The sequence below is a fragment of the Paenibacillus melissococcoides genome, assembly GCA_944800085.1.
Classification (GTDB): Bacteria; Bacillota; Bacilli; order Paenibacillales; family Paenibacillaceae; genus Paenibacillus_B; species Paenibacillus_B melissococcoides.
The window spans coordinates 1-461,373 of record CALYLO010000006.1 but is presented as its reverse complement, the minus strand read 5'-3'; the positions used below and the strand labels follow the sequence as shown (position 1 = coordinate 461,373).

At 53.8% G+C, this 461,373-nt stretch carries 412 protein-coding genes, 3 tRNA genes, 1 other RNA gene, 24 pseudogenes, 1 CRISPR repeat array and 1 riboswitch (1 of these 442 only partly in view); of the genes and pseudogenes, 133 read left to right on the top strand and 307 right to left on the bottom strand.

Annotation, left to right across the window (positions count from 1 at the left end):
• Both OCY70_RS22490 and OCY70_RS22485 read right to left on the bottom strand, forming a co-directional pair.
• Positions 1 to 1,450 carry the 5' portion of a DAK2 domain-containing protein gene (locus OCY70_RS22490; protein WP_213427080.1) on the bottom strand. 245 nt of this gene lie to the left of the window's left edge, so only the first 1,450 of its 1,695 coding nucleotides appear in the window; its start codon is at positions 1,448 to 1,450; its stop codon lies beyond the left edge, outside the window.
• Positions 1,451 to 1,504: 54 nt separating this feature from the next.
• Positions 1,505 to 1,864 carry an Asp23/Gls24 family envelope stress response protein gene (locus tag OCY70_RS22485; protein WP_006675264.1) on the bottom strand — a complete coding sequence of 120 codons (360 nt, stop codon included), beginning with the start codon at positions 1,862 to 1,864 and terminating at the stop codon, positions 1,505 to 1,507.
• A gap of 170 nt (positions 1,865 to 2,034) precedes the next feature.
• On the opposite strand from OCY70_RS22485, the gene rpmB reads away from it, so the two are divergent.
• On the top strand, positions 2,035 to 2,223 hold the full coding sequence (gene rpmB / locus OCY70_RS22480) for a 50S ribosomal protein L28 (RefSeq protein ID WP_087442928.1): 189 nt from the start codon (positions 2,035 to 2,037) through the stop codon (positions 2,221 to 2,223).
• Positions 2,224 to 2,626: 403 nt separating this feature from the next.
• Here the strand turns inward: rpmB and spoVM are convergent, their stop codons facing one another.
• From spoVM to OCY70_RS22390, 18 genes are all read right to left on the bottom strand, one after another.
• A complete protein-coding gene (gene spoVM / locus OCY70_RS22475; protein WP_006675261.1) occupies positions 2,627 to 2,707 on the bottom strand; it encodes a stage V sporulation protein SpoVM in 81 nt (26 codons plus the stop codon).
• A gap of 145 nt (positions 2,708 to 2,852) precedes the next feature.
• Complete coding sequence (locus tag OCY70_RS22470) at positions 2,853 to 3,149, bottom strand: hypothetical protein (RefSeq protein ID WP_249724688.1); 297 nt, start codon at positions 3,147 to 3,149, stop codon at positions 2,853 to 2,855.
• A complete protein-coding gene (gene rpe / locus OCY70_RS22465) occupies positions 3,146 to 3,829 on the bottom strand; it encodes a ribulose-phosphate 3-epimerase (RefSeq protein WP_213427049.1) in 684 nt (227 codons plus the stop codon). The genes OCY70_RS22470 and rpe overlap by 4 nt, the downstream gene beginning before the upstream one ends.
• Position 3,830: 1 nt before the next feature.
• Complete coding sequence (gene rsgA, locus OCY70_RS22460; protein ID WP_261945179.1) at positions 3,831 to 4,748, bottom strand: ribosome small subunit-dependent GTPase A; 918 nt, start codon at positions 4,746 to 4,748, stop codon at positions 3,831 to 3,833.
• A 133-nt stretch (positions 4,749 to 4,881) separates the two neighbouring features.
• On the bottom strand, positions 4,882 to 7,011 hold the full coding sequence (gene pknB, locus OCY70_RS22455) for a Stk1 family PASTA domain-containing Ser/Thr kinase (protein ID WP_213427051.1): 2,130 nt from the start codon (positions 7,009 to 7,011) through the stop codon (positions 4,882 to 4,884).
• A gap of 4 nt (positions 7,012 to 7,015) precedes the next feature.
• The gene (locus OCY70_RS22450) at positions 7,016 to 7,774 is read right to left on the bottom strand and encodes a Stp1/IreP family PP2C-type Ser/Thr phosphatase (protein WP_213427052.1); all 759 of its coding nucleotides are present in this window, start codon (positions 7,772 to 7,774) and stop codon (positions 7,016 to 7,018) included.
• A gap of 6 nt (positions 7,775 to 7,780) precedes the next feature.
• On the bottom strand, positions 7,781 to 8,833 hold the full coding sequence (gene rlmN / locus OCY70_RS22445; protein ID WP_213427053.1) for a 23S rRNA (adenine(2503)-C(2))-methyltransferase RlmN: 1,053 nt from the start codon (positions 8,831 to 8,833) through the stop codon (positions 7,781 to 7,783).
• Positions 8,834 to 10,166: 1,333 nt separating this feature from the next.
• Positions 10,167 to 11,552 (bottom strand): 16S rRNA (cytosine(967)-C(5))-methyltransferase RsmB, encoded by a 1,386-nt coding sequence (rsmB, locus tag OCY70_RS22440; RefSeq protein WP_213427054.1) that lies wholly within the window; start codon positions 11,550 to 11,552, stop codon positions 10,167 to 10,169.
• Positions 11,553 to 11,579: 27 nt separating this feature from the next.
• Positions 11,580 to 12,521, bottom strand: a complete 942-nt coding sequence (gene fmt, locus OCY70_RS22435; RefSeq protein WP_213427055.1) for a methionyl-tRNA formyltransferase — start codon at positions 12,519 to 12,521, stop codon at positions 11,580 to 11,582.
• Complete coding sequence (gene def / locus OCY70_RS22430; protein ID WP_213427056.1) at positions 12,518 to 13,000, bottom strand: peptide deformylase; 483 nt, start codon at positions 12,998 to 13,000, stop codon at positions 12,518 to 12,520. The genes fmt and def overlap by 4 nt, the downstream gene beginning before the upstream one ends.
• A 297-nt stretch (positions 13,001 to 13,297) precedes the next feature.
• Positions 13,298 to 15,910, bottom strand: a complete 2,613-nt coding sequence (gene priA / locus OCY70_RS22425) for a primosomal protein N' (protein ID WP_249724690.1) — start codon at positions 15,908 to 15,910, stop codon at positions 13,298 to 13,300.
• On the bottom strand, positions 15,900 to 17,201 hold the full coding sequence (gene coaBC / locus OCY70_RS22420) for a bifunctional phosphopantothenoylcysteine decarboxylase/phosphopantothenate--cysteine ligase CoaBC (RefSeq protein ID WP_213427057.1): 1,302 nt from the start codon (positions 17,199 to 17,201) through the stop codon (positions 15,900 to 15,902). The genes priA and coaBC overlap by 11 nt, the downstream gene beginning before the upstream one ends.
• Before the next feature lie 208 nt (positions 17,202 to 17,409).
• Positions 17,410 to 17,613 (bottom strand): DNA-directed RNA polymerase subunit omega, encoded by a 204-nt coding sequence (gene rpoZ / locus OCY70_RS22415; RefSeq protein WP_168182749.1) that lies wholly within the window; start codon positions 17,611 to 17,613, stop codon positions 17,410 to 17,412.
• Positions 17,614 to 17,743: 130 nt separating this feature from the next.
• Positions 17,744 to 18,322, bottom strand: a complete 579-nt coding sequence (gene gmk, locus OCY70_RS22410; RefSeq protein ID WP_213427058.1) for a guanylate kinase — start codon at positions 18,320 to 18,322, stop codon at positions 17,744 to 17,746.
• 13 nt (positions 18,323 to 18,335) lie between these two features.
• On the bottom strand, positions 18,336 to 18,596 hold the full coding sequence (gene remA / locus OCY70_RS22405; protein WP_005548256.1) for an extracellular matrix/biofilm regulator RemA: 261 nt from the start codon (positions 18,594 to 18,596) through the stop codon (positions 18,336 to 18,338).
• A 35-nt stretch (positions 18,597 to 18,631) separates the two neighbouring features.
• Positions 18,632 to 19,516 carry a YicC/YloC family endoribonuclease gene (locus OCY70_RS22400; protein WP_213427059.1) on the bottom strand — a complete coding sequence of 295 codons (885 nt, stop codon included), beginning with the start codon at positions 19,514 to 19,516 and terminating at the stop codon, positions 18,632 to 18,634.
• 32 nt (positions 19,517 to 19,548) lie between these two features.
• Positions 19,549 to 21,450: a bifunctional homocysteine S-methyltransferase/methylenetetrahydrofolate reductase gene (locus OCY70_RS22395; RefSeq protein ID WP_213427060.1), complete on the bottom strand. Its 1,902-nt coding sequence runs from the start codon at positions 21,448 to 21,450 to the stop codon at positions 19,549 to 19,551.
• A 222-nt stretch (positions 21,451 to 21,672) separates the two neighbouring features.
• A complete protein-coding gene (locus OCY70_RS22390; protein WP_213427061.1) occupies positions 21,673 to 24,483 on the bottom strand; it encodes a calcium-translocating P-type ATPase, SERCA-type in 2,811 nt (936 codons plus the stop codon).
• Between the two features lie 220 nt (positions 24,484 to 24,703).
• Between OCY70_RS22390 and OCY70_RS22385 the strand changes: the two genes are divergently transcribed.
• Positions 24,704 to 26,539, top strand: a complete 1,836-nt coding sequence (locus OCY70_RS22385; protein WP_213427062.1) for an Rqc2 family fibronectin-binding protein — start codon at positions 24,704 to 24,706, stop codon at positions 26,537 to 26,539.
• 448 nt (positions 26,540 to 26,987) lie between these two features.
• Here OCY70_RS22385 and OCY70_RS22380 read toward each other — a convergent pair whose 3' ends face one another.
• The 9 genes from OCY70_RS22380 to OCY70_RS22340 form a co-directional block, all read right to left on the bottom strand.
• Positions 26,988 to 27,929 (bottom strand): PHP domain-containing protein, encoded by a 942-nt coding sequence (locus OCY70_RS22380; protein ID WP_213427063.1) that lies wholly within the window; start codon positions 27,927 to 27,929, stop codon positions 26,988 to 26,990.
• Entirely contained in the window at positions 27,926 to 28,840 is a 915-nt protein-coding gene (locus OCY70_RS22375) for a selenium metabolism-associated LysR family transcriptional regulator (RefSeq protein ID WP_213427083.1), read from the bottom strand. Before OCY70_RS22375 ends, OCY70_RS22380 begins: the two co-directional genes overlap by 4 nt.
• 311 nt (positions 28,841 to 29,151) lie before the next feature.
• Positions 29,152 to 29,589, bottom strand: coding sequence for a hypothetical protein (locus OCY70_RS22370; protein ID WP_213427064.1), 438 nt, complete (start codon positions 29,587 to 29,589; stop codon positions 29,152 to 29,154).
• A gap of 460 nt (positions 29,590 to 30,049) precedes the next feature.
• Positions 30,050 to 30,313, bottom strand: coding sequence for a YlbG family protein (locus tag OCY70_RS22365; protein ID WP_213427065.1), 264 nt, complete (start codon positions 30,311 to 30,313; stop codon positions 30,050 to 30,052).
• 33 nt (positions 30,314 to 30,346) lie between these two features.
• Positions 30,347 to 30,799 carry a YlbF family regulator gene (locus tag OCY70_RS22360; protein WP_168182948.1) on the bottom strand — a complete coding sequence of 151 codons (453 nt, stop codon included), beginning with the start codon at positions 30,797 to 30,799 and terminating at the stop codon, positions 30,347 to 30,349.
• A 26-nt stretch (positions 30,800 to 30,825) separates the two neighbouring features.
• Positions 30,826 to 32,805 carry a helicase-associated domain-containing protein gene (locus OCY70_RS22355; RefSeq protein ID WP_213427066.1) on the bottom strand — a complete coding sequence of 660 codons (1,980 nt, stop codon included), beginning with the start codon at positions 32,803 to 32,805 and terminating at the stop codon, positions 30,826 to 30,828.
• Entirely contained in the window at positions 32,765 to 34,450 is a 1,686-nt protein-coding gene (locus OCY70_RS22350; protein ID WP_261945178.1) for a DNA repair helicase XPB, read from the bottom strand. The genes OCY70_RS22355 and OCY70_RS22350 overlap by 41 nt, the downstream gene beginning before the upstream one ends.
• Positions 34,451 to 34,555: 105 nt before the next feature.
• A complete protein-coding gene (locus OCY70_RS22345) occupies positions 34,556 to 34,984 on the bottom strand; it encodes a CBS domain-containing protein (RefSeq protein WP_213427068.1) in 429 nt (142 codons plus the stop codon).
• A gap of 56 nt (positions 34,985 to 35,040) precedes the next feature.
• The gene (locus OCY70_RS22340) at positions 35,041 to 36,225 is read right to left on the bottom strand and encodes a M20 metallopeptidase family protein (RefSeq protein WP_213427069.1); all 1,185 of its coding nucleotides are present in this window, start codon (positions 36,223 to 36,225) and stop codon (positions 35,041 to 35,043) included.
• Positions 36,226 to 36,503: 278 nt separating this feature from the next.
• On the opposite strand from OCY70_RS22340, the gene OCY70_RS22335 reads away from it, so the two are divergent.
• Positions 36,504 to 36,854: a YugN family protein gene (locus tag OCY70_RS22335; RefSeq protein WP_213427070.1), complete on the top strand. Its 351-nt coding sequence runs from the start codon at positions 36,504 to 36,506 to the stop codon at positions 36,852 to 36,854.
• A 12-nt stretch (positions 36,855 to 36,866) separates the two neighbouring features.
• On the top strand, positions 36,867 to 38,117 hold the full coding sequence (ftsW, locus tag OCY70_RS22330; RefSeq protein WP_213427071.1) for a putative lipid II flippase FtsW: 1,251 nt from the start codon (positions 36,867 to 36,869) through the stop codon (positions 38,115 to 38,117).
• 43 nt (positions 38,118 to 38,160) lie between these two features.
• On the opposite strand, the gene OCY70_RS22325 is transcribed toward ftsW, so the two are convergent.
• Positions 38,161 to 38,547, bottom strand: coding sequence for an Asp23/Gls24 family envelope stress response protein (locus OCY70_RS22325; RefSeq protein WP_213427072.1), 387 nt, complete (start codon positions 38,545 to 38,547; stop codon positions 38,161 to 38,163).
• A 166-nt stretch (positions 38,548 to 38,713) separates the two neighbouring features.
• On the opposite strand from OCY70_RS22325, the gene cax reads away from it, so the two are divergent.
• Complete coding sequence (gene cax / locus OCY70_RS22320; protein WP_213427073.1) at positions 38,714 to 39,778, top strand: calcium/proton exchanger; 1,065 nt, start codon at positions 38,714 to 38,716, stop codon at positions 39,776 to 39,778.
• A gap of 92 nt (positions 39,779 to 39,870) precedes the next feature.
• Here the strand turns inward: cax and OCY70_RS22315 are convergent, their stop codons facing one another.
• From OCY70_RS22315 to OCY70_RS22295, 5 genes are all read right to left on the bottom strand, one after another.
• On the bottom strand, positions 39,871 to 40,161 hold the full coding sequence (locus OCY70_RS22315; RefSeq protein ID WP_087442899.1) for a YlaN family protein: 291 nt from the start codon (positions 40,159 to 40,161) through the stop codon (positions 39,871 to 39,873).
• A 178-nt stretch (positions 40,162 to 40,339) separates the two neighbouring features.
• Complete coding sequence (locus tag OCY70_RS22310) at positions 40,340 to 40,582, bottom strand: HPr family phosphocarrier protein (RefSeq protein ID WP_006680016.1); 243 nt, start codon at positions 40,580 to 40,582, stop codon at positions 40,340 to 40,342.
• Positions 40,583 to 40,702: 120 nt separating this feature from the next.
• Complete coding sequence (locus tag OCY70_RS22305; RefSeq protein ID WP_213427074.1) at positions 40,703 to 41,818, bottom strand: aminopeptidase; 1,116 nt, start codon at positions 41,816 to 41,818, stop codon at positions 40,703 to 40,705.
• A gap of 133 nt (positions 41,819 to 41,951) precedes the next feature.
• Positions 41,952 to 42,749 carry a hypothetical protein gene (locus OCY70_RS22300; protein ID WP_213427075.1) on the bottom strand — a complete coding sequence of 266 codons (798 nt, stop codon included), beginning with the start codon at positions 42,747 to 42,749 and terminating at the stop codon, positions 41,952 to 41,954.
• A gap of 155 nt (positions 42,750 to 42,904) precedes the next feature.
• Positions 42,905 to 44,863: a sensor domain-containing diguanylate cyclase gene (locus tag OCY70_RS22295; RefSeq protein ID WP_213427076.1), complete on the bottom strand. Its 1,959-nt coding sequence runs from the start codon at positions 44,861 to 44,863 to the stop codon at positions 42,905 to 42,907.
• Positions 44,864 to 45,280: 417 nt separating this feature from the next.
• Here OCY70_RS22295 and rpsD point away from each other — a divergent pair, with 417 nt between their 5' ends.
• Positions 45,281 to 45,883, top strand: a complete 603-nt coding sequence (gene rpsD, locus OCY70_RS22290) for a 30S ribosomal protein S4 (RefSeq protein WP_168182818.1) — start codon at positions 45,281 to 45,283, stop codon at positions 45,881 to 45,883.
• 446 nt (positions 45,884 to 46,329) lie between these two features.
• Here the strand turns inward: rpsD and OCY70_RS22285 are convergent, their stop codons facing one another.
• Positions 46,330 to 47,520 carry an IS4 family transposase gene (locus tag OCY70_RS22285; protein ID WP_261944817.1) on the bottom strand — a complete coding sequence of 397 codons (1,191 nt, stop codon included), beginning with the start codon at positions 47,518 to 47,520 and terminating at the stop codon, positions 46,330 to 46,332.
• A 542-nt stretch (positions 47,521 to 48,062) separates the two neighbouring features.
• On the opposite strand from OCY70_RS22285, the gene OCY70_RS22280 reads away from it, so the two are divergent.
• Positions 48,063 to 51,203 carry a penicillin-binding protein 1A gene (locus OCY70_RS22280; RefSeq protein WP_213430809.1) on the top strand — a complete coding sequence of 1,047 codons (3,141 nt, stop codon included), beginning with the start codon at positions 48,063 to 48,065 and terminating at the stop codon, positions 51,201 to 51,203.
• Between the two features lie 126 nt (positions 51,204 to 51,329).
• On the opposite strand, the gene acsA is transcribed toward OCY70_RS22280, so the two are convergent.
• Complete coding sequence (gene acsA, locus OCY70_RS22275; protein ID WP_213430808.1) at positions 51,330 to 53,054, bottom strand: acetate--CoA ligase; 1,725 nt, start codon at positions 53,052 to 53,054, stop codon at positions 51,330 to 51,332.
• 274 nt (positions 53,055 to 53,328) lie between these two features.
• On the opposite strand from acsA, the gene OCY70_RS22270 reads away from it, so the two are divergent.
• Together OCY70_RS22270 and OCY70_RS22265 are read left to right on the top strand one after the other, a co-directional pair.
• A complete protein-coding gene (locus tag OCY70_RS22270) occupies positions 53,329 to 53,961 on the top strand; it encodes a GNAT family N-acetyltransferase (protein ID WP_213430807.1) in 633 nt (210 codons plus the stop codon).
• Positions 53,962 to 54,002: 41 nt separating this feature from the next.
• A complete protein-coding gene (locus tag OCY70_RS22265; RefSeq protein WP_213430806.1) occupies positions 54,003 to 55,190 on the top strand; it encodes an acetoin utilization protein AcuC in 1,188 nt (395 codons plus the stop codon).
• 69 nt (positions 55,191 to 55,259) lie between these two features.
• Here OCY70_RS22265 and OCY70_RS22260 read toward each other — a convergent pair whose 3' ends face one another.
• The 4 genes from OCY70_RS22260 to OCY70_RS22245 all read right to left on the bottom strand — a co-directional run bounded on the left by OCY70_RS22260 (position 55,260) and on the right by OCY70_RS22245 (position 58,092).
• On the bottom strand, positions 55,260 to 55,970 hold the full coding sequence (locus OCY70_RS22260; protein ID WP_213430805.1) for a 5'-methylthioadenosine/adenosylhomocysteine nucleosidase: 711 nt from the start codon (positions 55,968 to 55,970) through the stop codon (positions 55,260 to 55,262).
• Between the two features lie 113 nt (positions 55,971 to 56,083).
• The gene (gene ccpA, locus OCY70_RS22255; protein WP_197258264.1) at positions 56,084 to 57,094 is read right to left on the bottom strand and encodes a catabolite control protein A; all 1,011 of its coding nucleotides are present in this window, start codon (positions 57,092 to 57,094) and stop codon (positions 56,084 to 56,086) included.
• A 114-nt stretch (positions 57,095 to 57,208) separates the two neighbouring features.
• On the bottom strand, positions 57,209 to 57,553 hold the full coding sequence (gene ytxJ / locus OCY70_RS22250; RefSeq protein WP_261945177.1) for a bacillithiol system redox-active protein YtxJ: 345 nt from the start codon (positions 57,551 to 57,553) through the stop codon (positions 57,209 to 57,211).
• A 65-nt stretch (positions 57,554 to 57,618) separates the two neighbouring features.
• Entirely contained in the window at positions 57,619 to 58,092 is a 474-nt protein-coding gene (locus OCY70_RS22245) for a hypothetical protein (protein WP_249725577.1), read from the bottom strand.
• Positions 58,093 to 58,493: 401 nt separating this feature from the next.
• On the opposite strand from OCY70_RS22245, the gene OCY70_RS22240 reads away from it, so the two are divergent.
• Positions 58,494 to 59,018: a type 1 glutamine amidotransferase domain-containing protein gene (locus OCY70_RS22240; protein ID WP_213430803.1), complete on the top strand. Its 525-nt coding sequence runs from the start codon at positions 58,494 to 58,496 to the stop codon at positions 59,016 to 59,018.
• Between the two features lie 363 nt (positions 59,019 to 59,381).
• Here the strand turns inward: OCY70_RS22240 and OCY70_RS22235 are convergent, their stop codons facing one another.
• The 5 genes from OCY70_RS22235 to OCY70_RS22215 form a co-directional block, all read right to left on the bottom strand.
• Positions 59,382 to 60,740, bottom strand: a complete 1,359-nt coding sequence (locus tag OCY70_RS22235; protein ID WP_261944512.1) for an IS1182 family transposase — start codon at positions 60,738 to 60,740, stop codon at positions 59,382 to 59,384.
• A 285-nt stretch (positions 60,741 to 61,025) separates the two neighbouring features.
• A complete protein-coding gene (locus OCY70_RS22230; protein WP_213431069.1) occupies positions 61,026 to 62,009 on the bottom strand; it encodes a phosphotransferase enzyme family protein in 984 nt (327 codons plus the stop codon).
• Positions 62,010 to 62,154: 145 nt separating this feature from the next.
• Positions 62,155 to 62,634, bottom strand: a complete 480-nt coding sequence (locus tag OCY70_RS22225) for a GNAT family N-acetyltransferase (protein ID WP_213431068.1) — start codon at positions 62,632 to 62,634, stop codon at positions 62,155 to 62,157.
• Positions 62,631 to 63,188 (bottom strand): GNAT family N-acetyltransferase, encoded by a 558-nt coding sequence (locus tag OCY70_RS22220; protein WP_213431067.1) that lies wholly within the window; start codon positions 63,186 to 63,188, stop codon positions 62,631 to 62,633. The genes OCY70_RS22225 and OCY70_RS22220 overlap by 4 nt, the downstream gene beginning before the upstream one ends.
• Positions 63,189 to 63,373: 185 nt before the next feature.
• A complete protein-coding gene (locus OCY70_RS22215) occupies positions 63,374 to 64,756 on the bottom strand; it encodes an MATE family efflux transporter (protein ID WP_261945176.1) in 1,383 nt (460 codons plus the stop codon).
• Between the two features lie 163 nt (positions 64,757 to 64,919).
• Here OCY70_RS22215 and OCY70_RS22210 point away from each other — a divergent pair, with 163 nt between their 5' ends.
• Entirely contained in the window at positions 64,920 to 65,798 is an 879-nt protein-coding gene (locus tag OCY70_RS22210) for a helix-turn-helix transcriptional regulator (RefSeq protein WP_213431065.1), read from the top strand.
• A gap of 123 nt (positions 65,799 to 65,921) precedes the next feature.
• Here the strand turns inward: OCY70_RS22210 and OCY70_RS22205 are convergent, their stop codons facing one another.
• Positions 65,922 to 66,128, bottom strand: coding sequence for an exonuclease (locus OCY70_RS22205; RefSeq protein ID WP_213431064.1), 207 nt, complete (start codon positions 66,126 to 66,128; stop codon positions 65,922 to 65,924).
• 387 nt (positions 66,129 to 66,515) lie between these two features.
• Between OCY70_RS22205 and OCY70_RS22200 the strand changes: the two genes are divergently transcribed.
• Complete coding sequence (locus OCY70_RS22200) at positions 66,516 to 67,052, top strand: helix-turn-helix domain-containing protein (RefSeq protein WP_213431063.1); 537 nt, start codon at positions 66,516 to 66,518, stop codon at positions 67,050 to 67,052.
• Positions 67,053 to 67,115: 63 nt separating this feature from the next.
• Here OCY70_RS22200 and OCY70_RS22195 read toward each other — a convergent pair whose 3' ends face one another.
• Together OCY70_RS22195 and OCY70_RS22190 are read right to left on the bottom strand one after the other, a co-directional pair.
• A complete protein-coding gene (locus OCY70_RS22195) occupies positions 67,116 to 67,982 on the bottom strand; it encodes a YitT family protein (RefSeq protein WP_213431062.1) in 867 nt (288 codons plus the stop codon).
• A gap of 129 nt (positions 67,983 to 68,111) precedes the next feature.
• On the bottom strand, positions 68,112 to 68,558 hold the full coding sequence (locus OCY70_RS22190) for a MarR family winged helix-turn-helix transcriptional regulator (RefSeq protein WP_213431061.1): 447 nt from the start codon (positions 68,556 to 68,558) through the stop codon (positions 68,112 to 68,114).
• Positions 68,559 to 68,950: 392 nt separating this feature from the next.
• On the opposite strand from OCY70_RS22190, the gene OCY70_RS22185 reads away from it, so the two are divergent.
• The 4 genes and pseudogenes from OCY70_RS22185 (at position 68,951) to OCY70_RS22170 (ending at position 73,799) form a co-directional block, all read left to right on the top strand.
• Complete coding sequence (locus OCY70_RS22185; protein ID WP_249725624.1) at positions 68,951 to 69,421, top strand: MCP four helix bundle domain-containing protein; 471 nt, start codon at positions 68,951 to 68,953, stop codon at positions 69,419 to 69,421.
• Positions 69,422 to 69,649: 228 nt separating this feature from the next.
• Positions 69,650 to 70,809: pseudogene (locus tag OCY70_RS22180) on the top strand (IS110 family transposase).
• A gap of 127 nt (positions 70,810 to 70,936) precedes the next feature.
• A complete protein-coding gene (locus OCY70_RS22175) occupies positions 70,937 to 72,241 on the top strand; it encodes a methyl-accepting chemotaxis protein (RefSeq protein WP_249725693.1) in 1,305 nt (434 codons plus the stop codon).
• A 367-nt stretch (positions 72,242 to 72,608) separates the two neighbouring features.
• Positions 72,609 to 73,799, top strand: coding sequence for an IS4 family transposase (locus tag OCY70_RS22170; RefSeq protein ID WP_261944955.1), 1,191 nt, complete (start codon positions 72,609 to 72,611; stop codon positions 73,797 to 73,799).
• A 420-nt stretch (positions 73,800 to 74,219) separates the two neighbouring features.
• Here the strand turns inward: OCY70_RS22170 and OCY70_RS22165 are convergent, their stop codons facing one another.
• The 6 genes and pseudogenes from OCY70_RS22165 to OCY70_RS22150 form a co-directional block, all read right to left on the bottom strand.
• Complete coding sequence (locus OCY70_RS22165; protein WP_213428196.1) at positions 74,220 to 75,812, bottom strand: S-layer homology domain-containing protein; 1,593 nt, start codon at positions 75,810 to 75,812, stop codon at positions 74,220 to 74,222.
• Between the two features lie 100 nt (positions 75,813 to 75,912).
• Positions 75,913 to 76,557, bottom strand: a complete 645-nt coding sequence (locus OCY70_RS22160) for a GTP pyrophosphokinase (protein ID WP_213428197.1) — start codon at positions 76,555 to 76,557, stop codon at positions 75,913 to 75,915.
• Positions 76,558 to 76,965: 408 nt separating this feature from the next.
• Positions 76,966 to 77,120: pseudogene (locus OCY70_RS36600) on the bottom strand (transposase); the annotation flags it as partial.
• A 177-nt stretch (positions 77,121 to 77,297) separates the two neighbouring features.
• Positions 77,298 to 77,525, bottom strand: a pseudogene (locus OCY70_RS36595) (ISL3 family transposase); the annotation flags it as partial.
• Positions 77,526 to 77,955: 430 nt separating this feature from the next.
• Positions 77,956 to 78,939 carry a phosphotransferase gene (locus OCY70_RS22155; protein ID WP_213428198.1) on the bottom strand — a complete coding sequence of 328 codons (984 nt, stop codon included), beginning with the start codon at positions 78,937 to 78,939 and terminating at the stop codon, positions 77,956 to 77,958.
• A 1-nt stretch (position 78,940) separates the two neighbouring features.
• Positions 78,941 to 79,480 (bottom strand): hypothetical protein, encoded by a 540-nt coding sequence (locus OCY70_RS22150; protein WP_213428199.1) that lies wholly within the window; start codon positions 79,478 to 79,480, stop codon positions 78,941 to 78,943.
• 179 nt (positions 79,481 to 79,659) lie between these two features.
• Between OCY70_RS22150 and OCY70_RS22145 the strand changes: the two genes are divergently transcribed.
• Genes OCY70_RS22145 through OCY70_RS22135 form a run of 3 tightly spaced genes read left to right on the top strand, consistent with a single transcriptional unit; the run spans position 79,660 to position 83,946 of the window.
• Entirely contained in the window at positions 79,660 to 80,952 is a 1,293-nt protein-coding gene (locus OCY70_RS22145) for a glycosyltransferase (protein ID WP_213428200.1), read from the top strand.
• Between the two features lie 28 nt (positions 80,953 to 80,980).
• On the top strand, positions 80,981 to 82,783 hold the full coding sequence (locus OCY70_RS22140) for a CotS family spore coat protein (RefSeq protein WP_261945175.1): 1,803 nt from the start codon (positions 80,981 to 80,983) through the stop codon (positions 82,781 to 82,783).
• 20 nt (positions 82,784 to 82,803) lie between these two features.
• On the top strand, positions 82,804 to 83,946 hold the full coding sequence (locus OCY70_RS22135; RefSeq protein ID WP_213428202.1) for a glycosyltransferase family 4 protein: 1,143 nt from the start codon (positions 82,804 to 82,806) through the stop codon (positions 83,944 to 83,946).
• Positions 83,947 to 83,983: 37 nt separating this feature from the next.
• Here OCY70_RS22135 and OCY70_RS22130 read toward each other — a convergent pair whose 3' ends face one another.
• Genes OCY70_RS22130 through OCY70_RS22120 form a run of 3 tightly spaced genes read right to left on the bottom strand, consistent with a single transcriptional unit; the run spans position 83,984 to position 87,249 of the window.
• Entirely contained in the window at positions 83,984 to 84,931 is a 948-nt protein-coding gene (locus OCY70_RS22130; RefSeq protein ID WP_213428203.1) for an NAD-dependent epimerase/dehydratase family protein, read from the bottom strand.
• Complete coding sequence (locus OCY70_RS22125; protein WP_213428204.1) at positions 84,928 to 86,277, bottom strand: UDP-glucose dehydrogenase family protein; 1,350 nt, start codon at positions 86,275 to 86,277, stop codon at positions 84,928 to 84,930. Before OCY70_RS22125 ends, OCY70_RS22130 begins: the two co-directional genes overlap by 4 nt.
• A complete protein-coding gene (locus OCY70_RS22120; protein WP_213428205.1) occupies positions 86,278 to 87,249 on the bottom strand; it encodes a sugar phosphate nucleotidyltransferase in 972 nt (323 codons plus the stop codon). It lies immediately after the preceding gene.
• Between the two features lie 239 nt (positions 87,250 to 87,488).
• Here OCY70_RS22120 and OCY70_RS22115 point away from each other — a divergent pair, with 239 nt between their 5' ends.
• Complete coding sequence (locus OCY70_RS22115; protein ID WP_213428206.1) at positions 87,489 to 87,983, top strand: hypothetical protein; 495 nt, start codon at positions 87,489 to 87,491, stop codon at positions 87,981 to 87,983.
• A 79-nt stretch (positions 87,984 to 88,062) separates the two neighbouring features.
• Here the strand turns inward: OCY70_RS22115 and OCY70_RS22110 are convergent, their stop codons facing one another.
• The 5 genes from OCY70_RS22110 to OCY70_RS22090 form a co-directional block, all read right to left on the bottom strand.
• Entirely contained in the window at positions 88,063 to 88,293 is a 231-nt protein-coding gene (locus OCY70_RS22110; RefSeq protein ID WP_213428207.1) for a hypothetical protein, read from the bottom strand.
• A gap of 34 nt (positions 88,294 to 88,327) precedes the next feature.
• Positions 88,328 to 89,155 (bottom strand): undecaprenyl-diphosphate phosphatase, encoded by an 828-nt coding sequence (locus OCY70_RS22105; RefSeq protein ID WP_213428208.1) that lies wholly within the window; start codon positions 89,153 to 89,155, stop codon positions 88,328 to 88,330.
• Between the two features lie 244 nt (positions 89,156 to 89,399).
• A complete protein-coding gene (locus OCY70_RS22100) occupies positions 89,400 to 90,065 on the bottom strand; it encodes an SGNH/GDSL hydrolase family protein (RefSeq protein ID WP_213428209.1) in 666 nt (221 codons plus the stop codon).
• Complete coding sequence (locus tag OCY70_RS22095) at positions 90,049 to 90,246, bottom strand: hypothetical protein (protein WP_213428210.1); 198 nt, start codon at positions 90,244 to 90,246, stop codon at positions 90,049 to 90,051. The genes OCY70_RS22100 and OCY70_RS22095 overlap by 17 nt, the downstream gene beginning before the upstream one ends.
• A gap of 34 nt (positions 90,247 to 90,280) precedes the next feature.
• Positions 90,281 to 90,541, bottom strand: coding sequence for a DUF3973 domain-containing protein (locus OCY70_RS22090; protein ID WP_213428211.1), 261 nt, complete (start codon positions 90,539 to 90,541; stop codon positions 90,281 to 90,283).
• 627 nt (positions 90,542 to 91,168) lie between these two features.
• Between OCY70_RS22090 and OCY70_RS22085 the strand changes: the two genes are divergently transcribed.
• Positions 91,169 to 94,297, top strand: coding sequence for a collagenase (locus tag OCY70_RS22085; RefSeq protein ID WP_213428212.1), 3,129 nt, complete (start codon positions 91,169 to 91,171; stop codon positions 94,295 to 94,297).
• A gap of 224 nt (positions 94,298 to 94,521) precedes the next feature.
• Here OCY70_RS22085 and OCY70_RS22080 read toward each other — a convergent pair whose 3' ends face one another.
• The 8 genes from OCY70_RS22080 to OCY70_RS22045 all read right to left on the bottom strand — a co-directional run bounded on the left by OCY70_RS22080 (position 94,522) and on the right by OCY70_RS22045 (position 101,991).
• Positions 94,522 to 95,394 carry a carbohydrate ABC transporter permease gene (locus tag OCY70_RS22080; RefSeq protein ID WP_213428213.1) on the bottom strand — a complete coding sequence of 291 codons (873 nt, stop codon included), beginning with the start codon at positions 95,392 to 95,394 and terminating at the stop codon, positions 94,522 to 94,524.
• Between the two features lie 21 nt (positions 95,395 to 95,415).
• On the bottom strand, positions 95,416 to 96,273 hold the full coding sequence (locus tag OCY70_RS22075) for a carbohydrate ABC transporter permease (protein ID WP_213428214.1): 858 nt from the start codon (positions 96,271 to 96,273) through the stop codon (positions 95,416 to 95,418).
• 116 nt (positions 96,274 to 96,389) lie between these two features.
• Entirely contained in the window at positions 96,390 to 97,724 is a 1,335-nt protein-coding gene (locus OCY70_RS22070) for an ABC transporter substrate-binding protein (RefSeq protein WP_213428215.1), read from the bottom strand.
• A gap of 340 nt (positions 97,725 to 98,064) precedes the next feature.
• Complete coding sequence (locus OCY70_RS22065; RefSeq protein ID WP_249725072.1) at positions 98,065 to 98,469, bottom strand: sensor histidine kinase; 405 nt, start codon at positions 98,467 to 98,469, stop codon at positions 98,065 to 98,067.
• 8 nt (positions 98,470 to 98,477) lie between these two features.
• Positions 98,478 to 99,377 (bottom strand): histidine kinase dimerization/phospho-acceptor domain-containing protein, encoded by a 900-nt coding sequence (locus tag OCY70_RS22060; RefSeq protein WP_249725074.1) that lies wholly within the window; start codon positions 99,375 to 99,377, stop codon positions 98,478 to 98,480.
• On the bottom strand, positions 99,370 to 100,065 hold the full coding sequence (locus OCY70_RS22055) for a response regulator transcription factor (protein ID WP_249725077.1): 696 nt from the start codon (positions 100,063 to 100,065) through the stop codon (positions 99,370 to 99,372). The genes OCY70_RS22060 and OCY70_RS22055 overlap by 8 nt, the downstream gene beginning before the upstream one ends.
• 155 nt (positions 100,066 to 100,220) lie before the next feature.
• Positions 100,221 to 101,501: a WD40/YVTN/BNR-like repeat-containing protein gene (locus tag OCY70_RS22050; protein WP_213428217.1), complete on the bottom strand. Its 1,281-nt coding sequence runs from the start codon at positions 101,499 to 101,501 to the stop codon at positions 100,221 to 100,223.
• A gap of 130 nt (positions 101,502 to 101,631) precedes the next feature.
• A complete protein-coding gene (locus OCY70_RS22045; protein WP_213428218.1) occupies positions 101,632 to 101,991 on the bottom strand; it encodes a hypothetical protein in 360 nt (119 codons plus the stop codon).
• Between the two features lie 415 nt (positions 101,992 to 102,406).
• Here OCY70_RS22045 and OCY70_RS22040 point away from each other — a divergent pair, with 415 nt between their 5' ends.
• Together OCY70_RS22040 and OCY70_RS22035 are read left to right on the top strand one after the other, a co-directional pair.
• A complete protein-coding gene (locus OCY70_RS22040) occupies positions 102,407 to 103,489 on the top strand; it encodes a polysaccharide pyruvyl transferase family protein (RefSeq protein ID WP_213428219.1) in 1,083 nt (360 codons plus the stop codon).
• Positions 103,486 to 104,388 (top strand): CgeB family protein, encoded by a 903-nt coding sequence (locus tag OCY70_RS22035; protein WP_213428220.1) that lies wholly within the window; start codon positions 103,486 to 103,488, stop codon positions 104,386 to 104,388. The genes OCY70_RS22040 and OCY70_RS22035 overlap by 4 nt, the downstream gene beginning before the upstream one ends.
• Positions 104,389 to 104,491: 103 nt before the next feature.
• Here the strand turns inward: OCY70_RS22035 and OCY70_RS22030 are convergent, their stop codons facing one another.
• Both OCY70_RS22030 and OCY70_RS22025 read right to left on the bottom strand, forming a co-directional pair.
• Positions 104,492 to 105,289 (bottom strand): 4'-phosphopantetheinyl transferase family protein, encoded by a 798-nt coding sequence (locus OCY70_RS22030; protein ID WP_213428221.1) that lies wholly within the window; start codon positions 105,287 to 105,289, stop codon positions 104,492 to 104,494.
• Complete coding sequence (locus tag OCY70_RS22025; RefSeq protein WP_213428222.1) at positions 105,249 to 105,419, bottom strand: hypothetical protein; 171 nt, start codon at positions 105,417 to 105,419, stop codon at positions 105,249 to 105,251. Before OCY70_RS22025 ends, OCY70_RS22030 begins: the two co-directional genes overlap by 41 nt.
• A 365-nt stretch (positions 105,420 to 105,784) precedes the next feature.
• On the opposite strand from OCY70_RS22025, the gene OCY70_RS22020 reads away from it, so the two are divergent.
• Positions 105,785 to 106,003, top strand: a complete 219-nt coding sequence (locus tag OCY70_RS22020) for an aminoglycoside 6-adenylyltransferase (RefSeq protein ID WP_261945172.1) — start codon at positions 105,785 to 105,787, stop codon at positions 106,001 to 106,003.
• A gap of 74 nt (positions 106,004 to 106,077) precedes the next feature.
• Here OCY70_RS22020 and OCY70_RS22015 read toward each other — a convergent pair whose 3' ends face one another.
• The 9 genes from OCY70_RS22015 to ahpC all read right to left on the bottom strand — a co-directional run bounded on the left by OCY70_RS22015 (position 106,078) and on the right by ahpC (position 115,672).
• Complete coding sequence (locus tag OCY70_RS22015) at positions 106,078 to 107,220, bottom strand: ROK family transcriptional regulator (RefSeq protein ID WP_213428224.1); 1,143 nt, start codon at positions 107,218 to 107,220, stop codon at positions 106,078 to 106,080.
• A gap of 68 nt (positions 107,221 to 107,288) precedes the next feature.
• Complete coding sequence (locus OCY70_RS22010; RefSeq protein ID WP_213428225.1) at positions 107,289 to 108,878, bottom strand: extracellular solute-binding protein; 1,590 nt, start codon at positions 108,876 to 108,878, stop codon at positions 107,289 to 107,291.
• A gap of 42 nt (positions 108,879 to 108,920) precedes the next feature.
• Positions 108,921 to 109,808 carry a carbohydrate ABC transporter permease gene (locus tag OCY70_RS22005; RefSeq protein WP_213428226.1) on the bottom strand — a complete coding sequence of 296 codons (888 nt, stop codon included), beginning with the start codon at positions 109,806 to 109,808 and terminating at the stop codon, positions 108,921 to 108,923.
• A 14-nt stretch (positions 109,809 to 109,822) separates the two neighbouring features.
• A complete protein-coding gene (locus OCY70_RS35840; protein ID WP_306433930.1) occupies positions 109,823 to 110,353 on the bottom strand; it encodes an ABC transporter permease subunit in 531 nt (176 codons plus the stop codon).
• Positions 110,354 to 110,431: 78 nt separating this feature from the next.
• Positions 110,432 to 110,692, bottom strand: a complete 261-nt coding sequence (locus tag OCY70_RS35835) for a hypothetical protein (protein ID WP_306433931.1) — start codon at positions 110,690 to 110,692, stop codon at positions 110,432 to 110,434.
• 661 nt (positions 110,693 to 111,353) lie between these two features.
• Complete coding sequence (locus OCY70_RS21995) at positions 111,354 to 112,790, bottom strand: DUF6179 domain-containing protein (protein WP_213428227.1); 1,437 nt, start codon at positions 112,788 to 112,790, stop codon at positions 111,354 to 111,356.
• Positions 112,772 to 113,278 (bottom strand): DUF6323 family protein, encoded by a 507-nt coding sequence (locus OCY70_RS21990; RefSeq protein ID WP_249725079.1) that lies wholly within the window; start codon positions 113,276 to 113,278, stop codon positions 112,772 to 112,774. Before OCY70_RS21990 ends, OCY70_RS21995 begins: the two co-directional genes overlap by 19 nt.
• A gap of 290 nt (positions 113,279 to 113,568) precedes the next feature.
• Positions 113,569 to 115,098 (bottom strand): alkyl hydroperoxide reductase subunit F, encoded by a 1,530-nt coding sequence (gene ahpF / locus OCY70_RS21985; RefSeq protein WP_213428228.1) that lies wholly within the window; start codon positions 115,096 to 115,098, stop codon positions 113,569 to 113,571.
• A 10-nt stretch (positions 115,099 to 115,108) separates the two neighbouring features.
• A complete protein-coding gene (ahpC, locus tag OCY70_RS21980) occupies positions 115,109 to 115,672 on the bottom strand; it encodes an alkyl hydroperoxide reductase subunit C (protein ID WP_168179376.1) in 564 nt (187 codons plus the stop codon).
• A 413-nt stretch (positions 115,673 to 116,085) separates the two neighbouring features.
• Here ahpC and OCY70_RS21975 point away from each other — a divergent pair, with 413 nt between their 5' ends.
• Entirely contained in the window at positions 116,086 to 116,574 is a 489-nt protein-coding gene (locus OCY70_RS21975) for a LytR/AlgR family response regulator transcription factor (protein WP_213428229.1), read from the top strand.
• Positions 116,575 to 116,889: 315 nt separating this feature from the next.
• On the opposite strand, the pseudogene gnpA reads toward OCY70_RS21975, so the two are convergent.
• From gnpA to OCY70_RS21945, 6 genes and pseudogenes are all read right to left on the bottom strand, one after another.
• Positions 116,890 to 118,973: pseudogene (gnpA, locus tag OCY70_RS21970) on the bottom strand (1,3-beta-galactosyl-N-acetylhexosamine phosphorylase).
• A 228-nt stretch (positions 118,974 to 119,201) separates the two neighbouring features.
• Complete coding sequence (locus OCY70_RS21965; RefSeq protein ID WP_261945171.1) at positions 119,202 to 119,480, bottom strand: hypothetical protein; 279 nt, start codon at positions 119,478 to 119,480, stop codon at positions 119,202 to 119,204.
• Positions 119,477 to 119,998 (bottom strand): hypothetical protein, encoded by a 522-nt coding sequence (locus tag OCY70_RS21960; RefSeq protein WP_261945170.1) that lies wholly within the window; start codon positions 119,996 to 119,998, stop codon positions 119,477 to 119,479. The genes OCY70_RS21965 and OCY70_RS21960 overlap by 4 nt, the downstream gene beginning before the upstream one ends.
• Positions 119,999 to 120,037: 39 nt before the next feature.
• The gene (locus OCY70_RS21955) at positions 120,038 to 121,615 is read right to left on the bottom strand and encodes a response regulator transcription factor (RefSeq protein WP_249725082.1); all 1,578 of its coding nucleotides are present in this window, start codon (positions 121,613 to 121,615) and stop codon (positions 120,038 to 120,040) included.
• A complete protein-coding gene (locus OCY70_RS21950) occupies positions 121,605 to 122,534 on the bottom strand; it encodes a sensor histidine kinase (RefSeq protein ID WP_213428234.1) in 930 nt (309 codons plus the stop codon). The genes OCY70_RS21955 and OCY70_RS21950 overlap by 11 nt, the downstream gene beginning before the upstream one ends.
• 43 nt (positions 122,535 to 122,577) lie before the next feature.
• Positions 122,578 to 123,276, bottom strand: coding sequence for a cache domain-containing protein (locus OCY70_RS21945; RefSeq protein ID WP_213428235.1), 699 nt, complete (start codon positions 123,274 to 123,276; stop codon positions 122,578 to 122,580).
• A gap of 255 nt (positions 123,277 to 123,531) precedes the next feature.
• Between OCY70_RS21945 and OCY70_RS21940 the strand changes: the two are divergent.
• Positions 123,532 to 124,691 (top strand): annotated as a pseudogene (locus OCY70_RS21940) (IS110 family transposase).
• A 308-nt stretch (positions 124,692 to 124,999) separates the two neighbouring features.
• Here the strand turns inward: OCY70_RS21940 and OCY70_RS21935 are convergent.
• The 11 genes and pseudogenes from OCY70_RS21935 to OCY70_RS21885 all read right to left on the bottom strand — a co-directional run.
• Positions 125,000 to 126,187 carry a glycoside hydrolase family 88 protein gene (locus OCY70_RS21935; protein ID WP_261945169.1) on the bottom strand — a complete coding sequence of 396 codons (1,188 nt, stop codon included), beginning with the start codon at positions 126,185 to 126,187 and terminating at the stop codon, positions 125,000 to 125,002.
• A 125-nt stretch (positions 126,188 to 126,312) separates the two neighbouring features.
• Entirely contained in the window at positions 126,313 to 128,130 is a 1,818-nt protein-coding gene (locus OCY70_RS21930; protein WP_249725545.1) for a DUF2264 domain-containing protein, read from the bottom strand.
• A gap of 119 nt (positions 128,131 to 128,249) precedes the next feature.
• Positions 128,250 to 129,056 (bottom strand): gluconate 5-dehydrogenase, encoded by an 807-nt coding sequence (locus OCY70_RS21925; protein WP_213430643.1) that lies wholly within the window; start codon positions 129,054 to 129,056, stop codon positions 128,250 to 128,252.
• A gap of 39 nt (positions 129,057 to 129,095) precedes the next feature.
• The gene (gene kduI, locus OCY70_RS21920; protein ID WP_213430647.1) at positions 129,096 to 129,926 is read right to left on the bottom strand and encodes a 5-dehydro-4-deoxy-D-glucuronate isomerase; all 831 of its coding nucleotides are present in this window, start codon (positions 129,924 to 129,926) and stop codon (positions 129,096 to 129,098) included.
• A gap of 117 nt (positions 129,927 to 130,043) precedes the next feature.
• The gene (locus OCY70_RS21915; RefSeq protein ID WP_261945197.1) at positions 130,044 to 130,736 is read right to left on the bottom strand and encodes a bifunctional 2-keto-4-hydroxyglutarate aldolase/2-keto-3-deoxy-6-phosphogluconate aldolase; all 693 of its coding nucleotides are present in this window, start codon (positions 130,734 to 130,736) and stop codon (positions 130,044 to 130,046) included.
• A gap of 64 nt (positions 130,737 to 130,800) precedes the next feature.
• The gene (locus tag OCY70_RS21910) at positions 130,801 to 131,763 is read right to left on the bottom strand and encodes a sugar kinase (RefSeq protein WP_213430642.1); all 963 of its coding nucleotides are present in this window, start codon (positions 131,761 to 131,763) and stop codon (positions 130,801 to 130,803) included.
• Entirely contained in the window at positions 131,760 to 133,250 is a 1,491-nt protein-coding gene (locus tag OCY70_RS21905; protein ID WP_213430645.1) for an alpha-L-fucosidase, read from the bottom strand. Before OCY70_RS21905 ends, OCY70_RS21910 begins: the two co-directional genes overlap by 4 nt.
• A gap of 40 nt (positions 133,251 to 133,290) precedes the next feature.
• On the bottom strand, positions 133,291 to 136,506 hold the full coding sequence (locus OCY70_RS21900) for a polysaccharide lyase family 8 super-sandwich domain-containing protein (protein WP_213430641.1): 3,216 nt from the start codon (positions 136,504 to 136,506) through the stop codon (positions 133,291 to 133,293).
• Positions 136,507 to 136,645: 139 nt separating this feature from the next.
• The gene (locus tag OCY70_RS21895) at positions 136,646 to 138,028 is read right to left on the bottom strand and encodes an ABC transporter substrate-binding protein (protein ID WP_213430640.1); all 1,383 of its coding nucleotides are present in this window, start codon (positions 138,026 to 138,028) and stop codon (positions 136,646 to 136,648) included.
• A gap of 181 nt (positions 138,029 to 138,209) precedes the next feature.
• Positions 138,210 to 139,046, bottom strand: a complete 837-nt coding sequence (locus tag OCY70_RS21890; protein ID WP_261945168.1) for a carbohydrate ABC transporter permease — start codon at positions 139,044 to 139,046, stop codon at positions 138,210 to 138,212.
• Between the two features lie 17 nt (positions 139,047 to 139,063).
• Positions 139,064 to 139,552 (bottom strand): annotated as a pseudogene (locus OCY70_RS21885) (carbohydrate ABC transporter permease); the annotation flags it as partial.
• Between the two features lie 47 nt (positions 139,553 to 139,599).
• On the opposite strand from OCY70_RS21885, the gene OCY70_RS21880 reads away from it, so the two are divergent.
• Positions 139,600 to 140,363, top strand: a protein-coding gene (locus tag OCY70_RS21880; protein ID WP_249725711.1) for an IS5 family transposase whose coding sequence is annotated in 2 segments (ribosomal slippage) — positions 139,600 to 139,936 and positions 139,936 to 140,363 — 765 coding nt in all. Because the reading frame shifts where the segments join, the coding sequence is not laid out codon by codon here.
• 8 nt (positions 140,364 to 140,371) lie between these two features.
• On the opposite strand, the pseudogene OCY70_RS21875 reads toward OCY70_RS21880, so the two are convergent.
• Positions 140,372 to 140,791, bottom strand: a pseudogene (locus OCY70_RS21875) (carbohydrate ABC transporter permease); the annotation flags it as partial.
• A gap of 527 nt (positions 140,792 to 141,318) precedes the next feature.
• Entirely contained in the window at positions 141,319 to 141,558 is a 240-nt protein-coding gene (locus OCY70_RS21870; protein ID WP_213431385.1) for a hypothetical protein, read from the bottom strand.
• A gap of 228 nt (positions 141,559 to 141,786) precedes the next feature.
• Between OCY70_RS21870 and OCY70_RS21865 the strand changes: the two genes are divergently transcribed.
• Entirely contained in the window at positions 141,787 to 143,166 is a 1,380-nt protein-coding gene (locus OCY70_RS21865; RefSeq protein ID WP_213431384.1) for a Spo0E family sporulation regulatory protein-aspartic acid phosphatase, read from the top strand.
• 510 nt (positions 143,167 to 143,676) lie between these two features.
• Here the strand turns inward: OCY70_RS21865 and OCY70_RS21860 are convergent.
• Positions 143,677 to 144,836, bottom strand: a pseudogene (locus tag OCY70_RS21860) (IS110 family transposase).
• A gap of 1,154 nt (positions 144,837 to 145,990) precedes the next feature.
• On the opposite strand from OCY70_RS21860, the gene OCY70_RS35830 reads away from it, so the two are divergent.
• Both OCY70_RS35830 and OCY70_RS35825 read left to right on the top strand, forming a co-directional pair.
• Positions 145,991 to 146,209 (top strand): helix-turn-helix domain-containing protein, encoded by a 219-nt coding sequence (locus OCY70_RS35830; RefSeq protein ID WP_306433940.1) that lies wholly within the window; start codon positions 145,991 to 145,993, stop codon positions 146,207 to 146,209.
• A gap of 375 nt (positions 146,210 to 146,584) precedes the next feature.
• Positions 146,585 to 147,274, top strand: a complete 690-nt coding sequence (locus OCY70_RS35825) for a hypothetical protein (RefSeq protein ID WP_306433941.1) — start codon at positions 146,585 to 146,587, stop codon at positions 147,272 to 147,274.
• Positions 147,275 to 148,100: 826 nt separating this feature from the next.
• Here the strand turns inward: OCY70_RS35825 and OCY70_RS21850 are convergent.
• Entirely contained in the window at positions 148,101 to 148,838 is a 738-nt protein-coding gene (locus tag OCY70_RS21850; protein WP_261948795.1) for a hypothetical protein, read from the bottom strand.
• A 714-nt stretch (positions 148,839 to 149,552) separates the two neighbouring features.
• Between OCY70_RS21850 and OCY70_RS21845 the strand changes: the two genes are divergently transcribed.
• Positions 149,553 to 149,921, top strand: a complete 369-nt coding sequence (locus OCY70_RS21845) for a hypothetical protein (RefSeq protein WP_006675789.1) — start codon at positions 149,553 to 149,555, stop codon at positions 149,919 to 149,921.
• 539 nt (positions 149,922 to 150,460) lie between these two features.
• Here OCY70_RS21845 and OCY70_RS21840 read toward each other — a convergent pair.
• Positions 150,461 to 153,046: an adenosylcobalamin-dependent ribonucleoside-diphosphate reductase gene (locus tag OCY70_RS21840; protein WP_213428719.1), complete on the bottom strand. Its 2,586-nt coding sequence runs from the start codon at positions 153,044 to 153,046 to the stop codon at positions 150,461 to 150,463.
• A 358-nt stretch (positions 153,047 to 153,404) separates the two neighbouring features.
• Between OCY70_RS21840 and OCY70_RS21835 the strand changes: the two genes are divergently transcribed.
• The 3 genes from OCY70_RS21835 to OCY70_RS21825 all read left to right on the top strand — a co-directional run bounded on the left by OCY70_RS21835 (position 153,405) and on the right by OCY70_RS21825 (position 157,949).
• Positions 153,405 to 155,282, top strand: coding sequence for a DEAD/DEAH box helicase (locus OCY70_RS21835; RefSeq protein ID WP_373871465.1), 1,878 nt, complete (start codon positions 153,405 to 153,407; stop codon positions 155,280 to 155,282).
• Positions 155,283 to 155,286: 4 nt separating this feature from the next.
• Positions 155,287 to 156,369, top strand: coding sequence for a YqhG family protein (locus OCY70_RS21830; RefSeq protein WP_213428780.1), 1,083 nt, complete (start codon positions 155,287 to 155,289; stop codon positions 156,367 to 156,369).
• 380 nt (positions 156,370 to 156,749) lie between these two features.
• Positions 156,750 to 157,949: a phospholipid phosphatase gene (locus OCY70_RS21825; protein ID WP_249725192.1), complete on the top strand. Its 1,200-nt coding sequence runs from the start codon at positions 156,750 to 156,752 to the stop codon at positions 157,947 to 157,949.
• Positions 157,950 to 157,987: 38 nt separating this feature from the next.
• On the opposite strand, the gene OCY70_RS21820 is transcribed toward OCY70_RS21825, so the two are convergent.
• On the bottom strand, positions 157,988 to 158,269 hold the full coding sequence (locus OCY70_RS21820) for a YqzE family protein (RefSeq protein ID WP_213428721.1): 282 nt from the start codon (positions 158,267 to 158,269) through the stop codon (positions 157,988 to 157,990).
• 202 nt (positions 158,270 to 158,471) lie between these two features.
• Between OCY70_RS21820 and OCY70_RS21815 the strand changes: the two genes are divergently transcribed.
• Positions 158,472 to 159,185 (top strand): N-acetylmuramoyl-L-alanine amidase, encoded by a 714-nt coding sequence (locus OCY70_RS21815; protein ID WP_213428782.1) that lies wholly within the window; start codon positions 158,472 to 158,474, stop codon positions 159,183 to 159,185.
• Positions 159,186 to 159,288: 103 nt separating this feature from the next.
• Here the strand turns inward: OCY70_RS21815 and OCY70_RS21810 are convergent, their stop codons facing one another.
• Together OCY70_RS21810 and OCY70_RS21805 are read right to left on the bottom strand one after the other, a co-directional pair.
• Positions 159,289 to 159,519 carry an ATPase gene (locus OCY70_RS21810; protein ID WP_249725194.1) on the bottom strand — a complete coding sequence of 77 codons (231 nt, stop codon included), beginning with the start codon at positions 159,517 to 159,519 and terminating at the stop codon, positions 159,289 to 159,291.
• A 333-nt stretch (positions 159,520 to 159,852) separates the two neighbouring features.
• Positions 159,853 to 160,254, bottom strand: coding sequence for a DNA-directed RNA polymerase (locus OCY70_RS21805; protein ID WP_213428724.1), 402 nt, complete (start codon positions 160,252 to 160,254; stop codon positions 159,853 to 159,855).
• Between the two features lie 729 nt (positions 160,255 to 160,983).
• On the opposite strand from OCY70_RS21805, the gene OCY70_RS21800 reads away from it, so the two are divergent.
• The 6 genes from OCY70_RS21800 to OCY70_RS21775 all read left to right on the top strand — a co-directional run bounded on the left by OCY70_RS21800 (position 160,984) and on the right by OCY70_RS21775 (position 168,932).
• The gene (locus OCY70_RS21800) at positions 160,984 to 161,442 is read left to right on the top strand and encodes a MarR family winged helix-turn-helix transcriptional regulator (protein WP_213428727.1); all 459 of its coding nucleotides are present in this window, start codon (positions 160,984 to 160,986) and stop codon (positions 161,440 to 161,442) included.
• Positions 161,443 to 161,448: 6 nt separating this feature from the next.
• The gene (locus OCY70_RS21795; protein ID WP_213428729.1) at positions 161,449 to 164,613 is read left to right on the top strand and encodes an MMPL family transporter; all 3,165 of its coding nucleotides are present in this window, start codon (positions 161,449 to 161,451) and stop codon (positions 164,611 to 164,613) included.
• Between the two features lie 108 nt (positions 164,614 to 164,721).
• The gene (locus OCY70_RS21790; RefSeq protein ID WP_213428730.1) at positions 164,722 to 165,027 is read left to right on the top strand and encodes a transposase; all 306 of its coding nucleotides are present in this window, start codon (positions 164,722 to 164,724) and stop codon (positions 165,025 to 165,027) included.
• 217 nt (positions 165,028 to 165,244) lie between these two features.
• Complete coding sequence (locus tag OCY70_RS21785; protein ID WP_213428732.1) at positions 165,245 to 166,720, top strand: spore germination protein; 1,476 nt, start codon at positions 165,245 to 165,247, stop codon at positions 166,718 to 166,720.
• Positions 166,717 to 167,811, top strand: a complete 1,095-nt coding sequence (locus OCY70_RS21780; RefSeq protein ID WP_213428733.1) for a GerAB/ArcD/ProY family transporter — start codon at positions 166,717 to 166,719, stop codon at positions 167,809 to 167,811. The genes OCY70_RS21785 and OCY70_RS21780 overlap by 4 nt, the downstream gene beginning before the upstream one ends.
• Positions 167,808 to 168,932 (top strand): Ger(x)C family spore germination protein, encoded by a 1,125-nt coding sequence (locus tag OCY70_RS21775; protein ID WP_213428735.1) that lies wholly within the window; start codon positions 167,808 to 167,810, stop codon positions 168,930 to 168,932. Before OCY70_RS21780 ends, OCY70_RS21775 begins: the two co-directional genes overlap by 4 nt.
• 79 nt (positions 168,933 to 169,011) lie before the next feature.
• Here the strand turns inward: OCY70_RS21775 and OCY70_RS21770 are convergent, their stop codons facing one another.
• Positions 169,012 to 170,190: a cation:proton antiporter gene (locus OCY70_RS21770; protein ID WP_213428737.1), complete on the bottom strand. Its 1,179-nt coding sequence runs from the start codon at positions 170,188 to 170,190 to the stop codon at positions 169,012 to 169,014.
• Between the two features lie 221 nt (positions 170,191 to 170,411).
• Entirely contained in the window at positions 170,412 to 170,639 is a 228-nt protein-coding gene (hfq, locus tag OCY70_RS21765) for an RNA chaperone Hfq (protein ID WP_087442306.1), read from the bottom strand.
• Between the two features lie 250 nt (positions 170,640 to 170,889).
• On the opposite strand from hfq, the gene OCY70_RS21760 reads away from it, so the two are divergent.
• Positions 170,890 to 171,093 (top strand): spore coat protein, encoded by a 204-nt coding sequence (locus tag OCY70_RS21760; RefSeq protein ID WP_261945166.1) that lies wholly within the window; start codon positions 170,890 to 170,892, stop codon positions 171,091 to 171,093.
• Positions 171,094 to 171,112: 19 nt separating this feature from the next.
• Entirely contained in the window at positions 171,113 to 171,418 is a 306-nt protein-coding gene (locus OCY70_RS21755) for a spore coat protein (RefSeq protein ID WP_213428742.1), read from the top strand.
• Positions 171,419 to 172,019: 601 nt separating this feature from the next.
• On the opposite strand, the pseudogene OCY70_RS21750 reads toward OCY70_RS21755, so the two are convergent.
• Positions 172,020 to 172,109: pseudogene (locus OCY70_RS21750) on the bottom strand (antibiotic biosynthesis monooxygenase); the annotation flags it as partial.
• A gap of 180 nt (positions 172,110 to 172,289) precedes the next feature.
• Between OCY70_RS21750 and OCY70_RS21745 the strand changes: the two are divergent.
• Together OCY70_RS21745 and OCY70_RS21740 are read left to right on the top strand one after the other, a co-directional pair.
• Positions 172,290 to 172,526 carry a hypothetical protein gene (locus OCY70_RS21745; protein WP_213428743.1) on the top strand — a complete coding sequence of 79 codons (237 nt, stop codon included), beginning with the start codon at positions 172,290 to 172,292 and terminating at the stop codon, positions 172,524 to 172,526.
• Positions 172,527 to 172,688: 162 nt separating this feature from the next.
• A complete protein-coding gene (locus OCY70_RS21740; RefSeq protein WP_213428746.1) occupies positions 172,689 to 173,090 on the top strand; it encodes a YxeA family protein in 402 nt (133 codons plus the stop codon).
• Between the two features lie 40 nt (positions 173,091 to 173,130).
• Here the strand turns inward: OCY70_RS21740 and OCY70_RS21735 are convergent.
• Positions 173,131 to 173,253: pseudogene (locus OCY70_RS21735) on the bottom strand (CatA-like O-acetyltransferase); the annotation flags it as partial.
• 406 nt (positions 173,254 to 173,659) lie between these two features.
• Between OCY70_RS21735 and OCY70_RS21730 the strand changes: the two are divergent.
• Both OCY70_RS21730 and erm read left to right on the top strand, forming a co-directional pair.
• On the top strand, positions 173,660 to 174,256 hold the full coding sequence (locus OCY70_RS21730; protein WP_213428748.1) for a class I SAM-dependent methyltransferase: 597 nt from the start codon (positions 173,660 to 173,662) through the stop codon (positions 174,254 to 174,256).
• Between the two features lie 397 nt (positions 174,257 to 174,653).
• Positions 174,654 to 175,514, top strand: a complete 861-nt coding sequence (gene erm / locus OCY70_RS21725) for a 23S ribosomal RNA methyltransferase Erm (RefSeq protein ID WP_213428751.1) — start codon at positions 174,654 to 174,656, stop codon at positions 175,512 to 175,514.
• 143 nt (positions 175,515 to 175,657) lie between these two features.
• Here erm and OCY70_RS21720 read toward each other — a convergent pair whose 3' ends face one another.
• From OCY70_RS21720 to OCY70_RS21635, 17 genes and pseudogenes are all read right to left on the bottom strand, one after another.
• Positions 175,658 to 176,470 (bottom strand): ATP-binding cassette domain-containing protein, encoded by an 813-nt coding sequence (locus OCY70_RS21720; RefSeq protein WP_213428753.1) that lies wholly within the window; start codon positions 176,468 to 176,470, stop codon positions 175,658 to 175,660.
• An 84-nt stretch (positions 176,471 to 176,554) separates the two neighbouring features.
• Positions 176,555 to 177,232 (bottom strand): cobalt ECF transporter T component CbiQ, encoded by a 678-nt coding sequence (gene cbiQ / locus OCY70_RS21715; protein ID WP_213428755.1) that lies wholly within the window; start codon positions 177,230 to 177,232, stop codon positions 176,555 to 176,557.
• Entirely contained in the window at positions 177,219 to 177,512 is a 294-nt protein-coding gene (locus OCY70_RS21710; protein WP_213428758.1) for an energy-coupling factor ABC transporter substrate-binding protein, read from the bottom strand. The genes cbiQ and OCY70_RS21710 overlap by 14 nt, the downstream gene beginning before the upstream one ends.
• Positions 177,509 to 178,159, bottom strand: a complete 651-nt coding sequence (locus tag OCY70_RS21705; protein ID WP_213428784.1) for an energy-coupling factor ABC transporter permease — start codon at positions 178,157 to 178,159, stop codon at positions 177,509 to 177,511. Before OCY70_RS21705 ends, OCY70_RS21710 begins: the two co-directional genes overlap by 4 nt.
• 108 nt (positions 178,160 to 178,267) lie before the next feature.
• A complete protein-coding gene (locus tag OCY70_RS21700) occupies positions 178,268 to 178,966 on the bottom strand; it encodes a cobalt-factor II C(20)-methyltransferase (RefSeq protein ID WP_213428759.1) in 699 nt (232 codons plus the stop codon).
• Positions 178,959 to 179,747: a sirohydrochlorin cobaltochelatase gene (locus tag OCY70_RS21695; protein WP_213428761.1), complete on the bottom strand. Its 789-nt coding sequence runs from the start codon at positions 179,745 to 179,747 to the stop codon at positions 178,959 to 178,961. Before OCY70_RS21695 ends, OCY70_RS21700 begins: the two co-directional genes overlap by 8 nt.
• Positions 179,744 to 181,243, bottom strand: a complete 1,500-nt coding sequence (gene cobA / locus OCY70_RS21690; protein WP_213428763.1) for a uroporphyrinogen-III C-methyltransferase — start codon at positions 181,241 to 181,243, stop codon at positions 179,744 to 179,746. Before cobA ends, OCY70_RS21695 begins: the two co-directional genes overlap by 4 nt.
• Before the next feature lie 18 nt (positions 181,244 to 181,261).
• Positions 181,262 to 181,996: a precorrin-6A reductase gene (gene cobK / locus OCY70_RS21685; RefSeq protein WP_213428765.1), complete on the bottom strand. Its 735-nt coding sequence runs from the start codon at positions 181,994 to 181,996 to the stop codon at positions 181,262 to 181,264.
• Entirely contained in the window at positions 181,993 to 182,718 is a 726-nt protein-coding gene (gene cobJ, locus OCY70_RS21680; protein ID WP_213428767.1) for a precorrin-3B C(17)-methyltransferase, read from the bottom strand. The genes cobK and cobJ overlap by 4 nt, the downstream gene beginning before the upstream one ends.
• Positions 182,715 to 183,776: a cobalt-precorrin 5A hydrolase gene (locus OCY70_RS21675; protein WP_213428768.1), complete on the bottom strand. Its 1,062-nt coding sequence runs from the start codon at positions 183,774 to 183,776 to the stop codon at positions 182,715 to 182,717. Before OCY70_RS21675 ends, cobJ begins: the two co-directional genes overlap by 4 nt.
• On the bottom strand, positions 183,763 to 184,512 hold the full coding sequence (locus tag OCY70_RS21670; RefSeq protein ID WP_213428770.1) for a cobalt-precorrin-4 methyltransferase: 750 nt from the start codon (positions 184,510 to 184,512) through the stop codon (positions 183,763 to 183,765). Before OCY70_RS21670 ends, OCY70_RS21675 begins: the two co-directional genes overlap by 14 nt.
• Positions 184,509 to 185,084: a decarboxylating cobalt-precorrin-6B (C(15))-methyltransferase gene (locus OCY70_RS21665; protein WP_213428772.1), complete on the bottom strand. Its 576-nt coding sequence runs from the start codon at positions 185,082 to 185,084 to the stop codon at positions 184,509 to 184,511. The genes OCY70_RS21670 and OCY70_RS21665 overlap by 4 nt, the downstream gene beginning before the upstream one ends.
• Positions 185,074 to 185,679: a cobalt-precorrin-7 (C(5))-methyltransferase gene (locus tag OCY70_RS21660; protein ID WP_213428774.1), complete on the bottom strand. Its 606-nt coding sequence runs from the start codon at positions 185,677 to 185,679 to the stop codon at positions 185,074 to 185,076. Before OCY70_RS21660 ends, OCY70_RS21665 begins: the two co-directional genes overlap by 11 nt.
• Positions 185,676 to 186,797 (bottom strand): cobalt-precorrin-5B (C(1))-methyltransferase CbiD, encoded by a 1,122-nt coding sequence (gene cbiD, locus OCY70_RS21655; RefSeq protein ID WP_213428776.1) that lies wholly within the window; start codon positions 186,795 to 186,797, stop codon positions 185,676 to 185,678. The genes OCY70_RS21660 and cbiD overlap by 4 nt, the downstream gene beginning before the upstream one ends.
• Before the next feature lie 14 nt (positions 186,798 to 186,811).
• Positions 186,812 to 187,444 carry a cobalt-precorrin-8 methylmutase gene (locus tag OCY70_RS21650; RefSeq protein WP_213428777.1) on the bottom strand — a complete coding sequence of 211 codons (633 nt, stop codon included), beginning with the start codon at positions 187,442 to 187,444 and terminating at the stop codon, positions 186,812 to 186,814.
• 176 nt (positions 187,445 to 187,620) lie between these two features.
• A riboswitch (cobalamin riboswitch) is annotated at positions 187,621 to 187,792 on the bottom strand.
• Between the two features lie 188 nt (positions 187,793 to 187,980).
• Positions 187,981 to 188,868, bottom strand: coding sequence for a methyl-accepting chemotaxis protein (locus tag OCY70_RS35820; RefSeq protein WP_283776761.1), 888 nt, complete (start codon positions 188,866 to 188,868; stop codon positions 187,981 to 187,983).
• Positions 188,869 to 189,336: 468 nt separating this feature from the next.
• Positions 189,337 to 190,496, bottom strand: a pseudogene (locus tag OCY70_RS21635) (IS110 family transposase).
• A 418-nt stretch (positions 190,497 to 190,914) separates the two neighbouring features.
• Positions 190,915 to 192,140: a CRISPR direct-repeat array (repeat unit 32 nt; unit sequence ATTTCAATCCACGCATCCGCGTAGGATGCGAC).
• Between the two features lie 433 nt (positions 192,141 to 192,573).
• Between OCY70_RS21635 and OCY70_RS21630 the strand changes: the two are divergent.
• Positions 192,574 to 193,599 (top strand): Rpn family recombination-promoting nuclease/putative transposase, encoded by a 1,026-nt coding sequence (locus OCY70_RS21630; RefSeq protein ID WP_213431036.1) that lies wholly within the window; start codon positions 192,574 to 192,576, stop codon positions 193,597 to 193,599.
• Positions 193,600 to 193,780: 181 nt separating this feature from the next.
• Positions 193,781 to 194,097: pseudogene (locus OCY70_RS21625) on the top strand (DUF4261 domain-containing protein); the annotation flags it as partial.
• 802 nt (positions 194,098 to 194,899) lie between these two features.
• Here OCY70_RS21625 and OCY70_RS21620 read toward each other — a convergent pair.
• Positions 194,900 to 196,984 (bottom strand): annotated as a pseudogene (locus OCY70_RS21620) (cytoplasmic protein).
• A gap of 372 nt (positions 196,985 to 197,356) precedes the next feature.
• On the opposite strand from OCY70_RS21620, the gene OCY70_RS21615 reads away from it, so the two are divergent.
• The 7 genes and pseudogenes from OCY70_RS21615 (at position 197,357) to OCY70_RS21585 (ending at position 204,139) form a co-directional block, all read left to right on the top strand.
• Positions 197,357 to 198,292, top strand: a complete 936-nt coding sequence (locus OCY70_RS21615) for an aldo/keto reductase (protein ID WP_213431035.1) — start codon at positions 197,357 to 197,359, stop codon at positions 198,290 to 198,292.
• 242 nt (positions 198,293 to 198,534) lie between these two features.
• Positions 198,535 to 199,818: a helix-turn-helix domain-containing protein gene (locus tag OCY70_RS21610; protein ID WP_213431034.1), complete on the top strand. Its 1,284-nt coding sequence runs from the start codon at positions 198,535 to 198,537 to the stop codon at positions 199,816 to 199,818.
• Positions 199,819 to 200,071: 253 nt separating this feature from the next.
• A pseudogene (locus tag OCY70_RS21605) lies at positions 200,072 to 201,231 on the top strand (IS110 family transposase).
• A gap of 406 nt (positions 201,232 to 201,637) precedes the next feature.
• On the top strand, positions 201,638 to 201,829 hold the full coding sequence (locus tag OCY70_RS21600) for an aspartyl-phosphate phosphatase Spo0E family protein (RefSeq protein WP_249725436.1): 192 nt from the start codon (positions 201,638 to 201,640) through the stop codon (positions 201,827 to 201,829).
• A 153-nt stretch (positions 201,830 to 201,982) separates the two neighbouring features.
• Positions 201,983 to 202,312: a helix-turn-helix domain-containing protein gene (locus OCY70_RS21595; RefSeq protein WP_249725435.1), complete on the top strand. Its 330-nt coding sequence runs from the start codon at positions 201,983 to 201,985 to the stop codon at positions 202,310 to 202,312.
• The gene (locus OCY70_RS21590; RefSeq protein WP_249725433.1) at positions 202,281 to 203,357 is read left to right on the top strand and encodes an aspartyl-phosphate phosphatase Spo0E family protein; all 1,077 of its coding nucleotides are present in this window, start codon (positions 202,281 to 202,283) and stop codon (positions 203,355 to 203,357) included. Before OCY70_RS21595 ends, OCY70_RS21590 begins: the two co-directional genes overlap by 32 nt.
• Before the next feature lie 44 nt (positions 203,358 to 203,401).
• Positions 203,402 to 204,139, top strand: a pseudogene (locus OCY70_RS21585) (cyclase family protein).
• A 112-nt stretch (positions 204,140 to 204,251) separates the two neighbouring features.
• On the opposite strand, the gene OCY70_RS21580 reads toward OCY70_RS21585, so the two are convergent.
• Positions 204,252 to 205,166: a DUF4180 domain-containing protein gene (locus tag OCY70_RS21580; RefSeq protein WP_213429828.1), complete on the bottom strand. Its 915-nt coding sequence runs from the start codon at positions 205,164 to 205,166 to the stop codon at positions 204,252 to 204,254.
• Between the two features lie 105 nt (positions 205,167 to 205,271).
• Positions 205,272 to 206,216 (bottom strand): nucleoside hydrolase, encoded by a 945-nt coding sequence (locus OCY70_RS21575; protein WP_213429827.1) that lies wholly within the window; start codon positions 206,214 to 206,216, stop codon positions 205,272 to 205,274.
• Positions 206,217 to 206,452: 236 nt separating this feature from the next.
• Between OCY70_RS21575 and OCY70_RS21570 the strand changes: the two genes are divergently transcribed.
• On the top strand, positions 206,453 to 206,638 hold the full coding sequence (locus OCY70_RS21570; RefSeq protein WP_306433962.1) for a GNAT family N-acetyltransferase: 186 nt from the start codon (positions 206,453 to 206,455) through the stop codon (positions 206,636 to 206,638).
• A 370-nt stretch (positions 206,639 to 207,008) separates the two neighbouring features.
• Positions 207,009 to 207,374 carry a hypothetical protein gene (locus OCY70_RS21565; RefSeq protein ID WP_133378923.1) on the top strand — a complete coding sequence of 122 codons (366 nt, stop codon included), beginning with the start codon at positions 207,009 to 207,011 and terminating at the stop codon, positions 207,372 to 207,374.
• Between the two features lie 191 nt (positions 207,375 to 207,565).
• Here the strand turns inward: OCY70_RS21565 and OCY70_RS21560 are convergent.
• From OCY70_RS21560 to OCY70_RS21525, 8 genes are all read right to left on the bottom strand, one after another.
• Positions 207,566 to 207,652 (bottom strand) — tRNA-Leu (locus OCY70_RS21560).
• A gap of 271 nt (positions 207,653 to 207,923) precedes the next feature.
• Positions 207,924 to 208,574: a DUF4310 family protein gene (locus tag OCY70_RS21555; RefSeq protein ID WP_315973929.1), complete on the bottom strand. Its 651-nt coding sequence runs from the start codon at positions 208,572 to 208,574 to the stop codon at positions 207,924 to 207,926.
• Position 208,575: 1 nt separating this feature from the next.
• Positions 208,576 to 209,364, bottom strand: a complete 789-nt coding sequence (locus OCY70_RS21550; protein ID WP_111153109.1) for a DUF4311 domain-containing protein — start codon at positions 209,362 to 209,364, stop codon at positions 208,576 to 208,578.
• A 47-nt stretch (positions 209,365 to 209,411) separates the two neighbouring features.
• On the bottom strand, positions 209,412 to 209,750 hold the full coding sequence (locus OCY70_RS21545) for a DUF4312 family protein (RefSeq protein ID WP_213429825.1): 339 nt from the start codon (positions 209,748 to 209,750) through the stop codon (positions 209,412 to 209,414).
• A 6-nt stretch (positions 209,751 to 209,756) separates the two neighbouring features.
• Entirely contained in the window at positions 209,757 to 210,122 is a 366-nt protein-coding gene (locus OCY70_RS21540) for an SFCGS family glycine-rich protein (protein WP_213429824.1), read from the bottom strand.
• A gap of 15 nt (positions 210,123 to 210,137) precedes the next feature.
• Positions 210,138 to 210,500: a PRD domain-containing protein gene (locus tag OCY70_RS21535; RefSeq protein WP_213429823.1), complete on the bottom strand. Its 363-nt coding sequence runs from the start codon at positions 210,498 to 210,500 to the stop codon at positions 210,138 to 210,140.
• Positions 210,472 to 212,391 (bottom strand): BglG family transcription antiterminator, encoded by a 1,920-nt coding sequence (locus OCY70_RS21530; protein WP_213429822.1) that lies wholly within the window; start codon positions 212,389 to 212,391, stop codon positions 210,472 to 210,474. Before OCY70_RS21530 ends, OCY70_RS21535 begins: the two co-directional genes overlap by 29 nt.
• Before the next feature lie 67 nt (positions 212,392 to 212,458).
• A complete protein-coding gene (locus OCY70_RS21525; RefSeq protein ID WP_213429821.1) occupies positions 212,459 to 212,719 on the bottom strand; it encodes an HPr family phosphocarrier protein in 261 nt (86 codons plus the stop codon).
• A gap of 59 nt (positions 212,720 to 212,778) precedes the next feature.
• Here OCY70_RS21525 and OCY70_RS21520 point away from each other — a divergent pair, with 59 nt between their 5' ends.
• Positions 212,779 to 213,036 (top strand): hypothetical protein, encoded by a 258-nt coding sequence (locus OCY70_RS21520; protein WP_213429820.1) that lies wholly within the window; start codon positions 212,779 to 212,781, stop codon positions 213,034 to 213,036.
• Here OCY70_RS21520 and OCY70_RS21515 read toward each other — a convergent pair.
• The 7 genes from OCY70_RS21515 to OCY70_RS21485 form a co-directional block, all read right to left on the bottom strand.
• A complete protein-coding gene (locus OCY70_RS21515; protein ID WP_213429819.1) occupies positions 213,033 to 213,746 on the bottom strand; it encodes a GntR family transcriptional regulator in 714 nt (237 codons plus the stop codon). The genes OCY70_RS21520 and OCY70_RS21515 overlap by 4 nt on opposite strands.
• A 39-nt stretch (positions 213,747 to 213,785) precedes the next feature.
• Positions 213,786 to 214,814, bottom strand: coding sequence for a sugar kinase (locus tag OCY70_RS21510; protein WP_213429818.1), 1,029 nt, complete (start codon positions 214,812 to 214,814; stop codon positions 213,786 to 213,788).
• Positions 214,807 to 215,562, bottom strand: coding sequence for a 2-dehydro-3-deoxy-phosphogluconate aldolase (dagF, locus tag OCY70_RS21505; RefSeq protein ID WP_213429817.1), 756 nt, complete (start codon positions 215,560 to 215,562; stop codon positions 214,807 to 214,809). The genes OCY70_RS21510 and dagF overlap by 8 nt, the downstream gene beginning before the upstream one ends.
• Positions 215,555 to 216,667 carry a DgaE family pyridoxal phosphate-dependent ammonia lyase gene (locus OCY70_RS21500; RefSeq protein ID WP_213429816.1) on the bottom strand — a complete coding sequence of 371 codons (1,113 nt, stop codon included), beginning with the start codon at positions 216,665 to 216,667 and terminating at the stop codon, positions 215,555 to 215,557. The genes dagF and OCY70_RS21500 overlap by 8 nt, the downstream gene beginning before the upstream one ends.
• Positions 216,621 to 217,751: an amidohydrolase/deacetylase family metallohydrolase gene (locus OCY70_RS21495; protein WP_261945165.1), complete on the bottom strand. Its 1,131-nt coding sequence runs from the start codon at positions 217,749 to 217,751 to the stop codon at positions 216,621 to 216,623. The genes OCY70_RS21500 and OCY70_RS21495 overlap by 47 nt, the downstream gene beginning before the upstream one ends.
• Before the next feature lie 227 nt (positions 217,752 to 217,978).
• A complete protein-coding gene (locus tag OCY70_RS21490) occupies positions 217,979 to 218,329 on the bottom strand; it encodes a VOC family protein (RefSeq protein WP_213429814.1) in 351 nt (116 codons plus the stop codon).
• Positions 218,330 to 218,549: 220 nt separating this feature from the next.
• Positions 218,550 to 218,747: a hypothetical protein gene (locus tag OCY70_RS21485; protein ID WP_213429813.1), complete on the bottom strand. Its 198-nt coding sequence runs from the start codon at positions 218,745 to 218,747 to the stop codon at positions 218,550 to 218,552.
• 162 nt (positions 218,748 to 218,909) lie between these two features.
• Between OCY70_RS21485 and OCY70_RS21480 the strand changes: the two genes are divergently transcribed.
• Both OCY70_RS21480 and OCY70_RS21475 read left to right on the top strand, forming a co-directional pair.
• A complete protein-coding gene (locus tag OCY70_RS21480; RefSeq protein WP_261945164.1) occupies positions 218,910 to 219,140 on the top strand; it encodes a GrpB family protein in 231 nt (76 codons plus the stop codon).
• Between the two features lie 44 nt (positions 219,141 to 219,184).
• Complete coding sequence (locus tag OCY70_RS21475) at positions 219,185 to 219,880, top strand: aspartate/glutamate racemase family protein (protein WP_213429812.1); 696 nt, start codon at positions 219,185 to 219,187, stop codon at positions 219,878 to 219,880.
• 213 nt (positions 219,881 to 220,093) lie between these two features.
• On the opposite strand, the pseudogene OCY70_RS21470 reads toward OCY70_RS21475, so the two are convergent.
• From OCY70_RS21470 to OCY70_RS21420, 11 genes and pseudogenes are all read right to left on the bottom strand, one after another.
• Positions 220,094 to 220,603: pseudogene (locus OCY70_RS21470) on the bottom strand (DUF4358 domain-containing protein).
• Positions 220,600 to 221,751 carry a DHHW family protein gene (locus OCY70_RS21465; RefSeq protein ID WP_213429811.1) on the bottom strand — a complete coding sequence of 384 codons (1,152 nt, stop codon included), beginning with the start codon at positions 221,749 to 221,751 and terminating at the stop codon, positions 220,600 to 220,602. Before OCY70_RS21465 ends, OCY70_RS21470 begins: the two are co-directional and overlap by 4 nt.
• Positions 221,752 to 221,765: 14 nt before the next feature.
• On the bottom strand, positions 221,766 to 223,172 hold the full coding sequence (locus OCY70_RS21460) for an MBOAT family O-acyltransferase (RefSeq protein WP_213429810.1): 1,407 nt from the start codon (positions 223,170 to 223,172) through the stop codon (positions 221,766 to 221,768).
• 35 nt (positions 223,173 to 223,207) lie between these two features.
• A complete protein-coding gene (locus OCY70_RS21455) occupies positions 223,208 to 223,885 on the bottom strand; it encodes a GDSL-type esterase/lipase family protein (RefSeq protein ID WP_213429809.1) in 678 nt (225 codons plus the stop codon).
• A 183-nt stretch (positions 223,886 to 224,068) separates the two neighbouring features.
• Positions 224,069 to 225,892, bottom strand: a complete 1,824-nt coding sequence (locus tag OCY70_RS21450) for a sensor histidine kinase (protein ID WP_213429808.1) — start codon at positions 225,890 to 225,892, stop codon at positions 224,069 to 224,071.
• Positions 225,889 to 226,566 (bottom strand): response regulator transcription factor, encoded by a 678-nt coding sequence (locus OCY70_RS21445; protein WP_261945163.1) that lies wholly within the window; start codon positions 226,564 to 226,566, stop codon positions 225,889 to 225,891. Before OCY70_RS21445 ends, OCY70_RS21450 begins: the two co-directional genes overlap by 4 nt.
• Before the next feature lie 168 nt (positions 226,567 to 226,734).
• On the bottom strand, positions 226,735 to 227,439 hold the full coding sequence (locus OCY70_RS21440; protein WP_213429806.1) for a hypothetical protein: 705 nt from the start codon (positions 227,437 to 227,439) through the stop codon (positions 226,735 to 226,737).
• Between the two features lie 72 nt (positions 227,440 to 227,511).
• Positions 227,512 to 228,275 (bottom strand): IS5 family transposase gene (locus OCY70_RS21435; protein ID WP_261944570.1). Its coding sequence is split into 2 segments (ribosomal slippage): positions 227,512 to 227,954 and positions 227,954 to 228,275, totalling 765 coding nucleotides; the frame shifts between segments, so codons are not numbered across the junction.
• Between the two features lie 460 nt (positions 228,276 to 228,735).
• On the bottom strand, positions 228,736 to 229,095 hold the full coding sequence (locus OCY70_RS21430; protein ID WP_249725587.1) for a phosphotransferase: 360 nt from the start codon (positions 229,093 to 229,095) through the stop codon (positions 228,736 to 228,738).
• A gap of 43 nt (positions 229,096 to 229,138) precedes the next feature.
• Entirely contained in the window at positions 229,139 to 229,771 is a 633-nt protein-coding gene (locus OCY70_RS21425; RefSeq protein ID WP_213430888.1) for an immunity protein Imm33 domain-containing protein, read from the bottom strand.
• A gap of 85 nt (positions 229,772 to 229,856) precedes the next feature.
• Complete coding sequence (locus tag OCY70_RS21420) at positions 229,857 to 230,108, bottom strand: DUF7660 family protein (RefSeq protein WP_213430880.1); 252 nt, start codon at positions 230,106 to 230,108, stop codon at positions 229,857 to 229,859.
• A gap of 417 nt (positions 230,109 to 230,525) precedes the next feature.
• Here OCY70_RS21420 and OCY70_RS21415 point away from each other — a divergent pair, with 417 nt between their 5' ends.
• Entirely contained in the window at positions 230,526 to 230,888 is a 363-nt protein-coding gene (locus tag OCY70_RS21415) for an SH3 domain-containing protein (RefSeq protein ID WP_213430881.1), read from the top strand.
• An 89-nt stretch (positions 230,889 to 230,977) separates the two neighbouring features.
• Here the strand turns inward: OCY70_RS21415 and OCY70_RS21410 are convergent, their stop codons facing one another.
• Positions 230,978 to 231,541 (bottom strand): RNA polymerase sigma factor, encoded by a 564-nt coding sequence (locus OCY70_RS21410; protein WP_249725588.1) that lies wholly within the window; start codon positions 231,539 to 231,541, stop codon positions 230,978 to 230,980.
• 216 nt (positions 231,542 to 231,757) lie between these two features.
• Positions 231,758 to 232,441, bottom strand: a complete 684-nt coding sequence (locus OCY70_RS21405; RefSeq protein WP_213430882.1) for a helix-turn-helix transcriptional regulator — start codon at positions 232,439 to 232,441, stop codon at positions 231,758 to 231,760.
• Between the two features lie 423 nt (positions 232,442 to 232,864).
• On the opposite strand from OCY70_RS21405, the gene OCY70_RS21400 reads away from it, so the two are divergent.
• The 3 genes from OCY70_RS21400 (at position 232,865) to sdaAA (ending at position 235,553) form a co-directional block, all read left to right on the top strand.
• Entirely contained in the window at positions 232,865 to 233,908 is a 1,044-nt protein-coding gene (locus OCY70_RS21400) for a PTS sugar transporter subunit IIC (RefSeq protein WP_213430883.1), read from the top strand.
• Between the two features lie 74 nt (positions 233,909 to 233,982).
• Positions 233,983 to 234,693, top strand: coding sequence for an L-serine ammonia-lyase, iron-sulfur-dependent subunit beta (gene sdaAB / locus OCY70_RS21395; protein ID WP_213430884.1), 711 nt, complete (start codon positions 233,983 to 233,985; stop codon positions 234,691 to 234,693).
• Positions 234,678 to 235,553: an L-serine ammonia-lyase, iron-sulfur-dependent, subunit alpha gene (gene sdaAA, locus OCY70_RS21390; RefSeq protein ID WP_213430885.1), complete on the top strand. Its 876-nt coding sequence runs from the start codon at positions 234,678 to 234,680 to the stop codon at positions 235,551 to 235,553. Before sdaAB ends, sdaAA begins: the two co-directional genes overlap by 16 nt.
• An 84-nt stretch (positions 235,554 to 235,637) precedes the next feature.
• On the opposite strand, the gene OCY70_RS21385 is transcribed toward sdaAA, so the two are convergent.
• Both OCY70_RS21385 and OCY70_RS21380 read right to left on the bottom strand, forming a co-directional pair.
• Positions 235,638 to 235,982, bottom strand: a complete 345-nt coding sequence (locus OCY70_RS21385) for a carboxymuconolactone decarboxylase family protein (RefSeq protein ID WP_213430886.1) — start codon at positions 235,980 to 235,982, stop codon at positions 235,638 to 235,640.
• A gap of 101 nt (positions 235,983 to 236,083) precedes the next feature.
• A complete protein-coding gene (locus tag OCY70_RS21380) occupies positions 236,084 to 236,419 on the bottom strand; it encodes a hypothetical protein (RefSeq protein WP_213430887.1) in 336 nt (111 codons plus the stop codon).
• Positions 236,420 to 236,609: 190 nt separating this feature from the next.
• Between OCY70_RS21380 and OCY70_RS21375 the strand changes: the two genes are divergently transcribed.
• Both OCY70_RS21375 and OCY70_RS21370 read left to right on the top strand, forming a co-directional pair.
• Entirely contained in the window at positions 236,610 to 237,314 is a 705-nt protein-coding gene (locus tag OCY70_RS21375; RefSeq protein WP_249725589.1) for a sigma-70 family RNA polymerase sigma factor, read from the top strand.
• A gap of 12 nt (positions 237,315 to 237,326) precedes the next feature.
• Complete coding sequence (locus OCY70_RS21370; RefSeq protein WP_213430891.1) at positions 237,327 to 238,211, top strand: IseA DL-endopeptidase inhibitor family protein; 885 nt, start codon at positions 237,327 to 237,329, stop codon at positions 238,209 to 238,211.
• A 75-nt stretch (positions 238,212 to 238,286) separates the two neighbouring features.
• On the opposite strand, the pseudogene OCY70_RS21365 reads toward OCY70_RS21370, so the two are convergent.
• Positions 238,287 to 238,544 (bottom strand): annotated as a pseudogene (locus tag OCY70_RS21365) (4-hydroxythreonine-4-phosphate dehydrogenase PdxA); the annotation flags it as partial.
• 457 nt (positions 238,545 to 239,001) lie between these two features.
• On the opposite strand from OCY70_RS21365, the gene OCY70_RS21360 reads away from it, so the two are divergent.
• Both OCY70_RS21360 and OCY70_RS21355 read left to right on the top strand, forming a co-directional pair.
• Positions 239,002 to 239,376, top strand: a complete 375-nt coding sequence (locus OCY70_RS21360) for a type II toxin-antitoxin system HicB family antitoxin (protein ID WP_249725590.1) — start codon at positions 239,002 to 239,004, stop codon at positions 239,374 to 239,376.
• Between the two features lie 307 nt (positions 239,377 to 239,683).
• Entirely contained in the window at positions 239,684 to 240,889 is a 1,206-nt protein-coding gene (locus tag OCY70_RS21355; RefSeq protein WP_261944490.1) for an IS4 family transposase, read from the top strand.
• Positions 240,890 to 241,396: 507 nt separating this feature from the next.
• Here the strand turns inward: OCY70_RS21355 and OCY70_RS21350 are convergent.
• The 3 genes from OCY70_RS21350 to OCY70_RS21340 all read right to left on the bottom strand — a co-directional run bounded on the left by OCY70_RS21350 (position 241,397) and on the right by OCY70_RS21340 (position 242,539).
• Positions 241,397 to 241,483 (bottom strand) — tRNA-Leu (locus tag OCY70_RS21350).
• 356 nt (positions 241,484 to 241,839) lie between these two features.
• On the bottom strand, positions 241,840 to 242,097 hold the full coding sequence (locus OCY70_RS21345; protein WP_261945162.1) for a hypothetical protein: 258 nt from the start codon (positions 242,095 to 242,097) through the stop codon (positions 241,840 to 241,842).
• A gap of 115 nt (positions 242,098 to 242,212) precedes the next feature.
• On the bottom strand, positions 242,213 to 242,539 hold the full coding sequence (locus tag OCY70_RS21340) for a hypothetical protein (protein ID WP_006679571.1): 327 nt from the start codon (positions 242,537 to 242,539) through the stop codon (positions 242,213 to 242,215).
• A gap of 236 nt (positions 242,540 to 242,775) precedes the next feature.
• Between OCY70_RS21340 and OCY70_RS21335 the strand changes: the two genes are divergently transcribed.
• Positions 242,776 to 243,429, top strand: coding sequence for a DNA uptake lipoprotein (locus tag OCY70_RS21335; RefSeq protein WP_213429851.1), 654 nt, complete (start codon positions 242,776 to 242,778; stop codon positions 243,427 to 243,429).
• Positions 243,430 to 243,470: 41 nt separating this feature from the next.
• Here OCY70_RS21335 and OCY70_RS21330 read toward each other — a convergent pair whose 3' ends face one another.
• Complete coding sequence (locus OCY70_RS21330; RefSeq protein ID WP_213429852.1) at positions 243,471 to 244,085, bottom strand: DedA family protein; 615 nt, start codon at positions 244,083 to 244,085, stop codon at positions 243,471 to 243,473.
• A gap of 145 nt (positions 244,086 to 244,230) precedes the next feature.
• On the opposite strand from OCY70_RS21330, the gene OCY70_RS21325 reads away from it, so the two are divergent.
• Complete coding sequence (locus OCY70_RS21325) at positions 244,231 to 245,343, top strand: YkvI family membrane protein (RefSeq protein ID WP_213429853.1); 1,113 nt, start codon at positions 244,231 to 244,233, stop codon at positions 245,341 to 245,343.
• 89 nt (positions 245,344 to 245,432) lie between these two features.
• Here OCY70_RS21325 and OCY70_RS21320 read toward each other — a convergent pair whose 3' ends face one another.
• The 3 genes from OCY70_RS21320 to OCY70_RS21310 form a co-directional block, all read right to left on the bottom strand.
• On the bottom strand, positions 245,433 to 248,675 hold the full coding sequence (locus OCY70_RS21320) for an AAA family ATPase (RefSeq protein ID WP_213429854.1): 3,243 nt from the start codon (positions 248,673 to 248,675) through the stop codon (positions 245,433 to 245,435).
• On the bottom strand, positions 248,672 to 250,006 hold the full coding sequence (locus tag OCY70_RS21315; protein WP_261945161.1) for a metallophosphoesterase family protein: 1,335 nt from the start codon (positions 250,004 to 250,006) through the stop codon (positions 248,672 to 248,674). The genes OCY70_RS21320 and OCY70_RS21315 overlap by 4 nt, the downstream gene beginning before the upstream one ends.
• A 91-nt stretch (positions 250,007 to 250,097) precedes the next feature.
• The gene (locus tag OCY70_RS21310; RefSeq protein WP_213429856.1) at positions 250,098 to 251,231 is read right to left on the bottom strand and encodes a glycosyltransferase family 4 protein; all 1,134 of its coding nucleotides are present in this window, start codon (positions 251,229 to 251,231) and stop codon (positions 250,098 to 250,100) included.
• Positions 251,232 to 251,333: 102 nt separating this feature from the next.
• Between OCY70_RS21310 and OCY70_RS21305 the strand changes: the two genes are divergently transcribed.
• On the top strand, positions 251,334 to 252,509 hold the full coding sequence (locus OCY70_RS21305; RefSeq protein ID WP_261948794.1) for a GGDEF domain-containing protein: 1,176 nt from the start codon (positions 251,334 to 251,336) through the stop codon (positions 252,507 to 252,509).
• A 50-nt stretch (positions 252,510 to 252,559) separates the two neighbouring features.
• Here OCY70_RS21305 and OCY70_RS21300 read toward each other — a convergent pair whose 3' ends face one another.
• Both OCY70_RS21300 and OCY70_RS21295 read right to left on the bottom strand, forming a co-directional pair.
• Positions 252,560 to 253,318: an ABC transporter permease gene (locus tag OCY70_RS21300; RefSeq protein ID WP_213429858.1), complete on the bottom strand. Its 759-nt coding sequence runs from the start codon at positions 253,316 to 253,318 to the stop codon at positions 252,560 to 252,562.
• Positions 253,315 to 254,256: an ABC transporter ATP-binding protein gene (locus OCY70_RS21295; RefSeq protein WP_213429859.1), complete on the bottom strand. Its 942-nt coding sequence runs from the start codon at positions 254,254 to 254,256 to the stop codon at positions 253,315 to 253,317. The genes OCY70_RS21300 and OCY70_RS21295 overlap by 4 nt, the downstream gene beginning before the upstream one ends.
• An 817-nt stretch (positions 254,257 to 255,073) precedes the next feature.
• On the opposite strand from OCY70_RS21295, the gene OCY70_RS21290 reads away from it, so the two are divergent.
• Positions 255,074 to 255,442, top strand: a complete 369-nt coding sequence (locus tag OCY70_RS21290; protein ID WP_213429860.1) for a hypothetical protein — start codon at positions 255,074 to 255,076, stop codon at positions 255,440 to 255,442.
• A gap of 433 nt (positions 255,443 to 255,875) precedes the next feature.
• Positions 255,876 to 257,318, top strand: coding sequence for an RsmB/NOP family class I SAM-dependent RNA methyltransferase (locus OCY70_RS21285; protein WP_213429861.1), 1,443 nt, complete (start codon positions 255,876 to 255,878; stop codon positions 257,316 to 257,318).
• An 816-nt stretch (positions 257,319 to 258,134) separates the two neighbouring features.
• Here OCY70_RS21285 and OCY70_RS21280 read toward each other — a convergent pair.
• Positions 258,135 to 258,836 (bottom strand): hypothetical protein, encoded by a 702-nt coding sequence (locus OCY70_RS21280; RefSeq protein WP_261945160.1) that lies wholly within the window; start codon positions 258,834 to 258,836, stop codon positions 258,135 to 258,137.
• Between the two features lie 216 nt (positions 258,837 to 259,052).
• Here OCY70_RS21280 and OCY70_RS21275 point away from each other — a divergent pair, with 216 nt between their 5' ends.
• Positions 259,053 to 259,145: a YjcZ family sporulation protein gene (locus tag OCY70_RS21275; RefSeq protein ID WP_213429863.1), complete on the top strand. Its 93-nt coding sequence runs from the start codon at positions 259,053 to 259,055 to the stop codon at positions 259,143 to 259,145.
• Between the two features lie 70 nt (positions 259,146 to 259,215).
• Here the strand turns inward: OCY70_RS21275 and OCY70_RS21270 are convergent, their stop codons facing one another.
• Together OCY70_RS21270 and OCY70_RS21265 are read right to left on the bottom strand one after the other, a co-directional pair.
• Complete coding sequence (locus OCY70_RS21270) at positions 259,216 to 260,028, bottom strand: Cof-type HAD-IIB family hydrolase (RefSeq protein ID WP_261945159.1); 813 nt, start codon at positions 260,026 to 260,028, stop codon at positions 259,216 to 259,218.
• 28 nt (positions 260,029 to 260,056) lie between these two features.
• Positions 260,057 to 260,809 carry a pseudouridine synthase gene (locus OCY70_RS21265; RefSeq protein ID WP_213429865.1) on the bottom strand — a complete coding sequence of 251 codons (753 nt, stop codon included), beginning with the start codon at positions 260,807 to 260,809 and terminating at the stop codon, positions 260,057 to 260,059.
• 279 nt (positions 260,810 to 261,088) lie between these two features.
• Between OCY70_RS21265 and OCY70_RS21260 the strand changes: the two genes are divergently transcribed.
• Genes OCY70_RS21260 through OCY70_RS21250 form a run of 3 tightly spaced genes read left to right on the top strand, consistent with a single transcriptional unit; the run spans position 261,089 to position 264,316 of the window.
• Entirely contained in the window at positions 261,089 to 261,814 is a 726-nt protein-coding gene (locus OCY70_RS21260; protein WP_213429866.1) for an ABC transporter ATP-binding protein, read from the top strand.
• Positions 261,811 to 263,187 carry an ABC transporter permease gene (locus OCY70_RS21255; RefSeq protein ID WP_213429867.1) on the top strand — a complete coding sequence of 459 codons (1,377 nt, stop codon included), beginning with the start codon at positions 261,811 to 261,813 and terminating at the stop codon, positions 263,185 to 263,187. The genes OCY70_RS21260 and OCY70_RS21255 overlap by 4 nt, the downstream gene beginning before the upstream one ends.
• A 46-nt stretch (positions 263,188 to 263,233) precedes the next feature.
• The gene (locus OCY70_RS21250; RefSeq protein WP_213429868.1) at positions 263,234 to 264,316 is read left to right on the top strand and encodes an efflux RND transporter periplasmic adaptor subunit; all 1,083 of its coding nucleotides are present in this window, start codon (positions 263,234 to 263,236) and stop codon (positions 264,314 to 264,316) included.
• A gap of 77 nt (positions 264,317 to 264,393) precedes the next feature.
• Here the strand turns inward: OCY70_RS21250 and OCY70_RS21245 are convergent, their stop codons facing one another.
• The gene (locus OCY70_RS21245) at positions 264,394 to 264,999 is read right to left on the bottom strand and encodes an ArsR/SmtB family transcription factor (RefSeq protein WP_213429869.1); all 606 of its coding nucleotides are present in this window, start codon (positions 264,997 to 264,999) and stop codon (positions 264,394 to 264,396) included.
• A 19-nt stretch (positions 265,000 to 265,018) separates the two neighbouring features.
• Positions 265,019 to 266,362 (bottom strand): MFS transporter, encoded by a 1,344-nt coding sequence (locus tag OCY70_RS21240; RefSeq protein ID WP_213429870.1) that lies wholly within the window; start codon positions 266,360 to 266,362, stop codon positions 265,019 to 265,021.
• Between the two features lie 599 nt (positions 266,363 to 266,961).
• Here OCY70_RS21240 and OCY70_RS21235 point away from each other — a divergent pair.
• Positions 266,962 to 268,320, top strand: a complete 1,359-nt coding sequence (locus OCY70_RS21235; protein WP_261944692.1) for an IS1182 family transposase — start codon at positions 266,962 to 266,964, stop codon at positions 268,318 to 268,320.
• Between the two features lie 451 nt (positions 268,321 to 268,771).
• Here the strand turns inward: OCY70_RS21235 and OCY70_RS21230 are convergent, their stop codons facing one another.
• Both OCY70_RS21230 and OCY70_RS21225 read right to left on the bottom strand, forming a co-directional pair.
• Complete coding sequence (locus OCY70_RS21230; RefSeq protein ID WP_213425887.1) at positions 268,772 to 269,581, bottom strand: GTP pyrophosphokinase; 810 nt, start codon at positions 269,579 to 269,581, stop codon at positions 268,772 to 268,774.
• Between the two features lie 67 nt (positions 269,582 to 269,648).
• On the bottom strand, positions 269,649 to 270,743 hold the full coding sequence (locus tag OCY70_RS21225) for a quinone-dependent dihydroorotate dehydrogenase (RefSeq protein ID WP_213426002.1): 1,095 nt from the start codon (positions 270,741 to 270,743) through the stop codon (positions 269,649 to 269,651).
• Between the two features lie 253 nt (positions 270,744 to 270,996).
• On the opposite strand from OCY70_RS21225, the gene OCY70_RS21220 reads away from it, so the two are divergent.
• Complete coding sequence (locus OCY70_RS21220; RefSeq protein WP_197257477.1) at positions 270,997 to 271,134, top strand: hypothetical protein; 138 nt, start codon at positions 270,997 to 270,999, stop codon at positions 271,132 to 271,134.
• Positions 271,135 to 271,214: 80 nt separating this feature from the next.
• On the opposite strand, the gene OCY70_RS21215 is transcribed toward OCY70_RS21220, so the two are convergent.
• The 6 genes from OCY70_RS21215 to OCY70_RS21190 form a co-directional block, all read right to left on the bottom strand.
• Entirely contained in the window at positions 271,215 to 272,627 is a 1,413-nt protein-coding gene (locus tag OCY70_RS21215) for a L,D-transpeptidase (RefSeq protein ID WP_213425888.1), read from the bottom strand.
• Positions 272,628 to 272,676: 49 nt separating this feature from the next.
• Positions 272,677 to 274,422, bottom strand: a complete 1,746-nt coding sequence (locus OCY70_RS21210) for a stalk domain-containing protein (RefSeq protein WP_261945158.1) — start codon at positions 274,420 to 274,422, stop codon at positions 272,677 to 272,679.
• An 18-nt stretch (positions 274,423 to 274,440) separates the two neighbouring features.
• Positions 274,441 to 276,360, bottom strand: a complete 1,920-nt coding sequence (locus tag OCY70_RS21205; protein ID WP_213425889.1) for a FecR family protein — start codon at positions 276,358 to 276,360, stop codon at positions 274,441 to 274,443.
• Between the two features lie 104 nt (positions 276,361 to 276,464).
• Positions 276,465 to 278,318, bottom strand: coding sequence for a CHASE2 domain-containing protein (locus tag OCY70_RS21200; RefSeq protein ID WP_213425890.1), 1,854 nt, complete (start codon positions 278,316 to 278,318; stop codon positions 276,465 to 276,467).
• Positions 278,319 to 278,593: 275 nt separating this feature from the next.
• Positions 278,594 to 278,827: a ferredoxin gene (locus OCY70_RS21195; RefSeq protein WP_213425891.1), complete on the bottom strand. Its 234-nt coding sequence runs from the start codon at positions 278,825 to 278,827 to the stop codon at positions 278,594 to 278,596.
• Positions 278,828 to 278,963: 136 nt separating this feature from the next.
• Positions 278,964 to 280,283, bottom strand: a complete 1,320-nt coding sequence (locus OCY70_RS21190) for a DNA polymerase IV (protein WP_213425892.1) — start codon at positions 280,281 to 280,283, stop codon at positions 278,964 to 278,966.
• 209 nt (positions 280,284 to 280,492) lie between these two features.
• Between OCY70_RS21190 and cimA the strand changes: the two genes are divergently transcribed.
• Positions 280,493 to 282,106, top strand: coding sequence for a citramalate synthase (gene cimA / locus OCY70_RS21185; protein WP_213425893.1), 1,614 nt, complete (start codon positions 280,493 to 280,495; stop codon positions 282,104 to 282,106).
• Positions 282,107 to 282,499: 393 nt separating this feature from the next.
• Here the strand turns inward: cimA and OCY70_RS21180 are convergent, their stop codons facing one another.
• Complete coding sequence (locus OCY70_RS21180; RefSeq protein ID WP_213425894.1) at positions 282,500 to 283,063, bottom strand: TlpA family protein disulfide reductase; 564 nt, start codon at positions 283,061 to 283,063, stop codon at positions 282,500 to 282,502.
• 233 nt (positions 283,064 to 283,296) lie between these two features.
• Between OCY70_RS21180 and OCY70_RS21175 the strand changes: the two genes are divergently transcribed.
• The 3 genes from OCY70_RS21175 to OCY70_RS21165 all read left to right on the top strand — a co-directional run bounded on the left by OCY70_RS21175 (position 283,297) and on the right by OCY70_RS21165 (position 285,839).
• Positions 283,297 to 284,505, top strand: a complete 1,209-nt coding sequence (locus tag OCY70_RS21175; protein ID WP_213425895.1) for an MFS transporter — start codon at positions 283,297 to 283,299, stop codon at positions 284,503 to 284,505.
• Between the two features lie 107 nt (positions 284,506 to 284,612).
• Positions 284,613 to 285,101, top strand: coding sequence for a MerR family transcriptional regulator (locus tag OCY70_RS21170; RefSeq protein WP_249724372.1), 489 nt, complete (start codon positions 284,613 to 284,615; stop codon positions 285,099 to 285,101).
• A 54-nt stretch (positions 285,102 to 285,155) separates the two neighbouring features.
• Entirely contained in the window at positions 285,156 to 285,839 is a 684-nt protein-coding gene (locus OCY70_RS21165; RefSeq protein ID WP_213425896.1) for a zinc metallopeptidase, read from the top strand.
• A 100-nt stretch (positions 285,840 to 285,939) separates the two neighbouring features.
• Here OCY70_RS21165 and OCY70_RS21160 read toward each other — a convergent pair whose 3' ends face one another.
• Positions 285,940 to 286,890, bottom strand: coding sequence for a LysR family transcriptional regulator (locus OCY70_RS21160; protein WP_213425897.1), 951 nt, complete (start codon positions 286,888 to 286,890; stop codon positions 285,940 to 285,942).
• A 59-nt stretch (positions 286,891 to 286,949) separates the two neighbouring features.
• Positions 286,950 to 287,546: a rhomboid family intramembrane serine protease gene (locus tag OCY70_RS21155; RefSeq protein ID WP_213425898.1), complete on the bottom strand. Its 597-nt coding sequence runs from the start codon at positions 287,544 to 287,546 to the stop codon at positions 286,950 to 286,952.
• Positions 287,547 to 287,769: 223 nt separating this feature from the next.
• Here OCY70_RS21155 and tpx point away from each other — a divergent pair, with 223 nt between their 5' ends.
• Positions 287,770 to 288,282 (top strand): thiol peroxidase, encoded by a 513-nt coding sequence (gene tpx / locus OCY70_RS21150; RefSeq protein WP_213425899.1) that lies wholly within the window; start codon positions 287,770 to 287,772, stop codon positions 288,280 to 288,282.
• 100 nt (positions 288,283 to 288,382) lie between these two features.
• On the opposite strand, the gene OCY70_RS21145 is transcribed toward tpx, so the two are convergent.
• The 3 genes from OCY70_RS21145 to OCY70_RS21135 all read right to left on the bottom strand — a co-directional run bounded on the left by OCY70_RS21145 (position 288,383) and on the right by OCY70_RS21135 (position 290,040).
• On the bottom strand, positions 288,383 to 288,775 hold the full coding sequence (locus OCY70_RS21145; protein WP_213425900.1) for a DUF1499 domain-containing protein: 393 nt from the start codon (positions 288,773 to 288,775) through the stop codon (positions 288,383 to 288,385).
• Positions 288,776 to 288,926: 151 nt separating this feature from the next.
• Positions 288,927 to 289,108, bottom strand: a non-coding RNA gene (gene ssrS / locus OCY70_RS21140) — 6S RNA.
• Positions 289,109 to 289,209: 101 nt separating this feature from the next.
• Positions 289,210 to 290,040 (bottom strand): YesL family protein, encoded by an 831-nt coding sequence (locus OCY70_RS21135; protein WP_213425901.1) that lies wholly within the window; start codon positions 290,038 to 290,040, stop codon positions 289,210 to 289,212.
• Positions 290,041 to 290,215: 175 nt separating this feature from the next.
• Between OCY70_RS21135 and OCY70_RS21130 the strand changes: the two genes are divergently transcribed.
• Positions 290,216 to 290,317: a sporulation protein YjcZ gene (locus OCY70_RS21130; RefSeq protein WP_168180192.1), complete on the top strand. Its 102-nt coding sequence runs from the start codon at positions 290,216 to 290,218 to the stop codon at positions 290,315 to 290,317.
• Positions 290,318 to 290,413: 96 nt separating this feature from the next.
• Here the strand turns inward: OCY70_RS21130 and OCY70_RS21125 are convergent, their stop codons facing one another.
• On the bottom strand, positions 290,414 to 291,958 hold the full coding sequence (locus OCY70_RS21125; protein ID WP_213425902.1) for a DEAD/DEAH box helicase: 1,545 nt from the start codon (positions 291,956 to 291,958) through the stop codon (positions 290,414 to 290,416).
• A 270-nt stretch (positions 291,959 to 292,228) separates the two neighbouring features.
• Between OCY70_RS21125 and OCY70_RS21120 the strand changes: the two genes are divergently transcribed.
• The gene (locus OCY70_RS21120; protein WP_213425903.1) at positions 292,229 to 293,056 is read left to right on the top strand and encodes a YitT family protein; all 828 of its coding nucleotides are present in this window, start codon (positions 292,229 to 292,231) and stop codon (positions 293,054 to 293,056) included.
• Positions 293,057 to 293,162: 106 nt separating this feature from the next.
• On the opposite strand, the gene OCY70_RS21115 is transcribed toward OCY70_RS21120, so the two are convergent.
• The 9 genes from OCY70_RS21115 to OCY70_RS21075 all read right to left on the bottom strand — a co-directional run bounded on the left by OCY70_RS21115 (position 293,163) and on the right by OCY70_RS21075 (position 303,450).
• On the bottom strand, positions 293,163 to 293,699 hold the full coding sequence (locus tag OCY70_RS21115; protein ID WP_213425904.1) for an NADPH-dependent FMN reductase: 537 nt from the start codon (positions 293,697 to 293,699) through the stop codon (positions 293,163 to 293,165).
• A gap of 66 nt (positions 293,700 to 293,765) precedes the next feature.
• Positions 293,766 to 293,966: a DUF3906 family protein gene (locus OCY70_RS21110; RefSeq protein ID WP_213425905.1), complete on the bottom strand. Its 201-nt coding sequence runs from the start codon at positions 293,964 to 293,966 to the stop codon at positions 293,766 to 293,768.
• 225 nt (positions 293,967 to 294,191) lie between these two features.
• Positions 294,192 to 295,148 carry an ABC transporter ATP-binding protein gene (locus OCY70_RS21105; protein ID WP_213425906.1) on the bottom strand — a complete coding sequence of 319 codons (957 nt, stop codon included), beginning with the start codon at positions 295,146 to 295,148 and terminating at the stop codon, positions 294,192 to 294,194.
• A 1-nt stretch (position 295,149) separates the two neighbouring features.
• Positions 295,150 to 296,205, bottom strand: coding sequence for an ABC transporter ATP-binding protein (locus tag OCY70_RS21100; RefSeq protein WP_261945157.1), 1,056 nt, complete (start codon positions 296,203 to 296,205; stop codon positions 295,150 to 295,152).
• A gap of 17 nt (positions 296,206 to 296,222) precedes the next feature.
• Positions 296,223 to 297,359, bottom strand: coding sequence for an ABC transporter permease (locus OCY70_RS21095; RefSeq protein ID WP_249724376.1), 1,137 nt, complete (start codon positions 297,357 to 297,359; stop codon positions 296,223 to 296,225).
• Positions 297,356 to 298,303, bottom strand: a complete 948-nt coding sequence (locus OCY70_RS21090) for an ABC transporter permease (protein ID WP_213425908.1) — start codon at positions 298,301 to 298,303, stop codon at positions 297,356 to 297,358. Before OCY70_RS21090 ends, OCY70_RS21095 begins: the two co-directional genes overlap by 4 nt.
• Before the next feature lie 73 nt (positions 298,304 to 298,376).
• Positions 298,377 to 300,161, bottom strand: coding sequence for a peptide ABC transporter substrate-binding protein (locus tag OCY70_RS21085; protein ID WP_213425909.1), 1,785 nt, complete (start codon positions 300,159 to 300,161; stop codon positions 298,377 to 298,379).
• Positions 300,162 to 300,638: 477 nt separating this feature from the next.
• Positions 300,639 to 302,015 (bottom strand): MFS transporter, encoded by a 1,377-nt coding sequence (locus OCY70_RS21080; protein WP_213425910.1) that lies wholly within the window; start codon positions 302,013 to 302,015, stop codon positions 300,639 to 300,641.
• A 76-nt stretch (positions 302,016 to 302,091) separates the two neighbouring features.
• Positions 302,092 to 303,450 (bottom strand): radical SAM/SPASM domain-containing protein, encoded by a 1,359-nt coding sequence (locus tag OCY70_RS21075; protein ID WP_213425911.1) that lies wholly within the window; start codon positions 303,448 to 303,450, stop codon positions 302,092 to 302,094.
• 442 nt (positions 303,451 to 303,892) lie between these two features.
• On the opposite strand from OCY70_RS21075, the gene OCY70_RS21070 reads away from it, so the two are divergent.
• Positions 303,893 to 304,270: a DUF3899 domain-containing protein gene (locus tag OCY70_RS21070; protein ID WP_213425912.1), complete on the top strand. Its 378-nt coding sequence runs from the start codon at positions 303,893 to 303,895 to the stop codon at positions 304,268 to 304,270.
• 90 nt (positions 304,271 to 304,360) lie between these two features.
• On the opposite strand, the gene pfkA is transcribed toward OCY70_RS21070, so the two are convergent.
• The 3 genes from pfkA to OCY70_RS21055 all read right to left on the bottom strand — a co-directional run bounded on the left by pfkA (position 304,361) and on the right by OCY70_RS21055 (position 306,862).
• The gene (pfkA, locus tag OCY70_RS21065) at positions 304,361 to 305,332 is read right to left on the bottom strand and encodes a 6-phosphofructokinase (RefSeq protein ID WP_213425913.1); all 972 of its coding nucleotides are present in this window, start codon (positions 305,330 to 305,332) and stop codon (positions 304,361 to 304,363) included.
• 11 nt (positions 305,333 to 305,343) lie between these two features.
• A complete protein-coding gene (locus OCY70_RS21060; RefSeq protein WP_213425914.1) occupies positions 305,344 to 306,381 on the bottom strand; it encodes a tetraprenyl-beta-curcumene synthase family protein in 1,038 nt (345 codons plus the stop codon).
• A 163-nt stretch (positions 306,382 to 306,544) separates the two neighbouring features.
• Positions 306,545 to 306,862 (bottom strand): hypothetical protein, encoded by a 318-nt coding sequence (locus OCY70_RS21055; RefSeq protein ID WP_213425915.1) that lies wholly within the window; start codon positions 306,860 to 306,862, stop codon positions 306,545 to 306,547.
• A gap of 177 nt (positions 306,863 to 307,039) precedes the next feature.
• Here OCY70_RS21055 and OCY70_RS21050 point away from each other — a divergent pair, with 177 nt between their 5' ends.
• Both OCY70_RS21050 and OCY70_RS21045 read left to right on the top strand, forming a co-directional pair.
• Positions 307,040 to 308,233, top strand: a complete 1,194-nt coding sequence (locus tag OCY70_RS21050; protein ID WP_261945156.1) for an MFS transporter — start codon at positions 307,040 to 307,042, stop codon at positions 308,231 to 308,233.
• Between the two features lie 314 nt (positions 308,234 to 308,547).
• The gene (locus OCY70_RS21045; RefSeq protein WP_213425917.1) at positions 308,548 to 309,198 is read left to right on the top strand and encodes a nitroreductase family protein; all 651 of its coding nucleotides are present in this window, start codon (positions 308,548 to 308,550) and stop codon (positions 309,196 to 309,198) included.
• A gap of 142 nt (positions 309,199 to 309,340) precedes the next feature.
• Here the strand turns inward: OCY70_RS21045 and OCY70_RS21040 are convergent, their stop codons facing one another.
• A complete protein-coding gene (locus OCY70_RS21040; RefSeq protein WP_213425918.1) occupies positions 309,341 to 310,216 on the bottom strand; it encodes a helix-turn-helix transcriptional regulator in 876 nt (291 codons plus the stop codon).
• A gap of 165 nt (positions 310,217 to 310,381) precedes the next feature.
• Between OCY70_RS21040 and OCY70_RS21035 the strand changes: the two genes are divergently transcribed.
• On the top strand, positions 310,382 to 313,540 hold the full coding sequence (locus OCY70_RS21035; protein WP_249724378.1) for a glycoside hydrolase family 2 TIM barrel-domain containing protein: 3,159 nt from the start codon (positions 310,382 to 310,384) through the stop codon (positions 313,538 to 313,540).
• 872 nt (positions 313,541 to 314,412) lie between these two features.
• Here OCY70_RS21035 and OCY70_RS21030 read toward each other — a convergent pair.
• The gene (locus OCY70_RS21030; RefSeq protein WP_213425920.1) at positions 314,413 to 314,658 is read right to left on the bottom strand and encodes a cold shock domain-containing protein; all 246 of its coding nucleotides are present in this window, start codon (positions 314,656 to 314,658) and stop codon (positions 314,413 to 314,415) included.
• 156 nt (positions 314,659 to 314,814) lie between these two features.
• On the opposite strand from OCY70_RS21030, the gene OCY70_RS21025 reads away from it, so the two are divergent.
• From OCY70_RS21025 to OCY70_RS21000, 6 genes are all read left to right on the top strand, one after another.
• Complete coding sequence (locus tag OCY70_RS21025; RefSeq protein WP_213425921.1) at positions 314,815 to 315,048, top strand: hypothetical protein; 234 nt, start codon at positions 314,815 to 314,817, stop codon at positions 315,046 to 315,048.
• Between the two features lie 51 nt (positions 315,049 to 315,099).
• Positions 315,100 to 315,279: a hypothetical protein gene (locus OCY70_RS21020; protein ID WP_197257370.1), complete on the top strand. Its 180-nt coding sequence runs from the start codon at positions 315,100 to 315,102 to the stop codon at positions 315,277 to 315,279.
• Positions 315,280 to 315,580: 301 nt separating this feature from the next.
• On the top strand, positions 315,581 to 317,377 hold the full coding sequence (gene pepF / locus OCY70_RS21015; protein WP_213425922.1) for an oligoendopeptidase F: 1,797 nt from the start codon (positions 315,581 to 315,583) through the stop codon (positions 317,375 to 317,377).
• 205 nt (positions 317,378 to 317,582) lie between these two features.
• On the top strand, positions 317,583 to 317,930 hold the full coding sequence (locus OCY70_RS21010; RefSeq protein ID WP_197257369.1) for a LapA family protein: 348 nt from the start codon (positions 317,583 to 317,585) through the stop codon (positions 317,928 to 317,930).
• 60 nt (positions 317,931 to 317,990) lie between these two features.
• Positions 317,991 to 319,070, top strand: a complete 1,080-nt coding sequence (locus OCY70_RS21005; RefSeq protein ID WP_213425923.1) for a M42 family metallopeptidase — start codon at positions 317,991 to 317,993, stop codon at positions 319,068 to 319,070.
• Positions 319,071 to 319,214: 144 nt separating this feature from the next.
• Complete coding sequence (locus tag OCY70_RS21000) at positions 319,215 to 320,225, top strand: acrylyl-CoA reductase family protein (RefSeq protein WP_213425924.1); 1,011 nt, start codon at positions 319,215 to 319,217, stop codon at positions 320,223 to 320,225.
• 192 nt (positions 320,226 to 320,417) lie between these two features.
• On the opposite strand, the pseudogene OCY70_RS36260 reads toward OCY70_RS21000, so the two are convergent.
• From OCY70_RS36260 to hemE, 10 genes and pseudogenes are all read right to left on the bottom strand, one after another.
• Positions 320,418 to 320,747 (bottom strand): annotated as a pseudogene (locus OCY70_RS36260) (STM3941 family protein); the annotation flags it as partial.
• 330 nt (positions 320,748 to 321,077) lie between these two features.
• Positions 321,078 to 323,006 carry an ABC-F family ATP-binding cassette domain-containing protein gene (locus tag OCY70_RS20990; protein ID WP_213426006.1) on the bottom strand — a complete coding sequence of 643 codons (1,929 nt, stop codon included), beginning with the start codon at positions 323,004 to 323,006 and terminating at the stop codon, positions 321,078 to 321,080.
• 334 nt (positions 323,007 to 323,340) lie between these two features.
• Positions 323,341 to 323,469 carry a hypothetical protein gene (locus tag OCY70_RS20985; RefSeq protein WP_261945155.1) on the bottom strand — a complete coding sequence of 43 codons (129 nt, stop codon included), beginning with the start codon at positions 323,467 to 323,469 and terminating at the stop codon, positions 323,341 to 323,343.
• An 11-nt stretch (positions 323,470 to 323,480) separates the two neighbouring features.
• The gene (locus tag OCY70_RS20980; RefSeq protein WP_213425926.1) at positions 323,481 to 324,125 is read right to left on the bottom strand and encodes a TetR/AcrR family transcriptional regulator; all 645 of its coding nucleotides are present in this window, start codon (positions 324,123 to 324,125) and stop codon (positions 323,481 to 323,483) included.
• Between the two features lie 110 nt (positions 324,126 to 324,235).
• Complete coding sequence (locus OCY70_RS20975; RefSeq protein ID WP_213425927.1) at positions 324,236 to 325,105, bottom strand: DUF92 domain-containing protein; 870 nt, start codon at positions 325,103 to 325,105, stop codon at positions 324,236 to 324,238.
• A 17-nt stretch (positions 325,106 to 325,122) separates the two neighbouring features.
• Positions 325,123 to 325,785, bottom strand: coding sequence for a fumarylacetoacetate hydrolase family protein (locus OCY70_RS20970; protein ID WP_249724382.1), 663 nt, complete (start codon positions 325,783 to 325,785; stop codon positions 325,123 to 325,125).
• 54 nt (positions 325,786 to 325,839) lie between these two features.
• Positions 325,840 to 327,000, bottom strand: a complete 1,161-nt coding sequence (locus OCY70_RS20965) for a CapA family protein (protein ID WP_249724404.1) — start codon at positions 326,998 to 327,000, stop codon at positions 325,840 to 325,842.
• Positions 327,001 to 327,425: 425 nt separating this feature from the next.
• The gene (gene hemG, locus OCY70_RS20960) at positions 327,426 to 328,907 is read right to left on the bottom strand and encodes a protoporphyrinogen oxidase (RefSeq protein WP_213425928.1); all 1,482 of its coding nucleotides are present in this window, start codon (positions 328,905 to 328,907) and stop codon (positions 327,426 to 327,428) included.
• Between the two features lie 15 nt (positions 328,908 to 328,922).
• On the bottom strand, positions 328,923 to 329,894 hold the full coding sequence (gene hemH / locus OCY70_RS20955) for a ferrochelatase (protein WP_261945154.1): 972 nt from the start codon (positions 329,892 to 329,894) through the stop codon (positions 328,923 to 328,925).
• Between the two features lie 29 nt (positions 329,895 to 329,923).
• Complete coding sequence (hemE, locus tag OCY70_RS20950) at positions 329,924 to 330,970, bottom strand: uroporphyrinogen decarboxylase (protein ID WP_213425930.1); 1,047 nt, start codon at positions 330,968 to 330,970, stop codon at positions 329,924 to 329,926.
• Positions 330,971 to 331,321: 351 nt separating this feature from the next.
• Between hemE and OCY70_RS20945 the strand changes: the two genes are divergently transcribed.
• Together OCY70_RS20945 and OCY70_RS20940 are read left to right on the top strand one after the other, a co-directional pair.
• On the top strand, positions 331,322 to 332,527 hold the full coding sequence (locus OCY70_RS20945) for an MFS transporter (protein WP_213425931.1): 1,206 nt from the start codon (positions 331,322 to 331,324) through the stop codon (positions 332,525 to 332,527).
• A gap of 416 nt (positions 332,528 to 332,943) precedes the next feature.
• Positions 332,944 to 333,876, top strand: coding sequence for a hypothetical protein (locus tag OCY70_RS20940; RefSeq protein ID WP_249724384.1), 933 nt, complete (start codon positions 332,944 to 332,946; stop codon positions 333,874 to 333,876).
• 1,010 nt (positions 333,877 to 334,886) lie between these two features.
• Here OCY70_RS20940 and OCY70_RS20935 read toward each other — a convergent pair.
• Together OCY70_RS20935 and OCY70_RS20930 are read right to left on the bottom strand one after the other, a co-directional pair.
• Positions 334,887 to 336,230 carry a sodium-dependent transporter gene (locus OCY70_RS20935; RefSeq protein WP_213425932.1) on the bottom strand — a complete coding sequence of 448 codons (1,344 nt, stop codon included), beginning with the start codon at positions 336,228 to 336,230 and terminating at the stop codon, positions 334,887 to 334,889.
• A gap of 41 nt (positions 336,231 to 336,271) precedes the next feature.
• Positions 336,272 to 337,618 (bottom strand): sodium-dependent transporter, encoded by a 1,347-nt coding sequence (locus tag OCY70_RS20930; RefSeq protein WP_213425933.1) that lies wholly within the window; start codon positions 337,616 to 337,618, stop codon positions 336,272 to 336,274.
• On the opposite strand from OCY70_RS20930, the pseudogene OCY70_RS36255 reads away from it, so the two are divergent.
• A pseudogene (locus OCY70_RS36255) lies at positions 337,612 to 337,797 on the top strand (hypothetical protein); the annotation flags it as partial. The gene OCY70_RS20930 and the pseudogene OCY70_RS36255 sit on opposite strands and share 7 nt — an antisense overlap.
• On the opposite strand, the gene OCY70_RS20925 reads toward OCY70_RS36255, so the two are convergent.
• Positions 337,717 to 338,352, bottom strand: coding sequence for an O-methyltransferase (locus OCY70_RS20925; RefSeq protein WP_213425934.1), 636 nt, complete (start codon positions 338,350 to 338,352; stop codon positions 337,717 to 337,719). The pseudogene OCY70_RS36255 and the gene OCY70_RS20925 overlap by 81 nt on opposite strands.
• A gap of 82 nt (positions 338,353 to 338,434) precedes the next feature.
• On the opposite strand from OCY70_RS20925, the gene OCY70_RS20920 reads away from it, so the two are divergent.
• Both OCY70_RS20920 and OCY70_RS20915 read left to right on the top strand, forming a co-directional pair.
• On the top strand, positions 338,435 to 339,601 hold the full coding sequence (locus tag OCY70_RS20920) for a THUMP domain-containing class I SAM-dependent RNA methyltransferase (protein WP_213425935.1): 1,167 nt from the start codon (positions 338,435 to 338,437) through the stop codon (positions 339,599 to 339,601).
• Positions 339,602 to 339,721: 120 nt separating this feature from the next.
• On the top strand, positions 339,722 to 341,704 hold the full coding sequence (locus OCY70_RS20915) for an LTA synthase family protein (protein ID WP_213425936.1): 1,983 nt from the start codon (positions 339,722 to 339,724) through the stop codon (positions 341,702 to 341,704).
• Positions 341,705 to 341,829: 125 nt separating this feature from the next.
• On the opposite strand, the gene OCY70_RS20910 is transcribed toward OCY70_RS20915, so the two are convergent.
• From OCY70_RS20910 to OCY70_RS20840, 15 genes are all read right to left on the bottom strand, one after another.
• Positions 341,830 to 343,350 carry a glycine betaine uptake BCCT transporter gene (locus OCY70_RS20910; RefSeq protein ID WP_213425937.1) on the bottom strand — a complete coding sequence of 507 codons (1,521 nt, stop codon included), beginning with the start codon at positions 343,348 to 343,350 and terminating at the stop codon, positions 341,830 to 341,832.
• A gap of 107 nt (positions 343,351 to 343,457) precedes the next feature.
• Entirely contained in the window at positions 343,458 to 343,745 is a 288-nt protein-coding gene (locus OCY70_RS20905; RefSeq protein ID WP_213425938.1) for a hypothetical protein, read from the bottom strand.
• Positions 343,746 to 343,820: 75 nt separating this feature from the next.
• Positions 343,821 to 344,045: a DUF1450 domain-containing protein gene (locus OCY70_RS20900; protein ID WP_168180740.1), complete on the bottom strand. Its 225-nt coding sequence runs from the start codon at positions 344,043 to 344,045 to the stop codon at positions 343,821 to 343,823.
• A gap of 112 nt (positions 344,046 to 344,157) precedes the next feature.
• Positions 344,158 to 344,418 carry a hypothetical protein gene (locus tag OCY70_RS20895; protein ID WP_213425939.1) on the bottom strand — a complete coding sequence of 87 codons (261 nt, stop codon included), beginning with the start codon at positions 344,416 to 344,418 and terminating at the stop codon, positions 344,158 to 344,160.
• Between the two features lie 65 nt (positions 344,419 to 344,483).
• On the bottom strand, positions 344,484 to 345,698 hold the full coding sequence (locus tag OCY70_RS20890) for a M14 family metallopeptidase (protein WP_213426010.1): 1,215 nt from the start codon (positions 345,696 to 345,698) through the stop codon (positions 344,484 to 344,486).
• Positions 345,699 to 345,841: 143 nt separating this feature from the next.
• Positions 345,842 to 346,651: a glutamate racemase gene (racE, locus tag OCY70_RS20885; RefSeq protein WP_283776692.1), complete on the bottom strand. Its 810-nt coding sequence runs from the start codon at positions 346,649 to 346,651 to the stop codon at positions 345,842 to 345,844.
• Between the two features lie 250 nt (positions 346,652 to 346,901).
• Positions 346,902 to 347,243, bottom strand: a complete 342-nt coding sequence (locus OCY70_RS20880; RefSeq protein WP_213425940.1) for a YtxH domain-containing protein — start codon at positions 347,241 to 347,243, stop codon at positions 346,902 to 346,904.
• 1 nt (position 347,244) lies between these two features.
• Positions 347,245 to 347,721, bottom strand: a complete 477-nt coding sequence (locus OCY70_RS20875; protein ID WP_213425941.1) for a chemotaxis protein — start codon at positions 347,719 to 347,721, stop codon at positions 347,245 to 347,247.
• Between the two features lie 293 nt (positions 347,722 to 348,014).
• Complete coding sequence (locus OCY70_RS20870; RefSeq protein ID WP_213425942.1) at positions 348,015 to 348,650, bottom strand: helix-turn-helix transcriptional regulator; 636 nt, start codon at positions 348,648 to 348,650, stop codon at positions 348,015 to 348,017.
• Positions 348,651 to 348,713: 63 nt separating this feature from the next.
• Entirely contained in the window at positions 348,714 to 349,136 is a 423-nt protein-coding gene (locus OCY70_RS20865) for a DUF86 domain-containing protein (RefSeq protein ID WP_213425943.1), read from the bottom strand.
• Positions 349,137 to 349,249: 113 nt separating this feature from the next.
• The gene (locus OCY70_RS20860) at positions 349,250 to 349,627 is read right to left on the bottom strand and encodes a cytochrome C oxidase subunit II (RefSeq protein WP_133379128.1); all 378 of its coding nucleotides are present in this window, start codon (positions 349,625 to 349,627) and stop codon (positions 349,250 to 349,252) included.
• Between the two features lie 217 nt (positions 349,628 to 349,844).
• Positions 349,845 to 350,243 carry a phage holin family protein gene (locus tag OCY70_RS20855; protein WP_213425944.1) on the bottom strand — a complete coding sequence of 133 codons (399 nt, stop codon included), beginning with the start codon at positions 350,241 to 350,243 and terminating at the stop codon, positions 349,845 to 349,847.
• 140 nt (positions 350,244 to 350,383) lie between these two features.
• Positions 350,384 to 351,694, bottom strand: a complete 1,311-nt coding sequence (locus OCY70_RS20850) for a 6-phospho-beta-glucosidase (RefSeq protein WP_213425945.1) — start codon at positions 351,692 to 351,694, stop codon at positions 350,384 to 350,386.
• Positions 351,695 to 351,747: 53 nt separating this feature from the next.
• The gene (locus tag OCY70_RS20845) at positions 351,748 to 352,719 is read right to left on the bottom strand and encodes an N-acetylglucosamine kinase (RefSeq protein WP_213425946.1); all 972 of its coding nucleotides are present in this window, start codon (positions 352,717 to 352,719) and stop codon (positions 351,748 to 351,750) included.
• Between the two features lie 136 nt (positions 352,720 to 352,855).
• Positions 352,856 to 353,758, bottom strand: a complete 903-nt coding sequence (locus tag OCY70_RS20840; RefSeq protein WP_213425947.1) for an AraC family transcriptional regulator — start codon at positions 353,756 to 353,758, stop codon at positions 352,856 to 352,858.
• A 168-nt stretch (positions 353,759 to 353,926) separates the two neighbouring features.
• Here OCY70_RS20840 and OCY70_RS20835 point away from each other — a divergent pair, with 168 nt between their 5' ends.
• A complete protein-coding gene (locus tag OCY70_RS20835) occupies positions 353,927 to 354,181 on the top strand; it encodes a hypothetical protein (protein ID WP_006679243.1) in 255 nt (84 codons plus the stop codon).
• Positions 354,182 to 354,236: 55 nt separating this feature from the next.
• Positions 354,237 to 354,311 (top strand) — tRNA-Ala (locus OCY70_RS20830).
• A 91-nt stretch (positions 354,312 to 354,402) separates the two neighbouring features.
• Here OCY70_RS20830 and nrdR read toward each other — a convergent pair.
• Positions 354,403 to 354,876: a transcriptional regulator NrdR gene (nrdR, locus tag OCY70_RS20825; protein ID WP_040733970.1), complete on the bottom strand. Its 474-nt coding sequence runs from the start codon at positions 354,874 to 354,876 to the stop codon at positions 354,403 to 354,405.
• Between the two features lie 122 nt (positions 354,877 to 354,998).
• Here nrdR and OCY70_RS20820 point away from each other — a divergent pair, with 122 nt between their 5' ends.
• Entirely contained in the window at positions 354,999 to 355,220 is a 222-nt protein-coding gene (locus tag OCY70_RS20820; protein WP_006679245.1) for an alpha/beta-type small acid-soluble spore protein, read from the top strand.
• 53 nt (positions 355,221 to 355,273) lie between these two features.
• Here OCY70_RS20820 and OCY70_RS20815 read toward each other — a convergent pair whose 3' ends face one another.
• The 10 genes from OCY70_RS20815 to OCY70_RS20770 form a co-directional block, all read right to left on the bottom strand.
• Complete coding sequence (locus tag OCY70_RS20815; RefSeq protein ID WP_213425948.1) at positions 355,274 to 355,858, bottom strand: lytic transglycosylase domain-containing protein; 585 nt, start codon at positions 355,856 to 355,858, stop codon at positions 355,274 to 355,276.
• Entirely contained in the window at positions 355,855 to 356,451 is a 597-nt protein-coding gene (coaE, locus tag OCY70_RS20810) for a dephospho-CoA kinase (protein ID WP_213425949.1), read from the bottom strand. The genes OCY70_RS20815 and coaE overlap by 4 nt, the downstream gene beginning before the upstream one ends.
• A gap of 30 nt (positions 356,452 to 356,481) precedes the next feature.
• Positions 356,482 to 357,192: an MntP/YtaF family protein gene (locus OCY70_RS20805; RefSeq protein WP_213425950.1), complete on the bottom strand. Its 711-nt coding sequence runs from the start codon at positions 357,190 to 357,192 to the stop codon at positions 356,482 to 356,484.
• 111 nt (positions 357,193 to 357,303) lie between these two features.
• Positions 357,304 to 358,134: a DNA-formamidopyrimidine glycosylase gene (mutM, locus tag OCY70_RS20800; protein WP_213425951.1), complete on the bottom strand. Its 831-nt coding sequence runs from the start codon at positions 358,132 to 358,134 to the stop codon at positions 357,304 to 357,306.
• Positions 358,135 to 358,197: 63 nt separating this feature from the next.
• Positions 358,198 to 360,867 (bottom strand): DNA polymerase I, encoded by a 2,670-nt coding sequence (polA, locus tag OCY70_RS20795; RefSeq protein WP_213425952.1) that lies wholly within the window; start codon positions 360,865 to 360,867, stop codon positions 358,198 to 358,200.
• Between the two features lie 445 nt (positions 360,868 to 361,312).
• Entirely contained in the window at positions 361,313 to 361,972 is a 660-nt protein-coding gene (phoU, locus tag OCY70_RS20790; RefSeq protein ID WP_133379145.1) for a phosphate signaling complex protein PhoU, read from the bottom strand.
• 18 nt (positions 361,973 to 361,990) lie between these two features.
• Positions 361,991 to 362,791 carry a phosphate ABC transporter ATP-binding protein PstB gene (gene pstB / locus OCY70_RS20785; RefSeq protein ID WP_249724387.1) on the bottom strand — a complete coding sequence of 267 codons (801 nt, stop codon included), beginning with the start codon at positions 362,789 to 362,791 and terminating at the stop codon, positions 361,991 to 361,993.
• Positions 362,792 to 362,803: 12 nt separating this feature from the next.
• Complete coding sequence (gene pstA / locus OCY70_RS20780; protein WP_213425953.1) at positions 362,804 to 363,679, bottom strand: phosphate ABC transporter permease PstA; 876 nt, start codon at positions 363,677 to 363,679, stop codon at positions 362,804 to 362,806.
• A gap of 3 nt (positions 363,680 to 363,682) precedes the next feature.
• Positions 363,683 to 364,609 carry a phosphate ABC transporter permease subunit PstC gene (pstC, locus tag OCY70_RS20775; RefSeq protein WP_197257292.1) on the bottom strand — a complete coding sequence of 309 codons (927 nt, stop codon included), beginning with the start codon at positions 364,607 to 364,609 and terminating at the stop codon, positions 363,683 to 363,685.
• A 137-nt stretch (positions 364,610 to 364,746) separates the two neighbouring features.
• Positions 364,747 to 365,760, bottom strand: a complete 1,014-nt coding sequence (locus tag OCY70_RS20770; RefSeq protein ID WP_213425954.1) for a PstS family phosphate ABC transporter substrate-binding protein — start codon at positions 365,758 to 365,760, stop codon at positions 364,747 to 364,749.
• Positions 365,761 to 366,220: 460 nt separating this feature from the next.
• Between OCY70_RS20770 and OCY70_RS20765 the strand changes: the two genes are divergently transcribed.
• Positions 366,221 to 366,544 carry a hypothetical protein gene (locus OCY70_RS20765; protein ID WP_213425955.1) on the top strand — a complete coding sequence of 108 codons (324 nt, stop codon included), beginning with the start codon at positions 366,221 to 366,223 and terminating at the stop codon, positions 366,542 to 366,544.
• A gap of 120 nt (positions 366,545 to 366,664) precedes the next feature.
• On the opposite strand, the gene OCY70_RS20760 is transcribed toward OCY70_RS20765, so the two are convergent.
• The 6 genes from OCY70_RS20760 to OCY70_RS20735 all read right to left on the bottom strand — a co-directional run bounded on the left by OCY70_RS20760 (position 366,665) and on the right by OCY70_RS20735 (position 373,957).
• On the bottom strand, positions 366,665 to 368,119 hold the full coding sequence (locus OCY70_RS20760; protein ID WP_283776693.1) for a BglG family transcription antiterminator: 1,455 nt from the start codon (positions 368,117 to 368,119) through the stop codon (positions 366,665 to 366,667).
• Positions 368,120 to 368,343: 224 nt separating this feature from the next.
• Positions 368,344 to 368,616: a hypothetical protein gene (locus tag OCY70_RS20755; RefSeq protein ID WP_213425956.1), complete on the bottom strand. Its 273-nt coding sequence runs from the start codon at positions 368,614 to 368,616 to the stop codon at positions 368,344 to 368,346.
• Positions 368,613 to 368,924: a CBS domain-containing protein gene (locus OCY70_RS20750; RefSeq protein WP_213425957.1), complete on the bottom strand. Its 312-nt coding sequence runs from the start codon at positions 368,922 to 368,924 to the stop codon at positions 368,613 to 368,615. Before OCY70_RS20750 ends, OCY70_RS20755 begins: the two co-directional genes overlap by 4 nt.
• 506 nt (positions 368,925 to 369,430) lie before the next feature.
• On the bottom strand, positions 369,431 to 370,150 hold the full coding sequence (locus OCY70_RS20745) for a response regulator transcription factor (protein WP_213425958.1): 720 nt from the start codon (positions 370,148 to 370,150) through the stop codon (positions 369,431 to 369,433).
• 155 nt (positions 370,151 to 370,305) lie between these two features.
• A complete protein-coding gene (pnpS, locus tag OCY70_RS20740) occupies positions 370,306 to 372,117 on the bottom strand; it encodes a two-component system histidine kinase PnpS (protein WP_213425959.1) in 1,812 nt (603 codons plus the stop codon).
• A gap of 289 nt (positions 372,118 to 372,406) precedes the next feature.
• The gene (locus OCY70_RS20735) at positions 372,407 to 373,957 is read right to left on the bottom strand and encodes a fumarate hydratase (RefSeq protein ID WP_213425960.1); all 1,551 of its coding nucleotides are present in this window, start codon (positions 373,955 to 373,957) and stop codon (positions 372,407 to 372,409) included.
• A gap of 225 nt (positions 373,958 to 374,182) precedes the next feature.
• Between OCY70_RS20735 and yfbR the strand changes: the two genes are divergently transcribed.
• The 4 genes from yfbR to OCY70_RS20715 all read left to right on the top strand — a co-directional run bounded on the left by yfbR (position 374,183) and on the right by OCY70_RS20715 (position 377,869).
• On the top strand, positions 374,183 to 374,812 hold the full coding sequence (gene yfbR / locus OCY70_RS20730; protein WP_213425961.1) for a 5'-deoxynucleotidase: 630 nt from the start codon (positions 374,183 to 374,185) through the stop codon (positions 374,810 to 374,812).
• Positions 374,813 to 374,941: 129 nt separating this feature from the next.
• Positions 374,942 to 376,078 (top strand): sporulation integral membrane protein YtvI, encoded by a 1,137-nt coding sequence (ytvI, locus tag OCY70_RS20725; RefSeq protein WP_213425962.1) that lies wholly within the window; start codon positions 374,942 to 374,944, stop codon positions 376,076 to 376,078.
• Between the two features lie 230 nt (positions 376,079 to 376,308).
• Complete coding sequence (locus OCY70_RS20720; protein ID WP_249724392.1) at positions 376,309 to 376,674, top strand: iron chelate uptake ABC transporter family permease subunit; 366 nt, start codon at positions 376,309 to 376,311, stop codon at positions 376,672 to 376,674.
• A gap of 187 nt (positions 376,675 to 376,861) precedes the next feature.
• Positions 376,862 to 377,869 (top strand): ABC transporter substrate-binding protein, encoded by a 1,008-nt coding sequence (locus OCY70_RS20715; RefSeq protein WP_213425963.1) that lies wholly within the window; start codon positions 376,862 to 376,864, stop codon positions 377,867 to 377,869.
• Between the two features lie 80 nt (positions 377,870 to 377,949).
• On the opposite strand, the gene OCY70_RS20710 is transcribed toward OCY70_RS20715, so the two are convergent.
• The 4 genes from OCY70_RS20710 to citZ all read right to left on the bottom strand — a co-directional run bounded on the left by OCY70_RS20710 (position 377,950) and on the right by citZ (position 382,032).
• Positions 377,950 to 378,372, bottom strand: a complete 423-nt coding sequence (locus OCY70_RS20710; RefSeq protein WP_213425964.1) for a hypothetical protein — start codon at positions 378,370 to 378,372, stop codon at positions 377,950 to 377,952.
• 141 nt (positions 378,373 to 378,513) lie between these two features.
• Positions 378,514 to 379,455, bottom strand: a complete 942-nt coding sequence (mdh, locus tag OCY70_RS20705; protein WP_213425965.1) for a malate dehydrogenase — start codon at positions 379,453 to 379,455, stop codon at positions 378,514 to 378,516.
• Between the two features lie 12 nt (positions 379,456 to 379,467).
• On the bottom strand, positions 379,468 to 380,766 hold the full coding sequence (gene icd / locus OCY70_RS20700) for an NADP-dependent isocitrate dehydrogenase (protein WP_213425966.1): 1,299 nt from the start codon (positions 380,764 to 380,766) through the stop codon (positions 379,468 to 379,470).
• A gap of 153 nt (positions 380,767 to 380,919) precedes the next feature.
• On the bottom strand, positions 380,920 to 382,032 hold the full coding sequence (gene citZ, locus OCY70_RS20695; RefSeq protein ID WP_213425967.1) for a citrate synthase: 1,113 nt from the start codon (positions 382,030 to 382,032) through the stop codon (positions 380,920 to 380,922).
• A 316-nt stretch (positions 382,033 to 382,348) separates the two neighbouring features.
• Between citZ and ytvI (OCY70_RS20690) the strand changes: the two genes are divergently transcribed.
• Together ytvI (OCY70_RS20690) and OCY70_RS35815 are read left to right on the top strand one after the other, a co-directional pair.
• Positions 382,349 to 383,464, top strand: coding sequence for a sporulation integral membrane protein YtvI (gene ytvI, locus OCY70_RS20690; protein WP_213425968.1), 1,116 nt, complete (start codon positions 382,349 to 382,351; stop codon positions 383,462 to 383,464).
• Positions 383,465 to 383,633: 169 nt separating this feature from the next.
• Positions 383,634 to 383,999: a ClbS/DfsB family four-helix bundle protein gene (locus OCY70_RS35815; RefSeq protein WP_315973930.1), complete on the top strand. Its 366-nt coding sequence runs from the start codon at positions 383,634 to 383,636 to the stop codon at positions 383,997 to 383,999.
• 468 nt (positions 384,000 to 384,467) lie between these two features.
• Here the strand turns inward: OCY70_RS35815 and OCY70_RS20680 are convergent, their stop codons facing one another.
• The 8 genes from OCY70_RS20680 to OCY70_RS20645 form a co-directional block, all read right to left on the bottom strand.
• Complete coding sequence (locus OCY70_RS20680; RefSeq protein WP_213425969.1) at positions 384,468 to 384,872, bottom strand: FxsA family protein; 405 nt, start codon at positions 384,870 to 384,872, stop codon at positions 384,468 to 384,470.
• Positions 384,873 to 385,036: 164 nt separating this feature from the next.
• Entirely contained in the window at positions 385,037 to 385,516 is a 480-nt protein-coding gene (locus OCY70_RS20675) for an acyl-CoA thioesterase (RefSeq protein WP_249724396.1), read from the bottom strand.
• 123 nt (positions 385,517 to 385,639) lie between these two features.
• On the bottom strand, positions 385,640 to 387,073 hold the full coding sequence (gene pyk / locus OCY70_RS20670) for a pyruvate kinase (protein WP_213425971.1): 1,434 nt from the start codon (positions 387,071 to 387,073) through the stop codon (positions 385,640 to 385,642).
• 145 nt (positions 387,074 to 387,218) lie between these two features.
• A complete protein-coding gene (locus tag OCY70_RS20665) occupies positions 387,219 to 388,199 on the bottom strand; it encodes an acetyl-CoA carboxylase carboxyltransferase subunit alpha (protein ID WP_213425972.1) in 981 nt (326 codons plus the stop codon).
• A complete protein-coding gene (gene accD, locus OCY70_RS20660) occupies positions 388,189 to 389,070 on the bottom strand; it encodes an acetyl-CoA carboxylase, carboxyltransferase subunit beta (protein ID WP_213425973.1) in 882 nt (293 codons plus the stop codon). The genes OCY70_RS20665 and accD overlap by 11 nt, the downstream gene beginning before the upstream one ends.
• Before the next feature lie 125 nt (positions 389,071 to 389,195).
• Positions 389,196 to 389,384 carry a glutamate decarboxylase gene (locus tag OCY70_RS20655; protein WP_087445247.1) on the bottom strand — a complete coding sequence of 63 codons (189 nt, stop codon included), beginning with the start codon at positions 389,382 to 389,384 and terminating at the stop codon, positions 389,196 to 389,198.
• A 143-nt stretch (positions 389,385 to 389,527) separates the two neighbouring features.
• Positions 389,528 to 390,028 (bottom strand): phosphatidylglycerophosphatase A family protein, encoded by a 501-nt coding sequence (locus OCY70_RS20650; protein ID WP_213425974.1) that lies wholly within the window; start codon positions 390,026 to 390,028, stop codon positions 389,528 to 389,530.
• Between the two features lie 104 nt (positions 390,029 to 390,132).
• Complete coding sequence (locus OCY70_RS20645; protein WP_213425975.1) at positions 390,133 to 393,747, bottom strand: DNA polymerase III subunit alpha; 3,615 nt, start codon at positions 393,745 to 393,747, stop codon at positions 390,133 to 390,135.
• A 155-nt stretch (positions 393,748 to 393,902) separates the two neighbouring features.
• Between OCY70_RS20645 and OCY70_RS20640 the strand changes: the two genes are divergently transcribed.
• From OCY70_RS20640 to OCY70_RS20630, 3 genes are all read left to right on the top strand, one after another.
• Positions 393,903 to 394,229: a YtrH family sporulation protein gene (locus tag OCY70_RS20640; RefSeq protein WP_006679841.1), complete on the top strand. Its 327-nt coding sequence runs from the start codon at positions 393,903 to 393,905 to the stop codon at positions 394,227 to 394,229.
• A gap of 37 nt (positions 394,230 to 394,266) precedes the next feature.
• A complete protein-coding gene (locus OCY70_RS20635; RefSeq protein WP_213425976.1) occupies positions 394,267 to 394,764 on the top strand; it encodes a hypothetical protein in 498 nt (165 codons plus the stop codon).
• 82 nt (positions 394,765 to 394,846) lie between these two features.
• Positions 394,847 to 395,158, top strand: coding sequence for a YtpI family protein (locus OCY70_RS20630; RefSeq protein WP_213425977.1), 312 nt, complete (start codon positions 394,847 to 394,849; stop codon positions 395,156 to 395,158).
• A gap of 91 nt (positions 395,159 to 395,249) precedes the next feature.
• Here OCY70_RS20630 and OCY70_RS20625 read toward each other — a convergent pair whose 3' ends face one another.
• From OCY70_RS20625 to OCY70_RS20590, 8 genes are all read right to left on the bottom strand, one after another.
• Complete coding sequence (locus OCY70_RS20625) at positions 395,250 to 396,584, bottom strand: DRTGG domain-containing protein (protein WP_213425978.1); 1,335 nt, start codon at positions 396,582 to 396,584, stop codon at positions 395,250 to 395,252.
• Between the two features lie 933 nt (positions 396,585 to 397,517).
• Positions 397,518 to 398,372 carry an aminoglycoside 6-adenylyltransferase gene (gene ant(6), locus OCY70_RS20620; protein ID WP_213425979.1) on the bottom strand — a complete coding sequence of 285 codons (855 nt, stop codon included), beginning with the start codon at positions 398,370 to 398,372 and terminating at the stop codon, positions 397,518 to 397,520.
• Between the two features lie 316 nt (positions 398,373 to 398,688).
• Positions 398,689 to 401,364, bottom strand: coding sequence for a YhgE/Pip domain-containing protein (locus tag OCY70_RS20615; protein ID WP_213425980.1), 2,676 nt, complete (start codon positions 401,362 to 401,364; stop codon positions 398,689 to 398,691).
• Positions 401,365 to 402,037: 673 nt separating this feature from the next.
• The gene (locus tag OCY70_RS20610) at positions 402,038 to 402,991 is read right to left on the bottom strand and encodes an ABC transporter permease (protein ID WP_197256698.1); all 954 of its coding nucleotides are present in this window, start codon (positions 402,989 to 402,991) and stop codon (positions 402,038 to 402,040) included.
• 3 nt (positions 402,992 to 402,994) lie between these two features.
• Positions 402,995 to 404,071 (bottom strand): ABC transporter permease, encoded by a 1,077-nt coding sequence (locus OCY70_RS20605; protein WP_261945152.1) that lies wholly within the window; start codon positions 404,069 to 404,071, stop codon positions 402,995 to 402,997.
• Entirely contained in the window at positions 404,058 to 405,599 is a 1,542-nt protein-coding gene (locus OCY70_RS20600) for an ABC transporter ATP-binding protein (RefSeq protein WP_213427612.1), read from the bottom strand. Before OCY70_RS20600 ends, OCY70_RS20605 begins: the two co-directional genes overlap by 14 nt.
• A 65-nt stretch (positions 405,600 to 405,664) precedes the next feature.
• Positions 405,665 to 406,699, bottom strand: coding sequence for a BMP family lipoprotein (locus OCY70_RS20595; RefSeq protein WP_213427611.1), 1,035 nt, complete (start codon positions 406,697 to 406,699; stop codon positions 405,665 to 405,667).
• Positions 406,700 to 406,762: 63 nt separating this feature from the next.
• A complete protein-coding gene (locus tag OCY70_RS20590) occupies positions 406,763 to 407,944 on the bottom strand; it encodes a phosphopentomutase (RefSeq protein ID WP_261945151.1) in 1,182 nt (393 codons plus the stop codon).
• Positions 407,945 to 408,101: 157 nt separating this feature from the next.
• On the opposite strand from OCY70_RS20590, the gene OCY70_RS20585 reads away from it, so the two are divergent.
• Both OCY70_RS20585 and deoD read left to right on the top strand, forming a co-directional pair.
• The gene (locus OCY70_RS20585) at positions 408,102 to 408,833 is read left to right on the top strand and encodes a Crp/Fnr family transcriptional regulator (protein ID WP_213427609.1); all 732 of its coding nucleotides are present in this window, start codon (positions 408,102 to 408,104) and stop codon (positions 408,831 to 408,833) included.
• A 298-nt stretch (positions 408,834 to 409,131) separates the two neighbouring features.
• Entirely contained in the window at positions 409,132 to 409,842 is a 711-nt protein-coding gene (deoD, locus tag OCY70_RS20580; protein ID WP_213427608.1) for a purine-nucleoside phosphorylase, read from the top strand.
• 73 nt (positions 409,843 to 409,915) lie between these two features.
• Here the strand turns inward: deoD and OCY70_RS20575 are convergent, their stop codons facing one another.
• From OCY70_RS20575 to OCY70_RS20565, 3 genes are all read right to left on the bottom strand, one after another.
• Positions 409,916 to 410,221 (bottom strand): hypothetical protein, encoded by a 306-nt coding sequence (locus OCY70_RS20575; protein WP_249724856.1) that lies wholly within the window; start codon positions 410,219 to 410,221, stop codon positions 409,916 to 409,918.
• Between the two features lie 176 nt (positions 410,222 to 410,397).
• Positions 410,398 to 410,733 carry a YlbF family regulator gene (locus OCY70_RS20570; protein WP_213427607.1) on the bottom strand — a complete coding sequence of 112 codons (336 nt, stop codon included), beginning with the start codon at positions 410,731 to 410,733 and terminating at the stop codon, positions 410,398 to 410,400.
• A 68-nt stretch (positions 410,734 to 410,801) separates the two neighbouring features.
• Positions 410,802 to 411,977: a DUF445 domain-containing protein gene (locus OCY70_RS20565; protein ID WP_213427606.1), complete on the bottom strand. Its 1,176-nt coding sequence runs from the start codon at positions 411,975 to 411,977 to the stop codon at positions 410,802 to 410,804.
• Positions 411,978 to 412,132: 155 nt separating this feature from the next.
• On the opposite strand from OCY70_RS20565, the gene OCY70_RS20560 reads away from it, so the two are divergent.
• The 5 genes from OCY70_RS20560 to OCY70_RS20540 are packed head-to-tail and all read left to right on the top strand — an operon-like array spanning position 412,133 to position 418,340.
• Complete coding sequence (locus OCY70_RS20560; protein WP_213427605.1) at positions 412,133 to 413,494, top strand: YheC/YheD family endospore coat-associated protein; 1,362 nt, start codon at positions 412,133 to 412,135, stop codon at positions 413,492 to 413,494.
• A 15-nt stretch (positions 413,495 to 413,509) separates the two neighbouring features.
• Complete coding sequence (locus tag OCY70_RS20555; protein WP_213427604.1) at positions 413,510 to 414,664, top strand: YheC/YheD family endospore coat-associated protein; 1,155 nt, start codon at positions 413,510 to 413,512, stop codon at positions 414,662 to 414,664.
• Positions 414,661 to 416,037, top strand: coding sequence for a YheC/YheD family endospore coat-associated protein (locus OCY70_RS20550; protein ID WP_213427603.1), 1,377 nt, complete (start codon positions 414,661 to 414,663; stop codon positions 416,035 to 416,037). The genes OCY70_RS20555 and OCY70_RS20550 overlap by 4 nt, the downstream gene beginning before the upstream one ends.
• Positions 416,034 to 417,143, top strand: coding sequence for a YheC/YheD family endospore coat-associated protein (locus OCY70_RS20545; RefSeq protein WP_213427602.1), 1,110 nt, complete (start codon positions 416,034 to 416,036; stop codon positions 417,141 to 417,143). The genes OCY70_RS20550 and OCY70_RS20545 overlap by 4 nt, the downstream gene beginning before the upstream one ends.
• Positions 417,144 to 417,164: 21 nt before the next feature.
• A complete protein-coding gene (locus OCY70_RS20540; protein ID WP_213427601.1) occupies positions 417,165 to 418,340 on the top strand; it encodes a YheC/YheD family endospore coat-associated protein in 1,176 nt (391 codons plus the stop codon).
• Positions 418,341 to 418,418: 78 nt separating this feature from the next.
• Here OCY70_RS20540 and OCY70_RS20535 read toward each other — a convergent pair whose 3' ends face one another.
• Entirely contained in the window at positions 418,419 to 419,114 is a 696-nt protein-coding gene (locus OCY70_RS20535; protein ID WP_213427633.1) for an HAD family hydrolase, read from the bottom strand.
• Positions 419,115 to 419,310: 196 nt separating this feature from the next.
• Between OCY70_RS20535 and OCY70_RS20530 the strand changes: the two genes are divergently transcribed.
• Entirely contained in the window at positions 419,311 to 420,306 is a 996-nt protein-coding gene (locus OCY70_RS20530; RefSeq protein WP_213427600.1) for a YpdA family putative bacillithiol disulfide reductase, read from the top strand.
• 892 nt (positions 420,307 to 421,198) lie between these two features.
• On the opposite strand, the gene yfkAB is transcribed toward OCY70_RS20530, so the two are convergent.
• The 5 genes and pseudogenes from yfkAB to OCY70_RS20505 form a co-directional block, all read right to left on the bottom strand.
• Entirely contained in the window at positions 421,199 to 422,350 is a 1,152-nt protein-coding gene (gene yfkAB / locus OCY70_RS20525) for a radical SAM/CxCxxxxC motif protein YfkAB (protein ID WP_261945149.1), read from the bottom strand.
• 167 nt (positions 422,351 to 422,517) lie between these two features.
• Complete coding sequence (locus tag OCY70_RS20520; RefSeq protein WP_213427598.1) at positions 422,518 to 424,758, bottom strand: MMPL family transporter; 2,241 nt, start codon at positions 424,756 to 424,758, stop codon at positions 422,518 to 422,520.
• Positions 424,759 to 424,818: 60 nt separating this feature from the next.
• Positions 424,819 to 425,904: an HD-GYP domain-containing protein gene (locus OCY70_RS20515; protein ID WP_213427632.1), complete on the bottom strand. Its 1,086-nt coding sequence runs from the start codon at positions 425,902 to 425,904 to the stop codon at positions 424,819 to 424,821.
• A 200-nt stretch (positions 425,905 to 426,104) separates the two neighbouring features.
• Complete coding sequence (locus tag OCY70_RS20510; protein WP_249724862.1) at positions 426,105 to 426,932, bottom strand: undecaprenyl-diphosphate phosphatase; 828 nt, start codon at positions 426,930 to 426,932, stop codon at positions 426,105 to 426,107.
• 273 nt (positions 426,933 to 427,205) lie between these two features.
• A pseudogene (locus OCY70_RS20505) lies at positions 427,206 to 427,820 on the bottom strand (5'-nucleotidase C-terminal domain-containing protein); the annotation flags it as partial.
• 379 nt (positions 427,821 to 428,199) lie between these two features.
• Here OCY70_RS20505 and OCY70_RS20500 point away from each other — a divergent pair.
• The gene (locus tag OCY70_RS20500; RefSeq protein WP_213427596.1) at positions 428,200 to 429,261 is read left to right on the top strand and encodes an HD-GYP domain-containing protein; all 1,062 of its coding nucleotides are present in this window, start codon (positions 428,200 to 428,202) and stop codon (positions 429,259 to 429,261) included.
• Between the two features lie 3 nt (positions 429,262 to 429,264).
• On the opposite strand, the gene OCY70_RS20495 is transcribed toward OCY70_RS20500, so the two are convergent.
• The 12 genes and pseudogenes from OCY70_RS20495 to OCY70_RS20440 form a co-directional block, all read right to left on the bottom strand.
• On the bottom strand, positions 429,265 to 430,161 hold the full coding sequence (locus OCY70_RS20495) for a polysaccharide deacetylase family protein (protein WP_213427595.1): 897 nt from the start codon (positions 430,159 to 430,161) through the stop codon (positions 429,265 to 429,267).
• 491 nt (positions 430,162 to 430,652) lie between these two features.
• Entirely contained in the window at positions 430,653 to 430,859 is a 207-nt protein-coding gene (locus OCY70_RS20490) for a hypothetical protein (RefSeq protein WP_213427594.1), read from the bottom strand.
• Between the two features lie 398 nt (positions 430,860 to 431,257).
• Positions 431,258 to 431,566 carry a hypothetical protein gene (locus OCY70_RS20485; protein ID WP_261945148.1) on the bottom strand — a complete coding sequence of 103 codons (309 nt, stop codon included), beginning with the start codon at positions 431,564 to 431,566 and terminating at the stop codon, positions 431,258 to 431,260.
• 156 nt (positions 431,567 to 431,722) lie between these two features.
• Positions 431,723 to 431,995, bottom strand: coding sequence for a DUF4183 domain-containing protein (locus OCY70_RS20480; RefSeq protein ID WP_213427593.1), 273 nt, complete (start codon positions 431,993 to 431,995; stop codon positions 431,723 to 431,725).
• 189 nt (positions 431,996 to 432,184) lie between these two features.
• A pseudogene (locus OCY70_RS20475) lies at positions 432,185 to 432,827 on the bottom strand (MFS transporter); the annotation flags it as partial.
• Positions 432,828 to 432,936: 109 nt separating this feature from the next.
• Positions 432,937 to 433,860, bottom strand: a complete 924-nt coding sequence (locus OCY70_RS20470; protein WP_213427592.1) for a bifunctional helix-turn-helix transcriptional regulator/GNAT family N-acetyltransferase — start codon at positions 433,858 to 433,860, stop codon at positions 432,937 to 432,939.
• Between the two features lie 197 nt (positions 433,861 to 434,057).
• Complete coding sequence (gene sufB / locus OCY70_RS20465; protein ID WP_213427591.1) at positions 434,058 to 435,455, bottom strand: Fe-S cluster assembly protein SufB; 1,398 nt, start codon at positions 435,453 to 435,455, stop codon at positions 434,058 to 434,060.
• Positions 435,456 to 435,499: 44 nt separating this feature from the next.
• Positions 435,500 to 435,925, bottom strand: a complete 426-nt coding sequence (sufU, locus tag OCY70_RS20460) for a Fe-S cluster assembly sulfur transfer protein SufU (RefSeq protein WP_168180474.1) — start codon at positions 435,923 to 435,925, stop codon at positions 435,500 to 435,502.
• Positions 435,912 to 437,138, bottom strand: a complete 1,227-nt coding sequence (locus tag OCY70_RS20455; protein ID WP_213427590.1) for a cysteine desulfurase — start codon at positions 437,136 to 437,138, stop codon at positions 435,912 to 435,914. The genes sufU and OCY70_RS20455 overlap by 14 nt, the downstream gene beginning before the upstream one ends.
• The gene (gene sufD, locus OCY70_RS20450) at positions 437,135 to 438,442 is read right to left on the bottom strand and encodes a Fe-S cluster assembly protein SufD (RefSeq protein WP_213427589.1); all 1,308 of its coding nucleotides are present in this window, start codon (positions 438,440 to 438,442) and stop codon (positions 437,135 to 437,137) included. The genes OCY70_RS20455 and sufD overlap by 4 nt, the downstream gene beginning before the upstream one ends.
• 42 nt (positions 438,443 to 438,484) lie before the next feature.
• Positions 438,485 to 439,267, bottom strand: a complete 783-nt coding sequence (gene sufC / locus OCY70_RS20445) for a Fe-S cluster assembly ATPase SufC (protein WP_213427588.1) — start codon at positions 439,265 to 439,267, stop codon at positions 438,485 to 438,487.
• Positions 439,268 to 439,812: 545 nt separating this feature from the next.
• The gene (locus OCY70_RS20440) at positions 439,813 to 440,283 is read right to left on the bottom strand and encodes a Dps family protein (protein WP_213427587.1); all 471 of its coding nucleotides are present in this window, start codon (positions 440,281 to 440,283) and stop codon (positions 439,813 to 439,815) included.
• A 320-nt stretch (positions 440,284 to 440,603) separates the two neighbouring features.
• On the opposite strand from OCY70_RS20440, the pseudogene mtnK reads away from it, so the two are divergent.
• Positions 440,604 to 441,735, top strand: a pseudogene (gene mtnK / locus OCY70_RS20435) (S-methyl-5-thioribose kinase).
• Positions 441,736 to 441,860: 125 nt separating this feature from the next.
• Here mtnK and OCY70_RS20430 read toward each other — a convergent pair.
• Positions 441,861 to 442,163, bottom strand: a complete 303-nt coding sequence (locus OCY70_RS20430) for a YunC family protein (RefSeq protein ID WP_261945147.1) — start codon at positions 442,161 to 442,163, stop codon at positions 441,861 to 441,863.
• A 175-nt stretch (positions 442,164 to 442,338) separates the two neighbouring features.
• On the opposite strand from OCY70_RS20430, the gene OCY70_RS20425 reads away from it, so the two are divergent.
• On the top strand, positions 442,339 to 443,007 hold the full coding sequence (locus tag OCY70_RS20425; RefSeq protein ID WP_213427585.1) for a hypothetical protein: 669 nt from the start codon (positions 442,339 to 442,341) through the stop codon (positions 443,005 to 443,007).
• A 66-nt stretch (positions 443,008 to 443,073) separates the two neighbouring features.
• Here OCY70_RS20425 and OCY70_RS20420 read toward each other — a convergent pair whose 3' ends face one another.
• Together OCY70_RS20420 and OCY70_RS20415 are read right to left on the bottom strand one after the other, a co-directional pair.
• On the bottom strand, positions 443,074 to 445,005 hold the full coding sequence (locus tag OCY70_RS20420) for a putative bifunctional diguanylate cyclase/phosphodiesterase (RefSeq protein WP_213427584.1): 1,932 nt from the start codon (positions 445,003 to 445,005) through the stop codon (positions 443,074 to 443,076).
• Positions 445,006 to 445,052: 47 nt separating this feature from the next.
• The gene (locus OCY70_RS20415; RefSeq protein WP_087445208.1) at positions 445,053 to 445,421 is read right to left on the bottom strand and encodes a DUF423 domain-containing protein; all 369 of its coding nucleotides are present in this window, start codon (positions 445,419 to 445,421) and stop codon (positions 445,053 to 445,055) included.
• Positions 445,422 to 445,849: 428 nt separating this feature from the next.
• Here OCY70_RS20415 and OCY70_RS20410 point away from each other — a divergent pair, with 428 nt between their 5' ends.
• From OCY70_RS20410 to OCY70_RS20395, 4 genes are all read left to right on the top strand, one after another.
• Positions 445,850 to 446,089 carry a hypothetical protein gene (locus tag OCY70_RS20410; RefSeq protein WP_261948793.1) on the top strand — a complete coding sequence of 80 codons (240 nt, stop codon included), beginning with the start codon at positions 445,850 to 445,852 and terminating at the stop codon, positions 446,087 to 446,089.
• Positions 446,029 to 446,685 carry a DUF4091 domain-containing protein gene (locus tag OCY70_RS20405; RefSeq protein WP_213427582.1) on the top strand — a complete coding sequence of 219 codons (657 nt, stop codon included), beginning with the start codon at positions 446,029 to 446,031 and terminating at the stop codon, positions 446,683 to 446,685. Before OCY70_RS20410 ends, OCY70_RS20405 begins: the two co-directional genes overlap by 61 nt.
• Positions 446,686 to 446,984: 299 nt before the next feature.
• On the top strand, positions 446,985 to 447,758 hold the full coding sequence (locus OCY70_RS20400) for an IclR family transcriptional regulator (RefSeq protein WP_213427581.1): 774 nt from the start codon (positions 446,985 to 446,987) through the stop codon (positions 447,756 to 447,758).
• On the top strand, positions 447,755 to 449,263 hold the full coding sequence (locus OCY70_RS20395; protein WP_213427580.1) for a sulfatase family protein: 1,509 nt from the start codon (positions 447,755 to 447,757) through the stop codon (positions 449,261 to 449,263). Before OCY70_RS20400 ends, OCY70_RS20395 begins: the two co-directional genes overlap by 4 nt.
• A gap of 317 nt (positions 449,264 to 449,580) precedes the next feature.
• Here OCY70_RS20395 and OCY70_RS20390 read toward each other — a convergent pair whose 3' ends face one another.
• On the bottom strand, positions 449,581 to 450,825 hold the full coding sequence (locus OCY70_RS20390) for an IS110 family transposase (protein ID WP_261944499.1): 1,245 nt from the start codon (positions 450,823 to 450,825) through the stop codon (positions 449,581 to 449,583).
• Positions 450,826 to 451,232: 407 nt separating this feature from the next.
• On the opposite strand from OCY70_RS20390, the gene yhbH reads away from it, so the two are divergent.
• Positions 451,233 to 452,384 carry a sporulation protein YhbH gene (yhbH, locus tag OCY70_RS20385; RefSeq protein WP_213431434.1) on the top strand — a complete coding sequence of 384 codons (1,152 nt, stop codon included), beginning with the start codon at positions 451,233 to 451,235 and terminating at the stop codon, positions 452,382 to 452,384.
• A pseudogene (locus OCY70_RS20380) lies at positions 452,381 to 452,560 on the top strand (SpoVR family protein); the annotation flags it as partial. The gene yhbH and the pseudogene OCY70_RS20380, both read left to right, overlap by 4 nt.
• Before the next feature lie 72 nt (positions 452,561 to 452,632).
• Here the strand turns inward: OCY70_RS20380 and OCY70_RS20375 are convergent.
• Positions 452,633 to 452,980, bottom strand: a complete 348-nt coding sequence (locus OCY70_RS20375; RefSeq protein WP_213428022.1) for a helix-turn-helix domain-containing protein — start codon at positions 452,978 to 452,980, stop codon at positions 452,633 to 452,635.
• A 184-nt stretch (positions 452,981 to 453,164) separates the two neighbouring features.
• Between OCY70_RS20375 and OCY70_RS20370 the strand changes: the two genes are divergently transcribed.
• On the top strand, positions 453,165 to 453,344 hold the full coding sequence (locus tag OCY70_RS20370) for a hypothetical protein (protein ID WP_213428023.1): 180 nt from the start codon (positions 453,165 to 453,167) through the stop codon (positions 453,342 to 453,344).
• A gap of 78 nt (positions 453,345 to 453,422) precedes the next feature.
• Here the strand turns inward: OCY70_RS20370 and OCY70_RS20365 are convergent, their stop codons facing one another.
• From OCY70_RS20365 to OCY70_RS20315, 11 genes and pseudogenes are all read right to left on the bottom strand, one after another.
• Entirely contained in the window at positions 453,423 to 453,632 is a 210-nt protein-coding gene (locus tag OCY70_RS20365) for a hypothetical protein (RefSeq protein ID WP_249724999.1), read from the bottom strand.
• 312 nt (positions 453,633 to 453,944) lie between these two features.
• Positions 453,945 to 455,195 carry an N-acetylmuramoyl-L-alanine amidase gene (locus OCY70_RS20360; protein ID WP_261945145.1) on the bottom strand — a complete coding sequence of 417 codons (1,251 nt, stop codon included), beginning with the start codon at positions 455,193 to 455,195 and terminating at the stop codon, positions 453,945 to 453,947.
• The gene (locus tag OCY70_RS20355; protein ID WP_213431455.1) at positions 455,195 to 455,461 is read right to left on the bottom strand and encodes a phage holin family protein; all 267 of its coding nucleotides are present in this window, start codon (positions 455,459 to 455,461) and stop codon (positions 455,195 to 455,197) included. The genes OCY70_RS20360 and OCY70_RS20355 overlap by 1 nt, the downstream gene beginning before the upstream one ends.
• 18 nt (positions 455,462 to 455,479) lie before the next feature.
• Entirely contained in the window at positions 455,480 to 455,758 is a 279-nt protein-coding gene (locus OCY70_RS20350) for a hypothetical protein (protein WP_213431454.1), read from the bottom strand.
• Between the two features lie 80 nt (positions 455,759 to 455,838).
• A complete protein-coding gene (locus OCY70_RS20345; RefSeq protein WP_213431628.1) occupies positions 455,839 to 455,988 on the bottom strand; it encodes an XkdX family protein in 150 nt (49 codons plus the stop codon).
• Entirely contained in the window at positions 455,985 to 456,623 is a 639-nt protein-coding gene (locus OCY70_RS20340; RefSeq protein WP_261944479.1) for a hypothetical protein, read from the bottom strand. The genes OCY70_RS20345 and OCY70_RS20340 overlap by 4 nt, the downstream gene beginning before the upstream one ends.
• 11 nt (positions 456,624 to 456,634) lie before the next feature.
• Positions 456,635 to 458,374: a hypothetical protein gene (locus tag OCY70_RS20335; protein ID WP_261948792.1), complete on the bottom strand. Its 1,740-nt coding sequence runs from the start codon at positions 458,372 to 458,374 to the stop codon at positions 456,635 to 456,637.
• Positions 458,316 to 459,458, bottom strand: coding sequence for a hypothetical protein (locus OCY70_RS20330; RefSeq protein ID WP_261948791.1), 1,143 nt, complete (start codon positions 459,456 to 459,458; stop codon positions 458,316 to 458,318). The genes OCY70_RS20335 and OCY70_RS20330 overlap by 59 nt, the downstream gene beginning before the upstream one ends.
• Positions 459,459 to 459,475: 17 nt before the next feature.
• The gene (locus tag OCY70_RS20325; RefSeq protein ID WP_213431202.1) at positions 459,476 to 460,117 is read right to left on the bottom strand and encodes a hypothetical protein; all 642 of its coding nucleotides are present in this window, start codon (positions 460,115 to 460,117) and stop codon (positions 459,476 to 459,478) included.
• Positions 460,110 to 460,886, bottom strand: coding sequence for a baseplate J/gp47 family protein (locus OCY70_RS20320; protein WP_261948790.1), 777 nt, complete (start codon positions 460,884 to 460,886; stop codon positions 460,110 to 460,112). Before OCY70_RS20320 ends, OCY70_RS20325 begins: the two co-directional genes overlap by 8 nt.
• A gap of 4 nt (positions 460,887 to 460,890) precedes the next feature.
• Positions 460,891 to 461,265 (bottom strand): annotated as a pseudogene (locus tag OCY70_RS20315) (baseplate J/gp47 family protein); the annotation flags it as partial.
• Positions 461,266 to 461,373: the final 108 nt, after the last annotated feature.

Genomic DNA, 461,373 nt, shown 5'->3' with positions numbered 1-461,373 from the left:
AGTGGCCCGCCTTAATTTCCAGCCCGTCCAGCGTCGTATCGCGCACGGCGTAGGTGACTTGTCCAGACACAATATGGCTGACCGCATCCTGCATCGCCGCCCGGTTCACCTCCAGGTCCTCGTCCTCCTGGAAGGCGAAGGCCGCCGCAATGCCTTGCGGTATCGTCTTCGTCTCGATGACCGTCACATCGCGGTCCACGAATTCCGCAGCCTGCTTCGCCGCCATCACAATATTCGAATTGTTCGGCAGGATGAAGATGTGCTGCGCCGTAATCTTGCCGATGGCATCGATGAAATCCTGCGTGCTCGGATTCATCGTCTGTCCGCCGGACAGGACAATGTCCACCCCGAGACTGGTGAAAATGTCGTGGATGCCCTGCCCCATCGCCACGGCGATAAAGCCGTAAGCAGCAATCTCGTCCGCAGGCGGCTCAATCGGAACGCTCTCCGTGGGGATATCCGCAAGCGGCATCTCCGCGAACAGCTCCGGCATCGCGGACACCTCTCCATGCTCCCCCTGCAAAATATCGCGATGCTGCTCGCGCATGTTCAATATATGGATCTGGATCAATTCCCCGTACTGCATCGCCAGATCAAGCACTTCGCCCGGCTTGCGGGAATGAACATGGACTTTGATAATATCGTCGTCTGCGATGACGATAATGGAATCCCCATTTTTTGCAAGCGCTTTCCTAAATATATCTTCATGAAACGGCATGGCTGCAGCGCGATTGCGGGTACGATCGATAAAGAATTCCATATCATATAAAAACTCGATGTCTTCCGTGTGCAGCTTGGCTTGGGCAGGCTTTGGCGCCGCGGCCGCCTTCTCGACCGGGACCGATATGACGGCTTCGGCGGCACCTTCCGCCCCTGCTTCCAGCACCGCCAGAAATCCTTCATAAATATAGACCAAGCCTTGTCCGCCAGAGTCGACGACTCCGACTTGCTTGAGCACGGGCAGCATGTCCGGCGTCTTGGCCAGCGCTTCCTTGGCTTTGTTCGTCACTTCCCGCATGAACTCAACCAAGTCCGGCGTCCGGCGCGCAATATAGACGGCATGCTTCGCCGCTTCTCTCGCGACGGTCAGAATGGTGCCTTCCACGGGCTTGACCACAGCTTTATAGGCAGTGTCCACGCCGCCTTGCAGCGCGTGGGCGAATTGGAATGCGTTCACTTCGTCAAGGCCGGCTACGGCCCGGCTGAACCCCCGGAACAATTGGGACAGAATCACTCCCGAGTTCCCCCGGGCGCCCATAAGCAGCCCTTTGGACAGCACCTCCGCCGTTTTGGCGATAGACGTGGACGGCTTCGCTTTCATTTCGGTAATGCCCGCAGTCATCGTCAAATTCATGTTCGTCCCCGTATCTCCATCCGGGACTGGAAAGACGTTCAACGTATTGACGTGTTCGGCATGGCGATTGAGCGAATCGGCCCCGCCCAGCACCATACTGGCAAATTGTGCTCCATTTAAAGAACGCTTGTTCAACGAATATTCCCCTTCCTAGCTTAGTACGCGTACGTCCTGTACAAAGATGTTCACTTGGTCCACCGCGAGACCGATGTCGTGTTCGAGTACATACTTCACCTTGGCTTGGATGTTGTGCGCCACCTCGGAGATTTTGGTTCCGTAACTCACAATAATATATAAATCGATATGTAGACTATCGGATTGTTGGCGCACTTCGACACCACGCGACAAATTCCCGCGTCCGAGCAACTCTGCAATGCCGTCCTTCAGTTGCTTGCGCGATGCCATTCCAACGAGTCCATAACATTCCATAGCCGCGGAACCGGCAATCACCGCCACGACTTCTTCCGAAATGTTCACCTTGCCGAATTCCATATCGAGTTGGATGGCCATGGTTCACTCCACTCCTTTTTTTGAGTATTATGGACTAATCAACATTGTACTATAATAGAAAAGAGAAATAAACAAAGTTTTTGATTCGGTTGACTACGGATTTTAAAATATGATATCATATTTAGGTATTTAACGTATGAAGGGTGCTTTGGGATAAGGAGGTGTAAGGCATGGCTCGCAAATGTTATGTAACGGGGAAAAAACCAGGCTCGGGTAATCACAGATCGCACGCGAACAACAAATCTCGCCGCTCTTGGGGCGTAAACGTACAAAAGGTTCGCATCTTGGTTGACGGCAAACCGAAACGCGTATACGTGAGCACGCGTGCATTGAAGGCAGGTAAAGTGACTCGCGTCTAATCCCGGCCTCCATATAGAAAGAGCACCTGAAGCGCAATCAGGTGCTTTTTTTGATCGCCAGTTCATTCGCGCTCTTTCGCTCCGAAAGACCTCGGACAGGCTTGTATCTCAACGGCCTCGGCTTGCCTTGGGGAATCGCGGCCCCGGCGCTGTCATTCCAGCGCGGCACCGCCGGCGGCTGGTTAGGGATGGTTCTTGTCCGGCATGGTGTGCGGCGGATGGCACCTCGGCAATTCTCCGCCGAACGGGCATCCTCATCCAAATGCGGCTGGCCCGCTGCCCCCATGCTTGCCGGACAGCCGTCCGGAGCTCATCACCATTACTGCCTGTTGCCCCGCTCCCGCACATGCGCTCGCGGATCGGATGGATGGATACCGACTCAGCTTCAATGCCGCCTGGAACGTCAGCTTTTTTGAAACGTATTTAAAATCGCCTTGACGAAACCTCCCAAAAACTTCGGCAGCTTAAACGTATAAAACTTCATCTTCCACCCTCCTCGTCATTCTCATCCTACCCCGCTAGTCTCTTGCAACATAAAAAAGGTTACATGAGAGATCTGTGCTCATGTAACCATCATATGCCGCAGGCCATTCATCTATGCACGGGCGACAAGCCCGATTCGCGCCCATTTATGCGGCGGGCGCCGGCATCTGCTGCATGTATAAATATACGGACATCATGAAGACAAAGATAAAATAGAACAAAATCGACAACAGGATCAAGCCGATGCGCATCCCCTTTGTCGGATTCCGCTTGAAAAAGCGAATTCCAAGCAAAATCGCGCCGAGGGAGCAAATGATATTTAACGGGAAATTCAAAAAAGCGTAAAATCCGACCAGCGTCCCGCACAAAAAGCTGTACGATGCCAGCGTCAGCGCCGTTCTCCATATAGGCCTCCCCTTTTCCGGCCCCTCCGTTCCTGTCATGCCCGCGCTCGCTCCGCGGATCCGCGGATGGACCGAATGGCCGCTTCCCGGCTGGCCGCTCCGTAGACCGCGCTGCCTGCCACGAGGACGTCCGCTCCCGCCGCAGCGACCAATGGCGCCGTCTCGGCTGTAATCCCGCCGTCGACTTCGATATGAGTCTCTGCCCGGCCCAGCTCGTCCAGCCGTTGGCGAAGCCGGCGAATTTTGTCCGTCATCGAAGCGATGAACTTCTGTCCGCCGAAGCCCGGATTCACCGTCATGATAAGGACCAGATCAACATCCGCCAGCACCTCTTCGATCGCCGTCAGGGGCGTTCCCGGATTAATCGCCACGCCCGCCCGGGCGCCGGCCTCCTTGATCTGATGGACGACCCGATGAAGATGAGGGCATGCTTCCGCGTGCACCGTAATGATATCCGCGCCGGCGGCGGCGAACGCATCGATATACTTTTCCGGCTCGACAATCATCAAATGCACGTCCAGCGGCAGCGCCGTATGCGGGCGGATCGCTTGCACAATGTTCGGCCCGAGCGTCAGATTCGGCACGAAGCGGCCGTCCATCGCGTCCACGTGAATCCAGTCGGCGCCTCCCTGCTCCACATTCCGAACCTCTTCGCCCAGCTTGGCGAAGTCGGCCGATAAGATAGAAGGGGCGATACGAATCGTTTGCAGTGCTGTCATGTCAGTACCTCCGTCGTTTGTCTTTCATTTCGTCGAAAAATAACAGGTAATGTTCATAGCGCGAATCGGCGATCAACCCTTCCTGAACCGCCTCCTTCACCCGGCAGCCCGGTTCGTGAATATGAGTGCAGCCCCGGAACTTGCAGTCGCCCGCATAGCTTCGGAATTCACGGAAGCACCAGCCGAGCTGATCCACCCCGAGCTCAAGGAAATCAAGCTGGCTGAATCCCGGCGTATCGGCAATATATCCGCCCTGCGGGAGCGGCAGCAGCTCGACGTGGCGCGTCGTATGCTTGCCCCGGCCCAGCCGCTGGCTGATCTGGTTCGTCTCCAATGACACCCCAGGGAGCATCGCGTTCAAAAGAGAGGACTTGCCGACGCCGGACTGGCCCGCGAAGACGCTGATCTGATCGGCTAACCGGTCTGCCACGCCTTGATAGCCGAATCCGCCCTTGGCGCTCGTGGCGATGACTTCGTATCCGATGCGCCGGTACAAGGCGATCAACTCTTCCATCCGCCGGCGCAGACGAGCCGACTCCTCCTCCGGAAGCCGATCGAGCAGATCCCACTTCGTCAGCAGGATGACCGCCTCCACCTCTGCATGCTCGATATGGACGAGGAACTTGTCCAGCAGCTGCATGTTCAGCTCCGGCTCCGTCACCGAGAACACGAGTGCCGCCAGCGATACATTGGCGATGGGCGGCCGAATCAGCTCGCTCTCCCGCGGCTCGATCTCGTCGACGACGCCCTCTCCGTTCTCGGTGAAGTAGTAGACGACGCGGTCGCCCACCAGCGGAGACACGCCCTTTTTCTTAAAAATGCCGCGCGCCCGGCACTGCGCCGTCCCTCCGCCGCGCTTTCCCTCTTCCTCCACATAATAATATCCGCTCAACGCCTTGACGATAAGGCCTTTAGGCATGCTTATCTACCACGAACATATCGATTCCCTCCATGTAATTCGAAGTTGTAGGGGCCCTTCCACCGGCACATCTCGATCTCAGACGCGCGATGGAAGGACGGCCGATCTCATCTTGGAAAAAGGCTTGCGACACTCACTCGCCCGGGGCTATTCCTCCCCCATCTTCTTGCCCTTCCCCTTCTCCTTCGCTCTGTCCTTGAATTTCTCCTTCGACTTCTTGCCCTTGCCTGGCCGAGGGGTCGTCTATAACCGGTATCTGCACCGTGCCCTGCTTGGCATCGGTATAGCTCACCGTGTACGTATCCAGGAATTCACCGTCCCGATACAATAGTACGACCCCGTCTTTGTTCGGAGCGAGCACGAGCTCTACGTTGAAGATTTGGCTTGATGTGATTTTCTGTGTTCCCCATTCTTTATTCTCTCCGGTTGCGTCCGTATAGACGATGCGGATCGTGCTTGTCTTGCCGTGCTCCACGGGAGCCACGGGCAGCGGGAACGTATAGCGCAGCGCCTCCGGCGGGTAGCCCGAGCTGACATAGATGCGGACCTCCGAGCCCTTGGCGACCGGATCGTTCGGCTCGAACGGCTGCTGCTTGAATACGCGGCCAGCCGGCTGCTCATAACTCGGCTCCTCGATAATGCCGTCCTTGGCCAGCTTCAGCCCGCTCGCTTCAATCTTGGCGATCGCCTCCTCCTTCGTCGCTCCGACGAGATTCGGCATGCCGAATGTTTCCTTGCCTTTGCTGACCAACAGCTTCACCGAAGCATTGCGCGGATCAACCTTCTCCCCGGCAGCCGGCGTCGTGCCGACTACCGTTCCCGGCTCGGCTTCATCGTCGAATACCGGCTCCTTCGTGATGCGGGAGCTGTCGAATCCGCTCTCGGTCAACTGCTGAATGACCAGTTCGGACGGCTGGCCGGTATAATCCGGCATATCGATATACGGCGATCCCTCGCTCACATACAGCCGGACGCTCGAGCCTTCCTTGACCTTCGTGCCTTCCGGCTTGCTCTGATCGAAGACAACGCCCTTCTCGAAGCCTTCCTTCGGCTCGTACACAATCGGCTCCTCGACCACGATTTTACGTTCGGCCAAGGCGCTCTTCGCCGCCTCCTCCGTCATTTTGATGACGTTCGGCATGACGACATCATTGACGACAAGCAGACTTTTCACATAAAAGACGACGCCAATCAGGATGCCGAGGAACAACAGCGTTGCCCCGATCCAGATCGTCGGCTTCACCCATCCCTTCTGCGCCGGCTTGGCCGGTTCCCTGCCGGCCGCCACAGGGGACGCTGCAGGTGCGGGCGCCGCTCCGGGATACGTGTCCGCAGGCTGGCGCTCCTCCCGCTCCTGCGCCCGAATGGCCGGCATGACGCGGGTTTCTTCCGGGTCCTCGTACACTTTGCGCTGGGCGAACATCACCTTGGCTTCATGCGCCCGCTCCGGGGACAGGCTGGTCTCCAGGTCGCGGAGCATTTCCGCGGCTGACTGGTACCGCTCCGCCGGATTTTTGCGCATCGACTTCAAAATAATATTTTCCACGCTTTGCGGAATATGCGGATTCACCTTCCGCGGCTCCTCGAACGGCTCCTGCAAATGCTTGAGCGCGACGCTGATCGGGCTTTCGCCCAAAAACGGCAGTCTCCCGGTCAGCATCTGGTAGAGCACGATGCCGAGAGAATACAGATCGGACTTTTCTCCCGCCGAGATTCCTTTGGCATGCTCCGGCGAGAAGTAATGCACCGATCCGACGACCGATCCCGTCTGGGTAATGGTCGACGACGTGACGGCCCGCGCGATGCCGAAGTCGGTTACTTTCACCCGGCCGTTGCGGCCGATCAGTATATTATGAGGCTTAATATCTCTATGAATAATCCGGTTCTGATGGGCATGATCGAGCGCATCGCATATTTGGGACGCGATCCGCACCGCTTCCTCGACCTGCAGCGGGGCACGCTGCTGTATAATCTCGTTCAGATTATGCCCTTCCACATATTCCATAACAATATAATGCGAGTCGTCCTCTTGGCCGACATCGTAAATGCTGACCACGTTCGGGTGGCTCAGCGAAGCGGCGGACTGGGCCTCTCGCCGAAAGCGCTGGATAAACTCCTCGTCATGCACGAACTGCTGGCGCAGCACTTTGACCGCCACATAACGGTTCAACAGATTATCCAATGCCTTATAGACGAGAGCCATGCCGCCCCCGCCGATTCGGGCGGTAATCTCATACCTTCCGGCAAGTGTTGTTCCTATCACTTACTCACTCCTCCTTCCCGGCGTCAGGGTGTTCCAGCAGGACGACCGTCACGTTATCGTCTCCGCCGGCCTCCAGCGCCTGGCTAAGCAGCCTGTCTGCCCGCGCCGACAACGGGAGCGACGGATCGATGACCGTGCTCCAGATATGCTCCTCATCCACCATGCTGGTCAACCCGTCGCTGCACAGCAGCAGCGTATCCTCTTCGCCGTACTCCACCGGGATAATATCCACCTTCACCTGCTCATCGGTGCCGAGCGCCCGCACCAGCACGTTGCGCCGCGGATGGCGCTCCGCCTCCTCCGGGCCGATCTGGCCGCTCTTGACCAGTTCATTGACGAGCGTATGGTCCTCCGTCAACTGAACGATCCCCCGCCGGCCGATGCGATAGGCTCGGCTGTCGCCGATATGGCCTATGTATCCGCTTGTCTGCCCAGACGGAAACAGCACCGCCACAATGGTCGTTCCCATGTGGTGGTACTTTTCATCCTGGGATGCAATATGGAAGATCGTATGGTTGGCGCGCAAAATCGCGTCCGCCAACGCTCCCGCCAACTGCTGCTCCTCCAGCTGCCGCGGGAGGGCCGCCAGCTCGGAGACCACGGTCTCTACCGCTAAGCGGCTCGCGATATCGCCTGCCTGATGTCCGCCCATGCCATCCGCGACGACGGCAAGATCATAGCCGTTCGCCAGCTCGGATACATAGGCCCGATCTTCATTGACTGCCCGCACGCGTCCAACATCGGAACGATGCACAGCTCTCATTCTTCCTCACCTCGCATTGGACTCCAAATGCTTGGCACGCAGCTGGCCGCAAGCGGCGGCAATATCATGCCCCTGCTCCCGCCGGATAGTCGAGTTGATGCCCCGATCCAGCAGCGTGCGATGGAACTTGAAAATATCATTGCGCGGAGTGCGGATATAATTCCGCTCCGGCACATAGTTGACCGGAATCAGATTGACGTGGGCCAGCATTTCCATCCGCTTCAGCACGTCCGCCAGCTCCTCCGCATGCTCCACCTTGTCGTTCACGCCCCCGATGAGAGCGTACTCGAACGTAATTCTGCGCCCGGTCTTCACCTGATAGTGCTTCAGCGCCTCCATCACCTCGATGAACGGATAGCGGCGGTTCACCGGCATCAGCTTCGAGCGCAGCGCGTCGTTCGGCGCATGGATCGAGATCGCGAGATTAATCTGCGTGTTCTCGTCCGCGAACCGGTAAATGCTCGGCACAATGCCGCTCGTCGACACGGTAATATGGCGCTGCCCGATATTCAGCCCTCTCTCATGAATCATCGTCCTCAGGAACGCCATCGTCGCGTCGTAATTCTCGAATGGCTCGCCTGTCCCCATAATGACGATGCTGCTGATGCGCTCGTTCGTCTCGTCGAGCATCTTCTGCGCCGTGACGACTTGCGCAACGATCTCGCCCGCCGTCAGGTTACGCTTCAGCCCGCCCAGCGTCGAGGCGCAGAACGTGCAGCCGACGCGGCAGCCGACCTGAGTCGTGACGCAGATGCTGTTCCCGTAGCTATGCCTCATGATGACCGTCTCGATCGCATGGTCGTCATGCAGCCCGAACAAAAACTTGACGGTGCCGTCCTGCGACTTCATATGCGTAATCACCTTCAAGTTCACGAAATCGAAGCTCTCATCGAGCTTGCCGCGCAGCCCCTTGGACAGATTCGTCATCTCCTCGAAGCGGGTCACCCGTTTCACATAGAGCCAGTCGAATATTTGCCCCGCCCGAAAAGCAGGCTCCCCCTGCTCCTTCAGCCATTGCTCAAGCTGCTCGAACGTATAGTCGTATATAAATGGTTTCATGTTATAGTTCAACCTTTCGCTTCATCACTTGTCATGCAGTCGATCTATTTTACCACAAATGGCGCCCTTGCCAAAAGCCAAGCCAAATTCGCATCCTCCGTCCTAGGCTTGCCGGTTCCGCAGACGCCCCCTCCTCCCGGCTTCCGGCCTGCCCCCCTGCTTCCAAAGCCCCGCAGACCATCTCACCGTCAACAGCCTCTAATCCGAGTATACAACCAACCCGCCCTCATATATGCGCATGTCCCCCTGAAACGTCGATTAAAAATTTGCTGCTCAGGGGTGACCCCTGAACTGTTCAGGTATGACTTCGACGGCTCTTTTGCTCGTTCTCCCGACTGTTCAGGTAGCTCTTCGACGGCTTCTTTGCTCGTTCTCCCGACTGTTCAGGTTGCTCTTCGACGGCTCTTTTGCTCGTTATCCCGACTGTTCAGGTTGCTCTTCGGCGGCTCTTTTGCTTGTTCTCCCAACTGTTCAGGTTGCTCTTCGACGGCTCTTTTGCTCGTTCTCCCAACTGTTCAGGTAGCTCTTCGACGGCTCTTTTGCTCGTTCTCCCTCCCGATCAGGTAGATCTTCGACGGCTCTTTTGCTCGTTATCCCAACTGTTCAGGTAGCTCTTCGACGGCTCTTTTGCTTGTTCTCCCAACTGTTCAGGTTGCTCTTCGACGGCTCTTTTGCTCGTTCTCCCAACTGTTCAGGTTGCTCTTCGGCGGCTCTTTTGCTCGTTCTCCCAACTGTTCAGGTTGCTCTTCGACGGCTCTTTTGCTCGTTCTCCCAACTGTTCAGGTTGCTCTTCGACGGCTCTTTTGCTCGTTCTCCCAACTGTTCAGGTTCTACATCAACCCGCAAGGTGCACTGAAACAAGCTTTTCCCATTTACCTGTCGTTAGGAATCTACCCATTGCCGTTTCTATGATACATTCAAAAACCAAAGAGCCCATTCTACCTAAGCTGATGAGATTGAATATAAAAAAGTCCTCAGTCAAACGCATCCATGATATTAGAAAAGACTGTATAAAGGAACTTGCGCGCCTATTTCCTGATCGCTTGGGATATTGCCCAAAAGGAACCTGCACTCTTCCCTCTTTCCTAACCACTTGGGATATTGCCCAAAAGGAACCTGCATACTTCCCTCTTTCCTGACCACTTGGGATACCGTCCAAAAGAACCTACACATACTTCCTCTTTCCTGACCGCTTGGGATATTGCCCAAAAGGAACCCGCATACTTCCTCTCTCCTGATTGCTTGGGATAATGTGCTAATGGAACGCCAAAAACCGCATCGTCCAGACGGGGCAACCGTATGGTCGATGCGGCTATATGTCTGCTTTATTGCCTCAGTTTCGTTCCGGGCCCGCTTCTTCCGGACCGTCCGTCCGTTGAAGACAGGCAATAAAGAAGCCATCCGATCCGGCATCTTGCGGAAGCACCTGCAGCATGCCGGCCGGGCTTCTCCGCAGCGCGGCGTCCAGCACGTCCTGCGGCAGGGCACGGGTCCACGACGCATCCAGCGCCCAGCCCGGCGTTCGTTCCAGGAAGCGGCGAACGGCGTCCTCATTCTCCTCCGGCTCGACCGTGCAGGTCGAATAGACGAGCCGGCCGCCGGGGCGCACCATCCGCGCCGCTTCCGCCAGCAGCCGCTCCTGTAAAGCGGCGATTGCGGCGACATCTTCCTCGCGCTTCGCCCACTTGATGTCCGGCTTGCGGCGAATGACGCCGAAGCCGGTGCACGGCGCGTCGAGCAACACGGCATCGAACGATGCGGGTGGCAGGGCTTGTCCCAGCTCCGCCGCATCGACGTTCAACACACGAAGGGACGTCAAGCCAAGCCGGGCGGCTTGCTCCTCGATAAGCGCCACCTTGTGGGCGTGGACGTCGTTCGCCGTGACTTCGCCCCTGTCGCCCATCCGTTCGGCGATATGGGTCGATTTGCCGCCTGGCGCGGCGCAGCAGTCGAGGACGCGCATGCCCGGTTCCGGCCGCAGCGCCTCGACGACGAGCATCGAGCTCTCGTCCTGTACCGACAGGCGGCCGTCGCGATACCAGGCGCTGTGCGCCAGATTGCCGGCGCCGGCGGCTACGATGCCGTCGGGCGAGAGCGCGGACGCTTCGGCCCGGTAGCCGTCCGCGCGCATCTCGCCCAGCAGCGCCTCGCGCGTGCCACGCAGCCGGTTCACCCGCGCGCTGCCATGGGGCGGCTGGTTGTTCGCCGCGCACATGGCGGCCGTCTCGGCTTCGCCGTAGGCCGCGATCCAGCGGGCGACGAGCCACTCCGGATGCGAATGCTCCCAGGCGATGCGGCTGACGGCGCCGTCGGCAGGCGGAGCGTCCCACAGCTCCGGCTCGCGCATGATGGCGCGCAGAACGCCGTTCACGAAGCCGCCCATCGCCTGCTGCCCGCGCCGCTTCGCGATCGCGACCGCTTCGTTCACCGCCGCATGCGGAGGCACGCGGTCAAGATAGCGAAGCTGGTAGGCAGTCATCCGGAGCAGATTGCGGACCCAGGGCTTCAGCTTCGCCAAGCCGCGCTGGACCTTCCGCGCCAAGACGCCGTCGATCGTGTTGAGGCGCTGAATCGTGCCATACACCAGTTCTGTCGCCAGCCCGGCATCCGCCCGTTCCAACTGCGCTACCTTCAGCGCCCGGTTCAGCTCCAGATTGCTGTAGGAGCCTTCCTTTTCTACCCGAACGAGCACCTCCAGCGCGACATCGCGTGCCGTCATCCGTGGGCGGACGGCGTTCTCCTCCGTTCACGACAGCACCGTCCCTTGCTCCATTTTGCCGCCGCGAAGGAACTCGGAGGCCGGCATGGCCTTCTTGCCTGCAGGCTGCACTTCAAGCAGGTTGAGAACCCCTTGTCCGGTCTGGACGCGAAGGCCGTCCGCACCGGCCATCAGGACAGTGCCCGGGGCAGCCTCGGCCCCTCCTGCCGCAGCGGGCTCCGGCCGGCATGACCACACCTTGAATACTTCGCCGTTCCAGGTGGTGAAGGCCCCGGAAAACGGCACAAGACCCCGCACCTGATTGGCGATATGCTCCGCCGGGCGGGTCCAGTCGATTCGCTCGTCCTCGCGCTTCAGATTCGGCGCGTAGGTCGCCTCGTCATGAGGCTGCGGCACCGCTTCGACCCGGCCGGCAATAATATCCGGCAACGTGCGCCGGAGCAGATCCGCTCCAGCCTCGCTCAGCTTCGCGAACATGGTGCCCGCGTTGTCGTCTGGGCCAATCGGAACCTCGACCCGGCTGATCATGTCGCCGGTATCCATGCCTTCCGCCATATACATAATGGTGACGCCCGTCACCGTCTCTCCGTTCATAATCGAACGCTGAATCGGCGCGCCGCCCCGGTACTTCGGGAGCAGCGAGCCATGCACGTTGATGCAGCCGAGCCGGGGAATATCGAGCACCGCCTTCGGCAAGATCTGCCCGTAGGCCGCCGTCACGATCAGATCGGGCTGCAGGGCGCGGATATCGTCCACCGTATCCGAGGTGCGAAGCTTTTCCGGCTGCCACACCGTCAAGCCGTGCTGCAGCGCTTCCGCCTTCACCGGCGTCGGAGTCAGCACCCGCTTGCGGCCGACGGGACGATCCGGCTGCGTCACCACAGCCGCGATCTCATACCCTTCCTGGATCAGCATACGGAGGGACGCGACGGCAAAATCCGGCGTCCCCATAAATACGATCTTCGTCATTCCGCCTTCCTGCCTTCGCGCGGAACTTCATACACGCTCTCCGCAATCTCGGTGAACAAAATGCCGTTCAAATGGTCAATCTCATGCTGGAACGCGCGGGCCAGGAAATCCGACGCTTCCAACGTGAACGTATTGCCATGGCGATCAAGCCCTTGCACCGTAATATGCTGATGGCGGCGAACATCGCCGTTCAGCCCCGGAATGCTGAGGCATCCCTCCGGGCCGAGCTGTTCCCCTTCCGCCTTGAGAATGACGGGGTTAATCATCTCGATCAAGCCGTGCTCATCTCCGACATCGACGACGATCACTCGCTTCAAAATCCCGATCTGAGGCGCGGCCAGGCCGACGCCCTCGGCGTGGTACATCGTGTCCGCCATATCATTCAGCAGCTTGTGGATATTCGGCGTCACCTTCGTGACCTCTTTAGCTACCTGATGAAGAACCGGATCCGGTTCATGCACAATAATTCGCAATGCCATAGGGCACACCATCCTTTATTTGTCTTCGTCGGCATCGTTCTGACGGAAGCCGTGCTTCACGCTTATAATGCTCGATATGAAGCGGGTCTGTATTTATCTAACAAAAACTGCAGCCCGCATTATATGATTCCTTCTATATTAGAAAGTCCGTTCAACGCCCTCTCAACCTGCCGCTCGCATGCCGGCGGAACCATCGCTCCATCTCCAACGAGCCGGCTTCATCCGCAGCGCATACACGGCATGCCCTGCAACTGTTAGCGGCCAGATCTTCCAGGCCGATCCATGCGATTCAGCCGGTTACATCATCATCTGCGGGTCGATATCGACGCTGAACCGGACGTCCTGTTCTTTGGCGATCGAATCGAACTCGCGCATCGCTTCCGCCAGCAGACCCGACAGATTCACGTCTCCCCGGCATTTGATAATGCACTGGAAGCGGTAGCGGTTCTTAATTCGCGGAATCGGAGAGGCGACCGGACCGAGAATCTCCATCGCGTCCGCATGCTCATGCAGCGGAAGCAGCCAGCCCTGGCGCTCCGCCAGCTCCTTGAGCCGCTGAGCCGCATTCTCGGCCACGCGCACGAGCAGCGGCAGCTGTTCATGCGACATCGACAGCAGCGCCAGACGGCAGAAGGGCGGAACCATCAGGTTGCGCCGATGCCGCAGCTCTTCGGAAGCGAAGCCGCCGTAATCATGTCCCGACGCATGGATAATGGAGTAATGCTCCGGCGCGTAGGTCTGCACGATGACTTCCCCCGGCAGATCATGGCGTCCGGCCCGGCCGGCGACCTGTGTCAGCAGGTGGAACGTCTTCTCGGCCGCACGGAAGTCCGGCATATGCAGCGCCGAATCGGCGGCAATAACGCCAACCAGCGTGACATGCGGAAAGTCCAGTCCCTTCGCCACCATCTGCGTGCCTAGCAGCACGTCGGCCTTCCGTTCGCGGAACTGCTGCAGCAGCCGCTCATGCGACCCTTTCTCCGAGGTCGTGTCCACGTCCATTCGGATGACGCGAATGCCGGGGAAGCGGCGGGCGAGCTGTTCCTCTACCCGCTGGGTGCCCGTGCCGAAATAACGGATATGCTCGCTCTCGCAGGACGGGCATACTTCCGGCGCCCGCTCCGCGTGGCCGCAGTAATGGCAGCGCATATGCCCCGTTTTCATATGATACGTCAGCGAGATATCGCATTCCGGACACTGAGCCACATAACCGCAGCTGCGGCACATGACGAACGTCGAGTAGCCCCTGCGGTTCAACAGCAGCACGGTCTGCTCCTGCCGCTCCAACCGCTGCTCCAGCGCCGCCTCCAGCGGCGCGCTGAACATGGAACGGTTGCCGAGCTTCAACTGCTCCCTCATATCGACGATCGTGACCGGAGGAAGCGGCCTGCCGCCGACGCGCGAAGGCATCGCCAGCGGAGTCAGCTTCCATGGGGGCGGCTCCAGCCCCCCGGGGATCTGCTCGTAGCCGTTCAGACGGGAGGCGTAATACGTCTCCATCGCAGGCGTCGCCGAACCGAGGACGACAACGGCGCCCTGCCGGCGCGCCCGTTCGATCGCGACGTCGCGGGCGTGATATTTCGGCGTCTCTTCCTGCTTGTAGGATGTCTCATGCTCTTCATCCATAATAATAAGGCCAATCCGGGGAAAAGGGGCAAACACCGCCGAGCGGGCCCCGATCGCTACCTGCACGCGGCCTTCTCGGATTTTGCGCCACTCGTCGTAACGTTCGCCCTGGGAGAGACGGCTATGCATGACCGCTACCCGGGAGCCGAATCTCCCCTTGAAGCGCTCGACCATCTGCGGAGTCAGCGAGATCTCCGGCACGAGCACGATCGCTTCGCGTCCGGAAGCGAGGCACCGCTCGATCGCCTGCAAATAGACCTCTGTCTTGCCGCTCCCGGTTACCCCGTGCAGCAAGAACGTCTGATGCTCCTGTCCGTCCACCGCGAGCGCGATCGCTTCGAAGACGCGCTGCTGCTCTTCTGTCAGCGGCAGCGGCTTCGATGGCCGGAAGCGGCGTTGAGCGTACGGATCCCGAAGCACCTCGACCTCGTCGACGGCAACATAACCTTTTGCCTCCAGCGCCTTGACCGCGGATGCGTTCAAGTTTTTGAGCGGCAGTTCACCGCCATACTCCTGCAGGAGGCGCAGCGTGTCCTGCTGTCTTCCGGCCCGGTTGCCCAGCCGGACAACCGCCTCGTCGACATCATCGACCGTCAGCGTTACCCGCTTCAACCGCTTGACTCCGATGCGATCCTTGATCCGCTCCGTCTCCTGCAGCCAGCCGTGCTGGAGCGCTTCCTTAATGAGGCGCGCTGCCTGGGGAAAGGCCTGCAGCAGCTTCGGCGCCGGCAGCGGCTCGTTGCGCTGCACATAAGCAAGCAGGCTGCGCGTCTGCGGGTCGTCCAGCAGACGATCCGGGCGCAGCGCCAATTCATCCGTTCCGCCATCGGCGCCTTGAAGGAACAGGCGGGCATCGTCGCCCAGCGAGAGCGCCTTCTCCCGCTTGCCCTTGATGGCTCCCGGAATCATCGCCTGCAGAGCGGCCGTCAGCGTGCATACATAGCGGTCGCTCATCCACATTCCGAGATCGACGAGATCGGCCGGGAGCGGCGGGACGACATCCAGGAGCTGCTGAATCGGCTTGAGCCGGGAGAGCGGCACATCCGTCCGGTCGGATAATCCGATGACGCAGCCTTGCACCGTCCGCCCGCCGAACGGGACGCCGACGCGGCTGCCCTTTTCGATCCATTCCGCCATGGAAGGAGGAACCGCATAGTCGAACGGCCGGTCCGTGTCTTTGACCGACACATCGACAATGACGCGCGCAATCGTCAAGCCGGGACGAGCGGCGACGGCCCCCGCAGGCGCTTCGTCCCGAATCCGCCCAGCTCCATTATGGCTCAAGCGACTGCACCTCGTCAGGCATGGATGGCGGTTCGCCCCCCGCGGCGATCGCCTGAGCGGCAATCTGCAGCAGCCGGCGGGCGACCTCGCTCTTGGCCGTCAGCGGGATGCGCTCGACGAGTCCATTTTTACTATATATATGCACTTCATTCCGATCGGAGCCGAAGCCCGCATCCGTGCGAGAGACATCGTTCGCAACAATATAATCGAGATTTTTGCGCGCCAGCTTGTCCAAGGCGTACTGCTCCAGTTGCTCGGTCTCGGCGGCAAACCCGATCAGAAGCTGATTTTTCTTCTTCTCGCCCAGCTCCTGCAAAATATCCGGATTCCGCTCCAGCTCGATGACAAGCCGCTCGCCTGTCTTCTTCAGCTTGTGGGCGGCCCGATGCACCGGCCGGTAATCAGCCACCGCCGCCGTCTTCACGACAATGTCCGTATCCTCGTACCGTGCCATGACGGCATTCCGCATATCCAGCGCCGTCTCGACGCGAATCAGTTCGACGCCTTCCGGAGGAACCGACTGGGTCTGCCCGGCGATAAGCGTCACGCAGGCCCCCATGTCGCGGGCGGCTTCCGCGACCGCGAAGCCCATTTTCCCGGACGAATCGTTCGTAATGTAGCGGACCGGATCGATGCGCTCGATCGTGCCGCCTGCCGTGACCAGCACCCGCTTGCCTTGAAGCAAGCCCGGCCGTGCGCTTCCTTGGTCCGCCGCGCCGGCTGGCGGCAAGGCAGGCTCTCCGCCGCCTTCCGCGAACCACCGCTTCACATATTCCACGATATGCTCCGGCCCGGCCAGCCTTCCCTTGCCGGTATAGCCGCAAGCGAGAAGACCTTCTTCCGGCTCGATGAACCGGACGCCCCGCGACCGCAAGATGTCCATATTGTGGACGACGGCCGGGTGGACATACATATGTACATTCATGGCCGGAGCGACCATGACCGGCGCCGTCGTGGCGAGCAACGTCGTCGTCAGCATATCATCCGCCAGGCCGTGCGCCATTTTGGCGATCACGTTCGCCGTAGCCGGCGCCACCAGCACCAGATCCGCATGATCCGCCAGATCGATGTGGGAGACGGCCGAAGGGTCCCGCTCGTCGAACGTATCCGTATACACCGGCTGACGCGACAATGTCTGGAACGTCAGCTCCGAAATAAACTGAGTCGCCGATGCCGTCATGATGACATGCACCTCGGCCCCCTCCTGCTTCAACTTGCTGCACAGCGCCGCAGCCTTGTAAGCCGCAATGCCGCCCGTGACGCCGAGCAATATCGATTTTCCTTGCAGCATACGCCCCCGCCTTTCCGCTCCTCTATCGCGCAAGCCTCCATCCCGGCGGCTGCCTGCCCTCCCGGATAGGGAGCATTCTCGTCATTTGAAAAAAATAACAACCTGACGGTTGTTATTTGCTTCCCTGCTCAATTAATGGGCGGCGGTCTCTCAGCCGGTTCGGCTGTCCGCTCACCGTCTATGAACCGATTCCGCAGGCGGATCGGTGTTACACCGCGTTGCCCTGCTCGACCGTAATATGATCGCCGTAGATCTCTTCCAGCGCCACGCCGACCTGCTTATATGATTTGGGATTCTGCAATTCGGTCCGTTCCCCGTCGCGCAGTTGGCGCGCCCGGCGGGCCGCCGCCACGACCAGCGAGTATTTGCTGTCGACTTTTTTCATCAATTCGTCAATGGATGGATATAGCATAGTTCCGCACTCCTTCTCCTGCTTGTCCCGATGCCCCTTGCCGCCGGGACCGCTTCTTACTCAACCTCGAATCCTGCGCAGCGCGTGACGAGGCACACTTTATGGAAAGTGCGCCCCGCTGACTGCCGTCTTACCGATTAGGCCTGATTTTACAATGTTCGGCTATAATAATGCTCTCTATACGTTTGCACGCCAAGTCGATCTCATCGTTCACGACGGCGTAATCGTAATTCGCCATCATGGCCATTTCCTCGACCGCCGCCGTCATGCGGTGATCGATGACCGTATCGTTCTCGGTGCCCCGGCCGCGTATCCGATCCTCCAGCTCGTCCAGGGACGGAGGCAGCAGGAAGATGAAGATCCCGTTCGGGAACTTCTCCTTCACCTTCAACGCGCCCTGCACCTCGATCTCCAGAATGATGTCCTGCCCTTCGTTCAGTGTCTGCTCCACGAAGTCGCGCGGGGTGCCGTAATAGTTGCCCACATATTCGGCATGCTCCAGCAGCTTGTCATTCTCGATCATATCCAGAAACTCTTCCCGCGACTTGAAGAAATAGTTCACTCCATCGACTTCCCCTTGGCGGGGCTGGCGCGTTGTGGCGGACACCGAATAAATTAGATCGGGCAGCCGCTTCAATAAAGATTTGCATACCGTGCCTTTGCCGACGCCGGAAGGGCCGGATAGCACAATCAAAAATCCTTTCTTCATGTTCATCTCCATTTTATTCGTCGTTGTCGTCATCCTTTGTTGATAAGCGATGCGCTACCGTCTCCGGCTGGACCGCGGACAAAATGACATGGTCGCTGTCCGTAATGATGACCGCGCGGGTGCGGCGGCCGTAGGTCGCGTCAATCAGCATGTGACGATCGCGCGCTTCCTGGATGATTCTTTTGATAGGAGCCGATTCCGGGCTCACGATTGAGATGATACGGTTGGCAGATACGATGTTACCAAAACCGATATTAATCAGTTTAATGGCCATTACAGGTCCTCCCTCTACTTTCGAACGCTCCATATTTATTCCATGTTCGCGGCTTGTTCGCGAATCTTTTCCAACTCTGCCTTCATGTCTACGACATGGTTGATAATCTCCAGATGGTTCGCCTTGGAACCGATGGTGTTCGCTTCCCGGTTCATCTCCTGGATGAGAAAATCGAGCTTCCTTCCGATCGGTTCCGTGCTGTCCAGCAGCTGTCTGAACTGGTTGAAATGACTCTGTAGCCGCGTCAATTCTTCATCGATGTTGGAGCGATCCGCAAACAGAGCTACCTCCATGCCGAACTTATATTCGTCCAAGGAAGACTCGGCATCCAGCAGTTGCTCTATCCGCTGTTGCAGCTTGGCGCGATACTCGGCAACGACGAGCGGAGCCCGTGTGGAAATGTCCGCATGCAACGACTCCAGGCGGTCCAGTCGTTCCTTCATATCCTGGGCGAGGTGGTTGCCTTCCATGACCCGCATCCGACATAAACCATCCATCGCCTCCAGCAGGCCGGATTCCAGCTCGCGAAGCAGCTCTTCTCCGGACAGCGGTTGCTCTTCCTGGATGGTAAATACATCTGGCAAGCGAAGCCAGTCATTGACGGTCATCTCCCCGGAGACGCCGTATCGGTCACGAAGCAGCCGGCTGGCCTCCATATAGGCCTCCACGGTCTGCTCATTGATGGCTACCGCCGTCTTCGCTTCCCCTTCACGCTCTCTGTTAATAAACACGTCTACCCGCCCGCGCTTGACGGACTGCTGAACGAGTCGGCGCAAAGGCTCCTCGCAGCTTGTCCATTCACGCGGCATGCGCAGCATGATCTCGCAATAACGATGGTTAACGGACTTCGCTTCAATCGTAATCTTGTATCCGCCGACGGTTCGGACGGACTGGCCGTAACCGGTCATGCTGTATACCATGGGTACCACATCCATTATCCTATTTTAATTCATTACGTATAACGATACAAGGGGTCGGTCGGGCGTTCCGCTTTTTGCCACACATGCTCCGTCAGCTCGACGGTCATCTCGTAGAACATGAACGGGGTCATGAAGTAGATTCCGTTGAAATGCTTCATCGCCACATCCAGCAGCTCCTTGGCGATGGCCACGCCCTCCCGGCGCCCGCTCTCCCCCTCGAGTCCCTTCATTCGTTCCCGCACCTCGTCCGAGAGATGGATGCCCGGCACTTCATTATGAAGGTATTCCGCATTCCGTCCGCTGGCCAGCGGCATGATGCCGAGGAAGACCGGCACATTCAAATGCTTCGTCCCTTCCGCAATCCGCTCGATCAAGGAAGCGTCATATACCGGCTGCGTCATAATATAGTCCGCGCCGGCCTCGATTTTGCGCTCCAAGCGCTCGATCGCCTTGTTCAGATGCTTGACGTTCGGGTTGAACGCAGCCCCGACCACAAAATTCGCGCGCTGCTTCAACGCCTTGCCCGAGAAGGCGAGTCCCGCATTCAACTGCTTGATCATGCGGATAATCTCGAAGGAGGTCAGATCATAGACCGAGCTGGAATCCGGCAGATCGCCGAACCGGGCCGGATCCCCGGTTACCGCGAGCACATGATCGATGCCGAGCGCATCCAGGCCCATCATATGGGACTGCGTGCCGATCAGGTTGCGATCCCGGCAGGCGATATGGATGAGCGGCCGGATGCCGACCTTGTCGAGCGCCAAATAACCGAGCGCCATGTTGCTCATCCGGGTGACGGCAAGCGAGTTGTCGGCCAGCGTCAGCGCGTCGGCCCCCGCGTCCTTCAGCGCCTGCGCGCCCAGCATGAACTTCGCGATGTCCAGATCGCGCGGCGGATCCAGCTCCACGATGACGGTATGGCGTTCACGGACCGTATCGACAAGCGACGGCCCGCGCGCCGCCGTCCCCTGCCCGGGCACCGGCCCGGCGCCGCGCTCTCCGATCTCGAGCGGCGGAACGGCCTGGGCCTGCGCCTCCTCCTCGGCCAGCGCAGGAAGGGCCGGAGCCTCCACGTCAGCGAGGGCAAGCGCTATCGCCTGAATATGCTCGGGCGTCGTCCCGCAGCAGCCTCCGATAATGCGCGCGCCCAATTCGGCGAAGCGCACGGCGCTCTCTGCCATATAGTCGGCCGTAGCCACGAAGTTGTACCTACCGTCCACATAATCCGGCAGACCGGCATTCGGGAAGGCCGACATCGGCAGCGCCAGCCGACCGGTGAGATCCTCCATCGCCCGCATCAGACCGTTCGGCCCCATGCGGCAGTTCAATCCGACGATGTCGGCGCCCTCTTCGCGCAGCAGGCGGAACGCATCCAACAGACGAAGGCCGTCCTTCGTCCGATGCGACTCCTCGACCGCGAATTGGCAGATGATCGGAATGCGGTCGTCCAAGGCACGCACGATCTGAACCGCCAGCTTCATTTCCTCCATATCGTAGAACGTCTCGAACATGATCCCGTCGACGCCCTCTTCCAGCAAGGCCGACAGCTGCTCGGTATAGTCGCGTTTGACTTGATCCGTCTCGATATTTTCCCGCTTGCCGGCACGGATCGACCCCAACGCCCCTACTACATAGGCTTGGCCTCCCGCCGCCTCGCGCGCCAGCCGGGCCGCGGCCCGGTTAATCGCCTTCACCTGCTTCTCCATTCCATGCTTCGACAGCTTCTCGCGGTTCGCCGTAAATGTATTCGTCTCCAGGAGCCGGGCGCCTGCGCTCACGTATTCACGGTGAATGTCCCGGATCCGTTCCGGCTCGCTGATGTTGAGCGATTCATAGGAGATCCCTACCGGGTAGCCCAATTGATATAAATAGGTGCCCATGGCCCCGTCACCGACAATAATTTCCCCTTGCAGCACTTGACGCAAGTCCTTCATCCCGTCTCCACCCTTCTCCCAATCTTCTATGTCTGCGTCATCTACCCCATTTTATCAAGAAACGGCGCTTCTTGAAATAAAAGACGCTCCGACGGGAGCGTCTTCAGTGCATCGGTGCAGTTCACAGCTTATGCGCCCGGACTGATGCCGGCACGGCGGCCGCGCAGCGTCCTCCGGTCCATTTCCTACCATCATACCGCATAATGAATAAAAATACTATGGTTATGCCGCATGACGCTTCGGATAAGCGGGTCTGCCGCCGGAAGGCTTCTTCTTCTGGCCGCTCATCACCGAGCCGATGCCGAGCAGGAAGGTCGGTATCCCGGCCATGACGAAGGTAATCGCCCATTCCCGGAAGCCGAGCGGAACCGTCTTGAATATCGGCTGAAGCGGTTCGATATACAGCACCCCGAGCAGCAGAATCAAGGAGGAGATCACGGCGAGCACCAGATATTTATTCTGGAACAGGTTGCGATGGAAAATCGACCGCGAGCTCCGGCAATCGAAGACGTGAATCAGTTGGGCAAGCACCAAAGTGGAGAAGGCGACCGTCTGCGCCTTCGTCAGCTGGGCGGCGCTGCCGGGATCGACCTGCAGCGTCAGCCAGAACGCGATCAGCGTACAGACGCCGATAAGAATGCCGCGGCTGATGATTTTCCAGCCGAGACGGCGGGCGAAGATATTCTCCTTCGCTGAACGCGGACGATGCTCCATCAGATCCTTCTCCGGCTGATCGACGCCGAGGGCCATCGCCGGCAGCCCGTCGGTCACGAGATTGACCCACAAAATCTGAATCGGCACGAGCGGCAGCGGCAGCCCCATCATCATCGCCAGGAACATGACCAAAATCTCGCCTACATTGGAAGCAAGCAAATAGCGGATGAACTTGCGGATGTTCTCGTAGATGCCGCGCCCTTCCTCAATGGCGGCGACGATGGTGGCGAAGTTGTCATCGCTCAGAATAAGCGACGAAGCTTCCTTCGACACATCCGTGCCGGCCACGCCCATCGCGATGCCGATATCCGCGGCCTTGATTGCCGGCGCGTCGTTCACTCCGTCGCCTGTCATCGCGACGACATGGCCTTGGCGCTGCAATGATTTGACGATACGCAGTTTATGCTCCGGCGACACGCGGGCATAGACATAGACGTTATCGACGACTTTGTCCAGCGCTTCGTCATCCATCCCGGCAAGTTGAGCCCCGTTCACGCTCATGCCGCCCCGGGGAATGATGCCGAGCTGATTCGCGATCGCTTCCGCCGTCGTCTGATGATCTCCCGTAATCATCACGGTCTTGATGCCGGCGCGGCGGCACAAGCTGATCGCTTCGCGCACTTCGCGGCGCGGCGGATCGATCATGCCGGCCAGTCCGACGAACACGAGTTGGGACTCGGCTTCCGCTTCATCATGAATTGTCTCATGCGGCTTCAGCTCGCGGTACGCCAGGCCGAGCACGCGCAAAGCCTGCTTCGCCATCGCCTCGTTCTCCGCCAGCACCTTCTGCCTCAGCGTTCCCGTGAACGGCACCACCTTGCCATCCCACAGCATATATTTGCAGCGGTCCAGCAGCACATCCGGCGCGCCTTTGGTCAAGATGTGGCGTCCTCCCTGATGCGTGACGACGACCGACATCCGCTTGCGCTCGGAATCGAACGGGTACTCCTGCGTCCGTTCGTACATGCCTTGCAGCGCTCTCGGCGTCATGCCCAGCTTGGCCGCGAGGACGAGCAGCGCGCCTTCCGTCGGATCGCCCGTCACGTTCCAGACGGCCTTGAGATCTTCCGGTTCGGCCGCCTTGTCCCCCTTGCGCCCCCCTCTCGCCGAACGCATCTCCTCCGGGTACGTTTCCGTCAGGCTCGCATTGTTGCAGAGCGCGCTAATCTGCAGGAAGCGGCGCAGCTCCTGATCATGCTTGAGCTCAATCGGCTTTCCCTTCTCGCACACTTGACCGTGCGGCTCGAAGCCTTCTCCGGTCACCTCCAGCAGACGTCCGCCAAGCCACATCCGGGTCACCGTCATTTTGTTCTGCGTCAGCGTCCCGGTCTTGTCGGAGCAAATGACGGAGGCGCAGCCCAGCGTCTCCACCGAAGGCAGCTTGCGCACGATCGCCTTGCGCTTGATCATGCGCTGGACTCCAAGCGACAGCGCAATCGTCACGATGGCCGGCAGCCCTTCCGGTATGGCGGCCACCGCCAGACTGACCCCGGCCAGGAACATGGCAAGGGCGGGCTGGCCGTGCATGATGCCCGCAACGACGACCATGACGGTGAGGATAAGCGCCACGATAATGAGTATCTTGCCAAGCTGCTCCAGCCGATGCTGCAGCGGCGTATCCATCGTTTCTGTATTTTCGATCAGATGAGCGATCTTCCCCATCTCGGTATCCATTCCCGTGCGAATGACGACGCCTTTCCCGGTCCCCCGCGTCACCATCGTGCCCATGAAGCCAATATTTTTCTGATCTCCGAGGGGCAGATCCGCTTCCGGAATCCGATGATGATGCTTGCTGACCGGAACCGATTCGCCCGTCAGGGTCGATTCCTCGACATAGCAGCTATTAGTCTCCACCCAGCGAATATCGGCCGGAACGCGATCGCCGCTCTCCAGCAGAACGATATCGCCGGGAACGAGCTGATTGGCAGGAATGTGGCTTACCGTGCCGGAGCGCATCACTTTGGCCGTCGGCGCGGATAGCTGCTTCAAGGCGGTCAGCGAGCGCTCGGCCCGGAACTCCTGAATGAATCCAAGCACGCCGTTCAGCAAAATAATCGCGATAATCGTAATCGAGTCCAAATATTCGCCGAGCATGCCCGAGACGAGAGTCGCCCCCGCCAAAATGAGCACCATGAAATCTTTGAATTGATTCAAAAATAACGTTATCGGCGAAACGCGCCGCCCTGCCGACAACTCGTTGGATCCGTATCGCTCCCTTCTCGCCGCCGCATCTTCCTCAGTCAAGCCTTGATCGGCGTGGACCCCCAACGTGTTCAGCAAGTCTTCGGCCGTTGACTGGTGCCATTTTAATTGATCCATTGGTACGTTCCCCTTTCCTCCCGTAAGATGGCCCTCTTTGGCGGGACAATCCGACTCGTCCAAAGAAACGGTCTTCAGGGTAACTTTATTCGGACGAGTCAGAAAATATCCCAATGTGAGCACGGAACTCTTAAGTTTTGTCCAAAAATATGGCATCATAGGGAGATAAGGCAAATGAGCGGGAGACCGACCCCGGCCCCGCAGGATAGGAGCAATCAATATGGCATTGGATGGAATCGTTACCCGCGCCCTGGCGCATGAACTGCGGCAGACCATCGGCGCGCGCATTCATAAAATTTATCAGCCGACCGAACATGACATCGTGCTTCATATCCGGACAGCGGGACGGAACCGCAAGCTGCTGCTGTCCGCGAACCCCACCTACCCGCGGGTGCATTTTACCGAAGAGAGCTTCACCAATCCGCCGGAGCCGCCCATGTTCTGCATGCTCATGCGAAAATATTGCGAGAACGGCATTATCGAGCAAGTGGAGCAGATCGGCAGCGAGCGGATCCTGCACTTCCGCGTCCGCCAACGGGACGAGCTGGGGGATGAAGCAATCAAAACGATCGTCGTGGAGCTGACGGGACGCCACAGTAATATTATTTTGCTTGATGCGGCGACCGCCGCCATCGTGGACGGCATTCACCATGTGACCCCGGCCATCAGCAGCTACCGCATCGTCATGCCGGGCTTCGCCTATACGGCTCCGCCGGAGCAGCATAAGGCCGATCCGCTCGAGACGGACGCGGAGCAGTTCCTCGCATGGTGGGAGGAAGCCGCCGCTGGAGGGCCCGCCGCGGATCAAGCTCCCGCGGCGTTGGGCGAAGCCGGGACGAGCCATGGCCTCCCGGCCAAGCAGGCTTCCAAGTGGCTCGTGAGCCGCTTTTCCGGGATCAGCCCCCGGCTCGCGGAGGAGATGGTGTACCGCGCCGGCGCGGGCCGGGCGGAAGCGGATGCGGACGCGGACAGGCTTCTTGATGGTCCGGCGCTGTGGGAAGCCTTCTCCCGCATCATGGAACAGGTGCGGGACCATCGTTACGAGCCGACGCTCGTCGAGGATGAAGCCGGCAAATCCTACTTCTCGGCGCTGCCGCTTACGCATATTGAGGGGACCCGCACGGAATATGAGTCGATGAGCGACTGCATGGAGGCCTTCTATGGCGACAAGGCCGAACGGGACATGATCAAGCAGCGCGTAGGCGACTTGGCCCGCTTCCTCCAACAGGAGCATGACAAAAACGCGAAAAAACTGGAGAAGCTTCAAGCGACATTGGAGGAAGCGAAGGATGCGGACCGCTACCGGGTGATGGGCGAGCTGCTGTTCGCCTCGCTCCATATGCTTCGCAAGGGAGACGCTTCGGTCGAGCTTCCGAATTACTATGATGAGGAGGGAGGCATGATCACGATCCCGCTTGACCCGCTGCTCTCGCCTTCCGACAACGCGCAGCGCTTTTTCAAGAAATACAACAAGGCGAAGAACAGCATCGCCGTCGTGCAGGAGCAGATGCGCGCGGCGGAGGAAGAGAACCGGTACTTCGAGATGCTGCTGCATCAGCTTGCGGGAGCCAATCTGCAGGATGCGCAGGAGATTCGGGAGGAGCTTGTTCAGGAAGGCTATTTGCGCGTTCGGGAAAGGAAGGGCAAGCGCAAGAAAAAAGACGGGCGGCCAACGGTATACTGCTACACCTCCTCCGAGGGCATACCGATCTATGTGGGTAAAAACAATTTGCAAAATGAGTATGTTACCAACCGGCTGGCCCAGCCGAACGACACCTGGCTCCACACGAAGGACATTCCCGGCTCGCATGTCGTCATCCGGAGCGAGCGGTTCGGGGACGCCACCTTGGAGGAAGCGGCCCAGTTGGCGGCCTATTTCAGCCAGGGCAAGCATTCCAGCCTCGTCCCCGTCGACTATACGCTCATCCGCCATGTCCGCAAGCCGAACGGGGCGAAGCCCGGCTTCGTCATCTACGAGCGGCAGAAGACGCTGTTCATTACGCCGGACGCGGATCGGGTCGGACAGCTTCCGGTCTCGGTCAAGACGAGCGGTTGAGCAAGCAAAGCAAGACGCCTGGGAGATGGAACCATTCGGTTCCTTCATTCCAGGCGTCTTGTTTGTTCTCGTTCATGTCTGCGTTGCGGCTCCGCATTTGGTTCCGTTTTCGGGAGAAGACGATCCTTCCGGGACGATGATCCTGCCGATCCCGAGCATGTCTGGGCCAAGTCTGCAGCAAGTTTGGAGCATGTCCGGGACAGTCATGTTAAAGAAGCGGCGGCGGTGGCGGAAATCCTGCAAAATTACATCTTTTCAAAACAGTGCAGATGCGCGGCGAACGATTCCTGCAAAACTGCATCTTTTCCCCGTCTCAACCACGCGTCAGGGCTCAATAGGCGGAGATTCCTGCACTTTAGCAGGATTTTCCTCCAAATCGGCCGTTCCCCTTGAAAAATACTGTACTTTCGCAGGATTGCCTGCTGCAGAAGATGCAACGAAGAAAGGGTCAATCCCGCCCGCTTCGCTCCCGCAAGCGCCGGACGGTATCCAGCCCGACGCGCCGGCCGCCCAGCGCGCCGTGGAACACCTTCCCCTGCCGCGCGCCATGGAAGTCCGAGCCGGCGGTCGCGATCAGGCCGTGCCGCTCCGCCAACTGCAAATACCGCTCCGCGTCCGCGGCCGAATGATCCGAATGCCATGCTTCAATGCCGTCCCATGGCGATTCATCCAGCAGCCGGGCGACCAGCTCGTCATTGCCGTAGATGCCCGGATGAGCGAGCACGGCGGCGCCTCCCGCTTCCTTAATCCAGCGCACCGCCTCGCCAGGCCGGATGCGCGGCGGATTGACGTAAGCCGCCCCGCCGACGCCGATATAGCGCTCGAACGCCTCCTGCATGTCGCGCACCGCGCCGCGGCGGACGAGAGCGTCCGCGATATGCGGGCGGCCTACCGTCTCTCCCGGCGACAGCGGACGGCGGAGGCCGGACAGAACCTCCTCCATCGTCAGCGGAATGCCCAACTCGTTCAGCTTCGCGATCAGCATCTCGTTCCGGCGGTCCCGGACCGCGCGCAGCTCGCTCAACCGCTGCAGGAACCGCTCGTCCTCCACTCGGACGAAATAACCGAGCACATGGATATCGATGCCCTCCTCCACCGTGCTGATCTCGACGCCGGGGACAATCTCGATGCCCAAGCGCCGGCCGGCGGCGAGCGCCTCGCCGATGCCGGCCACCGTGTCATGATCGGTAATGGCCAACGCTTCAAGCCCGGCCTCCTTCGCCAAGCGGACATTCTCTTCCGGCCGGGTCATTCCGTCGGAAGCCTCCGTATGGGTGTGCAGATCGGCTCCTCCTGTCCGGACCGGGGAACCGCCGGCGCCTTCCATCGCGGCCAGCCGCGGCTGCTCCGCATCCGCTGAAGCGGAGGTAACATGTTGTGAATCGGTCATGGCAACCACTCCTTTTCTTGTCGGGTACGCAAATAGGTCATAAAGGTCGTTGCCGGCAGCGACAGCAGGCCGCCTTGGGCATGCACCGCATAGAACTGCCGCTTGATGCGAAGCGACTCGATGCGGAGCACATGGACCAGGCCGAGCGCCTGTTCGTGGCGGACGACGGCAGGCGAGAGCATCGTAATGCCGATGCCCGCCTCCACGGCCGATTTGACCGCGCCGGTGCTGCCCAGCTCCATGACGACCCGCAGCTTGGCGGGATCGGCCCCGTACGCGCGCAGCGCCTCCTCCATCACGATGCGCGTTCCCGATCCGGTCTCCCGCAGCACGAACGGATACTGCATCACATCCTCGAGCCGAACCTTCTCCGCATTCGTGAGCGGATGATTGCGCGGGGTAATGAGCATAAGCTCGTCTTCCATCACCGCCTCGACATGGATGTCCGTCTCCGTCACCGGAGCCTCGACGAGCCCGAGATGCAGCTGTTGCGAACGGACGCCGGCCACAATCTGGGACGTGTTCATAATCTGAAGCTGGATATCCAGCTGCGGGTGCTGCCTCGCGAACGCGCCAAGCAGATGAGGCAGCGCATATTCGCCAATCGTCAGGCTGGCGGCCAGCTTCAATCTGCCCTGCAGATCAAGCGTATAGTTGGACATCATCTCTTCCGTCTCGCGGACGAGATCGAGACAACGCTTCGCATAGGGCAGCAGCTTCTGCCCGGCCTCGGACAGATTCAGCTTCTTCGTCGAGCGGTGCAGCAGCTTCGTGCCGAAATATTCCTCAAGCGCCTGAATCTGCATCGTCACCGCGGGCTGGGTCATATGCAGCGTCTGGGCCGCCGCGGAGAAGCTCCCTCGCGTGGCGACCGTATAGAAAATATGAAGCTGATGGAAACTCAACCCCATGCGTCCTTCATCCTCTCCCATGGACTCTCTCCCTCATTATACTCCAACGGGAGCGAACATTAGAAAGACTGCCCGCAAAGCCCCGCCCCGGGGCGGGCGACAGTCGGCGGGGCAGGCGGCTGCGCAGCGGAGGCGTCCGATAGCGCGGCGGGCAGGCGGCTGCGCGGCTCGGGCCGAGCCGTACCGTCCGCCGTTTCCGCTCTCGGCCTGCCGCCGCAATAAAATGACCGTCCCCGGACAGGGACGGCCTCCTATGGAATGGCGTATGTTGTACAGAGCTGCCTATGCGGCGCGCTTCGGAAGCGCTCCCGCTACTTGCGCTTGCGGCTGTTCTTCACGAGCGTCATGCGGCGGGAATGACGGAGCCAGGAGTAGTATGTCTTCAAATCCCGCAGTTCCATCGTCTCCGACATTTTGCCAAGAAACGTTATGACAATCATCTTCATCATCGGCTCCCCCGCCAGATCGAAATCCCGATCGGAAGGAGTGAATTCCGCGACCACGACCAAGTCTCCGTCAATCAGAAACACGTCCTGCTCGTTGCGGTAGTAAGGAGCGATTCGGTCCTGCTTCAGACAATCCCAAATAAACGCGGCGATCGATTCGGTATCGGCATCTGTCTTGGAAATCCGATCTACCCAGCGGGATCTGGCATGATGGGTGATGACGATATCAGCCACCTTGTTCTCCCCTAACAAGACATAAAAAGGTTCGTACGTGCTCCATCGTTCCATGACTTTATCTCTCACTGGTACCACTCTCCACCACGTTAGGTCTTTTTGTCTATGTATATTTACCCAATATATTACATGAAGCGCAACCCGTTCTCAAGTTCACACCAAGCTTTCCAGGCCGGTTTTAGCGCAATATTAACAAAGTGTTCCAAAAAAGACACATTCTCCAACCTTTTCTGGTGGCGTGTCCGTTTCTGTTCAACGAATCAGCCCTTCCCGGACGCGTTTGGAAAGTGATCTCGGGCGCATCTGGAGAGCGATCTCGGCCGTAGCTCGAGAGTGATCTCGGCTGCATCTCGAGGGCGATCTCGACCGCATCTCGAGAGTGATCTCGGACGCGTCTGGACAGTCGGCAGCATCAAGGTTTCGCTGCACAAGACGGGCATTCCCCCGAACGGAGCGCGCACAAGCTCGTCGGGCAGTAACAAAAAGACCTATTCCGTTAGTAGGAATAGGTCTGTATCCATCCATGCCCTCACATTCCGAAATATTGGGTCTTGTCTTGCGTCTCCCCGCTATATTCCGTCTTGATTTCGTTCCGGTACGAGCGTTCAATTCTTTTGACATAATTCAACCGGCGAATATTCTTCATCGTATCCTCGGCTCGATCCGAGTTGACATACAGAACGGCATAATGCATTTTGCGAGAAATGTAGTGGAGCGTTCCGTATTTATCCAGATTCCGGGCCGCCTTCACATCGGTGACCCATATAATATATCCCGTTCGTTCAGGAAACATAATTCTCCTCGCTTTCCCCCGAATGAAGGCTGGCTAAGAGCAGCTGCTGCAGCCGCCACTGCATCCTCCGCTTCCGCAGCCTTTTGACGGCAGCGGATCGTTGCCGGGTACTTTGATGGTATCGGAGACCGCATGGGCAATCACCTCTGAGAGTCCATGAAGCAGCTCGTCCAGCGCTTGCTCCGCCTGCTTGAAGCGGGCCACCTCGTCAATCGCGTCCAGCTGTGCCTGCACGGCCATCACTTCATCCTTCGCCCGGTGATAATCCGGATGGAAATGCCCGAAGCGCTCCGTCTCTTCGAACAGTTCCTTCTTGCGAGCGAATTCGCGAACGAGGCGCTTGACCTCCGCGTTCTGCTCCATACGTTCTTTCCAATATAGATATTCGGCTACTTCCGCCGACTGGTTAATCATATCGCCCAATTGGTAAGCGTTCGTGAGCAGAACGGCCATGTCGACAACGGATTCATACTGTCCTACTGACATGTTATCACGCTCAATTCTATCTAAAATTACCGGCTTGATCCAGGGCAACCTGCGGGAAGCACCAGCCGCTGCCGTTCCCAATCGGCCGGGGACCATGTCTTCAGCTCAGCCGCGTCTCCCTCGCCGGCATCATAAGCTTCCAACAGCCACGCTCCCTTCTCTCCGTCCCGGATGCTAACGGGAATAAGCGTGGCGCGCTGCCCCGACTGCTCCACCTCGATGGGGGTCAAGAGCCGAATGGCCATCGACACCAAATCCTTCTGTGTGGAAGCATGATAGGAACGCAGCGTTCTTGTCCATTGGCCGGGCACCTCCCGATAAGGCGCCGCCATATCTTCACCAAGCAGCGGTTCGGTTTCCATTTCATAATACTGCAACGGAGAAGGACTGTAAACCATTGCTTTCCCCGCTTCCTCCGGAGACGCTCCCAAGTCGGCGGAAGCCTCCTCCCACACCGATATCATGGAGTCCGTCTCCTCCTTCCCGGCCCATTGGCGGAGAGGCGCGATTCCCGCCTTGTCCAGCGTCTGTCCCAGCTCGCGGACGCGCTCCCGGTCGACGATGAAGTCCCGTTCCCCGATCGGCTCGATTCCGGCCAGGCCGGAAGGTTCGCGGAGCAGCGCTTCCTTCACTTCCGCCGCGGCGGCGCTGTCCTCGCAGCGAAGCAGCATCACTTCGGCGAAGCGGACGCGGCCGTATTGCAAGCTCCACAGCTCCATCGCGTCCTGAATATTTTCGGGCACGCCCGTCCAGGCATGCGCCTCCATGAAGCGCAAGACGGACGCCATCGTCCGCCCATGCTCCACCCCTTGCTCGAAATACGCTTTGGTCAACCGGTACACATCCATCTGATCGGTGCGGACGCATTCCGCGATCGCTTCCAGCTCCCATCGAAGATAGAACGGGGCCGCGGCGGGAAGCAAGATTTCGAAGTCCGGTTGAATGAAAAATCCCGGCCCCTCCGCCGCGTCCTGTGCCGCGAGCCGGTAAGCCCACTCCACGTCCCCCTGTTCCGGCCGGGCCAGATGACAGAAGCCGAGCGCGTGGAAGGTGCGCAGCCAGCTCCGAAGCTGGCGCTCCGCCCGGTCCTCCGCGTCCAGCAGGCCGAGGCGTCTCAGCCGCGCAATGACCTCCCGTTCGCCATGCCATGCCCCGTCCGCTCCGATAAGGCGCACCGCCAGCGCGAGATGGCGCAGCTGCGCATCCGCCGGCAAATAATGCTCCTCCACCACGGACATCACCGCTTCGCTCCAGACCGACGAAGGAAGGCGCAGCCACCGGACCAGCTCCGGCTCGTTCACCGCATACCGGTTCGCCTCCTTCTTCAGCAGCTCGTAGCGCAGCGCGATATCGATGACCAGGGCAAGCGGGAGCGGCAGCGCGTCGGCGAACGGATGCTGCGCTCCCATATCATTCGGAAGCTCCGCTGCGGCCCATGGATTCAGCGCCGACAGCCGGGTGACGGCACGCTTGTGAAGCGTTCCCTTCGCCGTCAGCGGCAGCCCTTCCTTCGCCGCGAAGGCGAGCAGGGAGAACAGGCCGAAGACGATGCCCCGTCCCGCTTCGGACAGATAGCCTTCCGGTTCCGGTCCCGTCGTCCTGTCCTCTGGCTCCCGCCGTCCCGGTTGAACGCTTTCCGCCTGGAGCTGTTCGTCCAGCAGGCATCCCAGCAGGTGAACGTATATATCCGACGGCAGGAAGAGCAGGCGCTCGCCCCACGCCCGCTTGACGCTTGCCACGAAGCCGCGTTCCGCGAGCGGGTCGCAAGCGGCCAGCAGCGCCGCTCCGGCCGCCTGCGGCCCATGCCAGCTCAGCAGCTTGTCCACCGTGAACGGGAGCGGGCCTGCCTGCTTCAACATAATCACCAGCGGTACCCGCAGCGGCGGCGAAAGCGACCGGAATTCGTCCCGAATCGCTTCCGGCCGCTGCGCATAACGCTCCCAGCAGCGGCGGGGCGCCGAGGCTTCATCCGGTTCCGTCCGCTTCAACAGCTGATTCGTGTTCAAGGTTCTCTTCTCCCTCCTCGATAAGATAGCGGTAGCGCTGCTCCACCAGGAACAACTGCCGCTTGAGCGCGTAATCCCGCTCCTTGGTCGCCTCGCTGACCACCGTATAGAAGTAGGCCATCCGCCCGTCCTTCTTCGGCCGCAGCAGCCTGCCGAGCCGCTGCGCTTCTTCCTGCCGGGAGCCGTAGCTGCCGGATACTTGAATCGCGACGGTCGCGTCCGGCAGATCGACGGCGAAGTTCGCCACCTTCGATACGATAAGCACCGGCACCTCGCCCCGCTTGAACGCCTCATACAGACGCTGCCGCTCGGCCTGCGGCGTCTGCCCTGTCAGGACCGGCGCCTGCAAGGCTGCGGCCAATGTGTCTAGCTGGGACAAGTACTGCCCGATCACCAGCGTCGGCGCGCCCGGGTGGCGCGCGATGAGCTGCCGGACGACCGGAACTTTGGCCCCGTTCTCCGCCGCGATGCGCGCCCGTTCGCGCAATCCGGACTGCTGGTAAGCGATGCGGGTCGCCGCGGGGAGCGGAACCCTTACCTCCGTGCAGGTCACCTGGGCAATCCAGCCGGCCTCCTCGAGTTGTCTCCATGGCAGCTCGAATCGCTTCGGTCCGATGAGAGAGAACACGTCCCGCTCGCAGCCATCCTCGCGGACGAGCGTCGCGGTCAGGCCGAGGCGCCGCGTCGCCTGCAGATCCGCCGTCGTCCGGAACACCGGCGCCGGCAGCAGATGGACCTCATCATAAATGATGAGCCCCCAGTCGCGCTCATGGAAGAGACGCATATGGCTCCACTCTCCGTCCTTCTGCTGGCGGTAGGTCATCATCTGATAGGTGGATATCGTCACGGGGCGCACCTGCTTGTCCGCGCCCGTATATTCGCCGACATGCTCGCTCTTCAAGGTCGTCCGCTTCAGCAGTTCTTCCTTCCACTGCTTGACCGACGTCGCGTTCGAGGTAAGAATGAGCGTCTCGCTCTGCAGCGCCGTCATCGCCGCCAGGGCGACGATCGTCTTGCCCGCTCCGCAGGGCAGCACGATGACGCCATCGCCGGCCGCCCGCGTACCCGACCCGATGAAGGCCGCGACCGCATCCTGCTGATAAGGCCGCAGGGAGAAGGATGGGCTCTCTTCCAGCCGAAATGAGAGCGGCTCTCCATCGCGGAAGCCCAAATGGTCGATGACAGGATAGCCCGCGCGCGCAAGGGCCCGCTTCAGCCGCCCGCGGTGGCGGGCATGGACGAGCACCCGGCCCTGCTGCGGCCGGCCCGAGAACAGCGTGCCGACTTCCGCGTCGTGCATGAATCGTTCGAGCGTCTTTTCATCCTCGGAGCGAAGGGTGAAGTGCGTCTCTTTATCCTCCCCTTCCAGAATGAACAGGCCGTACCTTCCCATCCACATCTCGATCTCCTGCTTGACCTTGATGGGCGTCGGGTAGGTCGCGTACCGATCCAGCGTCTCCGCGACCGACTGGGCCGTGGCGCCGTTCGCGGCCGCGTTCCACAGCGTGATCGGCGTCATCCGGAACGTATGGATGCCCGCCGGGTTTTTTATCAGTTCGGCGAACCGCTGCACGGCCGCCCGAATCTCCGGATAGTCCGGGCTCCGCTCGTTCACCAGCACCGTGCAATCCTGTTGTACCACCATTCGAAAAGATGCCTGAGCCAATCCTCTATCCCCTTTCCTGTCCTGCAACACAAAAAAGTTCATCCGTCTCGGAAGAGAGGATGAACTTGCGCCGTCCAACCTTGCCTAATGCGTATACGGCGATTGTTCGGAAATCTCGCTTAACGCCTCTCCCGCTTCATCCGCGAAATGCACGTGTACGGCAAGATCCCCAAGCGATACGATGCCGACCAGCTTGCCGTCTTGCACAACCGGCAGACGCCGAACTTGGTGGTCGGCCATCAATTCCGCCGTCTCATCAATGGTGGCCTCCGGGCCCACGGAGATCACTTCTTCCGTCATCACGTCGCGGACGGAAGTGGAGCCAGGGTGCTTCTCGGCCATCGCGCGGATGACGAGATCCCGGTCGGTAAGGACACCGATGAGGCGTTCGCCGTCTACGATCGGAATGAACCCGGTGTCGTGCTGCTTCATCTTGACTGCGGCTTCATAAATATTGTCCTGCGCCGTGCAGGTGACGATGGAATCCGTCATAATGTTCTCAATGTTTGGCATAATCATCCTCCTGTTCAACCATTAGGATAACCGTTATGCGTCTGAATTATGCCGGATTACGGATTCATGAGCGCGTCACATGCCAGCCCCGCCAACAGCTCGCCTGCCGTCAGCATCGCCGGCTCGTCGATGTCGAAGCGCGGATGATGATGCGGGTAGCGGGCCGCCTCTCCATTGCCGGCTCCGACCAGCACGAAGCAGCCCGGAACTTCCTTCATATAGTAGGCGAAGTCCTCGGCCGGCATCAGCATATCCGCCTCCTGCACGCGCTCCGCACCGAAGCAGCCTGCCGCGACGCGGCGCACCCGCTCCGCCTCGCTCTCATGGTTGACCAAGGCCGGATAACCGACGCGGTATTCCAGCTCATATTCCGCGCCATGCATCGCGCACGTATGCTGAAGGATCGTCTCGAACCGCTCGCGCAGCAGCTCGCGGACCGCCGGATCGAAGGAGCGTATCGTTCCTTTTAAAACAGCGCGGTCGGCGATGACATTTTGCGTCGATCCGGCCTGCAGCGCCCCGACGGAGACGACGGCCGGCTGCAGCGGCGACACGGTCCGGCTGACGATCGTCTGCCACTGCTGCACGAGCTGGGCGCCGATGACAACGGCATCCGCGCACAGATGCGGCATGCCGCCATGCCCGCCGCGGCCGTATACCGTCAGGTAGAAGTCATCCACCGCCGCCATCATCGGTCCCGGCCGCACCGCCACGATCCCGGAAGGGATCGGAGTCCACAGATGGACGCCGTACATCCGACCGACGCCCTGCAGCGCCCCTTCCTTAATCATCGCCTGGGCTCCGCCGGGACTGACTTCCTCGGCCGGCTGAAATACAAACCGCACTTCCCCGCTCCAGCCTTCGCGGTGCTCCGCCATCGCGCGGGCGACGGACAGCAGCGTCGCCGTATGCGCGTCATGGCCGCACGCATGCATTGCGCCAGGCACGGTCGACGCATATTCGCATGTCTTCTCGTCTTGTATGGGCAAAGCGTCCATATCGGCGCGCAAGGCGACAACCGGGCCGGCGCCGTTCTTCAGGCGGCCGACCACGCCATGACCGCCCACGCCGGCCGTTGTCTCCAGGCCGAACGATTCGAGCTTCTCCTTGACGAACAGCGCGGTCTGCCTTTCCTCATAAGACACTTCGGGATGCCGGTGCAAATGCCGCCGCCAAGCGACAGTCTCCTCATAGCGGGAGGCCAATGATGCCTTCCACACCGGTGCGGTCGTATTGATCATAAGCCATTCCCCTTATCTGTCATGATTAGATTCCGAAATCCTTATCCGTTTGTGAACGTTTTCTATATTGTACCATAAAAGCCGGATCTGCGAGGCCCCTTTTGCTCCGTTTCAAGCCGTCCGATTCGTTCGATGCCGCCTTTGCCTCAATTTTGAACAATCCGCTCCCCCGCAAGCGATGTCTTGCGCAAGCCTGGGAAACATACTATCATGAGTAAGAGGTAACCGATTGCACATGATGAAGATGAATAGGAACGATATGAAGGAGGAATAGATGCATGATTATTGACAACACCGGCCTCATCGGCCTCGAATCGGATCTGGCCTACCTGGATGAGGTAACGGAGAATCTCGGTTTTATCCGCTGGCAGTGGGAATATTACCGGTCTACATACGATTTGAAAATTGAAGATAAGAAGAACGGCGAAGACTACTTTCTGCGCATCAATACCCGCGTGAAGGAAGGGAAGCTGGAGAAGCCCGATACGATCCTCGCCATCGAGGCGGTATACATGGGCCGAGCCTCCTTCCCGCATGGACTGGATTACGAAGCTCCGATCCCGCAGCCGATCGTGAATAATGCCGCCCAGAAGCTGAATGAGCTGAAGCAAGCGCTTCTTAGCGCCTAAAGGTACATTCCCTTGAACAGACCGCACAGACCCAGTCAATCGAAGAACCCGCCAAGCACGGGCAAGGGATCGCCTGATTTTATTCTGCTGGTGCTGACCCTGCTGCTTGTCGGGTTCGGCGTCGTGATGGTATTCAGTTCAAGCTCAAGTCTGGCTGCCGTATCCTCGAGGTATGATTATGATTCCTTCTACTTCGCCAAGCGGCAGCTGATGTGGGCTGGCTTAGGCTTCGTGGCTATGCTGTTCGCCATGAACATCCGTTATACGGCCTACAAAATACTGTTCATTCCGTTATTCATAGTCACTGTCCTCATGCTAATTATCGTCCCGTTCGCGGCGGAGAATGTGAACGGAGCGCGAAGCTGGTTAAATATTGGCGGCCTAGGCATTCAGCCTACCGAATTGGCGAAGATCGCGGTCGTGCTGTATTTGTCGGCCTTGATCGCCAAGAAGGGGGAGAAATTCCGCGACTTCCGCACCGGACTGTTCCCGGTCATGATCATTGTCGGATTCGTCGTCGGCCTGATTATGCTGCAGCCCGATATGGGCGGCGCGATGATACTGACGGCATGCGCCGGAGTTATCGTCATCGCCGGAGGAGCGAACCTGAAGCATATTATGAATTGCCTGCTCGTCGGCATCGTCGGCGTGCTCGTCGTGCTCGGCTTGAGCATGCTGTTCATGCCGGACAAGCTGTCGGGCGGCTACAAGATGGCCCGGGTGCAATCCTGGCTCGATCCGTTCCACGATTCGCAGGCGGCCAGCTACAATCTGCTCCATTCCTTGAAGGCGATCGCGCATGGCGGCTGGACGGGAGCCGGCTTCGGGCAGAGCATTCAGAAGCTGTTGTACCTGCCTTATCCGTACAATGACTTTATCTTCGCGATCATCGCGGAGGAATTGGGCTTTATCGGAACCGTCATCTTTTTGCTCGTCTATATATGCTTCATCTGGCGCGGCATCCTGATTGCGCTGCGCTGCCCGGACATTTACGGCACGCTCGTAAGCATAGGCATTGTCGGCATCATCGCCGTTCAGGCCTTCATCAATATCGGCGGCGTCACGCGCACAATTCCGATTACGGGGGTCACCATGCCGTTCATTAGTTACGGAGGATCTTCCCTGTTCATTACGATGGTCAGCGTCGGAATATTGCTCAGCGTCTCGCGGGAATACAACCGCGTGCAGCAGAAGAAGGAGACCGGTCAATCGGTCCCCCGCCGTTCCAACAAAAAAGACTACCGGCCGCTTCGGTCCGTGTAGTCTTTTTTGTTCCCATGCATTGATGCCCATACCTTCATAATGACTATTTGATGCGCGGCATTTCGTCCAATTCCTCATCCTTGAATGCGACGCCTTCCACTTTGACGTTGACTTCAACCACATTCAAGCCCGTCATGTTCTGCACCGCTTCCCGCACACTCATCTGCAGCTGGCGGCATACTTCCTGTATCGGCATTCCGTACATAATGATAACTCTCAAATCTATGGCCGCTTCCACTTGGCCCACTTCCACGGAGACACCCTTTTGCACGTTGCGGCCGCTCAAGCGCTTCGCCCATCCTTCGGACAGCCCTCCGGACATAGCGGCAACACCTGGAGTTTCCAGCGCAGCGAGACCTGCGATTGTGGCGACGACATCGTCCGATATGCGAATATTCCCTTCATGGGTATTCAGTTGCTCCTCTGCCATCGTCATCCTCCTTTCTCTCTTATCTTTATTGTACCGATCCCCAATCTTGAAAGCAAACACCTGATGACAAGCAACGACAGTAATTTTTGTTTACGATCTCGATGCGGTTGGTTATATTAAATATCGGACGATTTCACGTTATTATGAATTTAGTAGGGGTGATGTTTTGGGAAAACGGTTGTTCTTCATTATCCTCTGGCTGACCTTCATCCTAAGCGCAGCCGGACATTACTTATCCTGGAACATGACGCTTCAATTCGCCCTGTCCGCCGTGGCGATTGTGTTCGTGGCCGGATTCCTCGGCCGGTCGACCGAGGCCGTCTCGCATTATGCGAGCCAGCGCCTGGGCGGATTCCTGAATGCGACCTTCGGCAATGCGGCTGAACTCATCATCGCGATTTTCCTGGTGAGGGAAGGGTTGTTCGACATGGTCAAGGCGAGCCTGACCGGCGCCATCATCGGCAACCTCCTGCTTGTGCTCGGATTGAGCGTGCTTGTCGGAGGGATCAAGTATAAGGTGCAGACGTTCAACGCCAACCTGGCCGGTATGAACGGCTCGCTGATGATATTGGCCGTGATCGCGCTGTTCGTGCCTGCCGCCTTCTTCACGACCCATTCCCTCAGCGAGACGGGTACTGTAGTCTTGAGCCTGGTCGTGGCCGGAATTCTGATCGCCGCTTATTTGCTCTGGATTCTGTTCTCCATGGTCACGCATAAGGAGATGCTGACGGAAGAATCAGAGCGGTCGGAGGAACAGGCGGAAGAGGAGCCGCAGTGGTCAAAAGGGAAATCCGTGCTCTACCTCGTCATCTCCACGGTCATGGTTGCTTTCGTCAGTGAATGGCTTGTCGGGACGCTGGATACGTTCACGGCGCAATTCGGCTTGTCGGAGCTGTTCGTCGGAGCCTTCGTTATCGCCATTGTCGGCAATGCCGCAGAGCACAGCGCCGCCGTCATGATGGCCATGAAGAACAAGATCGGGGCCGCCGTGGAGATCGCGATCGGCAGCAGTCTGCAAATCGCGCTCTTTGTCGCTCCCGTGCTCGTATTCGTGAGCACGCTGTTCGGGCAGACGATGGACATCGTGTTCACGACGCTGGAGATGATCGCGATCGGGGTAGCGGTATTCATCGCCAAATCGATCTCCCAGGACGGACGAACGAACTGGTATGAAGGTCTGCTGCTGCTCGCCGTCTATGTCATTCTGGGGGTATCCTTCTACCTTGTCTAGGCCGAGCAGAAGCGAGACTGCACTCAAAAGGCCCGGGATATAACATCCCGGGCCTTCCCGTGTTCGCGGATACCGCCGTTCCACGATAGCAATTATTGAGTAGCCTTGTTCAACGCCTCATACAAGGTAGCCAGATTGCGTTCCAGCTTGCTGACGAGCTGCTTGCCAACGCTTTCCTCCACCAGTCCGGCTCGAACGGCGAAGTCAACCTGCCGAGAAAAACCATACATTTGCGTATCCAATACTTCCTCATAGAGAGGGCAGTAACGCGTCGCCAAGTTCTCCATCTGGACCTGGATGAGTTTCTCTATTTGATGCGCATCCGCTTCTAGCAGAGTGAGCGCCCTGTCACTTAGCTGTTGCAACACATTCGACGAAGACATGCCTGGTTTCCCCCCTATGACTCGAAGTCACGATTGTTCTAACTCTAATATTAGACGATCATGACGGGTAACACAAGATGCATGACGAACTTCTGTCCATGCCGTGCAGCCTGCGCAAGCCGCTATATGTCAATCTAGATATAGAAAGAGCCGGAACATTCTGCCCCGGCTCTCGCTGTTATTCCGCTACCACGGAAACGTCCAATCCATGCTTCTTGAATACTTCCGCCATCGCTGCCTTCGCTTCATCCGCATCCGGCCCATGGACGTGAAGCTCGTACTTCTGGTTGCCCACCAAGGTCGTGAACAGGCCCAAAATGCTCTTAACATCAATGTATTTGTTGTCGGCCTGCAAGACTATCGAAGATCTGAATTTGTTCGCTGCTTGTGAGATTTCCACAATTGCCGTGTTATTGGACATCGAAATCCCTCCGTCATCAATTAGTTCGGTCGGTCTCCTTACGTTTCCATCATACCGTGAATGAGACGCTTGACGCAAGAATAAATCCGCAAAAACATGCGGCGAATCAACGAATTCCTCTTATTTGAGGTGCTCCGGATTCAAGCACTCCAGCTCAGGGATGACAAATCGGCCGTCTTTGCGCACGAGAACATCGTCGAAATACATTTCCCCTCCGCCATATTCCGGACGCTGGATCAGCACAAGGTCCCAATGGATCGAGGAACGGTTGCCGTTGTCCGCCGTCTCATAGGCTTGACCCGGCGTAAAGTGGATGCTGCCCGCAATCTTCTCATCGAACAGTGTATCCTTCATCGGATGCAAAATATACGGGTTGACGCCGATGGCGAATTCCCCGATATGGCGCGCGCCTTCGTCCGCATTGAGAATATGGTTGATCCGGGCCGTATCATTGCTCGTCGCCTCCACAATTTTGCCATTCTCGAACCGGAACGAGATATTCTCAAAGGTGAAGCCGTTATAAATCGATGGCGTATTGTAGGTCAACGTACCATTGACGGAATCGCGGACAGGCGCGGTATAGACCTCGCCATCCGGAATATTGTTCTGTCCCGAGCATTTGACTGACCCGATGCCCCGGATCGAGAACGTCAGGTCGGTTCCCGGACCGGTAAGGCGGACCTTGTCCGTGCGGTCCATCAGCGCCTTCAGCGACTCCATCGCCTTGTCCATCTTGGAGTAATCGAGATTGCACACATCGAAGTAAAAATCTTCGAACGCTTCCGTCGACGTGTTGGCCAGCTGGGCCATCGAAGCGTTCGGATAACGAAGCACGACCCACTTCGTGCGCTTGACGCGCTCTTCCATATGTACCGGATGCGAATAGATAGCATCATACAGCTTCATTTTGTCTTCCGGGATATCGGACATTTCGTTCGCGTTCTCCCCGGCGCGAATCCCGATATATCCCTGCATGTTCTGCATCCGGAGCAAATCATACTCCCGCCACGTCTTCATCTGTTCCTCAGACGCGTTCTTGATCAGCGAGCGCAGCACTTTCCGATCGGTCAGCTGCACGAACGGGCGGCCGCCCCGCGCGGCGACTTCATCTACCAGCATCGTCACCAGCTCGCGCTCGGAGCCGATCATCTCAATCAGCACATTTTCACCTGGCTGCACATTAATGGAATATCCAACCAAGTTCTGGGCGAGCTTCTGCAATCTTGGGTCTTTCATGTCATGTTCCTCCTCGGTCGGCCGATAAAATGATGAAACCTTTCCCATTGTAACATGAGCGCTTATCGAAGTCAGCGCCGACTCTCGATTGGCGGCCAGCGGATCGGCCGGGAAGCCTCGGGAGGCCGCGGCGTCACTTATAAGTGAACCGCGTCTTCGTATGAACGGTCTCCCGCCGTTCCTTGCCGTTGTCATTGTAGCCGGCCGTTAACCATCCTTCCAGGATGACAGGCAAGGAATGGCGCCGTTCCACCCAGACGACGTAACGTCCGGCGATGCTGGCGTCCTTCAGCTTTTGATCCAGGTCGGCCCGGCTGCGGTCCACGATCGATTTCAGCTCCGCATCCAATTTATTCCGTTCCTGTTCGCTCAGCGAACGGCGTATTTTCTGGTACGGCTCCGAGGGGATAATGATCCGTTTATAATCCTCCTCCAACTGGTTGATATAGATTCGCTTCGCTTCCTCGTTGGACAATGTGACTTGCAGCGGAACCAGGTCTCTCCCTTCTTGCTCCGCCTTGTTCTCCTGACCGGTTGTTCCCTTCGCCCCGACACGCGCGTCCGCTTCAGGCAGGAAGGAGACCTGCTTATTCCCCATTCGCAGCAATTGATCCATCTGCGCTACCGGATTCCAGCGTTTGGCGGTCGTCCTCTGATCCATATCGGCGCTCAGCTTCATATGGACGCCCTTGTACTGCTTCATCTCTCCTTCATACCGGAATTGCTTGGTCAGCAGCATGTCCTCGCCGACGCAGATCTCGGCCAAGCCTTCGAACCGCACTTGATCCTGGCCCCCGACTCCGCTCAGGGCACGGTTCAGCATATCATCGGGATTGGCGGTTACTCCGCACCCATGCAGCAGGATGACGAATCCGCCACACACTGCGGACAGCAAGGCGCATCTTCGCCCCCGGCCTATCTTCCCGCCCATAACGAATCCTCCCCTTCTTTTGTCGCCACAAAATTTGCAAATGCCCCTAAAAAAAAGGGGGCGATTTACCGAAATAGAAAGAGATGGGCATTGATCGCCCATCTCTTCTATCGTCTCACGCTTGAATTGGGATTATTCATCAGGAGCACCGTATGCTAGGTGCTGATGCGGATCTGATTCCGGCCGCTGTCTTTCGCTTCATAGAGCGCCATATCGGCACGATAGAACAGCGATTCGACACTGACCACATCGTCCTGCCAGCTCCAGTCGGCGATGCCGCAGGAGACGGTGACCTGCGGTTCGGTCTCGTTGGCCACCCGGGTCCGAATCCGTTCCGCAATCCGGATCGTCTGGCTGATGCTGAGCTGCGGAAAATAGACCGCCAGCTCCTCGCCGCCCCAACGGGCCGCGATATCGGATTCGCGAATCGAACTCCGAATAATTTGACTGACCTGATTCAATATTTTATCGCCCACCTGGTGGCCGTAACGGTCATTGATTTGCTTGAAGTAATCGATGTCCACGACGATAAGCGAACCGCAGAAATCGTTCTTCTGCTGGCGATGAATCTGCTTGTCCAAGTAATGGCGCGCATACAACCCGGTCAACTGATCTTTGTTGGCGAGATGCTTGACCCTGCTATGGAGCGCCGCATTGGCGATCGCCAATCCGATGTGGGTCGCCAGCATCTGCAGCAGCTTGAAATTGTCGTACGTGAAGAATTGCTTGCGCCGATCGGCAAGAACGACGATGCCTACCATCTCCCCGCTGCCGAACAAAGGCGCGGCGATGACGGAATGATAATTCAGCTTCTCGAAAAACTGCATGGACGCGGGCACGTCCACCTCAATATCGGATACGATGACCGGCTCCTTCTCCACATACATATGACCGAACAATCCTTCCTCGAAGGACAGATACGCATCATCGAATTCGTCCATGTTGCAGGACACCACTTCATAGCACTGCCGTTCCTCGTTCAATTGAAGCAACATGCAAAAGTCCGCCCGGAACACGCGCAGCAGCTCGTGGGTCGCGTCATGGAACACATCCCGCAGCCGCAAGCTCTGATTGATGCGCTTCGTCAAGTCATTGATGAATCGCAGCTCCTGTATGACTTCATTGGCCTGTTCATGAAGACGGGCATTCTCGAAGGCCGTGCCGGCCGTCTCCACAATAAGCTGAATCAGCTGCACATCGGAAGGATCCGGCGCCATTCCGGGAAAGCTGACCTTAATCACGCCATAGGCTCCCTGCTTGCCGCACAGCGCAAACCCTACTTCCGTATCGCTGTCCGCTCCGTCACGTTCATAACATACTTCTCCCTTCATGAAGGCTTGACGCACGACGCCGTCGCTTCCCGGCTGGAACAGCAAAGGCTTCACCTTCGGATTCGAGCTGGTGTGATCCTGCGACAAAAAGACCTCGATCCGCGCTTCCGGAACCAGCTGTTCGACACTGGACATAATCTGGGACAATACGGCATCGACATTGATGCGGTCATGCATATGCCGGATAGCCCCATGCAGCACGTCGCGGCGCTTCAGCTCCCGTTCCGCCGTTCTCAGCGATCGCGCCAGCTCGTCCACAAAGACCAGCTCGAATTGCCGGTAAAAAAGCGTTCGAAGTCCATAAACCCATGCATCCATGCCTGCGGAAAACGATTCATCCGGCTCCTCGTCCAATCGGCAAACGATCGCCGCGAAGCTCTCCTCGCGCTTGTTCAGCAGCGGGCAGGCGGCATAGAAGAAGCCGAATCCCGCCTGAACGGCCAGCTTGCGTTCCTGGAGCGCGGCTGCGGCTGCGCCTGTGCTTGCAGCTTCGCCGGCTAATTCGGAGTCGCCGGCCATCCACTCGCCCCCATAGTCGAATAACGCCATCCGGCCTCGCAGGACACAGGCGCGGGCAGGCAGATCATCCGTCCATTCCTTGTAGGCGGCTTGCAGGAGCGGCTGCAAATAAGGGAAGTCGTGAACGTTCACATCCCGCTGCAGCACCCAGCTGTCCCGCGATAGAGGCTGCGGATCCCAGGTTCCGTCCGGAACTGGACCGTTCGTCCCGGCAACCTTCTTGTCCGATTCGATTGGCTGGTGATGGACTAGACGTTCCGTCATGCTCTTCTCCTTCTATATAAAGGGTGGTCTCCTACTATCATACAATATTTCTCTACTAAAATGTACTACTTCCACACACTCTTCAAAAGTTTTTTGGGTCATAAGAACTATGTCGAAAGATCTACCGTTTTGTAAGCCGCAACTTGTCGAATCGTTGCCGCTTTTCTATGATAAGCAAGAAATATTGAAAAGCACGAGATTCGCCGCAGACCGTCTTGACATTCGGCCCAATGATCTTATAGAATTGTTAGATGTATAAGGGGAGAACTGTTGTGTCACCCTCACGTATTTCCATCGCCGGACGGGCAGCGGCTGGAACCCCGGGCCGGAGCTGATCCATATATCAGCATGAGGATGGGAATCGGCGCAAAGCGACCCATTATCTAACATTTCGTTTGAGAAGGAGTCAACTTTCATATGGCACGTTACACAGGTCCTAAGTTCAAATTGAGCCGCCGTCTCGGCATCTCTCTGAGCGGCACAGGCAAAGAATTGAAAAACCGCGCTTATCCTCCAGGACAACATGGTCCGGGAATGCGCAAAAAATTGAGCGGCTACGCTGTTCAATTGCAAGAGAAGCAAAAGCTTCGCCACATGTACGGCTTGGGCGAGAAGCAATTCCGCACCTTGTTCGACCGCGCAACGAAAATGCAAGGCATCGCCGGCGAGAACTTCATGTTCCTGCTGGAGAGCCGTCTGGACAACCTGGTATACCGCCTCGGGTTCTCGAATTCCCGCGCAGGCGCGCGCCAATTGGTTGCTCACGGCCACGTTACGGTGAATGGCAAGAAAGTCGATATCCCATCCTACATTGTTACTCCAGGCGACGTTATCGGTCTTCGCGAGAGAAGCCGCGGCCTGAAAGTAATCAAAGAAGCGATGGAAGGCCGTCATCACCTTCCGAACTACTTGGAATTCAACGAAGCTGCTCTTGAAGGCAAGTACATCCGCCTGCCAGAGCGCGGAGAATTGTCCCAAGAGATCGACGAGAAGCAAATCGTCGAGTTCTACAGCCGTTAAGATTCTCATCTTGAGGCAGCGAATCGCCGTTCCGAATGGACGGCGATTTTTTGTTGTCTTTTTTTCGCTGCGTACAGAACAGAGACCGCATCGAAACTGTTCAATAAGCTGCAAAGCGGCAGCATTATCGGAAGCGTATTTGTGCCGAAACGGAGTTCCTGCAAAACTGCAGCAATTTCAACTATATCACTCAAAAAATAGAAGAAAATAGGCAAAAAAAGATGTAGATTTACAGTAATTTTTTCTAAAATGAGCCCAAAAGGGAGAAATTACTGTATAAACGCACTAGCGTTGCATCGAGCGGTTAGTTCATAATCTAATTTCAATTAACATCAATATATGATATATATTTACATTTGCGATGTCCGCGCTAAGTCTAAAAAAGTCGAGCTGGAAACAGACCCTACGCGTTATCCATTATATGTAAAAATCGTTTTCGTTTGTCATTACGTCACAATCAGTCTCGGTTTCATCGACTTTGTTGCCTTTTTCGGACGTATCCCATTTCGCTTTGGTCGACCTCTAGATGTTCGAGTCGGCTTGCGGTTGAGTGCAGCGATCAAATTTTCCCATGGTTTTTCCGCATAGATGCGAATCAACTGGAGGAGGTCCCATGTCGACTTTTTACAGTCCAGTGTTAATTTAATCAGCAAACAGAGAGCATACGCGATTAAAGCAATATACATTTGGTTCCAAATCGCTTCGGCCGTATAACCGTGGGGTTTTACCAATCGAATATGCTGCTTGACCCATTTAAAAAACAACTCAATATGCCAGCGATTTCGATAAATCTCGGCAATTTGATGTGCGGATAAGTCAAATCGATTCGTTACAATTCGATAGGTACGCCCTTGGTCATCCTTAAACTCAATCAAACGCAGAACCGCTGGCAGCTCCGGCATCGTCACATCAGCATCAAGGATAAACCCATTCTGCCTTTTGGGGAGGTCTCTTTTTCTGATGATCGTTAACCGGCTCTTTTGCTTGACGCGGCAAACAAATTTAATCTTATCCTCTACCCATTTCTGAAAATGGTCGTATACCTGGTATCCTCGGTCCATCACGTAGGTCGCATCTTTATCCACTGTAAATTCCAACACGACTTCATGATCGGCTACATCTTTGGTTGAAGCGACGATCTTGTCTGGATACATCGTTTTGGAGTCCGCAACGACCAAGGAGGTGTGCATCTTCACGCCATGGCTACTTTTGGAACAATAGGACCATTTCGCGAGAATGGGAGGTAGTGTAATTCCCGATGAATCGATTAGCTTGAGTTTCCCAATACCAGGCGTAATGCCGCGTTTCCCTTTTGTAAGTTGCTTGATTCGATCAATGAGCGAGAAAAAGAGCGTCTGAAGATACTCCATAGGCAGCCGTTTCAGCTTCCGCGATAGTTGAGAAGCGCTTATGCTCTTGAGACCCAGAAGATCTTGAAATTCAGGATTAGCCGCTACATGCTCTGACATGACTTTGTATGAGTCTCGTTGCTGAAGCTGTGCCTCTACAAATAAGAGTGTCGAAGAGCCGACAAACAGCTTTTGGGCCCGGTAATCCAATGACTCGTGTCGAGTAGAATGGACATGTAACCATTTTAGGCATTGACAAATGACGTTATGATTCGGTACGTTATCCATAAGAAATCTCCTTTGTTGAGGCGTTTTATGGATAACGTTAGGGTAACTCAACAATAGGAGATTTCTTTATTTTTGTCCATGAATATAGTTCAATAAGTTACAAATATAGAGACTTATGGGATAGAAATTTTCGTAAAAAGATTGATGCAACGCTAGTGGTATAAACGCAGGATTGCGCCTAGCCCATAGAAAAAGGAAGCCGCATTCATCCCCAATCGCCGGCTCGGCATTCGGATCATCGATTTTGATTTCATGCTCCAGAATTGGAATTCAAGGTTCCGCATCGGCCGGTTCGCACCACCCGCCGGCTCTCTGGCTTATACGATGCCGGACATCTGCTGATTCTGTCTTCGCTTTATCATATTCGTGTTTTTGCAAGATAAATTAATTTATAACACAACCGGTCCCGTTCGCCCAATCATTTGCTTCGCCTTCCTCTTATTACCTACGTTCATTTTGTAAGCAGCTAAGGAAAGTAACATCTACCAAATCGACTTTTGTGGTATAATGGAAAGCGCTGCAATATAAGGAGGAAAAAATGCATGGTAGATGAGAAACTGACGGAAAAGGACGACAAGCCGAGGCCGAAAAAGTCGGTTGGACGTCGAATCTGGACCGTCACGAAGTGGCTCATGCTGCTCGGTATTCTATGTTGCTTATTCGTAGGCGGTGCTGGCATCGGCTACGTCACTTCCCTTGTGAAGGATGAACCGATTCGTTCGCGGGAATACATCGAGCAGAAGATTCAGGAAAATGCATTCACAGGTTTTGTATATTTTAATGACGGCTCTCCTATCGGCCAGCTTCGCACCGATGAAGACAGGCGGCCGGTTACGATGGACGAGATTCCGCAGACCGTTATCGACGCGCTTATCGCAACGGAAGACAACCGTTTTTTCGAGCATATGGGCATTGATATCCGGGGGCTGTCCCGGGCTGTAATGCAAAAAGTGCTGAATAAGCCGGTGCAGACAGGCGGGAGCACCCTGACCCAGCAGTTGGCGAGACAAGTGTTTTTGACCTTGGATCGTACCGACAGCCGGAAAGCCAAAGAGATCTTTCTCTCTCTGCGCATCGAGCGCATGCTGTCGAAGGAAGAAATATTGACCGCCTACTTGAACAAGGTTTCGTTCGGCAACGGCTCGAGTGGTTATAATCTGTACGGCATCAAGGCAGCGGCCAAAGGAATCTTCAATATCGACAAGCTTGATAAGCTGAATATTGCCCAATCGGCGTATTTGGCCGGTCTTCCCCAGCTCCCTTCCGCCTACTCCGCGTTCACGGGCAAAGGAGAAATCAATGAGGAAGGCATCGAGAGAGCCATCAAGCGCCAGAAGCTGGTTCTGAAACGCATGCTCGAGGAGCATAAAATTACGCAGCAGCAATATGACGAAGCATTGGCATTTGACATCCGGGGCTCCATCGCCAAGCCAAATGCGAAGGCATATGCGATCTATCCATACCTGATGCTGGAAGCCGAACGGGCTGCCGCCGAAGTGCTTGTTCTTCAGAAGTACCCGGAATTCACGCGGGCCGATCTGCGCAAGCGCGAGAATGCGGAATTGCTGCAGAATGCCCGGGAGCAGCTGCTCCACGGCGGATACAAGGTCTACACCACGATCGACAAGAAGATTTACAAGGCCATGAAAAATGTAGCCAATGACGCGAGCAACTTCTCTCCGTACAGCGAGACGAAGGGCTTGGAGCAAGTCGCCGGTATGATGATTAATCATCATACCGGGGCGATCCTCGGCATGATTGAAGGCCGCGATTTCTATGAGGAGCAGATGAACTTCGCCACGCAAATGCTGCGCCAGCCGGGCTCGACAATGAAGCCGTTGGCCGCTTATTTGCCAGCTCTGGATCAAGGCTTGATTCAGCCGGCCTCCATCCTGGACGACGCGCCGATGGTGTTGAAGGACGGCTCCAAGGGTTACCATATTCCCGGCAACGCGAATATGAGATACCAGGGGCTCGTAACCGCCAGAAAGGCGCTCAATGAATCGCTTAACTTGCCGGCGCTCAAGATCTACATAGAGAAGCTGGGCGTCAAGCAGGCGCTTGACTTCGTCCAGAAGCTCGGAATCACGACGATTCAGCCGGAGGATTATTACGCCCAGACCGGGGTCATCGGCGGCCTGCGCTATGGCGTTACCGTTGAGGAGATTACCAATGCATTCGGTGTTATCGCCAACGGCGGGAAGTATAACGATCCGTACATGATATCCAAGATCGTGGATTCGAACGGCAAAATCATATATCAGCACAAAGTCGATCCGAAGCCGGTCGTGTCCGAACAAAGCGCGTATCTGATGACGGATATGCTCAAAACCGTCATTACCGATCCGCGCGGTACCGGACGCCGGGTGCAGTCCGAGTTCGATCTGTTCGGCCAAGTGGAAGTGGCCGCCAAGACGGGTTCGACCCAGAACTACGCCGACACCTGGTTCATCGGCTATACCCCGGACGTGACGATGGGCGTATGGGTCGGGTATGACCAGCAGATTCACGTATTGAATCGGGACGCCTATTCCCGCTCAACCCAGATCTGGTCCAAAGTCATGAACGAAGTGAACAAGCTGAAGCCAGAATTGTTCGAGACGAAGAAATTCAGCCAGCCTGACGGCATCGTGCGGATGACCGTCTCCGGATTAAGCGGGAAGCTTCCGAACGAGCTGACGAAGCAGGCCGGCCGTTACGTAACGGATATCTTCAATCGCAAATTCGTGCCGACAGAGACCGAGGATGCGCTGCAAAAGATGAAGTATATTACGTATGACGGTGTTAATTATATCCCGCAGGATACGACGCCTGACGATATGACCCGCGAAAAAGTGGTCATGAAGCGCGAGAAGCCGATCCAAGAGCTGATCGAGGAGCTGAAGCAAGCGCTGAACCATCTGTCTTCCAGCAGCCAGCGGCGCTCGCTGTCCTCCTATTTGCCGGAGGACGCCAACACCGACGCGCCTGCGAAGGTCGATCCGCGCAAGGATGACGGCAAGCCGCCGGCTCCGCCGTCCGGCGTAAGCCTGGAGGAATTGGGCGACACGACGCTGCGCGTTTCGTTCTCGCGGAACGGTGAAGCGGATGTCGTCGGTTATCGTCTGTACCGTTCCTTGGATGGCGGTCCATTCAAGCGCGAAGCAGGAACGGTGCTGACGGGAGAGGAGACTCAATTCAAGACGTATTTCTCCAACTCGCATCAGTACGCTTACTATGTAACGGCTGTCGATGTGGCCGGCAATGAATCGGCCCCATCTCAGACCGTGACGCTGGGAGGGGCTAACGTGGAGCCTGATCCGGATGGTTCCGGCACTGGCGGTCCGGATGGGGAGAACCCCGGCTCAACGGGAGACGGCAGCGCGGGCGAGGACGGACAGGATCAAGGAACAGAGACGGATGCTCCGAATGAGGCGGACAGTCCGCCGAGCACGCCGGGCAATCCGCAAGCTTCCTTGACGGATATGGGCTTGAAGCTGACCTGGAGCGCCTCGTCCAACAATCCGAGCGAGTATGTGATCTACTACAGCTCCGACGGCGGTTCGTATGAACGCATCGGCACGACGCCGACGGCACAATTCGAGCTGATCACGATCTCGCCGGCAGGCTGGTACCGGGTCACGGCCGTGAACAGCGCCGGAGAATCGAGCCCGACTTCCGCCGTTCAAGTCAAAAATCCATAACGGATCGCGCGAACCCTTGCACGATGCGAATGAACAACAGCGATGGCATCCTGAGCCATCGCTGTTGTCTTCTATGATCCGGCAGCATAAGAGGAGGCCCTGAGGCCTCCTCTTCGCTATGCGGCATCAGTCTTCAATTGTCGACAAATCGCCTGTCGGCAGATTCAGCTCCCATGCCTTCAAGACACGGCGCATAATTTTCCCTGAACGCGTCTTCGGCAGCTTATCCTTGAATTCAATCTCGCGCGGCGCGGCGTGCGCGGACAAGTTCTCCTTCACGTATCTGGAAATATCGGCCTTCAACTCATCCGACGGGCTGTAGCCTTCTCGCAGAGAGATGAACGCCTTAATGATCTCGGCGCGGACCGGATCCGGCTTGCCGATGACGCCGGCTTCCGCGACAGCCGGATGCTCGACCAGCTTACTCTCGACCTCGAACGGCCCGACCCGCTCGCCGGACGTATTGATGACGTCGTCGATCCGCCCCTGGAACCAGAAATAACCATCCTCGTCCCGATAGGCCGAGTCGCCTGAAATATACCATCCGTCAACGCGGAAATACTCCTGGAACTTGGCCGGGTTGTTCCATACTTGGCGCATCATCGAAGGCCAAGGCGTGCGGATGGCCAGATTCCCCATCCGGTATGGCGGCAGCTCGTTCCCCTGATCATCGATAATCGAAGCCTCTACGCCCGGCACCGGACGTCCCATCGATCCCGGCTTCAGCGGCATCGCCGGATAATTGCAGATCAGCTGCCCGCCCGTCTCCGTCATCCACCACGTATCATGAATGCGCTGACCGTAGACCTTCATGCCCCAGCGAACGACTTCCGGATTTAGCGGCTCGCCGACGGACAAGACGTGCCGGAGGCTGGACAGGTCGTAGTGGGCAATGACATCGTTCCCCGCGCTCATCAGCATGCGGAACGCGGTCGGCGCGCTGTACCATACCGTCACTTTATATTTCTGAATCGTGCTGTACCAATCCTGCGGGCTGAACCGCCCCCCGCGGATCACATTCGTTGCGCCGTGCAGCCACGGCGCAAATATGCCGTACGATGTACCGGTAACCCAGCCTGGATCGGCCGTGCACCAATAGATGTCATCTTCCTTCAAATCCAGCACGACATTGCCTGTATGATAATGTTGGATCATTGCATTTTGAACATGGTAGACGCCCTTCGGCTTCCCGGTCGATCCGGATGTATAGTGGATAATGAGACCGTCTTCGCGGCCCAGCCATTCCATCTCCGCTTCCTCGGACGCTTCCGCCATCTCGGCGTGGAAATCGATATAGCCTTCCTGCGTATTCACGTCTTCGCCGACGAGAATGACATGCTTCAGCTTCGGAAGCTCGGCGCGCGGTACCCGGTGGGCCAGCGCCGGCGTCGTCACGATCGCGACAGCCTCGCTGTCCTGCAAGCGATCTTTGACGGCTGTCTCCATGAACGCTTCGAACAGCGGCCCCACGACCGCGCCCGCCTTCAGGATGCCGAACACGCTCACATAGAGCTCCGGCGTCCGCGGCATAAAAATAAAGACCCGCTCACCCTTCTGAATGCCGAGCGAGCGAAGCACATTGGCGAATTGGTTGGACTTGCGCTTCAGGTCCGCGAACGTGTATGACTCGTCACGCTGCGCGTCGCTATAGAGCAGAGCCAGCTTATCTCCGCGGCCTTGATCGACATGCCGGTCAATCGCCTCGTAAGCCATATTGACCCGGCCCGTCTCCGCCCAGGAGAAGTTCTGCTCGACGCTCTCCCAATTGAAGTTGGCAACCGCCTCTTCGTAATTTTTCAAGTTCGGGTTGGATGCTGATGGGGTAATGATTTCTCCTTGCACGTTACTCATTGTCGCTTCATCCTCCTGTTTCCTAACTTCATGAATGTTCATGATTGGTTGCTTGGTCATGCCGGCATTTGCCTCATTCGCAAATAAAACCGCTTTCAGGAGCTTGCAAAAAATTTTGACTTTGATGTGAATCGTGCTGTCAAGGGGAGATTTCATGAATTATTTCAAGCTTGATTTATTATAGCATATGTTTTTCTTTTAGCCTATTCTTTTCCTTTTCAAAACGGCCTTTTTTTGCTATAACCAAGGGAAGAGACGAAAGGAGCTGCTGGGTGTGGAGCATCGAAAATGTTATCACGCGCAAATCATCCCTTACGAAGATCGCGTCATCGTCGTGGAAGGGCCCGTCAAGCCGGAGCTGCTAAGCACATGGGACATGCACCCGAACCTGAATGCGTTCCGAAGGCCGAAGGAACAGCAGGAAGCGCTAATCGAGATCGCCGGGCTGCCGGAAGGACGAATTATTGTGTCCCGGGACGGCCAGACCATCGTCGGATACGTCACCTTTCACTATCCGGACGAACTGGAGCGCTGGTCGGAGGGCGGCATGGAGGATCTCATCGAGCTGGGCGCCATCGAGGTCGCCAACGAGTATCGTTCGCTGGGGCTCGGCAAAAAAATGATTACGACCGCGTTTGAAGACGATCAGATGGAGAGCTATATCGTATTTACGACAGAATATTACTGGCATTGGGATTTGGAAGGCACCCGGCTCAATGTGTGGGATTATCGGAAAATGATGGAGCGGCTGATGGAATCGGTCGACATGGTATGGTATGCGACGGACGATCCGGAGATCTGCTCGCATCCCGCCAACTGCCTGATGGTCCGCATCGGCAAGGACGTTCCGCTCGCCTCGCGGCAGCAATTCGATCGCGTGCGCTTCCGCCAGCGGTTCATGTACTGAACCAGCTTATCAATACGGCAAAAGGGAGGGATGGTGCTCGAATGGCCGACACAGCCCTATATTTCATGCATGACGATGCGCTGCGGTACCGGTTCAACGCCGATCACCCGTTCGATCAGCGCCGCCTCGTCATGACCAACGATTTATTGACGCGCATCGGCGCCCTCTCCGACGATAACATCGTTCGGCCTGCCACGTCGATGGCGGATTGGGAGGCGTGGATCCGGTACATACACAGGGAGGACTACATCGAAGCCGTGAAGCGGTTAAGCGAACCCGCTCCCGCGGAGGAATGGGTCGCCCGCTCGGATCAGTACGGCCTCCATACGGAAGACACCCCCTACTTCGCGGGCATGCACCACGCGGCCAGCGCGATCGTAGGGGGCTCGGTCGCAGCCTGCGAAGCCGTCATGAGCGGCCGCTCTCTCCACGCGCTGCATCTGGGCGGCGGGCTGCACCACGCCTTCGGCGAGAAAGGGGCCGGCTTCTGCGTATATAACGATGCCTCTGTCGCCATTTCCTGGCTGCGGAGGCACTATAATGCCCGCATTCTCTATATCGATACCGACGTCCATCACGGCGATGGCGTCCAGTGGAGCTTCTATACCGACCCGAATGTGTTCACCTATTCCATTCACGAGACGGGCAAATTCCTGTTCCCGGGAACCGGCTTCGTGAATGAGCGCGGCTCCGGGGAAGGATTCGGCTCTTGCGTGAACGTGCCTTTGGAACCGTATACAGAGGATGAATCGTGGCTGCGCTGCTTCGAGGAGACGATCGGCCAGGTCGCGCGAAGCTTCCGCCCGGACATCGTCATCAGCCAGCACGGCTGCGACGCGCATGCGTTCGATCCGCTGTCTCACATGCATTGCAGCATGCGTATCTATGCGGAGATGCCGAAAATGATCCACCGGCTCGCGCACGCGAGCTGCGAAGGAAGATGGGTGGCTCTCGGCGGGGGCGGCTATGACATCTGGAGAGTCGTGCCGCGCGCCTGGAGCATGCTGTGGCTGGAGATGAGCGAGCATCCGATGAAGGACGAGCTGGCGCGGCAGCCGCTGACCGGACTGCCAGAGGCCTGGATTGCGCGATGGTCTGGGGAGGCCCCGGTGCCGCTGCCGTCCACCTGGCTCGATGACGTGGCGCGGTGGGCTCCGATGCCCCGGCGTTCCATTATCGAAGCGAAGAACGCGCAGGTAAAGGAGGTGGCGCTGGAATATGTAAGATGAAGCAGCGGCAGGAATCCGGACGGGGGCGCGCCGCCTTCCCGCCCGGAACCTCGCCGCGGAATTACATGTTTAAGCGGATTGGCTGACCATCCGCTCGATGATTTGGTACGAGTGCAGCGCGGCTTCCACCGTAAATTCCGCGAAATTGACATGAGCCGATCCGTCCGCCTTGTCCGACATCGACCGGATAATGACGAACGGGATCGCATGGATATGGCAAACTTGCGCCACGGCCGCCCCTTCCATTTCCGTGCAGGCCGAGCCCGGGAACGTCTCGTACAGCGCCTTGACCTTGTCGCGGCTGGCGATGAATTGATCCCCGGACAGCACCCCGCCCTTCAGATACCGTCCCGGGAACAGCTCGGCGCATACCTGCTCGGCCAATTGAACCAGGGCGCCATCCGCCTCGAAGCGGGAGGTCTCCTGGAATGGAATGACCCCGGGCTCGAAGCCAAGCGCGGTCACATCCATATCATGATGCATGCAGTACGTCGAGATGACGATATCGCCGATGTTCAGATCCGGGTGGATCGCGCCGGCGACCCCGGTAAAGAGCACCTGCTTGGCCCCGAAGCGGTCAATCAGCACTTGCGTCGTGACGGCGGCATTGACTTTGCCGACGCCCGATTTGCATATGACGACCGGACGCCCCGCCAGCTGCCCCCTATAAAAGGTCGTTCCCGTTACTTTCACTTCCTCCGCTTCCTGCGCAGCCTGCAGCAGGCGCTCAATCTCTTCGTCCATCGCGCCAATAATTCCGATTACGTCTTCGTTGGCCATATCGCCTTCCTCCTTCATTCCTTCCTGATCGGATAGGTTGCACCGCGGCAGGCTCGACACACAAAAAGCCCCAAAAATAGGGGCTCTTCATATGCCGCCGGCATGCTGCGGCCTTACTCATTCACCTGGCTGACCGACAAGCGAAGAATCGTCTCGTGCGGCAGAACGACCTGAGAATTCTCGACATTCTCCTTCTTCATCAGCTTGGTCAACAAGCGCATCGCCACGGCGCCGATATCATACATCGGCTGGGCTACCGTCGTCAGCTGAGGACGAACCATCGAAGCCATGCGGATGTTGTCAACGCTGATGACGGAGAAGTCATCAGGCACTTTCAACCCGGCGTCCTGAATGCAATGAATCGCGCCAATCGCCATTTCGTCGGTTGCCGCAAAAATCGCCGTCGGGCGCTTCTTCAGACCGAGGAAATATTTCATGGCTTCCACGCCGGATTCATACCGGTAGTTCCCGATACGGACCAAGTCTTCCTTGTATTCGATGCCTGCGCCCTCCAAAGCCTTCTTATAGCCCTGGAAGCGCGCGAATCCGTTCGCCGGATCCTGAAGCGTGCCGCTAATCATCGCAATATCGCGGTGACCGTGGCGAATAAGGGTGTTGACCGCATCGAATGCGGCCCCTTCATGATCAATGTCTACCGAAGGAATGGAGCCATGCTCGTCCGTCGTCGCGCACAGCACGATCGGAACGGATGCGGTACGGAACGCCTGGATATGATCCTCCGTTACGACACCGCCCATAAATACGAGCCCGTCCACTTGCTTCTCCAGCAGCGTATTGATGACGCGAATTTCCTTCTCTTTCTTCTTGTCTGCGTTGCACAAAATGATATTGTAGTGGTACATGTTCGCAATATCTTCAATTCCTCGTGCGACCTCAGCAAAAATAGAATTGGAAATATCGGGAATGACAACCCCAACGGTGGTCGTCTTTTTGCTCGCAAGTCCGCGTGCGACTGCATTCGGGCGATAACCTAAACGCTCAATCGCTTCATACACCTTTTTTCGCGTTTGCGGCTTCACGTTCGGATTGTTGTTCACAACCCGGGAAACGGTGGCCATCGAGACGCCCGCTTCTCTCGCTACATCATAAATAGTTACCGTCACGAATCTTCTCTCCAATTACCGAAAATTTGTTACGACCCTTTTATTACATTTCATGATACGATATTTTCAGAAAATTCGCAATGTTACAACTGCAATCGTCTGAAAATGAGTCATTTAGCGGGAGGAGGACGTCAACTCCGAACTTACATTGTCAAATGTTATCGCATGATGGGAGTCGTGCCAGACGACCTCGCCCTCTTTGATCACGATGACTTGAGGCGATTCATGCCGGATGCCCAGCTTGTCCGCGCAGGCGAGCGACACATCGCGGTGCTCGACGACAAGTATTTGTCCCATGGCGATTCCCCGGGGCTCGAATTCCTCCGCCACCTTGCCCATCTCTTCGTTCGCCCGGGCGCTAATCGGACAGCGGGTGCTGTGCTTGAATAAGACGGCGGTCTGCTCTTTGGTTGAATCTATCCAGTCCTGCAGCGCTTGCTCCGTATCTATCGATCTCAATCGGGAATCCTCCTTGTTCCCGCCGGAATCTTTTTTCCGAGGGAGTGCAGTAGGCAAAGAGCCTCTTAACTTATTTTAACCCGATCCGGGTAGAAACTAAAACCGGAAATCTGTTTTAAGCGATCTTGCAGCTCGAAAATCCACTCCTCATCCTCCAGCGTCTTCGCCAGCAGGTACATGTCCAGAAGCTTATTAATCCGCTCGTTCATCACTTTCTCGGCGTGCGGAAGCAGATCGCCGGGCCCGATCGCGTCCGCGCATTCGGCCAGCACGCTGGCCGCCTCGTTCATCTCCTCGAAAAAATAGTGCTGCGGCACGGAATCGCCCTCCAGATCCCCGCCGTGCAGCTCCTTGCTCTGTCCGGCCTTGCGGCAGCGAAGCATATCCGTTATCTCCTGCTTGATCGCCGGGTACAGCTCCGAGCGTTCACAATGCGGGCAAGTCAACACAGGCACATGGTGAATGTGTATTGTCCGGTCGTGGATAACCGTGCGCAAAGCAAGCCGCATCTCATGGCCACAGTTACATTGTTTGATCATACAACCACCCCTACATCACAGTTTCTCTCTGTCTCACCCCTACGCCGGACCTGGTGCCATATCGCATGGAATACGCTCCGATATGTATCATTAGACTCTGTCCGCCCTCGCGGTTCCGTCCGGGCGCTTCGCCCCTGCTGCCGGCCTCGCGGAGAAGGCCGCTGCCGGAGGGCCGATATCATTTGACAGCTTCATCCGACTGACGTTATGGTAATGAATAGATAAGGATCTGTTCCATCCGCAGAACGAATCTCCCTGTTAAAATCGTAGGCGATCCCGTCCCAAGACTCAATAGGCTTCATTATGGAAATAGAGCCGTTAAGATGCAATCAGGACCGGATCGCGTTCGATTGCGGGGGAGGTTTATTCTTCGATAACCGTACGAAGGAGTTGAGATATTTATGCGTTTAAGCGGCAAGCGCGTCATCGCGCTCGTTGATGAGGAATTCGAGGATTTGGAATTATGGTATCCGGTTCACCGCGTCCGCGAAGAGGGTGCGGAGGTGCATCTGGTTGGCGATAAGGCCGGCAAGACGTATATCGGAAAGTACGGCGTTCCCGCCACATCCGACTTTGCCTTCGAGGATATCGATGCCGGCACGTACGACGGCGTGCTCGTGCCGGGTGGCTGGGCTCCCGACAAGCTCCGCCGCTATGAAGGCGTGCTCTCCATTATCCGCGACATGGACAAGGCGGGCAAGCCGATCGGCCATATCTGCCACGCAGGCTGGGTGCTTATCTCCGCCAAAATTCTTCAGGGCCGGACCGTGACATCGACGCCGGGCATCCGCGACGACATGGAGAACGCGGGCGCGACGTGGCTCGACCGGGAGGTCGTCGTCGACGGCCATCTCGTATCGGCCCGCAGACCGCCCGATCTTCCCGCTTACGGGAAAGCATTTTGCGACAAGCTCGCGGAAAGCTGAGCAAACGTAACAAGCAGAAAGGCATGAACCCGTATCGAGGGACCATGCTTCAGACTGTCGACAAAGTCCTGTCGACAGTCTTTTTGTTAGGAATGGCGGGGGCGGGGAAGGCAGGACAGCTTAGGTTAGGGCAAGCTGGTCTGCGCTTGCAGCGAGCTGGTCCTGCATGAGCTGGTCCCGCATGAAAATGCTGCACAGGCGCAGCATCTTTAGCCTCAAGAGGCGAAATTTCAAGAAAATCCTGCAAAACTCAGGCTGTTGGAAAACCCCTGTTTTTTACGAAGTAATATCATTGTAATATCATTTTGCTGGGAAAAAGTGGTGTTTGGTGAGAGAGAATGGAGGGGGGATGGGGTCTTTGCTTTACCCCACCCTTCTGGCGAGATGTGTGGCTATCTTTTTTATGTTCTGTGCAGTGGCTGTCATTAGCACTTGCTCCTGCACCTTGTCTCTTCCCCGAAACCGGCAATAGCGAAGTCCATGGAGCACTTTGGCATCCGCGAAACTTCGCTCAATGGTTTGGGCGCGTAGGGCATAAACGGCTTTTCCGCTCTCACTCTGGAAGTTTTGAACTACTTTCTCTTTGTGTTCTTCCCAGATATGCCGTTGTATGGTGCGTTGTTTATTTTTGTTCTCGTTACACTTGCTCAATAATGGACAGGCAGCGCATTGTTTGGGATCGGATTTATAATCTCTGAATCCTTTTCGTGTTGTGGTGCGGTACGTGAGTTCTTGCTGGTTTGGACAGATAAAAACATTCTTTTCTGCATCATAATGAAATTTCTCTTTGGGAAATACACCGTGTTCACGGGTCGAACGCTCTGGAATAACTGCCGTGATGTTTAATTTGTTCGTACGGTAACAAACATAGGCCGTCATGTAACCAGAGTCGAGTGCAACGGCCTCCAGCGACTTTTCCCAGCCAAACTTCTCTATTTGATGTAGTAGACGATCCACATAAACAACCGAATCATTCACATTTCCAGGCGTAACGTAGCAGTCCGTAATCACGTTGTATTTATGATCTACGGTGCGGTGATCTAAATAATGAAACCCTTCCGGTTTTCCATCCCGATTCAGGTTTCCGCTATCCGGATCTGTTAAGCTAACTTTTTGTTCCTTGGTTTCGGCCTCCTCTTTGGGAGGCAGTGGCTTTTTTCCAAAAGCGACCCGATCCTCATTCACGGCTTGCTCCAGCTCTTGGAGATATTCATAAGGCGTACAAGTGACTTCTCGTTTCTCGTACCGTCCGTTATTGGCATTTGCCTTGATATGCGTGGAGTCGGTAAAGAGCAGCCGCCCTCCCACCATGTTGTGCTGAATCGCCTGCTGAACGATATTATCGAAGATATCTTGGAAGACGGTAGTATCCTTAAACCGATTTTTCCGGTTCCAGCTAAAGATCGAATGGTCAGGCGCTTTGCCGGAAAGCCCGAGCCGTAAGAACCACCGAAAAGCCAGGGAATCGTTGACGACTCGCTCCAGTTCTCGCTCTGAGCGAATGTTATACAAGTAGCCGATCAGCAGCATTTTAAAGAACACAATGGGATCCACAGATGGTCGGCCGTTCGACTCGCTGTAGTAAGGACGCACAAGGTCCAAAATAAAGGTAAAATCAATATGTTTATCGATATGACGAAGCAAGTGATCAGGGGCAACCATATGCTCAAGACAAACCAGTTCATAGTCCAGTTGTGGGTTGGGATCATTCGTGTAAAGCATACAAACACCGCGCTTTCCATGGATTATGATAAGAACATTATACCAAATTAACGCGGTGAATGGGTAATTAACATAGACTTTCTCAACACTCTGACTTTTGCAGGAATTTCATCAAATAGCGGCTGAAAGAGCAGAAATTGATGCATCCACGCAGCATTTCACTGCTTCATCCATCTTCCACCGGTTTGCGCGCCGCCGTTTTTCCCGCATCCGCACTCTCTGTTACCTCGTCATCTCCATCATTTTGCAGTGGCTGTGAGACACCCCCTGCGGACAGTCACCAGGTTACAGCAAATGAAAGATCGGCTTATCTTCCAAAAACGGAGCCACCTTATCGGCGCAAAAGGAAGGCAGCCGCTCCCGCATCCAAGGATGAACCGCGGTGTTCATCATATGGAAGGAATAGTAGCCAAAAATATTCAGCAGCATGAAGCCTTCAAGCAGCTTCATCGAATCGCTGCGCGTTGAAGGGAATTCCGCCGCATAGCCTTCCATGAAATCCATCCGCCGCTCGGACGGGACGCTGAGCGCGCCGCCGGCCGCATCATACAAAAAATAACCGTGGCCGTACAGGCAATAGTCAATCAAGGTAAAGCCCCGTTCGGTCACAATGACATTGGCCCGGTTGATGTCGGCATGGATGATGCCCCATGTGCCGGGCTCCGGCTCATAGCGGCCAAGCCGCTCGTTAATAAGCTGGAAGGCCTCGCTCATCAGGCCGAAATCGCCCGGCGCAAAGATGCCGTGCTCCCGGCCATAGGTCAGCCGCTCCAGCATGGCCTCATTCTCCCCGATACCGGCGTAAGCCGGTCTGTTCGTGGCCGGATCCGGCGTATATCCGCTCGTAAACCGGTGCAGCATGCCGACCTGCCGTCCGTAGCGGATAGCGGCATCTCGCGATGCGAAATCATCCGGCTGCGAGTCACGCCCTTCCAGCCAATGCAGCATCGTGCAGTGAAGGAAGCCATCCCCGTCCGAGATCCGGGTGACGAATTCTCCTTCGCGGTTGCGGACCGGCTTCTGTACATTCAAGGCGGTATGCTCTCCCAGCGCCTGCAGCAGCTCCATCTCCCCGGTCAAGCCCGCCTTGGAATGCTGCAGGCCGTGAAGCTCGGCGTGAACCGGCTTATGAACCCGCAGCAGATAGGATGAGCCGGACTCATCGGTTATCTTATAAGTCAAATTTTCATTATGCCGTATAAACGCAATGATTGGCGATGGTATCTCATAATGCGACAACGCATCGGCCGCGATGGCTTGATGGCCCACTTTTTCGTCTCTCCCTTTAGCGAATGCAAGCGGTCTGCGGCATGGTCGCTATTCCTGCTTGCTCGTCAGCTCAATCGTCTCTTCCTCTCCGTTCCAGCCGATCGTGATAGACAGCGGCGCTTCGATCTTTAACTCTATTAGTGTGCTATATATTTCCTGTACCGTCAGCTAGACCTGGCCGATCGGAAAAATCATACTTCGCCATCATCTCGCCCCAAGGCGCGATGCCGGTCTCGACGAAGCCGGCCGAGGCATACAGCCGCCGGGCCGCTTCATTCTTCGGATTATAGCCGAGCAGACAATGCTCCGTCCGGTCCGGCTGCGCTCCGATCTCATCCAACAGAAGCTGCAATGCCCGCTTGCCGTATCCTTGCCCCTGATAAGAAGCATCCACCATGAAGCGGTAGATCCAGTACTTCCCGTCATCCGGATCGATGCCATACATGGCGAATCCGATCATACACTTGTCCAAATAGATGCCCTTGCATTGGAACCCGTCCAGAAAACGCGCTTCGGCGATGGAATACAGGTTCGAGGCGATGAAGCCTTCCTGTTCCGGGGCCACCTCCAATGCAATGCATTCCTTCCAGTTGCCGGCCGTAATTGGCTGGAGATGAATGTTCATTGAAGCTCTCCTTTCGGCTGCTCATTCCTTCTGTCCAATCCGCCGCGCTCCACCGGTTGCTCCGGTCCCGGCAGCTCGTATTGGTAGAAGCACAGGTTCAGCCATTGATTGAATTTATACCCGGCATTGCGAATCGTCCCGGCATACGTAAAGCCCAGCTTCTCATGGAGGGAAATGCTGCCCCGGTTCGACTCGTCGATGCCGGCGACGAGCGTCTTATAACCGCTGTCCGCCGCGATGCGGATCATCTCCCGCAAGAGCCGGGACCCGATCCCCAAGCTTCGGCATTCATTATGCACGTATACGGAATGCTCGATCGTGTATTGATAGGCCGGCCAAGCCCGGAACGGGCCGAAGGTGGCGAAGCCCATCACCCGGTTGTCCGCCTCATAGACCAGCACGGGAAGGTTGTCCTGCCGCTTCTGCCGGAACCACTCCATCCGCTGCTCCAGCGTGTGCGGCTCATACGAGTAGACCGCGGTAGAATGGATAATCGCATCGTTGTAAATGTCCAAAATGGAAGGTAAGTCCTGTTCAGTCGCTTCTCTAATCATGCTCCGGTCTCCTTTTCGTTCGTATCGGCGGGGCCGCGCAGCGAGGCGCCCAGTCTGGCTATGTCGTAATTATACCAGCTCTTGGCGTCACGGAAAGCCGGAAATAAAAAAGAGACGCCTCAGCGCCTCTCTTTGTCATCTTAAAATTCAGTCAGCCCTTCCAAGGACGCGCTCCGGAATCGGCCTTACACTTTGGCCGCCTGTGTCCGCGGAAGCGGAGGTTGGCCGGCGTCCGCCGCTTCGGATCGCTTCAGGAATAGACGCCCCTTCCAGCGGAACAGGACGAGGATGCCGCGAATGTATTCATCCGCGATCATGCAGGCGTAGATGCCGACGAGCCCCCAGCCCCAATGGATGCCCGTCAGGTAGGACAAGCCTGTGGCGACCAGCCACATCGAGAACACGGCCGTCAGCATGACGAAGCGGGTATCGCCTATCGCATTGAGGGCGTTGCCCATCGCCATGTTCAGCATTTTGCCCGGCTGCAGCATCAGGTTGAGCCCGAGCATCGAGACGCCGAGCGCCACAATCTCCGGATCGGCCGTGAACAGCCCCAGCAGCGCCCGGCCCGCGAACAGCAGCACGAGCGCATTGACCGTAACGAGCGGCAGTCCGTACAGCAGGGCGCGGTAGGCCCCTTTGTAGGCCTCCTCCGTCCGTCCCGCCCCGAACAGATGGGCAACCTGAATCTGCAGCGCCATCGCGATCGAGGATCCGAGCAGGAAGCAGAACGATTCCAGCGTATTCATGTACGTCCGCGCCGCCAGCTCCTGCGGCCCCAGCATCGCGATGAAGGCGAAGATGACGAGTTGGGAGAAGACCCAGCAGGACATGTTGACGCCGAGCGGCCAGCCGATATGCAGGATCTCCTTGAAGCGGGCCCCGTCGAAGCCGAGCATCTCCCGCAGGCGGATGCGATGTCCGAACGACTGGACGAATACATAAGCCAGCACCGCCGTCGCCAGCAGCCGGCTGATGACGGTCGACAGGGCGACCCCGGTCAGCCCCCACTGCGGGAAGCCGAAGGTGCCGAAGATGAAGCCGTAGTTCATGGCGACATGGATGACGTTCATCCCGATGGCGATGATCATCGGCCCCTTCGTATTGCCGGTGTTCCGGATGACCGTGCTGAGGGTCGACGTGAGCGCCGTCAGCACCATGCCGCCGCCGACAATCGAAATATACGTGTCCGCCAGCGGCAGCAGGCTGTCCGGAAGCTGCAGCACCGCCGCGATCGCGCGCGGCTTCGCGTAGAGCACGAAGCTGAGCGCCAGCCCGATCAGCGCGCTCGCGCTCACCGCCATAATGGCCACGGAACGCGCCTCCTCCTCCTTCCGCGAACCGAGCTTCTGCGCGATCAGGATGCCGGCTCCGCTCGCCACCGTCATGAAGAGGGTCGTCAGCGCCTGGAACAGTTGGTTGGAGAAGCCGACAACCGCGACCGCATCATCCGATATGCGGCTCACCATCAGCGTGTCCGCCGCCCCCAGCAAAAACTGCAGGAACAATTCTATAAAAATCGGCCAAGCCAGCACTCCCAGTGCGTACCGATTCCGTTCTTTTTTCACAAATGAAACCTCCGTTATCCTCTTGATGTGGGCTGTATGTCGTGGTGCAACGACGGATAGAACGTATTCATTATAGATGGTATACTGATCTTGATGTGTCACAATATCAACTTGAACTATCAAGATGCCAACCTGTTCAATTCGGAGAAAGGAGGCTCTTCCAATGAAAGCGCTGCAGTTCATCTTACCGCCGTTGCCCTACTACATTTACGGCGGTTCCGGCATCATGGAGGCCGGCCAGAAGCATGCCAGCCGCCGGAATATCGAAGTGTTCGACATGCTGTTCGTGACCGGAGGTTGTCTCTATATGTACGAGGAGGAGCGGGAATATGCGGTCCGTCCGGATCATGTCCTTATTTTGCGGCCGGATCAGACGCACGGGGCGACGAAGGAATGCAGGGAGGCGACCACGTACTTCTGGCTGCATTTCCAGACGGAAGGAGCGTGGGAGGCGCTTGAGGACGTGCCGCATTCTCCCGCCTTCGACGGCGGCGAAGCGGCTGTGGCCTCCCCCTTCGCCCCGCGTCCGTTCCTCGTGACCTTGCCGCAGTTCGGCAAGCCGCTGCAGCCGGAGCGGCTGCGGGAAGCGCTGCTCCAGCTCCAGGAGCTGCAGGAGGGGATACCCGATCCAAATACCCCCTGGAAGGAGCAGATGCTGTTCCATCACCTGTTCCATCTCTTGTCGGTATCGGCGGACCAGCACGACCTGTCTCCCGCCGCCGCATGCGCGGAGCGGGCAGCCGCTTACTTGCGGCGCCATTACCGGGACGATATCAAGGCCCAATCGCTCGGCGACAGCCTCAACTTCCATCCGGTCTATATCGCCCGCTGCATGCAGAAGCAGTTCGGCTGCTCCCCGCTCGAATATTTGACGCGCTACCGCATCGAGCAGGCGAAGCTGCTGCTGCACCAGACGGATCTTCCGATCTCGCGCATCGCCGAGGAGGTCGGCTTCCGCCAAGCGGCATACTTCGCCGCTTGCTTCTCCCGGTACGAAGGCATGTCGCCGCGCAGATACCGGCAGCAGTTTTTCTGCCATTGATGCCATCATGGGGTTGGCCGGGCGGCCCGTCTCCGGGCGGGCCGCCCCGCTGCGGCGCGTCACGCCTCCGCAAGCCCCTCTGGCTACGCTTGCCCAAGCCGCCCCGTGCCGTTCAGGCCCGCTTCAGTGCCCGCATTCATAGATGCGATGGCATACCGGGCACCGTTCTTCCTGGCATGCATTCTCCAGCAGCACGGCCTGCTCGATCAGCTTCTTCAGATCCCGGACGGCCATCGGTCTCGTATACTGATCGTCGTCGTCCAGCAGGCAGGCGATCTCCAGCAGTCCCGTCTTGAGCTGGCTGCAGTGCACCAAGTGATGAATGTTCATCTCTCTTCCCCACCTTCTTCATCCAATTTACGCTCTCCGCTTCTGCGTTCTTGATCATGCTGCATGCGCCAAATCCGCTACTCATGAATAGCATCGTTCTGCTGATGGTTCTCTGCCGCGCATTTGAACCGGCCCTCCTCTCTCCGCGGGAACGCAAGCTTTCCGGGCGCAGCCCTTATTTGTCTGTCCCTTCCATGCCCTGCCTCGATGCCTCTGCCGCGGCCCGGCCCATAGCAGAAGCATCAAGCCGGCGACAGAAAGGGTCAGAGACTATTCTCCACGCGCATGGTATCCAGGGATAGCGCCGCTTGCCAATACTATACCTCAATGGTATGCTGTTTGCAAGTCATGAATCGCGAAAAAAAAGCGGGAAAGGAGGTCAGGCCGTTGAGTATCGGAAAGATATTGAAGGAGCTTCGGGGCAAACGTTCGCTGCGGGAAATTGAACGTGAATCCGGAGTCAGCCATACCTATTTGAGCAGTCTGGAAAAAGGACGCGACCCGCGCACGGGCAAAGAGCGCAAGCCGACGCCCGACACGCTGAAAAAGCTGGCTCATGTCTATTCCGTTCCATACGAGCGGCTTATGAGCGCCGCCGGGTACATGGAACTGGAGGAAGGCCCTTCGGTTCCCGGACACGAGAACGGGGAGTCGCCGCACCCGGCGATGCAGACCGACGGCGCAGACGGCGCGGACGGCGCAGGCTGGAACTACCGCGCGGGCGGGAACAAGCTTGCGCCCCGCGGCGTCAAGGAGAAAAAGCCGTTCTACGAATTGACGGAGGTGTTGAACGGCGCCGTTGCCGTCCATTATTCCGGGCAGCCGTTGAGCCGGGAGGATCGGGAGCGGGTTCTTGCCATGCTGGAGGTGCTGTTCCCCGGACGGCGTCCCGCTACCGATGCGCCGAAGGAAGAGGAGCGCTAACCTGCGGCGCTTGTCCGAATGCAGCGGCGGCCCTCCCGCTCAATCCGGGAAGGGCCGCTTTTGTTAATGAATATTCGCCTTGCTGAAATTGCCGCCCAGCACGTCCGATACGGTCTCGATGGCGATGAAGGCCTTCGGATCGATATCCTGCACAATCGCCTTCAGCTTCGCCACTTCCAGACGCGTGAGCACGCAATAGATCATTTGCGTATCCTCGCGCATATAGCCGCCTTGGGCGTAGATGAACGTCGTGTTGCGGCCAAGCCGATCGATAATGGCCTGCGATATTTCTTCATACTCCGACGATATGATCGTAGCCGACTTGGATTCGTTGAGACCTTCGACGACGATATCGATCATTTTGAAGGCAATATAATACGTGAAGATGGAGTACATCGCCGAATCCCATCCGAACACGAAGCCGGCGACGATGAAAATAAAGACGTTAATGATCATGATTAACTGGCCGACGGGAACGTTGATTTTTTTGGATACCAGGATCGAGACAATCTCCGTTCCATCCAGCGATCCGCCGAAGCGGATGACGAGACCGACGCCCGCGCCGAGCATAATGCCGCCGAACATAACGGCGAGCAGCTTCTCATTGGTGAACGCATTCACATCGTGAAGAAATGCGGTCGTCAGCGACATGACGGCGATGCCGTACAGCGTGGAAAAGGCGAACGTCTTGCCGATCTGCTTGTACCCAAGCATCAGGAACGGCACGTTGAGCAGGAACAGGAACAACCCGAGCTTCAGCGAGGTCGTCTTGGACAAAATAATCGATATCCCCGCGATTCCCCCGTCGATAATGCTGTTAGGCACCAGAAACAATTCCAGGGCTACGCCCATCAAGACAGCGCCGATCGTAATAAATACAACGCGTTTGACAATATCCAGCAGATTTCTTTTCTTATGAGTGCGAGCCATAAATCTCCTCCAAACGATAAACGTAATCGGTATATCATCCCATCCAGAGAATGGCCATTCCAGGACAGGTATACGCGCAATGCCAATGTGCGGGCCGGTCACCATTCATGCGCAACCGGCAGCCGCCCTTTACTCCCCGCGTTTATACACGAGCGCTTTCGCAGCCAGCTTCTCGCTCAGATGGACCAGCTGCTCCAGATCATCTTCTTCCAGCAAGGACAAGTAGGCCGTCAGCGTCCGTCTCGACCTGTCCTGCGCCTGCCGCAGCAGTTGGAGGCCGGCTTCGGTAATCGAGACGAGCACGACCCGCCGATCGGACTTGTCGGGAAAGCGATCGACGAGCCCGCTGTCGACCAGACGGTCAATCATCACGGTCACCGCGCTTGAAGTCACGCCTAATTGTTCGGCGAGCATGGACACCTTGCCCGGTCCCTGCCGCTCAATGACGTTCAGCAGCGAGTACTGCGCAATCGTCAACCCCAACTCCTTCACGTTCGCCATATCATGCCAAAGCGTGCGTGCCAATACCGTCATCGCCTGTTCATAGCGATCCACCCACAATGACATGCGCTCCATCGTTCCACTCCTTCCCGCGGCACCGACATTATTAAAAGCTTCATTAATTAAACTATCAATTAATTAAATGATTTAATCATTATATAAACAAAAAAAGGAAGAGTCAAGTAGGTCTATTTGCCTAATATCAAGGGATTATACTTTAATTTTTCTACATAAAGCGACATAAATATAAAAATTAATTTAATAGGAATGCGAATTTTGTCGATAAATATTGTAAGCTCATTTGCACAGCAGGATCCGCTGCAAGTAAATGATGGTTGCCCATTCGAGAGCAACCATTTTCCAAAGCAAGGAGGAAGAAAGAAACTTATAAATAGGACCAAGGCATAGGTTTTTAGTCGCAAAACAAGCATCAAATTTAATTTCGGTCGTAAAGGGAGGAGTTCAACATGAAGTCGAGATTTCCATTTCGGTTCCGGCATTTAAAAACGGCAATGAAAATTTATATCTTGGTTGGGGTTGGCGTGTTGTTATTAGGAATCAGCACACTTCTCTCGTATAGTTCCATTCGTGAAATCAATCAAAGCACCGAGGATATTTTTCACCACAATCTGACATCCATCATCTGGCTGAAACAAATCCAGGTGAATAATCGCTCAACGGATGCCGCTATCTTCGAGCTCATGGCCAGTAATGATGCGGAGGACAATAAACGTCTGAAAGAAAACATTGAAAATTTTCAAAAGGATAACAAACGATTACTCGAAAACTATGCTTCTATCCTCATTCATGAAGAGGAAAAAACGTTATTCGACAAGTACAGCAAGGTTTTGCCGACCTATCATCAGCAGATCAACGATGTGGTTGGGCTGGCCGTCCAAAATAACATTCATGAACTCTCGTTCGCAAACCTAGCATGAAAATAGCGAGGGTTTAGTGGTCGGACCTATTTCCCATACTGCTACTACATGACGCGAAACACGTTCTTTTTAATGGTGGTGTAACCCCGACAAATAAACTGTTGAGGATGAGTTCTGTGTACAAACCTGTGCTGGCTCTGTATGCCCAATCAGAGAACCGCGAACAGAAAAATGCTCAAGCTCGAATTCATCCGCCGTCATGTATTTCAGTTATGGAGGGAAGCCAAGATGGAAGTATTGCTTGAACGCTGTGCTGGAATGGACGTTCACCAAGAGACAATCGTCGTTTGTGTGATGACCACAGATGCTGCGGGGGAGGCCCACAGCGAGATCCGAACCTTTGGAACGATGACCAAACATCTTTTCGAACTGCTTAAGTACCTGGAGTCCCAAGGCGTTACACACATCGCAATGGAGAGCACGGGAATCTATTGGAAACCTGTCTACAACATCCTTGAAGGCTACTTCACCGTCGTACTGGCGAATGCGCAGCGCATTAAGAATGTTCCTGGCCGCAAGACGGATGTTTGTGATGCCGAATGGATCGCGAAGCTGCTTCGAGTCGGTCTAATTGAGCCCAGCTTTGTGCCATCCGAGGACTTAAGGGAGCTACGGGACCTCTGCCGACTTCGAAAAAAACGAATCGGCTCCCTAACAGCGGAGAAAAACCGAATCCAGAAGTATCTTGAAGCAGGTAACGTCAAGCTAGGCAGTGTCATCTCAGACGTATTCGGTGTATCCGGGCGCAGTTTGTTGCAACGCTTAATCGAAAAAGGTTACGTTGACGCGGAAGATGTTGAAGCGAGCGTCAAGGGTTCGATCAAGAACAAAAAAAGTGAAGTTACTGACTCTCTTTTTGGCACGATGACCCCGCATCAAATTCGATTGATTAAAGATTGTTGGGAGCATATCGAATACTTAGAGAAGTCCATTGCTCGGTTGGAAGCCGAAATTAACGATCACTTGGAGCCCTATCGGACGGAGTACGAACTGCTTCAGACCATTCCAGGTGTTAGCGAACGAACAGCTGCAGCACTCCTTGCAGAAATCGGGGCCGATATGGAGCAATTTCCATCCGCAGATCACCTTGCCTCTTGGGCTGGCGTAGCACCCGGCAACCACGAGAGTGCAGGCAAAAAAAAAGTACAAAAAGCGTAAAAGGCAATCCTCATGCAAAAGTGACACTATGCGAAGCGTCTTGGGCAATCGCTCGCTCACGAAACACGGTCTTGGCAACAAAGTTCTGGAAGATTGCTTCACGACGAGGAAAGAAAAAAGCTTGCATTGCCATTTCACGTAAGATACTTATCATTGCTTACCACATGCTGAAGAACAAACAAATTTACATCGAAGGTGGACCACAAGCACCACTCATGCAGATCAACTAACCTTACAGCATTGACGAAACATAGCGATTTTAAACAAGGCCCCTTCAAAGAAGGTGGACCGGGCATCTTATGGTCATTTCTCAGAAAACTGCAGCTTTTTAAAGACGATAATCGTTCATGAGTGCGTTTGGATTTTCACAGAAAAAATGCAGAAGCCTATGATTACTATAATAATCAGGCGAGAGGGACACGAGCGGAGCTTCAAAACCTGCTCACGGAACTGGTTGAATGGAATCAGAACCTGGCGCAGCAGGAAGCGGATACGGCGACGGCGGGGAAAAACGCTACAATGAGCAGCTTGCTGATTGGCGGACTGTCCCTGCTGGTAAGCATCGCGATTGGACTGTTCATCATCAAAGCCATTGTCACGCCACTCAAGGAGATGCAGCTGTTGATGAATAAAGCGCAGCGAGGCGATCTTACGGTCCGTGGCACCTATCATTCGAAGGACGAAGTCGGCAAGGTTATGGAGGATTTCAATCAAATGATAGACGGCCTATCCGCGATTATGAGAACGGTAAACAAGCAGGCTCAGGTTCTGCACGAAAGCTCGAGTCTCGTCGCCGATAACGCCAAGGAGACCGCCGCCGCCACCGAACAAATCGCCGCTTCCATGGAGCAAGTCGCTGCCGGAGCCAAAAACCAGCAGGCGGCGTCGAAGGAAAACGCCATCGCCCTCGAGGAATTGGCCAAAGGCATCGAAGTGATTGTGGACAGAGCGACAAGCGTAACGGAATTGTCCAGTTACTCATCCGAACAGGCGGAGCAGGGCAATGCGATTTTGAATGAAGCGGTCAGCCAAATGAAGGCCATCCATGATTCCGTAAAGATGACGGGGGCCGCGATTGGACATCTGAATGAATCCTCGGAGCAAATCGGGAAGATTATTGATGTCATCACCAGCATCGCCAGCCAGACCAATCTGCTCGCCTTGAACGCATCCATCGAAGCGGCCAGAGCGGGCGAGAGCGGCAGAGGGTTCAACGTGGTCGCAATGGAGGTGCGTAAATTAGCGGAGCAGTCGGAGGATTCGGCAAAGCAAATCGCAAGCTTAATCGAAGAAATTCAGTCCAGCATGGAGCAGACGACAAAGTCAATGGAGCTTGTGCAGAAGGATGTATTATCCGGTATGGAAATCGTGGACAAGGCCGGACAGACGTTCGAGGCGATTTTGGATACGGTCCAAAAAGTCACCTTCGAAATGCAGGAAACGTCCGCTTCTACCGAGGAAATGTCTGCGGGGACGGAAGAAATCTCGGCATCTGTAGAGGAAATGGCCTCGATCGCGGAAGAAGCATCCCATACCGTGCAAACGGTCGTGTCGGCATCGGAAACACAGCTTGCTTCCGTTCAGACGATCTCCGCTTCCACGGAGCAGTTGAGGGTTCTGTCCGAGGAATTGCAGGCCATCGTGAAGCAGTTCAAATTATAAAAGCTTCCCGTGTCCTTAAAAGAAAAGATGCTTTCCCATAGGCAGTGCGCCAAAAGGATGCGGGACAAGACGGGATAACAGAGAATATAGAAGCGGGAAGGCGGCGGCGGGAAAAGCAGCGGAAGATGGAGGAGGCAGTGAAATCCTGCGTCAATGCAGGAATTTACGCTATTTGAGACGATATTTTATGAAATTCCTGTAAAAGCGCCACTAGCGTTGCATCAATCTTTTTACGAAAATTTCTACCCCATAAGTCTCTATATTTGTAACTTATTGAACTATATTCGTGGACAAAAATAAAGAAATCTCCTATTGTTGAGTTACCCAAAGCGTTATCCATAAAAACGCCTCAACAAAGGAGATTTCTATGGATAACGTACCGAATCAAAACGTCATTTGTCAATGCCTAAAATGGTTACATGTTCATTCTACTCGACACGAGTCATTGGATTACCGGACCCAAAAGTTGTTTGTCGGCGCTTCGACACTCTTATTTGTAGAGGCACAGCTTCAGCAACGAGACTCATACAAAGTCATGTCAGAGCATGTAGCCGCTAATCCTGAATTTCAAGAACTGCTTGGACTCAAGAGCATAAGCGCTTCCCAACTATCGCGGAAGCTGAAACGGCTGCCTATGGAGTATCTTCAGACGCTCTTTTTCTCGCTCATTGATCGAATCAAGCAACTTACAAAAGGGAAACGCGGCATTACGCCTGGTATTGGGAAACTCAAGCTAATCGATTCATCGGGAATTACACTACCTCCCATTCTCGCGAAATGGTCCTATTGTTCCAAAAGTAGCCATGGCGTGAAGATGCACACCTCCTTGGTCGTTGCGGACTCCAAAACGATGTATCCAGACAAGATCGTCGCTTCAACCAAAGATGTAGCCGATCATGAAGTCGTGTTGGAATTTACAGTGGATAAAGATGCGACCTACGTGATGGACCGAGGATACCAGGTGTACGACCATTTTCAGAAATGGGTAGAGGATAAGATTAAATTTGTTTGCCGCGTCAAGCAAAAGAGCCGGTTAACGATCATCAGAAAAAGAGACCTCCCCAAAAGGCAGAATGGGTTTATCCTTGATGCTGATGTGACGATGCCTGAGCTGCCAGCGGTTCTGCGTTTGATTGAGTTTAACGATGACCAAGGGCGTACCTATCGAATTGTAACGAATCGATTTGACTTATCCGCACATCAAATTGCCGAGATTTATCGAAATCGCTGGCATATTGAGTTGTTTTTTAAATGGGTCAAGCAGCATATTCGATTGGTAAAACCCCACGGTTATACGGCCGAAGCGATTTGGAACCAAATGTATATTGCTTTAATCGCGTATGCTCTCTGTTTGCTGATTAAATTAACACTGGACTGTAAAAAGTCGACATGGGACCTCCTCCAGTTGATTCGCATCTATGCGGAAAAACCATGGGAAAATTTGATCGCTGCACTCAACCGCAAGCCGACTCGAACATCTAGAGGTCGACCAAAGCGAAATGGGAGACGTCCGAAAAAGGCAACAAAGTCGATGAAACCGAGACTGATTGTGACGTAATGACAAACGAAAACGATTTTTACATATAATGGATAACGCGTAGGGTCTGTTTCCAGCTCGACTTTTTTAGACTTAGCGCGGACATCGCAAATGTAAATATATATCATATATTGATGTTAATTGAAATTAGATTATGAACTAACCGCTCGATGCAACGCTAGTGTAAAAGCGCATCTTTTTCGCCGATTTTTGCTTTCTATCTATTGCATAGGCTGAAATTCATGCACTATTGCATAGGCTGAAATTCATGCAGTTTTGCAGGAAGTCCTGTAACGGAGTAAACGTCAGAAGGGAAAACTGCATTTTTGCAGTTTTTCAGCAAGTCGAGCGTTGAGATTCAGGGGGGCTGTCTCATTGTAGCCAAATACTACTTATGGGACAGCCCCATTGTTGTGAGGGGCACACCGCTCCCCTGCCGCGCTAGAACCGGAATGAAGCATATCTCCATTGGTTCTCCAGCGCAACCCATACATCATCGGTCTCGGCCCCCGCATACCAGTAAGCGAAGCCGGCGATATCGCGGTTCGCCGCCATCGCATATTTTGCGGCGAGAGATCGGCTGTCCTCCGCCCAGACCAGACGGCGAGCGCCGCTGGCCGTGAAGTCCGCCACATACTGGGCCGTCTCCCCGTCCCATTTTGTCTTGCGGGAGCGCAGCAGCTCTCCTTGTTCAATTAATGTCAAGTCGCGGGAAGTCAGCTTCTCCCCCTGTACGATCCACTCTCTCGTATAGAAGGGAAGCGCGGCAACCACCTTGTCCGAAGGAACCGACAGCAGCAGCTTATCCAACGCGCGCTGCACCCACGGCAGCGACGATACCGAACCGGCTGTCGGGGCGCCTCCCCAATGCTCGTCATATCCCATCAGGACGATGTAATCCGCCGCCTCTCCCAGGGCGGCATAATCGAAGGCTTCGGTCCAATCGGTCCCCAGATCCGGAGACACGTCAACAGACAGCACGACCCCCAGCCGATGCAGCTCGTCAGCCAGCTCGGTGACGAAGGCGGTGAGCGCTTCCCGGTTCTTCGGGTACACATTTTCAAAATCGAGATTCAAACCATCCAGCCCGTACTTCTTGACAAAGCCCGTCAGCTTCGAAATGACGGCGTTCTTCCATGCCGGATCGGTGAGCGCTTGATGCGTCAGATCCGCGTCATACCGGTTGCCCACCATCGCCCAGACCTGCTTGCCATGCTGCTTCGCCCAGTTGATGAGCGTCATGTCGGTATGATCAGAGACCGTCTGGGATGAATCAAGGAAATACCAGCGCGGGGTCAAGGTATTGACAGGCGAAGAAGCAACTTCCGCTATGTACTGCTGCGTCGTCAATTCATGCTGCCACCCCATCTCGATCCGATCCGGCGCGGCCGCATCCAGCGCGTTCGACCAGTCCGGCCGCTGAAGGGCGCGATGCAGTACGACAGCCGTTTCTTGGCGGGTCATCGGATCGGTCGGGTGGAACTTGCCCCCATCTCCGTTCATCAGATTCTGCTGCTGCATCATGCTGACATACGGAACGGCCCATTCCGCGATGAGGGAGGCGTCCTCGTAAGTCAGCCAGCCAGTCGGCTCCTTCGGCTGCTTGAACGCCCGCATGATGATCGCCGCCGCTTCTTGACGGGTTACCGGCCGCTGCGGCTCAAAGGAACGCTCTCCCGTTCCATCCACCAGCTGGAGCAGCAATCCCGCCTGCACCGTACCGTAGTACCACGCCTTGCGCGGCACGTCATCGAATGCGGGAATTTCGCTGGCCACAGGCTGCACCTGGAACAGACGGTTCACCATCGAAATGAACTCGGCCCGCGTCACCGCTTTCTCCGGTTCATAGGTCCGGTTGCCGAAGCCGGTGACAATGCCTTTATTATAGAGGTCGACAATATCCTCCTGCCCATAGAGGCCCTCAATGTCGTCGAACGGCAGCGGGGCGCTCTTCGATTCTCCCCATGCCAAGCTTCCTGTAATGAACATGGCGGCCGCAGCCGCCAAAATGACGAATTTGCGTCGAAAACTCAATTCGGATGTCCTTCCTTCACTAGAGATGATAGATTAATGCCCATCCTCATCCTAGCAAAAAAGAGAAAATCCGTAGATGCCAAAATATTGGCAATCTATTCTATGAAGATGTAAGTAACTGATTGCGCAGCAGCGACATCTGCCGATCCATCTGAAAGGAGGATTGCGCGAGGGCCTTCAACTGTTCTTTCGCTTCCTCGGGGATGTCTCCGCCTTGGTATTTGTAATTAAGCTTATGTTCCGTCGCCGCCCAGAAATCCATGGATGAGGTCCGCAGTTGAATCTCCGCCGGAATCCACAGTACGCCTTCCGATAGAATCACCTGGGTCTGAACAACCAAATGCAAGCTCATATAGCCGCTTGGCTTCGGGTTTTGAATATAGTCCTTGATCTGAATAACGCGAATATCCTCCCGTTGTTCAATATGCTCTTTCATCATGTATACGTCATCGATGAACGTCGTCACGATGCGAATGCCGGCGATATCCCGAATCTGCTCCTGCACGATCTGCTGGTTGAACGGGATGTTTTTTCGTTCCATCTTTTTGATGAGAGACAGCGGCTCCTTGATTCTCCCCTTGATATGCTCGATCGGAGAATAGCCATGCCTTGTCTTCCATTCCAAATCAATGATCTGAAAATCGCTTTTCAGCTCATTGAGCGCCATTTGATACTGTCGAAAAAAGCCGCCCCAATGCTTCTGCAGCGCTTCCAGTATTTCAAATCGTCCAATCGTCATGTTCATGCTGTTTCCTCCATTGCTGTTAGCCTATATATTTCAGCTTACGCTACGCGGATTGGATTTTCAAATGGCTCGCTCTTCGGCGGAGCCGATCGGCCGCTCGCGGGACCATCTCGGATGTACCAGCCCCTGGCGATAGGATGAACCCGGCACAGAGCCGAATCATCCATCGACCGTCCGAGGAGCTTCCATCCTCCGATCCGTTAGATTGAACAACGAGATCCACCACTAAATATCATTGTTAAGATCATTTTTTTTATTTTTATTGATAATATCTGCCTGTAACCTGCTACTATGAAAATCGATCCAATTGTCTAAAACAAAAGCCGCACTACCACAAACTTCTGTGAGTAAAAATTGGATAAGAGGTTCATAAAATCTTGTACTTTTAAAGCTTCCGTAGCCCCCCTTTCAACAAGATAGGCAATGGTGGGCAAGGGAAAGCCACCCGACCTCGAGGCTTACTATTGATAGGCCTTGAAGCAGGAAGCGTTTCAATTTTCTGTTGTTTTTATTTGCCCAAATACACTCTCCGGTTCGACCATTCGTCGAACGGTCAAGGCGTGTTAACTTTAGGACAGCCCCATTGTGACAGGCTTTCATTTCTTTGAAGAGGTGTGCTTAGTTTGACGCTTACGAATCGGTAAACGTACACTTTTAATTGCTCATATATTGCAATCAACGTTATGTAACTATCGTTGCAACTATTAAACTAAATCCTATCACTAGACCGACAGGGCCCCATACTCAAAAAAATTGAGATGACGCCACGTGCGGTCATGGTTAGCGATATCCCGAACTGGTTGATTGGGCTCACCACACTTTGCACATGGAAATAACGCCCGCTTTCGAAACTTGACGTATACGTCCAATTGCTTGGCTTCCAGGCTGAACTCCACCTTACGAATGTACCACGGTTCCGGAATATGAAGAAGCTCGTCCAGTCGCCCTTCCTTTAGATTGACAAACATATGAAAACAACTCATCTTCTACTGGTCTCTTTATTTCCAGTATTAACAGGTGTTTGCATTTTTAACGGCGATTAAGCCAAAAATTTAATTTCCTACCCTATCGACCCACATCACATCATTAACAACAATCCCAACATGATTTCACAACTAGCTGAATATTATTACCATCGAGCGGACTATTTCATCGCTGTTGGTGAGTTTAAAAAGGGCGTGTCCAGATTTCTCAAAGCCCCGTTTCACTTTTCTAGAGTGGACGATGTGCGTCAAGAAAAACAGTGTACCAAGAATGACGTTACATGTACAAAGAAATCGTTCCTTTCGCAGATGGCAGGTTGGTACTTCCATTTTACGAAAGAACGATTTCTTTTTGTATTGCATTTTTGAAAAATGGGGGGGCCCAGTCCAAGTTCAACCCTGATAATCAAGCCCGCTACCCTCTTGCCGAACGCGCCAGCTCGCTGACGCGGCGGCGCCCCTCCCCCTGCATCCATTCCAGAAACGGCCTTTGCCGCTCGAACTGCCGCTTCCATTTCGCGACAGGATCGGGCGCATAAGCCGTCTGACAGAGGAAGAACAAGCTTACCCGGCAGAGCGCTGCAGGAAGAGCGGAAATCTCTTCGTCGGTCAGTTCCCCATAGCCAGATAAAAAGGCGGCATCGAACGTATTCGCGTAATGGGGGAGCAGCAAATAGATCACCCATAACGCATAGGCAACGTCGAACAATTGGACGCCATGCTGCACAAAATCAAAGTCCATTACGCAGTTGACATCGTTGAACAGATACCGCTGGTTCCAAAAATGCCAGTCGCCATGAATAATGGAACGCGGCAGCAACGGTTCCGCTTCATCATACTGCTTGACCGTCCGCTCCATAAAATAGGATGTGCGGGAAATCTCCTCGGGCGGTATTCCCGGCAGCGAGCGAAGGTGACGGAACGTATCCGCCAAATAAGCGGTCGAGCGATAAAATGACCAGTCCGGAATCGGCCCCGGCTTCCCATTCCGCAGCAGGCGATGGAACTTCCTCAGCATGCCCGCGCTCGACCGCACTTGCTGCTCCCGGCATTGGAAGCTTCTCCCCCGCACAAAAGGGGTCACTTGAATTCGCTGACCCTCATGATACATTATGCTGGCCCCCTGCTCATCCTTGAGCGGCCGCAGCACGGGTATCTCTTCCTCCGGCAAGGCATCCAGCAACCTTGACACATATTGAAGATGTTCTTCGCGAACCGAAGAATTGGCGAATCGAATGACATAGTTTCCTGTGGTCGTCCTGATTTTGACATTGATATTAAAAGATCCCCGAAGTCTGATCGCTTCCCCCAACAGCTCGCCTAACGAATAGTGACGGCAAACCCGCTCCACAGTGGTTCGGAAAGCATCGTTCACACTGACATCGAGGGATGCCCCCATCTCAACCACTCCTTTTGATCAATTCATCCCAATCGCGCAGCCGTTCCGAATCGAGCGCCTCGACATGCTCCAGGAACGATTCCAGCAGGTTCATTCTTCGGAGTCCCTCGGCCAATACGATAGGAACGGCGCAAGATTGGGAATAAGCATGAACCAAGTCGATAATTTTCATCTTGCCGCCCCGATAGAAAAAGAGATGGAACAAGGCAATGTCGATTCGGGTAAACTTCCTCTCTTTCATCTCATCAAGAATGTCCAAAATCTGTGCCGCATTCTCTCTCGTCAGGCGGCCAGTGCGGCGCAGCCGGGACTGCATCGTCTCCCCGTCCAAATATTCCAAAATGATATAATCCGATCCGGCCTCATAGAGCTTCGGCAGCATCGGCGAGCCCATTGCCCGGCAGTATGCTTCGTATTCCAGTTGGGCGTACCGCGCCTTGGCATAGATTTTGACGCATCGATCAGGCGCAATCCGGTACACCGTCCCTTGCTGTCCGCTCCCTATTTTTTCGGCATGCTCGGGCAATCGGTACTCCTTCAATGAGGTCACCTCTCTATAAACAGACTCTGATGCAATATATTCAACCTCTTCTGAAAAATAGGTAGTCAATGGCGGAAAAGGAATATCATCCTCAAAAATACACGAGTGTACATGTCACTTTTGTTCCTATGACATATGTATGAAATATATGCTAACCCCTCTATAAAGGGCGTGAATCGATGCAGAAAACCAAACGGGCGCTGACTGTCAAGAAAAAAACGGGAAGAAGTGCATATTCCTCGATGAAGCGAACCCGCAAACGGACAGGAATGGCCAGCCCTGCTGCCCTTCATCCAGTACCTGCCGATATCTCACCCGTCCCTTCCCCTATATTATGGCCGCTGCGCATCTTGATGGTCATCGATCAGTTCAATATCGGAGGAACCGAGACGTATACGCTGTCGTTGACAAGAGAGCTTATTCGTCAGGGTGCGTTCGTGGCTGTTGCCGGCAAGAGAGGGAAGCTGTTGGATTCCTTTGTCGGACTCGGATGTCCGTACTATGAGATCGATTTCGTACAGGATAATTTCGAGCCTGACGCGGCGAACCAGATTCAGCATTTGAACGTGCTGAAAATGGTCATCCATGCCGAACGAATCCACGTTGTGCATGCCCATCAGACTCCTTCCGGCGAGCTGGCAAGGAAGGCGGCCGAGCACATGAATATCCCTTTTGTCTTTACCGTTCATGGATGCTATTACGATGGCCCTGCCATGGAAAAGCTGAAGTCCGGCACGACCTTCATCAGTGTCAGCCCCGTGGTGGAACGCATGCTGCGCCTTCATGGCATTGAGTCGCAGCTCATCCCCAATGGAGTCGATGTGGCCGAGTACAACGCCTACAATCCAACGTACCAGCAATACTTGCGCAGCAAGCTGGGGATACCGAATCATGCCTTTGTCGTATTATATGCCGGCCGTCTGTCCTGGGAGAAGGCGGATATATGCGAGGAATCGATTCGCACGGTGGCCGCGCTGCGCAGATCGGGGAACTCCAAATTCATTCTCATGATTGTAGGGGGCGGTCGAGACGAGCAAAAAGTAGCGGAGCTTGCAGAGCGAGAGCGGCAGTTAGCCGGAGAACCGTTTATCATTTTTCCAGGAGAAGTATTGAATATGAGAGCTTGCTACGCCATCAGTGATTGCGTAATCGGAACCGGCCGGATCGGGCTGGAAGCTATGGCCTGCCAGCGCCCTCTTATATCCGCCGGAAGCAGAGGGTTCCTCGGTGTCATCGACGCCAGCAAATATGATCAGGCGTGGGATTGCTGGTTCGGGGATCACCATTCAGAGCAGCCTGTATCGCGAGAACTGCTGATGGCTCATATTCAGCAGATTCGGCGGATGGGCAGCGAAGAGATAAGCGAGCTGGTGGAGTCCGGAAGGTCTTTCGTAACGGAGCGGTTCCATGTCTCCCAAGCTGCAAGCCGGATGCTGGATATCTACCGCCAGCTGGTTCTGCCTATGATGTGACTAATTAATGATTATGGAGGGAAAGCCGTTGGAACAATATCAAATTGGTCCTTGGGAGCATCTGATTCATACCGTCCCGCCCGGCACGGTACTCGAACAATATGTGCCCCCTGAATTGGAGGAAGTAGCACGCCATGTCATGAGCCAATATGACATGTCGGTCAGCAGCATGGTGCTGATTACGTCGAAGCCCGACAAAGGCGGGGCCATCTGGAGAATCGACACCGACAAAGGCCCCCGAAGTCTCAAGGTGCTGCACCGCATTCCTTCACGCAGTCTGTTCAGCATCGGCGCCCAGCAGTATCTGGTCGAGCAAGGAGCCCGCGTGCCTGCGTTGATTCCAACGACGGGAAATGAGAATTACGTGGAAGCCGGGGGCAAGCTCTGGATTGTAACCGACTGGATCGAGCAGATGCAGCCTGTATCCAAAATCGACTTGGAAGGCGCCGCTACGCTGTGTTATGGACTTGGGGAATTCCACCTTCTGTCCAAAGGATATGTCCCTCCTGCGCGGGCAGGCAAGTCGTCCCGTCTGTACACCTGGCCAAAATACTATGAAAAAATTATTGCCAAAATCGGGTGGTTCCGGGATATTGCCAACGCCTACAATGAATTCCCTGCGAGCCAGCAATTGCTCGGCGTCGTCGATGAATTCGAGAGACAAGCGCGCGAAGCGCTGGAAAAGCTGTATGCCTCCAAATATTTCAGCATGACGGCGATGGGAGAGCCGCATTGGGGTCTCGTTCACCAAGATTATGGATGGTCGAACGGCCAGATGGGGCCAGGCGGCATCTGGGTCATCGACTTGGACGGCGTCGCGTATGATTTTCCGTTCCGTGACCTGCGGAAGCTGATCACGAGCACGATGGACGATATGGGCGTATGGGACATGGCCTGGATTCGCGGAATGATCGGCGCCTATCACCAGGCGAATCCGATGGATCGGGAAATGTTCGAGCTCCTCTGCTTGGACATGGCCTTCCCGAATGAATTCTATAAGCATGTCAAGGAAATCGTGTTCGACCCGGTGACTTTCCTCGGCATGGAGCTGGAGCCGATATTGCAGCGGGTGCTTGCGACCGAGAACACGAAATGGCAAGCGTTGGCGGAGCTGGCCGCCGATGCCGAGCAGTACGCGCCTGGCGATTACAGCACGCCTGCTCCGGCCGCTTCGTGGCAAATGGCGCTCCCTGATTCCCTCTTCAATGGAGAGGCGCTGCCAGCCGTCGAGGTTCCCGCCTTCCCGCATCCGGAGCCTCCTCCAATGGTTGCCAGCGATGCGGCGGAAGCAAATCCGGAGGCACATGCAGGCGCGCCGGATACCGTCTCAGTCGACCCGGCCGTTCCTGTGGAAGCGCCAGCCGAACCGGCGCCTGCTGAACCGGTCCATGCTGCATCGGCGCCTGCTGCTGCGGAATCCGTTGCGGCGGAACCCGTTGCTGCAGCACCTGCTCCAGCGGCACCTGCTCCAGCGGCACCTGCTCCAGCGGCGCCTGCCGCTCATCCGGTTATCCCTGCATCGGCAGCGAAGGCTGGCGCGGCTCCCGCCGTCGATCCGATACTGCCGATACTGCCGCAGGGGACCGGAACGAGCCGCCGCCGGAGAAGAACGGCGCGCCGTATTCGCCCTTCCGCCGGCAGAAAGCGACTGTCCCGGAGAAAAGGGTATCTTCGCCGCAAGCGGCGGATCGGCGCTGAGCGTATGCGCCGCGTGAAGGCAGCCCGGTTGTCGCGCCGGCACCGTTATTCCAGCCCGAGCAAGCCGCTACGCCGCGTTCGCACCGTCCGCCGTACTTCCCGCAGGAAGTACCGGTCCGGCTACACTGCCTAAGACAGGAGGAAGCATAGAACATGAATGTATTAATGATCTGTACGGAAAAGCTCCCTGTCCCTAATATTAGAGGCGGGGCCATCCAGACTTATATTGGCGGAGTAGCTCCGCAACTGGGCCAGCATCACCGTCTGACCATCCTCGGAAGAACCGATCCCGAGCTGCCGGACGCCGAAATCGTGGACGGAATTCGGTATGTCCGCGTTCCGTCGGACGGCCTGTTCGAACAGTATGCGGAAGGAGTAATCGGCTTCCTCTCCCAACAAGGGGAGCATTACGATATCATTCATATTTTCAACAGGCCGCGCCTCGTGCTTCCGGTTCGCAGCGTAGCGCCTGCTTCCCGGATTATTCTCAGCATGCATAACGACATGTTCCACCCGGCCAAGATTCATCCGGAGGAAGGCAGCGCCGCCGTCGAACAGACGGAGCGGATCATTACGATCAGCAACTATATCGGGCAGCAAATCGTCCGCTACCATCCGCATGCCGCCCCGAAGCTGCGGACGATATACTCCGGCGTTGACCTGTCTCTCTTCGCGCCGTGGATGGAATCCGACTACGCCCGCAACGAGCGGAACAGTCTGCGCGCCCAGAACCAACTGGAATCGAAAAAAGTGATCCTGTTCGTCGGCAGACTATCGCGCAACAAAGGCCCGCATGTGCTGGTGAAGGCCATGTCCCATCTCAAGCATTCGGATGCCGCCCTGGTCGTTGTGGGCGGCGCCTGGTACAGCGATAACAAGGTCAGCGATTATATCGCCTACGTCCGCGCCTTGGCCGCCCGTTGTCCCCTGCCGGTTATCACGACCGGGTATGTGCAGTCGGGCGACATCCACCGCTGGTTCTCCGCCGCAGACGTGTTCGTGTGCACCTCGCTCTGGGATGAGCCGCTGGCAAGAGTCCATTACGAAGCGATGGCTGCCGGGCTTCCATTTCTAACGACGGCACGCGGCGGCAATCCCGAGGTATTGCTGAATGACAACGGCCTGCTCATTGCCGATCCGGAGAATCCGCTCGAATATGCCGAGAAGCTGAACCATCTCCTCTCCAATATGGAGGCCAGCCGGCAGATGGGGCTGCGGGGCCGGCGGCTTGCCGAGCAGCGGTTCATCTGGCCGCGCGTCGCCCAGGAGATACTGGAGGTATGGAACGGCCAATGACGGAGAGACAGGCGCCGAAGGAATCTCGGCGCCTGTCTTAAGGGTATAGCTGCCGGAGCGCCTCGATCTCCGCCGCCAATCCCGCTTGAAGGCTAACGCGCGGATGATAGCCCAGCAGAGACTCCGCCTTCGCGATATCGGCCCACGTATGGCGGGGTTCTCCGTACGTGTCGCCTGCGTACTGTATGGCGGCCTTCTGCTGAAGCAGTTCCTCCAGCAGCGTGATGCAGGTTTTCACGGAAGCCCGCTCCCTGCCGCCGATGTTCAGTATCTCGCCGCGAATTCCATCCGCGTACACCGCGGCGGCAATCCCTTCGACACAATCCGATACATACGTGAAATCGCGGGACTGACTTCCGTCGCCATACAGCGTTATCGGGTCTCCCTGCAGCATTTGACGGATGAAGCGGTGAAACGCCATATCCGGCCGCTGTCTCGGTCCATATACGGTAAAGAAGCGAAGCACCGTGACCGGAATGCCGTCATTGTGCAAATAGACGCGGCACAGGTGTTCTCCCGTTAATTTGCTGACGCCGTACGGGGATAACGGCTTCGTCTGGGCGCTCTCATCGACCCGCCCGCTCTGCTCGCCGTAGACGGATGAGGTCGACGCATAAATAAATTTGCGCACCGGATGCTGCTTGCAGCCTTCCAGCAGGCGCTGGGTCGCCACGATGTTATGTGCGGCATATGCCGCGAATTCGGGGCCCCAGCTCGAGCGCACCCCGGGCATCCCCGCCAGATGGCAGACCACATCAATACCATCCAGCAGTTCCATCATCGGCGCATTCAGCAGATCGAGCTCATGGAAGAGAAAGCGCGGATGATCCAGCAGCGCCTGAAGATTGAGCTGCCGATTCCGGCGGGTCGTCGATGAATCGATAAATCCGTCAACGCCGATGACACTCGCCTGCTCGTCCTGAAGCAGCCTTTCACAGAGATGGGAGCCGATGAAGCCGGCAGCTCCCGTAACTAAAATGTTCACAATACGTCCCCCTCCGATGTTATGAGACGATCTTGAGGATGTCCCTGGTTGGGCGGTTGGACCCCCACTCCTTGATAATCGTAGCCCCAGGCCGCCATTTGCGCCGCATCCAGCATATTTCTGCCGTCGAACAGGCACGGCGTTCTCATCACGTTCCGAAGCTTATCCCATTCCATTGTCGAATAGGCGGGCCATTCGGTGCAGATTACGGCAGCGTCGGCTCCTTGGAGCGCCTCCTCCGCCTCCTGGCATTGGGTTAGCCGGACCGTTCGAACAGCGTCGGGAACGCGTGCGACAGGATCATGCACCTTCACGTATGCCCCATGCTTCAGCAGATAGGAGATGACCGCCAGCGAAGGCGCTTCTCTGAGATCGTCGGTTCCCGGTTTGAACGCAAGGCCCAGCACGGCTATTTTCCGTCCTTCCAGCGTCTGCAGCTTCCGGCTCAGCCGCGTCATCAGGTATAAATATTGGGTGCGGTTAATCTGAACGACCTTCTCCAGCAGCGTTAGACGCACGCCGTATTGACGAGCCGTATGCAGCAGCGCTTTGACATCTTTCGGGAAGCAGGATCCTCCATACCCTATGCCGGCCCGCAGGAAGGATCGGCCAATGCGCGCATCGAGTCCCATCCCTTCGGCGATATCGGACACTTGCACGCCGCATTGGTCGCATAACCGGGCAAGCTCGTTCATGAAGGAGATTTTGGCGGCAAGAAATGCGTTGGAAGCATACTTGATCATTTCTGCGGTAGCCGGTTCGGTATGAATGAAGGGACAAGACATCGTATGATAGAGTTGACGGACGATGCTTGCAGCTCTATCCGATTGGCTTCCGATAATGATGCGGTCGGGATGGAGCGCATCATACAGCGCGCTTCCCTCTCTGAGAAACTCCGGGTTCGAGACGACATCAAACGGCTGCTCGGAGAGCTGGCTGCCCGCGATCCAGCCGGCCACCTTGCGGTTCGTTCCCACCGGCACGGTGCTTTTGACGACGATCACTTTATACTCCTGCATGTATTCGCCTATCTGCTGCGCGGCCTGCTGAATGTAACTCAAATCCGCGCTCCCGTCGCTCCCGGACGGGGTCCCGACACATAAAAACAAGATTTGATGATCTTGAATCGCCTGCTGCGCATCGGTATAAAAACGTAAATTTCCCGACTGAACATGCTTCAGCAGCAGCCCGTCCAATCCCGGTTCATAAAAAGGAAGCTGTCCGTTCTGCATCGAGTCCAGCTTTGCCTTGTCCGTATCTATCCCCGATACCTTCCAGCCCAGCTCCGCAAAAGCCAAGGCCGTCGTTGCGCCGACATAACCGAGCCCTATAACCAAGATGTTCATTCAATCCACCTTCCCAGATGGTGTCGCGATGAAATGACGGCTCGCGATCACGTTGTTCAGTTCGGAATGCTCCAAGCTCACATCTTCCAGCACAATACTGTTCTTGACATGACAATCGATGAGACGGGCACGCGGACCGATCGTGACATACGGACCAATCGTGCAACCGCTTAATTTACAGCTCGGATCCAATAAGACCGGCGGGATAATCCGGCATCCCGGATATTCATTCTCCCGAATCGGATTCCCCGGACTCTCCAGCCCTTCCAACACCCAACGATTCGCCTCCAGCCAACGCTCCGCCGTTCCGACATCAGAATGCTTTCCATCCGTTATCGTATACGCTACCGAATAATGGTTATCAATGAGCCATTGGATCGCATGGGTGATCTCATACTCTCCCCGGGGAGAAGGGGATATGGAGTGAACCGCGCGGAAGAGAGCGGGAGTGAAAACGTACGCCCCCAGGGACGCCAGGTTGGACTTGGGCCGCTCGGGCTTCTCCTCCAGCCCGATGACAAATTCGCCCTTCACTTCGGCAATCCCATAGTCCTGCGGATACGCCACCCGGCCCAGCAGCATTCCGGTGTCATGGCCCTGGCGTGCCACCAAGTCCCGCAGTCCGGACAGAGACTGAGCAATCAAGTTATCGCCCAGAAGAAGCATGAATGGGTCCGAAGCGATAAAGCTTTCCGCTTGCTTGACTGCGTCAGCAATTCCTAGCGGGATATCCTGGTAGAGATAGGTCACCTTCATTCCCCATGCTTCACCGTTGCCCAGCTTCGCTTTGAACAACGCTTGGTGCTCGCGTTGGATAACGATTCCAATCTCTTGAATCTTCAGCTCCGCCAGTTTGTCGAGGCAATAAAATAGAAGCGGTTTATTCGCTACGGGGAGAAGCGATTTTGGAGTATCCGAGGAGAATGGCCGAACTCTGGATCCTTTGCCGGCACAGAGGATTAATCCCTTCATGACGCTCGCTCCTTTATTCGTTTCAGGCATACACCAGATTATGCTCTCCTATTCTAGCAAGTTAGGGCTACTGTTCATTCATAGGGAAAATATACTTTTGTGCATCTGGAACCCCGCGGCCAGCAAGCGTTTTTTTCCACTATCCTCCTCTCTCATTCGTCCATACCTTATCTGCTGCGAGACATAGAATAGAGGGAAAGTAAAATATCAAATTCATTCCAAGGAGAGGGTTGAGCGCAATGAGCAAGTATGAAAATGTAAAAAAGCAACTCGAAAATCTGGGAGGGTTCGACAGTATTGAGGTGGAGTATAAGGGTGGAAAAATCGTAGAGTTCGACGCCGAAGGCGGAAGCCTCGACTCTTTCCTGGAGGATATCGATTGGGACAAGGTCACCGATATCGATGTAGAGCTGGATGGCGGGGAAAAGGTTGGATTGGATTGGAATGATGAAGACGACGAAGACGAAGACGACGAGGATGAGGAAGTAAAAGACAGCGGTGACGAAGACGACGAAGAGGATGGCGAAGAAGAAGAGGACGAGGACGGCGACGAGGATGACGAAGAGGAAGACGACGAAGACGGCGACGGCGAATACGAAGAAGAAGACGACGAAGACAGCGATGACGAAGATGAAGATGAAGATGATGAAGACGGCGATGGCGAATACGATGAAGAAGAGGAAGAGGAAGACGACGACGACGATGATGACGAAGAGGACGAAGATGATGACTAATCCTTTCTTATGATTGATCCACCCAGATAAAGCCTTTTTGAAGCGCGGCTGCTTCAGAAAGGCTTTTTTCGATTACCGGTTATTCCCATATCCGCAAGGACTCGTCGGCCGGCAAACCTTGCAGCACCATTTCATCGCAGTGCAGACAGGCGATGCCAAGACCGTCAAGCTCCGTAACGGTTCCCGCCTCGTACTTGGCCCGATCAAGAATGATCTCCCCTTCCCGGTTAATGATGATCGCCCGATCCTGGTCCGCCCCCCAATCTTGACGGGAATCTCGGCCAAGCGCAAAAAAATGCCTTGACCGCATCCCTTTCATTGCTGCAGCCAAGACATTCATGTGTTTACAGGAAGACGAAAAAAATGACCGCCGCCAGCACCAAGCGGTAAATGGCGAAGGGAACGAGCTTGATGCGGTTGATCAGCTTCAGGAAAAACCGGATCGAGATCAGGGCAAAGACGAAGGCGCTGATAAATCCGATGATAAAGAAAGGCACGGCTTCCATCGTAATGGAATCCCAGCTCTTGAGCAGCGACAGGAAGCTCGCTCCCGCCATGATCGGCACCGCCATAATGAACGTGAAATCGGCCGCCGCGCGGTGGCTCATCCCGGCCAGCACGCCGCCGGAAATGGTCGACCCGGAACGGGAAAAGCCCGGCCACAGGGACAGACATTGAATCAAGCCGACAGCGAAGGCTTGTCCATATGTAATCTGATCGACCGTGTCCGCTCTCGGACGGCGCGGCCGGAACCAATCTGCCGCGATCATGAGGATGGCCCCCAGCACGAGGCCGACGACGACAGTCTTCGTCGAGAACAGGTACTCGTCAATATAGTCATTGAAGAGAACGCCGAGCACCCCGGCAGGAATGAGCCCGACGAACACCTGCAGCAGGTTCAGTCTCGGCTCGAACGGCGACCGCTCCTTCCGGCGGCCCAATCCGAGCAGACTCATGAACCGCCCCCACATGACGACGACCACCGCCAAGATGGATCCCAACTGGATGACGATCTTGAACGTATTCGCCACCGCAGGCGAGAACAGTTCCTTCGATTGGAACAAGAAATCATCGACAATAATCATATGACCGGTGGAAGACACCGGCGCGAACTCCGTTAGACCTTCCACGAGGCCCAGTACGAAGGCCACAAATGATTCCCACAAATTCAAAACTATTCACTCTCCCCAGCCATTTCCCCAGCCGTAACAAAATAAGAAACAGCAGCTTGATACACCGTTCCGGCACAGCTTGACCGCGTATTGCGCATGAGACTGCGAACCTGCAATGATGACCGATGAGTTCCGAACCGAATCCATCCCCATGGCTGCGCGGCACGATGCCAGAATCCAAATGTACAGCAAAAATGATTCGCTTGCAAGAATGAATTCACAGCCGCTCCAGGGGCGATGCCAGTTATGGAAGGATCAGATTGCAAGTAGGGCTCTCTTCATCGAACAGCTTCAGGTCCAGCAGCAGCTTGCGGGCAAGCTCCACATGCCCATGCTGATTCGGATGAATGGCGTCATTCAGCCAAGCGGAGCGCATCCGGGCTTGATCCGGCTGCCGGGTCATCCAGTGGGCATAATGATCGACGAGCACGGCATGCTCCTCCCGCGCAATCTCCCGGATGATATGTACATAATGGATCAGATCCGATCTTCTCGCCGCCTCCGCCTCGAAGATCGGATTCGGCGTCTGCAGCACGGGAATCGCGCCGATGCCGCGGATTCGTTCCATTACCCGCACGAAGCTGCCGCGGAACTTCCCTCTTCCCGCCGGCCCGCTTGTGCAGTCATTCATCCCCAGCATCAAGAACACCGCGTCCGGCCGGAATCTTGCGATTCTCTCGGCAAATCCCCGCTCGATATCTTGAATCGTGTGGCCGCTGATTCCCGTATTGATGACGACATCGTGGAAGCGCTGCAGCTCCCACCGGATTCGTTCCTGAATATGCTCCACATAATTGCGCATGCCATTCGTATGCAATGGCCCATGGGTAATGCTGTCCCCCGTGAACAGCCACAGACGCGGCTTGTCTCCATGCAGCATCTCGAATAAGCTCTCACCGTCCGGCGTCATCTTCCGTTCCCCCTCTCCCTGGAATGCGAGTGGCAGTGCCGGTCCCGCTCCCCCGCGCTGGCGCGAATTCACTGTCATTGTACCCGTTTCCGGTCCACGTGGCAATGAGCCAGCGCGGCGCTCCGGTGCCCCGGCCCGGCGGAATGCCGGACCGGGGGGCGCTTCCTCTCCCTTCCGTCATCGGATGCGATCCCTATGCCGACAGCAGCTTCGGTTCACCACAACTGGAAGCGGTCGATATGGTCGTATACGGGAATGTCGCTGTTGACTTGTTTCCATGCCGCCTGTTCATCCTTGATCATGCGCCGCGAATATTTATATTGGCTGCTGCCTCTGCCGACCTTCTTATTGCACATCCCGAGTTGAATTTTCTCGCCGAGCATCGGCTCGATATAAATCGCGTGCTCAAATACCCAATCCTCAGCACCACATTCCTCGTGAAGCCGGGAACATACGATGCAATAAAACACAGCCATTACCTCCTTGTCTCTATAGATACCCTGAGAGCGCCATTGCTGCCACGATACAGGGCCCGTCACGCTGCTGCGCCCGCTCAACGGCCCCGTTCTAGAGTTGCGACTGGTTCGTATTGCTATATAGTACAGCAAATGTTGAGAAAGTGTGCATATTTCCCCCCTGCCCGTTACCAAAAAATCAACAAAACGATCCATTTAGGCGATTCTGTTGACGTTTGCTCAACAGCGCAAGGAAGAAGCGGCCGATAGCTGTTGCCGAATGAGCACTTGTCTTGTGCCCTCTTCGGCACGCGATGGTGTCCGGATCAACATTTTTTAATGACAAAATTCGACAATTCCATTTTGTCACAACCGAGTCGCCTTGGATACTACGGATGTCCCTGTCAATCAAGGAATAACGATTGGAAAAGGGAAGCCGGCGAACAGGCCCCCTGCCGGAAGAAATACCTTCCTCCGCTTCCTTTTCATCCCGCTTTCGGGAACTTTTTATAGAGACGATGGCACTATTCGCCGAAAAAAACGGGAATTTGGCTGCATGTCAATCCATCTGCCGGCCGCCGATATTTAGCATTGTCGTTCATCAAGAGAGAACATGAACGAACATGCATAAGGGGGATGTTGCACAGGATGAGACAACAAGCATGGATGAGATGGGCTTCGATTTTGCTGGCGGCGGCCATCGCCGCAGGAAGTCCGGCAGGCTTCGCGGCCGCCCAATCGAAGGGGACGCTCCCGGTCGAAGGAGTAACGGAGCCGAGAGCCGCCAGTGCATTGGCGATGGATGAGCTTCCGCCGTCCGCGGCGCCGTTGGGCGCAGACGGGGAGATTCCGAGCGAGGCGGTCAAGTCCGCAGATGCCGGCCTCTCTGAGCCGCAGCCTCGGGCGCTGTCAAGCGAGGCGCGCACCGACAGGCAGTACAGCATGGCGGAATTGAATTCGCTGTCGTATGAGGAGCTTACGGATCTGCTCGTCCGTATCGAATGGTCGAAGATTCCGGAGCTGTTCAAGTACAATGACGATACCCGGCGTTTTTACGCGGACGAGGATCGTTTCCAAGCGATTGTGGATCGGCTGCAGGAAAGCGGCAGACAGTTCACGCCCGAGGACGATCAAGGCATTCCGACGTTGGTGGAGGTGCTCCGTTCCGGTTATTACCTCGGATATTACAACAAGGAGCTGGCCCGGATTAATGAACCGGCATTCCGGGAAAAGATGCTCCCGGCCATCAAGGCGATTATCGATAACCCGGCCTTTGCTTGGGGCAACGACTTACAGAACAAGGTTATCGGAGCGACAGGCAGAATGATCTCCAATTCTACCACCGATCCGGATACCGTGAATCGATTGACAGGGCTTCTTCAGAGCTTCAACGACCGCGCGGATGTCTTGTCCGGTGATTACGAGGCTTCCAGAGCATTCTACGAGGTGATAAAGGGTGTCGGTTATGTGCTGATGTGGCGCATGAACGAACCGGATCAGGAAGCTGCGTTCAAGGGAAGCATCGACGGCTATTTGGAGCAGTTGTTCCGGATGGCGCAGCATGGACCTGTATCGGCGGACAAGGTGTATCTGACGAATAACGCCATTTACTACACCGGTTCGCTCGGCCGTTATTACAGCGAGCCGCAGCAGGTGAACCGGGTGCTGACCGATATCATGCAGAACGCGCCGGCGCTGGGCGAGATCTACTTCGTGGCTGCCGATCAGATTGACCAGCACTATGCGGCAACGGATGCTTCCGGCCGCCGGATCGATATGGACGACTTGAAGCAGCGCGGGAAGGAACGCTATTTGCCGCAGCGGGTCGAGTTCGATGACGGCCGGTTCGTATTCCGGACGGGGAGCCAGCTGAGCGAGGAACAGCTTCAGCGCTTATATTGGGCGGCGAAGGAGGTTCAAGCCCAGTTCCACCGCGTCATCGGCAGCGATCAGCCGCTGGAGCAGGGAAATCCGGATGACGTGCTGACGGTCGTCATTTACAACAATCCGGATGAATACCGGATGAACCGGTATTTATACGGCTTCGACACCGATAATGGGGGCATTTACATTGAACCGGACGGCACGTTCTTCACGTATGATCGGACGATCGATCAGAGCATTTATAGTCTGGAAGAGCTGTTCCGGCATGAGTTTACCCATTACCTCCAAGGCCGGTACGAGGTGCCGGGCATGTGGGGCCAGGGGCCGCTGTATAAGACCGGACGCATGCAATGGTTTGACGAAGGCGGCGCCGAGTTCTTCGCCGGATCTACGCGGACGGAGGGGATTCAGCCCCGCAAGTCGGTCGTCGGCAACCTGCGCCATGACGGTCCGGGGGAGCGGTTCACCGTGGGGGATACCGTGAATTCGAAGTACGGCACATGGAAATTTTATGATTATTCCTTTGCGTTGTACGATTACTTGTACCATCAGGATTTTAGCACGATGGATCGCATTCATCAGGCCATCCGGTTCAATGATGCGGCCGCTTATGAAGGACAGCTTGCGGCGATTAGCGGAGACGCGAACATGAATGATGCCTATCAACGCTCTATCGATTCGCAGGTCACCCGCTATGACAGCTTGACGGTTCCGCTTGTGTCGGATGATTATTTGCTGGCGCCGGAGCCGAAGCCGAATCAGGAAATTTATAGCGAAATCGCAGCTGTGGCCGGACTGAAGGATACGAGCACTAAGGAGCGGGAATCGCGCTTCTTCCGGACCTTCGAGCTTCGCGGCACCTACATCGGAAGCGCCGCTGCGGGGAAAGAGCAAGATTGGCAGACGATGAACAGCTTGACGGACGGCTTCCTGCAAGCTTTGTCGGAACAGCCATGGAACGGGTATAAGACCGTCACCGCATACTTTTCCAATTATCGCGTGGACGATGCAGGACGATTCGTCTATGATATCGTGTTCCACGGCAAGCTTCCTGCAGGCGGGGATGCTGGCGAGAATCCGGACGACAACGGCGAAAAATTGCCGGATGAAGGCACCGGGAACGAGGGCAGCGAAGGAGCCGCGGATGGCGGTCATGACGGCGGACAACCGGATGCGGACCATGAGCCGAACAATACCTGGGAGCAGGCCGTTCAACTGAATGGAACAGGCAAGCCGGTATCCGGCAAGCTGAGCGATACGGATCGGGTCGATGTGTACCGTTTTGATGCCGGGAAGGATGAACAATGGAACATCGAATTGGAGACAGAGCAGGCGCAAAGCGCCACCTGGGTGCTCTACCACGAGGCTGACCTGAATAACTATGCCGCCTATCCGACGCAAGTGGAAGGAACGAGCGTAGCCGGCTCCGTAGCGGCTAAGCCGGGGACTTATTACGTGTATGTCTATGCTGTGGCGCACGGAGAGCAGTCCTATCGCTTGATCGTCCAGCCGGGAACCGATTCCGGGCAGGAGCCGGGGCTTCCTCCGTTCGAAGAGACAGAGCCGAACGATACGCCTGATATGGCCAACGGCCCGATTCCAGCAGGCCGGCCTGTCATAGGGACCCTGAACGGCAGCGATCGGCAGGATGTGTTCATCATTGACGTGGACCAACCTTCCGAGCTTCATATCGACCTGGAGCGGCAGCTTGGTTCCGGCGTAAATTGGATCCTGTACCGGGAAGGCGATACCGATCGTCCGCTCCTGTATCCGTCCGAGCTGGACGGCAACAGAATGAGTGGCGGGTTCGCGGCAGAACCGGGACGATACCATCTGTATGTCTACAAATATGCCGATGAGGATATTCACTATACGCTGCAGGTTCGGCACTAACTGAGCTGCCGTCCCGCCTCAGCGGGTATAGATAATTCTATGAAAAAGCGTGCCTTTCTCAAAAGAGAGGCGCGCTTTTTTTCATGAATCAAAGCTCAAGCACTGGCAACGAACAAAGACTTCACCCCCGGGACATGACTTTCTCGCGCAAATCCAAGAGAGTGAAGCCGCTATGTGATATTCTCCAAGAATTTTTCTTCCATAAGAAAGGACGTTTCGGATCGTTACCCCTTTACGGCGCCTTCGGTCAACCCTTTTTGGATAAACTTCGAGATGAACAGATACACGATCAATACCGGAATGACGGTCAGCGACACGGCTGTCGCCATCAGTCCGAAGTCGGTTCCATATTGAGAGCTGATCTCATTCAGCAAGGCCACAATCGGACGGACGTTTTCTTTGTTGACAAAAATCATGGCCGAGAACAAATCGTTGTACGACCACATAAATACGAATATGCTGGCGGAGGCGAACACAGGCCGCGATATCGGCACGAACACCTTCGTGAACATTTGCCAGCGGTTGCAGCCGTCAATGAATGCGGCTTCCTCCAAATCCTTCGGGATCGTGGCCATATATCCCGCGATGACCAGCGTGGCGAAGGTCAGGTTCCCCGCGGTCTGCGGCAGAATGAGACCCCAATACGTATTGACAAGGCTTGTTTTGATCAAAATCTCATATACCGGCACCACCGTGGCAAACGCCGGAATAAGCAAGGTGGCATAAAGAATCGAATAAATCGTTCTCTTGCCGCGGAATTGGAAGCGGGATAAGATATAAGCCGCCAAGCCACCGAACAGCAGCACCAAAAATACGGTGCCGAAGGACATAATCAAGCTGTTCAAATAGCTCTTCCCGATATTGATCCGGTCAAGCGCATTGGTGTAGTTCGTCATCACCGGATTCCAGGCGATGCTGAACGAGTTGTTCATGACATCCCGCGACATTTTGAAAGAGTTGTTCACAATCCAGAATAACGGATAGATTGTCGTCAAGGCCCACGCCGTCAGTACGGCATACATCAAGGCGGCGCTGAAGCTGAACCGCTTCGACTTCGCTCGGCGGGCATTGCGTTCTACGACTAAGGTTGGCTCCATCTCTGTACACCCCTATAATGCTTAGTAAGTAATCTCGTCCCTCTTCAACAGCCGATTGGCGATGAGCGCCAGCAGAACGCCGAACACGACCATGTAAATGGCGATCGTGGAACCGTAACCGAAGTTTTGATCCACCATTGCCTTTTTGTACATGTAGGTTCCGAGCACTTCCGTGCCGTTCTGCCCCTTCGTAATGACCCAGACGAATTCGAATACTTTCAGCGTCCCCGTAATCGCCAATGTAATGACGACCTTGATATCGCTCATAATGAGAGGAATGGTCAGCATCGTTGTTTTGCGGATGCCGGAAATCCCTTCCAGCTTGGCCGCTTCATAATAGTCGGACGGAATTTTGGACATGGCGGTCAGGAACAGGACAAAGTAAAAGCCGATATAGTGCCATACCGTTGGAATGGCTACGGCTCTCAGCGCATTGTTCTCATCGAGCCATAATATTTTCTCAATGCCGAAGTTCGCCAGCAGATTGTTCAACAGACCGAAATTGTAGTTGTAGAACAGCACGAACAACAGGGAAATCGCCGTTCCCGAGATGACGACAGGGAAAAAGAAAACGGTGCGGTAAAATCCCTTCAGCTTTTGAATGTTGTCGACCAGCACCGCCAGCACGAGCGCGATACCGACCTGGAACAAAATAACATAAAGCATCAATTCCAACGTGTGCAGCGTGGCCGCGCCCAGCAGCTCATCCGTGAACAGGCGCTTGTAGTTATCCCAGCCGACAAATTTCTTGTCGAAAAAACCGCTGGTGCGATAAAAGCTGAGATAGACGCTCTTGAAGAACGGATAGTAGAGAAAGACCGACATAAACGCCGCTGCAGGCAGCAAAAACAAAACAATATACTTTCGGTCGCCCTTCATATTTATCACCTTTGATGTTTATTTTCTTCCTTGTGCGAAATGACTACGCCGCCCGAATGAGGATAGAAGGGCGGCGTTCGTCATGTTTTCAACCGTTTCCGATGATGCGATTCCTGTTATTTTTTGTTCTCATCCTCGGTTTTCTTCGCATCTTCGATCGCCTGGGTCGGCATCTTCTTGCCCGTCACGACAGGTTGAACGCTGGCGCGAAGGTTGGAGAACGTTTCTTGCGCCACCTTGCTGTCGATTGGCGAATTGATAGAAGCGGCCTTGGCTACCATAGCGAACCCGTCGAGAGCGACCTGAGGCAGCCCGGCTACTTCCACGTCGGCAGCAGGCGTGCCGCCGTTCGCCGTCGCGATTTTTTGAATGCTGTCCTTGGAAGTCAGATGCTTCATCAATGCAATCGCGGCATCTTTTTTGGCTGGATCGTCATAAGTCGACTTCGGCAGGTAGAATCCGGAGCCGAAGCCGCCTACGACATCGTTGCCGCTGCCGGCGCCGTCTGGAACCTGCGGGAACGGGATAACGGTCGAGTTGTCGCGCGTATCGTCGTTCCATCCATTGATTGCCCAGGAGCCTTCCAAAATCATCGCGGCCAGACCTTCGCTGTAATAGTTGCCGGCCATGCCGAGATCAATCGTTGCCGCATCTTTCGGGAATGCGCCGAGATCATACAGTTCTTTCATCGCCGCATAGCCTTTTTCCCAGTTCGGATCGATGCCGTCGATCAAGCCTTTATTCTGGCTCTCCGGACCTGCCGCGGACAGAATCATATGCTCAATCAAATAGTGGGACTGGTCGAACGGCACGGACAATGGAATAATGCCTTTGCCGGACAAGGTAGTGACCGCTTTTTTCAGCTTCTCCCAGTCTGTCGGAAGCTCAAGTCCGTTCTCTTCGAAGATTTTCTTGTTCACGAACAGTCCTTCATAGAATCCGGTCAGCGGCACAGCGTAAATGTTGCCGTCTTTTTGTTTTGCAAATTCGAGCGCATTCGCATTAAAGCCATTTTTCCAATCTGGATCCGCATCAAGAATTTCGTTCAGCGGAACAACCTTGCCCGCGTTCACGAAGCCTTCGGCGTCGGCGCCGATGAAGTAGAACAGCAGATCCGGCTCGTTGCCGCTGTTCATATCGGTGTTTACTTTCGTCCGGAAGCCGTCATCGTTGGCGGACATCGGATCATTTTCAATCGTGACGTGAGGATTTTTCGCCGTAAAATCATCCAGAAGCGCTTGGAACGCTTCCCGGGACGGGTCCGTTCCCCCGAAAGTCGAGAAGACGCGAAGCTTGACCGGATCGGCTATGGCTTCCGTTCCCGTCTCGGCTGGCGGCGTCGTTCCTTCAGCCGGACCGCCGGCGTTGCTGCCGCCCTTATTGCCGCATGCCGCGAGGAACATGGAGAGCAACAGCATGATGCTCATCAGTACCAATGAAGACCTTTTCATTTTGCAAATCCCCCAAGTCTTTTGGTTCACCCTGCATTGTTCTTGGTGTCTACTTAAAGTGTAGTCCACGTGGGAGCGTATTCAAAGGATACATTCCTCTGATCGAGGGATAAATACTTCCACAGATTGGGTGTAACGATAGGATGGGACGTCCTATGCCATAGGCGAAATGAGAAAGATAAGAATAGAATAGAATAGAATAAACATAGCGGACGATGAGGATTTCGAAGACTTCGAAGAGGATTAAGAATGAGGATGTAAAAGAGAGACGGGCCAGATGAACCCTATCGGACATATCTGACCCGTCCTGACCACCATCCGAATACCAGTGGCAGCCGCTCTATAATCCAATCGTGAACGTAAAGGTCGCGCCCTCATTCTCCTTGCTGTCGGCATATATTTTGCCGCCGAGCCGATCGATAATCGCTTTCGCTATCGGAAGCCCCAAGCCATACCCGCCGTTCTCCTGTGTTCTGGCGGGATCAGCCCGGTAAAAACGGTCAAACAGCTTGGATAGATGTTGGGGAGGAATGCCTTTGCCGCTATTTTTTATGGAAAAGGCAATTTGATGCCTTGTTTTTTTCAACGTAATATGAATACGGCCTTTTTTCTCCGTATACTTGATCGCATTATCCACCAGGATCGTAATGACCTGCTTCACTTTTTCGCAGTCGCTTTTGATGATCATGTTCGGTTCGACTTCCTGCAGCAGCGTAATCTCTTTCTCAAACGCTACCGCTTCCATCGCTAAGATCACATCGCTAAGATCACATCGCTTACCATTTCGCTCATATCAAAAGGCATAGCATTCAATTTAAGATTGGTGTCCTCGGTCTTCGCGAGATATAAAAGATCGTTCACCAGCTTGCCCATTCGATCGGTTTGACTCTTGATATAATCCAGCCATTTTCGCTGGCTCCGTATCGTCTCCCCCTCATTGGCAAGCAGGGCATCGGAATTGGCATTGATAATGGCGAGCGGCGTCTTCAATTCATGAGAGACGTCGGCGAAGAATTGTTTTTGCTTCTCCCAGGTCTCGGCAATCGGCGCGATCGAGCGGTTGGCAAAGAACAAACTGATAGCAAAGATGACAAAGAGCATCATGAGGCCGACAATAACTAATGTCGTCAGCAGCTCCATCAACGTGTTATAGGACTCCGTTACATCTAAAAAGGTAATCTGATCATGGTCTCCGTTTGCATTGATGATGAAGCTTTTTCCGTTTTCATGAGATATCAGCGTGCCGCTCATCGGAGAGAGTTGATATTGCCATCGTTTATCGCCGAGTGAGAGCATGCCGCCCCCCTTTTTCCCGCCCTCGACAAGCTCGGCGGCCTTATAATAGTTTGCCTCCGGCATATCAATATGGGAGATGACTTTTACGATATCTCCATGCGAATTGACGATCATATGGAAAGAAAGGGCCGATTCGGAAGGAACGACTCCGATAACTGTCTTCTCTCTTGCGGCAGCGTCCGGCAAGCTAAGATAGGCCGCGTTAGGTTTCGAGGATAACAAGTCCAATTTATTTTGATTCTCAACATAAATGTGGTTAGAAGTCGTAAAATAAATGACGGCAAAGGCGCCAATCATCACGATAGAAATGATGGACATATTCAGCAGCAGAAGCCGGTTGCGCAGTTGATTAAACATAGATTTTCCCATCTTCTGACGTTTTTATTAGATAGCCAGCGCTTCGCACCGTTTGAATCCGAACCTCGGATTGCAAATGGCTTAATTTTTTGCGTAAAAAAGAGATATATACTTCCACATGGTTATCCTCCGCATCGGTGTGGTACCCCCACAGCTTCTCGATGATAGAGTCCTTGGATACAATCTTCCCTTGTCGGCTGATTAACAGCTCCAACAATTGACTCTCCTTTAAAATGAGCTTGAGGTTTTTGTTGCCGCAGCCGAGCTGCAAAGAGAATGGATCGAGCTCAATGTCTCCATATTGCAAAACGCTGTCATATATCGGCACATTTTTGCGGCGCCCCAAGGCACGCAAGCGGGCCAGCAATTCCTCCGTCTGAAAAGGCTTGGCCAAGTAATCATCCGCCCCGCTATCAAGACCTTCGACCTTATCTTCGGTTTCGCCTTTGGCCGAGAGCAGGATCACCGGAGTTTGAATGCCGTTTTCCCGCAATTCTTTCAGCACCTGGAGGCCGTCCATTTTGGGCAGCATAATATCGAGAATGATAATATCATAAATATCGGCAAGGCCGCAGTCTAAGCCGTACTCGCCGTCAAACGCCAAATCAATGCTGTAGTTTCTTTTCTTGAGGACTTGTTCCATGGCTTCGGCCATATACTTTTCATCCTCGACCATTAAAATTCGCACATTCATCCCCCATTTTTATGACATAAACGCCGAATGGATCGGCAATCTGCAGCTCTTGGCGCGGGACCGCTCATTGCTGCGACAATATCCGCAACAATGGGGCTCTCTCCCCATCGGTTGCGGATATGTTTTCTGTGCGCTGCTTCAATAGAAGTTTATTTTATTACAGTCAGGCCCTCAGGGGCTTGTTCACTCCAAGTCTGTCCATCGTCCGTAGAAAACAGCGTCTTGCCGTTTTCCGACTTGGCCATCACCTTGGCTTTGATCCCGTCTTCCGAGGCGTCTTTCATTTTGAATTTGATATTTCCTTGTTCGCCCTTGTTCAAGGCCGGCATCCCTTCTGGCGCCGTCTCGCTCCAGGTCTTACCGTCATCCGTAGAGTACAGCGTCTTGCCGCTTTCCGACTTGGCCATCACCTTGGTTATGATCCCGTCTTCCGAGGCGTCTTTCATTTTGAATTTGATATTACCTTGTTCACCCATGGCGAAGGCCAGCATCCCTTCTGGCGCCGTCTCGCTCCAGGTCTTACCGTCATCCGTAGAGTACAGCTTCACGCCGTTCTCCACCTTAACCATCACCTTGGTTTTGATCCCGTCTTCCGAGGCGTCTTTCATTTTGAATTTGATATTACCTTGTTCACCCATGGCGAAGGCCAGCATCCCTTCTGGCGCCGTCTCGCTCCAGGTCTTACCGTCATCCGTAGAGTACAGCGTCTTGCCGTTTTCCGACTTGGCCATCACCTTGGTTATGATCCCGTCTTCGGAAGCCAGTTTATTATTGATTTTGATGTTCCCTTCGCCAACTTTGATTGCCTGCATATTTGCAGGAGCGTTCTCGCTCCAATTCTGGCCGCCGTCCGTAGAGTAGGAGACGACTCCATTTTCCTGTTTTACGAGCAAAGAATCGGTGGCCCCTTCGGCTGCAAAGGTGGTTGTTCCCGTTCCTAATGTAAGAGCAAGTGCGCCGCACAAGATGGCTGCTCCCGCTTTCTTTTTGGTTGTGTTCATCACGTTAATCATACGAATCCCTCCATGTTTTCTTTTTTTGTAGGCAGCTACCTTACGATTTCTAATTATAAGCACCTTACCTTTAACGAACCTTAAATAAAAAAAAGTGGTCAGAAGCAAGCTTGATATGCTCCCCTTTCGGTAGACAGGTGAAATAAATAAAACCTGTGTAAGGGAATAGAAGGGCATCGGTGCCGGACGATATCCAACCGGCAGCAGGTTGGAACAATCCCCCTTCGCCCTCAGTCTTGGGGAAAGATATTTCTTGATTATGCCGCTACGCGTTAGGGCGGGCCGGCCGGCATACGCGTGGCGAAAGGCAAAGCCGCAACAAATGGCGTTGTGATGGTGGAATTGATTCGGGGAGAGAAATCCTGCAAAAGTGCAGCAAATGTCACACAACCGCGGCGCACAATGAGATTCCTGCAAAAGCGCAGCATTTTCTCCTATTAATGTGCTTATTTAGTTTATTCGCCCTGAATTGATGTATTTTTGCAGGAATTCTAACGAAACACCCTATTTGGGCGGATAAATAATGTAAATTTGCAGGATTCACTCCTCAGCACAAGAATAAGCGGATAGGCCGGGGAAGCCCGGCATCGATCAAGCGTGTGAGCATATAGCCGCGCCATCCCATTTCCTCGCCAACGCTTCCGCCCAGGCCATAAAGGGTTCCTGCTGTCATGTTGACCATTAGAAATAAAATAAATTTAACGATTGGCGGAGCTGTGATATACGTGTCCGGAGAAGCAAATTGGGCAAGTCCGGTGAACCAAGCGCATCCATAGGCCGCCAGACCGACCGCTACCGGTAAGAGAAATACGAGCGGCAGCAATCGAAGGGTGCGCCGCCCGCCTAGGCGGAGCGAAATAGCAGCAATCCCTTCCCGCAATGCCGCGCGAGCGATAATCGATGCCAATCCCGGCGCCCACATTAGTAGAATGATCCATTTCCCGTTAAGGAAGGTCAGCCAATACCCCGCCGCGAGAGCGGGATCAACAGCGCAAAAAAGAGAATGAGCCCCTCCGGGCAGAGGAAATACGATGAATCACCTTGTCCGATCCTGTCGATGTCGTCATTATGGAATGCTCCTTTTTCCTGAAAATATAGCCGGTCATACTATTCCAATATATGTCAACTAAACCCTATTATAATGCCATCCCTGCAAAATAAAATGAACTTGAGTCCAGACTTCTCCTAGTCCGGAGGCCAGTCATATGTAGTCTCGTTTTCCGATTCTATCACTTTCAACCGCTGTCCGTTTCAAATCGGTAGCGACGATCATATCCATATATAAGAGCGAGCAGTCTTGCACGCATGAAGGTGGTGGTGAAATGACGAAAATTTTATATTTGGGGGAGATTGGTTATCAAAACGCAGGGGACCAAGTGATGTGGGATGTGTTCCGGCATCACTTCAAGAAGCATCTCGACGCGAGCCGCTTCCATGTCGCCGGATCATTAGCCAATGAGGCCGACCCTTTGGCATTCGATGCCGTTGTGCTTGGGGGCGGTTCTTTAATCTCCCCCATCTATCTTGCGAAACTCGAAGAGGCGTATAAAGGCAGCAAACCGTACTATATGTGGGGTTCCGGCGTGGATAAGCTCGTGCCTAAACAAATTCTGGACGCCATGCTTAACGGCGCCCCGCTGCCTGCCAAGCTTCACGTTCCAGGCATTCAAAGCGATTTATTCCGGAACGCCCGTTTCGCGGCAGTTCGAGGTCCTCTCAGTCAAGCATTTCTCCGAATGGCGGGAGTCCCTGCGGAGAACGTGGCGGTGAGCGGCGACCCTGCACTGCTCCTCACGCCCAAGGAAGCAAAGCCCGTCTCGTATGAGCCGCCTTTGCTGGGTGATAGGCCCTACATCGGAATCAACTGGGGCACGGCGAGGGATGAAATCTTCGGCAATGACGAGGCTTCCGTAGCGGACAAGTTGGTCGCGGCGGCCAAGGAATGGATCCGGCAAGGCTATTCCATTCTCATGTTCGCCATGTGGCCTAATGATATCCCCGCCAGCCGAAAACTGATGCAGAAAATAGGAATTGAAAATCGAGTGCGTCTATGTGGAACTGTAAATCCGTACGAATTGATGAGCATTATAGGCCAGTGTAAATTTACGGTCGATTTCAAATTACACGCCGCTGTGCTGTCGGCGGTCATGCGTGTCCCTTTTATCGCGCTGGGATACCGGTTCAAGGTGTTCGATTTTGCCGCTTCCATCGATGCGATCCGCTACGTCATATCGACCGATAGCCCGACCCTCGGCCAGGAGCTGATTGATTTATCAAGCCGCATCGAAGAGAGGCATAGCGAGACGGTCGCCGCACTGGATCAACAAGTCGTCCAATATCAAAACATGAATATGTTGGCCGAGCCTTTCTTCCATAGGTTAAAAAAGGAGGTTGGAACAAAATGAGTATGCAGCCGCAGCGTATTTTGATGTGTTACGGAAAAACTTCATACACGCCAGGAAGCTATTTGGAAAGAGCATTTGGCCGTATCGGTGTCGAGGTCGATGTTATCACGGATGCCGCCGATTTCTCCGCCGTGGATACCCAAAAGTATGCAGCGGTTCTGTTCGTCGAGAGTCCTACCCGCCCCCGGATTTCCATTAAACACCGGGAGCGGGTCCAAGCGCCCGTTCTCTTCTGGATCCATCACGGAGAAAATCGTCTCGCGGCAAATCTCGAGATGTGCGGCATGTATCGTCCCGATATCCTGCTGATGTCGCATTCCTTGCACCTTGCATCCCGCTTCCAGGTACCCATCCGTTTCTTTCCGTTCGGGGTAGATCCCCATTTGTTTCATTCGGACATCCCTTATGCCAAGCGCAGCATCGACGTTTCTTTCGTCGGTACGCGCGGACATGAGCTTTATAAGAACCGGAATGAAAGTCTCCGCTTCATTGAAGCGAACCTGCAAGGGAAGGCAAATCTGTCACTCCGGAAAAATATCTTTCTCGAAGATCTGAGCAAACATTACGGAAATTCGAAAATCGTCTTCAACCAAACCGCCGATACCATTAAATCCTTTAACATGAGACTGTTCGAAGGGATGGGGTGCGGCGCATTAATCCTGACGGATAATACTCCCGAACAATCGGCATTGTTCGAGAATGGAGTCCATTATGTTCTCTATGATTCGAGGGAAGATATGCTTGAGAAGCTGCGGTATTATTTAAACCATCCGGATGAAGCCGCCAAGATCGCAGCCGAGGGGCAGCGGCATGTTGTCCGGAATCATACGTATGAACACCGAGCCAGCCAAGTCCTGGACCTTATCAAATCGTTGCGGGGTTGGACGAGCCAGAATTAGGAAACCATACTTGCGGCCTCCATCTTGCTTAAAGTGAGTAAGCCTGCAGACGGTCAAAGAGGCCGCTGCAGGCTTATTTCTATTTCGAATCATAGAATCTCCCTTATAGAAAGAAATGGGTGTCTGCGCTTAGCTTGGACAGAAACGCATGATACTCACATCTGATCATATCAGCGGGAAATGCAGGTTCCATCGCGCAAATAGACAGACAATATTGGTCGGCCACATGATATTGCTTGAAAAAAAAGCGGGATACTTCATCACCCGGAGAACGGAGACAGCACTCTCCCTGGTCTGACTTGTGAACGGAAAAGGAATCGAGCGGGATGGACAGGCCCTGTCCGCGCAGCTTGACATAGCTTTCCTTGAGCGTCCACAAATCATAGAACATCTCCAGCCTGCCTTCCGGCGGCTTATTTTCAAGCAGTTCATATTCTTCAGCCGAGAAAAATCGCCTCGCGACGCTCAAATCGATAGGCTTGATCTGCTCCACATCAATGCCCACCTCTGTGTCATGAACGGCACAGGCGATCCACTCGCCGGAGTGGGAAATATTGAAGCACAGACGTTGCTCCGAAGCGAGCTCCGGCTTGCCGTAGCTGTTGTAATGAAACCGGATTTGGGAGTTGGCAAGCCCTGTCCTCTCCGCAATGATTTTGCGGACGAGCACCTCCGCCAGCAAGCTCCGGTAGGCATCGGCTTTGTGGTGGAAGCGGTTGATTTTGTCCTGCCGGTCCGGGGGGAGCAGCCGAAGCAGGTGCTGCAGCGTCGCTTGATCCATCACATCGGGAACTCTCATTGCGAATATGCCGATCTTCCATCTCTCGCTCCCCTTGGAATCGGCCAATAAGCCTTCATCCCTAACGCTGCCTGTCACTCTCATCGGCCCCTCTCTCATCATGTTCAACTCCTGCGCGCGCCGCAATTCCGTTCAGCTTGTCAATAATCGGCTGAGCACCCGCGGCCCGTTGTGTCGTAAATTGCTCCAACGCCCTCTTTGTCATTTCCTCTTCATCCCATCCCATATCCAAGACACATTCTCTTCAAAACCATCTTGATCCTCGCCTTCCCCTCCGGCAAATGAAGAATCGCAAGCATGACCATAAACTGTCTTGAAGTGATGTCGCGTAAGCATGCGTCTCCTCTGGTTTGCAGTTTGTTCGCCAGCGCGAAGAGCGTTCCGTAAATTTGCTGAATTAGACACAGTTCCTTCTCATTGTCCAAATGGAATCGCCACCTCATTACACATTTCTTCTAGGATAAAACAATCATTCACATTATACCAGTTGCTGGTATCGATGTGGTTGGAATAAATCACGATAACAAGAAAGGAAACGGAATTGGATCAATAGCTTGTCTTCTCACTTGATGAGGACTGGACATTTTTCTATAATAGTTGCCGGGGATCTCCAGTATCCCTGAACCCAATGCCGAGTATGAAAACATATGGGAATCGCTGTTTGTCATGTGCAAGCTGTTCGAGGACATCGCCGTTCAGGTTGCGGACGATTTTGGTTACAAGTATCCGGCGGACGAGAGCGAGAAAGTCACTGCTTATCTCCGGCATGTGCGATTGCTCCCTGATGATGCAGCAGAGATCTACGAAGACATCTAGGCATAAGAATAGGGGCTTCCCGGTGCGGGAAGCCTCTTCGCGTTGGAAAATGAACTTGTTCGCGCCCGCAACGGTTACGTTACCGACACTTTACCTTTAAACAACTGGTGCAGCACCATGGTGGTGACACCGATGACATAATTCCGTTTGCCCAAGCTTGCCAGAGCGACCCAGCTGGGGTCATATACACCGCCTACGGTAAAACTGCCGAGATGCGCATGTATCCTCTGCATACATTGGGGCGACTCCATGAACCAGCCGTCCAAAATGGTCTTTTCCGGACCGAGCAGATTCATCATCACCGCCAAGGCTCTGCTCAAGAACAACAAGCTCCGGTTCATTAACGGCTCGACCCAGTCCTCTCCGCGTTCATAGGCTTGGACCACGTCCTCGATCGCAAGAGGTGCAGGGAGGCCGCGCTTGGCCGCCCTCTCTTGCGCCTGCTCCAGCATATAGGCGCTGCTGAACCACCTGTCCTGGAGCAAGGATACCTCGCCCGCTCTTCCTTTATAACCGGAATACACCTGGCCATTCACGATTATTCTCGCCCCGGCGCCTTCATATACCCATACATACAGGACGTGCTTCACGCCGGGACTCGTCTCCCGGTAATATTCCGCAAACGCCGCGGCATTCGTGTCGTTCATGACGTACACAGGCAGATGATCATAGCGGGCTTGCAGCAGCTTGACAATCTCGAAGTCCTTCAACCGTAAAAAGTGCGCATAGGTTATCGTGCCGCTGCTCTCATCAACAATGCCCGGTGAAGCAATGCCGATGCCTTTAATCCGGGAAAAGTCGCTGATGCCCGCCTTCCGGACAATCTCGCTGATGCAACGCAATATCGTCTGGAGAACCTCGTCATTGCCTTTCACGGCAGGGACGGTAAGTTCAGCCACAATCTCGCTGTGGAAATTGGACAGCGTGCAATAAAACCGTTGATTGCCCAGGCCGACCGAAATGACGAATCCTTTATCTTTGCTGATCTCCAGCCGGATGGCCTTGCGCCCTGCCCTGGCCGACGCTTGGGCGCCGGATTCGACAATATAGCCTTCGTCGATCAGTTCATCGACCAGGGAGGACACCGTCGTGGCGCTCAATTTGGTCACCTTCGCCATATCGGCGCGGGACATCGCTTTTTCCCGGTGAAGCAAGCTCAATATGGTCGCCCGGTTGATTTCTTTCATGAGATGGACGTTACCTCTTACATGCTTCATCTTTGTGCCTTCCTTCTAGGTAATGTGCTCGCAATAAAAGAAACCCCCAGTTCCCATAATGCGTATCGTTACTTCATCAGTTCTTTATTCGCCTCATACGCTTTGTTCTGAATCGCCTCCAGCTCGTCAAAGCGCATCGCCTTTACCTTCTCCACAAATTCATCGAACTTCGACAGCGGCTCCTGTCCGATAATAAACTTGCTGATCATCTCGTTGACATACGTATCGATCTGCGTCTTGAGCTCGGTGCTGGTCTCAAAGTCGTCCTCGCTATACTTCAGGGCAGGCGCCGGATCGCGGAAATAATCCTGTTCAACGTAGTAGAACAGCTGCTTGGCCGCGTCCTCGCTGACCGCGGAAGCGATCTCATAACGCGGGTCTTGGCGGAAGCCAACCCACGGCTGCGCGCCGATTCGGTGCAGCGCCTTGGCCGCGCCGTCCGGATTTTGCATAATCTTGTCGGTATATTTGAGCGTTCCATCCGCTTCCTTCGTATAGCTATCGCCCTCGATACCGAAGTTGAACAGCAGCTGGCCTTCATCGCTGTAAGTATACTCGAATATTTCCATCGTTTTGTCGACATGTTTGTTCTGGCTGCTGATGCCCCAAGCGACCGGCACCACGATTTGCTGCTGTCTGCTCGTGAGCGGCTTATCGCCTTTGTTCATGACAGGTGGCGGCGTAACCTGGAAATGAAAGCCCTTGATCTTCTCCACTTCCGGCCTTGAATTAAAGCCGGCCACATATCCGATCCAGTGATTGGTGGCGCCAACCTTATCATTGAACACCATCGAAGTATAATCCTTATCCTGTCTAGACAGAAGCTCTTTATCCAACAAGCCTTCGCTATACCATTTATTCATTGTCGTCAAAAATTCCTTGGCGCGCGGATCGATTGGCGTATAAATCATCTTGCCATTCTCCTCCATCCAGCGGCCATCCTCGTTCAAGTCAATGCCCCAGGCATCGGCAAAGTTCAAATAAAAGGTGCCAGCCGTAGCAAACGGCACTTCATCATTCGGATCTCCGTTGCCATTGGCGTCTTGCTCCTTGAACGCTTTTAACGTATTATACCAGTCGTCAATCGTTTCTGGAACCGGCAAGTTCAGACGCTCGAGCCAATCCTGCCGAATCAGCGGGCCTTCCGATGTCCGAACCGCGGACAGCATCGGAACCGAATAGATATTGCCGTCCGCATTGACGATCTGGGACTTGGCAATTTTATCATCGACTACATATTTTTGCAGATTCGGCTTATCCTTGATCAGATCATTAAGCGGGATGAACACGCCCTGCGGGCCGTACTTCTTGAAGCTGGCAGGCGCATCCGCAATAATGTCCGGATACTCATTGGAAGAAATCATAAGCGGAAATTTGTCGCGCATCGTCTTGGCGTCACCGGTAATAAACTCAAATTCAACATTGAACTTCTTCCCGATTTCCTTCCATACCAACGTCTCATTGGAGTACATTTCATCCGTAGCCCGGCTTGCAATGAACATCGACAGCTTCACCGGCTTGTCATCAGAACCGCCGCTCTGATTGTCCGACGGCGCTTGTTCTCCTTCGGACCCTCCCCCGCAGGCCGATGCCAGAAGGGCCAGGATCATCACCATGATGATTAAAGATACCCTTTTCTTTCTCCATTGTCTGTGCATTTGTACGACCTCCACTTTACATGATTCTGTTTCTGGATTCGTCTAGCTTTTCACAGCGCCGATCATCACCCCTTTCACGAAATACTTTTGCAGAAACGGATAAGCCATAATAATCGGCAGAGCCGTCACCACGATAGCCGCATATTGAATCGTAATCGGCAGCACGCCGGAGCTATGTACGAGCGCCGCCTCCATTTCCTTATCGAACGTGCTGTCCCTAATAATCCGGACCAACAGGACCTGGACCGGCATCAGCGATTCTTTGCTCAACAGGATCAGCTCCCAGAAGAAGGAGTTCCATTTCCCGACCGCATAATACAAGCCAATGGCCGCCAGCACCGGCTTCGACAGAGGCAGGGCGATTTGCAGAAAGATTCGGATATCGCTGGCCCCGTCAATCTTCGCCGATTCCTCAATCTCCTTCGGCAGACTCTCGAAGTAGGTTCGCACGATGATGATATAGAACGTAGACAGCGCGGCATACAGCAAAATCCCGGTGCGCGTATTGAGCAGGTGCAGATCTCTCATCACCATATAGAACGGTATCATGCCGCCGCCGAACCATAATGGGACCGCCAGGAACATGGCCGCAAAATTGCGCATCTTCCAGTTTTTCCGGGATAGCGGATAGGCCGCCATCGTCGTCAGCAGCAGGCTGAGAAATGTGCCCGCCACCGTGTAGAAAATCGTGTTGGCATAGGCCACGATCATGCCCTTGTAGCTCAACACCGTCTCGTAAGCGGACCAATTCAGTCCTTTGGGCCAGAGAAGCACTTCATTGCGCATCACGCTGTCGATATCGCTGATAGAGACGGACAGGATATAAATAAACGGGTAGAGCATCACGATACAAGTGACGATAATAAACAGGTAGATGAATGCAAAATAAAGGGCATCGCTGGCGTCCACTCTTTTTTTGGTCTTAAGCATGTTCTCTCCCCCATTTACCAAAGCGAAGTCTGGTTGGCCTTTTTGCTCAAGTAATTGGCCACATAGACCAGGACGAAGCCGATGACGGCCTGGAACAGGCCAACGGCGGTGGCATAGCTGTAGTTGTTGTCAATCAGGCCTTTACGGTACACGTAAGTATTCAGCACGTCCGCGGTCTCATAAATGGTCGGATTGTACAAAAGAAGGATTTTGCCAAAATCGGCCGTCAAAATGCTTCCCAGATTCAACAGCAGCATAATGATAATCGTCGGGACCAGGCTGGGAAAGGTAATATACCGGAGCTGGCTCCATCTTCCCGCCCCATCGATCTTGGCTGCTTCATATAGCTCGGGACTGATGCCCGAGAGAGCGGCGATATAAATAATCGCGGAAAATCCGGCTCCCTGCCAAATCCCAGCAGCACATAAATCGTTCTGAAGTAGGCCGGGTCCTGGAAAAAGAAAATGCTCTCCATTCCGAGCTTGTTCAGCATAATGTTGACAACGCAGGTGCTTGGCGACAGGAAGGTGAGCGCCATCCCGCACACGACGACCGTGGAAATAAAATACGGCAAATAACTGAGCGTCTGCGTGATTTTTTTTAACATCAGATTGCGGATTTCGTTAAAGCAAAGGGCCAGAATAATTGGCACCGGAAAACCGAATATCAGACTGTAAATATTGAGCAGCAGCGTATTTTTGATCAGCCGGTAAAAGTGAGGATCCTCCAGAAATTGCTTGAAATACTTCAAACCTACCCATTCGCTTCCCGTAATCCCCTTCACCACGTTGTACTTCTGAAATGCCATTAACAAGCCATGCATCGGCCAATAGGCAAAGATGAAGTACCAAATAAACACAGGCAAAAACATAAGGTAAAGCCATTTGTTATGCGCGAGTTCTTTGGCCCATAACTGAAGCCGGAACTTCTTGTTGTTCTTCGTGTTCATTGGACGTAAAGTCGATTCTGAGCTAGCCATATTCCTACTCCCTTCTAACGAGTCTCCTCATTCGCGTATCCGTTGTGGCTCGCATGATTTGCAATCGCTTTCATGTTAGCGATTACATTTTGCTGTGAGGGAATCCTGCTCCCCTCTTTGTCGCCAGTCTTTTCGTTTGTTTGTATCCCATTATATAACTCGTTCAATTAATTTGTACAGTGTCTTTATTAATTAATTTGATCATAAATTGGCTGGGGCTGTCCTATAAGTCGTTCTCTGATGCAGTGAGACAGCCCCCCTGCTTATTACAACGCGGCTTGCCGGACCCACCCTGCTTATTACGGCGTGGCTTGCCGGAAATACTGCGAAAATACAGTTTTCCCTCGTGGCGGTTACTCCGTTACCGGAATTCCTGCAAAACTGCAGGAATGGAAGCCATCCCAGCGGATGGAAAAACAAAAATCGGCGAAAAAGATGCACTTTTGCAGGAATGGCATCAGATTGCGTCTGAAATAGCGAAAATTCCTGCATCCATGCAGGATTGGCTGCCTCACAGACACTTCCTTGCATCCGATTCCATTGACCGGCATGATCGCCCTTGCCGATCAATAGAATTTCATTGGTTCATAGTCCATCTCATGCATATACGCCTCAACGGTTTGCAGGCGCTCCCGGCTCATCCCCCGCAGACATTGAACCAATTGCAGATGCCACTCCAGCGGATACTCCTTCTCTGCCAACAGAAAAGACGGCAAATCCGGAGGCATGCCTCGCAGCTCTTCATAGAACACGATTGTCGCCAGGATAGCCAGTTCCATATCGCCAAACGCCTGGAAGAGGGCATCATATTCATCCCCGTACAAGCAGTCGGATTCAAGCATATCGAGGTAGTCATGGAAGGAATGGAAGCTGGATAAGATCAGCTTAGCCTTCACCTCCTTCCGCTCGCATGCCATGATCTCATGCAGCCGTCTTCTTAACTGGACATCGCTCATTCTATCCTCTTCGTTGAAGGAAATGACCATGGACTTCGCTTCCGCTTCCCTCTCGGTAATAATGACCGTCCGCAAGCTGCCGTGCTTGGCGGCGTTCGCCACTCGCTGAACGAGATCTTCCTTGCATCCGTCCATATACTCCATCAATTGCGAATGAAGCGCCATTTCTTGCTGAAGCCTTTCCATCGCATCGGAGATGACGGAGCGAATGCGCCCTTCCTCCAGGCTCATGAATTGCTGTTCCAGCCGTGCAAATTGATTCCCGGAAATCCTGATACTATAGGCATCTCCCCCGGATAATATCGAGAATATCGCATTGTTCAGCATGAGCTCATATATATTGAACAGCTCGATCCGGTAATTCAACCTGCATTCCCTGCCGTAGTGGACCAGCAAATCCAACAGATGCTGCCGATCGAACATCGCGCAGAATTCGGTCTCCAGCTTCAGCCGTTCCAGATACTGCTTGATATAGAAAACGCCCTGCAGCCGCATGTCATCGATAGCCAGCGGGTAATCGATACTGGCCATCGTGTTGTGGGCATCGAAGATGATGCCGTATTTCCGGAAAAACACAGGCAGGGACTCATCGATAGTCAGGTTATAGGCATCGACCGGAACCTCCAGCTTATTCGCACTGATTTCCTTATATAGCTGCTTGGTCTCTGCAAAGCATTGACTGACCTTTTCCACGCCCTTATCATAGATTCTGCGAACATCAATCGCTTTCAGATACGTAATCGCCTTCTCTGGCTCCTCGAAGCTGATCAGATACGCGTCGGCCGCATACGTGATGGAGGCCAGGATGCTCTCTGCGGTTTCCGTGGCGACCGAGGTGCTCTCACCCTGGGTATATTTCTGGAGCAACTCCTGCAAAATCTGGATGAACCCGTGCTGAATGCGCATGATTTCCTGGCTCGTCAGCATCCCCGCCCGCAACCCTTCGTTCATCAAGGAGATCGTATATTGATTTCGCCGCAGCCGGGATTTGCGAATGGCCCCCTGAGCGGTCAACTCATGCCTGTCTTTTATATGTTCTGATCCCAATCGTCATCCTCTCCTTCAAGCAAAAACTCGTGCTTCTGCAATTGTCTGCGGAACTCTTCGGCATACTCTTCGAGTCTGCTCTTCAGCAAGTCCAAAGAGCCCTCGCAATCGTCTTCGAACACTTCCTTCATCCTGTGAAGGAGCTTCCTATCGCTGATTCTGTCTTCGGTTTCATTTTTCAGATAATAAAAAATCTCATGCAGCTCATTCAAGGTATCCGCATAGCTCTCCTGCTGGATGAACGAGGATTCCGAGAACAAATCGATAAGCTCTTTGGTCACTTCAATGCTCAATTCCACCCGCCCGTAGCCGTACAGGATCTGGCTTCTAGCCGCCAACATCCGTTCGATGTCCTGCGGGGTCAGAACCAAGCCGTATCCCTTCGTCTTCTCGTTCAGTTCCAGCAATTCAGTCATAACCTGCTCCTGCGCGGACGCATTCAAGGAGTTGAAAATGCGAGCCAAATACATGCGGCTATTCTCGTACATCGCTTTCCCCCTGCCGTCAATTTTTTTGGGAAAAATCAAAAAAATAATTTGACTTCTAACTAAAAATGTGATATAATATATTTTAATTAAGTTATTTACATATTTTACTCGCAGTCTCCACCCATGTCAATTGAATCGGTGGTTTTTTGTGTTCATAGATAGAAAGGTTGGGCAGAAGATCATTCTGACCCAACCTTTTTGATGTTCACCCGAAGTCGTGTTGCTGCAAAAGAAAGAGCCCCCACTTCATGAAAAGTGAGGGCTCTTGGTTCACTTGTGAACAATATCGATTAATTGCGGATGAGATAATCGAACGCACCCAAAGCTGCCGTAGCGCCGGATCCCATCGAAATAATAATTTGCTTATACGGACTATTCGTGCAATCGCCGGCTGCAAACACGCCAGGGACGTTGGTAGCGCCATGGCTGTCTACCACGATCTCGCCGGTACGCGTGCGTTCCACCGTGTCCGCTAACCAATCCGTATTCGGAACAAGGCCGATTTGTACAAACACGCCTTGCAGTTCGATATGCTTCGTTACTCCTGTATCACGCTCGACATAGGAAATTCCGTTCACCTTGTCGGTTCCGGTAATTTCTTGCGTCTGCACGTTCTTCAGTACCGTAACATTAGGCAGGCTGTACAGGCGATCCTGCAGCACGGCATCCGCTTTGAGCTCTGGCGCGAACTCGAGAACCGTTACATGTCTCACGATACCTGCGAGATCAATCGCCGCCTCGATACCCGAGTTACCGCCGCCAATCACGGCGACATCTTTGCCCGTGAACAAAGGACCGTCGCAATGCGGACAGTAAGCGACCCCTTTGTTCTTGAACTCCGATTCCCCAGGCACGCCGATATTCCGCCAACGAGCGCCTGTCGATACGATGACCGCCTTGCTTTTCAGCACGGCGCCGTTTTCGAGCTCAAGCTCGATAAGTTCCTTTTTCTCCAACCGCTTGGCACGCTGCAGCTTCATGACATCGATGTTGTACTCTTTCACTTGCTGCTCAATATTCGCGACGAGCTGAGGACCTTCCGTATATTTCACACTGATAAAGTTCTCAATGCCCAAGGTATCGTTGACCTGGCCGCCGAAGCGTTCCGCAACGAGACCCGTGCGAATCCCTTTGCGTGCCGCGTAAATGGCCGCACTTGCGCCTGCCGGCCCGCCGCCGACCACAAGCACGTCATAAGGCTCTTTATTCTCGAACTCGGATGCGTCCGGAGCGTTGCCCAGCTTGGCAAGAATTTCTTCCACGGTCATACGGCCGCTTTCGAAAAATTCGCCATTGAGGTAAACGCTTGGCACCGACATAATGTCTTTGCTTTCTACCTCTTCCTTGAAGACGGCGCCGTCAATCATCGTATGCGTAATGCCGGGATTGAGGACGCTCATCAAGTTCAAGGCTTGCACCACATCAGGACAATTATGGCAGCTCAGGCTGACATACGTTTCAAACTGATAGTCGCCGCGAATGCTTTTGATTTGGTCAATGACACTCTGCTCCACCTTTGGAGGTCTGCCGCTCACCTGCAGCAGAGCCAATACGAGGGAAGTAAACTCGTGTCCCAAAGGCGTTCCCGCAAAGGCTATGCCCGTATCCTCGCCCGGACGATTGACGCTGAAGCTCGGTGTTCGGGATAATTGCGTTCGTTCCACCGTTATCTTGGAGGACATGCCGGCAATTTCATTGACCAGGGCCAGCATGTCTTCCGAAGCAGCGTCATCGCCTGCGCTGACTTTGAGCACGACATCGCCTTCCAGGAGCTGGAGATATTGTGCTAGCTGATTTTTGATGTCTTGGTCTAGTGTCATTTGTCACACCTTAAATCTTGCCTACGAGATCGAGGCTTGGCTTCAGCGTTTTACCGCCTTCCTGCCATTTCGCCGGGCATACTTCACCTGGATGCTGGCGAACATATTGCGCCGCCTTGATCTTGTTCACAAGAGAGCCTGCATCGCGGCCGATGCCTCCGGCATTGATCTCGGCCGCTTGGATAACCCCGTCCGGATCGATGATGAACGTACCGCGGTCCGCCAGACCTTCAGCTTCAATCAAGACATCGAAGTTGCGGGAGATCACATGGGACGGGTCGCCAATCATAATGTACTCAACCTTGCCGATGGCAGGAGAGCTTTCATGCCATGCTTTATGTGTAAAATGCGTGTCCGTCGAAACGGAGTATACTTCAACGCCAAGTTGCTTAAAGGTTTCGTAGTGGTTCTGGAGATCTTCAAGCTCCGTAGGGCATACGAACGTAAAGTCCGCCGGGTAGAAGCACACAATGCTCCATTTCCCTTTGAAATTTTCTTCGGTCACCTCGATAAATTTACCGTTGTGAAATGCGGATGCTTTGAATGGAAGTACTTCTGTTCCAATAAGTGACATGGTCATATCTCCTTTACCCTTATATTTGATAATTCAAAGTATATTCAGAACTTGCATGCTAACCTATTCCGAACACACTTTGTAATTATTATTATTAACTAATTAATTAAATTCGTCAAGCTATTTTATAATAATTATAAAATGAGATCTTTTTTCAGTGACATTTCTCACCAAATTACATTATGCCGCGAACGAAACCAAAGTATTCGTATATTGTGCATTGCACCTATATAATATGTCGTTTTTAACTCATGTTCAAGATTAAGGATGATTCATTTTATCATCAATGCCTATTACCCATTGCGTCCCAAAAATGAAACCTGCAATTTTTCATTCTGAAAACGGACACAAAATTACAGGCTTCATAAAAATATTATAGAATCAAGCTATCTAGTTATTATGGAGTGGCTGTAATGAATGTAGCGATATGTGATGATGATATAAACGTTGCGCATTTGATTCAGGATATCCTATCCAACAAGTCCGGCATGGAATTTTCAAGCGATGTGTTCTTTAGTGGCGTTGACTTGCTGAGGTGTTTACAATCCGGGGCACATTATAATATTTATCTTCTTGACATTGAAATGCCTGGCCAAAATGGAATTGAGATTGCTTCGGTTATCCGGGAGCAGGCTCGAAATGCAATCATTATCTTTATCACCAACCACAAAGAATATGTATATGAAGTTTTTGAAGTTTTGCCGTTTCGCTTTTTAAGAAAGCCAGTAACCGCACCAAAATTGTCACGCATCTTGCTGGACGCTGCGGAACACATCAAGATCTCGAAGCAGATGTTCTTTTTTCAGATCGGACATGACAAATACCAGCTTCGCTGCAGTGACATTCTTTATTTTGAGGGGGCAGGAAGAAAAGTCGTTATCCAGGCCAATCAGGATACCTAAGGCCGAAGCACTCTATACAAAAATAACGATGGATACTATCTGCTGACGGAGGAGCAAGTACTTGTACCTTCCCTTTCCCCCATCCACAAGTTGTACTCTAAAGTGCCTGCGAATACGGCAGAATATCTGCTCTCTCTGACAGGGGCGGAAAATAATTAAACGGCCGCTGTGCCTCCTCATCAATGACTTCCCCCCTGGATGTATTGATGAGGAAGGCATTCTTTTTCATCAGCCCATAACAGGATTAGGCCGGAACAATTATCTAATCATTGCCCAGCCTAATCCAATTTTTTTCAATCGCAATGCGACGTAAACTTACATATCAAACCAACGCAATTCGCCGCCCTTGAGCTCAAGTTCGAATTTGTTGCCGCCTGCGTACACTGTCGTGTTGCGTGGCTCTGCCGTGTTATTGACAACGCAATACGTGCCTGTTTCCGGATAAACATGGATTTCCGTATGAGCATCCGAACTAAACCAATTGTACAATTCGCTATCTTTGCTGCACGACCATAATATTGCACGATGCAACAAGCGGGCGTTCTCCGCACTATACGGCAGTCCACCGATATAGACACATCGGCCATGAAAGTAGTGATTGACTGCACACTGCACTTCTTTATCCTTGCAAGCTAGAATATCAGCGCTCGTCGCATATACATTTTTCTTGCCTTCACCAAAATGAATGTCACCATCCATATCGGCGGTAATAAAGTGTGACGGCGTTACATCCCAATTGTATTTATCGTAGCCAAGGGTGAAGCCGCGCTCCAGCTCTACGCCAAGAGCATCGCCTAACTGGAAGAAACGACCTTGATGTTGAGCAGCAGAAGGTTCACCTACCCCGATAAAGCCGCCTCCGCCAGCAATAAATGCACGGATTTGTTCAACAATAAACGGATCTTTCCAGTTATCGCCGCCGGAATGTGCGGTGTCAGCGTCACCGATGTTAATTATGACATCGATATCATCTAGCAGTTGCGGCTGCTCACGAATGTCGTCAAAGCTAATGAACGATACATCGAATGGAGCGCCGCTCAAAATTTCAATCATACCGGCATAGCTGTAGTTTTGTTTCTGGTATAGAGCATGATGCACCATATGGCAGCCCCATGAGCGCATTTTCCCCCAGCAGTTGAGGACGGCAACTTTAGCTAAGCACAGAGGCTTCGTGCGTGCCTTCTCATATAAATCGCGGAATTCATCGGCAACTTGCGCGACATAATCAACAAAGTCCGGGAAGTCCAGCGCCAGCTTCAAGTAACCGCCATAGCCAATGCGATCTACAGGCTTGCGCAAAATAGCTCTTCGTGCTGTTAACCAGTTCTCTTGAGCTTCTGCCGTTGGATTGCCGCCAGGATGGAACGTATCAGGGAAGAAGTATGGCAAGAAGCGCCCTTCTGTATATTTCACCTCAGGAATATCGCTTATTAAACGCAGTGTTGAACCATTGCCGACGCTGCCGACGACCGCATCGAGCCCGATGGATTGAAATTCATCCATAAAAGGCTCTATGCCAATCCAATGGTCACCTAAAAACATCATCGCTTCGCGGCCTTCTTCATGGGTAATATCGACGAGCTCTTTAGCCAGTTGGGCCACTTCGCGCCGTTGGAAGGCCATAAAGTCCAAGTATGGTTTGGATGGAATCCGATACTGGTTGTTGTAGTAACCTTCGTCAATAATATATTCCGGACGGAACTTATAGCCAACTTCACGCTCGAACTGCTCGAGAATATAAGGGCTGACGCTAGCGGAATAGCCGTACCAATCCACATATTTCTCCCGGCGCATTTCATCGAATAGGAGCGTGAACTGATGGAAGAATGTTGTGAATCGTACTACATTTACATAAGGCTTGTCCCGTAAAAATTCACGCAGTCTGCCTTTCGAAAATTCCCGTGTTTTAGGCTGACGTACGTCAAACGTAATTTGTCGTTCGAAATCCTTCCAGTCATTGACGACGGCATTATACATATGAACGGGATCCCAGATCAGATAGGCTAAGAAGCTCACGCTATATTCATGGTAAGGTATCGTGTTCGCAATGATTACCTGGCCACTTGCTTCATCATAGCGCCAGCGATTGGTCGGTACGACCTCGCCAGTGGTACGATCGATGACTTCCCACCAGCGGTAAATATCATCGCGGCTGTTGACTTGCAATAAGTCTTCGCTAATCCTCTCCAATAAACGAATGGAAAGTTCAGCATCTGTAGCGGCAACAAATTCGTTGAAATATAGCATTGCTGGACTTCGTCAGGGTTTGCTTTCGCCCAATTGTTGTCTTTGCGGGTTGTATAGTAAGTAGCGTATATTTTCGCTCCACAATCAGCTAGCTCTTGCGGAAATGTTGTGCCGTCAGCATCGCGCACAGCATCAGCGCCCCACAACTCCATCGCGGTAGGGATGGTGAGGCGCCCTCTACCTTGTTTGTTCTGGTTCTGCTCGACCATTTGTAACATGCTCCTTCCAAATAACTGATTGTTGATACCATCATACTCAGTCAGAAAGAGAGACCCAAGGACGGATTATGACCTTCCGCGGGTAAAATTTTGACCTTTGCCATAAAAAAAGATATAGACCTCCCTGCTCGCAACAGGCTCAGTTCTATATCTTTTCTTCGCTCACTTTACTTCATAGCCATAAACTTCAATTTGCGTCAGTGCAGGGAACGGTGAAGGGTCAGCGGACTTGATTAAGTTCTTTAATGTCAGTGACTCTACCTGACGCGGCGTCAGCTTAATTACCTGCTTTGCATTCGTTTTCGTCAGATGAAGCGTCTCACAATCACCATTAGAGAAGCAGACGGTTGCTTGCTCCCAATAGTTATCGTGAGGAAAGTCTGCTCGCAACGTAAGAGCGATGCAGTCAATTTCTACAGTGCGCCCAAATTGCACGCTCATTTCAGCGTCATCTTGTTGGTTAATGCCCCACGACTCAAATGGCCATGCCCCGTGACCAGCATTAAAGCAATTGCCATTAATGGCATTGCGAGCAGCAAATCGCCGCGTGTTTCCACATTCGCAATCGCATGCGGATAACAACTGTCATTCTCATGTTGGTCGAACGGATTAAGAGCTACATTTTTGTAGCTGGAGATTTCCGCTGCAGTCGCTAGACGCACGCTAAGCGCATGGATATCACCACTGTATGATTTCGGATTATAGGAAATTTTCTTCTCTCCAAATGGAATGACAAGCCGATAGCACGTTGTCGCTAAATATACGAACGTTGCCGGCATCGTATCATCAAGCTGCAACATTAAATATTGATTGGGATGCCCGCTCTTCACAACAATGTGGTCACCCTCTTGATAGGGTTGATGATATACAAGCTGGGCTTGTCCTTGATCAGAAGCAGTTGCCAATACGGTGCCATTCACATCGCGAATTTCAATCGTGAGCTGCGTTTGTAATGTCATCAGATGATCATCTCTTTCCTCATATATTTGTTGAAAGATTTACGAACATTCATTCTTATACTCACTCGGCGTTACGCCCATATACTTCTTGAACACTTTAGAGAAATAGGTACGGTCTGAGTAACCTAGTGCCAGTGCTATCTGTTCCAGCGTATGCCCGGATGTTTTCAACATTTGCGAAGCAATGTTCATTTTAAACTGATGTACATAATCAGTGAAGTTGCTGCCAGTCAAGCGTTTGAAATAGCGTGAGAAGTAACTTGGATTCAAAAACAGATGGCGCGCGATATCAATGGAAGTAATGCTATCGGCTAAATTTTCTTCGATATAATGTTGAATTTGCTGTAACTTAGGTTCATAGCTGCTAGCTAGTTTGCCTCGCCCTTGTTTCCCCTGTTTATCACTAGGCATAGCCATCGCTGTTAATGGACGTTCCACTAATGCAAGCACATCATCAAGGGTGCGTGACTGCTCCATATAATAGTAGATCGCTTCATCGAGTCTGACCGAAGCTGCAATCGTCAGCTCGCGTAAGCAAACTTGCAGCTCATGCATGAATGAAGCAGGTTCAATCATTCTCGCTTGAAAATGATGCTTCATATCCCCAATAATACGTCGTATACCATCAATATCATGAATAGCTAGTGCCCGCTTCAGTTCATCTTTATAGTTGTCCAACTCCCCTGCAGGCAATGGCAGCCATGTTGGTCTCATCGCCTGCTGCCGATCAATCAGCATCGACTCCTCAGCATAAAACTCATATTTATGGCGTAATAAGGAGTGATAACACGTACCCAGTTGCTTTAGCTGCATCTTATCACTAACCGTGACGCTTACCAGCCGTAATTTCATATATTGTGCAACTCGCGCTTTCAATTTTTGCAAATAGCTGTTGAAGTGCAGCACGTTGTTATCGGCTAAATTATCGTGATAGTTATACACAATGACAAGATGCTGTTGCTGCAAAAATGGCGTGATCCCTTCATACTTGCGTGCCAGCTCTTCCGCAATATTGTAGATGGCATAGCAAATTAACGATAACGATTGCTGTGAGTAATGTTCATCGTAGCCAGCATATTGTACATGCACAAGACTGAGCATACACCAAGGACAGTTCCACCTTATTCCAATGCCGGCAGCATATTTAAGGATCTCGTCAACATTCGTTCGATCAAGCACACTCTGTAATAAACCTTGTTTGAATAATTGTCGATTGTAGCTTGAAGGTTGTACACTTACAGACGATGATTGCTTTTTCAGTAAGCATAGCGACTTAGACAAGCTTTGTTGCAACTGCTCTGCCGTTAACTGATCTTTAATTAAATAATCGTCAGCATGAAGCTTTAGCGCCTGTCTCGCGTAGTTGAAGTCTTCATGACAGGTTAAGAAAATGACGCGCACCTCGGGTTTGATTTGGCGAAACTGTTCTGCTAGCTCAATTCCATTCGTCTGCGGCAAGCCAATATCTGTTATCACAATATCTGGAACGGTCTTCTGAAACAGGTGTACAGCTTTTACGCTGGAATAGGTGGCAGCTACAACTTTCATCTGTAATTGTTCCCAATCAATCATTTGCTGCAATAATTTGAGCATTGGCACATCATCATCAATAAGCATCACTGTGTATATCACTTGTTGTCACCCCGCTTGATGTCGCTGGAATCTGCATCCGTGCCGTTATACCCCCATACTTATTATGAGCAAAAGAAAGCGTAGCCTCTGAGCCGAAAGATAGTTGCAAGCGTTGAGCAACATTAACCAATCCGACCCGCTTATAACCAGGATCGGGTTCATCACTGCAACGTAACACATTTTCATTCAGCCGATGCAACAGGGACTCATCCATACCTGCTCCGTTGTCGGCAACCTCAATGACGATTGTATCCGCGTCATGATGGACGGAGATCCAAATTTGAGATTGCTGGCGCCTAGTATCATTGCCGTCTATACCTGCGTCAGTGTCGACAAAGCCATGTATAATTGCATTTTCAACGATCGGTTGTAGTAATAACTTTGGAAACTTAAGCAACTGTAATTGTGGCTCTACATCGACTTGCAGTTGGATGGGAATATCACTGCGCATTTGCATAATATCAATGTAGTGAGCCATTAACTCACATTCTTCTTGCAGTGTTGCCAGTTCATTGAATTTCATATAGGCACGCAGCAAGCTCATTAAAGAGTCAATCATGCCGCTATGCCGTCGATCATCCTGCAGCATTAAGCTGCACTTGATTGAGTTCAGTGTATTCAACAGAAAGTGGGGACGAATTTGCATGAACAGCGCCTCCAGCTCCATCACTCGTCTCTGCTCCTGTTGCCGTTCCATCTCATGAATGGTCTGTTGCAGCCGATCCAGCATCAAGTTAATCGTCTTGCTAACCGCGGCCAGCTCATCCTTTCCCTTCACTTGCAGCCTGACATCCAGCTTGCCGTTGCCAAATTGTCTTGCCACCTGCTGTAATTGCTCAATCGGACGATGCAATCGTTTAGAGATCAGCAGGGCAAACAAAGAGAATATAACGACAAAAAGCATGACCTCAGCAAAACCGATATAAAGTGTCCTTGAAAGGATACCTCTAAACGTGTCTCATCTCATACACAAGCTTCCATCCGTTTTTGCTCAGCACGACTTCCGAACGCATACGATCGTCCGTCTTATGTGTAGCGGATGCAAGCAATTGTGCGGAGCCAGCAATCCGGTCACCATGATCATCCAAGAGAGCAACGTCCCATGACTTGACCGATTTTAATGCATTTTCGAAATAAGACTGCTCAATTCCAATCAGCAGCACGGCCATATACTCTTTACTGGCATGATCATAGATGACACGAGCTATATAATATTTACTCTCTCCTTCGTCTTCGAGCAGTCCTAACCACTGCAGCCGTTCTGGCTGTTGGAAATTAATTTTGCTATACAATTCAGGTACATGCGGCAATAATTTAGCCGGTTCATCATCTCCTGAAGGGATAATAAACTGCTGGCGGTTAATTAAGTACATGTGCGTCTGCCGATTCAACGTTTTCGAATTGATAAGCGAAAATACAGCTTTGATTTCTGAAAAATTCTCATAATCAGCAAAACTATTTAACTGCTTCACATCCGCGAATTGACGCAAGCTAGTTTTGAAGCCTGTATCGTTTACAATATAATGGGAGGCAAACGTAGCATCATCGATCGTTTTGCTAAATTCTGCACCGATGACGTTCAACATGTTTTCGTTCGTTGCATGCAACTTATCCAGCATCGATTCCTTAATTAAATAAACATTCATGAACTCTCGTTCGCAAACCTAGCATGAAAATAGCGAGGGTTTAGTGGTCGGACCTATTTCCCATACTGCTACTACATGACGCGAAACACGTTCTTTTTAATGGTGGTGTAACCCCGACAAATAAACTGTTGAGGATGAGTTCTGTGTACAAACCTGTGCTGGCTCTGTATGCCCAATCAGAGAACCGCGAACAGAAAAATGCTCAAGCTCGAATTCATCCGCCGTCATGTATTTCAGTTATGGAGGGAAGCCAAGATGGAAGTATTGCTTGAACGCTGTGCTGGAATGGACGTTCACCAAGAGACAATCGTCGTTTGTGTGATGACCACAGATGCTGCGGGGGAGGCACACAGCGAGATCCGAACCTTTGGAACGATGACCAAACATCTTTTCGAACTGCTTAAGTACCTGGAGTCCCAAGGCGTTACACACATCGCAATGGAGAGCACGGGAATCTATTGGAAACCTGTCTACAACATCCTTGAAGGCTACTTCACCGTCGTACTGGCGAATGCGCAGCGCATTAAGAATGTTCCTGGCCGCAAGACGGATGTTTGTGATGCCGAATGGATCGCGAAGCTGCTTCGAGTCGGTCTAATTGAGCCCAGCTTTGTGCCATCCGAGGACTTAAGGGAGCTACGGGACCTCTGCCGACTTCGAAAAAAACGAATCGGCTCCCTAACAGCGGAGAAAAACCGAATCCAGAAGTATCTTGAAGCAGGTAACGTCAAGCTAGGCAGTGTCATCTCAGACGTATTCGGTGTATCCGGGCGCAGTTTGTTGCAACGCTTAATCGAAAAAGGTTACGTTGACGCGGAAGATGTTGAAGCGAGCGTCAAGGGTTCGATCAAGAACAAAAAAAGTGAAGTTACTGACTCTCTTTTTGGCACGATGACCCCGCATCAAATTCGATTGATTAAAGATTGTTGGGAGCATATCGAATACTTAGAGAAGTCCATTGCTCGGTTGGAAGCCGAAATTAACGATCACTTGGAGCCCTATCGGACGGAGTACGAACTGCTTCAGACCATTCCAGGTGTTAGCGAACGAACAGCTGCAGCACTCCTTGCAGAAATCGGGGCCGATATGGAGCAATTTCCATCCGCAGATCACCTTGCCTCTTGGGCTGGCGTAGCACCCGGCAACCACGAGAGTGCAGGCAAAAAAAAAGTACAAAAAGCGTAAAAGGCAATCCTCATGCAAAAGTGACACTATGCGAAGCGTCTTGGGCAATCGCTCGCTCACGAAACACGGTCTTGGCAACAAAGTTCTGGAAGATTGCTTCACGACGAGGAAAGAAAAAAGCTTGCATTGCCATTTCACGTAAGATACTTATCATTGCTTACCACATGCTGAAGAACAAACAAATTTACATCGAAGGTGGACCACAAGCACCACTCATGCAGATCAACTAACCTTACAGCATTGACGAAACATAGCGATTTTAAACAAGGCCCCTTCAAAGAAGGTGGACCGGGCATCTTATGGTCATTTCTCAGAAAATTGCTGCTTTTTAAAGACGATAATCGTTCATGAGTGCGTTTGGATTTTCACAGAAAAAAGAATGCATAGATACAGCAACCATCGGAACGATAATAAATAGCATGAAGGAAAGTAACATTCGTTTATAGTAAGTTAAATGGAACATGAGGTTAACGTCACTTCCCTGCCTGCATAATGTCTATTCCTGTTCAGGCCAATTCATCGGCTTTATCATCTATTTCTATTTACGCTCATACCAATAGCCAGGGATACCGCGTACAAGACGCATTAGCGCTTCCAGGTAGTAATAATCGCCCCAAATCATATAATCGTCAGGGGACAAACCGCCATGGACATAGTACGAGCCATGTTTAAGCAAACCTTCCGCTGCATCGTCACCAATCGTAGCATAGTTGGTAATCAGCGACTCCATACTGGTGGCCAGCTTCTTCTCGAAATAATGACGATTGGGGTCAGCCTCATCCATATGGGAGAGAAGCTCCGCCAGTCCGGCAGCTACAATCGCAGAAGCTGAACTATCGCGGTACGTATCGGCAGTTACAGGCGCATTGACATCCCAATAAGCAACACTGTCCTCAGGCAAATGCTCCAGGAAGTAGCGCGCCATACGCTTAGAAGTCTCCAAAAATGCCGCATTTCCCGTATAACGGTAGGAGAGTGCAAAGCCATATACGCCCCAAGCTTGCCCCCGCGTCCACGTCGAACCGTTGCTATAGCCTTGATGAGTGTCCCCGCCGATTGGAACACCCGTCTTGGCATCAAAAAAGAAAGTATGATACGAGCTATCATCACCTCTAACGATATAGCGCCGCGTTTTCGCTGCTTGGATTTCTGCAATTTCTCGGTACTTCGAATCACCAGTTTGCTCGCTTGCCCAATACAACAATGGCAAATTAAGCAAGCAATCGATAATGATTCTACCCGCTTCTTGCTCGTTATCTTGCGCTCCCCAAGCTTGAATATAGCCGCTGCCATCGCTCGTGTTTCGCCAACGTGTTAGGAGATGGTCTGCTGCAGCTAATGCCAGCTCACGAGCACGATCATCGCCTGTAATGATCCACTGCGCTTTGGCGGATAAGCTATACAGGAATCCAATATCATGATGATCCAATACAACTTTTTGCTCTAACCGCTGACGAAAGCTAGCCACCGTAGCTTCTGCTGCCTGCCGATAGCGTTCATCTTGCGAATACTCATAGCATAGCCACAATATTCCCGACCAGAAGCCATTGGTCCAGTCGTTGTTATCATTCAGTTGATATTTCCCATTCAGGCTAACATGCGGAAACTGAGTTCCAAACCTATCAATATTGATTAGGGTTTTTGCTAGAATGTCCTCAATTGCTTGGGTGTAAAGTTGATTTGCTTGCATTACCGTTGTTTGCATTCCCTCTGTAGACATCTGCATTTCAGTCCTCTCTCAGAATAACTCAACGCTAACTATATGATAGCGGATACATCTCACGTAATGTAAACGCTTATTTTGTTGATATGTGAACAATTTTTACTTTTTTCATTTGATTCGCTTTCCTTCTATTTAAGGTTCACCGTTATCGTTTGCTCGTTATCGTGCACAATCACGCGATCTTCTGTCGACTTCACCTCAGGCAACTGCGACACGCAACCAGCCGGAACCCCTGCCATCACACTTACTAATACATGGGTGCCTGGCTGAAGTTCAGCACGCAGTGCAGGCATCAATGTCCGCTCAAAGAAGAGATTGGTGTTAGGCTCTGTGCGAATCATCTCCGCTTGCGTGAATCCTGTAACCGCCTTGGCGATGGTGGTACCAGCAGGCGAATTGTAACTCGCCAAGCTTGTCTCGACTACGGCTGTGCCGTCGCTGCTAACCGTGGCGAACGGGGCTGAGAAACCGGCATCATAAGCAATTAAGGCGCGGCTAGTTTCCAACTCGTGAATGCGTACATGGCTGTCGCCGCAAGGGACAATCGTACTGCGAATCTTTACTCCCGCTTGCGGCTGCCAGTTATGTACAAGCCGATCTTCATGCAGCTCATAGCTCGTATCCAACGGCTTATCCCGATAATGCACGCCATCCTCGCTAACAGCAAGTACACTGTCAAACGCACCTTCGTAGTAGTAATAATTACTGCGCGGCACACTAAAGCCAAACACAGTCGAGTAGGCAAATTTAGAGTACTTGGCGCAAGCATGGTTCTGATAGCCAATAAATTGACCTACCGGATACATAAGCACATGCTGCGAATGATGCGTATGCTCAATCATCGCCTTCATGCTCGGCAGCGACAATCGGCCCGGCGCTACCTTTTGCTCTACTTCCTCTGCCTGCCAATATGGATGGTCATCAGGAACCGCAAGCAATAAGAAGCTTTTGAACGCCCAATAGGGGGAACCCGCTCCGTTATAGCCCTCGCCCATCACCAAGTTCTGATAATGATAGCCTACGCTTAGCACGCCATCTGCCGTAAAAATATTATGGTTCATCCAGCTTCGCATATTGCGCGCATACAAACCTTTAATGACGCCCCATGGCAGCGCTTCAACATCGGCCAGCACAAGCGCGCTCCAGAAGCTTGCTTGGGCAAAGCGGTACGCTAGACTGCGACCGAAAGGAACCGCCTCTCCCTTGCTATCGAACCAATACTGATAGCTGCGCGCAAAAAGAATAGCCCGCTCCTTCAACCTGGCTGCCCGCTCCGGGTCTTCATCCGCCATAAACGTAACGTAGATTAAGCTATAGTAATGAAACGCCCAGGGGATGTAATAATCAAACTGCTGATCCACGCCGTCAAAATACCAGCCATCGCCGACATAGCACGATTCAATCAGGGCAAAATCTTCCTCAATCATCTCCCGAGAATAAGTCTTGCCTAGCCGTTTCAGTGCCACATTTACTAAGATGCGAAAGAAGTGCCAGTTATTCGGTGCCAAACGGCGTTCATTAATTTGCCATAACCAGTCTGCCACATGCTGCTGGTCCGTCTCGGATAGAACATCCCAAGTTTTGTGCGGTGCAAGCAGCAGTGTAGCAGCGATAGATGCCATCTCGACCAGCAGTTGATCTCCGTCCATCGTCTTGCCATAATAATGCTCGCTGTGCGGGTTGCAGCCCGCCGCAAGTCCTTGCATCCATTGCAGCCGAAGCTGCTCATCATCATAATGGACGAGAAAAGGTCCTAATCCCCACAATATTCTTAAAAATCCTTCGGCATCTCGGCGGCTTGCGGTATAGATCGTGCCGTGGGTTCCTAATGCCAAGTGTCCAGGCTGTTCCGCTAACCGCGGCCTTAGCGGCTGCACTAACGTCAGTAGTGCTGCCGCTATCTCGTCACGATGATTCCACTGAATTCTGCGTATTTCCTCAATCACGATTATTCTCCCTCCCTCTATTTCGTTTCACAGCACAACAAACCTCATTGCTCCCCTAGCACAAAAGACTAACAGCTACATGCTCCTGTTAGTCTCTATTTGGGTCTTGCTATTCGAAATTAAGGCTGCTTGCCAATATAGGCAAGAATTCCGCCGTCAACATATAAAATGTGCCCATTGACAAAGTCACTGGCTGGTGAAGCCAAAAATACCGCAGGACCTGCTAAATCCTCCGTTTCGCCCCAACGCTCTGCAGGTGTCTTGGCAAGAATAAACGAATCAAAAGGATGACGGCTGCCATCAGCTTGACGTTCACGCAACGGCGCTGTTTGCGGCGTAGCAATGTATCCAGGGCCGATACCATTGCATTGGATGTTATATTTGCCATATTCAGAAGCGATATTGCGGGTTAGCATCTTTAGACCGCCTTTGGCAGCAGCATAAGCAGACACGGTCTCCCGCCCTAATTCGCTCATCATCGAGCAAATATTAATAATTTTTCCGCCACCTTTGTTCATCATCCCTGGAATAACCGCTTTGGAGACAATAAATGGTCCGTTCAAGTCAATATCAATCACTTCACGGAACTCCTCCGCACTCATTTCTGTCATTGGAATCCGCTTAATAATGCCAGCATTATTGACTAGAATATCAATGACTCCAACTTCCGCTTCAATCTGCTGCACCATCGCCTGTACGCCGGGCTCGTCGGTCACGTCGCATACATATCCGCGTGCCTCAATTCCCTGTTCCTTATAAGCAGCTATACCGCGCTCTACGCCTTCTGGCTTGCGATCATTAAATACAACTTTTGCACCCGCACGCGCCATAGCGCATGCCAATTCAAATCCGATCCCGTACACCGCACCAGTAACGAGAGCTACCTTGCCATCAAGACGGAAACGATCTACCGAAAATTGTGACATCTTACTGCTCCCCTCCCTATACCATATCTATTCCTATATCTACTTGAGATCGTCCATAGCCACCATATCCATATCGGTGTACGTGATATTCTCGCCGCACATTGCCCAAATAAACGTATAGTTGCTAGTGCCAACGCCGGTGTGAATGGACCAGCTTGGACTGATAATCGCTTGTTCATTGCCGACAACGAGATGCTTCGTCTCATCCGGTTTGCCCATGAAATGAAATACCTTGTTGTCACCTTCCAAATCGAAATATACATACGCTTCCATGCGCCGCTCATGCGTGTGGCATGGCATCGTATTCCAAGCGCTGCCTTCTTCCAGGTGCGTGTAGCCCATTTGCAACTGACATGACTGACACACATTCGGATGAATGTACTGATAAATTTTGCGCTTATTCAGTGTGTTATCAGCACCTGTCTCCATTGGCTTAATGTTATCAATGGCAATACGTACATTCGGATATTTGTGATGAGCCGGACTGGAAGCAATATAAAATTTCGCTGGATTACTGGCATCCGCACTAGCAAACAGCACTTCTTTCGTCTCTTTTCCGATATAATAGCCATCCTGATTGTTCATCGATTCACGTACACCATCAATTGTAATAAACCCAGGACCACCGATATTAATTACACCTAGTTCACGACGCTCCAGAAAATACTCAACACCTAAATCTTTACTAAGCTTTATCTCCAACGGCTCTTTCGCAGGTGTTACGCCACCAAAAATCAAACGGTCATTATGCGAGTAAGTCAAGCGAATTTCACCGGGAACAAACACCTGCTCCACTAAAAACTCCTTGCGCAATTCTTCCGTTGTCATGCGTGCGATCGATTGCGGCGCATACGCGTAGCGCGTCTCCATAGTTTGCATTTTTCTAGTCCTCCCGATTTCATAGACTTGGAATCATCACCATGAACAAGACCATCATTCAATATTGAATCTACAACCATCATAGTGAATGCAACCATCAATAGTAAGCTAATTATTTTGCTCGATCGTGAACAATTTTGACTTTTTTGCCTGACGATAGGCATTTACATAAGCGGCAGCTTTCTTCCGAATCAAAGATAAATCTTTGTTCTTTACGGCTTCATTCGTCAAATCGGAGCCGATCCCTACCGCTACCGCTCCGGCTTTTATCCATTCACCAAGGTTATCCAACGACACACCGCCGGTTGGCATAATGTTAGCCTGCGGCAATGGGCCTTTGATCGCCTTGATTACAGATGGCTCATACAGGTTGCCTGGGAACAGCTTGACGATATCGGCTCCAAGCTCAAGCGCTTCATTAATTTCCTTGATGGTCATTGTTCCTGGCATAACCGGTACGCGGTATCTGTTACACAAGGTTACTGTCTCCGCGCTAAGGAAAGGGGACACTACGAATTGGGCGCCGCTGAGAATCGCCGCGCGTGCCGTTTCAGCATCCAGCACGGTCCCTGCGCCAATAATGGCATAAGCAGATTCATCCGATGAATTCCATTTATATTTTTGAGCTAGTTTCTCAATCGCTTTCAACTCCAACGGAACGGTCATCGTAATCTCTATCACTTTCATTCCGCCGCGTATCGCTTCCTCGGCCATGGCAACAACTTCTTCTGCCGCTTCTCCGCGAAGTACTGCAACGACACCTTCCTGCACAATCTTCTGAATAAGCTGCATTTTCTTCATATCGTTCTCCTCACCCATCTCTTGTTCACCTCATCGGAAATTCATTTCCGTTCACAAAACACCCTTATCGCTCAACATGCATCTTACCGGCGAGCAATCGCTCGATTTGTGCTCCAGTAGGGAGACCTTCCCAATCACCAACCGTCTGAATTACCTGCGAACCGATCAAATTACCGAGGCGAACCGCCTCCTCAAGGCTATATTCCCGCAGCAAACCAGCTAAAAATCCGGCGCAGAAGCCATCTCCAGCTCCTACCGTATCGACTGCATGATCAACCTTATAGTAAGGAACCGCTGACAGTTTACCGCTCTCCAGAATATAGGTTTGGTCCTCGCCGCCTTTAATAATGCTTACAGCGGACAGCTCACCGAGCTTGGCAACGATCTCATCCACCGATTCCGTCTCATACAGCAGTTTCAATTCATCTAATCCAGGCAAGAAATAATCCGCTTTGAGCGCCAATGGCAAAAGAACCTTTTGGGCTGCTTTAACATCCCACAGCTTTAAGCGCAAATTCGGATCGAAGCTCACTTTGACTCCGTGCTGCCTCGCGATGTCCATAGCTGCTGCCGCCGTCTCCGCGCACGATGTGCTTAGCGCAGGTGTAATCCCGGTAATATGCAAAATCTTTGCTCCAGCAATATATTCCTCATCCAAATGCTCCGGAGTCATTTTACTGGCCGCCGATAGCTTGCGGTAATAATAAACAGAGCTTCTTCCAGCCGCATTCTCTCGAATCATGAGTCCTGTTGGAGCTTCATCTGTGAATGTAGCGCGTGTAACATCTACGCCTTCTCCCCGCACCATTTTATAAATCCGCTGCCCGAACGGATCATCTCCAAGCCGGCCGCACCAGCCTGCGGAATGTCCAAGCCTTGACAAACCGATCGCTACATTCGTCTCCGCTCCGCCAAAGGATGGCGTCAAATTCGATGCGTATTCAAGACGTTTTCCTCCCTCGGCGATCAATAGGGCCATACTTTCCCCGAAGGTGACCACTTCCGGATGAGAATTTCGATTATTCATTCACCTTCACCATCCTGACCCTGACTATTGTACACTTCGAATGCGGACAAGTTTGGCCACCATCGTGAGCCAGTGATTTGAAGACGCAAGCGCCTGCTGCTTATGGCTGGAAAATGGCAAATTCGCTTGTGACCGATAATGGTACCCTTCAAAATTGGCTGCCACGTCCCTCTGTCTGCAGGTATATCCGCGCTTGCCTCTGTAGTTGCAGCCGTATCGGCTTGCCAATACTCCAAGCTGAAACTTTCAATCCTCTGCGTATAGCGATACTCCTGCAGTACGATATGGTCGAACGTTCGCTCCATTCCTAAGTCGACAGTGATACTCGCCACCTCTGTACCTTGCTCAGGAGCCCAAAATGTATCTCGATTGCCATCCAATACATTGGCCGCTTCATGTCCAGCCATCGCTTCACTAGCCGCAGCAGATGCATCGCGCGCCACATTCGTCTCGAACGTATGGCGAATCCAAGCCCCCAACTCCTCTAACCGCTGCACATCATTCTCGTGGAGCAGACCGCGCGTATCAGCAGGAATATTAAGCAAGAGCGTGGCATTGCCTCCGACCGAACCATAGTACACCTTGCGCAGCTCATCCAGCGGCTTGACTTGATCATCTTGACTCGCATGATAGAACCATCCCGGACGAATCGACGTATCCACTTCCGCTGGGTACCAGACAAGCTCCGATACATTGGCGATAATGTCGCGGCTGCCCAAGTCTTCATCCTCTGAAGTGAAACGCTTGGCGAATTCAGCATTATCCTCCTGCTGTGAATTTTCCTGAATTCTCTCCTTATCCTGCAACTGCGCAGGTACTACGCTCCACTCCGACTTGCGGCAATGCCCCGCCTCATTGCCGCACCAGCGCACATCCGGTCCACAAACCGAAATACACGCCTCTGGCTGCAATTCACGAATCAGGGCATAATAGCCATTCCAATCATACACTTGCCGCTTGCCGTTAGGACCTTCACCACAAGCCCCATCCAACCACACACAAAAAATATCCCCATACCTTGTCAACAGCTCGCGCAGTTGATTGGTAAAGTACTCATTATAAGCTGGCGAATCCCCATAACAAGCCTCATGACGATCCCAAGGCGATAAATAAATCCCAAACTTCAACCCGCCTTCACGACAAGCGTCAGCCACCTCACGAACGACATCACCCTTGCCGTCTTTCCACGGGCTATTCTTCACCGAATGCTCTGTATACTCACTCGGCCACAAACAAAACCCGTCGTGATGCTTACAAGTCAGAATCAGCCCTTTCATTCCTGCAGCCTTACAAGCGCGCACCCACTGTCGTGCATCCAACTGCGTCGGATTAAAAATATCCGGCTGCTCCAGCCCATTGCCCCATTCCTGGTCCGTGAACGTATTTACTGAAAAATGTACAAAAGCATAAAACTCCATCTCTTGTATCGCCAACTGTCGCTCCGACGGCCGCACCAACGCCGCAGCCTTAACCTGCTCCGCACTCATTGCGTTACTTGTATTCGTCACTTTATGAACACTCCATCTCTTATTTACAGTTACTTCCGAGAACGAATGTTGCCGTATACGTCTTACCTAGCGATCCCGAAGTGTTGACTTCAATGCTAACTCCATCTTCTATCGGTGTAACTTTCATCCCGGTATCTGCAGTCAGCAGTGTCAAGTCCGGCTGACGGACTTCAATCGTCACTGTGTTCTGCTGTTGCGTTGGATCGGATATCGCAATTTTCATTTCATCACTGTCTTCCTTCATGATGACAGTGGCAGCGGATGCAGCGCTGATGCTTTCCACCGTATCTGCACTCCAGAAATTCGCCGCGGTGATGCCAAGCTGCTTGTGGCTAACAGCCTGTACTGTTGATGTGTTGCTCAGCACTTCTACTGCTGCTTGTTCACTATAAGCTTGTGTTTGTGCTGCTGTCTTCCCCGGAAGCAACACATATTCGTAACTAGCTTCTAGTGGATTATTCCCATGTTCAAAGGCGATGCTAGCATAGTTGCGCGTCAGCTTCTCTTTCGATTGACCGTGGTTAATGTCATACCAAGAGCCTGTTCTCGCCTCGCGTACGACATGCAATGTAGGCGCAGTCGGGAAGTAATAGCCCATATCTGCACCAGAGCCTGCACGATTGCCTGCCAGGTGCGCCCAGTTTACATCCTTAATCTCCGCTGCGTAATCCAATGCTGCAGGCACCGGTTCACCGTTAATCAAAAATACGTTATCACCGTTGCTATTCAACTTGCGATTATCAACAATCGTTTCTACCGTTTTTGTGGCGGCAGATGTTTTACGAATATCTGTACCGAGGGCAACAATTTCATCATCGAACATAAACCATGATTTCTTGCCGCTTAAATTACTGCCCGTTACTTTCGTTAATGAGAAATCCATGCCGCTTGCGCTATACAAATGATCTAGTGTTGCACCGCCAACATGACTTTTCGTATTGTAATAGTACGCCCATTCGCCCGGCATCTTTCCTTCTCCAGATCCGTCTGTCGTCGTGCCTGGCAAGCGGAAACTATTCACCGTTGCCCAAAATCCATCGCGATATTGCAATAAGTCTTCGTTATAGATATAGGTCATGCCAAGACCGGTATCCCAACCTTTTAAATTTTCTTTGTTGCCCATTTCAAAGGCAGAGATGCGGTCGGAGAACATACTTAGACCCAAAGCGTAGTTCGGACGATGATGGGCAACACGAGCCATACCGTTGAACATATAACTGCGCGTTAACTCGCCGCGCGCTGCAACGCTGTCATCGTTCATCACTTGCTTCAGCAAGATCACGCTATAAATCGGCAAGCCTTTATAGTAATCATCAAAGGTGGTATCCTTGCTTACCCATTCCTTTACCATACTGCGAATATTCGCGCTTATTTCTGGCGGCGCGCCCTCGGCTAACATGGCTAACGCTACAATCGTGCCGCGAGCCGTACCCGATCCGTCTCTCGAAATCCCCCGGCCGTTCACCATATCCATGTACAGCCCTTTGTAAATAACCGGTTCGAATGCATCACTTACCCACTTATAAATGTTAGCCACACGCGGGTCAGTCACAGGCCATGGTGAAGTGTTGAGCAAATACGTGATGTCCGCCGTGCGGCTGAGCCAAACTGCGCCATAGCCAGCAGTGTAAGCGATATTCGAATGCTGCACCAGTGAACCATCTTCATATACACCATCGCCATTCGTGACATAGTTAAATTCTGAACCAATCGAATCCCGTCCTTGCGTAATTTTAGCGCTATTTTTGCCAATTACGCCGCGCAAAGTGACGACAAGCGCTTTGTCCAGCAAATTGCCGCCCGTCTCGATAACGGAGCTATTTTGCACCCGCTTTGTTGGGTTAGGACAATATTTATCAATTGTCCGCATAAAATTGTCTATTTGCTGATCGTTCAACGCATCATACATAAGAACCAAACAATCATTTAACATCTGCGGCGCACCGATTTCAAATCCCCACCAACTGCTGGCGCTGCCGTAAGATAAACGCTCGTTATAGCGCTTGGCGTACATCCAATCCAGAGCGCCTATAATTGCATCCCGCAACTCTTTATTGTGATAGAAACGGGAGGATTCGGTGTTGTAAGCGGTTGCCAACGTTTTAATACGGGTAAACTCACTCACTATATTGTTGGCATGCTGCTCCTTCGTATCGGCGTTATCGACAAGATCTGACCATAAGTATGTGCGGCTGCCATCATCAGCGCGAAGTGTATCGAGATAACCCGTCTTAGCGGCATTGGATACACGATTATCCATCTCAGTTACTAGTGCCTGAATAACGGGGTCAGCAGCGAGGGCAGCGTCCGGAGCTCCAACTAACTTCTGCTTCCAGCGTTCACGCAATTGGTTATAGGCCGCTGCAGTTTCTGCGGATTGTACACCAATATTACTTTGTGCCTTTATCAACTGGTCCTCTGTTGCAACAGTAACTGTTGCTGCACCCGCAGCAACTGCGGTTACATTACCGTCGTTATCAACAGTAGCTACATTCTCATCGCTAGTGCTCCATATTACGTTGGGAGGTAATAGCTCACTTGGAGTGCGGGTTAATGTAAGCGGCTTCGTCTCCCCAACCGTCATCGTCATTGCCGCCGGTTCAAGCGTCAACATCGTTATGCCGTCATACTCCTCCAGCCGAATGTTATCAAACCATACTTTGCCGGTGCAATTTTCCAAAAACAACTCGACAAAAAATTTGGCACCCCCCGCTGGCACCGTTATAAAGACTTGCTGCATTCTCCAATCGTTCGTACCATACACCTTAGTTGAAGCAGGTCCATCGATTAACTTTGTGTTAGCAGCATTCAGCACAGAAGTGCGAAAATAAGCGCCGCTGCCACCTGCAATATTTTCGGTTTTATACCACACTTGCAAGCGGTACGATTTACCTGATTCAACAGGTGCCTTTGCATGAATAGATACCCGACTTGTGCGGGAAGCATCAATCAGCATCGATTGCCGACCACTATAATAAGTAGAGGTGTCAACCGTTACATTTACTGTTTTTTTAGTTGGCTTGCCAGAACCTGCTGGAATCCACGTGTCCCAATGAACAGGTACAGGATTCGTATCCGTATATTGAATCCAAGTACCGCTCGGCGCCGCTGTCATTTCGAAATCACCATTCGGTACGAAATTATCAGCATCCGATGACATCGCCACACCTGTGCCAACAGGCAACAACGTGACTGCTATCGTAACTATTAGTAACAAACTTAGTATCCTTTTCATTTTTCATCACTCCTCCCTCCATCCCTGAGCACCTTACTGCAAAGGCGCCCCTCTTCCCACTATTTACACTTTATATAGCATGGAATATAGAGACGCCCTGTTTCATCGGATTGCTATTTATTATGTTACTTACTAATCGTTACTTGTTCTCTTTCTCATTAATAATCTTCGTTGCTTCTTCAACCATCCATGCTTGTACTTTGTCAATTGGCTCGTTGCTAAGCATAAATTTGCTGAAGCCATCGGCGATAACTTTTGTTAAATCAGCACTCGAAATGGTAAGCACCTTGGAAGCATCCAAATACTTAATATCGTCGCCAAACAGCGTGTACTTTAACGACTCTACATCGTACTTGTCCGTGTTTTTACCGATCATACGCTCCAAAAGTGCTGTTTGATCTGCTTTCTTCCAACCGGAAAACTCTTGTCTATTCATTGAATCTGCTGTAGACATAAAGCGCATCAGCTTATATGCTTCTTCCTTGTGCTTCGTTGTTGCACCCATTGCTAATTGTGAACCGCCAACAAAGTATTTACCGCCCTCATATTCTTTAGGCAAAGCATTCTGTGGAGGCAAAGGAACTGGCGCGAAAGCAGTCACAAAATCATGCGGGTACTGCTCAAGATTACCTGGATCAGGAATCGTGAAGCTGCCTGACATGATCATCGCAGCACTCCCGCCGAAAAATTCACTGCGATAGTTAAGCTTAGCCGCTAATACATCCGCGTACGTTTTCGCTGACTTATCAACACTCTCCATGTCTTTGCGCAGTTGGAAAAAGTACGGATAGGTTGGGTCAGACAGAATTGTGCTGCCATCGTCGTAGCGGAACGGATCTTTCATTACCGTTTGCGCTGGCGCATTCATATACAACTCCCATGTATGGAAGTATGTTCCGTATCGTTTATCTACGCCTTCGCCTTTTGTGAGCTTCTTCGCATAGTCACGATAGTCATCCCATGTCCAGCCGAATTTAGGAACAGGCAGTCCCGCTTCATCCAACGCATCCTTATTGAGCATTACATAGGTATAACCTGATGTATATTGCATCCCGTAATAGTTGCCGTCTACTTGCGGATTTACATAATACTCATCTTCCGCTTTCAAACCTTCTTTATCATAGAATTCATTGAGTGGCATAAATGCGCTGCGAACCGCTCTTTCAACGACCGCTGATGAACTTGGTAATTGAACGACGTCAACTTCATCTCCTGACGAAATAAGAAAGTCTAATTTCTTCAACATTTCTAATGAATTACCCGGAACGAGGACGACATGTTCAACTTTAATACCAGGGTTGGCTGCTTCAAACTCACGCAGCATTGCGTCTGTAGCCCCTTCTTGGGCCTCATTATCCCAGTTATAGTACTTGAGCGTCACTTCCTTCGCCCCCGTACCTGCAGTACCGTTCGATTGTTCCGATTCGTCAGCAGCTTTGTTTCCACAAGCGCTTGTAAACATCATGAATGCCAGCAGTATGCATGTGGAAATAAGAAAATAGCGTTTTCTTTTACTTGCCATGTGCAGCTTCCTCCTAAAATTAATTATCGTATTGTTTTAATTAATCCCTTGTTAGCGCTTACAGCAAGTATATAACGTTTGCAACTTGCTTGCGTGTATAATTTTGTGCTTGTGCGATAACGATTTTGACCTATTAGAAGACGCTAAAGATGTCTACGGATTTATCATGAGTCCGTATTGCTTACCCTTTCACGCCACCAAGGGCAATCCCGCTAATCACTTGTTTCTGCAAAACAATAAACACAATCAGCAGAGGAATAATCGCTGACAATGCCGCCATCATCATAATCGCATCGTTGGTCGTGTAATCATCCCTAAACAATGTCATCCCTAGCGGAACGGTATACAATGATTTCGATTGCAAGAAGATTAACGGATTTTGATAATCATTCCACGACCAGATGAACTTAATAATCGCCACCGTCGCTATCACAGGACGACAGAGCGGAAGCATAATCGAAGTGAAGGTACGCAGATGCCCTGCACCGTCAATTCTAGCCGCTTCCAAAATTTCATCACTCACACCGGCCATAAATTGACGCAACAAGAATGTAAAATAAATCGAAAACATACCCATCAAAATTAGTGCAGCATGGGTGTCGTATAATCCCAGCCAGCGAATAAGCATGAAGCGAGGAATGAGCGTCGCTTGATCAGGAATAATCATCATTGCCAGCAGCATGGCAAATACGAGGTTTCGACCGCGAAATTTTAGCTTCGTAAATGAATAGGCTGCCATCGTTGATATAAGCAGCGAAAGTAAAGTAACGATAATCGCCACTTTCAGCGAGTTCATATAAATTTGACCAAACGGTACCCTTTCCATCCATACGGCCTTAAAGTTATTGACAACGTTGATGGAAGATGGAATCCATTCAATCGGAAAGCGCATCACGTCTTTTTCAAATTTGAATGCCGACGAAACCATCCATAATAACGGAAAGATAAAAAAAATGGACAATATCCCCATTAACACGGTAGCGGTAATTTTAGAAATCTTATTACGTAAGGTTAGCATCCTACTCTCCCTTTCTATTAAAATGATTCTTCTTGACGCATCTTCCACGTTGCCGCTGTAATCAGACCGATAATCGCAAATAACAGCCAGGATATTGCAGATGCATAGCCCATATTGTAGTTGACAAAACCTTCTTGATAGATGCGGAATACAATTACCGTTGATGAATTATCAGGGCCGCCTTCGGTCAAGTACGAAATAATATCGAACACTTTAAATGAACCGATTAGCATCGTAATAAGCAAGAAAAACGTCGTTGGCCGGAGCATCGGGACCGTGATATTGAAAAACTTCTTCATCCCCGTCGCCCCATCAATTTCTGCCGCTTCGTACAATTCTTCGGAAATATTGGACAGTCCCGCCATGTAAATAATAATCGTATAACCGAGCCCTGCCCACGCACTAATAATGGCGACCGAGATGAGTGATGTTTTCGGATCAACGAGCCATTTCGGGGGATTCGATACACCCAGATCCATTAGAAATTGATTGATAGGGCCTAGGGCGTGTACGCAAACTATCGAAATAGCCAAATATCTGGTAAACTTATCCTATGAGAAGACGATATGAGATACGAGATGACCAATGGGAACGACTCAAAGACCTCTTGCCACCGGAACGGAAACCACAGGGTGGACGTCCGGCAATCGATAACCGAAAAATGTTCAATGCCATGCTTTGGGTGATTCGTTCTGGTGCGCCTTGGCGAGACTTGCCAGAGCATTATGGCTCCTGGAGCAGTGTCTACAGTCGTTTCCGCCGCTGGGAGAAAGCAGGCATCTTTGATCGAATGCTAGAGGTTCTGGCTGCCAATCCCGATGACGAAAGTGTTATGCTCGATGCTTCCATCGTTCGTGTTCACCAACACGGCGCGGGGGCAAAAGGGGGCAGCAATTCCAAGCCATCGGACGATCACGCGGAGGCTTAACCAGCAAGATTCATGCCGTTGTAGACGGCCTTGGCAATCCGCTACGCTTCGAAGTAACCGCAGGCAACATCAATGATTGTGTAACGGGTTATGAGATCCTGCAAACCCAAGACATACAAGGTAAACATGTTTTGGCGGATCGCGGATACGATACCGATAAAATCATTGCGCTTTTGGAAGAGAAACTGGCCCATTCCGTCATTCCCAGTAAGAAGAATCGCACGATCCAACGTACAACCGACTGGTGGTTGTATAAAGAGCGTCATCTGGTCGAATGCCTGTTCAACAAACTCAAACATAATCGTCGGCTGGCAACTCGGTACGATAAATTGGCCTGTACTTTTGTTGCCTTCTTAAAGCTGGCCTCTTCCATGATCTGGTTGGCTTAAGGTTTGCATACACGCCCTAGCGAAGGGTGGAATAAAATGCTCCACACGGCTGCCACAGCGATAATCGAGGAAATGTAAGGGATGAAGAATACGACTTTAAAGTAATCTTTAAAGTAGACTTTACTATGAATAACAACCGCTAGCACAAGCGCAATCGCAATCGGCAATGGCACGGTTAACACCGTATACACCAAGTTGTTGTATAATGCCTTCCATATCGTCGGGTCTTGAAATAAATGAATGTAGTTTTGCAAACCGGCAAATTTAATCCCTGATACCCCAGACAATAAATCCCAATCTGTAAAACTTAAATACAACGAAAACCCAAGGGCAAATACATTAAGCATCAACATGCCCACAATTTCCGGCATTAAAAACAGCCAGCCAACCAATGCTTCCTTTCTCCGTGGCGACCAAAATTTCTTCACTACGCGCTCCGCCTGTTGCTTTGGGAGCTGATAACTTGATTTTGTCTCTTCCACTTAGGATGTCACCTCAGCTTAATAATTTGTTGACTTCATCATAAGCGGCAGACAAGGGAGAACAAAGGATGGATTATGACCTTGTGTGGGTAAAATTTTGACCTTTGTCGTGTAATGAAACATGCAATCGAGTTGACTAAAGAGGAGTTATATAGGCGCTATCATTTAGATGAATGCCTTGATGGGATAAGCCGGACATGGAGAGATCTGGATCACTCGAAAAAGCGGCTGATGAAGAAGCGAGGAATTAGATATATTCACATTGGGAAGTCGTTGTCCATCTCTTTTTGCTTGATCCTCTCACTCGAAACATGAAAAAGCCTGTAGCTGGAAAACATTGCCGCTACAAGCTTAAATCGAGATGGAGCAATTGCTCGAAGAAGCCAATCTGCTAATCTACCAGCATCTAACCCCGGGAGCCACCGGATCCCTTAATGCTAAATTCATTCCAGATCGAATCCTGTTCTGTGCAGTCAAAAGAATGTGGACCAGCGAGACGAAGTCCCCAACCCGAAAATCATTATCCAGAATCGGATTATGGTCGTAACCTGCAGCGCCTGTCCTTCGTACTGGACTTCGTATGCCTGGGTCTGGCCAATAAAGACGCCCTTGTCCACCCGTTCCGACATGCGAGCTGGCTTCGGCGAGTGACACCCCTCCGGGCGGATAACGACGGTGACCCAATTCTGCGACAGAGGCTCCGTGCGTTTCACCAACAGATCGCCGGAGGCGGTCGATCATACAGCCGTCTCCACGCTCTTCACCGTGCCATCGATGAGGTTGGCGCTACCGATGAAGTCGCCGACGAACTTCGTTAAACACCCGAAAGCCCACATTTCGTCTTTAATAGATAAAATGTAAACAATTGTTTGATTCATGGTCGTTTAAATGGTAAAATATAGGTGGTAAATCATTGAAAAATGGGAGAAGGTGCGTATAGGGTGGCACAAGTATTGTCCATTGGGGAATTAATACAACGCTACAGACATAATAGGGACATGACTTTATCGCAATTAGCTGAAGTGACAGGCTTACATAAAGGAACGATATCAAAAATCGAAAACGGGGACGTTAAAAGGCCGGAATATATGACCATCCGTCCGCTTGTAGACACATTACAGATACCATTAGAGACTTTGGTCGAACTGCACATTACTGTGGAAAAGAGAGCAGACACCCTCCTTTTCGTGTTGCAGGACGTGATTCAGCATTCGGGTACTGCCGAGCTGGTTACCAAAGTAGGGAGAAAAGTTTTAGAACCCCCTCTCGACGATAGTCACGCTTTGGTGGAAAGGCTTTATGACTTCGTGGGCCACGTGGAAAATAAGGAGATTAAATTAGCCCTGTATCAAGTCATCGTTGACTACTCTCGGGATCACGGCATCATGCCTTTTTTGGCTAGGGGGTTATTCCAGGTATACTTAATCGAACGGGATGACTTTACTCGGATGCGGGATACATACGATAGTTACAAGCATATCGTAATGTATGCAGATTTTTTGAGCGCGGAAGACCGCATCATGTTCTATTACAAGCTGGGTATTCACGCATATAATTTATTTCTATATCCGAAAAGCATCGAGCTTGCCCTTCATGTGATTCAGGAAGCTAAGCCTGATAATGAATACTACGCTCACGCTCTTGGTATACTGAGAAGCGCATACTTTCGTATTGGGGATTACGAAAAAAGTGAATATTACAATCATCTCTACTCGAAATATGATGCCCCTTACATCAAAGAAAATGTTATGCTAACGAACGCATTGCTTAATGCGAAAAGGGGAAAGACAGATGTAGCGGTATCCCAGTTGAACTCACTATTAGAAACTTGCGATCAGGGTCTAGCTCTGTCAGTTTTGAATCAATTAATGGATATATATCTGCAAGAATGCCGACTGTTTGAAGCTGAAAAAACTCTTTCTTACCCTATCGACCCCCAACAAATCAGCCATAACAATCCTAACCTGATTTCACAACTGGCTGAATATTATTATCATCGAGCAGAATATTTTATTACAGTTTGCGACATCCAAAAAGGAGTATCAGATCTACAAAAAAGTGCATGGTACTTCTCTAAGGTTAATGATATTGACAATGAAAAAGAAGGCATAACAAAAATAGATAATTTACATGCTACACTGTTAGCCAAAGTCAAGGAACTTAAACAAAAATTAATCCACATTGCTAATCAAAAAGGCAAACTTACCGATGATGAAGTCGTTCAGATTAGCCAACAGTTAGATATTTACATACTTGAACTGCAAAAGTACGAAGTTAGAGTGAATAGTAGACACAGATTGTCCTATAATAGCACAAGGTGAGCTAAGTCAAAGGCACACAGTTGAAATTGGGAAGGATGAGTTTTCAAAAAAGGTGATAGAATCAATCCCAACCATGAATAATTACATTAGCATTAAAGAAGACACGTTCTTCCTTGACCCTGCTGCAAAAAATGTTGCTGAGCCTAAAATTTATGAGCATAAATCTACATTGGTTACCAGTTCCATATTACGAAGTCACAACTAATCCGTGACAACCAACGATTAGTAATTTATGTAAGTTTATGTTACCATAGGGTAAAACATAAAGGGTGAAGGGGAGTGAATTTGATTATAACTGAACAGTTAATAATAACCCTGTCCTTTCTCTTGTTTTACGCCTTGATAATTGCACTGGTGGTTCACTTTTTTCTGTGAAAATCCAAACGCACTCATGAACGATTATCGTCTTTAAAAAGCTGCAGTTTTCTGAGAAATGACCATAAGATGCCCGGTCCACCTTCTTTGAAGGGGCCTTGTTTAAAATCGCTATGTTTCGTCAATGCTGTAAGGTTAGTTGATCTGCATGAGTGGTGCTTGTGGTCCACCTTCGATGTAAATTTGTTTGTTCTTCAGCATGTGGTAAGCAATGATAAGTATCTTACGTGAAATGGCAATGCAAGCTTTTTTCTTTCCTCGTCGTGAAGCAATCTTCCAGAACTTTGTTGCCAAGACCGTGTTTCGTGAGCGAGCGATTGCCCAAGACGCTTCGCATAGTGTCACTTTTGCATGAGGATTGCCTTTTACGCTTTTTGTACTTTTTTTTTGCCTGCACTCTCGTGGTTGCCGGGTGCTACGCCAGCCCAAGAGGCAAGGTGATCTGCGGATGGAAATTGCTCCATATTGGCCCCGATTTCTGCAAGGAGTGCTGCAGCTGTTCGTTCGCTAACACCTGGAATGGTCTGAAGCAGTTCGTACTCCGTCCGATAGGGCTCCAAGTGATCGTTAATTTCGGCTTCCAACCGAGCAATGGACTTCTCTAAGTATTCGATATGCTCCCAACAATCTTTAATCAATCGAATTTGATGCGGGGTCATCGTGCCAAAAAGAGAGTCAGTAACTTCACTTTTTTTGTTCTTGATCGAACCCTTGACGCTCGCTTCAACATCTTCCGCGTCAACGTAACCTTTTTCGATTAAGCGTTGCAGCAAACTGCGCCCGGATACACCGAATACGTCTGAGATGACACTGCCTAGCTTGACGTTACCTGCTTCAAGATACTTCTGGATTCGGTTTTTCTCCGCTGTTAGGGAGCCGATTCGTTTTTTTCGAAGTCGGCAGAGGTCCCGTAGCTCCCTTAAGTCCTCGGATGGCACAAAGCTGGGCTCAATTAGACCGACTCGAAGCAGCTTCGCGATCCATTCGGCATCACAAACATCCGTCTTGCGGCCAGGAACATTCTTAATGCGCTGCGCATTCGCCAGTACGACGGTGAAGTAGCCTTCAAGTATGTTGTAGACAGGTTTCCAGTAGATTTCCGTGCTCTCCATTGCGATGTGTGTAACGCCTTGGGACTCCAGGTACTTAAGCAGTTCGAAAAGATGTTTGGTCATCGTTCCAAAGCTTCGGATCTCGCTGTGGGCCTCCCCCGCAGCATCTGTGGTCATCACACAAACGACGATTGTCTCTTGGTGAACGTCCATTCCAGCACAGCGTTCAAGCAATACTTCCATCTTGGCTTCCCTCCATAACTGAAATGCATGACGGCGGATGAATTCGAGCTTGAGCATTTTTCTGTTCGCGGTTCTCTGATTGGGCATACAGAGCCAGCACAGGTTTGTACACAGAACTCATCCTCAACAGTTTATTTGTCGGGGTTACACCACCATTAAAAAGAACGTGTTTCGCGTCATGTAGTAGCAGTATGGGAAATAGGTCCGACCACTAAACCCTCGCTATTTTCATGCTAGGTTTGCGAACGAGAGTTCATGAATGTTTATTTAGGAAGAACATTCTATTGCGAAACTATATCTTTCTAGGAATAGCAACAGCCGCAGTTTTGGTCTCTTACTATACAACATTGTTTATAGATACGGACAACATTATTCATTCTTTATTGTTAACGGTGATATTATTCGGACTTATTCTACAGCAAATAAGACTAAAGAAAAAGCTTAATAAGTAACTGGTTAACGGAACTTTAAACACTACTGACTGTATAAAGGCTGTTTATATACCACCACCAAAAAACTTATTGGCTAATTTAATCGGGAGAGTTAAAAAGAACAAAACAGTTCAGAATCATTGCGTAAGCGTGTCTTAGTTTGGGAAAAGACGGAAACAACCAATAAGACGATGAGAAGATTGAGAAGGAAAGGAACTGTCGAGGGACAAGAACATGTCTCAACAATTCAGTACCCAGCAGGCCAGCGGCAAAGCAGAAAAACAATTTAATTTATGGCTTAACACTTTAAAGCCTTAACGTAATATTTCGTAAAATCCGGTTTGGCCGTAGCGCTTATGAAGGACGATTATATCGAGCTATGAAAGACCGTATCCGTCTTCTTTGTGTACCTTCGAATGTGTCTCCTGAAGGGAGTCGTGTGAATGATGTTTTTCGAAGGGAGTACTATGACGTGTGGCGTCATCTGTAGCCGCCCAGGTTAATGTGTATGCGTTGGGTTACATCTAAGACTAGGTACAGTTCATGAAACGATCAAGTTTGAGAGAAATGTAATCTAAAATTTAAAGGCAAAGCCATATTGTGTTTTGTCTTTTTTGTTACAATCTTAAAATGGATGAAATGTAAACAAATGTTTGTCTTGTGCATAGTTATATGGTAATATATAGGTGGTCAATAATTTTGCATTGCTGAAGGAGTGAGATTGTGAGTACCGTTGCTACGAAACCAATGAGCTTGGGGGAGCTGATACAGTACCATCGGCAGAGGAAGGAAATGAGCCTTTCTAAGCTCCTAGAAGCGGTCGGCGTTGACAAGGGCAGCTTGTCGAGAATTGAAAACGGCGAGGTTAAGCGCCCTGATTTTCAATCCATTTTGTCCATTGCTGCTGTATTAGGCATTCCCCATAATGACATCGTAGAATAGTACATCGAGATTGGGCATAAGTCGGAAGTCATTTACTCTATTTTAAAGAACGAACTAAAAACACTTGAGCATCCTTCGCTGATACTTAAAATCGCCGAAAAGTTTCTTGAATCGCCAAATGAAGACAGCCTGTTCTTAGTAGGTAAGTTGTATCGCGATATCGACTCCATCGAAAATAACTCCATCAAACTCTCATTATATGACCTCATCATTGACTACTCACGTTCCCACGGAATCATGCCTTACATTGCTAAATGCATGTACCAACGATACCTGATTGAAAGAAATGATTTCAGCAGATTGAAGGAAACATACCAAAATGGAAAGCATATTATACATTATGCTGATTTCTTGTCGTCTGAAGAACGGTTGAGCTTGTACTATAAATTGGGTATCCATGCATACACTTTGAGTCATCATAACGAATGCATTGCTTATTGTAAGGAAGTGCTGAAAGCCGGGGGACATTACAAAGCAGATGCGCTTGGTGTCCTTATAGATGCGTATTTTAGCATAGGGGCATATACAGAATCAGAGTTGTATTTGCTACAATATAAAAATTTTTCTTATCCGAATACAAAAGAAAATGTCGTCATTATGGATGCTTTTTATGCGACTAGAAAGGGAGATGTAGGGAAAGCAGAAGAATTGCTTACAGCATTTCTTAGGACGTGTGATAACGCATTAATCATCCCTGCGACTAAACAACTTATTCAATTGTACTTACTCCAAAACAATCTTGAAGCGGCCAAAACTATTGTCGAGGATGGTAGAGAACTCGAAATCCTTATAGACGAAAGAAATCCACTAGCTTGTGCTGTGTACGCTGATTATCTTCGAGTCAAGGGAGAATATTATTTGGTTGCGGGTGACATAGACAAAAGTATTACAAATATAGTGGAATCTTCCTTTTGGTATTCCAAAGTAAATGATCCAAAGGAAAAAGAAGCTCTCAATACCGCTATGCATATCCATTTAACGAACCACGTTTCACCTCAGTTTACGCTAGAAAAGTTAAGCAATTACTACAAACGGAGCGTTAAAGAATTGGAGGGATTAGCGTGAGAAAAAAATTTAGTAAATTGGTTTTTAGCGCCCTTCTTGTTTCAGCTTTTATTTCCGAGGCAGTAGTCCAGTTTACGGGTGGCTCTGGAGTTATCCATCCGTGGTAGGTAGAATAAAGAGCAGCACTAAAAAGGTGTTGCTCTTTATTCATTTTCGACATTACATTGACTGACTGATTGACTACTTGTCCAGTAACAAAATAGTCCGAACTATGGCATGACGTTGAAGTCAGAACAGAAGGACGTTTATCGCAAATAGTTCGTATTGTGATGGTATAGATGGTAACACGCAACTACAAACTTTTCCGTTCTGTAACACGTCACTATGGACTTTTGCGAAAAGCGAAGTTGAAGAAAGCCTCCAATTTATCAAACGCTATTGAGCCGTTCATAACGTGCAAATACGAACTAAATCGAGTAATTCCGTAATGAATGTTATAGAGGTTCGGAATTAGGTGGAACTGGACAATTCAATTAAGCTGATTGGGGTTATTTCTTATTTTGAATGACACTATTTCACAAAAGCCGTATTGTGTACTATAGTCTTTATCAAGAATTTTGATCTTGACTGACCTTGACCTTATACGGAATACCCTCCTCTTTTAAAAGAGGGTGTTTTTTTCTAAGGTGTCGGAGAGTCCGTCCTTGCTATAAACGAAATTAGGTTAAATGTAGCATAAATTAGAAACACTATTACAATCGTCCAAACAATCTTTTTCTTTTTTGATTTCTTCTTTTTGTCTTTATCGTCCATATGAACACCTCCTGTAATCAGTATATAAAACAACGAGCGACTTTATGAATCATCGCTCGTTGTTTGATGTCTATTAGAATCTCATGAATTTATACAATTCCTTCGTTATCAGTTTTCCGATGCCTTCAAAGATAAGGTAATAGGATAAATCCCCATAAATATTAGCATGGCCGCCAGTCTTTTTATCATTCACAATCGCATGGGATTTTTTGTCGTTATGTTCCCATGATTGTCCCGGATGCACTCCGTACAAACCACTATCCGTTTTAGGCGTACCAACAATTTTATCATCCTTGTCGTATTCAGCAATAACATATGCTTTCATCCAAGAGACTTTTTGGTCATTCCATGTTGTTTCATGGACAACCGTCCTGGTCTCTGAAAATGTTTGAACAGGGTTTGTTTTTTGGGTTTCAACAATCGTGGCGTTTTGTGGAGCAGTCAAGTCATTGAAGTAGTTCAACAGCGCCGCATACTCATCGAGCGAGTTTACAATAATAGCCCCGTTGTCCGGTGAGTGCAATTTGTTTACTTCTTGCGTTGGCGCGGCTGCCGAGAAGCCCGTTGCTCGATCCACTTCTAAAGCAGAGTTGAATTTACCTGCATATTTCGTGAAATACTCAGGAGGCACGATATCACGTACAGACACCTGCTGTTGTGATAAAGAGATTGACCCCTTAGTTGGAGTCGCTGCCGCTTCTGCCCCCGCAGAGAGCGCAAATACGTTGAACATCATAGCACAAGCAAGAACAACTTTCCAAGTACGATTTTGTTTCATTTTGAAACTCCCTTCGTTATTTGAATTGTTCATCTTGCCTCAACCTGATGCCTCCAATATTGTAACATAATGCCTTGGGTCTAACAACATATATGCACCATATTATGTTATTTAGAGGTAGAATTTAAAAAATTCAAAAATAGAGAGGACGCCTCCAAGTCATGTTTCTTGATCCAATCTAGATAAACCAATCCACTCTGTCTAGCAATCAATCTCCCATATTCTTTTACAGTCTTACGATCTTCTCTGTAGCTGACTAGAGACATTCCATTCGGAACTTTACCTATAATCCACGGCGCTCTTTTAAAGTCAAAAAAGTGTGCCTCTTGGCCGATAGATATATCTATCACAGCTCCATCGAACTCAAGCCAAGCATGTAGACCAATATGTTCTTTCCCTAATACCTTCCAAATGGATTGTCTTTCGCGGCAAATATGAGTGTAGTAGCCTTGACACAAAGAAATGTTAGTTACATTAGCAATCTTATCATTATACAGTAAAGTATAGAGAAGAACAGATAGATAAATATACTGTCCTCCTTTACATTCCCATTGAAGGATTTCTTTCAGGACTACTTGGAGTGGTTACAGTCTTTACAGGCTCATTTATTAAGTTTTGAACCCGGACTGCTGCTTTTTCCCGACGTATGCGCATATTCATTCCGGGTTAGGCAGAATCTAATGAAAGGCATGAAAGCCTATTTTACTCGTTAAGAAAACAGACCATAAACACAGGCAGGTGAACGTTATGGCAGAAAAAAATATTTTGGCCTATTTTAAAAGTCCGGAAGAAGCCGAAAGTGTGTCCAAGAAGCTGCAGGCGCTGCATGTCGTGGACATGTCAATTGATCGTTTCAGCATGTATCCAGCCAGTGATTCATACGGTTCGCCGAATCTAACCGGCAGTATGGGCAGTTTAACCTCCGTGACCTTCGGGGACACGCTCGGAGGTGATTCCACCAACGTTCTAGCTGCTACAAATGTATCGGCAAGCGGAATGAGTGACGGGGGGCAGGGTGGACCCACCGGAAGGGATATTTTGCTGACTGTTGTGGTGGAGGAGGAATCTTTTGACAAAGCCATGAGAATTATTGAAGACGCGGGCGGTATGGTGTAACGGTAAACGTCAAATAAGCCCCACCTAGCGGTCAGTGAAGTGCCCCTGTCAAGTAGACAGGGGAAAAACAAAAAATTAGTCTATTTCCCTCAGTTCAATTTAACAGAACTGAGGGTTTTCTTATCGTTATACAACTCGTCGATATTGGTTGGGTGACAAGCCATTTAGACGTTCGTAAGCGTCAAGCAACTGGAGATGAACCTGTTTAACGAAGCCGAAGCAACCGCTCCGCCTGAGACGGAGCCCGAGAAGGAAGCCATCACGTATAAACGCCGCAAAACGAGCGGCAAACGTGATGCAGATCTCTCCAAGCTGCCGGTGGAAACCGTGACTACGTTTGTTCGTTGTTAAGATGCCCGAATGTTTACAACAACTTGCTTGTACAATCAAAATTCCCATATCGGGTGTATCCCTCACAAAAGTTAAAAAAGCCTGTAGCCAGCAAACATTGCCGCTACAGGCTTATATGTGACGAAATATTCTCACCTAATAAGCATTAATTCTTATCTCAAGTACCCATCCAGGGGGACTATCGTCTTCTACGAGCAGCGGCTGTAACCGCAGTTCGCGCAGGTCTTGCAGCCCTCGACGTTCAGGAGCGAGGCGGTGCCGCAGGACGGGCACAGGTCGCGCGAGGCCGATGCGCTGCCGCTCTCCTTCAGCCCGATGACCGGGGCCTCGATCGTCGCGGCGATCGGAGCCGGGTCCGCCTCGGCGCCGAGTCCGAGCGCTTCCTGCTGGTGAATCTCCAACGCCTTGGCTACCGCATCGGCAATCGACTCGACGCGGTTGGCGCCGAAGCCGATCGCGCCGGAGCCGCCGATGCCCTTCAGGTGCTTGATGAGCAGCTCGACCTTGTTGCCGTGATCGCCGTAGCGGAGGAACAGCGAGCAGACGCGGCCGAGCGCTTCCGCCATCGCGAACACATCGGAACCGGCCTTGCCCACGTTCAGGAAAATCTCGCCCGGAATGCCGTTCATATCATTAATCGTAATATAAGCCATGCCGAACGGCGTATTCACCTTATAAGTCGCGCCGCGCAGTACTTGCGGACGGCGCTTGTACACATTGCCGCCCCCGCCGTTGCTCGGCGCGACTGCCTGTGCGGTCGCCGGAGCAGCCGGCGCTTCTGCCGCCTCTTCCGCCAGAGCTCCGGCTTCGGCCTGGCAAGCTTGCCCGTCTTCCTTGTTGTCTCCCTTGTCGGTCGACAGAACCTGGACGTCGCGGCTGCCGTCGCGGTAGATCGTCACGCCCTTGCAGCCGAGATCGAAGGCCAGCTCATACAGCCGCTTCGTCTCTTCCACCGTGAAGTCGTTCGGGCAGTTCGCCGTCTTCGAGATCGAGCTGTCCACCCAGCGCTGGATCGCCGCCTGCGCACGGATATGATCCTCGGCGGACAGATCCATCGCCGTAATGAAGTAATCCGGCAGCTGCTCGCCCGGATGCGCGTCCATCCATTCCTGCGCGATCGGCACGAACTGCTCGTCGAAGCCGAGGCGGCTTTGCCGGAAATATTTGAAAGCGAAGTACGGCTCGATGCCGGTCGAGGTGCCGACCATCGTGCCAGTGCTGCCCGTCGGCGCCTGCGTAATGACGGTCACATTGCGCATGCCCTGCCGGCGAATCGCTTCGCCGACCTCCGGATACACCTCGAGCATGTTCTTCATGAAGCCGCTCTGGAGGTACGGCTCGGTCTCGAATGCCGGAAACGCGCCCTTCTCGCCCGCGATCTCCGCCGACGCGAGATACGATTCGCGCGCGATGAAGCCGAACAGCTTATCGAGGAATTCAAGCGATTCCGGGCTGCCGTAGCGGATGCCCAGCTTGATCATCAGCTCGGCCAAGCCCATCGATCCCAAGCCGACGCGGCGCTCGTTCTGCTGGTTCTCTTTATTTTTGTCGAAATGATAAGGGGTCTTGTCGATCACGTTGTCCAGGAAACGCACCGCATAGCGCGTCACGGTCGACAGTTCGTCCCACGCGACATCATGCTTCTCCTCGTCATAGAACTTGGACAGATTGAGCGCGGACAGATTGCAGACGCCCCAGGCCGGCAAGCCCTGCTCCCCGCACGGATTCGTGCAGATAATCGGGTTGAAATACCAGCTGTTCGACATCTGGTTGTAGTATTCCATGAACACGACGCCCGGCTCGGCCGATTTCCAGGCCGACTCGATAATCGTATGCCAGATTTCCCGCGCTTTCACGGTGCGGTAAGGAATGACCGCTTTTCCGGCCTGCTTCCATTTTTCGAGGTCTCCGTCCCACAGCTCGTCATACTCCGGATCGGACGTATCCGGGAAGACCAGCTCCCAGTCTAGATCTTCCTTGACCGCCTTCATGAAGGCATTGCTGACACAGACGGACAGATTGGCGTTCGTCACCTGGCCCATCGTCTGCTTTACCGTAATGAAATCGACGACGTCCGGATGCCAATCGTTCATCATTAGCATGAGCGCGCCCCGTCGGCTGCCCCCCTGCTCGATCAGTCCGGTCGTATAGCTGAACAAGCCGCCCCAGGAGACGGCGCCGCTGGAGGAGCCGTTGACCCCGCGCACGATCGCGCGCCGCGGGCGAAGCGACGACAGGTTAATGCCGACGCCCCCGCCACGGGCCATAATCTCGGTCATCTCCGACAATGTCTCCATAATGCCGCCGCGGCTGTCCTTCGGCGAAGGGATAACGTAGCAGTTGAACAGGGTCAATTCCTCGCTTGCCCCGGCCCCTGCCGCGATGCGGCCGCCAGGGACGAGCTTCCAGTCGTCCAATATATAACGGAACTTTTCCGTCCATTCCTGTTGTTTTTCCGGGGTTGGTTCTACCGATGCCATCGCAGCCGCCAGCCGATCCCACATTTCTTCCGGCGTCTTCTCTATCGTCAAGGTCAGCTTCTCAATCGTGGATTGAACCAGCTCTCCGCTTCGCAGCTTGACAGAGACGAAGCGGCCGTCGCGCGCTACCACTTCTCCGACTTCCTTCGCCGGAAATTTCGGATCGTCTTTAGTCAGTACCAGGACGACATCCCCTACTTTGGTGTTGTTCGTGTCCGCATCCTTCCATGCGTACCGATCCAGAAATATTTTCTCGCTCAAGCCTTCCAAGCGGTGCTTATGCCCCGTATTCAAAAGAACACAACCTCCTATATATTGATCGCTACTTGAATGATTACCACCGCACACGACAATTGAAGGATTGTACAATGTATGTATTTTCCACAATATATTGTGTGCGAAAATCATTGTACTATACTATATATAGAATTTCTAATAAGAAAAAAGGAAATATGGCGAATGGATGTGAACCGGGGAACACCATGCTTCGTTTTTCTCTAGCAATCTCTCTATTTTGTCTCTTGCTTTTTCCGGAGAAAGGCATTCCTCCCCCTGCTCCCGTCCCTCTTGCAGGCTCCTCGATCTCCGTCTTGCAGCGGTTATGAAAGCCTGCAATAACGTCCATACTACCTCTATAGAGGAGGTCGAGAGGATGAACAGACATCAGCAGCCGAATGATGGCCTTGCCGGTCCGCAGCCATCGGCCCTGGCCGGCCCGGTCAGCCCGGTTAGCGGCCCGATCATGCGCTCCGACGCGCATTCCTGGCCGCTGTCCTCGTCCGCGGCATCCGGATCGCTGCCTATCGTGACGGATCGCGGCTGGCTGGAGGAACTGTCGGCCCGCATCGACAAGAACGGCCCCTGGGATGACTGGACGCTGTTCCAGTTGGCCTATGAAGCGGAGCAGGCCAAGCGCATTCGCGCGTTCGACGAGCTGCAATGCCTGACCCACATTACGAACGTAGAACCGCTTCCCCATCAAGTAGAGACGGCCAAGAAGGTGCTGCACGAGATGCGCGGCCGCGCGATTCTGGCCGACGAGGTCGGACTCGGCAAGACGATCGAAGCCGGACTCGTGCTGAAGGAATATTTGATTCGCGGGCTCGTCAAGCGCGCCCTCATTCTCGTCCCCGCCTCCCTGGTGCTGCAGTGGGTGCGCGAGCTGCACCACAAGTTCGGCATCGCGGCGGTGGCCCAGAAGAAAAAATATCAATGGCAATCCGACATCGTCGTCGCCTCGATGGATACCGCCAAGCGCGATCCGCATAAATCGATCCTGATGGAGCAGGAATACGACATGCTTATCGTCGACGAGGCGCATAAGCTCAAAAACCGCAAGACGACCAACTACCAGTTCATTCAGCATTTGCGCAAAAAATATTGCCTGCTGCTGACAGCCACGCCGGTCCAGAACGATATGAACGAGCTGTACAATCTGATTACCCTGCTGAAGCCGGGACAGCTTGGCGGGCAGGGCGAATTCAGCAGCAACTTCGTCGCCGACAAGCGTCTTCCGAAGAACGAGGGCCAGCTTCAGGGCGAGCTGTCCAAGGTGATGGTGCGCAATCGGCGCGGCGAGGGCAGCGTGCAATTCACGCGGCGCATCGTCCGCAATGTGCCCTTGACGCTGTCCCCGGACGAGCAGGCATTATACGAAGGGGTCACCCGCTTCATCAAGGAGCAGTACCAGATGAACGGCCGCGATATCGGCAGCATGTTCTCGCTGATTACGCTCCAGCGGGAAGTGTGCTCCAGCCGCGACGCGGTCTTCCTGACCCTCGTCAACCTCGCCAAGAAGCTGCCCGAGGATTCCCCGATCCGCGATCATATCTGGGATCTGGTCGATCTGATCAAGGCGATTACGTCCAACACGAAGGCGGAGGCCGCCATGGACATTATCCGGCAGACGAATGAGAAGGTGATCGTGTTCACCGAATACCGGGCGACGCAGGAATATTTGCTGCAATACTTCCGCAAGGCCGGCATCGTGGCGGTGCCGTACAGCGGCGGCATGAACCGGGGCAAAAAGGACTGGATGATGGATCTGTTCCGCGGCCGCGCCCAGGTGATGATCGCGACCGAGGCCGGCGGCGAGGGCATCAATTTGCAATTTTGCCACCATATGATCAATTTCGACCTGCCCTGGAACCCGATGCGCGTCGAGCAGCGAATCGGGCGGGTGCACCGCCTCGGCCAGATGAACGACGTGCGCATTTACAATTTATCGACCCGCGGCACGATCGAGGAGCATATTTTGAACCTGCTGCATGAAAAGATCAATATGTTCGAAATGGTCATCGGCCGGCTGGATATGATATTGGAACGGTTCGAGAAGCAGGACTCCCTGGAAAAGAGCCTGACCCGCATTCTGCTGGAAGCGGGCAGCGACGAGGAGATCCGCCATCATGTCGAGCATCTCGGAGAGTCGCTGAACGCCATCCGCGCGGAAGTGGAAGCCGAAACGGACGATGAGCGGAAGGCCGCGATCGGACAACTGCTGGACCAGATCAGTACGGAAGCGGAGGCTTGACATGATGAACACCGAGCAAGTGCGCGGCTATGTGCTGCGCTATTTGGAGGCGACGGACTGCCACATTCTCGAGAAGTCGCCGGCCCATGTGACCGTGAAGCTGTCCGAGCGCGCCGATCGCGTGCTGACGAACCGCCCCTATTATTGGGGCTTCATCGATCGCACGGGAGCGGAGGCGGAGACGATGCGCTTCACGTTCGTGTTCGATCCGGCCGCGATGCCGCCGGAGCCGCCGCGCGCCGTCTCCTATGGATCGGCGCCTGCCCCGGGGCCGGCCGCGCCGGGTGGCGGGACCGGCCCGCTTGCCGCCGCCGGAGCCGCCCCGCAAGCGGCGCCCGGCGAGTCCGTGCTCGGGCGCTACTTCGGCGTGGCGCCCGCATTCACCGGCGGCGGGGGCGGCCCCGGGCGCATCCCGCGCGACGATGTCACGTACGGGAGCAAGCGCCTCGAACAAATCATGCAGGCGGCCCATTCCGAGGGCCGCTTCGTGCAGCTGTTCGTGGAGCCGCCGGCCGCCGGCGGCGTTCGCGGAGCTCGCCGCGTGAAGCAATCCGCCCCGTACGAGACGTGGCTGCTGCTCAACTTCAAGCTGGAGTTCGCCTGCGACCTGAAGCGCGAGGAGATCCATTCCTATGGCATCTCGCTCGCCAGCGGCAGGATGCGCCTCGATTACATGGAGGAGGTGCTGCGGATGGACGTGACGCCGAAGCTGCCGCCCCATGTCCATGTTCTGCCGTGGCGGCTGTCGCTGCCGGCGGCAGTGTCCCATGTGGAGGAGCACCTCGCCGAGGTCATCGCCGGCCATGACGACACGTGGGCGCGCGAAGCAAGCGTCCGGCTGGAGGAGGAATTGAGCCGCCTCGCTTCCTACTATGAGCCGCTTATCCGCGAGGCGGCCCAACAGCCGGGCCGCATGCGCCAAGAGGAAGCTCCCGCTCCGCCTCCAGGCGGGGAGGAAGAGGCGCGGCCCATGAGCATCGAGGAGCAATACGAGGTGCGCCAGGAGGAAGTGCGGTGGCAGTTCGAGCCGCGAATTCAAGTAAGTCTCATTAATGGCGGGCTCGTTCATGTGCCCATGATCCAGTAGCGAGGTGCTGAGGAGCGGCCAGCGCGAGACCGTCATGGAAGCCGTGAGTTTCTGACAAGGTACCGTGCAAAGGCAGCGGCAAGGTTCCTGTTCCTCAGCCTTCCGCTTCCCCCGGGCCTTGTCAGATTCTCGGAGCGGGATGTCCGCGGCGGTCGGCTATAATGCGCGGCCAATTGCCATTTTGCGGCAAAAATAGAACCGGCTTCGCAAGACGTGTCATTCCCTGTTCCGACAGCCTTTTTATAGCTTGTCCCTTACAATGAAATGGTTGAAACCTGGCGCTGGACGGGTAATAACGTATACATATACTGGACCGGTGCACGGCACCGCAAGAACACGGCAAGCCTATTGGAATGTCATAGCCAAGAGAGGTGTTGGAGATGCAAAATACGCCTTGGTGGACAAGATTGGCCAGTCTGATGACGACGGCGGCGCTGACCTCGCTCGCCGCGGGAGGAGTCACGTTCGCGTTGTTGGCCGCGTCGGATTCGCTGTACCCGCTTCGCGGCGAACAGCCTCCCGTCATCTTGCCGAAGGCGCAGTCCGCTTCTGTCGAACCGAAGGAAGCGCACGGACGCCGCTATTCGGTGATCCTGATTGGAATAAGAAGCGCAGCGGAACACCATCATCCAGGGGGCAGGCTCGCGAGAAGCATGCAGGCGGAATCCGTGCGGGACATCGCGGACCGTTACAAGCGGCAATTGGCGAAGAACGAACCGTTCACCGACTGGAGCGAGGCCGGACTGGAGACGGTTCCGCTCGGTCCCGGGATGCACGGATGGCTCGTGCGCGTCATAGCGGGCCAGGAGCAGATTGGATATATGATTCTGGAAGCGACTGAGCAGGGCGAGATCCGGCTCGCGGAATATGGGCGCGGCAGCGCCATGCCGTATCAGGAGACGACCTTGCATCAAGCGCTGGCCCATCGGCTGCAAGCCGAAGAGGCGGCCTCTTCGGCGGGCAAGGACGTATTGGCCGATATTGAGCCCTGCTTCTTCGACCCGCTGCTAACGGTGTGGCGTCTCGAATGGAGCAGCGGAGCGGTGGAATGGCTTGATGCGCAGACCGGAGAGCGGCTGCCTCCTTCCTTCAAGCCGGAGCGGCTGGCGTCGCCGTGGAGCAAGGAGCTTCGGGCGGTCATGGCCTCCAGCGGGGCCCCATCGACGGAGGATGCCGTACCTGCCCTCCTCCTGGAGGGCGTTCCCGGGCGGGAAGAGACCCGTTCCCTGACAAGCCGCGAAGAGGGAGATGCGGTTCCGGGCCCGAGTTCCTACCGGGATCCGTTCGACCCGTACCACAATATTTTGTGGATGGCCCGGCACCCTCAGCTTCGCAAGCCGGAATCCGGAGCACCGAACGACTACAAGACGAAGCGGTGGGTCTATGTGCAGCAGCGTGCCGGGCTCGATATGAAGATGCCGTTCGCCTATATCGGAATCCAGCGATGGGAGCCGGCCGGAGATGCTGCCGCTGAGGCTGAATCCAACTATGTTATTATATCCAGCTCCGATATGGGAGCGATGCGCTGGATTCCGGCGGAAGACGCGCTTGCGAACGGATACTTCATCCCGCAATCCTAATCCTGAATATCGGCATACAAAAAGGCACTTCTCTGCCATCAAGAGTGTGCCTTTTCATCTTGCGGAGACCGCGGTCCTTTGCGCCAGCGCATCAGCTTGAGACGGGCCGCCCGGCGCAGGAACGGCTGCCCCGCCTGCCTCCACTTCCCTGCCCACATCTGCACGCTGAACGGCACCATGCCGAACCACTTCGTCTGCCACGGCTCCTTGGCCCGGTTTTTGCGCTCCAATCTGCGTTCGCGCCGGGCCTCGACAGGGGTGTCGATATAAGTGACAAACTGCTGCGTAATATATTTGATCAGGTCCTGACCTTTGGCCATGGCGGCCACCTCCATCCTGTCCCTGATGGATGTTAGTGTGCCCCATTCCCTGCCCGGCCAAACGCGCCAGCCTCGGAATGAAGCGCTGTCATATTGCGCACGATAAGGACAATCGATTCCATACAATGAAGGTGGTTCACGCGATATGCCTAATTTCCTGTGGTCCCGTAGGACAAGGCGATGGCTGCATGCCATCATAGCGATGCTTATAGGCGTGTCATTCCTGCCCCTCCCTGCCTGCGCGCAGCAGGAGGCGGCCAGGAATGCCCATATTCCTGAACCGGTCGGCGCTTGGCCGGCTCCTGACAGGCCCCCGGTCTACAGCGGCGCGTTTCCTTCCCCGCACGTGCTGATCGATGCGGGACACGGCGGCATTGACGGGGGAACGAGCTACGGGGAGATTTTGGAGAAAAACATCAATCTCGCTATTGCCCGCAAGCTCTATTTATTGCTGAAAGCGCGGGGCGTCCAGGTCATTCTTAACCGTACCGGCGATTATGCCCTAAGCGATGACAACCGGTGGTCAGCCGTACGTTCGCGCCATTCCAAGGACTTGGCGCACCGGAAGCAGCTGAGTCAGGAAGTGCCCGTATCGATGTTCGTCAGTCTTCATGTCAATTGGTCGAAGCGCTCGAAGGCGACCGGTCCGCTTGTCCTGCATCAGAACGAAGGCCGAAGCCGCTTGCTGGCTTCCCTCATTCAAGATTCATTGAATCCGCTCTTCTCGACGAGCACTCTTCCCAAGCATGGGAAGACGTACTACCTGCTGAATCACGTCGATCGGCCGGCTGTCATCGTGGAGTTGGGCTATCTGAGCAATCCCCGGGATCGCCAAATGTTGACCGATCCGCGGTCGCAGACAGCGATTGCGGCCCGGCTCTGTGATGCGATCGTGCATTATCACGCCATATATTGACTGCAAAGCGCCGGGAGGATGATTTCCTTCCGGCGCTCGCTTTGCACAGGATATGACGTCCGCATCCGCCACTCCTCCCTGTCTCTATGCATGAGGGACGCGCTTAGCGCTGGCAAGTCTCGGACGTATGCTGGGGCGAAGCGGGAATGCCTTCCTTGGCGGCATTTAAGGACTGTGGAGGCCGTTCTTCCCCAGCCGCCCGTGCAGAGGCGTCTCCGGCATATCCGGCTGCCGGAATCATCAGTGCGAGAACGATGGCCAGCCGTCTCATCCCTCTGCCCTGAAGCAATTTTCGCAATATTTCTTTAGCCCGTTTTCCTATCCCCTTTTTCATAATCATCCCTCCATAGCTTGGGCCAAGGTTCTGTATATGTTTTACTATGCGTCATTTTCTCCAAAGCTATCCTGATGGAGGCAAATGGCCCGGCGCCCATAAAAATAACCCCTCTAGGATTTCGTTATCCTAAGGGGTTATCAGTATTCCTGAATCATGATTAAAGTTCACCCAATCGTGTAGAATGAAATGCATGAACGGAGGGCTTACCCATCCGTGAGATGACAGGTTCATATCCAATGGTTCGAAAATTCCATGTACAGTGAATGACTTGAATCGCATCCATATTCTTGTTCCAAAAGCCCGGTTGCATCATTCCGCGATCAGAAGCGATTATGCCGTGCGTTGATGAACGCGGTGCATAATGACATAGCCTTCGACGATACGGTATTGTATCGCGCCTGCTTGCTCCATCGCCGTCAAGACGCGGGTCAAGGCGTCAACCGCATCCGAGATGATATCCAGCTCGATGCCGCGCGTGTCCTGCAAATACCGTTTGTTCAATACTTCGCGGTATGGCACAGGCAGTCGGGCGCATGCTTCCTGGAATATCATTTCTTGCTCCTTCGCGCGGGAGATGGCATGGCGAATGCGCTCTTGCTCCCGGCGCGTGCCTGGACGCTTCGCGTCCTGGATGTAGGACATCCGGTAGGTCAAGCGGCGTTCGTTGATCGCGCGGCTTGCCCGGTATCCGCCCAAATGGTTCAACCAATTGTGCACGAGTTGTGTATTCATTTGTATTACCTCCAAACCTTTCAATCTGCCGGACACTCTGCTGCCAGCAGGAAATCTCAAAATAATGTCGTTGTGTACAGTCCCCTTTGCGATAGACTATATTCTTGACTTCATAATAGTAACCGTAATCGAACACGATGAAACAGACTCGCCGATCGTGAGCTTCAAGCGAGCGCAGCGGCTATCCTTACAACAAACTTGGTGGCATGACAGACGGAATGGGCAGCAGATAAGGGTGATTCCGAAGTGAGATGTGGCAAGGTGTGTAAGATTGTAAAATGCGTAGGAGAGTGAAATTTACGATTATAAGTTGTAAGTATATACCTTCATTGAGGAAATGTCAATAAAGATAAATGAAAAATAAAAAAAGGAAATCCGCTTCCTATTACGGGGATTTCCTTGTTCTCCGATCCTGCTTCAGACACATGCAGAGGCATATCCCAGCCACGACAAACAGCGCCGCCGTCATGACCTGTTGCAAAATAATCATCGTTCCACCCCGGCTTCATCCAAAATGTACGCAAACATAATTAGCAATGATAATCATTATCATCATTATACAAAGGGATTTCCCTTTTTTCAAGTGGCTTGCTCCGTTTTGATGTATTTTTCCCTGTTGTCAGTTTGACATTCGCTACGCTTCAGCATATAGTTTTATCATCGAACTATTTCATTATGAAACAATATAGACAACTCTGCCGTGCATACACTCATTGAGGAGGAAAAACATTGACTACCAATTCAAATTCAAATTCCAATTCCAAGCAATGGATTGATCGTTATATCGCGGCCTACTTCGATGTAACGAAGCATCTGTTCGCCGATATCCGGGACGCCATTCAGGAAGAATTGACGCCTGAACAATTTCAGATTCTTCTGTTCATCAGCGGATGCCGCCGCTGCAATCCCACCGAGCTGGCGGATGCTTTTCTTGTCGGCAAAAGCTCGATCACCGCGATCATTACGCGGCTTGCCGATCGCGGGCTCATCGACCGCATTCGTGATGAATCCGATCGAAGGCAGGTGTATCTGTCCCTTACCCCCCGCGGCGAATCGGTGCTGAAGGAAGCGGAGCAGAAGGTGCAGGATATGGTATCTTCCTATCTGGTTCATTTCGAAGAGCGGGAGGTGGAGGCCTTCATCAGCACCTTCGAAAAATTAGCCTATCTGATAAGGAGAGAGGAGTAACGCTTCATGAAATTTATACTGAAGGCAAGATGGGCGATCATCGCCGTCTGGATCATCGCGGCGGCAGGCCTGATGATCGCCGCCCCTTCCTTGAACGATCTGGTCAAGGAAAAAGGGACGATCACCGTTCCTGACGGGTATCCTTCGACAGAAGCCCAGGCTATCCTGGATGAAGCTGCCGCACGGAACGGCGTCAAGGAGCAATCTCAGATTGCGCTCGTGTTCCACAACCCGGACGGGCTGCAGGCCGATGAGATCGCCGAAATTAAAACGACGATACAGCGCCTGGAGCAGCATAAGGCCGAACTGGGCATCGAGTCGGTCCTGAATCCGTATGCGCAGCCGGAGCTGGAGAAGAAGCTGGTCTCCGGGGACGGCAAGGCCGTCCTGACCTCTATCGGGGTGGCGGCCGGCGAGCATTCGACCGACGACATTATCAGCCGCATGAACAAGGAGATGGAGTCCATCGGCGTCGAGCATTATATTACCGGCAGACACTCCATCGACAAGGATACGATTCAGAGCTCCCAAGACGGTCTGAAGAAGTCGGAATATATTACGGTCGCCTTTATTCTTATTATTCTCATCCTCGTCTTCCGTTCCGTCGTCGCGCCGCTCATCCCGCTGCTGGCGGTCGGCGCCAGTTATTTGATCTCGCAGTCGATCGTTGCTTTCCTGGTCGATTCGGCGAACTTCCCCGTCTCGACCTTCACGCAGATCTTCATGGTCGCCGTCATGTTCGGGATCGGAACCGATTATTGCATTCTGCTCCTCAGCCGCTTCAAGGAGGAAGTGCCGCGGCATGAACATATCGGCGATGTCATTGCCGCCACGTACCGCACGGCCGGGAAGACGGTATTGTTCTCCGGGCTGGCCGTGCTGGTCGGCTTCACCGCCATCGGTCTATCCACCTTCATTCTGTACCGGTCGGCGGTCGCCGTCGCCATCGGCATCGCCGTCATGCTGATCGCACTGGTCACGATCGTTCCGTTCTTCATGTTCGTATTGGGCACCCGCATCTTCTGGCCGAGCCGGAACAGCTCGCTCGAACATAAAGAGAGCCGCATTTGGGGAGCGGTCGGTTCCTTCTCGCTCAAGCGTCCTTGGGTCGCCCTGCTCATCGTGGCCGCGGTCACTATCCCGTTCCTGGCCACGTATAACGGACAGCTCTCCTATAACAGTCTGGAGGAGATTGGCGACAAATACGATTCAGTCAAAGCCTTCAATATTATCGCCGACAGCTTCGAGCCGGGCGAATCGCTTCCGACCCAGATTGTCGTTCATAGCGGGAAGCCGCTCGATACCGCCGAGCATATGGCCTTGGCCGAAAAGATCAGCCGGGAGGTAGAGAAGGTTCCCGGGGTCGCCAGCGTCCGGAGCCTGAGCCGGCCTTCCGGGGAGGCTATCTCCGATCTGAAGATTACGGAGCAGGCCAAGACACTGGAAAAAGGACTTGACGAAGGCAACCAGGGCCTGTCCGATATTAAGAGCGGACTGTCCCAAGCCAGCAGCGCCTTGTCCGAGAACGCGCCGAAGCTGAAGGAAGCGGCTGACAGCGCCGGAGAGCTTACCGCGGGCACGAAGGCGCTCAAGGAAGGCATCAGCGAGCTGAATGCCGGCCTGGCCCGAATTCAGCAAGGGATTACGGACGGCTCGTCCGGCGCCGGGCAACTCAAGGCCGGCTTGTCGCAAGCCAAAGCAAGCGCCCTGCAATTGGCGAACGCCAATGAAAAGCTTCTCGCTTCATACCAGAAGATCGGCGACGGCATTCAGCAGATGGACACCGGTCTGAAGCAGATGCAGCAGCAGTTGGACGGAGCCGCGAAGGCGCTGCACTCGCTGGACGGCCGCTTCAGCCGCCTGGAAGAGAACTATCCCGATCTGCTGCGCGATGAAGATTACCTGACCATTCGCGGCACCGTCACCGAGACCGGCAAGGGAACCGCCCAATTGGCGGGAGCGCTTGGCGAGCTGAGCGGCCGCTTCGGCCCATTGTCCGCCGGATTAAGCCAGGCCAATGAAGGCTACGCCCAAGCCGTTGCCGGCCAGAAGGCGCTTGCCTCCGGACTCGATGAGCTTATTAAGGGCCTGTCCGATCTGGAGAACGGGCTCACCCAGGCTGCTCATGGCCAGGGCCAGATTATCGGCAAGGTCCCATCGGTAATCGAAGGCTTGACCCGAATCGAGAATGGCCAGCAGCAGATGGGCGACGGCTTCCAGCAATTGAACACTCAATTGACGCAGCTGACCGACGGGCTTCAGCAGGGCATCGGCGGCCTGGAGCAAGTGTCCGGGGGCCTGAATTCCGCCTCTCAATACTTAAGCGAGGTCGGCAGCACGGCAGACAGCGAGTTCAGCGGCTGGTTCGTGCCGAAGGAAGTGCTGGAGAACCCGGACTTCCAGCAAGCCATCGATCTGTATGTCTCCCCGGATCGCACCGTCATGACGCTCGACGTCGTATTCTCGGTCAACCCGTACGGCATTGAGGCGATCGAGCAAGTTCCGAATGTGCAAGCGGCGGCAGAGCGCGCGGTGGCCGGCACCGCTTGGGAACAGGCGGATATCGCTATCGGCGGCGTGTCGAGCACCTTCGCCGATCTGAAGCAGATCTCAGGGGAAGACTATACCCGTACCGTCATCTTCATGATGGCAGGCATTCTGATCATTCTCATTCTTCTGCTGCGATCCATCATTATGCCGCTATATTTGATCGCCTCGCTCATCTTGACGTACTACACGTCGCTGGGCGTAACCGAGCTTATCTTCGTCGATATGCTCGGATACTCGGGCATCAGTTGGCCGACGCCGTTCTTCAGCTTCGTCATGCTCGTCGCGCTTGGCGTCGACTACAGCATCTTCTTGATGGACCGCTTCAACGAGAATAAGCATATGGATGCCGGCGCAGCCATTCTGCATGCGATGAAGAATATGGGCACCGTCATTATATCGGCCGTTATCATTCTGGGGGGAACCTTCGCCTCCTTCTATCCATCCGGCGTGCTCAGCATGCTGCAGATTGCGACCGTCGTTCTGTCCGGTCTCGTGCTCTATGCCATTCTGCTGCTGCCTTTCTTCGTGCCCGTCATGGTCAAATTGTTCGGTTCGGCCAACTGGTGGCCGTTCCGGGCAAGCCAGGCAGATGAAGCCAAGCGCGATCGGATCGCGATGTGACACCTGAAGACGTTCTTCCCTCCCCGTCCGGATGCGTTGTTCCGGACGGTTTTTTCATGCATAACCCCTCTTCCATCCGGCAATCGTAGTTCCAAGGAGGCGATATATGTGAAAATCGTACTGATCGCTGCGCTCATTGCCGTTCCCTTCGTCATGGCTTGGCTTGCCCATCGGAATCGTGCGCTTGCCACCGCGTTTCATCTATTGGCGCTGCTGAGCTTCTTTGTTGCGGGTTCAATCTTTGCTTCCGTGATGTATGAGGTGGTTAAGCAGGGCACCCAGTTAACATCGCAAATCCATGCCGTTTTTTTATACCGGTCCTTCCTGATTGCCGGAGCTTATGTGGGGCTCTATATTCCCTACCGGCTGCTCCGAGAGCTTGGACTCCATCCGGATGACAGGGGACGAATTTAAGGAAGCTTGCCCTGAACTCTTCCCTTCCTGATCAGCGTCAATTCTCTCCTCGCCGCCGCGAGAGATCCGCAAGGCACCTCCCTTGCGAATCTCTCCTGTCATTGATGCACGCTTCCCTCTACAACCGCTTCCTGTCCGGTCTTCCTTGGCGCTCGAATAAAATCGTTCCCAGTGAGCCAAACTTCTCTCATATGAACAATCGTGAGGGTGAGCAAAGATGTCAGCAAAATACGGGAAAGTGAATGAACAGATGTTCAACAATGTGCAGCAGCTGAAGTCCATCTTTTCAGAAGCTCCCGATCTGATCTTCCGGAGCGTCGATACGCCGAACGGGACTGAAGCCATGCTTGTCTATTTCGACGGCTTGGTCGATATGAATTCCATCAACAATCATGTTCTGTACCCGCTGATTGAACAACTGTCCAGTACGGAATATTCCCTGCCTGTCACGGTCGGCAATATGGAATCGACATCCGACATGAACCAGGTCGAGAAGATGCTTCTTAACGGCAAAAGCGTGCTCTTCTTGCCAGGCGCAAGCGAGGCCTATATCTTCGATACGAGCGGCTGGCCGCAGCGGTCGATTACCGATCCGTCGATCGAGGCGTCCATCAAAGGCTCTCACCAAGGCTTCGTCGAGACGGGCATTCAAAATATCGCTCTGATTCGGCGCTATATCCCGAACCGGGAGCTCCAAATCAAGCAGTTGAAGGTTGGGACAAGAGGAGAAAACACCTTGTCCATTATGTACCTTCGCGATGTGGCCGATCCGGCCGTGCTTCAGGAGCTGATCCGGCGCGTCGACGGGCTGGACATCGACTGCATCATCAATACAGGCGAGCTGTCCGAGCTGATCGAAGACGACGCTTACTCTCCATTCCCGCAGCTCTTGATGACGGAACGGCCCGATTCGGCGGCCTCTCATATATTGCAGGGCCGCTATGTTGTCGTTGTCGATCGTTCGCCGAGCGTGCTGATCGCTCCGGTATCGTTCGTGTCGTTCTTCCAGAGTGTGGATGACTACAGCATGCGCTGGATCAATGCTTCATTCATTCGGCTGCTTCGTTTTTTTGCGTTTTTTATGGCCCTATTTTTGCCTGCGCTCTATATCGCGTTCATCACATTCAATTTCGAGGTCATTCCGATCCAGCTTATTTTATCCGTGGCGGAATCAAGAGAACACGTTCCTTTCCATCCGTTCCTGGAGGCGTTCATTATGGAAGTGACCTTAGAGATGATGCGTGAGGCGGGAATCCGGCTGCCGGCGCCGATCGGACAGACGGTTGGACTCGTTGGCGGGATAATAATCGGGCAGACCGCCGTCCAGGCGGGCATCGTCAGCAACATCATGGTTATCGTCGTCGCCTCCACGGCGATCGCATCCTTCATCATTCCCAACATCGACATGGGAACGGCGATTCGCTTCCTGCGGTTTCCAATGATGCTGATTGCCTTTCTGTACGGCTTCGTCGGCATCGTATGCGCGGCTATGCTTCTTATCTCTCACCTCTGCTCGCTGACATCGCTCGGGGCCGCCTACGGAAGCCCATTCGCTCCCGTCCGCTACGCCGATCTGAAGGATACGGTCCTTCGCTTCCCGCTGTGGTCGATGAAGACGCGTCCAACCGGCCCGGGTCCGCAGCAGCTCAAACGGCAAGGAGAGAATCCACCTGAAGGAGGCAGGCCGAAGTGAACCAGTACCGCATCACCTTCATGCAGTTCGCCTTGTTGGTTCACAGCATTCAATTAGCGATAGGCGTCCTGTCCCTTCCCCGCCAGCTCGCGGAGATCGCGTCTACGGACGGGTGGATATCTCTTATCCTGTCTTGGTTAATCAATCTGTTGTTCAGCATGCTTATCGTTGTCGTCATGAGACAATACCCGGAAGATACGCTTCCGGATTTGCTGGAGCGGCTGTTCGGTCGGGTTATCGGCAAGCTCGTGCTGGCGCTCGTCGCCCTGCATTTCACATTTTTATCCTGGTCGATATATATCGCCACCATGCTGTATATTAAATCGTGGTTCCTGGTGATGACGCCAATACCATTCATCTTGCTCCTGTTCGTCATCCCCGCCTATGTGACAGCGCGAAAGCATATTACACATATCGCCAGATATTGTGAAGTTATGTTTTATTTGACGATTTGGATGGCTCCGGTACTTTTGCTCCCATTGCGAGAAGGGTATCTTCTCCACTTTCTTCCTGTTCTCAAGGAAGGCTGGGGGCCCGTATTTCAGGCGATGCCGATCACGACACCCGCCTATCTCGGATTTGAGATCGTATTTTTCGTGTATCCGTTTTTAACGCGCAAGGATCTCGCCATCCAAGGCATCCTGCTTGGCAATACATTGACCATGCTGGTTTATGTCTTTGGCACGATTGTCTGCTTCGGCTTTTTTAGCCCGGACGAGATCACGCAATACAATCAACCGATATTGAACCTGTTGAAGGTTATCGAGTTCCGGTTCCTTGAACGGTTCGACATTATTTTCCTTGCCCTCTATCTGTTTGTGATCTCGACGTCGCTAGTACCGTCTTTGTACGGAGCTTCCCTCAGCGGCGCGAAGCTGTTCGGGAAGAAGAACCACGGGCCATATGTGCTCGTTATATGCATGGGCACGTTGTTGGCAGCGACGTGGATCAGGCCTTCCTGGCTCGAGTCCCTTCGCTATTATCAATGGGCCGGCTATTCCGGGTTAATCGTCTCGTATCTGTTGCCGTTTCTGCTATACCTGTTCATCAAAATCCATCAGAAGCTGACACCGAAGGAGGCGACTCAATGATGCGGCGTGCCATCACAATTGTTATTGTGCTGCTGGTTGTGCTCCCGCTTCCCGGTTGCGCAACCTATACGACGATCGAGAATATGGCGCTGACGCTGCTGGTCGGCCTCGATCTGGATGAAGAAGGCAACCTGCTGCTTGCGGTATCGAGTCCGGTTTTTTCGAAGGAGGCTGAGGACAATGAAGAAGAATTCGAGGTCCGCTCGACCACCTTGCGCCATTCCCGCGAAGAATTCGACAAGCGGGCGCTTGGGATCGAAACGGCTGGCAAGACCCAGGCGATCATCATCGGCAAGCGGCTTGCCGCGCAAGAGAATTGGTCATCATTGCTCGATCCGTTCTATCGGGACACCAAGAGCACCGTGTCTGCACGGGTCGTCTATTTCGATGGCGCCCTTAGCGACCTGATTCAATTTTCAGCCGAGGACAAGCCTCGCCTCCCCTTATATTTGTCGAAGCTGGTGGATACGGGTCTGCTGCGGAATGAGACAACCAAGACGACTGTCCAGGAATTCCATCGGCATGTCCATGAGAAAGGGATGACCCCTAGCATAACCGGCATGCGCAAAGAGGAAGGCTTAACCTTGACAGGCACCGCGCTGCTGGATAAATCGTCCCGGTTCAAAATGATGGCCAATTCCGACGAGACGAAGCTGCTACACATATTAAGAAATAAAACAAAGGGCGAATTCCCGTTTACACTTCATCTTCCGATGACTCCAGAAAAAGGACCCGGGAATGTCGACATGAAGCAGCTCAGCATCAATCTCCAGAGTATTAAGCCGAAGATTCAAGCACGGTACGCCCAGGGCCGCTTCGTGTTCGATGTGAACATTCGCTCCATCGTCTATGTGACGGAACGTCTATTCCCGTTTGATATCATGTCGCCGTACCATGAATTGGAGCAGAAAATTGCCGCGAATCTGGAGGAGCAGTTCAACAGTCTGATTCGCAAGCTGCAAAAAGCGCGCATCGATCCGGCGGGGTTCGGCATGTATGCAAGAGCCCACGCATATCCGCAATGGAAGAAAGCCCAAGAACATTGGGAGGATTATTTCGAAGAGGCGATTGTTAATGTGAAGGTGGAAGTCAAGATCGTCGGTATGGGGGCCGTAAGATAAGCGGCGCTGAAATGATGCAGGGGGCCAAGTCGCCTCACCTTCTTAAGTTCGGCGGCGAATCGGCCCTACCTTAGATTGGTTACATATTTACACTGTTTTTTTGCTCCACTGGGAGAGCATTGTCTTTCTTGTTGAACAGCATCTTCAGCATAGGCGGCGTTACCAGCGTCGTAATAATGACCATGATGATGATCGACGTGAAGTATTCCGGCTGAAGCAGCCCGGACTGCAAGCCTGTGGCTGCAATAATGAGGGCGACTTCTCCTCGGGAGATCATCCCTGCGCCAATCGCGAGCGAGGATCGGCTGTCGAATCCGGTTGCGCGTGCGCCCAGCCAGCCCCCGGCCAGCTTCGTCACGACAGCGATGATCGTAATGACAGCGAGCAGGCCCAACTGGCTGCCGATGCCGTCGAATGACACATTCAGCCCGATGCTGACGAAGAAAACCGGAACAAAGATCGAATAAGCGATCGGCTCGACCTTATGCTCGACATCATGCTTGTATGGGGTCATCGACACCGCGATGCCGGCAGCGAAGGCGCCGATAATGCCGGCCATCTGCATCCACTCGGCAAAATAGGAAAACGCAAAGCAAATAATCAAGGCCGCGCTAATCACCGCTTCGGTCACCTTAAGCGGAGCCAGCCATTTCATCACGCGCGGCACGATAAGCCAGCCGGCCACGAAAGTAATGGCGAAGAACAAGAGTTTCTTACCGACGAGCAGTCCGATAGAGACGTCTCCCCCTTGGCCGACGATGCTCATAATGAACGCCAGCAGGATAACGACAAGCACATCGTCCACGACGGCGGCCCCAAGGATTGTCGTCCCTTCTCTGGAGTTGAGCTTGTTCATTTCTTTAAGGACCTGGACAGAAATGCTGACCGAAGTCGCGCAAAAGATAACGCCGAAGAACAGCGCATAATTCGAAGAAAAACCGAACGCGATCGCTGAACTGTAGCCGCCAATAAAAGGCAGAATGATGCCGCCAACGGCAACCGCAAACGCCGATTTCCAGTTTTTGCGGAGCTGATCGACATCGGTCTCCAGTCCGGCAATGAACATCAGCAGCAAGACACCGATTTCAGATACCTGAGTGATGAAGCTGTCCTTCTCAATCCAGCCCAGCACAGCCGGACCGAGCAGGATGCCAACGATCAGCTTCCCCAATACGGCGGGCTGCCCGAGGCGGACCGAGATGTCCCCTGCCACCTTGGTGCACAGCAGAATCAAGGCAAGATACAGAATAAATTCCATTGCGATTCCCCCATCTTTACAAAATTTAACATTTCTAAAAAAAGACAAAGAGGAGCCCTAAATTGCCAGGCTCCTCCAAAATAAAACGTATTTTTTTAGACGAATTACGTCTATTATACTCCACTTTATCGTAAGTTGCAAACCATTTCTAAGTAAGGGTGCAAAAAGGTTGTCCTTCGTCTGCGGACGACAGGACAACCCCAGTACGAAAACGAAATTTGCTACTTGAACAGGGAGAGGCGTTGGGACGGGATGATGGTGGAGACAGCCGATTTGTTGATAAGGCTGTACTTGGAATCGATTTTGAGCACAATCGTGTACACATCGAATGACGTAATCATGCCCTTCATCTGGATTCCATTTTTCGTAATGAGCGTGACGGGCACTTCCTGCTGGATCGCTTCCGTAAGAAACTGCTCTTGCAAGCTTCGATCGGTCGATTTCTTCAAGTGCGATCATCCCCTTCCTTTTAAAGTCAACCTACTGCTAAGTTTACCAGATTTCAGACAGAGAGAAAAATAGTTCACAGGATGTCTTTCTGTACCGCCAAAACGTGTCTGTATTCTTACTATATCGACAAGTTTGACGAAAATTGTTTGGAGGAAATCCATATCATGATTTCCGTCTTTCCCCATACATAATCCCCATGTCCACTCCCATACTAAGTATGATCTGCTGCGCTGAGGGGGGTGAATGCAAGTGGAAACAAGAAGTCTGGGCGCGCACGAGACGTTGGAGCTTCATGAGCTCCTCACTTTTAAAAATGCATGCATGACCAAAACGGCAACGATGGTCAACCTGGTGTCCTGCCAGGAGCTGAAAGGCTTAATGCAGCAAGACATTCAACAATCGGCCCAAGCGATTAAGGATTATCAAGGACTGTTATCCAGAGCCCGCAGCTAATGATGAAAGGAGGCACACAATGAATACGATCATGGAAAATTTGACAGGCACCGCAGGCATGACCGATCAGGTCGTTGCAACGGATATGCTGATTGCAGCCAAGTCCGGGATTAAAGATCTGGCTACCGCGCTGACCGAAGCCGCGACTCCGGAGGTACGGACGGTTTTGCGCAATCACCTCGATACCGCCATTCAGGCCCATGAGCAATTAACCGCGTACATGATGAAGAATGGCTATTACCACCCGTATAACCTGCAGGAACAGCTTCAGCTTGATATGAACAATGCGAACACGGCACTGAACATGGTACAGCGGAACGGATAGCAGGCCGTTCAAGATTGGGGAACGGTCCTGTCGCTCGGATTCCTGTTCCCCTCTTTCCTTCCCTGTATTTTTGCCCCTTCATTCCCCCTGTCTTTTATCCAATTATTATACAAAAAGGCAAACATCGTCAACCTCATCGTGATGTTGGGACAGACAAAGATTGCAGTTTCTCCTGTCTTGTCTGCACTTGCTGGCACATAGAATAAGAAGAAGAGCTGCAAGTGAGGTGATGAGTGCAATGCTGTCTGTCGCAAGAGGCTGTCTATTCTTCATAATCGGAGCCGTGTGCATACTGATGCTGGCCATTCTGGCGGGCGGAGCTCTTTTCCTGTCCTTATTCTTCGTGCTTCCGATCTTGTTCCTCGCCATCTGGAAAGCGTCGCGGGGCCGAAGATGAGAAATGGGAGGCCGGAATGCGCTTGCCCATCATCGCGTCCAATCGGAATCGGGGTGCGGCTGCGGAGGGGCCGATTCTCGAAGCTGAAGGAGCGTGAACATAAAAATAAGAGGAGCTGGCGAGTTACCAGCCCCTCTATAAAGAAGCAATGTTGACGTAACCGGATAAGCGGTTGAGAGGAATGATACCCTGTGGGAATCAGGCTTGTTGGTAGGCGCCTTCTCCCGAGAAACGCTGCACAACCAAGTCGGAAGTGCCTTCTTTGACCGTAATCGTTTTTGTTTCTATCAACATTTATTTTCCTCTCCTTCAAAATAAATCATATCCGCTCCTTCCATTATAATTGATGATGATTATTATTTTCAATTCATGGATATCAAGCGCCGGCCCCGACTCGCTATACTCTTGGGTTGAATAGACACGGACGCCCCGGTTGATGCGGGACGGCCAAGCTGAGAATAAGGAGACGCGACAATGGACTGCATCTATCTCAAGACAGATGTTCCGGACATGGGCCTTACCTATTATGTTGAAGTCGACGGCGAGCGCGTCGCCCGCCGCGAAGAGCTCGCCCCCGGTACCCCGCCGGAATATTTGTATCCCGGCCACCGCGCCGACGGCATCGTGCTCGGGTACGATGAAGACAACTTCTGGCTCGTACTGGGGGATGTCCAAGTGTCGGAAGAAAACATCGCCATCGAATGGGGTTAATACCCAAGGCTCGCAACTGCCGCCATTCCACTCATGATCAGGCATCGCTCCGGTACCTTGCAAAAACGTAATGCACTCGTCACCTAATTACATTCCGCAAGGAAGCAGGATGACTTATGATGAATGTGCCGCATAAGCATACGAAATTGAAGGTGATGCATTATGAAGAAGTTTATCCTTATTATGGTCTCCATTGTCGTTATCGCATCTATCGTAGTGGCAGGCTTTCTTCTTTTCGGAGTCGATCTAGCCAAAATGAAAGCCGAGTGGGGCACAACCAAAATGTATGTGCATATTACCGAAAACGGCCAGGAAGAAAAAATCGGAGCGGACAGCGGAGATCCTTTTTCGCGTTACTACTACACACTGACCGCCTATGACGAGGAAGGCAACGAAGCGAAGGTGTCCTTCAGCGCTCATAAAAATTTGCGGCTCGATTCGTTCCTCCTCGTGTATGTCAAGGATGCCGAGAACGGCAACCCGATTCGGGACATCGGAAGATATGACGAAGTAACGAAGGAAGCGATTCCGGCTAAGGCCAGAGAGAAATTAGGAGTGGAATGAAATGTACAAAGCCCTGCCGAACCCGGCAGGGCTTACATCGTCACTCGACGTTCAGCCATTCCCCGCAATGCTGCGCCAAGCCTTCCAATTCATTGATAAAAACGCCGGCATGATATCCATCACAAACGGCATGATGGACCTGCAATGAAACGGGCAATAGCGTTTGACCATTCTGTATCGAAATATTTTCCGCTCGTAACAATGGGCAGCAAATACCGCCCATCTCCGAATGCTCAATTTTGCCTGCTTCCTCGCGGAAGGCATCGGCATTGCGGCCGTCGGCGGACTGCTGACGGAACCGTGGCTGAATGTCAGCCTATGGCCCGGGGGCGGCGGAGCCGCTTCTCTCTACAGCAATATTACGCTGCTGTGTATGACGGTCGTCGCTGCCGGAGGTTATTATAGAGCTGCGAAGTCTTTAATTGGGAGTGAATTTTACCACTACGCCATGCAATATTTGAACTACTCCAATTCCGGACTTCACTCCATCCTCTTCCTAGCAGATCGCACCGCACCAAATCGAACTCCCGGAACCGTGATATCAAGTGAATGACAGGAGGCTAGTAGATATGGAAAACCCATGGCATGAGCGTTTTCGTTCAGACGACTATTATTATGGAGAAGAAGCGAATGTATTTATTCAACAACAGGCCTTTCGGTTAGAGGCATGCAAAAAGATCATCGCATTTGCCGAAGGAGAAGGCAGGAATGCGGTGTTTTTGGCAACGAGAGGACATGATGTGACCGCCCTTGACTACGCGGAAAGCGGTCTGCTCAAAACGAAAAAGCTGGCTCAGAAGCATGCGGTCCACGTGTATGCCGAAAAAGCGGATCTCTTGACCGATCGCGTGCCCCACGAGGAATACGATGCAGCCATCATGGTATTTGGACATTTTCATCAAGAGGCCCAAAAAATAGTGCTTGCGAAGCTGAAAAATGCGGTAAAACCTGGCGGGATGATCATGCTTGAAGTATACTCCAGGGAGCAATTGCATTATGGCACAGGCGGCCCCCGGGATCCGGGCATGCTGTACGATCCGCAGGATCTGCTTGCATGGTGCGAAGGTTATCGAGTAATCCATTTCTTCTATGGAGAGCAAGAGCGGGTGGAAGGAAAGGGACATACCGGTCTAGCCCATGTCATTCAGCTTGTAGTAAGAAAATAATTGACAAAAGGCGTTGATTTCCTTTTAAGAAAGATGCTATACTGTAAATGTATGTAAAAACCTTTAGGAGGATTATTAAAAGATGCATTCGATCAGACTACGTTCCCTACCTTTGAATAAGTAATTTTATATTCAAAGGCTCTGCTTGTGTAAGCAGGGTGAACGGGATCAGTCTGCCCTCTTTTAATGATCTTCATTTTGCATAACATCATATTGCAAGGTGCAGAAAGGCGGATCATGCTGCCTTTCTTTTTTTATGCAAATTTCTCTCTTGCCAGCCAGAGATGTTTATTTGGCTATGACTGTTAAGCGCCATCCATGTAAGGGCGAGGTCTCTTCCGTTTGCTCTCGATCACAGCAGAGTGCTTGTGATTTTTTTATGAGAGGAAGAGATAACGTGACCAGAAGAACGAATAAGTACACCAGCCAAAAAATCAGCCGTGGAGAACCCCCCAATTTTTTAGGACAGCATTTCATGCACAATAAAAAGCTGCTTCATGAGATGGTGAGTCAAGCCAGGGTAAGTAAAGCGGATATGGTCTTGGAGCTGGGAGCCGGAAAAGGAGCTCTAACCGAGGTTCTGGTTCAGAAAGCGGGAAAAGTATTGGCAGTGGAGTATGATGCTCAGTTCATCGAATACCTGAGACAAAAAACGACGCATGACGCGCATGTGAAAGTCATTCACCAGGATATTTTGAAGCTGCATCTTCCTAAAGAAAACTTTATTGTCGTGTCCAATATTCCCTATGCCATCACGACACCCATTATGAAAATGCTGTTAAACAATCCGGTGAGCCCCTTCCAACGGGGCGTCCTTATTATCGAAAAGGGAGCGGCCAAAAGATTCACGGCCCCGACCGTCAAAGATGCCTATGTCGCTGCCTGGAGGATCTGGTTTGACATCCGTTATGTCAAAACGGTGCCCCGGGACTATTTTTCTCCCCCGCCTAAAGTGGATTCTGCCATGCTGTGCATTACCAGAAAAGCGAAACCGGCGATCCCGTTGAAGGAGTACCGGATGTTCCACAGACTTGCGGAGTATGTGCTTCAGGAGCCAAAGTCTTCTCTTGATATCGCGATGAAAGGGATATTTACGCCCCCTCAAATCGCGCATGTAAAACGAAGTATGCATGTACAAGACGGCCATAGGGTTGAGTCTTTAACCGAAGTCCAGTGGGGAATGATTTATGACACGATGATGAAGCATGTTCCGCCGTTCAGATGGCCGAAGACGAGAAATAAAGGACGAACGAAGTAATGCCCGTTAGGCTGAGCTCGAACCGCTGAAGGATATGGGGAGGCAAGAATGCCTGCCGATAGCTGAAAAAAGTCTGCCGGCTCTAAGCTGCCGAACGCTTGGAGCCGGTTTGTCGCTTTTCCGGAAGCGCGATGCCCATGACCTTATTTGGCTTCCCTAGCCTTCCCGCAGCGCCGGAACAGCTCGTCTTCCGTCTTGCATAACGGCAGCCCCATCCGGGCGTGCAGCTTGACGAGCCATGGCTGGGCCAGTCCGGCCTCCCGCATCAGGGCGGCGTCGGCGAACACCTCGGTCTCTACGCCTTCCAGCAGAACGCGTCCTTGCTTCAAAATATACACGTAATTGCAGATTTCATAAATCAAATCAATATCATGGCTCGAAATCAATATATTTTTCCCGGCTTCGGCCAAATCCCGGATCAGCTCCATCATCATCTGTCTGCCTTCCGGATCGAGCCCCGCCGTAGGCTCGTCAAGCAGCAGCCATTGCGTATCAAGCACGATCGCCCCGGCAATCGCTACCCGCTTCTTCTGCCCATAGCTCAAATACTGCACCGGCTTATCGCGGAAGTCCGCCGCGCCCACCGTCGCCAGCGCTTGATTGACCCGCGCCGCGATCTCCGCTTCTCCCCTCCCCAGATTCCGAAGAGCAAAAGCGACATCATCCGCCACGTTCGAATAAAAAATTTGCTGATCCGGGTCCTGAAAAACAATCCCGACTTCGGTGCGCAAGGACAGCAGATCCTTCTTGCCATAGCGGAGCGGCCGCCCATGGAACATCACTTCCCCGCTTGACGGCTTGAGCAGGCCGAGCAGCAGCTTGAACAGCGTCGATTTCCCCGAGCCATTGGCGCCGACGAGCCCGATAATATTCCCTTTCGCCAGATTAATCGAGACATCATCCAGCGCCCGCTTGCCGTCTTCATATTCAAAACAGAGATGATTCGTGGATAACATCCGTCCACCCTCTTTCGTAATCGAGGACCTCCAGTGTTCAAAAAGCCCGATTGTCAGCGCCGAGAAGGTTGCTTGAACTACCTCTTACACGTGGAAGTCGCCTTGGTACAGCTTCACCTCAAGCGCCACCGACATGTCGCGATAGCGCAGCATGACGCGCTGGAACAATACATTCACCAGCATCGCCAGCGAGTTGTAGCTGTTTGCGAGCCCGCGATAACCGAACCGGAGCTGCTGCGCCTGGCGGATGGCCGCCGCTTCTTCGATAAAAATAAAGATAAAACGGTAAATCAGAACCATAAATTCGACAAGAAGAACGGGAATATGGATGGTTCTCATCACCTTGACCAGCTGCTGCACCGGAACGGTGAGGACAAACAAGAGGGTGCAAGCGAGACAAGCCGTGCTTCTGAACAAAACATGCGCCGCAGCTTGCATGGTCGCATCTGAAATTCCGAAATACAAGGATCCGGCCTGCACCTTCCATAACAGCCCATCCGCAGACACCGATACGGACACGAGAATCGAGACGATGCTCATCAGCAAAAAAGAAAACGGCAGCATGAACCATTTTAGATACTGGCGGCCGCTCATTTTAGCGACATACATGGTTAACGGAACAAGCAGCAGACAGATGACGGCCTGCAGCGCCGCCGATCCGTTTAATGACAACATCAGCAGCAGCATATACCCGAATGTTTTGATATAGGGAGATACGCCGAGCCAGCGGTTGTGATAGGCATATTTATCAATGGTCAGCATGTTCCCGCTTCCGTCTGCCGCGCTGCACTCCGATGACGTAGGCGATAATCCCGGTGCCGATACAGCCTTGCAGCGTGAACAGCAAGCTCTCGATCTCGCCGCTCCTCGGCTCATAGACGGGAGTGAACCATGGTTCATAGTCCGGATTGAGTTCCGAGATCGCCGCTTCCGCCTCCCCGTCCGATCCTTCATATGCGGCATCCCGATTCAGCAAAAAAGGACTTACGATTAAAATAACGACCAGCAGCAAAAGAACGAGATTGAGATTGATTTTTTTCATCGCCATTGCGCCGCCTTTTCCGGGAGATTTTTATGGATCAGATTGTACATCATGGTCGTGAGCAAGCCTTCCGCAATCGCTATCGGCACTTGAGTCGTGCAGAAAATGGCCATAAACTTGAAGATCGAGGCCATCATGCCGGAGGCCGGATCCGGAAAAACAATCCCAAGCTGCACCGAAGTCACCAAATAAGTGGCAAGATCGGCGATAAATGCGCACAGGAAGACGGCCAAGCCTTGACGGCAGCCCATTTTCCGGGCCAATCGATACACGAGAAACCCGACGATGGGTCCGACGACAGCCATAGACACCGCATTGGCTCCCAGGGTGGTGATGCCTCCATGAGCAAGCAGCAGCGCCTGGAACAGCAGCACAATCGCGCCGAATACGCTGACAACCAGCGGCCCGAACAGCACGGTTGCCAGGCCCACGCCGGTGGGATGCGAGCAGGAGCCCGTCACCGACGGGATTTTCAGCGCAGATAAGACAAAAATAAAGGCGCCGCATAAGGCAAGCAGCAATTTATTATGCGGATCGGCGGCCACCAGCTTGCGAATGCGGAGCAATCCGGCAATCAGGAATGGAATAAACGCGATGCTCCAAAGGATGGACCACGCGGGCGGCAGGAAGCCCTCCATAATGTGCATCGCATGCGCCGTCTGCGGATTCGTGATGGCAAAATAAAGTACAGCAACGAGAACAAGCGGGATAAATTTGAAATAGTTAGCCGAAAACCGGTTTCGCATTTCAGGTCCCTACCTTTCTTTTTTCACAATGATCGTGGAAAAATAAGAAAGCTTTTCATCGTCATGCAGTTGGTTCAAGCCAAACGTGATCTTTTCGGAAGCCATTGATGCATCGCTGACAAGCACCGCCTGCTCCAGCAAATGGTGCTGTTCCAGAAGCTGGAGCACCAGCGGCAGATTGCTGGCTGCCTTCATGAATACAATCGTGTCAAAGCCGGTCAGCGCCTGGTGAAGCGCCTCCTCCCCGGAAGTGACCGGAATGACCGCCAGCGATTCCTCATCCATGACAAGCGGCCAGCCGACGCGCGAGGCCATATAGGAGAAGGAGGAAATCCCCGCAATCGTCTCGGTCTCGATCTCCGTCCGCAGCAGCTCCAGCAAGTAGCTGTACGTGCTGTAGACCATCGGATCACCGAGCGTAATAAATCCGGCATTTTTGCCCGCTAGCACATCCGCCTTGATCTCCGCCGCGATGCGTTCCCAGGCCTGCTCCTTTTCCTCCTTGTTGTAGGTCATGGGAAAATGGCGCTGCTTCACCGTTAACCTCTCCGGCAAATAAGGAGCCACGATCTTCAGCGCGAGACTGGCTCCGCCTTTTTTCGCTTCCGGCGTATAGAGCACATCCAGCCGCTCCAGCGTATGAACGGCTTTCATCGTCAATAGCTCGCTGTCTCCCGGACCTGTCCCGATGCCATAAAACTTAGCCATGCGCCACCATCTCCTTCTCCATCGCCATACGGATATGGTCGATAAACTGCGCCTGAATCAGCGGATTCTCGCCCAGTCCCTGCAAATAGGCGGCCGCTTCGAATCCTTGCTGCGTCAATCGCGATTTCCAGGAATCCTCTTCATCCGATGCCATATCGTTGATCGCATGATCTCCGGCCACCAGCATGAACGGCATCAAATGGACCTTGCGGACCTGCGCTGCCTTGAGTTGTTCGATGACGCGCTCCAGCGGGGGATAGCCTTCGACGGTACCCAAGTAGATGGGCTCGCCGTCCAGCATATGGTCGAGACAAGCGTAGGCGCTGAACGCATGATGCTCCGAGCCATGCCCCATCAGCACCAGCGCTTCATCCGCGGCCAGGCGCGGCGCTTGCGCCTTGACGGCCTGGATCGCTTTGCCGTAATCTTCATAGCTGTCGAGCAAAGGCTTGCTGATCAGCAATTGTTCAAATTGCTCCCGGTATGGCAGAGCCTGAGAGACGATTTTCTCGAACTCCTCGCCGTTGATGAGATGCAGGGATTGGATAATCACCTTGGCGTAGCCGGCCGCTTTCAATTTTTCGAGCGCCTGCGCGGGCGTGTCGATATACATCCCATCGCGTTCCGCCAGCTTTTTTCTAATTTTATTGGACGTAAAAGCCCGGAACACATCGTAGTCGGGAAACGTGTCCTTGATCTTGTTTTCGCAAGCTTCGATCGTTTTGGCGCGCGTCTCCGGATAGCTTGTTCCGAAGCTGACGACCAGTATCGCTTGTGTCATGACGGCATAACCTCCCCGGCTTCTTCTAACAGCACCGCAAGCAGCGATTCCGGCTGCGCCGCTTTCGCCTCGCGATAGACCTCCAGGCCCTGCTTGCGTATCGTTCGGCTCGTCATCGGGCCGATGGAGAGCAATTTCATCGAGCGGAGCCGGGCTTGTTCTTCCGCGCTCAATACGGAGAGCAGATGCTCTACCGAAGCGGAACTGGAAAAGCAGACGGCATCAAACTTGCTCAAGTCAACAGGCCGCTCCGTCTCCAACACTTCCCGATACAGCGGCAAAGAAGCAAACTCGGCAGCTCCGCCCAGTTCATCGGCCAACTGTGCCGTATGCTTCTCGCTTCCGGCCAGCAGCGCCTTCGTCCCTTGCCGCCAATTCCCGGCGCAGGCTTGACGGATGATGTCCGCCGACCGTCTCGACACGAGGATATCAGCGGCAAGTCCGTATTCGCGCAGCTTCTCCTTCGTCAGCTTGCCGATCGCCGTCAGCCGGATCCCGCTCAGCGCGCGGTTATCCTTTCCGGCTTCCAACAGCCCCTCGATGAACAGGGTTACGGCCTCCGCCGAAGCAAACACGATTTCTTCGTACTCCGGCAAGGACGCCAGAACCGCGTTCATGAGTGCACGATCAGTGAGTTTTTCAATCCGAATACCCGGATAAAGGGTGACCTCTCCGCCCAAGGCCGTTATCTGGGCGGCCAGTTCGCTTCGCCCGGCACGAGCGCGCGGAAGGAGTATATGCTTCCGGAACAGCGGCGCTTTCTCGAAAAAGTTCAATTTATCCCGCAGCTTCACCACATCGCCGACGACGATCAGCCCGGGTGCCCCGATGTTGGCTTCCGCTACCTTGGCGCAGATCGTCGTCAGATCTCCGGTCACGGTCCGCTGACGGGAGCGGGATGCCCATTCGACTACGGCCGCGGCCGTGTCGGGCCGGCGTCCATGCTGGATCAGGTTCGCGCAGATCGACGGAAGCTGGGTCATCCCCATCAGGAAGATCAAGGTGCCGTCCAGCCGGGCCAAGCTTGTCCAATCGAGCGGATCGCTGCCTTCCTTCAAGTGTCCGGTGATCACGTGGAAGCTGGAGGCGCAGTCCCGATGCGTCACCGGGATGCCGGCATACGCCAGCCCTCCGATCGCCGAGGTGACGCCGGGGACGACTTCGAAGGGAATGCCTGCCGCATGCAGGGTCTCGCCTTCCTCCCCTCCGCGCCCGAACACATAAGGATCGCCGCTTTTTAAGCGAATGACCAATTTGTTCTGTCTCGCCTGATTCACGAGAATTTGCTCGATCTCCGCTTGCGGAATCGGATGATGAGAGGGCTCTTTGCCCACGTAAATCAGCTCGCATTCTGGTCTGCGCTCCTTCAGCAGCGCCGGATTCACGAGGCGGTCGTAGACGATCACATCCGCCTGCCGTATGAACTCCAGGGCTTTCACGGTTAACAGACCGGCTTCGCCGGGTCCGGCTCCGACAAGAACCACCTTGCCGCTCATCGGTTTTCCCCCTTTATTTCATATAATTTGCGCTAGCTCGCCGATGTCTGTAATAACATTCGGGTAATCGAGCGACGGCCGCCGAATGACCACGCAAGGAATGCCGAGCTCCCGGCAAGCGGCGATTTTCTCGGCAAAGCCGCCCTTCGGCCCGCTTTCCTTCGTAATCATCACGTCCGCGCCGGTCTGGCGGAACAGCTCGGTATTCAATGCTTGGGAAAACGGTCCCTTCATCGCGATAATCTGATCAGCCAGCAGACCGAGCTGTTCACAGGCCGCGATGACGTCCGCCCCAGGCAGCACTCTCGCGATGACATGTTTGCCGGGGAGCTTGGCCACGTACTCCGGCAGGTTTTTGCTCCCGGTCGTCAGAAAAATCCGGTCGCCCAACGCGGCCGCGATGCGGCACGCTTCCTCAATGTCGCGGACGAGATGAAGATGATCGGCCTCGCCGGAGGACCTCTCATAGCGAACATAAGGAATCTTCATGCTCCCGGCGGCGTTCATCGCATTCGCGGACACCTCCACCGCGAACGGATGGGTCGCGTCGATGACCAGGGAGACCGCCTTCTCGCGCATCACCCGGCGCATGCCGGCTTCATCCAGCCGCTGGCAGATGACATGCTCGGCATGCCGCTTCGCCAGTTGTTCCCCGTATTCGGTGGCCACGGACACGATATAGTCATGCCCGCGGGCATGCAGCCAATCGCAAATGTCCAGACTATCCGAGGTTCCGCCGAACATCAGGATCATAGCGTATACCCCCGCGGCGTGATCATGCGGCCGCCGGAGACATAGGTTTCCTTGTTGCCGACGATCACCATCGTCGTCATATCTACCTCTTCATAGTCGATGTCCGCCATTGTCGTCAATATTTTTCGTTCTTCCTTGCGGCCGACATCCTTCACGATGCCGACCGGAGTGGAAGGCGATTTATAGGCCATCATCCATTCCAGGGCATGCTGCAGATGATTCGCCCGGCCTTTGCTTCTCGGATTATAGAAGCAGACGACAAAATCGGCTTCCGCCGCCAGCTTCACCCGCTTCTCGATGACCTCCCAAGGCGTCATCAGATCGCTTAAGCTGATATGGCAAAAATCATGCATCAGGGGCGCTCCCAGTCTTGCCGCCGCGCCGATGCTCGCCGTGACGCCGGCCACGATCTCGACTTCGATCGATGCTTGCTCTTTATCCACAATCTCGAGAATGAGGCCGGCCATGCCGTATATCCCGGCATCTCCGCTCGATACGACCGCCACCGTTTTGCCGGTCTTCGCGATATCGACGGCTTCCTGGCAGCGGTCGATTTCCTTTCGCATCCCCGTTTTGACGACTTCTTTCCCCTGGATCAGCTCCTCGATCAGCCGGATATACGTAATGTAGCCTACGATCACATCCGCTTTTTGAATGGCGGCGAGCGCCTCTCCGGTCATCATGTCTCTCTCGCCCGGTCCAATTCCTACCACATAAATCATGCCTTCACCCCATCCCTTCGTTTCGTTCTCTCTCCCATCGCCATCGTGATTCCATTGACGGCGAATCTTGGCGTCAACACCCGGCCCCCGCTGGCCAGATCGGCCGCGGATAACGCGACGCTGCCTACCTTCACGGTCTGTCTGACGAACTCGGATACCGGATATTTGCCCTCGACTTCACGCAGTTGATCGGCCGTATACGTGATGAAGGGGCAATTCCATTGCTCCGCCAACTGCTTGATTGCCGGTTCATCCTTTTTGACATCGATGCTGGCCATCACCGCAAAGGAATGCGGATCGGTATCATGCCGGAGGCAAAATGCAGTAAACGCCTGCCTCATCTGTGCAGGCTCGGTGTGCTTGCGGCATCCGACTCCAAGCACCCGTGTCCGGGGAACCAGCTTCACCGTGTGCACCTTCAATTCCGGCAGGCGGTACCGGTGCGTGACCCACACCAAGGCTTCGGCCTGTTCCGGAAGATTATGCGGATTCGTGACCGGCGTGAACCCCCGCTGGTCGATCTGTACCGGCACTTCCTCATACAGGCACACGGTTTTTCCGGCGGCCACCAGCCCGTTGATTCGCTTGCAATTCTCGCGAAAATCCGGGATCCATCCCGGGATGGACGGCACGATCATGTCGAGCGCCGCCACCTGCTGAACGTCCGTTGCCGTCGTAATAACGGGGGCCGCTCCCGTCAGCTCCGCCAGCTTGCGGGCCAAGTCATTGGCTCCGCCCACATGTCCGGACAACAGACTGATGGCGTGAAGTGCTTTCTCATCCATCACTACCACCGCCGGATCATATAGCTTATCCGAGATGACGGGGGCCAGCGTCCGGACGGCAATCCCTGTCGCCATAATGCAGACCAGCGCATCATATTGCTGGAAAAGGAGTCGCATCCCCGTTGCGAAATCCGGTTGAAGGGCAGCAAACCCTTCGGATTGCAGCTTCGCGGGCACATAGCAATCGGCCGCCAGCGCCTCCTTGATGGACGCGGCAAGCGCCTTGCCGGTAGCCGTGACTGCGATAATGGCGGTGTTCTTATCTGTACTCATGCGAGAAACCCTTGTCGTACAGTTTGGAATAATAATAGGTCTCGCCCAGAAAATCGCCTACCATAATCAGCGCCGTTTTCGTGATGCCCTGCTCCTTGACCTTGGCGGCAATATCGCGCAGGGTTCCGGTCACTTGCTTTTCATCCGCCCAGGTCGCTCTATAGATGACGGCGGCCGGCGTATCCTCCGGATATCCGCCTGCCACCAGCTCTGCCGCCACATCCTCGACCGCTTGCACCGACAGGAAGATAACCATCGAGGTGCGATGCGCGGCGAAGGAACGCAGCGATTCCCTGTCCGGAACCGGCGTTCTGCCTTCCATGCGCGTAATAATCACGCTTTGGCTTACTTCCGGCACGGTATACTCGACGCCGAGCTGCGAGGCGGCCCCGAGGAATGAACTTACCCCCGGGGTGCAGGTGAACTCGATATCCCGTTTTTTCATTTCCTCGATCTGTTCCCGGATCGAACCATAGATCGAAAAGTCTCCGGTCTGGAGGCGAACGACCTGCTTCCCGGCCTTCACGCTTTCTTCCATGCAATCGATAATCTCCGTCAAATCCATCATGGCGCTGTTGTAGATTTCGCAGCCTTCTTTGCAGTACTCCAGCAAATCCGGGTTCACCAGCGAGCCGGCATAAATGACGACATCCGCCTCTTTCAGGAGGTTGTACCCCCGCAAGGTAATCAGTTCTTTATGTCCGGGCCCCGCCCCGACAAAATGCACTTTCGTCATGCTGTCCCGCTCCTTTCTTTTTGGCAGGCGATGATGAAGGCCGGATTTTGGGGCTTAAAATAATGCCCTTGTCCAAGTTCTTGCCATTTCGACACCTGCATTTGAATGATCTCGACTTCATGCCAGGGCCCTTGTTCGAGATAGGCTGCCGCTTCGAGTGCATTTTCCATCAAGATAAAATTAAGCACAAGCTGGCCGCCCGGCTGCAGCAAGGCATGGCTCCAATCGATGATCTCCGTTAATTGCCCCCCGCTGCCGCCGACAAAAATAGCGTCGAACACGATATTGTGCAGGGGGACGGGAGCCTCTGCCGCCACGATCTCCACATTGTCCAGCCCGAACTGGCGCCGGTTCTGTTCGATTAGGTTCAGCGCCTCTTCGTTCCGTTCGATCGCGGTCACCGCCACATGAGGAAACATTTTCGCGACCTGAAGCGCGACGCTGCCTGTACCGGCTCCGACGTCGAGAAAACGGCGGCTTGTCTCGTCCAAAGCCAATTTGTCAATGGATACGGCGCGGACCTCCGCCTTGGTCATCGGCGTCTTGCCTCGAATAAATGCTTCATCCTTCATCCAAAATCACCACCACATTCATATGATAATGAGCCGCAACCTGTTCCGGCTTCAACCGATGCAACCGTTCCTCGGGATAGCTGAGGTTTTCTCCGATAATGAGCGTTTTATGCAGCTTCCTTTGCAGAATTTCCTCAGCGATTTCCGCAGGGCCAATCTTGCTGTCCGTGACCATCGCCACTTTCGGATGCGCGAGCAGAAAATCGAAGTCAGGCTGCTTGCCGTGGCTGCTCGTAATATACAGGTCGTTCATAGCAATGCCGCAGCGGCTGCATAAATATTGAATCGAGCTGATCCCGGGTACAATCTGAAGCTGTTCCTGTGAAAATCGGTCCAACGCCCATTTTCCGATGCCATACATCAACGGGTCTCCGGAGGCGAGCAGCACGATGTCCTGGCCGATCCTCTCGCGCAAAAAGGCTTCCAGCTCCGACAGCTTCGAGGGCAGCAGCTTGCGTTCGGCCGGGTTGTCCAGCGGAATGTCGCTGAGCTGCCGCTTCGAGCCGACAATCACGTCCGCCTTCTGTATCAGCAAGGCGCCTGCACAGGTCAGCAGCTCCGGACTGCCCGGACCAATACCGACAATATGAATCATCGCCATGCCTCCTTGATGGTTGAGATGTCGCAGGTGGAAGCCAGCATTCCGCGATCCGTCGAGAACGTAATGACGTCGATATCCACCGCCGGTTTGCTGTATTTCAAAAACTGTACTGCCCGTTCTTTCACTTTGTCCGTTATGGTCTGAAAAACCTTGCTATACCCTTCCGCCACCATAATTTCGCCCGCCGCTTCCGTCGTCGCGCAGGCCGCAATCCGCTGGAGCAGGGGCAGGGGCGCGCCGGCCAGCGCCAGGTTCGCCACCAGGATTTCGGCCCGCGCATCGGCGTCCTTGCTGTACGTGGTGAAAATACCGGCCGACACTTTAATCAACTTGCCGAAATGGCCCACCATCAGCACATGTTCGAAGGCGAGGCGCTGCGTCTCCTTGAGCATGTAGCCGACGAAATTGCTCATCGAGACCACGTATTTGCCGTCGATGCCAAGCTGCTCTTCGACGAAGCGCTCCCCGTAATTCCCGGGAACGAGAATGATTTTCCGGAAGCCCTGCGCTTTTTTCATTTCCAGCTCGATGGACAGCGACTGCCTCCACCCTTCATCGGACATCGGCGTTACGATTCCGGTCGTTCCGAGAATCGAGATTCCGCCGATAATGCCGAGGCGGCTGTTCATGGTGCGCTCGGCGCGCTCTTCGCCTTCCGGCGCGAAAATCACAACATCCGCCCCGCGGTCAGGGCCGATCTCTTCCCGGACGGCCGCGGTAATCATGCGGCGCGGCACCGGATTGATAGCCGCTTCCCCGACCGGGACCGCAATGCCCTTCTGCGTCACGCGCCCGATGCCTTGCCCGCCGTCGATGCGGATCTCCCCGCCCGCATTCAAGGTGACCTGCGCAAAAATCCACATCCCATGCGTCACATCGATATCATCGCCGCCGTCTTTTTGCACGGCGGCCGTGGCCGTATGCCGATCGAACTGCTGCTTGTCTACCGGAAGCTGCAGGGTCGTTCCGTTCGGCGTGATGATCGTCACCCCGGCGATCTTCTCCTGCTTGACGATCATGGCCGCTGCCGCTTTGGCCGCCGCTGCCGCGCAAGTGCCTGTCGTATAGCCCTTGCGCAATTTTTTCCCCTCGTAATACACGTAATCTTCCATCGGGCCACCTCTTCTTACATCGCGTACAGCACGGCGTTCATGATGGCAGCCGCCAGATTGCTCCCGCCCTTCCGCCCGCGGGCCACGACCGCCGGAATGTCGCTTTCATAGAGCGCTTCTTTCGATTCGGCGGCCCCGACAAATCCAACCGGGACACCGACGACCGCCTCCACGTCCAACTCGCCGGCAGCCGCCATTTCCAGAATTTGATAGACGGCGGTAGGCGCATTGCCGATGACAAACAATTTCTTGCCTTCTTCCTTGGCGGCAAGCTGAATCCCTGCCATGGATCGGGTGATGCCCTGCTGCCGGGCCGCCTCCGCCGTTTCCGGTTCATTGACGTAGCAGCGGTAGCGGCAGCCGTACTGCTCCAGCAGCTTTTTATTGATGCCGCTCAGGGCCATATTCGTATCGGTAAAAATAATGCCGCCCTGCCGGATCGTTTCGCGTATTTTCGTCAAGGCATTATGGGTGAAGACGAGATTGTCCAAATAGTCAAAATCCGCCGTCGTATGGATCGCCCGCTTGATGACCAGCTCCTCTTCCCGATTGCGGAACGTATAGTCCGGTCTTGTTTCCGCAATGATGTCCTGTATGATTTCAAAGCTTTTTTCTTCAATCCGCTTGGGGTTTTTGATGTAATCCATCTTTCCCTCTCCTTTTCGTGGATTTCAATACAACCTCTAAAAGGGAACAAAAAAACACGAAACCTGAAGGGTCCCGTGTCCATACGAAGAAAAGGCCGTATCCAAGTGTATTCGTCAAATGAACACACTGGTGCCTGGGTTCTCTGCAATAGACAACTGTTCCCTTAGAAGTTGCTGCAAGGCTGAACAGAGGAGGTCTCCTGACTTGACATCATTCTACTTTCCCGCCTTCCCAGAAATAATTCCAGTGACATGAATGGGATTTCGTCCGCTTCACAGTAGCTAGGGCCTGTAGAGGAATCGCACCTCTTTCCCTGATCTCCGCTCAGTTTTCTATTCAATTTTTATCAGGTTCAATTTTTTTCACTTGAATTGCGTGAATCTCTTAGATGAATCATAGCTTGGTTGATATTGCGCCGCCTGTGACGGAACTCACTGCACGCCGGTTTTCCGGACAACAAAAAGAGCGTTTCAAGCCTGCTGACGGGCTCAAACGCTCTTTATGAAATCTTTCCGATAGGAATATCCAGCCTTCGTTACATCATTTCGCTCAGGGTTTTCGCCTGCGCATCCAGATTCCCCGCTGCTTTGCCGATTTTGGCAAATTCCTCGGTAGCTTGCTTAATTTGATGCTGACATTCGACGATTCCGTTCCGGGAGTTTTTCGTCCCCCCGCCGACCTGCCCTACCTTATCGGCGATTCTCTCGATGGCGGCTTGAACATCTTTGGCTGCCTGTTGGACGTGCTCCGCCAGCTTCCGTACCTCGGCGGCCACCACCTGAAACCCGAGGCCATGCTCCCCGGCATGGGCCGCCTCAATCGCCGCGTTCAGGCCGAGCAGGTGGGTTTGCGAGGCAAAATCCCGGATCATTTGAACAATTCCTTTGATGGATTTATACTCATCTTCCAATTGCCGCAGGAGGGTTAAGTTTTCTTCGCTGTCCGTCACCGCTTGCTGAATGGCTGCCTCAACCTGCTGGTTGCGCTCCACGCCTTCTTCCGTCCGCTTCAACAAATCTTCCGCCATCAGCCGCAGCTCGTCCTTCATTCGGGAGGCGGCGTTTTCCCTTGGCGTGATGTCGGTCGCCACCTTCAAGACGGCCACTGTGCAGCCCTTATCGTCAAGGACCGGCATATACGTTGCTTCCAGCCATACCAGGTCCCCCTTCTTCGCTACCCGGGCGATTTTCTGTTGACATTTTATACCGTTCCGCAAATTGTCCCAAAACGTCTCATACTCCGAACTGCCGGCAAACTGTTTCGTGCAAAACATCCGGTGATGTTTTCCGGCAAGTTCTGACGCCGTATACCCCATCGTCTGGGCAAACAGATGGTTCGCCCAAAGCACTTCACCCTCGATGTTAAACTCGATCATGGCGACCGACTGCTCCAATGCGGCCAGCACCGCTTTCTCCTCCAGCATTTGTGTACTCTTCTGCCTCATCCCACTATTCATTCGCATCTCCCTTTTCTCATGCCCTTGCAGCAGGCATGCCATCCATACCTGCTTGCCCCCGATTCGATTTCGGCCTCTATATCCCCGCCCATGAGATGGCGCAACCTCTGGCTGATGGCCAAGCCCCATTCCGGCACCTCGATATTTACACATTGATGAATCAGCCTGTGTATGTGGACATACCGCGAACAAGATCTACCAATTTTTATGTAAAAAATCCTCTATTTTTATGAATTGGCATTACTTTCATCCTGTTTTCTAAGCTGATGTTCAATATGCCTTAGGACTTTTTTTCTGTGAAAATCCAAACGCACTCATGAACGATTATCGTCTTTAAAAAGCTGCAGTTTTCTGAGAAATGACCATAAGATGCCCGGTCCACCTTCTTTGAAGGGGCCTTGTTTAAAATCGCTATGTTTCGTCAATGCTGTAAGGTTAGTTGATCTGCATGAGTGGTGCTTGTGGTCCACCTTCGATGTAAATTTGTTTGTTCTTCAGCATGTGGTAAGCAATGATAAGTATCTTACGTGAAATGGCAATGCAAGCTTTTTTCTTTCCTCGTCGTGAAGCAATCTTCCAGAACTTTGTTGCCAAGACCGTGTTTCGTGAGCGAGCGATTGCCCAAGACGCTTCGCATAGTGTCACTTTTGCATGAGGATTGCCTTTTACGCTTTTTGTACTTTTTTTTTGCCTGCACTCTCGTGGTTGCCGGGTGCTACGCCAGCCCAAGAGGCAAGGTGATCTGCGGATGGAAATTGCTCCATATTGGCCCCGATTTCTGCAAGGAGTGCTGCAGCTGTTCGTTCGCTAACACCTGGAATGGTCTGAAGCAGTTCGTACTCCGTCCGATAGGGCTCCAAGTGATCGTTAATTTCGGCTTCCAACCGAGCAATGGACTTCTCTAAGTATTCGATATGCTCCCAACAATCTTTAATCAATCGAATTTGATGCGGGGTCATCGTGCCAAAAAGAGAGTCAGTAACTTCACTTTTTTTGTTCTTGATCGAACCCTTGACGCTCGCTTCAACATCTTCCGCGTCAACGTAACCTTTTTCGATTAAGCGTTGCAGCAAACTGCGCCCGGATACACCGAATACGTCTGAGATGACACTGCCTAGCTTGACGTTACCTGCTTCAAGATACTTCTGGATTCGGTTTTTCTCCGCTGTTAGGGAGCCGATTCGTTTTTTTCGAAGTCGGCAGAGGTCCCGTAGCTCCCTTAAGTCCTCGGATGGCACAAAGCTGGGCTCAATTAGACCGACTCGAAGCAGCTTCGCGATCCATTCGGCATCACAAACATCCGTCTTGCGGCCAGGAACATTCTTAATGCGCTGCGCATTCGCCAGTACGACGGTGAAGTAGCCTTCAAGTATGTTGTAGACAGGTTTCCAGTAGATTTCCGTGCTCTCCATTGCGATGTGTGTAACGCCTTGGGACTCCAGGTACTTAAGCAGTTCGAAAAGATGTTTGGTCATCGTTCCAAAGCTTCGGATCTCGCTGTGGGCCTCCCCCGCAGCATCTGTGGTCATCACACAAACGACGATTGTCTCTTGGTGAACGTCCATTCCAGCACAGCGTTCAAGCAATACTTCCATCTTGGCTTCCCTCCATAACTGAAATGCATGACGGCGGATGAATTCGAGCTTGAGCATTTTTCTGTTCGCGGTTCTCTGATTGGGCATACAGAGCCAGCACAGGTTTGTACACAGAACTCATCCTCAACAGTTTATTTGTCGGGGTTACACCACCATTAAAAAGAACGTGTTTCGCGTCATGTAGTAGCAGTATGGGAAATAGGTCCGACCACTAAACCCTCGCTATTTTCATGCTAGGTTTGCGAACGAGAGTTCATGAATGTTTATTATATAACATAGATCTCAACCATTTTTGAAACAAAAAGTTCCCCGCCTGCATCGCTGACGGGGAGCACAATTGGGTTTGTAATAGAGATTTGCTTTTGTAGCGTATCGCGGAACCGATTTTGAAATTACCGCAAGACCGGTCAGGAGAAACCTATGTATGCACGCATCCGCGTAGGATGCGACGGAGCTAAAAGAGCAGATCGACAACACGCGCGAAATTTCAATCCACGCATCCGCGTAGGATGCGACGTCGGCCCTGGAACAACGCCGCCAACGTCAAAAGACGATTTCAATCCACGCATCCGCGTAGGATGCGACAGGGTAGAAATAATGGAGAATCGAAAAGCTATCAAAATTTCAATCCACGCATCCGCGTAGGATGCGACAATGAGGTTACTCGGGCAGGCTATGGTTTCGAACTATTTCAATCCACGCATCCGCGTAGGATGCGACACCCGCGCAATGGTGAGCATTTCCGCGTGCAGGTATTTCAATCCACGCATCCGCGTAGGATGCGACGTGCGGTGATCTAGTAGCTCTCTTTGCTTATCCTATTTCAATCCACGCATCCGCGTAGGATGCGACGCCTGAGACTGTCCCGCCTGAAGCTGGTGAGGATATTTCAATCCACGCATCCGCGTAGGATGCGACGCAACAAGTCCGATAGTGACCGATACTGCCAGAAATTTCAATCCACGCATCCGCGTAGGATGCGACCGTTCCGGAGTGAACCGATCGGCGGGGAAGCCGGATTTCAATCCACGCATCCGCGTAGGATGCGACGACATAAACACTCCCCCTACCTTCCCTACCTTTTACATTTCAATCCACGCATCCGCGTAGGATGCGACCTATCGGTCGGGGAGCTCCCGCGCAAAATTCCCAATTTCAATCCACGCATCCGCGTAGGATGCGACGGAATGGACATGATCGGGGGGAGGTAGGGAATTATTTCAATCCACGCATCCGCGTAGGATGCGACCATGGGTGGCCGCGGCCGCGGCTGCCGCCAATGTATTTCAATCCACGCATCCGCGTAGGATGCGACTTTTGATCCCGGATCAACCTTTGGATCAACCTGAATTTCAATCCACGCATCCGCGTAGGATGCGACTCGGTGTCCGCTCTTCCTGGGGGTCTCCTGGACGATTTCAATCCACGCATCCGCGTAGGATGCGACCAGGTCATCCACCGTGCTAATGACGGCACCAGAAATTTCAATCCACGCATCCGCGTAGGATGCGACGGCAGGTGTATAATAGAGAAAAATACATATTCGATTTCAATCCACGCATCCGCGTAGGATGCGACCATACAGATGTTCCAGCGCTTCATATAACGTATCATTTCAATCCACGCATCCGCGTAGGATGCGACAGCGAAAAATTACATAAAATATAACAATGCAATTAGTTTTTTGCTAAAATTTCGGAGTAAATAAGAGTTTTTTGCTAGAAATAGCTTTAAACTAATTAACTTTCACAAACTGAATTGGATAACATTTCAATAAATATGGTGCGAATCCCCCAGGGATTTCATGTGCACTTCACATTCGCACCGATTTTTCGTTTATTTTTATTCCATTTCAAACAGGTTCTAAACTCCTTTTTTCAGTATACCACAGGAGGATCTAAATGATGGATAATTTCAGACTAACTCACGCAAAATTCGCGTTATCGAAAAATGAATCCACCAAGTCAGAAACTCCAGTGGAATAGGTATGACAGCATAGACTCGTCTATTCCCCCTGTTCCCCACCGCTTATAATCAGGTATAATAAAGGAAAAGATGGTAGGAAGGAGAGGCTTGTATGGGGACGGAAACTGATGAACACAACACGGTACATCACCGCCACGATACGTCATATCGCTTCCTGTTGTCCAGTAAAAAACTCTTTGTCGAGTTGCTTCGCTCCTTTGTTCAAAAAGAATGGGTGGAGCGCATCGATGAAACGAACGTGCAAGAAATCCCCCATTCATTTGTCCTGCAAGACTTCAAGCGGAAGGAAGCCGATTTGGTGTACCGGGTGAAGCTGAATGGACAAGATGTCGTGTTTTATCTGTTGCTGGAAATGCAGTCCACAGTGGACTTCCTGATGCCATACCGTCTTCTGCTTTATCAGGTGGAGATCTGGCGTTATCTTATGAAAGACCAGGAAAAAACAAAGGGCAAGCCGAAAGCATTCCGGTTGCCTCCCATTGTGCCGATTGTGCTGTACAATGGGAAGAGACGCTGGACCGCCAGCCGCCAATTTCGCCACCTGTTAGCCAATGAGACAATGTTCGGTTCGGAACTTCTTAATTTTGAATATGTGCTTATTGATGTTGCTCGGTATACGGAAGAAGAGTTGTTGGCTCTTTCCAATACGATTGGTTCTGTCTTTTTGCTCGATCAGACGGAGGATCAGGCGGAATTGCTGGATCGGCTCGGCAAACTGATGCAAACCATACAGCAATTGCCGGAGGATAGCCAGCAGAAATTAGTCTCCTGGATGGCGAATATTTTAAGTCAGAAATTGCCGGAAAATGAACCGCATTTGCGCGAGCTTATCCAGAACGAAAAAGGAGGCGTATCGGTTATGGGGCTTGAAAAAACCTTGGATGCCATTAAGCGCGAGGGAAGACGCGAAGGACGAAGAGAAGGTATACGAGAAGGTATACGAGAAGGTATACGAGAAGGTATGCGAGAAGGAAAACAAGAAGGCAAGCGGGAAGCAAAAGAAGAAGTTGTCCTGCAAATGATTGCCGAAAATCTGGATCCTGAATTGATCGCCAGAGTCACAGGTTTTTCCCTCGACATTATTGCACAGTTACAGGAAAAATCTAAGTCTAAGTGATTCATATTCCGGCCGTTTCATTTCGAAACGGCTCTTTTTTGTTCCACCGGCACTTGAGTGCACCTACCTGAGTAAAAATCAAAATCCTGATGGTCGAAGTCCGCAAATCTGCTTACTATGAAAGATGACACCGACACGTTACAATATTATGGTAAGGAGAGGATGTAATGACAGCCCAACGGCGGAGATGATGAAGTCTGATGACGAATTTCCTTTGCTAAATCTGGTTTATTTTGGCCTTGTCGAACGGAAACAGGGGTGAGCGGATATACGGTCGGGCTGGAGCACTTCGGCAAGGACGAAATCGAAGTGCTGGACAGTCAGGCAACCCCTGCCGAGCTGCGCAACTTCCTGATTGATATTTCCGGTTATGTCGTAGAACAGGACGTCACTTTACGAGATGGCGAAACGATCGGCTTCACCGCTGAACATAAGCTGCCGATTACCCGTTCTGAGGGCGTATATGTCAACGGAGAGAGCCTCAAAATCGAATTCTAATACATAAAGAGCAGTGAAGCGTGAGGCTTATTTCAATCCACGCATCCGCGTAGGATGCGACAGCGAAAAAACAATACAAGATATAATAAAATAACCATTTTTATACGAAATTCATAGGAACTGAGCAAATTAGATCGAAATAAGCTTCAACCAATTAGCTTCCACCAATTTAATTGTATAATATTTTTATTGGTGCGAATCCCCCTGGCAGTTCATGTGAGTTTCACATTCGCACCTGTTCAGTCGAGAAGTCCCTCACTTCAAAAACCTTACAGCGTTTAGTTTTAAGTGGGGGGTGAATCGACTTCGGACGAGGACAGGCTTTGGCCTGTTCATTTGTCCGACATTCTGGTAAAATCAACCTATGTTGTTCTTTGATAACTGGATATATGGGGTTGCATGGAGAAAATCAAAGGCGAAAACCAAGCTTATCCTTCCATGCGTAAAATATCCAAGGTAAGAAAAGAACTCCGAAACGTCGGGCATCTAGGGTTGGAACAACCCGAAGTAACGCTCAAGGAGACGATAGGATTGCTTTCGTCATGGTGTTGAGAAGCTCCCACTTCAAGGCGTTGGTCTAAGTGGTGAGTAGTTCACTATATCAATACTCCCTCGTTTGCTCATGCCACGAGTTTATGTCTTTTTCAGTATATCACAAGCAACTATTTTTAAATTATGTGGACACACAACATCCAAATCAGGAAACTGGACTTTCAGAAAAAGATAAGTAATAAAAAGGAGAGGAACGGCCCCTACCTGTCTCCGTTCCCCACTCAACGATATCCTACCGAACTCCCGTACCCTACGAAGCCAGGAACGATCCCATAATCTCCTCCATATCAAATGGGGTGATTCCACGCTGGACCGAAAATACGGTCTGCGCCTCCTCTTCCCGCTCAACAAGCTATCCGCGCGCCAGCGCATGCAGCCGGAACAACTCATACAGATTCGGCTTGGCTACCGTGGTCATCGCCTTACCCATGGCGACCATTCCCGTCTGATGTCCTTCCACATTGTTATAGAATTGAGGGTTGCGGGTCAAACCCAGATCGCACCAAATGACGGTGCGCTCCGCCAAATCCAGTATGGCCGGAATGGCTATCTGCGTTTGGCCATCAAATCAAGGCGATCAACGACGGTCGCCGGCTCGAATACTTCCCCCGAATTCGGATGCTGACGCATCATCCAGCCAGCGAAGCATTCCGGCAGCTCGCTATACACTTGCCCCGTGAAGGAATGCAGCGAGGCCACAATATAGCGTCCGCCGTACTGGAGGACAGAGGGAATGTCGATATCGATGAACTCGCAGGCGCCATGCGGTGCCGATACGATATGGGCCGCCTTATAGCGCGCGGACCTCAAATTCGTATAAGAGATATGCTCCTTGTAGTTCCAGGCGTCATCATACAAGACGGCAGAGAGATCGATATCGGTGCGGCCTGTCGCCTTTCCGTCGATCACCCCTTCTTTTCCACCACAGGAAAAAGCGAATCGTCTCCCCTGCCGGCATGGCCAGCTTGCTGCCACGCACGAGCGTACGCAAGGACTTGCTGGCGGAACGCTGGGAGAAAGGCACAATATAGTTCTGCAATTGCGGATCAAGATAGACATTCCCGAGAGCAGACAGCTTGGCGAAGCGGGCGAGCAATGTCTGTTCGCATACCTCCGCTACGGCAGCGCATGCGTCCGGCGCGACGGGAGGCCGCGTATCTGGCGAAGAGAACGCTTTGGCCACATTGCCTTTTGGGAAAAACAGCCGCAGTTCATTGGCATACTGGCGATACTTGAAATGCGTCATCACCTGCAGCAAGACCGGCGTCGCCACCCGATCCGCTACCGATGCAAAAAACGAGGCAATCCAGCCCGCCTCCGCTCCTTCCAGACGAAGCAGATGATCCAAGCGCCGGGCAAACTCACCTGGCCGCTCCAATAGCTGCTCCACGGCCTGATCGGTATCGAAATAGCGCCGGGCCTCGTCAACACGATGGCCAAAGGTCGCATAAGGCCGGTTGTTGCGCAGTACATCGAACGCTTCCTGGCTGCGCGGATAACGGCTCTTATATTCCGAAGGATGCAAGATCTCGCCCAGACGCACCCAGCGGTCGCGGTAGCGCAGCATATCTTCGGCCGGATGCGGGCATTGCTCCAGCAAGCCAAGCAGCAGCAGCCGCTCTCCCCGCGTGAACTTGCGGAAGGGCGTGCTCGCCGCCAGGCTGACATCGCCGTCCGACCAGGCCACGGCCAGACGCAGCACATCTGTCGACGTCCGCACATAGCGTTGAATGCGAGTCACGTCCGCCTTGCCGCTGCGCAGCAAGGCAGCAACGATAAAGCCGACCTGCTCCTTATGCGGGATCGCATCCGGCAATAATGCGTCAATGTCCTGGTCATGCTCCATGACCCAGGCCAGTTCCTGTTTGTCCGTGTCCGAGATGGACGTATTCGCCTGCATCAGCTCACGCATGAGCTGGCGGAAGTGCTCCTCGCTGCCGAGCTCGATAATCTCCAGCTTTGTCTTGCCCCGAAAAATTTCCCGGGTGATCGGCTCCATCTCCGGCACTTCATTCGTCACGTAGTGATACCATGCATTTAAATATAACTCGGCATCACTTGCTTCCATGACTTGCTCCGGGAAATTCGGATACATCGGCCGATAGGCAACATGCGCGCCCACGAGCTTTTTCAAGCTATGGATCAAGGCTTTGTACCATCTCAAAAACGAAACCTCCGATAGCGTGCGAAGAGCCGCAAGCAGCGCGGGGGAACAGGTGAAGCCGAGTGCCGCTATATTTTTCATTGCCGTCGCCAACTGCGTGTCCGGAAGCTTGGATTGTTCCGGTACCACGATTACTTTTCGGCTTCTGCGCAAATAAATCTTGTTCTGCATCAGGTCATACCCCTTTTCGATGGAACTGCATCGTCAGGAAAGCCGCCCCTCTAGTAACACCCAAGTTATTGTAGAAGGAAGAAAGACGATAGCCTGACGAACGCAGTCTGGTATCTTCCGGAAAGCTGCTACCCTAAGCCAGGGTAAAGAAAGTAGAAGGAAGGTTAGCAATAGCCGGAAGATGGGAGCGCCGTTCGAGCTGCTGCCCGCTCGGCCTCTTGGTTACTATCTTCGCATCATTGGGAGCTCGCGAACAGGGCGCAAGTATGGCGAACTTGGAAAAATGATGCATGGATAGGTTTTTCCTTCGTTTGCCAGCGGCGATCCGCAACTGCTATACTGTAGGCATATTGAACAAAGGAGTGAAGGAGAATGACGCAGAAGACACGCATCGGCAAGACGGACTTATGGGTTAATCCGATTGGGCTTGGCGCGAACGCGGTCGGGGGACATAACATTCACCCGAGCTTGAACGACGAGACAGGCAAGGAGGTCGTCCGTACGGCCTTCGATCAGGGCATCGACTTTGTGGACACGGCGTTCTTCTACGGACCGGAGCGCTCCGAGCAGCTTATCGGCGAAGTGATCAAGGACAGGGGCAACCGTTCGGATATCGTGATCGCCACCAAAGGGGCGCACAAGTTCGTGGACGGCAAGGTGGAGATCGACAACTCCCCCGCCTTCCTGACCGCCGCCGTAGAGAACAGCCTGCGGCGTCTTCAGACCGACTACATCGACTTGTTCTACATTCACTTTCCGGACGAACAGACGCCGAAGGACGAGGCCGTCGGCACGCTGAAGAAGCTGAAGGACGAGGGGAAAATTCGGGCCATCGGCGTATCCAACTTCACCATCGAGCAATTGCGGGAAGCGAACAAAGACGGCTATGTCGATGTCATCCAGGACGAATACAATCTGATCAAGCGCGACAAAGAGCGCGATCTTCTTCCTTATGCGGCGGAGAACGGCATTTCGTTCATCCCTTATTTCCCTCTGGCGTCAGGCTTGCTGGGCGGCAAATATACGAAGGATTCGCAGTTCACGGACGGACGCGCCAACAGCCCGATGTTCCAGGGCGAGGCGTTCGCCGCGAATCTGGAGAAAGTCGAGCAAGTCCGGCAGATAGCGGAAGCGAAGCAGGCCGAAGTGGCCCATGTCGTGCTGGCCTGGTATTTGACGCGGGACGCTATCGACGCACTCATTCCGGGCGCCAAGCGGCCGGATCAGGTGCTGAACAACCTGAAGACCTTATCTGTTCGGCTGACTCCGGAGGAGATCGAGCGGATCGATCAGATTTTCAAAGCATAATTGCATATGGAGCTCCAGGGCTGTCCCACAAGTCAGAAAAAAATGACGAAGGGCAGCCTTTTTTGGCGGGATTCACAGCGGCTCAGCTCTCATTCGTCACCAGTCTTCCATCCACCAACTGTCCTCATTGTAGAATGGTTTACATTAAATAGTTATTTTGTCATGTCATGTTTACAAAACAAGAGATGGATGGTAAATTATAGGTGATATATCATTGAATATGGGGAGAAGGTGCTTATCGGATGGCACAAATATTGTCCATTGGTGAATTAATACAATGTCACAGATACAATAAAGGCATGACATTAGCGCAATTGTCAGAGCTGACTGGCATACATAAAGGGACCATCTCCAAAATTGAAAACGGTGACGTGAAAAGACCAGAATATAAGACCATCCGTCCGCTTGCAGACACATTGCAGATCCCGCTAGAGACGTTGGTCGAACTGCACATCACCGTGGACAAAAGGGCAGACACCCTTCTCTTCGTGTTGCAGGACGTGATTCAGCATTCGGGCACTGCCGATCTGGTAACCAAAGTAGGCAGAAAATTTTTAGAATCTCCCAGTGACGATAGTCACGCCTTGGTGGAACGGCTTTATGACTTCGCGGGCAACGTGGAAAATAAGGAGATTCAATTCGCCCTGTATCAACTCATTGTGGACTATTCTCGCGATCACGGCATCATGCCCTTTCTGGCCAGGGGATTACTGCAGGTGTATCTTATCGAACGGGACGACTTCACCAGGCTCAGATCCGTTTACGAGAGCGGCAAGCATATCGTTCAGTACGCCCAATTTTTAACCAGCGAAGACAGAGTCACTTTGTATTACAAATTGGCGATTCACGCGTTCAATTTATTTCTGTACCGGCAAAGCATTGAGCTCGGCCTCCAAGTTCTTCGGGAAGCAGCGCCGGACAACTGGTATTACATCAATGCGCTCGGTATATTGCGTGACTCTTATTTTCGCATTGAGGACTACAAAAAGTCGGAGTATTACTCACGCCTCTATATTCAATATGACTACCCTCACATCAAGTCTAATTCGATGCTAATGGCAGCTTTGCTCAACGCGAAAAAGGGCAACACCGCTACTGCTGTTGCACAGCTTACATCCTTTCTGGAAACGTGCAATCAGGATGATGCCCTTCCGGCAATCAATCAATTAATGAAAATCTATTTGCCGAACAACTGTTTAAATGAAGCCAAACGATTGCTTGCTTACCCAATCCGTCCGCAATCCATCAGCACGAACAACCCCAATATCATCTCGCAGTTGGCCGAATATTTTTTTCATCGAGCGGAGTATTTCGCTGCCACTGGCGACTTTCACTGTAGCATATCCAATTTCCTGGAAAGCGCGATGCATTTCTCGAGAATTAATGATACGGATATGGAAAAAGAATGCATCAACCAGATCGTACGCTGCCATCTGCAGAAAAACGCTCCGATGACCATCCCTACATTGGAAAAACTGAGTAAGTATTATGTACGCAGTGGAGCTAAAGAAAATAAACATTCATGAACTCTCGTTCGCAAACCTAGCATGAAAATAGCGAGGGTTTAGTGGTCGGACCTATTTCCCATACTGCTACTACATGACGCGAAACACGTTCTTTTTAATGGTGGTGTAACCCCGACAAATAAACTGTTGAGGATGAGTTCTGTGTACAAACCTGTGCTGGCTCTGTATGCCCAATCAGAGAACCGCGAACAGAAAAATGCTCAAGCTCGAATTCATCCGCCGTCATGCATTTCAGTTATGGAGGGAAGCCAAGATGGAAGTATTGCTTGAACGCTGTGCTGGAATGGACGTTCACCAAGAGACAATCGTCGTTTGTGTGATGACCACAGATGCTGCGGGGGAGGCCCACAGCGAGATCCGAAGCTTTGGAACGATGACCAAACATCTTTTCGAACTGCTTAAGTACCTGGAGTCCCAAGGCGTTACACACATCGCAATGGAGAGCACGGGAATCTACTGGAAACCTGTCTACAACATACTTGAAGGCTACTTCACCGTCGTACTGGCGAATGCGCAGCGCATTAAGAATGTTCCTGGCCGCAAGACGGATGTTTGTGATGCCGAATGGATCGCGAAGCTGCTTCGAGTCGGTCTAATTGAGCCCAGCTTTGTGCCATCCGAGGACTTAAGGGAGCTACGGGACCTCTGCCGACTTCGAAAAAAACGAATCGGATCCCTAACAGCGGAGAAAAACCGAATCCAGAAGTATCTTGAAGCAGGTAACGTCAAGCTAGGCAGTGTCATCTCAGACGTATTCGGTGTATCCGGGCGCAGTTTGCTGCAACGCTTAATCGAAAAAGGTTACGTTGACGCGGAAGATGTTGAAGCGAGCGTCAAGGGTTCGATCAAGAACAAAAAAAGTGAAGTTACTGACTCTCTTTTTGGCACGATGACCCCGCATCAAATTCGATTGATTAAAGATTGTTGGGAGCATATCGAATACTTAGAGAAGTCCATTGCTCGGTTGGAAGCCGAAATTAACGATCACTTGGAGCCCTATCGGACGGAGTACGAACTGCTTCAGACCATTCCAGGTGTTAGCGAACGAACAGCTGCAGCACTCCTTGCAGAAATCGGGGCCAATATGGAGCAATTTCCATCCGCAGATCACCTTGCCTCTTGGGCTGGCGTAGCACCCGGCAACCACGAGAGTGCAGGCAAAAAAAAAGTACAAAAAGCGTAAAAGGCAATCCTCATGCAAAAGTGACACTATGCGAAGCGTCTTGGGCAATCGCTCGCTCACGAAACACGGTCTTGGCAACAAAGTTCTGGAAGATTGCTTCACGACGAGGAAAGAAAAAAGCTTGCATTGCCATTTCACGTAAGATACTTATCATTGCTTACCACATGCTGAAGAACAAACAAATTTACATCGAAGGTGGACCACAAGCACCACTCATGCAGATCAACTAACCTTACAGCATTGACGAAACATAGCGATTTTAAACAAGGCCCCTTCAAAGAAGGTGGACCGGGCATCTTATGGTCATTTCTCAGAAAACTGCATCTTTTTAAAGACGATAATCGTTCATGAGTGCGTTTGGATTTTCACAGAAAATTGGAGGGGTTCATGTGAAGCGTTTCATCACAAAGTTACTAAGTAACGGTCTTGTATACTCTATTATCACCGGTGTGACTGCGATCGCAGCAATGAGCAATGATTCCGGCTATCATCCCTGGTAAGAGTACCTGATGGGTACTCTTTTTCGTTTCTTCTTGTTTCCTGTAATTGTATTTATTGGGATTCGTTCGACACATTGTATACTCATAGTTAAGAAAGCGCCCCATTATCCAAGCTGATGTGAGGTGACGAACTATTGTGTACAGTGATGATATTCTCCATAAAATTAACGGACTTCGACAAAAATTGATCCACGTTGCCAATCAAAAAGGGAAATTTACAGACGACGAAGTCGTTCAAGTTAGCCAACAGCTAGATATTTACATACTTGAGCTGCAAAAGTATTATATAACACAACAAGAAAAAGTCGTAGCTAGAAGGAGCAGCTAGGTTCAGGGAAAGGGTTGGTAAGTATACAACTTGTGAAGTGGTCAGATGGCAAACGAATTAATCCAAGCGTTGCAACGATGGGATAGCTTGTCCTAAAACCATAAAATCAGTCATGGGTCATATCATTGAATTTGGGGAGAAGGTGCTTAACGGATGGCACAACTACTGTCCATTGGGAAGTTAATACAATGCTACAGACGCAATAGAGGCATGACATTATCGCAATTGTCAGAGTTGACTGGCATACATAAAGAAACCCTATCCAAAATTGAGAACGGTGACGTGAAAAGACCGGAGTATAAAACCATCCGTCCGCTTGCAGACATACTGCAGATCCCGCTAGAAACTTGGCTCGAACTGCACATCACCGTGGACAAAAGGGCAGACACCCTTCTCTTCGTGTTGCAGGATGTGATTCAGCATTCGGGCACTGCCGAGCTGGTAACTAAAGTTGGCAGAATTTTTTTTAGAATCCCCCAGTGATGATAGTCACGCCTTGGTGGAACGGCTTTATGACTTCGCGGGCCACGTTGAAAATAAGGAGATTCAATTCGCCCTATACCAACTCATTGTTGACTACTCTCGCGATCACGGCATTATGCCTTTTCTAGCTAGGGGGTTATTTCAGGTATATCTTATCGAACGGGACGATTTCACCAGGCTCAGATCCGTTTACGAGAGCGGCAAGCATATCGTTCAGTACGCCCAATTTTTAACCAGCGAAGACAGAGTCACTTTGTATTACAAATTGGCGATTCACGCGTTCAATTTATTTCTGTACCAGCAAAGCATTGAGCTCGGCCTCCAAGTTCTTCGGGAAGCAGCGCCAGACAATTTATATTACGTAAATGCGCTTGGCATCTTGGCTGACTCTTATTTCTATAATGAGGACTACGAAAAATCGGAATATTACTTACGCCTATATACGCAATATGATTACCCTCACATCAAGACGAACTCAGTGCTAATGGGAGCATTGCTCAGTGCAAAAAAAGGGAACACCGATGCCGCTGTGGCAATGCTTACATCCTTTCTAAAAACATGCAGCCGAGATGCCGCTCTTCCGGCAATCAATCAGTTAATGCAAATCTATTTGTGGGACAATCGGTTAGATGAAGCAGAACAAGTGCTTGCCTACCCAATATGTCCCCAATCCATCAGCACGAATAATCCTTACCTCATCTCCCGGCTAGCCGAGTATTATTTTCATCGAGCCGAATATTTCATTACAGTTGGCGACATTCAAAAAGGAGTATCAGATCTGCTAGAAAGTGCATGGTACTTCTATAAGGTGAATGATACTGACAATGAAAAGGAATGCATAAACAAATTAGAAAATTTAAATGATGCACTGTTGGCCAAAGTCAAAGAACTTAAACAAAAATTAATCCACATTGCCAGTCAAAAAGGGAAACTTACGGATGACGAAGTCGTTCAAATTAGCCAACAGCTTGATATTTACATACTTGAGCTGCAAAAGTATTATATAAAACAACAAGAAAAGGACATAGCAAGAAGGAGCAGCTAGGTTCAGTGCAAGGGACTCATAAGTAAATAAGATGAGGTGGTCAGATGGCAAACGAATTAATTCAAGCGTTGCAACGATTAAAGGAAAAGGAATGGGTCGATCTGACGCATACGTTCGGTCCGGACTCGCCTCATTTTTCCGCTTTTGCCGATGCCCGGTTCACGACCTTATTTAACCATGATGACGGATTTTTTGCGCAGAGCTTTACCTTCGCCGGACAGTACGGAACGCATTTGGATGCTCCCATTCATTTTGTGCGGAATACGCGTTATTTGGATGAGCTGGATTTGAAGGAGTTGGTCCTGCCTCTGGTCGTTATCAACAAATCCAAAGAAGCGGAAGCGAACCATGACTATGCGCTCAGCGTAGAAGACATTTTTCTATTTGAAGCGGAGCACGGCACCATCTAGGCAGGCTCCTTCGTGGCGCTGCGAACCGATTGGAGCAAGCGCTGGCCGGATAAAGACGCCTTCAATAACAAAGATGCGGATGGCAACAACCATGCACCGGGCTGGTCGCTGACCGCGCTTCAATTTTTATTCCAGGAAAGAAAAATCAAAGCAATCGGTCATGAAACGTTCGATACCGACGCGAGCATTGACTATCAAAAGAATGGTGCCCTGTTAGCCGAGTATTACGTGCTCGAACAAGACGCCTACCAAGTCGAGCTCATGAAGAATCTGGATAAAGTGCCGGCCACAGGCGCCATCATTTTTAATATTGTGCCCAAACCGGAGAAAGCCTCCGGATTTCCGGTGCGTTCCTTCGCGATCTTGCCCTAAGCGCAAAAAACACGCCGCCTTCATGCGAGCGTGTTTTTCTATTGGATGGGCTAATTAACTCCTTGTGTGAGAACGGCTGGACCGGAAGCTCCTGTCCCTCGGTTAATTCTTATTAAATAAGCCAGCTTTCCGCGTCTTCTCTCGTTTCAAAAACCCCAAACTGGTTGCTGCGATTGGATTCGGTGACCATTTCCTTGAACCTGCCTTTATTCACCGATGTATCGGGAATGACGACGGCCGTTTTTACACCGTAGTTGATAAATTTTTGCATCATTCTTCCCGCTACGCCGGTTCTCAGGTTGAAAAAGTCCTCCGACAGCGCCTCCCCATGCAGCATCAGAAAATCGATAGCATGTTCTCTGCACAACGCAACCAGATCCACGGCATCCTGCTCTGTGCTTAGCGGGGTTGGGCTAGAGATCAATTCGATATACTTTTTCGTTCCGTTCTCCACAATTTTATAGTTCATTGTCGTTCTCTCCTCCATTTGTTTTCGGCCATCAAGTTCCTTTCGAATTCCTTGCACCCATTTCAGTTCGTTCTGATAGAAGGACAGCTGGTTTTCGGCAATTTTATCCCACAAAAAGGTTTCCCGCTTGTTTCGGTTGGGTGCCTTAACTCCGCGTTTCATTTTTTCCTGCTGGTATATAAGCTGCATGTTGATTCTGCTTTCATATCGATCCAGCATTTCATGCAATTCCTCGTCGCTCAGTTGGTCCGCCCACGCCAATTGAATAAGGAACGTGTTCTTGAGCTCGGGAACGTCCGGTTCTTCAAGAACCCAATCTTTCAATCTCGCCAGCCCTTCCTCCGTAATACTGTAAATTTTCTTGGATGGAGAGCTTTCCTGATGCTTAACCTCGTTCGTCACGAAGCCATCATCCAGGAGCTGAACAAGGGACTTGTAGATCTGATTGTTGTTACCGGACCAATACATCGCGGAAGAGTCTTCAAAAATCTTTTTTAGCTCATATCCTGTAGCGGGTTTCCAGCTTAGAAGCCCCAGTATGGCATACTTGATTGACATAAAGCCACCTCATTAGGTTACTTGTAACATAGGTTAATAGTAACCTATATAACTCGTCATGTAAACATGGAATATGCAATAGTTATCGTATTCGCGCTTTGCAGGTTATGAGTATAGCTTCAATGTCTCGTAAACGGCATCTTCAAATTTTGCGAAATCCAGCTTCACCGCCACCTCTGCATTCGGTTTTTCCCCCGTAATGCCAAAGTAATCGCACAGTGTTCGCCCATAGCATGCCTCGCTTCTCAGTTCAACCGCCACATGCATAGGTTTGGTTTGAATAATGGATGGGTCCATCAGGTAGATTAATGTCGTTGGATCATGCAGGGGCGGGCCCTCCCAGCCGTATATTTCCTTCTGCCTTTCCCCCACCCAAGACATGATTTCAACGAAAAGCTTAGAGGCTTTATTATTCAGACTGGCAATGCGGTCCATCATGCTTTTTACAACCAACGCTTGGCGGGTAAGGTCAAGCCCAATCATAACGATCGGTCTGCCGCATGTAACAACAACATGTGCCGCATCCGGGTCCGCATAAATATTAAACTCTGCCGCCGGGGTTACGTTTCCAAGCTGATATGCGCCGCCCATCAATACGATTTCTTTAATTTTAGGCACGATTCTCGGTTCTCTGCGAATAGCCATTCCGATATTCGTTAACGGACCGGTCGGTACTAATGTTATATCCCCATCCGAGTTCATAAGCAGCTCAATGATAAGATCTACCGCATGCCGTGTATCCAATTCAAGAGTGGGTTCACCAAAGCTCGGACCATCTAACCCTGTTTCACCATGAATCGCATCGGCTATTACCTGCTTTCTGATCATTGGCTCAGCCATGCCGGCCGCAATCGGCACATCACTGATATCAAGATAGGAGCAGATATCTACAGCATTCCTGGCCGTTTTCTCCAGAGTTTGATTTCCCGCCACAACCGTTATAGCCAGCAAGTCAAAAATGGGGTCCTTGGCAGCCAGCATAATGGCAATCGCATCATCGTGTCCCGGATCACAGTCAAGAATAATCTTCTTTTTCATCCCTTCTGCCATAGTTTATTCACTCTCCCAATGTTTGTTTTCATAAAACCAAACCATTGTCTTGATGATAATCGTTGTAGCAACTCTACATCTTACCCTTCACGACGGTATAGTATAATATGCAGGCTTACAGATGGATATCAAGAAAGCGAGAGTGAAAATTGTGAATATTCAAGCAGCCACGGAAAGAGATTACCCTGTATATCCTGTTAGCCGAGGAGGATAATCATATCCTTGGGTTCGCTTCCTTGTACTTGCCCGGTAACTTTATTCACAATTTATTTGTTCACCCCGATTTCTTAGGCAGGGGTATTGGCCATCTGCTGCTGGATGCCTCCATAGCACAAATGAATCCCCCCGTACGCTTGAAGTGCGTATCCAAAAATCACAACGCGATGAAGTTTTATAAAAAAAAGGATGGAAAAAAGTTGTGAAAGAAGAGAGGCTGGGGGGGAAAAATATTGGGTTATGGTATATGAATGAGATAAAGCTGAAGCACGTTTCGAGAAGAGCCGTTGAGGACGAAGTCCCGCGGCTCTTTTGTTATTCATCGGCGAAATCAACGGCACCAAAACTTGGCTAAAGAACTGAAGAAAATGAGATAATTTAAATTTATTGGAATTTTTCCATGCAATTAATGATACAATAATTTACAGATAAAGTAATTTTATTCCGTTAAATGAAAACGTTCTTGATAGTCCTAACGATAGCAACAAAAAAGAAACGATGGAGAGGTGAAAAGGCGAGAACCGTATACTGTCGCTATCGTAAATGAACTATAAATTATTGAAGGAGGATGTTACAATGAAAAAAAGATTTTTTTCCTTGTCGTTAACTCTGTTTTTTGCTATTGTTTCCCTTGTCTTCCCATTCTCTGCCGCAAATGTAGAAGCTAAAGGGGTAAGCGGCACAATCACAATCAACAACGAAAAGTACAAATACATCGAAGAATCTTTTGGAAAAAATAGGGGAATCACATTCAATCCGGGGAGTCACACGTATAAAATCACTCCCAATCCACATGACAATCCGAAATACAATAAAAAGCAGGTTCAATTCTATGAAGAGATTGCAAAAGGGGTCAAAGCTCAAGTAGAAAAGTCCGGGTGGAAAGATACCTTTACGGGGATAAATGCGTTGGGCGAAACCTATACATTAAGCCCTCGTTAAGTCAAGTCCCAATCACGGTCTTAGGATGCGCCCATAACCGATTCCGTGTGCAAGGGAATCAAAAGCCCCGGAACGCTCCGGGGCTATGACTATGTTCCACCAACGCTGGCCCCCCACCCTGGCCCAATGATGAGTTCCAGCCCAAAATAAAGAAAAACCCTTATCACAAAGGGTTCAATGGTTACTAAGTATGGTGCGGTCAAGAGGACTCGAACCTCCACGGGTGTTACCCCACTAGAACCTGAATCTAGCGCGTCTGCCAATTCCGCCATGACCGCATATGCATGTTATGTAATATTCCTGTCAAAGTCGTTAACATCGCCTCAACAATCATTAGTATAGCCTATCTAACATCCGATGTCAAGCATGAAACACATGAAATATTATTCTTCTGTGAAAATATCTCCCGGTGGGAAGTAGAGAAGAACCACGCCTTGAGAACGTGGTTCTTCGTCATTTGAGCGGAAGTTCTTCATGCGCTCATCCTGCCCGCTTCTCCCCAGCGGAGAGACATCCGGTTCAATGAGGCATGGCCTTCATGCACCGGCTTCACGAAGCGGCAGCAATGGGGAATAGCGCGCCCAGAACCATGGCGCCAATAATCGCGCCGCCGGCAATCGGCTTTTTGAAGTAATAAAAAATGCCTGCGCCGATCGTCGCGCCGATCCCGACCGGAATCGAGGCCATGACGGCCGATATGACGATGAGCGGCCCCAAGTAACGGCCTGCGGCGTTGCCTGCTCCCATCATGACGTCCGCGCCGAAGGTGGAATTCGCCGCGTTAATCGTAAATTTGCGGATCATAATAATGACCGAACCGACAAGGGCGCCCAGCCCGGCTCCCGTTACGAGCGCGAGCGGAAACGAAGTTAGCGGAGCGGTAATGCCAGCCCCGAGCATCAATGCCGGGACGCCGATGCCGAGACCCGTCTGCAGCGCGCCGCCGATATCCAAAATCCCAACGAGCGGGCCCTCGAGAATGCGGGCGAACAAGAAGCTTGCGCCGAAGGCTGCGGCCGCGCCATAACTGCCGCCCTTCATGCCCGCCTCCAGCAGCGCCACAATCGCAATATCATTGAATGCGCCCACATGATAGACATAATAGAGATGCGTCCCCGCAAAAATACCGGAAGACAAGCAGGCGACAAACCAGACGAACGCCCATTCCGAATACCAAAAGCCTTGTTTTGCCGTCTCCATGTTAACGAACCTCCGATCCGAAAAATGCATGCAGATCAATGAGCCACTGCGGAATGTTCTCCACATGCAAGCTGTGGAGGAGTTGAACATCGAAGCCGCGGAAGAAAGCGCTCAATGTGAATAATAGCACAATCGCCGCGACAAGCGTCTTCGTAATGCGGTTCCAGCCGCTGTCGTCCAAGCCTTTGCCGACCAGTATCCCCAGCACAAGCCCCGGCACGGCATTGCCCATAATCATGTGAGCGAATCCGCCCAGCACTGTCGCCCATAAGCCCGGGCGCTTGCCGGCGTCCATTGCCGCCGTCCAGAACACGATCGGCATAATCGGATTAATAAGCCAATTCGCCGCCGGCACCAGCACTTGGGTCGCAACGGCTTGCAGCGATGCCGGAATGGCTGCGGCCGTGGAATTCAACAGAGGCACGAGGATAGCGCCGACCAGCGCTCCGGCATACGCCATTTTCTTCGGATTGTGCAGCGTATCCTCCACATTTTTATTGCGAATCATCAGGAGCGCGGCCGACCAGTTCGGAATGATGCGGTGATCCACATCCTGCGTCAGTCCGCCCGCGCCGACAACGGACGCCCATGCGTTGAACAGAAAGCCGAGTCCGAAAGAGAAGTGCGCCACGGGGTCGCCTTCGCATGCATTCAACTCGCCGAAAGTGCGGAACGCTCCCATGCCTTGCACCTTCGGGGCGTGGAACATGCGCGCCGCGCCAGCCCCAACGCCATACCCGACCAACAGACCGATAATGATAGATTCCACAATAATCGTAACGGTTTCCATCGGAATCCTCCCCACTCGGATGTAATGCTTGCAAGCTGCTTACCGTACTACCGCAGATGAAGAATGCGCTGGGGCGGGGACAAAGATTCGGTCTGCTGCTCGAACGCAATTTCGTCCAGCTTTACGGCGCGGATTTTCATATGGATGCGGACTCGAATCTCGTAACGCGCCCTCACTCTCGGAAAAAACAGCCCCAGAAACCGTTCCATATAGCGGGTCTCCTTCGCCGACAGCACTTCGACATTTTGCGGCTCAATCTGAAGCAGCACATCGGGAATTTCCCGCGCGAGCTTCGTCTTCATGGCGGAGAGCGCCTGCTGGAATGCTGCGGCCTTGGAATCTCCCTTCCCTTCGATCTCGATCTTCTGCTCCCATACGTCGAACATGCCGCCTCACCCCCTATATTGCTGAATATAAGCTTCTGTCAGCCTTCGGCCCAGTTCCTCCACATCCATGAAGCCGAAGCCAATCACCTTCTTGCCTTCCCGAATGGCCGTAACGCCCGCATCAATGGAACGAAGGCCGAACTCCATCGGATACTTATATTTCGTATTGGCCGTAACCGCTCCGGCTCCCCCGCTGCCGCAGAACGAGATGCCGAAGTCCGCTTGCTCCGCGTGCATCACGTCGCCGACCTTCATGTCCGCCCCGACGCCCGGGATCAGGATCGCCTCCCCGCCGGCCGCCTCTACTCCCTTCGCCACTTGCTGTCCTTTCCCCAGACGATCTCCAATCACGACTTTCACTTTGTTCTCCATCGTATTCACCTCTTCTTATTGATTCCTGGCCGCTTCGAAATGAACCGTCAAATAAAAAACTTCCGCATCATCAATCGCTTGCTCTGCGAGCTCCCCGTAACTTCGCAGCGTGCGTTGACTTAGCTGTACCAGTTCCGGAGTGACCTCGTCCAACATCGATTCCTCCAGCTCGGGCAGTGACTCTCCTTGCTTCCGTCTGCGCGCGAACCCGAGCAAATGAATGGCAATGACGAGCAGTCGGTCATCCGTCAGCGGCAAGCCAATCCCTTCACTGCCTGCCAGCAGGCAGTGAAGCATGGGCCGCAGCTCTCCCAATTCATCTTGGTCTGCCCTCGTCTTGGCAGGAATGTCATGAAGAATTCGTTCGACTCTGTCCATCTGCTGATCGCTCTCCATCATTCAAGTTGTCGTTACACGGTTCCAAATATTTGAGAATGGCAAAAATCTCTTCCTCTGAAGCGCTTACATTTCGTTCTCTAAGCATCTGTTCGATCTCTTCCTTCATCGCCCGCTGCGCTTCATCCAATATCGGAAGCTCCTTGCTGCCCGCGAAGGAGCGGCCGCATGCGGCGCGGTTCACCATGAACATAAGGTGAAGCCGCAGCCCTTCCTCCCGCTCCTCCGACAGATAGCGCTTGAAGCGCGCGATGACGGCTCTCGACAATTCATAGCCTGTATAGATCACATCGCGAATCCGGCTTTCCAGCCTCGCATCATACGAAGGATTCGCATCGCCGATGCGCTCCGTGCGTGCCGCGCCGCGATTCAACCGGCCAAGCTGCATTCGAATCGCCTCGAAATCCCTGGCTCCCGGAATCGAATGGACGACGACGACCGGAACTTCGGCCGGTACAGGCAAGTTGCTAATGATCAAATCGACTTCGATGTTCTGCAGCACCTTCTTGACATCCATCACCGAGCAAGTGGCGACGAACCGGATATGCTTCAACTCGCTCTCGATAATGGTAGTGAGCAGTTGGGCCGTTCCCCTCCCTGTGCCGCACACGGCCAGCGCTCTCCACCGGTGCTGATCGATCCGGCGCTCATACGCCGTCTGGAAATGCAGCACAATGAACGCAATATCCGCATCGGTCAGGAAAATCTGATGTTCACGGAGCACGTGCGTGCACGCCGCCTTGACATGCCGGAACATCGTCTTGTACTTCAACATCACATCCTTCGTCAGCGGATTCGGGTCGACAACCCCCAGGCTGTGCTTCGAGATGCGGCTCGACATATGTGCGAACAGACTATTCAGCAAATCCGGGTTGTCTTGAAGCGGGAATTGCATCTCTCGCTCCACATGCCGAATCAGCTCCATCGTGAGCATATACACATCGGGAAGCGGCTGTTGCTGTCCCCCTTGGGCTTGGGGAGCAGCGAGCCCTTCCGCTTGCAAGCCGATGAACCACACATCGCCGTCCGTCAAGGCCAGCGAATACCGTTCCGACAATGGCTTCAGTCTCGTTCGAATAATCGAATGAATCATCAGTCTGGTCTGCGGGGCGTCGGCACAATCCGCCGGCAGCGGGTAACCTGAACCGCTTGCCGATCGGCATCTCTGAATGGCAATGCACAGCCGGATAAAAACCCCGATCATGACGCGATCAGACAACGTTGCCCCAAGCTCCCGCTCGATATCCTGCACGATGTTCGCTACCAGCAAGAACAGCATATTCACGTCGACAACGGACTCAAGCAAGCGATCCAACATATAGACGGCGAACGTGTCCGGCTTCTTCCGCAGCGCGACGCCCTGAACGATTTGCAGCATATCGGCTTGATCCAGTTGCTCATAAATAACGTTTTCCAATACGGCACGCCGCTCCTGCTCGCCAGCCTTCAGCTTGAGGCCACGCCGCGTCCGCTCGATCGCAAGCCGGTGTTCCGAGAGAAGGTTCTCTGCCAGCGCCACATCCGACACAATCGTATTGCGGGTAACATCGTACCGCTTGCAGAACCGCCCGATAGGGATGGGTTCATTGCAGAGAAGCAAATCAAGTATGAGGCAGGCGATCCGCTCCTGCTGGCTAATGAAGACGCCTTCCCCCGCTTCGTCCAGCCTCTGAAGCAGCGCCGTCTGCGCCGCATGGCCGCATTCAAGCCATATCCCTTTGCTTGGACTTGAATGCAGCGGCATCCCCTGCTCCTTCAACCACATGCGAATCGATTCCAGATCGTACTTGATCGATCGCTCGCTCACCTCGTACATGGCGGCCAATTCTTTAATGTGGAGCGGCGTATTTGCGAACATCAACTTCTTAAGCAAGCTGCGAGAACGCGTTGACAGTGTGATACCGCATCACTCCTTATCGCCTGCTAAGGACACGAATCCATCATGCCTCCAATATCGACCCCAGCACCGCCGCGAGCACCTCCACCGCTTCCGCTTCTTGCTCGCCATTCGCTTCGACGATCACCCGATCGCCCTGCTGCAGCGATAATGACAAAATGCCGACAATGCTCTTGGCGTTCGCCGCCTTCTCGCCTTTAATGAGCCGAATATCGCATGGGAACGCTTTCGCTTCTCTCATTAACGCTCCGGCCGGCCTGGAATGAATCCCGAGCGGATTCGCGATCGTGACCTGCTTATCCATGATGTGTCCCTCCTGTGCGCAGTCTTGATCTACATCAATGAGACCGCAACCGCCGCGATATGTTCTTAGTCCCTGCTTTAACGGTATCGCAAATTCAGGGCGCTGCCAAGATACAACCTCTTGCACTGTTCATCGGGAGGCCAATTGATCATCTCCCGAGAGGCGCGGACGAAGCGCTGGAGCAACAGAAGGCAGACGCCGAGGCGGACAGCAAAAAGACAGAAGCCGCTCCGTCCGCGCTGCCCGGTGGCAGCACGAAGAGCGGCTTCTGCCTGGCCCCATCATTCACCCAAGGCGTGCAGCGCAAGCCCTGTTAGCCGTCGTAATTCACGACATAAGAATGAAGAGCCGTATAGTAATACCCTACGCTATATTCGATCAGCGTGCCGTTCACGTCATAAGAATACCGGGAGCGCCGCAAGAGCGGCACGTCCGCTCCTACGCCAAGCACCGCCCTGGCCGCGGGCGGCGCCGTCGCCACGGCGAACTCGTCCTTATACTGGCCGAGTTCGATATCCTGCTCCTCCAGCCATTCATACAGCGACTGACCGTCCAGTTCCGACAGATCGAGCGCTCCGGCCTGATGCGACAAATAATGAGTGAAGTGGATATACGGCGAACCGTCCAGATCATAGACCCGCTCGATGCACAGGCAGCTCGCCCCGAACAAGCGGCAACGAGCGGTTCCCTCCTCGGCGCGGATGACTTCCGCCCTCACGACCCGCTTATGAATCCGGTGGCCCTCCTCGACCAAGATTTCCGTAAACCGCTTCCATTTGGACAGCTTTGAGGAGGACGTATTGCGAATGACCTTGGTGCCTTTCCCGCTGCCCTTCTCTACATATCCTTCTTGCACCAGTTCAATGATGGCGTTGCGCACCGTTATTTTGCTGACCTGGAATTCTTCTTCCAACTGAGGCTCTGACGGAATATTCGTGCCGAGCGGATAGACGCCGTGCAAAATGCGCTCGCGCAAAATATTGCTTACTTGTACATACAAAGGACGTTTGTTCCGTGACCGTTTCAAGACTACGTCCCGCCTTTCCCTTACTTGCTGTGCTTCCCTTTACCTCTCGACATCGATCCCGGACTCATCCATCGCCCGCATCACTTCCTGCTCGGCCGCCATCGGCGTGTCGCCTTCGATCGTATGCGCAAGCATGCTGGAAGCGGCGGCGAACCTTACCGTCCGTTCCGGCGGGAAGCCGCGGAATTCGCCATGCAGGATGCCGCACGTATAGGCATCCCCCGCGCCAATCCGATCATGCACCGCGAACGTTAACGGTTCGGAATAATAAAAGGAGTCCCGCTTATACAAAAAGCCCTGCAGCGAATGCGTCTGACTGTCCACAATCGTGCGATGGGTGCCGGCGATGACGGAAATATTATACTGCTCGGCCACCTGGGGAATCAATTCCTCCGCCTGTTCCCGCCGTCCGGCCTTCCCGCTCTTCATGTTCAGCGTCAGCATCGCATCCTTTTCGTTCATCATGACGATATCCGCAAGCTGCAGCATCTCCTCATAATGGGGCTTGGCCTTCCCATGCCCGCCTCCCCCCCAATGCGCCGGGCGGTAGTTGCAGTCGAAGATGACGAGCCCTCCCGCAGCCTTGACGGCGGCTGCCAATGCCTTCATATGGCGGCGGACGCCATCGTTCATCGCCAGCGCAATGCCGCACAGATGAACGGCGTCGATCCCGTTCGCGATATCGGCATACGGATACGCATCTTCCGGAGCGGTATTGAAGCTGCTTCCCAGCCGATCCGTATAGGTGACCCTCCCCGGGCGCGCCCCGAACCCCTTTTCGAAGAAGTACATCCCCAAATAGTTCCCTCCGCGGACAAGATAAGCCGTGCCGATGCCAAGCTTGCGCAGGTGAGCCTCTGCCGCTTCGCCCAGCGGATTGTCCGGCAGCCTCGAGACCAGATAGGCCTCATGCCCGAAGCGGGCAAGCTGCGAACTGACATTGACGCCCGTGCCGGAGAACGAATAATCGAGCCGGCTGGCTTGGCTTAATCGCTCCACCCCAGGCACGGTCAACCGCATCATTACCTCTCCGAAGGCCGCGATCTTTTTGGGAGTCCGATCAGGCATAATAATCGACCCATTTCTTCATTGTCGCATACAGGATGCGCATATCCTCAACCTTCGTCTTCCCGGTTGCCTTATCGATGATAGAAGAGTAGACATGCGGAATGACGATCGGCACATTCGCTTCGAGGGCGATGCGAAGAATCGCTTCGAAGTTGTCCAGATCGATTCCGCCGGTCGGCTCCAGCGCAAAGCCTTCTTCGCCGCATGCCTTCGCCACGGCGCGCAGCTCGCTCTCGCAGGCGAGTCCGTCCATCGGAAAAAATTTAAGCGCATTGCCGCCCATATCGCGCACCAGAGCGATGGCGCTCTTGATCGGAACGATTGCTGGATCCGCATGTGCGGCGCTTGCGGGACCCGTTGAAATATTGACGTAACCGGCCTGGCCCGTCGGCGAAACCAGGCTGTTGATCCAGCTGTCTTTGCCAGCGAGATTGGCGTGTGTCGCGCCAACGGAAGGGAACACCTGGTTAATATGCGTCCCGCCGTAATGCTTCGCGATCTCCGCGACGACTGCCGCTTGGCGATTGTCGCCGGCGCCGAGCCCGATCGACACGGCCTCGTCAATCGCCGCGCCGTACTCCTTCATCGCCTCGACGGCCGCTTCGACCGTCGAATAGTTTTTGGACAGGACGCCGACCAGCACATGTCCTTCCGCCGCATCGAACACTTCCTTCGCATTGCCTACGCTGTTGGCAAGCACATTCAGCGCCGCGCGTCCTTTGTACAACCGTTTCTCCATCTTAGACATGAGCAGTCCCTCCCGCTAATTTACGAATTTGCGCCGCGATAACGTCGATGTCGTCCCCCATGAGCGGGCGCGGATCGATATCGAAATAGCCTTGTCTTGCCCCGTAATCGCGCGTGTAGATCGCAATCTCTCCCGACTTCAAGCCTTCGACGACCTCGGTGGCCGTCGTGCCGGCAAGCGCGGGATCAATCTGAATGCGCGCACGGTAGATAGCCCGGCCCGCTTCGTCTTGAACGATCGAACACGTGACGCCCTCGAGTTCATTCAGCGGCATCAGCTTGGCAAGCATCTCTTTCTCCTGCTCGCTCTTGTCTTCCTTCGCCATATACTCATCCAAGGCCTGCAGCAACCCGAATACCGATTCTTTGCCGACCTTCATGCTCCGCCCGATGCCGTGAAGTTGGGCTTTCACCCATTCCACGGCCTGCCGCTTGCCCGCCACGATGCCCGTCGTCGGGCCCTCGATCGCCTTCGAGCCGCTGTAGATCGCCAGATCGGATACGTTCACATATTTCTGCAAATCTTCCTCTGCAGCCGCATCGACGATGAGCGGCACCCGGTTGCGCTGCGCTACTTCCCACGCTTCTTCGACCGAGATCATATTTTTTTGCACGGCATGATGGGATTTCACATAGAGTATGGCCGCCGTCTTTTCATGAATCGCGTCCTCGATATGTTCGGCCCGGCCTTCATTCGCATAACCGGCTTCCACCACCTTGCCGCCGCCCAGATAGACCATGGTCTCTACGGGAGCGCCGTATTGCACATTGTGACCCTTCAACATAATAATCTCGTTCTTCTCGCTCGGATCCTGATGCAGGCGAAGGCTGCGGCGGCGTTCCCCTTGCGTTACGATGCCCGCGACCGACAACGCGATTCCGCTCGATGCCGAATTCACGATGACGGCCGCTTCGGAACCGATGAGCTTGGCGACATAGCTGCCTGCCTTATCGACGAGATCGGCAATTTCCACATAGCTTTGCGCACCGATCTTCATCGCCTCCATCACCGTGTCCGTCGCCGCGGACACGCCCAGGATACTCATGCGGCCGCTGGCATTAATGACGCGCTTCAGGCCGTACTTCACATGCAACGTACTTGCCATTTGCAAACACTCCCTTAGCTACAAGATGTTGATGTCCAATGCGGACATCGCCTTCCGAATCCGTCAGCTCAACCGGTTCCTTCCGCACTTCGAACAGCGTCAAATTGGCCCGATCCCCTGCCTGTATCCGGCCCAGCTCCGGTTTCTTGAGCCAATCCGCCGCATGCGTCGTCACGGACGCGATTACCTCTGCCAACGAATAACCCAGATACAGGAATTTCGACATGACGCGGGCCAAGCTGTATACTGGTCCATTCAGCCGGTTGCCCCGGTAAATGTCGGAACTGATCGTATGGAGCGGAATATGATGCCGCTTGGCGGATTCCGCTGCCTTGAACGAGAAGCTCGCTGTCCCATGCCCAACGTCAAGATGCACGCCGCGCGCAATCGCGTCGGTCAGCACGCGGAGCGGCTCTCCATTATCCCGGAACAAGTTATTCGCTTTGCCGTTCAAGTAATGGGTAATCACGTCGCGCCGCTGAAAATAGGGAACAATTTCTTCAATGCCGGGCGGGGCCGACCCGATATGTACCATGACGGGAAGCCCTGTATCGTCCGACAAGGCGCGCGCCTGCTTGAGCGGTTCGATGCCGCTCCCGCGCACGACGCTTCGGCTCATTCGCGCTTTGAGCCCGACGATGAAGTCCTGATGCTCCGCGACGGCTTCCCGCACCGCCGCCGGATCGATCCAGGCCAGGTCCGACAGCTCATCCGTGCGCATCAGCCCGATCTTGGAAATATTCAGCAGCGCCAACACGTTCGTGGCGGCTCGCTCCGCCTGCGCCCTCAGATCTCCAATCCGATCCGCCCCCATGCTTCCGGCATCGACGATAGTCGTAACGCCTTGCTCCACGCCAATCTTGTCCATCGCGTCGCCATAAGGATCGAACTCTTCGAAGGCATGGACATGCAGATCGATCCAGCCGCTGGATACATAAGTCTCCGTATTCGTATAATCCAGAATATCGCCGCCGCGACTGGCGCCCGCTTCCGTAATGCCGGTAATGATTCCGTCCTCGACGACCAGATCCATATACGTCCCATCCACGCGTTTGAGGCCGCGCAGGACGATCCGCTCGGTCAACGTGATCACCTCATTTCAAATAATGAAAGAAAAAATCCAAAGATTCCTTCTCGAAAAGCAAAACATTATAATGTTTGGTCTCATCGTAGCACTCCACTTCGCCTGCGTCAATATAACGTTATAATGTTTTCGTTTCCGTCACCTTACCGTCCTGTAACGGTCACAGGCCGCAATATCGTCAAAAAGCCCTTGCGCGGCGCGCAAGGGCTAAGGGCCGAAACGGCTTATCAAGCGAGCACCTCGACGGTGAACCCGCCCGGGGCCTTCACATAAAATGTCCAGGCATGGGATCTTTTCGGCGGCGCGACATCGAATCCGTCTTCCTTCAGCCGCTGGTTCATCTCGTTCACCTTATCTTCGCTCTCCTGGATGAAGCCGATGTGAAATGTTTTCGGGTAACTGGCTTGAGATCCTTTCATTAATGTGAGCACTAATCCGTCATCGTCAAACAGCACCCCAAAAGCATCGCCTCGCGGATCTCCGCTCGTGTCCATGGCTTGCAGGCCGAAATAAGTCGTCAAAAAATCGGAAGCCGCCGGAACATCAGTGACCGTAAGATTGAGATGATTCAGTTTCACAAGGCTACACATCCTTATCCTGGATATTTGTTCCTTATTTATCGTATCACATTAGTGCAAATGATAACCTTTGCCCGATCGGTTCGTTGCTCTGCCCGTCACAACCCGTCAAGTCGATTGAATCCCTATGCGCAACCCTGGCCGTACGGGTGCCGGCCGTACTGTGCGGCGGGCTGCTTGAGGCCTGATAAATTCCCAATCGAAGGACTCCGGGCAGCCTTCATATAAGTAAGGGCTTGTTTTGACCATTTCGTCCATCAAGCATAATATCCGCCTCGCTTGACATACTGCCCTTGAGCAGCGTAGTGCTTGTAGATTTTGGAGAACACGCGATATGCAAAAAAGTCGCTCTTCTTTTCATTCGTAAAAACAATGATCGATAGGCTCCGAACATAATTTCATGCACGCCCATCGTCATGACAAAACCTTCTTGCCATGAAAAGCTTTAATTAGAGGACATAAGCGGTTGCACTCTATCAACAGAGCCTTGAGCCTCCAAGGGTTTGACGCTAGCGTTTGAGGTTTGATAAGATGAATGTCCTGAAGAAATGGAAATCTATTCATCTAATATGAATTATGCTTGAGAGGAAGGTACGGGCGTTGGAAGACAAAGTTTCTTTTTCGGGACTATTTACAGAAACATCCCGATTTGATCCGGGAATATAGCGAGATCAAAAAGCGAACGGCCAAAATTAATGGAGTTACTATGGAGCAATATACCCGTTTTAAAACCGAATTTATCCAGAAGGTAGTCGATGCCGCAAGAATGGAGAAGGGACTTCCGCTTCAGAACGTTTGGGAAGAGGAGTAATGCAGCCGCATGAAAAATAGCATTAAAGAGGGAGCGGAAAACTCGTGAAAACGATTGGACTTATAGGTGGAATGAGTTGGGAATCAACGGTTGAATATTATCAAATCATTAACGAAGAAGTAAAAAAAAGACTGGGCGGGTTGCATTCAGCAGAATGTCTTTTATACAGCGTTGATTTCGAAGAGATTGAACGTTATCAGGCAGAAGGCAAGTGGGACAATGCTGGTATACGATTAGGCAATGTTGCCTGTTCATTAGAAAAAGCAGGAGCGAATTTTATCGTTATTTGCACAAATACGATGCATAAAGTCATTGAATATATTGAAGAAAAAATAAACATTCCAATTTTACATATCGCGGATGCTACGGCAAATAAAATTAAAAAATCAAACATAAGTACGGTAGGTTTGTTAGGAACAAAGTATACAATGGAACAAGATTTTTATAAGTCACGATTAGAGGCAAACGGAATCAAGGTTTTAATTCCAAACCATTCTGAACGAGAAATCGTCAATAAAGTGATTTATGAAGAGTTATGTTTGGGGATTATTAAACAATCATCAAGAGACGATTATAAACAAGTAATTAAACACTTGGTTAATAATGGTGCAGAAGGAATCGTCCTCGGTTGTACTGAAATTGGCTTATTGATAAAACCAGAGGATGCTGATGTACTCTTGTTTGATACAACGCTAATACAAGCAATTGAATCAGTTAACATAGCATTAGAATCAAAATAAAATTATTGAATAAAGCTCTAAATATGAAGTTCATGCCACACGCCCAGCAGAAGGGGAAAAAGCCTGATTTCAAGCTCTTTCCCCTTAACGGCCGATTTCCCGATTAGACCGATCTGGCAGCCCCGTTGCTTAAATCAGGCAGAGTCAGCCCTTGACAGACAGGACCGAAAGCGGAAGTCCTGTTGAACTTCCGCTTGTTAGGCTCGCCAAATATTACAACTCGGACTTCACGCCGAGCTGCCACGCGCTATCAAACGCGGCTTCCATTTGATCGGCTTCTCTCGAGACCGCGAAAAAGACAAAGCGCCCTTTCGTTTTCAGCACATGCTTTTCGATAAGAAAATACTCTTCCGGGCGATAGTCTTTAAACTATACTGTCTGGGCATCGATTCTCTGCAATATATTTTGCCTGACGCGTTCAACCTGATCCGCATCTCTTACCTTGATGATCGCCAATTCGTCCGCCTTCACATTCGAGGCAGCCGTATACAGAATAAAATCCTCCACTTCATCAGCCTCGATATGATACAGCTTGGCCAGCTTCTTGATGTCCCCCTGCTTCATCTCATCCAGATTCACCGCCCGTTGGATTCGCTCCCCCACCGCGGCGGCCGAGGGCTCCTCCCCGGCTTTGCCGGAACATCCGGCCAATGCGCCGATGACAACGGCGGCTAACATCATTAAGACGAAAGGCTTCCAAGCCCCTTGTCTATATCGTTTCATTCAATCAACTCCGATAGATTCTGAATAGATGGATCTTCAAAGAACGTATGGACATTATAGAGCAACAGCATGTCACGGATATCGTGCTGCCGCACGAGCGCCGTCAAGTCTTCCCCGTAATACCGGAGATCGACGACATAAATTTCGCTAAAGTGCTCCGTTAAGAAGGGCAGCAAGCTATTGGCGTATGAATCTTTGACCACCAGCAGCTTCTTCTTTCCCTCCGGGCGGGCCGTCGTGATTTTAATCAGCGCATGATTGCCGTTGAAAAACACCGTATACTTGTCCTTCTTGTTGAGATTGTTCAGCTCGTACAAGGAATCCGTCGTTCGCTGTTCATCAACGTACTCCACCTTATAGCTGGCTTCCTTCTTCGGCAGATAGAGCTCAATGCGGTCTGGCCGCATATGCCGGAATCCGCTCTTCGAATAGAGCGAGCCGTAAAATTCATTCGTTACAGGCCGAATGTGGAAATCTTCCTTGTCTTGCGGGATGATCCCCATGTGCTTGCATAGCTCCCGATAGGCGTAATAGGCGCCTGCCGTCGTCCAATGATGATCGGTCCGGTAAAAGATAGGCTGTTCCCGTTCGGCAGACAGCGCGGGATACACATCGACGAAGCGAATACCGGCAGGAAGCGCATGCCGGACCTTGTCCACATAGGCGGATTCATCGCCAGCCGCGGCATACGCCGGGAGCTTATCCTGGAGTAGCATGGCAGCGGTAGGCGCAAGCATTATATATTTGCGAACGCCGGGCGTGGCAAGGTCAAACGCGCGAATCGCCTCTGCCTTATTCTCCACATCCCTGTCTTCCGGCGGATTGAACCGTTGAATGAGGAAGCCATTCTCGCCCAAAAACACCCCGTTGCTCTCCTTCTTCCCCATCGCACGATCCGCATCGGTTTTGACCCCGATCCAGGCATCCCGGAAGACGAATTGATCGGACACATACTTTTCGTAGTTGGAAGTAAATTTTCCCGCCGCCAGCGTCTTCAGCGAAAAATCTGGCCACCGATCCAACACCCGATTTTCCGCTTCCGAAAATTCGCGATCCGGCGTCAGAAGATTCAGCACGGCGAGCGCGCCTATAAAGAGGAGCAGCAGTACGGCCATCGTATACTTATAGATTTTGTCGTACTTGTTCATGAACGCCGCCTCTTTCAAAAGCGAAAGTATAGGAATGGGTTGTACGTTTCCGTGACCAGATAAGCCGTCGACAGCAACAGGAACAGAAAATACATCGCCGGAACGAGGACAACTCCTGCCATCTTCCCTTTTTCCCTGAAGAACGATAACGCCTTCCGGGGAAGCGGCGTCGCGCAAAATCCCAGGACAATCAGCAAGACCACATTCGCGGACAGATCATAGAGCGCTTGACGGTCTGCCAATCCGTGCGCGCCGTACCCGAACATCGCCCCAATGAATTCCGCGGCGGAACCCAGATTTTCGTATTCGAACAAGACCCAGCCGACCATCACGATGAGAAGCGCATAGACATGTCCAACGAAGCGAGGACTGCGCTGCAGCCATTTCAACAGGAACAGCTTCTCGGCCGTAACGAAAACACCGAAATATAAGCCCCACAAAATAAAATTCCAGTTTGCTCCGTGCCATAAGCCGGTGGCGAGCCAGACCGCGAACAGATTGCGGAACTGGTTCAGCGGGCCCGACCGGTTGCCCCCGAGCGGAATATAGATATATTCGCAGAACCAGGCGCCTAATGAAATATGCCATCTGCGCCAGAACTCCGTAACGCTTTTCGATATATAGGGATAATTGAAGTTTTCCAAAAAATCGAACCCGAACATTTTCCCGAGACCGCGCGCCATATCCGAATATCCGCTAAAATCGAAATAGATCTGGAACGTAAAGGCGATGATGCCAAGCCAGGCCGACAGTACACTCAGCTCTCCTGCGGGGGTCGCCTTCACGCTCGTCCATAGCAAGCCGATATTGTTGGCCAGCAGCACTTTTTTGGCAAGTCCTCTGATGAATAATTCCGCCCCTTCGCCGAACCGGTCCAGCTTCATCGTTCGGGAGACCAGTTGTCTCGCGATATCGCCATACTTGACGATCGGACCCGCGACAAGCTGCGGGAACATGGTGACATAAGCGCCGAAGGAGATCAGATTCTTCTGTACGGGCACTTTGTCCCGGTATACGTCCACGATATAAGACATCGTCTGGAACGTATAGAAGGATATGCCTACCGGCAGCGGCAGATCGGCCGCCTGAATATGCAGATGGAAGAGCTGGTTAATCGTGTCGACGGCAAATCCGGCATATTTGAAGAAACAGAGAATGCCTAAGCTGCCGGAGATGGAGCCGATAAAGACCGCTCTGGCGATCGGCTTGCGGTGCCTGTACTTCTCGATCAACAGTCCGTTAACATAATCGAATACGGTCGAGAAGATCATGATGAAAATATAGACAGGCTCGCCCCACGCATAGAAGATCAGGCTTGCGGCGAGCAGAACGGCATTTCTAAGCTTCTTCGGCGATACATAGTAAACCAGAATCGTTGCCGGCAAAAAGAGGAACAGAAATAGGAGGCTGCTAAAAACCAATTTCTGTCACCTCCCGTGATTGAACGATGGGCATGTTATTTCACTTCATCCTTCAGCGCATCCAGCATGAACGGATAAAACTCGGCTTTAAAATGGATGCCGTCCTCGTCATAAAGATCGGGATGATTAGCCACGACCGGAGACAAATCGACAAATCCGGCTTGCTCCTTATCAGCCAGTTCTTTCAAGCCTTGATTATAATCGCTTATATTTTTGTAACGGGGCTCTTCCTTCTCCCGCTCGGCAGTAACCGGGGTTACCGATAAAAGCGTGATGTCGGCCTGCGGAAGCTTTTCCTTTATCGCGCCGATCAGTGCGGCGTAATGCTTCAACGAGTAGGCCTTCGGATCATCCGTAGGCCATAGGATGTCATCCGATCCCAATTGAATAAAAATATGTTTCGGATTGCGTTTCGTCAACTCGGCGATATCCTCCAGCGCGAATTCGGCTGTTTTGCCCGCGCCTGCCAGCACATTCGCCTCATCCAGCACATCATGAAAGGATAGCCCCTCGGTAATCGAATCCCCCAGAAATACGCTGTCTTGAAAAATCGATCGATATGAAGCTTCGGTTGGCTCGGCAGGTGCGCCTTCCTGTTGTTGCGCTTGAAGCGGCGGATTTTGCGATTGTTGGCCGTTGGACTCCTTTCCGCATGCGGCCAAGGTGAATACGATGCTCCCGATCAACAGTGTAGAGATTAATTTTTTTGTCATCTTCCTCTCCCTTTCTTCCTTTCAGGTAGTCTTGCTGTCATATTCCATCCATCCCCTCTCACACAAAACAGATTAATAGAGAGAGATAAAGATAAAATGCAGATGACATAAAAATTGCTTGATAAAATATCCGGCTTCATGTTGTTGAACGAAAAAAAGCGCAGAACCGAAGTTCCGCACTCTCTACCTTTTTTTATGCAAGTGGAAATAGAACATCACGCCTTCCGCCGTATTGGTTACGCCATAGGGCACCCCGTGCAGCTCCAATATCTTCTTGGAGATCGCCAGACCGAGCCCGGTTCCTCCAGTCGAGCGTTCGCGGGAAGGTTCGCCGCGATAGAAACGGTCCCATATTTTCTCCAACTGCTCATCGGGAATATGGGCTCCTTTATTTTCGATGCACATTTGTATGGTGTCCCGCTCCTCCATGGTCGAGACGATAATGCCCTGTCGTTCGGGCGTGTAGCGAATCGCGTTCGTAAGGAAATTGACGATCACCTGCTCGATCCGGCGTTGATTGGCTACGACTTCGAACGGCTGAAGATGAGTTTGCAGCTGCAATTGCTTGCCCGCGATCTCGGAAGCGAATTTCGCGCACATTCGCTCCAGGACAGCAGCGATATCGAACGATTCCATCTCCATCTTGTACGTGCCGGACTCATATTTGGCCAGCTCCAGCATATCCGCGATCAGCACATCCATCCGTCTCACTTCATCCTCCATCGCCGCAAAATAATAATCCCGCTTATGGCTGGCCACCCCGTCCTTTAGAATGGACAGGCAGCTTTGAATGACGCTCAACGGGGTTTTCAATTCATGCGATACCCCGGAAATAAACTCCTTCCGCGTATTCTCGAGCTGCTTTTCTTTCTCGATGTCCTCCTCCAGCCGGGCGATATGGGAATGCAGCCGCCCGGACAGCTCGTTGATGTTGCGGGACAGTTCGCCGATTTCATCCTTGGTCGTGACCGGAATTTTCTCGGCAAAGTCCAGGTCGGCCATTTTTTGCGTCGTCTCGTTCATGCGCAGCAGCGGCCGGGCAATGCGGCGGGAGAAATAGAACGAGGCCAGCAGCACGAGCAGCAGCGTGGCGATGATGATATACACGTAATAATCCTGCATCATCCCCGCGGCTTCGCTCACCGGCTGCAGCGACGTCATCGCGAACAGGTAGGCGGCCTTCCCGTTGCGATCTTCGATGCGATCCACGAAGATTTTGTAATTCACATGATTTTCTTCAAAATCGATGATTTGACTCGGATTCGCGCTGCTGTCATAGTCTCCGTACAGCAGATCCGCCTGAAAAGCTTTGATCCGGTCCAGAAATAAATGGTTCGTATAGCGTGACACGCCAGCTCCTTCCGGTGTCCGGATAGCCGTAATCGTGCCATTTTCAAGGAAAGAGTGATACTTTTCAAAATATTGCGCCGGATTCTCGAACCGGGGGACGACTTCATATTCCTTGTTCACCATCTGATGGTTTTCGAGACGGTTCTCCTCCCTCAGATTGGAGACACTTCGCCCCATCCGCTGCACGGCGAGCTGATTGTTCATGATTAGGCCTTCCAACGCAATCCGCTCCCCCTCTTCAATCCAGGGAACCAAAAACGGATTGTCGCTGCTGAAGTCCTCGACCTTCATGACGGTGTACAGCGGAACGGTAAGCGTGGTACCGCCTAAGCCGGAGCTGCCGCCGACACGATCCAGTCTGATCTCCATGTGAAAATCATCGGTATACAGCAAATTGCCCATGGCGTCCAAGGCCGCGATCCAGGTGCCATGCTTTTGATAAAAATCTTGTTCAAGCCTGGCCATCGCCTGTGCGTTCCCGGCATGCTTCAGGTAGTCCTGTTCATAGGCTTCCAGGGCAGACTTTACACCGGCCACCTTTTGGTGCACATACATTTGTTTGAAAAATAAGGTTTGTCCCACAAAAACGATCGCAAGGATGAACAGGCATAAGGCGGTCGTTAATAGAAACAGCTTGAATACGATGCCCTTTTTCATGGCTGATCCTCGAATTTATAGCCCGAACGAACGACGGTGACAATGGACTTGGCATGTTCCCCCAGCTTGGAACGCAGATTGCGAATATGACTGTTGACCGTGCGATCGTCCCCGACGAAGTCATAGCCCCATATTTTCGTAATCAACTGGTCTCTCGTGATGATGAGCCCTTTGTTTTTCATCAGATACGCCAATATTTCAAATTCGGTATGCGTCAAGCTGCAATTCTTCCCGTCTATCGTCACCGTTCGGGATGGGAAATGAACCGTAATGCCGCCGCCGGATAAGGAGTCGGCCTCCTTCTCGGGGGTATGCCGGCTTTCCAGCAGCCGCTTCGCCCGGGCCAGCAAGATGGGAGGACTGTACGGCTTCGTTACATAGTCATCCGCGCCGAGCTCGAACCCGAGCAGCGTATCATCCTCATCCTCACGCGCGGTCAACATAATAATCGGAACATTCGACGCCTTGCGGATGCGCTGGCATACCGACCATCCGTCCAACTCAGGCAGCATGATATCCAGAATAATCAAATGGACTTCATGCTCATGAAATAGCGCAAGCGCCTGCTTCCCGTCGCTCGCTTCCAGTACTTCATACCCTTCATTCAAAAAATAATCCTTCATAATTTCCCGCAAAATATGCTCGTCTTCCACAATCAATATCGTTCTTGACATATGATGACCTCACATCTTTTTTGGAGCAGCGCCCCCATACCAGCCTTGGGAGCCTTGCTTCAGAAGCATGTCCTACATTATTGGATATCCTAACATGTCGGGGGGAATGGAGACAAATGTGTTCGGGAGGAAATGAAAGCTATGATGGGGTCTTTCCCAAGCCTTGCCTTAACGAACCATCTTCGGCTCTCTTATAAATCTCAAAAATTCCTTTCCAAAGTCAGTTATATAGAGAACCGTTAATCCCTCTTTTTCTAAGTTCCCATATGAGTTCCCTACTGTTTTACTATCTACAAGTAATGCTTTAGATATAAGATCACAAATGTAAAATTCATACTTACCAAGAGCTTCAATAGTAGACAAGTGTGCTGATTCTTCTTTTATTTTTTCAATAATTTTATCTTTATACGATGCACTCTTTACCATAACGAGAGCACCCTCGTTTTCACCGACATCCAAGTTCCCTGTTCTTCCGGTATGCTCAAACATTCTTAAAATTTCTATTTCTAGAAAATCCAATCTCATAACCAGATCTAAAAATGTCTCATTAAAATCTGAATGATAAGTAGCAGATGTACTCGAAACCATTATATTTCTAAAGATCATTAATTTATGTTCACTTTTAGTTTCAACAACACGTTTAATTATCGCCATACACATATCATTAAAATCTTCGGACGTAAAAATATCTGTATTTAAGGTAAGTCCCACACCCTGCAAGTAATCTAAAAACCTCTCTATAAAATTATTTATTCTTCTTTGAGCGATCTTTCCTCTGATTTCCAGCAGCCCGTTGATGATTCCACCGCAGGGCAGTTCTGATACAGCAGCTTTGGTTATACCAATGATAACTTCTTTCAACTCGTCGTTCATGTAGTAAAACCTCTATTTTCAAATATTATTTTTAGAATTTTCAAAGTGGATCCTAGGGCGTGTATGCAAACCTTAAGCCAACCAGATCATGGAAGAGGCCAGCTTTAAGAAGGCAACAAAAGTACAGGCCAATTTATCGTACCGAGTTGCCAGCCGACGATTATGTTTGAGTTTGTTGAACAGGCATTCGACCAGATGACGCTCTTTATACAACCACCAGTCGGTTGTACGTTGGATCGTGCGATTCTTCTTACTGGGAATGACGGAATGGGCCAGTTTCTCTTCCAAAAGCGCAATGATTTTATCGGTATCGTATCCGCGATCCGCCAAAACATGTTTACCTTGTATGTCTTGGGTTTGCAGGATCTCATAACCCGTTACACAATCATTGATGTTGCCTGCGGTTACTTCGAAGCGTAGCGGATTGCCAAGGCCGTCTACAACGGCATGAATCTTGCTGGTTAATCCTCCGCGTGATCGTCCGATGGCTTGGAATTGCTGCCCCCTTTTGCCCCCGCGCCGTGTTGGTGAACACGAACGATGGAAGCATCGAGCATAACACTTTCGTCATCGGGATTGGCAGCCAGAACGTCTAGCATTCGATCAAAGATGCCTGCTTTCTCCCAGCGGCGGAAACGACTGTAGACACTGCTCCAGGAGCCATAATGCTCTGGCAAGTCTCGCCAAGGCGCACCAGAACGAATCACCCAAAGCATGGCATTGAACATTTTTCGGTTATCGATTGCCGGACGTCCACCCTGTGGTTTCCGTTCCGGTGGCAAGAGGTCTTTGAGTCGTTCCCATTGGTCATCTCGTATCTCATATCGTCTTCTCATAGGATAAGTTTACCAGATATTTGGCTATTTCGATAGTTTGCGTACACGCCCTAGCTACCACATGCATATTTTCTCGGATCTAAACTAACCTTAAAGTCTCTTGGCTTCCCAAAATGGAAGGTGCCCAAGAATCAATTTTTTTAAGATTCCATTTATCAAAATAAATCCTCATTCAAATGCCAATTCCCTTTCAATAGGCTCCTTACTCTTGAAAGCGTGCCTTTTCGGGTAGGCAAATAAGCCACTCTGTGAAGCAATACCCATCGTAAGCAAGCCATTGCCTCGAACAGCTCCAGCTCCTCGTGTGTATATGCAGTTTCCGCTACAATGCAGACAGATAATGGGAACTTGGCCTCATGCCTACATATATCTTGATCAGAACCATTGACCAGGCAAGATCGTATCTGGGGTCGCCAAGCTGCCCGTTTGTCCAATCGATTATGGTTTACTTCCCCTCCGCTTACATTGTAAGCGATTTAAACAAAGGCTGATTTGCTTTCTCGATAGGACTTCCGTCAAAGCTGGTTAATAATGTCGGATTCTCATCTCGATCAAGCCCCCAACCATAAGGTTGGGAAACGGGCAGCCCCCGGCGGTAAAGAGCTTCTAACAGCTTATACTGAGCATGAACATTTGGCTTGGAGTCCTGATTCCATACTTTGAGCACAAAATGAAGCCCGCCTATGCTGATTCTCGTTACCTCTGCTTCCAGACCGGACTTCATGGGAAGAATGGTGATGCATGAGTCCTCTGGCTGAAGCAGTGAATGTGCCTCGCTGCTGATTTCCATCCAATCAATATCTCGAATAAGATGAGCCAACGCTTCTCTTCCTTTCCAGGGATCTTATCATCGCAATGTGATCTCATCCGTTGTGATAATCATCCCAAGCAAAATCATGAATTTTCACAAACTTCCCTGTTTCTTGATGGCGATCATAGGCACATTGGGGTTCATCTTGGATAAACGCTAAAACGGAATCATCCATATTCAAAATGGCGCCAATGGAAATAACCTGCAGGTTATCGGGGTCATTCACATACTCGTCATCTTCATAACCACTAAATACGGTCCATCCCGTATCTTCATCGTCTCTAGGATAATCCCTTAACAAGAAATTGAATTCCTCTCTTTCGAGAACATCATTGCTTACAATGATCTTACTATCGAAATAGTAATCCCATTTATGTTCCTCCGGGTCTCTATACTCGGTATCAGAAATATGTTCTTTTGAAAAACTCACGGTTTGACCGAGCTCTAAATTGGTAAGTTTGACTGGATGGTTTAGTAATTCACCGATAAAATATTCACCCTCCAATTTTGCAATTTCGACCCACATTCGTTCGCAAGTATACTCATCTTCCTGTTCCGTCGATACAAAAATGAGTTTGACTTTGTCGCCCTTTTGAAGCATTTCAATTACGGCAGGGCTTGGAATATAGAAGGTGTAAGGGGCCTTTTTATTTCTTTCCACAGCGCTGTCGAGACACCAAGTCATCATAATCCTCGCTTTTTTTATTGTAGAGATCTGCGCAATATTGAAGTGCTCCAGATTCCTGGATACACTTCTCCCTTTTTCAGGCCTACTCATAAATCTTTCCCATATACAGGATCTGAGCACACCTCTTCCAAGGATTATCGGGTTTGTTATAGTAGGAGAGACCGTCGATTGACGTCAACCCCCATTCATAAGCGGCTTCCAGAAAGGCATCTATCGATTCATTCTCCCACTCTTCTTTGTGGTTTGACCGGTCCTTTCGAAGTTCATTCATAAAGTGCAGAAAGGATTTTTCATCTGTCACTTCATCTACCAGTTCGAAAAGTATCTTCTTCATCTTTTCACTTTCAATCCTTTGCCATTTTCCATCAGGACTTGCATATCACGTAATAGAAATGCAAATCATTTTTTTCTTATATTCATAACCTGATCCTCAAGCTTTTATAATCCTCAAACTCGGCATCTTCATCTTTCATGCAGTACTCCACACGGTTCGCCGACGATTCTTCCCCCTAAGTATATCCCCAGTTCATAATCTTGGAAATATAAAAAGACCTCCCCTCCCTATAAAAAGCAGCACCTCGCGATAAACAATCCCTTATTTTGAAAATTGTTCACAAATTTTATGTAATCCAGGAATTTATAAGCAATGTAATAGATGAAGGGTATATATCATCCTAATTCCACGAAAGAGTTAGACTTTACCCTTCGTAGAATATAAAGGCCACTATCATAAAAAGGAGCTGTTATTCAAATGTTCAAAAAAGTTGCAATCTTGTCGTTGGCAATCGCTAGTACGGCCGTTATGAGTCAAGGAGCATATGCTGCGGAGAATAAGGTTCAAGCCAATGTGAATAATCAGCATCAAGCCGTGACAGCCGAAAACGGAATTGTCCTTTTCAGTGCCACGTATGAAGTAAAGGCAGATGGGGTTAGATTGCGAACCAAGCCTTCCTTATCCGGGACAACGATCGGCTTGCTATATAAGGGCGATATGGTGAACGGGGGCCGTCAAGATCCGATATACGCGGACGGCTATTACTGGATCAATGTCTACAGCTACAAACATAATACTTCTGGTTGGGTTGCAGTCAATTATTTGACCGAAATCGGATGATTCCATGTTCAATCGCAATGGGGCTGCCCATTGCGATTGAACGATTATATCCCCTCAACAGCGGCGGATTGATGATTTGCAGGGCTCTATCAAAGATCAAGACTTACGACAAGCGTCTGAACAATGCTCCTGATTTTTTTATTAATCCGGTAAATTCTTGTCGTAATCGCGTTAGCCGAAACATTATATTTGCGAGCCAAATCCGCGATTGACATTTTCTTCATATAATAATCCGCATACAGTTCGTATTCGCTTGTACTCAAGTTCATTAACACTTCTTGATATAAATCATCCACATCGACAGCGTTTTCAATAATCTGATCGATCTCATTATTCCTCGATTCTAAGCGGTCATTGATGTCATCTGACATGAAAACTTCATACTTGTTTTTCAGGTACATCGCTCGAAATGAAAGATTAACAAAATTTCTCGCCGTAGTGAATAGCCATCCTTCCACATTCGGGTGATTTTTTAACTTGGAAATTTGCTTTCTCGCTTCCAGAAAGGTATTTTGCGTACATTCATCGGCGAAGTCCATCAGCCCTGTTTGCGAATTTGCCAATTTCCTGCAATATTTATAGACTGGCTTGAAATAGGCATCACATAATTCATGGAAGAAAAGCTCATCACGCTCGTATCTTTCCCTCAGCATAGTGCTACCCCCTGCAGATTCATTTGTTATATATTTATATAAATCCCAATTAAATCTAATTATGTCTATCATAAATAATATGTATTTTTAACCAGAAAGTAAAGTGATATTTTACATTTATAACAGGCACAGCGGTCTTCACAGCAACAAAAAAGAGCCTCAGCATTTCCGTGCTGAAGCTCTTGATCCATGGCGGGAGATTCCTCCCCTTCCCACTTAATTGCTGGCTTTCTTTTCACTTTTCGACGTATGATTGCGCAGATGCAAATACACCGTATGCTTCGTAATCTTGAGCGCGTTCGCGACAATCGTGACCGCGTCCCTCATATTGAACACGCCCCGATCATGCAAGAGGCCGATAATATGCTTGTTCCGGTTCGCATACGAGATATCGGGGGAAGCGTCAACCGCTTCAATCGTCCGTTCGATCGTTTCCTGGATCATGTCCTCGACGGAAGAGGCAAAATGCTCCTGCTGCCCCCTCGATTCCAATTCCATATCCGGATGCGGCACGAAGGCTTGCAGCACCTGGGAAAACGGTTCGTCCAGATTCATGTTGATGCAGAGCAGCCCGATAATTTTCCCGGCCTCGCCCCGTATCGCGATCGTGCTCGATTTCATCAGACGATTGTTCTTGCTTCTCGTAAAATAGCTGATCGCCTGCTTCGAGTTGGACTGTTCGATCTCTTGCAGCATTTGCAGCGCCAGATTGGTGATCGGCGCTCCCACTTCCCTTCCCGTGTGATGCCCGTTCGCAATCTTGATAACGGAATGCTGGTAATCTTCCAGACTGTGAAGCACGATTTCGGAGGCATCCCCCAAGTAATCCGCCAAACCTTCCACCATCGAATCATACGACTGCAATATAGAACGATCCTGTTCCGTAAATCTCGTATTCATGGAATCAAATCCTTCCTTGGGCAACCTGTATTTTGGCATTGCGGTCAATTAAAAAAATTTGATTATATCAACATAATTTAATTCAATTAACGATTAGTAACATCATAACGCGAAGGATGGAGGCAATCAATCCCCGATTCGCCAATTTCCCGATCAACCTTCCAAAACTGCCACAATATAGGCGATTTTAGAGGTTTATCGGCATAACATGCGGCAAATTTTAAAACTCTATCGAAAGCGGGATTGTATGTTCGAGACAAACTTGATATAATCAATTTCAGTTAATCTACTCAATTTTTTTTGATTAGATTAATAAATTCAAGATTGACTCAAACTTAATTGATTCCCTGAAGCAATGCATTAATTTTTAAATTTTGAAAGCGGTTACTAATCAACGTGCACACACAAGGAGGAACTTCGAGTATGGACATCGCAATCGGCACCTTACTGCTCTTACTGGTATTGTCCCTGTTCTCCCTCTTCAGCTTCAAAGCGCCGAATGGCATGAAGGCCATGGGCGCATTGGCCAATGCGGCGGTTGCCAGCTTTTTGGTGGAAGCGTTCCAGAGTTATGTAGGCGGAGATTTGTTCGGCTTCGAGCTGGCGAAGGAAGTCGGGCTCGCATCCGGCGGCATGGGCGGCGTAACCGCTGCCGCGCTGGTCGCGCTCGCAATGGGCGTCTCCCCCGTCTACGCGCTGCTGCTTGGCGCAGCCTGTGCCGGCACAGGCTTGCTCCCTGGCTTTATCGCCGGTTACCTCGTCTCGTTCCTTGTCAAGCTGATCGAGAAGAAGGTTCCGGACGGACTGGATCTCATCGTCTGTATTGTCGTCGCCGCACCGCTCGTCCGCTTTGCAGCGAATATGGCGGCGCCGATCGTCGACGCCACGCTGCTCAATATCGGCGGTATCATTACGACGGCAGCCAACAACAATCCGATTATTATGGGCATCGTCCTGGGCGGGGTCATTACCGTCGTCGCGACCGCGCCGCTCAGCTCCATGGCGCTTACCGCGATGCTGGGTCTGACCGGATTGCCGATGGCGATCGGGGCCCTGTCCGTCATGGGCTCGTCCTTCATGAACTTCGTGTTCTTCCATCGCATGAAGTTCGGCGACCGCCGCTCCACGATTGCCGTGGCCATCGAGCCATTAACGCAAGCGGACATCATTTCCGCCAACCCGATACCGGTCTATACAACCAACTTCCTGGGCGGGGCCATGGCGGGAATCGTCGTCGCCCTGTTCAACCTGACCAACAACGCCACCGGCACGGCGACCCCAATTGCCGGACTGATGGTCATGTATGGCTTCAACGATGCGATGACGGTCACGATCGCGGCGGTCCTGTGCGCGCTCTGCGGCATCGCGGCGGGCTTCATCGGATCGCTCGTCTTCAAAAACTTCAAGATCCGCACCGTCGCCGAAATCCGCGGAACCGCACCCGCAACCGGCAACGAAGTAGCTTGATCGAGTCACATGCATGAAGTCTTTTACGGGTAATCCCGATACATCAACACACCTGATGAGAGGAGAATCGAACCATGCCGTTTCATTCCGTTTTTGACATTATCGGCCCCGTTATGATCGGCCCGTCGAGCTCGCATACGGCCGGGGCCAACCGGATCGGCCGCGTGGCGCGCAAGCTGTTCGGGCGCCTGCCCGAATCCGTCACGGTCACCCTGTATGGATCGTTCGCCAAGACATACCGGGGCCATGGAACCGATGTGGCCATCGTAAGCGGGATTCTTGACTTCGACACGGCGGACGAGCGGATTCCCGATGCCCTCCACATCGCCGCGGAGCAAGGGCTGGACGTGAAGTTCGTGCTGTCGGATGACGCCGTGGAGCATCCCAATACCGCGCGGCTGACGCTGCGGGACAAGCGCGGCGGGCTGGAGGTCGTCGGCATCTCGATTGGCGGCGGCAGCATGGAGATCCGCGAAGTCATTCAACTGGACGACAATCCGACCCACCGCAGCCATCCAACGATGCTCGTCCTGCATGAGGACAAGCACGGGGCCGTGGCCCATGTGACGTCGCTGCTCGCCGAGCATCATATCAACATCGGATATATGGAAGTATCCCGTTCGGGTAAAGGACAAAGCGCCTTGATGGCGATCGAGCTCGACGAATCGGTCGACGACGCGGTGATCCATCATATGCATACGCTCCCCCATATTAAGGAGATATGGCAAGTGAAGACGTACCAGCGCACCAGCTCCGAAGGAGGCAGACCATGTTCCATAGCGTAGCCGAGCTGCTCCAGCTTGCCGAGGAGAGACAAATCAAAATATCTCGTGTGATGCTGGAAAGAGAAATGAAGATTCGACAGAAAACGGAAGACGAAATTATGCAAATGATGGAAGCCAACCTGACAGTGATGGAGCAGGCGATCGAGAAAGGGCTGAAAGGGGTCGTCTCCCATTCCGGCCTCACCGGTGGAGATGCCGTCCTGCTTCAGCGCTACATTGCCGGCGGACATTCCTTGGCCGGTCCGCTCATTCTCGATGCGGTCAGCAAGGCGATCGCGACCAATGAAGTGAACGCGGCCATGGGCATCATCTGCGCCAACCCTACCGCAGGAGCGGCAGGCGTCGTGCCGGGGACGCTATTCGCCGTCAAGGAGAAGCTGAAGCCGACGCGGAAGCAAATGGTGGAGTTTCTGTTCACGGCGGGAGCCTTCGGGTTCGTCATCGCCAACAATGCCTTCATCTCGGGCGCGGCTGGAGGCTGTCAAGCGGAGGTTGGCTCCGCTACGGGAATGGCCGCGGCGGCGGTTGTCGAGATGGCGGGCGGAACGCCGCGCCAGTCGGCCGAGGCAATGGCGATCGCGCTCAAAAATACGCTCGGCTTGGTATGCGATCCCGTAGCCGGTCTGGTGGAGGTTCCTTGCGTGAAGCGCAACGGAGTCGGCGCTTCGGCGGCGGTTGTGGCGGCCGATATGGCGTTGGCCGGCATCACGAGCCGAATCCCGCCCGACGATGTCATCCAGGCGATGTATGAGGTCGGCCTCTCCATGCCAAGCTCCTTGCGCGAGACCGCGGAAGGAGGGCTGGCCAACACGCCAACCGGCCGCAAGCTGGAAGCGAAGGTGCTTGGTGAAGCCCAATAAGATGAAAATGCCAAAGTCCCCGGACAGGAACCGCCGCCGCCGGGGACTTTAAACATATAGGTTCCGGCATCGGACCGGACACGCCTAAGACAAGTAAGCGCCGTTCAGCGCCCGCTGCACCCGCATGACGCCCTGGGACAGCGCATGACCGCCTCCGATAGCGGCCGCGACCGCTACGGCCTCCATAATTTCCGCATCGCCCGCTCCTTTATGTCTCGCCTCGTTCACATGGTATAACGTGCATACCTCGTTGTTCGCGAACAAGCCGATCCCAAGCGCTATCAGCTGCTTCGTCTTCGCATCCAGCGCCCCGTCGGCGAAGCAAGCGCCCGTAAACGCATGATAAGCCTGCGCGACTTCCGGCAAGGTCGATTCCAGCTCGGAAATCTCATTCTTATAAGCTTGCACTTTGTTATCCATTTCGGACATAATCGCTCCTTCTCTGCCGCCCCCGTCCGATGCAACGATCTCCTGCTCAGGGGCAGCGGCCAATCTGCTTCGTTCCCTAGGATAACCAGGACAAGCCGGCTTCATCCCTCCGGCTGATCGGGTGGACGATTCAACAGCAATCGGGATTCCCGCTTCAGCTTCTTGTACGCATGGATGAACGAAGCGGGATTATCGCGGACAAAATACGTCTCCACCCCGCGATGAGTATGCAAATACAGAAAGCCAATCGCATCCGAACCGCCATGCTTGCGATGGCAGGAAATATCATAGATCTGCGACATGGCAATCCGCTTATCCCGGATTCGGACCTCATGCGCATGCAGCTCGATATGGAACGAGGTCTCCGTTATGCGTTCCTCGTTGGAATCAATGGTCCTCGTAATCTCGATGCATGTCTGTACCGCCAATACGCTCACCGCTGCACCCCCTTGATCTGAAGAAAAGCTTTTCCCTTTCCGAACATTATAAAGGAAAAACAGGGGCGTTCGCCAATTCGCTGCCTCCTGCATCGAATACAAAAATTTTATTTTTTTGTGAACCGAAACCTCTCTTCCGCCGTCTATACTAAAGGATGAAATTACCTATTGGAAAAGGAGGCCCTGCAATGTGTTGACCAAACAGAATATGGAGCAGTTAGTCCTGCTCGCCCAGCGGGGCGACGCGGATGCTTTCAGCAGGCTGATACTCGCCTATGAGAGCGGTCTGTATCGCTTGGCCCGTTCATATCTGAAGCGGCAGGAGGATTGCGCAGATGCGGTCCAGGAAACGGTATTCAAATCGTTCAGAGCGATACGCACCTTGAAAGAACCGGCTTACTTCAAGACTTGGCTGTTCCGGATTCTTGTGCATGAATGCTGCCAACTGCTGCGAGAACGCAAGCGGAATCCGCTCGCGAAGCCGGCGGAATGGGATGCGGCCGAGGCTGGAGATTCCTTCGAAGCCATTGAACTGAGGGAAGCGGTAACGTATCTGGAGCATGATCTGCGTAAAGTTATTCAGCTTTACTATTATAAAGATATGACGATTCGGCAAATAGCCAAGGCGGCGGGCGTCCCGGAGGGGACCGTGAAATCCCGGCTGCACCGGGCTCGCGAGCTGTTGGCGGAAATATTAGAATCCCCTGAAGAAAGGAACGTGGACGATGACCCGACAGTAAGCTCGGAGCTGGGTTACAGCAACCTTGCTCCGCTGCCTTGCGTCCCGCGGAAGCGAATCAGAATCAACGAGCTGCTTTTCCTTCCCGCAGAGGCAGATTTCATCATATTTTTCTCAAAAAGAAATTGTAACCGCGGTATCAAGCACCCCTCCTGAGGAAAATGTCCAATTCGCGGTGAGCAGGTCAAAAACGACCGTTCCACTGCCCCGAAGCTAACCGCCGACAAGGCGATTGCGCTCGCTGCCGAATCGCGGAGCGTCTATTGGCATGCGGAAAACGGCGGCAAGCTGCCGGAAGGCCCTCTTGCTACGTTCGAACTGAACGGAACGCACTATTTTTACTTGGGCAAGGATATCGGAACTCCGGAGAAGTATGTCGCTTACCTGAGCAAGGCCTTTACGAAAGAGACGGCTCAGGCCTTTTTGACAAAGCGCCTGGACTCCAAGTATCTGGTGAAGCGTAACGGGCGGCTGGCTAAAGTAGACGCCGATAAAGGCAGCCTGGCCGAATGGAAAATGGCCAAAGCATGGCTGGTCAAGGAAACGTCGACGGAGAAGCAATTTAAGTTCTATGTTCCGATTGGAGAAAATTACGATTGCGAAACGTATAAGCTCACCTTCCGTTACATCAAGGGCGCCGGCTGGCGAATCGCGGACGATCCGGAAACGGAACCGGTCGGCCGGTGTCCGGTGCCGGGAGCGAAGACGATCGATGCGGCTTCCATTCGCACCCAAGCGAAGCTCGGCATGAAATACGACGAAGTGAACGCGCTTTTCGGCGCCCCGCACGACAACCTCACCAGCGCCAAAGACGATCGCGATGTCTGGCGGTATGATATTACCCAGCGCGACGACTACCGATTCCGTGCCGAATCCGATGACGTCGATCTGGAAGGAATCAAGAAAGGCAAGATTGACATTCAATTGTTCATCACCTGGTCCGAGGAAGGGGCAATCGCGGGCTGCACGTTCTACTACAAAGATAAGAACGGCAAGGTATGCGAAGAACGGCTGCAAGCCGGCGGCAATTGGCAACAGACCGTTATCCAGTAGCGGAAAGCGGCAATAAAAAAAGCAGTTCTCCCCTTACTTCCGGTAAGAGCGAGAACTGCTTCGCCGCCTGTCCGCTTACAATTTCGGAGCGAGCTCCGCGGCCTGGCGAATCGCTTCCATCAAGCTTTTCTCATCCGCGGCGCCTGTTCCGGCTATGTCGAAGGCCGTGCCGTGATCTACGCTGGTGCGGATAATCGGCAATCCGACCGTAATATTGACGCCTGCGTCCAGCCCCAACACTTTGACAGGCCCATGCCCCTGATCATGATACATGGCCACGACGATGTCGAAGTCGCCGCGCACCGCCCGGAAAAATAACGTATCGGCCGGCAGCAGATCGAGATCCAGCATATGAACCGTTCCATGGCGGAACTGGGTCTGCCCGAGTTCGTCTGCGGCGATACTTTCGATCGCGAGATCGCTGTTTACAAATTCCCGGGCACGCTCTAGTATTTTATACTTCATCTCAGACCAGTATAATACAATTTTTTATCGTATGGAGCATCGAAAAACGTTATGACGTGTAACAAGAATGGGGCAAATAACCAAAAAGGCTCGTAGCTCGCCCCAAAAAAACACGATTCCGCTTCATCCACCATAAAAATCATATCCACGTAAAACCATTGACCGTCTCCTTTGCACATGTAATTACATGTGTTCTGATATAATCAGAAGGAGGTAAACATGGTCAACCTTAATTATCAATCTCCTTAAATCCAATGGTTGGGTAGGTTGTGTTCCATCCGGGGGCGAACCGGACGAAGGCGGTTATACCGTAACGTTCCCCGACTTGCCTGGTTGCATTTCCGAGGGCGATACCCTCGACGAAGCCTTGCATATGGGGAACGATGCCCTTGGTGGACATCTCTACTTGATGGAAGAGGATAAGGACGATATCCCGCTCCCAACCAAGCCGGATGCAATTCAATTAGAAGCCGGTGAATTTGTGACTCTCATCCAAGCAAATACTGAGTTCGTCCGCGAGCGCATCCGCAATAAAGCCATTAATAAGACACTTACAATTCCAAAATGGCTAAACGATGCTGCAGCTGAAGAAGGGATTAACTTTTCCCAAACGCTTCAGGATGCATTGAAACAGAAACTTGGTGTTAAAGGGGGTGTCCCAAAAGTAGTATTTCACTACTGTGAGACAGTCCCCCCTTGATTCTCAAAGCTCGACTCGCCGAAAAACTGCAAAAATTCACTTTTCCTTTATGACGCGTACTCCGTTACAGGGAATCCTGCAAAACGGCATCAATTTCTGACTATCCAATCGATAAAAGACAAAAATCGTTGGAAATAATGTACTTTTACCACTAGCCTTGCACCAAACCTGACATGAAAAATATATTTCTCATTAATTACTTTTTCTTCAATTTATTGATCGATTATATCTGGTAACTCATAAAAAAATCTCCTAATGTTGAAGGATAGGCATGTTACCCATTCCCTCACCAAAAGGAGAAAAGACCATGGGTAATATACCAGATCAGACCGTCATTTGTAAATGCCTAAATTTGATTCAGCTCTCGGACGACGAATTCCCAATCTTCAATTATCGACGAAAGTTTACACTCGTGAGAGCGATCAAACTACTCATTGATGCTCAATTGAATAAACGCACGGACCTCGAAGATATCTGCAACGCGTTGCGTGCGAACGAACAGCTGCAGCAGGCGATCCACTTGAAATCCATTAGCGCTTCCCAACTCGTACGTACACTCAGAGCGTTGCCTTTACCGGTGTTGCAGCAGCTATGGATTCAAGTGACACAACGTTTGCAACAACTTTATCCGAAGCAGGGTATCCCCGGCATCGGGAAACTGAGCATTGTCGATTCAACGGTACTTACACTCCCTGATGTCGCTGGAAAATGGGCCTACTGCTCCAAACACAGCAACGGGGTAAAGATCCACACCAAACTTGCTGTTTGCGACCCGGATACCGTCTATCCCGAAAACATTGTTTGTTCCACACGAGGCGTTGCTGACAGCGAAGTGGCTTTGGATCTGGTGATCGATAAAGATGCCATTCATGTTTTGGATCGCGGGTACATCACATATGGTCACTATAAGCAGTGGCTGGATGATAATCTACGCTTCGTGGCACGCATTAAGAAAAGCAACAAGACGGCGATCATCTGCGAGCACGAGATCGATGAAACGACGCCTGTGGTGCGTGATGCTGACGTGATCGTGAGCTACAAGGATGAAGAAGGCCATGTGATAGAAGCCCAGCTCCGGTTAGTGGAGTATACCGATGAGAAGAACCGCCAGTACCGTGTGCTTACGAATGTCTGGGATAAGTCCGCAGCCCAAATCTGCGAGATTTATCGGCGCCGCTGGATGATTGAATTATTCTTTAAATGGATGAAGCAACATATGAGCTTAGTCCATTTGTACAGTTTCCATCCAGAGGCAGTATGGAACCAGATTTTTTTAGCCTTCATCGCATATGGTTTAGTCATGTTGGTCCGGAAGGAGGCTGACACCACTCAAACGCTATGGTCATTTCTAAAGCTGCTTCGGGTCTATATGAATAAAACGTGGGATCAATTTTTGATGGCACTGCACCGCAAACCAACCAAGCACTCGAAGGGCAGGCGGAAGAAACGAAAGGGTGGTCGACCACGAAAACACCCAAAGCAATGTAAGACCGTTAAAGTGGTGATTAAATAGGTAATAATGGCATATTAACATTTGATGGTAACATGTTCCTATGGTTTAGTAGGAGATCGACTTTTGGCTTTGCTAGGAAAAAAGAAACTGTAAATATATATAAATAATGATTATTAGTTCCGTATCTGGAGTTTAAAGTCTTCTTCATGTCAGGTTCTATGCAACGCTAGTGTACTTTTACAGGAATATCATCAAATAGCGGCTGAAAGAACAGAAATTGCTGCATCCACGCAGCATTTCACTGCTTCATCCATCCTCCGCCGTTTTTCCCGCATCCACATTCTCTGTTAACTTGTCACCTCCATCATTTTGCAATGCCTATGAGACACTCCCTTTTTTTGTCCCAACTAAATAAACCCACTCGTTAGAACGACCTAATTATATCTGGCTAATTCAAAGGGAGGAGATGACGGAGAAGTGTCATTTAAGTGAATTACAATTCTGGTGTACTGCAGAAAAAAATAAAAAAAACCCTTATGCGACAAGGGTTTCAACGATTGATATGTATGGTGCGGTCAAGAGGACTCGAACCTCCACGGGTGTTACCCCACTAGAACCTGAATCTAGCGCGTCTGCCAATTCCGCCATGACCGCATATTTAGTATCTTACATTTCGTAATTTAATTTTCTTAGCGACAAGAAATATAATATCATGCATCGGGAAATGCGTCAACACTTTTTCGAAAAAAATTAAATTCCATTTACAACCGCTCCACATGGCCTACAGACTGATGCTTTGCGTGTTTCGGACAAAGAAAGGTCTGTCAAGCAGAATGACCACCACAGAAATGATGGCCGCTGTCGGGAAATTGAAGGTCCATTCTTGGAGGGGATACTTCTATTTCGATAGAAAAATTTTGAACATTTTTTTCGGTTCCAGGGAGTGGCATCTATACAGAAAAAACAAGACTGCCCGGCAATTCGGCAGTCCTTCCCTATCGGTATCCTGTTCAGGCTTCGCCTTCGGATGCATCGGCTATCGGGCCCGAGTTCCATTCCCCAAGCTCCGGCCGCGTCTCGCTGAAGGGTTGAATCCAGTAGCTTCGGCTCAGCTTCACGATGCGCCGGTTGCGCTTGCGAATCATCACCTCGTCCTCGCTCCAGGCGACGACGATGCCGATAACATCATTTGCTTCGAGCATGTCCCGCACGATGCGCACCTTCGTGCCCTCCTGGCGGAAGCGATCAAGCATCATCTCGTCCATCATGGCCGCATCTCCTTTCTCGTATCTACCGCATCCATCGCGTCTGGCACCTGCTGCAATAGGGAACAAGGCCTGCCGGCTGACGCTGACAGGCCTTGCTTCCTTCGTCACGTGATGGTTATCCGCCGACATGCTCTCTGGAATCGTTCGTCTCGAACCAATAATCCAGCACTTTCGCTGACATGACGCGCTTTTGTATATATTCGACTTGCTGCGGGGTGAATTGCTCCTGCCAAGCCACCTGCAGCTGTTCGCAAAGTTTGACGATAGTCAGTAGTTCAGACCAGGCCACGTAACGTTTGTACCAGAAAAATTGAGGGTGTTCAATCATATAGGGGTACAAATCATCGAACTCCGTATGCTTACAATCGAGAGCCCGTTCAAAATGAACCTTGGCTTCCGACACCTTCTCCTGCAAAAAACGAGCTGTTGGTTGATCAATCATCTTCGTCGCCCCCTCTCACCAACTTATCTTTATTATATGCCAAACAGGTGAATGGAGAAAAGCAGGCAATTTCATACAACGACTGCAACTTCTTGGAGCGAGTTCCGTCTATATTAGTAAGAGTGTCCAAAGTCCCGCTCTTCTTAGTTACAAGTAACCTGTTACGGTACAGATGAAAACCGATCCTATATCTATTGTCATACCCGCCGCGAGGCGGCGAAGGAGGAACCTCACCGATGACCCGTGCCCCGATAACCCGAATGCTGCATATCGTTGCAGCCACTGTCGCTCTTGGCGCTCTTCTGTCTGGCTGTACGACCCAGGCCGGCAGCGTGCCGCCGTCCAACCCGAAGACTCCGTATACGGCCAAGCCAGGCCCGGAGGAAGAGACTCCGGCTCCCGGCAAGGATAAGACGGGAGAACGCACCGAGATCGCTTCGAACAAGGATACTTCCGGTTCCGCCGCCGACGCGGCCGAGGAAGCCGAATTCAACCGGAAGCAGCCGAAGCTGAAGGGAATCGGTCTGAGCGATTCCGAGGAGCAGGTGCGGCAGCTCTGGGGGACGCCCGTCTCCCAATTCGTGATGGATGACGAGGAGCCGATTCATGTGCTGGAATATGACGGATTTTCGTTCGGCTGTCACGATGATGAAAAGGTTGTCTTTGTCGAGGTGTCGGGCGACGGCTTGTCCACCGGCATCAAGGGACTGCATATCGGGGGCAAAAGCGATGCCGCCGTGAAGGCTCTCGGCAAGCCCGATCAAGATACCGGCTATGCCTGGAGCTACCAAGCGGCCAGTGCCCTGCTTCGGCTTGATCTCGATCCGAAATCAGGCAAGATTCAATCCGTCAAGCTGTTCCCGATGGAAGAGAACCCGGCGAAGGCTTAATTGGCCGGCTTGATCATAGAACGCCTTGAATCCGCTGCGGATCAAGGCGTTTGTTTTGGCCGGACGCGGCGCCGGATAAGGACATACGCGAGCGAGCCGATGAGCAAGAGCATCGCTGCCAAGCCCGCCACATAGAGCGTTCCTTTGGTATGAATCCATAGAACGGCCGCTTCCCAATGAACTCCGACGAAATGCCCTATCGTCAAAAACGTAGCGACCCAAATCAGCGCGCCCGTTCCGGCGGCAAAAAAATAAAGAGACCAATTCATCCGTGCCATTCCGGCCAGATAACAGGTCAAGTGGCGCAGGCCGGGAACAAAATACCCAAAGACGATGGCCCATGGACCGAACCGCTGGAACCAGCGCTCGGTGCGCTCCACCCGGGCAGGCGTCAGCTTCACCCGCTTGCCGTACCGATCCAGCAGCGGCTTCCCGACCCTCCGTCCCACGATGTAGCTGACCGTCATGCCGGTCATGCTCCCGGCAAGGCATACGGCGAAGGCAGGCACGTACCCGAACGGCCCTTCCACCGTCAAGCTGCCGACGAATACCATGATCGTCTCATCCGGGATCGGCAGTCCGACGATGCCAAGCGCAAGCAGAAAAAATAAAGCAATGTACCCGAAACGGGCCAATGCCCATGTAATCTCCAGCAATCAAGGCTCCTCCTCTCAACTCCCCTACTATCTTACCACATTGAGGGAGTCATGTCCGGCCCAAGCTTGTCATACGTATAGTAATGCGAACAAGCTAGCTCATTCCTTCGCAACAAGCTTCGTCGGACAAGGAGGCGCCTAATCGTTGAGACAGTCGCTGCGGATATTACAAATTGCTTTCACATACGTTGGAACCGTCGTCGGAGCCGGATTCGCGACGGGACAGGAAATTTTGCAATTTTTCACCAAATACGGATGGATCGCTTCCTTCACGATCGGAGTGTCCAGCATCATCTTTCTCTTCCTCGGAACGAAGCTGATGCTGATATCCCATCAGATCCAGGCCCGTTCCTATGAAGATGTGAACCACTATTTGTTCGGTTCCCGAATCGGCGGCTGGGTCAGCATTTTCGCGATGATCGTCATTATGTGCGTGAACGGGGTCATGCTCGCCGGCGCGGGTTCCGTCTTCGTTCAGCAATTGAATGTTCACTACCAGACCGGAGTGCTGCTGACGCTCGTATCCGCCTATTTCATCATCAACCGGGGGATGAACGCGATATTGAGCCTCAACTCCCTTGTCGTGCCGACGATGCTCATCTTTACCGTCATCATCGTGACCCACACGCTGCATATGCCGAACGCGGGACGGATTTTCGCCATCACGACGGACAAATCGTGGTATGCCGCATGGACCGCTCCCCTGCTGTACAGCGCGTTCAATCTGGCAATGGCCCAAGCGGTGCTCGTCCCGCTGGGCGCCTCGATGCCGAACAAAAGAATTATACGCATCGGGGGCGCGATCGGGGGCGTCCTTATCGGCGTCCTGCTGCTGGCGGGCCATCTGGCTCTCTCTGTGCATATGCCCGGCATACAGCAGTTCGACATTCCGATGGGGGAGATCGCGCATGCGCTCGGCGTCACCATCCAGCTTATTTATATTCTGCTTATCTTTTCGGAAATTTTCACGACCTTCATCGCCGATCTGTACGGCATTACGCTGCAGCTTCATCAACGGATCGGAGTGCCGAAGAAGCTGATCACGGCGGCCATCATGATCATATGCTATATCATCAGCCAGTTCGGGTTCCGCAATCTGGTCTCGTTCCTGTACCCGTTGTTCGGCATGTTCAGCCTGATATGGCTCTATTTGCTGCTGCGGGCGGCCCACCCCGCGAAGCCCGGGCCCCAACCGCCCTCCGCTCCCTCACCCGCGGCAGGGAGGATCAAGCTGAAGCCGCTGCCGCGCAAAAAATGACACGCGCGCCCAATGCCTAGCAGATTGCAAAGCCAGGCCGCTTCGGGCCTCGCCCGGTATCCGCCGCCGCGTTCCGCGCTTGCGGCGGCTTATCCGATCGGCCCCAGTTCTACAATGCGCACATCCGCCGCCTCATCCCGGAACGCCATGGCCACATGCGGATGGCAGGTCGTCATCACAATCTGATGATTCGACGACAGCCGATGCAGCGCTTGTACGGCCTGTCCCAGCCTCCGGCGGTCATAATTGACGAGAATGTCATCGAGAATAAGAGGAAGGGCCGCCTTATGGGACAGCGCTTCCGCCAAAGCGAAGCGCATGGCCAGATAGAGCTGCTCGGCCGCTCCGCGGCTCAGCAGGGAACTGTCGATCATCCGCCCGTCCGCCCGTTCCACCTCCAGCCGCTTCGTGCCATACGGGGCCGTCACCCGGACATACCGCCCTTCGGTCATCGCCCGCAGATGAGCGGCCGCCCGCTTCAGCACCTCCGGCTGCTTCTCCTGCTCGTACAGCCGCCTCGTCCGCTGAATCAGCGTCCGGGCCAGCGCCAGCACCGCATAACGGGACGCCTGTTCGTCAAGCCTCGCTTCGTTCATCGCCGCCTCGTGATGATGCGCCGCTCCCTCGACCTCGGCCGTGAGCCGCTCATGCTCTTCCTTCAGCCGTCCGCGCTGCTCCTCGCCTTCGCTGATCCGCGCATCCCCCCGCTCCAGTTCCGCTTGCAATTCGGCGGCGCGCCGCTCCAGTTCGGCCTGGTCATAACGGGTCAACAGCTCCTCCAGCGGCGCCCACTGCTCCGGACTTCCGCCGCGGTACACGACCGCCTCGCTCTCCTGCAGCGTCCGCTCCCATTCCTCGCGGCGGGCTTCGGCATTCATCCGCAGGAGGAACTCCGCTTCCTCCTGCGCGCCCGCTTCCGCCAGCAGCCGTTCCTTCCGCTTGCGGGCGTCCTCCGCTTCCCGGGCCGCCGCCCGGCATGCCTCGACGGCCGCTTCATGCCGCTCTACGCCGCGCTCGTATTCCTGCTGCCGCTTCTCTTCCGCTTCCAGCCGTTCCAGCAGCCGGTACAGCTCCCCGATGGAAGCGAAGCGCCGCCGGCCATCCGCTTCATCGAGAACTCCCTGCTCCGAATCTGTTCTCTCCGCTTCCCGGCGCTCGGCCGCCGCGGCCGCTTCGCCGTCTCCTTCGCCAGCTTCCCAGGCGGCCTCCAGCAGCCGGGCGCATTCCTGCTCGACCTCCCCGATCTGGCGCCGCAGGCGGGAGGCTCGCTCCAGCAGCCGTTCCCGCTGGCTCTCCATATCGAGCGCCTGCTCCACCCGGCGGAGATGCTCCAGCGCGCCGGCGGGGCTGAGCGACTCCGGCAGCCCGCGCTCCCGCAGCCAGCCGCGCCAGCGCCCGGCCGCTCCTCTCTCCGCCGCCAGAGCCGCCTCGGCTTCCTCCGCCAAGGCGTCCGCCCGGCGCGCGGCGGCAGCGGCGGCCTCGGCCGCATGCCGGGCGCGCTCGGCGAGCTGCGCTTGCTCGCGCGCCCACTCGGCCGTATCGGCCAGCGCCTGCGCCAGCTCCTGCCGCTCCGCCGCGTCAGGCAGCGCCGCTTCGCCGGTCCCGGGCCAGAGCGGGCCAAGCAGCTCCCGCAGCGCTTCGGCCTGCAGCGCGGCCATGCGTTCGGCCGCGCTGCTCTCATCTACGGGAGCCCGGCCCGCGTGCCCGCTGCGGCTGGCATAGGCCCATGCGAGCGTCCCGGCGAGGCCGACGGCCGCCACCGCTCCCGCGGCCAGCCATTGGCCCGCCGCGAAGCCGAGCAGCGCGGCCAACAGCAGCGCGCCGCCGCCGAAGGCGTACGCGCCGGCCGCGGCCGGGCTGCGGCGCTCCGCGGCGGCCCGAGCTGCCCGGCCCGCCCGGCCGGTTGGCCGCGCCGGAGCGAGAGCCTGCCGCGACGCGAGCGCATCCTGGAGCGCCTGGCCGCGGCGCAGGGCCTCCTCGGCCTGGGCCGGCGCCGGCGCGAAGCCGGTGCCGCGCACGCCGGCCGCCGTGTGCCGCGCCAGCGCGCCCTCCGCTTCGCGGCGTTCGGCCTCGGCCGCGGCCGCCTCGCGGGCCGCCCGCTGCGCCGCGTCGGCGGCCTGGGCCTGGGCCCGGCTGACGGCGTCGGCCTCCGCTTGCGCGGCCCTGGCCTGCTCCGCCTGCGTGAAGCTCGCGTCGCAGGCAAGCAGCCGCTCCGGCGTCCAGCCGGAGTCAGTCTGGCGGGCGAGACGGCGCAGCTCCGCCGCGAGCCGCGCGGCTTCGGCCTCGGTCTCCGCGGCCGTCTCCTGCCAGTGGCGGACCGCGTCCGCCTGCCGGGCCAAGCGGCGCGCCTCGGGCGCAAGCGCCAGCAGCGCCCCCTGCGGACACAGCGCGGCGAGCCGCCGTTCCCACGCGGCCCGCTGCTCCTCCGCGCGGGCGAGCGCCGCCTCCGCTTCGGCGAGCCGGCGCTCGTTCGCCTCCCAGCGGGCGGCGGCGTCCGGCGGCCAAGCGGCGCGCGGGGGCAGCCCCGCGAGCGCTTCGCGCGCCGCGACGAGGCGCACCCATGTCTCGCTGACATGGGCGGCGCGCTCCGTCAAGGCGAGCGCCTCGCGGACGGCGCGGCGCGAAGCGGCAGCCGCTTCAAGGCCCGCGTCCGCTTCCGCCAGCCGCGCTTCCACCTCGGCCAGCCGCGCCGCCTGCGCCTGGCCCTCCCGCCGGGCCCGGTCCGCCCGATCCAGCGCCTGCAGCGTATGTGCCAGCTCCTGCGAGCGGCCGCGCGGCTTATACAGCTTGTCCGCCTCCTGCTGCAGCCACCGTTCGGCCTCGGCGACCTGGCGGCCGCCCCCGAGGCCGGTGTCGTACAGGAAGGCGCCGACCTCGTCACCCTGGAGCGCCTGCAGCTCATGCAGCTCGTCCAGCGTAATCGCGAACAGACACCGGAACAGCTCCCCGTTCAGGCCGCCCAGCAGCTCCGTCTCCAGCGCGGACTGGGTCATCCGGTCCAGGCGGCCGTCCGGCCCCCGGCGGTGGATGACCGTCTGCACGCTGCCGTTCCGCTCCAGACGCTCGATCCGCCATTCCTGTCCGCGATCGTCCTCCACGGCGAGCCGCCCGCCGTAGACGCCGCCTTCCGCGGGCTCGTAACGGCCGGCCGCGCCGCCGCGCTTCGGGAAGCCATACAGCATGCCCCGGAGAAAAGCGGCAAGCGTGCTCTTCCCCGCCTCATTCGGGCCGAGCAGCAGCGTGATCCCGCCGGGCTTCCCCGGCTCGGCCAGCTCAAGCTCCAGATCGCGCAGCTCGCCGAAGCCGTTCACATGGAGATGCAGCAGCCTCATGACGCGTTCCCTCCTTCATGCAGCGCTTCGAGCGCCAGCAGCATCGCTTCCTGCAGCCAATCCGCCTGCGCTTCTTCCGGCTGTTCGGCCAGCCATTGGCGAAGCCGGGGCTGCGCCTGGAAGGCGCGAAGCGCTTCAGCCAGCAGCTCGCCCCGCAGCTCGCTGTCCTGCCGGCTCCGGTCCGCCAGCCGGACCAGATCGCCGAGGAAGCTGTCCGACTCCAGCCAGACGGCCGGATCGAGATCCGGGCGGCACCGCACGCGAACCTCGGCGATCCATACCCCGTCCGTGGAACCGGACCGCTCCATCCGTTCCAGTTCCTGATCGTTGGCCGCAGCCGCCCACTGCTGCTCCAGCGATTGGCGCTGCAGCTCGAGGTAGAGCGCCGTGCGCCCGGCCAGCGTCAGGCGCGCGAAGACGAGCCGGCTGCCGCCCTGCTGGCGCAGCCCGGCCAGCGCCGCGTCCAGCCGTTCCATCACCTGCTGCATATCGGCGAGATCCGCGATATCGACGGCCTCATCGCACCAGCGGACCTGATCGAGCGGCGCGAAGCGCAGCGAGACGTGACGCCGATCGTCCACCTCGACGACGTAAGCGCCCTTCGCTCCGGTCTCCTTGACATGCCGTCCCTGCGTATTTCCGGGATAGACGATGTACGGGGAGGCATGGAGCACCTCCCGGAGGTGAATATGGCCGAGCGCCCAATAATCGTACCCGGAGGCGATCAGCTCCCGCTTGGAGCACGGCGCATACGGATCATGGCCCGGCCGCCCGTCGACCGTCCCGTGCAGCATGCCGATGCGGAACAAGCGCGCTCGTTCCGCCAAGCCGGCCGCCTCTTCGGCGGCCAGCGCCTTCTCCGGCTCGGACGGATAACGGGCGGCCAGATTGTCCCGCACCGCGGACTCGCCGTAAGACATCCCGGCGATCACCGCGAGCGGAGTCCCGTCGGCGCCGCGGGCCAAGGCCGCGCCGGGCGTCCCGGTGCCGAAGACGGTCACGTTGTCCGGCCACGACCACTGCACGCCATCATGGAGCGGATCGTGATTGCCGTGAATCAGATAGACCGCGATCCGGTGCCGGGCCAGCCGTTCCATTCCCCGCTGGAGACGCCATTGGGCCTTGAGCGACCGATCCTTCCCGTCATACAGGTCGCCGCTGACGACGACGAACGCGGCCTGCTCCTGTATCGCCAGATCCACGAGCGCGTCCCACGCGGCGAAGGTCGATTCGACGGCGCGCGAGCGCAGCGGCGCCGGAAGCTCCTTCAAGCCCCGGAACGGGCTGTCCACATGCAGGTCTGCCGCATGTATGAAGCGAAACGCATTCAACTTCCTCTCTCCCCTCTGATCATGCGCGAACGCCCGGCAGATGAGCGCCGGGCGTTCGCATGGCTGAATGGACATTCTCCGGCCGGCGAAGTCAATCGGCCGTGACGCGGAAGCGAAGATAGATTCGCTTCAACTCGTTCACGACGCCGCTCAGCGAGTAATCCTGCTTCGCCTTCGTCCAGGCCGTCCGGGACAGCTCATAGCGGAACGCCGGGTCCGTCATGACCCGCTCCAGCGCCGCGGCGAGCGCGTCCGGATCGTTGACCGGCACGAGCAGCCCGTTCACCCCGTCGGTGATCTGCTCGGCGATGCCGCCGACATTCGTTCCCACCAAGGCCAGCCCGCACAGCGCCGCCTCCGCGAACACCGAGCCGAACGCCTCCGCGCGGGAGGGCAGCACGAAGATGTCCGAGAATGGCATGAACTCCTCCGGATGGAGCATATAGCCATAAAATATCGTCTCGTCATAGATGCCCAGCTCCTGAGCGAGACGCTCCAGATCCTCGCGGATCGGCCCGTCGCCGATAATGTGAAGCACATAAGGACGGCCGCGCCGCTTCAGCTCGGCGCAAGCCCGGAGCAGCACGTCGAGCCCCTTCGCCGGGACAAGCCGGCATACGACAATGAGCTGGGGCACCTCATTCTCATGGGCAATCGGCCGGAACCGCTTCTCGTCGAAGCCGTTCGGCAGCACCTCGATCCGCTCCGGGCGCGCGACATAGGGCGCAAGATCATGCCGAAACGAATTCGATACCGTCATCATCAGATCGACATGCGCTTCCAGTTCCCCATACAGAGAGGTCAAGAAGCGGAACTCCGGTCCGTCCGGCTCGATTTTGCCGTTCAGAAGCAGCTCCCGCTCATAGCTGGAATGAACCGTCAGGATGACCGGCGTCTCGGGGAAGAGCCGCTTCATCACCCAGCCGGCAATCGGATGATGGGCATGGATGAGATCATAGGAGGAGGTGATCCGCCGTCTCGTCCACCATATGTAATCGCGGATCGTCTGAATATATTTGACCACGATCGGAGAATCGCGATACAAGGTCCAGTCGAAGGTCGTGAATACGATCTCCTCCTGCCCCTTGCCCCGCAGCCGCTTGGGCAGCGAGAACAGCTCCATCTCCCATCGGGGGAGCTGGAACCGGTCTTGTATATAAGGAACCATGGAGGACACGCCTCCCGGCTGTTCCGGCGGGAAAAACAACGCCTGCAATATTTTCATGCCAGCCTCCTTCATGTTGCTTTCGCTTTTCGATGTCTACCATTTATGATATATTAGAACATATGTTTCAGTAAAGACTACCAAATGGAGCTATCGATTGCGATGAACCGGCTTGTTACCCCAGAGTTCTCCGGCAGCACCGCCGTCGCGGTGACATCGGCGTGTATGATGTATATTGTGTTCATTATGCTTTTGATGACCGTTCGCCTCTATTCCAGGCAGCGCTCCGGAGCTTATATTCTATTCATCGCGGCCTTGCTGCTCATCGCGTTCGAGCGGACATTGGATCTTACCGATTATGAATGGTTTCCCGGATGGTTCGATCAGTATGGCATAGGAAGAACTGCCCTGCAAGCGTTTTCTTTTTTGCTGATGAATCTGGCGGTGCTGCGGCTGTACAAGCGCAGCAACCGGAGAATGCGGATGTACGCGCTGACCGCTCTGCTGCTGCTCTCGGGCGCCGCCGCCCTCTCCCTCATCCTGGCGGAGCAGTATGGAATGTCCGCCAAGCCGTCGTGGCCGCTCATAGTCTATCATATGACGTTCACCGTATTCTGTTATTTCTGGATTGGCCCCCGTGCGGGACAGCGGGTGAAGTATGCGTTCACCCTGCTCGTCAATTTTTTAATGAACCTGTCGTCCGGCGTGAACTCGCTATATTTCGGCGGAATGAACAAGCTCCTGTTCTACCTGGAGCACGGGCTTCCGCTCGTTTATTTTACGCTCATGTTCTTCATTCTGTTCGAGCGCGTGGTCGAGCATCTGCAGCGGACGTACCGCTCCTCGATTACCGATGGGCTGACCCAATTGTACAACCGCCGCTACCTTTTCAAGGCGATGCAGAGCTATGTGCAGAAGGAGGCCGCCGTTTCGCTTGTTTTCTGCGACATCGACAATTTCAAGCGCTTGAACGATACGCAGGGGCATGACAAGGCCGATGAGGAGCTGAAGCGGGTCTCCGCGATCATTCGGGAGGAAGTGGAGGAATCCGGCATTCCGGGGCGCTTCGGAGGCGAGGAGCTGGTGGCGCTGATCGCCGATCCGCATGCCCGCACGGATCAGTTAGCCGAGAATATCCGCCGGAGAGTGGAGGCGGAGACAAGCGTCAGCGTCGGCCACAGCACGCTGCGCAGCGGAATGACGCCCGGGGAACTGGTCAGAGAGGCGGATCAGGCGATGTACCACTCGAAGACGACAGGCAAGAATAAAGTGACCGATTATGAGACCATCGGCAGCCCCCGCCGGCGCAAGCGCGCTTCCGCGGCTGGCGGCCGCTGAGCAGAAGCGCCCCTGCCGGAACGGATTCCGGCAGGGGCGCTGTTCGTTTCTCACTGCACGTCGCGCTTCTGGAAGAAGAAGAACGAGACGGCGAGCAGCACAACAAAGTAGATGGCGTACATCATAAGGCTAAAGCCTATCGTCGCCCCTTCATAAGGCAACTGGCCTTCCCCGAAATAAGGTCCCCAGTTCAAATGAGGGAACACCAGCCATTTGTACCACACCTTCTCATGGAGCATCATCGAGACCGTTCCGCCAAGCATCTGGACAATGAGCGGCAGCGCGATGGACAAGCCCAGACTTCGGGTCAGCACCGCAATCATGAATGCCAGCGTGAGCTGAAAGGCCGCTTCCGAATAACCAAGGAAGAGCGACACGACCGAATCCATCAAGGTGGTATTCTCTGCGGATAGATTGAACAGCGCGGCCCCGATACCCAATCCAAGCAGCAAAATGACCATATAAGCCGCGAACAGCACGAGGAGCGCACTCACCCATTTCGAGGCCAGGACAAGCGCGCGGCTGGCCGGCCGGATTAACAGCTGCTTGATCGTGCCGTCCTTGAATTCGTCCGTGATCGTCTGCGCCGCGACAATGATGATGAAGATTGTGGTCAGCGGCCGGGCGACGAACACAAAGGTATTGGCAAATTCCAAATAAGGCATGGCTCCGTCCTTGAACACGAAAAACCGGATGACAACGCCGAGCAGCAACGCCATCAACGCGAGAAAAATATAATAATACGGGGCTTGCCGCTTGCTGTTCGTCTTCATCCATTCATTTTGGACGAGCGAGAAAAAATAACTCATTCGATCCGGCCTCCTTTCGTCATCGTCAGGAAGGTATCTTCCAGCGTCGGCGCCGAGGTCCGGACCTCATAGATCGCGATGCCCGCGTGGACAAGCTTCTCGACGACCTTGGGAATCTCATTCCGCATGACGTTCACGGTAATGCCGGATCGAGATTCGTCCCGGGCCGCCGGCCAATCCGCCGCAGCGACCGCCTGCAGCGCTTCCTCCGCCCGGTCCACCTCCAGATAGATCGTGGCTGGCCGCGCTTCCGCCGCGTCCACGGACAGATTCAGCTCCCGCTCCCCGACGAATTTGCCGTTCTGGATGATGACGACCCGATCGCACATCAATTCGATTTCCGAGAGCAGATGGCTCGAGACAAGTATCGAGATTTTCTCCTCGCGCGCCAACCGGCGCAAATAGTCGCGGAGCTGCCGGATGCCCGCCGGATCGAGCCCGTTCGTAGGCTCGTCCAGAATCAGAATCGAAGGATCGTGAAGCAACGCCTGCGCGATGCCGAGCCGCTGCCGCATCCCCAACGAGTAGTTCTTCACCTTTTTGTCGATCGCATTTTCGAGCTCGACGAGCCGCACGATTTCCTCGATCCGCTCCTCGCTGATCGATTTGCCGCTCAAGCGGGCGAAATGAAGCAGGTTTTTGCGCCCGCTCATAAATTTGTACAGCTCCGGATTTTCGACGACCGCCCCGACATGGGTCATCGCTTTGGCCCGGTCGGTGCGGATGTCATGACCTTCAATCCGGATTCGTCCCGACGTCATGGACATCAGTCCGACGATCATGCGGATCGTCGTCGTCTTGCCTGCGCCGTTCGGACCGAGAAAGCCATAGACTTCCCCGCGCCGCACGCGGAACGACAAATTATCGATAATCGTTTTTCCCCGAATTTTCTTGGTAACTCCTTCCAATTCTACAACGGTATCATCAGTGCCTTGCATCGAATCTCACTCCTTCCATAATACAGCTGCTCATGTTGCTGTATCCCTCTGACTTACTTTACCGGATTCTCTCCTTCATTCCAACTGCAGAATCCGATTTTCCCGATTGGCTATCGCAGAAGACATCTATTACGTACGCAGTATCGGCCAAATCGTTTCGAATTCATTGTTAAAGAACAAAGGGTGCGCTGCACCCGTTTCTATTACACAGTTAGCTTTAATTAAGTATAAAATAAGGAAATACTTTCAAGATTTATGATATTTAACCCAGTTTTTCCAGTAATTATAAGTCTACGAACTGGTTCACTGTTAACCCGCCACCAGAAGAAAAAGCCCTATGCCCGATTCGAAAAGCTCAACAATGAATTTTTTTTGACACACGCGCAGAGGAGAGTGAGTATATATATTATTATATATATTTGAGTTATTTATTGGTATTTTATTCTTTGTTGTTGGCATTATTTCTACTTTTCCTCCTCCAAAAATGCCATGGCTAATTCGAATAATAATTTTATGCATTGGTATTGCCTTTATCGTGCATTCAGTAATTGGTATGCTCGACTTGATTTTCTAACCTCAAATCATTTCCATTAAAAATCTATTTTTTAGCTTCAATGATCTCTGGAAATTGAAAAAATTTAATTTGGAGGTTTTAAGATGTTTAAGAAAGCGCTTTCTTTATTCTTGGTAACTTTGATGCTTGGATTAACTTTTTAACTCATCTTCCATATTATCTGCGGCTGAAAGAGAAACTAAAGAGGAGACAGTACAAATCGTACGAAGTTATATTAAAAATAATGTGAGTCAATTAAATGCTATGATGTCATCTGTACAATATCAAAAGTTAAAACTAAAGGATATTGAATCTATTATCGATAACTATTTTTCCCATAATCCTGCACCTCAAAAGCTCATTGATGTAAATACTCTAACAATTGATGACATCTTCCCGGTCAATGATACGATAGATACTACTCCAAGAAATGTGCTACATTTCGAGGAACTCGCTTCTTATGTTGCCAATAACTCGTCTGGAAATGGGGATTCAATTTATAAGTTTCCTAATGACAATGGTGTAGTTACTGTATATATTGCTGATACTGGTGAGGTAATGATTTGGGACCTAAGCAGTGTTCCCGTTAAGGAAATTCTGAAAGACATTTTTGGGGTTCTACTCTGGTCTTAAAAAAGAAAGCTGAAGGCAAGGAGCGCACAGTTAGAGTAGAAAACTATTCATATCCAGAAGTATATACTCGAGTTTATTTTGAATCCCAATTTGGTATTCGATGGGCTGGTATTACCATGAATTCTGGTACGGTTGAGGCATACGTTGGTGGAACATTTGCAGGAAATGTTTATGGCGGGGTTAAAGAAAGTTAGAGTTCAGTTTTAATTTCTACTTACAGCGTTACAGAGCTAACTCTCCGTAGGGCTAGGTTCAGGGTGATCGTTGTATAAGATCGATAGAGGAAGCGTGGTATACCGCTCATTTCCTTTTCGGGGAATGAGCGGCTTTTTATTGCCAGGGATGACGGCGTTGGGTAATAATAATGACGTACAACCGCATAATCACCAAACACTTTTTCGAAATCTATTTTATCATACAAGGAGTTAATGCGATGTCGATATCACTGCCTGATGAATTGCCTCTGGCCTATCAAGAAAGGATGAAGCGCCAATTCGAAGCGAACGGCGAACCGCTCGGGCCCTTCCTCGACAGCTACAAGGAACCCCGGACCTACGGCCTGCGCGTGCAGCCCGGGAAATGGAGCCGGCATGAGACGGCCCGCCGGAACGCGGCAGCCCTCTTCGGCCTGGAGCCTGTCCCATGGTGCCCCGAAGGATATTACTATGAGGAATCCTCCCGCCCCGGGAAGCATCCTTACCATCATGCCGGTTTGTATTATATTCAGGAGCCTTCCGCGATGTCTTCCGCCGAGCTGCTCGATCCGCAGCCGGGCGAGCTCGTGCTGGATCTGGCCGCGGCTCCGGGAGGCAAGGCGACGCAGATCGCCGGGCGGATGAAGGGCGAGGGACTGCTTATCGCCAACGAGATCCATCCGCAGCGAGCCAAAATATTGGCCGAAAATATGGAACGGATGGGCATCGTCAACTGCATCGTCACCCAGGCGGATCCGCATGCGTTGGCCGAGCGCTTCCCTTCCCGCTTCGACCGCATTATGCTGGATGCGCCCTGCTCGGGAGAAGGAATGTTCCGCAAAGATCCGGAGGCGGTCAAGGAATGGTCGCCCGAGCATGTGGAGGCTTGCGCCGCCCGCCAGCGCGATATTATTCGGGCGGCTGTCCGCATGCTTCGCCCGGGAGGAAGCCTTGTCTATTCGACATGCACCTTCAATCGCGAGGAGAACGAGGACATCATCGCTCACTGGCTGGAGACGTATCCCGAATTCGAGCTGGTGCGAATGGAACGGCTGTGGCCGCACCGCCATCGGGGGGAAGGGCATTTCGTCGCGCTGTTGAAGAAATCCTCTTCTGCGCCAGACGCGACAGACGCCGCGAACGGTTCCGCATCGGCGCAATCCGGGCGCCGCGGCGGCAGCCGCAAGGGCAAGGGGGCTTCCGGAGCGAATGCGGCGGCGGCCGCGTTCCGGCAGTACGCCGAATGGGCCCGCGAGCATCTGCCCGGTCTGGAGCTTCCGCCGGGAAGGCCGCTGCTGTTCGGGGACGAGCTGTACTACGTCCCCGATACGCATCCTGGAGCGCGGGCGCTGCTTGACGACGCTTCCGCATTCTCCGGGCTGCGCCTGCACCGCCTCGGCCTTCATCTCGCTCATTTGCGGAAGAACCGACTCGAGCCGGCCCATGCGCTGGCGATGGCCTGCACCGCAGCTGATCAGGCCGCGCTCCGCTTCGACGCCGCCGCGGACGATCCGCGCATAGCCGCTTATCTGCGCGGCGAACCGATCGCGCCGAACCCGGACCAAGCCGCCGCCAAGGGCTGGACCCTCGTCGCCATCGACGGCCTGCCGATTGGCTGGGGCAAAGCGTCCGACGGCATGATCAAAAACCATCTGCCGAAAGGCCTTCGTGCTCTCGGTTAGCAAGGGGCTTTCGGACGTTGTGTGTCATGCTGGGGATGAGCCTGGATTCTTTTCTCCGGCAACATAATAACGTCCAAGTGATTTTTCGGCACTCCATTTGGACTTGTCTCTTGGCAGAAAAATTGTAGAAAAAAATGGATGTAACACGTTCTGATCGGAGTCCCAAGTTTCGATTCGGTAAATGGACAATCTCCACTCTTCGTAAAAAAGGGGGCCAACAGCCTGAAAACTGTACAATTTCCCTGGAAACACTCTGGAAACGTCTATTCGGCAAGTGAAATCCGCATAACTGCTGCATGATATCTCCAGACACGCCGATTCGGTAAGCACAATCCTGCAAAAATACAGCAATTCGATAGGGACAACGGCAGCAGAAAAGGAATCCTGCACAACTGCAGCAATTTCACTCGTTTCCCTTCGACTTGGAGCAAAAGGGCCTAAAATGATGTAGATTTGCAGCATTTTCCTGGGATGCGAACTCTTTGAGCCGAAAATCCTGTAAAAAAGCAGCAATTTCCTCCACACGTTCAAGCCCCAGGAGGCGATGATGCCTTCAGGAGGCGATGATCCCTCCAGGAGGCGATGATGCCCCCGAGGAGCGTCGCAGTCTCTTGGAGCCTATAAATCATCCAACGCAGTCTTTTGGAGCCCGTAAATCGGGCCGTTGAGACAGTCTATGTTTGTCTCCATATTCTAGGCTGACCAAAAACAGAAACAAGGCCGAAGACCCGCTTCTACCTTAAAAATTTCAAAAAAACCGCTGACCTTGCAGATTCAAATGCTCCCCCGGGAGCCTTGCCTCTGCAAGGTTAACGGTTACCCCTGATCGTTGGATGCGCAATCCACGATCATTTCATCAATCATCTCATTATGGAACATCATCGTCAGATGGAGCCACTGCACCTGCTTATCCTTCGCCAATTGACAGACGAGCTCCTGGCCGATGCAGGCCCGGTCCGCCCCCGTTCCCGGCACGCGAAAATCGATATACCCGGACATTTCCGGCCCGTCGGTGCTGATCGTCGCCTCTCCGACGGGCAGAGAGCCGTTCTGATCGCGGTAAATATCGTAGAGCAGCGCGCTGCCGTGATCCCGTGCCAAAATCACGTGAATCCGATCATCCGCCCCTTCTGTCCCGTTTTCCACGTCCGGAGCATGCTCCAGCCTGTCCATCGGCCCGGTGCCGAGGGGCCTCGCTTGCCGCCCCGGGGCCTCCGCCCGGTATTCCGCGACGTCATCGTCATTCGTGACGATACGCTGCACTTGTCCCGTCACGAACACGACCTCCAGATCGGCGACGCCCAATGCCTCCGCCGTATGCCGGACATAGCGCTCCACCTGTTCCTCGATCGCGCTCCGATGCCGCGCCAGGACGTCGCTTTCGTCCATGACGAAGATCCCTTGAAGCCGTTCCCGCTCCCGATACAGCCAGATGAACTCCCCTGCGTACGCGCCGTTGAACAGCACATCCTGCGATTCCCCGCTTGCCGTTCGGAAGTCAGGGCGAAATTGAATCATCTGCGTGTCCTCCCTTGCCATTTCCGGTAAATCCGGTACTCCTATAAGGTTGCCCGTTCCTTACCGTTACATTCCCCGGGACGCCCCGGATATTCGTCCAATCGAAGCCGGATTCCGCTGCATAATCTGTGGATGTCGGAACAAGAGGGACACCGTCCACGGCGGGGCATCCATCCCGCTGTTCCGCTTCATCTCGAACAAGGGAGGAATGCTTCCATGGGTGCAGGATTCGGGCATTTCACATCGACAGGCGTCATTCTCGTATTGTTCATTTTGCTGGTCATCGTATCCCGGGCGTTCATCTACTAGATGACCGGCAGGAACAAGCAAGGCGGGGGTACCCCCGCCTCGTTCCGCGTTACCTGTCCATTGCGGACGCCTATCGCGCTCCCGCATCCAGACAGTGCTTGACAAGCGCATTATGCACGCCGTCTTCATTGTTCGATGCCGTAACTTCCTGTGCGGCGGCCTTCACCTCAATCGGCGAATTATCCATCGCGATGCCCATCCCCGCAAATTGAATCATCGACAGATCATTATAGTAATTGCCGATGGCGAGCACCTGCTCCGGGGCGATGCCGCGAAGCTCCGCCAGCTTCGCCAGCGCGCTGCCCTTGGATGCATCCTGATGCATAATATCGATGAAATAATCGCCGGAGCGGATATAGTGCAATTGATGCTCCCACAGGCCCAATTCCGCCTCCACCCGATCCATCTCTTCTTTTTGCCCGCTTAACGTCATTTTGACCGGCGCGTCCTCCAACGCGTCCCAGCTTGGAAGCTGCTTCGGCTCGACAAAGAACTGAGCGTACAGATCCAGCGTCTCCGGCGCCATTCCCGCTAGATCATCCACATACAGATCGAACACCGTATTAATATTGAAATGAACGCCTTGCTCGCGGCAATATTGAACATACGGCTCCAGCTCATGCGGCGGAATATCGAACCGGTGCAGAATGCGACGGCCTTGCGATGCGACGGTCGCCGCTCCGTTATGCGTAATGACAACCCCTTCCAGCCCCAGCTCGTCCAAATAAGGCAGCGTGCTCTGCGGGGCGCGCCCGGTGCAGAGCACAATCTCCGCTCCTTGGTCGGCTACGCTCCGTATCGTAGCGGCCGTCCGACCCGTAATCGCGTGTTCGTCATTCAACAGCGTCCCGTCCATATCCAAGGCAATCATTCGGTAATTCATAGGCCTTCTCTCTCCCCTTTTGTCGGTTCTATCCCTCATTGTGTCCCGAGTTCAGCCGTTCTATCTCTTCCGGACTGCATTCGCGCCATTGTCCGGGCTCCAGCTGCGGGTCCAGCTCCAGCGTTCCCATTGTAAGACGCTTCAAATAGACGACCTTCTTGCCGACCGCGGCGAACATCCGCTTCACCTGATGGAATTTACCCTCCGTTATCGTCAGCTCGATTTCCGACACGACGCTCCCTTCCCCATCCGGCCGGTGGCCGAGAATGTTCAGCCGCGCCGGAGCCGTCACATAGCCGTCATCCAGCGTGACGCCCGCGGCGAAGCTGGCGCCGTCCTCTGCGGTTACTTCGCCCGCCACCTGAGCGAAGTAGGTCTTCGGAACATGCTTCTTCGGAGACAGCAGCTGATGGGCCAGTTGCCCATCGTTGCTGATCAGAAGCAAGCCTTCCGTATCTTTATCCAGCCTGCCGACCGGGAACGGCTCGAAATGCCGCAGCGCCGCCGGAAGCAGATCCAGCACCGTCCGCTCGCGCGTATCCTCCGTCGCGGAAATAACCCCCTGCGGCTTGTTCATCATTACGTAAATATATTCGCGATACATTACGATCTCATCGTCCAGCCGGACGACATCCTGTTCCGGATCGACCTGTTGGCCGCTATCCTTCACGCTCTTGCCGTTGACGGATATCCGCCCCGCCTTGGCCCATTTTCTGATATCCGATCGGGAACCGCGGCCCATATGCGCGAGCAGCTTGTCGATCCGCATCATTTTGCCCATGACGACAGGGTCACCTCCTCTGCCTCTCACCGTTCTTGTCCCTGCGGGTGCGCATGGCCTGATACAGAACATGTCCTTATCAGCATACCATGTTGACGCCCGTTTTGGAAAAGGATCGGGTGGAGGGTTGCTTCCGCTCTTCTCGTCTATCCGGAGAACAGACTTACATTATTGTCATGTATGCCCGCAAAGAAGAAACTTTATTGTACAATATTCGTATGAAAATATTGTTTTCATAATCATCCGGAACAACAGACAATCAGAGAGAGGAGGAGACGGATGTTACGTGTTGAAAATCTGTCGCACGCCTTCAAAAACGGGCCGGAGACGACCCAGGTGCTGCACTCGGTATCGTTCAGTGTGCAGCGCGGAGAGATGGTCGCCCTGCTCGGGAGCTCCGGCTCCGGCAAGTCTACCCTGCTGAATTTGATGGCAGGGCTGATGAAGCCGACGGAAGGCAGCATATATATCGCCGGCCAGAACATCGTCGCGATGAACGAGAACCAGTTGGCCGAATTCCGGCGCGGGCATATCGGCTTTATTTTCCAAGCCTATGAGCTGATCGCCAATCTTACGGTCCGGGAGAACGTCGAGCTGCCGCTCATCTTTCAGGGCGTCGCCCCTTCGGAGCGGAAGGCCAAGGCGATGCGCCTGTTGGAGCAGGTCGGCCTTCCCGACAAGTCAGAGCTGTTCACGTCCCAGCTCTCGGGCGGACAGCAGCAGCGGGTCAGTATCGCCCGCTCGCTTATCACCGATCCGTCCGTTATTTTTGCCGACGAGCCGACGGGGAATCTCGATACGCGCACCGAGGAGGAGATTATCGCGATATTGAAGCAGTTGAACCAGACAATGGATACGACATTCATCATTGTCACCCACGAGCATGAAGTGGCTGCCCAGACGAAGCGCATTCTTACGCTGAGAGACGGCCATCTGCACGATGACAGCCCCGCTCCGGAGCAAGCTCGGGAAGAAGCGGTCCCGGCCGGAGGTGAGACCCGTTGAGAATCGCTGACTACATACGGCTGTCCTGGGATCAGTTGAAGCGGCGCAAGGTGGTCACCGGCTTGTGCGCCATCGGGATCTCGATCGGCTGCGCCTCTATCGTCGTCGCGATGAGCGTCGGGGAATCGGCCCAGGTGTTCGCGGAGAAGCAATTGAATTCCTTTCTGAAAATGGACGAGATCACCGTCACTCCGAACAAGGGCGTCTCGGACCCGAGCGCGCAGAACGCAAGCAAAAGCGATAACAGCGAAGCCGAGGAACGCGGGCAGATTACCGATCAGAAGCTCGAGGTCATCCGCAATATTCCGCACGTCACGGCGGTAGCGGCTTTTCAGCAGCTCGGCTATATGCAGATGGAGACAGCCGACGAGCGCAAGTCCGACTTGGAGATTATCGGCACCGACCTGAATACGCTGACCGATTTCGGCCATGAATTCATGCAGGGCGCGGCTTCCGATCTGACAGGGACTGTCATTCTGAATTACGGGGCCACCCTCGGACTCGTCGACGAAGAGACAATGGACAAGCTGATAAAGCAGTTGAACGAGAACCCGTACGACGATGCGTTAATGCAGCAATACCGCAATCTGAGCCGTACGCCGAGCTCGCTCTATCAGCGCCAGATCCGGCTGATTCCGTACGCGGGCGAGGACGGCAAACGGCCGCAGGCCAGTTCCCCGCTTCGCGTGTCCGGCGTGCTCAAGAAGCCGGCCGGCAGCACGGATGACATGGTCATGTACGACAAGAAAGCATATGTCTCGCTGGAGACCGCCGAATTGCTGCAGCAAGAGTTGAAAATCGAAGGGGACTCCGTTCCCAAGCGAGGTACATACAATTCGCTCATCGTCAAGGTCGACGATCAAAAGAATGTGGAGCGCGTCGAAAAGCAAATCAAAAAGCTGGTCTTGAACACGAGCACCAACCTTCACCAGATAGACCGTCTGAAGGAGCAATTCGCCATCGTGCGCACGATCGCCCTCGGCATCGGCTTGTTCGTCTTGTTCATCGCTTCCATCTCCATCGTCGTCGCGATGACGATGTCAACGTATCAGCGCCGCCGGCAAATCGGAATTATGAAGGTGCTGGGCGCCAACCTGAAGCAGATTCGCAATATGTTCATCATCGAAGCGGCGCTGCTTGGCCTGGTAGGCGGCCTGGTCGGCATTATGCTGTCCTATTGGATCGTCTGGGCGATCAACGGGGCGGCCGCAGGGGCCATGTCGGACGGCAGCGGGGAGACGATTATTTTTATTTCGTCCAACTTTATTCCGATCGGCATCGCCTTCGCTATTATGACCGGGGTCATATCGGGCCTCTATCCTGCGATAAGCGCGTCGCGCACCGATGCGCTGACGGCCATCAAGCGCGATTGATCACGGTCGCGCCACAACTATAGACTAAGGAGGTCCGCTCACCGGAATGAAGAAAAAAATAAAATGGGCAATCATTATCCTGGTACTCGCCGGAATCAGTTACGGACTCTATTCATTCGGCAATCCTCCCGCCCCGGAGACGGCGATGGAGAACAATGACGCCATCACCTTCCCCGTGACCCGAGAAACGCTGGTGAACAGCATCGAAGTCAAGGGGAAGTCAGGCTATGAGCAGGAGACGTTCGTGCATGCGCCATTCGGCGCGGAAGTAAGACAGTGGAACGTGAAGGACGGCCAGCAAATCAAAAAAGGAGACGTGCTGTTCCGGCTCGACTCGACCGCCCTGGAGAATGAAATCGCGCAGACGCAAGCGACCATCAAGAAGCAGCGCCTCGAAATGAAACTGACGGAAGTCCAGAGCGCGCTGGGCCAGGAGGACCAGGCGCTAGGCGTAACGGAGGCGGACCGCAAAAAAGTATTCGTGCAGCGGGAAACCCAGAAGCTTCAAGAGGAATTAAGCGAAGTCACCCTTGATATTCAGGAACGGGACATCGCGGACAAGCAGAAGAAGCTGAATGAAGCGAACTTTCAGGCGCCGGCGTCCGGCATTTTCCTGTTCGAGGATCCGAAGAAAATTCCTTCCCAGGTGAACAGCAATGACCGCCTCGGCAAGATCGTCGATCTGAACAAGCTCCAGCTCGTCTCGCTTGTCGGAGAGCAGGACGTATTCCGCATCGCGGAAGGAATGCCGGTCGAAGTGAAGATCAACGCCCTGAAGCAGGTTAAGCTGCAAGGAAAAGTCATCAAAGTATCCAAATTCGCCAAGGCAGGCACCGATCAGCAGAATACAAATCAGCCCGCTCAATTCGAGGTCATCATCGGGCTGGAGCCGAATAAGCAGCTCATCGCCGGACTGAGCCTGACCGGCCAGATCGAGACCGAGCGCAAGGAGAACGCCATCGTCGTTCCTACCGTGGCCGTGCTGCGCGAGAAGGATCAGTATTATGTCTTCCTCGACAAGGGCAACGGTCAGGTCGAACGGAGAGATATCAAGATCGGAATGGAGACTCCGGAAAAAACGGAAGTGCTGGAAGGCTTGAAGGAAGGCGATCAGGTCGTCCTGCAATAACAACCAGGCAGAGCAAGAGCCCCCGGCATGATGTTTTCCTTCATGCCAGGGGCTCTTCCGCTTCCTGCCGGAGCCTGTCACTGCTTCGGGGTCCGCACATCCTTCAACCGATAAGACAGCGTGACGAACACATAGTCGTCCTTCTCCGTCTGTTCGGCGTAGGGTCCCAGATCTTCTTGTTGATCCTCGACCGCATCGGAGCCGTTTTCTGCGGTTACCGCCCCCTGGATCAACGCCATTTTTTGCCCCCATTCCGCCGGAGTCATCCTGCGGTACGCGATATTCGCCTCGGCCAGCTTCTTCTCGCCGTGGCGCTCCAAGTGAATCTGCTCTTCGATGATGCCGAGCCCTTCCTGGAACAGCCTGGATAACTCTTGTACAATAAAGGCGGAATTCTCCGCGGCCAATTCGCGATCGAACGTATAGCTGTGCTGCATCGGATTCGTCTGATAATATTTCTCGATCAGATTGCCATGCTGCTTCGTCTCGACCAATTGCAGCAGATCGAGCTCCTCCAGCTTTTTGACGTGGTAGTATAAGCGGGAAGGCTTCTCGTTCAGGCGTTCCGCCAACTGCTTCACCGTCAACGGCTCTTCCCGGGCCAATCGAAGTATTTGGGTTCTTCTCGAGTCAAGCAGGGCCTTCGCCAGCTCGATGTCTTCAATAATACGGTGATTCTTCAATCCATGGCCTCCTTAACCGCTAAGAAGGCAAAACCGCTTGCGCGTCTCCTTCCGGCGGGTTCATCGTGCCTGCTGTATTCCTTTTCAAGGCTCGACTATATTTTAACAGAGGGAAAACGAGAGAGACAATAACAAGCAGCCCCCCTGCCACCGCCGTGGCCTCCAGCACCCCCAACCAGACCGCGAACACCCCGCCCAGGCCAATCCCGATCACGGTGCCCGTCTCGGCGACGGTTCCGAATACCGCCGACCCCCTGCCCCTTATCTCATCCGGCATGAGAGTAAGGAACAAGCTGCTGAGCGGAACATTCGTGCAAGAGATCGTGAACCCGATCAACAGTGCCCACGCGTAAATGCTGATGATGCTCGTATTGGCGTATATCGGCGCCAGCGGCAGAATGAAGAGGCAAGCGGCTCCAATGCCCGCTATTCCGGTCAGCAGCAGCGTGCCCGGTTGAATGCGGCGCAGCAGGTGGGGCGCCGCTATCGCGCCGATGATGCTTCCGGCGCCAATGACGCTGGAGACGAAGCCGAAATGCTCCGCCGGAATGCGGAACGTCTGGAGCAGCGCCGCATTCAGGTTCGAATTGATGACGCCGACGACCAGCATCACCGGGACGACCAGCATAAGCAGGGCGAACAGGCCTTCATGCCGGTACATTTGGATAAGCCCCTCTTTGAACGATGCCATATAGGACATCTTCGCTTCTTTCTCTCGCTGTACTTCCCTTACTTCATGCTCTTCGGTTCCTTCGGTTGCAGTCTTCCCCCCCTTCGCTTGCGCGCCGCTCAACTTCAATGGCTCCACTCCCCGCAGCGAGAAGACGAAGACGGCGGACAGGAGAAAAGTAATCGCGTTGAAGGTGAACAGCCAGCCGAAATGGCCGAGCGGAATGAGCAGGCCCGCCAGCGCGGGGCCTACCAGCCTCATCGCCATAAATGTGGCCTGCGACAGAGAGACGGCCGAGCTAATCTGCTCCTTGCCGACGAGGCGCGGGACAAGGGCGGAGCGTGCCGGCTCGAAAAAGACGGTGCCGATGCCCTGCAGCCAGATCAGCGCATAGATGAACGGCAGGCTGTCCTGCGCCAGGATGAACGCCAGCACGACGCCAGCGCGGTAGATATCGGATGCGGCCATCAGCAGCGGACGGTTGATCCGATCGACGAGCGGCCCGACGAATGCCCCGAACAGCATCTGAGGCAGCACCTGGGACAACACGACCATGCTCAGCGCCAGCGGACTGTCCGACAAGTGAGCGACCAGGAAAATAACGACCAGGCGGGTAATTCCGTCGCCGAGCTCGGAGATGAGCTGGGCCCACCATAGTCGGCGGTAGGAGGAATTGCTGAAGAGCAGTTTCATAAGGATAACCTCCAAAATAGTTTTTATCGTTAAAATATATTTTATCGAGAAAAAATGGTTTGTAAATAGTCTTTTGTATATTCACTAAAAATATTTTTAACGATAAATTATTTGCTTGTCGATGATCGCGTTGCTCTAGCTCCTCCCCTTGCCCTTCCTTGCCCGCATCCCCGATGGCAACCATTTGCGGAAACGCCAAAAAGGGCTGTCTCCCATAGAGACAACCCTTTACTCGGGAAAATACGATTGTCAGTCAAGTAAGCTTCCCATTGTAATCAGATACCCTAAAAATACGAAAAAGAGAATACCCCCATCAAGCTAACAACAAAGAATACAGAGGCGGGAATGACGGCGGCGGGACGAGCAGCGGAAGATGGTTGAGGCAGCGAATCCTGCATTTGTGCAGGATTTTACGCCAGTTCAGCCGCTCTCTTGATGCAAAACTACATCCTTTTCGCCGATTTTTCCTTCCAACCCATTGGCATGGCAGAAAATCCTGCAGTTTTCAGAGTGTTGAGAAAGTCTATGTTAATTACCCATTCACCGCGTTAATTTGGTATAATGTTCTTATCATAATCCATGGAAAGCGCGGTGTTTGTATGCTTTACACGAATGATCCCAACCCACAACTGGACTATGAACTGGTTTGTCTTGAGCATATGGTTGCCCCTGATCACTTGCTTCGTCATATCGATAAACATATTGATTTTACCTTTATTTTGGACCTTGTGCGTCCTTACTACAGCGAGTCGAACGGCCGACCATCTGTGGATCCCATTGTGTTCTTTAAAATGCTGCTGATCGGCTACTTGTATAACATTCGCTCAGAGCGAGAACTGGAGCGAGTCGTCAACGATTCCCTGGCTTTTCGGTGGTTCTTACGGCTCGGGCTTTCCGGCAAAGCGCCTGACCATTCGATCTTTAGCTGGAACCGGAAAAATCGGTTTAAGGATACTACCATCTTCCAAGATATCTTCGATAATATCGTTCAGCAGGCGATTCAGCACAACATGGTGGGAGGTCGGCTGCTCTTTACCGACTCCACGCATATCAAGGCAAATGCCAATAACGGACGGTACGAGAAACGAGAAGTCACTTGTACGCCTTATGAATATCTCCAAGAGCTGGAGCAAGCCGTGAATGAGGATCGGGTCGCTTTTGGAAAAAAGCCACTGCCTCCCAAAGAGGAGGCCGAAACCAAGGAACAAAAAGTTAGCTTAACAGATCCGGAGAGCGGAAACCTGAATCGGGATGGAAAACCGGAAGGGTTTCATTATTTAGATCACCGCACCGTAGATCATAAATACAACGTGATTACGGACTGCTACGTTACGCCTGGAAATGTGAATGATTCGGTTGTTTATGTAGATCGTCTACTACATCAAATAGAGAAGTTTGGCTGGGAAAAGTCGCTGGAGGCCGTTGCACTCGACTCTGGTTACATGACGGCCTATGTTTGTTACCGTACGAACAAATTAAACATCACGGCAGTTATTCCAGAGCGTTCGACCCGTGAACACGGTGTATTTCCCAAAGAGAAATTTCATTATGATGCAGAAAAGAATGTTTTTATCTGTCCAAACCAGCAAGAACTCACGTACCGCACCACAACACGAAAAGGATTCAGAGATTATAAATCCGATCCCAAACAATGCGCTGCCTGTACATTATTGAGCAAGTGTAACGAGAACAAAAATAAACAACGCACCATACAACGGCATATCTGGGAAGAACACAAAGAGAAAGTAGTTCAAAACTTCCAGAGTGAGAGCGGAAAAGCCGTTTATGCCCTACGCGCCCAAACCATTGAGCGAAGTTTCGCGGATGCCAAAGTGCTCCATGGACTTCGCTATTGCCGGTTTCGGGGAAGAGACAAGGTGCAGGAGCAAGTGCTAATGACAGCCACTGCACAGAACATAAAAAAGATAGCCACACATCTCGCCAGAAGGGCGGGGTAAAGCAAAGACCCCATCCCCCCTCCATTCTCTCTCATCAAACACCACTTTTTCCCAGCGAAATGATATTACATTGATATTACTTCGTAAAAAACAGGGGTTTTCCAACAGCCTGAGTTTTGCAGGAATGTCACTCACGGAGTAGACGTCAAAATGGAAAACTGTAGTTTTGCAGCTTTTCGGCATGTCGAGCTGTGAGAAGCAGAGGGACTATCTCATTGTATCTAAAAACAAAACTACTTATGGAACAGCACCTTTATAGAATCTCCATAGCGCGCTGTTTTTGCTAATTCAATATGCTGCTTCTCTTCAGGCGCCCGGCCACGATTCACGCTGCTGCTTGAGATTCGTGTCAAAAAAGAACGGCCCCTTGCGGATGCCGTTCCTATGCTTTCATCTCTTCTGTTCTTTATCCACCACGGCTTCATTCATGGCACAGTATCGTCCAGCCCGCTCATTCGCCGTCCGAGCCGGAGCGCTTCGCCTCCCGGAGCATGGCGATAATATCTTCCTCCAACTGCTTGATTCCCGCCCGGTCTTCCCGTTCCCACAGCAGGTTGAAGCGCTGCTGGAACTGGACGGCTTCCGTTACTTTATGATAAAAGTACAGCTCCTGAATCAGGGCCAGACATTGATGCACCAGACGCGACTGATCCTCGAAATCGCGCTGCGCCTCCAATATTTCCTGCCGGATGCTGGACATTTCATTATCGAGAATGAACGCGGCTTCCGCCGCCTTTTTCAGGCGCAGCCGCACATCCTCCGGCAGGCTGTCCCGGTATTTGTAATTGAGCGAATGCTCGATGGTGGCCCAGAAGTTCATCGCCAGCGTCCGGATCTGGATCTCCGCCAGCACCATCTTTTGGCCGAGCGCCGTCTGCACAGGGTATTCCACGATCATGTGGAAGCTGCGGTAGCCGCTCTCTTTATAGTTCGTAATATAATCCTTCTCGTACAGCAGGGTCATATCTTTGCGATGGCGGATGAACTCAGCGACTCTGCGGATATCATCCACGAATTGGCACATGATGCGAATGCCGGCGATATCTTCGATTCCGCGCTCCAACTGGTCCATCGGGACATCCAGCCGCTTCGCCTTGTCCAGAATACTGGAGATGCGCTTCACCCGTCCCGTTACGAACTCAATCGGCGAATACTCTTCCCGCTTCTTCAGTTCCGAGCGCATCGTCTTGAATTTGACTTTCAACTCTTCGACGGCCTGCTCATATGGCAGCAAAAACTTTCCCCAATCTCTTCCGTCCATTCAAGCGCCTCCTGTCATTCCCACCGTCCGTTACCTATGATCGTCCAAGCGGATGTCTTTAATCGTTCTACCGGTGATCCGCGCCGACGGCTTCGGATATATGCCGGTACCCGTCCCGCTCCAGCAAGCGGGCCAGACCAGCCGCCAGATCCCGGTTAACGCCCGGGCCCCGGTAGATGAAGCCGGTATAAATCTCTACCAGACTGGCGCCGGCCCGAATCTTGCGATAAGCGTCCTCTGCGCTGAATACGCCGCCGGAGCCGATAATCGGGATCGAGCCATTCGTCAGGCGGTACAGCTGGGACACGACCTGAGTCGATCGCTCCTCCAGCGGCCGCCCGCTCAAGCCGCCGGCCTCCAGCCGGTTGCTGTGCTCGGCTCCCATGCGGGACAGCGTCGTATTCGTCGCGATAATCCCGGATACGCCGCTCGCCATAATCGTATTCGTCATTTGCTCCAGTTCGGCGTCGGACACGTCGGGAGCGATTTTGACCAGTACGGCCTTGCTCCGGCCATGCTCGGCATTGAGCCGCTTCATTTCCGTGACGGCCGCTTGAAGCAGCGACTTCAATTCGTCTCCATGCTGCAGATTGCGCAGATCCGGCGTATTGGGCGAACTGATATTGATGACGAACAAGTCTGCTACCGGATAGAGTGTCCGCAGACAGGACAAATAATCATCCTGCGCCTGCTCGTTCGGGGTCGCCTTGTTCTTGCCAATGTTGACCCATACCGGAATCGGCCGCTTCGGCAGCGCCGACAGCGACTGCAGCATGCTGTCCGCTCCCTTGTTATTGAAGCCCATCCGATTGATAAGCGCCTCGTCCGGAGGCAAGCGGAACATGCGCGGCTTCTCGTTCCCCGGCTGCCCCTTGGGCGTAACGGTTCCCACTTCCATGAACCCGAAGCCGACCGCGGAGAGCCCGCTCACCGCCTCCGCGTTCTTGTCCAGGCCGGCCGCCAACCCAATCGGCGTATGGAAGGACAAGCCGAATAGCTCGGTCTTCAAGGCCGGATTCTCTCCAACCCCATATACCCCTCTCAGCAGCGCTGGCACGCCCGGAATCCGGCCTGCTGTGCTCATCCCCCCGATGACGAGGTGATGCGCCTGCTCCGGATCCATTTTAAACAGCAGAGGTTTTGCAATATATCGATACAACAACGTGTTCACTCCGTTCATCCATGCCAGACAATAAGCCTGCTTCGGTACTATTTTGGCTCGTCGCCACCCCCTTCTCCGGCACGGCAGCCGTCCCTTTGAGAGAAGCAGGCGCATTTTGGCCCTAACAAATAGTTTAAATCTTTCTTCGGCAAAAGAAAAGTCTGGATTCACTTTCAATTCGTCTGGCCTTTTGCCCGGAAAACGATTACAATAAAGGCAGTGAACAAGCGATTTCGAAGAAAGGTGATGAACTATGGCAACGAAACGGAAACCTCCCGTTATCGCGACCAAGCCGCAGGATGCCGTGAACAAGAAAGCCATTTTTTGGGCAGGAGGCATCGCGCTGGTTATTGTCATTATCGTTTCCATCTTACTAGTGATGAACGGATAACATGCCTGCCGTTCAAGGAATAAGAGCCGTGCCCCTGAGCTTCCCAGGGACATGGCTCTCTCTTTGCGCCGCGGCAGCGGTTAATCCAGCCAGCGGTAGACCTTGCCCGGGTTATCCTGCTTCGGCGTCAGATCGAGCCGGTACCGTCCTTCCGGCTCGGGGATCCGAAGCTCGCCGGGCAGCACATCCGATTCAATGCTGACTTCCGTCCCGATAGGCACCATGTCGAACAGCTCCTCGACATCATCCGGCAGCATGCGGATGCATCCCAGCGACTCGTCCCGGCCAATGCTGTCCGGCTCATTCGTGCCGTGAATCGCGTACAACGTATCCGACAGCGTCATCCCCCGGCTTCCGAAGGCGCCGGTCGAGGAGCCATTCGGATTCACCACCTTCTCCGAGATAACGAACTTCCCCTTCGGCGTGCGGCTGCCTCCGAGTCCGATCTCATAGTTGCGGAGCAGGATGCCGCCGCTGACGACCCCCAGGCGATGCCGTTTTTTGTCGACCACGATTCGAATGGGCTCACGGAACGGATCGGCCTCATCCGCCCACATGCGGGAGAGCGCCTTCTCGTTCCGCTTCCGCTTCGAGCCGCGACCCATCCCGTTGCGGTAGACCTGCAGCACCTCCGCATAAGCCTGTTCGATCGCCGCCGATGTGCCGGATACGGAATTGGCCGGATAGGCCTTCGCCATGGCCGCCCATCGATCCGGGGCACCCTTGCCCTGCTTGACGTAAGCCGTCAGGGCCGACTTGGCAATCAGCCGCTGCTCGCTCGCTACCGCCCACCCCGCCGCGCCTTGGCTCACCGCCAGCCTCTCCTCCTCGCAGCGGCAATCGGGCTCCGCCAGCGGCAGCATCTCGATCGGCCCGCCTTCGGTTGGCGTGCTGGCCAACAGGACGGGCTCAGGCTTCCGCGACCAGATGAGCCACGCTTCGTCGGCCTCCATCCGAACGACGGCATCCTTGCCGCCCGGCTTCCGCTCCTTCTCCAGGATCCGCTTCAAGGCGCGCGCATAGCCCTCGTCATCTCCAGCGGCCACCAGCCGGTAGAAGGTGCCGCCACTGGCCTCCTCTTGCGGGGTCGCCAGCGAAGGAGCCTTGTCCCGCTGAACGCGGAGACGCGTTCCGTCCGGTGCCGCCGCCTCTCCGCCGGGCAAGAGGACAAGCAGCAGAAGGAACAGAATGGCCAATAACCCGGCCCGCAGCCGGCGCGCCTTCGTCCGGCGCCGCCTCTCGCGCTCCATCTGCTCCTTCACCTGCTCCTCTACCGTCTCCTGCGGCAGAGGCTCATTCTCGAACGCTTTATAGATATCTCCTGCCTGGTTGAAGCAGTAGTTAGCTTTCCCTTGCTCCCCGGAACGCTCATATTGCTTGCCCAGCAAATACCAGGCCATCCGGTTGTCCGGATGGGATTCCAGGTACTCCTTCATATAGGCTTGGTCTTTTTTGGACCATTGAGGGGCCGGTTGGCCGGATCGAGGGGGCATTCTGATTCCTCCCTTCTCTCATCAGTCGTCTTCTGTCCCGAGTCCTGCCTTATCGTCCGGCTGCTTCGCCTGACGCGTTATGCCGTCCGAATACGGTATCGCGAAGAATGAGCGTCCGGAGCTCCGGAACCCAATTGACATGCAGCCCGAATTGATCGACCAAGCGTGCCGGGATCAGCCACTGCCCGTCTTGCCGGAAGGGCGCTTCCTCCGCGCTGAGCGTCTGCGTCCGCTTCACCCCGCTGCGCTCCACCTGCACTTGCGGCAGGTCCCGCTCCAGAATAAGAACCGATGGCCCGAACGTTACCCGCACCTTGTCTGATTCCAGCTCTTCCACACCGTATCCGATCAGGTTCTTCCAGGGCTCCAGCGGAAGGAAGGCGCGATTGTTCCGGATAACCGCAGGAACCGGCGTCTCGACCCGCCGGTCGTTATACACCGCAATGACCGCGTCCTGCGCGGACGGGCTTGCGCCGGACGGGGAACGAACCTCCTCCGGCAGCGTGTAGCGGCGGAAAAGGCGAATCGAATTATTGAATCCGTCCGCCACCGCGATCGTTCCGTTGCTGAGCACGGCCACATCTATCGGCTCGCGAAATGTCGCCTGTTCCGCCCAGCCGTTCTGATGGCCTGTCCGCCCGCCGCCGCTCAATGTATACACCTTGCCTTCATAAATATAACGGACGGCATGATTCCACCGGTCCGCGACGACGATGCCGCCCTCGGCCGTAATGGCGATGCCTGCCGGGCCGTTGAACAGCGCCTCGCCCGCCTTCCCGTCACGGTATCCTCCCGCGGCATACAGCCGCGCATCCGGGAACTTGCTGCTGTAGCTGGCCACCGATCCGGCACCGGCCAGCGTCGTCACGCGCTTCTGCTTCAGATTAATCAAGCGAAGGCGCTGATTCCCGGTGTCGCTGACCACCAGATCACCGGACGGAGTGAAGGCCAGGCCGCTCGGCTCGTTGAATTTGCACTCCGCGAGCTTGCCGTCCGCATAATCGCCTCCTGCCGCGACCGCGCCGGGCGCGTATTCGACGATCCGCTTCGATCGCGCGTTCAGCGTCGTCACATTGCCATTCGCATCGATGCGCCGAATGACATGATTCAGCGCATCCGCGACGTAGAGGGAACCGTCCTCCGCCACGGCTACATCCCGCGGCTCGTTGAAGCGCGCCTCCGTTCCTGTGCCGTCCTTCCACCCGGCCAGACCGCTGCCGGCAACCGTTGTCACCCGGCCCGACTTGTCCAGCTTGCGGATGACGTGATTCGCCGCATCGGCAATATAGAGATTGCCTTGGCGATCCTCCGCCATCCCCATCGGCCGATTGAAGCGGGCCTCCGTGCCCTTGCCGTCCGCCCAGCTCCCGTTCGGCTCCCGCGTCTCCGCGGCGAAGCGGACCTGTCCAGCCAGCGTGGCGACCCGTCCCGAAGCGTCAGCCCGGCGGATCAGATGGTTATAGGTGTCCGCGATAAGAAGCGCGCCGTTCTTGTCTGCCAGCAGTCCGGCAGGATAGCGGAACTGCGCCTGTTCGCCGCGGCCGTCAGCCGAGCCGGACACGCCAGAGCCCGCCCAATCGATCGTCTCGTACCAGATCGGCGATCGGCTCCAGGCAGCGAAGCCGAACGCAGGGGTCGACAAGCTGTCGAAGCGGCTCATTTCCTGTACCGACGGTGTCATAGGAGCTGGCGCGGACGATGCGGAAGCCGTTCCATCCGCAGTCGCCGCGCCGATGCACAGCATAAGGAGGAGCATCTTGCTAACCCAATGAAATTGCTTTACTTTTCGATTCATGCTATTCTCCTTTATGACTTATGGATTCACTTTAATTTCCAACGGCTTCTCCATCGGGACGATCGAGTGAGCCGTTCCTGCCGCATCATAGAAGCGGATGTCGGATATCGTGAAGGACATCGTTCCTCCCGATCCGGCAATATAAGGCAGCGTCAGCATCGCATCCTCGCTGTCGAGCCGGATCGCTCCGGGCGTCGTGACGAGAATCCGGTACAATACCCGGCCGCCGGTGACCGATACCGCGTCCACGCTGTTCTTTTCACTATAGTTATCCGGGTTCAGCGCAATATCGAACTTGCCACCGCCATGCCGGTATAGTGCTGCATCCTGCTCAAGCTTGTTCCGATCGAGCGTTCCGCCGCTCGCTTGGACAGCGAACTGGATGGCGACGACGTCAATCGGCTGCGTCAATCGCTTCAAGACGGCTGTAATCTCGACCGAGGCTCCCGCCTGGACCTCTGGCGCGCTTGCGCTCAGTTCCAGCACATCCTTCTTCAATTCCGGTTCGGGATCCGGGTCGGGGTCGGGGTCTGGATCAGGGTCTGGATCCGGATCGGGATCAGGGTCCGGGTTCGGCTTCTCTCCATTCCCCGAGGAGCTCCCCGAAGTCCACTCCGTTGCGCTCTCTGGCTTCGGAGCCTCGACGCACATGGCCGATGCCTTTCCGTTCTCGCATACCTCAAGCCGGGCCTTCTTCAAGTCCTCGGCGAAGCGCTCGCGATCTTTTTTCTCCAACGATGCGGCATAGTCTCGCTCCAACTGCAGCTGCCGTTCCCGCTCAAGCTTCTCCTGCTCCTGCCGGCGCGCTTCCTCCTCCTTGGAAGGAACCGGATCGGCTGCGGATACGGCCTCCTCCAGGCGGCTTCGCTGTTCCTTCACCTGGGTGAGGCGCTCCCGTTCGCCCGGAGTAAGCTGCAAGGCGGCGTCTCGCCAAGCCGTGCCGGAAGATGCCGCTTCGGCCGCCGTCAGCCTTCCCGCCTCCAGCGCCGCTCTGACGATGACGCCGTGGAACGCGGCGAGATTGCGCTGAATGCGGATTTCTTCCTCGCTCCGCGCCTCTTCCGAAGCTCCGCTGGCCACCTTCTCCGTCCCGAGCTCCAGGAAGCTGTCCAGCACGCGGCACGATGTTCCGCCCGTCGAGGACGATTGAGCCGAACAGGCCGATTCCTGCCATTCCCGCAGCAAGCGGCTGTTCTCCTCGGCCGCCTCGCGGAAGCCGCTAACCATCGCCCGCAGCACGGCAGGATCAAGCTCTGCCGCGAGCGAATCGGTATCCGCATAGGCGAACAAGGCTTCCACTCCTCCCGACTTCAACGGAACGAAGCTGGCGGCCTGCGCCGGATACACATCCCGCTCGAACAGCGGCTTAAGCGGAGTTCCCCGCTCGGCGGAGTTCATATCGATCCCCCGGTACTGCGTCCGGACCACGCCGGCGGTAACATGCAGATCCGTCCATCCGGCGCCGGGATCGACGCGCACGGCGAACTGAGTTCCGCGGACAGCCATCACGGTCGTTGGCGTTTCCAATTCGAAGCGGTCATCCGTTCCCAAAATCGACTTTACTTTGGCAAAGACGGAACCGGCCCATACTCCGATTTTCGTCTTCGCTCCTTTTTCGCCATCCAATTCCGTAAAGGCCACATCGGCCTCTTCTCCGATCGTCAGCTCATCCTCCTCGTCCCCGCCGACCAGTTGAAGCACGACGCGGGATTTCGAGCCGGTGACAATCCGGTCGCCTTGATTGATGCTCATATTTTTGAATAATTGCAGCGGCTTGCCGCCGCCTGATTTCGTAACGGTGGCCGTTCCTTTCCATTCCTTCACGAGAGCTACGCGCACCGCCTTATCGGCAGCCGCAGCCGGCGCAGGCCGGATGAGCCCGGCAACCAATAAGCAGCATGCGATGATGAACATGAGATTCCATCTGCGTCGTTGCACGTTATCCCTCCTCTCCTTTTCTATCGGATGAAATCGACTGAATTGCGAGCGTTTTTTTACTTTTTCATCCTTTTTGCGTATGAAATCCGTCCTTCGGTCCTAATTCACGGCTCTTCTTGTTCCGCCAGCAATTCGTAGACGAGCACCGGCTCCGATTTGCCCTTCAGCTTGAGAGGCCCCACCTCGGACATCTTGAACCGGCTGCCAAGGCGGCGCACCGTTGCTTCCCCTACCAGCACCTGTCCCGGCTTCGCTTGCGATTCCAGGCGGGCGGCGGTGTTGACCGTGTCGCCAATCGCCGTGTAATCGAGCCGGAGCGCTTCCGAGCCGATGTTGCCGACGACCGCTTCGCCGCTCTGAATCCCGATGCCGAACTGAACGGAGATATCTTGCGCTCCCACCGTCTGCTTCAACAGCTCCGCCCGTCTCACCAAGCTTAGCGCCGCTTGAAGCGCATGTTCTTCATGCCGTTCCAGCGGATAGGGGGCGCCGAAGATGGCCATGACGCCATCGCCGATGAACTTGTCCAGCGTCCCCTGATGGCGGAAGATGACGTCGGCGCAGGCATGCAAATATTGATTGAGCACCTGGATCGTCTCCTCCGGGGCCAGCCGTTCCGAGAGCGGAGTGAACCCTCGAATATCGATAAACATGACGGTAATATCGCAGCGCGTTCCGCCGACCCGAATCGCCTCCCTGGATCGCAGCAGCTCCGTTACGACGGCGGGCGACACATACCGGCCGAACAGCTCTTCCACCTGCTGACGCGCCCGGCCCTCCTCGCGGCTGCGATAGGCGAGAAGGAGCGTGTACGAGGCGGTCATCCCGCATATTTCGGTCAAATACGGAATGAATACCGAACCGGTCTCATAGACCCCGATCCAGATCACCGTATATATGCCGGCGAGCAGCAGGGCGTATCCTGCCCCCGGCACGCCCCGGACCCGGTTCCCGCACCAGGCGGCAGCGGCAATGCCCGCAGCGAGCGCGAACACGTTCCAGCCGAAGGGAGCTTCCTTATAGAAGCGCCCCTCCAGGAGCGATTGCACCATGTTCGCATGGATCTCCACGCCGTGGAGCGTCATCGTCCGGCTCAGCTGCGTCATATGCTTGTCGCTGAGCGAGGTCGCATACGGGCCGATAAGGACCGTCGTATCTTGGTAATACCCGGCATCGACGACGCCGGTCAGCACATCGATGAACGACTGGCGATCATACCCATTCAGCTCGCTGTCTCCATAACCGTAAGCGGAAGTGAAGAAATCCGTCGCCACCTGATGCCGGGCATCCGTCGGTAACGGCTTGTCCCCCCGCAGCCAAGCCTGCTTCTCCTCATCCCAACGGATTTGTTCCCCTTCAGGGAGCATCCGGTTCGCCAGCAGCACGTCGAGCGACGGAATCATCTCGCCGTTCTCGCCTCGCAGCCCGAGCGTCATATGACGGATGACCCCGTCCGGATCGGGCAGCACATTCACATGGCCCTGCTGCGCCTCCGGCACCTGGAGCGAAGCGGCCGGCCGATCGACGCGCTCGACGAGCAGCGATTTCGCATCAGGCTGACGGGATTGCAGGGTGACCTGCACCGGCAGAAAAACTTGCGGATAGCGCTTGAGCTGTTCGGATAGCAGCGCATCATCCTGGTTGTCCGCGGCCGGATCGATCAGGAGCAGATCCAGCGCAACCGACTTCGCTCCGGCTTCCATCAGATTTTTGATCATATCCGCATATACGCTGCGCGGCCAAGGAAACGGCCCCAACTGATTCAGGGACTCTTCGTCAATCGCAATAATTTTGATCCGATCGTCGGGAGCCTGCTCCGCCACGCTCTTGGTGCGCAGCGCATCGCGAAGGGCATGCTCCGCCATCTGGAACGAACCCCCGCTTCCGAAGCAGTACACATACACCGCAATGATGGTGACGAGGGCCGCGATCCCGAGCGGAATTCCGTAATTCTTCATCCCAGCCCTCCCCCTGGCTGTCAAAATAGAAATATGTTCATATATTCAATTCTTGCGGCGTTAACTATAACATTGTAGAACGAGGAATGCATTCTTGGCAATGACACCGGCCTCACTCGGGCTTGCTTGGGCCGCAGTATCTTTTGGCAAAGAAAAAAGCATGCAGGTCTCATGAAATTTGCCCATATTTGCGCATAACGAATTCTTTCTATAAATAAAAAAAAATCCCCGCTCTAAGCAGGGACAAGCTTACTCTATGTTGATGCCACGCAGTGTTAGTTGAAAGGCGTATCCGCGAACTTAATCGAATCCGTAGGGCAGCCGTCAGCCGCATCCTGCAGATCGTCGTACAAATCTTCCGGAATCTCGGTGATTCCTTGGTTGTTGTCGCCTTCATATATCACTTCTGCGATGCCTTCATCGTCGTAGTCGTATATATCCGGAGCGGTTGCGCCGCACGCTCCGCAAGCGATGCATGTGTCCTTATCTACCCAAGTATATTTTGCCATTGGTTCGTTCCCTCCTGTAATCAGAACAGTTCGTCATGGTTCCTCCGTAATCAATATAATACAAACAGGGTTGAAATTCAAACGAAATCCTCGATTTTATCGCGTTCCCGCGCGGATTCCCGATACCGGATCCGCATTAACCGGAACGGTTGTCCCCGTCTCCGTCGCGCAGAAAATCCGTCTGAAGGGAGGTCCCCCTTACTTTATGATTCCGCAGCAGCGCCGAAGGATCGTCTCCCAGCATGCCCAGAGTGACGAGCGCGTTCTCCCCGTACTTGTCGCGGATCCGGTTCATCGCCTGAATCAGCTGCTCCCGCTTCGGCTGCTGCTCGAAGTCGAACAGATCGAGCTGAATCGCCGCCTCCTCCTTGGCCACCATGTTCTGCCCCGTAATTCCGAGGAGCCGTATCGGCTGATCCTGCGGCCAATGCTGCTCATAGAGGCGCCACGCTTCTTCCAGCAGACGGGCCGCGTCGTCCGTGGGCGACTCCAGCGTCGCCGATCGGGTAATTGTCTTCATCTCCGGCGTGCGGATCGTAATCTGAACCGTCTGAGCCATCAGCCGCTGCCTGCGCATGCGGCGGGCCACCTGATCGGCCAGATTGAGCAGCACGCGGCGGACATCCTCCTTCCCGGTCACGTCCTGCGGCAGTGTCGTCGTATGTCCGACAGACTTGTTCGGCTCCCGTTCCGGGCGAACCGGACCTTCATCCAGCCCGTTCGCCGCCCGCTTCATCCAGTGGCCCTGGACGCCGAACAGCGAGACGAGACGTGCTTCATCCGCCTGGGCCAGTTCGCCGATCGTGCGGATGCCCGAGCGCGACAGCTTCGCGGCGGTCTTCTGTCCGATGCCGAACAGTTCGCCGCACGGCCTGTGCCAGAGCAGCTTCGGCACATCCCGGATGCGGAGCACCGTAATGCCGTTCGGCTTCTTCATATCCGAAGCCATCTTCGCCAGCAGCTTGTTCGGCGCGATCCCGATCGAGCATGGCAGCGACAGCTCGCCGCGGATGCGCTGCTGCAGTTCGTTCGCGATATCGAGCGGCGTGCCGAATAACTTCGAGCCGCTTATATCCATATAGCATTCGTCAATGGAGACGACTTCAACCAACGGGGTATAATCGCGCGCAATAGCAATAAATGCCTGTGAATAACGCCGGTAGAGATAGAAATCCGGGCGGATCAAGACAAGCTGTGGACAGAGGCGCAGCGCCTGCTTCACGAGCATGCCGGTGCGGATCCCCCTCTTCCGCGCCGCGTAGGAGCAGGTTACGATAATCCCTTTGCGCAGCTCGATGCTGCCGGCGACGGCCGTCGGCTTGCCCCTGTACGTCTCCGGGTCCTCAGCTTCATGAACGGAACAATAAAACGCGTTCATATCCACATGGAGGATGACACGGCCCTTCGGCGGATAATGCCGCTCGACCCGGTCACGCGCCTCTTCCTTACCGCCCATTTCTCTCACCTTTCTTCCCTTATGGCAGTGTTCCGCAAGAGAACAACTGTTCTAGTTCCATTTTACCGCTTTCTGGACGCCAATACAACCGGATCGATTTCCGCCGCCTCACAAATTACGGACTATACATCCTCCTTTCGAATGCTATAATAGGAAAATATAGTTTCGGTACTGTATCGTCCGTGCACTAAATGAAGGGGGTTTCGAGTATGTCGACATTCGTTTCCATTTTTGATACCACGCTGCGCGACGGCACCCAGGGCGAAGGAATCAGCCTGTCCGCGGATGATAAAATAAAAATCGCGCGCAAGCTGGACGCCTTCGGGGTATCCTATATTGAAGGCGGCATTCCGGGCAGCAACGGCAAGGACATCGAGTTCTTCAAGCGGGTCAAGTCGTATTCCTGGCAAGCGAAGTTGACAGCCTTCGGCAGCACCCGCCGCAAAATGTCACGGGCGGAGCAAGACGTGAACCTGAACCGCATCATCGAAGCGGGCGTTCCCGCAGCGACACTCGTGGGCAAGTCATGGGATTTCCACGTCCATACGGCGCTGGAGACGACGCTGGAAGAGAATCTGTCCATGATCTCGGACTCTATCGCCTACTTGAAGCGGGCCCACATGGAAGTGATGCTCGATGCGGAGCATTTCTTCGACGGCTACAAGCATAATCCCGAATACGCGCTGGCCGTGCTTCGCGCCGCCGAGGAGGCAGGAGCGGACTGGGTCGTGATGTGCGACACGAACGGAGGAACGCTGCCGCACGAGATCGCAAGCATCGTCCGGAACGTCAAGAGCCATGTCGACATCAAGCTCGGCATCCATACGCATAATGACTGCGAGCTGGCCGTCGCCAATACGCTGGCTGCCGTGGAAGCCGGAGCGACCCAGGTCCAAGGCACGATGAACGGCTACGGCGAGCGATGCGGCAATGCCAATCTGTGCTCCATCATCCCGAATCTTCAATTGAAGATGGGATACTCGTGCGTCTCCGGCGATCAGCTTAAGCAATTGACTTCAGTCGCACGGTATGTGAGCGAGATCGCCAATGTGAACATGCCGGTCAACCAGCCTTACGTCGGCAACGCCGCCTTTGCTCACAAGGGAGGCATCCACGTGTCGGCGATTATGAAGGATTCGCGCACGTACGAGCATATCGAGCCCGAGCAGGTCGGCAACAAGCAGCGGGTGCTTGTCTCGGAGCTGGCCGGTCAGAGCAATGTCTTGTCCAAGGCGCAGCAGCTCGGCTATGAGCTCGATGCCAGCAATCCGACAACCCGCGCCATTATCGAGCGCATCAAGGAGCTGGAGCACCAGGGTTACCAATTCGAAGGCGCGGACGCCTCACTCGAATTGCTGCTTCGCCAGGCGACCGGAACGCACGAGGAGCCGTTCACCTTCGCTTCCTTCAAAATGATCGTCGAGAAGGCGGCCGATCGTTCAGTCAATTCCGAAGCGATCGTGAAGCTGAATGTCGGCAATGAGACCGTGTACATGGCTGCCGAGGGCAACGGTCCGGTGAATGCGCTTGACAACGCGCTTCGCAAAGCGCTCGTCCGCCACTACCCTTTTATTGAAGATATGCATCTCACCGATTATAAAGTACGGGTATTGGACGAGAATGATACGACAGCCGCCAAGGTGCGGGTGCTTATCGAGTCGGCCGATTCTCAAAATACATGGAGCACGGTCGGCGTATCGAGCAACGTGATCGAAGCGAGCTGGGAAGCTCTTTTAGACAGCATCCGGTATGCGCTTATGGGGAAAGAGAAAGTGGATCTCGCTCCCGAACGCCGAGAACCTCTGGGGCTCGTCAACCATTAATCCTCACCGCGGACAAGACGAAGGGGGCTGTCCCATTGTAGTATTTTGCTACAGTGAGACACCCCCTGATTTTCAACGCTCGACCTGCCGGAAAATTGCGAAAATTCAGTTTTCCATTGTAACATCTACTTCGTTACCGAAATTCCTGCGAAACGGCACTAATTTCAGCCATGCCACTAGATTGAAACCGAAAATCGGCGAAAAGGATGCACTCTTGCAGGAAATTTGTAAAAAATCGGATCAAATAGCGTAAATTGCTGCATGGACGCAGGATTTCACTGCGCTCATCCCTCTTCCCGCTTTTCCCGCCTCTATATTTTCTGTTGTCCCGTCTTGCTCCGCATCCTAATGCACCCGCCTATGGAACAGCCTCTTCTTCGTTCCGGCCCGGTGTCATTCAATCACCTTTTCGATGGCCTTTTCCAATTCCTTCGGCGGTCGCAGTCCGATGAACAGCTCGCGGATGACTCCGTTTTTGTCAATCAAAATATTGGTCGGAAAGGCAATGCCGTTATACAGCTTGTATGCCTTGCCCTCCTCGTCCCACAGCACCGGGTTGACCATCCCGTACTCGTTCACGAACTCCTTCGCTTTTTCCTTCGTATCATAATTCGTCACATTGACCGACAGAAGATCGAGCTTATCCTTATATTTGGCATGCAATTTGACAAGATCGGGCGCTTCTGCCTGGCATGGCGTGCACCAGGAAGCCCAGAAATTCAAAAAGATCGGTTTATCCTGCTTGCCGCCCACCTTATATTTCGTTCCTTCGGCGGTCTCGAGCGTGAACGAAGGCGCCAGCTTTCCTACTTGGGGCCCGGTCTCTTCCGGCAGAGCGACTTCGGCGGACCCTTGCCTCATATCGGTCGAAGAGACCGAAGACTGGCTTAGATTCTGCCACACGCCGAAGAGTATGAACAGCACGCCAACGATAAGCACGCCTGCACTTTTTTTCATTTACGGCGATCTCTCCTTTATACTATCCGCATTATTATTAACTTCTTTGCCGGGGTCTGTACCCCTGCTGGCAAATCTGAACATGTGCTTTTGTATGTATTGTACCCTTTTTCTTCATAAAATACGATCCTTTCGGCCATCAGCCGCGGGTATGACTCCTTCCTCCCTTGGGAATAGTAACGACGTGCTTGCAATGATTGCTCCCCATACATTACGCAGAAAGGAACCTGATCATGGCCAAACAACGAAGCTCTTCCCTATGGCTTGAATATACTGCGATCGCCACCGTACCGCTTGTGCTCGTGTTGGGCAACTCCATGCTTGTTCCCATTTTGCCGGAGGTCAAGCGCCATCTGCATCTGACTCAGCTGCAGACCAGTCTCATCATTACGTTGTTCTCCGTATCGGCGGGCCTGATTATTCCAATCGCAGGCTATTTGTCGGATCGCTTCGGACGCAAGGCGATTATTATCCCTTCGCTTATCATTTACGGGGCGGCAGGGATCGTCACCGGGCTCGGGGCCTTATGGGAATCCTACGGCCTCCTGATCGGCTTCCGCGCGGTCCAGGGGCTGGGAGCGGCAGGAACGGCCTCGATCGCCATGGCGCTCGTCGGCGATTTGTACAAGGGCGCCCAGGAGAGCCAGGCTTTGGGCCTGATCGAAGCTTCCAACGGCACCGGCAAGGTAATCAGCCCGATACTCGGTTCAGCGCTTGCCCTGTTGACGTGGACGGCGCCCTTTTTTGCGTTTCCCGTATTTTGCGCCTTGTCGCTGGTTGCGGTCATCTTCCTCATCAAGGAACCGGAACGGAAGCAGAAGCCGCAGCCGCTCAAAACGTATATCCGGAACATCGGACAAATCTTCCAGCAGCAGGGCCGCTGGCTCGTTCCCGCCTTTTTTGCCGGAGCGCTGTCCTTGTTTATCCTGTTCGGCATCCTGTTCTATTTATCCGACATTCTGGAGGAAAAGCCGTACAATTTGAAAGGAATTGTCAAAGGTCTTGTCCTCGCCATTCCGCTGCTTGGCATGGTGACGACCGCCTATATTACCGGTTCGCTCATCAAAAAGAACGGTGTGCTGATTCGCTGGCTGATGAATATCGGCCTGCTGCTTATGGCGGTCTCGCTCGGATGCACGATTTTCTTTTACAAAAACGTGTACGGATTTATCGCGCTCATTACGGTGAGCAGCATCGGGACGGGCTTGCTGCTGCCATGTCTGAACACGATGATCACCGGCGCGGTGGAGAAGGCGCAGCGCGGCATGATTACATCGCTCTACAGCAGCCTTCGCTTCCTTGGAGTCGCCTTCGGGCCGCCGCTGTTCAGCTGGATGATGGACAAGTCCCACCGTCTCATTTTTATCGTCGTCACGGTCCTGTCCGTCATTGCGCTCATCCTCGTGTTCTTGTTCATCAAGCCGGACAAAAAAGTGCGCTAACCGGCTTTTTTCCTATGTTTTCCGGGAAAAATCGTTCCGGGCCTTCCATTGCAAATCGTTCAAAAATTGTGCCTTTTTCGCCAAACCATCACGTTTGACTGTATGGTTTGGTTTTTAGTATCATAGTAATTAAAAAGAGAGGTGAGGACGATGGGAATAAGTCGTTAATTCGGATCGGAGAGCTTGCCCGTGAGGCGAAGGTCAGCCAGCGGACAATTGATTATTATACGACAATCGGGCTAATCGAGCCGGCGGGACGGACAGATACGAACTATCGTCTGTACAGCCTTGAAACGATCGAGCGGCTCAAACGTATACATCAAATGAAGAGAGAAAAATATTCGCTGGAGGAAATCAAGCAGTATTTCGCGCAGCTGAGGCACGCGTCGGCGGAACAAGAGCTTGCCGACCGGCTGACGGAGCTGCAGCTGCACATTCAGAAGCTGGAGCGCGAGGCGAAGGAATTGAAGCCGATGCTCGACCAGCTCAAGCCGACCCAAGCCCGCAGACTGTTCAACCGTCTCGGCGCCCAGAGCGCGGCCTGCATCGAGGTGCTGCTCACCTTTATTGACAAGAACAATCATTTCATGATGTGACATCTTCGGTCCTAAATAAGCTCGCATCATCTGTACCGGATAGGAGGCAACAATATGATTTTATTTCATCCTATGGATTTTTTGATTTTTATTGCGCTCGGGATCTCGATCTGGGCCCAATTCCGAGTAAAAGGCACGTTCAACCGTTTCACGCAAGTGCAGGCCAGCAGCGGCATGACCGGCTACGAAGCGGCTCGGCGCATGCTCGATGCGAACGGACTGCATGACGTCCCGATCGAGCCTGTGCAAGGAGCCTTGACCGACCACTATGATCCGATTCATCGGGTCGTCCGTCTGTCCGAGCCGGTCTATTACGAGAGCTCGATCTCGGCTATCTCGGTCGCCTGCCACGAAGTCGGCCACGCGATTCAGCATCAGCAAGCGTATCCGATGCTCGTGCTGCGGCACCGCATGTTCCCGCTCGTCAATCTGACGTCGGGCGCGGCGCCGTTCCTCATCATTGCCGGGCTGCTGTTCCAATGGTCGAACTTGCTTCTGGTCGGGATTTTGTTCTTCTCGGCCGCCGTGCTGTTCCAACTGGTCACGCTGCCGGTCGAGTTCAACGCCAGCAACCGGGCGAGAGAACTGATGGTGTCCGAAGGCTTCATTACGAACGAAGAGGAACGCGGCGTCGCCAAAGTATTGAACGCTGCCGCCCTGACGTACGTTGCGGCCGCCTTCATCTCGCTCCTGGAACTGCTCAAGTTCATTATGATCTTCGCGAACAACCGGGAGTAATCCCTCTCGTGATAATGACAAGAGTCCCTTCTCCCTGCGATAGCAGGAGGAAGAGGCTCTTTTTTTGTGCCGTTCATATATATCAGGATTCCCGGCGACGCTACAGCTGCTCAAGCTCACCCTGCGCAGAGTCAGCCTTCCCCGGCCCGCGGGCGCTGCCTTCACGCTCCCTGAAATATTGCAACAAAAAGCCATGAAAGGTCTGCGCGACCAGGGGCAGCTTTTCGTCGATGCGGCGAATCAGCCCGATGGAACGCGTCACGACCGGATCGATCACCCTGACGCGGGCCGGCTGCAGCTCCGATGTGTGCTGGAGCGCCATATCCGGCAGCAGGCTGACTCCCATGCCGGCCGCGACGAGCCCTCGAATCGTCTCCGTCTCTTCTCCTTCGAAGCCGATATGCGGCGTGAAGCCTGCCTTCATGCAGGCATCCCATACGATGGGCCGCAGCGAATATCCGGGACTGAACATGACGAACGTCTCTTCCTTCAGCTGGTTCAGGGAGATCGTCTCCTCCTGGGCCAGCGGATGGTTCGGCGGAAGGATGGCGAGCAGCTCCTCATTCAGCACGATCTCCCCGGTCACCATATCGCTATCCTTCGGATAGGGGGAAATGAAGGCGAGGTCGACTTCGCCGGATACGATGTCCCGAATGAGGGACGGGTACATGCCCTGCTTGAAGCGGAACTTCACGTTCGGGTGCCGCTTCCGGAACTCGGCTACCAGCTTCGGGATCAGATGGATCCCCAAGCTGTGCGGAAATCCGATCCGCACCTCACCCAGCTCCGGATGCATGAATTCCTGCACCTCCTGAACCGCACGCTCCAGATCCTTGAGCACCGCTTCCGCCCGGCTGCAGAACAACTGCCCCACCGGCGTCAGCTGCAGGTTGCGTCCCTTCTGCAGGAACAGCTTGACGCCCAGTTCCTCCTCCAGCTGGTGAATCTGCCGGCTTACGGCAGACTGGGCGACATGAAGCTCTTCCGCTGCCTGCGTCACATGCTCCTTCTGGGCTACCTTCACGAAGTACAACAATTGCCTAAGTTCCACGAATGTCTCGCTCCGTTCTACTTAATAATACGGTTCTTGCAATGCGTTGACCGCCCTGACTACCGAATGCGCTGCAGTACGGCGTACAGCAGAAACCCGGCAGCCATGCCGCCCAAATGGGCGCTCCAGCTAATGCCGGTGATGACGAACGACTGCACGATCCCGATGCCAAGAATAATCATAATCGTCTTCCGGGATGCCTGATCAAGCGCCCAACGCTGAAAAATGGCGATAAACAGATAGGCTCCGTATACGCCGTAAATCGCGCCCGAGGCCCCTACGGCCAAGGTTCCCCATTCAGACAGATACAAGGCCGCCGCATTGCCGAGCAGGCCGCTCAGCAGATACAGCACGGCATATTTGAAGGAGCCGAGGATCCGTTCCATCGGCGGCGCGAACACGAATAACGCGAACATATTGAACAACAGATGCTGAAATCCCGAATGCAGGAACATCGCTGTCGCCAGCCTCCAAGTCTCGCCGGCGTACGGCTCGAGCTTCAAGACGGCGCCGAAGCGGAACAGCGTCATGTTATCCTGGCTTCCCCCATTCAGCGCGAGCACGATGAACATCGCCACATTCGCGATAATGAGAAGCGTCGTTACCGGGAACTGCTTGATATAACTGCGCCAATTTTCATATCGAATAAATATCACGGGTCTTCTCTTCCTCTCTCTCCGCCGGCCTGAACTCTCCAATCGTTCTCATGGATGCGGGGAACCTATCACGAACGGACATTGGACAATCGTACAAGCAAAGCTTTATAATGAAAAATAAGGTAAATGACTGTTCAAAAGGCGCATCTCTTCGTGATGAAAAGGCGTACTTTTTGAACGACCTCGATAAATTACCGTCACTTTATTGAAGGAGGCTAACGATATGTCTAATGAACGTCAAGCTACGCTCAAGGGCAATCCCATCACGTTGGTGGGCCCTGAATTGAAGGCTGGAGACAAGGCGCCTGAATTCCAGTTGAACAAATCGTTGACGGAGGTTGCAGGCCTGAACGATTTCGCAGGCAAGATTAAGCTCATCAGTGTCGTTCCTTCCATCGATACGGGCGTATGCGATGCGCAGACCCGCCGCTTCAATGAAGAAGCAGGCAAGCTTGGCGACAACGTCGTCGTGCTGACGGTCAGCGCCGACCTTCCGTTCGCGCAAGCCCGCTGGTGCGGCGCGGCCGGCGTCGAGAATGTCGTCATGCTGTCCGACTACAAAGGCAACACATTCGGCGAAGCCTACGGCGTCCTCATTAAGGAGCTTCAGCTTGATATGCGCTCCATCTTCGTCCTTGACGCAGACAACACGATTCGCTATGTCGAAGTGCTGGGCGAGATGACGGAACATCCGAATTACGAGAAAGCGATCGAAGCCGTCAAAAGCTTGCTGTAAGCTCGCTTTGCAGGGAGAACAAAAGCGAGAGAAGAGTTTCGGCTCTCCTCTCGCTTTATCGTCAGGCAGTGCCCCTTGCCTCTATTAGGCGGCCGCTTCCTTAACTATTTACTTTGTATGCCGCCAGCTTCTTGTCCATGACAGCGAACAAATCGAGTATTACGCGATAATTGGCGCCCAAATCACCTAATCCCCCGCGTGAAGCCGAGTAAATATCAACCGCCGTTCTCATTGGTCCCACGTTGATGACAGAGACGGTAATATCCATCGTCCGTCCGGTCATCGTCCGTTTCTCCATTGTGATTTCACCGACAGAAGGAACCTCGTGAAGTATTTTGTACCCCTGAATCTTCTTCAATGTCGATGCGATTTCTTCCCATGCTTTATCCCGGGACATTTGATAGTAATGCGTTTTCAATTTGGGGTCTTTGGCACGATCGCCGCTGGATTCAAAACTGCGAATAATGCCGACCAATACTCGTTTGAGTGACAAGAGCGTGTTCCTCCTTTTCATGACAGCCGTTGCTCACTTATCTATAGTGTATCACTGTTCCGGGGTGAACGGAAGGAAAAATGTGTCCAATAAAGAGAAACACCTTCCATGCGAAGGGTCATTTCACATGAAAGGTGGTTGAATGTCAATAGGAAAACCCGCCTATGCCGTTTGGCTCTTATGTTTCTGAACCTGCTCTAGCAGGTGGGTGTCCGCAAAAATGCTTTTGACTTCCCTTCGAGAGGGCTTGCCAGCCGCACTTCGATCTAGGACTCCCAAGAAACAAACATTGGTTCAAAACAACGAAAGCCGACACGTACATCGCAGGAAGTAATCTTATTATATAGCGGAGAGCATCAAATGTAAACCGGTACTTTATTCCCAATCATGCCAAGCCCAGGCGGAGCTTCCCGCCGCCCGCCAAGCCGTTCGGACTATGGACGGGAATAACGGTTCCCGTCTTCATGCTCCTTCACCGGCGCGTGATCGACTTCATCGAAGGGCACTTCCGTATCGGCGTCCGTCTCCGGCTCTTCTCCCGCTTCCTCCTGCTCCTGCATGCGCTGATGCTGGTCCTGCATCTTCTGGTACACCGCATAGAAGTTGAAGAAAGCGTAGTAGGCGATGACAGACCCTGCAAAGAAGATGAGCAGGAACGGCCATTTGAACAGGCTGAAGTATAAAATGGCGCCGCTGACGACGGTCGTCATAATGATGCGGAGCGGACGGAGCAGCGTCAGCAGGATGCTGTTCTTTACCAACTGAACCGTTTTCATATGATAGTGTGCCACCATCGAGAAAAAATTAAACAGTGACACGAACAAGACGATGAGCAGTCCGAGCATGACGAATCCGATAATCTGCATGGACTGGAGCTGCGTCATGTATACGGTATAATCCACATACATGATGACGAACAGCACCGTATAGAAGATGCCGCCGACCATGGCTTGCTTGTAGTTCTCCTTGTAAGACTTGAAGAAGGTTTTCAGCAATTTGACGTCGGTCTCGCCCATAACCCACTTGCGGCCTACCGAGAACATGGCGGCTGTCGCCGGGAACAGCGTGAACGGAGCGGAGATCCCCATCATCCAGTTCATCGTAATCGATTCATTCAGCATTTCTTGCTGCATAACGAGCAATTTGACCAGGACAAAAAAGAAAAACGGCGCCGAACAGAGCAGCCACAGCACGTTCGTGACCGAGAATCGCATAATCCATTCCGAAATGCGGTAAAAGCCGCCCATTATCCCTCGAAATTCCAAAGGTCATTCCCCCTCGAATACATCATCCTGTCCTATCTACTATAATACAAAGGTCCCCTGCTATGCCAGTGCCTATTTTCCAGCGCTCTGGGTACTTGCTCAGTCGCAAATGCCCCCCCGGCATATGATACTACTGTAATTCAAAACCTTTGCAAGTTCTAAAGGAGGTTGTTACATGAGCCACGTAGGAGGATACGGCGGTTTCTGGACGTCGACAGGTACGATTCTGGTATTGTTCATTCTGTTGGTTATCGTGAGCCGCGCCCTTATCATCTAATTCGGCGCATGAACACAAAGAACAAAGAGACCGCATCACTGCGGTCTCTTTGTGTTGTCTTATCCTAAGGACGCTTCTGCCGTCCCCATTTCACTTCTATTCGTCGCGCTGGCGGCGTCCTTCGTCGTTGAAGCGGCGCGGTCTGCGATCGCCGTTGCGGTCCCGGTAATCTCCGCGGCTGCCGCCCCGGTTGTCCCGGCCATATCCGCCACGGTTATCCCGGCCGTATCCTCCGCGGCGATCTCCCTGGCGTCCTCCGCGATTATACGGCGCGGACAGCTTGCGTCCGCTGGAGCGCAGGTCCGGCTTGCGGCGCTTCACGCGAATCGGCTCTTCCGGCGTGAGCGAAATCTGAACATCCTTCTTCTCGCCCGTCAGCAGCTTGAATGCCGCTGACAGCAAATGCACCGAATCGTACTGCTCAAGCAGTTGAATCGCAATACCCTTGTATTCGTTCAAATCGGTATCCTTCAGCACTTCCATCAAGCGTTCGGCGACGACGCGCTGCTTGCCCTCGATCGCATCCGCCAGCGTCGGCATCGGCTTGCGCGGAATGCGGTGGCGGGTCACCCGCTCGATGAAGTTCAAATGGTCAATCTCGCGCGGCGTAACGAACGACCAGGCGCTGCCTTCCTTGCCCGCGCGGCCGGTACGGCCGATGCGGTGCACGTAGGATTCCGGATCCTGCGGCAGGTCGAAGTTGATGACATGAGTAACTCCGGATACGTCCAGGCCGCGGGCGGCCACGTCGGTAGCGACCAGCACGTCGATGCTGCCGTCGCGGAACTTGCGCATGACGTTGTCGCGCTGGTTCTGGGACAGATCCCCGTGCAAGCCGTCAGCGGAATAGCCGCGCTTCTGCAGCGCTTCGGACAGCTCGTCGACACGGCGCTTCGTGCGGCCGAATACGATGGCCAGCTCCGGCGATTCCATGTCGAGCAAGCGGCTCAATGCATCGAACTTCGCCCGTTCAGGCACTTCGATATAGGCTTGTTCGATCAGCGGAGCGCTGACCTGCTTCGGCATGACCGAGACATGCTCCGGATCGCGCAGGAATTGATTCGCCAGCTTCTGAATGTTCGGCGGCATCGTGGCCGAGAACAGCATCGTCTGGCGCTCTTCCGGCACGAGGCTCAGGATCGACGTGATGTCTTCCATAAAGCCCATGTCGAGCATCTCGTCCGCCTCGTCCAATACGACCGTCTGCACATCGTCCAGACGAATCGTCTTGCGGTTAATGTGGTCCAGCAAGCGGCCCGGCGTTCCGATAATAATTTGCGGATGCTTCTTCAACGCGCGAATCTGCCGGCCAATATCCTGTCCGCCGTAAATCGGCAGGGAACGAACTCCTTTGAATCGGGTCAGCTTGCCGATCTCTTCGGCTACCTGAATGGCTAATTCGCGGGTAGGGGTCATTACGAGAGCGACAACTCGCTCTTCCGACGGGTCAATCTTGGAGATAAGCGGAATTCCAAATGCGGCGGTCTTACCTGTTCCTGTCTGAGCCTGTCCAATCAAGTCGCGTCCCGTCATTGCTACCGGAATCGCTTTTTCTTGAATCGGAGTGGCTTCTTCAAACCCTAATTCCGTAATCGCTTGAAGCAATTTCGGCTCCAGGCCGAATTCAACAAATGTCTTCAATATATTCATACTCCTTCATTGTGGACAATCCACAGCCTTGTCTGTATTCTTAAGTAGCGCGACAATCGTGACGAAAGGCACTTCCAGCCGCTCGTCTTCTCATATACAATGCGGAGGGGTCCTGCACGGGGGACTTCCACCATGTAATCATACTATGGTCAACGTGGGTATCATAAGCCTACTCAAGAATATCCAGCATATTATAACATAAACGATTGACAGAATACCAGTTCCGAACTGACCAATACTACCTCATGAGGTGACATCACGTTGAAGCGAATTCTCCACTGCATCATTATCATTTTCGGCGCCGCCTGCATCGCCGCCTCGTTCAATCTGTTCCTGCTCCCGCACCATCTGCTGAGCGGCGGGCTATCGGGCGTGTCGCTCGTAACGAATTACTTGACCGGCTGGAATCCAAGCGTCTTGTATTTCACCTTTAACCTTCCGATCCTGATCTGGGGCTGGTTCGTATTAGGCAAGCGGTTCATCGGGTACAGCATTCTTAGCGTCGCCACCACGACCTGGCTGCTGACGGTCATTCCCGTCCATTCGGTGACCAATGAGCCGCTGCTTGCCGCCGTCTTCGGCGGGACGCTCGTCGGGATCGGAAGCGGAATCTCGCTGCGCGTCGGCGGCTCGTCCGGCGGCTTCGACATCATCGGGTCGATCGTGACCCGGTATCGCGATTTCTCGATTCAGAGCATCCTGATCGTCTTGAACGGCGCCGTCATTTTCTCGCACGGATACATATCCCAGGAATGGGAGCTTGTCCTCTATTCCATGGTGTCCATCTTCACGACGGGTAAAGTCATCGGCACGATCTACATCAACCATTATAAGGTGACTGTCTTTATCATTACCCGGGAGAAGGAAGCGCTAATCAACAAGCTGCTCTGTCTTCCGCATGGCGTAACCGTTATCAAAACCCGGGGCGCTTTCACCGATATCGAGAAGGATATGCTCATGACCGTGACGACCCGCTACGAGCTGCCCGATCTGAAGCGCAGCATCATGGAGATCGATCCGAAGGCGTTCGTCAATATCGTGGAGACCGTCGGCGTCATCGGCAATTTCCGCCGCCCGCTGTCCAAGTAGATTTCTGCGGGGACATGCTCTCTCCAGCCCAAAAACCAAGCCCGCCCCAAGCTAGGGCGGGCTTGTTCGATACATCTTATGAGTCCATCCGGGACAACCTGCTATTTTAGAGGCTGCTCGTATTCTTCGCCAGCGCCAGGAAATAGTCCAGCGTCTTGTTCACGCGCCGCACGACTTGCTCATGCGACGGCACGCCGTCAGCCGTAAACTCCCGCTGATCTCCTCCGATCGAAATCCATTCCGGGCAGTTGATTCCATGCAGGTTCCGCACGATCGTCTGGAGATGGGACAAGGAGCTGACGCCCACCGCGCCGCCGGCCGAGCTGACCGACAGCACCACCTTATTATTGAAATCATCCCAGTTCAAATAATCAAGCGCGTTCTTCAGCACGCCCGACAGGCTGCCATGATACTCCGGCGTCGCCAGCACGATCGCGTCGCTTTCCTTGACTGCCTTCTTGAGGCGAAGCACGTTTGCATTCTCCTCGTCCACATCCGGGTTGTACAAAGGAAGCGGCAGGAGATGCAGTTCCACGACCTCCGCCTCATGACCCTTTTCTTGCAGCCGCGCCGCAAGATAATGCACCAGCCTGGAGCTGGTCGCATCCGCGTGATTGCTTCCGGCAATACATACTATGCGCACATTCTTCTCTCCTTCCGTCATGTTGCGGTTGGCAAGCGAGCATCGCCCGCGGATAAACAACCTTGCTTAACGGGAGGGGATAACATACCCGCTGCCCGAACGGCAGCGCTTCTTTTCCAGCAACGCCAGGTCTGTCCATTCTGCGCCTGGCGCTTCGCGCGTGAAATACGCTTCCGCATGCGCGAACGCTTCTGCTTCCGACTCCGCGAGCACGACACAGACGAACGGTCCCTGCGCCGATGACGCTTCCAACCGATATATGTACATGCTTTCCTCCCTCCCCTTTCGGAAATCATACATAAATAGGAAGTCACCGTCAAGAACAGCCGGGAACGATCCGGGTGCCCAGCGAGTGTGCACGGCATCGAGAAGGTTCCAGCCGCAGCACGAAGCGGCTGTTCCCTAGGGGAAGGCGGCCTTGGCCTCGTTGCTTCGGTGAATGAAACACACCGCGCCTCAGATCCGTCTTCTGAGTGCCGCGGTGCATTAAGTTCACCTAGAGCGATATTTTTTCCTGTAGGCCTCGGCTTCCGACGGAGACGCATAGACAAAATGACCCGGCCGAATCTCGGTCAGCTCCGGACGCTCCGACTTGTAATCATGGATGTCCGGATTGTAATATATCCGCTTGCGGTTCCGCTCATGATGCGGATCCGGCAGCGGTATCGCCGACAGCAGCGACTGCGTGTACGGGTGCAGCGGCTGCTTGTACAATTCATCGGCACGGGCCAGCTCCACGAGCTTGCCGTTATACATGACCCCGATTCGATCAGAGAAATATTTGACGACCGACAGATCATGCGCGATGAACAATATCGTCAGCCCCAGCTTCTTCCGCAGCCGGTTCAGCAGATTCAGCACCTGGGCCTGAATCGATACGTCCAACGCCGAAATCGGCTCATCCGCGATGATCAGATCGGGGTTCGTAATCAGCGCCCGCGCGATGCCGATCCGCTGCCGCTGTCCGCCAGAAAATTCGTGAGGGTACCGGCTCGCATGCTCTTTCGTCAAGCCGACCGTCTCCAAAATGTCATACACCATGGCAAGCATCTCTTTTTCGTTCTTGCACAGCTTGTTGATTTTCAGCCCTTCCCCGATAATTTCCTTCACCGTCATGCGCGGGTTCAGCGAAGCGATCGGATCCTGGAAAATCATCTGCATGCCGCGCGTCACTTCTTGTCTCGCTTCCTTGGTCAGCCGACCCGAAATCAGCTTCCCATTGAAATAGATCTCCCCGTCCGTAGGCTGGTACAGACGGATAATCGTCCTCCCGGTCGTCGTCTTTCCGCAGCCGGATTCGCCGACGAGACCGAACGTCTCCCCCTTGTGAATCGAGAAGCTGACATCGTCGACTGCCTTCAGCACCGTTTTCCTCCGTCCGAAGCCGCTCGTGAAGTACTGCTTCAGATTCTTCACTTCCAGCACCGGCGTTACCGTCGAATTCATCATGTTATCGCACCAGCCTTTCGGTTTGCTGCGCTATCCGCCGCTTCAGGACATCGGGAAGCTGCACGGGCGGAGCATTCGGGTGAAGGAGCCACGTAGCGGCGAAATGCGTATCGCTCACCTCATACATCGGCGGTTCTTCTTCGAAGTCGATGCGCATCGCATAGCGGTTGCGCGGCGCGAACGCGTCTCCCTTCGGCGGGTACAGCATATTCGGCGGCGTGCCCGGAATGACGAGAAGCTCATCCGATGCGCTCGTATCCAGATCGGGCATCGAGACGAGCAGGCTCCATGTATACGGATGCTTCGGATTATAGAAAATTTCATCCACCGTGCCGTACTCCACGATTTTGCCGGCATACATGACCGCTACCCGATCCGCCATATTCGCCACGACGCCCAGATCATGCGTAATAAAAATGACGGATAGCTGGCGCTCTTTCTGAATCTGTTTAATCATATCGAGAATTTGCGCCTGTATCGTCACGTCCAGCGCCGTCGTCGGCTCGTCGCAGATCAGGATTTCCGGATCGCTGACCAGCGCGATGGCGATGACGATCCGCTGCCTCATCCCGCCGGAAAATTGGAACGGATAGTGCTCGAACCGCTTCTCCGGTTCGGGAATACCGACCGCTGTCATCAGCTCCAGCGCTCTTTCCCGCGCCTTCGCCTTGCTAATGTTGTGCGCCCGCAGCGCTTCCATAATCTGCTTCCCGACCTTGATGATCGGATTCAACGAAGACATCGGATCCTGAAAGATCATCGCGATTTTGGAGCCGCGGATCTGCGTGAATTTCCGCTCGGTATATTGGACCAGATCATCTCCTTGATAGAGGATGCTCCCGCCGTCAATAGTGGCGTTCTTGGACAATATGCCCATAATCGCTTTATTCGTCACCGATTTGCCCGAGCCCGACTCGCCGACGATCGCCAGCGTCTCTCCGCGATGCAGGTCGAAGCCTACGCCGCGCACGGCATGCACCTTGCCGGCAAAAGTGTTGAACGTAATGCGCAAGTCCTTGACCTGCAATACCTTTTCCTTGTTCGTTGTCGCATTCATCTGTCCTCACCCCGCTCCTATTCTTGTCCTCTTAACGTCGGATCAAAGGCATCCCGCAATCCGTTCCCGAACAAGTTGAATGAGAGCATCAGAATCGAAATGACAATTGCCGGGAATAGCGTCAAATGAGGATGGTCCAGCAGCAATTTCTGGCCATCCGCCAGGAGAACGCCAATCGAAGGGTCGGGCGCCGCAATTCCCAATCCGAGATAGGACAGGAATGACTCGGTGAAAATAGCTCCCGGAACAGCAAGCGTTGCCTGCGTAATGATCGGGCCGATGGCATTCGGCAGGATGTGCCGGAATATAAGCACCCGATCCTTGGCCCCCATCGTTCGCGATGCCAATACATATTCCTGCCCCTTGTATTTGTAGAACTGGGCCCGAATCATGCGGCTCATCCCGATCCAGCCGGTGATGACCATCGCCAAAATGATCGGCATAATCCCCGCTCCCAAATACATGACGAATAGAATGACGAGCACAAGCTGCGGCACGCCGTTCAAAATTTCGATAATCCGCTGCATAATCATGTCTACCTTGCCTCCGTAATACCCGGATATCGAGCCGTAGGTAATGCCGATAAGCACGTTAATGGTAACGGCCATAAATCCGATCAGGAGCGAAATCCGCGTCCCTTTCCACAGCCGCGTCCACTGATCCCGCCCCAGCGAGTCCGTGCCCATCCAGAAATATTGATCCTTGGCTTCTTTCAATTGATACATGTCAACTTTCGCTTTGACCATCGGAATTTTTCGGCCGCGATAATCCATTTCGAATTCATCGATAATTTTGACGACGCTGTCTTTATATTTGACGTCCAGACTAGCCATTTGAATGTCCATCATCCTCGTGCCGTCGAAGATGCCCAGCTTCTCCAGCCCCGGCACGCGCGGCGGCAGCAAGGTCCATTCAATATTCTGCTCGCGGTATGTAAAGGAGCTGATCAGCGGCGCGATGATTGCCATCATGATGATGAAGCCGATAAAAAAGGCGGCGACGGTAGACGCTTTATTTTTGCGGAAACGGAGTATCGCGTCCTTGAAAAAGCCGATCGCCTGGCCTTCAAACTTCTGATCGGCAAGCGGCTTCTCGCGCTGCACCAGCTCGAACGGGTTCTGCCCCTGGCGTTTCTCGATTTCGATCTTCATCATTTCTTCCCTCCCATGCGGATCCGCGGATCGATGATGCCGTATGACAAATCCACGACCAAAATGCTGATCAAGCCGATCAAGGAATAAAAGAACATGATGGCAATCGTTAACGGATGATCGAGAGCGTTAATCGAGTTAACGACCAGAGATCCGAGCCCCGGCACGCCGAAAATATTTTCGATGACGATCGCTCCCGACAAGATCGAGAAAAACAGCGGAATAATAATATTCGCCAGCGGAACGAACGAGTTGCGAATCGCATGGCGCAGGGTCGCCTGCGCGAGAGTTAGTCCCTTCGTGCGGGCGAGCAGCATATAGTCCGAATTCAGCGCTTCGCATAATTCCGCCCGCAAGTAGCGGGTAATGATCGCGATTTCACCGAAGGATAAGGCCAGAACCGGCAAGATCATCGATTTCAGCTTTGTCCAGCTCAGCGATTGCTCCGCCGAGAGCAGGATGGGCAGCAGATCCCACTTGAACGCTACGATATACTGCAGCAGGGCAGCAATGACGAAGGACGGCACCGAGATGAACAGCACGACCATAATATTAAGCGTGTGATCCGTGGCGGTATTCTTCTTCAGCGCCGCCCAAATGCCGAACATGATGCCGATCGGCAGCGTAAAGATAAGCGCGAAAACATTAAGCTGAATCGTGATTGGCAGCTTGTCCTTAATGATATTGAAGACCGGAACATTCGGCTGCATCTTGATGGAGTCGCCGAAATTGAAGGTCAGGAAATCCTGCAAAAAATATACGTATTGGATAACAAGCGGCTTGTCCAAATGATATTTCGCTTCGATACGTTCCTTCACGTCCAGCGGGAGCATCGGATCGCTTACGATGCTGCCAGGCATCGAATGAATCAAGAAGAATAACAGGCTGATGATCAAAAACAAAGTGATTGCCATCGCAACCAGTCTTTGCGATATGTAACGCAGCATGGGCCTGAAGCTCCTTTTCGCAAATTCGGAGACCTCGCGCAGCGAAGGCCTTGCAAGGTCTCCAACCTTTTACTTAGTCATGAATAATCGCTTGCAGCTCTGCAAACTCAACTCCCGGGAAAAATTTCCCCTTTGCCAATAACTCAATCCGATCCTGATATAGTGCCGCATTATCATTTTGGAACAACGGAACTTGCGGAACATAGTCGAGCAGCATCTTTTCCATATCCGCCAATGCCTCGAGTCTTTCCTGCGGCTTCAGCAGCAAGTCCCCGGTCGTCGTGCGCTTTTGCAGCTCATCGAAATCAGCACTGCTGAAGCGATGCGAACGGTTCGGGAAATCGGTTCTCCATGCCTTCATGCTGGCCCATGGGTTGAACGCGTTTTGGGTGATAGAGCCGATGCCCAGATCGAAATCTCCATCCCGATATGCGTCGTAAGCGGCGCTAGGCGGCATGGCGCGCAGCTTGATGTCGAGCCGGTCTTTGCCGAACAGATTCTCGTACAGCTCTTCCGTCATTTCGGCCGTTCTCTTCATATTTTCCTGACCGTCGAAGTAAGTGATCTCGATCGTAATCTTCTTGTTGCCGTTCGCCGCATAAGCTTTGTCGAAGTATTCCTTCGCAAGCTCCGGATCAAAGCCGGTTCCTTCAGGCAATATCGCTTTGGCCGCATCCGTATCGCGATATCTTTGACCATCCTTATAGTCTGCTACCATGCACAAGGTGGAGATATAATACGGCGCAGGCTTGTAGGTTTTAAATATCCCTTTTGCTATTTTTTCGCGATCGATTCCATAGAACAATGCTTTGCGCAAATCATTGTTCGCCAAAATCGGATTTTTCTTCGACTCCGAGTTGATATAATATCCCCATACGCCTCTGGCTTCGGTATACACAACCCTAGGATCGTCGCCATATTTATCGAACTGCTCCCCGCTGATGGTGACATATTCGATATCGCCTTTTTCCCACAATTGCATGCGGGTGGAGCTCTCCGAGACGACCCGGCTCTCGATCCGATCCGGCGTATATACGTCTTTCAGCGGCGCATCCGGATTTTTCTCGAATATGCGGTACTGGTCACGCACCCAATCCGTCAGACGGTAGGTCCCGCTGGAAGGGACTTGCTCCCGCGTTGTGCCATAGGTCGTGGCGGTTCTGTCCGCATTCATTCCAGCTTCATACAGCTGTTTATGAATAGGCGATGTCGCTCCCCCGCCCGCGAAGTTAAGGAAGACATCGATTTCCGGCATTTCCGTCTCCAGCACGATTTCCAGCGTCAGATCATCCTTCGCTTTAATGCCGACCTCTTCCCATTTGGCCTCGCCCATAAAATATTTGTTAGCGCTTACAACAGGGATATTATCGAACATCACGAACGCATTGCGGTTGACCAGCTTCGGGTCCAGCAGCATCTGGTATGAATATTCGTAATCATGCGCCGTTATCGGTGTCCCGTCTGACCATTTCAGTCCTTCCTTCAGCTTGAAGGTCCATGCTTTATTATCGCTTGTCTCTGGCAAATCAACGGCGTGATTAGGAATAAATTTCACATTGTCTGTAGCTTCATCATAAATCAATTCAAGCAAATTTCCATAAATATACTCCATCAGCTGCGATGTTTCCGCACTCTCACTTGTGTGCTGGTTGAATGTCTCTGCCGACAATCCGGAGAAACGAACTACGGTTGGCTTCGCGGATGCCTCCTTCTGCCCGGCATTTTCCTTGCTCTCCCCCTCTGTGTTCTCCTGCTTCGCCGGGCTGGCGTCATTGCCGCCTCCGCTGGTGCAGCCGGCGAAGGACAGCGCCATCAACATGGCCAAAATCACCAGAAACGGTTTTTTTGGCTGTGTCATAAGATCCCCTCCTCAATATAAATATTGTTCATGTATGTCAATTTCTGCGGGTAACAATGAAAAAGGATGCATGGAAAACCGATTCCATCGACAAAATTCTTCATGGAAACAAAATGTTAATTAATGTGATTATGATCCAATTAATTTCCAGATCAAGTCTTTGGGTAAAGGATATGCATTGCATTGGTAACAAAGAAGTATACGCTCGAGGAAAATAGTGGAATGCAATTATTAAAAGCCTATCAAAGTGACAAATTGTAGTCAAGATATAAATATGTGATCCGAAAGGGGGATATTGTTAAATTCAATAAAGAAGAGAAAATTAATCCCTAAAAAAACGGTGTATGTTCCAGCAATCGGAACAGTATAAGACCTGGAACTGCAGAGGCCTGCTAAGTCTGACCGGGCAGCTCTACGTAAAAAGGGTCTGCCCTAACTGCAAACCCGAATTTGCATCCGCTTTATGTTGAAAGCTGTTTATGTAGATACTCCGTCATCCTCTACTGTATTTGTATGTTTTACCGCTGATGTCTCATCAGTCAACGTCCGTAGCGGGGTAATACAAAAAGCGCCCGCTGTGATCACCAGCAAACAAATTCCATACACGCGAACGACAGATTGAAGTTCGACGCCTAGATGCAACAGATACGACATAAGCGCCAAAGATAACGGAGTCAAAGCGGTCGATACAGATGTCATAATAGCTGTCACTTTACCCAGCATATGAGCCTCTGTCGTCTTCTGAATGTATGTAAAAATAGGAATATTGGACAGTTGAATTGAGTAGCCGATTGCAAAAAGCGCGCATACCGCCAGCGCAAACTGGTGTATGAATCCGAGTGCGCTATAGCCGAGCACGACGACGGCCAAGAAGCACAGCATCATAAGCCCGGGACGAACAAACGTTTTGCACAACGAGGTCGTAAGCGCTCCCAGTATAAACCCGATGCCCAGCGAGATCTGCAGACAAGCAAGCACGAAGGCGCTGCCCTGCAAAATATCCCGGGCCATAATCGGAATCATGACTCCCATCGGGCCGGCGATAAAAAAATTCATGAGGAAACCGATTCCGGCGGTAAACGGCAAAATGCGATGCCCCCGAATATAGGCAAGCGAAGCCCGAAAGTCCTCCCATGGGGTTGTTGAGCGTGTGGATTCAACCTGCTGCGGGGTTCGAACGCAAGTGATTAGCAATGAAGAAATAAGAAGCGTTGCTATACAAAACAAAAAAACGCCAGTGAATCCGATAGAAACAATTAATGTACTGCCTATGAGCGGCCCGATAATGAGGCTGTATTGCCCGGCCATCCGCAACAGTCCATTCGCCCGCTGCAGCGAATCTTTATCGGTAATGGAGACGATCATGGAAGAATGCGCAGGACCGGAAAACGCGTCCATAATGCCAAACAGAAAAGAAACGATGATCAGGAAAATCGGAGTAAGCGTATCGGTCAGATAACAAGCCAAAATGGACGCGATAAGAAGCAATTCCGACCACTGCGAGATAAGAACGACCCATTTCCGGTTTAACCGATCGGCAATAATTCCGCCATAGATCGTAAACAGCAGCCGGGCGAACGTAGAGGCGAACAACATCATGCCCAAATAACTGCGCGACTCGTACATCGTGAGCATCAGCCATTCCACGGCGATGATATAAATAAAATAGCCGGGACTGGAAATGAGGGCCGCTGTCAAAAAGAAGCGGTAATTGCGATTGCCCCAAATACCGGATTGGGGCGCGGCTCTCGAATCCTGCTGCATCAAACTACGCCCTTTCTTTATATAACTTCCACTACACCAAATTTGATAGAACCAATCCAATTCCATTATGCAAATGTTATCATTTTCCAATTTCACCCCCTCATCTTTGAATCAATATATTTTATTCATCTATAAAAGTCAATATAATAGTCATAAAATACTTTCGTTATGTTGATGCATTGAATGAGTAATCTCCGCTAACAAGTTTTATATATTTCTTCACATTCTTTTTTATTGAAGGGCATGGAGTTATTCCTGATTCGATACGTTTCAGCGGACAAGCGTTTCCTTGGCAAGACGGCCTAAAGAAACATTTGGTGCATGCCGGGTCTTCATTAACGCCGCCTGTAGTCCACAGAATCCATTTCTCCTGGTCGATGACTACGTCACCGTTTTCTAATATGTCGCCAACATGGTTATAAGGGTTATTAAAAGCAACAGTACATTTATATATCATTCCATCTGAGCCGATAACTAAAGAAGAAGGATTGGAAGCATAGCATTCCGAACCACCGGGATATAAAGATCGCTTGTAATAATCGAAATTAAAACCCTCTTCTTTCGCTTTATCATAAAAAGCAAATAATTCTTTCTTATCGCATAAATAGATATCAGAGGTCTGTTCTCTTTTTAAATTTTTTATAGGATGAAAATGTAGAGTAAAACGTGAGTCCTCTGCAAATAACTTTCCCATCAATGAAATATATTGATTCATCGTTGTGGCTACTTCGTCATTGATATTTGAGCGGATAATAACGTGAAAATTTTCGGGACTGTGCTTCATTTGAATAAGATTTGATAAAATCGTGTCGACAGTTTTTTCTCCAAATCTCCCCTCCCGGTAACGGTCATGCGTTTCTGCTGTTCCGTCAAGCGTGATTTGGAATGATCTCACTTCATATTCCACTAGCTGCTCAAATTTATCTTTATCAAGTAAGTATCCATTCGTCGTCATGCCCGCTCGATAATGAACATTGTATTTCTTGCAAATCTCCATGATTTGTGGCGACATTTTCTTGATTACATTAAACGATTTTAGTGGTTCTCCACCAAACCAGTTAATTACCAGACTATTATATCTCCGTAATGTTTTCTCCAAAAACTTAAGGATGCCCTTTTGCACAGTTTCCTTCATTTCCGATTTAACAAAATCCTCATAACAATAGAGACAACGAAAATTGCAGTCTTCATTTGGCATCAAGATAAGTTCGAGGGTCCTCTTAAAGGACAACAAATTATATTTTTGCGCGGTAGCCAGTTGAAACTCATCTACACTCTCACGAACAAAAAAACCTTTTTGAAATAAAAAGGTAATAATCTCAGAATTTTTCTTATCATTCTTTGATAATTCCACTGTTTTTGTTCTCAATAATCTCTTTACACGTGCTTGATCACCATCAAAAACAGCGATCTTCCCACGATAAGAATTATATAATCTGAGACTACCTTCATCTTCAGTAATTACATTAAAGCGTGATGGCTTAAGTATAGTTTGTGTAACAGCAGTATCAACTGTTTTAACCAAAGTAACACCTCCACCAAAATATAGAGATTACAGGAAGGATATATCCCCCTTCCTGTAATCGCTTTCCACAAAAGAAAAAAATGATTACCCACACTGCACATTAATGATAACATCTCCATCTTTATTGCTCATCGCAAACATATCTTCCATCTCTTTACACCTCCTTTGACTATACTTGATTTGAAATATATTCCATAAATGACTTTTTGTCAATGTATAACATTTATTTTTTCATTTTAATAAAATTATCCTAAGAATGATACAACTTAGGAGCTTAACTGCATGTGATTGGAAAATCTGTTGATAAAAGCAGGAAAATCCTCCGTATATGTCGAAAGAGAACGAACAGGCACAACTAGAAACACGTACTCAGCCGCCGAACAACCACAGATGTGCTCTGACGAAGCTGACGGCTTGCGCCGGGAAAGGAGCCGTTCTGGGCATGAAACGATTATCGCTTATCACCCTTCTGCTTATATTGGCTTATCTGGTCTATAACTCTCATGTCCCGATTCTCGTCAATCTTTCGAATTCCTTTTTCATCATCGGGCTCGTCTATTTATGCATCGCGTTGTTTTGCCATGTGCGCAACATCGGATTTTTCAAAGCAGTGAGTTACCATTTGAATCATAAAAGACAAGCCGAAGAGCAGGCAGCGAGCGTCGATGCCGCGGGCGGAGCGTCGGAACCGGTGTCCAAGCTGAAGCTGCATGAACATGCCGCCCGGATCGGCAGCGGCCCATGGCCGAACCGGCTGTTTTATCTGTTAGCGATTCCGCTGCTGCTCTGTTCATTGGCGCTTGCATACGCTTCCACGTAGCGCAATAACAAAATCCGGCCGACCGCATCGGATGCAGTCAGCCGGATTTTTATGCGAGAACCCGAGCGGCGGATTCGCGGCTCGTTCCTTTTATTGGGACAGGCGGGTTGCCAGCTCGTACAGCTCCATATTGAATTCTTTTTTCGTGTTGACGACCTTATCAATATCGGTTGCTACCAGTTCGCCGCGGATCATGCCGCATGCCTTGCCGGAGTCGCCCTCCATCAGCTTGCGGACCGCGAAGTCGCCAAGGCGGCTCGCCAGAATCCGGTCGAAAGCGGTAGGCGCTCCGCCGCGCTGGATATGTCCCAGCACCGTAACGCGAGGCTCGACAGTCGGGCAGCGCTCGATGATGCCTTGGGCCACGTCTTCGCCGCGTCCTACCCCTTCAGCGACGATGACGATGCTGTGACGCTTGCCTGCTTCGAAGTTATGCTTCATCCGCTGGGCCACTTCATCGATATCGAACGGCACTTCCGGCACCAGAATGGATTCCGCGCCGCTGGCCAGACCGGCATACAATGCGATGTCGCCGCTGTGGCGGCCCATTACTTCGACGACAGAGGAGCGCTCATGGGAGCTCATCGTGTCGCGCAGCTTGTTCACCGCATCGACTACGACGCTGACAGCCGTATCGAAGCCGATCGTATAGTCGGTATACGAGATGTCATTATCAATCGTTCCCGGAAGGCCCATCGTCTTGATTCCGAGCTTGCTAAGCTTGTTCGCGCCTTGATAGGAGCCGTCGCCGCCGATGACGATCAAGCCGTCGATGCCGTGCGCTTGCAGAATGTCCGCGCCCTTGCGCTGGCCTTCCTCCGTGCGGAACTCCTGACACCGTGCCGATTGCAGAATCGTCCCGCCGCGCTGGATAATGTCTCCGACGCTCCGCAGATCCATCGGACGGATATCCTGATTCAGGAGGCCTTGATAGCCGCGCTGAATGCCGAACACCTCGATTCCATTGAATAAGGCTGCCCGCACTACTGCGCGAATCGCCGCGTTCATACCTTGAGAGTCTCCCCCGCTCGTCAGGATAGCAATTTTTTTGACATCAGACATGTTGTTTCCTCCTAGTTTTCCTTATGCGTATGTTTACGTATCCAACGACTGTTGACCCAGAAGAACAACCGCATTAACGGACTATTCCGCATCAATCGCCGGCATACGTCCTGCACCTCAGCTTGGTCTCGTACTTTCGGATCGGACAGATACAGCGCCAGAAGCCCTTCGATAATCATCCGGTGGAACCGTTCCTCCGGCAGCTTTCTCACCTGCTCCTTCGCCGCTTCCGCGATATGGCCAATCCGGTTCACGACCGTAGATTGGTTCGGGTAGTAATGACAGAAATTCAAATCTCCGCCCACCCGGTCTTCCTCCTGATCAATCAAATAATCGAGCAGGATGTGAAGCCCGCATACATATGGAAAATAAGCTTGCCGGATGAGCGCGGCATCGTCCCTCGTAAGTCCGCCGTCCATAGAAGCGGCGAACAATTGGAACACGCTGAGAGTAGAACCCGTCGCTGCGGCGAACTCATTCCAGGTCAATTCCGGGAACTTGGCCTCATAGTCCCGCCACCAGGCGAGCAGCGCTTCTTCCCGCTTCGCCGGATCGATATGCTTGTACACCTGAAGATCGGTATACAACCCGACGAGCCAGACGATATCCGTGCGGGCGGCCTCGTAGCCGGGAAGCTGAGCGATACAGGCCCGGCACTTCTCCACCAGTCCCCGCAAATACCCGCCGTCATCCTTGTCTTCCCTTAAGGCGTAATAGTCTGCCAGCGGGCGCTCGGGCTGGACTGCATCCAGCATCGATTGATGCAGAAGCCGGAAATCATCCGGATCCAATGAGGTGCTGCGGTCGCACAGATTATCCAAATAATCGCTTATCGTCTGAAAAGCTACAATCAACGGAATCATGATGCCACGCGTCTCCGGCCGGATGGCAGCGTATACCGCGCCGCCCTGACAGTGAAACTGCTTCGTGGCGATGCTGGCCAGGGCCTGTCTCCGCAGTTCGTCGTTCGGAATATTCTCTGCCCGCGCCCGCCAGGCATCCAGTTCGGAACGTACCCCCGGCAGTATGTATTTATATACGCGGTGCATGAGCCGCAACGGCCCTCTTGGAGCCACTGAACGGCTAAGCTTGTAATGGTCCAAGAATAACCTCCCGTTCTCCAGTCCTCCACCAGTGGATGCACTCATTTTAGCCAAAACTATTATATTACGAAGTGACTCTTTGCACAAACTATTCCCGCGCCTTTTTGACCTAAAGATGGCTTTTGGCGACGGTATCCTGCTGCACACGGAACCATAGATGCAGATCGTTGATGATGCTGGCCACCTCCGCGATGTCCCAATTCAGACGGCAGGAAGCTTCAAACCGTTCTTCCTCGTCCAGTTCGCGCTGCATGGCGATAATGCGGCCCTCAAGCTGCTTCACCCGCTCCGGAATGCAGCTTCGGATGTCTTCCCAACGGGCGATCACCTCGGCTTGTTCCGCGAAGCTCAGCGATTCCCAGGGCACGAACAGCACCGGCAGCTCAATGCCAAGACGTTCATCCCGCTCGAAGCGATACCGATTCATTCACGCGACCTTCTCCTCCCGCTTCCGTGCAGAAGCGACTTTTGCAGTTACTGTACCATTACGGGGCTGGAAAGTAAATGTCATCTGCCGCGAATCCCGCCCCGCATCCCTGAAAAGCATGATATACTATAGCATGCTTTCATTGATGCAATGCTTGACTTCGTAGGGGGAACCATCATGTCGCAACCGGTTATGAAGAATCGTGACGCCCATTGGCTCCGCGCCTTTACCTTTTCCATCTTCATGGCGTCATCCGTCGTCGTATCCTATTTGCCGATTTATTATCAGGCGCTGGGGTTTACAAGCGTTCAGATCGGATTACTCTATTCCATCGGTCCGCTTATCTCCATCGTATCCAATCTGTTCTGGGGTTTAACCAGCGATCGGCTCGGCACATTGAAAAAAGTTCTGATTCTGCTGCTGTGCGCCCAAATTATCCTGTCGCTTATCCTGAGTCAATTCGCTTCATTCGGGGCGGTGATCCCGATTCTTATTCTGTTCTATTTCTTTTATTTCCCGATATTTCCGCTGAACGACAGCTTCTCTATCGTAACGGCGCAAGCTCAGGGCAAAAGCTTCATCGGCATCCGGGTGTTCGGCTCGATCGGGTTCGCCTTCGCCGCCCTGCTGTTCGGGATGGTGCTTCGCACGGCAGGCGCCATCTACACCGTATGGGTGCTCGTATTCATCGGAGTCTTGTCGCTCGGCATGGCCTTTTTCCTGACAGACAAGCGGGCATCGATGAAAAAAATGGAGTTCTCCGGACTGTGGGCGGTGCTCAGACAGCAAGAGGTGCTGTTGTTCTTCCTGTTCGTGCTGCTGCTCGCGATCGCGCACCGGTTGAACGAGGCTTTCCTCGGGGTGACGCTCACCGGACTCGGCGCGGACGAATCGCTCGTCGGCTGGGCCTGGATGCTGTCGGCCGTAAGCGAAATTCCGATCTTCTTCCTGCTCAATGCCTTCGGCGATCGCTTCAAGGAGCTCCCGCTGCTCGCTTTCTCCGGCTTGACCTATGCGTTCCGGCTGCTGCTCGTAGCCAATCTGCAGGTCCCGGGCGCCATCGTGGCGACACAGCTCATGCACAGCGTATCCTTCGGCATCTTTTATTTCGTCGCCGTCCGCTACATCAGCCGGGTTATACCCGAAGAATATCGTTCCACGGGACTCGCGCTCTATACGATCGTATGGTCGAGCATCGCCGGGCTGCTGAGCGGCACGCTCGGAGGCATGCTCCTCCAAGCGCATGGCAAGGACACCGTCTTCCATGTCGGGGCGGCATTCGCCGTCGCCGCCTGCGCGGGTTTCCTCGCGATGGCCGTTCAGTCCCGCTATGCCGAGACCGGGGCGCGATGGCCGAGGCGCCGCCGCTAAGCTCCGGCAACACGCCGCGCAGACCGTCGGCACCGGCAAGCGGCATGCTGCTGGGGGTATGGGGCTCCCAGGTCGCGGAAACCCGCTGGGAAGACGTCTTTGTCACTCCGGCCATAAAGCCGGAAATCATTGCAATCCGATTTAACGGCCCGTATAATAGGGTCAGGTCTTAGTACGTGGTACTAAAATAATTGAGCATCAAGAGATGAACTGGAAATAACATAGCTGCAGTTCGGTTCAAAAAGGCCGGTTTCAGAACCGAGCCGGACGGACTTTTTGGACTGCCTCTTATACAGCGAAGGAGACATGATACGATGACGTTATATGATACCGTGAAGGAAGTCATTCACAGCCGCCGAAGCGTCCGCCGCTTCACGGAGCAACCCGTCGCCGTCGAAGACGTGAAGGAACTGATCGACTGCGCGCGGTATGCGCCCAGCGATACCAATTCGCAAACATGGGAATTCATTGCGGTCATGAACCGGGATCGGATTCGGGAGATCGAGCGGTTGACCTGGGACGCGCTGCACGCCAAGGCGGCCGAAGCGGAAGAGCGGGGACTGGCCAAGGAAGCGCGCCTGCTCGTCAAATCGTTCGGCCCTTATGCCACCGCCTTCTCCAACGCCCCCGTCCTGATCATCGGACTGGCGACGCCTTATACCTCCAAGTTCCGCGATCGGATCTTCGATCCGATTCAACTTGTTCCGGAGTCCGTATGGGAGGAAGAGGGGATAAAGAGCAGTTGTCTCGCACTTCAAAATCTGATGCTCGCCGCCCATGCCCGCGGCTTGGCGACCTGCCCGATGACCGGGCCCGTTCTGCTCGCCGCCGAGCCGATCAAGTCGCTGCTCAACATCCCGCCGGATCGGCAGGTCAATATGGTGTTATCGCTTGGCTATGCCGCAGATACGCCGGCCAAGCTTCCACGCAAGCCGGTGGAAGAGATTCTTCGCATTATCGAATAAGCGGATGCCATGGTTCCGGCCTTCTATACAGACAAGCCCCTCCGTTCCCAATTCAGATAAATGGGCGAAGGGGCTTGTCTTTGTTTTTTCCTCCCAAATTGGCTTCCGAGTCCACTTTCCTAATCGGCCCATAACAATTACATCAATCCGGCAGCAACAGCCGTTCCTGCTCATCCGGCTTGTACGGAAGCCGCCCATACATCTGGCGGAATTGGACCGGCGTCATCTGCTCCTGCTGCTTGAAGCGCTGGATAAAATAGCTTGCATGCCGGAACCCCGCCTCCCTGCCAACATCGGCGACGGCCATGTGCGGGCAGCTGATCAGGAGCTGCTTCGACTTCCGGATGCGAAGCCGATTCACATATTGAAGCGGCCGCAAGCCGAAGGCGCGGCGGAACAGGGTGCAGACGTATTGCGGAGATACTTGCAGTCGGTCGGCCATCTGCTGCAGGGAGACATCCTCCTGGTAATGCTCGTGAATCCACTCGAGCAGCGGGGCCAGCGGCTGCGCGCCTGGCTTGCGAGGCAAGCCCCTGTCGTGCCGTCCGCATTCGGACCATGCCATCATCAGCTCATAGGCCAGGGCGGACAAGCGGGGGCCATGGCCGCCGCTCGCCCGATCCAGGCAGGAAATCGCCCGCCGAATGGGCGCCAGCGTCTGCTCCGGATCGCCGACCGTCATGGCAGCCGATTGGTGGACGTGCGCCATCGAGGTCAGCTCCTGAGCGAGCGCTCCGTGATAACCGAGCCAAAAGATGCCCCACGGCTCCTCCAGCGGCCGATATACATGCGGAACATTCGGGTACAGCAGCACCCCTTGGCCCGGACCGATCTCCACCGCTGGTCCGCCCTCCCATTGAAACAGGCCCCGGCCGCTCGTGCATTGCAGCCACTGATAATCCGGATAACCGTGCGGGCGGATCGTCTCCAGTTGGTTCTTCCAGCTTCCTACTGTCGTTACGACAAGCGGAAGCAGACGCTCTTCGTCTGTCAGAATGGGGAAATGGATGCAGTCCAATCGCTCCCCTCCTCGTCAAGGAAATATCGAGTTCTTTCATATTATTATATCCATTATAAAATCGTTAGATTGAAATGCAACGGATCAGGGTCCTATCATAAAGGGAGAACAGCTTCATATTGTGTCATTATTGTTCATTCATGTTTCCCGATAACGAGCGAGAGGATGATTTCTTTGACACTGCCCATCTGGCAAGATCCGACCAAGCTTCATCTGAACCGGCTGGATTCGAGAGCTTACTTCATTCCGCATGCCCAGGCGGACGATGCGCTGACCTATGAGAGAGGGCTGTCCCCCTTCTTTCAGCTGTTGAACGGAGAGTGGAAGTTCCATTACGCGCCTTCACCGGAGCATGCGCCGAAGAACTTCGAGCAGCCAGAATATGACGACCCGGCGTGGGAGCGCATTCCCGTGCCGTCGAATTGGCAAATGGAAGGGTACGGCGCCCCTGCCTATACCAATATTCTGTATCCGTTCCCTGTCGATCCGCCGCATGTTCCCGACGAGAATCCGACCGGCTCATACCGCCGCACGTTCTGGGTCGACGAGTCTTGGACCGGCCGGAGAATCGTGCTCCGCTTCGAAGGGGTGGACAGCGCCTATCATGTCTGGGTGAATGGCGTCCTTATCGGCTACAGCCAAGTAAGCCGCATGCCCTCCGAGTTCGATATAACCGATCATGTCCGCAGCGGAGCGAACCTGATCGCCGTTCAGGTCTATCAGTGGAGCGACGGCACCTATCTCGAAGATCAGGACATGTGGTGGCTGAGCGGTATTTTTCGGGACGTCTACTTGTTGGCCTTTCCGGAAATACATCTGTGGGACATGACCGTGCGGACAACGCTAATCGACTCCGGCAAACAAGCCCGAGTGGATGTGGAGACCCTCTTTCGCAACGCGGGCAGCTCTGCGCCCGGCGGTACCCTGTCCGTCACCCTGCTGGATCGCTCCTCGCGGCCGGCTGCGGAGACGGTGGACATCGGCATCGGCATGCTGCCCGCTGGAGAGACACGATCGATAAGCACGGCTCTCGACGTGACGGAACCGAAGCTGTGGAGTGCCGAGACGCCTCATTTATACCATCTGCTGCTGGAGCTGAAGAATGTCCGGGGCGAAGTCACGCAGACCGTCGCTCACCGGGTCGGCATCCGCGAAGTGAAGCTGGAGAACGGCAACCTGCGCGTCAACGGCCGGGCAGTCATGTTCAAAGGCGTTAACCGCCATGAATTCCATCCCGATCTTGGACGGGCCGTGCCGCTCGCCACCATGATCGAAGATGTCAAGCTGATGAAGCGCTTCAACGTGAACGCGGTGCGGACATCTCATTACCCGAACGATCCCCGCTTCTACGAGCTGTGCGATGAGTACGGGCTATACGTCATAGATGAGGCCGACCTGGAGACGCACGGGTTCCAGCCTGCCGGAGATTGGTCCCGCCTCAGCAAGGACCCGGTCTGGACCGCCGCTTATGTCGATCGGATGGAGCGAATGGTCATGCGGGACAAAAACTTCGCGAGCATCGTCATGTGGTCGCTCGGCAATGAATCCGGCTGCGGTCCGAATCATGGCGCGATGGCGGAGTGGGCGCGCAGCTGCGACCCTACCCGCCCGATCCATTACGAGGGCGACTGGGACGATCAACTGGGCATGGATATTCATTCCCATATGTACACTTCCGTTCAGGAAGTGGAAGAGATTGCCGGCAATGACGACCCGCGGCCGTTCATCCTATGCGAATTCGCCCATGCGATGGGCAACGGTCCGGGCGCATTCGAGGACTATGTCGAGCTGTTCTGCCGTTACCCGAAGCTGCAGGGGGCCTTTGTCTGGGATTGGGTCGATCAGGGCATCCGCCGGTTCAGAGAGGACGGCCGGCAAGAGATGGCTTATGGCGGAGAGTTCGGGGAGCGGATTCACGACGGCAACTTCTGCCTGAACGGACTCATCGACGGCGATCGCCAGCCATGGCCGGCGCTGCACGAATACAAGAAGGCGATTGAACCCGTAAAAGTAACCGCCATCGATGCCGCTTCCGGACAATTCGAAGTGGAGAACCGTTTTGACTTCCTGCCGTTAAATGCGCTGCAAGGCTTCTACACTGTCGTGGCCGGCGGACGCATCGCTGCCAGCGGCAGCTTCATCGCGCCGGACGTCGCTCCCCGCCGCAAGGCGGCCTGGACCTGGGACATCGGCCCGGCGCTGCGCGAGCTCGCCCCTTCCCTGCTCGGGCAAGACGTATGGCTAAAGCTGTCCTTCCGTACGCCAGTCAGCACGGCGTGGGCGGAAGCCGGCCATGAGCTGGCCTGGGCTCAGTTCCCGCTTGATCCGGCCGCCTTCCTGGCTTCGGCTCCCGCGGGGACGGCCCGTCAGCATGGCCGTACGGAACATGCCGCAGCGCCAATAGAAGTGCGGGAGGAGGAAGATGCCTATATCTTGACCGGGCGCAGCTTCCGCTTCGGCATCGATCGTCGCAGCGGCGCTCTTCTCGCCTGGCAGGCCGAAGGCGCGGATCTGCTGACATCCGGCCCGCGGCTGCAATTGTGGCGCGCCGTCATTGACAATGATATGTACAACGTGAGGGAGTGGCGCTCCTTCGGTCTCCATCAGATGGAAGAACGGGTGGACGAGGTGCAGCTCGACGCATCCCGCGCCAGCGACGGGGTCGTTCGCATTATCCGCCGCACTCGCCTTGGCGCGCCGGCCTTGTCCTGGGGACTCCGCTGCCGGCATGAATGGACGATCCGGCAGGACGGAACCGTCACCTTGCACGTTCACAGCACGCCGGAGGGGAATCATCCACAGGTGATGCCGCGCTTCGGGTATGAGCTGTCGGTTCCGGGCGCCTTCGATCGCTGCGCCTGGTACGGCCGCGGGCCGGGCGAGAGCTACGCAGACAGCAAGCAAGCAGCTGGCCATGGCTGGCACGAAGCAAGCGTAAGCGATCTGATGACCGCCTATGAGAAGCCGCAGGAGAACGGCAACCGGACCGACACGCGCTGGGCCGCCTGGACGAACCGCCGGGGATTCGGCCTGCTGGCGCTAAGCGGCGGCACGTTCGACTTCAGCGCCCATCGCTACACGATCGAAGACCTGGAGCGGGCGCCGCACCAGGCGGATCTGACGCGGCGGGAAAATATTATCGTCCATCTGGACAGAGCCCAGCACGGCCTTGGCAGCAACAGCTGCGGACCAAAAGCGCTGCCCCAGCATGAGCTCCGCGTGGACGACATCGCCTTCACGGTCACGCTCGTTCCATTCAGCCGGGACGCAATCACGCCGGATGCGCTGGCCCGCCGGATCGCTTCCCTTCAGGCCACGGAATAATGGAGACAGGAACGGTGCCGCGATTCGCAGCTCCGTTCCTCTGCTTCCCCCGAGGCATGGGCCGCAGCCCGTATTCATCGGCTCGCTCCGTGCTTTGGCGATGAATAACCTTCTCCTGTTTCTCCCTGCCCCCGGCTCGGAGCTTTGAGAATACGCCTTACGTCCGTTCGGCTGCACATGCATGGCTGAGGGGAAGGCTCTTTTTCAAATAGCGCAAAACCCAAAGGATGAAGGTTCCTGATGAGCTTATTCCTTCTTCACCTTATGACCAGTATCCCCGCCGCGCAGGAATCGCGGTGAGTACCGTGCTCTCCTGCCGCCTATAAGCGCTATCCCCATCGTGCAGGACACCGAAGGATTATACGGTCACGGGTATATAAGCTTGTTATTCCACTAACTCAGGAGCTCAAACTTATATCCCTGTAACTCAGGAGCTTAACATGCGACCTTACATCAACACTGCTTATGCTGACTATCCCTGTGATTCAGAATTACATCCGAATCATGAGTGATGGGGAGATTGAGCAAAAGGAGGTGCATAGCCGCATTATGAGCGAAGGGGACAGCGGCGTAAGACATTGCGGAGGATTCATGAGCAACGGGGATACCGGGCGTTAGGCATTGCGAAGGCTGCATGAGCGACAGGGATAACGGGCATAACGCATTGCTAAGGCTTCATGATCTGCAGGGATAACGGGCATAACGCATTGCTAAGGCTTCATGAGCTGCAGGGATAACGGGCATAAGGAGTTGCGAAGCCATCCCTGCTCATCAACACGATCAAAAAAACAGCCCTGGCCGGAGAGGTCAGGACTGTTGGGTCGTGCTATTGTACACTATTTATAAATGAAGGGCCCGTCGCGGGCATTTCATTATAATTTAATGACATTAGCAGCTTGTGGACCACGGTTTCCTTCGGAAATTTCGAATTCTACCGCTTGGCCTTCATCCAAGCTTTTGAATCCATCGCCTTGGATTGCGGAGTAGTGCACGAATACATCGTCACCGTTTTCCACTTGAATGAATCCGTAGCCTTTTTCTGCGTTGAACCATTTTACAGTACCTTTCAAAGTCAAAACCTCCTCACATAATCCACCCTTACAGGTGAATAATGTCATTATACTGGAGGTGTATGTGGAACGCAACTTTTTTTTGCCAATTCAATTTGATTTTCGTTCGCGGCCTGGGTTATCATGATCCTTACAAGGATGCGACAAGAAGGCAGGCGCTGAATGCAAGCCCTGTCCCGGCAACGCAGAAATGAGGTTTTCATTATGATAAAGAAGCATGTCATCTACAAGCATGACAAATGGAACATGATGACGGTCGAAGTGCAGGGCCGTCATATCGTATTGCGCGAGATCTCCGATCAATGGGGAGAAGAGTGCCACAATTTCCTTAGCCGCCCGTCACTGATGCAGTGGGCAGAGCAGCGCTTCCCGAAGGAAGATTTCGCAGGCAAGGAAGAAGAGTGGCAGAGAATTATGGATGCGTTCAAGCAAGTCTAGGCTTGCTTCGCTTCCACGGCATTATATCAGTTCGATGAAGGCAGGTCGCTTATGAATTCGTCAACCAATATTATTTTCATTATTTTGGCATTCTCGCTCGGAGCGATACTTGTATGGAAAAAGGATAGCGTGCCGCCTGCCCTTCGCCGCCCGATGGCTATCGCGGCGCTCCTGTTCCTCGTTTTTGCCTTTTTCCTGATTGTGTATTCCCTCTGGACCGCCGGCGCATAGATCCAGCGGCATCCAGAAGAACGTGTTAGACTCTCCCCTTGACGGCCATACTATGGAAGTATGTTCATCAAGTCACGTTACGTTGACAATATGAACAATAACGACAGGTATGAATCCGGAATAAATCAGGGGGGTTCGGATGAATCGGCAACGCATCCTTATAATGCTCACCGTCATCTCAGTTTTGGGTTCGACGTTGGTTCCGGCTTCCGCCGTTTCCCGTCAGGAGACGGTGGCCCGTTCAGCCGCGAACTCATCGAATCCGTCCACAACGCAACAACCATTTAAGAGGAGGATACATATGCAGCAATTGATGAAACGCTCGGAAGTTCCGCAGGAATACCGCTGGAAGCTGCAGGACCTGTTCGGCTCCCGGGCTGAATGGGATAAGGAATATGAACTCGTGCTTCAATTGGTCGACAAAATGAAGCAATACCACGGCAAGCTGAATGAGGCCGCCGCGCTCAAGGCATGCTTTGAGCTGGAAGACGATATTTCCCTACATACGGAACGTTTATATGTGTACGCCAATATGAGCCATCACGAGGATACCGCCGATCCGGCCTATCAGGCGCTGTCCGAGAAATCGAAGCACCTGTCCGTCAAAGTCGGCGAAGCGCTGTCCTTCATTACGCCGGAGGTTCTGTCCTTGTCCGACGAGGAACTGGATCGCTTGATTGCCGATCCTTCCCTGTCCGCCTACCGCTTCACGCTCGTCGAGATGAAGCGCCAGAAGGCCCATGTGCTGAGCAAAGGCGAAGAAGCCCTGCTCGCGCAGGTCGGCAATCTGTCGAAGGCGCCGGAGACGATCTACAGCATGCTGAACAATGCGGACATGAAGTTCCCGAAAATCAAAAATGAAAAGGGCGAGGAAGTGGAATTGACGCATGGCCGCTACATCCAATTCCTGGAGAGCCGCAACCGCAATGTGCGCCGGGCTGCCTTCGAAGGCGTCCACTCTACATACCGCAAGCAGCGCAACACGATTGCGGCGACGCTGAGCGCCAACGTAACCAAGAATCTGTTCTACGCCCGGGCGCGCAAGTATCCGTCCGCCCTGGAAATGTACTTGTTCGGCGACAATATTCCGAAAGAGGTTTACACCAATCTGATTCATACGATTCACAAGCATTTGCCGCTCATGCATCGCTACATGAAGCTTCGCAAGCAGCTGCTTCAGGTCGACGAGCTTCATATGTACGATTTGTTCGCGCCGGTCGTCGAAGAGTTCGATATGGACATTACGTTCGAGGAAGCGAAAAAGATTGTCAAGGAGAGCCTGAAGCCGCTCGGCGAGAATTACCTGGGAGCGCTCCAGGAAGGCTTCGACAACGGCTGGATCGACGTGTACGAGAACGAGGGCAAGCGGACCGGGGCTTACAGTTGGGGCGCTTACGGCACCCACCCGTACGTTCTTCTGAATCATAAAGACAACCTGAACAGCATGTTCACGCTCACCCATGAGATGGGCCATGCGCTTCACTCGTATTACTCGGACAACAATCTGCCATACCGCGACGCGCAGTACACGATCTTCCTCGCGGAAGTGGCATCGACGCTGAACGAGGCGCTGCTGATGGATTACATGCTGAAGAAGACGAACGACAAGAAAGAAAAAATGTATCTGCTCGCCTACTATATCGATCAATTCCGTACGACGGTGTTCCGCCAGACGATGTTCGCCGAGTTCGAATTGCTTATCCACGAGCACGCCGAGAAGGGCGAGGCGCTGACGCCGCAGCTCCTGTGCGAAATCTACTATGATCTGAACAAAAAATATTATGGCGACGACATGGTTGTCGATCAAGATATCGAGATGGAATGGGCGCGCATTCCGCATTTCTATACGAGCTTCTACGTATACAAATACGCGACCGGCTTCTCGGCGGCGCAAAGCTTCGCGAAGCAGATTCTCGATGAAGGGCAGCCGGCGGTTGACCGCTACCTCGGCTTCCTGAAGAGCGGCGGAAGCGATTATTCAATCAACATTCTCCAAAAGGCCGGCGTCGACATGTCCGCGCCGACGCCGATTGAGGAAGGCATGAGCCTGCTGGAATCGCTGATTGAAGAAATGGAAAAGATGGCTGCGGAAAAATAAACAGAATGGATGGCGGATTCCTGAGGCGAATCCGCCATTTCCTTTTTCGCTTGGCGGCTCGATGGACTGCCGGCGAGGCCGCTACTGCGAATCCAGCCCGTCCGTCTCCCATGAGCAGGGAGCAAGTGAGAAATCACCTTGTGACGGAAGGAGTCGAATATTATACTGGAGGATAGATACATAGAAACCATGAGGAGGATGCCTGATGCGCATTCAATGGTCCTTGATAGCAGGGCTTATCTTCGCATTGATTACCGCCATCTTTGCCGTAATCAACGTGAATCCGGTACAAGTCAATCTGTTGTTCGGCACCTTCGAAGTGCCGCTCATCTTATTGATTCTCGGCTGCACGCTGCTGGGCGCCATCATTGTCGGCTCTTACAGCATCTATTTACAGTACCGATCGCAGAAAAAAATTCAACAGTTGGAGCAGCAGCTTGCCCAACTGTCGCCGGAGGGGATCGCAGCGGAAGCGGAAATGCCCCTTCCTCCGGCCAACGAAGAGGTTCAAGGATTTACGTCCGAGAAGCGAAATCAGGAGGACTTGGCATAGCGGCTTGCCTTCGGCAAGCCGTTCCGGCTTATTTTCTTATATCGAGGAGGAATTCGTACGATGAATCAATCACACTCCCTGTCATCCCAGCCGCTGCGCGCTGACATTGACGAGAACTATGTCGCCTCCGTGCTCATGGAATTGCTGAACACCCCGTCTCCGACGGGCTACACCCATCATGTCATGAAGCGGATTGAGGTCGAAGCCACGCAGCTGGGTTACTCCTTCGAGTTGACTCGCAAAGGCTGCGGCGTCATTCGCGTTCCGGGAACGAACCGTGACAGCGGCAAGGTCATCGGTTTGTCCGCCCACGTCGATACGCTGGGCGCCATGGTCCGATCGATTCATAGCGACGGTACGCTCCGTCTCACTTCCGTAGGCGGATTCATGATGCAATCGATGGAGAATGAATACTGCCAAATTCACACCCGCAGCGGCAAAGTTTATACAGGCACGATTATGAGCAATCATCCGTCTGTGCACGTATATTCCGATGCCCGCGACTACCGCCGCGAGGAAGCGAACATGATCGTGCGCATCGACGAGCCGGTGCATTCGAAGCAGGATACGGAGCAGCTCGGCATCCGCACCGGGGATTACGTATCGTTCGACGCCCGCCCGGTGCGGCTACCGAACGGCTATATCAAATCCCGTCATCTGGATGACAAAGCGAGCGTCTCCGCCCTGTTCGGCATGCTGGAGAGCATGAAGCGCACAGGCTGGCAGCCACTTCACGATACCGTCATCTTTATTACAAATTATGAAGAAATCGGCCATGGCGCTTCGTATATTCCCCAGGAAATAACCGAAATGATCGCCGTCGACATGGGTTGCATCGGCGATGATCTCGCCTGCAAGGAAACCGACGTCTCGATCTGCGCCAAAGATTCGTCCGGCCCTTACGATTACATGATGACGAGCCGGCTGATTGCATTGGCTGAACGGGAAGGCATCGACTACGCCGTTGACGTCTATCCGCACTACGGTTCGGACGCATCCGCGGCGCTGCGCGGCGGCAACAATATTCGCGCCGCGCTCATCGGTCCGGGCGTGCATGCGTCCCATGCGATGGAGCGCACCCATTTGAAGGCCGTGCTGAACACGGCCCGGCTCGCCGCGGCGTATATTACCGAAGCATAATGCCAAGACAGGGGACGGGCGCTGCCGGCAGGCGGGCGCTCGCCCCTGTCTTCTTCGGCAAGTCCCTTCTGCTTAAGCGCTGCCCAACTATCAGGAGTGCGCGCAGATGGGACATAAGAAAGCTCTATGAAGGAGGAATATGGCATGAAAGAACAATTCTCTGCCCTGGTCGTCGACAAGACCGCAGACGGGGAGGTCCACGCCGCCGTGCGGGAACAAACGCTTGCCGATCTGCCGGAAGGAAGCGTGACGATACGCGTCGCCTATTCGGGCGTCAACTTCAAGGATGCCCTCGCCTGCTCGGCCGACGGGCATATCGTCAAGACCTACCCGTTCGTGCCGGGCATCGACCTGTCCGGCATCGTCGCCGCGAGCGACGATCCGCGCTTCACGCCGGGACAACGCGTTCTCGTCACCGGATATGAGCTTGGCGTGTCGCATTTCGGCGGACTGAGCGAATATGCCCGCGTTCCCGGCGATTGGATCGTGCCGGTGCCGGAAGGGCTAAGCCTGCGCGATGCAATGGCTTTCGGCACGGCCGGCCTGACGGCGGCGATGGCCGTCGAGCGCCTGGAGCGGCACGGCTTGCGCCCCGGCGACGGGCCGGTGCTCGTCACCGGCGCCAGCGGCGGCGTCGGCTCGCTGGCGATCGCCATGCTGGCGCAGCTTGGCTGCGAGGTCGTCGCAGCCAGCGGCAAGCCGGAGCTAGGCGATGCGCTCCGGCGCCTGGGCGCCGCCAGCGTCGTATCCCGCGACGATTGGCGGCCGGAACGCCCGCGCGCGCTGGACAAACAGCGCTGGGCTGGCGTCGTGGACGTCTGCGGAGGCGGCATTCTGGCCGCCGCAGTCGCTTCCACGAAATATGGCGGCGCCGTGGCCGCCACGGGCATGACGGCGGGCGGAGATTGGCCCGCCAGCGTATTCCCCTTCATCCTGCGCGGCATCACGCTCTACGGCATCGACTCCGTCTATGCGCCGCATGATCTGCGGTTGAAGCTGTGGAGCCGCATGGCCTCCGATTGGCGCGATGCCGTCCGCTTCGATGGCTGGGTGCGGGAGCTCCGGCTGGAGGACGTGCCGGCATATACGCGAACGATGAGAGAAGGCGGCATTTCCGGCCGCGCCATCGTCCGCCTGAGCGGAGACGGAGAATAGAACGTGAATCCCCGGGCCAATGGTCCGCGATTCTTCTGCCAACAGCAACAGACCGAGCGGATCCCCCGCTCGGTCTGTTTTCCTGTGTGCTTGCCATGGCTTTGCCCGGCCCTGGGCCCGCTTGTACTGCTCCCACCGCTCGCGCAGCTTCCGGGCCACATCATCCAGCGGCTCCGTGAACGCGATGACCGGCAGATTCACCGTCGCCTCGACCATGACGCGATTGGCGCGAAGAATCGTGCGCTTCCAGGATGGAAGATGGGCCAGCACGCGCTCAGCCTTCTCGACCTTGATGCCGATGAGGCGTTGATTCATGAATTGGTAGACGTAAATATCGGTCACTTCCTCCCAACTCACATCGCCCACGCTGCTGAGCGAGGCATTGTCCACGAACCCCTGCTCATGCAGGATAAGGGAAGGGCGAGGCGCAAGGATCCGCCACAGAGAGTAGACGAGCGTTATGGCGAAGAAGCAGGCGCAGATGGCGCCTATCGCGACCGCAAAGCCTTCCGCTGCATTCATGAGGATATCCTGCCGCGTCGAACAGCGCCGGGCCGAGCAAGATGGGAAGCATTTTGCGCTTGCTTGGATACAACTCTTCGGAACCGGAATACGAATTCGTCGATTCCAATACACATGACCTCCCGCTTAACGAATCTATAATTATATACACACCGGTTGGTGCTTTTGTAACAGCCTATTCCGCGGGCAAGTCCCTCACCTCGGAAACATCCGGATACATCTGGATAATACGATACATACGGATACAGAGCTGGACAAGCGCCCGGGAGCAAGCTGCTGCCCAACCCCAGGCGTTCGTTCGAAGCCGAAGCGGAGAAAGCCTGCCTCCCCTTACTTCTGCTTTTCCGCCTCGATCTGTTCCGCCAGCTCGCTCAAATAAGTCCACCGCTCCATCAGCGCTTCAAGCCGCTGCTGGGCCGCGCTTTCTTCCTTCATCAATTCCTGCAGCCGGGCCGAATCGCTGAACGCCAGCTCCATCTCCCGCTGGATCTGCTGAATGCGCTCCTCCGCCTCCATGATCTCGTCTTCAATTCGCTCATATTCGCGTTCTTCCTTGTAGGACATTTTCAGTCTCGGCTTCCGTTCCGGCCGCTCCGATTTGCCTGCCGGGGCCGCTTCCGCCGGCGTCTGCGCCTTCGGCTTCGGCTCGCCGGCCTCCTTCCCGTGCCGTGCCGTCCATTCCATATACTCGCTATAATTCCCGACATGCTGGCGGATGGCGCCATCTTCGAATGACCAGATCCGTTCAGCCACGCGATCAAGGAAATAGCGATCATGAGAGACCGCGATGACGACGCCCGGGAACTCGTCCAAATAATCTTCCAGCACGGCAAGCGTCTGTACGTCCAGATCGTTCGTCGGCTCATCGAGCAGCAGCACATTCGGCGCTTCCATCAGCATGCGAAGCAACTGCAAACGCCGCTTCTCTCCCCCGGACAGCTTGCCGATCACCGTCCACTGCATCGCAGGCTCGAACAGGAACCGCTCCAGCATTTGCGCCGCGGTAATGGAATGGCCGTCGGCCGTGCGAACCGTCTCTGCCGCTTCGCGGATATATTCAATGACCCGCATCGACTCATCCATCTCCGCATGCTCTTGAGTGAAGAAGCCGATGCGGACGGTCGGCCCGAGCACGATCGAACCGCCGTCCGGCTCGCGCTCGCCGGCAATGATGCGCAGCAGCGTCGACTTGCCGCTTCCGTTCGGCCCGATGATGCCGATGCGGTCCTCCGGCACGGCGATATAGCTCAGCTCCTGGAACAGCGTCCGATCCGCCAGTCTGGCCTCAAGGCCGTCTATCTCCATAATCTTTTTGCCGAGGCGGGCGGAGGCTGCAGAGATGTCCACTTGCCCGTTCTGACCCGGCCCCTCCTGCTTCTGCAGCGCCTCGAAGCGCTCGATCCGGGCCTTCTGCTTCGTCGTCCGCGCTCTTGCGCCGCGCCGGATCCAAGCCAGCTCCTGACGGAGCAAATTCTGGCGCTTATCCTCCGACGCCGCTTCCCGTGCCTCGCGGTCTGCCTTGAGCTCCAGGAAGCGCGAATAATTGGCTTCATAGAAGAACGCCCGTCCCCGATCCAGCTCCACGATCCGGTTCGCTACCCGATCCAGGAAATAGCGGTCATGCGTAATCATCAGCAGCGCGCCGCTTCGCTTCTGCAGCATCGTCTCCAGCCAAGCGACCGTGTCGTTGTCGATGTGGTTCGTCGGCTCGTCAAGCAGAAGAAGATCCGACGGATGGATCAGCGCCGCCGCGAGGGCGACGCGCTTGCGCTGTCCGCCGGACAATTCCCCCATCTTGGCTCCGAATTGGACCAGCCCGAGCCGGGACAGAATCGACTTCGCCTCGCTCTCCAACTGCCAAGCCTGCAGCCCATCCATATCATCGGTCGCCCGGATCAATGCCGCCTGCGCCGCTTCATCGTCCGGCCGCTGCGCGGCTCGTTCCAGCGCTTCCGTATATACGCGCACCGCCGTCATGTCGGGAGCGTCTCCGCCCAGCACTTGATCCAGAACGGTCGCCTCCGGATCGAATTCAGGCTCCTGCGGCACGAAGCGGATCGTAATCCGGCTGCCGGCCAGCACCTTTCCTTGCTCGGGCTGCTCCCAGCCCGCTATTGTGCGCAGGAAGGTCGATTTCCCCGTCCCGTTGACGCCGATAATGCCGAAGCGATCCCCTTCCTCTATGCCGAAGGATACGTCCCGGAACAATATTTTGTCGCCATAGCTTCTGCCCAGCTCTTCAATCGTCATGATGTGCATCTTGCGTTCCCCCATTCCAGTCCTGTCTGCTTTCCCAGGCGGCCCGGCATGCCACCGCATGCCACAGCCAAAGGGGGCGTCCCAAAAGTAGTATTTCACTACAGTGAGACAGCCCCCCTGATTCTCAAAGCTCGACTCGCCGAAAACTGCAAAACTGCAGCTTTCCTTTATGACGTGTACTCCGTTACAGGGAATCCTGCAATACGGCATCAATTTCTGACTATCCAATCGATAAAAGACAAAAATCGATGAACATCATGTACTTTTGCAGGAATTTCATCAAATAGCGGCTTAAAGAGCAGAAATTAATGCATCCACGCAGCATTTCACTGCTTCATCCATTTTCCACCGGTTTGCGCGCCGCCGTTTTTCCCGCATCCACATTCTCTTTTAACTCGTCATCTCCATCATTTTGCAGTGCCTGTGAGACACCCCCCGTAATCTCCTCGCCGCTGACCCGCATCGCGGCAGCTTCTACCGCTTCTGCCCGTTCGGCGCGCTCTCTTCCCTCGGATACCCGTTCCCGGCATCCCGATCCGATGAAGCCGTTCCCGCCGCCAGGCAGCCGCGAATGAACAAATCGGCCACAAAGCGGATGCGCTGCTCCATATCCTGCTCGGTGAATTCCGGGGCGAACAGCATGTCCATCTTCATCATGTCCAGCATCCCCGTATACGACTTCGCATGAAGCGCCGGCTCAGGCAGCTCGAAGCGCCGCATCAATCCCGACATCGCCTCGATGTAGCGATGCATGAACTTGCACAGCGCCTGCATCATATCGGGATCTTTGTTCGGCGACTTGAAGAACAGATTCGTATACTGCTTCCGTCTGAAATAATAGCGCAGATGATGATCCGCGGCGAAGCGCAGCCCATCCTCCAGCGAACCGGCCTGGTTCAAGCCGTAATCGAGCTCGCGCAAATATTGTTCAAAATCACGTACCGACATGGCCGTGAACAATTCTTCTTTGCTTTTAAAATAAATATATATCGTTCCTTTGGCGATGCCGGCCTTCTCGGCGATATCCGACATCTTCGTCTCATAGAAGCCATTGGCACCGAAAAGCTCATAGGCCGCATCCAAAATCAGATGCAGTTTATCGCTTTGCCCGTAACTCATCGGCACACCTCCTTCCAATCTGACGCAAGCCTTCCACTCCCGGCTGCTGATACGAATATATCACGAGATCGGCAAGTTGTCGATTTGGCTCCCGGGCGCCAGGCGGCGGCTTAGCCTCCCGCCAGCAACCAGATGAGACAGGAGACGGCCGCGCCGCCGCAAGAGCAGAGCAGATTCACCCGATCGTTGTTGAGCCAGCGGCAACCGCGCACGAGCCGCGTCTCGCTTCCGCAATGCGTGGTCCGTTCCGTGTCCGCCCCGCATTGCCGACAGCGGTAGCCTGCCTGCAAGGTCGCGCCCAGCAGGGAGTCGAGCAGCGCCCCGGCCAATCCGCCTGCCGTCCCGGCAATCAGCAGGACGGCCAGCGCGCGGAAGGACGTCTCCGGTCCGGTCTGCAGCGGATCGAGCAGCAGCAAGACGACCGCGGCCATCCCGATAACGAAGGCGCCCGCTGCCGACGCCGATGTGCCAAGCAGAGACACGCCGCCGGAAGTTCCCGGCGGAACGACCCGGCCGGTTACGATCGAGCGGGGCGGGCGGCGGCTCAGACTGCCGATCTCGGTCGCCCATGTATCGGCGTTCACCGAGGCCATGGCCCCGACGAAGAGGGCGACCCAAGCGGGATGGGGCGCGATGATATAAGCAAGACATAGGAGCAGGCCCAAGCCTCCATTGGCGAAGACCTGTCCTGCATCCCGGGTCCCCGATTTTTCATAATTGTCCTCGAAGCGCCCCTTCGCCTTCTTTTTCCACTTGGACCATAACGTCGACGTCACAAAAAAAGTAAGCAGCAATCCGAACCAGACAAGCGCGCCGCTCCCGCAGTAGATCGTTCCCATCACGATGGACGCCGCGGCGCCGGATCCGGTTAACGACTGCTTCCACCATGCGGCCCCGGCCACCAGCAAGCTTCCCAGCAGCCCGATAATCCAGGGGCCCCAGCTCGTATGCCACCCGATAGCTTCCTGTATCAATCGCATTCCTCCCAGCCCGCCGGTCAATTCTGCGCCGCGACGACGCAGGAGCCCAGCAATTCTCCGCCCCAGCTTAATTCCAGGCGATCCCCCGCTTGTACCGGTCCGACCCCTGCCGGCGTTCCCGTGAAGAGGAGATCTCCTGCTCCGAGTCCATAATGGCGGCCCGTATATTCGATCAGCGTATCGAGAGAGAACAGCATCTCCTCCGCGCGCCCCTCCTGCACGAGGCGGCCGTTGTTATGCATCGCGAAGTTCGTCCGTTCCAGCGTCTCCGTTCCCGGAAAAGGGAGAAAACGGGTGACCGGGGCCGAGTTCAGCACGCCCTTGGCCGCCAGCCACGGATGGCCCTTCTTCTTCAAAACGTCCTGCACGTCGCGCAGCGTAAAATCAATGCCAAGAGCAAAGGCGTCGACCGCTTCCGCCGCCGTCATGCCCGGCTCGACCCGGCTGCCGAGGCGAAGCACCAGCTCCACTTCGTGATGAACCGCCCCGCGGTCGAGCGGGAGCGGCAGCGCCGTGTCCGCCTCCATCGTTATTACCGCATGGGAAGGCTTCAAAAAGACCATCGGCTGCTCGGGAACCGCATTGCCCAATTCGGCTGCATGCAGCCGATAGTTGCGCCCGATGCAATATACATTGCGCACTTGGCGCCCGTCGCTCATCATTCCTCTATGATCGCTCATCGTTCATCTCTCCCTTTGGATCTATGGATAGCCGGCCATCCGTGCGCCGGCGGCTCACTTCTTCCCATGCGTCACGCGCCCCTCCGCGTCGATGGATACCTGCTCCGATATGTTCTCCAGCCGCTGCAGCACCGCCTGCCCTGCTTCCCCGTCAAGCGGAACGGCTTGCCCCAGTTCGGTATAGAACGGAACGACGGTCAGCTCGCATTCGCCCTGCTTCGTGCATTCCGCCTGCAAGATGGCGGTCTCCCACGTTATGGGCTGCACGGCCCGCGTAAAAATAAAGTTTCCCAGGCTATAGGCGATCCATTTGCCTTTATATTGCTCCAGACCTTGCAGGACGTGGGGATGTCCGCCCACGATCAGGTCGGCGCCCGCATCAATGTACAGACGGGCCAATTCCCGCTGGTAGTCCTCCGGGAAATCCACCTTTTCCTTCCCCCAATGCGCAATGACGACGACGAGATCGGCCTGCTCCTTCGCCTTCGCGACCGCTTCCGCCGCCTTCTCCTTCATTCCTTCATAGGTCGTCGCCAGCCCCGGCTTGTTCTTGCCCGCATACCAGCTCACTTCCGGAACGACACGCGTGAAGCCGAGGAAGGCCAGCTTGATGCCCTGGCTCTCAAGGATGACCGGCGTAAAGGCCTCCCCCGCATCATGCCCCGCCCCGACGTAAGGAAGATGAACTTCCTTCAGCGCGGCGAACGTATCCAGCAGCCCTTCTTCCCCTTGATCCATCGAATGGTTGTTGGCGAGGTTGACGAGGTCAATGCCCGCCTCGATCATCGCCTGCGCCGTCCGCGGCGATGACTTGTAGACGAATTCCTTGTCCTTCGCCGGGACGCCCCGCACCGTCAGCGGCGTCTCCAGATTGACCGCGGCGATATCCGCTTCCTGGAACCACCGCTTGGCATGCACAAAAGGAAAATCATATCCATGCTCCTTCACGACTTCCTCCACGCGTCCGGCCGTCATCACGTCGCCGGCGAAGGCGAGTCGGACGCGCGGCTCCTGCTCTGGCCCGCTCCCCGGAAGCGGCGCAGCCGCATCAGGATGTTCCGTATCCCCGCCCGCCGCTTGGCCGCCGGCAGCGCCGGGAGACTCACCGTCCGGCTCATCCGCCGGCAGCCCGCTCGCCGGCTTCTCCAGCGCTGGCGCTTCCCCTTCGGGAGAAGCAGCCGGCGGCTGGGGCCATTCCGCCTGTTTACCGGACATTAATCCCTGCTGCCAACCTGCATAGGCCGTTCCGGCCACGATAGCCGCCAGCACGATATTCAGGACAAGCAGCGGGCGGCGCCGTCTCCTTCGCACTCGCCCTTCCCGCACCTTCCGCGATTGTCTCAATGTTCCGCCCCTTCCGCCCGATTTTTGCAAATATGTCTCATTATAACGCGTTTCCGCCCTTTTTTTCCAATCGAACCATAAAGCATAGATAGCGCCAGTGGAATTCCCGCAGGCGGCAACCAGCTTGATGCCGGCATTCCGCTTACCCGCTCGCGCCGAGTCCGCCTGCCATTCAACCGATATCGTTGCCCGCAACCACAGAAGGGACATCCCCCGTGCACACGCCAAAAAAGCCGCGCTTCCGCGCGGCTTCACTATTGAAATCTGTCACGTTCCCTCTAATCCAACGGGTCTGATTACCCCGCCGTTCCGGTCGCCGCGTCATCGGCTGGCGCTTCGGCCTTCGCACTTAGGGCTTGCAGCGCGCTGACCGCCGCATCCGCCGCATCGCGGCCGCTGCGGACGCAGTCGGGCATTCCGACCCCTTCGTACGGCTGTCCGGCCAAGAATACGCCCGGCAGCACGCGCCCAACCTCGTCCCTCAGCGAGCGGATCGCCTGCACATGGCCGACCGGATACTGGGGCATCGAGTGGCGAAGGCGCGTAATCTCGACGAACTCCGGGTCGATATCGATATCAAGCAGTTCCCGAAGCTCGCTGCGCACCGTGCGCTTGAGCGCCTCATCCGGCCAATCCACCCGCTCCTCGTCGCCGGCCCGGCCAATATAGCAGCGGATGATCAGCTTGTCCCCGCAGCTCGTATGCGGCCACTTCACCGAGGTCCACGTGCAGGCGGTAATCGCCCGGCCCTCCCGGCGCGAGATGACGAACCCGGTGCCGTCGAACTTATTCTTGACCTGCTTGCGATCGAACACGCTGACGACGTTCGCGACCGATACATGACGGATCGCCTTCAAGGCGCTCGCGTCGACATGCTCCTCGAGCAAGGAAGCCGCATGATACGAAGGCGTCGTCACGATGATCGCATCCGCCTCCAGGCTGCTTCCATCGCCCAGGCGAACCCGATATTTTCCGTCCTCCCGCTTCTCCAGTCCTTCCGCGGCGACGCCGAGACGCAAATCGGCCCGTTCCCGCAGCGTCTCCTCCAGCCGTTCGACGAGCGAGATCAAGCCATTGCGGAAGGTGAGGAACATCGTACCTTTGGCGACATCCGGCAGCCCCGGAACCGATTGGCCCGCTTGGCGGCTCGCTTTCATTCCGCGTATCAGGCCGCCGTGCTTGCGCTCCACCTGCGCGAATTGCGGGAAGGTGGCTTGCAGGCTCAGCGCCTGCAAATCTCCGGCATAAATGCCGGCAAGCAGCGGCTCCGCGATATGCTCCGTCACTTCCCGTCCGAGACGTCTGTCCAGGAACGCGCCGACGGATTCATCTTCCTCCGACGGACGCGGCTTGATGAACAGATCCATAGCCGCGCGAAGCTTCCCCCACGGGGAAATGAGCCCGGTCTTCGCGAACGGCCCCAGTTCCGTCGGAATGCCGAGCACGAGGCCGGGCGGCATCCGGTACAGCTTGCCCCGGCGCAATATATATGTTTTTTTGGCATGCGGATTCGTGGCGACCAACTCCGATTCCATTCCGAGGTCGCGCGCCAAATCAATCATCGGCAGCTTCCGGGCGAGGAAGGAGTCCGGTCCTTTCTCAATGACGCACCCTTCCTTCCGCAGGGTCTCAATCTTCCCGCCGAGACGGTCCGATTGCTCTATGACGGTAACGGAGACGGGCTGCCCCTCTTCATCCGCCTGCTTCAGCGCATAGAACGCCGCGCTCAATCCGGTAATTCCTCCACCGATAACGACAAGTTTCCGCAAAGCATTCATGTTGTTACCTTCTTTCTAGTTACTCGCTTCCGACATCGCCTTCATCGTCACGTCGGCCAATGTCGCCATATACTTCGGATTATCGTTCAGCATGCGAATGCGCTTCAAGCGGATGCCCAGACGCTCGGCCTCCTGCACCGCCTCGATATCGAGATCATACAGCACTTCCAGATGATCGGATACGAATCCGATCGGCGCGGAGAGCACCCAACGGATGCCTTCCTGCTGAACCGCGGCGAGCGTGTCCAAAATATCCGGGCCCAGCCAAGGCGTTGCCGTGCGGCCCGCGCTCTGCCAGGTGAATCTCCACTGCCCTTCCTTCAGCCCGCAGCGCCCGGCTATCGCGGCCGAGGTGGCGTTCAATTCATCCACATACGGATCATTCATTTCCAGGATTCGCGCAGGCAGGCTGTGGGCGCTGAACAACACCTGGATCTCCTCCCGCTTCGCCCCTTCGGCGACGAAGGCGTCCAACTGCTCATTCACCCGTTCGGTCAACGCATCCAGCAGATCGGGGTGAAGATGATAGCTGTTGACGCAGCGAAGCTCGATCCCGTGCTTCGCCGCCGCTTCCTTCGCCCGCGCATTGTAGCCGCCGACGCTCATCGCGGAATAATGCGGCGCCAGCACGACGGACACGGATTCCTTAATGCCGTCCGCGGCCATCGCCGCGACGCCGTCCTCAATATACGGCTGCGCATGCTTCAAGCCTTGGTAGCACGCATACTGAACTTCCGTGCCTTCGGTACGGCGGTTCAGCGTCTCCTGCAGCGCTTCAACTTGGCGGTCGGTATGCTCCCGGAGCGGGAACACGCCCCCGACAATCGCTTCATACCGGTCCGTCAGTTCCTTCAACTGCTCCTCGGAAGGCGGATTGCCCCGCCGGATATGCGTGTAATAAGGCTCGATTTCTTCGAGGCTGCGGGGAGTTCCGTAGGACATCACCAGCACGCCGATTTTACGCTTGGACACTCGCTGTCCCTCCATTCCGTCTCGTTCTCGTTACACCCTGTTTCTTATTTCTTCGCCAGCAATTGGCTCGAATATTCATGCACGAACTCGGTCAGCTGCCGCAATTTGTCCAGCGAAGCTTCCGGGAACAGCCCGTGGCCGAGATTGAAAATGTAGCCCGGCTCTTGAATTCCCTGCTCTATGATATGGGCGGCTTCCCGTTCGATGACGCTCATCGGTCCCGTCAGCACATAAGGGTCCAGATTGCCTTGCACGGCGAACCGGCCGTTCAGCCGGCGGCGTCCTTCCGTTACGGACACCCGCCAGTCCAACCCGATTACATCCGCCTTCAGATCGCGGAGGGTCGGAAGCAATTCGCCGGAGCTGACGCCGGGGAAATATATTTTCGGAACGTCCAGCTCGAACAGCTCCGCAAAAATGCGCTTCATCGTCGGCAGCACGTACCGTTCGAAATCGCGCGGAGACAAGGAGCCGACCCAGCTGTCGAACAATTGGAACGCTTTGGCCCCGTTCGCCACCTGGGAACGCACATAGGCGATCACCATGTCTCCCAGCTTGCCCATCAAGGCATGCCATACGTCAGGAGTCTCATACATCATCGTTTTCGTAAGGATGTAATTTTTGGAAGGACGCCCTTCAATTAAATAACTCGCAATCGTGAACGGGGAGCCCGCGAACGTGATGAGCGGAACCTTCAGTTCCCTGTCAAGGATGCGAATCGTCTCCAGAATATGGCCCAGATCGCCTTCCGGATCGACCGGTGTCAGGCGCTCGACGTCGGCCGCGCTTCGTATCGGATTTTGAATTACCGGCCCTACATTAGCTACGATATCGAAGTCGATCCCCATCGAAGCGACCGGATTCATAATATCGGAATAGAGAATCGCCGCATCCACGCCAAGCTTGCGGACGGGCATCATCGTCACCTCGGCGGCCAGCTCCGGCTGCCGGCATATTTCAAGCAGACTGTATTTCTCTTTAATCTTGCGATAGTCGGGATCATAACGCCCGGCCTGCCGCATGTACCATACCGGCACGCGGTCTGCTTGTTCCTGTCGACACGCTTTCAGAAAACGATCATTATAAGTCATTCATATACCCCGCTTTGACGGTATTGTGCTTATAGACAAATCGTCCGTTTTGGACACGCACTTTTTTATAGCTAACGCTTCCATTATGCCCCTTTTCCCTGCTTCCCACAACCTCGCCGATCCGGGTAGCTATGACAATCTGTTGACAAAAAACGTTCGCATATGATGATTTTTCGACAATTTCACTACGCAAAACTATGAAATGACCAGAAATTGCATAACCTATCCTGACTTGCTATCAACTGCATCCATATCCCGGTTTTCATATGACAATTGATATATATCTATATGGTATAATAGAACCCGTTGCTGAACATTGTACGGACCGTGACAGAAAGTGGTGAGCATCTTATGCAGCAATGGAAACTGAATCTGATTATTCTCTGGTTCGGATCATTTCTGGTCATGTCGGGCATGACCATGGTTACGCCGTTCTTGGCGCTGTATTTGCAGCATGATATCGGTTTGAGCGATCCGCATCAAATCGCGATCTGGACGGGACTTATCTTTGCGGCGAATTTTTTGACCTCATTTATTTTTCAGCCGATCTGGGGCAAGTTTGCCGATAAGTACGGCCGCAAAGTTATGATTATCCGTTCCGGCTTAGGGATGGCCATCGTGACGGTATTAATGGGCTTCGCGCAGACGCCGGTGCATCTGCTGCTGCTTCGCCTGCTGAATGGAACGATCTCGGGCTTCAACCCGGCCGCGGTCGCGCTCGTATCGTCGACCACGCCGCGCGAACGGACCGGCTTCGCGATGGGCATCCTGCAGTCCGGCGTCGTCGCCGGCACGATTCTCGGGCCGATTATCGGCGGGGGGCTGGCGGACTGGGTTGGCTATCGGCCGATTTTCTATATTACCGGAACGTTGCTGTTCCTGGCCACGATGCTGACGCTGTTCATGGTGAAGGAATCGTTCGACCGCGAGAAAGCGGCGGAAGAGCCGCAAATCTCGGTTCTCGCCGGCTTCAAGCAGCTGTCTGGCATTCCGCAGCTGCTGTCTTTGTTCGCGGTAACCTTCCTGCTGCAATTCGCCATGCTGAGTCCGATGTCGCTGCTGCCGCTATATGTGCAGGACCTTCATGGCTCGACGCAAAATCTGGCCTTTCTCGCCGGACTCGTCAGCGCGGTCACCGGCGTGTCCAACATGATTTGTTCTCCGATCCTGGGGAAAATGAGCGACAAGCACGGCTCCCACCGGATATTGACCGTATGTCTGATCGGCGCTGCGCTGACCTTGATCCCGCAGGCCTTCGTCGGCACCGTATGGCAGCTGCTTATCGTCCGCTTCCTGCTCGGAATCTTTATGGGCGGCCTGCTCCCATCCGTCAATGCGCTGATTCGGAAATATACGCCGGACGGCATGGAAAGCCGGGCCTACAGCTTCAATACGAGCACGCTGGCGCTCGGCAATATGATCGGTCCCGTATTCGGCGGAGCGATGTCCGGACTCATCGGCATTCAAGGCATTTTTATCATCTCCGGCATTTTGCTGCTCGTGAACACGGCATGGGCCCGTTACTCCTTATATGGGAGAAGAAGTACGAGTCATTGACAGGCTTACTGCCTACAGCAGGCTTCGTTGCCTTGCTTAACGCATCTTGGGCCGGCAGACGGCTGCCGTCTGCCGCCTTGAAGATGTGCCGGGAATTCACGCCCCTTTTACCCCCCTCTGCATACTTGAGCCCCTACCTCCAACCGCTAACGATATAAGGCAACAATTGGATGAGAATATATAATTTTTGAAAAAAAGGCTTGATCTGAAAAGCATTTCATCCGCTATAGTATATATAGAGCCGCCAATCAGCCGGCGTTACCTGACGACTTGTCGGGGCGTTACGGCAGGCGGCTTTCTTTTATTTTTATTTATCATCGCCGCGAATCTGATTTAGAAAAATTATCAGCGACTTCTCCCTGTTTGGATTTCCGTTTTCGTGCGTATATATCCACTGAAAGGAGAGATTGTAAAACATGGTAAACCAATGGACATCGCGTGCCTTGGCCGTCATGCTGTGCTTCATCCTGACCTGGAGCACGGCGGGCGTACTGGGGCCGGCAGAGGCCCAGGCCAAGCCAAGCTATCCGGAATTCAACAAAGTGGCGAGCACAGGTCCCGTCATTCCGGGATTAAACGCCAAAAATGAATGGGTGCCTCAAGGATTGGCGGTCGTGCCGGGGAAAAACTGGGTCGTCGTCTCGCATTATTCAGGAAAATCCAGCAGTCAGGCAAGCGCTATCTCCATTACCGACACGAAGACAAAAAAGCGGATAAAGACGCTCTATCTGTACGAGAGCGCCAGCAAGAAGCACACCGGACATGTCGGAGGGGTCGCCGCCAGCGCCAAATACTTATGGATTGCCTCCGGCAGGAGCGTCTACCAAATTCCCATGGGCACGATCTCCGGCAAAAAGGATTACAGCAATGTCGTCATGAAAAAATTCGCTCTTGGCCATAAAGCCTCCTATGCCTCATATGCGGATGGGGTGTTGTGGATAGGTGAATATATGGATGGCCAAGATATCGGTCAAGGGATGTGCAAGCCGGGGCCGAAGGGAAAAGCGAGAGGCTATAAGCTGAATGGCAAAGGCCAACTGCCGTCCAATCCGAAGGCTTCTTATACGTGGACGACGCCTGACCGGGTGCAAGGGATGGCCCTGACGAAGAACCGTGTCTTCTACAGCCAGTCCTGCGGCCGCAACAACGACAGCACCTTGCTCGTCTACACGCGCGGAGCCTCGGGCAAGAAGGTCAGCTCCTTGAAAATGCCTCCGATGTCCGAAGGCATCTCCCTAACGGGAAGCAGCCTCTACGTTCTGTTCGAATCCGGGGCGCGCAAATACGCGAACGGGAAATACCCGCTTAAAAATATGTACATCATCAACACCAAGAAACTGAAACTATAGCGATATCCGACAACAGCCCCTCGCCGGTCGGCAATGACCGGATGAGGGGCTGCTTCGATAGGACGCCTCAGCGCTCCTTTGTCTCATTATCCCATTCCGGCAGACTGGGGATGCGCGCGACATTCCTTTACGCCGCTATCCCATTCCGTCAGACTGGTGATGCGTACGACGTTCCTTTGCAACACTATCCCATTCCGTCAGTCTGGTAATGCGTACACGTTCCTTTGCTCCACTATCCCATTCCATCAGTCTGGTAATGCGTACACGTTCCTTTGCTCCACTATCCCATTCCATCAGACTGGTGATGCGTACGATGTTCCTTTGCGCTACTATCCCGTTCCGTCAGACTGGTGATGCGTACACGCTCCTTTGTGCCACTATCCCATTCCATCAGTCTGGTGATGCGTGCGACGTTCCTTTGCTCCACTATCCCATTCCGTCAGATGGAGATTAACAGCGATTATGTCGCAGTCTTTTTCCTCGCCCTGACCGGATGGGAGAATAGTGATAAGGATTGTCAGACCCTACTCTACCTGATTCAATGGGAGATTACACAAAAGGACTGGATAGCACCCAACCCACTCCGAGCCTGACTCAATGGGAGTTTGCACAAAAGGACTGACTAGCACCCACTCCACTCCGGGCCTGATTCAATGGGAGTTTGCACAAAAGGACTAACTAGCACCCACTCCACTCCGGGCCTGATTCAATGGGAGTTTGCACAAAAGGACTGGCTAGTCCCCAATCCATTCCGGCCTGAGTCGATGGGAGTTTGCACAAAAGGACTGACTAGCACCCACTCCACTCCGGGCCTGATTCAATGGGAGTTTGCACAAAAGGACTGGCTAGCCCTCACTCCACTCCGAGCCTGAGTCTATGGGAGTTTGCACAAAAGGACTGACTGCCCCCCACTCCCTTCCTCCTGAAGGAGTGGGAGACCGCCAAAATAAAGGGACCGCGCTCCGCTTACTTGCACCTGAAGCAGCGGCGCCATCTTCGCCCTCGCGGCCTTACAGCCGCAGCAGGCCAAGCACGTGAAGAAATACGATGGCGATAACGACCGGAATGACGTAGCGCAGCAGTATGATGTAGAGGGCCAGGCTTTTGCGCCACCAAGCCGCCTCGCTCGCGAATTCCTCGTACAGCCGCTGCCGCGGGAAGCGATAGCCGACGAACAAGGCGATGAGCAGCACCCCGACGGGCATGAGCACATTTGTCACGGCGAAGTCGGCCGCGTCGAACAGGGACAGGCCGAAAATGCGCGCATCCGACCAGACGCCGAACGACAAGGCGGATGGGATGCCAACGATGAAGATAAGGATGCCGAACAGCCAGCTCATCCGGGAGCGCTGTTGATCGTTTTTGGAAAATCCCGATACCAGAATCTCCAGCATGGAGAAGGCCGAGGTCAAGGCCGCAAACAGGAACAGCGCCAAAAACAACACGATGAACAAGCCGCCGAACGGAAGCTGCTCAAACAAGGCTGGCAAGGTGCCGAACAGCAGGCCCGGGCCTTCCTGCGGCTTCATGCCCAGCGCAAATATGGCCGGGAAGATCGCAAGCCCCGCCATCAGCGAGGTCAGGACGTTCAGGCCGACGACAGAGACCGATGATTTAAGCAGCGATTCCTGGCGGCTCAAGTAGGAACTGTAGGTCACCATCACGGATACCCCGACGCTGAGACAGAAGAACGATTGCCCCAACGCATACAGCACAGCCTGTCCCGTCAGCTTGCTGAAATCTGGCTGCAGGAAATAACAAAGTCCTTCGCCCATCCCGGGAAGGGTCAGAGAACGGATAATCAGCACTAGGAATAAGATGAATAAGCCGGGCATCAAGACGCGGCTGGCCCGTTCGATTCCTCCTTTGATTCCGCGTGCGACCACCGCGATCGTAATCAGCATGAAGACGAATTGCGCCGCTACGGCGTACCACGGATTGGCGACCGTCTCCGCGAACAGCGCATCGTAGTCGCGGCCGTTCGCGAGCAAGCCGCCGACAATGCCGCGGCCTACATAGAGCACAATCCACCCGCCAACGACACTGTAGTAGGACAAGAGCAGGAAGCAGGTTCCGATGCCCAAGTATCCGATCCAGTGCCATTTCGATTGCGGCGCAATGTCCCGATATGCGGATACGGCTCCCCGCCCGGTGCTGCGCCCGATGGCGAACTCCGCCAGTAGCAGAGGGAGTCCGATACCCAGCGTAAATATTAGAAAAATAACAAAAAATGCGCCGCCGCCGCTCGTTGCAACGACATTGGGGAATTTCCAAATAGCCCCCAGCCCGATCGCCGATCCGGCCGACGCTAGTATAAATCCGAGTTTTGAAGTCCACTGCTCTCGAGTTGTCATTACTGCCTCCTGTTGTCAATCTGTGTACGAATGTTGCCCGCTCATACCGGCAGCCAGTTCATCCCGTGCAAAAACACGACCAGAACGATCACTGGCAAAATGAAGCGGAGCATGAAGACGTACACGGCCAAGCCTTTGTGCCAGCGGCTGCCGAGCGTGTCCCATTCCTCCTGCAGGCGCCGGCGCGGATACCGGAACCCAACGAATAGCGCGATCAGCAGCACGCCAAGCGGAAGCATGACGTTCGTCACCGCGAAGTCGGCCCAATCGAATATATTGCGCCCAAGCCACTGCAGATGGCTGCCCACGCCGAAGGACAGTGCCGATGGAATGCCCAAGGCGAAAATACCGCCGCCGACCAGCCAGCACATGCGCGCGCGTTGATCAGCCTTGCCCCGGGTGAATGCGGCCACGACGATTTCCAACAGAGAGAACGCCGATGTCAGGGTCGCGAATAAGAAGAGCGCCAGGAACAGCGCGATGAACAGGCTGCCGAACGGAAGCTGCTCGAAGACGGCCGGAAGCGTGATGAAGAGCAGGCCGGCGCCTTCCTGCGGCTTCATGCCGAGCGCGAACAAAGCGGGGAATATCGCGATGCCCGCCATGAACGAGGTCAGCACGTTCAAGCCGACGACCGATAGAGCCGGCTTTCCGAGAGGCTCCCCTTTCTTCAGATAGGAGCTGTACGTCACCATGCAGGAGCCGCCCACACTCAGGCAGAAGAAAGATTGTCCAAGCGCATACAGCAGCGCTTGCGGCGTCAGCTTGCCGAAGTCCGGCTTCAGGAAATAGACAAGTCCTTCGCTCATCCCAGGGAGGGTGAGCGAGCGAACGATCAGGACGAGGAACAGGATGAACAAGCCAGGCATCATAATGCGGCTTGCCTTCTCAATGCCCTGCTTCACTCCCCGGGCCACGATAACGATCGTGATAAGCATGAACAGCGCCTGTGCCAGCACGGCCGCCCAAGGGTTCGCGGCAGTCGATTCGAACAGCTCTCCGTAGTTGCGTCCATCCTGCAGCAGCGAACCGGTCAGGCCTTTGAGGAAATAGAGCACAATCCACCCGCCGACCACGCTGTAAAAAGATAGCAGCAAGGAGCACGTCGCCATGCCCAAATAACCGACGCCGTGCCATCTGCTCCCCGGCGCCAACTCACGGTAGGCGGACACCGCTTCCTTGCCCGTATTGCGGCCGATCATGAACTCGGCCAGCAGCAGCGGCAGGCCGATACCGAAGGTAAAAATAATAAAGACAAGAAAAAAAGCGCCGCCACCGCTGGTAGCGACGACATTCGGGAACTTCCAGATCGCTCCGAGCCCGATGGCCGATCCGGCCGAGGCGAGCACGAAGCCGAGTCGGGAAGTCCATTGTTCTTGCTGTGTCATCCGTTCTAATCCATCCTTCTTTTTCGATTGCTGTCATCCATTATAGCATAGCAACGGAATATAGAGTCTGCTTCCACCATATTTGGAATCTGTCCGTCTTATTTCACGATCGCAAGCGCCAGACCGTCATAGGCCGGAAGCAGCGTGCTGAGCAATCGTTCATCCTGCGCGATCGCGGCATTGAAGTCCCGCATCGCCTGCACGGACGGACCCTGCTTGTCCGGATTGAGCGTTCTGCCGCGGAGCATGAGATTGTCTCCCGCGATGAGGGCCCCCGGTCTCGCGAGCCGGATCGCGTATTCGAGATAGGCCGGATAATTTTCCTTGTCCGCGTCAATAAAGAACAAATCATAGCGGGCCCCTTCCCGCTCCAGATCCGCAAGCGAATGAAGCGCCTCGCCTACTCTGTATTCCACCTGCTCGCCGAAGCCGGCTTCCGTTAGATTGCGCTTCGCCAGATCGGCGTAATCTTGACGCAGCTCCAGCGAGACAAGGCGGCCTCCCGGTTCCAGCCCCCGCAAGATGCAATAACCGCTGTAGCCGCCCAGCGCGCCGATCTCCAGCGCATCCTTCGCATGCGCCAGGCGGGCCAGCATCGTCAACAGGCGCCCGTACCCTTCCGGCACGGAAATGTCCCGTATGCCATGAGCCCGGATACCCTCCTTGATTCGCTCCACGGCCGGATCCGCGGGATATAATTGTTCTAAATAGGATTCTACTGCTTCACTCGACATTTTCCATCCTCCTTGTATTTTATGATATGATGAATGCCATACAAGTACAAGTAAGAGAAGTAGAACGGAGTGTTGTTATCGAATGAACCGACCTTGGACGTTAATCGCGACCGCCCCAATGGGATTGGAGGCTGTCGTCGCGCGTGAATTGAAGCTGCTTGGATATGAGGATACGCGAGTGGAGAACGGCCGCGTGCTGTTCTCCGGAGGGCCTGTCGACGTGTGCCGGGCCAATCTGTGGCTCCGGACCTCGGATCGGGTGCTCGTCAAAATGGGCGAATTCCGCGCTCGTACCTTCGAGGAGCTGTTCGAGGGCACCAAAGCCATTCCATGGCCGGATTGGATCCCGATCCATGGCGAATTTCCGGTTGACGGTCGTTCTCATAAATCCCAGCTCTCCAGCGTTCCCGCCTGTCAGGGCATCGTGAAAAAGGCGGTCGTGGAGCGGATGAAGCAGCGGTACCATACCGACTGGTTCGAAGAGACCGGTCCACTGTACCGGATCGAGGTCTCCTTGCTGAACGACATGGCGACGATCACGCTGGACACGACCGGGCCCGGATTGCATAAGCGCGGCTATCGCAAGCTGACCGGAGCCGCGCCGCTCAAAGAGACGATGGCTGCCGCGATTATATTGCTGAGCCGTTGGAATCCCCAGCGTCCGCTGTATGATCCGTTCTGCGGATCGGGAACCTTGCTGATCGAAGCGGCCATGATCGGCTGGAATGTCGCTCCCGGACTCCGGCGCTCCTTCTCTGCGGAGGCATGGGGCATCATCGGGGAACAGGCTTGGGAACAAGCGCGGGAGGAAGCATTTGACGCCGTCCGCGACGACAAGGAGCTTCAATTGACCGGATCGGATATCGATCCGGAAGCGATTCGCCTCGCCCAGGCGGCAGCCAAGAGCGCCGGCTTCGGCCGCGAAATCGAGTTCCGCGTCTGCCCGGCGAACAAGGCGAAGCCGCAAGGAGAGTACGGCTGCATCGTTACGAACCCGCCATATGGCGAACGATTGAACGAGAAGGACGAAGTCGAGAGAATGGTGAGAGACCTCGGCTTTATGGCGAAGACGCTGCCGACCTGGTCGTTCTTCGCGATCAGCCCGAGCCGCCAGTTCGAGCATTACTTCGGGCGGCCGGCGGACAAGCGCCGCAAGCTGTTCAACGGCAATATCGAATGCCAGCTCTATCAATATTTCGGTCCGCTTCCGCCGCGCAGCAAGACGCCGGCTTCGCCTTCCGAATCCTAATCACGCCCTATCGAACACCATCTGCCCCTACAACGGCAGGCGGTGTTCATTTATTTTTAACATTTTATGAAAATCTGATAAGATGGGAGGTACGATTACAAGTCAAGGAAGGGACATGCAATGAATCCAATACGCCAAGCCCGGCCCGATTCCGCCGGCAGGAAAAGTTCTGCGGCCGCCCTCTTCGGATGGCTCAGCTTCGTCTTCTTCCTCGCGGCTATGATGGGGAAGCTGATCTATTTCAATCGCACGCTGGCGATTCCGAATATGGCCATGGACCGGGACGACTATTTTGTGGCCCTGGGATCGCTCCTGATTGCCGGCAGTTGGACGTTCTGGGCGAAGGAACGATGGCGCCCCCTGCTCCTGCTGCTGCTTAACTTCGTCCTGACGCTGCTCATTTTTGCCGATTTGATTTATTTCCGTTATTTTCAGGACTTCATTACGATCCCTGTCCTGCTTCAGGCCGCACAGGTCAGCTCGATCGGCGAGAGCATCGCATCCCTAATTCGCGGCAAGGATGTGCGGCTGTTCCTGGACTGGCTCGTCCTGATTCCGCTTACGATCGGGCATGTCCGCATTCGGTACCCCGAATACCGCTCCCATCGCGATATGCTGTCACGCCGGAGGAACCGGGGGCGCATGCTGCAGCGAGCAGCGGCCGGCCTGCTTGCCATCGTCGTCGGGGCCGTGTTGGTCGCCGTGCCGGTGAAGCAGGCGACCAGCACATGGGCGAAAGGGCTGTTCAGCTCGGTCTGGTGGAGCGCCTCCGTCTATAACATAACGGGCTTGCTGGGCTTTCACGGCTATGATGTGTACCGGTACGTGAAGGAAAATATGATGGGAGGGGCTTCGCTCACGGAAGCCGAGATCAAGGACGCGGAAGCATGGTTCGCCGCCCACCGCCCGGATCGGCAGGGCCCTGCATCGTCTTTCGGACGCTATGCCGGCAGCAATGTCATTATTGTGCAGGCCGAGGCCTTCGAAAACTTCGTCATCGGCGCCAAGGTGAACGGGCAGGAGATAACGCCGAACCTGAATGCGCTTCGCAAGGAGAGTCTTTATTTCACCCGGTTCTTTCATCAGACCGGTCAGGGCCGCACCTCCGATGCCGATTTCGGGGTCAACGCCGGGCTGCATCCGCTGCCGGCCGGCTCCGTCTTCATCCGCTACCCTGGCCAGACCTACGATACGCTGCCGGCCATGCTCCGCGCAAAAGGCTATCGCACCGGAGCGTTCCATGCTTATGACGCCGGATTCTGGAACCGCTATATCATGTATCAAAATATGGGCTACGACTTTTTTATGAGCAAAAAAGACTATGTTCTGGATGAGCCCGTCGGCTGGACGGTCGGGGACAAATCCTTCTTCCGCCAATCGGTCGAACGAATGTCTTCCGAGCCGCAGCCGTTCTACAGCTTCTTAATTACGCTGGCAAGCCATCATCCGTACAAGCTGCCGAAATCGGTGCAGAAGCTCGATGTCGGCCCGTACAAGGACACGATGTTCGGCGATTATTTGCAATCGATGCATTACGTCGACGAAGCGGTCGGGGAGATGATTGCCGATCTGAAGCAGCGCGGGCTGTGGGACAAGACGATCTGGGTATTTTACGGAGATCACGACAACTCGATCGGAGAGACGGAGCCTCTCTCCTGGCTGCTCGGCCATTCCGTCAGCAAGCTTGATATGCTGGAGATGAAAAATCAGGTCCCGCTCTTCATCCATCTTCCGGACGGGGCCCAGTCCGGGACGTATGATACGGTCGCGGGCCAATTGGATGTCGCCCCGACTCTGCTGCACTGGCTCGGAATCGATACGGCCGACGCCTATATGATGGGCCATAATCTGCTGCTGCCGGATCGGCGGCTCGTCGTGCTGCGGAACGGCTCGTACACGGACGGGCGCATTTTCTATGTCCCTTCGGCCGACGGACTGTTCGAGCACGGCACCTGCTTCGATTACGCGTCGCGAGAGAAGACGGACGTCGCCCGCTGCCAGCCGTACGAGGCCGAAGCAAAGCGCCGCTTGACCGTCTCGGACCATGTGATTACGCATAATCTGATCAGACGGTTCCGCCAATCCTCTTATGCAGAACCGTGACATGACTGACAGCCGCTGTCCCCGTTGACAGCGGCTGTATTGCGCCTTTCCCGGCGCCTTTCCCGGCTGCCCCTATCCGTTCGTCTGTCGCTCCTGCTCCGCCCCGCCGGTCTCCTTCTCCTGACCTACCGCTCCTGCAGCAGCTCGTCCAGCTTCCGCCGGCGCTTCTTCTCCTTCCGGCGCCGCTCGCGCTCTTCGCGCCGCAGCGCCTTGGCGAGAGACGCGCACATGCCGAGCAGGACGACCGCGAACGGCAGCGCCGTCAGGATGGAAGCCGTCTGAAGCGCATCAAGTCCTCCGCTCAGGAGGAGGACGATAGCGATCAGCGACTGGAAGATTCCCCAGGTGAGCTTGATCGGAATGCTCGGATTCGGATTGCCGTCGGAGGACATCATGCCTAGCACAAAGGTGGCGGAATCGGCCGAGGTAATGAAGAACGTCACGATGAGCAGGGTGGCCAGCACTCCGAGCACATAGCCGGCCGGCAGAGCGTCGAGCGTCACGAACAAGGCGGATGTAATATCCTGCTGCACGGCCTGGGCGAGCTGGATGCCCTCGAACATTTCCAAGTGAAGGCCCGTCGCCCCGAATACGGAAAACCAGACGAAGCTGAAGCCGCTTGGCAGCAGCAATGTCCCGAGAATGAACTCCTTAATCGTCCGCCCCCGGGATACTCGGGCGATGAACGAACCGACGAACGGCGCCCACGCGATCCACCACGCCCAGTAAAACAAGGTCCATCTCGCAATCCAGGAATTTTCGGTGAACGGCGACAGCCGGAGACTCATCTGGATAATATTTTGCAAGTAGCCGCCCAATGTTGTCGTGAATGTATCGATGATGAAAATGGTCGGTCCGACCAGCAGCGTAAAAGCGAGGAGACCGAGCGCAATGAGCAGATTCGTGTTGCTTAATATGCGTATCCCCTTGTCCAGGCCGCTAATAGCCGAGGTCAGGAATAATACCGTGACTACGATAATAATGATGATTTGAACGGTGATGTTGGACGGGATTCCGAACGTATGCTGCAATCCGCCGTTGATCTGCATAACGCCGAGTCCCAGCGATGTCGCGACACCGAAGGTAGTGGCGATAATGGCCAAAACGTCAATCAGTTTGCCGATGGATCCCTCCACCCGTTCTCCGAGCAACGGGTAGAACGTCCGGCTGATCAGGCCTTTATGCTCTTGGCGGAAAGTGAAATAAGCCATAGCGAGCGACACGAGCGAATAAATCCCCCATGGATGAAGTCCCCAATGGAAGAACGAATAACGCATCGCTTCGCGCGCCGCATCAGGTGTCATGCCAGCCGCGGCGGGCGGATTCAGGTAGTGGCTGAGCGGCTCGGCCACACCCCAGAAGACGAGACCGATCCCCATGCCCGCGCTGAACAGCATCGCGAACCAGGACAGATTCGAATATTCCGGCTCATCGTCATCCTGGCCAAGCCGAATATGTCCATGCTTTCCGAAGGCAAGCACGAAGCAGAACAAAAGCACGATCAGGGCCGTAATCAGATAGAACCAGCCGAACCGCTCCGTCGTGAAGGTGAGCGCCGCCTCGGATTGCTGCGCCATGCTGCCGGGGGACAGCAAGCCCCAGAGGACAAAGGCCAGGATGATAACGACCGATATTCCAAATACCAATATCCCCACCCCTTGGTTGTTGCTCTTGATAGCATGTAGTATGCGCAAAAAAAATCCCAGACGCTTGTCTGGGATTCCGGCATTATTTTCATAATAAATAGCGAACTTCATTCTTCACGATTTTCCCATTGCTCGCTGCTGAGAAGGGAGTTCAACCGATCTTGCTGCTCCTCGAGCATCGCTTCAGCCAGCTCCACCGGCTGCTGGTTCAAGCTCAGTCCGGCATGCTCCACGGCCCGTTCGGCATGCTGCAGCGATTGCTCGGCTTGTTCGACGGATTGCTCCGACGGATGAGACATCGCCTGGGATACCGCATTGCGTGCGGTCTTCACCGCATTTTGGGCCTGGGAAATCGGATTCTGCGACTGCAGGCTGGAGTCATACTTGTTCGGCATGCTGTAAGCCTCCTTCGTCTGTGTTAGTCATAAGCAACGTTAGGATGTGCTCGACAGCATTTTCTATACCGAAACCTAGTGCTTCACGAACGCCTTCGCCTTCTCGATCGCCTCGTCCTCCGTCGGCGCCGTTACATATCTTCCGTTAATATAAATAAATACCCGCTTCAGGCAATGGCCGCAATACGACTTGCACCCAATTTTAATTTCCGCTTCGGGATCCAGCTTCTTCACCTTCGGCAGGAACGACTTCATGCTGATATGGCGGCATTTATCACATATACGTATATCATTAGCCATGATTGCTCACTCCATCTTAATCGCTTCATCTTGTTGTAAAAAGAAAGTCCGATGTTGCTATAGTTATTGTAAGGGAATGGTCCAGGAGAAGCAACCGGTTTGACCACAACTTCTAGCGGACGGGATCGTATTTTATGACCCGTTTGGAGAACCATGGCATTAAAATCATCGTGAACAGGATATCGTCGATCGGCATAAATGGCATGACATCGGGCATGACCCAATACAACAGCGCCAGTCCGGCAAAAATTCCTTTCTCCTTCAGCGGTACCCGGGGCGAGAACAACAGCCGCGGCGCCGCTCGGAACAGCCGGATGATCCGGCGGACAGGATGTTTGCTTCCGGCCTTGGCGGACATATGATTGCGGCCCATCCGCACACCCCCTTGCTTCTAGTGTGCGCCATCCGGCCCGCGTCATACGGCCCGCCTGAGACAGTCTATTCCTGGACTTGCCCGTTCAAGGCTTCCCGCAAAATCGCCGACACTTCCTTATACATTCCGTCGAAGTCATGCAATGGAAGCGGGCTCGCGCCGAGGCCCGCCTCGACCGTGAAGCCGGGCTTGCGGAAGCGCTGAATGAACCAATCCTTGTATCCGGCGTCACTGCCCGACAGCTTGACGGCCCGGTACCCGCTGACCGCTTCGAACCGCTCCGCCCATGTGAGCGCTTCGGGCGGCTCATAATCACGGTAGTTCCAATAAATCTCCTGCCCTTGCGTATGAAAGGACAAGGCCAGCTCGAACGAATTCCGTTCCGTATAGGAAGCGAGCGCGGCGGCCTCGGGCTCGGACAACGGATGCTCCCCGCCATAATTCAGCGGCGCCGGGGAACGCATTCCGCGCCGTGCCCGCTCCTCCTCCCAGTGGGCCGGGAACTGATCATTCAGGTCAACGCCGCGGATGTTCGCTTTCCAACGTTGAAAGCGCCGGGAGCCCTGATTCCATTCCATGACCGAGGAATAGAACGGATGTCGCGGCGAGATGCCTTCCTGCACCAATTCGATGCCGTCGGGATTGACCATAGGCACGATTTTCAAGACCGTTCGCTCGTAAGCGGTACGCGCATCCCAGCCAAGCCATGGCTTTCCGCTATCGAACGACCGCGCGTAATCTTCGACGAACTGCATAAGCAGCGCCGAAGTAATCCACTCATTCGCATGGACACCGCCATTCGCATGAATCGGCACATTCCCGCGCCCGATGCTGACGGCCAGAATCGGCTTGCCGAGGACGCTATGTCCGATCGTCTCCACTTGGACGCACGAATAGCGGCGGCTTAATTGCCGAAGATCTTCCATCAGCTGGACAGGGCCATACTCCGCTTTTTTCCGAAGCGTCTCATTCGTGCACACATAGGGAATGAACACCCTCTGCCCGACCGCCAGCCGGTCCGGGGGCAAGCCTGGATTCACTGAGCGAAGCAGCGATTCTGGAAGGGCATGCCGGGCGGCAATCCGGCCAAACGTATCATTCGGCTGCACGGCATAAGTATCGTATGGACGAGCCGGTACCCTGAGAACATGCCCGGGAACCGCATATTGGCCGGGATCAAGCTGCGGATTGTATGCCAACAGCGCAGGCAGATTAATCCCATGCCGGGCGCAAATCCGCAGGTAGGTATCACCAGGCTGTATCGTATAGGGGATATGCATCGTTCGAACCTCCTTCACTTCCTCATAGATGCATATGCCCCGTACAAAGCGGACATGACTGGAGTTGTCGCATGCCAAAGAGCATGCTCTCCCGCGAAAACGCGAAAGGCATGCTCTTTGTCATAAAGAAATTCGTATAATAGCTATAAGATTTGGGACATTCGCCACACGACGGGCACGGCGCATATTTGTTCGCCCAGCCAGGCGCGGGCAATCTTCTGGAACATTTCCGGATCTCCGCTGCAAAAAAATTGGTGAACCGGCGTATCCAAACTATGGGCCAGCTCCCCTTTGTCATGCAAAATCGTACTGATTTCCCTTGCGGTCTCTTCGGCCGAGTTGATGAGTTGAACGTCCGGGCCCATGACCAGTTGAATCGCATCCGTTAAAAAAGGATAGTGCGTGCACCCCAAAATTAATGTATCTAATGGCAAAGAGCGCAATGGTTCCAGCGATTCCCGGACAACGCCGAGCGCTTCACTGGATTGGAACAAGCCTTTTTCGACGAGAGGAGCGAAGGTCGGGCAAGCCTTGCTGACAGCCTCCACATGAGGAGATAACCGCTTGAGCGCCAGCTCGTAGGCGCCGCTTCGAATCGTCCCGTCCGTGCCGATGACGCCGATATAGCCCGTCTTCGTGGCCGATAGCGCGGCCCGGGCTCCCGGGTAGATGACGCCAACGACCGGAACCGGAACATAAGCGCGAATCTCTTCTAAGGCGACCGCCGTCGCTGTATTGCAGGCGATTACGATCATCTTCGGCTGAAATTGGATAAGATAGTCCACGATTTGACGCGTAAACAATCTCACTTCATCCGAGGATCGGGGGCCGTAAGGCGAGCGGGCGGTATCGCCGAAATAAATAATTTGTTCCTGTGGAAGCTGGCGCATGACTTCTTTGACAACCGTCAAACCTCCCACACCCGAATCGAGCATTGCTATAGCTTGTTGCACGAATACACCGCTTCCTTTGTCTCTTGATTGACTGACCTGTGATACCATATGTACCGCAAAGCTAAAATGTACCTAGATCTTAACAGCAATGCGGACAAGGTTCAAGTCGGCTATCGTACCATTTTCACACAGCGCAAGAGACAGCAGCTACGGGGAAGCGCTCCGTACAAAGAAAAGATCCCTGCTCCCTCTTGGCGAGTGCCAAGAAGAACAGGGATGCTGCGATTCATGTGGCAGGGGTTCGATAGCACTATCTTCGTGTAACTTCCAATTCCTTCTCCGTCTCCTCGGAAGAGTCATCCAATGTGTCGTCAAGCACCGTCAGCTCCGCTTCGTCGTCAGCCTGACGCCACTGGTTCCATTGCTGCTGAATGCCGGACGCCTTCTCCCGCGCGGCTGCCACGAAGTTATCTTTTTGCTCTCCAATCTGCTTCGCCAGCTGCTGTGTCTTCTCATTCAACTGCTGAGCACCCTCCGCAATATCGGCGCGCAGCTCGCGGCCCGATTTGGGCGCCAGGAGCAATGCCGCTACCGAACCCACTACACCGCCGACGAGCGTCCCGATCCAGAACTTCTTGTTGCCATTTGCCATGTTATTGCTCTCCTCCTGTCGGCATTGCTCCGGGTTCATGCTGTCGTCGGGATGCCGGCGGAGATTCGTGCCGGAACGTACGCCGCTGCCATTCGTCCCATCCCGCCGCAGCCCATTCCAGCCATTGGCCGGAGGGCCGACAGGAACGGGAGTCGGCCTCGCCCCGTGACCCGTCCGCCTGTTGCCCCTTGCGCCCGAACCATCGCTCGGCCCTGCGCCCCCAGTCCGACAGTACCCTGCCGGTCTGGCGAAGCGGGCCGCTCCATTCATTCAAGGCGCCGATCACTTCCTCGGCTGCCTCTACGGTCCGCTCGGCCTTCTTGGATAGAGCCGACAACCGGCGAATCAGCCGCTTCGCTTCATACGCACACTCCTCTGCCTTAGCCAGCGTCCGGCCCAAGCGAAGCAGCACGGCTACCCCTGCACCGCACAGTGCCGTCCAGGCAACGGCAGCAAGCAGAATGCTCCACGCAATCATGGCGGTCCCTCCCTATCTCCAGCATCAACCCGGGCAAATGCCCATGTTGTAATGACAGTATAGATAGATCGGGCTTGTCTTGACACACCTTTCACGTAAAAAAAATGGCGCTTGATTGCTTGCACGGAGACATCCGAATCCTGCGCTACTGGGATAGCGATCATAAGAGGCTGACAAGGACTTCGCTTCCTGCGCAAAGGGGATAACGAGCATAAAAAGCAGACAGGGACATCCGCTTCCCGCTCAGGGGATAGCGAGCATATATGCAAAAACCGGGAGTTCCCTCCCGGCGGTTAGCTTCGCTTGCGAATCCGGTATGTGCAGCGCTTGCCCTGCTCCGCGATGCATTCGGTGCGGGTCACATCCGCGTCCAGCAGTTCGCGGAACAGCGCCAACTCGCAAGCACAAGGCTGCTTATAATGCTGGGCTACCTGCGCAATGGGGCAATTGTACTCATGCAGCAGCCAGCTTCCATCCTCTTCCCGCTCCGTCTCGACCATATATCCGTTCTTATCCTGAATGGTCCCCAGGGCTTCGACGCGTTCATCCAGGCTGGATTGGCCCAACTGCGGGGCATACTTTTCGATGAGCGACTGCTTGCGGCTCTCGAACAGCTTCCCAATTCCCTCTTCCTCCGGCCAGACCTCCATCTCCTTCAGCAAGTCCAGAATCAGCTGATGGTATTGCTTCGGGAACTGTTCATCCCCTTGGGCCGACAGCCGGTATGTACGCAGCGGGCGGCCCATCGGCTGGCGAACCATCTCGGTTTCCAACAGGCCTTCTTCCTCAAGCGAATACAAATGCCTCCGCACGCCCATTTCCGTCATGTTCAGTTCCATGGCCAATTGGGCGGCCGACATTGCTCCATTCGTCTTGAGCAGCATCAGCATCTGTTGGCGGGTCGATGTTTTCGTATCAGACTGTTTCAATAGTAACCACCTTTATTTGGGTTGTCTTGGTATCGACATTGTATCTTATCCCGGCGACCGAGACTAGATCTTTTCTTTGGCTATGAACTGGCGGGCGCCTTCGGCGAACGGCGGCAGCAGCTCCGGCAGCTCCGCCAGGGCGGGATGGAGTTCGCCTCTTTTCCAGGCAGCGTAATCCTGGACGAGCGGTTTGCGCAGCCGAACCAGGCCGAGCAGGCCGTCATGCAGCCGCTCCGGTATGGCTCCCTCTTGCGATAAAATATCCACGATATCCTCATAGCTGCTGGCGTCCCTCATCATAAATCCGTCGATCAGCAGACTGCCTACATCGGTAATCAGCTCAATGGCGATATGTAGCGCCCGTTCTTGCGCATAGGATGCGGTCAGGCTGCCATCCCATCCGTGTCGTATCGCATTCGCGGCTTCCACGATTTCGGGAACCATATTCAACCGTTCCTCGATCTGAGCGGTATTCACATAATACATCGCTAGCCTCTCCCTTCTCTGTCAGACGCTGTCACAGACAGCATATCGAAGCTGGACAGGATCCGCAAGCACAAAAAAAGGAGCCCGCCAGCCCCTTTTCCTGAAAAACTTGCTTATTCCACGATCAAATAAGATTTCATATCATCATGACCTGTACCACACATGACTGAACAGTGAATTAAATATTTCCCCGGCTTGTCGAAAACGAAGTCCCTCTCCATTTGACCGTCTTTCAAATCGATCTTGAAATCTTCAATGGCAGCACCGTGAAAACCGGACTCATTCACCAGCTTCAGGCGGACCTTTTCTCCAGCCTTGACCTTATATTCGGCCTGATCGAACGTAAAATCATTGCTCGCTACGATCTTGACAAGCTTAACGCCTTCTGGAGCTGCTTCTTCTTGCTCTGCCTTCGGCATGTTGAAGAGCAACAATCCGATGGCGAATACGCACGCGATGCTGAACAATGTGAACATTGCCCATTTTTGCATAACTGTCATACGCCCCTTTGTCAGTTACATTCGTCACCTTTTATATTACAAAATCTTTCCTGAATCTCTCAACCCTAACTTGAAATTTTCTAAATCATTTTTGAAGTTTGTGACGAATTGATGAACGAAAAGAGTATTTTCGTTATTTTTGCCGTATTTTCATGATTTCATCCGACGGATACGCTTCATTCTTTCTTGACATTTTCGTGAACACGCTTTATTGTTTATCCTCGTTATTTTTGAGGCTTGTGATAAATTTCCGAAGCTTCGGCGGGAGCGGAAGACCGAGACGCCCATAGTTTTCCACAATGGACACGAGCTCGTTCGCGAGATAAAAGCTGATGGCCCCTTCTCGTATCCACACGGTTCCGAAAACCGTATCCATATGATGGGCCAAGATGACGATAAACAGCATCAATCCTTTGCGGGTCAGGCCCCAGAACCCGACTTCACTGCTCAAGCCCTTGCCTTCCCGCAGCGATGCGGCGATGCCGGAGATATAATCAATAGCGATGGCGATGATAAAAAGCGATAACAACGGGCTCCAGTTGCCGAACAGGAAAGCGACAATTCCCCCGAGGAGCCCGCTTAAGCTGTTCAGAGCAAGCTGTCTCATAGGACCAACCTCCTCTTGCTGCGTGATACATTATCGTATGCAAGGTCTTGTCCATCCCGCCACGGCCGGATTCCGTCCTGACAAAAAAATACGGACCGCCCTCCGCCAGGAGACACGGCCCGTATAGGGTATAGATGTGATTATTGCTTGAAAAATTGCGGCAAATACGCACGATTCGCTTCCAGCATCTCATTCAGAAGCGCCTTCGCCACGCGGACAGAAGGGACAAGCGGATGATGCACCATCGCTTGCAGCGCAATTCCTCGATCTCCGGTAACCGCCGCTTCAATCGTCAGCTGCTCGTAGGTCTTCACCGCATGCAGCAGACCTTTGATATGTTCGGGAATCCAGCGCGGCGGCAGCGGAATCGGGCCTTGCTTCGTGACGACGCAATTGACCTCGATGCTGGCGTCGGCCGGCAGGAAGTCGTAAATGCTGCCGTTCAGCACGTTCAGCGTCTGGATATCATGTCTGTCATTGTAGATAGAATTCATCAGATTAACGGCCGCTTCCGAGTAATAAGCGCCGCCGCGCTGCTCCAGCTGCTTCGGCTTCTCCCGTAGGGATTCATCCTTATACAGCTCGAACAATTCGGTCTCGACGCGGCTGACGACATCGGCGCGCGTTCCGTTCTTCGCCAGCGATTCCTTCATCTCCTCGAACATCTCGTCCGTCTGGTAGTAATATTTCAAATAATACGTCGGAATCGCTCCCAAGGAGACTAAGAATTCCGGATCCCAGCCTGTCGTCGGCACGTTCTTCGCATTATACGCTTTCCCTCCGGCCAATAGCTCCGGAAGCTTCTCCTCGCCCTTGACGGCAGCCGAAGTAACCCAATGAAGATGGTTGATGCCGACGAATTCCGGCAGCACCTCGGCCTCGGATACTCCATATTCCGCAGACAGGAATTTCTTGACGTTGATCGGCGAGTTGCACAATCCGATCGATTGGACACGGCTATGCTTCGCCACTGCTTCCGTAACAATGCCTGCCGGGTTGGTGAAATTGAGCATCCAGGCATTCGGCGCCAACCGCTCTATGTCACGGCAGATCTCCAGCAGGACAGGAATCGTTCGCAGGGCCTTCATCATCCCCCCTGGGCCTGTCGTCTCCTGACCGATCACCCCATGCTGAATCGGAATATGCTCGTCCCGCTTCCGGGCTTCGAGCAGACCGACTCGCATTTGCGTCGTGACGAAATCGGCGCCTTCAATCGCGCGCTCCCGGTCCAGCGAAAGGTGGACATCGATTGGGTAGCCCGATTCCTGGACCATGCGCTTCGCCAGGTTGCCGACAATATCCAGCTTATGCTTGCCTTGTTCGATATCAACCAGCCACAATTCGCGGATTGGCATTTGCTCATAGTTGCGAATAAATCCTTCCACGATCTCCGGCGTATACGAAGAGCCGCCGCCAATCACTGCAATTTTCAACCCGTTGTTGTCTCCCATGTTCGTACCTCCTTCATTTTGAAAAGCAAATCGCTTTAACTTATGATCGAAGCTTATCCGGGAAAAGTGAAAGACTTCAACCGTGCGTCCAGCTCCGGGCTGATGATGACTCCCGCTTCATCCATCGCGCTCAGCACGGCCCCCACGACCGGATCCGATTGCAGCCGGACGCAGCGGGCTTTGGGCGCCACCCGGCTCACTTCCCGGGCGACCGCATCTTGAAGATAAGAGCCTTTGCCCCGCATTAACACGCTCCCGATAAGGACGACATCGAATTCGTCATCCGTCATGTTCAGCCGGCGAATCAACGCATTGACCGCATTGCCGAGCTCCGTTCCTTCCTCTTCCAAAATCCGCTGCGCGACGGCATCGCCCTGAGCGGCCGCTTCGAACAAGCATTTGACCAGATCCCGCGGCACCAGAACGCCGTTATCCAGCACATCGGTATACATAGCCTCCACGGTTCTGTAATTCATTTCCTTCAGTACAAGCGGCGTGAGTCCCGTCTTGTCCCCGCGGCCGTCCCACTCTCGAATGACCGCCCGGAAGGCCAATACCGCCAGGCTGGATCCTGCGCCGAATCCGTCGCCGAATAGATGGCCGTAGCCTCCATACTGCAATTCCTCGCCATGGCGGTTGCGCGCGGCGCTGTTGAAGCCCGTACCGCTGATGATAACGCCGCCGTACGGACGATCCGTGCCGGCCCGCATGCCGATCATCGTGTCGCAGGCAATCGCGTGCCTGGCGAAGCCCATCTCGGCAATCATCGGCCGCAGGATGACGTAATCCGGCTCGCGATCCGCTCCAGCCAATCCGAAGTAAGCGTAGGTGACATCCTCGTGCCTCAATCCAGCCGATGCAAGCGCGCCTTCACAAGCGGCCCGAATATTGCGGGCGGCCCCGTCCCGGTCAATCTGATGATTTCCATTGCCGGACAGGCCTGTGCCCAGCACATTCCCAACCGCATCGACCAGCAAGGCGTGCGTCTTGCTCCCTCCTGCGTCGACTCCTAAGTAGATGCTCATCGAGTTCTCTCCCATTCATCTGCAAATGCACCCCTCCGCACCTTCACGTGCGAATACATTATCTGTGCTATATCCCTACTTTACAATTTGATTTATCCCATTAACTACTACTAACCTCGTGTAAACTAATATGATCTTACTGTTTTTTCTTCGTTCGCTGGTTGCGGATTTCGCTCTGCGACACTCCGAACAGCTGCCGGAACAGACGGTTGAAATTCGATAAATTCCGAAATCCGCATTCTGATGCAATATCAATAATTTTCTCATCCGACGATTCCAATAAATGAACCGCTTGGGTCAGCCGGAGTTGGATAAGATAATCAAGCGGCGACGTGCCGACGGCCTGTTGGAACAAGGCGCTGAACCGGGACGGGCTCAAATGGGTCAGCTCGGCCAATTCCTTCAGTGTCCACGGGTATGCCAGATTGAGCTCCATCGTTACAATCAGCTCCTTCAGCGTATGAATTCCGCGGTGCTTCACCGGCGCCGGCTCCCCTTCAGAGATAGCGCCGTGGCGGTTCACAAGCGCGAGGAAGCGGGTCAATTGCGCCCGGATGACCGATGCGTAAGACGGAGCCCTCATATTCATCTCCTCCTTCATATTGAGGAGAATCGCAATCAATTCATCATATCCCGGCATGTCCCGATTGAGCAGATTGGTGAACTGTACGCCCTGTTCCCGGAACGGGCGGAGCAAATCATGGTCATAGCGCATCTCCATGGCCAGCATTCCGGGATCGAACATATGAACGTCGATGACCAGATGATCCGTCTCGAAGGCGCGATGCAGGTCCTGTCCATTGATGAGGATAATATCTCCTGCTTGAAGCTGATATTTCACACCATTGATCACATAAAATCCTGTTCCGCCCCGGATATAATTAATCTCCAGTTCCCGGTGCCAATGGAGCCGTTGAAAGCCCGGACTCACTCCTTCCGTCGTCGACACGAGATACGGCATCGGCGTAGGCCAACTGACCGGATCAGGCATGATGGCCTTCGGCTTTTCCCGGGGTTCGGTACGTACATTCCGATCCATTCAAGCTTCACCTCCGCAATGGAAACGTTCTCCTTCTATTACAGCAAAAAAAGCCAATTCCGCAAAGAAAAACATTTCGCGTCTTGTACACAAATAAATTGACAAAGGCAATACAAAGACATTAAGATGTAAAATGCAAAAAAACTAAAGGGAGCAGGTGACCTACCCGTGAACTACCAACCGATTGTAAAGGAAAAGACGTTAATTGAGCGCAATGATGAAGACAACCTGTATCAAGTCAAAGTGAAATTGCAGGACGGCACTCAATGCCGCGTCATCTACAACAAAGGAGCAATTACGATCAGCCGCTTGCTCTCCATTCCTTGTCCCGTATGCAGAAAAGACTTCATTTGCTCATGTCTGAACCGCTTCGCGGAGCAAATTGACAGCCAAGTCCATTTATCCGACATGCTTGCAGAATAATTAAATAAATCCTGTTGCAATTCGAGGCATGTGGTGGTATAATGTAACAGGTAACGGGGCATTAGTTCAGGGGGAGAACGCTTCACTGGCAGTGAAGAGGTCAGCGGTTCGAATCCGCTATGCTCCACCATCATAGCTACACTCGAGAACATCTGGATGAAGATGTTCTTTTTGTTATGTCTACAACAAAGAACCCGCAAGGGTTCTAAGATGCGGGTTCTTCATGAATGCTCCCCTAGAGAATTTTTGGACAGCAAGTGGGTAAGTTCCTTCATGAACATATTGATATCCTTGAACTGGCGGTATACGGAAGCAAATCGGACATAGGCCACTTCATCGACCGGATACAATTGCTCCATCACCCGCTCGCCGATAATGCGGCTCTCTACTTCGGCATGAGCCGTATTCCGGAGCTGCTTCTCCACTTCCGACGCTATCATCTCCAGCCGTTCCACCGAGACCGGCCTTTTCTCACAAGCCCGAATCAGGCCTCGCAGCATCTTGTCGCGGCTGAACTCCTCACGGCTTCCATCCTTCTTAATGACAATCAGCGGCGTCTCTTCGACCATTTCAAAGGTCGTGAACCGCCGGCTGCACAGCTCGCATTCCCTTCTCCTCCGGATGGACTTGTTATCATTGGCAGGCCGGGAATCCAGCACTTTCGTTCCAAGATGATCACAAAAAGGACATTTCAAATGTTGTTCCTCCTTACTTCCCGATTGAACTCGGTTAATATAGAAAATACCAGTCGTTACCTGTAATGAACTTAGCGAGAATGCACACAATACAATTACCAACCGCAAGGAGGTGAACAGATATGGCCCAAAACAACCGTTCCAGCAACAACCTGGTTGTACCTCAAGCAACTGCAGCTCTCGAGCAAATGAAGTTCGAGATCGCTCAAGAATTGGGCATTGCCATTCCGCAAGACGGATACTATGGCAACATGGCAACCCGCGACACCGGTTCGATCGGGGGATACATCACGAAGCGCCTGGTACAAATCGCGGAGCAACAACTAGCAGGACAATTCAAATAAGGCATTATGAGCATCGGAGCAAGCCGGTAACCCCCGGCTTGTCCGATGCTTATTCATTTCATCCCATAGACGTCCTTATACTTATCATAATAATGGATTACGCGCTGTACGTACAGCTTCGTTTCCCCATAAGGAATCTGCTGCTTCACGGTCTCGTACCGTCCGTCCCATGTCTTGTTGCGGAGCCATTTGCTTACATTGCCCGGACCGGCGTTATACGCCGCGATCGCCGCAATCCAGTTCCCGTTGAACTGCTTATGCAGCGATTGCAAATACCAGGTGCCGATATGAATGTTCGGGTCGATCTCGTACTTCAATTCCTCCATCGTCCAATGCGTATCCAGATTGAGCTGCTCCATCGCCCACGAGGCGGTCTCCGGCATGAGCTGCATCACCCCGATGGCGCCCTTCCGGGATTCCTGGCCAGCCTGATAATTCGTCTCTACCCGAATGATCGCCGCCACCAGCAGCGGATCCATCTTGTACTTGGCTGCGTGCTTCCGAATCTCTTCCTCATATGGAATCGGATACATCCAGCGGCCCAGCCATTGCGATTGCACGAATAGTATAAATAGAAACCCGAGAAAGAGAACGAGCAAAAAACGCTTCTTCCGCATCAGATTCATGATTCGGCTCATAGCAAGCCTTTCTGACGCAAGAACTGTTCCACCTGCTGCCGAGTCTCTTCCATTCCCTTGCTATTGTCGATGACATAATCCGCCCGTTCCCGCTTCATCTCAATGTCCCACTGAGAGAGAAGGCGTTCGGATGCCTCCGCTTCGGTTAACCCGTCCCGCCGCATCAAGCGCTCCAATTGGATTTCTTTCGGGACGTAGACGACGACGATCTCCTCGAAGCGATCAGTCAAGCCGGACTCGTACAGCAGCGGCACGTCCACGACAACAAGGGATTGCGGATGCTCTCCCTCCAGCCGGCGCATCTGCGTCATCATCTCCTGCCGGATGGCCGGATGGGTAATCTCTTCAAGCGCTTTCCGCTCGGCTGTATTGGAAAATACAACGTTGCCAAGCCGCTTGCGGTCAAGCGAGCCGTCCGGCAGCAGCATGTCCGCTCCGAACCGTTCCGCGATCTGATCTAACGCGGGACTGCCAGGAAGCACGATCTCCCTGGCAATCCGGTCAGCATCAACAAGCAGAGCGCCCCGTTCCACGAGCAGACGGGAGACGGTGCTTTTCCCCGACGCAATGCCGCCGGTTAATCCGATGTTCATGCCTTCACCTCATTTATTTGCCTGCTTACATTAGGATATCAATTTTAGCATCCCCATCAACATTAACAACAAACCTGGCAGGAATGATATTCTCTGAATCCAGCGCTGATGCGAGAACCTCATTCCCAGATGCATGCCTGCCCGCAAAAAGGCGCCGCTGAATAAAGCGATCACAAGCGCCGTCAGCAAAGACGGGTAGCCAAGCAGGGATGCCCCGATCCCTGCGCCGAACGCATCAAGCGACAGCGCGGCTCCGAGCCATGCCGCTTCGGCGGCGCTGATGCTTCCCGAGCGATCGATATCGGCAGCGGAAGGCGTCTTCAATATTTGAATGACTAAGCCGAGACGGCGCAGCTGGATGCGGATAAGCGGCTTCGATTCCGCCCGGCCGATCCATTCCTTCAGCTCCTGCGGAGGAATCGGCTTCATGCCGCCGCTCCTGCTTCGGCCCGCTTCCGGCGTATCCTCCTTCTTGCGAAGCAGTTGGATAATCGCCCAGGCCCCGATTGCAATCAGGATAACCGATCCGGTCCACTGCGCAGCGGCTGGAGATACGTACCGCACCAGGAGCCCTCCGGCCTGCATCGACAGCCAGATGAACATTCCGGAGCATATCGAAATGATTACGATCGAAAATATCGGGATACGCACGCGGCGAAGACCGTAGGTCATTCCGACTCCGAAGCTATCAAGGCTCAACGCAAAAGCCAAGACGAACATGGACGCTGCTTGGATTAGCATCGCATTTCCCTCCCTGCTCGGCGAGAACCGGCCGCGCCTAAGCGCGGGCTTCCCGCCGGTATACCCCATCATATGGGCAATAGCGGAGAGGGGTGAATGCTAATTGGCGTATTAGGCATGCTTCTGGCAGCGCGGGCAATAGTGCGTGCCCCTGCCTCCGACGACGCTCTTTTCAATGATTTGGCCGCAGCGGATGCACGGCTCGCCTTGGCGCCCGTACATTTGAAGCTGATGCTGGAACATGCCCATCTCACCCTGTCCGTTGACATAGGACTTGATAGAGGAGCCTCCGGCCTCGACCGCCTCGGTCAACGTGGCGACAATCGCTTCGTGCAAACGGGCGCATTCGGCGTCGGTCAGCTCGTCCGCCGGACGCAGCGGATGAATGCCTGCCCGGAACAACGCTTCATCCACATAGATATTCCCGATGCCTGCCACGACATGCTGATTGAGAAGCACCGGCTTAATGAAGCTGCGGCGCTTGCGCAGCAGAGCGGTCAGCACTTCGGGCGTGAACTGATCCGAGAGCGGCTCCACCCCCAGCTTCTGCAGCGGCGGCATGCCCCATTCCTCGCCGCGCCGGAACAGATGCATTGTGCCGAACTGGCGCACGTCCTTGTACCGCAGCTCGCTGCCGTCCGTCAGATGGAAGATGACGTGGGTATGCTTCTCCACCGGCTCTCCTGCCTGGAACAGGCCGTAGCGCCCTTCCATCCGCAGATGGGACACCAGCGTCAGCCCGTCCAGCAAAATGCGGAGGAACTTGCCCCGCCGCTCTACTTGTTCAATCGTATGTCCGCTCAATGCGTCGCAGAACTCTTCTATATTCGCTGGACGCTGGATGATGCGGGGGAGCGTAACGGTTACGCGCTCAATCGTCTTTCCCGCCACCAGCGTATTTAATGTCCTTTTGACAGTCTCCACTTCCGGCAATTCCGGCATGTCAATCACCTCTCGTTGTCCATTATACCGAATATTGTCCTCCTGCGGAGTACTGGTCTTGATTTACTTCGCTTCGTACCAATTGCTGCCGGAGCTGACATCGGCCCGAAGCGGCACATCGAGCTTCAAAGCCGCTTCCATGACTTCCGGCACCAGCTTCTTCATCGTGTCCACTTCATCCTCCGGCACCTCGAACACCAATTCGTCGTGCACCTGAAGCAGCATCCGGCTCTTCAAGCCCAGCTCCTTCAGCTTGGCATCCATCTGCACCATCGCCAGCTTGATAATATCGGCGGCGGTTCCCTGGATCGGCGTATTCATCGCCGTCCGTTCCGCGAACGAACGAAGATTGTAGTTCGATGCGTTGATATCTTTGAGATATCGTCTGCGTTCAAGCAGCGTCGTGACGTAGCCGTCCTGCCGCGCCTGCTTGACGATATCGTCCATATATTGGCGCACGCCGCGGAACACATGGAAGTATTGATCGATGAACGCGGCGGCTTCCTTGCGCGTAATATGCAGGTTCTGGGACAGCCCGTAGTCGCTGATTCCATAGACGATGCCGAAGTTGACGGCCTTCGCTTGGCGGCGCATATTGGAATCGACCTGGTCGGCGGCGACGCCGAAGACGTCCATCGCGGTCTTCGTATGAATGTCCATATCGTGGATGAACGCTTCTTTCAGCTTGTCGTCGCCAGAGATATGGGCCAGGACCCGAAGCTCGATCTGAGAGTAGTCGGCAGCGACAATGTGCCAGCCCGGCTCCGAAGGCACGAATGCCTGGCGGATTTGCCGCCCTTCCTCCAGCCGGATCGGAATGTTTTGAAGATTCGGATACTGGCTGCTCAGACGCCCCGTCGCCGCAATCGTCTGACGGTAATACGTATGGACCTTGCCCGTGCTCTCGCGCACTTCCTTCAGCAGCCCTTCAATATAGGTGGACTGCAGCTTCGTCATCTGCCGGTAGAGCAAGATGAGCGGAATGATATCATGGTACGGCTCCAGCTTTTCCAGCACCTCGGCATCGGTCGAATATCCCGTCTTCGTCTTCTTGATGACCGGCAAACCCAGCTTGTCGAACAGAATCTCGCCCAACTGCTTCGGCGATCCGATATTGAATTCCGTGCCGGCCAACTCGTAGATGCGCGCCATCGTCTCCTCGATCTGCTGCTTGAAGTTCGTGCCCAAGTCGTGAAGACTCTGCTTGTTCACCCGAATTCCCGTCTTCTCCATCTGTGCCAATACCTTGGAGAGAGGCAGCTCCAGATCATAATAGAGCCGGTTCATCTCCTGCTCTTCCAGCGCCTTCTCCATCACCGGCTTCAGCAGCCGGACGAGCTTCGCCTTGCGAGCCGCATGCTCCGCGACGACGGTCTTCTCCGGCACCTTGAATTTGGCGCCCTTGCCGTATACGGCGTCATTGTCCCGAGAGGACGGCAGGCCGTACTTCACCGCCACGGACTGCAGCGTAGCCGAAGCATCCTCCGGATTAAGGAGATAGGCTGCAAGATGGACGTCGAAGACGGCTCCTTCCAGCGGAACTCCCTCCCAATGAAGCACCAGCTCGTTATAGTGGAGATCATAGCCGCTTTTTGTACGCTGCCCGTCTCTGAGCCACGCACGCAGCTCGGCCGCCTCTTCGCTCTGCAGTTCATCTGCCGTCACATACCAGTTCTCTTCCTCTGTGCCGACGAGCAGGCCGATGAGCTCCGCTTGATGCGGATTGTCGCCATGGGCCTCCACAATCAGCACGTCAGCGGCGGCGAGCGTCTCATTCAGCCCGTCCCATCCGCTTTCTCCGGCCAGACGGACATTGAGACGCTCCGCAGAGAGCGATTCATCGACGGCCGCAGGCTTGGCTTCCCCACCGACACCGGCTTTTTCAAGCCGCTCGATAACGGACCTGAACTCAAGCTTGCGGAGAGCCTGAAGCGTCTCCGCCTGCAAGCCGTCGAACTTCATCTGCTCCGGCGGCAGATCAAGCGGAACCTCCCGGAAAATGGTGGCGAGCCGCTTGCTCATCCGGGCATCTTCCGCATGGTTGACCAGATTCTCCTTCATCTTGCCCTTCAGCTCGTCCACATGCTCCAGCACGCTCTCGACACTCGCATACTGATGCAGCAGCTTCAGCGCCGTCTTCTCTCCAATCCCCGGAACGCCCGGGATATTATCAGAGGTGTCTCCCATCAATCCTTTCAGATCGATAATCTGTTCCGGCTTCAACCCGTACTTCTCCTCTATCTCGCCCGGTGTGTACTTCTCCACCTCCGTCACGCCCTTGCGCGTAAGCAGCACGGACACGTGCCCGGAAGCGAGCTGAAGCATGTCCTTGTCGCCGGTGACGACATACATCGTCTGTCCCGCTTCATCCGCCTGGCGGGTCATCGTGCCAATGATATCATCCGCCTCGTAGCCCGCGAGCTCGAAATGGGCGATGCCCATCGCCGTTAACAGCTCCTTCAGCAGCGGAAACTGCTCGGACAGCTCCGGCGGGGTCTTTTCCCGGCCGCCCTTGTAATCCTGATAGTCTCCGTGACGGAACGTCTCCTTGCCCGCGTCAAACGCGACCAGCATATGAGTCGGCTGCTCCTCCTCCAGTATACGAAGCAGCATCTGCGTAAAGCCGAATACGGCATTGGTATGCAAACCTAGTGAGTTCGACAATGGCGGCATCGCAAAAAAAGCACGGTAAATAATGCTGTTGCCGTCGATTACGATCCATTTTTCCTTCATTAATAAACACCTCAATCCCGTCTCATGTTTTCATGATAGCATAGCGCGAACCCGAATAGGAAATCGAATATGAACGCGGCCCCAAGATCGGAAGCCGAACGGCATTCACTTACATTAATTGCCGCTCCCAACGGGTCAGGTTGAGTCATCACCGCCAAATGGTCATCCTCCCTACGAGTCGGTCTCGCCCATCAGTATCCTTATAAGCACTCTCCCAACGGGTTAGGCTTCCTTTCCGTGCCTTATCGGCAGATATGGAATCGTTTCGATTTCCTGCGTCGTAGGGAGAAAGAGCAAAAGGCACAGCAAGTACTTTTCTGAGCGACGGGGATAAACAGCCAAGGCGAGCAGCAACCTGAGGTTATGAAGAAGCGGATTCGGCATAAGACGGAGCAAATATGAAAACCGCCCGGATTCAGCTCCGGACGGTTCCAGCAAGAGGGCGTCAACTATTCAGATCAGGACGTTCGTTGGTGACGAGATAGACGACCGACTCGCCGATGTTGGTGGCGTGGTCGGCAATCCGTTCGATATATCTGCCGACGAAGGTGAGCAGCATCGCCTGGGAGGCGTTGTGCGGATTTTCGAGCACGTAGCTGAGCAGCTCGCGGAAGATCTGGCTGTACAGCTGGTCGACTTGATCATCGTCTTTCGCCATTTTGTAAGCCAGATCGATATCTTCCTGCACATAGGCCCGAATCGAATCGGTAATCATCTGCTGGACAATCTCGGCCATGCGCGGAAGGTCGATAAGCGGCTTCATCAGCGTCTGGCCTTCTATCCGCAGCACGACCTTGGCGATGTCGATCGACAGATCGCCCATCCGCTCCAGATCGCTAGAGATGCGGAAGGCGACAAGGATGCGCCGCAAATCTTTGGCGACCGGCTGCTGCGTCAAAATCAGCTTCGAGCCCAGTTCGATAATATTATCCTCCATCCGGTTCAGAGTCGGATCCTCGTTAATGATTGCCCGGGCGCGCTCCGCGTCCATCGTCTTCAACGATTCTATCGATTCGAACAACGCGCGCTCCACATGGCTGCCCATTTGTTCGAGCAGGCGGCTGAGCTCATCCAACCCCAGATCGAATTCCCTGCGCTTAATCATCCTGGTTTCCTCTCCTTTTTAGCCGAAGCGTCCCGTAATATAATCTTCCGTCCGCTTGTCGCTCGGATTGGAGAACAGCGTCTCCGTCTGATCGAACTCTACCACTTCCCCATTGAGGAAAAAGACGGTCTGATCCGACACGCGGGCGGCTTGGTGCATATTGTGCGTAACCATGACAATCGTATATTGATGCTTCAGTTCCTGTACCAGCTCTTCGATCTTCAGCGTCGAAATCGGATCCAGCGCGGATGTCGCTTCATCCATCAGCAGAATCTCGGGGTTCACCGCCAACGCGCGCGCGATGCAGAGGCGCTGCTGCTGCCCCCCGGACAGACTGAATGCCGAGCGTTTCAAATAATCCTTCACTTCATCCCACAGCACGGCGGAACGGAGACTCTGCTCGACGATCTCATCGAGCTTCGCCTTGTTGCGAATGCCATGGAGCCGCGGTCCATAAGCAATATTATCATAGATCGATTTCGGAAAAGGGTTCGGCTGCTGAAAGACCATGCCCACTTTTTTGCGCAGCGTCTCCACATCGACTTCATTGCTGTAAATATTGGTTCCGGCAATCTCTACCCGCCCCTCGATGCGCGTGCCTGGAATCATGTCGTTCATCCGGTTCAGCGTCCGGAGCAGCGTCGACTTGCCGCAGCCGGAAGGGCCGATGAACGCGGTGACCGCCTTCTCGGGAATCGTCATCGACACGTTCTTGAGCGCGTGGTAGGTGCCGTAATACAAATTCAGGCTGTCTATGTTAATGATAGGTTTCAAATCCGTCACGGTTCCCGGATTCGTCGTTATCGCCGCCGTCGTCATACGATCGTCTCCTTATCTGTTATTCTGATATTTGTTGCGGAGCAGCACGGCTGACAGGTTCATCACGATGAGCAGCGCCAGCAGCACGATGATGCCCGCTGCGGCCAACTCATGGAACGCCAGCTGCGGCCGCGATACCCAGTTGAAAATCTGGATCGGCATAACGGTGAACTGATCCATAATGCTGTTCGGAAGAAAGGCGACGAATGTCAGGGCGCCGATCATCACGAGCGGCGCAGTCTCGCCGATTGCCCGGGACAAGGCCAGGATAACCCCGGTCAGTATTCCGGAGATAGCCGATGGCATGACCGAGCGGGAGACCGTCTGCCATTTGGTCGCGCCGAGCGCGAACGAAGCGTCGCGCCGCGTCTTCGGAACCGCGCGAATCGCCTCTTGGGCGGATACGATAATAATCGGCAGCACGAGCAAGGTCATCGTGAGCGATCCGGAGAGCAGGCTGCGGTCCAGCGCCATGCCGCGCACGAAAATCGTGAGCCCGAGAATTCCGTACACGATCGACGGAACCCCCGCCAATGTGCTGATATTCAATTGGATGAACCGGGTAAGAGCGTTCTTTTTCGCGTATTCCTCCAAATAAATGGCCGCCCCCACGCCAAGGATGAAGGAGATGGGCGCCATGATGAGCACCATATAAATCGAACCGACAATCGCCGACTTCATCCCGGCGGCGGCAGGCCGGCGGGACGGGTAGTTCGTGAACAAATCGATATTGAGCCGGGACAAGCCGTCCATCATAATGTTCACGAGCAGCGCCATCAGCGCGGCGATCCCAATCAATGTAGCGGTAACAAAAAGAATGTGAAGGCAAAAATCGATTTTCCGCCGGGTGCTAATCTGCTTGCGGTTCGCGTCTTGTAACATCGCCATCTGTCAATATTCCTCCCTAAACCGGCGTGCAACCCAAAGCGCCAATATATTAAGCAGAAACGTAATGATGAACAGCGTCATGCCGACGGCGAAAATCGTGCCGTACTCAATCGATCCATGCGGCGTGTCGCCGAGGCTGACCTGCACGATATACGCGGTCATCGTCTGAATGCTCTCCAGCGGATTGAACGTCAACTGCGGGGTCGCCCCTGCGGCTACCGTCACGATCATCGTCTCGCCGATCGCCCGCGAGAAGGCCAGCACGGCGGAGGAGACGATGCCGGACAAAGCGGCCGGCACGACAATCTTGAGCGCCACCTCGAAGCGAGTGGCCCCGAGGGCGTAAGCCCCGTGGCGCAGGCTGCGCGGCACTGCCGTCATCGCGTCCTCGCTCAAGGAGGAGACCATCGGAATAATCATGATGCCGACGACGATTCCGGCGCTGAGCGCATTGAACACGCCTGTGCTCGGGAAGATCTCCCGAATGATCGGCGTGACGAAGGTCAGGGCGAAATAGCCGTATACAATGGTTGGCACGCCAGCCAGCACTTCCAGAACCGGCTTGACGATCTTGCGGACGCGATCCGGCGCGTATTCGCTCAGATAGATGGCGCTCGCCAGCCCGATCGGGATAGCGACCAGACAAGCGATGAGCGTAACCAGCAGCGTCCCGCCGATAAGCGGCAGAATGCCGAACTCCTTCGGCTGAATGAGCGGGCTCCATCGGGTGCCGAACAGGAAGTCGGCGATGTTGACGCGGGAGAAAAAGTTCCACGTCTCCGAGAATAACGTATAGACGATGCCTATCGTCGTCAGAACCGAGACGGCCGCGCACAAGAACAGCAGCACCGGCACGATTTTGTCCGACAAATGCATTCTGCGGTTACGGAACGTCAGCTTCGCTTCTTGTTGCGGGACATTCGCCTGCATATGCTTAACCTCACTTTTAGCTTCATTTACAATTCGTTAACAATCACGCTATGAAAATGTGATGTCCCTAATTCATAAGGAGAAGAGACATCACACGTTCATCATCGTGTATGACTGCTGCGTCCGAATTCCGGCGATTACTTCAACTGGTTCAACTGCTCGTCATATTTCTCTTGCGGCAGCGGCACATAGCCGACTTCTTCGGCGATGCTGCCTGCCGTCTGCAGGTAGTACTCGACGTAAGCCTTCACTTCCGGCTTTTCCAACTGCTTCTTGCTTACGTAAATAAGGAGCGGACGGGACAGTGGCGAGTAGCTTCCGTCTTTAATCGTCTCCAGCGTAGGAGCGACCGTCGCCGTTCCGTTATCGACAGGAACGAGCTTCAGTTTGTCTTGATTTTCCTCGAAGAAGGAGTATCCGAAGTAGCCAAGCGCATTTTTGTCTCCGGCTACGCCTTGCACGATAGCGTTCGTATCCGCGCTGAACGTAATCTGGCCGTCGTTGCGGCTTTCTTGCGCCTTGCCGTTAACCTCTTCCGTGAAATAGTCGAATGTTCCATGGTCGGCCCCCGGAGAGTAGATTTTGATCTCCTCGTTCGGCCAGCCTTCCCGCACATCGGACCACGTTTTCACCTTGGAGTTCGGCTCATAGATTTTTTTCAGCTCGTCGATCGTAATTTTGTCGACCCAAGTATTGTCTTTGTTCACGACGATGGACAAGCCGTCATAAGCAACCGTCAATTCCAAATACTCGATGCCGTTCGCCTTCGCGTCTTCCGCTTCCTTGTCCTTGATTGGACGGGATGCGTTGCTGATGGCCGTCTCGCCGGCAATGAACCGCTTGAAGCCGCCGCCGGTGCCGGACGTTCCTACGGAGACGCGGACATCGCCATGCTCCTTGCCGAATTCTTCCGCAATCGCCTCGGTCATCGGATAGACCGTGCTGGAACCGTCGATTTCGATCGTGCCGGACAATTTGTCCTCGCTGCCTTGATATTCCGTATTGTTAGCGTTGTTCGTCTGCGTTGATTCTGTTCCCGTATTGCCGGCTGCGTTCGAGGTATCTTCTTTTTTGCCGCCGCATGCCGCCAGCGCGAATGCCATGACTGCTACCACAGTCAGCAGCATGATTTGTTTGCCCCACTTTTTCAAGTGAATTCACTCCTTTGAATTGGATCTCTCATTTTCCGATAAGTTCGCTTGCTGCCTTACAATCTGAATCTTACAGCTTGTTTGTTAAGCCTGATTTGGAAGTATGTTAACGGAGTGTAAAAATTCAAAGGCTGGTACGAGCGGACGCAGATAAAACAGTTCAGCAACGTCTTCCAACGGATCCGCCATACCGCTGCCTGAAAGGCATGACTCAGCTCGACATGCTTCGTGGCGACGGTTGGAAAAATGAACATATAAACGAGAGACCATGTGCTAATCCCGAGGAGTAAGCAAAAAAATCCCCTTAATAAGAGAAAAAAGCAGTAAGTCACATTTTTCTGCAGTATGTTATAGTGTCATAGAAATTCCCAATATTGTTGATTTGTAAATTCATTTTTAGGATGAAAATCAATTTTACCGGGGCAGCACTGTATTTTTTATAATGAATTTAGGTGAGATTATGGAAGAAGTTACGATTCAAGATTTTAGATCAGAAATTTCAAATAGGGAAAATATTAGAGTGATTTTAGAAAGTGAGTTTTTAAGCACGCGGTCCCATAAAGTGGTCAACCTGTACTTCCAGTTAGGAAAAATTATCATAAACGACTGGGAAATAGATATTAAAAAATGCAAGTTTTTTTTAGAAAAAAAGAAAACCTTTTTGATAAAGGATTGGGAAATCAATGACAAGAAGTGCAAAGTTTATTTAGAAAAAAAAGAGTACGTTATAACAAGCACTGACTCTAAGACGAAACTGATTCTATATTCGGGATTACGCTTTTGATGAGGCCGCATATGTCAAGACGCCTCCACCCCCGCGCCAAAGGGGGATGGAAGCGTCTTTTTCTATCAAAGTGCCCGTCAGCGTGACGAACCGGAGCCCTGCAAGGATAAAAAGACCGGTTTATCCGTATTGATTGACAAATATTTCAATTTCATTAAAATCACGTTCTTGCAGGATAGGGGATACATGAACAATGGAATGAAAATTAATATTAAGCGGTATTGTAGTAATAATAAAGTCAATGTCCATGCTTTTTATGTCGCCTTCAATCATTTTTCTATCCACTTCGCCTATAATCTCTAGTTTTCCGTCGAACTTTTTATTAATCCAGCTCTTCATATATATTTCCCAGCTTTTCTCTTCCCCTGTAACTAGCAGCACTTTTTTCTTGTTCATATTTTGTAACCGCCCGGTTGCCGCTATCCGCATCGTTACTTTTGCGGCTTCTTCATCAGGCAAATCTAAGATTTCCAGTTTCTTCGCCCATTCGTTATATGCTTTTTTCACTGACAGAAATGTTTTTTTGTAAGTCTTCTTTATATACTTGCAAGTCTCCTTTTCCGGCATCATTATTTTCGGGAGAAACATTAATTTATAAAAGGTATGTCTACAGTAATCAACCATACCATACACAAAATCTTCGTCGCTTGCTAAATCAACCTTTACTTCTTTTTCCAATATATGAATAAATTCACTCATATAAGCATAAGCTTGTATTTTTCCCTCCTTATACAGTTTCAGTTCTTCCCGCCTTAAGTTAGCTTGATTTACGCTTATGTATCTGGATAATTTTACGATGATTACTAATAATACTTTCTCCTCAATCGTCAAAAAATGAATGGCATCCCTTTTTTCATCTGTGCCCCTTTCAAATATTTCTTTATAATACGGGGTCTCAATTGTATTTTTCATTATACATTCGTTAAATTTTACCCTATGCCCTCGCTTCCTGCGGATAAAAAGAATGGCCATAATAAAAACGAATCTTTTTCTGTCGTTCGTAAAAAATATAATACCTAATTTTTTCTCAATATAAGAAATATAACCTAGAAGCACTTCTTTCCTATATTCTTTAAACGGCCATTCTTCCTCCGTAAAAGCCTCCAAATAGCGTTCAGAAAACATTAAGATGATTTGGAACTCATCCCCTGTGATTCCTAAAGGTTTTTTCTCAAGTGATAAACCAAATTTTTCAATATATTTACTAACCCTTTTTAGGACCATATTCGTTGAAGAGACAGGAAGATATAATTTTTCGGACAAAGAGGTAATGGTAGGCGCTGTTCCTTCCAAAAACTTCTGAAGAGCTAAAAAAGTCAGGGATTTTTTAGATAACCTGGATATGACTTCGCATATGGTCTGATCTTGGGGTATGGCCAATTTGATCCCTTTTCCCTTTTTCGAATAGATAGAAGCGTTTTGCGGCAATAAATCATTGAGAACTGATATATCCTTTCGAATTGTTTTACTGGAACACTCTAGTTTTTGTTCAAGTTCAGAGAGAGTAAACCACTTCTTTTCCTCAGCAAGAATCTTCAACAATTTGATTTTACGACTAATATCCTTTTCCATCATGATTCACCTTCAGCGATTTCGTCCAGCCTATCGAATCTGCCTTCCAAGGTCAGATTATATAACAGCTCGTCTTCAATGAGTGCAACTTTTCGTTCAGAATGAATTATCCTCCGAAAGTCAATTTACAACCTCTCCGGGCCTCAACCGGTTCTCCCGTACACTCGGAACCCTATCGTAACATAGTTCCCCGTGTTCCAGCGACGTTTTTTCACAGGGTTCTGCCTTCAATCCCGTTCCGCCATTCGCTTCAATTCCGCATGCGCTGCTTGCGCCCGCTGCTCCACGCGCTGCGCGCAGGCGTCAATCTGCGCCGGCCGCTCCTGATTATGCGCGATAGCCTGCAGCAGCTGCTCGAATCGCCCGCATGCCGCCTCCACCCCCGTTGCGGTCATTCCAACCTGTTCCCGGGTGCGCTCCCCCGTATGTACCGCCTGATTCAAGGCTTGAATCATCTGGCCCAGCGTCTCCTCGATCTGGCCGGTACCCGCCTTCGTCACATGGCCAGCTTGCGATCCGCATTGCGGCGCACGCGGCTGGAGAGCTCTGACAGCTGCTTCGCGGACAGGACGCCGGCATACTGCCCTCCGTGTGTCAAAATGAGGCTGTCATACATCCCCTCATGGAACCGTTCGCGCATCACCATCCCGGTCGGCTGCCTCGTCCCGTCCACGACAATAAGACAGCGCAGCGAGGAATCGGACAGGAAGATTCGCTCCACCTCCTCGATCGGAGTCTGCGGATCAATCGCCGGTGCGTCATGAACCAAATCGTCGTACTCCCGGGCGGCGGCACGATGTTCGTTCATCGAGGAACCCGTGTTCATGCGAGATAACATAGGCATTGTCATATAGCAGCACCCTAAATGGGGAAAGCGGGAAAAGCTTGGCCATTCAACAGGAGCGGATTAAAGCCTTCGCAAAACAATAAAACGTGGAGAGGTTATCGTCAGGGAGTAACACGAAAAGCGGCATGACGGAAGCAAGGCATCGCTCATGGATGAACTACGGGGATTTCTTTCATTTGAAAGGAATATATACGCGATATCAAAAACGACTCGATATCATGAAGTGGCTTGGAAGTTGATCCTAATGATAAACAGTGAGGAATCGCAAAAAGTGAGTCAAGGACGGCGGCAGCGAAGGGATGAATTCCCTCTTCCATGAAAGAGCAAGATATGGACACCGTGTTACATAAATTGATCCAACGTCTGCAAGCTGCATTCGATAATTTATTGGAAAACTGATTTTTTCCAGCTTGAACGTCTAATTCTCAGATTTAGAAGAAATTTTTCATTTCTTCTAAATCTGTTTTTTATTGCTGCGTCTTCTTATGATGGACTAATTTATAGCCGACGCCCCGAATCGAATCAATCTGGACGGAGCGCTGGTTCATCTCCAGCTTCTTCCGCAGCGAGCTGACATGGACATCGACCGTCCGCTGTCCGCCGATGTAATCGAAGCCCCATACTGCGTTCATCAGGTCGTCGCGGGTAATGACCATGCCCGGACGCTGGACGAGATAGAGCAATACTTCGAACTCCTTCGGCCGCAGCGGGATCAGTTCATCATGCAGCGTCACTTCATACTTCTCCGGATAAATGCGCAGATCGCCGATCGTAATGACTTTGTCGTCCGCTTCCTCCGTCTCGGCCGGCTCGTCGCTCGATGCGCGGCGCAGCACGGCGCCGACGCGCGCCAGCAGCTCAGCGACGCCGAACGGCTTCGTAATGTAGTCGTCCGCCCCGCATTTCAAGCCCTGCACGACTTCTTCCTCCGCATTGCGCGCCGTCAAAATGATGACGGGCGTGCGGACGCCGGCTTGTCTCAGCTTGGACAGCACCTCGAAGCCGTTCATCCCCGGCAGCATAATATCCAGTATGATAAGATCGAACTTGCGGTGCAGCGCCACCTGCAGCCCTTGGGAGCCGTGATCGATCACCGTGGTATCGTACCCTTCCAAGGTCAGATTATATGACAATAACCGCGCCAATGTCGGTTCGTCCTCGATGACTAATACTTTTCGTTCAGACATGATTATCCTCCGAAAGTCAATTCCTATCCCTTGTGCCTATACCGATTCACGCTTATACTCGCAACCCTATCGTAACACACTTCCCCTTGCCGCTGCGACGTTTTTTTCATGGCGGCCCGCCGGTACGGCGGGCTTGACAAGGTTATGGCCCGCGCTTATTGCTCTGTCCCGCCCGGCGACCACTCCTGAAGCACGGGAAGCTCGATTGTGAACGTCGTGCCAACGCCCAACTCGCTCTCCACCCGTATCGTTCCGCCATGCGCATCGACGAGATGCTTCACGATCGACAGCCCCAGCCCGGTTCCGCCCGATACGCGGGAGCGAGCCTTGTCTACCCGGTAGAAACGCTCGAAGATCCGCGGCAGATCCTTCTTCGGAATGCCGATGCCCGTATCGGCGATCGTCAGCCGGATCCGTTCCTCCTGATCCGGGTCATGCAGCGCCACAGCCCCTATCTTCACCTGTCCGCCCTCCGGCGTATAATTAATCGCGTTGGACAGCAGATTGAGCATAATCTGGCGCAGCCGGTCCTCATCCGCCTCGACATACAGGTCCGGCTCGGTATCCAAGCGGACCTCGATACGCTTGCTTGCCGCCTCCTTGCGCAGCATCTCCACCGTCTGCTCCAGAAAGGTCCCGAGCTCCACCGGCGAAAATTGCAGGACCGCCCGCTTCGCTTCGATCTTCGACAATTCGAGAATGTCGCCGATCAGCCGATTCAGGCGCTCGCTCTCCTCCTGAATAATGTGCAGGAAGGACTTCGCAGTCTCCGGATCATGCATCGCTCCGTTCAGCAGCGTCTCGGCGAAGCCCTTGACCGCGGCGATCGGCGTCTTAAGCTCATGGGACACATTGGCCACGAATTCGGTCCGCATCCGTTCCAGCCGCCGAATCTCCGAGACGTCCTGCATCACCAGCAGAATACCCGCCCATTCCTGATCGGTGAAATACACCGGGACGACCGTCACATCCAGCAGGCGCTCCTCCGGATAGTAAATCGTCAACTCCTCATGGCGCAGCAGCTTCTTCTCCTCGACTTCGTCCATCATCTGCTGCATCTCATAAGGCGCTCTCACTTCGCTGAACGGGCGCCCGAGCCATTCCCGGCTGCGAATGCCGAGAATCTGTTCGGCCTTCCGGTTCAGGAGCGCCACCTTGCCTTCCGCATCGACCATCACGATCGCATTAATCATATGCTCCATGACCGTCTGCAGCCGGCTCTCGTTCTCGCGGATTTGCGACATCTGCACCTGGAGGCTTTCCGCCATCGCATTGATGGCCGTCCCTAACTGCCCGATCTCGTCCTTCCCCGCAGCCTGGGCTCTCGCCTTGTAGTCCATCTGGGCGATGCGCATCGCGACGCGGGTCATGTTCTCGATCGGACGGGTCAGATTGAAGGCAATCCGGTAGCTGACGATGCCGGCGATAACGAATAACCCCGCCAGGCCAAGCGCCAAATACGCCCACAGCGCCCTGACGCTGCTCTCGACATGCTCCAGACTCATCGCCAGACGGATATACCCGTCGAAATTGGCCGTATGAACGGGACTGGCGACATAGAGCATATTTTGGCCCAGCGTCTCGCTGTAACGGATATTCGAGCCAATTCCTTCCTGCCCCGCCTTCACAATCTCCTCCCGCGACAGGTGATTGTCCATCTCGGCAGCCTTATGATCCGTATCGCCGACGACCGTGCCGTCAGCCAGAATAAAGGTAACGCGCGCGTCCGCGCTGTCATGAAGCTTGCGCGCCCAGCCGCTGTAATAAGCAATCATGTCGTCCAGGCTGCCCGGCTTAATCCAGGCGAGCGTCTGCTCGATAAGCATGATTTCCCGGGACATATTCTGCTCTAATTGACGGATATGATTGTGCTTGAAGGTGGACGCCATATAAATGCCGGCTGCCGTCACGGATATCCCGATCACCAGCACAAAAATCAAAGTCAAACGCGTGCGAAACCGCGACATGCGCATCTCTCCACTTCATTCTCGAGGTTGTAGGTCTATGTTCCATCCTACCGACCGCTGCGCCGTTTGGCTAGACCGTCTTATGTAAAGGTTTGGTAAACCTTCGCCCCGAAAGGCAGCGCGCTCTCGGCTATTCTTCCCTTCCGGTGAACATTATCATTCCGCCGCCCGATAGCAGAGCAGACTCGGCGCCAAAATACACTTCTCGCGAAACGCACCCTGCTTCCGCCCGCAATGACGCTAAACAAACAAATCCCCGGTCCGCGACCAGGGATGTAAGAATAATTGCTTATACAAAGACAGGGTCCTTGAACTGGGCAAGCTTCTCGAACGAGCTGCGGTCGACGTCGGCATGCAGGCTGTTGCCGTGCGCATCCATCGTGACGATCGCCGCGAACCCTTCCACCTCGAGATGCCACATCGCTTCCGGAATGCCGAATTCGAGAAAATCGACACCTTTCACTTGCTTCATGCATTCCGCATAATATTGAGCCGCCCCGCCAATCGCATTCAAATAGACGGCGCCATGCTCCTGCAGCGCGGCCAGCGTCTTCGCTCCCATGCCGCCTTTGCCGATGACGGCGCGAATCCCGAATTTCTTAATGATATCGCCCTGGTACGGCTCCTCGCGGATGCTCGTCGTCGGTCCGGCCGCCTTGACATGCCAGCCTTCCTCATCCTTCAGCATAACCGGGCCGCAATGATAGATGACCGCCCCGTTCAGATCGACCGGCGCATCGTGGTCCATCAAATATTTGTGCAGCGCGTCGCGCCCCGTATGCATCTCCCCGTTGATCACAACGACGTCCCCCACCTTCAAGGAACGAATCTGCTCCTCGGAGATCGGCGTGTTCAGCACAATGCGGCGGCTCTCGCTCTTCGCTCCCGCTTCTTCCGCCGCTCCTGCCGCCTCATCGGCCGCGCTGTCCATCGGAAGCTCGCTGCCGCGCTCGTACACCCATTCCTTAATCTCTCCGCTCGCGCTGTCGAGCAGGACACCCTGGCGCCGGTAGGCCCAGCAGTTGTAAGCGACCGATACGAAGAAGCTGGCCGGGAGCCGATTCATGACTCCAATCTTGCAGCCAAGCAGCGTGACCTCGCCGCCGAAGCCCATCGTGCCGATGCCCAACCGATTCGCCTTGTCCATAATATATTCTTCCAATTGACGCAGCTCGTCGATCGGATTCGTATCATCGACGCGGCGGAACAACTGCTGCTTCGCCAGCTCGTAGCCCGTCGTCCGATCGCCGCCGATGCCGACACCGATGAAGCCTGCGCTGCAGCCCTGCCCCTGCGCCTGATAGACCGCATGCAGGATGCACTTGCGGATGCCGTCGAGATCGCGGCCCGCCTTGCCCAAGCCCTCCAGCTCCGCCGGCAGGCTGTACTGGATGTTCTTGTTCTCGCAGCCTCCGCCTTTCAAGATAAGGCGCACCTCGATATCATCGCGCTCCCACTGCTCGAAGTGGATGACCGGGGTTCCCGGGCCGAGGTTGTCTCCGCTGTTCGCGCCCGTCAGCGAATCGACGGAATTGGTGCGGAGCTTGCCTTCCCTCGTCGCGCGGCTCACCGCCTCCTCAATGTCCCGCTTCATGACGATCTGATTCGCTCCTACCGGAGTATGCACGATGAACGTCGGCATGCCGGTATCCTGGCAGATGGGGGATACCTTCGTCTCCGCCATCGCAATATTGCGGGCGATCGTGCCCAGAGACAGTCCGGCGCGCGTGGCGGCGTCCTCGCGCGCTTGCGCTTCCCGGATCGCCTTGCGCACATCGCCGGGCAGATTGGTTGATGTCTCCACGATCAAATCATATACGCTCTGCAAAAACGATTTCATAAGCAAACCCAAGCCCCTCTCTTCGAATATCCCGCTGTCTCTCTGCAATGATCTGGCTGTATGTCGGGTTCCTCTCTATCTTCTCTGCTTCGGCCGATTCGACATGCCGCATGCGGCGTGAATCCGCTTCCTATAGTAATATAATAGCATAATAGAAGCGTCTGTCGAAGACTTCCGGACGAAGTTATGCGGAGCTCGACGCGATGCCGGAAAGGATGAGAACCTATGGATCCAACCAAGGACGAGGCGCAAGCCGAGGGCCCGCGCGGACATCATTTTTTTGCCTACATGTATCGCTTGAAGCATATCGAGCGCTGGAGCCTGATGCGCAATACAACGAAGGAAAATGTGGCCGAGCACAGCTTCCACGTGGCGATGACGACCCATATGCTGTGCACGATCGGGAATGAGGTGTACGGCAAAGCGCTGGATACGGGCCGTGCCGTCATGATGGCGCTGTTCCACGACGCGACGGAAGTGTTCACGGGCGATATTCCGACGCCGGTCAAGCATCACAATACCCGCATTCTGGCCAATTTCCGCGAGATCGAGCAATTGGCTGCCGAGCGGCTTATCGGCATGATTCCGGCCGAGCTGCAGCCGACCTATGCGCCGCTCATCGATCAGACGCTCGATGAGGATCTGAAGCGCTATGTGAAGGCTGCCGATCTGCTCGACGCCTACTTCAAATGCGGAAGCGAAGCGGCGGCGGGCAACCGGGAATTCGATGTAGCCCGCCGGCAGACTGAACACAAATTGCGGGCGCTCGGTCTGGAGGAAGTCGACTATCTCCTTACCCATCTCGCGCCAAGCTTCGACATGACGCTGGACGAAATGTCGCTGTCCGACAGCTAGGCTTCAGTAGTTCCTTCTTCCTATCCCACGGAATGTTATGGTTTTGGAAATCATCCCGCGGTCTGTTAAAATTAAGGTAAAAATACAGCGAACATTGTCGCCGTTGGATAGGAAGAAAGGAAGAACATCATGCCATTATTCAATGTCACACTGGTTCATCGCATTTTTCGCGGCCTATGGGTAACCATCGTAACGGTCGGGACTATCCTGCTATTCTATTATGGCTTCCCGATTATTTACCCGTTCTTGATCGCCTGGCTGCTGGCCTATATGATGAACCCGCTCGTGCGGTTTTTGGAGCAAAGATGGAGGTTCCCGCGCTGGACCGCCGTAGCCTCCTCCATTCTGCTGTTCGGATCGATTATCGCGTTCGCGATCTTCGTCTTCACGACCAAAATCGTGTCGGAGTCCTGGCATATCGTCGGTCTCGTGCAGGAGCAGATTGCAGAGTGGAAGGATTGGCTGAATGACTACTATCATTCTCCTGAATTCCAAGCGCTTCTGACCGATCTGAATGCTACGCTGACATCGATCGACCTGCAATCGTCCCTTTCGAAATATACGAGCACCATCGCGACAACCGGCTCGGCCCTCGTCGCCTATTTATTCAACTTTATTAAAGCGACCGTGCTGTTCCTGCCCAAGCTGGCGGTCATCACAGTCATTATTATGGTCGCTACCTATCTGATCAGCCGGCAGTGGAATTCGCTGGCGGCGGCGAGCAAGCAGATGGTGCCCGAACGGGTGCGCGCCTCCCTTGGCGTCGTCATGGGCGATCTGCAGCATGCCATTTTCGGATATGTGAAGGGCCACATTATTTTATCCAGCATTACCGCACTCGTCTTTTTCCTCGGGCTCCTTGTTCTTGGCGTCGAGTACGCCTTCACGATCGCCATTATCGGCGGCATCGTCGATCTGATTCCGCTCATCGGCATCCCTGCCATTGTCGTCCCATGGGCGGTGTTCTCCTTCTTCGAAGGCGACCTGTTCCTGGGTACCGGTCTTCTGGTGCTGTGGCCGATTATCCTCGTCACGCGGCACGCCCTGGAACCGAAAGTGTACGGCTCCAGCATCGGATTGAACCCGCTCATGCTGCTTATCTTTTTGTTCGCGGGACTTCATCTGTTCGGGGTAATCGGCATTTTCGTCGGCATCATCGCCCTTGTCATACTGACGGCGCTGCAGCGGGCTCATGTATTCCGCGATGTCTGGCGGTATATTATGACCGGCTCCTTCTTCCCGGCCGCGCCCCCGGCACCTAAATAAGCAGCGCAGCTTCGCAAGGACAACAAAGAGAGCGCCATTCCCCCGGAATGCGCTCTTTTTGCCTGTCACAACAGCCATATCTCTTTCAAATCCGTTCTTACCGGAAGCATGGAAGTCACCAGCCCATTTTTGCAGCGTTCTAATATAATACCCGTATTCTGAAGGGCGGTTACCGCCGTCATTGGCGTCCCGTTCTTCTTCTATCTGGCGCGCAAAGAAGGGAGGAGCCTATGATGCGGTCATTCCGGATGACCTCGCATGGACGAGCTTCCCTCTTGCTGGGGCTGCTGGCCGCGATGATTATTGCGGTCTTTCTAATCAGCCTGAATTCAGGCTCGATCCCGTTGTCTCCGCTTGACGTATTGAAGACGCTGTTCGGCGGCGGAACCCAGCAGCAGGAGACACTGCTGTTCCAGTTCCGGATGCCGCGCATGGTCATCGCGCTGCTCATCGGGTGCGGACTGGCGGTATCGGGCGTCATCCTGCAAGGATTGTCGCGCAATGTGCTGAGCCGGACCGAGATTCCGGTCGGCATTGTTATCTCCATGCTGGGTGCGCCCTACTTTCTTTACCTTTTAATGAAGACCAAAACATAGGTCATAAACCTCTGGCCGATATTCAGTATCGCCAGGGAGCTTAGGAATAGGAACAACCGCTATTACGCTTGCGAGATTGCCATACATGCCAAAGGAGGCGATGCCTTGGAAAATAGCAAGATCATCATCATGGAACGGCAAAATGGGGCCACGAAATAAAAATAGAGAAGAAATGAGGAAATGCGAAATGATGAAGCGATTGATGAGCCTAACATTGGTATTCGTGTTGGCACTTATGTTTACAGGATGCGGCCAAAAGGAAGGCGCCCAGGCAACAGGCAGCCAAGAGAGCGCAGCTCTACAAAATGAGAAGGCAGCAGAGGGGGAAAAAAGAGAGGATCAAAAAATGGAGTCCACGCAAGAAGACGGCTTCAAGGTGGTCAAGACGTCACGCGGCGAAGTGAAAATTCCGGTGAACCCTCAACGCGTTGTCGACCTTGCCTATGCAACGGAAGAATTACTGATTATGGGCATCAAGCCGATTATGTCATCAGCCGGCCCGGATCTGCCCGATTACTTGAAGGACAAGCTGGAAGGGGTAACCTTGGTGGATGCCGGATCCGTGAAGGTGGAAGACGTGATGGCGCTGAATCCGGATTTGATTATTACGAGCGGCCGCACGGAGAAGCTGTATGATCAGCTCACGCAAATTGCGCCGACAGTCCAGTTGGAAGGCGAATTTTACACGTGGCGCGAACGCTTCCCCGAGATGGCCGGCATCTTGGGCAAAGAAAAGGAAATGAATGAATGGCTTGCCCAATATGAAGAGAAAGCCAAGAAAATCGGCGATGAAATTAAAGCCGTCACCGGAGATGCGACATTTGCCCTGTACGTGACGAATGCGTCGCAATACCGGATTTACGGAAAAGCTTTGCTCGGCGATGTCTTGTTCTCTGACTTGAAGCTGCCGATGGCTGAAGGAGCCCCGACGGAGTCAAGCGTGGAAATTGTTTCTCTTGAAAATCTGTTCAAGTTCGATCCGGACTATATTTTCTTGGGACTGTACGGAAACAATTTGGCCGTGGCCCAAAAAAAGCTGGATGACATGCAAAAATCCGAGCTCTGGGGCAAGCTGAAGGCAGCCAAAAACGGCCACGTCTATATGCTGGACAATCCGACATGGTCGTTGGGCACCTTCCCGCTCGGCAAAGAAAAAGCGCTTGAAATGGTCCGCGACATGGTATTGAAAAAATAAAGCATTCGGCCAGAAAAAAAGGCCGTCCCGTACGTCATGCAGCATGACATACAGGACGGCCTTCCCTGCCCCGACCGGGTTTAAATATAACGGTAGACCATCAAAATAACCATGATGATAAATAGGATGAAGACGAGCGTGGCAAACATCTGCGTCTTGTCAATCGCTGCCGTATTGCTCTGGCCGGCCTTCGCCGATTGCAGCGCAACCTTGATCTGCTTGCCCATAATTCCGCCCAGCGCGGCAATGGCGAGGAACACCACCATCGTCAAAATAATCCACAACAAGGAATAGCTGCCTTTACTAATCAAGTAGCCTCCGGTCAAAAATTGCGCGATCAGCGCGTACTGGGCTATCCGGTTCGCGGAATGTACGCCAAGCAGCAGCCCCTCCTGTCCCGGTGCCGATACGAGCTTCAGCTTATTAACGACAAACGGAATGACCGCATATATCCCCATGGCGACCGCCCCAAGGATATGCAAGAGTAAAAGAGCCGTGGTCATAAGGAACATTCCCTCCATAGTCATGTTAAGTATGTAATATTGGTTCCTATTATACTAGACTCACCCTCTGAATACAAAGAAAGATGGCCATTTTCGGGCCATCTTTCTGCATATCGCTATAATATTTGTCACAATTTCGATTTATCCCGCGACAACTTTGATAACATTCCGTACGGATTCGGCCGATTTGTCCAATGCCGCCCGCTCTTCCGGCGTCAAGTCAATCTCAATCACTTTCTCGATGCCGTCGCCGCCCAGTACGGCCAATACGCCCATGAACAGCTGGTCGTAGCCATATTCGCCTTCCAGGTAAGCGATGACCGGCAGAATGCGCTTCTTGTCCTTCACAATCGCTTCGGTCATCTGTACCAGCGAAGCCGCCGGCGCATAGTAGGCACTGCCGTTGCCAAGCAGGTTCACGATCTCGCCGCCGCCGACGCGGGTGCGCTGCACGATCGCGTCAATGCGCTCCTTCGGAATCAGCTTCTCGATCGGCACGCCGCCCACATTCGTGTACCGAACGAGCGGCACCATGTCGTCGCCATGTCCGCCCAGCACGACCCCGCGCACATCTTCCACCGACACGTTCAACTCCTGCGCGATGAACGTGCAGTATCGTGCCGTGTCGAGCACGCCGGATTGGCCAATGACGCGGTTCTTCGGGAAGCCGAGCGCCTTGAATGCGGCGTAGGTCATTGCATCGACCGGGTTGCTCAAAATGATGACGTAAGCATTCGGGCAATACTTTTTCACATTTTCGCAGACGGACTTGACGATGCCTGCATTCGTGTTGACGAGATCGTCGCGGCTCATGCCCGGCTTGCGCGCAACGCCCGCCGTAATGATGACGATATCCGAATCCTTCGTGTCTTCATAGTTGGAGGTGCCTGTAATCTGACTGTCGAACCCTTGCACCGGGCTTGCTTCCAGCATGTCAAGCGCCTTTCCCTTGGTTGGATTCTCGAGTTGGGGGATATCCACCAATACAACGTCTCCAAGCTCCTTTTGGGCAAGCATCAAGGCAGTGGTGGCGCCCGTGAATCCCGCACCTACAACCGTAATCTTGCTGCGCCGAATAGCCATTCCGTCGACCCCCTATTTCATATGGTTAATGATATGATCAGCGAATTGCGAGCATTTCACTTCCGTTGCGTCGTCCATCAGACGAGCAAAGTCATAGGTTACGGTCTTGTTGTTAATGGCCGTCTCCATGCCCTTGTAGATCAGGTCAGCAGCTTCCTGCCAGCCGAGATGCTCCAGCAGCATGACTCCGGACAGAATAACGGAGCCCGGATTGACGACATCGAGATCCGCGTACTTCGGCGCGGTTCCGTGCGTCGCTTCGAAAATGGCATGTCCGGTCACATAGTTGATGTTCGCGCCAGGCGCAATGCCGATGCCGCCAACTTGCGCAGCCAACGCGTCGGACAAGTAGTCGCCGTTCAGGTTCAGCGTAGCGATGACGTCGAAATCCTTCGGACGCGTCAGCACCTGCTGCAGCGCGATATCGGCGATGGCGTCCTTGACGATGATCTTGCCCGCAGCTTCCGCTTCGGCTTGGGCCTTGTTCGCCGCGTCTACGCCTTCCGCTTCCTTGATGCGATCGTATTGGCCCCAAGTGAACGTCTGCTCAGGGAATTCCTGCTCGGCCACTTCGTAGCCCCAGTTTTTGAACGCGCCCTCCGTGAACTTCATAATGTTGCCTTTGTGAACCAGCGTCACGCTCTTGCGCTTATGAGTGATCGCGTATTCGATCGCCGCGCGCACGAGGCGCTTCGAACCTTCGGAAGAGACCGGCTTGATGCCGATGCCGGAAGTCTCAGGGAAGCGGATCTTCTTCACGCCCATCTCCTGCTGGAGGAAGGCGATCACTTTCTTCACTTCTTCCGATCCGGAAGCGTACTCGATGCCGGCATAAATATCCTCGGTATTTTCGCGGAAAATGACCATGTCAACCAGTTCCGGACGCTTGACCGGAGACGGGACGCCGCTGAAATAGCGGACAGGCCGCAAGCAGGTGTACAGATCCAGCTCTTGGCGAAGCGCGACGTTCAGGGAACGAATGCCGCCGCCGATTGGCGTCGTCAATGGTCCCTTGATCGCGACGATATATTCACGAATCGCTGTCAGCGTGTCATTCGGCAGCCATTCGCCGTATGTGTTGTAGGCCTTCTCGCCCGCGAACACCTCGTACCAAGCCAGCTTGCGCTCGCCCTTGTAAGCCTTCTCGACCGCGGCGTCGAGCACCCGCTTCGACGCGCGCCAAATATCGCGGCCCGTTCCGTCGCCTTCGATGAACGGGATAATCGGATGATTAGGCACTTGCAGCTTGCCGTCTTGAATTGTAATTTTCTCGCCTTCAGTAGGTAACTCGAACTTTTCCAATTGAACCATGGACGTTCCTCCTTAAGTAAATTGCCGCACCATCACGCGATGCGGCCTCAATCTGCCATACGATCGGCGGGAGCCACAACTCCATTGTAGCAACCCGCCGTCTGGCAGCACAAGCCAATTCGATTATGCGCTGCTCCTTCCCGTGTCCGGCGATTATCGATCCGCAAGCGGAACGTAGCGCTGGACGGCCGGTCCGGTATACTCGGCGCGCGGACGGATAATCCGGTTGTTCTCGTACTGCTCCAAAATATGAGCCGTCCATCCGGATACCCGGCTTACCGCGAAGATAGGAGTAAACAGATCGCGCGGAATGCCAAGCAGCGTATACACCGACGCCGAATAGAAATCGACGTTCGGCTTCAGCCCCTTCTGACCGGTCACAATCTCTTCGATCCGCACCGACATGTTATACAGCTCAAGATTGCCGCTCTTGCTGCCAAGCTCGCGAGACTTCGCCTGAAGATGCTTCGCCCGCGGATCTCCGTTCTTGTAGACGCGATGTCCGAAGCCCATGATCTTTTCTCTTCGATTGAGCTTATCTTGAATGTAATCCTCAACGCGGTCGAGCGAACCGATCTCTTCAAGCATCTTCATGACGGCTTCGTTGGCTCCGCCATGAAGAGGTCCCTTCAACGCTCCGATAGCCGACACGACGCCGGCATAAATGTCGGATAGCGTCGCCACCGTGACGCGAGCGGCGAACGTGGAAGCGTTTAACTCATGATCTGCGTGAAGGACGAGCGCTTTGTCCATCGCCTTCACTGCCCTTGCCTCCGGCTCTTCCCCGGTCAGCATATACAGGAAATTGTATGCGATGGAACGGCCGGCTTGCGGAGCCACCGGCTCCTTGCCCGCGCGAAGCCGCGCATAAGCGGCGACCACGGTAGGCAGCTTCGCCTGCAGCTTCACCGCCTTGGCGATATTCGCCTCCCGGCTCATATCGTCGGCCAACTCGTCATACAGAGCCAGGGCGGAAATCGCGGAGCGGAGAACAGCCATCGTATTGGCGTTCGACGGGTACAATCTCATTTGATCGATGACGGCAGGAGAAATTGCCGCATTCTCATCGAATTGCTTCTGTAATGCAGATAATTCGTCACGGTTCGGCAGCTTGCCATGCCAGAGCAAGTACACGACCTCTTCAAAGGTTGCGTATTCAGCCAAATCGTCGATATTGTAACCGCGGTAGGTCAGCGCGCCGTCGATAATCGAGCTGATCGACGATTCCGCTGCAACAATACCTTCCAAACCTTTCGTCGCTGTCATGTGTCCTCTCTCCTTTGCATTACTAACCTATATCAATCCCAGCTTCCCTTTTCTCTGCCAATCCTGATGTTCCCTGACTATTTGGAAATAGGCAGGTTCTTTCTACTTTAAATCATAAAGGATTTTGTCGGAACTGTGAACGGTTTCATTACAGAATGTGGATAGAAATGCTTTATCACGTCTATAAATGCTTTTTGTGAAAATAAAAATGAAAGTATTGTGATTTTTAGCATAGCATTACATATAGAGGTCTGTCCCACGTTCGGATCCGGGAAGCAGGAATCCCGGTCACCCAAGCCGGAAAGGAGACGGGAAAATGAATCACATACTGTTGAAACGGCTGTGGAGAGGAAGCCTTGTCCTGGGAGGATCCGTCCTTGTCTGCGTCGCTTGCTACGTTCTCTTGCCTGTGATGTACCCGTTCTTAATCGCGTGGCTGATCGCGCTCCTGCTGAATCCGATCGTCGATTGGATGAGCGAATCGCTGCGCTTCCCCCGCTGGCTCAGCGTCACGGTGTCGCTGCTGCTGTTCCTGCTCGGAATGATGACGATAGCGGCCGCCGTCATTACGCGCATCGTCAAGGAAATATACACGGTCTCGTTAACGATGGATTACACACTGAATCAATGGAGGGAGCTGTTTGTCCGTTTTTTCGACAGCGGGGAAGTGCAGCAGTTCATCCACCTGATCAGCTCGATCTATAAGGACAATCCGAATGTCCAGGATTCGATCAACCGCAATCTCGCCGATACCGCACAGACCGTAACAACCGCGATTACGAATCTGATCACGCTCTTCCTGGACGGCATCGTCCGGCTGCTGACCAGCCTGCCCAACGTCGCGACTATCGCGATCGTCGTCCTGCTTGCCGCCTTCTTCATCAGCAAGGATTGGCTGCGGTGGCGGCGCGTGGTGCTCTCCTGGGTGCAGGAGCCGCTCCGGACGCCGGCCGGCACCATCTGGCATGATCTGAAGGGGGCCCTGTTCGGCTACTGCCGGGCGCAGTTCCTGCTCATCTCAATGACGATGGTCTTCGTCACGATCGGCCTTATTCTGCTCCGGGTCGACTACGCGATCACGATCGGGCTGCTCGTCGGCCTCGTCGATCTGCTCCCCTACCTGGGCGTCGGAGCTGTCATGGTGCCTTGGATCATATACAGCTTCGCGATCGGCAATTCCTCCTTCGGCATTGGACTTGCCGTCCTCTATGCGATTGTCCTCGTCGCCCGCCAGGTGATGGAGCCCAAAGTACTCGCCTCCAGCCTCGGGCTCGATCCGCTCATCATGCTTATGGCCACCTTTGCCGGTCTCAAGCTGCTCGGCGTGCTCGGCCTGATCGCGGGGCCCGTCGCCGTCGTCATCATCGCCGCGCTGCACCGCGCTGGAATATTCACGGACTTGCGCAACTACATTATGGCCGGGAGGCATTGAGAGGCCGCGGCAAGATTGGCGAGCAATCGCCTAGAGGGAGAGAAAACCTCGTTCTTCGCGTTTCAGAGAGCCGTGGCCGCATGCCGCATGATATCGCGGTAGAGGAATCAATTTTGCAGGGGGGAGCAGTCGGAATATGACATAGAGGTGTCAGGTTCAAGCTTGTAAAATAAAAAGAAAACCTGTAAAGGAGCGCCGCCATGGCAAGCTACGAATACACCTCAAAAAAAGAACTATCCATGCCGCATATCTGCTGCTGGATGGCGAGTTCGAAGGAATTGACGATAGCCAAAAGGACTGCAGAGTTCCGGAAGTCGATCGAACTTCCGCCGAAATCATCGCCTACCAGCTCGGTTGGCTGAACCTTGTTATGGGCTGGGACAAAGATGAACTGGCGGGAAAACCCGTTATCATGCCGGCGCCGGGGGTTGGCGTGATGGAGAGTGTCGGGTGCAATTGGCGGTTCTTGTACGAATTCATGTTTTTGTCCAAGTTCTTATTTAAGTGCTTGTTTAAATGCTTGTTCATGGGATAGTGCTTGTTTTGGTGCTCGTGTGCTTGTTCTTGTGCGGTGCCTTTGTCGAATGGAAATGTACTATCGGGAAGGCCTTATAACCAATATCCCAAGGAGTCAGGGGCCGCAGCCTGCCAACTAAGAAGACTGGATGGATAAGGGCGTAATGCCCCTTCCCCTTCGTGCGTACCTGTCCTGATAGAGTGGGATAACGCTTATAAGGCGCTGCTGCGTACCTATCCGCCCTGACGGAGTGGGATATCGTATATAAGGCGCTGCTCCACGTTCACTTGTCCTGACGCTATGGGAGATCGCTTATAAGGTGCTCATACGTGCTTGCCTGCCCCTGACGCTATGGGATAGAGTTCATAAAGCGCTCAGACGTGCTTACCTGTCATGACCGATGGGGACACCATCGCTGATATTTGCACGAAACGGTACAACGACATGATGCACGCATCATGTCGTTGTCTGCTCAGGCCGACTTCATCAATACCGCCGATAGTAGATGAAGCTGCCGTCCTTCATTTTCTTTTCAATCCATTTGAGCATGTAATGCCTGTATAGGGGCCGGGTCAGCGGAAACACGAGCGTGAAGCCCACAATATCCGTGAAAAACCCGGGGGTCAGCAGCAGCACGCCGCCCGCCAATATACAGAGCCCGTCAATGACCGCCCGCCCCGGAACCTGTCTCGCTTGAAGCTGCTTCTGGGCATCTCCCCATACCTGAGCCGCCTCGTAGCGCGCGATGATCGCGCCGATTACACTGGTCAGAAGGATCAGGAGGAAGGTGTTCCACCCTCCTATCCAGCCGCTGACGAGGAGGAAGCCGTATATCTCCAAGGCCGGAATTAAGGTCAATACGATAAGTATGCCTATCATGATCGGGTTCATGCTCGCATCTCCTTCCCACTGAAGTTCATGCTGCCGCCACGAAGCCGAGGCTTGCGCGAGCGCAGCTTGCCACGTTATCTCCTTTGCTCTCCGCCGATGCCCGAGCGGTCATCCGTATCCGCGACGCGAACATCCTCCGTAGCGATGCAGCCCCTGAAGGAGCGTCAAGGACATGCCTGCTTCAACAGCTCCCATACATCAGGCGCTTCCCGCTCGAGCCGGGCCGGCCTCCAGTCCGCGTTCAGCCATGCCAGCGTCGTCTCGCCTTCGACGAGACGCTCGCCCTCCGGCTCGGCATACCATCCGGCTTCGGCAACCCCCTCGCCTCCGCGGCAGATGCAGGAGGCGAAGGTGAGGCGCAGCGCCGTCCGTTGGATGAGCTTCGTGAACACGACAACCGTGTCGTCGTATACCGCCGGGCGCATAAAATGCAGATGCAGATCGACTACCGGCAGCAGCAATCCCCGCGCCTCCAGTTCACGGTAGGTTAAACCTTGGGCCCGAATCCATTCCGTGCGGCCCACCTCGAACCAAGTGACGTAATTGCCGTGGAAGACAACATCCATCCGGTCGGTCTCCTGATAGCGGACGCGCAGCGGAAATCCATGCCACCCAGCTTGCGGGCTCATTCCGGAATCGCTCATTCCCATTCCCCCCTATTGTATCCTATGGAGCCTCCGCTCACAAATGCAACAGAAGCAATGGCGGTTGCACCATTGCTTCTGCTTGTTTTTTATGGAATCGATGTCCGTGTCAAAATCTGCCGATTAGGAAATACGGTTTTGACCGATTTGGCTAATCTTGATCAAGTTCGTGGAACCTGCGCAGCCGGTAGGCACCCCAGCCGTAATGACAACGAGGTCGCCTTCGGATACGATGCCCGTCTTCACGCCGCCGCGAACCGCTTCATCGAACATTTCGTCTGTCGAATTAGCCGCTTCGCTCTTGACCGTAACGACGCCCCAGGACAGGCACAGTCCGCGCATCACTTGCTCCGATGGAGTGACGGCGATGATTGGCGCCTTCGGACGGTATTTGGATACCATCCGTGCCGTATAGCCTGTCTGCGTAGAGCTGATAATCGCCTTCGCATCCAGATCCAATGCAGAGTTCGCTACCGCTTGGCTGATCGCGTCGGTTACGGTTGCCTGCTGCTTCGAGCTTTGCTTCACCAGAATCTCATGATATTCGAGCGCAGACTCGGCTTTCTCCGCAATGCGGGACATCGTGAGCACCGACTCTACCGGATATTTACCTGCAGCCGTCTCGCCGGACAACATGATTGCATCGGTGCCGTCGAAGATGGCGTTCGCCACGTCGCTCGCTTCGGCGCGGGTCGGACGCGGATTGCGCTGCATGGAATCAAGCATTTGCGTTGCGGTAATGACCGGCTTGCCGGCCAGGTTGCACTTCTCAATCATTCGCTTCTGAACGAGAGGCACTTCTTCCGCCGGAATCTCGACGCCAAGGTCTCCGCGCGCAACCATCAGGCCGTCGGACACTTCCAGGATCTCGTCGAGGTTGTCCACGCCTTCTTGGTTCTCGATTTTCGAGATGATTTGGATATGGCCTGCATTGTTCTCTTCGAGCAGGTTGCGGATCTCCATGACGTCGCTTGCTTTACGCACAAAAGAAGCCGCAATGAAGTCGATACCCTGTTCAATCCCGAAGCGGATATCATTTGCGTCTTTCTCCGTAATGCCCGGCAGGGAAATCTTCACGCCTGGAACGTTTACGCCTTTTTTGCTCTTAATCGTTCCGCCGTTAACGATTTTACATTTGATCTCCGTGCCTTGAATATCAACGACAGACAGTCCGATCAGACCGTCGTCGATTAGAATCGTCGAACCGACTTCCACATCTTGCGGCAATTCTTTATATGTAACCGAGATGCGGTCCTTGTCTCCCATAATTTCTTCCGTCGTCAATGTAACATATTCGTCCTGAACGAGGTCAATCGGCTCTACGGCCAATTTTCCCGTACGGATTTCCGGGCCTTTGGTATCAAGCAAGATAGCAACTGTCTTGTTCAACTCGGCGCAAGCCTGGCGAATATTTTTGATGCGGTTGCCGTGCTCTTTGAAGTCGCCGTGCGAGAAGTTCAGTCGAGCGACGTTCATGCCGGCCATAATCAAATTCTTGATGTTTTCCAAGGATTCGCTGGAAGGACCGATCGTACAGACAATTTTCGTTTTACGCATATGAGTTTCCTCCAATGTTGTGCTCTCTTTTTATGTCTACTTTTGCATATCTTGCGTATGCTCTCATCTATCTAATTTACTATAAAACGGCAAGTTTGTATATGAAGATTATCATAATATTTAGTTTTGCCAGCATATACCGTTTTTATGATTCGGTACTTCCGACCTTGGTTTGTTCTTCAAAAACCCCGATGCGGCGGAATTTCTCATAACGGTCCTCCCGCAGTTCATCGGCGCTCATCTCCAGCAGGTCTGACAGATGGCGGACAAGCGCTGCTTTGACTTCGGCTGAAGCAGCTTCCACATCTTTGTGGGCTCCGCCACGCGGCTCGGGAATGATCTCCTCGATGACGTCCATTTCCTTCAGATCGTCTGCCGTAATCTTCATCGCTTCCGCTGCCTCTTCGGCCTTCGACGCGTCCTTCCACAGAATGGAGGCCGCCCCGTTCGGGGAGATGGCGGAATAGATCGCATTTTCGAGCATCAGCACGCGGTTGCCCACGCCCAAAGCCAAGGCTCCGCCGCTGCCGCCCTCGCCGATAACGACACATATGACCGGAACGCGGAGCAGCATCATATCCCGCAAATTGCGTGCGATCGCCTCGGATTGACCGCGCTCTTCCGCCGTATTGCCCGGATAGGCGCCCTTCGTGTCGATAAACGTAATGATCGGGCGCTTGAACTTGTCCGCTTGCTGCATCAGGCGCAGCGCCTTGCGGAAGCCTTCCGGATGGGGGCTCCCGAAAAAGCGGGCAATATTGTCCTTCGTATCCTTCCCGCGCTGATGGCCGATAACCGTGACGGGAATGCCGTTCAGACGCGCCAATCCGCCGACGATCGCAAGATCGTCGCCGAACAGGCGGTCTCCATGCAGTTCGATGAAATCGGTAAAAATATGCTGAATGAAATCAAGCGCGGTCGGACGTTGATGATGTCGTGCCAAGTGCATTTTCTGCGACGGACTGATCGTGGTGTAAATGTCCTCGGCCAGCTTGGCGTAACGCTGCTCCAACCGGGCGATCTCTTCAGTAAAGTCTATGTTCTTTTCTTCGCCGAACCGCTTTAGCTCGTCAATTTTCTTCTTCAACTCTACCAAAGGCTGCTCGAACGGAAGCTCACCCGCCATGCGTCACCTCTCCTTTCACGGTATGCAGATCAATCAGCTTGATCAATGTTTGGCGCATATCCTTGCGCGGAACGACCAGATCGATCTGTCCGTGCTTCAAGTTAAATTCCGCCGTCTGGAACTCGTCCGGCAGCTTCTGGCGAATCGTCTGCTCGATGACAATCCGCCCGGCAAAGCCAATTCGCGCGCCTGGCTCCGCCAGAATAATGTCGCCAAGCATCGCGAAGCTGGCCGATACGCCCCCCATCGTCGGATCGGTGAAGACGGAAATATACAAACCGCCGGCCTCATGGAACTTGGCCAGAGCCGCGCTCGTCTTCGCCATCTGCATCAAGCTCAGGATGCTCTCCTGCATCCGCGCTCCCCCGGAGGTGGAGAAGATGATCAGAGGATATTGCTTCTGCTGCGCCGTCTCAATCGCGCGCGTCACCTTCTCGCCGACGACCGAACCCATGCTTCCCGTGAAAAACTCAAAGCTCATGACAGCAACCACAACCGGAAAACCGCCAATGGTGCCTTCGCCGGTAATTACAGCTTCTTTCAAACCCGTCTTTGCTTTTTGAAGATTCAGCTTCTCCATATAATCCGGGAACTGAAGCGGGTCGACCGAATCCATTTCCGCGTCATATTCAAAGAAACGGCCTTCATCCAAGGTCATTTCGATGCGTTCCCACGCATTCAATCGCAGATGATGATTGCACTCCGAGCATACCTTCAGGTTTTTTTGAAATTCTTTATGATACTGAATCGTGCCGCATTTCGGGCATTTGTTCATTAACCCTTCGGGTATTTCACGCTTAGGACGATCATCGTTCATCATCGGCGAAGGTACTGTGGCGTACTTTTTCTTTTGAAATAAGTCTTTAAACACCCGTTACACCTCTTTAGGCGTGATTTCTCAGCAAGGAGCAGCGTTGCGGCTCCCCAGAGATTGTCCTAACCGCAGGCAATAAAAATCGGCTGTCTGAACAACCTAGCGTTCATCCATCAGCCGTCTCATGCATGCAAAATCGAATTGAGCACCTCTTGAACTTCCTCGACTTCCCCGGAAGGTACCAGGATTTCAAATTGTTGTTTGGAGAGATGGACAGGGCGAACCTGAACGAGAAATCCTTCCTCTGTCAATCTGATCCGGATCTTCTCTGCTAAATTGGCAGTCGGAGCGATGTAGATGACTGTCCACATGCGCGTATGACCCCCCTAACGTCCCAAGTACGGCTCATATAATGCCATAATGATAACATAATTGACATTTTCACCGCAACCAAATCCGGTGGAATCGTTAGCCGTCATGTATGTCAGGGGAGTCTTCGGAACACTCGATCAAGCTACAGCGCTTCATCTGCCGCATCATAGCTGCGCGCGTCCCGATTCCGGTGAGCGATGCGGGCGGAAGCCGCCGCCGCCAATCCGGCGACGATATCGTCGAGAAAGACATGCACCTGCTCCCGGTTATCGTTGAGTTCGCGGATGACGCCGATCTTCGCTTTGTCCAAATAGCCGAAGCTCGTTAATCCAATCATGCCGTATACGTTCGTAATCCCCATCGCGAGCGTCTCGTCCACTCCGTACAAGGATTCATCCGCTTCCATAATCGATTGCAGCGGCTCGGGCAGCCGCTTCTGCTCCGCCAGCTCATCCAGCGCAATGCCGGTGATGAGCGTATACTGCACTTCCCGCTTGCGGATGACCGTCCGCACGCTATCCAGGCACGCTTCCATCGTCAGCGACGCATTGTAAGGCGACTGAAGCTGATACACGATGTCCGCGATGCTGTCCAGGGTGACACCCCGCCGTTTGAGCCATTGCTCGGCCATATCGGTCGGCATGGCGATCCCCTCCCTTCCCAGTCCTCCGTTCGGACTTGTCTCCTGCATCTGAGACGTATCTAAAATGTATGCGGAAGGGCGAGGAAATGTTCACCGCTTCATCATTATTTTACGCGTACGCTTCCTTCGCCGAAGAGCGCCTCGATGCGCTTGAACAGGTCCGGCGAAGGCTTCAGCGCGTACGAGTCGTTCAGCGCGAGAAGCTGCTGCTCGCGCTCGTAGAACAGCACGGTCGGCAGCGGGCCGGGCTGCGTCCGGAGGAGCCGCTTCAGCTCCTCCAGCAGCTCCGGCCGCTCGCGGTCGGCCGTAATCTTGATGTAGACGCGCTGGCGCTTCGCCTCGCGCGGCGCGCTCTTGGCGCCGGAGCCTGCCGATGGCGCATCCTGCGGCCGGCGGGCCGAAGCCGGGCGCGGCGGCGAGGCGCGGTGTCCGGCGGCGCCGGCCGCTGCGGGCGCGGCGGCGTCCGGCGCGCGCATCCCTGCCGCAAGCGGCTTCCGCCGCCGGGCGGCGAGGCGCTTCGCCAGGCCGGAGATCGCGCCGGCCTCGAGCGGCACCACCTCGTGGGCGAGCAGCTTGAAGCCCTCGTCCTCAAGCTGCACCTTCGCCTGCACCGCCACGAGCGCGCCCTTGCCGACGAGCCGCTCCGCCCGCTTCCACACTTCGGGGAATAGCACGATTTCGGCCCTTTCCACGCGGTCCTCCAGCTCGGCGAAGGCCATCGGCTTGCCCTTCTTCGTCGTAATGGCGCGGAGGGACACGATCATGCCGGCGACGATGCACTCGCTCTCGTCTGGCGCTTCGTGCAGGTCGACAAGCCGGTCGGTATCGAGCTCCTCCAGCAATTGATCATATTCGTCCAGCGGATGCCCGGACAGATAGAGGCCGAGCAATTCCCGCTCCAGCTCCAGCTGCTGCGACATCGTTAGCGGCTGGACCTCGGGATAATCGATCGTCCAGTTGTTCACCTCGACGAGGTCAAGGAATTGGATCTGCAAATCCTCCCGATCCTTCCGCCACTTCGCGGCCGCCTCCAGCGTCTCGTCGATCATGGCCAGCAATTGGGCGCGGTGCCCCGGCAAGGAATCGAAGGCTCCGCCTTGGATGAGCGACTCGATGACCCGCCGGTTGCAGACCCGCAGATCGACCCGCCGGCAAAAATCGAGCAAATCCGCATAAGGCCGCTCCTGCCGCTCGCGAATAATGCTGTCGATCGCCAGCGTGCCGACGTTCTTGATCGCGCCCAGGCCGAAGCGGATGCCGCCCGCGACCGGCGTGAACGGCACGAAGCTCTCGTTGACATCCGGCGGCAGCACCTCGATGCCGAGCCGCCGGCAATCGTCGATATATTCCGCCACCTTCCGGTGGCTGCCCATATTGGCCGTCAGCATGGACGCCATGAATTCTGTCGGATAATGCGCCTTGAGATAAGCCGTCTGGAAGGCGAGCACGGCATACGCCGCCGCATGGGCGCGCGGGAAGCCGTAGTCGGCGAAGCGGACGATCATGTCGTACACCCGGTTCGCTTCCTCCGCTGAATAACCCTGCCCCAGACTGCCTTCCACGAAATGCTGGCGCTGCTGATCCAGCACTTCGCGCTTCTTCTTCGACACAGCACGCCGCAGCAAATCCGCTTCCCCCAGGCTGAAGCCCGCCATCTTGGAAGCGATGTGCATAATCTGCTCCTGATAGACGATAATTCCATAGGTGTCCCGAAGAATCGGCTCCAGATCGGGATGCGGGTATTCCACCGGCTTCAGGCCGTGCTTGCTCTGAATAAAATTCGGGATGAACTCCATCGGACCCGGCCGGTATAATGCAAGAACGGATATGATATCCTCGAACGACGATGGCTTCAATTCCCGCAGCACGCGGCGCATGCCGGCCGATTCCAACTGGAATACGCCCGTCGTATCCCCTCTGCACATAAGCGCATAGGTGGCCGGATCCGTGTCGTCGAGCACGTTCAGGCCGATCTCGTCTCCCGTATCCTTCTTCACCCAGCCAAGCGTGCGCTCGATAATCGATAACGTGCGCAGGCCGAGAAAGTCCATCTTCAGCAGCCCGACCGCTTCCAGATGCTCCATCGAATATTGCGTAAGCGCCGCGTGTTCGGTCCCGGCCTGCAGCGGCACATAATCCGTCAGCGGCTCGCGGCTGATGACGACGCCCGCCGCGTGGGTCGAAGCGTGGCGCGGCATCCGCTCCACCTTCGCCGCCATGTCCAGCAGCTCGCCGATGCGGGGCTGGCGCTCCTTCCATTCGCGCAGCTCGCTGCTTGCGTTCAGCGCCTTGGCGAGCGTCATGCCAATCTGGTTCGGGATGAGCTTAGCCGCCCGATCCGTCTCGTTATACGGCACGTTCAACACCCGGCCGACATCCCGCACGGCCGCGCGCGCGGCCATCGTGCCGAAGGTGATGATCTGCGCGACCCGGTCATGGCCATATTTGTCCGCCACATAGCGGATGACTTCGTCGCGCCGCTCGTCATTGAAATCGATGTCGATATCCGGCATCGTAATCCGTTCAGGATTGAGGAACCGCTCGAACAGCAGCCGGTATTTAAGCGGGTCCACATTTGTAATGCGCAGGCTGTAGGCAACCAGACTGCCGGCGGACGACCCCCGGCCAGGCCCGGTCATAATGCCCTGCTCATGCGCGAAGCGGATGAAATCCCACACGATGAGGAAATAATCGGAGAACCCCATCTTCTCGATCGTGTCCAGCTCGTAGTTGAGCCGCTCCTGCGCCGCCGCGCGGAACTCCTCGTCCGACCAGGCGGGCCGATCCGCATAGCGCCGTTCAAGCCCTTCCTGGCAGAGCCGGCGCAAATAATCGGGGGCGGACACCCCCGGCGGCAGCGGCTCGAAGGAAGGAAGAATCGAGGCGCCAAGGTCCAGGGTCACTTGACATTGCTCCGCAATGCGAGCCGTATTGGCAACCGCCTCCGGAACGTGGCGGAACAGCGCGTTCATCTCCTCCGCCGACTTGAAGTACATCTGGGTCGTCCCCATCTTCAGCCGATCCTCGTCTTCCTTCGTCTTGCCCGTGCCGATGCAGATGAGGACATCCTGCACCGCGGCGTCCTCTTCCTCCATATAATGAACATCATTCGTAACCGCAAGCGGAATGCCCGTCGCCTCGCTGAGCGCGACAAGGCCGAGATTGACCTTCTTCTGCTCGGGCAGCCCGTGGTCCTGCAGCTCCAGATAGAATCCGTCCTTGAATATATCGCGATAGCGTTCCGCCGCCTCCCGGGCGGCCTCTTCGCGCCCGTGGAGCACATGCCGGGACACCTCTCCTCCAAGGCAGGCGCTCAGCGCGATGATGCCGTCCGCATGCCGGCGCAGCGTGTCCATGTCCACTCGCGGCTTATAGTGAAATCCTTCCAAATGCCCGATGGACGTAATCCGCATCAGATTGCGGTAGCCTTCTTCGTTCTTCGCCAGCAGAATCAGGTGATAGATCGGCTGCTCCTTGCGCGAGCCCTTATCATGAAGCGACCCGGGCGTAACATAGGCCTCCATGCCGATAATCGGCTTGACGCCGTGCGCTAGGCAAGCTTTGTAGAAGGCGATGGTCCCGTACATGACCCCATGATCCGTAAGCGCCAGCGCTTTCATCCCATATTGAGCCGCCCGCGCGGCCAGATTCTCGATGCGGGCCGCACCGTCAAGCAGGCTGTATTCACTGTGAACGTGCAGGTGCACGAACGGTTCCATAGCCTTCCCCTCCCCTTCTTGTGCCATGCCATGTATGGGAACATATTTTCGTCTATCTTGTATTGTATCATATTTTTTCACGGAAATTCTATATATGTATAAAGGACATCTTGTCCGCCGGGCACCCGCGGGAGCAGGAAAGGAGAAACCATGCAATGGGTACGTTTCTGTCCAAAGCGCTCATCGATTTTTTCATCGCCTTCGGCGTTGTGCTGGGCGGATCAATACTGGCCGGCATCGGAGCCGTCGTCGCGCTGCAATCGCCGGTCGATACGATGCAGCATATTTCCGAGCAATTGAAAATATGGGCCGTCGTCGCCGCCGTCGGCGGAACGATCGACCCGATACGCGTCATCGAAAGCAACTTCCTGGACGGGAACCTCTCCCCGGTCTTCAAGCAGCTTCTCTACATCCTCGTCTCCTTCATCGGCGCCCATATGGGAACCGAGCTGATTCAATGGATATGCCGAAGCCGAATCTAGCCGCAGAAAAGCGCCGGCCGCGAGAGGGGGCGGGCCTATGCGGCTGAAGGCAGTACCAAGATGGCTGGGCGACATCGCGCTCGTCCTGGTCGGAACCGTCATTGGCGCGGCGGTATATCATGCGATGCACGTGCACCAGTTCAACGAGTTGATGATGATGAACATCGACCTGCAGGACAGGCTGGCCCATTATAAGGCGGAAGCGGAGGATCTGCTTCGCTACAAGAACCGGCGGACGATTGTCAAAAGCATCGAGGTTCATATTTATGAGCCCGCCACGGGCACGGCTCTTCCCCAGGCCCATGAGACCGAGATACGGCGCCGCCTGCTCAAGGATTTATCCGGCTTGAAGGGCAGGGACGTCTTCCAGATTGACGAACATTCGAAGCTGGTCGAGGGTCTCTTGGCCAACAAGATATATCCCGATGTGCAAGAGAAGGACTACACCGTGCTGCTGCGCACGATGCTTGTCACCGAGGGCGTGCTCCACGTTTGGGTCGATGTCAAACCTTATATTCCGGCAAAGGTGCCCTAAATATTGGGATGCGGCGGAATCTGTGGTACACTAGGGACAGCCATAACCTATGAAAAGCATGTGAGAAGGAGAGTTCTTCCTGATGGAATGGATTCAATGGACGCTGTTCCTGTTACTGTGCATCTCATCCGTGCTGTCCGTCTTTTTCAGCATCCGCTCCCGGCGGCAGACGGACACGGTGCTCCGCGGCCTGTTCGCGGCCAGAATGAACATCTGCATGGGACTGATGCTGCTCTGCCTGGCCGGCATTCAGGCGATCGTGTACTCCGCCTCGACAATGCGCATCATTGTCGGCGCCGTCGTCATGCTGCTCGGGCTGTTCAATCTGCTGGCCGGCGTGCGCAACCATATGCACTTCCAGCGCATTCTGGACGGGGTCGGCTCCTCGAAATAAGCCGCCGCACATCCATGCGCCCTCGCATGATGGCGCATAAATAGCCTCTGCCCACGGTGGGCAGAGGCTATTCGCCGTTGAAAGGCGGGAATCAGTCGTGATCAATCGACTGCATCGTCATCATCGCTTTGGCCGCCAGCACCTCTCCGTGCCGAATCTCAACCTCCAGCTTGCAGAACTTCCGGCTCATTTCGATCAACTGGGGCTTCAAAGTGACAACATCTTCAATCTGGAGCGGACGGACGAAATACGTGGTGATATTGTCCATCACGTGATCATAGCTCCGCATCTCCTTCACCGCCCGCAGCGCGGCTTGCGTCATCAGCGTCGTCAGTATGCCCTCCGACACCGCGCCGAAGCCGTTGACCATCTGGGGCGTAATCCCCCCGCGGAATATCGGATTTCCTTCCTCGTCCCGCTGTTCCTCGAAGCCGTTCCATATCAAATCAACGAATGTCTCGCCCAATTGCGTCTCCTGGCGCGCGTCCCGGAGCGCATTCAGCACCTCGCGGCGCGTCACGACGGCAATCAGCTTCCGGCTCCGATCGACGACAGGAAGCAGTTCCACCCCTTCCCACACCATCGTATGGGCGGCCGTCGCCAGCGTTGTCTGCAGCGTGGCCGTCAGCGGGTTTCGCGTATACAGCTTCTCGATCGTCTGCTGCGAATCCGCGCCGAGCATATCCTTATACGTCATCATCCCGATGACGCGGTTCCATTCGTCCACGACCGGGAAGCGGCTGTGCCCCGTCTCTTCCCGCATCCGCTCGAAATCATGCACTGTGCTCGAAGGACGCAGCACATACATTTTCGATTTCAACGTGACGATATCCTCGATGATCATAATCTTCTTCTTGATTAAGCGGTCGAACAGCGCGCGGTTAATGATCGAGGCGACGGTGAACGTGTCATATTTCGACGAAAAAATCGGCAGATTCAGCGCATCGGCCAGCAGCTTGACCTCGCGGCTCGTGCCGAATCCCCCGGTGATCAGGACGCCGGCGCCGTGCTGCAAGGCAAGCCGGTGCGCATCCTCCCGGTTCCCGACGATAAGCAGGCTGCCGGCATCGATATAGCGCTCCATCGCGTCGAGCTTCATCGCCCCGATGACATATTTGTTCAGCGTCTTCTCAAGACCTTTGCCGCCGCCCAGCACATGCCCGCCTAATATGTCGACCACTTCGCCGAAGGTCAGGTTGTCCGACATATTTCGCGGCTTCTTCTCGACGCGGACCGTCCCTATCCGCTCCTTCGTAATGACGATGCCGATGCTCTCGGCCTCTTTGACGGCGCGGTAAGCGGTCCCCTCGCTCACCGACATCTCCTTCGCCAGCTTGCGGACCGATATTTTCGTTCCCGGCTTCAAGCCCTCGATATGATGGAGCAACTTCTCATACTTCGTGACCGTCCCATCATTCCCTTCCATCTGTTACACCCCCGAACTCCGATCTGTTGTATGCTGTATTTATGATAGCATATCTTTAAAGAACGATGCAAAAAAATCGGTTCCGGTGGTTTGATCCCCTATCATGCAGGGGGATTCTCTCTTCATTGGCGCTGCTGCGCTGTTGGAGTACTATGTAGTGGCGCATTATATTCTGGCGGCAGTGGATTATAACAGCAGATTTATATTCTTTTGTATTCTTATTAGCAGTCTCCCAACCTCTCAGGCGCCTCGGGCAATACCGGGCGGTCAACTGCCCACCGATTATATTGCCTCCTCTAATGCTCATTCTCTCATGCGCTTAGGTCCCCTCGCTGCCTTACGCGCACTCTCCCATCCCGTCAGGCTCCTCCGCTGTCTTACTCGCACTCTCCCATCCTGTCAGAAGACTTCCATTCGCACACTTCCAACCGTTCAACCCGTCAATGCCGTCATCTTGGTTCCATCATCTATTGAACTGGTCAATGCGCCATCACCTATTCAATCCTGACTTTTCTCGCAAAAAGGGGAGTATTCCATGAAAATACTTCTACCCAAAAAAATGCACTGAACCTCTGTTCACTGTTACGTCCAGCGTGGACCACATTAGGGATGCCTGATGCTCCGTGGCGCAGACGGCCTGCAAGCGGCATGCAGACGGCAAGTTGCTGGCATGCGAGGCGGACCAAGGCGGGTGCCGGGAAAATGCAAATGCCCTTCATACAGCAGGACGAGAGCGTGGGATAAGTCATCGTATCTTTTTCTCTTATCCGTTGGGATATTGGTCATAAGAGGAAAACAAGGGTCATCTGCTAACCCGAAATAAGGGGGACTTCTTTACGTATTTACGACAGCTTGTCCTTTCTGACCTACGGGGATACTCGCCATCGCTCAAAAATAGAACCGCCCACGATAAGGGCGGCCGTTTTACATCGTTCACCTCAATGAATGATAGATATTTTCGGTATACTTCGTGATGGCTTCGTCGTAATCCGGATAGTTGTATCCGAGACTTGCGGCCACAGTCTTAGCGTATGTGCGGAATAGTTCATAGCAAGTAAATAAAGACTGCCACATTTCTTCATAACGGTTCTGCGAATAGGTGGAGAGCAGCCTTTTCCAGTCTTCCTGCGGAAGGTAGCGATCAATAAATTTATAGTTCTTCCCTACGCTGAAGTTGTATCCATGCTCGGAGCCAATCTGCCAAGCCATCATTCGCAATAGGTTCGGCCGCGCAATCTCGTTCAAATGGTCGATCGCAAACAGGAGTTCTTTTCTCGCCAAGCCTTTGACGACGTAGGTTGCCACCATCCAGAACTCATTGCAGCAATCATCAAATTCTCTTGCAGTCGGCCTTTTTATCCAATATTGACGGTCATCAGCGATCACTTCGTTCTGGATACGAGCATCCTTATCAAGCAGAACCCCCACCAACCCGTCGCTCTTGTCAAAATAATCCTCCACCTCGTTCATCGGAATAAGGGTGAGGTCTAATTTATTTCCATCCTCAAAAAGAATGATATAGGAAAACCAATTCCCTAACTCCGACGGAAAAAGCTCCATATCCTCGGGTTTTTGCATCATCAGCCGCTTCCCGAATAGGTCCAGCCACTGGTCATTTTCCTTGAACGATTCCATATCGGTTACAAAGTAAGAAATGTCATAATCTTGGAACGTATCCGGGGGAATATTGCGGTTTGTACGCGAGCCTTCCAAGGTGACCAGTCGGATTCGCTGATCCTTTCTGGCGAAATCGACAAGAAGATTCATCATTTCTTGTTCACTTCTCAATGGATAGTCCTCCGTTCTTAACCTTTTATCTTTTGTAGAAGGAAAAGCAGAGCGTCTCTATGGCCGCATCACTTGCACGAAGGCCGATGTTCGTTCCTTTCCCGCTCAGGACATGAAATCGCGAGCTTGTTTTACTTATTCGACGTAAGATTTTCATTTTCCTGGTTGTCTTCGTAACGGAACCATTGTTCGCAACTGTCGGCATATCAACATCACAGCTTAACGCAGCCAGCACGAAAAAAAGACGCCGGAACGAAATGTTCCAAGCGTCTTTTCACGATCTTTCTCTGCGCCGGTTCAGGCTGCAGCCGCAGCGTCAGCCGGTCACCGCGGTTGTATCCGTCGACTGCTCCGTCTTCGCCAGCTTCCGGTGGCTGAGAATGAAATAGATCCAGCTGCCGATAAGCGACAGGACGAGGAAGATGGACAGCTTGCCGAGATTCAACCAGACGTATTGGATGTCGCCCAGCGACACGACGCCGCGGAAGGCCCGGATGGTGTAGGTCATCGGGAACCAAGGGTGCAGCATCTGGAAAAATTTCGGCGTTAATTCAATCGGGAATGTGCCTGCCGTCGATGACAGCTGGAACACGAGCAGCAAAATGATAATGAAGCGCCCTACGTTCCCGAATGAGGTAATGAAAAATTGGATCATGGCAAAGAACGTTAAGCTGGTAACGAGACAGACGACGAAGAACATCGGCACGTTCGTGACCGGCAAATGAATCACATTGAGGACGACCAGTCCGGCAATGGCAACCTGCAGAACGCTCTCCACCGTCATGAACCCGTATTTGCTCGTCATCCAGGCCGTGCCGGAAGGCGGCCGGTTGTAGGTCTCCCGCAGCGGATAGACCATCGAGAACATCAATGCCCCGACGAAAAATCCAAGCGACAGGAAATACGGAGCCATGCCTACGCCGTAGGTCGTGACATCATGATTCGCGACTTTATCGCTGCCAACCGGAGACGTAATCATTTCATATGTCTTATCGGTCGGGTTCTGCTGCGCTTTATCCGCGCCTTCCTGCAGCTTCCGGCGAAGCTCCGCGCCGCCGGATAACAGCTGCTCCTGACCGTCCAGCAGCTGCTCGAATCCGCCGTTGATCGCATCCTTCGCTTGATCGACCTGATTCAGCATATCGCTCATCTTGACGAAGATCATGTCCTGCACCTTTTTGGCGGCTTCCTTCAGCTTCATCTCCGCCATGTCGTGCAGCATGTCACGGGCCATCGGCTCCAGACTGTTCACCTTGTCGTCGGCCGCCTGATGAATCTTGGTGAGAATCTCCGGCGTCATCCGATCCAGCTCGTCGTTCGCCTTCCGATGGAGGCCCGCCACGACCTTCGGCTCGTACTCCATCCATTTGGAATCGACCGTGTCATGAAGCTTGTCGGTGAGCTGTTTCGATTTTTCCTGATAAATATCTTCGGCAACGAGATGCGCCTTGGCCAGCAGCTTCGGCGCCAGCTCATTCGCTTTGGACATCGCCACCTGCTGGGCGAGCGAACGCACCTGCGGATAGACCTGATCGAACTTCTGGTCCGCCGCCTGATGCAGCTTGGCGAGCAGGGCCGGCTTCAACTTGTCGAGCTCCTTGTTGACCATGTTGTTCAAATCCTGCTTCACCTTGTCGCGCAGCTGCTCCAGATTGGCTTGAGTCAGGTTTTCTTCGATCTGGGATCGAACCTCTTCGAGCTGCTTCTTCGCCGCTTCCCACTGCTGCTGGAGCTCCGGAGGCAGCTTCTCGCCGATAGGCTTCAGCTTCTCTTCCAGTTGATCAAGGTTCGCCTGGATTTTACCCAACTGCTCCTTCCCGCGCTTGATGGCCTCGTCGAAGAGCTGATCCACTTTCTCATCGATGTAACGGTTCAGCGTCGAACGGATCGAGCTGTCGACATTGTCGTACTCCTTGTCAATAATGCTGTGCATCTTCACCCGGGCAGCCGGCTCCATCTCGGTAATCGACTTGTCGACCTCCCGGCTGATTTTGCCCAGCACCTGATTCAGATTGTTGTTGTACGCGTTGTCGATTTCCTGATGCAGCTTCTTGCGGATTTCCGCCCCATAGATGACGGACTGCTTATCGATTTGCTCGTGAAGCTTCTCCTTCGACAATAGCGAGTACTCATTGACCATATCGTCGATCCGCGTATGCACGGTATCATATACAACCTTGGTGTACTTCTCGGCTTCGGTATCGATGTCTTGATGGACCTTCTTGATCAGCTCCGGCTTCTTTGTATCCATCGTTTTGTCTATTTCATCATGAATCAGCCGATCGAGCTTCTTCTCGTTCTCGGCCAGCATCTTCTCGACCATCGTCTCCGCTTCCGCCGTCTTCGAGTCGACCTGCGCATTCAACTCGTCCCGGAACATCTCGATTCCGTCGCCCAACTGGCTCAGACCGTCCTCGATTTTGCCCGCCCCTTCGCTGGCGGCCCCCAATCCTTCCGCAACGGTGCCGATCGCATTGAACATCTGCTCGACATAGGTCTCCGTCACCTTTTGCGACAGCTCCGATTTGATGCTCTGCACGACCTTGTCGGAGATTTGACCGGACAAGAAATTGTAGCTGCTGTTCTCCTTATAGATCAGATTCATCGGCTTCGGATTGGGGTCGAGAATCGTGGTCGCGTTATGCGACATCTCTTCCGGCACGATAATAAGCAAATAATACTTGTTCTCGCTTAATCCGCGCTCGCCCTCCTTGCGCGACACGAAATGGAAGTCGACCGCATCATTGCTGTGCAGCTTCTCAATCAGCTCGCGCCCAATCGCGATCTCCTTGCCTTCATACATCACCGGCCGATCCTCATTCACGACTGCGACAGGCATGTTTTTCACATTGCTGTACGGATCCCAGTTCGCCACCAAGTAGACGCCGCTGTACAGCAGCGGAATAACCAGGAGACCGAGTACCGGAACCAGGACATCCTTCGAACGGACAACCCCCATAAATTCCGACCAAAAAAACCGAAGACTCTTCATGCTGTCACCTCCTCACTGACCGAATGACCATTTTGTTAAAATAGTTCTGACTTTGCAGATGTTTGATATTATACCTCCCGCCTTTTCAGAATTCAAACAGATTATTTTTGGCAAATCCCCTTAAAATGGTTCAAAAAAGGATGAAAACGGATATAAGAACAGCGTTTTTCTTTTGTTTTAAAATAATCGCGCACGGTCAGCTCGCGGCATGGAAGAAAGGGGCGCGCACCGGCGCCTGAAGCTACGAAAAATGTATGCGACGGGAAGCCCGGACATGAAAAAAGGGGGTGTCTCACAGGCACTGCGAAATGATGGAGATGACGAGGTAACAGAGAATGTGGATGCGGGAAAAACGGCGGCGCAACTGGTGGAAGATGGATGAAGCAGTGAAATGCTGCGTGGATGCATCAATTTCTGCTCTTTCAGCCGCTATTTGATGAAATTCCTGCAAAAGTACATGATGTTCATCGATTTTTGTCTTTTATCGATTGGATAGTCAGAAATTGATGCCGTTTTGCAGGATTCCCTGTAACGGAGTACACGTCATAAAGGAAAAGTGTAGTTTTGCAGTTTTTCGGCGAGTCGAGCTGAGAATCAGGGGGGGCTGTCTCACTGTAGTGAAATCCTACTTTTGGGCCCCCCCATAGGCCAGTCTATTCGCTTGCTGTCGATATTACCGCTTGCCCGGCTCATATGGCGCGCCGAGCGCAGACGGCGAATTGCTCTTGCCGGCCGTGAAGATCAGCACGAGAAGCGTCAGCACGTACGGCAGCATATAGAATACTTCCGTCGGCACCGCGTTGGCGAAGGAGTACAGCTGAACCTGATCTCGCAGCGCCTGCGCGAGGCCGAAGAACAACGCCGCGCACGTCGCGCCGATCGGATTCCAGCGGCCGAAGATAACGGCGGCCAGCGCGATATACCCCTGCCCGGAGATCGTGTTGGACGCGAAGCTGCTGTTCGCCGTCAGCGCAATCGTCGCTCCGCCCAGCGCGGCAATCGATCCGCCGACCATGACGGCCCAGCCGCGCAGCCGGTTGACCTTCACCCCGGCCGTGTCCGCCGCTCCCGGGTGCTCGCCGACCGCCCGCAGCCGCAGGCCGAGCGGCGTCTTGAACATCACGTAATAGACGATGATGACGAGCAGCAGCGCGATATACGTCGTCGGATACGACTGGAAGAACGCTCTGCCCACGAACGGAAGATCGCTCAGCCAAGGAATGTGAATCCGGTGGAACACATTGCTGATGACCGGCGTCTCGGCCGCTCCGTCGAAGATGAGCTTCACCAGGAAGAAGGTGGAGCTGGCGGCGAGCATATTGACCACGATCCCGCTAATGACCTGATTCGCCTTGAAGCGAACCGAGGCAATGACGTGAATGCCCGAGAAGATAACGGTAAAGATAAGCGCGGCCAGACAGCCCAGCCATGGAGAAGCCGCACCCAGTCCCGCCTGTTCGGCGTAATAAGCCACAACCGCGGAGGAAAACGCGCCTGACACCATGAAGCCTTCCAAGCCGAGGTTGATAACCCCCGAACGCTCCGCAATGAGTCCGCCCAGCGCGGCGAAGACGAGTGCTGTTGCAAATACGAGAGTCCCGTTGATTAAAGATCCGAGCAATTCCATCTGTTATCCCTCCCGCTTCGCCTTTTTGGAACGTGAAAACCGTGTCAACAACCAACGGATCATGCCTGGTGCCGCGGCGAAGAAGATGATGATGCTGATGACCATCTTGATGACCTCGCCAGGGACGTTCGCTCCGAAGCTCATGCCCTGCGCACCGTACATGAGCGCCCCGAACAGCGCGGCGGCCAGCACGACGCCCAGCGCGCCGTTCATGCCAAGCAGCGCGACGGCGATGCCGTCGAAGCCGATTCCGGACGTAACCGAGGAGATGGCCATATATTTGAAGACGCCCAGCACTTCCAGCGTACCGATCATGCCGCCCAGCATCCCCGAGAGGAAGAACGTCCGGGTAATGACCTTGGACACGTTCATGCCGGCATATTCCGCCGCATGTCTGTTATTCCCTACGGCGCGGGTCTCATACCCCCATTTCGTCCGGTTCATATACAGGTGATACCCGATAATGGCGATGATGACGATGAAGAATCCCCAATGGACGCGGGCCCCGCTCATCAGATCGCTCAGCCATCCGATCTGGATGCTGGCCGATTCCTGAATGTTCTGCGAGCGGGAGGTCCCCGACTCGGCCATGAACGCCTTGATGACCATATGGCTGATATAGAGCGCCGTCCAGTTCAGCATGATGCAGGAGATAACCTCGTTGATGCCCCGCTTCGTCTTGAGCAGACCGACAAGCGCGCCCCACAGACCGCCCAGAATCGTGCCCGCGATAATCGCCACGATGCCGTGCAGAATCGGCGGCAGCGATATCATATTGCCCACGACGAGCGCTCCGAGCGATCCCATGACAATCTGGCCGTCCACCCCGATGTTGAACATGCCCGCGCGGAACGCAAGCGCAACGGCCAATCCGGCGAAAATAAGCGGCACGATCGCCCGCAGCGTCTCTCCCATGTCATAGGCGGAGCCGAAGATTTTCTCCACCAGCGACTGATACGCCAGCAGCGGATCGTAGCCTCCGGCAAGCATCACGAGAGCTCCAATCACAATTCCGAGGATGATGGCCACGAGAGAGATGATAACCGATTCTTTGGCTAGCATCGATTTAAGCTTGTTCATGACGTTCCCCCCCTTGATGCTTGCCGGCCATCATAAGACCCAGCTCCTGGTCTGTCGTTGTCTCCGGCGTCGTCTCCCCGACAATGCGCCCGTCGAACATGACGAGAATGCGGTCGGCCACATTCAGTATCTCTTCCAGCTCGAACGACACAAGCAGAACGGCCTTGCCTGCGTCGCGCTGGGTGATTAATTGCTTATGCACGAATTCGATCGCGCCGACGTCCAGCCCCCGTGTCGGCTGGGCTGCGACGAGCAGCTTCGGATCTTTGTCGATCTCGCGCGCGATAATGATCTTCTGCTGGTTCCCGCCGGACATCGCCCGCACCAGCGTATGGATGCTTGGCGTCCGAATATCGAACTGCTCGACATACCGCTCCGCCACCTGCTCAACCGCCTGCTGATCCATGAAGCCATTGCGGCTGAACTTCAGGCTGTCGTACGATTTGAGCACGGCATTTTCGCTGACGTCGAAGTCAAGCACGAGTCCGTGCTTGTGCCGATCCTGAGGGATATAGGAGATACCCTTGTCCGAAGCGTCCCGCGGCGACACATCCGTCACATCCTGTCCCGCCAGCCGGATCTGCCCGCCCGCGGTCCGGCGCATGCCGGTAATCGCCTCAATCAGTTCATTCTGTCCGTTGCCGTCTACGCCGGCAATGCCGACAATCTCCCCGGCGCGCACCCGAAAGCTGACGCCGTCCACGGCATGCTGCCCGTGCTCGTCCTTCACGATCAGGTTGTCGACCTCAAGCATCACATCCTGCGGCGCAGCCGGCGACTTGTCCGTCTTGAACTCGACATGCTTGCCTACCATCTTCTCGGCCAGCATTTCCGGATCCGTCTCGGACACCAGGACAGTGTCGATGACTTTGCCCCGGCGGATGATCGTGCAGCGGTCCGCGACCTCCATAATTTCCTTCAGCTTGTGCGTGATGAGCAGAATCGATTTGCCCTCGGCAGCCAGCCGTTTCATGATGTGCAGCAGCTCCTCGATCTCCTGCGGCGTCAGCACCGCGGTCGGCTCGTCGAAAATAATAATCTCGGCGCCGCGATACAACGTTTTCATAATTTCGACGCGCTGCTGCATGCCGACGGAAATCGACTCGATGACCGCTTCCGGCTTCACATTCAGCCCGTACTGCTCGGACAGCTGCCGTATTTTCGAGGCAGCGCCCTTCAAATCCATCTTTATGCCTCGCGTCGGCTCCATGCCGAGCACGATATTTTCCGTAACCGTAAAGGGGTGAACAAGCTTGAAGTGCTGATGCACCATGCCGATGCCGCATTCAATCGCCTTGTTCGGGCCGTCCATCAAAATCGGCCGGCCGTTCAGCTCAATACTGCCTTCATCAGGCTGATATAATCCGAATACGATATTCATCAATGTCGATTTGCCGGCGCCGTTTTCGCCGAGAAGCGCGTGAATCTCGCCTTTTTTCAACTGCAGGCTGATTTGATCGTTTGCTACAATGCCGGGAAAGCGCTTTGTAATTCCTTTCAGTTCCAGTACGATATCTCCGTTGTGCATATGGCGTTCCCCTCCGTAACACATCTCCCCGCCGGTCAAGCGGGCGGGGAGAAGGTATGGTGAAATTAAGTCGTCGGCACTTCAATCTCGCCGTTTATAATCTTGGCGCGGTATTCTTCGACTTTATCCAATACGTCCTTCGGCACGTTTTTGTCGGAAGTCGGCGCAATATCGACGCCTTTTTCCTTCAGACCCATCGAGGTCACCTTGCCGCCAGGGAAGTTGCCGTCCGCCAATGCCTTGGAAATCGTGTAGACGGCTTCGTCGACCTTCTTAATCATCGAGGTCAACGTTACATCATCGCCGAACTCAAGCGACTGGTCTTTGTCTACGCCGATAACCCAGACGCGGTCACCGCGCTTCACGCGCTCTTTCGCTTCATTGAACACCCCGTTCCCCGTCAAGCCCGATGCGTGGAAAATAATATCGACGCCATCGTCATAGAGCGTGGAAGCGGCCGATTTCCCCATATCTACGCGGGTGAACTGCCCCGTGTAAATCGCTTTGAAGGAAGCATCCGGATTAACCGCCTTGACGCCTTCGCGGAAGCCGGCTTCGAAGCGCTTGATGACCGGAATTTCCATGCCGCCGACGAATCCGATTTTGTTCGACTTCGTCATCGACCCGGCGATAACGCCGACCAGGAACGCGCCTTCGTTTTCTTTAAAGGAGACGGAAGCGACGTTCGGCACGACGATTTCGGAATCGACGATGCCCAGCTTCGCGTCCGGATTTTCCTTGGCAATCTTCGTTACCGCATCGTCCAGCGTATAAGCCGTGGCCCAGGTCAAGTCGTAGCCGCCTTTGACGAACTGGTTCAAGCTCGGATTGACTTCGCCGTCATTTTTCGGCTCCAAATATTTGACTTCATAGCCGAAGTCGTCGCGCAGCTTCTGCAGACCTTCCCAAGCGCTCTGGTTGAACGATTTGTCGTTCACGCTTCCCATATCGGTAACCATCCCGACCTTCAGCTTCTTCCCGCCGTCTTCAGCGCCTTCGCCGCCGCCGGCGTTCGTCCCCCCGGACTTGTTGCCGCAGCCAGCCAGAGCGAAGGTGAACAATAGCATCGCTGATAAGACCAACAACATCGATTTTTTCATGACGAGTTCCCCCTTGAGATTAATGAATCCTGCTTCGTCTTGCATCTATCTAAAGCGAGCACGTCAGCGGGCCGTCAACAGCGATAAAAAGCTGGTCCCGTGACCTGTTCCCGTGACGCCGAAGTTTTCGGCCAGCGTAGCGGCCAAGTCGGCAAAGGTCGAGCGCACTCCGATGGACGCGGTCTTGCCCGCAAACGTCGGATTGTAAATGAGAATCGGCACATACTCGCGCGTATGATCCGTGCCGGCATGAATCGGGTCATTCCCGTGATCGGCCGTAATGATAAGCAGGTCTTTCTCGCCGACCCGTTCCATCATCTTCGGCAGCGCCCGATCGAATTCTTCCAGGCACCGAGCGTAGCCCTCCGGATCGCGGCGGTGTCCGTAGAGGGAATCGAAATCAACCAGATTGGTAAAGATCAACCCTTTCCCGGCGTCCCCTAACCGCTCGATCGTCGTCTCAATGCCGTGCGCATTGCTCTTGGTAGGATAGGAATGATTGATTCCGCTTCCGGAGAAGATGTCGTTAATTTTCCCCACGGATACCACATCATACCCGCTCTCGGAGATGGAATTGAGCACCGTCTTCGCCGGCGGAGCAAGCGCGTAATCATGCCGATTGGCGGTCCGCTTGAAGTTCCCCGGCTCGCCGACGTACGGCCGCGCGATAACGCGTCCGACCGCATACGGCGCGGTCAGCGTCATCTCCCGCGCAATTTTGCATGCCGCATACAGCTCATCCAGCGGAATGATATCCTCATGGGCCGCAATCTGGAAGACGCTGTCCGCGGACGTATATACGATCCAGGCGCCGGTGCGCATCTGCTCTTCGCCGTACTCATTCAGCACATCCGTGCCGGAAGCGGGGCGGTTGCAGAGCACCTTGCGGCCCGTCTTATCCTCGAAAGCCTTGATAAGCGGCTCCGGAAATCCCTCCGGGTAGACCTCGAACGGAATGTCGACATGCAGGCCCATCAGCTCCCAATGGCCGGTCATCGTGTCTTTGCCGACGGAAGTCTCCGCCATTTTCCCGTAGAAGGCAAGCGGAGACCCGGCCGGAGGAATATGCGGCAGGTCCGCGATATTGCCCAGACCGAGCGCCTGCAGATTCGGAAGCTGAATCGTCGGCACGCGCTCCGCGATATGGCCGAGCGTATGAGAGCCGGCATCGCCGAAGCGTTCCGCATCCGGAAGCTCTCCGATGCCTACGCTATCCATGACGACGACACATACTCGTTCAAACATGTTTACCACTCCTCTTCTGTTATCCAAGTTGTCAAATCGGACACTGACGCCGGCACTTGGTTCTCCGGCGAATGTCATGTAATATATAGATGTATAATTGTAATTATGGTTTTTGGACAGGCAATATATCCATATTCCTGCCGAGAAAGGAGAATCCATGCTCAGCAGTTTGCAGCACGTTTTTTTGTTACAGGATTTATCGCAGGAGGATTGCGACCGTATTCTTCCCCTGCTCAAAACGCGAACCTATAAGAAGAACCAGATACTCATCCATGAGGATGATGATAGTTCCGATATATATATTTTGCGGGAGGGACTAGTAAAAGTATATCGCCTTTATCACGACAAGGAAATTATTTTGAACTTCCAGTTCCCCGGCGATATCATCGGCGAGATGGAGACGATTGCCACCTACCCTCGGCGCGTCGCTACCGTAGAAACGATGGAAACCTCCCATTTCTGGATTATAAGCCGTTCCGATTTCATTACGATCATGGACAGACACCCATTGGTGCTGAAGCGAGCCTATAACCGGCTGCTCGATCATTTGAGCAATATGAACAACAAAGTCCGCTACCTCTCGTATCTTGACGTGCGGCTGAAGCTGGCGAACTTGCTCCTGGACCTGTACTACAACTTGGGCAAGCCTGCTGAATCCGCTTACAAGATCGATTGTAAAGTAACGCATCACCTCTTGGCCAATATGATTGGCGTGACCCGGGAATCGATCTCGAAGGTCATGCGCGAACTGCAGGATGAGGGCGTGCTGACGATGAATCAGAAGTACATTTACATTACCAATTTGGAAAAGCTGCAATCGATGTGCGATGACATGGACGATTCGCCCGCCTACCGCAAATGGCGCTCGCAAGATATTTCCCAACCGTAAAAAATCCATGGTGCCGTAAATGCGCCATGCATGTATGAATCTGATGGCGGCTGCCGACGATAAGGTCGGGGCCGTTTGTCATATGTCATATCTTGATTATAATTGGCGAAGAAAGGCGGATTCAGTTACCGACCCGTCAATAATTTGGTGAAATTGTTCACAGAATATAAGTGCCCGCCATTACGGTTTTGCATCCGAGTTCATGGTATCGTATAAAGACAAGTAACCGTTTTCATATTAATATATATTAATATAACGGTTCCAAATTCATTTGTGAAGGATAATGGAGGGATTCAGCATGAGTATTCATTTGGAAGCACAAGTTGGAGACATTGCACCCGTCGCCTTGATGCCCGGCGATCCGCTTCGCGCGAAATACATCGCGGAAACGTTCCTTGAGAACGCCGTCTGCTACAACCAGGTACGCGGCATGCTCGGATACACGGGAACCTATAAAGGACATAAAGTATCGATTCAAGGCTCCGGCATGGGGATTCCTTCCTTCTCCATATATGCGACGGAACTGATTAAAGATTACGGCTGCAAAACCATCATCCGCATCGGAACATGCGGGGCGATTCAAGAAGACGTGAAGCTGCGCGACGTGCTGCTGGCGCAAGCGGTATGCACCGACTCTTCCATCAACAAGCATTACTTCCCGGATGCCGAATTCGCCCCGATTGCGACCTTCGATCTGCTTCGGAGCGCCTATGACATCGGACAGGAAAAAGGGCTTCATCTCCGGGTCGGGAACATCTTCTCTTCCGATCATTTCTATGCCGACAACGTAGAGATGCAGACGAAGATGGGCAAATACGGGGTTCTCGCCGTCGAAATGGAGACGGCGGCGCTTTATATTTTAGCGGCCAAGTACGGCATCGACGCCCTGGCAATGTTCACCGTCAGCGATCATATTCTGACCGGAGAGCAGACGACGGCCCAAGAGCGGCAGACGACGTTCAACGACATGATCGAAGTCGCGCTGGAGACGGCGATTCGCGGCAAATAAGACAACCGCACAGACAGGAAGAAGGGGCAGCCTGCGGTCCATGACAAGACCGGGCTGCCCCTTTTCTCCATGCTCACTTCATCCGCACGATCTTGCGGCTCATCCGCTCCTCCCAACGCCGCATCTTCTCCTGCTTGATGCGCTTGAGTTCCTGTTCGGTCTCTTCATCCACCCCCAGGAGGCAGTGCATATGGGCGGCAATGATCAGCAGCGCGAACGCGCACCAGACGATGCCGAACCAGACGGCCGGCGTCCAGCCCGCCTTGAAAGACAGCGTCGGCAGTACGATGACAAGCATGACTAGGGCAGCTCCTATCGACAGGACATGCTTCCATGCCCTGCGCTTCGAAGAACGGAAATAAGACATTCGGTTCATCATGGGCAATCGCTCCTTCATCATCAACGATGACAGCCGGCGGCGCCATCGTTCTGTTCTCCTATAGCTTGGCTATAGTAGAGCGTATGCCGCATCAATCGATAACATGCCAGATTCGTTCAGGCCGCAGCACCTGCGGCCCTGTCTGCCGCGCCGGCCTCGCGCTTGGCACAGCCGGATCAGCCGTACAGATGGCCGAGCGCATCCGACACGATCTTGTTCACATCCTGAATCACGACCGCGAGCCGCCGTTCGGCTTCGAACAGCTTCGCGATCTCCGTATTCATGCTGATGACTTCATACAGCTTCTCCATTTTGTCCAGCTCCGACTGCTCCGGCATCTCGCCGGTCATCATCTTCTGCTGCATCTCCATCTGGCGCAGGCGGAAATCATCCAGCATCCGCTTGCTGTCCGCATCGCCTTCAATCGCCTTCATCGCCGTCTCGACGGCTTTCGCCTCGTCCGATTGCTGCAAGGCGCGGGCCAGTTCATGGGCTTGATCGTATACACTCATCAGTTCTCATCCTTTCCGTTCTTCCTCGTTGTCAGCATACCATACGGGAGCGGCCGCTGTCGCGGGCGCTACGAACCGATCGCGAGCAGAATCAACGACTGGATCAAGCCGATAATCCCCCCAAGCAGCGCCCCGAGCCATGTGATGGCGCGGAACTCCTTCCCCGATACGCTCAAAATAATCGTCTCCAGCCGCTCGATCGGGAATTGCTCCACCTGCGAACGGACCACATCCTCCAGGCGGGCGGCGCGCATCACCTTGTCCAGATTGCGGTCCAGCAGCCCAATCGCAAAATCGACGAGCCGCGGCACATAAGGCTGCCATGCCTCCTTGCTCTCCTCCAGCCAGCGGCTCGGCCGCGCGTCTCCCCACCGCTCCAGGCGGCGGCTCCACTGCAGCCATGACTTCGCCAGGCCGATGATCTGGCCGGCAGGCTCCGAATCCTCCCCCGACCAGGCGCGCAGCAGCTCGGCCGGCGGCTGGCTCACCCACTCCTCCAGCTTCCGCTCCAGCATCCGGGTCACGGTCTCATGGACCTTGTCGGAGCGAAGCTGCTCCGCCAGCAGGGGGGTGATGCGCGTCACCAGTTTGTCTTCATCGACGAAGATGGCCGCCATCACGCCCATGAAGCCCTTCGAGCGGTCGACGAACTCCTTCGCCATCCGCAGCAGCATGCGCTGCCCGCTGGACGACAGCAGCTCCCGCTCGATCGAGAGCAGGATGGCGGAAGCGGCCTTGCCTGGCAGCCGGTTCAGGCTCTCCTCCTGCCCTTCCGGCAGGAATTCGGACAGCGGGCGCTCGTCCCAGCCGCTGCCCGCCAAGCCGCGCCGGATTCCCGACTCGGTCAGCTTGTCGAGCCGCTCCCCCCACGCATCGCACAGCTCGGGCCAGCTCCGGCCGGGGAAGCCGATCGCAGCCCATTCGCGCAGCGGGCGCTCGTCCGCCAGCAGCCGGTCGGCAAAACCCGCCAAGCCGGCCGAGGCACGCTCCCGCACCTCCGGCTGGCGCAGCATCGCCCGCAGCCCGTCGCTCGTCACCAAATATTCCGCTACGACTTCCCCCAGCGAAGCCGCAATATCTGACTTCCGCTTCGGAATGAGACCGGGCGTGAACGGCACTCTCCGCCCGAACAGATGAATCGGCTGCCGCGGATGGAACAGCATCTTGATCGCAAAATGATTCGTAATGCCGCCGACGAACGCGGCCACAATCACGCTAAATAGAATAAATAACCAATTGGGCACGCCGAATGCCTCCTTTCCTGATGTAGGTCAATCACCAAGGGAAATATGTCCTCATATGATGAAATTACGTATGCGGTTCACCTGTAATAGTATCGACTCTAGCCCGGTGCATACCGTGATTCATCATGCAAGTCGTCGTTGGAAGGAGAACCAACATGTTGAAATCAAAAGTGAGGCTCCACGTTGTGAGCGCCGGCATCCTGCGGGAAGACATGATCATGTTGGGCGACAGCTATGTCAAGCAATGGAAGATTCCCGTAAACCATCCGATTACGATCCGCTTCGGTTCCTTCAGACAGAGCGTGACCGTATCCTCCGTTCCCAAATCTGACGGGCTCCGGATCAGTCACGCGCTTGCCCGCAATATGGGACTGTCGAACGGCGTTCCTCTGCGGCTGACGTATGCCCAACAGACGTTGAGAATCGGTCCGCTCATCGGCGTCCTGATCAGCCGGGATTATCCCGCTGTTCCGGATCGGCCGTTCGGCACGATTACCGCCTTCTGCCGGGAGATGGTCGATGCCTGCCATTCCCAAGGAGCCGTTGCCTGCTTCTTCACGCCGGAACATGTGAAGGACTCTCAACGGATACAGGCATGGGTTTATACCAAAGGAAGCTGGCAGCTTAGCAGCATGCCGATCCCGGATGTCGTGAACAATCGCCTGACGTCACGATCTCTGGAGAACAAACCTAGCGTACAGCATTTCATGAAAGAAGTAAAATCGCGTTACCAGTCCCATGTATTCAATGAAAAGTTTCTGGATAAGACCGAGGTATTCGACGCGTTGAAGGCCAGTTCGGAGTTGATCCGCTACTTGCCGGAATCGCATCTGCTGCGCAGCTACTCTACCCTCAAGACGATGAGCGGACGCTATCAGACCCTCTTCCTGAAGCCGGCCCGGGGAAGCCTCGGCAAAGGCATCATCTGCATCAACCGTACCTCGGATAACGGATTTCAAGCCCTCTATTCCAATATTAGCGGCACCAAGCGCCAGAACTTCAGCAGCTTAACCAAGCTGTTCTCCACCCTGTCCGGGAAGCTGAAGACGAACCGCTATCAGATTCAGCAAGGCTTGAACCTGATCGATTATGCCAAGCGCCCGATCGATTTCCGCGCGCTCGTTCAGAAAAACATTCACGGCCGCTGGAGCGTCACGTCCATCGTCGCCCGAACCGCGAGCACGCAGCATTTCGTGTCGAATGTGGCGCGCGGCGGAACGCTCAGCACCGTCAAGGAAGCGGTCGGCCGCTCGAATCTGCCGGCCGGAGCGAAGAGCGACATCGTGGGCAAGCTGCAGCGGGCGGCGCTCGATATCGCGCGCGGCATCGATACGCATATTCCTGCTCACTTCGGTGAATTGGGAATTGACCTGGCTGTGGACACGTCAGGCAAAGTGTGGCTGCTTGAAGTCAACTCCAAGCCTTCCAAAAATGACAATACTCCATTGAACGTGAACCGAGTCCGTCCCTCCGTCCGCAAAACAGTGGAATATGCCCGGTATTTGTCCGGATTTTAAGGAGGTGGCAGGTAAATGATGAAAAACCGAACCGAGCAGCCCGTCATCGGCATTCTGCAGAACGAGTCGCCCGGAACGCCTCCCTTCACCGAGCCTGAATATTGCCGCAGGCTGTGTCAGGCCGGACGCAAACACGGCGTCCGGGTCATCGTGTTCTCGCCCGCATGGGCCGACCTTGCTTCCGGCACGGTAAACGGTTATGTCTACGGCGACCACCGATGGGAACCCTGCACCGCCGCATTGCCTCCCCTTGTGTACAACCGGTGCGTATTCTCCGGCGGAAGCGCCAGCGCCAGAACATCAGCCGCCCTCGCCAAGCTGCTGCGGAGCAGACGCACCGCCCAGCTAGGGGTAGGATTGCGGGGCAAATGGGATATCTACCGGACCTTATCCGCCGAGTCCGGCCTGAGCGCGATTCTGCCGCCCACTCATCTCTACAAGGGCACACGCAGCATTACTGCCGCGATGTCCCGCTACGGCGGAAGCCTGTTCCTGAAGCCCCATGCCGGCTCCAAAGGGAAGTCTGCGCTCCGGGTTCAGTATCGCCGGACGGAACAGCGAGGAGACGGAAGCCATGCCCCCTTGCTGAACATCACGGGACGCGATCAACGCAACCGCCCGCTAACGATGCAATTTGAATGTACCGAGGATGGATACGACTGGATTGCCAGCTTTATCGGCAGACGAACCTTTGTCATGCAGCCTTGCTTGTCTCTGCTGACGGAGGCGGGCGAGCCATTCGACATTCGTGTGCTGATGCAAAAGAATGACCGGGGCCGCTGGGCGATGACCGGCATGGCCGCACGCATCGGCACCCCTGACAGCGTTACTTCCAATCTCCATGGAGGCGGGCGGGCCGTGTCTGTCCTTCCATTTTTGAAGCGCGAATACGACCCGGAGCGTGCCGAGCAGCTCATGGAGCAGCTGCAAGCCTATAGCGAGCGCATTCCCCCTCTACTTGAAGCACGACACGGGCGTCTGATGGAGGTCGGTCTGGATTACGGCATTGATCGGGAAGCCCGCATGTGGCTGCTGGAGGTCAATTCGAAGCCGGGCAGGACGGTCTTCCGTCAGACAGGCGAGCGGGAAGCCGCCGTGAAATCCGTGGAAAATCCCATCTTGTATGCGCGCTATGTATTGGGTCGACATCTTAGGAGGGTAAGTCCATGAGTTTGACGGTATGCAACGTCCACTTAACACCTAAATCCGAGAAAACAGTGTATCTCTCCAGCACCTTAATGAAGCAATTGAAGCTAACCGGCAAAAAATCAGTGCGGCTTCGGTTGGGCAAGGCGACAATCCCCGCTGCGGTGAAGCCGGTTAGGCGTCCAGGCAACCATGTCATCATACCGGCCGGCCTTCGTTCCTTCGTCCGGGTGCCGAAATCCGGTATGGTCTATCTGCGCAACGATCAGGATGGCGATCTGCAATTAGGACCGCTGATCGGCGTCTTATCGGATTCCTCGCTGCGCACGCAGTCGCATCCGTTCGGCAGCCGAACCTCGTTCATTAAACAGATTTTGCGAGCCGGCAATAAGAAAGCCTTCGTCTTTGCCTTCGCTCCACGCGATATCAATTGGCACAACGAGACCGTCCACGCCTACTTCCTATCGGAATCCGGCGGCTGGATCCGACGCACCGTGCCGCTGCCGGATGTCGTATATAACCGGCTCCCGAGCCGGCGGGCAGAGACGACGTCCTCGATCCAGATGCTGCGGGAACGGTTCGTGCGCCGGAATATCCCTTTTTTCAACTGGAGCTTCTTCAAAAAATCCGACATCTACGAGCTGCTGGAAAACGATTTTGAGGCGAACCTCCATGTTCCTGAATCGGTCATGAACCCGACGCCGGACACGATTCGCGACATGCTGGCCCGCCATCACTTCGTCTACTACAAGCCGACTTCGGGAAGCCTCGGTATCGGCATCTACCGGCTGACCTACCTGCCGAAGAAAGGCTATTTCGCACGCTACACGGTCAACGGCAAAAACACGCTGCTCCGCTTCAAGAATTTCTCCAGCCTCATCCGCATGCTGCAAGGAAGGCACGGCCGTTCGCTGCGCAACTATGTCGTGCAGCAGGGCGTTCGGCTCATCGAGATCGATGGCTGTCCGATCGACTTCCGCTTCCATATGCACAAGAACGGGGAGAATGACTGGACCGTTGTCGGGATCGGCGCCAAGAAAGCGGGCAAAGGCAGCGTTACCACCCACGTGAAAAATGGCGGCCAGCTGATGACGCCGGAGCAGGCCCTCCAGCGGATGTTCGGTGACAGAGCCGACGAAGTGCTTGCCAATATGAAAAAGGTAGCCATCGATCTGGCCTTGGCCATTGAACGGAACTATCCTCATCTGCTCGGCGAGCTCGGCTTCGACCTCGGCATCGACCAGGATGAGCATGTATGGATGTTCGAGGCCAATGCCAAGCCTGGGCGCTCGATATTCAAGCATCCATCCTTGCGCACGGAAGGTCAAGCATCCATTGAACATATTCTGGATCACTGTCTGTTCCTTAGCAAATTCCGCAGGAGGGATCCGATGTGAGTGGCACAAAGCAAGATCAGCTGCCGGTCGTCGCCATTCTGACGATCGAAGACGCCAAAGAAAAATTCCGCGGCAATCGCGACAACTTCCTGGATATTTTGCGGACGGGCAAGGATCTCGGTTTTACCGTGTATATCGTGACCGCGAGGGATTTGAAGCTCGGCGCCAATCGAATCGCGGGCTATGATTACAACGAAGATAAGAAGGCTTGGGAGCAGGAATGGTTCCCGCCTCCCCGCATCGTCTACAACCGCATACCGCTGCGGGAGGATGAGAATCTGCCTGCCGTCCGCCGGAAGATCGAGGAGATTCTGGCCCATCCGGGCATTCGCCTGTACAATCCTTACTTTTTCAACAAATGGCAATTGTTCGAATGGTTGAAAAAATCGAGGGCCACCCGGCCCTTCATTCCCGCCACGCGAAGGCTGCGCACCGCTGTCGCTCTGGCCAAAATGCTGAACAAACATCCCTATCTGTTTCTGAAGCCGGAGACGGGAAAAGCGGGCATGGGCATTATGACGCTGCGCGTCAATCATACGAAAGCGATGAAGTTTCGGCTGAAGACCCAGGATAAAAGGCGGAGCGCCCTGTTCAAGTGCGCCACGATCTCGAAGCTATGGGCCCGGATACGCAAGCAGGCCGGTACCCATGATTATATCGTTCAGCAAGGGATACCGCTGGCTACGGTGAACCGGCGGCCGTTTGATTTGCGGGTGCTGGTCCAGAAGAATAGCAAAGGCCAATGGGATATTACCGGTGTCGGCGCCCGTGTCGCCGGCTCTTCAAGCATAACGACCCATGTTCCCCGCGGCGGAAGCATCGAGGATCCCGAGAAGCTGCTGAGCGCGAATTTCGGCGTCGAACAAGCGCGGAGAACGATGGCCCGCACCAAAAACGCGGCCATCATCATCGCCCGGCAGATCGAACGCGGTTCCGGGCATACACTTGGCGAGATGTCGATGGATTTGGGCGTGGATACGAACGGCAGCATCTGGTTCTTCGAAGCCAATGCGAAGCCGATGAAATTCGATGAGCCTCATATTCGGAGACGCTCGCTGGAACGTATTTTCCAGTATTCGGCTTATTTATCCCGAACCAGCGGATAACGTCAAAGAAGGTGAAGACACTTGGATGAACCCGTTCTTGGCATTTTGACGCTTTATTTGAATGAGCAAAAGCACTTGGAAGAACGGCATATTTATCAGAAGATGATCGTGGCCGGGAAAAAGCTGGGGTTGACCGTCTTCGTGTTCACCCCGCAGGATGTCGATGAGCAGCACAAGCGAATTAACGGCATGTGGTACCACCCGGAGAGCAAGCGCTGGACACGCAAATGGACCCGCTTCCCGACCATGATCTTCGATCGGTGCCGCATTCAGAAAAGCTACCGATTCGAGCAGCTGAAGCGGTTCCGCAGCAAATACCCGAAGCTGCTTTATCTGAACCGTCCGCTTCGCAATAAATGGACGATCTACCAGGTGCTCTCCACAGTCCCATCCCTTAAGAAGTATCTTCCCGACACAAGACTGTATTCGGGAATTCAGGATGTGCAGCGCATGCTGAAGGAGCGGCCGCTGCTCTACCTGAAGCCGATTAACGGCACGGGAGGGCGCGGCATTCTTCGCATCCAGCGCATCCGCTCCTCGGACGGCGTGGTCTATGTCGAGGGAAGAGATCATCAGCGGCAGGTCATCCGGCCGCAGAAAATGACCTACTCCCAACTGGCCGCGCGGCTATCCTCCTGGAAGGCGAACGACCGCTATCTCATCCAGCAGGGCATCGCGCTCAAGCTGCCGAGCGGCCGCGTGCATGATTACCGGATGCTCGTGCAGAAGAACGGATCCGGCGCCTGGTCGGTTACCGGCTGCGCCGGCCGCGTCGGACCGGTCAACAGCATCACCTCGAATCTCCACGGGGGAGGCCAGGCTGTGCGGATGGAGGAACTGCTGTCGCAGTGGATAGGCGACAAGACGCGCATCCAGAACATCCGCAAGGAAGCCGAAGCCCTCAGTCTTGAGGTGGCCGCCTTCCTCGAGAAGCGATATGATGCCCTGTGCGAGCTGGCGCTTGATCTCGCGATCGACCAGAAAGGGCGCATTTGGCTGCTGGAGGTCAATCCGAAGCCGGCGCGGGAAGTGTTCTACCGCATCGGCGACAAGGAGACGTACCGCAACTCCATAGTGCGCCCGCTGGAATATGCATCCTGGCTGTACCGCAAAAAGGCGGGCATCAAGCTGCCGGATTCCGGCAAAGCGACGCAGGCGCCAGAAGAGAGCAAGCCGGAAGATAAAAAGGACGCTTGAATTCAGAAGCGTCCATCACATACGACAGGCGCAGACTCGGAGAGCTGCGCCTGTCTCGGTAAAGAGGCTGTCGAGTGATTAAGAGACTGTCGAGCGGTATAAGTCCAACAGCTCGTCGAATTTGCGGATGATGACGTCTGAACCCTCGAGCTCCTGCTCCTGGCCAAAGCCGGCATATTGGCAGCCGATGACGGCCAGCCCGTTCTCCTTCCCCGCTTCCACGTCAGAGGAGCGATCACCGACCATCCAGGCCGAATCAATCCCATGCTCCGACTTCAGGAGGCGGACCAGCTCCACCTTGGTCGCGGTGCCTCTTCCGCCCGCGCTGTACAAGCCGGTGAACAGCTCGTCCATGCCGAAGGTCTTCACGATCGCCTGTATATATTCCTCCAGCCCGTTGCTTGCGACGAACAGCTTCACGCCTTCGCGCCGCAGCTCAGCCAAGGTCTCCTTCACCTGCGGATACAGCTCCGCGATGCCTTCGTTCAATCCGGACAGCTCGTATTGCAGCAGAAGCTCGTCCGCGCGGCGGTGCGCCTCCGGGCTGCCTTCCGGCATAACCCGCTTCCAGATGTCCGCCAGCAGCATGCCAAGCGACCCGAGCATCAGATCTTCCGGCGGCGTCGGCCCCTCGTGCAGCTTCTCGCTCCGCAATGTATCGAATACGCGATGGTATGCCGTTATCAACAGCGATTCCGTCCGGAACAGCGTCCCGTCCATATCGAAGATCATCGCTTCCGGGCGCGGCAGTCGGTCTGCGCGCAATGTGTCCATACTCACGGCAAGTCCCTCCATTTGTCGTCAAATAAACGGTCAGTGACCCCACTATACCATATGCGGAGGCTGAACTGGAGCGTTTCCCCTTATTCTTCGCTTTAAAATTCTGTTACGGCTGCTGCCTCTTCACTTGAGGAACGGCTTCATATCGGATAACATCATAGTACAGCATGTAACACGGAGGCGAACCGATTTGGAACAAGTGATAATTGCAGGCGCCGGTCCTTGCGGGCTGTCGGCCGCGATTGAATTGCAGCGCAGCGGATGGGATCCGCTCATCATCGAGAAGCAGTGCATCGTTCATTCCATCTACCGTTATCCGACCCATCTCCAGTTCTTCAGCACGCCGGAGCTGCTGGAGATCGGCGGCATCCCGTTCGCCACCCCGAATGAGAAGCCATACCGTCACGAAGCGCTCGTCTATTACCGCAGAGTGTCGGAGCAGTATGGGCTCCGCATCCGCTCCTATGAAGAGGTCAAGGATATCGCCAAGGAGGAGGACGGCGTCTTCACGCTGCATACGGAGACCCGAAGCGGAGAAACGCTCACCTACCGCAGCCGGCATGTCGTCATTGCGACCGGCTATTTCGATTATCCGAACCTCCTGGGCATCCCGGGTGAGGATCTTCCGCACGTCACCCATTATTTCCAGGAAGCTCATCCGTATGCCGGCATGAAGGTAATCATCATCGGCGGCAGCAATTCCGCCGTCGATGCCGCGCTCGAATGCGAGCGGGTGGGCGCCCAAGTAACCATCGTCTACCGCGGGACCGAGATCTCCGGCAATATCAAGCCGTGGGTCCGCCCGATTCTGGAGAGCAAGCTCGCCAAGGAACGAATCCATATTCGCTACGACTCCCGCGTCGTCCATATTGCCCAAGACCGGGTTCGCATTGAGCGCGGCGACGGCTCGACAGAGGAACTGAGCAGTGACTTCGTTCTCGCCTTGACCGGCTTCCGCCCCGATCGCAAGCTGCTGGAATCGAGCGGCGTCCGCATGCAGGACGATCAGGACAAGCCCGTCTACGATCCGGAGACGATGGAGACGAACGTGCCCGGCCTGTATGTCGCTGGCGTTATCGCATCCGGCCGCAATGCGAACGAAGTCTTCATCGAGACCGGCCGCTACCATGGCCGGCTGATTGCCGACCATATCGGCCCCAGCCCAGAACCCCGGCCGAGCAACTAACAGCCGCTCGGCCCCGATTGGACGGAGTGCCTGCGGTCCGCCAATGGACCAGCCTCCGTCCTCATTGGACTGGTCCATCCTCCGTTACGTCCGTGAATGAACACCCGTCCTTCTCATTGAACTAGGGACCGTCTGTGAATCATGCTGTCCTCGTTCGACGACTAGGCATCGTCCGTGAATCATGCTCTCCTCGTTCGAATAGGTATCGTTCGTGAATGGACACGTGCTGTTCTCATTGACTAGGCACCTTCCCTGGGGGACCCCCCGTTTTAGCGGACATACCGCCCCCATACTTTACATCTCAGGTCGCAAGCAAACCGCCGTTCACCCATTTCCGCATATTGCACTACTCTCCCTTTTCGTCAGGGTTGGGCCTCTCTTTTTGGCTCTTTGTTCCATTATCCCATCCAGTCAGAGCGGCCCCATTTTCCGGCTCTTTACATCATCTAATATTTGTAAAATTCCTTTTGTTTTCAAGCAATAACACTTCTAGCCGTAACACTCTGTTCCAATTTTCTAGTCTGGCCGTGCACTTTTCCTGATTCATGGGGAGATTGACTAAAAGGCAGCCCGCACTTATCCAGCTTCCTGACCGATAGGGAGATTGGCTATAAGGCAGCCAACGGTCATCCACCTTCCCTGACCGACGGGGAGAATGGTTATAAGGCAAGCCAAGCTCATCCGACTTCCTGACCGATAGGGAGATTGGCGATAAGGAAGCCTTGGCTCATCCACCTTCCCTGATGGTTATAAGGCAGGCCAAGCTCATCCCAGCTTCCTGACCGACAGGGAGATCGGTTATATGCATAGTGCAGCATGCTTTCTCTTATGAAAAAAGGCGGACTGCCAACTGGCATCCGCCTACTCATATCGATTAACTCCAAGCTGTTGCTTATTCCGCCAAGGCTGGCATTTGGGCCGTTCTTGTCTTGAAGTCGATGCCCTTGTAATACATGTCAGCGACGAGCAGGTTCGGTCCGCAGCAGGCAGCCGCCGGGCAATGGCAGTCGACTGTGCGGGACAGCGGGTGGTCGTGCAGCCAGGAATTGAAAATATCGTCCAGCCGGCCCTCGTAAATGCTGCCGAAGGCCGGGATGTCCGCGAAGTCGGTCACGAAGACATCGCCGCTGAACAGGTTGACATTCAACCGGTTGCGCCCGTCCGGATCGTTCCGCAGCGTGACCATCGGCTCGGAGCGGAGGCGCTGAAGGAGCTTTTGGTCTTCTTCGTTCGTATTGCATGCGAAGAAAGGAAGCGTCCCGAACAGCATCCAGATGTCCCGATGACGGGTATCAAGCAGCCGATGTATCGACTGTCTCAGATCGGACAGCGGCAGCACCGGAAGATTCTGCGCGAACGAGCTTGGGTACATCGGGTGCACCTCATGGCGCCGGCAGCCCATCTCGACGATAAGCTGATGAATCTCGCTCAGCTTGGTGTGGGTCCGGTAGTTGATCATCGACTCGGCTGAAATATACATTCCCGCCTGGCTCAGCCGCTTCGTATTGTCGATCATCCGCTCGTACAAGCGGGACGCGGCACCGGACTTGACCTCATGGCTTGTATGAGTGAACCCGACCGCATGAAAATCTTCCATGCACGTATAGTTGAACGAAATGTGCATGACGTCCAAATAGGGAGCGACCAGTTCATAGCGGCCGATGTCGAAGGTCAAATTCGAGTTGATCTGGGTCCGTATGCCTCGTTCGCTGGCGTATTTCAAAATCGGAACGATATAGTCGGTTACGGTCTTCAGATGGAACATCGTCTCTCCGCCCGTAATGCTGAGCGTCTCCAGATGCTCGACCTCGTCCAGCCGCTTGAGCATGAGGGAGAGCGGCAGCTTCGGCGGCTCGCTCATCACAAGCGTGTGCCCGACCGCGCAATGCTCGCAGCGCATGTTGCACATCTGGGCCACCGTCATCTCGACGCTGGTCAGGACATGACGTCCGTACGCGCGCAGCGAGCGGATCGGATCCCAAGGATCATACGCGGGGCTGATCTGTTGCTTTTCCTTGACTCGTTCCATTGCTAGTTGATTCATGCTACATTCCACCTTATTTTTTCCATTACCCTGTTGTCTGCGATATCCATCTCCACCCTGCCCGAACATGGACCATCCCTCCGCCTGGCGCGGGGCCAGAGGCTAGCGCCTAGTAACTGGTGCGCATAATCCGGGCGAAGGCGGCCATTCGTCCGACCCATAAGCGATTAAGCCGCATTCTTCTCCCCGCGCCGGAACCGCTTGGGCGCCCACCAATTGGCCCGCCCCATCAGCTTCATCAGCGACGGCACGAGAAAAATGCGGATCAAGGTCGCATCGAGCAGAACCGAAGTGGCCAGCCCGAGGCCGATCGCTTTCATCATTTCATTATCCGTGAAAATAAAGGCGCCTACGACGACAATCAGAATGAAGGCGGCGCTCGTAATGATTCCGCCGGTCTTCATGAGGCCGTCGGCCGTGCTGTGCTCGTTATGCCCCGTTCGCTCGTATTCCTCGGCAATCCGCGACAACAGGAAGACTTCATAATCCATCGATATGCCGAAGACGACGCAAAATATGATGACCGGCAGCATCGCAACCACCATGCCGGTCGACGTGACCTGGAACAGATCGGCCAAATATCCGTGCTGGAAAACAAGCACGACGATGCCGAGGCTCGATCCGAGACTCAATATGTTCATCAGCACCGCCTTCAATGGAAGCAGAACGGAACGGAAGGCGATGAACAATACCAGGTAGGTCACGATGAGGATGAAGACGACGACATACGGAAGCGCCCCCGTGATTCGCTCGATAATGTCGAGCTGCACCGCCGGTCCGCCTGTTACATATTTGGCGGCCATTCCGCTCTGGAGCTCCCAGTTCCTCAGGCTGTGGACGAGATCGCGCACTTCCTGCCCTTCCGGATCGCTATCGGGAATGACTTGCATGACGATAAGGCGGTCCTTCGCCAGATGGCTGCTCTCCAACTGAGCGCGCAGAGAAGGAGCCTTCAAGGCCTCCGCCTTCGCCTCCGGGCCGGGCAGCCCGCTCATCAGGCCTACGTAACTGTCGACGCGCCGCACTCCGTCCATCCGGCTCAGCTCGGCCTGCCAGGCTTCCGCCTGCCGGATTGTCCCGGCATCGGTATAGGGCCGCTCCGTGCGCAGCGCGACGAGAATCGGGTTCAGCTCCCGCTTGTCGTATGCCTCGTTCAGCAGATCGGAGCCGGCGCGCGACTCATACTTCGGCGGCAGCATCTCCGCGTCCGGAATGCCGATGTTCATGCCGGCCATCGGCAGCGCGAGGCCAGTCAGCAGGACGAACAGGATGATGACAATCGTAATCGGCCGCTTCATGACACTATGCGCGATTCTGCGCCAGAAGGAGCTGCCTCCATCCGCGTCCCGGCTCCGGAACCGCGCCGGAATGACTGGAAAGCGATTAATGCGCTCGCCGAAGACACCCAGCAGAGCCAGCAGCAGCGAGTTGCCGACGATGACGGACATCGTGACGACGAGCACGCCGCCCAGACTCAACGAACGGAACAAAGCCAAATCGATGAACGCCATTGCCACCAGCCCGATCAGGACCGCCACCCCGGAGAAGAAGATCGAGCGCCCCGCCTTCTGGGCGGTCATCGCCACCGCCGCTTCAACCGAGGCCTGCTGCCGCAGCTCTTCCCGGAAGCGGCTTACCATAAACAGCGCATAATCGATCCCGACGGCAAGCCCGAGCATCGTCACGACATTCGGGAGAAAGTTGCTGAGCGAATCCGTCGCGAACGAGATGAAGTAGATAAGACCGAGGGTGACGGTCACACTGACGACACCGACGATGAGCGGCAGCAAGCCGGCCAGCAGCGTGCCAAAGACGGCAAGCAGGACGACGAGCGCAATCGGCAAGCCAATCAGCTCCGACTTCACAATGTCCCGTTTGCTTGCTACCTGCATATCGTAGTAGACAGGGGTCGCTCCGCTCACATAGGTGTCAGCCTGCGGAAGATCCGGTATCCGGCTGCGGATCTCCGGATATTTCTCCAACGCCTCGTTCGTATCCAGATTGAGAATGACATGGACGGCGGCGACATCCTGCCGCGCATCATCCTGCCGCCCTTCCTGGCGAATACGGACGTCGCTGACGTACGGCTCCTGCTTCAGTCCGGAAAACCTTTGTTCGATCTGCCTGAATATGTCTTCCGTCATCAAGGAGGAGCCATCCCTGCTCTCGTATACGATATCCATAGTCGTCGAAGAGAGCCCGACCTCGCTGCGCAGAACGGACAGCCCCTGCTCCGATTCGCTGCCGGCTGGCGTAAATCCGTTATCCTTAAGCATCGAAGGAACCTGCAGGGCCAACAGAGACATGGCCAAAAAGAATACCGTCCAACCGATCCACACAGCGTGTCGTCGACGGTATACCCATTGTCCCCATGTCCAAAAAAAGCCGCGGCTGTCCGTTTCCCGCACGTTTGTCGCCCCCTGACCACTCTTATTATAGCTTCATTGTAAGCATCCCGAGTGACAGGGTCAATTTTGGACGTGCGAGCTGACGATCGTCACATTCAGCGACCGGGCCAGATCGACCTCGTACGGCACGGCGAGCTCTTCTCCCTCGGGTCCGGTCAAGATTCGCACGATCGGCCGCTGAGGGTATTCCGAATGAATGCGGGCGACGACGCCGGTCTCGCCGGTGCTCAGGCGGACGGATATCCCGATCGGATAGACGGCAAGCCGATCGCGGAACACGGCGAGCATCGATGCATCATAGAGCGTATCCGCCCCCGTGTACAGCAATTCCAACGCGACATGGGGCAAGGTAGCCTCCTTATACACCCGATGCGACGTCATCGCATCATAGGAGTCGGCAATCGCGACCCATTTCGCATACTCATGAATCTCATCGGAACGAATTCCGCGCGGGTACCCGCTTCCGTTCAGACGCTCATGATGCTGGAACGCGCAATGGGCGGACAGCAGCGGAATATTCGGCTCCTCCTTCAGGATGAGGTATCCAAGCTCGGCATGCCGCTTCATCTGGGCAAATTCCTCATCCGTCAGCTTGCCGGGCTTGTTCAAAATATTCAGATCAATCTGCGTCTTGCCGATATCATGAAGCAGCGCGCCCATGCTCAATACCCGCTGCTCCTCCTTTCCATACCCGTGATGGATGCCAAGCAGCGTCGTGTAAATACATACATTCAACGAATGCTGGAACAGGTAGTGATCGGTCGCCTGCATATCGGTCAGCATGATCATCGCGTCTTCGTGACTGGACAGCTCGTCGATAATCGAATCGAGTATGCCTTCAAAAGCTTTGCCGAGCGAAGCGGACTGCCGCGCCTGCTTCCGCGATGTCGATTCATTCATCATCTGCTTGAACTGGCGCCGGATCATGACCGCCGCTTCCCTGCGCGTCTTCTCGCTCAGCAGCGAAGGAGCCTCGATGCCTTCCGTCCGGTTATCCTCAATGTACACATAAGAGATACCCATCTTCGAGAGCCGTTCAATATATGCTTCGGACAATTGTACCGCCTCGCGCAGCAGGACGAGGCCTTCTTCATTGAAAATTTTTTTCGCTAGCCGCATGCCGGGACGGCAAGCCTGAATTGGCATCCAACGCACACATGGTCAACCCCTGCTGTTTTCTGATTTGGCAATCCCCTTTTCCTCTACTCGTACGACTCTATCAGCTACTCTATCATAGCAAAAATGCCGCCGCGCGCGAAGAGGCGAAAGTTGTTTTCTGTCGTTTCCCGGAGCGTGCGGCTGGCAGAATCTGTCGGACGGTGACCGCCGGCATGGGCATCGCCGATTTATCGGATAATAAAGAACCAGAACAGCCCGGCAAGCACGAAGCGGTAGATGGCAAAATGGCGCAGCCGAATGCGCTGGATATGCTTCAGAAAGGTGACGACAACGAGATACGCCACGATAAAGGAGACGATAAAGCCGAGAGCGAAAAATCCGATAATATCGAGGCTGAGCATGCGATACCCGTCGATCAGCTCATAACCGCTCGCCAAGAACATTATGGGAATCGCCATTAAAAAGGAGAAGTCGGCAGCCGCCCGATAGCTGACCCCGCTCAGCATGCCCCCGGACATCGTCGAGCCCGAACGGGAAAAGCCCGGAAAGACGACAGAGAGAATCTGGTACAGTCCGATCAGCAGCGCCTGCAGGTATGTAATGTCGTCCATCGTCTCCGCGGACGGCTTGCGCCGGGATCCGAACCATTCCGCGACCCACATAAACACGCCTCCGCCCACAAGGGCCCACAATATGGTCGGGGTATTGTCGAATTGGCTCTTGATGTAATCCCGGGCGAAGTAAGCGACGATGAGCGCCGGCCCGATGCCAAGCGCCACATGGATCAGATTGAGCTGCCTCGTGCGGACATGCCCCTGGGCTACCGTCCGGCTTCGCCGTCCGAGCATCGCGAGAATCCGCTCCCAGTACACAACCGTAATCGCGAGAATCGCGCCCAACTGGATGACGATTTCGAACGTCTTCAGAAAGTCCTCCTGCTCGGCGATACCCATAAGCCGGGTCGTCAAAATCATATGCCCGGTAGAGGAAACCGGAATAAATTCCGTCAAGCCTTCCACGATGCCCAATATAACCGCTATCCAAATATAGACCATGAGAGGTGTCCACCTTTCCCGACTAACGATAATGGACAATCGTAAGCCGCTCCTCGCGGCAGCGGCGCAGCTCCTCCGCCTTGCGCAGCTGGACGCCAAAATATCGCGCAGCATCTCCGGCAGGAAAAATGTGATATCCTGTCCATTTGTCAAGCTCGGAAAGCCTCCGCCAAATACAAACATGTCGATCGTACCGGCGACGAGCCGGTCGTTATCGGCCACTTCCCGGCCATCGAGCCACAGTCGAATCCGCTCCTCGTCCGGGCCGCGCCTCCATTCCACCTGCAGCCCGTCCACGCACAGTGTGCCAAGCTGGCCCCCGCGGAATCCGTAGCCGCGGACGACCCGACCGTAAGCTTCCTCGTGAAGGCTCTCCCGGATTGCCTGCTTCACGTCCGCGCCGGATAGCTGCATCCGGACCGGATTGATGGGAGAGGGACATAGCTTATGCAGCATGCCCTCGGTCACCGTTCCGGCTGGCAGATCACCAAGCAATTGGACGGCATTGACGAGACCGATATCCGCCCCGGTATGATCGCGCAGCGCTTGGGCCAGCAGCTGCCCGAGAGGGGACGGCCGATCATATCGCACGGAGAGCGGCTCCGCGACCTGAGCGACAGGGACGGATAGTCGCCGGGTCGCCTCGGCTCTCGCCTGGAGCAGTTCGGCTTCCACGAGCGGATCAGGCAGTTCTTCGCTTACCGGAATGCAGCGCACCGATAGCTCCAGTTCGCCGGAAGGGGCCCGACGGCACTCGGCCACGCCCAGATGGCCGCCGTATTTCCCCGCCGCCAGCAGCCAGGTCCGGCCGACTTTATGCCCGTCCGGAAGCAAGTGATGACTGTGTCCGCCCAAAATAAGGTCGATCCCTTCCGTCTCGCCGGCCATTTTCATATCCGTCGTCAGCCCGCAGTGCGACAGGACGACGAGCAGATCGACGCGGGGACGGAGAACAGAGACCGCCTCCTGTACGGAAGATATCGATCGCCCACCTCCCAACCGAGCAGACGGTAATAGTCGACGTAAGGCGCAGTAACGCCGACGATGATAATCCGAAGCCCCCGCAATGCAAGGGGATGAGGGAGGGATGGCCGGCAATCGAGGCCGGAAGGAGCGGATGATACAAGCCCTACTACTCTGTATACGAGCGCTGGGCAGATTTCATGACCGATAATTTTTAAGTAAAATGGGAAATGCTGTTGTCACGTTCCGATGAAGTTGATATGATTACGGTACATATGTTGTCTATTTTTGGCTAGGACGGTGAATGAACGTGAAGGTTCATGTCTTAAGCGTTGCCGACGGCGATATCGTGGCGAAGGATATTTTTAATTCCCACGGTCTGCTTGTGATCTCCGCCGGAACGAGATTGAAGGAGAAGGACATTGCCCTGCTCCTGCGGCATCATCTTGATTTTATCGACATTGAAGAAAGACAAGCCGAATCGATGACAACGCTTCCACAATTAGCTTCCTCTTCCGGAGAGGAACGGCTCCAGTCTACCTACAGGGAGGCCGTCGCCGGAGTGGAGCAGCTATTCTATGAGGCGGCTGCCCATGGTCATATACAAGATGAGCAAGTGGAAAAGACCTTGACGCCGCTGATTCACCAGATTAAGGCGGAACGGGATGTCGTCTCCCTCCTCCTGAGGATGGGAGCGGAAGATGAGTGCACCTACCAGCATTCGGTGCAAGTCGGAATGCTGTCCTATTATTTGGCGAAGTGGCTCAATTATAATGAGGCGGATGCGGTACGCGTCGGCAAGGCCGGCTTCCTTCACGAGATCGGCATGGCCCTGGTGGATGCGGACAGCTCATCGCTGGCTAGTACGGGAATTCAGAGCGAGGAAGAGGCCGAGAAGTTGAAAAAGCATACCCGCTTCGGGTGCGACTTGCTTCGAGGAACTTATGAAGACGAATGGCTGTATCTGGCCGCGCTGCAGCATCACGAACGGCTGGATGGAAGCGGTTATCCGATTGGCCTGAAGGAAGACGAGATTCATCCCGTCTCCCGTATCGTCGCCATCGCCGATGTGTACAGCGAGATGACCTCGGCCTGCAGCGGCCTGCCGAAGCAGAACCTGTTCTGCGTCTTGCGGGAGCTGCACGCGATGAGCTTCGGCCAATTGGATCCTACGATGACCCATACCTTTATCCGGAACATGATTCCGAACTTCCTGCACAAGCAAGCCCGCCTCAATGACGGCCGGACGGGAGTCATCGTAATGTCGAATCAGACCGAACTGTTCCGCCCGCTCGTGCAAATCGATCAGGAGTTCGTCGATCTGGCGCAGCGGAGACAGTTGGAAATCGAGCATGTATACATGTAACTTTTATCTGCGGGGCGTGTTCACTTCTCCCTTGACCCGGTGCGCCATCAACTCGGAGACCGTGACTATGGAGAAGCCCCGCTTTTTGAGTTCCGGCAAAATCGTCTTCAACGCCTCCACCGTCTGCGAACGGCCCTCCGCGAAATCATGCATCAGCACGATGTCCCCATTCCCGGCTGAACTCAGAACTTTATTGACGATACGCTGAACACCGGGCGAGCTCCAGTCCTTCGTGTCCTGATGCCATGACCACATGACGATGCGGTAATCGTTGGCACGGGCGACATCGACGAGCTCTTGATTATAATAGCCTCCAGGCGGGCGATACAAGTGAGGGGCCGTTCCGGTCACCTTTTTGATGAGGCGGTGCGCCTTCATCATATCCTCCTCGATCTCGGCGGCCGATATCCCGCGGCGAAAATATTTATGGTAGTAGGAATGGTTCCCGATCTCATGTCCTTCACGGAGAGTGCGCTTCGCCAATTCCGGGTTATCCTTGAGCCGCCAGCCAACCAGGAAAAAGGTCGCCTTGGCGTCATACTGCTTCAGCAGATTCAGAATGGCAGGCGTATTTTTCGGATCAGGGCCATCATCGAAGGTAAGGGCAATCCTCTTGCCGGCTGACGGCACCTCCCATACGATATCTCCCCGCTCCTCGAAATAAGCCCGACCCTTGCGGACCGGCTTGTCAGCGGCGCTCATCGGCATTGGGTTCAGCTCTTCCAATATAGCTGCAGCAGCAAAGTGACTCTGCTGGCCAGCCTTATCACCGGCCGCCTTCCCCGCAGCCTCCCCTCTATGTACACTGGTCTCCGCCGTAACGAACAGCAGGGCGATTACTGCAAAGCAGATCATCCCGATTCGTGCCGCTCGTTCCAGGCGTTTCCTTACGCGATTCATGTCGCTTCCTCCTTCACAACTGCTGTCGAACATTCTCTGCGGTGCGCGATCAGGCGCAACCAGTGAAGATTCACTTATTATGCGCCAGCGGAGGGAAGACATTCATGGGGAACCGAATTTCGAAAGATTCTGGGTCGGCAGAAAGGGCTTGGGGACAGAAAGAAATGAGGAAAACTGCATATCTGGTTTCTATTGCTCAATTGACTCATTACACGAAAGCTGCCTAAAGAACTTTTCTTCAAGACAAGAATATAGGTTATATCCCGATCGATATCATTTGCAGATATATCGATATCATTAGCAGATATAATCTAGGTTCCTCTAGAGAAATCATGTTCAGGGTAACCAAAGCGGCGAAACGAGCCAATTCATCAATCGGCGGTGGTTGTGCATCCGGTTCCAGTGAGAGAGATGGCTGCGCATAGGCTACCCTCCAAAACGCGGGAATTCCAGCTATTGCTTCTACTGCACCACGTTCTGGTAAAGTTGTCTTATGCCGATCGTCCGCGGCCGGTCAGCGGCTTCCAGGATAAGATGCGTTCCAGCCGGAACGGGCGCCAGCCTCCTGCGGCAAGACAGGTTGCATGCAGGACGCCGTCCCGGATCCGGCGCACGATAATCCGCCGCTGAGTAATGGTTCCGTGCCAATCCTCATAGATGATTTCTAGCGTGCTGCCTATATAATGCTCTATCTTCACTCCACATCACCCCGAACATTCGTTTGCTTATGAGTTAGTATACACGAATATGTGTTCGGTATACAACGGTAAAAAGAAGCAGTTTTCTCTGCGGGGTAAGTTTTGTATAGGGTTCGCAGCTTGGGTTGTGATTAGCTTGTCCTGTATGTGCGATTGTTGTCCCCCGCCCGCCGCCCGCCGGAAAAGATGTAAAAATACAGGAATTCCCCAGGGTTCGATCCTTGGAAAAGGGAATCCTGCCAAAGTGCAGGAATTTCACTCGTTTTCGTTTGAATATGTGGCAGTTTGAAGAAAATGATGTATGAGCGCAGCAATTTCGTGAAATCTCCGGGGCCTTAGCATAAAATGCTGCACTTTTGCAGGCTTGGGGAGCTGTTGTGCCGCTCCGGCATGGAGCGCTATGCTGCTGCCACTTGCAGCGATATGCGACGGCCCTTGCGCGCTATGCTGCTGCTCTGGAATTGAGCGAGTCCATCCCCATTCATGTATGCGTGTCGAACCCCATCCGCGATCGTAGTGAACTGACAGGTCTCCACCTGCAAAATCTCGGGAGCCGGCGGAGGAAGCGGTTCCCCCGGAAACACCGCCGGACAGTCTGGAGGTGGAGTAATGGAACTGCTCGTGCTTGTGTCAGAAGGATCGACAATGCTGATCTTTAAGGCCGGATCCCACGGTTTTGCCGTAACACGAATCACTTGATCGTCCATGTTGATTTTTCACCCCCTACAATTGGTACCTTATTCCTATCGTATGCCGGCAACAATTTTGGGGACCTAACCAGAAGCACAAAAAAAGCTGTTCCAGAAAGCGGGCATCCCGGAACAGCCAATGAGATGCTTACTTACGAAATCGTTGATCCGTTATTAATTGACCACAAATTCGACCACGACAGGAGTGGCCTCATCCAACACATCTCCATCCGGGATCGTAATCGTCGTTGTTGTTACGGTTGACGCATCCCCCAATTGGACGACGCCATTGACGTAGAGGGTATAATATGCAAAAGATCCTGGAAAAGCCGTCGCAGCGGCGCCGGTATCGTCAGTAAATGCAGTCGCCGCTATCGCGAACGTAGCGCCTGTACCTGTACCGGCGCCAATGGTCGACTGAAATCTCCGGCCTGCTTCTCCCCCCATAATCAAGGATGCTATAGTTAATGCAAGTGGGACAAGGAGTGTTTTATACACCTGACATGAGGAAATGATAAATTTTCAAAAAGTTCCGAAAGCATATGGATAAAGGATTGCAGCTACAGGAACAAGCTATGTTCCATCATGCCGCTGTCGATAAGCTTCCACCGGTTGTTGCAAGGAAGTAAGAAAAGATTATTTCTTTTGAGAGACTTTATAAGGTTCAGGAAGCAAAAGGTTTAAAATAGCTGCTGCTACTAAAATAAAAATCGATAAGTAGAATGAAATGTTATCGCTTCCTGTCTCGCTGTAAAACAACCCTGGTAAATAGGCTCCCAATGCCGACCCGACTTGGTGACTAAAAAAAAGCCACCCTAAAATAAAACCAATGGAATATGTTTTGAAATAGTTCGTAGCTAATAATTGGGTCGGTGCTACTGTCGCAAAGTCAACCAATCCAAATATGACCGCAAAAATAAGTAATAACATGGAGTCATGACTATATAAAAGGATGCAAATGGAAACTGCCCTTATCGCGTAGAAAGCGAACAACATTTTTCGGCAGCTCCAACGATCTGCTATTACTCCAGAAATCAGAATTCCTACTATGTTAAAACCCGCAAGTCTGCTTACAGCTGCGCTGGTGACCGTTGTTGAAAAGCCATGATCATGCGAAAAGGGAATAAGGTGAGTATCCATTAATCCTGTAGTGGTAAAACCACAAATACCAAAGGGCAAGCGTTAACAAGACACCTTGGACAACAACGGTTGCTTTCCAACCGAACCAATCAATGAAGAGGAGAGAGCCTGGAACAAGAAACATTTGCCCAGCTCCGAATGAGAGGCGAACCCCCTAAACTGTTAAAAAAGTCAAAAAGGTAACAAAAATAATAACCCAAGCATAATGAAACTTTACCCTCATGATCATTACTCCTCAAAACAAGACTTTACCTTCGCAGCTCTAGATCCCAACGCTCTTCAACTAATCTTGTTCCCCACAATGTCTTTTCTTCTTGTTCCTCCGTCATTTCAAACCCGAACTTTTGATATAAAAATCTGGCATTCAACATATCACGAACGGTCCATAGAAAAATTCGTTCATAATTATGGTTTTTACAATAGTCAACAATAGAGTGAATCAACTGGCTCCCTACCCCTTGTTTTTGAAAAACGGGTTTTACCAAAAACCACCTTAATTGTCCTACACGAGGACCACTATTCACTAAACCTATGCAGCCCGCAAACTGCCTATTTCTTTCGGCTATCCATATTCTTTCGATTTCGGCGTCAAACGTCTCATAAAGATACTTTAAAAAACCTTCATCCCACTTACAGACTTTGTGGTAATATGTCCATTGCTGTTCAATGATGTTCTTAACATCTTCAGAAGTGTAGTAACTTCGAATAGAAACCGATTTTTCTTTTTTTACAAATGCGGAATCAGAGAGAATTTCTTGTATCCTATTCATAGATGAAACAAGTTTCTGTTTTTCTTCAAGATTTAAGTTTTCCAGAATATACCCTACTTGTTGATTCGCTTTCTTTTCCAATTCTTTATAAATCAGCTTCCCATGATCTGTCACGTACAAAAGATGATTACGCCCATCTTCTTTGCATTTATGTTTATCAATCATTTTCTCTTTCTCAAATCTTTTGATAATTCTGCTTACATAGCCGCCATCTAAATCTAGTCTTTCTTGAATATATTTAGCCGTGCAATTAGGAGTAGTATAAATTTCATATAAAATACGAGTTTCCGTTAGTGAAAAAGGACTGTCATAAATATGCTCATTCAAAAACCCTAAAACATCGGTGTAAAATCGATTGAACGTTCTGAATTCTGTCCCGAATTTTTCTTGTTTCCTAGTCATCTCTACACCTCTTCAGAAATTGATAAAATATTAGATATTATCATTTTTACATCGAATACTTGCCTGAGTCAACTATTTTCTCTTAACTCACATGCAGTGCCTTTTCCGTTCCGGCAGATATGCAGGAGGGGGGAACCGGAATAACCCGCTATAAAAAAACCCTTGCCACAGATTGATGTGACAAGGGTTTTCGTTTATTAACCGATAGAGCCTTCCATCTCCAATTTGATCAGGCGGTTCATCTCAACCGCATATTCCATCGGCAATTCCTTCGTGAACGGCTCGATGAAGCCCATGACAATCATTTGTGTCGCTTCGTCTTCCGTCAATCCTCGGCTCATCAGATAGAACAGCTGATCCTCCGATACCTTGGATACGGTCGCCTCATGCTCCAATTGAATGTTGTCATTCATGACTTCGTTATACGGAATCGTATCGGACGTCGATTGATTATCCATGATGAGCGTATCGCATTTGACATTGGCCTTGGATCCTTCGGAATTCCGGCCGAAGGACGCGATGCCGCGATACGTAACTTTGCCGCCGTGCTTCGAGATCGACTTGGATACGATCGTCGATGTCGTGTCCGGCGCCAGATGCAGCATTTTCGCGCCTGCATCCTGATGTTGGCCTTTGCCCGCTACCGCGATGGAGAGCACCGAGCCTTTGGCTCCGCGACCCTTCAAAATAACGGCAGGGTATTTCATTGTCAGCTTGGAGCCGATGTTGCCATCCACCCATTCCATGTTCGCGTTCTCTTCGCAGACCGCACGCTTCGTAACCAGGTTGTAAATGTTCGGCGCCCAGTTCTGAATCGTCGTATAGCGAACGCGGGCGTTCTTCTTCACGATAATCTCGACCACCGCGCTATGAAGCGAGTTCGTGCTGTAGATAGGAGCCGTGCAGCCTTCTACATAGTGCACGAAGCTGTCCTCGTCGGCGATGATGAGCGTGCGCTCGAATTGCCCCATGTTCTCGGAGTTGATGCGGAAATACGCCTGCAGCGGGATTTCGCATTTGACTCCCTTCGGTACATAGATGAAGCTCCCCCCGGACCATACGGCGCTGTTCAATGCAGCGAACTTGTTGTCCGCCGGTGGAACGACCGTGCCGAAGTGCTCCTTGAAAATTTCCGGATGCTCGCGCAGAGCCGAGTCGGTATCCATGAAGATAACGCCTTGCTCTTCGAGCTCCTTTTGCATGCTGTGGTAGACGACTTCCGATTCGTACTGCGCGGATACGCCCGCCAGGAACTTCTGCTCCGCTTCCGGAATTCCCAGCTTGTCGAACGTCTCCTTAATCTCCGCCGGCACTTCCTCCCACGTCTTGCCTTGCTTCTCGGAAGGACGAACATAATATTGAATATCGTCGAAATCCAATTCATCCAGGTCGCCGCCCCAACGCGGAAGCGGCATTTTCTCAAATTGCTTCAGCGATTTCAAGCGGAAATCGAGCATCCAGTCCGGCTCGCCCTTAATCTTGGAGATTTCCCGGACGATTTCCGGAGTCAAGCCTTTGCCGGATTGGAAAATCGACTGATGATTATCGCGAAAGCCATATTTATATTCCTCAAGTTCTGGCAATTCTTTCGCCATGGTGCATTACCTCCTCCGTACGTTATCCACGTACATTTTCGCCGTTATTTCGTCGGCTCTTCAATCCCTTTGCGCAGCGCGTTCCAGGCCAGCGTCGCACATTTGATCCGGGCCGGGAATTTACATACGCCAGACAGTGCTTCCAGATCTTCATACTCGTCGAATGTCACGTTCTCGCCTTTCACCATGGAGGAGAATCGTTCAGCCATCTCAATCGCTTCTTCCAACGTTCGGCCCTTGACCGCGTCGGTCATCATCGAGGCGCTCGACATGCTGATCGAGCAGCCCTCTCCGGTAAAGCGGGCATCGACGACTTTATTATCCTCCACCATAAGCTGCAAGGAAATGCGGTCGCCGCAGGTCGGATTGTTCAACTCGATCGTTACCGCATCGGAATCGAACGTACCGCGGTTGCGCGGCTTTTTGTAATGATCCATGATGACGCGCCGGTACAAATCATCCAATTGCATCGCTGAAATACTCCTTTGTTGCCCGCAAGGCTTCTGCCAGACGGTCGATGTCTTCCTCCGTATTATACAGATAGAAGCTTGCCCGTGCCGTCGCGCTTGCCTTCAGCCAGCGCATCAGCGGCTGGCAGCAATGGTGGCCGGCGCGAATGGCAATTCCCTTCGAATCGAGAACGGTCGCCACATCATGCGGATGAACATCATCCAGATTGAAGGTAACGAGACCGATCCGGTTCTTCTTCGGACCGTAAATCGTAATCCCTTCAATCGCGGAGAGCTGTTCGACCGCATATTGCGCCAGCTCGTGCTCATGAGCGGCAATCGCGTCGAGGCCGACCTCTTCGAGGAACTTCATCGCCGCGGCCAAGCCGACGGCTCCGGCAATGATCGGCGTGCCGCCTTCGAAGCGCCACGGGATCTCTTTCCATGTCGACTCATACAAGTCAACATGGTCAATCATTTCGCCGCCGAACTCGATCGGCTCCATCTTGTTCAGCAGCTCTTTCTTGCCATACAATGCTCCAATCCCTGTCGGACCGCACATTTTATGCCCGGACAGCGTGTAGAAATCGCAGTCCAAGTCCTGAACGTCAATCCGCATATGCGGCGTGCTCTGGGCCCCGTCGACCACCATCACGGCGCCGTGACGGTGCGCGATGGCCGCGATCTCCTTCACCGGATTGATAACGCCCAGCACGTTCGAGGCATACGTGACCGTGACAATCTTCGTCCGATCCGTCACGGTCTGTTCCACGTCCGCCAGGTCAATCGTTCCATCCTCTTGCAGAGGAATATATTTCAACGTAGCGCCGGTTGCCTTCGCAACCTGCTGCCACGGAATGAGATTGCTGTGGTGCTCCATCGGCGTCAGGACGATCTCGTCGCCTTCCTTGCACACGGAGCGGCCATACGAAGAGGCAACCAGATTCAACGCCGTCGTCGTGCCGCGGGTGAACACAATCTCTTCCGGATGCCGGGCACGAATGAACCGGGCTACTGTCTCGCGCGCTCCTTCATAAGCATCCGTTGCCCGGGAACCGAGCGTATGCACGCCGCGGTGGACGTTCGCGTTGTCCCGTTCGTAGTAGTCCTGAATAGCACGGATAACCGCTGCCGGCTTCTGCGAAGTAGCCGCATTGTCCAAATAGACGAGAGGGTGACCGTTAATCTCCTGATTCAGTATCGGAAACTGCTTACGAAGCTCGCGCCCTATCATTGTCCTAACTTCCTTTCGATGTAGCGGCGCAGCAGATCCTGCAGATGCTCGTTCGGCAGTTCGGCCACGACCGGAGCCAGGAACCCGCGAATAATCAGGTTCTCCGCTTCCTCCTTGGATACGCCGCGGGACATCAGGTAATAGACTTGCTCCGGATTCACTTGCCCGGCCGACGCGGCGTGTCCTGCCTTAACGTCATCCTCATCGATGAGAAGAATCGGGTTGGCGTCGCCGCGGGCTTTCGGGCTCAGCATCAGCACGCGTTCGGTCTGCTGTCCGTTCGCTTTGGAAGCGCCCTTCTCGATCTTCGTAATGCCGTTGATGATGGAAGAGGCGGACTCACGCATTACGGCGCGGGTAATCATGTCGCTCTCGGAACCGAGGCCGATATGAACGGCCTTCGTCGTAATGTTCAGCTTCTGCTCTCCGTTGCCGACGCAGATAACCTTCGCATCGGAAGTGGAGCCGTTCCCCTTCAGAATCGAGCAGGTATCGGAAGCTCCATTGCCGTTGTTCATCTCGCCGACGACCCACTCGATGCGGCCGTCATTCTCTACGATGGCGCGGCGGAACGAAATATCGGTCGTCGCTTCGCCAAGATGGTGGATGGAAGCGTAAGTCACCTTCGCGCCCGGCTTGACGAACACTTCGACCACACCGTTGTGCATAACCGGTTCGCTCAACGATCCGGACACGTAATTATCCACATAATTCACCCGGCTGTTCGCATCGGCCACAATCAAGACATGCGGCGCGAACGTAGCCTTGGCATCATCGGTAAAGAACAAAGCTTGCACCGGTACGTCCACTTCTACATTTCGAGGCACGTACAGGAATGCGCCGCCGTTCCACAGCGCTGCATGCAGCGCCGCAATGCGGTGCTCGTCAGCCTTGACGGCCTGCATCAGATACGGCTTCACCAATTCTTCATGCTCGCGGGCCGCCGTATGCAGATCCGTGAAAATGACGCCTTTGGCAGCCAGCTCTGCATTCAGCTTGCTGTACACAACTGCGGAATTATGCTGCACCAGCACATTCTCCGGTTCCGCGCCTTCGCCGAATACGGCGCGGGCGCCTTCCGGGAGGGCTGCGAAGCTGCCAGCCGCCGGGCCTTCCGCATACTGGCCGTATGCGTTAAGATCCCAGCGGTCGATTTTCGTTTTTTCAAATATCGGGTTATCCAGTGTTGCCGCCTTGTCCAAGGCCTGCAGCCGGAACTCGGTCAACCATGCCGGTTCGTTAGTGCGGGCGGAAAGGTTGGCTACCGCATCCCGGTTCACTGGTAAAGTTATTTGCGTGCTCATCGGTTCCATCGCTCCTCCTGTCAATCGAATTGCTGAATGTCGTTAGGCGTCTTGTCCAACCGTCTCATCGGTGATGCCAAGCTCTTCCTTAATCCAGTCGTAGCCTTCTGCTTCAAGGCGCTCTGCCAGTTCAGGTCCGCCGGATTTTACAATTCGGCCCTGCATCATAACGTGGACGAAGTCAGGCTTGATGTAGTTCAGCAACCGTTGATAGTGAGTGATAATCAAGAAGCCGCGGTCTTCGTTGCGCATGGCATTGACGCCGTTCGCGACGATTTTCAGCGCGTCGATATCCAGGCCGGAGTCGATCTCGTCAAGGACGACGATCTTCGGTTCGAGCATCATCATTTGAAGAATCTCGTTCCGCTTCTTCTCCCCGCCGGAGAAGCCTTCATTCAAATAGCGGTGAGCGAACTCTTCGTTCATCTCCAATTCCTTCATCTTCGATTCCATCTGGCGGATGAACTTGATGAGAGAGATCTCGTTGCCTTCCCCGCGGCGCGCGTTGATGGCGCTGCGAAGGAAATCGGAGTTCGTAACGCCGGCAATCTCGCTCGGATATTGCATCGCAAGGAACAGCCCCGCGCGTGCGCGCTCATCGACTTCCATTTCCAGCAAATCTTCGCCGTCGAGCGTCGCGCTGCCTTCGGTTACTTCATATTTAGGGTGGCCCATCAGAGCGGATGCCAACGTACTCTTCCCTGTTCCGTTCGGCCCCATGATGGCGTGCACTTCCCCGCCCTTCATCGAGAGGCTGATGCCTTTCAGAATCTCTTTACCTTCAATGGTCGCTTTCAAACCATTAATGACGAATTCAGTTGCCATGTGTCGTAACCTCCAGATTGATGGATTTGTTAAAAAGATGTATACTTTAAATTAAAGATTAATCTTTTGCAAGAGCTTTTATTACATAGTAATCATTATAAAGTGATTATCAGTGATTCTCAATATATAATTTTAGTACATCGGGATATATAAATCAACCTTACAAAAGACAAGCCGCGCCAGCCTGCAAGAACTCCTATCAAAGCACGGCAACCGCTCAGACGTAACAGTTGGATAACGAAACCATCTTTACTTACCCATTTTCGGGCAAACCGAAAAGATTTATGCAACAACGAGCGTTGGCCGCCTTCGGCATATGAGGCGAAACCGACTCCCGGCGCCAATATTGTTTACCCGGGAAACAAAATCATTATAGCATCATTTGAAAATGAGAATCAATATCAATATGATTATCCTTATTGAAGCCATTCCCGCCTGAATGCAATCAAGCATGAAGAAGCATCCCTCACCAATTGGCAAAGGATGCTTCACCTTCAAACTATTCTTAGTGGGACGCTGACAGATGTCTTTATGCCGCTCCTGGCTTACGCCATCTGATGAACGGCTTTGGAGGCATTTCCAAGATAAGAGCTCAGCATCCAGATATGCTTCTCCAGATCGCCCTGCATGCCGATCAGCATATCGTTAGTCACGTTGTCTCCGATGCTGTCGGCTTCCTTCAACGCTTCTCCGAATTCGGTAATCAATTGATTGAAATCCTCGATCAATTGCTTGACCATCTCTTCGGCTGTCTCATTGCCGCGCGCTTCCGGAATCGTCGCGTTCGCCGCATACTCCTTCAGCGTAGCGTAAGGCTTGCCGCCGATCGTAAGCAATCTTTCCGCCACTTCATCCATTTTCTCCGTGATTTCATTATAGAATTCTTCGAACTTCTCATGAAGCGTGAAGAACAAATCGCCCTTTACAAACCAATGGTAGTTGTGAAGCTTCACATACATCAGATTCAAGTTGGCTACTTGCTGATTCAACATTTGCTGCAATTTTTGATTCGACATAAATAAAACGCCTCCTGAGTTTTGATTTATTCCTTGTTGATAACAATTCTAATATAAGAATGAGTTAATTTCAACCCCTTGACGGAAATTTTGCATCATTTTATACCGTCCCGGAGCTCCGCATCCCTTATCCAGTAAGTACCCTTAGCCGGCGTTTTTGAATCCCGGGCCCTGAGCTGCTCATCCTCCAAATTTAAAGTTTCCACAGGAAAAAAATCCGATATACTAAATCGCAACAGTCTTGGAGCGAGTGTTTTGCACAACCTCTTCAATGGAAGATTGTTCATGTTCATTTTAGTACCGGGAGATGCCTGTCTACGATGACTTATCACACAGCTTACCGTCCTTTGAGCCTGGAGGATGCCGTGGCTCTGGCCCGCGGGATCGAAGGATTGTTCCCGCCCGATCTGCCTCTTCATTGCGAGGAAATCGGCGACGGCAACTTGAATTTGGTGTTTCGGGTAATCGGCGTTGCGGAGGGAACCGATGAATCGACTTCCCCTCGACGTATTATTATCAAGCAGGCGCTTCCGTATGCAAAAGTGGCGGGCGAATCGTGGCCGCTCACTTTGGATCGGGCCCGAATCGAAAGCGAAGCCCTTTTGAATCAAGGAAGGCTCGTCCCAGATCATATTGCGGAATTTATGGCGCATACGTTCTTCTTCACCTCGGACCTGGGCTGCAATCAGCAGGAGAAAAAGCAAATCGCTGCTTCGTTCGCCAACCCCGAGCTGTGCAAACTAACCGGGGATCTGATCTTCGACGATCCCTATACCGAGTCACCGAACAATCATTGCGAGGAAGCGCTGCCCGAGGATCACCGCAAGCTGCGGGAATATCGGGCCCTTCATCTGGAAGTGATGCTGCTGCGGGAGAAGTTCCTGACGCAAGCTCAGGCGCTGCTGCATGGCGACCACACGGGAAGCATCTTCGTCACGCCGGACTCGACCAAAGTAATTGATCCGGAGTTCGCCTTTTATGGCGATCGGCTTCGATATCGGCGCGGTCCTGGCCAATCTGCTGCTCAATGCGGCCGGCCATGAATATTGGAGTGCGGACAAAGCCGCCCGGAAGCGGCACCGCGCCCATTTGCTGGCGACGGCTGAGGCGGTGTGGACCGGGTTCGAGTCCCGCTTCCGCTCGCTGTGGAACGAGCATGGCCTCGATCCTTTGTCATTCACCCCTGGACATCAGGATCTATATATGGAACGAATGATGCAGGATGCGGTCGGTTATGCCGGCTGCAAAATGATTCGCCGGATTGTCGGCCTCTCCCATGTCGCCGACATCGACCGCATTGAGAATGATGCGATCCGGCTGCGGGCGCTGCGGATGGCGCTGCGGATCGGCAAGGCATTCATCCTGTCCAACCGGTCTGTGCGCTCCATTCGGGAAGCTATCGCGGCAGCCGAGTCAGCCTTCGAGGATGAGTATGCCTATGACCTGTCCTAAATAATAGAGGAATCCGGGGCCGCTTTGTCCCCTATCGTTGCCGGTTGATAGATCCGCGAAGGCGAAAAGCCGCCTGCTTTTCGCCTTCGGTACACGCGTCCTCCGGCAGGAGGCTCCGTGTCAACCTACGCCATCCGCGCGAGCGCATCTCTTCCCGTCATGCCGGCATGAATGCCCCGGCTCTCCGCCTCGACGGTCACCGACTCGAGCGGCGCTTCCAGCAGCTGCTCCAGCGTGCGCACCCCGACAGCACGCCCCGCAATAATGCGGCGATCCTTGAGCTTCTCATTCAGCAGTCCGACATCGAGCGCTCCGCACATAATGTATCCTTCCTCTGTCGTAATCGCGAGCAGCGTCGTCTTTGGAAGCTTGACTTCCATGCCTAGAACGGTCATGCCGTCCACAGTCATTGGCACCATACGCATCATCTTGAATTCCCCTTCCGCGCAAGATGATATCATGTTATGCATCCCCGCCGGGGAAGGTCTCCCAGAGAAATGAAAATCTTTTTGCCAATAATAGTACTTATGGACTATGCTATGATTTTTGTCCCGTATTATAATGGGTTCATCTAGGCTAATTGTCCAGGTTGGAGGAATCAACATGCTGTATCCCATAACATCAACATCTAACGTGTACAAATTTAATGTCGACATCCTGGTCAAAGGCGAATCCAATGCAGCCACCTTGGAGAAGCTGCTCCACCTGCTTCATGCTTCACCAGACGTGCTTGATCTCCGAATCCAATCCGGTGCGCAAATGGGATCTCTGTTGAATCTCATGGAAGCCATGCAGCAGAACAATATGGATGAGACTCCTTTCGGCAAGCCAACCGCGACGCGAGGAAGGAACCAAAGCACCTATGCGGCGGAGACCGCAGGAGAGAAGAAAGGCGAGACGGCAGCGGTACGCTCGCTTGTCCCTGAATCCCATCCGGCGCATGCTGCAGAGTCCAGTCAGACGGCTACCGAGTCCCCGGAACAAGTGATTCCCATCGCGGCGAACGCTGAATGTCGGGAGAAGAAAGGCCAAGCTCCTTCCGCCACGCGAATGAGACTGGTTTTGACAGAGCTTCAGATTAAGCGTTACATCGAGCAAAATTCCCTCGTCCGGCTGACCGTCAACAAAGGAAAAGGAAAAATGTTGAGCATTCCTTGCCGGATTCTGAATTATGACCCCGTCAATCAGCTGCTGAATGTGTACCATGTCGATGAAAAGAATGTCTACGCCTACCAACTGTTCGAAATCGAATCGATGGATGCCCATAATTAATGCAGTACAAGAACAGCCGCCACGCAAGTCCCAACGACTTCGCATGGCGGCTGTTGTATCGCAAGCCTATGTTATGTATGTCTCGCAATGTTCGCGGAATAACTGCTCGAACCGCTGGCAGGACAACGGCGGACTGAAATAGAACCCCTGAATTTCATCGCAATTATGCTTCTGCAGGAACTGGAGCTGCTCCTCCGTCTCCACCCCTTCGGCAATAACCTGCATATTCATATTGTGCCCTAAGGCGATGATCGCCGACACAATCGCCGCATCATTCGGATCCTGCTGCAGATCGCGAACGAACGATCGGTCGATCTTGAGCCGATGGATCGGGAAATTTTTGAGATAATGAAGCGAGCTGTAGCCGGTGCCGAAATCATCAATGCTGATGGCCACCCCCATATCCTTCAATTGCTGCAGCACGGGAGACGCTCTAGGCACGTCCATGGTCATGCTTTCCGTAATCTCCAGATCGAGATAGGCCGGATCGAGGCCGGTCTTGGCCAATACGTCCTGCACCGTCTTCGGCAGGTTGTCCATTTCGAACTGTCGCACGGACAGGTTGACCGATACCGGTATCGGCGGAAAGCCCTTCTGCTGCCATTCTTTATTTTGCCGGCAGGCTTCTTCCAGCACCCATGTGCCCAGGGCGACAATGAAGCCGTTCTCCTCCGCGATCGGAATAAATTCTCCCGGCGAGATCATTCCGCGCACGGGATGATTCCAGCGGACCAATGCTTCCATGCCGACGATTCGCTCCGTATTCATGTCGAACTGCGGCTGATAATACAGCTCGAATTCCTCTTCCTTCAGCCCCCGCCGCATGTCATTTTCCAGGGTCAGCCGTTCCAGCGGCCGATCGTTCATCTCCGGCACATAGAACAGGAAGCCGTTCTTCCCCTGCTCCTTGACGCGCGACAGCGCCAGATCCGCTTGCTTGATCGCCTGAGCCCCATCCATCGAGCCCGGATTGTCGACCATCGCGATGCCGATGCTCATCGTCACATGGACCGGGACATCGTTCAAGAAGAACGGTTCTTCCAAGACGGACAGCCATTGCGCGATCCGCTTGTGCACCTCGGCCTCCGATTCCACGAACGTGAAAAAGCAGGCGAATTCGTCGCCTTCCATGCGGGCCACCACGTCATTTTCTGTCATCGTCCGCAGCAGCCGCTCGGCAATCTGCATCAGCAGCATATCGCCGAAATCCGTCCCGAACGTATCATTAATCCGCTTAAACCGATCGAGGTCCATGTACAGTACGGCTATCGAGAAGCGCTCATTGACGGCCATCCCGATGGCTTCCTCCAATCGCTGCATGAACATCCGCCGGTTCGGCAGCCCAGTCATATCATCGTAATAGGACATGTACCGGATCCGCTCCGCCATATGGCGGTCCGGGCTCGGATCCTGCAGACAGACCGAATAGATCGGCCGTGCCGCTTGGGGGCAGGCCCCATCGGCCAGACGGACAACCCGGGCTATCCAATCCTGGCGGAAGCCCTCCTTATGGAACCCGGCAAGCGCAAGCTCCTTCTCGCCGCCCGGTTCGAGCTCCTTCATCGCGTCCAATAATTTCCGCTTGGAGCATTCATCCATCACCTTGGACAATGCCGGCATATCTTCTTCATATCCCGTTACGCCCCGGAATGAATGATTCACTCCCTTAACCGCGCCATCCCTCTCTATAAAAAAAATCGGAACAGGCACGTGATTAACCAAATATGCCCACTCCGAACCGGCCGGTGCTCTGTTGTCAAATATACATCGAGTCTGGCGGATTGCCGCCCGCCGAAGCGGCTTCGCCCGCCATTCCGATACCATAATATACTCCACGGCGGATCCCCACAGGATCCCGATACCGATTCGGAGAAGGCCCTCCGACAGCAAAAAGACGACCGCGCCTCCGATGCAAGTTATGGCCGCCAATAACGATGTAACGACGAACAGCGACGTTCTTCGCGGTTCCATCCTCGGTTCTTCTATCTGATTATTCACCTTGCACTCTTCCTTCCGGCCCCTAGTCTCAACCCGTCCGCTTGATGCTATCTTCGCGCCGCCAAAGCCAGCATGAGCCAGCCGATAAGGAAAGCGACGCCTCCAATCGGCGTAATCGCGCCCAGCATGGAGAATCCGGTGAAGCATAGCAAATACAAGCTTCCCGAGAAGATGATCATGCCCGTGAACAGGAGTCGGGCCGACCACTGCACCTTCTTCTGGTCTGCCAGCTTATCCGCCAGGATTGCAATCAGAATCAATCCAAGCGCGTGCGCCATATGATATTGAACCGCTGTCTCATAGGTCGCCATCCGCTCCGGCGTCAGTCTTGCCTGCATAATATGCGCACCAAACGCCCCCAGCGCAACGGACAACAACATATTCAGGCTTCCTATCATTGCGTAGCGTCGCAGCATGCTGCCACTCCTTTTATGGATCATTTGGTGATCTATACTATTTTACGATACTATCTTATCTGAATCCGCCGCCTTTTTCCACAATGAAATCAAAGGATGTCTTTATGAACCAGTGAATATATGCCAATAGTCGACAAGGCTTGATATACACGCCGGATACCTTGGGGATGACAAAATGGCCGGCCTTAAAAGGTATCGGGATATTTTTTAGGAAAAAAGGATATTCACAGGAAAATCCGCCCGCATGGAGAAATTGTAGAAAGCGTTGTCATATGAATCAAGAGAACGTTACTCTTCCATGTAAAGGTGGCATGAAACTATGGCGAATCCCGGCCTCTATCCCGATCTGCCGGCTCCCGTCGATCCCCGGGAGGGCATCGTCATCTGTCCCGGACAATGGCGGGCGCTCTGGATTACGGCCGAGATCGATGAGCGGTGGGCTTGCGGGCGAGCATCCGCTCACGGTCAGCCTGACGAGCAGCGGCGGCGAGCTGCTCGCCGAGGAGACGTTCACGCTTACCGTCCTCCCGGCCGCCCTGCCCAAGCAGAAGCTCATGCATACCGAATGGTTCCACTGTGACGGCATCGCGGACCGGGCGTCGAGCAGATGGATTCTTACCGCAATGCGGTGGAGGCCGTATCCGATCTGCTGGCGGGGTTCCCGATGATGGAAGCCTTGTCCGATTATGATTTCTATCAGAGCGGGCTCGTGCAGGTGCCGGTTCCGGCCAACAATCATATCGATCCGTTCATCGAGAACGGCGTGAAGCCGCTCTGGACCTATTACTGCTGCTCCCAGTACCGGGAGGTGTCGAACCGCTTCTTCTCGTCGATGCCTTCGGCGCGCAACCGCATTCTCAGCTGGCAGCTGTACAAATTCCAGGCCGATGGCTTCCTCCATTGGGGCTATAATTTCTACTACTCGCAATATTCGCGGAAGCCGATCGATCCGTTCCGCACGACGGACGTGGCATACGCCTTCCCGTCCGGCGACGCCTTCCTCGTCTATCCCGGCGCGGAGGGCCCGCTCGAGTCGATCCGGCTCGATGTGCTGCGGGAGGCGCTGCAGGATCTGCGCGCGCTGGAGCTGCTTGAATCCTACATCGGCCGGGAGGCGGTCATCGCGCTGATCGAGGAAGACTTGGATGAACCGCTCATCTTCCGCACCTATCCGCACAGCGCCGACTGGCTGCTGAACAAGCGGATGCTGGTGAATGAACGGATTCGGGAAGCGGCCTGCGGCAAGCTGTCCTCTCCGTCATAACGGCATGCCCGCGCCGCAGGCGAGGGCATGCTGTGCCGGAGAGAGGGCGTATTTCTTCCGAAGCGGGGGCTTACCGTGCCGTGGCAAGATCATACCGTGACACAGTGAAGGCGGGCCCCATTTCGCTATGCACGGTCCCATCTGGAGCGATGGCCTAACCGGTTCTACGGCAATCAGAAGCCGGCTCGCGTAGAGCCGGTTTTTTGAATTGCATCGGAAGGAGAATCCGAGTATCATATGTATTATCACTTAGTAACTTATATGATACTTATATTCTGAATTCAATGGAGGTGCAAACGATGGCGGCTTCAGCACCAGGGTTGAGCAGCGGGCTTCGCATTATGGAAGCGATCGCCGAATCCGAATCCGGCATCGGATTCAATCAATTGAAGGCGGCGGCGGAATTGAGCGCGGCCAGCCTGAACCGGTATTTGCAGGTGCTGCTGGAGCAGCAATATGTGGACAAGGACGGGAATCAGCAATATGTGGCCGGGCCGAAGCTGTTCGCCCTGATGCAGCGGGCGGAGCATCATCACGGGCTCCGCGGCGCGAGCGGCCCGGTGCTGGACCGCATCTCCCGGGAGGCGGGCTGCACCGCGCTCTGGATTGATTTTCGGCATGGCCGCATGATCTGCCGGGACAAGCGGGTACATCCGGAAGGCGTCGCGATGCAGCAGACGGGCGAAATCCGGACCGATTACCCGCTCCATCCTTGGGGCTTCCTGCTGCTGGCGCATGTCGATGAAGCGACGCGGCGCTTATATCTCGATCACGCGGATGACGGAGCCTTGGCGCCTTATCGTCCGGATGCGGCGGCGATGGAGCGGTATATTGCCGACGCCGCAGAGCGCGGCCTGGCGGATGACCAAGGGGCCATCCTCCCCCATATTCGCCGCATCGCCGTTCCGGTCTATGACGGGGAACGGCTAACCGCCGCGATTGCGGTCGGCATGCCGGGCACCACCTTCGAGGCCCCGTTCATTCACCGCATCAATGAGCTGCTCCAGGAGGAGGCCGCGCAGGTGATGAAGCTGCTGCAGCCTGCCATTCAGGAAGGGAGAGGGGAAGCATGAATATGGATGTGAACAAGAACATGAACCGCAGCAAGACAGTAATGAACGCCAAAAGCGCGCATCCGAATGTCATTTACATTTTGGCTGACGATATGGGATACGGCGACATTTCTTATCTGAACCCCGATTCCCGAATCGCGACGCCGCATCTGGATCGGCTCGGTCGGGAGGGCCTCATCTACACCGACGCGCATTCCTCCTCCGCCGTCTGCACCCCTTCGCGCTACAGCATCCTGACCGGCCGGTATAACTGGCGATCGGAATTGAAGGAAGGCGTCCTGTGGGGGTATTCTCCCAGCATCCTCGAAGAAGGCCGGATGACGGTCGCGTCCTTGTTCAAGCAGGCGGGCTATCGTACGGCATGCTACGGGAAATGGCATCTCGGGCTCGATTGGCACCGGACAGGCCCCGCAGCCGAGGACGTCGATTTCAGCCAGCCGATTCGGCGCGGTCCGGTCGATGCCGGGTTCGACGAATTCTACGGCATCAGCGCCTCGCTCGATATGCCGCCCTACGTCTATATCGAGAATAACGCCGTGGTACAGCTTCCCGATCGGATGACCCGAAGCGATGACCGCAAAGGATTTTGGCGGGAAGGCCCGACGGCGCCCGATTTCCGCCATGAGGAGGTGCTGCCGCGGCTGACCGAGAAAGTGCTGGAGCGGATTGAGCGGGGCAGCTTGGCGGGGGACGGCAGCCCGTTCTTCATCTACTTCCCGCTGCCCGCCCCGCATACGCCCATCTTGCCCGCGCCCGAATTCGTCGGGCGGTCGGGAACCAATCTGTACGGAGACTTCGTCCTTATGGTCGACGGCGTCGTGGGCGCGATTATGCGCAAGCTGGAGGAATGCGGGATCGCGGAAAATACGGTGGTCCTGTTCACGAGCGATAACGGCTGCTCCCCGAGCGCGGATTATGAGGAGCTGGCCCGCTGCGGCCACAACCCGAGCTGCGTCTTCCGCGGCCACAAGGCCGATATTTATGAAGGCGGCCACCGCGTTCCGCTGCTCGTCCGCTGGCCTGCGCGCATCGCGGCGGGCACCGTCTCCGACGAGCCGGTCTGCCTCGTCGACTTCATGGCGACAGCCGCCGGCTTGACGGGCCAGACGCTCCCTGACGACGCGGGCGAGGACAGCATCAGCCATCTCCCCCTCTGGCTCGGGACGGGCGGAACGGAGCCGCTTCGCGAAGCGATCGTGCACCATTCGATCGACGGCTCTTTCTCGATTCGCAAGGGCGAATGGAAGCTGGAGCTGTGCCCCGGCTCCGGCGGCTGGAGCGATCCGGCGCCTGGACAAGAGCCTCCCGGCTCCCCATCGTTCCAGTTGTACCGGTTATCCGACGACATCGGCGAGCGGCAAAATGTAATCGATCGCTTCCCTGACATCGTCCAGGAGCTGACGGCCCTGTTGACCCGCTATATCAAGGAAGGACGAAGCACGCCAGGCGCGCCGCAGCCCAATACGGGCATGCCGCGGTGGAGCCAGCTTCACTGGATGGAATAAGCCGGGCGGCCCAAGCGGCCGTCCCCGGCGCACCGCCGCCGCAGGCAAAGAATCATCGTCATCCTCCCTCATCAATCCCGGCCCTCCTGAATAAAGTGAGTAGAAAGCGATTCATCTGCTTATTCAGGGCATTTCACTTGGTTAGTAAGTCCAGCGGTATGATGTCAAGTCCCTGATTGATGAGAATTGGAAAATTTCCTTGGCGTGCAGCAGGATCAATCCCAAAAAAGGCATCACCAAACTAGACCCAGTCGAAAATTAAGTAAAATACCATAATTTAACTGGGAATTAGAGAAGAAAATTCATGAGCCAAGGCATTATTGCTCTGTCGGCTTCACCTTCCTTCTGGGCGTATAGAGTTGGTCGTTGCGTAGCAGCACATCGACCAGACGCACAAGTTTTCTTGCCGTTAAGACGAGGGCACGTTTGTGTTGATGCTTAGGGACTTCATTGAATTTCTTCCGGTAGTACTCCCCGAATTCCGGGTCGCGGTTTTTTACCGAGTTGGCAGCTTCAACAAGGTAGTAGCGAAGGAATCGGTTGCCGGAACGAATGCGCTTTGTATCTTCCGCCTCGAAGGAGCCGGATTGGTGCTTGCGCCACGTCAGACCCGCATACTTGGCCAAGGCGGCTTGATCCGTGAAGCGGTCGATGTCGCCGATCTCGGCCAGGATGCCTGCGGCATAGACCCGATCAATGCCCGGAATGGAACGGAGGCACTGGCTGCTGGAAATGCCGTCTAAAATGCGCTCAATCGCCTTGTCGAGCTCTTTAAGCTGACTCTGGATGCTCCGGATCGACTGAATTGAGGTGCCCAGCACCAAATCAATGGAATCCTCGACAACCTTCGAGAGACGGTACGAGGCCCGAGCCGCCTTTTGAATACAGCGGGCGACGTGTTCGGGATCGGGGAAACGATTTCTCCCCTTGTCCTTGAGATAGTCAGCCAAACGGGCGACATCCATATTCGCCATCTCATCCAGACTATACTTTTCCGAGAGCATTTCCATGATGGCATGGCCGAACACGGAACTGTCCACCTCCGCGCGAAAAGCATTGCACTTGTAGAACAGATTTTGCAAAAAGTATTGCTTCTCGCGGGTAAGGTTGTGTACGAGATGGAATCGCATGCGAGTGAGCCGCTGCAAGGCGATGTACTGTTCCTGCATCACGATAGTCGTCGTGAGTCTGCCAAAACGCAGGCGGTCTGCAATGATCCAGGCATCGATGCGATCGGTTTTGTCCAGGTCGGCATAAGCGTCTTTGAATTTGTTAATCAGCTTCGGATTAATGGTGAACACCTTGGCATTCAATTGTTGAAGGGCCTCATCTTCATGCAAGTACATGGCTGGATGCCAGCTGTAGACGGATGTGGCTTCAAGCCCGATATGAACCTCAGAGCAGGCTGTCTTGACCGCAGCAGAAATGATGCGATCCCGCAAGTAAGAGGCGCCGTGCAGATTGTTGGTGGTCTTGAAGGTCTCCAGGGTGTCGCCATCCGATTTCATCAAACAGGCTTCCAGTTCTTCGGAACTGACGTCAATACCGACAAAAAGCTTCAAGAGAATTCCTCCTTTCTATAAGGGATTCAGGGAACGGACTCTCCGGACTGTCTCCGGCGCACTCGCCGATCAATCACCCTCGCATATGAGAACACGCTTCGGTTCATGAGCTGCCCCGACGCTGCTACAGTCGGGCATGAGTTGCCGAAGGGAACAGCCAGCGGGTAAGAAGTGCAAGCGAGTACCGGAGAAACAGACTTAAAAAGTAGATTGGACTACAGGAGGGAGACGAATTTCCCCGAATGGAACCCTAAGTTCCATTGTCCAGAGACATTCCGGAAAGTCCAGTCCCCATATTAATTTTCAATGTGCAAGCTGGAAATTTTGAAGGCATTCTATGTTCCTATAAAGGACTGGAAAAAGACTCAAAACTGCCTTCAGGAAATACTATACGAGGAGGGCCATCTATGACCAACCCGTTGTTTATCGTGTCCCGCGAGGACTGGTCGCTCCATCGCAAAGGATATCAGGATCAAGCGCGCCACCAGCAGAAGGTTAACGATGCGATTAAGCAGAATCTCCCCGACCTCATCACCGAGGAAAACATCATCATGTCCGACGGCAAGCAAATCATTAAAGTTCCGATCCGAAGCCTGGATGAATTCCGCTTCGTCTACAATTTCAACAAGAAAAAGCATGTCGGCCAAGGAGACGGCGACAGCCAGGTCGGAGACGTCCTAGGAACCGACGGCTCCCAAGGCGCGGGCAAAGGGCAGCAGGCCGGCGATCAGGCCGGGGCAGATGTCATCGAAGCCGAGGTCAGCATCGCGGATCTCGAAAACATGCTGTTCGACGAGCTCGAACTGCCTTATTTGAAGCAGAAGGACCGGGATCGACTGGAGACGACCGACATTCGGTTCAACGATATTCGCAAAAAAGGCATCATGTCCAACATCGACAAGAAGCGGACCATTCTCGAAAACCTGCGCCGGAATGCGCTCGCCGGCAATCCGGGCATTCACCGCATCAGTCCGGACGATCTGCGCTTCAAGACGTGGGAGGAGATCGTGAAGCCCCATTCCAATGCGGTCATTATCGCCATGATGGACACGTCCGGCTCGATGGGCTCGTTCGAGAAATATTGCGCGCGCAGCTTCTTCTTCTGGATGACGCGCTTCCTGCGCCGCCAATACGAGAAGGTCGACATGGTCTTCATCGCCCATCATACCGAGGCAAAGGAAGTAAGCGAGGACGAATTTTTCACGCGCGGCGAGAGCGGGGGAACGATCTGCTCGTCGGCCTATTTGAAGGCGCTGGACATTATCGACAGCCGGTTCCCGCCTTCTTCCTACAATATTTATCCGTTCCATTTCTCGGACGGCGATAACCTGACCAGCGATAACGAGCGCTGCGTGAAGCTGATCGGCGAGCTGCTGAAGCGCGCCAACCTGTTCGGCTACGGCGAAGTGAACCAATACAATCGCAGCAGCACGCTCATGTCCGCGTACCGCCATATTCAGAACCCCCACTTTATGCACTATGTCATTAAGGAAAAGGCCGAGGTGTACCGCGCGCTCAAGCATTTTTTCAAAAAACAGCCGGAAGGGGTGCGCTCATGACAGCCGACGACATGCAGACGCTGAACTATGCCATCGACGAGATTACCGAGATCGCGGCCGGCTTCGGTCTGGACTTCTATCCGATGCGCTACGAGATCTGCCCGGCCGATATTATCTACACCTTCGGCGCGTACGGCATGCCGACCCGCTTCAGCCACTGGAGCTTCGGCAAAAGGAAACTCAATATATATGAAAACAACGCATCTAAAGAAAAAGCCCTATTATGAGGGCTTTTTTTCTTAAATCATTTATTGTTTTTTGAAATGAAGGTGATCAGGGGATATACAGTAGCACTGGCAGAGTTTCAAGATAACATCTATATACACATCACTACAGTTTTTTTCAATATCGTCGATTAGTTGTTTCTCCACCCCTGTTAAAGCAGCCACTTCACTTACTGTCATAGCACGATTTTCCCTTGCTGCTTTAAAAGTAAGTCGAGAAGATTTCTCATCTATGTATGTATACATCATTTTTTCTATTTCCTGCAACCCATCAGCAATTAAAGGATCTCTGTACCTAACTTCATCACAAAATATCTTAAACATCAAAAGAAACACGGTTGCGTTCTCATGTTGCATACACTGTATTGACATATGTACCATCTCCTTTTAGGAATATATTAGTATATTTTTGAATCCAATAATACCTGTAATTTATGACAATTAATGTATGATCATATATTCATATATGTGTATAGGCTCATATGCTCATGTATCCTATTGTTTCCTCGTTTTCAAGCTGACATAATGAAGTTATTTCTTACAAAGAGGTGACATCATGAGCAAGGAAAAAGGCAATTTGATTGTGTGGGGAACCGATAGCGCTGGAGATTGGAATGCACTGCATACAAATGTGGCAGAAGAAGAAGCTGCTGAAATCCTGTCCAAATACCCAAGTTACGATGGATTCAAATGGGCAAGTAGATTAAAGCAACCTGAATCTAACGTAATCGAATAATAAAAAAACTGCTCCCCAATTGTTAGGCTTAGACTAACGTTGGAGGTGCAGTTTTTATTTGGGCTTTTCACATATAGATTAATTCAATATCTTATCTGACTTTGACGGAAACTCGGCTGTAACAATATGATAAGCGTCATAAATCTCTTTAATCGTTTCAATCGTTTCCGCTTCTTTTCCTTGTTTTGAATCCGTAACAACCCCATCAATCAAGCCGAGAGTGTAAGCCATTAATGAGATTGGCTTGTCCTTATAGTTTTCTCTCATTCTTTGTGCTATTGCTTCCACAGTTGTCAAGTTATCACCTCGTAATCGTAATAAGTACATTATTACATAAGAGGTGTATTCTGTGTATATGAAAACCCCCCGGTGAGCAAATCCGGGGGGTTTCAAAAGGATAGGGATAGAACTTATGGCTGCATCACTGTAAACCAGAGAGGTAATACATTATATTCTCAATTGTTCTAGTTCGTTCCTCTTATATAGGGAAACAGGCGGCTGTAGAGATTAGAAGAATAATTCTAGAATAATTTGCGCCATTTTTGACAGCATGTATAGATGAATATCAAGAGGATTGTTTATAATGAAAAAAGCCCCGGATTACTCCGAGGCTTTCTGTTCTTTGCTTATTTTGTCAATGCCGCAGATAAGTTCTAGCTCCTTGAAGCTCCTATCATTGTTATTAGCCGATACCACGTTATAATTTACTTCTTTGATGTTCTGACAGAACTCATACATTTTCATCGAGTCCCGTTCCAATCTATCGTATGAGCTAACGATCAGCGTCCCATTTGGATTTTCATCCATGAATTTTCTTACATTCTCAAATTCCGGTCGCTCAGAATTAGCACTGAATCCATGGTCTAAGAAAACTTCTTCGACTTTGTAGCTGTGTTCAGTGGCATACTTTTTGCAGAGTTCCAGATGGGCGGTGATACCCTCGCGCCAATCCGTAAAGCGCTTGTGCGCCGATGCCTGATAATCACCGCCGCCCGCCGTGACCTTTAGGCCGCATGGATTTTTATAAGAGGCATCGATACCGGCAGCGCTCCGCCCGTCCCGATAGAGATAGCCCGTCTCATGACCGAACTGTACGTAGGCGACCGCCGGGTCCACTCCGCCGTGCTTCGGGGCCAGTTCCCAGTACAATTCCGCTAGATCGACAAACTCAGCCGGGGCATTCTTGCTCCGGGCCCATTCTCGGGCCTGCTCGACGGTAGCCGATGCTGGGCCAAGGATGTTGGTCGCTCCGCTCGCTGGCGGCTGCTGTGCTTTCTTCGGCTGCAACTTTAGATACTTGGCTACCCCGGCCACATGACCCGCAACAATCGCCTCAATAACTTCTGGCCGCTTGAGCCGTGCTGCATCTGCTGCAACATCGACAAATAGGTTTTCGGTCAGGACGGCCGGCATGCGTGACTCCCGGCACACATGTAGATCCTTTTTCTTCTGCCCTCTGTCAATGACTCCAAACGGTTTCAACTTTTTCATGATTTCGGAGTGCAGCACGTCTTGAAACGCTGCTGTAGCCGCGTCCTTTGTGCCGCTGTATGTGAAAGATTCGAATCCACCCTTTCCACCGCCCGCATTACAATGGATGCTGACAAGCAGATGGGCCCCGGCAGCATTCGCCTTGTCTGTCCGCTCTTTCAGGGACAAGTATGAGTCCGTGGAGCGCGACAGCAGGCATTGGACACCTTCATACTCCTGTTCGAGGCGCTTCGCGGCTTCTGTCGCCACTTGTAGCGCTATATTCTTTTCGACAACTCCGTTCCCGCTGGATCCCGGGTCCTTACCTCCGTGGCCGCCATCCCATAATACCTTTTTCACTTCCTCAATTGCCGCAACCATTACTTTTCACCACCCTTCTTCATCTGCTTTACCGCCTGGTGACCGAATACTGCGAACGCCCCCGCAAGAATGCCCTGTATGATAGCTTCAACGCTCCAGCCAAGCGTTCCAACCGTAAACACTACCGCCAACACAACAACGATGTATACGATGCTCCAATCTGGCACCGGCGGCGTTTGCTTGAGCATGTACCCAATCACCCAACAGGCTCCAACCACGACAAATAGGGCCGGATCAATCAATTCAAAAATCATTTGCCACTCCATTCGATATCATCCCTTCTATTATTCTTCCAAGCGATCAATGCGCTTATGTGCTTGTTTCGATGACTCTTCTACCCGCGTCACACGCTCCGCCAGCCCGTCCAGGCGCTGCCCTTGCATTCGTAAGTCAACACGGATATCATCTACCCCGCGCTTGATATACTCGACGTCTGTGCGCTGTACAGCGTCTGCTCCGGCCTCCTGGACAATATCATGCTTAACTGTTCTATTGCGGCCCATCCAGCCCAGCGCAATACCGCTGATAGCGGCAATCATGGCTACTACTGCCGTCAACTCCATACTGATCCCCCTATTGATAAATAAATAGCCCCCGGGTATCCCGAGGGCATAAATAAAGCGCCTGCTCTATGGCGTGGCGCTTATTCCTGTGTCGGAAATTTTATCCCAGTAATCTTCTCGTACTCTTCCGGCGTGATTTCCCCGAATCGGTTGGCCTCCGTCTTAACGGCTGCGCATAGCCCCTCTGCGTCGATCCATTCACAATCAAAAGCAAGTTTCCAGAAATTCATTCCGTTTGCCCTCCTTTAAATTCAATAATTTCAAGTTTAGCATTCGTCAATTCCGCACCCAGGCTGTCGATAGTCTGCTTTTTCTGCATGCTGTCCAGCCGCGATTGGGTCAACATTCTGCCAAGGTCATCAATGACGCTCTGCTGCTGGATATTCCTGATTTTCATTTGCGTCAATTCTTGGCCCAGCGCGTCGGTCTGTGACGGCTGCGGATCCGGATTCAGCGCTTCGATTTCCTCGTCCGTGAGTCCGTTCCGCCAGAAGCTTGGGCCGTCCACGGGTTGCGGCGGCTCCGGCAGCGGATCGTCGCTCTCCGGGTCATGCTCGGCCAGCACGGCCATGTATTCGGCGTATGCAGCCTCATAAGCCTCCTGCGCTGCTCTGTAGCCCTCGACATCGAATATAGGCTGATACAGCCCGTCAGGCATCGGCACAGCTACGGTGTAGCCTACGAGTACCGTTTCCGGTTCGTCAGGCTGCTCGTCGTCACGCTGCTCCGGTTCAGACTGCGGAAGGCTGCCGGGTTCGTCCGGTTCAACCGGTTCCCGCCGATCAAAAACGCCCGTCACGGAGTCCGCAACGAGCGTCGGTTCGATGTAGCGACCGGATAGGTCGGTTATGATTGCTTCTTTCATGTCGTGCCTCCTTATTTATTTGCAAGGAACGATATACCTTGCAATGAGAGATAATCATTTTTTGCATTAGGCGAGCCAATCTTTACAATCCCCGTTGGATCCACGTCAATGCGGACAAGAGCCTCGCCTACACCTGTTACCCATCCAAGCACAGGGAAAATAAGCGATTTGTCAGGTCTAAACCCTGTTGGAAGTATAAACAAAGATGTACCCAACGCTGCCGTTCCCCTACCTATCAAGCCCTCAATCGAAACAACATTCGAATCATCCTTATAGTAGAACGAATGTTCAAAAGGCGATCCATAATCTACCCACCCATTCAATAATGTAGGTTTAATCCGCAGAGGAGGTGGCGCATCCTTCTCCGCCTTCTGCGTCTCCACCACCGACAGCCGCCGCCCGATGTCACCTACATCCTTCACCAAGTCCGACACAGTCCCACGCAGGTTGGCCGCCACGGTGCCGCTGATTGGAGGCGCAAGAGTTGGATGAAGCATCGTATAGGTGACGTGGTAGATTGCGGTTGGGTCGTAATAACTAGGTTCAGTTTGTAAAACATTGTCGCCCTTCGCGATCCACGCCCTGTCAATTGCGTTATTTTTATAAACTATTGCACTAGCTACATGTGTCCTGTGTCGGAGCATCGTTGCAGGCAGATATGCATTGTTAATATTTCCTTCATCGCTAACACCGGGCGCTGGATTCGCCCGTTCCCGGATCACAATACCGCTGCCGACCTCGACCATGTTAGAGCCTGCGGAGAGTGTCGCGCCCAACTCGTAATTCCTGACGGGCTCGACGGTTGGCTTCGCCTTCAGGTATTGGAGGCGGTAAGGCGTCCATTCCGGATATGACGTTGTTGGCGTGTCAGCTACACTTGGATCGCTTGGCTTATTTATCTTAAACCATTGCTTTTTACCACTTGTATATGGAGTTTCGCGGCTCCCTTCTTGGTACATCCTCCAACCGTTAAAATACGCCTTAATCTCGTCGGGTTCCGGATTGTAATTTCCTCCCCATCCACTTTCATTATTGTGCACTGAAATATAAGCATTAGATGTGAAAATGCGAGTAACATCACTAAAACCCCAATTTTCTACATTTATAGGTTTATCATTTACGCTTAATAGACTGCCATTGTATTTTGTAACGAAAAGTCTGCCGTAGTCATCTTCATCTGCTGGGGAACTGTTATTTGGAACACAATCATTTGCAGAAAGGACTTTAAAGTCGTTTTGTGTAGAATGTCTTTTCCATACATGGGACCCATCCAACGTAACCTTCCCCCACGGCTCCAGCACATACGGTAGCCCATCGTCTCCCATAAAGAGCGTATCGGGATTGCTGCCGTCTACCGGATGAGCGGCGAGCTCCGTTTCGAAGGCGATCATGCTACGTTGCTGCGGTACGAAGGGCTTCGCTTCGGTTCCGACGGTGAGCATCGGGTTTTTACAGGATACGTCAATATCGGCGGAAAAGCTTTTGAGTACTAGCGCAATCTGCGTTCGACTACCAACGTTGAAGGAGCGGTAAGTATCCGTACCGTATGGGACAACGAACGTGTTGTAGTCTAGTTCCGTGATGCACCATGACACCCCGGAATTTTCGAGCGAGAATACATATGTCTGATTCGGCAGTACCGATAGATGATACGCCAGGAAGTCCCCGTCTCCACCAGCGCCAAAACGCAATTCATAAGGGGCTACCACTGTCGCTTTCGATGCGACAGTGATGCGACAGATCGGCTTCATAAAACGGCGGCAGCAGATTGCCTCCCGTTACGATGGCGTATGGGTTCTTTACGTTGGTCATGCTGTCTACGTATGGATAGCGTTTGGCAACCTGTTCCGGTGTCATGCCTTCAATTGCATTGTACTCGGCCTCGGTGATCTCATACAGCCCGATTCCATCCGCAGATATCTTTTGGCCTGCTTCTGATGCTACGCCTCGGACGTAGACTTCCACCCTGTCTTTGCCAGCGAGATCCACGGGGGAAACAGCGACATATGCATATGTGAACTGATTGGACTTGACTGTCCCATTCGACTTGAACCATGATGTTACATTGGCCTCGCTCTTCACTTCTGCAAAGGAGAGGTGTACATACTGAGCGGATATGTTTCGAATATACCCGACGGCAATATAGTATTTATCCAGGTCTTTTACAGCACCATTGGAACGAATACCAAATCCCGCCTGTTCCTCCTTCGTACTCGCCACTTCGATGGAAAAGGATCCGTATACCCGCTCGGTGCTTAGAGCCTTAACACCGGGTCCGGGTGCAGACCAATCGGCTGTATTTTCACAGTCTCCAACTCGTCCTAGTAGGTTGATGAGTGTCCGGCCCTTTATCTCCCCCATCTGGAACGGCGTATCATTCTCGACCTCCACCACCTGGAGGCCGGGTTTAATCCCCAAGGGCTTGCCTAAAACGTGATCGACAGATTGCTTTAGGTTGCGTATTTCGTCCGTATTGCTATCAACATCCGCCCTTAATACGTTGATGTTTTCATCGGTGTACTGCTTCGCCACTGTAAGGGCAGCATCCGCTTTCTCTTGGGCCCCTGTTGGCGTTTCAGCCCCGATGCTTTCGGGGGTAACCGCCTGAGCCTTCTGGTCCGTGTATTCCTTGGCATCTTTAAGTGCCTTCGATACATCATCCTTCTCCGCAGCCTTTTCCTGCAGCTCCTGCAGCGCCTCATAGGATCGATTCATGTGCCAATTGAGCCAATCAGCTGGCGGCCGATCCTCAACTTCCCAGCCCTTCACCCGTTTTGACTCAGGAGGTTGTATTCCTGCTGCCTTCCATTCGGGTAATTCTTTATTGAATGGCATTCCTATCTTCTCCCTCCCTAAATCGGTAATTCGTAGTCATTGCCCGGCATATAGACCGTTCCAAGGGTGCCGCCTGTTGTCATAGCGATATCCGCGAGCCCAAATTTGCTCTTTTCAACTTCCGCTCGCTTCGACGCCAGGAGAAAGGTTCCAGACAAATCAATTTGTGCAACCCGGACGCCTGCAGCCACTGTTTTTTGGATGATCTGCGCGAACTGGTACGGTGACATTCCCACTTCGTTCAGGCGAGCTATCGGCACACGTAGCAAAGAAAGTGCGGCCGGCTCCGGTTCGTTCGGGTCCGCATGCTTTTCCTCGATTCGAATTTCCGAAAAATCGCAATCTAGGGCCAAAGCTAAAACTTCAATGATCGTGTTAATGTCCGTCTTCGATAAGTTTCGCGCTACCTTCGACTTCAACAAAATTCTGTAAATTTCGTCGGTAGCAGCTCCACGCGGCTGCACTACGTTTTCCCCGATCCTGTCCAGGGTTGTTCCCCGGGCCCGGTCAATGTCTCGCCATTCCTGAATTTTGTCCAGCGTATCTTCCAGGCTTGTAAGCTGAGAGTGTAGGATTGACACCAGTTTTCCAAGATTGCTCTCAGGGTTTTTGTTATACGCATCGGTGAACCGACCAAGCATGTCCTTCACGCTAAACACGGCTGGTCACCTCGATATTCTGGTCCCGAATCCTCGCCACCTGATGAGGGGCGATTTCAATGTTTTTCGAATCACCGTTCAGCAGCAATTCTACATCATCCACGCCTGGAACCCTGTACACCGCGCTAATTAATTTGTTGTATATTACGGCCGCCCCCATGGACAAGCCGTTGTAATACTTACCGTCGTGCTCCCCGCCGATGTACTGCACGATTTCGGATATCACCTTTTCGTCACCGTCAGCCGGGTATTGAACAGTTCGCTTTATCTTCGCATGAACAGAAATCAAAACTTCCTCAGCACGGCTGAACTTGACCTTGTGCTTGTAACCTGCGACATCGGTAACCTCGCGAACAATATCGCCGTGTGCTTCGATACCGCCAGCCTTTGTTGCGAAAATGGCGGCTGCGATCTCTTGCTCATCGCCTCCCAACACATAGCACTGGAACGATTTCCCGGGCCTGCCTGCCGCATCTGTAGTAAGTGAGGTGTTTTCTATCACGGCCGCCGCTCGAACACCAGACAACCGTAATAGCGTCCCTCGCAAGGCATCGACAGAGGCCGCGCCGCCGCCCGCTACCGATTGCTGGAACCGGGCGCGAAATTCTTCATCCGTCTCTCGCTCCCGTCCGCCTGTTGTTGGCCTCGGATTCGTGACAGAGAGGATATTCGCATCGGGATTGAGCAAAGCCACAATTGTGCCAGTTGCAAACGTTCCATCCTGTTCCCACTTCTTGGGCCGCGATCCCCACAGAACCCTTGCCGTCATTATCGAGAGTCAGATCCTCATTTGTCACGAAATATTTTCCTGTGGCGGTGCCGACGATTGTGCCTTCCGGTATCGTATATTCTGGCGTTCCTATGAATGTTAACTCTCCGTATGCAAATTCCTCTTGGAATCGTTTAATCCCCACTTGCGGAGCGAGGCGGTCCAAACTCACGCCGGTTGCTGTGTCTCGGTACGCCGCGTAGTATACGTGCTCCACTCCCTGCCAAACATAGGCCAGAAAAAAAAGCGAATATCCGTAGGATGATCCCGAGTGGAGATAGTGCCGATGTATTCGTGGTTTCACCGTATTTTGCCCGCGCCTGTTCTTCCATCTGCTCCAGTAAATCGCTGTACCGCATCCGCTTGAATCCAGATGCATCAAGCATCCAAACTCACCTCGCTTTCTACCTTCTCCCCATTTACTGCGGTCGCAGTGAAAAAGATGTGGAGCATTCGATTCTCCTTGTCGAAACGAATGTCGATGCTA

Bases quoted from the DNA above. Each gene is read 5' to 3' on its own strand.
- OCY70_RS22485 (WP_006675264.1), bottom strand. From the start codon at position 1,864: ATGGCCATCCAACTCGATATGGAATTCGGCAAGGTGAACATTTCGGAA.
- rpmB (WP_087442928.1), top strand. From the start codon at position 2,035: ATGGCTCGCAAATGTTATGTAACGGGGAAAAAACCAGGCTCGGGTAAT.
- spoVM (WP_006675261.1), bottom strand. From the start codon at position 2,707: ATGAAGTTTTATACGTTTAAGCTGCCGAAGTTTTTGGGAGGTTTCGTC.
- OCY70_RS22470 (WP_249724688.1), bottom strand. From the start codon at position 3,149: ATGACAGGAACGGAGGGGCCGGAAAAGGGGAGGCCTATATGGAGAACG.
- rpe (WP_213427049.1), bottom strand. From the start codon at position 3,829: ATGACAGCACTGCAAACGATTCGTATCGCCCCTTCTATCTTATCGGCC.
- rsgA (WP_261945179.1), bottom strand. From the start codon at position 4,748: ATGCCTAAAGGCCTTATCGTCAAGGCGTTGAGCGGATATTATTATGTG.
- OCY70_RS22450 (WP_213427052.1), bottom strand. From the start codon at position 7,774: ATGAGAGCTGTGCATCGTTCCGATGTTGGACGCGTGCGGGCAGTCAAT.
- rlmN (WP_213427053.1), bottom strand. From the start codon at position 8,833: ATGAAACCATTTATATACGACTATACGTTCGAGCAGCTTGAGCAATGG.
- rsmB (WP_213427054.1), bottom strand. From the start codon at position 11,552: ATGACGGCACGCGATGTCGCGCTGGAGGTGCTCGTTCGGGTAGAAAAG.
- fmt (WP_213427055.1), bottom strand. From the start codon at position 12,521: ATGACGAAGATCGTATTTATGGGGACGCCGGATTTTGCCGTCGCGTCC.
- def (WP_213427056.1), bottom strand. From the start codon at position 13,000: ATGGCATTGCGAATTATTGTGCATGAACCGGATCCGGTTCTTCATCAG.
- coaBC (WP_213427057.1), bottom strand. From the start codon at position 17,201: ATGCTGCAAGGAAAATCGATATTGCTCGGCGTCACGGGCGGCATTGCG.
- rpoZ (WP_168182749.1), bottom strand. From the start codon at position 17,613: ATGCTATATCCATCCATTGACGAATTGATGAAAAAAGTCGACAGCAAA.
- gmk (WP_213427058.1), bottom strand. From the start codon at position 18,322: ATGAAGAAAGGATTTTTGATTGTGCTATCCGGCCCTTCCGGCGTCGGC.
- remA (WP_005548256.1), bottom strand. From the start codon at position 18,596: ATGGCCATTAAACTGATTAATATCGGTTTTGGTAACATCGTATCTGCC.
- OCY70_RS22400 (WP_213427059.1), bottom strand. From the start codon at position 19,516: ATGGTATACAGCATGACCGGTTACGGCCAGTCCGTCCGAACCGTCGGC.
- OCY70_RS22395 (WP_213427060.1), bottom strand. From the start codon at position 21,450: ATGAAGGACTTGCGTCAAGTGCTGCAAGGGGAAATTATTGTCGGTGAC.
- OCY70_RS22390 (WP_213427061.1), bottom strand. From the start codon at position 24,483: ATGGATCAATTAAAATGGCACCAGTCAACGGCCGAAGACTTGCTGAAC.
- OCY70_RS22385 (WP_213427062.1), top strand. From the start codon at position 24,704: ATGGCATTGGATGGAATCGTTACCCGCGCCCTGGCGCATGAACTGCGG.
- OCY70_RS22380 (WP_213427063.1), bottom strand. From the start codon at position 27,929: ATGACCGATTCACAACATGTTACCTCCGCTTCAGCGGATGCGGAGCAG.
- OCY70_RS22375 (WP_213427083.1), bottom strand. From the start codon at position 28,840: ATGGGGTTGAGTTTCCATCAGCTTCATATTTTCTATACGGTCGCCACG.
- OCY70_RS22365 (WP_213427065.1), bottom strand. From the start codon at position 30,313: ATGTTTCCTGAACGAACGGGATATATTATATGGGTCACCGATGTGAAG.
- OCY70_RS22360 (WP_168182948.1), bottom strand. From the start codon at position 30,799: ATGTCAGTAGGACAGTATGAATCCGTTGTCGACATGGCCGTTCTGCTC.
- OCY70_RS22350 (WP_261945178.1), bottom strand. From the start codon at position 34,450: ATGGTGGTACAACAGGATTGCACGGTGCTGGTGAACGAGCGGAGCCCG.
- OCY70_RS22345 (WP_213427068.1), bottom strand. From the start codon at position 34,984: ATGCCAAACATTGAGAACATTATGACGGATTCCATCGTCACCTGCACG.
- OCY70_RS22340 (WP_213427069.1), bottom strand. From the start codon at position 36,225: ATGATCAATACGACCGCACCGGTGTGGAAGGCATCATTGGCCTCCCGC.
- OCY70_RS22335 (WP_213427070.1), top strand. From the start codon at position 36,504: ATGATTATTGACAACACCGGCCTCATCGGCCTCGAATCGGATCTGGCC.
- OCY70_RS22325 (WP_213427072.1), bottom strand. From the start codon at position 38,547: ATGGCAGAGGAGCAACTGAATACCCATGAAGGGAATATTCGCATATCG.
- OCY70_RS22315 (WP_087442899.1), bottom strand. From the start codon at position 40,161: ATGTCTTCGTCGAATGTGTTGCAACAGCTAAGTGACAGGGCGCTCACT.
- OCY70_RS22310 (WP_006680016.1), bottom strand. From the start codon at position 40,582: ATGTCCAATAACACGGCAATTGTGGAAATCTCACAAGCAGCGAACAAA.
- OCY70_RS22305 (WP_213427074.1), bottom strand. From the start codon at position 41,818: ATGAAAGACCCAAGATTGCAGAAGCTCGCCCAGAACTTGGTTGGATAT.
- OCY70_RS22300 (WP_213427075.1), bottom strand. From the start codon at position 42,749: ATGGGCGGGAAGATAGGCCGGGGGCGAAGATGCGCCTTGCTGTCCGCA.
- OCY70_RS22295 (WP_213427076.1), bottom strand. From the start codon at position 44,863: ATGACGGAACGTCTAGTCCATCACCAGCCAATCGAATCGGACAAGAAG.
- rpsD (WP_168182818.1), top strand. From the start codon at position 45,281: ATGGCACGTTACACAGGTCCTAAGTTCAAATTGAGCCGCCGTCTCGGC.
- OCY70_RS22285 (WP_261944817.1), bottom strand. From the start codon at position 47,520: ATGGATAACGTACCGAATCATAACGTCATTTGTCAATGCCTAAAATGG.
- OCY70_RS22280 (WP_213430809.1), top strand. From the start codon at position 48,063: ATGGTAGATGAGAAACTGACGGAAAAGGACGACAAGCCGAGGCCGAAA.
- acsA (WP_213430808.1), bottom strand. From the start codon at position 53,054: ATGAGTAACGTGCAAGGAGAAATCATTACCCCATCAGCATCCAACCCG.
- OCY70_RS22265 (WP_213430806.1), top strand. From the start codon at position 54,003: ATGGCCGACACAGCCCTATATTTCATGCATGACGATGCGCTGCGGTAC.
- OCY70_RS22260 (WP_213430805.1), bottom strand. From the start codon at position 55,970: ATGGCCAACGAAGACGTAATCGGAATTATTGGCGCGATGGACGAAGAG.
- OCY70_RS22245 (WP_249725577.1), bottom strand. From the start codon at position 58,092: ATGATCAAACAATGTAACTGTGGCCATGAGATGCGGCTTGCTTTGCGC.
- OCY70_RS22240 (WP_213430803.1), top strand. From the start codon at position 58,494: ATGCGTTTAAGCGGCAAGCGCGTCATCGCGCTCGTTGATGAGGAATTC.
- OCY70_RS22235 (WP_261944512.1), bottom strand. From the start codon at position 60,740: ATGCTTTACACGAATGATCCCAACCCACAACTGGACTATGAACTGGTT.
- OCY70_RS22225 (WP_213431068.1), bottom strand. From the start codon at position 62,634: ATGAACATTCATCTCCAGCCAATTACGGCCGGCAACTGGAAGGAATGC.
- OCY70_RS22220 (WP_213431067.1), bottom strand. From the start codon at position 63,188: ATGATTAGAGAAGCGACTGAACAGGACTTACCTTCCATTTTGGACATT.
- OCY70_RS22210 (WP_213431065.1), top strand. From the start codon at position 64,920: ATGAAAGCGCTGCAGTTCATCTTACCGCCGTTGCCCTACTACATTTAC.
- OCY70_RS22205 (WP_213431064.1), bottom strand. From the start codon at position 66,128: ATGAACATTCATCACTTGGTGCACTGCAGCCAGCTCAAGACGGGACTG.
- OCY70_RS22195 (WP_213431062.1), bottom strand. From the start codon at position 67,982: ATGGCTCGCACTCATAAGAAAAGAAATCTGCTGGATATTGTCAAACGC.
- OCY70_RS22190 (WP_213431061.1), bottom strand. From the start codon at position 68,558: ATGGAGCGCATGTCATTGTGGGTGGATCGCTATGAACAGGCGATGACG.
- OCY70_RS22185 (WP_249725624.1), top strand. From the start codon at position 68,951: ATGAAGTCGAGATTTCCATTTCGGTTCCGGCATTTAAAAACGGCAATG.
- OCY70_RS22170 (WP_261944955.1), top strand. From the start codon at position 72,609: ATGGATAACGTACCGAATCAAAACGTCATTTGTCAATGCCTAAAATGG.
- OCY70_RS22160 (WP_213428197.1), bottom strand. From the start codon at position 76,557: ATGAACATGACGATTGGACGATTTGAAATACTGGAAGCGCTGCAGAAG.
- OCY70_RS22155 (WP_213428198.1), bottom strand. From the start codon at position 78,939: ATGGGGGCATCCCTCGATGTCAGTGTGAACGATGCTTTCCGAACCACT.
- OCY70_RS22145 (WP_213428200.1), top strand. From the start codon at position 79,660: ATGCAGAAAACCAAACGGGCGCTGACTGTCAAGAAAAAAACGGGAAGA.
- OCY70_RS22135 (WP_213428202.1), top strand. From the start codon at position 82,804: ATGAATGTATTAATGATCTGTACGGAAAAGCTCCCTGTCCCTAATATT.
- OCY70_RS22125 (WP_213428204.1), bottom strand. From the start codon at position 86,277: ATGAACATCTTGGTTATAGGGCTCGGTTATGTCGGCGCAACGACGGCC.
- OCY70_RS22120 (WP_213428205.1), bottom strand. From the start codon at position 87,249: ATGAAGGGATTAATCCTCTGTGCCGGCAAAGGATCCAGAGTTCGGCCA.
- OCY70_RS22115 (WP_213428206.1), top strand. From the start codon at position 87,489: ATGAGCAAGTATGAAAATGTAAAAAAGCAACTCGAAAATCTGGGAGGG.
- OCY70_RS22110 (WP_213428207.1), bottom strand. From the start codon at position 88,293: ATGCGGTCAAGGCATTTTTTTGCGCTTGGCCGAGATTCCCGTCAAGAT.
- OCY70_RS22100 (WP_213428209.1), bottom strand. From the start codon at position 90,065: ATGACGCCGGACGGTGAGAGCTTATTCGAGATGCTGCATGGAGACAAG.
- OCY70_RS22095 (WP_213428210.1), bottom strand. From the start codon at position 90,246: ATGACGGAAGGGAGAGGAAGCGCCCCCCGGTCCGGCATTCCGCCGGGC.
- OCY70_RS22090 (WP_213428211.1), bottom strand. From the start codon at position 90,541: ATGGCTGTGTTTTATTGCATCGTATGTTCCCGGCTTCACGAGGAATGT.
- OCY70_RS22085 (WP_213428212.1), top strand. From the start codon at position 91,169: ATGAGACAACAAGCATGGATGAGATGGGCTTCGATTTTGCTGGCGGCG.
- OCY70_RS22080 (WP_213428213.1), bottom strand. From the start codon at position 95,394: ATGGAGCCAACCTTAGTCGTAGAACGCAATGCCCGCCGAGCGAAGTCG.
- OCY70_RS22075 (WP_213428214.1), bottom strand. From the start codon at position 96,273: ATGAAGGGCGACCGAAAGTATATTGTTTTGTTTTTGCTGCCTGCAGCG.
- OCY70_RS22070 (WP_213428215.1), bottom strand. From the start codon at position 97,724: ATGAAAAGGTCTTCATTGGTACTGATGAGCATCATGCTGTTGCTCTCC.
- OCY70_RS22065 (WP_249725072.1), bottom strand. From the start codon at position 98,469: ATGGAAGCGGTAGCGTTTGAGAAAGAGATTACGCTGCTGCAGGAAGTC.
- OCY70_RS22060 (WP_249725074.1), bottom strand. From the start codon at position 99,377: ATGTTTAATCAACTGCGCAACCGGCTTCTGCTGCTGAATATGTCCATC.
- OCY70_RS22040 (WP_213428219.1), top strand. From the start codon at position 102,407: ATGACGAAAATTTTATATTTGGGGGAGATTGGTTATCAAAACGCAGGG.
- OCY70_RS22035 (WP_213428220.1), top strand. From the start codon at position 103,486: ATGAGTATGCAGCCGCAGCGTATTTTGATGTGTTACGGAAAAACTTCA.
- OCY70_RS22030 (WP_213428221.1), bottom strand. From the start codon at position 105,289: ATGATGAGAGAGGGGCCGATGAGAGTGACAGGCAGCGTTAGGGATGAA.
- OCY70_RS22015 (WP_213428224.1), bottom strand. From the start codon at position 107,220: ATGAAGCATGTAAGAGGTAACGTCCATCTCATGAAAGAAATCAACCGG.
- OCY70_RS22010 (WP_213428225.1), bottom strand. From the start codon at position 108,878: ATGCACAGACAATGGAGAAAGAAAAGGGTATCTTTAATCATCATGGTG.
- OCY70_RS22005 (WP_213428226.1), bottom strand. From the start codon at position 109,808: ATGCTTAAGACCAAAAAAAGAGTGGACGCCAGCGATGCCCTTTATTTT.
- OCY70_RS35835 (WP_306433931.1), bottom strand. From the start codon at position 110,692: ATGGCTTTACCTTATGTTTTTGCCTGTGTTTATTTGGTACTTCATCTT.
- OCY70_RS21990 (WP_249725079.1), bottom strand. From the start codon at position 113,278: ATGTACGAGAATAGCCGCATGTATTTGGCTCGCATTTTCAACTCCTTG.
- ahpF (WP_213428228.1), bottom strand. From the start codon at position 115,098: ATGACACTAGACCAAGACATCAAAAATCAGCTAGCACAATATCTCCAG.
- ahpC (WP_168179376.1), bottom strand. From the start codon at position 115,672: ATGTCACTTATTGGAACAGAAGTACTTCCATTCAAAGCATCCGCATTT.
- OCY70_RS21975 (WP_213428229.1), top strand. From the start codon at position 116,086: ATGAATGTAGCGATATGTGATGATGATATAAACGTTGCGCATTTGATT.
- OCY70_RS21965 (WP_261945171.1), bottom strand. From the start codon at position 119,480: ATGAGCGTGCAATTTGGGCGCACTGTAGAAATTGACTGCATCGCTCTT.
- OCY70_RS21960 (WP_261945170.1), bottom strand. From the start codon at position 119,998: ATGACATTACAAACGCAGCTCACGATTGAAATTCGCGATGTGAATGGC.
- OCY70_RS21955 (WP_249725082.1), bottom strand. From the start codon at position 121,615: ATGCTTATTGATGATGATGTGCCAATGCTCAAATTATTGCAGCAAATG.
- OCY70_RS21950 (WP_213428234.1), bottom strand. From the start codon at position 122,534: ATGCTTTTTGTCGTTATATTCTCTTTGTTTGCCCTGCTGATCTCTAAA.
- OCY70_RS21945 (WP_213428235.1), bottom strand. From the start codon at position 123,276: ATGAATGTTTATTTAATTAAGGAATCGATGCTGGATAAGTTGCATGCA.
- OCY70_RS21935 (WP_261945169.1), bottom strand. From the start codon at position 126,187: ATGCAGATGTCTACAGAGGGAATGCAAACAACGGTAATGCAAGCAAAT.
- OCY70_RS21925 (WP_213430643.1), bottom strand. From the start codon at position 129,056: ATGTCACAATTTTCGGTAGATCGTTTCCGTCTTGATGGCAAGGTAGCT.
- kduI (WP_213430647.1), bottom strand. From the start codon at position 129,926: ATGGAGACGCGCTACGCGTATGCGCCGCAATCGATCGCACGCATGACA.
- OCY70_RS21915 (WP_261945197.1), bottom strand. From the start codon at position 130,736: ATGAAGAAAATGCAGCTTATTCAGAAGATTGTGCAGGAAGGTGTCGTT.
- OCY70_RS21910 (WP_213430642.1), bottom strand. From the start codon at position 131,763: ATGAATAATCGAAATTCTCATCCGGAAGTGGTCACCTTCGGGGAAAGT.
- OCY70_RS21905 (WP_213430645.1), bottom strand. From the start codon at position 133,250: ATGAGTGCGGAGCAGGTTAAGGCTGCGGCGTTGGTGCGGCCGTCGGAG.
- OCY70_RS21900 (WP_213430641.1), bottom strand. From the start codon at position 136,506: ATGAAAAGGATACTAAGTTTGTTACTAATAGTTACGATAGCAGTCACG.
- OCY70_RS21895 (WP_213430640.1), bottom strand. From the start codon at position 138,028: ATGGCAAGTAAAAGAAAACGCTATTTTCTTATTTCCACATGCATACTG.
- OCY70_RS21890 (WP_261945168.1), bottom strand. From the start codon at position 139,046: ATGCTAACCTTACGTAATAAGATTTCTAAAATTACCGCTACCGTGTTA.
- OCY70_RS21850 (WP_261948795.1), bottom strand. From the start codon at position 148,838: ATGAACAATTCAAATAACGAAGGGAGTTTCAAAATGAAACAAAATCGT.
- OCY70_RS21845 (WP_006675789.1), top strand. From the start codon at position 149,553: ATGGCAGAAAAAAATATTTTGGCCTATTTTAAAAGTCCGGAAGAAGCC.
- OCY70_RS21835 (WP_373871465.1), top strand. From the start codon at position 153,405: ATGAACAGACATCAGCAGCCGAATGATGGCCTTGCCGGTCCGCAGCCA.
- OCY70_RS21830 (WP_213428780.1), top strand. From the start codon at position 155,287: ATGAACACCGAGCAAGTGCGCGGCTATGTGCTGCGCTATTTGGAGGCG.
- OCY70_RS21825 (WP_249725192.1), top strand. From the start codon at position 156,750: ATGCAAAATACGCCTTGGTGGACAAGATTGGCCAGTCTGATGACGACG.
- OCY70_RS21820 (WP_213428721.1), bottom strand. From the start codon at position 158,269: ATGGCCAAAGGTCAGGACCTGATCAAATATATTACGCAGCAGTTTGTC.
- OCY70_RS21815 (WP_213428782.1), top strand. From the start codon at position 158,472: ATGCTTATAGGCGTGTCATTCCTGCCCCTCCCTGCCTGCGCGCAGCAG.
- OCY70_RS21810 (WP_249725194.1), bottom strand. From the start codon at position 159,519: ATGAAAAAGGGGATAGGAAAACGGGCTAAAGAAATATTGCGAAAATTG.
- OCY70_RS21805 (WP_213428724.1), bottom strand. From the start codon at position 160,254: ATGAATACACAACTCGTGCACAATTGGTTGAACCATTTGGGCGGATAC.
- OCY70_RS21795 (WP_213428729.1), top strand. From the start codon at position 161,449: ATGAAATTTATACTGAAGGCAAGATGGGCGATCATCGCCGTCTGGATC.
- OCY70_RS21785 (WP_213428732.1), top strand. From the start codon at position 165,245: ATGTCAGCAAAATACGGGAAAGTGAATGAACAGATGTTCAACAATGTG.
- OCY70_RS21775 (WP_213428735.1), top strand. From the start codon at position 167,808: ATGATGCGGCGTGCCATCACAATTGTTATTGTGCTGCTGGTTGTGCTC.
- OCY70_RS21770 (WP_213428737.1), bottom strand. From the start codon at position 170,190: ATGGAATTTATTCTGTATCTTGCCTTGATTCTGCTGTGCACCAAGGTG.
- OCY70_RS21755 (WP_213428742.1), top strand. From the start codon at position 171,113: ATGAATACGATCATGGAAAATTTGACAGGCACCGCAGGCATGACCGAT.
- OCY70_RS21745 (WP_213428743.1), top strand. From the start codon at position 172,290: ATGGACTGCATCTATCTCAAGACAGATGTTCCGGACATGGGCCTTACC.
- OCY70_RS21740 (WP_213428746.1), top strand. From the start codon at position 172,689: ATGAAGAAGTTTATCCTTATTATGGTCTCCATTGTCGTTATCGCATCT.
- OCY70_RS21730 (WP_213428748.1), top strand. From the start codon at position 173,660: ATGGAAAACCCATGGCATGAGCGTTTTCGTTCAGACGACTATTATTAT.
- OCY70_RS21720 (WP_213428753.1), bottom strand. From the start codon at position 176,470: ATGTTATCCACGAATCATCTCTGTTTTGAATATGAAGACGGCAAGCGG.
- cbiQ (WP_213428755.1), bottom strand. From the start codon at position 177,232: ATGCTGACCATTGATAAATATGCCTATCACAACCGCTGGCTCGGCGTA.
- OCY70_RS21710 (WP_213428758.1), bottom strand. From the start codon at position 177,512: ATGAAAAAAATCAATCTCAATCTCGTTCTTTTGCTGCTGGTCGTTATT.
- OCY70_RS21705 (WP_213428784.1), bottom strand. From the start codon at position 178,159: ATGCACATTATGGAGGGCTTCCTGCCGCCCGCGTGGTCCATCCTTTGG.
- OCY70_RS21700 (WP_213428759.1), bottom strand. From the start codon at position 178,966: ATGGCTAAGTTTTATGGCATCGGGACAGGTCCGGGAGACAGCGAGCTA.
- OCY70_RS21695 (WP_213428761.1), bottom strand. From the start codon at position 179,747: ATGACACAAGCGATACTGGTCGTCAGCTTCGGAACAAGCTATCCGGAG.
- cobA (WP_213428763.1), bottom strand. From the start codon at position 181,243: ATGAGCGGCAAGGTGGTTCTTGTCGGAGCCGGACCCGGCGAAGCCGGT.
- cobK (WP_213428765.1), bottom strand. From the start codon at position 181,996: ATGATCCTGATGTTCGGCGGAACCTCGGATAGTCTGGACATTTGCGAT.
- cobJ (WP_213428767.1), bottom strand. From the start codon at position 182,718: ATGATTTATGTGGTAGGAATTGGACCGGGCGAGAGAGACATGATGACC.
- OCY70_RS21675 (WP_213428768.1), bottom strand. From the start codon at position 183,776: ATGAGTACAGATAAGAACACCGCCATTATCGCAGTCACGGCTACCGGC.
- OCY70_RS21670 (WP_213428770.1), bottom strand. From the start codon at position 184,512: ATGACGAAAGTGCATTTTGTCGGGGCGGGGCCCGGACATAAAGAACTG.
- OCY70_RS21665 (WP_213428772.1), bottom strand. From the start codon at position 185,084: ATGAAGGATGAAGCATTTATTCGAGGCAAGACGCCGATGACCAAGGCG.
- OCY70_RS21660 (WP_213428774.1), bottom strand. From the start codon at position 185,679: ATGATTCATATTGTCGGTATTGGTCCGGGCAGTCCGGAGCTGCTGACC.
- cbiD (WP_213428776.1), bottom strand. From the start codon at position 186,797: ATGGAAGATTACGTGTATTACGAGGGGAAAAAATTGCGCAAGGGCTAT.
- OCY70_RS21650 (WP_213428777.1), bottom strand. From the start codon at position 187,444: ATGGATTACATCAAAAACCCCAAGCGGATTGAAGAAAAAAGCTTTGAA.
- OCY70_RS35820 (WP_283776761.1), bottom strand. From the start codon at position 188,868: ATGCTGGAGGAGAAAGCGGTGCTGGCCGCATTGGAGCAGTCGGTCGCC.
- OCY70_RS21630 (WP_213431036.1), top strand. From the start codon at position 192,574: ATGGGGACGGAAACTGATGAACACAACACGGTACATCACCGCCACGAT.
- OCY70_RS21615 (WP_213431035.1), top strand. From the start codon at position 197,357: ATGACGCAGAAGACACGCATCGGCAAGACGGACTTATGGGTTAATCCG.
- OCY70_RS21610 (WP_213431034.1), top strand. From the start codon at position 198,535: ATGGCACAAATATTGTCCATTGGTGAATTAATACAATGTCACAGATAC.
- OCY70_RS21595 (WP_249725435.1), top strand. From the start codon at position 201,983: ATGGCACAACTACTGTCCATTGGGAAGTTAATACAATGCTACAGACGC.
- OCY70_RS21580 (WP_213429828.1), bottom strand. From the start codon at position 205,166: ATGTCAATCAAGTATGCCATACTGGGGCTTCTAAGCTGGAAACCCGCT.
- OCY70_RS21575 (WP_213429827.1), bottom strand. From the start codon at position 206,216: ATGGCAGAAGGGATGAAAAAGAAGATTATTCTTGACTGTGATCCGGGA.
- OCY70_RS21565 (WP_133378923.1), top strand. From the start codon at position 207,009: ATGAAAAAAAGATTTTTTTCCTTGTCGTTAACTCTGTTTTTTGCTATT.
- OCY70_RS21555 (WP_315973929.1), bottom strand. From the start codon at position 208,574: ATGGAGACGGCAAAACAAGGCTTTTGGTATTCGGAATGGGCGTTCGTC.
- OCY70_RS21550 (WP_111153109.1), bottom strand. From the start codon at position 209,364: ATGGAAACCGTTACGATTATTGTGGAATCTATCATTATCGGTCTGTTG.
- OCY70_RS21545 (WP_213429825.1), bottom strand. From the start codon at position 209,750: ATGTTCGACGTATGGGAGCAGAAGATCGAGATCGAAGGGAAGGGAGAT.
- OCY70_RS21540 (WP_213429824.1), bottom strand. From the start codon at position 210,122: ATGGAGAACAAAGTGAAAGTCGTGATTGGAGATCGTCTGGGGAAAGGA.
- OCY70_RS21535 (WP_213429823.1), bottom strand. From the start codon at position 210,500: ATGGACAGAGTCGAACGAATTCTTCATGACATTCCTGCCAAGACGAGG.
- OCY70_RS21525 (WP_213429821.1), bottom strand. From the start codon at position 212,719: ATGGATAAGCAGGTCACGATCGCGAATCCGCTCGGGATTCATTCCAGG.
- OCY70_RS21520 (WP_213429820.1), top strand. From the start codon at position 212,779: ATGTTCTTAGTCCCTGCTTTAACGGTATCGCAAATTCAGGGCGCTGCC.
- OCY70_RS21510 (WP_213429818.1), bottom strand. From the start codon at position 214,814: ATGCCTGATCGGACTCCCAAAAAGATCGCGGCCTTCGGAGAGGTAATG.
- dagF (WP_213429817.1), bottom strand. From the start codon at position 215,562: ATGTCTAAGATGGAGAAACGGTTGTACAAAGGACGCGCGGCGCTGAAT.
- OCY70_RS21500 (WP_213429816.1), bottom strand. From the start codon at position 216,667: ATGGCAAGTACGTTGCATGTGAAGTACGGCCTGAAGCGCGTCATTAAT.
- OCY70_RS21485 (WP_213429813.1), bottom strand. From the start codon at position 218,747: ATGACGATGGGCGTGCATGAAATTATGTTCGGAGCCTATCGATCATTG.
- OCY70_RS21465 (WP_213429811.1), bottom strand. From the start codon at position 221,751: ATGAACAAGTACGACAAAATCTATAAGTATACGATGGCCGTACTGCTG.
- OCY70_RS21455 (WP_213429809.1), bottom strand. From the start codon at position 223,885: ATGACAAAAAAATTAATCTCTACACTGTTGATCGGGAGCATCGTATTC.
- OCY70_RS21450 (WP_213429808.1), bottom strand. From the start codon at position 225,892: ATGAAAAAGGGCATCGTATTCAAGCTGTTTCTATTAACGACCGCCTTA.
- OCY70_RS21445 (WP_261945163.1), bottom strand. From the start codon at position 226,566: ATGTCAAGAACGATATTGATTGTGGAAGACGAGCATATTTTGCGGGAA.
- OCY70_RS21440 (WP_213429806.1), bottom strand. From the start codon at position 227,439: ATGAACGACGAGTTGAAAGAAGTTATCATTGGTATAACCAAAGCTGCT.
- OCY70_RS21425 (WP_213430888.1), bottom strand. From the start codon at position 229,771: ATGACTTGGTGTCTCGACAGCGCTGTGGAAAGAAATAAAAAGGCCCCT.
- OCY70_RS21420 (WP_213430880.1), bottom strand. From the start codon at position 230,108: ATGAAGAAGATACTTTTCGAACTGGTAGATGAAGTGACAGATGAAAAA.
- OCY70_RS21415 (WP_213430881.1), top strand. From the start codon at position 230,526: ATGTTCAAAAAAGTTGCAATCTTGTCGTTGGCAATCGCTAGTACGGCC.
- OCY70_RS21410 (WP_249725588.1), bottom strand. From the start codon at position 231,541: ATGCTGAGGGAAAGATACGAGCGTGATGAGCTTTTCTTCCATGAATTA.
- OCY70_RS21405 (WP_213430882.1), bottom strand. From the start codon at position 232,441: ATGAATACGAGATTTACGGAACAGGATCGTTCTATATTGCAGTCGTAT.
- OCY70_RS21400 (WP_213430883.1), top strand. From the start codon at position 232,865: ATGGACATCGCAATCGGCACCTTACTGCTCTTACTGGTATTGTCCCTG.
- sdaAB (WP_213430884.1), top strand. From the start codon at position 233,983: ATGCCGTTTCATTCCGTTTTTGACATTATCGGCCCCGTTATGATCGGC.
- sdaAA (WP_213430885.1), top strand. From the start codon at position 234,678: ATGTTCCATAGCGTAGCCGAGCTGCTCCAGCTTGCCGAGGAGAGACAA.
- OCY70_RS21385 (WP_213430886.1), bottom strand. From the start codon at position 235,982: ATGTCCGAAATGGATAACAAAGTGCAAGCTTATAAGAATGAGATTTCC.
- OCY70_RS21355 (WP_261944490.1), top strand. From the start codon at position 239,684: ATGGGTAATATACCAGATCAGACCGTCATTTGTAAATGCCTAAATTTG.
- OCY70_RS21345 (WP_261945162.1), bottom strand. From the start codon at position 242,097: ATGATGGACGAGATGATGCTTGATCGCTTCCGCCAGGAGGGCACGAAG.
- OCY70_RS21340 (WP_006679571.1), bottom strand. From the start codon at position 242,539: ATGATTGATCAACCAACAGCTCGTTTTTTGCAGGAGAAGGTGTCGGAA.
- OCY70_RS21335 (WP_213429851.1), top strand. From the start codon at position 242,776: ATGACCCGTGCCCCGATAACCCGAATGCTGCATATCGTTGCAGCCACT.
- OCY70_RS21320 (WP_213429854.1), bottom strand. From the start codon at position 248,675: ATGAGGCTGCTGCATCTCCATGTGAACGGCTTCGGCGAGCTGCGCGAT.
- OCY70_RS21310 (WP_213429856.1), bottom strand. From the start codon at position 251,231: ATGAAAATATTGCAGGCGTTGTTTTTCCCGCCGGAACAGCCGGGAGGC.
- OCY70_RS21305 (WP_261948794.1), top strand. From the start codon at position 251,334: ATGAACCGGCTTGTTACCCCAGAGTTCTCCGGCAGCACCGCCGTCGCG.
- OCY70_RS21300 (WP_213429858.1), bottom strand. From the start codon at position 253,318: ATGAGTTATTTTTTCTCGCTCGTCCAAAATGAATGGATGAAGACGAAC.
- OCY70_RS21295 (WP_213429859.1), bottom strand. From the start codon at position 254,256: ATGCAAGGCACTGATGATACCGTTGTAGAATTGGAAGGAGTTACCAAG.
- OCY70_RS21290 (WP_213429860.1), top strand. From the start codon at position 255,074: ATGATGTCATCTGTACAATATCAAAAGTTAAAACTAAAGGATATTGAA.
- OCY70_RS21285 (WP_213429861.1), top strand. From the start codon at position 255,876: ATGTCGATATCACTGCCTGATGAATTGCCTCTGGCCTATCAAGAAAGG.
- OCY70_RS21280 (WP_261945160.1), bottom strand. From the start codon at position 258,836: ATGATTCAATTTCGCCCTGACTTCCGAACGGCAAGCGGGGAATCGCAG.
- OCY70_RS21275 (WP_213429863.1), top strand. From the start codon at position 259,053: ATGGGTGCAGGATTCGGGCATTTCACATCGACAGGCGTCATTCTCGTA.
- OCY70_RS21270 (WP_261945159.1), bottom strand. From the start codon at position 260,028: ATGAATTACCGAATGATTGCCTTGGATATGGACGGGACGCTGTTGAAT.
- OCY70_RS21265 (WP_213429865.1), bottom strand. From the start codon at position 260,809: ATGGGCAAAATGATGCGGATCGACAAGCTGCTCGCGCATATGGGCCGC.
- OCY70_RS21260 (WP_213429866.1), top strand. From the start codon at position 261,089: ATGTTACGTGTTGAAAATCTGTCGCACGCCTTCAAAAACGGGCCGGAG.
- OCY70_RS21250 (WP_213429868.1), top strand. From the start codon at position 263,234: ATGAAGAAAAAAATAAAATGGGCAATCATTATCCTGGTACTCGCCGGA.
- OCY70_RS21240 (WP_213429870.1), bottom strand. From the start codon at position 266,362: ATGAAACTGCTCTTCAGCAATTCCTCCTACCGCCGACTATGGTGGGCC.
- OCY70_RS21235 (WP_261944692.1), top strand. From the start codon at position 266,962: ATGCTTTACACGAATGATCCCAACCCACAACTGGACTATGAACTGGTT.
- OCY70_RS21230 (WP_213425887.1), bottom strand. From the start codon at position 269,581: ATGGACGGAAGAGATTGGGGAAAGTTTTTGCTGCCATATGAGCAGGCC.
- OCY70_RS21220 (WP_197257477.1), top strand. From the start codon at position 270,997: ATGGCAACGAAACGGAAACCTCCCGTTATCGCGACCAAGCCGCAGGAT.
- OCY70_RS21215 (WP_213425888.1), bottom strand. From the start codon at position 272,627: ATGCCCCCTCGATCCGGCCAACCGGCCCCTCAATGGTCCAAAAAAGAC.
- OCY70_RS21210 (WP_261945158.1), bottom strand. From the start codon at position 274,422: ATGAATCGAAAAGTAAAGCAATTTCATTGGGTTAGCAAGATGCTCCTC.
- OCY70_RS21200 (WP_213425890.1), bottom strand. From the start codon at position 278,318: ATGAAGAATTACGGAATTCCGCTCGGGATCGCGGCCCTCGTCACCATC.
- OCY70_RS21195 (WP_213425891.1), bottom strand. From the start codon at position 278,827: ATGGCAAAATATACTTGGGTAGATAAGGACACATGCATCGCTTGCGGA.
- OCY70_RS21190 (WP_213425892.1), bottom strand. From the start codon at position 280,283: ATGGGCGGTAAGGAAGAGGCGCGTGACCGGGTCGAGCGGCATTATCCG.
- cimA (WP_213425893.1), top strand. From the start codon at position 280,493: ATGTCGACATTCGTTTCCATTTTTGATACCACGCTGCGCGACGGCACC.
- OCY70_RS21180 (WP_213425894.1), bottom strand. From the start codon at position 283,063: ATGAAAAAAAGTGCAGGCGTGCTTATCGTTGGCGTGCTGTTCATACTC.
- OCY70_RS21175 (WP_213425895.1), top strand. From the start codon at position 283,297: ATGGCCAAACAACGAAGCTCTTCCCTATGGCTTGAATATACTGCGATC.
- OCY70_RS21165 (WP_213425896.1), top strand. From the start codon at position 285,156: ATGATTTTATTTCATCCTATGGATTTTTTGATTTTTATTGCGCTCGGG.
- tpx (WP_213425899.1), top strand. From the start codon at position 287,770: ATGTCTAATGAACGTCAAGCTACGCTCAAGGGCAATCCCATCACGTTG.
- OCY70_RS21130 (WP_168180192.1), top strand. From the start codon at position 290,216: ATGAGCCACGTAGGAGGATACGGCGGTTTCTGGACGTCGACAGGTACG.
- OCY70_RS21110 (WP_213425905.1), bottom strand. From the start codon at position 293,966: ATGTACATATATCGGTTGGAAGCGTCATCGGCGCAGGGACCGTTCGTC.
- OCY70_RS21105 (WP_213425906.1), bottom strand. From the start codon at position 295,148: ATGATGAATTCGACGGTAACGCCGGTGCTGGAAGTGAAGAATCTGAAG.
- OCY70_RS21100 (WP_261945157.1), bottom strand. From the start codon at position 296,205: ATGAATGCGACAACGAACAAGGAAAAGGTATTGCAGGTCAAGGACTTG.
- OCY70_RS21095 (WP_249724376.1), bottom strand. From the start codon at position 297,359: ATGATGAAGATCGAAATCGAGAAACGCCAGGGGCAGAACCCGTTCGAG.
- OCY70_RS21090 (WP_213425908.1), bottom strand. From the start codon at position 298,303: ATGCTGCGTTACATATCGCAAAGACTGGTTGCGATGGCAATCACTTTG.
- OCY70_RS21085 (WP_213425909.1), bottom strand. From the start codon at position 300,161: ATGACACAGCCAAAAAAACCGTTTCTGGTGATTTTGGCCATGTTGATG.
- OCY70_RS21070 (WP_213425912.1), top strand. From the start codon at position 303,893: ATGAAACGATTATCGCTTATCACCCTTCTGCTTATATTGGCTTATCTG.
- pfkA (WP_213425913.1), bottom strand. From the start codon at position 305,332: ATGTCTGATGTCAAAAAAATTGCTATCCTGACGAGCGGGGGAGACTCT.
- OCY70_RS21060 (WP_213425914.1), bottom strand. From the start codon at position 306,381: ATGCACCGCGTATATAAATACATACTGCCGGGGGTACGTTCCGAACTG.
- OCY70_RS21055 (WP_213425915.1), bottom strand. From the start codon at position 306,862: ATGAATCGGTATCGCTTCGAGCGGGATGAACGTCTTGGCATTGAGCTG.
- OCY70_RS21050 (WP_261945156.1), top strand. From the start codon at position 307,040: ATGTCGCAACCGGTTATGAAGAATCGTGACGCCCATTGGCTCCGCGCC.
- OCY70_RS21045 (WP_213425917.1), top strand. From the start codon at position 308,548: ATGACGTTATATGATACCGTGAAGGAAGTCATTCACAGCCGCCGAAGC.
- OCY70_RS21035 (WP_249724378.1), top strand. From the start codon at position 310,382: ATGATTTCTTTGACACTGCCCATCTGGCAAGATCCGACCAAGCTTCAT.
- OCY70_RS21030 (WP_213425920.1), bottom strand. From the start codon at position 314,658: ATGACATTATTCACCTGTAAGGGTGGATTATGTGAGGAGGTTTTGACT.
- OCY70_RS21025 (WP_213425921.1), top strand. From the start codon at position 314,815: ATGATAAAGAAGCATGTCATCTACAAGCATGACAAATGGAACATGATG.
- OCY70_RS21020 (WP_197257370.1), top strand. From the start codon at position 315,100: ATGAATTCGTCAACCAATATTATTTTCATTATTTTGGCATTCTCGCTC.
- pepF (WP_213425922.1), top strand. From the start codon at position 315,581: ATGCAGCAATTGATGAAACGCTCGGAAGTTCCGCAGGAATACCGCTGG.
- OCY70_RS21010 (WP_197257369.1), top strand. From the start codon at position 317,583: ATGCGCATTCAATGGTCCTTGATAGCAGGGCTTATCTTCGCATTGATT.
- OCY70_RS21005 (WP_213425923.1), top strand. From the start codon at position 317,991: ATGAATCAATCACACTCCCTGTCATCCCAGCCGCTGCGCGCTGACATT.
- OCY70_RS21000 (WP_213425924.1), top strand. From the start codon at position 319,215: ATGAAAGAACAATTCTCTGCCCTGGTCGTCGACAAGACCGCAGACGGG.
- OCY70_RS20990 (WP_213426006.1), bottom strand. From the start codon at position 323,006: ATGCACATCATGACGATTGAAGAGCTGGGCAGAAGCTATGGCGACAAA.
- OCY70_RS20985 (WP_261945155.1), bottom strand. From the start codon at position 323,469: ATGCGGGTCAGCGGCGAGGAGATTACGGGGGGTGTCTCACAGGCACTG.
- OCY70_RS20980 (WP_213425926.1), bottom strand. From the start codon at position 324,125: ATGAGTTACGGGCAAAGCGATAAACTGCATCTGATTTTGGATGCGGCC.
- OCY70_RS20975 (WP_213425927.1), bottom strand. From the start codon at position 325,105: ATGCGATTGATACAGGAAGCTATCGGGTGGCATACGAGCTGGGGCCCC.
- OCY70_RS20970 (WP_249724382.1), bottom strand. From the start codon at position 325,785: ATGAGCGATCATAGAGGAATGATGAGCGACGGGCGCCAAGTGCGCAAT.
- OCY70_RS20965 (WP_249724404.1), bottom strand. From the start codon at position 327,000: ATGTCCGGTAAACAGGCGGAATGGCCCCAGCCGCCGGCTGCTTCTCCC.
- hemG (WP_213425928.1), bottom strand. From the start codon at position 328,907: ATGAATGCTTTGCGGAAACTTGTCGTTATCGGTGGAGGAATTACCGGA.
- hemH (WP_261945154.1), bottom strand. From the start codon at position 329,894: ATGGAGGGACAGCGAGTGTCCAAGCGTAAAATCGGCGTGCTGGTGATG.
- hemE (WP_213425930.1), bottom strand. From the start codon at position 330,970: ATGACTTATAATGATCGTTTTCTGAAAGCGTGTCGACAGGAACAAGCA.
- OCY70_RS20945 (WP_213425931.1), top strand. From the start codon at position 331,322: ATGCAGCAATGGAAACTGAATCTGATTATTCTCTGGTTCGGATCATTT.
- OCY70_RS20940 (WP_249724384.1), top strand. From the start codon at position 332,944: ATGGTAAACCAATGGACATCGCGTGCCTTGGCCGTCATGCTGTGCTTC.
- OCY70_RS20935 (WP_213425932.1), bottom strand. From the start codon at position 336,230: ATGACAACTCGAGAGCAGTGGACTTCAAAACTCGGATTTATACTAGCG.
- OCY70_RS20930 (WP_213425933.1), bottom strand. From the start codon at position 337,618: ATGACACAGCAAGAACAATGGACTTCCCGACTCGGCTTCGTGCTCGCC.
- OCY70_RS20925 (WP_213425934.1), bottom strand. From the start codon at position 338,352: ATGTCGAGTGAAGCAGTAGAATCCTATTTAGAACAATTATATCCCGCG.
- OCY70_RS20920 (WP_213425935.1), top strand. From the start codon at position 338,435: ATGAACCGACCTTGGACGTTAATCGCGACCGCCCCAATGGGATTGGAG.
- OCY70_RS20915 (WP_213425936.1), top strand. From the start codon at position 339,722: ATGAATCCAATACGCCAAGCCCGGCCCGATTCCGCCGGCAGGAAAAGT.
- OCY70_RS20905 (WP_213425938.1), bottom strand. From the start codon at position 343,745: ATGCCGAACAAGTATGACTCCAGCCTGCAGTCGCAGAATCCGATTTCC.
- OCY70_RS20900 (WP_168180740.1), bottom strand. From the start codon at position 344,045: ATGGCTAATGATATACGTATATGTGATAAATGCCGCCATATCAGCATG.
- OCY70_RS20895 (WP_213425939.1), bottom strand. From the start codon at position 344,418: ATGGGCCGCAATCATATGTCCGCCAAGGCCGGAAGCAAACATCCTGTC.
- OCY70_RS20890 (WP_213426010.1), bottom strand. From the start codon at position 345,698: ATGCATATCCCCTATACGATACAGCCTGGTGATACCTACCTGCGGATT.
- OCY70_RS20880 (WP_213425940.1), bottom strand. From the start codon at position 347,243: ATGGCAAATGGCAACAAGAAGTTCTGGATCGGGACGCTCGTCGGCGGT.
- OCY70_RS20875 (WP_213425941.1), bottom strand. From the start codon at position 347,721: ATGATTGCGTGGAGCATTCTGCTTGCTGCCGTTGCCTGGACGGCACTG.
- OCY70_RS20865 (WP_213425943.1), bottom strand. From the start codon at position 349,136: ATGTATTATGTGAATACCGCTCAGATCGAGGAACGGTTGAATATGGTT.
- OCY70_RS20860 (WP_133379128.1), bottom strand. From the start codon at position 349,627: ATGCAAAAATGGGCAATGTTCACATTGTTCAGCATCGCGTGCGTATTC.
- OCY70_RS20855 (WP_213425944.1), bottom strand. From the start codon at position 350,243: ATGAGACAGCTTGCTCTGAACAGCTTAAGCGGGCTCCTCGGGGGAATT.
- OCY70_RS20850 (WP_213425945.1), bottom strand. From the start codon at position 351,694: ATGGGAGACAACAACGGGTTGAAAATTGCAGTGATTGGCGGCGGCTCT.
- OCY70_RS20845 (WP_213425946.1), bottom strand. From the start codon at position 352,719: ATGAGCATCTACTTAGGAGTCGACGCAGGAGGGAGCAAGACGCACGCC.
- OCY70_RS20840 (WP_213425947.1), bottom strand. From the start codon at position 353,758: ATGGATCGGAATGTACGTACCGAACCCCGGGAAAAGCCGAAGGCCATC.
- OCY70_RS20820 (WP_006679245.1), top strand. From the start codon at position 354,999: ATGGCCCAAAACAACCGTTCCAGCAACAACCTGGTTGTACCTCAAGCA.
- OCY70_RS20815 (WP_213425948.1), bottom strand. From the start codon at position 355,858: ATGAGCCGAATCATGAATCTGATGCGGAAGAAGCGTTTTTTGCTCGTT.
- coaE (WP_213425949.1), bottom strand. From the start codon at position 356,451: ATGAACATCGGATTAACCGGCGGCATTGCGTCGGGGAAAAGCACCGTC.
- OCY70_RS20805 (WP_213425950.1), bottom strand. From the start codon at position 357,192: ATGCTAATCCAAGCAGCGTCCATGTTCGTCTTGGCTTTTGCGTTGAGC.
- mutM (WP_213425951.1), bottom strand. From the start codon at position 358,134: ATGCCGGAATTGCCGGAAGTGGAGACTGTCAAAAGGACATTAAATACG.
- polA (WP_213425952.1), bottom strand. From the start codon at position 360,867: ATGAAGGAAAAATGGATCGTAATCGACGGCAACAGCATTATTTACCGT.
- phoU (WP_133379145.1), bottom strand. From the start codon at position 361,972: ATGATTAAGCGCAGGGAATTCGATCTGGGGTTGGATGAGCTCAGCCGC.
- pstB (WP_249724387.1), bottom strand. From the start codon at position 362,791: ATGACGACGGCGGCGATAACGACGAATCCGGGAACCGTGACGGATTTG.
- pstA (WP_213425953.1), bottom strand. From the start codon at position 363,679: ATGGCGATGTTACAAGACGCGAACCGCAAGCAGATTAGCACCCGGCGG.
- pstC (WP_197257292.1), bottom strand. From the start codon at position 364,609: ATGCAGGCGAATGTCCCGCAACAAGAAGCGAAGCTGACGTTCCGTAAC.
- OCY70_RS20765 (WP_213425955.1), top strand. From the start codon at position 366,221: ATGGAAGAAGTTACGATTCAAGATTTTAGATCAGAAATTTCAAATAGG.
- OCY70_RS20760 (WP_283776693.1), bottom strand. From the start codon at position 368,119: ATGATGGAAAAGGATATTAGTCGTAAAATCAAATTGTTGAAGATTCTT.
- OCY70_RS20750 (WP_213425957.1), bottom strand. From the start codon at position 368,924: ATGAACGAACATCGTGCCGCCGCCCGGGAGTACGACGATTTGGTTCAT.
- OCY70_RS20745 (WP_213425958.1), bottom strand. From the start codon at position 370,150: ATGTCTGAACGAAAAGTATTAGTCATCGAGGACGAACCGACATTGGCG.
- pnpS (WP_213425959.1), bottom strand. From the start codon at position 372,117: ATGTCGCGGTTTCGCACGCGTTTGACTTTGATTTTTGTGCTGGTGATC.
- OCY70_RS20735 (WP_213425960.1), bottom strand. From the start codon at position 373,957: ATGAAATCGTTTTTGCAGAGCGTATATGATTTGATCGTGGAGACATCA.
- yfbR (WP_213425961.1), top strand. From the start codon at position 374,183: ATGGATCCAACCAAGGACGAGGCGCAAGCCGAGGGCCCGCGCGGACAT.
- ytvI (WP_213425962.1), top strand. From the start codon at position 374,942: ATGCCATTATTCAATGTCACACTGGTTCATCGCATTTTTCGCGGCCTA.
- OCY70_RS20720 (WP_249724392.1), top strand. From the start codon at position 376,309: ATGATGCGGTCATTCCGGATGACCTCGCATGGACGAGCTTCCCTCTTG.
- OCY70_RS20715 (WP_213425963.1), top strand. From the start codon at position 376,862: ATGATGAAGCGATTGATGAGCCTAACATTGGTATTCGTGTTGGCACTT.
- OCY70_RS20710 (WP_213425964.1), bottom strand. From the start codon at position 378,372: ATGACCACGGCTCTTTTACTCTTGCATATCCTTGGGGCGGTCGCCATG.
- mdh (WP_213425965.1), bottom strand. From the start codon at position 379,455: ATGGCTATTCGGCGCAGCAAGATTACGGTTGTAGGTGCGGGATTCACG.
- icd (WP_213425966.1), bottom strand. From the start codon at position 380,766: ATGGTTCAATTGGAAAAGTTCGAGTTACCTACTGAAGGCGAGAAAATT.
- citZ (WP_213425967.1), bottom strand. From the start codon at position 382,032: ATGACAGCGACGAAAGGTTTGGAAGGTATTGTTGCAGCGGAATCGTCG.
- ytvI (WP_213425968.1), top strand. From the start codon at position 382,349: ATGAATCACATACTGTTGAAACGGCTGTGGAGAGGAAGCCTTGTCCTG.
- OCY70_RS20680 (WP_213425969.1), bottom strand. From the start codon at position 384,872: ATGAACCCGATCATGATAGGCATACTTATCGTATTGACCTTAATTCCG.
- OCY70_RS20675 (WP_249724396.1), bottom strand. From the start codon at position 385,516: ATGAGCGATTCCGGAATGAGCCCGCAAGCTGGGTGGCATGGATTTCCG.
- pyk (WP_213425971.1), bottom strand. From the start codon at position 387,073: ATGCGTAAAACGAAAATTGTCTGTACGATCGGTCCTTCCAGCGAATCC.
- OCY70_RS20665 (WP_213425972.1), bottom strand. From the start codon at position 388,199: ATGGCGGGTGAGCTTCCGTTCGAGCAGCCTTTGGTAGAGTTGAAGAAG.
- OCY70_RS20655 (WP_087445247.1), bottom strand. From the start codon at position 389,384: ATGTGGACAGTCATCTACATCGCTCCGACTGCCAATTTAGCAGAGAAG.
- OCY70_RS20650 (WP_213425974.1), bottom strand. From the start codon at position 390,028: ATGCCGACCGATATGGCCGAGCAATGGCTCAAACGGCGGGGTGTCACC.
- OCY70_RS20645 (WP_213425975.1), bottom strand. From the start codon at position 393,747: ATGGAACCGTTCGTGCACCTGCACGTTCACAGTGAATACAGCCTGCTT.
- OCY70_RS20640 (WP_006679841.1), top strand. From the start codon at position 393,903: ATGGGTACGTTTCTGTCCAAAGCGCTCATCGATTTTTTCATCGCCTTC.
- OCY70_RS20635 (WP_213425976.1), top strand. From the start codon at position 394,267: ATGCGGCTGAAGGCAGTACCAAGATGGCTGGGCGACATCGCGCTCGTC.
- OCY70_RS20630 (WP_213425977.1), top strand. From the start codon at position 394,847: ATGGAATGGATTCAATGGACGCTGTTCCTGTTACTGTGCATCTCATCC.
- OCY70_RS20625 (WP_213425978.1), bottom strand. From the start codon at position 396,584: ATGGAAGGGAATGATGGGACGGTCACGAAGTATGAGAAGTTGCTCCAT.
- OCY70_RS20615 (WP_213425980.1), bottom strand. From the start codon at position 401,364: ATGAAGAGTCTTCGGTTTTTTTGGTCGGAATTTATGGGGGTTGTCCGT.
- OCY70_RS20610 (WP_197256698.1), bottom strand. From the start codon at position 402,991: ATGGAATTGCTCGGATCTTTAATCAACGGGACTCTCGTATTTGCAACA.
- OCY70_RS20605 (WP_261945152.1), bottom strand. From the start codon at position 404,071: ATGAACAAGCTTAAATCGATGCTAGCCAAAGAATCGGTTATCATCTCT.
- OCY70_RS20600 (WP_213427612.1), bottom strand. From the start codon at position 405,599: ATGCACAACGGAGATATCGTACTGGAACTGAAAGGAATTACAAAGCGC.
- OCY70_RS20595 (WP_213427611.1), bottom strand. From the start codon at position 406,699: ATGAAAAAATCGATGTTGTTGGTCTTATCAGCGATGCTATTGTTCACC.
- OCY70_RS20590 (WP_261945151.1), bottom strand. From the start codon at position 407,944: ATGTTTGAACGAGTATGTGTCGTCGTCATGGATAGCGTAGGCATCGGA.
- OCY70_RS20585 (WP_213427609.1), top strand. From the start codon at position 408,102: ATGCTCAGCAGTTTGCAGCACGTTTTTTTGTTACAGGATTTATCGCAG.
- deoD (WP_213427608.1), top strand. From the start codon at position 409,132: ATGAGTATTCATTTGGAAGCACAAGTTGGAGACATTGCACCCGTCGCC.
- OCY70_RS20575 (WP_249724856.1), bottom strand. From the start codon at position 410,221: ATGATGAACCGAATGTCTTATTTCCGTTCTTCGAAGCGCAGGGCATGG.
- OCY70_RS20570 (WP_213427607.1), bottom strand. From the start codon at position 410,733: ATGAGTGTATACGATCAAGCCCATGAACTGGCCCGCGCCTTGCAGCAA.
- OCY70_RS20560 (WP_213427605.1), top strand. From the start codon at position 412,133: ATGTTGAAATCAAAAGTGAGGCTCCACGTTGTGAGCGCCGGCATCCTG.
- OCY70_RS20555 (WP_213427604.1), top strand. From the start codon at position 413,510: ATGATGAAAAACCGAACCGAGCAGCCCGTCATCGGCATTCTGCAGAAC.
- OCY70_RS20550 (WP_213427603.1), top strand. From the start codon at position 414,661: ATGAGTTTGACGGTATGCAACGTCCACTTAACACCTAAATCCGAGAAA.
- OCY70_RS20535 (WP_213427633.1), bottom strand. From the start codon at position 419,114: ATGGACACATTGCGCGCAGACCGACTGCCGCGCCCGGAAGCGATGATC.
- yfkAB (WP_261945149.1), bottom strand. From the start codon at position 422,350: ATGAATCAACTAGCAATGGAACGAGTCAAGGAAAAGCAACAGATCAGC.
- OCY70_RS20515 (WP_213427632.1), bottom strand. From the start codon at position 425,904: ATGCCAATTCAGGCTTGCCGTCCCGGCATGCGGCTAGCGAAAAAAATT.
- OCY70_RS20510 (WP_249724862.1), bottom strand. From the start codon at position 426,932: ATGGTCTATATTTGGATAGCGGTTATATTGGGCATCGTGGAAGGCTTG.
- OCY70_RS20500 (WP_213427596.1), top strand. From the start codon at position 428,200: ATGAACGTGAAGGTTCATGTCTTAAGCGTTGCCGACGGCGATATCGTG.
- OCY70_RS20495 (WP_213427595.1), bottom strand. From the start codon at position 430,161: ATGAATCGCGTAAGGAAACGCCTGGAACGAGCGGCACGAATCGGGATG.
- OCY70_RS20485 (WP_261945148.1), bottom strand. From the start codon at position 431,566: ATGGACGATCAAGTGATTCGTGTTACGGCAAAACCGTGGGATCCGGCC.
- OCY70_RS20480 (WP_213427593.1), bottom strand. From the start codon at position 431,995: ATGGGGGGAGAAGCAGGCCGGAGATTTCAGTCGACCATTGGCGCCGGT.
- OCY70_RS20470 (WP_213427592.1), bottom strand. From the start codon at position 433,860: ATGACTAGGAAACAAGAAAAATTCGGGACAGAATTCAGAACGTTCAAT.
- sufB (WP_213427591.1), bottom strand. From the start codon at position 435,455: ATGGCGAAAGAATTGCCAGAACTTGAGGAATATAAATATGGCTTTCGC.
- sufU (WP_168180474.1), bottom strand. From the start codon at position 435,925: ATGCAATTGGATGATTTGTACCGGCGCGTCATCATGGATCATTACAAA.
- OCY70_RS20455 (WP_213427590.1), bottom strand. From the start codon at position 437,138: ATGATAGGGCGCGAGCTTCGTAAGCAGTTTCCGATACTGAATCAGGAG.
- sufD (WP_213427589.1), bottom strand. From the start codon at position 438,442: ATGAGCACGCAAATAACTTTACCAGTGAACCGGGATGCGGTAGCCAAC.
- sufC (WP_213427588.1), bottom strand. From the start codon at position 439,267: ATGGCAACTGAATTCGTCATTAATGGTTTGAAAGCGACCATTGAAGGT.
- OCY70_RS20440 (WP_213427587.1), bottom strand. From the start codon at position 440,283: ATGTCGAATCAAAAATTGCAGCAAATGTTGAATCAGCAAGTAGCCAAC.
- OCY70_RS20430 (WP_261945147.1), bottom strand. From the start codon at position 442,163: ATGATGCGTATGGTGCCAATGACTGTGGACGGCATGACCGTTCTAGGC.
- OCY70_RS20425 (WP_213427585.1), top strand. From the start codon at position 442,339: ATGCTGTATCCCATAACATCAACATCTAACGTGTACAAATTTAATGTC.
- OCY70_RS20415 (WP_087445208.1), bottom strand. From the start codon at position 445,421: ATGCTGCGACGCTACGCAATGATAGGAAGCCTGAATATGTTGTTGTCC.
- OCY70_RS20410 (WP_261948793.1), top strand. From the start codon at position 445,850: ATGAGCGGTGGGCTTGCGGGCGAGCATCCGCTCACGGTCAGCCTGACG.
- OCY70_RS20405 (WP_213427582.1), top strand. From the start codon at position 446,029: ATGGATTCTTACCGCAATGCGGTGGAGGCCGTATCCGATCTGCTGGCG.
- OCY70_RS20400 (WP_213427581.1), top strand. From the start codon at position 446,985: ATGGCGGCTTCAGCACCAGGGTTGAGCAGCGGGCTTCGCATTATGGAA.
- OCY70_RS20395 (WP_213427580.1), top strand. From the start codon at position 447,755: ATGAATATGGATGTGAACAAGAACATGAACCGCAGCAAGACAGTAATG.
- yhbH (WP_213431434.1), top strand. From the start codon at position 451,233: ATGACCAACCCGTTGTTTATCGTGTCCCGCGAGGACTGGTCGCTCCAT.
- OCY70_RS20375 (WP_213428022.1), bottom strand. From the start codon at position 452,980: ATGTCAATACAGTGTATGCAACATGAGAACGCAACCGTGTTTCTTTTG.
- OCY70_RS20370 (WP_213428023.1), top strand. From the start codon at position 453,165: ATGAGCAAGGAAAAAGGCAATTTGATTGTGTGGGGAACCGATAGCGCT.
- OCY70_RS20360 (WP_261945145.1), bottom strand. From the start codon at position 455,195: ATGGTTGCGGCAATTGAGGAAGTGAAAAAGGTATTATGGGATGGCGGC.
- OCY70_RS20355 (WP_213431455.1), bottom strand. From the start codon at position 455,461: ATGGAGTGGCAAATGATTTTTGAATTGATTGATCCGGCCCTATTTGTC.
- OCY70_RS20350 (WP_213431454.1), bottom strand. From the start codon at position 455,758: ATGGAGTTGACGGCAGTAGTAGCCATGATTGCCGCTATCAGCGGTATT.
- OCY70_RS20345 (WP_213431628.1), bottom strand. From the start codon at position 455,988: ATGAATTTCTGGAAACTTGCTTTTGATTGTGAATGGATCGACGCAGAG.
- OCY70_RS20340 (WP_261944479.1), bottom strand. From the start codon at position 456,623: ATGAAAGAAGCAATCATAACCGACCTATCCGGTCGCTACATCGAACCG.
- OCY70_RS20335 (WP_261948792.1), bottom strand. From the start codon at position 458,374: ATGAAGCCGATCTGTCGCATCACTGTCGCATCGAAAGCGACAGTGGTA.
- OCY70_RS20330 (WP_261948791.1), bottom strand. From the start codon at position 459,458: ATGCCATTCAATAAAGAATTACCCGAATGGAAGGCAGCAGGAATACAA.
- OCY70_RS20320 (WP_261948790.1), bottom strand. From the start codon at position 460,886: ATGACGGCAAGGGTTCTGTGGGGATCGCGGCCCAAGAAGTGGGAACAG.